337 protein-coding genes, 4 tRNA genes, 3 rRNA genes and 5 pseudogenes (2 of these 349 only partly in view) are annotated in these 461,373 nt (G+C 63.5%); 157 read left to right on the top strand and 192 right to left on the bottom strand.

What is annotated here, in order from left to right; translation table 11 throughout:
- Nucleotides 1-752: the 5' portion of a cytochrome-c oxidase, cbb3-type subunit I gene (gene ccoN, locus KI243_RS09580; RefSeq protein ID WP_103032483.1), read on the bottom strand. 673 nt of this gene lie to the left of the window's left edge; 752 of the gene's 1,425 nt are visible here — the first part of the coding sequence; its start codon is at nucleotides 750-752; the stop codon falls past the left edge of the window.
- A 168-nt stretch (nucleotides 753-920) separates the two neighbouring features.
- The gene (locus KI243_RS09585) at nucleotides 921-7,616 is read right to left on the bottom strand and encodes a hypothetical protein (RefSeq protein ID WP_212810728.1); all 6,696 of its coding nucleotides are present in this window, start codon (nucleotides 7,614-7,616) and stop codon (nucleotides 921-923) included.
- 170 nt (nucleotides 7,617-7,786) lie between these two features.
- Here KI243_RS09585 and KI243_RS09590 point away from each other — a divergent pair, with 170 nt between their 5' ends.
- Nucleotides 7,787-8,467, top strand: a complete 681-nt coding sequence (locus tag KI243_RS09590; RefSeq protein ID WP_017125696.1) for an alpha/beta family hydrolase — start codon at nucleotides 7,787-7,789, stop codon at nucleotides 8,465-8,467.
- Between the two features lie 41 nt (nucleotides 8,468-8,508).
- Here KI243_RS09590 and KI243_RS09595 read toward each other — a convergent pair whose 3' ends face one another.
- The 3 genes from KI243_RS09595 to KI243_RS09605 all read right to left on the bottom strand — a co-directional run bounded on the left by KI243_RS09595 (nucleotide 8,509) and on the right by KI243_RS09605 (nucleotide 13,141).
- Nucleotides 8,509-9,234, bottom strand: a complete 726-nt coding sequence (locus tag KI243_RS09595) for a hypothetical protein (protein ID WP_177119581.1) — start codon at nucleotides 9,232-9,234, stop codon at nucleotides 8,509-8,511.
- Nucleotides 9,235-9,267: 33 nt separating this feature from the next.
- Nucleotides 9,268-10,848 (bottom strand): hypothetical protein, encoded by a 1,581-nt coding sequence (locus KI243_RS09600; RefSeq protein ID WP_017125698.1) that lies wholly within the window; start codon nucleotides 10,846-10,848, stop codon nucleotides 9,268-9,270.
- Between the two features lie 388 nt (nucleotides 10,849-11,236).
- The gene (locus tag KI243_RS09605; protein ID WP_052328568.1) at nucleotides 11,237-13,141 is read right to left on the bottom strand and encodes a hypothetical protein; all 1,905 of its coding nucleotides are present in this window, start codon (nucleotides 13,139-13,141) and stop codon (nucleotides 11,237-11,239) included.
- A 393-nt stretch (nucleotides 13,142-13,534) separates the two neighbouring features.
- Here KI243_RS09605 and KI243_RS09610 point away from each other — a divergent pair, with 393 nt between their 5' ends.
- Nucleotides 13,535-15,739 (top strand): autotransporter outer membrane beta-barrel domain-containing protein, encoded by a 2,205-nt coding sequence (locus KI243_RS09610; protein WP_212810729.1) that lies wholly within the window; start codon nucleotides 13,535-13,537, stop codon nucleotides 15,737-15,739.
- A gap of 76 nt (nucleotides 15,740-15,815) precedes the next feature.
- Here KI243_RS09610 and KI243_RS09615 read toward each other — a convergent pair whose 3' ends face one another.
- The 5 genes from KI243_RS09615 to acnA all read right to left on the bottom strand — a co-directional run bounded on the left by KI243_RS09615 (nucleotide 15,816) and on the right by acnA (nucleotide 28,621).
- Nucleotides 15,816-17,420 (bottom strand): hypothetical protein, encoded by a 1,605-nt coding sequence (locus tag KI243_RS09615; protein ID WP_244861829.1) that lies wholly within the window; start codon nucleotides 17,418-17,420, stop codon nucleotides 15,816-15,818.
- Between the two features lie 592 nt (nucleotides 17,421-18,012).
- Nucleotides 18,013-19,578, bottom strand: a complete 1,566-nt coding sequence (locus KI243_RS09620; RefSeq protein WP_177084966.1) for a PAS domain-containing methyl-accepting chemotaxis protein — start codon at nucleotides 19,576-19,578, stop codon at nucleotides 18,013-18,015.
- A gap of 215 nt (nucleotides 19,579-19,793) precedes the next feature.
- A complete protein-coding gene (locus tag KI243_RS09625) occupies nucleotides 19,794-20,585 on the bottom strand; it encodes a type II CAAX endopeptidase family protein (RefSeq protein WP_212810730.1) in 792 nt (263 codons plus the stop codon).
- 131 nt (nucleotides 20,586-20,716) lie between these two features.
- The gene (locus KI243_RS09630) at nucleotides 20,717-25,633 is read right to left on the bottom strand and encodes a hypothetical protein (protein ID WP_177119585.1); all 4,917 of its coding nucleotides are present in this window, start codon (nucleotides 25,631-25,633) and stop codon (nucleotides 20,717-20,719) included.
- Between the two features lie 246 nt (nucleotides 25,634-25,879).
- Complete coding sequence (acnA, locus tag KI243_RS09635; RefSeq protein WP_017125707.1) at nucleotides 25,880-28,621, bottom strand: aconitate hydratase AcnA; 2,742 nt, start codon at nucleotides 28,619-28,621, stop codon at nucleotides 25,880-25,882.
- A gap of 247 nt (nucleotides 28,622-28,868) precedes the next feature.
- On the opposite strand from acnA, the gene rlmM reads away from it, so the two are divergent.
- On the top strand, nucleotides 28,869-29,936 hold the full coding sequence (gene rlmM, locus KI243_RS09640; protein WP_017125708.1) for a 23S rRNA (cytidine(2498)-2'-O)-methyltransferase RlmM: 1,068 nt from the start codon (nucleotides 28,869-28,871) through the stop codon (nucleotides 29,934-29,936).
- Between the two features lie 26 nt (nucleotides 29,937-29,962).
- Entirely contained in the window at nucleotides 29,963-30,214 is a 252-nt protein-coding gene (gene tusA, locus KI243_RS09645) for a sulfurtransferase TusA (protein WP_017125709.1), read from the top strand.
- A 21-nt stretch (nucleotides 30,215-30,235) separates the two neighbouring features.
- On the opposite strand, the gene KI243_RS09650 is transcribed toward tusA, so the two are convergent.
- The gene (locus KI243_RS09650; protein WP_212810731.1) at nucleotides 30,236-31,639 is read right to left on the bottom strand and encodes an MATE family efflux transporter; all 1,404 of its coding nucleotides are present in this window, start codon (nucleotides 31,637-31,639) and stop codon (nucleotides 30,236-30,238) included.
- Between the two features lie 175 nt (nucleotides 31,640-31,814).
- Here KI243_RS09650 and pdxB point away from each other — a divergent pair, with 175 nt between their 5' ends.
- Entirely contained in the window at nucleotides 31,815-32,957 is a 1,143-nt protein-coding gene (gene pdxB, locus KI243_RS09655) for a 4-phosphoerythronate dehydrogenase PdxB (protein WP_178991107.1), read from the top strand.
- A gap of 58 nt (nucleotides 32,958-33,015) precedes the next feature.
- Here pdxB and KI243_RS09660 read toward each other — a convergent pair whose 3' ends face one another.
- Entirely contained in the window at nucleotides 33,016-33,192 is a 177-nt protein-coding gene (locus KI243_RS09660) for a PA1571 family protein (RefSeq protein ID WP_017125712.1), read from the bottom strand.
- Between the two features lie 277 nt (nucleotides 33,193-33,469).
- Between KI243_RS09660 and KI243_RS09665 the strand changes: the two genes are divergently transcribed.
- Nucleotides 33,470-35,257, top strand: a complete 1,788-nt coding sequence (locus tag KI243_RS09665; RefSeq protein WP_017125713.1) for an ABC transporter transmembrane domain-containing protein — start codon at nucleotides 33,470-33,472, stop codon at nucleotides 35,255-35,257.
- Between the two features lie 53 nt (nucleotides 35,258-35,310).
- Here the strand turns inward: KI243_RS09665 and KI243_RS09670 are convergent, their stop codons facing one another.
- From KI243_RS09670 to KI243_RS09705, 8 genes are all read right to left on the bottom strand, one after another.
- A complete protein-coding gene (locus KI243_RS09670; protein WP_017125714.1) occupies nucleotides 35,311-35,592 on the bottom strand; it encodes a pyrimidine/purine nucleoside phosphorylase in 282 nt (93 codons plus the stop codon).
- Nucleotides 35,593-35,678: 86 nt separating this feature from the next.
- Entirely contained in the window at nucleotides 35,679-36,221 is a 543-nt protein-coding gene (locus tag KI243_RS09675; protein ID WP_042935228.1) for an exonuclease domain-containing protein, read from the bottom strand.
- Between the two features lie 122 nt (nucleotides 36,222-36,343).
- Nucleotides 36,344-38,305: an acetyl/propionyl/methylcrotonyl-CoA carboxylase subunit alpha gene (locus KI243_RS09680; protein ID WP_103032519.1), complete on the bottom strand. Its 1,962-nt coding sequence runs from the start codon at nucleotides 38,303-38,305 to the stop codon at nucleotides 36,344-36,346.
- An 83-nt stretch (nucleotides 38,306-38,388) separates the two neighbouring features.
- The gene (locus KI243_RS09685) at nucleotides 38,389-39,207 is read right to left on the bottom strand and encodes an enoyl-CoA hydratase-related protein (protein WP_017125717.1); all 819 of its coding nucleotides are present in this window, start codon (nucleotides 39,205-39,207) and stop codon (nucleotides 38,389-38,391) included.
- Nucleotides 39,204-40,361, bottom strand: a complete 1,158-nt coding sequence (gene atuD / locus KI243_RS09690) for a citronellyl-CoA dehydrogenase (protein ID WP_017125718.1) — start codon at nucleotides 40,359-40,361, stop codon at nucleotides 39,204-39,206. Before atuD ends, KI243_RS09685 begins: the two co-directional genes overlap by 4 nt.
- Before the next feature lie 136 nt (nucleotides 40,362-40,497).
- On the bottom strand, nucleotides 40,498-42,114 hold the full coding sequence (gene atuC, locus KI243_RS09695; RefSeq protein ID WP_212810732.1) for a geranyl-CoA carboxylase subunit beta: 1,617 nt from the start codon (nucleotides 42,112-42,114) through the stop codon (nucleotides 40,498-40,500).
- 3 nt (nucleotides 42,115-42,117) lie between these two features.
- Nucleotides 42,118-42,987, bottom strand: coding sequence for an SDR family oxidoreductase (locus tag KI243_RS09700; RefSeq protein WP_177084947.1), 870 nt, complete (start codon nucleotides 42,985-42,987; stop codon nucleotides 42,118-42,120).
- 12 nt (nucleotides 42,988-42,999) lie between these two features.
- On the bottom strand, nucleotides 43,000-44,790 hold the full coding sequence (locus KI243_RS09705) for an acyclic terpene utilization AtuA family protein (RefSeq protein ID WP_212810733.1): 1,791 nt from the start codon (nucleotides 44,788-44,790) through the stop codon (nucleotides 43,000-43,002).
- A 175-nt stretch (nucleotides 44,791-44,965) separates the two neighbouring features.
- Between KI243_RS09705 and KI243_RS09710 the strand changes: the two genes are divergently transcribed.
- Together KI243_RS09710 and KI243_RS09715 are read left to right on the top strand one after the other, a co-directional pair.
- Nucleotides 44,966-45,589: a TetR/AcrR family transcriptional regulator gene (locus tag KI243_RS09710; protein WP_017125722.1), complete on the top strand. Its 624-nt coding sequence runs from the start codon at nucleotides 44,966-44,968 to the stop codon at nucleotides 45,587-45,589.
- A 123-nt stretch (nucleotides 45,590-45,712) separates the two neighbouring features.
- Entirely contained in the window at nucleotides 45,713-46,504 is a 792-nt protein-coding gene (locus KI243_RS09715) for a transporter substrate-binding domain-containing protein (RefSeq protein ID WP_177130121.1), read from the top strand.
- A gap of 62 nt (nucleotides 46,505-46,566) precedes the next feature.
- On the opposite strand, the gene KI243_RS09720 is transcribed toward KI243_RS09715, so the two are convergent.
- On the bottom strand, nucleotides 46,567-47,115 hold the full coding sequence (locus KI243_RS09720) for an RNA polymerase factor sigma-70 (RefSeq protein WP_017125724.1): 549 nt from the start codon (nucleotides 47,113-47,115) through the stop codon (nucleotides 46,567-46,569).
- 306 nt (nucleotides 47,116-47,421) lie between these two features.
- Here KI243_RS09720 and KI243_RS09725 point away from each other — a divergent pair, with 306 nt between their 5' ends.
- Both KI243_RS09725 and KI243_RS09730 read left to right on the top strand, forming a co-directional pair.
- On the top strand, nucleotides 47,422-48,180 hold the full coding sequence (locus KI243_RS09725) for an alpha/beta fold hydrolase (protein WP_212810734.1): 759 nt from the start codon (nucleotides 47,422-47,424) through the stop codon (nucleotides 48,178-48,180).
- Nucleotides 48,181-48,254: 74 nt separating this feature from the next.
- Nucleotides 48,255-61,268: a non-ribosomal peptide synthetase gene (locus KI243_RS09730; RefSeq protein ID WP_212810735.1), complete on the top strand. Its 13,014-nt coding sequence runs from the start codon at nucleotides 48,255-48,257 to the stop codon at nucleotides 61,266-61,268.
- 157 nt (nucleotides 61,269-61,425) lie between these two features.
- Here KI243_RS09730 and KI243_RS09735 read toward each other — a convergent pair whose 3' ends face one another.
- The 4 genes from KI243_RS09735 to dsbD form a co-directional block, all read right to left on the bottom strand.
- Nucleotides 61,426-63,534 carry a hypothetical protein gene (locus KI243_RS09735; RefSeq protein ID WP_212810736.1) on the bottom strand — a complete coding sequence of 703 codons (2,109 nt, stop codon included), beginning with the start codon at nucleotides 63,532-63,534 and terminating at the stop codon, nucleotides 61,426-61,428.
- 191 nt (nucleotides 63,535-63,725) lie between these two features.
- Entirely contained in the window at nucleotides 63,726-64,505 is a 780-nt protein-coding gene (gene dsbG, locus KI243_RS09740) for a thiol:disulfide interchange protein DsbG (RefSeq protein WP_017125727.1), read from the bottom strand.
- Nucleotides 64,481-65,350, bottom strand: coding sequence for a TlpA disulfide reductase family protein (locus KI243_RS09745; RefSeq protein ID WP_017125728.1), 870 nt, complete (start codon nucleotides 65,348-65,350; stop codon nucleotides 64,481-64,483). Before KI243_RS09745 ends, dsbG begins: the two co-directional genes overlap by 25 nt.
- Entirely contained in the window at nucleotides 65,351-67,099 is a 1,749-nt protein-coding gene (gene dsbD, locus KI243_RS09750) for a protein-disulfide reductase DsbD (RefSeq protein WP_017125729.1), read from the bottom strand.
- Between the two features lie 226 nt (nucleotides 67,100-67,325).
- Between dsbD and KI243_RS09755 the strand changes: the two genes are divergently transcribed.
- The 4 genes from KI243_RS09755 to KI243_RS09770 all read left to right on the top strand — a co-directional run bounded on the left by KI243_RS09755 (nucleotide 67,326) and on the right by KI243_RS09770 (nucleotide 71,240).
- The gene (locus tag KI243_RS09755; protein ID WP_017125730.1) at nucleotides 67,326-68,000 is read left to right on the top strand and encodes a response regulator; all 675 of its coding nucleotides are present in this window, start codon (nucleotides 67,326-67,328) and stop codon (nucleotides 67,998-68,000) included.
- Nucleotides 68,001-68,002: 2 nt separating this feature from the next.
- Entirely contained in the window at nucleotides 68,003-69,328 is a 1,326-nt protein-coding gene (locus tag KI243_RS09760; RefSeq protein ID WP_177084937.1) for an ATP-binding protein, read from the top strand.
- 190 nt (nucleotides 69,329-69,518) lie between these two features.
- Complete coding sequence (locus KI243_RS09765) at nucleotides 69,519-70,931, top strand: aspartate aminotransferase family protein (RefSeq protein ID WP_177109328.1); 1,413 nt, start codon at nucleotides 69,519-69,521, stop codon at nucleotides 70,929-70,931.
- Between the two features lie 84 nt (nucleotides 70,932-71,015).
- Nucleotides 71,016-71,240, top strand: a complete 225-nt coding sequence (locus KI243_RS09770; protein WP_017125732.1) for an MbtH family protein — start codon at nucleotides 71,016-71,018, stop codon at nucleotides 71,238-71,240.
- A 41-nt stretch (nucleotides 71,241-71,281) separates the two neighbouring features.
- Here the strand turns inward: KI243_RS09770 and KI243_RS09775 are convergent, their stop codons facing one another.
- From KI243_RS09775 to KI243_RS09820, 10 genes are all read right to left on the bottom strand, one after another.
- On the bottom strand, nucleotides 71,282-74,113 hold the full coding sequence (locus KI243_RS09775; protein ID WP_244861830.1) for a membrane-targeted effector domain-containing toxin: 2,832 nt from the start codon (nucleotides 74,111-74,113) through the stop codon (nucleotides 71,282-71,284).
- Nucleotides 74,114-74,131: 18 nt separating this feature from the next.
- A complete protein-coding gene (locus tag KI243_RS09780; protein WP_212810737.1) occupies nucleotides 74,132-77,608 on the bottom strand; it encodes a calcium-binding protein in 3,477 nt (1,158 codons plus the stop codon).
- A 134-nt stretch (nucleotides 77,609-77,742) separates the two neighbouring features.
- The gene (locus tag KI243_RS09785) at nucleotides 77,743-78,687 is read right to left on the bottom strand and encodes a zinc ABC transporter substrate-binding protein (RefSeq protein ID WP_212810738.1); all 945 of its coding nucleotides are present in this window, start codon (nucleotides 78,685-78,687) and stop codon (nucleotides 77,743-77,745) included.
- Complete coding sequence (locus KI243_RS09790; RefSeq protein ID WP_017125736.1) at nucleotides 78,688-79,587, bottom strand: metal ABC transporter permease; 900 nt, start codon at nucleotides 79,585-79,587, stop codon at nucleotides 78,688-78,690.
- A complete protein-coding gene (locus KI243_RS09795) occupies nucleotides 79,584-80,354 on the bottom strand; it encodes a metal ABC transporter ATP-binding protein (RefSeq protein WP_177109352.1) in 771 nt (256 codons plus the stop codon). Before KI243_RS09795 ends, KI243_RS09790 begins: the two co-directional genes overlap by 4 nt.
- Nucleotides 80,351-81,280: a metal ABC transporter substrate-binding protein gene (locus KI243_RS09800; protein ID WP_212810739.1), complete on the bottom strand. Its 930-nt coding sequence runs from the start codon at nucleotides 81,278-81,280 to the stop codon at nucleotides 80,351-80,353. The genes KI243_RS09795 and KI243_RS09800 overlap by 4 nt, the downstream gene beginning before the upstream one ends.
- Nucleotides 81,281-81,315: 35 nt before the next feature.
- Nucleotides 81,316-81,891, bottom strand: coding sequence for a DUF6162 family protein (locus KI243_RS09805; protein ID WP_212810740.1), 576 nt, complete (start codon nucleotides 81,889-81,891; stop codon nucleotides 81,316-81,318).
- Nucleotides 81,888-82,244: a hypothetical protein gene (locus KI243_RS09810; protein WP_177084927.1), complete on the bottom strand. Its 357-nt coding sequence runs from the start codon at nucleotides 82,242-82,244 to the stop codon at nucleotides 81,888-81,890. Before KI243_RS09810 ends, KI243_RS09805 begins: the two co-directional genes overlap by 4 nt.
- Nucleotides 82,241-82,780: a hypothetical protein gene (locus KI243_RS09815; protein WP_017125741.1), complete on the bottom strand. Its 540-nt coding sequence runs from the start codon at nucleotides 82,778-82,780 to the stop codon at nucleotides 82,241-82,243. The genes KI243_RS09810 and KI243_RS09815 overlap by 4 nt, the downstream gene beginning before the upstream one ends.
- Nucleotides 82,777-83,985, bottom strand: coding sequence for a PepSY domain-containing protein (locus KI243_RS09820; protein ID WP_017125742.1), 1,209 nt, complete (start codon nucleotides 83,983-83,985; stop codon nucleotides 82,777-82,779). The genes KI243_RS09815 and KI243_RS09820 overlap by 4 nt, the downstream gene beginning before the upstream one ends.
- 436 nt (nucleotides 83,986-84,421) lie before the next feature.
- On the opposite strand from KI243_RS09820, the gene KI243_RS09825 reads away from it, so the two are divergent.
- The 6 genes from KI243_RS09825 (at nucleotide 84,422) to KI243_RS33065 (ending at nucleotide 121,984) form a co-directional block, all read left to right on the top strand.
- A complete protein-coding gene (locus tag KI243_RS09825) occupies nucleotides 84,422-85,402 on the top strand; it encodes a TauD/TfdA family dioxygenase (RefSeq protein WP_177129747.1) in 981 nt (326 codons plus the stop codon).
- A 79-nt stretch (nucleotides 85,403-85,481) separates the two neighbouring features.
- Nucleotides 85,482-88,985 (top strand): non-ribosomal peptide synthetase, encoded by a 3,504-nt coding sequence (locus KI243_RS09830; protein WP_212810741.1) that lies wholly within the window; start codon nucleotides 85,482-85,484, stop codon nucleotides 88,983-88,985.
- Nucleotides 88,982-96,829, top strand: a complete 7,848-nt coding sequence (locus KI243_RS09835; RefSeq protein WP_212810742.1) for a non-ribosomal peptide synthetase — start codon at nucleotides 88,982-88,984, stop codon at nucleotides 96,827-96,829. The genes KI243_RS09830 and KI243_RS09835 overlap by 4 nt, the downstream gene beginning before the upstream one ends.
- Nucleotides 96,830-96,879: 50 nt before the next feature.
- Entirely contained in the window at nucleotides 96,880-103,458 is a 6,579-nt protein-coding gene (locus KI243_RS09840) for a non-ribosomal peptide synthetase (RefSeq protein WP_244861831.1), read from the top strand.
- 1 nt (nucleotide 103,459) lies between these two features.
- Nucleotides 103,460-111,397, top strand: a complete 7,938-nt coding sequence (locus KI243_RS09845; RefSeq protein ID WP_212810743.1) for a non-ribosomal peptide synthetase — start codon at nucleotides 103,460-103,462, stop codon at nucleotides 111,395-111,397.
- Nucleotides 111,398-111,412: 15 nt separating this feature from the next.
- Nucleotides 111,413-121,984, top strand: a complete 10,572-nt coding sequence (locus KI243_RS33065; protein WP_212810744.1) for a non-ribosomal peptide synthetase — start codon at nucleotides 111,413-111,415, stop codon at nucleotides 121,982-121,984.
- A 162-nt stretch (nucleotides 121,985-122,146) separates the two neighbouring features.
- On the opposite strand, the gene KI243_RS09855 is transcribed toward KI243_RS33065, so the two are convergent.
- The 5 genes from KI243_RS09855 to pvdM form a co-directional block, all read right to left on the bottom strand.
- On the bottom strand, nucleotides 122,147-124,630 hold the full coding sequence (locus KI243_RS09855; protein WP_212810745.1) for a TonB-dependent receptor: 2,484 nt from the start codon (nucleotides 124,628-124,630) through the stop codon (nucleotides 122,147-122,149).
- A 262-nt stretch (nucleotides 124,631-124,892) separates the two neighbouring features.
- Nucleotides 124,893-126,557 (bottom strand): cyclic peptide export ABC transporter, encoded by a 1,665-nt coding sequence (locus KI243_RS09860; protein WP_017125748.1) that lies wholly within the window; start codon nucleotides 126,555-126,557, stop codon nucleotides 124,893-124,895.
- 90 nt (nucleotides 126,558-126,647) lie between these two features.
- Nucleotides 126,648-127,547, bottom strand: a complete 900-nt coding sequence (locus KI243_RS09865) for a formylglycine-generating enzyme family protein (RefSeq protein ID WP_017125749.1) — start codon at nucleotides 127,545-127,547, stop codon at nucleotides 126,648-126,650.
- Nucleotides 127,548-127,602: 55 nt separating this feature from the next.
- Complete coding sequence (locus KI243_RS09870; protein ID WP_017125750.1) at nucleotides 127,603-128,877, bottom strand: aminotransferase class V-fold PLP-dependent enzyme; 1,275 nt, start codon at nucleotides 128,875-128,877, stop codon at nucleotides 127,603-127,605.
- A gap of 80 nt (nucleotides 128,878-128,957) precedes the next feature.
- Entirely contained in the window at nucleotides 128,958-130,289 is a 1,332-nt protein-coding gene (pvdM, locus tag KI243_RS09875; protein ID WP_017125751.1) for a pyoverdine-tailoring dipeptidase-like protein PvdM, read from the bottom strand.
- A 179-nt stretch (nucleotides 130,290-130,468) separates the two neighbouring features.
- On the opposite strand from pvdM, the gene KI243_RS09880 reads away from it, so the two are divergent.
- On the top strand, nucleotides 130,469-132,088 hold the full coding sequence (locus KI243_RS09880; protein WP_212810746.1) for a PvdJ/PvdD/PvdP-like protein: 1,620 nt from the start codon (nucleotides 130,469-130,471) through the stop codon (nucleotides 132,086-132,088).
- An 83-nt stretch (nucleotides 132,089-132,171) separates the two neighbouring features.
- Here the strand turns inward: KI243_RS09880 and KI243_RS09885 are convergent, their stop codons facing one another.
- From KI243_RS09885 to KI243_RS09895, 3 genes are read right to left on the bottom strand one after another with little or no spacing between them, the layout of a single operon-like run.
- Nucleotides 132,172-133,551 carry an efflux transporter outer membrane subunit gene (locus KI243_RS09885; protein WP_212810747.1) on the bottom strand — a complete coding sequence of 460 codons (1,380 nt, stop codon included), beginning with the start codon at nucleotides 133,549-133,551 and terminating at the stop codon, nucleotides 132,172-132,174.
- 7 nt (nucleotides 133,552-133,558) lie between these two features.
- A complete protein-coding gene (locus KI243_RS09890) occupies nucleotides 133,559-135,532 on the bottom strand; it encodes a MacB family efflux pump subunit (RefSeq protein WP_017125754.1) in 1,974 nt (657 codons plus the stop codon).
- Nucleotides 135,533-136,705: an efflux RND transporter periplasmic adaptor subunit gene (locus KI243_RS09895; protein ID WP_177084902.1), complete on the bottom strand. Its 1,173-nt coding sequence runs from the start codon at nucleotides 136,703-136,705 to the stop codon at nucleotides 135,533-135,535.
- A 309-nt stretch (nucleotides 136,706-137,014) separates the two neighbouring features.
- On the opposite strand from KI243_RS09895, the gene KI243_RS09900 reads away from it, so the two are divergent.
- The 4 genes from KI243_RS09900 to KI243_RS09915 all read left to right on the top strand — a co-directional run bounded on the left by KI243_RS09900 (nucleotide 137,015) and on the right by KI243_RS09915 (nucleotide 142,150).
- A complete protein-coding gene (locus KI243_RS09900) occupies nucleotides 137,015-137,497 on the top strand; it encodes a sigma-70 family RNA polymerase sigma factor (RefSeq protein ID WP_017125756.1) in 483 nt (160 codons plus the stop codon).
- Nucleotides 137,498-137,745: 248 nt separating this feature from the next.
- Nucleotides 137,746-140,511, top strand: coding sequence for a magnesium-translocating P-type ATPase (gene mgtA / locus KI243_RS09905; RefSeq protein ID WP_212810748.1), 2,766 nt, complete (start codon nucleotides 137,746-137,748; stop codon nucleotides 140,509-140,511).
- A 27-nt stretch (nucleotides 140,512-140,538) separates the two neighbouring features.
- On the top strand, nucleotides 140,539-141,255 hold the full coding sequence (locus KI243_RS09910; protein WP_017125758.1) for an MgtC/SapB family protein: 717 nt from the start codon (nucleotides 140,539-140,541) through the stop codon (nucleotides 141,253-141,255).
- A 268-nt stretch (nucleotides 141,256-141,523) separates the two neighbouring features.
- A complete protein-coding gene (locus KI243_RS09915; RefSeq protein WP_017125759.1) occupies nucleotides 141,524-142,150 on the top strand; it encodes a response regulator transcription factor in 627 nt (208 codons plus the stop codon).
- A gap of 13 nt (nucleotides 142,151-142,163) precedes the next feature.
- Here KI243_RS09915 and dkgB read toward each other — a convergent pair whose 3' ends face one another.
- From dkgB to KI243_RS09955, 8 genes and pseudogenes are all read right to left on the bottom strand, one after another.
- Nucleotides 142,164-142,967 (bottom strand): 2,5-didehydrogluconate reductase DkgB, encoded by an 804-nt coding sequence (gene dkgB / locus KI243_RS09920; RefSeq protein ID WP_212810749.1) that lies wholly within the window; start codon nucleotides 142,965-142,967, stop codon nucleotides 142,164-142,166.
- A 97-nt stretch (nucleotides 142,968-143,064) separates the two neighbouring features.
- A complete protein-coding gene (locus KI243_RS09925) occupies nucleotides 143,065-143,307 on the bottom strand; it encodes a helix-turn-helix transcriptional regulator (protein ID WP_017125761.1) in 243 nt (80 codons plus the stop codon).
- A gap of 9 nt (nucleotides 143,308-143,316) precedes the next feature.
- Nucleotides 143,317-143,868, bottom strand: coding sequence for a DUF2975 domain-containing protein (locus KI243_RS09930; RefSeq protein WP_212810750.1), 552 nt, complete (start codon nucleotides 143,866-143,868; stop codon nucleotides 143,317-143,319).
- Between the two features lie 170 nt (nucleotides 143,869-144,038).
- A pseudogene (locus KI243_RS09935) lies at nucleotides 144,039-144,140 on the bottom strand (transposase); the annotation flags it as partial.
- Between the two features lie 233 nt (nucleotides 144,141-144,373).
- Nucleotides 144,374-144,907, bottom strand: coding sequence for a transposase (locus tag KI243_RS09940; RefSeq protein WP_212810751.1), 534 nt, complete (start codon nucleotides 144,905-144,907; stop codon nucleotides 144,374-144,376).
- A gap of 236 nt (nucleotides 144,908-145,143) precedes the next feature.
- Nucleotides 145,144-148,218: an efflux RND transporter permease subunit gene (locus KI243_RS09945; protein WP_212810752.1), complete on the bottom strand. Its 3,075-nt coding sequence runs from the start codon at nucleotides 148,216-148,218 to the stop codon at nucleotides 145,144-145,146.
- 1 nt (nucleotide 148,219) lies between these two features.
- Entirely contained in the window at nucleotides 148,220-149,341 is a 1,122-nt protein-coding gene (locus KI243_RS09950; RefSeq protein WP_103032529.1) for an efflux RND transporter periplasmic adaptor subunit, read from the bottom strand.
- Nucleotides 149,342-149,499: 158 nt separating this feature from the next.
- Entirely contained in the window at nucleotides 149,500-150,039 is a 540-nt protein-coding gene (locus tag KI243_RS09955) for a PaaI family thioesterase (RefSeq protein WP_042935192.1), read from the bottom strand.
- 255 nt (nucleotides 150,040-150,294) lie between these two features.
- Between KI243_RS09955 and KI243_RS09960 the strand changes: the two genes are divergently transcribed.
- Nucleotides 150,295-151,161 (top strand): pirin family protein, encoded by an 867-nt coding sequence (locus KI243_RS09960; protein ID WP_212810753.1) that lies wholly within the window; start codon nucleotides 150,295-150,297, stop codon nucleotides 151,159-151,161.
- A gap of 84 nt (nucleotides 151,162-151,245) precedes the next feature.
- Nucleotides 151,246-152,706, top strand: a complete 1,461-nt coding sequence (locus KI243_RS09965) for a mechanosensitive ion channel domain-containing protein (protein WP_212810754.1) — start codon at nucleotides 151,246-151,248, stop codon at nucleotides 152,704-152,706.
- A gap of 96 nt (nucleotides 152,707-152,802) precedes the next feature.
- Here KI243_RS09965 and KI243_RS09970 read toward each other — a convergent pair whose 3' ends face one another.
- From KI243_RS09970 to KI243_RS09985, 4 genes are all read right to left on the bottom strand, one after another.
- On the bottom strand, nucleotides 152,803-155,235 hold the full coding sequence (locus KI243_RS09970; RefSeq protein ID WP_212810755.1) for a TonB-dependent siderophore receptor: 2,433 nt from the start codon (nucleotides 155,233-155,235) through the stop codon (nucleotides 152,803-152,805).
- A 228-nt stretch (nucleotides 155,236-155,463) separates the two neighbouring features.
- Nucleotides 155,464-156,678: an MFS transporter gene (locus tag KI243_RS09975; protein WP_212810756.1), complete on the bottom strand. Its 1,215-nt coding sequence runs from the start codon at nucleotides 156,676-156,678 to the stop codon at nucleotides 155,464-155,466.
- Between the two features lie 519 nt (nucleotides 156,679-157,197).
- Nucleotides 157,198-158,163 (bottom strand): FecR family protein, encoded by a 966-nt coding sequence (locus tag KI243_RS09980; protein WP_212810757.1) that lies wholly within the window; start codon nucleotides 158,161-158,163, stop codon nucleotides 157,198-157,200.
- Nucleotides 158,163-158,660, bottom strand: a complete 498-nt coding sequence (locus KI243_RS09985) for a sigma-70 family RNA polymerase sigma factor (protein WP_177129711.1) — start codon at nucleotides 158,658-158,660, stop codon at nucleotides 158,163-158,165. The genes KI243_RS09980 and KI243_RS09985 overlap by 1 nt, the downstream gene beginning before the upstream one ends.
- Nucleotides 158,661-158,869: 209 nt before the next feature.
- Between KI243_RS09985 and KI243_RS09990 the strand changes: the two genes are divergently transcribed.
- Nucleotides 158,870-160,081 (top strand): ATP-binding protein, encoded by a 1,212-nt coding sequence (locus tag KI243_RS09990; RefSeq protein WP_212810758.1) that lies wholly within the window; start codon nucleotides 158,870-158,872, stop codon nucleotides 160,079-160,081.
- A 5-nt stretch (nucleotides 160,082-160,086) separates the two neighbouring features.
- Nucleotides 160,087-160,833: a hypothetical protein gene (locus KI243_RS09995; protein WP_212810759.1), complete on the top strand. Its 747-nt coding sequence runs from the start codon at nucleotides 160,087-160,089 to the stop codon at nucleotides 160,831-160,833.
- 6 nt (nucleotides 160,834-160,839) lie between these two features.
- Here the strand turns inward: KI243_RS09995 and KI243_RS10000 are convergent, their stop codons facing one another.
- A complete protein-coding gene (locus tag KI243_RS10000) occupies nucleotides 160,840-162,276 on the bottom strand; it encodes a PLP-dependent aminotransferase family protein (RefSeq protein WP_212810760.1) in 1,437 nt (478 codons plus the stop codon).
- A 187-nt stretch (nucleotides 162,277-162,463) separates the two neighbouring features.
- Here KI243_RS10000 and KI243_RS10005 point away from each other — a divergent pair, with 187 nt between their 5' ends.
- A complete protein-coding gene (locus KI243_RS10005) occupies nucleotides 162,464-162,904 on the top strand; it encodes a carboxymuconolactone decarboxylase family protein (protein WP_017125774.1) in 441 nt (146 codons plus the stop codon).
- Nucleotides 162,905-163,018: 114 nt separating this feature from the next.
- A pseudogene (locus tag KI243_RS10010) lies at nucleotides 163,019-163,923 on the top strand (hypothetical protein).
- Here the strand turns inward: KI243_RS10010 and KI243_RS10015 are convergent.
- From KI243_RS10015 to KI243_RS10025, 3 genes are read right to left on the bottom strand one after another with little or no spacing between them, the layout of a single operon-like run.
- The gene (locus KI243_RS10015) at nucleotides 163,918-164,739 is read right to left on the bottom strand and encodes a sulfite exporter TauE/SafE family protein (RefSeq protein ID WP_017125776.1); all 822 of its coding nucleotides are present in this window, start codon (nucleotides 164,737-164,739) and stop codon (nucleotides 163,918-163,920) included. The pseudogene KI243_RS10010 and the gene KI243_RS10015 sit on opposite strands and share 6 nt — an antisense overlap.
- Nucleotides 164,736-166,004 (bottom strand): FAD/NAD(P)-binding oxidoreductase, encoded by a 1,269-nt coding sequence (locus tag KI243_RS10020; RefSeq protein WP_178990049.1) that lies wholly within the window; start codon nucleotides 166,002-166,004, stop codon nucleotides 164,736-164,738. The genes KI243_RS10015 and KI243_RS10020 overlap by 4 nt, the downstream gene beginning before the upstream one ends.
- Before the next feature lie 16 nt (nucleotides 166,005-166,020).
- Nucleotides 166,021-166,905 carry an MBL fold metallo-hydrolase gene (locus KI243_RS10025; protein WP_017125778.1) on the bottom strand — a complete coding sequence of 295 codons (885 nt, stop codon included), beginning with the start codon at nucleotides 166,903-166,905 and terminating at the stop codon, nucleotides 166,021-166,023.
- A 256-nt stretch (nucleotides 166,906-167,161) separates the two neighbouring features.
- Here KI243_RS10025 and KI243_RS10030 point away from each other — a divergent pair, with 256 nt between their 5' ends.
- From KI243_RS10030 to KI243_RS10090, 13 genes are all read left to right on the top strand, one after another.
- Nucleotides 167,162-168,481, top strand: coding sequence for a sigma 54-interacting transcriptional regulator (locus KI243_RS10030; protein WP_212810761.1), 1,320 nt, complete (start codon nucleotides 167,162-167,164; stop codon nucleotides 168,479-168,481).
- Between the two features lie 139 nt (nucleotides 168,482-168,620).
- A complete protein-coding gene (locus KI243_RS10035) occupies nucleotides 168,621-169,661 on the top strand; it encodes a hypothetical protein (protein ID WP_212810762.1) in 1,041 nt (346 codons plus the stop codon).
- 19 nt (nucleotides 169,662-169,680) lie between these two features.
- Complete coding sequence (locus KI243_RS10040; protein WP_212810763.1) at nucleotides 169,681-170,622, top strand: hypothetical protein; 942 nt, start codon at nucleotides 169,681-169,683, stop codon at nucleotides 170,620-170,622.
- Nucleotides 170,619-171,557, top strand: coding sequence for a hypothetical protein (locus KI243_RS10045; RefSeq protein WP_212810764.1), 939 nt, complete (start codon nucleotides 170,619-170,621; stop codon nucleotides 171,555-171,557). Before KI243_RS10040 ends, KI243_RS10045 begins: the two co-directional genes overlap by 4 nt.
- Before the next feature lie 326 nt (nucleotides 171,558-171,883).
- Complete coding sequence (locus KI243_RS10050) at nucleotides 171,884-172,612, top strand: autoinducer binding domain-containing protein (RefSeq protein ID WP_212810765.1); 729 nt, start codon at nucleotides 171,884-171,886, stop codon at nucleotides 172,610-172,612.
- A gap of 313 nt (nucleotides 172,613-172,925) precedes the next feature.
- The gene (locus KI243_RS10055) at nucleotides 172,926-173,540 is read left to right on the top strand and encodes an acyl-homoserine-lactone synthase (RefSeq protein ID WP_212810766.1); all 615 of its coding nucleotides are present in this window, start codon (nucleotides 172,926-172,928) and stop codon (nucleotides 173,538-173,540) included.
- A gap of 64 nt (nucleotides 173,541-173,604) precedes the next feature.
- The gene (locus tag KI243_RS10060) at nucleotides 173,605-175,035 is read left to right on the top strand and encodes an FAD-dependent oxidoreductase (RefSeq protein WP_177129696.1); all 1,431 of its coding nucleotides are present in this window, start codon (nucleotides 173,605-173,607) and stop codon (nucleotides 175,033-175,035) included.
- Nucleotides 175,032-175,880 (top strand): HemK/PrmC family methyltransferase, encoded by an 849-nt coding sequence (locus KI243_RS10065; protein ID WP_212810767.1) that lies wholly within the window; start codon nucleotides 175,032-175,034, stop codon nucleotides 175,878-175,880. The genes KI243_RS10060 and KI243_RS10065 overlap by 4 nt, the downstream gene beginning before the upstream one ends.
- Complete coding sequence (locus tag KI243_RS10070; RefSeq protein WP_244861832.1) at nucleotides 175,877-177,139, top strand: aminotransferase class I/II-fold pyridoxal phosphate-dependent enzyme; 1,263 nt, start codon at nucleotides 175,877-175,879, stop codon at nucleotides 177,137-177,139. The genes KI243_RS10065 and KI243_RS10070 overlap by 4 nt, the downstream gene beginning before the upstream one ends.
- A 27-nt stretch (nucleotides 177,140-177,166) precedes the next feature.
- On the top strand, nucleotides 177,167-177,496 hold the full coding sequence (locus tag KI243_RS10075; protein WP_017125786.1) for a chorismate mutase: 330 nt from the start codon (nucleotides 177,167-177,169) through the stop codon (nucleotides 177,494-177,496).
- A 3-nt stretch (nucleotides 177,497-177,499) separates the two neighbouring features.
- On the top strand, nucleotides 177,500-179,545 hold the full coding sequence (gene pabB, locus KI243_RS10080; RefSeq protein WP_212810768.1) for an aminodeoxychorismate synthase component I: 2,046 nt from the start codon (nucleotides 177,500-177,502) through the stop codon (nucleotides 179,543-179,545).
- Nucleotides 179,538-180,422, top strand: coding sequence for a prephenate dehydrogenase dimerization domain-containing protein (locus KI243_RS10085; RefSeq protein WP_177084862.1), 885 nt, complete (start codon nucleotides 179,538-179,540; stop codon nucleotides 180,420-180,422). Before pabB ends, KI243_RS10085 begins: the two co-directional genes overlap by 8 nt.
- Nucleotides 180,422-181,921: an MFS transporter gene (locus tag KI243_RS10090; protein WP_042935198.1), complete on the top strand. Its 1,500-nt coding sequence runs from the start codon at nucleotides 180,422-180,424 to the stop codon at nucleotides 181,919-181,921. The genes KI243_RS10085 and KI243_RS10090 overlap by 1 nt, the downstream gene beginning before the upstream one ends.
- Nucleotides 181,922-181,981: 60 nt before the next feature.
- On the opposite strand, the gene KI243_RS10095 is transcribed toward KI243_RS10090, so the two are convergent.
- Nucleotides 181,982-183,454, bottom strand: coding sequence for an MFS transporter (locus tag KI243_RS10095; protein WP_017125790.1), 1,473 nt, complete (start codon nucleotides 183,452-183,454; stop codon nucleotides 181,982-181,984).
- 256 nt (nucleotides 183,455-183,710) lie between these two features.
- Between KI243_RS10095 and KI243_RS10100 the strand changes: the two genes are divergently transcribed.
- The 5 genes from KI243_RS10100 to KI243_RS10120 all read left to right on the top strand — a co-directional run bounded on the left by KI243_RS10100 (nucleotide 183,711) and on the right by KI243_RS10120 (nucleotide 190,827).
- Nucleotides 183,711-184,325 (top strand): biliverdin-producing heme oxygenase, encoded by a 615-nt coding sequence (locus KI243_RS10100; RefSeq protein ID WP_103032741.1) that lies wholly within the window; start codon nucleotides 183,711-183,713, stop codon nucleotides 184,323-184,325.
- The gene (locus KI243_RS10105) at nucleotides 184,322-186,568 is read left to right on the top strand and encodes an ATP-binding protein (RefSeq protein ID WP_177084859.1); all 2,247 of its coding nucleotides are present in this window, start codon (nucleotides 184,322-184,324) and stop codon (nucleotides 186,566-186,568) included. Before KI243_RS10100 ends, KI243_RS10105 begins: the two co-directional genes overlap by 4 nt.
- A 186-nt stretch (nucleotides 186,569-186,754) precedes the next feature.
- Entirely contained in the window at nucleotides 186,755-187,255 is a 501-nt protein-coding gene (locus KI243_RS10110; RefSeq protein WP_017125793.1) for a sigma-70 family RNA polymerase sigma factor, read from the top strand.
- A gap of 40 nt (nucleotides 187,256-187,295) precedes the next feature.
- Nucleotides 187,296-188,279, top strand: coding sequence for a FecR family protein (locus KI243_RS10115; RefSeq protein ID WP_177084851.1), 984 nt, complete (start codon nucleotides 187,296-187,298; stop codon nucleotides 188,277-188,279).
- A 133-nt stretch (nucleotides 188,280-188,412) separates the two neighbouring features.
- Nucleotides 188,413-190,827 carry a TonB-dependent receptor gene (locus KI243_RS10120; protein ID WP_042935237.1) on the top strand — a complete coding sequence of 805 codons (2,415 nt, stop codon included), beginning with the start codon at nucleotides 188,413-188,415 and terminating at the stop codon, nucleotides 190,825-190,827.
- A gap of 119 nt (nucleotides 190,828-190,946) precedes the next feature.
- On the opposite strand, the gene KI243_RS10125 is transcribed toward KI243_RS10120, so the two are convergent.
- The gene (locus KI243_RS10125; RefSeq protein WP_212810769.1) at nucleotides 190,947-192,113 is read right to left on the bottom strand and encodes an MFS transporter; all 1,167 of its coding nucleotides are present in this window, start codon (nucleotides 192,111-192,113) and stop codon (nucleotides 190,947-190,949) included.
- Between the two features lie 205 nt (nucleotides 192,114-192,318).
- A complete protein-coding gene (locus KI243_RS10130; RefSeq protein ID WP_177108407.1) occupies nucleotides 192,319-192,774 on the bottom strand; it encodes a DoxX family protein in 456 nt (151 codons plus the stop codon).
- A gap of 158 nt (nucleotides 192,775-192,932) precedes the next feature.
- On the opposite strand from KI243_RS10130, the gene KI243_RS10135 reads away from it, so the two are divergent.
- The gene (locus KI243_RS10135; RefSeq protein WP_177119432.1) at nucleotides 192,933-193,853 is read left to right on the top strand and encodes a LysR family transcriptional regulator; all 921 of its coding nucleotides are present in this window, start codon (nucleotides 192,933-192,935) and stop codon (nucleotides 193,851-193,853) included.
- Between the two features lie 6 nt (nucleotides 193,854-193,859).
- On the opposite strand, the gene KI243_RS10140 is transcribed toward KI243_RS10135, so the two are convergent.
- Both KI243_RS10140 and KI243_RS10145 read right to left on the bottom strand, forming a co-directional pair.
- Nucleotides 193,860-195,011: a M14-type cytosolic carboxypeptidase gene (locus KI243_RS10140; protein ID WP_017125798.1), complete on the bottom strand. Its 1,152-nt coding sequence runs from the start codon at nucleotides 195,009-195,011 to the stop codon at nucleotides 193,860-193,862.
- Between the two features lie 546 nt (nucleotides 195,012-195,557).
- Nucleotides 195,558-195,926, bottom strand: a complete 369-nt coding sequence (locus KI243_RS10145) for a DUF3077 domain-containing protein (protein WP_042935202.1) — start codon at nucleotides 195,924-195,926, stop codon at nucleotides 195,558-195,560.
- Nucleotides 195,927-196,055: 129 nt separating this feature from the next.
- Here KI243_RS10145 and KI243_RS10150 point away from each other — a divergent pair, with 129 nt between their 5' ends.
- Entirely contained in the window at nucleotides 196,056-196,712 is a 657-nt protein-coding gene (locus KI243_RS10150) for a LexA family transcriptional regulator (RefSeq protein ID WP_017125800.1), read from the top strand.
- A gap of 444 nt (nucleotides 196,713-197,156) precedes the next feature.
- Here the strand turns inward: KI243_RS10150 and KI243_RS10155 are convergent, their stop codons facing one another.
- From KI243_RS10155 to KI243_RS10200, 10 genes are all read right to left on the bottom strand, one after another.
- Nucleotides 197,157-199,109 carry an acetyl/propionyl/methylcrotonyl-CoA carboxylase subunit alpha gene (locus KI243_RS10155; protein WP_212810770.1) on the bottom strand — a complete coding sequence of 651 codons (1,953 nt, stop codon included), beginning with the start codon at nucleotides 199,107-199,109 and terminating at the stop codon, nucleotides 197,157-197,159.
- A complete protein-coding gene (locus KI243_RS10160) occupies nucleotides 199,109-199,924 on the bottom strand; it encodes a gamma-carboxygeranoyl-CoA hydratase (RefSeq protein WP_177084847.1) in 816 nt (271 codons plus the stop codon). The genes KI243_RS10155 and KI243_RS10160 overlap by 1 nt, the downstream gene beginning before the upstream one ends.
- Before the next feature lie 127 nt (nucleotides 199,925-200,051).
- Nucleotides 200,052-201,659 carry a carboxyl transferase domain-containing protein gene (locus tag KI243_RS10165; RefSeq protein ID WP_177084845.1) on the bottom strand — a complete coding sequence of 536 codons (1,608 nt, stop codon included), beginning with the start codon at nucleotides 201,657-201,659 and terminating at the stop codon, nucleotides 200,052-200,054.
- Between the two features lie 11 nt (nucleotides 201,660-201,670).
- Complete coding sequence (locus KI243_RS10170) at nucleotides 201,671-202,834, bottom strand: isovaleryl-CoA dehydrogenase (protein ID WP_017125804.1); 1,164 nt, start codon at nucleotides 202,832-202,834, stop codon at nucleotides 201,671-201,673.
- Nucleotides 202,835-203,068: 234 nt separating this feature from the next.
- A complete protein-coding gene (locus tag KI243_RS10175) occupies nucleotides 203,069-208,060 on the bottom strand; it encodes a DUF6543 domain-containing protein (RefSeq protein ID WP_212810771.1) in 4,992 nt (1,663 codons plus the stop codon).
- 200 nt (nucleotides 208,061-208,260) lie between these two features.
- On the bottom strand, nucleotides 208,261-213,354 hold the full coding sequence (locus tag KI243_RS10180; RefSeq protein ID WP_212810772.1) for a DUF6543 domain-containing protein: 5,094 nt from the start codon (nucleotides 213,352-213,354) through the stop codon (nucleotides 208,261-208,263).
- A gap of 91 nt (nucleotides 213,355-213,445) precedes the next feature.
- The gene (locus tag KI243_RS10185) at nucleotides 213,446-215,416 is read right to left on the bottom strand and encodes a hypothetical protein (protein ID WP_177116418.1); all 1,971 of its coding nucleotides are present in this window, start codon (nucleotides 215,414-215,416) and stop codon (nucleotides 213,446-213,448) included.
- 794 nt (nucleotides 215,417-216,210) lie between these two features.
- On the bottom strand, nucleotides 216,211-217,110 hold the full coding sequence (locus KI243_RS10190; RefSeq protein ID WP_017125810.1) for a hydroxymethylglutaryl-CoA lyase: 900 nt from the start codon (nucleotides 217,108-217,110) through the stop codon (nucleotides 216,211-216,213).
- Nucleotides 217,111-217,150: 40 nt separating this feature from the next.
- The gene (locus KI243_RS10195) at nucleotides 217,151-217,555 is read right to left on the bottom strand and encodes a MerR family DNA-binding transcriptional regulator (RefSeq protein WP_017125811.1); all 405 of its coding nucleotides are present in this window, start codon (nucleotides 217,553-217,555) and stop codon (nucleotides 217,151-217,153) included.
- A gap of 91 nt (nucleotides 217,556-217,646) precedes the next feature.
- Nucleotides 217,647-218,576 (bottom strand): LysR family transcriptional regulator, encoded by a 930-nt coding sequence (locus KI243_RS10200; protein ID WP_177061161.1) that lies wholly within the window; start codon nucleotides 218,574-218,576, stop codon nucleotides 217,647-217,649.
- Between the two features lie 151 nt (nucleotides 218,577-218,727).
- Between KI243_RS10200 and KI243_RS10205 the strand changes: the two genes are divergently transcribed.
- Nucleotides 218,728-219,957, top strand: coding sequence for an acyl-CoA dehydrogenase (locus KI243_RS10205; protein ID WP_017125814.1), 1,230 nt, complete (start codon nucleotides 218,728-218,730; stop codon nucleotides 219,955-219,957).
- 226 nt (nucleotides 219,958-220,183) lie between these two features.
- Here KI243_RS10205 and KI243_RS10210 read toward each other — a convergent pair whose 3' ends face one another.
- Nucleotides 220,184-221,518 (bottom strand): substrate-binding domain-containing protein, encoded by a 1,335-nt coding sequence (locus tag KI243_RS10210; RefSeq protein ID WP_178991591.1) that lies wholly within the window; start codon nucleotides 221,516-221,518, stop codon nucleotides 220,184-220,186.
- 223 nt (nucleotides 221,519-221,741) lie between these two features.
- Nucleotides 221,742-222,554, bottom strand: coding sequence for an exodeoxyribonuclease III (gene xthA, locus KI243_RS10215; RefSeq protein WP_177106982.1), 813 nt, complete (start codon nucleotides 222,552-222,554; stop codon nucleotides 221,742-221,744).
- A 192-nt stretch (nucleotides 222,555-222,746) separates the two neighbouring features.
- On the opposite strand from xthA, the gene KI243_RS10220 reads away from it, so the two are divergent.
- The 3 genes from KI243_RS10220 (at nucleotide 222,747) to KI243_RS10230 (ending at nucleotide 228,860) form a co-directional block, all read left to right on the top strand.
- Nucleotides 222,747-223,397, top strand: a complete 651-nt coding sequence (locus KI243_RS10220; protein WP_017125816.1) for a GNAT family N-acetyltransferase — start codon at nucleotides 222,747-222,749, stop codon at nucleotides 223,395-223,397.
- A gap of 64 nt (nucleotides 223,398-223,461) precedes the next feature.
- A complete protein-coding gene (locus tag KI243_RS10225; RefSeq protein WP_177084829.1) occupies nucleotides 223,462-225,189 on the top strand; it encodes an autotransporter assembly complex family protein in 1,728 nt (575 codons plus the stop codon).
- Entirely contained in the window at nucleotides 225,186-228,860 is a 3,675-nt protein-coding gene (locus tag KI243_RS10230; protein WP_212810773.1) for a translocation/assembly module TamB domain-containing protein, read from the top strand. The genes KI243_RS10225 and KI243_RS10230 overlap by 4 nt, the downstream gene beginning before the upstream one ends.
- 152 nt (nucleotides 228,861-229,012) lie before the next feature.
- Here KI243_RS10230 and KI243_RS10235 read toward each other — a convergent pair whose 3' ends face one another.
- Nucleotides 229,013-230,005 carry an aldo/keto reductase gene (locus KI243_RS10235; protein WP_017125819.1) on the bottom strand — a complete coding sequence of 331 codons (993 nt, stop codon included), beginning with the start codon at nucleotides 230,003-230,005 and terminating at the stop codon, nucleotides 229,013-229,015.
- A gap of 108 nt (nucleotides 230,006-230,113) precedes the next feature.
- Between KI243_RS10235 and KI243_RS10240 the strand changes: the two genes are divergently transcribed.
- Nucleotides 230,114-231,025, top strand: a complete 912-nt coding sequence (locus KI243_RS10240) for a LysR family transcriptional regulator (protein WP_017125820.1) — start codon at nucleotides 230,114-230,116, stop codon at nucleotides 231,023-231,025.
- Nucleotides 231,026-231,381: 356 nt separating this feature from the next.
- Nucleotides 231,382-231,570 (top strand): hypothetical protein, encoded by a 189-nt coding sequence (locus KI243_RS10245; RefSeq protein ID WP_017132048.1) that lies wholly within the window; start codon nucleotides 231,382-231,384, stop codon nucleotides 231,568-231,570.
- A gap of 3 nt (nucleotides 231,571-231,573) precedes the next feature.
- Here KI243_RS10245 and KI243_RS10250 read toward each other — a convergent pair whose 3' ends face one another.
- Complete coding sequence (locus KI243_RS10250) at nucleotides 231,574-231,951, bottom strand: fe2+ zn2+ uptake regulation protein (RefSeq protein ID WP_017125822.1); 378 nt, start codon at nucleotides 231,949-231,951, stop codon at nucleotides 231,574-231,576.
- A 299-nt stretch (nucleotides 231,952-232,250) separates the two neighbouring features.
- Between KI243_RS10250 and KI243_RS10255 the strand changes: the two genes are divergently transcribed.
- Nucleotides 232,251-234,599, top strand: a complete 2,349-nt coding sequence (locus KI243_RS10255; RefSeq protein ID WP_212810774.1) for an acylase — start codon at nucleotides 232,251-232,253, stop codon at nucleotides 234,597-234,599.
- 109 nt (nucleotides 234,600-234,708) lie between these two features.
- Here KI243_RS10255 and KI243_RS10260 read toward each other — a convergent pair whose 3' ends face one another.
- Together KI243_RS10260 and KI243_RS10265 are read right to left on the bottom strand one after the other, a co-directional pair.
- On the bottom strand, nucleotides 234,709-235,707 hold the full coding sequence (locus KI243_RS10260) for a FecR family protein (protein ID WP_177129656.1): 999 nt from the start codon (nucleotides 235,705-235,707) through the stop codon (nucleotides 234,709-234,711).
- A gap of 140 nt (nucleotides 235,708-235,847) precedes the next feature.
- Nucleotides 235,848-236,762, bottom strand: coding sequence for a LysR family transcriptional regulator (locus KI243_RS10265; protein ID WP_177084821.1), 915 nt, complete (start codon nucleotides 236,760-236,762; stop codon nucleotides 235,848-235,850).
- Between the two features lie 85 nt (nucleotides 236,763-236,847).
- Between KI243_RS10265 and KI243_RS10270 the strand changes: the two genes are divergently transcribed.
- Nucleotides 236,848-237,774, top strand: coding sequence for a carbon-nitrogen hydrolase family protein (locus tag KI243_RS10270; protein ID WP_017125825.1), 927 nt, complete (start codon nucleotides 236,848-236,850; stop codon nucleotides 237,772-237,774).
- A 13-nt stretch (nucleotides 237,775-237,787) separates the two neighbouring features.
- Here the strand turns inward: KI243_RS10270 and KI243_RS10275 are convergent, their stop codons facing one another.
- The 3 genes from KI243_RS10275 to KI243_RS10285 form a co-directional block, all read right to left on the bottom strand.
- Nucleotides 237,788-238,333, bottom strand: coding sequence for a GNAT family N-acetyltransferase (locus tag KI243_RS10275; protein WP_017125826.1), 546 nt, complete (start codon nucleotides 238,331-238,333; stop codon nucleotides 237,788-237,790).
- Between the two features lie 74 nt (nucleotides 238,334-238,407).
- Nucleotides 238,408-238,875 carry an LEA type 2 family protein gene (locus tag KI243_RS10280; RefSeq protein ID WP_017125827.1) on the bottom strand — a complete coding sequence of 156 codons (468 nt, stop codon included), beginning with the start codon at nucleotides 238,873-238,875 and terminating at the stop codon, nucleotides 238,408-238,410.
- Between the two features lie 193 nt (nucleotides 238,876-239,068).
- Nucleotides 239,069-240,121, bottom strand: coding sequence for an aldo/keto reductase (locus KI243_RS10285; RefSeq protein ID WP_177084817.1), 1,053 nt, complete (start codon nucleotides 240,119-240,121; stop codon nucleotides 239,069-239,071).
- A gap of 163 nt (nucleotides 240,122-240,284) precedes the next feature.
- On the opposite strand from KI243_RS10285, the gene KI243_RS10290 reads away from it, so the two are divergent.
- The 9 genes from KI243_RS10290 to KI243_RS10330 all read left to right on the top strand — a co-directional run bounded on the left by KI243_RS10290 (nucleotide 240,285) and on the right by KI243_RS10330 (nucleotide 256,162).
- Nucleotides 240,285-241,004, top strand: coding sequence for a YafY family protein (locus tag KI243_RS10290; protein ID WP_212810775.1), 720 nt, complete (start codon nucleotides 240,285-240,287; stop codon nucleotides 241,002-241,004).
- Between the two features lie 54 nt (nucleotides 241,005-241,058).
- Nucleotides 241,059-241,406, top strand: a complete 348-nt coding sequence (locus tag KI243_RS10295) for a nuclear transport factor 2 family protein (protein WP_017125829.1) — start codon at nucleotides 241,059-241,061, stop codon at nucleotides 241,404-241,406.
- A 49-nt stretch (nucleotides 241,407-241,455) separates the two neighbouring features.
- Entirely contained in the window at nucleotides 241,456-242,568 is a 1,113-nt protein-coding gene (gene zapE, locus KI243_RS10300; protein WP_212810776.1) for a cell division protein ZapE, read from the top strand.
- 98 nt (nucleotides 242,569-242,666) lie between these two features.
- Nucleotides 242,667-243,158, top strand: a complete 492-nt coding sequence (locus tag KI243_RS10305; protein ID WP_177084813.1) for a GNAT family N-acetyltransferase — start codon at nucleotides 242,667-242,669, stop codon at nucleotides 243,156-243,158.
- A 153-nt stretch (nucleotides 243,159-243,311) separates the two neighbouring features.
- Entirely contained in the window at nucleotides 243,312-248,129 is a 4,818-nt protein-coding gene (locus tag KI243_RS10310; protein ID WP_212810777.1) for a hypothetical protein, read from the top strand.
- Between the two features lie 82 nt (nucleotides 248,130-248,211).
- Nucleotides 248,212-252,726 carry a hypothetical protein gene (locus KI243_RS10315; protein ID WP_212810778.1) on the top strand — a complete coding sequence of 1,505 codons (4,515 nt, stop codon included), beginning with the start codon at nucleotides 248,212-248,214 and terminating at the stop codon, nucleotides 252,724-252,726.
- Between the two features lie 39 nt (nucleotides 252,727-252,765).
- Nucleotides 252,766-253,821 (top strand): phosphogluconate dehydrogenase (NAD(+)-dependent, decarboxylating), encoded by a 1,056-nt coding sequence (gnd, locus tag KI243_RS10320; protein ID WP_146049115.1) that lies wholly within the window; start codon nucleotides 252,766-252,768, stop codon nucleotides 253,819-253,821.
- Nucleotides 253,818-255,341 carry a glucose-6-phosphate dehydrogenase gene (gene zwf / locus KI243_RS10325; RefSeq protein WP_212810779.1) on the top strand — a complete coding sequence of 508 codons (1,524 nt, stop codon included), beginning with the start codon at nucleotides 253,818-253,820 and terminating at the stop codon, nucleotides 255,339-255,341. The genes gnd and zwf overlap by 4 nt, the downstream gene beginning before the upstream one ends.
- Nucleotides 255,338-256,162: an HAD family hydrolase gene (locus KI243_RS10330; RefSeq protein WP_212810780.1), complete on the top strand. Its 825-nt coding sequence runs from the start codon at nucleotides 255,338-255,340 to the stop codon at nucleotides 256,160-256,162. The genes zwf and KI243_RS10330 overlap by 4 nt, the downstream gene beginning before the upstream one ends.
- Nucleotides 256,163-256,356: 194 nt before the next feature.
- Here the strand turns inward: KI243_RS10330 and nhaB are convergent, their stop codons facing one another.
- Entirely contained in the window at nucleotides 256,357-257,856 is a 1,500-nt protein-coding gene (gene nhaB / locus KI243_RS10335; RefSeq protein WP_212810781.1) for a sodium/proton antiporter NhaB, read from the bottom strand.
- A 157-nt stretch (nucleotides 257,857-258,013) separates the two neighbouring features.
- Here nhaB and KI243_RS10340 point away from each other — a divergent pair, with 157 nt between their 5' ends.
- Nucleotides 258,014-258,826, top strand: a complete 813-nt coding sequence (locus KI243_RS10340; protein WP_017124943.1) for a crotonase/enoyl-CoA hydratase family protein — start codon at nucleotides 258,014-258,016, stop codon at nucleotides 258,824-258,826.
- Between the two features lie 30 nt (nucleotides 258,827-258,856).
- Nucleotides 258,857-259,687 carry an NAD(+) diphosphatase gene (gene nudC, locus KI243_RS10345; protein ID WP_017124942.1) on the top strand — a complete coding sequence of 277 codons (831 nt, stop codon included), beginning with the start codon at nucleotides 258,857-258,859 and terminating at the stop codon, nucleotides 259,685-259,687.
- Here the strand turns inward: nudC and KI243_RS10350 are convergent.
- Both KI243_RS10350 and KI243_RS10355 read right to left on the bottom strand, forming a co-directional pair.
- Nucleotides 259,655-260,434 (bottom strand): TSUP family transporter, encoded by a 780-nt coding sequence (locus KI243_RS10350; RefSeq protein WP_017124941.1) that lies wholly within the window; start codon nucleotides 260,432-260,434, stop codon nucleotides 259,655-259,657. The genes nudC and KI243_RS10350 overlap by 33 nt on opposite strands.
- A 107-nt stretch (nucleotides 260,435-260,541) precedes the next feature.
- Entirely contained in the window at nucleotides 260,542-261,783 is a 1,242-nt protein-coding gene (locus tag KI243_RS10355; protein ID WP_017124940.1) for an acyl-CoA dehydrogenase family protein, read from the bottom strand.
- Nucleotides 261,784-262,147: 364 nt separating this feature from the next.
- On the opposite strand from KI243_RS10355, the gene sfnG reads away from it, so the two are divergent.
- From sfnG to KI243_RS10375, 4 genes are all read left to right on the top strand, one after another.
- Entirely contained in the window at nucleotides 262,148-263,248 is a 1,101-nt protein-coding gene (gene sfnG, locus KI243_RS10360; RefSeq protein WP_212810782.1) for a dimethylsulfone monooxygenase SfnG, read from the top strand.
- Between the two features lie 269 nt (nucleotides 263,249-263,517).
- The gene (locus tag KI243_RS10365; RefSeq protein ID WP_103032508.1) at nucleotides 263,518-264,741 is read left to right on the top strand and encodes an SfnB family sulfur acquisition oxidoreductase; all 1,224 of its coding nucleotides are present in this window, start codon (nucleotides 263,518-263,520) and stop codon (nucleotides 264,739-264,741) included.
- Between the two features lie 4 nt (nucleotides 264,742-264,745).
- The gene (locus KI243_RS10370) at nucleotides 264,746-265,411 is read left to right on the top strand and encodes a methionine ABC transporter permease (protein WP_017124937.1); all 666 of its coding nucleotides are present in this window, start codon (nucleotides 264,746-264,748) and stop codon (nucleotides 265,409-265,411) included.
- 77 nt (nucleotides 265,412-265,488) lie between these two features.
- Complete coding sequence (locus tag KI243_RS10375) at nucleotides 265,489-266,259, top strand: MetQ/NlpA family ABC transporter substrate-binding protein (RefSeq protein ID WP_017124936.1); 771 nt, start codon at nucleotides 265,489-265,491, stop codon at nucleotides 266,257-266,259.
- A gap of 40 nt (nucleotides 266,260-266,299) precedes the next feature.
- Here KI243_RS10375 and soxR read toward each other — a convergent pair whose 3' ends face one another.
- Nucleotides 266,300-266,773 carry a redox-sensitive transcriptional activator SoxR gene (gene soxR / locus KI243_RS10380; RefSeq protein ID WP_280529438.1) on the bottom strand — a complete coding sequence of 158 codons (474 nt, stop codon included), beginning with the start codon at nucleotides 266,771-266,773 and terminating at the stop codon, nucleotides 266,300-266,302.
- Between the two features lie 93 nt (nucleotides 266,774-266,866).
- Here soxR and KI243_RS10385 point away from each other — a divergent pair, with 93 nt between their 5' ends.
- Nucleotides 266,867-267,232, top strand: a complete 366-nt coding sequence (locus KI243_RS10385) for an antibiotic biosynthesis monooxygenase (protein WP_042934847.1) — start codon at nucleotides 266,867-266,869, stop codon at nucleotides 267,230-267,232.
- A 6-nt stretch (nucleotides 267,233-267,238) separates the two neighbouring features.
- Here KI243_RS10385 and KI243_RS10390 read toward each other — a convergent pair whose 3' ends face one another.
- From KI243_RS10390 to msuE, 4 genes are all read right to left on the bottom strand, one after another.
- Nucleotides 267,239-268,342, bottom strand: a complete 1,104-nt coding sequence (locus KI243_RS10390; protein ID WP_103032509.1) for a sigma-54 dependent transcriptional regulator — start codon at nucleotides 268,340-268,342, stop codon at nucleotides 267,239-267,241.
- A gap of 8 nt (nucleotides 268,343-268,350) precedes the next feature.
- Complete coding sequence (locus tag KI243_RS10395) at nucleotides 268,351-269,538, bottom strand: acyl-CoA dehydrogenase family protein (RefSeq protein ID WP_017124931.1); 1,188 nt, start codon at nucleotides 269,536-269,538, stop codon at nucleotides 268,351-268,353.
- Nucleotides 269,539-269,660: 122 nt separating this feature from the next.
- A complete protein-coding gene (ssuD, locus tag KI243_RS10400; protein WP_212810783.1) occupies nucleotides 269,661-270,806 on the bottom strand; it encodes an FMNH2-dependent alkanesulfonate monooxygenase in 1,146 nt (381 codons plus the stop codon).
- A gap of 9 nt (nucleotides 270,807-270,815) precedes the next feature.
- Complete coding sequence (msuE, locus tag KI243_RS10405; protein ID WP_017124929.1) at nucleotides 270,816-271,379, bottom strand: FMN reductase; 564 nt, start codon at nucleotides 271,377-271,379, stop codon at nucleotides 270,816-270,818.
- 398 nt (nucleotides 271,380-271,777) lie between these two features.
- Here msuE and KI243_RS10410 point away from each other — a divergent pair, with 398 nt between their 5' ends.
- The 3 genes from KI243_RS10410 to KI243_RS10420 all read left to right on the top strand — a co-directional run bounded on the left by KI243_RS10410 (nucleotide 271,778) and on the right by KI243_RS10420 (nucleotide 275,324).
- Nucleotides 271,778-272,047: a hypothetical protein gene (locus KI243_RS10410; protein WP_103032511.1), complete on the top strand. Its 270-nt coding sequence runs from the start codon at nucleotides 271,778-271,780 to the stop codon at nucleotides 272,045-272,047.
- 240 nt (nucleotides 272,048-272,287) lie between these two features.
- Complete coding sequence (locus KI243_RS10415) at nucleotides 272,288-273,457, top strand: aminotransferase class V-fold PLP-dependent enzyme (protein ID WP_177107771.1); 1,170 nt, start codon at nucleotides 272,288-272,290, stop codon at nucleotides 273,455-273,457.
- A 58-nt stretch (nucleotides 273,458-273,515) separates the two neighbouring features.
- Nucleotides 273,516-275,324 (top strand): aminopeptidase P family protein, encoded by a 1,809-nt coding sequence (locus KI243_RS10420; RefSeq protein ID WP_212810784.1) that lies wholly within the window; start codon nucleotides 273,516-273,518, stop codon nucleotides 275,322-275,324.
- Between the two features lie 115 nt (nucleotides 275,325-275,439).
- On the opposite strand, the gene KI243_RS10425 is transcribed toward KI243_RS10420, so the two are convergent.
- Nucleotides 275,440-276,327 carry a LysR family transcriptional regulator gene (locus KI243_RS10425; protein ID WP_177084789.1) on the bottom strand — a complete coding sequence of 296 codons (888 nt, stop codon included), beginning with the start codon at nucleotides 276,325-276,327 and terminating at the stop codon, nucleotides 275,440-275,442.
- 113 nt (nucleotides 276,328-276,440) lie between these two features.
- On the opposite strand from KI243_RS10425, the gene KI243_RS10430 reads away from it, so the two are divergent.
- A complete protein-coding gene (locus KI243_RS10430) occupies nucleotides 276,441-277,439 on the top strand; it encodes a zinc-dependent alcohol dehydrogenase family protein (protein ID WP_212810785.1) in 999 nt (332 codons plus the stop codon).
- 12 nt (nucleotides 277,440-277,451) lie between these two features.
- Here KI243_RS10430 and KI243_RS10435 read toward each other — a convergent pair whose 3' ends face one another.
- Entirely contained in the window at nucleotides 277,452-278,042 is a 591-nt protein-coding gene (locus tag KI243_RS10435; RefSeq protein ID WP_177129614.1) for a 2-hydroxychromene-2-carboxylate isomerase, read from the bottom strand.
- 37 nt (nucleotides 278,043-278,079) lie between these two features.
- Entirely contained in the window at nucleotides 278,080-278,820 is a 741-nt protein-coding gene (locus tag KI243_RS10440; protein ID WP_017124923.1) for an SDR family oxidoreductase, read from the bottom strand.
- Nucleotides 278,821-278,910: 90 nt separating this feature from the next.
- Between KI243_RS10440 and KI243_RS10445 the strand changes: the two genes are divergently transcribed.
- Nucleotides 278,911-279,480, top strand: a complete 570-nt coding sequence (locus tag KI243_RS10445; RefSeq protein ID WP_017124922.1) for a TetR/AcrR family transcriptional regulator — start codon at nucleotides 278,911-278,913, stop codon at nucleotides 279,478-279,480.
- 10 nt (nucleotides 279,481-279,490) lie between these two features.
- Here KI243_RS10445 and KI243_RS10450 read toward each other — a convergent pair whose 3' ends face one another.
- A complete protein-coding gene (locus KI243_RS10450; protein ID WP_177118500.1) occupies nucleotides 279,491-279,772 on the bottom strand; it encodes a hypothetical protein in 282 nt (93 codons plus the stop codon).
- Nucleotides 279,773-279,943: 171 nt separating this feature from the next.
- A complete protein-coding gene (rhtA, locus tag KI243_RS10455; protein ID WP_177118499.1) occupies nucleotides 279,944-280,831 on the bottom strand; it encodes a threonine/homoserine exporter RhtA in 888 nt (295 codons plus the stop codon).
- A 620-nt stretch (nucleotides 280,832-281,451) separates the two neighbouring features.
- On the opposite strand from rhtA, the gene KI243_RS10460 reads away from it, so the two are divergent.
- The 5 genes from KI243_RS10460 (at nucleotide 281,452) to rrf (ending at nucleotide 286,710) form a co-directional block, all read left to right on the top strand.
- Nucleotides 281,452-282,988, top strand: a 16S ribosomal RNA gene (locus KI243_RS10460).
- A 123-nt stretch (nucleotides 282,989-283,111) separates the two neighbouring features.
- Nucleotides 283,112-283,188 (top strand) — tRNA-Ile (locus tag KI243_RS10465).
- A 28-nt stretch (nucleotides 283,189-283,216) separates the two neighbouring features.
- Nucleotides 283,217-283,292: transfer RNA gene (locus KI243_RS10470), tRNA-Ala, on the top strand.
- Between the two features lie 241 nt (nucleotides 283,293-283,533).
- Nucleotides 283,534-286,425: ribosomal RNA gene (locus KI243_RS10475) — 23S ribosomal RNA — on the top strand.
- A gap of 169 nt (nucleotides 286,426-286,594) precedes the next feature.
- A 5S ribosomal RNA gene (rrf, locus tag KI243_RS10480) occupies nucleotides 286,595-286,710 on the top strand.
- The 16S, 23S and 5S rRNA genes sit together here with 2 tRNA genes alongside, the layout of an rRNA operon.
- Before the next feature lie 120 nt (nucleotides 286,711-286,830).
- Here the strand turns inward: rrf and queD are convergent.
- Together queD and KI243_RS10490 are read right to left on the bottom strand one after the other, a co-directional pair.
- Nucleotides 286,831-287,187 (bottom strand): 6-carboxytetrahydropterin synthase QueD, encoded by a 357-nt coding sequence (queD, locus tag KI243_RS10485; RefSeq protein ID WP_017123816.1) that lies wholly within the window; start codon nucleotides 287,185-287,187, stop codon nucleotides 286,831-286,833.
- 85 nt (nucleotides 287,188-287,272) lie between these two features.
- Nucleotides 287,273-288,352 carry a hypothetical protein gene (locus tag KI243_RS10490; RefSeq protein WP_017123817.1) on the bottom strand — a complete coding sequence of 360 codons (1,080 nt, stop codon included), beginning with the start codon at nucleotides 288,350-288,352 and terminating at the stop codon, nucleotides 287,273-287,275.
- 183 nt (nucleotides 288,353-288,535) lie between these two features.
- Here KI243_RS10490 and KI243_RS10495 point away from each other — a divergent pair, with 183 nt between their 5' ends.
- Genes KI243_RS10495 through KI243_RS10510 form a run of 4 tightly spaced genes read left to right on the top strand, consistent with a single transcriptional unit; the run spans nucleotide 288,536 to nucleotide 291,133 of the window.
- The gene (locus tag KI243_RS10495) at nucleotides 288,536-288,844 is read left to right on the top strand and encodes a PepSY domain-containing protein (RefSeq protein ID WP_212810786.1); all 309 of its coding nucleotides are present in this window, start codon (nucleotides 288,536-288,538) and stop codon (nucleotides 288,842-288,844) included.
- A complete protein-coding gene (locus KI243_RS10500; RefSeq protein ID WP_177088238.1) occupies nucleotides 288,844-289,152 on the top strand; it encodes a PepSY domain-containing protein in 309 nt (102 codons plus the stop codon). The genes KI243_RS10495 and KI243_RS10500 overlap by 1 nt, the downstream gene beginning before the upstream one ends.
- On the top strand, nucleotides 289,152-289,820 hold the full coding sequence (locus KI243_RS10505; RefSeq protein WP_017123820.1) for a response regulator transcription factor: 669 nt from the start codon (nucleotides 289,152-289,154) through the stop codon (nucleotides 289,818-289,820). Before KI243_RS10500 ends, KI243_RS10505 begins: the two co-directional genes overlap by 1 nt.
- Complete coding sequence (locus tag KI243_RS10510; protein WP_017123821.1) at nucleotides 289,817-291,133, top strand: ATP-binding protein; 1,317 nt, start codon at nucleotides 289,817-289,819, stop codon at nucleotides 291,131-291,133. Before KI243_RS10505 ends, KI243_RS10510 begins: the two co-directional genes overlap by 4 nt.
- A 19-nt stretch (nucleotides 291,134-291,152) precedes the next feature.
- On the opposite strand, the gene KI243_RS10515 is transcribed toward KI243_RS10510, so the two are convergent.
- Nucleotides 291,153-293,300 (bottom strand): methyl-accepting chemotaxis protein, encoded by a 2,148-nt coding sequence (locus KI243_RS10515; protein ID WP_103032514.1) that lies wholly within the window; start codon nucleotides 293,298-293,300, stop codon nucleotides 291,153-291,155.
- Nucleotides 293,301-293,594: 294 nt separating this feature from the next.
- Here KI243_RS10515 and KI243_RS10520 point away from each other — a divergent pair, with 294 nt between their 5' ends.
- A complete protein-coding gene (locus tag KI243_RS10520) occupies nucleotides 293,595-295,277 on the top strand; it encodes a methyl-accepting chemotaxis protein (RefSeq protein WP_017123823.1) in 1,683 nt (560 codons plus the stop codon).
- Between the two features lie 82 nt (nucleotides 295,278-295,359).
- On the opposite strand, the gene yegQ is transcribed toward KI243_RS10520, so the two are convergent.
- Nucleotides 295,360-296,697 (bottom strand): tRNA 5-hydroxyuridine modification protein YegQ, encoded by a 1,338-nt coding sequence (yegQ, locus tag KI243_RS10525; RefSeq protein WP_017123824.1) that lies wholly within the window; start codon nucleotides 296,695-296,697, stop codon nucleotides 295,360-295,362.
- Between the two features lie 154 nt (nucleotides 296,698-296,851).
- Between yegQ and KI243_RS10530 the strand changes: the two genes are divergently transcribed.
- A complete protein-coding gene (locus tag KI243_RS10530; protein ID WP_177088244.1) occupies nucleotides 296,852-297,916 on the top strand; it encodes an AI-2E family transporter in 1,065 nt (354 codons plus the stop codon).
- Between the two features lie 5 nt (nucleotides 297,917-297,921).
- Here the strand turns inward: KI243_RS10530 and KI243_RS10535 are convergent, their stop codons facing one another.
- The 23 genes from KI243_RS10535 to KI243_RS10645 all read right to left on the bottom strand — a co-directional run bounded on the left by KI243_RS10535 (nucleotide 297,922) and on the right by KI243_RS10645 (nucleotide 326,161).
- Nucleotides 297,922-300,060: a TonB-dependent receptor gene (locus tag KI243_RS10535; RefSeq protein ID WP_212810787.1), complete on the bottom strand. Its 2,139-nt coding sequence runs from the start codon at nucleotides 300,058-300,060 to the stop codon at nucleotides 297,922-297,924.
- Nucleotides 300,061-300,198: 138 nt separating this feature from the next.
- Nucleotides 300,199-301,662, bottom strand: a complete 1,464-nt coding sequence (gene nuoN, locus KI243_RS10540) for an NADH-quinone oxidoreductase subunit NuoN (RefSeq protein WP_017123827.1) — start codon at nucleotides 301,660-301,662, stop codon at nucleotides 300,199-300,201.
- Nucleotides 301,663-301,669: 7 nt separating this feature from the next.
- Nucleotides 301,670-303,202: an NADH-quinone oxidoreductase subunit M gene (gene nuoM / locus KI243_RS10545; protein ID WP_017123828.1), complete on the bottom strand. Its 1,533-nt coding sequence runs from the start codon at nucleotides 303,200-303,202 to the stop codon at nucleotides 301,670-301,672.
- A 40-nt stretch (nucleotides 303,203-303,242) separates the two neighbouring features.
- A complete protein-coding gene (gene nuoL, locus KI243_RS10550; RefSeq protein WP_017123829.1) occupies nucleotides 303,243-305,096 on the bottom strand; it encodes an NADH-quinone oxidoreductase subunit L in 1,854 nt (617 codons plus the stop codon).
- Nucleotides 305,093-305,401 (bottom strand): NADH-quinone oxidoreductase subunit NuoK, encoded by a 309-nt coding sequence (gene nuoK, locus KI243_RS10555; protein ID WP_010444593.1) that lies wholly within the window; start codon nucleotides 305,399-305,401, stop codon nucleotides 305,093-305,095. The genes nuoL and nuoK overlap by 4 nt, the downstream gene beginning before the upstream one ends.
- 4 nt (nucleotides 305,402-305,405) lie before the next feature.
- Nucleotides 305,406-305,906 (bottom strand): NADH-quinone oxidoreductase subunit J, encoded by a 501-nt coding sequence (gene nuoJ / locus KI243_RS10560; RefSeq protein WP_017123830.1) that lies wholly within the window; start codon nucleotides 305,904-305,906, stop codon nucleotides 305,406-305,408.
- Nucleotides 305,907-305,915: 9 nt separating this feature from the next.
- Nucleotides 305,916-306,464, bottom strand: coding sequence for an NADH-quinone oxidoreductase subunit NuoI (gene nuoI / locus KI243_RS10565; RefSeq protein ID WP_017123831.1), 549 nt, complete (start codon nucleotides 306,462-306,464; stop codon nucleotides 305,916-305,918).
- 11 nt (nucleotides 306,465-306,475) lie between these two features.
- Nucleotides 306,476-307,483 carry an NADH-quinone oxidoreductase subunit NuoH gene (gene nuoH, locus KI243_RS10570; RefSeq protein WP_017123832.1) on the bottom strand — a complete coding sequence of 336 codons (1,008 nt, stop codon included), beginning with the start codon at nucleotides 307,481-307,483 and terminating at the stop codon, nucleotides 306,476-306,478.
- On the bottom strand, nucleotides 307,480-310,194 hold the full coding sequence (nuoG, locus tag KI243_RS10575; RefSeq protein WP_212810788.1) for an NADH-quinone oxidoreductase subunit NuoG: 2,715 nt from the start codon (nucleotides 310,192-310,194) through the stop codon (nucleotides 307,480-307,482). Before nuoG ends, nuoH begins: the two co-directional genes overlap by 4 nt.
- A gap of 129 nt (nucleotides 310,195-310,323) precedes the next feature.
- Nucleotides 310,324-311,679: an NADH-quinone oxidoreductase subunit NuoF gene (gene nuoF, locus KI243_RS10580; protein WP_017123834.1), complete on the bottom strand. Its 1,356-nt coding sequence runs from the start codon at nucleotides 311,677-311,679 to the stop codon at nucleotides 310,324-310,326.
- Nucleotides 311,676-312,173, bottom strand: coding sequence for an NADH-quinone oxidoreductase subunit NuoE (nuoE, locus tag KI243_RS10585; RefSeq protein WP_007970445.1), 498 nt, complete (start codon nucleotides 312,171-312,173; stop codon nucleotides 311,676-311,678). The genes nuoF and nuoE overlap by 4 nt, the downstream gene beginning before the upstream one ends.
- A 2-nt stretch (nucleotides 312,174-312,175) precedes the next feature.
- On the bottom strand, nucleotides 312,176-313,957 hold the full coding sequence (gene nuoC / locus KI243_RS10590; RefSeq protein ID WP_017123835.1) for an NADH-quinone oxidoreductase subunit C/D: 1,782 nt from the start codon (nucleotides 313,955-313,957) through the stop codon (nucleotides 312,176-312,178).
- A 73-nt stretch (nucleotides 313,958-314,030) separates the two neighbouring features.
- Nucleotides 314,031-314,705: an NADH-quinone oxidoreductase subunit B gene (locus KI243_RS10595; protein ID WP_017123836.1), complete on the bottom strand. Its 675-nt coding sequence runs from the start codon at nucleotides 314,703-314,705 to the stop codon at nucleotides 314,031-314,033.
- A gap of 10 nt (nucleotides 314,706-314,715) precedes the next feature.
- Nucleotides 314,716-315,129 (bottom strand): NADH-quinone oxidoreductase subunit A, encoded by a 414-nt coding sequence (locus KI243_RS10600; RefSeq protein WP_010444610.1) that lies wholly within the window; start codon nucleotides 315,127-315,129, stop codon nucleotides 314,716-314,718.
- A 503-nt stretch (nucleotides 315,130-315,632) separates the two neighbouring features.
- Nucleotides 315,633-316,958, bottom strand: coding sequence for an isocitrate lyase (gene aceA / locus KI243_RS10605; RefSeq protein WP_017123838.1), 1,326 nt, complete (start codon nucleotides 316,956-316,958; stop codon nucleotides 315,633-315,635).
- A 508-nt stretch (nucleotides 316,959-317,466) separates the two neighbouring features.
- The gene (locus KI243_RS10610; RefSeq protein ID WP_017123839.1) at nucleotides 317,467-318,228 is read right to left on the bottom strand and encodes a secretin N-terminal domain-containing protein; all 762 of its coding nucleotides are present in this window, start codon (nucleotides 318,226-318,228) and stop codon (nucleotides 317,467-317,469) included.
- Between the two features lie 138 nt (nucleotides 318,229-318,366).
- The gene (locus KI243_RS10615; protein WP_177088252.1) at nucleotides 318,367-318,792 is read right to left on the bottom strand and encodes a GNAT family N-acetyltransferase; all 426 of its coding nucleotides are present in this window, start codon (nucleotides 318,790-318,792) and stop codon (nucleotides 318,367-318,369) included.
- Nucleotides 318,785-319,951: a cupin domain-containing protein gene (locus KI243_RS10620; protein ID WP_212810789.1), complete on the bottom strand. Its 1,167-nt coding sequence runs from the start codon at nucleotides 319,949-319,951 to the stop codon at nucleotides 318,785-318,787. Before KI243_RS10620 ends, KI243_RS10615 begins: the two co-directional genes overlap by 8 nt.
- 84 nt (nucleotides 319,952-320,035) lie before the next feature.
- Nucleotides 320,036-321,406 carry an adenylosuccinate lyase gene (purB, locus tag KI243_RS10625; protein ID WP_017123842.1) on the bottom strand — a complete coding sequence of 457 codons (1,371 nt, stop codon included), beginning with the start codon at nucleotides 321,404-321,406 and terminating at the stop codon, nucleotides 320,036-320,038.
- Between the two features lie 115 nt (nucleotides 321,407-321,521).
- Nucleotides 321,522-322,145 (bottom strand): high frequency lysogenization protein HflD, encoded by a 624-nt coding sequence (hflD, locus tag KI243_RS10630; protein WP_017123843.1) that lies wholly within the window; start codon nucleotides 322,143-322,145, stop codon nucleotides 321,522-321,524.
- Nucleotides 322,142-323,272 (bottom strand): tRNA 2-thiouridine(34) synthase MnmA, encoded by a 1,131-nt coding sequence (gene mnmA, locus KI243_RS10635; RefSeq protein WP_017123844.1) that lies wholly within the window; start codon nucleotides 323,270-323,272, stop codon nucleotides 322,142-322,144. Before mnmA ends, hflD begins: the two co-directional genes overlap by 4 nt.
- A 60-nt stretch (nucleotides 323,273-323,332) precedes the next feature.
- Nucleotides 323,333-323,779 (bottom strand): NUDIX hydrolase, encoded by a 447-nt coding sequence (locus KI243_RS10640; protein ID WP_017123845.1) that lies wholly within the window; start codon nucleotides 323,777-323,779, stop codon nucleotides 323,333-323,335.
- A 156-nt stretch (nucleotides 323,780-323,935) separates the two neighbouring features.
- Nucleotides 323,936-326,161 carry an NADP-dependent isocitrate dehydrogenase gene (locus KI243_RS10645; RefSeq protein ID WP_177106773.1) on the bottom strand — a complete coding sequence of 742 codons (2,226 nt, stop codon included), beginning with the start codon at nucleotides 326,159-326,161 and terminating at the stop codon, nucleotides 323,936-323,938.
- Nucleotides 326,162-326,664: 503 nt separating this feature from the next.
- Between KI243_RS10645 and icd the strand changes: the two genes are divergently transcribed.
- On the top strand, nucleotides 326,665-327,921 hold the full coding sequence (gene icd / locus KI243_RS10650) for an NADP-dependent isocitrate dehydrogenase (protein WP_017123847.1): 1,257 nt from the start codon (nucleotides 326,665-326,667) through the stop codon (nucleotides 327,919-327,921).
- Nucleotides 327,922-327,970: 49 nt separating this feature from the next.
- Here the strand turns inward: icd and cspD are convergent, their stop codons facing one another.
- Nucleotides 327,971-328,270: a cold shock domain-containing protein CspD gene (cspD, locus tag KI243_RS10655; RefSeq protein WP_244861833.1), complete on the bottom strand. Its 300-nt coding sequence runs from the start codon at nucleotides 328,268-328,270 to the stop codon at nucleotides 327,971-327,973.
- Between the two features lie 227 nt (nucleotides 328,271-328,497).
- On the opposite strand from cspD, the gene clpS reads away from it, so the two are divergent.
- Both clpS and clpA read left to right on the top strand, forming a co-directional pair.
- A complete protein-coding gene (gene clpS, locus KI243_RS10660; protein WP_017123849.1) occupies nucleotides 328,498-328,860 on the top strand; it encodes an ATP-dependent Clp protease adapter ClpS in 363 nt (120 codons plus the stop codon).
- 28 nt (nucleotides 328,861-328,888) lie between these two features.
- Nucleotides 328,889-331,159: an ATP-dependent Clp protease ATP-binding subunit ClpA gene (gene clpA, locus KI243_RS10665; protein WP_017123850.1), complete on the top strand. Its 2,271-nt coding sequence runs from the start codon at nucleotides 328,889-328,891 to the stop codon at nucleotides 331,157-331,159.
- 241 nt (nucleotides 331,160-331,400) lie between these two features.
- Here clpA and infA read toward each other — a convergent pair whose 3' ends face one another.
- From infA to trxB, 4 genes are all read right to left on the bottom strand, one after another.
- Nucleotides 331,401-331,619 carry a translation initiation factor IF-1 gene (infA, locus tag KI243_RS10670; protein WP_002553999.1) on the bottom strand — a complete coding sequence of 73 codons (219 nt, stop codon included), beginning with the start codon at nucleotides 331,617-331,619 and terminating at the stop codon, nucleotides 331,401-331,403.
- A 180-nt stretch (nucleotides 331,620-331,799) separates the two neighbouring features.
- Nucleotides 331,800-332,507 (bottom strand): arginyltransferase, encoded by a 708-nt coding sequence (locus KI243_RS10675; protein ID WP_042934459.1) that lies wholly within the window; start codon nucleotides 332,505-332,507, stop codon nucleotides 331,800-331,802.
- A 55-nt stretch (nucleotides 332,508-332,562) separates the two neighbouring features.
- A complete protein-coding gene (gene aat, locus KI243_RS10680; protein WP_177088256.1) occupies nucleotides 332,563-333,243 on the bottom strand; it encodes a leucyl/phenylalanyl-tRNA--protein transferase in 681 nt (226 codons plus the stop codon).
- 9 nt (nucleotides 333,244-333,252) lie between these two features.
- Nucleotides 333,253-334,203: a thioredoxin-disulfide reductase gene (trxB, locus tag KI243_RS10685; protein WP_177088258.1), complete on the bottom strand. Its 951-nt coding sequence runs from the start codon at nucleotides 334,201-334,203 to the stop codon at nucleotides 333,253-333,255.
- 299 nt (nucleotides 334,204-334,502) lie between these two features.
- Between trxB and KI243_RS10690 the strand changes: the two genes are divergently transcribed.
- The 6 genes from KI243_RS10690 to cysG are packed head-to-tail and all read left to right on the top strand — an operon-like array spanning nucleotide 334,503 to nucleotide 342,003.
- Nucleotides 334,503-336,914 carry a DNA translocase FtsK gene (locus KI243_RS10690; RefSeq protein WP_103032515.1) on the top strand — a complete coding sequence of 804 codons (2,412 nt, stop codon included), beginning with the start codon at nucleotides 334,503-334,505 and terminating at the stop codon, nucleotides 336,912-336,914.
- Between the two features lie 58 nt (nucleotides 336,915-336,972).
- Nucleotides 336,973-337,596, top strand: coding sequence for an outer membrane lipoprotein chaperone LolA (lolA, locus tag KI243_RS10695; RefSeq protein WP_017123855.1), 624 nt, complete (start codon nucleotides 336,973-336,975; stop codon nucleotides 337,594-337,596).
- Between the two features lie 19 nt (nucleotides 337,597-337,615).
- Nucleotides 337,616-338,941, top strand: a complete 1,326-nt coding sequence (locus KI243_RS10700; RefSeq protein WP_177118297.1) for a replication-associated recombination protein A — start codon at nucleotides 337,616-337,618, stop codon at nucleotides 338,939-338,941.
- Entirely contained in the window at nucleotides 338,938-339,312 is a 375-nt protein-coding gene (gene crcB / locus KI243_RS10705; protein ID WP_017123857.1) for a fluoride efflux transporter CrcB, read from the top strand. The genes KI243_RS10700 and crcB overlap by 4 nt, the downstream gene beginning before the upstream one ends.
- A 16-nt stretch (nucleotides 339,313-339,328) precedes the next feature.
- A complete protein-coding gene (serS, locus tag KI243_RS10710) occupies nucleotides 339,329-340,609 on the top strand; it encodes a serine--tRNA ligase (protein ID WP_177088264.1) in 1,281 nt (426 codons plus the stop codon).
- The gene (gene cysG / locus KI243_RS10715; RefSeq protein WP_177130281.1) at nucleotides 340,609-342,003 is read left to right on the top strand and encodes a siroheme synthase CysG; all 1,395 of its coding nucleotides are present in this window, start codon (nucleotides 340,609-340,611) and stop codon (nucleotides 342,001-342,003) included. Before serS ends, cysG begins: the two co-directional genes overlap by 1 nt.
- Before the next feature lie 159 nt (nucleotides 342,004-342,162).
- Here cysG and KI243_RS10720 read toward each other — a convergent pair whose 3' ends face one another.
- From KI243_RS10720 to KI243_RS10750, 7 genes and pseudogenes are all read right to left on the bottom strand, one after another.
- The gene (locus tag KI243_RS10720) at nucleotides 342,163-343,161 is read right to left on the bottom strand and encodes a glutathione S-transferase family protein (RefSeq protein WP_017123860.1); all 999 of its coding nucleotides are present in this window, start codon (nucleotides 343,159-343,161) and stop codon (nucleotides 342,163-342,165) included.
- An 88-nt stretch (nucleotides 343,162-343,249) separates the two neighbouring features.
- Nucleotides 343,250-344,251, bottom strand: coding sequence for a glycosyl transferase family protein (locus tag KI243_RS10725; RefSeq protein WP_212810790.1), 1,002 nt, complete (start codon nucleotides 344,249-344,251; stop codon nucleotides 343,250-343,252).
- Nucleotides 344,248-344,583 (bottom strand): TusE/DsrC/DsvC family sulfur relay protein, encoded by a 336-nt coding sequence (locus KI243_RS10730; protein WP_017123862.1) that lies wholly within the window; start codon nucleotides 344,581-344,583, stop codon nucleotides 344,248-344,250. Before KI243_RS10730 ends, KI243_RS10725 begins: the two co-directional genes overlap by 4 nt.
- Nucleotides 344,580-344,879 (bottom strand): sulfurtransferase complex subunit TusB, encoded by a 300-nt coding sequence (gene tusB, locus KI243_RS10735; protein ID WP_017123863.1) that lies wholly within the window; start codon nucleotides 344,877-344,879, stop codon nucleotides 344,580-344,582. Before tusB ends, KI243_RS10730 begins: the two co-directional genes overlap by 4 nt.
- Nucleotides 344,879-345,241, bottom strand: a complete 363-nt coding sequence (gene tusC / locus KI243_RS10740) for a sulfurtransferase complex subunit TusC (RefSeq protein WP_017123864.1) — start codon at nucleotides 345,239-345,241, stop codon at nucleotides 344,879-344,881. Before tusC ends, tusB begins: the two co-directional genes overlap by 1 nt.
- A gap of 1 nt (nucleotide 345,242) precedes the next feature.
- A pseudogene (gene tusD, locus KI243_RS10745) lies at nucleotides 345,243-345,634 on the bottom strand (sulfurtransferase complex subunit TusD).
- Nucleotides 345,635-345,745: 111 nt separating this feature from the next.
- On the bottom strand, nucleotides 345,746-346,417 hold the full coding sequence (locus KI243_RS10750; protein WP_177066249.1) for a Bax inhibitor-1/YccA family protein: 672 nt from the start codon (nucleotides 346,415-346,417) through the stop codon (nucleotides 345,746-345,748).
- 122 nt (nucleotides 346,418-346,539) lie between these two features.
- Between KI243_RS10750 and KI243_RS10755 the strand changes: the two genes are divergently transcribed.
- Nucleotides 346,540-346,627, top strand: a tRNA-Ser gene (locus KI243_RS10755).
- A 107-nt stretch (nucleotides 346,628-346,734) separates the two neighbouring features.
- Here the strand turns inward: KI243_RS10755 and KI243_RS10760 are convergent.
- The 3 genes from KI243_RS10760 to KI243_RS10770 all read right to left on the bottom strand — a co-directional run bounded on the left by KI243_RS10760 (nucleotide 346,735) and on the right by KI243_RS10770 (nucleotide 350,486).
- On the bottom strand, nucleotides 346,735-346,995 hold the full coding sequence (locus KI243_RS10760; protein WP_177088272.1) for a hypothetical protein: 261 nt from the start codon (nucleotides 346,993-346,995) through the stop codon (nucleotides 346,735-346,737).
- A 213-nt stretch (nucleotides 346,996-347,208) separates the two neighbouring features.
- A complete protein-coding gene (locus tag KI243_RS10765) occupies nucleotides 347,209-348,609 on the bottom strand; it encodes a glycerophosphodiester phosphodiesterase family protein (RefSeq protein ID WP_212810791.1) in 1,401 nt (466 codons plus the stop codon).
- Nucleotides 348,610-348,881: 272 nt separating this feature from the next.
- Nucleotides 348,882-350,486 (bottom strand): tyrosinase family protein, encoded by a 1,605-nt coding sequence (locus tag KI243_RS10770; RefSeq protein ID WP_212810792.1) that lies wholly within the window; start codon nucleotides 350,484-350,486, stop codon nucleotides 348,882-348,884.
- A gap of 198 nt (nucleotides 350,487-350,684) precedes the next feature.
- Here KI243_RS10770 and KI243_RS10775 point away from each other — a divergent pair, with 198 nt between their 5' ends.
- The 4 genes from KI243_RS10775 (at nucleotide 350,685) to KI243_RS10790 (ending at nucleotide 354,069) form a co-directional block, all read left to right on the top strand.
- Nucleotides 350,685-351,617, top strand: a complete 933-nt coding sequence (locus KI243_RS10775; RefSeq protein ID WP_177118303.1) for a class I SAM-dependent methyltransferase — start codon at nucleotides 350,685-350,687, stop codon at nucleotides 351,615-351,617.
- 179 nt (nucleotides 351,618-351,796) lie between these two features.
- A complete protein-coding gene (locus tag KI243_RS10780) occupies nucleotides 351,797-352,615 on the top strand; it encodes an alpha/beta hydrolase (protein ID WP_177088280.1) in 819 nt (272 codons plus the stop codon).
- Nucleotides 352,616-352,831: 216 nt separating this feature from the next.
- Nucleotides 352,832-353,629, top strand: coding sequence for a hypothetical protein (locus tag KI243_RS10785; protein WP_212810793.1), 798 nt, complete (start codon nucleotides 352,832-352,834; stop codon nucleotides 353,627-353,629).
- Nucleotides 353,626-354,069: a hypothetical protein gene (locus tag KI243_RS10790; RefSeq protein ID WP_212810794.1), complete on the top strand. Its 444-nt coding sequence runs from the start codon at nucleotides 353,626-353,628 to the stop codon at nucleotides 354,067-354,069. Before KI243_RS10785 ends, KI243_RS10790 begins: the two co-directional genes overlap by 4 nt.
- Before the next feature lie 47 nt (nucleotides 354,070-354,116).
- Here KI243_RS10790 and KI243_RS10795 read toward each other — a convergent pair whose 3' ends face one another.
- Nucleotides 354,117-355,022 (bottom strand): LysR family transcriptional regulator, encoded by a 906-nt coding sequence (locus KI243_RS10795; RefSeq protein ID WP_212810795.1) that lies wholly within the window; start codon nucleotides 355,020-355,022, stop codon nucleotides 354,117-354,119.
- Nucleotides 355,023-355,123: 101 nt separating this feature from the next.
- Between KI243_RS10795 and KI243_RS10800 the strand changes: the two are divergent.
- A pseudogene (locus KI243_RS10800) lies at nucleotides 355,124-356,079 on the top strand (NAD-dependent epimerase/dehydratase family protein).
- Nucleotides 356,080-356,089: 10 nt separating this feature from the next.
- On the opposite strand, the gene KI243_RS10805 reads toward KI243_RS10800, so the two are convergent.
- Nucleotides 356,090-356,299, bottom strand: a complete 210-nt coding sequence (locus KI243_RS10805) for a hypothetical protein (RefSeq protein ID WP_017123882.1) — start codon at nucleotides 356,297-356,299, stop codon at nucleotides 356,090-356,092.
- A complete protein-coding gene (locus KI243_RS10810; RefSeq protein ID WP_244861834.1) occupies nucleotides 356,299-357,606 on the bottom strand; it encodes a glycosyl hydrolase family 8 in 1,308 nt (435 codons plus the stop codon). Before KI243_RS10810 ends, KI243_RS10805 begins: the two co-directional genes overlap by 1 nt.
- A gap of 253 nt (nucleotides 357,607-357,859) precedes the next feature.
- Between KI243_RS10810 and KI243_RS10815 the strand changes: the two genes are divergently transcribed.
- A complete protein-coding gene (locus tag KI243_RS10815) occupies nucleotides 357,860-359,731 on the top strand; it encodes an ATP-binding protein (protein WP_212810796.1) in 1,872 nt (623 codons plus the stop codon).
- Nucleotides 359,732-359,746: 15 nt separating this feature from the next.
- Here KI243_RS10815 and KI243_RS10820 read toward each other — a convergent pair whose 3' ends face one another.
- Together KI243_RS10820 and KI243_RS10825 are read right to left on the bottom strand one after the other, a co-directional pair.
- Entirely contained in the window at nucleotides 359,747-360,451 is a 705-nt protein-coding gene (locus KI243_RS10820) for a cyclase family protein (protein WP_177118305.1), read from the bottom strand.
- Between the two features lie 287 nt (nucleotides 360,452-360,738).
- Nucleotides 360,739-361,641, bottom strand: a pseudogene (locus KI243_RS10825) (AraC family transcriptional regulator); the annotation flags it as partial.
- 104 nt (nucleotides 361,642-361,745) lie between these two features.
- Between KI243_RS10825 and KI243_RS10830 the strand changes: the two are divergent.
- From KI243_RS10830 to KI243_RS10850, 5 genes are read left to right on the top strand one after another with little or no spacing between them, the layout of a single operon-like run.
- Nucleotides 361,746-362,306, top strand: coding sequence for a carboxymuconolactone decarboxylase family protein (locus tag KI243_RS10830; RefSeq protein ID WP_177088293.1), 561 nt, complete (start codon nucleotides 361,746-361,748; stop codon nucleotides 362,304-362,306).
- Between the two features lie 49 nt (nucleotides 362,307-362,355).
- Complete coding sequence (locus tag KI243_RS10835) at nucleotides 362,356-363,426, top strand: acyl-CoA dehydrogenase family protein (RefSeq protein ID WP_177088295.1); 1,071 nt, start codon at nucleotides 362,356-362,358, stop codon at nucleotides 363,424-363,426.
- Nucleotides 363,423-364,265 (top strand): ABC transporter ATP-binding protein, encoded by an 843-nt coding sequence (locus KI243_RS10840; protein ID WP_017123889.1) that lies wholly within the window; start codon nucleotides 363,423-363,425, stop codon nucleotides 364,263-364,265. The genes KI243_RS10835 and KI243_RS10840 overlap by 4 nt, the downstream gene beginning before the upstream one ends.
- Nucleotides 364,231-365,430 carry an ABC transporter substrate-binding protein gene (locus KI243_RS10845; RefSeq protein ID WP_177118307.1) on the top strand — a complete coding sequence of 400 codons (1,200 nt, stop codon included), beginning with the start codon at nucleotides 364,231-364,233 and terminating at the stop codon, nucleotides 365,428-365,430. The genes KI243_RS10840 and KI243_RS10845 overlap by 35 nt, the downstream gene beginning before the upstream one ends.
- Nucleotides 365,430-366,194 (top strand): ABC transporter permease, encoded by a 765-nt coding sequence (locus KI243_RS10850; RefSeq protein WP_177130257.1) that lies wholly within the window; start codon nucleotides 365,430-365,432, stop codon nucleotides 366,192-366,194. Before KI243_RS10845 ends, KI243_RS10850 begins: the two co-directional genes overlap by 1 nt.
- Nucleotides 366,195-366,230: 36 nt before the next feature.
- On the opposite strand, the gene KI243_RS10855 is transcribed toward KI243_RS10850, so the two are convergent.
- The 3 genes from KI243_RS10855 to KI243_RS10865 all read right to left on the bottom strand — a co-directional run bounded on the left by KI243_RS10855 (nucleotide 366,231) and on the right by KI243_RS10865 (nucleotide 368,555).
- On the bottom strand, nucleotides 366,231-366,464 hold the full coding sequence (locus KI243_RS10855; protein ID WP_017123892.1) for a hypothetical protein: 234 nt from the start codon (nucleotides 366,462-366,464) through the stop codon (nucleotides 366,231-366,233).
- A gap of 113 nt (nucleotides 366,465-366,577) precedes the next feature.
- Nucleotides 366,578-367,873 carry an ATP-binding protein gene (locus KI243_RS10860; RefSeq protein ID WP_042934456.1) on the bottom strand — a complete coding sequence of 432 codons (1,296 nt, stop codon included), beginning with the start codon at nucleotides 367,871-367,873 and terminating at the stop codon, nucleotides 366,578-366,580.
- Nucleotides 367,866-368,555, bottom strand: coding sequence for a response regulator (locus KI243_RS10865; protein WP_212810797.1), 690 nt, complete (start codon nucleotides 368,553-368,555; stop codon nucleotides 367,866-367,868). The genes KI243_RS10860 and KI243_RS10865 overlap by 8 nt, the downstream gene beginning before the upstream one ends.
- A 198-nt stretch (nucleotides 368,556-368,753) precedes the next feature.
- On the opposite strand from KI243_RS10865, the gene KI243_RS10870 reads away from it, so the two are divergent.
- Nucleotides 368,754-370,502, top strand: a complete 1,749-nt coding sequence (locus KI243_RS10870; protein ID WP_017123895.1) for an ABC transporter permease subunit — start codon at nucleotides 368,754-368,756, stop codon at nucleotides 370,500-370,502.
- 14 nt (nucleotides 370,503-370,516) lie between these two features.
- Nucleotides 370,517-371,839: a nitrate/sulfonate/bicarbonate ABC transporter ATP-binding protein gene (locus KI243_RS10875; protein WP_212810798.1), complete on the top strand. Its 1,323-nt coding sequence runs from the start codon at nucleotides 370,517-370,519 to the stop codon at nucleotides 371,837-371,839.
- Between the two features lie 143 nt (nucleotides 371,840-371,982).
- Here the strand turns inward: KI243_RS10875 and KI243_RS10880 are convergent, their stop codons facing one another.
- A complete protein-coding gene (locus tag KI243_RS10880; RefSeq protein ID WP_017123897.1) occupies nucleotides 371,983-372,561 on the bottom strand; it encodes a DUF4337 domain-containing protein in 579 nt (192 codons plus the stop codon).
- Between the two features lie 208 nt (nucleotides 372,562-372,769).
- On the opposite strand from KI243_RS10880, the gene KI243_RS10885 reads away from it, so the two are divergent.
- Nucleotides 372,770-373,054, top strand: coding sequence for a hypothetical protein (locus KI243_RS10885; protein ID WP_177088306.1), 285 nt, complete (start codon nucleotides 372,770-372,772; stop codon nucleotides 373,052-373,054).
- A gap of 3 nt (nucleotides 373,055-373,057) precedes the next feature.
- Here the strand turns inward: KI243_RS10885 and KI243_RS10890 are convergent, their stop codons facing one another.
- A complete protein-coding gene (locus tag KI243_RS10890) occupies nucleotides 373,058-373,681 on the bottom strand; it encodes a trimeric intracellular cation channel family protein (protein ID WP_244861835.1) in 624 nt (207 codons plus the stop codon).
- Between the two features lie 129 nt (nucleotides 373,682-373,810).
- On the opposite strand from KI243_RS10890, the gene KI243_RS10895 reads away from it, so the two are divergent.
- Complete coding sequence (locus tag KI243_RS10895) at nucleotides 373,811-374,356, top strand: GNAT family N-acetyltransferase (protein WP_212810799.1); 546 nt, start codon at nucleotides 373,811-373,813, stop codon at nucleotides 374,354-374,356.
- 412 nt (nucleotides 374,357-374,768) lie between these two features.
- Here KI243_RS10895 and KI243_RS10900 read toward each other — a convergent pair whose 3' ends face one another.
- The 3 genes from KI243_RS10900 to KI243_RS10910 are packed head-to-tail and all read right to left on the bottom strand — an operon-like array spanning nucleotide 374,769 to nucleotide 377,905.
- Entirely contained in the window at nucleotides 374,769-375,473 is a 705-nt protein-coding gene (locus KI243_RS10900; RefSeq protein WP_177088424.1) for a YoaK family protein, read from the bottom strand.
- Nucleotides 375,474-375,490: 17 nt separating this feature from the next.
- Nucleotides 375,491-377,332 (bottom strand): DAHL domain-containing protein, encoded by a 1,842-nt coding sequence (locus KI243_RS10905; RefSeq protein ID WP_177130243.1) that lies wholly within the window; start codon nucleotides 377,330-377,332, stop codon nucleotides 375,491-375,493.
- A gap of 30 nt (nucleotides 377,333-377,362) precedes the next feature.
- A complete protein-coding gene (locus KI243_RS10910) occupies nucleotides 377,363-377,905 on the bottom strand; it encodes a DoxX family protein (protein WP_177118311.1) in 543 nt (180 codons plus the stop codon).
- A gap of 233 nt (nucleotides 377,906-378,138) precedes the next feature.
- On the opposite strand from KI243_RS10910, the gene KI243_RS10915 reads away from it, so the two are divergent.
- Nucleotides 378,139-378,327: a DUF2790 domain-containing protein gene (locus KI243_RS10915; protein ID WP_244861836.1), complete on the top strand. Its 189-nt coding sequence runs from the start codon at nucleotides 378,139-378,141 to the stop codon at nucleotides 378,325-378,327.
- Nucleotides 378,328-378,410: 83 nt separating this feature from the next.
- Here the strand turns inward: KI243_RS10915 and KI243_RS10920 are convergent, their stop codons facing one another.
- Nucleotides 378,411-379,439 (bottom strand): NADP-dependent oxidoreductase, encoded by a 1,029-nt coding sequence (locus KI243_RS10920; RefSeq protein WP_212810800.1) that lies wholly within the window; start codon nucleotides 379,437-379,439, stop codon nucleotides 378,411-378,413.
- A gap of 101 nt (nucleotides 379,440-379,540) precedes the next feature.
- Here KI243_RS10920 and KI243_RS10925 point away from each other — a divergent pair, with 101 nt between their 5' ends.
- On the top strand, nucleotides 379,541-380,422 hold the full coding sequence (locus tag KI243_RS10925; protein WP_212810801.1) for a LysR family transcriptional regulator: 882 nt from the start codon (nucleotides 379,541-379,543) through the stop codon (nucleotides 380,420-380,422).
- 49 nt (nucleotides 380,423-380,471) lie between these two features.
- Here KI243_RS10925 and KI243_RS10930 read toward each other — a convergent pair whose 3' ends face one another.
- Nucleotides 380,472-381,824, bottom strand: a complete 1,353-nt coding sequence (locus KI243_RS10930) for an OprD family outer membrane porin (protein WP_017128208.1) — start codon at nucleotides 381,822-381,824, stop codon at nucleotides 380,472-380,474.
- Between the two features lie 276 nt (nucleotides 381,825-382,100).
- Between KI243_RS10930 and KI243_RS10935 the strand changes: the two genes are divergently transcribed.
- Nucleotides 382,101-382,850, top strand: coding sequence for a 3-oxoacyl-ACP reductase family protein (locus KI243_RS10935; RefSeq protein WP_177088441.1), 750 nt, complete (start codon nucleotides 382,101-382,103; stop codon nucleotides 382,848-382,850).
- A gap of 94 nt (nucleotides 382,851-382,944) precedes the next feature.
- Entirely contained in the window at nucleotides 382,945-383,523 is a 579-nt protein-coding gene (locus KI243_RS10940; protein ID WP_212810802.1) for a TetR/AcrR family transcriptional regulator, read from the top strand.
- Nucleotides 383,524-383,552: 29 nt separating this feature from the next.
- On the opposite strand, the gene KI243_RS10945 is transcribed toward KI243_RS10940, so the two are convergent.
- The 4 genes from KI243_RS10945 to KI243_RS10960 form a co-directional block, all read right to left on the bottom strand.
- Nucleotides 383,553-384,932, bottom strand: a complete 1,380-nt coding sequence (locus KI243_RS10945; RefSeq protein WP_017128211.1) for a uracil-xanthine permease family protein — start codon at nucleotides 384,930-384,932, stop codon at nucleotides 383,553-383,555.
- A 427-nt stretch (nucleotides 384,933-385,359) separates the two neighbouring features.
- Nucleotides 385,360-386,457: a DNA alkylation repair protein gene (locus KI243_RS10950; RefSeq protein ID WP_212810803.1), complete on the bottom strand. Its 1,098-nt coding sequence runs from the start codon at nucleotides 386,455-386,457 to the stop codon at nucleotides 385,360-385,362.
- A 16-nt stretch (nucleotides 386,458-386,473) separates the two neighbouring features.
- The gene (locus tag KI243_RS10955; protein ID WP_177088413.1) at nucleotides 386,474-387,070 is read right to left on the bottom strand and encodes a cupin domain-containing protein; all 597 of its coding nucleotides are present in this window, start codon (nucleotides 387,068-387,070) and stop codon (nucleotides 386,474-386,476) included.
- A gap of 170 nt (nucleotides 387,071-387,240) precedes the next feature.
- On the bottom strand, nucleotides 387,241-389,202 hold the full coding sequence (locus KI243_RS10960; protein ID WP_212810804.1) for an FAD-dependent oxidoreductase: 1,962 nt from the start codon (nucleotides 389,200-389,202) through the stop codon (nucleotides 387,241-387,243).
- A gap of 238 nt (nucleotides 389,203-389,440) precedes the next feature.
- Here KI243_RS10960 and KI243_RS10965 point away from each other — a divergent pair, with 238 nt between their 5' ends.
- Nucleotides 389,441-390,226, top strand: a complete 786-nt coding sequence (locus KI243_RS10965; RefSeq protein ID WP_017128215.1) for a class II aldolase/adducin family protein — start codon at nucleotides 389,441-389,443, stop codon at nucleotides 390,224-390,226.
- A gap of 163 nt (nucleotides 390,227-390,389) precedes the next feature.
- On the opposite strand, the gene lpdA is transcribed toward KI243_RS10965, so the two are convergent.
- The 4 genes from lpdA to KI243_RS10985 are packed head-to-tail and all read right to left on the bottom strand — an operon-like array spanning nucleotide 390,390 to nucleotide 395,359.
- A complete protein-coding gene (gene lpdA, locus KI243_RS10970; RefSeq protein ID WP_177088409.1) occupies nucleotides 390,390-391,778 on the bottom strand; it encodes a dihydrolipoyl dehydrogenase in 1,389 nt (462 codons plus the stop codon).
- A gap of 2 nt (nucleotides 391,779-391,780) precedes the next feature.
- Nucleotides 391,781-393,064, bottom strand: a complete 1,284-nt coding sequence (locus tag KI243_RS10975) for a dihydrolipoamide acetyltransferase family protein (protein ID WP_103032927.1) — start codon at nucleotides 393,062-393,064, stop codon at nucleotides 391,781-391,783.
- Nucleotides 393,065-394,120 (bottom strand): alpha-ketoacid dehydrogenase subunit beta, encoded by a 1,056-nt coding sequence (locus KI243_RS10980; RefSeq protein WP_017128217.1) that lies wholly within the window; start codon nucleotides 394,118-394,120, stop codon nucleotides 393,065-393,067.
- 3 nt (nucleotides 394,121-394,123) lie between these two features.
- Complete coding sequence (locus KI243_RS10985) at nucleotides 394,124-395,359, bottom strand: 3-methyl-2-oxobutanoate dehydrogenase (2-methylpropanoyl-transferring) subunit alpha (RefSeq protein ID WP_212810805.1); 1,236 nt, start codon at nucleotides 395,357-395,359, stop codon at nucleotides 394,124-394,126.
- A gap of 195 nt (nucleotides 395,360-395,554) precedes the next feature.
- Between KI243_RS10985 and bkdR the strand changes: the two genes are divergently transcribed.
- On the top strand, nucleotides 395,555-396,043 hold the full coding sequence (bkdR, locus tag KI243_RS10990) for a Bkd operon transcriptional regulator BkdR (protein ID WP_177061814.1): 489 nt from the start codon (nucleotides 395,555-395,557) through the stop codon (nucleotides 396,041-396,043).
- Between the two features lie 90 nt (nucleotides 396,044-396,133).
- Here the strand turns inward: bkdR and csrA are convergent, their stop codons facing one another.
- Nucleotides 396,134-396,328, bottom strand: a complete 195-nt coding sequence (csrA, locus tag KI243_RS10995; protein WP_017128220.1) for a carbon storage regulator CsrA — start codon at nucleotides 396,326-396,328, stop codon at nucleotides 396,134-396,136.
- Between the two features lie 252 nt (nucleotides 396,329-396,580).
- Here csrA and KI243_RS11000 point away from each other — a divergent pair, with 252 nt between their 5' ends.
- Nucleotides 396,581-396,919, top strand: a complete 339-nt coding sequence (locus tag KI243_RS11000) for a hypothetical protein (RefSeq protein ID WP_244861837.1) — start codon at nucleotides 396,581-396,583, stop codon at nucleotides 396,917-396,919.
- Between the two features lie 201 nt (nucleotides 396,920-397,120).
- On the opposite strand, the gene KI243_RS11005 is transcribed toward KI243_RS11000, so the two are convergent.
- Both KI243_RS11005 and KI243_RS11010 read right to left on the bottom strand, forming a co-directional pair.
- On the bottom strand, nucleotides 397,121-397,810 hold the full coding sequence (locus tag KI243_RS11005; protein WP_177088407.1) for an endonuclease I family protein: 690 nt from the start codon (nucleotides 397,808-397,810) through the stop codon (nucleotides 397,121-397,123).
- Nucleotides 397,811-397,814: 4 nt separating this feature from the next.
- Nucleotides 397,815-398,114, bottom strand: a complete 300-nt coding sequence (locus KI243_RS11010; protein WP_212810806.1) for a DUF1654 domain-containing protein — start codon at nucleotides 398,112-398,114, stop codon at nucleotides 397,815-397,817.
- Nucleotides 398,115-398,383: 269 nt separating this feature from the next.
- On the opposite strand from KI243_RS11010, the gene KI243_RS11015 reads away from it, so the two are divergent.
- The 10 genes from KI243_RS11015 (at nucleotide 398,384) to KI243_RS11060 (ending at nucleotide 406,985) form a co-directional block, all read left to right on the top strand.
- On the top strand, nucleotides 398,384-398,842 hold the full coding sequence (locus KI243_RS11015) for a hypothetical protein (RefSeq protein WP_244861838.1): 459 nt from the start codon (nucleotides 398,384-398,386) through the stop codon (nucleotides 398,840-398,842).
- 220 nt (nucleotides 398,843-399,062) lie between these two features.
- On the top strand, nucleotides 399,063-400,019 hold the full coding sequence (locus KI243_RS11020) for a sugar ABC transporter substrate-binding protein (protein ID WP_042936334.1): 957 nt from the start codon (nucleotides 399,063-399,065) through the stop codon (nucleotides 400,017-400,019).
- 64 nt (nucleotides 400,020-400,083) lie between these two features.
- Nucleotides 400,084-401,637 carry a sugar ABC transporter ATP-binding protein gene (locus KI243_RS11025; RefSeq protein WP_177088403.1) on the top strand — a complete coding sequence of 518 codons (1,554 nt, stop codon included), beginning with the start codon at nucleotides 400,084-400,086 and terminating at the stop codon, nucleotides 401,635-401,637.
- Nucleotides 401,634-402,611: an ABC transporter permease gene (locus tag KI243_RS11030; RefSeq protein WP_017128227.1), complete on the top strand. Its 978-nt coding sequence runs from the start codon at nucleotides 401,634-401,636 to the stop codon at nucleotides 402,609-402,611. The genes KI243_RS11025 and KI243_RS11030 overlap by 4 nt, the downstream gene beginning before the upstream one ends.
- Before the next feature lie 3 nt (nucleotides 402,612-402,614).
- Entirely contained in the window at nucleotides 402,615-403,625 is a 1,011-nt protein-coding gene (locus KI243_RS11035) for a LacI family DNA-binding transcriptional regulator (protein WP_017128228.1), read from the top strand.
- 55 nt (nucleotides 403,626-403,680) lie between these two features.
- Complete coding sequence (rbsK, locus tag KI243_RS11040; RefSeq protein ID WP_042936336.1) at nucleotides 403,681-404,601, top strand: ribokinase; 921 nt, start codon at nucleotides 403,681-403,683, stop codon at nucleotides 404,599-404,601.
- Nucleotides 404,598-405,002: a D-ribose pyranase gene (rbsD, locus tag KI243_RS11045; protein WP_177107480.1), complete on the top strand. Its 405-nt coding sequence runs from the start codon at nucleotides 404,598-404,600 to the stop codon at nucleotides 405,000-405,002. The genes rbsK and rbsD overlap by 4 nt, the downstream gene beginning before the upstream one ends.
- A gap of 28 nt (nucleotides 405,003-405,030) precedes the next feature.
- Nucleotides 405,031-406,059, top strand: a complete 1,029-nt coding sequence (locus tag KI243_RS11050; RefSeq protein ID WP_017128231.1) for a nucleoside hydrolase — start codon at nucleotides 405,031-405,033, stop codon at nucleotides 406,057-406,059.
- 127 nt (nucleotides 406,060-406,186) lie between these two features.
- Nucleotides 406,187-406,492 carry a hypothetical protein gene (locus KI243_RS11055; RefSeq protein ID WP_017128232.1) on the top strand — a complete coding sequence of 102 codons (306 nt, stop codon included), beginning with the start codon at nucleotides 406,187-406,189 and terminating at the stop codon, nucleotides 406,490-406,492.
- A gap of 169 nt (nucleotides 406,493-406,661) precedes the next feature.
- On the top strand, nucleotides 406,662-406,985 hold the full coding sequence (locus KI243_RS11060; protein ID WP_042936337.1) for an I78 family peptidase inhibitor: 324 nt from the start codon (nucleotides 406,662-406,664) through the stop codon (nucleotides 406,983-406,985).
- A 71-nt stretch (nucleotides 406,986-407,056) separates the two neighbouring features.
- Here the strand turns inward: KI243_RS11060 and KI243_RS11065 are convergent, their stop codons facing one another.
- Nucleotides 407,057-407,269 carry a cold-shock protein gene (locus KI243_RS11065; RefSeq protein ID WP_003179963.1) on the bottom strand — a complete coding sequence of 71 codons (213 nt, stop codon included), beginning with the start codon at nucleotides 407,267-407,269 and terminating at the stop codon, nucleotides 407,057-407,059.
- Between the two features lie 294 nt (nucleotides 407,270-407,563).
- Entirely contained in the window at nucleotides 407,564-407,863 is a 300-nt protein-coding gene (locus KI243_RS11070; RefSeq protein ID WP_212810807.1) for a hypothetical protein, read from the bottom strand.
- A gap of 388 nt (nucleotides 407,864-408,251) precedes the next feature.
- Between KI243_RS11070 and thrS the strand changes: the two genes are divergently transcribed.
- From thrS to KI243_RS11120, 10 genes are all read left to right on the top strand, one after another.
- Nucleotides 408,252-410,174, top strand: coding sequence for a threonine--tRNA ligase (gene thrS, locus KI243_RS11075; protein WP_177107478.1), 1,923 nt, complete (start codon nucleotides 408,252-408,254; stop codon nucleotides 410,172-410,174).
- The gene (infC, locus tag KI243_RS11080) at nucleotides 410,174-410,725 is read left to right on the top strand and encodes a translation initiation factor IF-3 (RefSeq protein ID WP_177061863.1); all 552 of its coding nucleotides are present in this window, start codon (nucleotides 410,174-410,176) and stop codon (nucleotides 410,723-410,725) included. The genes thrS and infC overlap by 1 nt, the downstream gene beginning before the upstream one ends.
- Nucleotides 410,726-410,785: 60 nt before the next feature.
- Nucleotides 410,786-410,980 (top strand): 50S ribosomal protein L35, encoded by a 195-nt coding sequence (gene rpmI / locus KI243_RS11085; protein WP_002553160.1) that lies wholly within the window; start codon nucleotides 410,786-410,788, stop codon nucleotides 410,978-410,980.
- A gap of 30 nt (nucleotides 410,981-411,010) precedes the next feature.
- The gene (gene rplT, locus KI243_RS11090; protein WP_007905879.1) at nucleotides 411,011-411,367 is read left to right on the top strand and encodes a 50S ribosomal protein L20; all 357 of its coding nucleotides are present in this window, start codon (nucleotides 411,011-411,013) and stop codon (nucleotides 411,365-411,367) included.
- 111 nt (nucleotides 411,368-411,478) lie between these two features.
- Nucleotides 411,479-412,495, top strand: a complete 1,017-nt coding sequence (gene pheS, locus KI243_RS11095) for a phenylalanine--tRNA ligase subunit alpha (RefSeq protein ID WP_017128237.1) — start codon at nucleotides 411,479-411,481, stop codon at nucleotides 412,493-412,495.
- A gap of 27 nt (nucleotides 412,496-412,522) precedes the next feature.
- Nucleotides 412,523-414,904 (top strand): phenylalanine--tRNA ligase subunit beta, encoded by a 2,382-nt coding sequence (gene pheT / locus KI243_RS11100; RefSeq protein WP_017128238.1) that lies wholly within the window; start codon nucleotides 412,523-412,525, stop codon nucleotides 414,902-414,904.
- Nucleotides 414,905-414,907: 3 nt separating this feature from the next.
- Complete coding sequence (gene ihfA, locus KI243_RS11105; RefSeq protein WP_002553164.1) at nucleotides 414,908-415,210, top strand: integration host factor subunit alpha; 303 nt, start codon at nucleotides 414,908-414,910, stop codon at nucleotides 415,208-415,210.
- Complete coding sequence (locus tag KI243_RS11110; protein ID WP_017128239.1) at nucleotides 415,191-415,547, top strand: MerR family transcriptional regulator; 357 nt, start codon at nucleotides 415,191-415,193, stop codon at nucleotides 415,545-415,547. Before ihfA ends, KI243_RS11110 begins: the two co-directional genes overlap by 20 nt.
- Nucleotides 415,548-415,636: 89 nt before the next feature.
- A tRNA-Pro gene (locus KI243_RS11115) sits at nucleotides 415,637-415,713 on the top strand.
- A gap of 234 nt (nucleotides 415,714-415,947) precedes the next feature.
- Nucleotides 415,948-416,592: an amidase gene (locus KI243_RS11120; protein WP_212810808.1), complete on the top strand. Its 645-nt coding sequence runs from the start codon at nucleotides 415,948-415,950 to the stop codon at nucleotides 416,590-416,592.
- A gap of 95 nt (nucleotides 416,593-416,687) precedes the next feature.
- Here KI243_RS11120 and KI243_RS11125 read toward each other — a convergent pair whose 3' ends face one another.
- From KI243_RS11125 to KI243_RS11160, 8 genes are all read right to left on the bottom strand, one after another.
- The gene (locus KI243_RS11125) at nucleotides 416,688-417,695 is read right to left on the bottom strand and encodes an XdhC family protein (RefSeq protein WP_212810809.1); all 1,008 of its coding nucleotides are present in this window, start codon (nucleotides 417,693-417,695) and stop codon (nucleotides 416,688-416,690) included.
- Between the two features lie 11 nt (nucleotides 417,696-417,706).
- Nucleotides 417,707-419,059 (bottom strand): cytochrome c, encoded by a 1,353-nt coding sequence (locus KI243_RS11130; protein WP_212810810.1) that lies wholly within the window; start codon nucleotides 419,057-419,059, stop codon nucleotides 417,707-417,709.
- A 17-nt stretch (nucleotides 419,060-419,076) separates the two neighbouring features.
- The gene (locus KI243_RS11135) at nucleotides 419,077-421,311 is read right to left on the bottom strand and encodes a xanthine dehydrogenase family protein molybdopterin-binding subunit (protein WP_212810811.1); all 2,235 of its coding nucleotides are present in this window, start codon (nucleotides 421,309-421,311) and stop codon (nucleotides 419,077-419,079) included.
- Entirely contained in the window at nucleotides 421,311-421,775 is a 465-nt protein-coding gene (locus KI243_RS11140) for a (2Fe-2S)-binding protein (protein ID WP_177130205.1), read from the bottom strand. The genes KI243_RS11135 and KI243_RS11140 overlap by 1 nt, the downstream gene beginning before the upstream one ends.
- An 81-nt stretch (nucleotides 421,776-421,856) precedes the next feature.
- The gene (locus KI243_RS11145; RefSeq protein ID WP_212810812.1) at nucleotides 421,857-422,807 is read right to left on the bottom strand and encodes an AraC family transcriptional regulator; all 951 of its coding nucleotides are present in this window, start codon (nucleotides 422,805-422,807) and stop codon (nucleotides 421,857-421,859) included.
- Between the two features lie 86 nt (nucleotides 422,808-422,893).
- Nucleotides 422,894-423,574: a phytanoyl-CoA dioxygenase family protein gene (locus KI243_RS11150; RefSeq protein ID WP_212810813.1), complete on the bottom strand. Its 681-nt coding sequence runs from the start codon at nucleotides 423,572-423,574 to the stop codon at nucleotides 422,894-422,896.
- A gap of 147 nt (nucleotides 423,575-423,721) precedes the next feature.
- Nucleotides 423,722-424,975: a Zn-dependent hydrolase gene (locus KI243_RS11155; RefSeq protein WP_212810814.1), complete on the bottom strand. Its 1,254-nt coding sequence runs from the start codon at nucleotides 424,973-424,975 to the stop codon at nucleotides 423,722-423,724.
- Nucleotides 424,972-426,345 (bottom strand): amidohydrolase family protein, encoded by a 1,374-nt coding sequence (locus KI243_RS11160; protein WP_212810815.1) that lies wholly within the window; start codon nucleotides 426,343-426,345, stop codon nucleotides 424,972-424,974. The genes KI243_RS11155 and KI243_RS11160 overlap by 4 nt, the downstream gene beginning before the upstream one ends.
- 179 nt (nucleotides 426,346-426,524) lie before the next feature.
- Here KI243_RS11160 and KI243_RS11165 point away from each other — a divergent pair, with 179 nt between their 5' ends.
- From KI243_RS11165 to KI243_RS11185, 5 genes are all read left to right on the top strand, one after another.
- Nucleotides 426,525-427,409, top strand: a complete 885-nt coding sequence (locus tag KI243_RS11165; RefSeq protein WP_017128249.1) for a LysR family transcriptional regulator — start codon at nucleotides 426,525-426,527, stop codon at nucleotides 427,407-427,409.
- Between the two features lie 183 nt (nucleotides 427,410-427,592).
- Complete coding sequence (locus KI243_RS11170; protein WP_177130197.1) at nucleotides 427,593-428,693, top strand: DUF917 domain-containing protein; 1,101 nt, start codon at nucleotides 427,593-427,595, stop codon at nucleotides 428,691-428,693.
- A complete protein-coding gene (locus KI243_RS11175) occupies nucleotides 428,690-430,339 on the top strand; it encodes a urocanate hydratase (RefSeq protein WP_177130195.1) in 1,650 nt (549 codons plus the stop codon). Before KI243_RS11170 ends, KI243_RS11175 begins: the two co-directional genes overlap by 4 nt.
- Before the next feature lie 122 nt (nucleotides 430,340-430,461).
- Nucleotides 430,462-431,703, top strand: coding sequence for an MFS transporter (locus tag KI243_RS11180; protein WP_280529441.1), 1,242 nt, complete (start codon nucleotides 430,462-430,464; stop codon nucleotides 431,701-431,703).
- 64 nt (nucleotides 431,704-431,767) lie between these two features.
- Nucleotides 431,768-433,414 (top strand): aromatic amino acid ammonia-lyase, encoded by a 1,647-nt coding sequence (locus tag KI243_RS11185; protein WP_212810817.1) that lies wholly within the window; start codon nucleotides 431,768-431,770, stop codon nucleotides 433,412-433,414.
- Nucleotides 433,415-433,478: 64 nt separating this feature from the next.
- On the opposite strand, the gene KI243_RS11190 is transcribed toward KI243_RS11185, so the two are convergent.
- Nucleotides 433,479-434,150: a class I SAM-dependent methyltransferase gene (locus KI243_RS11190; protein WP_212810818.1), complete on the bottom strand. Its 672-nt coding sequence runs from the start codon at nucleotides 434,148-434,150 to the stop codon at nucleotides 433,479-433,481.
- An 83-nt stretch (nucleotides 434,151-434,233) separates the two neighbouring features.
- Complete coding sequence (locus tag KI243_RS11195) at nucleotides 434,234-434,443, bottom strand: hypothetical protein (RefSeq protein ID WP_017128255.1); 210 nt, start codon at nucleotides 434,441-434,443, stop codon at nucleotides 434,234-434,236.
- 476 nt (nucleotides 434,444-434,919) lie between these two features.
- On the opposite strand from KI243_RS11195, the gene KI243_RS11200 reads away from it, so the two are divergent.
- Nucleotides 434,920-436,539, top strand: coding sequence for a methyl-accepting chemotaxis protein (locus KI243_RS11200; RefSeq protein ID WP_103032796.1), 1,620 nt, complete (start codon nucleotides 434,920-434,922; stop codon nucleotides 436,537-436,539).
- 179 nt (nucleotides 436,540-436,718) lie between these two features.
- Nucleotides 436,719-437,903, top strand: a complete 1,185-nt coding sequence (locus KI243_RS11205; protein WP_017128256.1) for a sugar transporter — start codon at nucleotides 436,719-436,721, stop codon at nucleotides 437,901-437,903.
- 52 nt (nucleotides 437,904-437,955) lie between these two features.
- Here the strand turns inward: KI243_RS11205 and KI243_RS11210 are convergent, their stop codons facing one another.
- On the bottom strand, nucleotides 437,956-438,543 hold the full coding sequence (locus KI243_RS11210; RefSeq protein ID WP_017128257.1) for a TetR/AcrR family transcriptional regulator: 588 nt from the start codon (nucleotides 438,541-438,543) through the stop codon (nucleotides 437,956-437,958).
- A gap of 123 nt (nucleotides 438,544-438,666) precedes the next feature.
- On the opposite strand from KI243_RS11210, the gene KI243_RS11215 reads away from it, so the two are divergent.
- A complete protein-coding gene (locus tag KI243_RS11215) occupies nucleotides 438,667-439,929 on the top strand; it encodes an epoxide hydrolase (protein ID WP_212810819.1) in 1,263 nt (420 codons plus the stop codon).
- Between the two features lie 61 nt (nucleotides 439,930-439,990).
- Here KI243_RS11215 and hxsA read toward each other — a convergent pair whose 3' ends face one another.
- From hxsA to KI243_RS11245, 6 genes are all read right to left on the bottom strand, one after another.
- On the bottom strand, nucleotides 439,991-440,611 hold the full coding sequence (gene hxsA / locus KI243_RS11220; RefSeq protein WP_083875437.1) for a His-Xaa-Ser repeat protein HxsA: 621 nt from the start codon (nucleotides 440,609-440,611) through the stop codon (nucleotides 439,991-439,993).
- On the bottom strand, nucleotides 440,598-441,836 hold the full coding sequence (gene hxsC, locus KI243_RS11225) for a His-Xaa-Ser system radical SAM maturase HxsC (protein WP_212810820.1): 1,239 nt from the start codon (nucleotides 441,834-441,836) through the stop codon (nucleotides 440,598-440,600). Before hxsC ends, hxsA begins: the two co-directional genes overlap by 14 nt.
- Nucleotides 441,837-441,838: 2 nt before the next feature.
- Nucleotides 441,839-443,329, bottom strand: coding sequence for a His-Xaa-Ser system radical SAM maturase HxsB (gene hxsB / locus KI243_RS11230; RefSeq protein ID WP_212810821.1), 1,491 nt, complete (start codon nucleotides 443,327-443,329; stop codon nucleotides 441,839-441,841).
- Between the two features lie 2 nt (nucleotides 443,330-443,331).
- Complete coding sequence (locus KI243_RS11235) at nucleotides 443,332-443,649, bottom strand: His-Xaa-Ser system protein HxsD (protein ID WP_244861839.1); 318 nt, start codon at nucleotides 443,647-443,649, stop codon at nucleotides 443,332-443,334.
- A 545-nt stretch (nucleotides 443,650-444,194) separates the two neighbouring features.
- A complete protein-coding gene (locus KI243_RS11240) occupies nucleotides 444,195-444,500 on the bottom strand; it encodes a helix-turn-helix domain-containing protein (protein WP_083875439.1) in 306 nt (101 codons plus the stop codon).
- Complete coding sequence (locus tag KI243_RS11245; RefSeq protein ID WP_083875441.1) at nucleotides 444,481-444,864, bottom strand: type II toxin-antitoxin system RelE/ParE family toxin; 384 nt, start codon at nucleotides 444,862-444,864, stop codon at nucleotides 444,481-444,483. The genes KI243_RS11240 and KI243_RS11245 overlap by 20 nt, the downstream gene beginning before the upstream one ends.
- A 664-nt stretch (nucleotides 444,865-445,528) precedes the next feature.
- On the opposite strand from KI243_RS11245, the gene KI243_RS11250 reads away from it, so the two are divergent.
- Nucleotides 445,529-445,915 (top strand): hypothetical protein, encoded by a 387-nt coding sequence (locus KI243_RS11250; protein WP_017128263.1) that lies wholly within the window; start codon nucleotides 445,529-445,531, stop codon nucleotides 445,913-445,915.
- 72 nt (nucleotides 445,916-445,987) lie between these two features.
- Here KI243_RS11250 and KI243_RS11255 read toward each other — a convergent pair whose 3' ends face one another.
- The 5 genes from KI243_RS11255 to KI243_RS11275 form a co-directional block, all read right to left on the bottom strand.
- Nucleotides 445,988-446,824: an ABC transporter ATP-binding protein gene (locus tag KI243_RS11255; RefSeq protein WP_042936353.1), complete on the bottom strand. Its 837-nt coding sequence runs from the start codon at nucleotides 446,822-446,824 to the stop codon at nucleotides 445,988-445,990.
- A complete protein-coding gene (locus KI243_RS11260; RefSeq protein WP_017128265.1) occupies nucleotides 446,812-447,615 on the bottom strand; it encodes an ABC transporter permease in 804 nt (267 codons plus the stop codon). Before KI243_RS11260 ends, KI243_RS11255 begins: the two co-directional genes overlap by 13 nt.
- 8 nt (nucleotides 447,616-447,623) lie before the next feature.
- Entirely contained in the window at nucleotides 447,624-448,610 is a 987-nt protein-coding gene (locus tag KI243_RS11265) for an ABC transporter substrate-binding protein (RefSeq protein ID WP_017128266.1), read from the bottom strand.
- Between the two features lie 298 nt (nucleotides 448,611-448,908).
- Nucleotides 448,909-450,543: an FAD-dependent oxidoreductase gene (locus tag KI243_RS11270; RefSeq protein WP_212810822.1), complete on the bottom strand. Its 1,635-nt coding sequence runs from the start codon at nucleotides 450,541-450,543 to the stop codon at nucleotides 448,909-448,911.
- 74 nt (nucleotides 450,544-450,617) lie between these two features.
- Nucleotides 450,618-452,108, bottom strand: a complete 1,491-nt coding sequence (locus KI243_RS11275) for an aldehyde dehydrogenase (protein ID WP_212810823.1) — start codon at nucleotides 452,106-452,108, stop codon at nucleotides 450,618-450,620.
- A 388-nt stretch (nucleotides 452,109-452,496) separates the two neighbouring features.
- Between KI243_RS11275 and KI243_RS11280 the strand changes: the two genes are divergently transcribed.
- Nucleotides 452,497-453,411 (top strand): LysR family transcriptional regulator, encoded by a 915-nt coding sequence (locus KI243_RS11280; RefSeq protein ID WP_017128269.1) that lies wholly within the window; start codon nucleotides 452,497-452,499, stop codon nucleotides 453,409-453,411.
- A gap of 6 nt (nucleotides 453,412-453,417) precedes the next feature.
- On the opposite strand, the gene argE is transcribed toward KI243_RS11280, so the two are convergent.
- From argE to KI243_RS11295, 3 genes are all read right to left on the bottom strand, one after another.
- On the bottom strand, nucleotides 453,418-454,569 hold the full coding sequence (gene argE, locus KI243_RS11285) for an acetylornithine deacetylase (protein WP_212810824.1): 1,152 nt from the start codon (nucleotides 454,567-454,569) through the stop codon (nucleotides 453,418-453,420).
- On the bottom strand, nucleotides 454,570-455,244 hold the full coding sequence (locus tag KI243_RS11290; RefSeq protein ID WP_017128271.1) for a DUF1028 domain-containing protein: 675 nt from the start codon (nucleotides 455,242-455,244) through the stop codon (nucleotides 454,570-454,572).
- A 190-nt stretch (nucleotides 455,245-455,434) separates the two neighbouring features.
- The gene (locus KI243_RS11295) at nucleotides 455,435-456,817 is read right to left on the bottom strand and encodes an aspartate aminotransferase family protein (RefSeq protein WP_212810825.1); all 1,383 of its coding nucleotides are present in this window, start codon (nucleotides 456,815-456,817) and stop codon (nucleotides 455,435-455,437) included.
- Between the two features lie 131 nt (nucleotides 456,818-456,948).
- Between KI243_RS11295 and KI243_RS11300 the strand changes: the two genes are divergently transcribed.
- From KI243_RS11300 to KI243_RS11310, 3 genes are all read left to right on the top strand, one after another.
- Nucleotides 456,949-457,572 (top strand): TetR/AcrR family transcriptional regulator, encoded by a 624-nt coding sequence (locus tag KI243_RS11300; protein ID WP_212810826.1) that lies wholly within the window; start codon nucleotides 456,949-456,951, stop codon nucleotides 457,570-457,572.
- Between the two features lie 109 nt (nucleotides 457,573-457,681).
- On the top strand, nucleotides 457,682-459,001 hold the full coding sequence (locus KI243_RS11305; protein WP_177119463.1) for an NAD(P)/FAD-dependent oxidoreductase: 1,320 nt from the start codon (nucleotides 457,682-457,684) through the stop codon (nucleotides 458,999-459,001).
- Between the two features lie 71 nt (nucleotides 459,002-459,072).
- Nucleotides 459,073-459,510 carry a RidA family protein gene (locus KI243_RS11310; RefSeq protein ID WP_017128275.1) on the top strand — a complete coding sequence of 146 codons (438 nt, stop codon included), beginning with the start codon at nucleotides 459,073-459,075 and terminating at the stop codon, nucleotides 459,508-459,510.
- 23 nt (nucleotides 459,511-459,533) lie between these two features.
- Here KI243_RS11310 and KI243_RS11315 read toward each other — a convergent pair whose 3' ends face one another.
- A complete protein-coding gene (locus KI243_RS11315; protein ID WP_042936356.1) occupies nucleotides 459,534-460,007 on the bottom strand; it encodes a MarR family winged helix-turn-helix transcriptional regulator in 474 nt (157 codons plus the stop codon).
- A 55-nt stretch (nucleotides 460,008-460,062) separates the two neighbouring features.
- Here KI243_RS11315 and KI243_RS11320 point away from each other — a divergent pair, with 55 nt between their 5' ends.
- Nucleotides 460,063-461,373, top strand: the 5' portion of a protein-coding gene (locus KI243_RS11320) for an FAD-dependent oxidoreductase (protein ID WP_212810827.1). The gene runs 183 nt beyond the window's last position; only the first 1,311 of its 1,494 coding nucleotides appear in the window; it begins with the start codon at nucleotides 460,063-460,065; its stop codon lies off the right edge, out of view.

Genomic DNA, 461,373 nt, shown 5'->3' on the forward strand with positions numbered 1-461,373 from the left:
TACAGGGTGATCAGCGCCCAGAAGTGGACGATGGACAGGCGATAGGAATACACCGGGCGTTCGGCCTGCTTGGGTACGAAGTAGTACATCATCCCGAGGAAACCGGCGGTCAGGAAGAAGCCCACCGCGTTGTGCCCGTACCACCATTGGACCATGGCGTCGGTGGCCCCGGCGTAGACCGAGTAGGACTTGGTCAGGCTGACCGGGATTTCCAGGTTGTTGACGATATGCAGGATCGCCACGGTGATGATGAACGCCCCGAAGAACCAGTTGCCCACATAGATGTGCTTGGTGGTGCGCTTCATCACGGTGCCGAAGAACACGTAGGCGTAGGCCACCCAGACGATGGTGATCAGGATGTCGATCGGCCATTCCAGCTCGGCGTATTCCTTGGAACTGGTGTAGCCCAGTGGCAGGCTGATGGCCGCGAGCAGGATGACCAGCTGCCAGCCCCAGAAGGTGAACGCGGCCACCTTCGGCGAAAACAGCTGGGTCTGGCAGGTGCGTTGCACCGAGTAGTAGGAACTGGCGAACAGCGCGCAACCGCCGAAGGCGAAGATCACCGCGTTGGTATGCAGCGGGCGCAGACGGCCGAAGCTGGTCCACGGCAGGTTGAAGTTGAGTTCGGGCCAGACCAATTGGGCGGCGAGGAAGACCCCGAGCCCCATCCCGACGATGCCCCACACCACCGTCATAATGGCGAATTGGCGGACCACCCTGTAGTTGTAGGCGGTACTGATTGAAGTGTTCATGGTTCCCCATCCACGGTTCAGACCCGGCCGGCGCTGTTGCATTCGCGGGATCTGGAGTTATAGGCAGACTAAAAGCCAGCCAAGCATGGGCAAATAGCCAGCGGGTGGTATTGACGGGGGTCAATGGGGCGGGAGTTGCCGGTGGCCCCGGGGCCACCGGCGCAGGGGTCAGGCGCGTGGCGTGCAGGCGGCGAGCAGCACGGGGCCGATCCCCAGGCCGTTGGCCTCGTAGATCAGGCTCAGGCCCGGGCTGATCTTGATATAGGGGCGCTCGGGCTCGATGACCTCCAGGGTCATGTCCAGTACCGCATACACCAGCCCCAACGGGGTTTTCGTGGTCGAGGACCAGGTTTTCGGTATCAGCGGCGATTGCAGCGGCCAACGCTTGCCGTAGGCCGAGCGGATGCTGATCAGCTCTTCCAGCGACGGCACGCTCAGCCCTTGTGCCTGGGCCTTGCGCAGGGTGTCGGCGCTGCTGCCCTTGCCGAGGTTGTAGCACTGCACCACGCCGCTGACGGTGACCTCGTAGCTTTTGCGCTGCCCGGCGCTGTCGCTGACACGGATAAAGGTCTTGCCGTTGCCGCGCACGGTGACCCGGCCATTGCTGTCGACCACGGCGATGTTGCGGTTATCGCTGCTGTAGTGATAACCGGGCACGCCACCGCCCGCCGCGCGCTGGAGGGTCGTGCCCGGGCCGAACTCCGGCAGCACCTGCGGATGGCAGGGGATCAGGTAGATTTTCCCGGACAGGTTGACCGGCCGGGTATCGAAGACCAGTTCCGGCACCCGCTTGCGGGCCCTGACCGTCAACGACAGTCGCGGGAACGTCAGGGCGCCGGCTTCATCGCTGCTGCCGTCGAAGGTCACCTTGAAGGTGAAGGTCAGGCCGCTCAGGTCACGCAACTGATCGAGGTGGGTGCGCGAGAGCAGGCCTTCGATGACATCCGAGATCGTGCTGACTTCCTCTCCGTTCCACAGCGCCAGGCTGAACGGCCTGCCGCTGACCAGGGTGCCCTCGATCCTCAGCCAGATCCTCTGGCCGACCTGGATATGCGGCCATTTCCTGACTTCGATATGGGCGTCGCCGGCAAAGGTGTTGAGGTCCAGCAGGAGATTGTCCGGCGCCTCGCGGACGAAGGGCGGATGCAGGTCTTCGTGGGCGATGGGCAGTATGTCCAGCGGCAGGATTTTCGACGGTGCCGCGATCCCACGGCGGGTGACGTTGTAGCCGACTTCCACGCGCTTGCCGATATTGGCGCTGACGGCCCCGGCGGGGACGCTGAAGTCGACGCTGCCGGAACTGCTGCCGGGTTTGGCGTCGATCACCGGTGTGCCGCTGCCGGGCGTGCCGCGCCAGTAGGCCTGGATGCTGTCGCCGGTTTCCATGGCATAAGTGACGCGGATCGTCGCGCCATCCAGCGCCTGCAGCGGGAACAGCACGGTGTCATGGGCTTCCACCACGGCGGGGCGGGGCAGATCCAGCGGCAGGGCGCTGACCGGCAGCAGCAAGGGTTGCGAAACCAGGGGATCGGGGGCTTCGGTCTTGACGTCATAACGCACCACCACCGAGCCGCCGGCCAGCACGCCGACCTTGTCGTCCGGGATGCTGAAGTCGATGTCCCTGCCGGTGTCGACCACCGGCAGGGTCTGTTCATGGCGCACTTCCATGCCGCTGGCGGTCGTGCCGATCCAGACCAGCGTCACGGCCTGGCCCACGGCGATCAGCGAGTAGGGCTCCACCCGCGCGATCACCCCGGTGGCCGCCGGGTCGAGCACATTGCCGTTGGCTTCGGCCACGGGCACCCGTGGCGGCTTGAGTATCAGCGCCTGGCCGATGATCTTCAGCGGCAGGCTCTTGGAGCGGCGCACGGGTTGCTCGGGCGCCTCGACATAATAGTAGAAGCGAGCCTGGCCCTGGATGATCAGCGGGAACTGCTCGTTGGGCACATCAAAGGATACGAAGGGATCGCTGTCATGGCCGGGCAGGGTGGCGGTGTACGCCGGCAGCGATACGCCGAGGGCGGTTTCCCGTTCTACCAGCAGGCGCAGGTTCTGCGCGCTGTTCATCCCATCGTAGCGCAGCACCAGGGTCTGCACGTCGGCGCCATTGAGCAGGTCGAGGTCCAACTGCATGCCCTGGGCCCGTGGCACCACCGGGGCGGGCAGGGATGGATCGCCGATACCGACTTCGACCAGGGCCGGGCGTGACCAGCGCGACCAGTTGTTGACCACATCGCGGATCTCGTAGCGCACGAGGATCGCGTCGGAGTTGCCGGCCTCGCGGATGATCCGCGGATCGATCGGCACCACCACTTCATCGCTCGGCGCGCTCAGCGGCGGGTGTTGCACCAGGCGACCATGCCACGACACCACGATCACATCACCGGCGGCCATGTTCGCATAGCGCTTGATGACCACGCTGACGCCTTCCGGATCCTCGATCACCCCGGGAGGTATCACCACGGGCAGTTCCAGCTTGTCGTTGAGGGTCGGTGTCGCCGACTGGGTGTCGGGGGCGCCGGGCACGTCCAGCTTGACCCGCAGGCTGGTCTCGGCGGTTTCCGGCGCACCGCCGGGGAACGGCGTGAGGACATAGCGCACCGTCACCTCGCCGCTCATGATCCAGCGCGTATCGACCCGCAGGGTGAGGTGAGTGGCGCCGGGTTCGCTATCCTGGGTATGGCTGGCGACGGGGTCGGGATGGCTGCCCCAGTACAGGTCGACGCGGTCCCTGGGCTTCAGGTCCAACGGCGCGATCACCACGGGCAGGGGCCGCAGCGGGTCGATCACGTCGGTGGCACCGACGCCGCCGAGATTGAAACTGTTGATCAGCGGCGGGATCAGCGCCCGCGTGGCCCGTGGGCTGCGCTCGCTGAGCGTCCATGCCGGTGTCCAGGTGGGATCGATCGGGCCCGGGGTGGGCCACAGCTGGCTGGTGTGCAGCACACTCAGCTTGCCGGCGGCGGCGACCGCGTTCACCAGGCGGAACTGTGGCGGGGTGAGGCTGCGGATGCTGTCGGCATCTACCGGTGCGCACAGTTCGCCCTGTGCGTGCGAGGCCCTGGGCTCGTACTTGAACAGGGCGCCGTCCTGGCTGGAATAGTAGATGCCATTGAGAAAGAGGTTGTCGGCCAGCAGGGTCTGGGTGACGAAGCAGATGTCCTCGACGGAGAAGAAGTCGACGTGAGGGCTGTCGCCGGTCTGGTAGCGGGTAGGGGCCAGCGGCTTGGCATAGTGGATGCTGTCGAGCGGTGTCCTGCCCAGGGTCAGTTCCAGGCGTTCCTTCTCCAGCACCTGGGTCTTCAGGTCGGCCAGGGTACGGGTGACCTTGATCGCCTGGCCATCGACGAAAGGTTCCAGGGTGACGTAGCCCTCGGGGGCGGAGGTGCGGTAGATCGCGTCGACCAGCAGCGCGCCGCGGCCACGGCCGAGCTTGTCGTGGGTATGCAGCGCCGCATCGTCCGCATGGGCGAACAGCGGGCTGAGGGCATAGGGCTGCGCGATGGTGGTGGCGATATCGACCGGTTCCCAGGTGGCCGTGACCGGGCCGCCCTGGCGCCACAGCGTGCCGGGCTGCAGGACGCTCAACTTGCCGCTCGCCGCCACGCGGCGGACATAGTCCCGGCCTGTCAGCGAGCCATTCTCCAGCTGGCCCTGGGTATCGATGCCGTCGTTGTGGAAGACGCTGCCGCGGATCACTTCGTCGGCATCCGGAACCAGCGGCACCGTATAGCTCAACAGGGCGCCGTCGGCGGTCGACAGATACAGGCGGGTGGTGGCCTGGTGGCCAGGCACGATGGCGGTTTCCCGAGCGGTCTTGATGGCGTGGGCGAAGTCCCGCGCGGAGATGAAGTGCGGGTAGACCGGGTCCGCCGGCAGCGGCTCCTGATGGCCGGTCGCGACATACAGGCCGTCGATGACATAGCCGGGAATCAGGGCGAGGACGGCGATCTGCGGCGGCAGGACGAGCGCCCTGTCGAAGTTCGCGCTGGTATCGATGATGGCTTCGGTGGCGACATATTCCCTGTCGGTTTTGCGGAAAATGAAACCGAAGCGGCGCCCGCCTCTCTGGCCGATCTGCGCAAGCCCATGGCGCACGGCATCCAGCGGTGTCATGAACACCGGGCTGAACGCGGGCGCGGAGGTGGCGATGGCACCCTGGTCGGTGTCGACCAGCAGTCCGTCGGCGCTGTCGCGCAGGGCCAGGACCTTGCCGGCCGTCGTCCAGACTTCGCGGCCGCTGACCAGCACCCGCAGTTCCCCGGCCTTGACCAGGTCGCGGGCGAAGGCCAGTACCGCTCCCCTGTCCTCGTCCCTGCCACTCTTGAAACGCTGCTCCGTCGGGTTTTCCATCAGGTTCAGCGGGCTTGCCGATGAGGGCGCCAGGGCATTGAACACATCGACTTCATCTGGCGAATGCCTGCTGCTGTAACGGATCAGCGAGCCGTCCTGGCAGGAGAAGTAATGCAACGGGATCGAGCGGTCCTTGATGGCCCGGTAGATGTCCCAGGTCGGGAACAGGTTCAGGTAGAGCCGGGCTTCGCTCTCCGGCAGGGGGAAGTCCAGCGTGCCCAGGCGTGAATTGTAGGTGCCGACAATGGTGTGGCCTTCAAGGGGAAAACCATTGAGGGTCGGGAACACCAGGGTGTGATCGAAGATTTCGGTGGGCGAGACCCGCGGCGTGGAGGCCACGAACTGGCCGTCCGGACGTTTCAGGATCACCCCGCCATAGACCTTGTCGTAGCGGCGGGCGATCTGCCCATGGGCGTGGCGGGCGGCGTCGTCGGCGCTGGCGAAGATCGGCCCCAGCGTTCGTCGCCGTTGCCCTTGATAGGCTCGCCATTCGCCGCTCAGGCGAGCGGGCGGGCCCCACAGTTCGCTGGGGTGCAGCACGCTCAGTTCACCGATCTCGGCCAGCGCATGGATGAAGTCCAGCGGATCGAGAACACCCTGGACCAGCCGTTCACCGTAACTGGCGAGGTTGCTCGAGCCGGCGAGCAGGGCCTTGTCGAAGCTGATATCACGCGAGAGGTATTTCAACTGTGCGCCATCGCGGGTGCTCAGGTACAGCGGGATGTGGGGCGTGGCGGGTGTCGGGCGATAACCTTCGATCAGGCTGAGCGCCGCCAGCAACTCATCGGGCAGGAAGAAGTTCCGGTACATCCAGACGTCCTTGCAGGGCAGGCGCTCCGGATACAGTTCGGCGTTGTAGTAGAGGCCGGCCAGGCGATAACCGGGCAGTGCGGCCAGGGAGCCGTCAGGCCCGGCACGCAGCAACGGGTTGGCGGCGAACAGCGGTTCCGTGGCGCTGGCCGGCTCGCTCGCCACGTAGCGGTCGTGGCTGTCGGTGACGATAAAGCCGATGCGCCGTTCCCGGTACTGGCCGCCGATACGCTGATTGGCATGCAGGGCGGCGGCATCCGCCGTATCGAACACCGGCCCGAAGGCCGGCAGGGTCGGGGCCGATATTTTGGCTGGCGGGTAGGGGACCCAGTCGTCGGGCACCTTGCCCGGCGGGCCCCAGTAGCTATCGCCGCGCACGATATGGAGCCCGCCGGCCTTTGCCAGGGCCTTGATGAAATCGGCCGGTGCCAGCCGATCGAGATCGCCGAGGTCCTTTCCGGGCAGCAGGCGCGGGATCAGGGCATCTTCCTCGGCCGAGCCGCTGGGCATGTACTTGATGATGTTCAAGTCGGTCATCAGCACATAAAACGCTCTTATCCCCTGGCGACGGGGAAGGAGGGTGGCGAGCACTTCCTCGGGGGTGATGCTTTTCAGCCTGAGGCGGCGCTCCTGTTCGGTGCCGGTCGCCCGGTTGTCCACGGCGCCGCTGGTCTGTTCCCGGATGGCCGACAAGCTGATATTGGCGCGATACAGCGCATGCAGCCTGTGCCCTGGCGGGAAGTCGGCGATACCGGTTTCCGTGACCGGATACAGGCTCTCGCTGTCGAACCGGCTGCCACTGCCGCTGGTGGGCAGCGTGGCGACAAAGCTGCCGTCCTCGCGCTGGAAGATCAGCCCGCCGAGTTCCTTGTCGGTGCCGCCCTGGATGATCTGCTGGGCATGGCGGGCGGCGTCGTCCGCGCTGAGGAAGATCGGGCCCAGTTCCGGGAGCACGGTATCGGCGAACGGTGTCCAGGTGATCGGGTTCACCTCGCCAGCAGGGTTCCACAGGCGGCTGGTCTCGATCACCCGCAGTTTTCCGGCGGCGGCGAGGGTCCGCACGAACTGGCTGGGGGGCAGTACGCCGCTCGCCAGTTGTTCCTGATAGTGCCTGGCCCGGGGCGACCAGTCCGCGCCTTCGGGCAGCAGGGTCAACGCCAGGTCGCTATCGTCGGCGTGATAGGCCAGCAGCGCGCCGTCAGGCGTGCCGTAGAACAGTGGCAGCGGTTGCGCTCCTGGTATCGATGGCCGCGAGCGGCGGGCCTGGTGGAGTCCGGCGAACAGGTCGTGGGGGCTGAAGAAGTTTTCGTAGACGCCGCTTTCCCGGGGTGGCAGTTGCTCGTGAGTGGCCTCGGCCTGGCCATACAGGCCGACCAGGACAAAACCTTCGGGCAGTTGCAGTACGCCCCCGGCGTCGTTTCCGAAGACGGCTTGTGGGTCGAGATAGGCCTGCGTGCCGGGCTGTGGTGGTGTCGCCGTGAATTCGTCCTTCTGTGGATGCTTCAGGAGCAGCGACGATTGTCGCTCCGGGCCTTTGAGCGCGGCCTGGGCGTGGGCATGCCGGGCGGCTTCCTCGAGGCTGGCGAAGGCGCGGCCGAGGGGGGGATAGGTGGCTTTCCCGGGCCCGTGAGCGATGGCACGATCGCCTTGCAGGGGGCTGGGGGCGGGTGGTTCGGCGTGGGTAAGGGCGTCTTGGGGCATGGCAATACTCGTCTGGAAATGACCGCGGGAAGCATCCCGTGTCGGCAGCGCCGGCCTTGCAGTGTCTGCGCAGGCAGGTAAGGTGCATTCATTTTCAGGAAAAGCGGCGCAGCGATGCGTTACATATCTAGAGGCCCGCTGTCGGTGCGGGTGGTGAAGTGAGAGGTCTTATGTCGACGCAGCAAGCAACCCGGTCCCAGGCACCCTGGCCGGCCAATCCCGCCTATCTGTACAACGCCGCCGGGGACGAAGGCCCGCGGGCCACGCTGATCCTCGCCCACGGTGCCGGGGCGCCGATGGACAGTGAGTTCATGAACGCCATGGCCGCGCGCCTGGCGGCAGAAGGCATCGACGTGCTGCGTTTCGAGTTTCCCTACATGGCCCAGCGACGCCTGGATGGCGGCAAGCGTCCGCCCAACCCGCAGGCCCGGTTGCTGGAGTGCTGGCGCGAGGTGTACGAGCAGGTCCGGCAGCAGGTCGGCGGGCCGTTGTTCATCGGCGGCAAGTCCATGGGCGGGCGCATGGCCAGCCTGGTGGCCGACGACCTTGGCGCGCAAGGACTGGTGTGCCTGGGCTACCCGTTCTATGCCGCGGGCAAGCCGGAGAAGCCACGGGTGGCGCACCTGGCCGGGCTCGCGACAGCGACGCTGATCGTCCAGGGTGAACGCGACGCCCTGGGCAATCGCCAGGCGGTATCGGACTATGCGCTGTCGGCCCGGATCGAACTGAGCTGGCTGCAAGCTGCCGATCACGATCTCAAGCCATTGAAGGCCAGTGGCTTCAGCCATGCGCAGCACCTGGACACGGCGGCGCGGCAGATCGCTGAATTCATTGGCCGACATGCCGGCTGAAGCGCCGGTTGCCCTGCCTGCGGCAACCGGCGCGGTTGGGCTCAGCGCGAACCGATGCTGACCACGACCTCGGTGGCGGGCGAGCGTTTCGACCAGTTGCCGACCACGTCATGGACCTCGTAGCGCACCGGCAGCTTGCTTGAGTCGCCGACGGCCTCGATGATCTGCGGCGGAATCGGGATAACCACCTCCGTGCCGGCTTCCGCCGCTGTCAGCGGCGGGTGGTCGACCGTCGATTCGGCCCAACTGACCCGGATCCGATCGCCTTCGCTCATCTGCTCGTAGGGCGTGACGATCACCCGCACACCCTGCGGGTCGACGATCACTGCTGGCGGCTGCACCCGGGGCGGGCGCAGGGCTTCGTTCTCGTAGGGCGTGGCCGGATCGATATCGATGCCGCCGGGGGCTTCCAGCTTGACGCGGATGTGGGTGATGTCGGAGTCCTGCGAGGTACTGCCGGGAAACGGGGTGAAGCGATAGCGAACCGGCACCGGATCCCTGGCCGACTCGATGTTTCCGGTATCCACCGCCAGGGTGACGAAGTCATTGATCGGTGGCGCGTCCCTCGGGTGATCGTAGCTGCTGACGGGGTCCGCGATTGCCCCCCAGTACAGGTCGATATGATCCAGGGGCTTGAGGTCCAACGGCCCCACCAGCACGGGCAGGGGTTTTTCCGGGTCGGCTACGTCAATGGCACCGACTCCGGCGGGATTGACGCTGAGGATCACCGGTTGATCCAGGTTTTTTGGGCTGATGTATTCAGACATGATGAAGGCTCCAGAAAGAGAAAAGACAGGTGGTCACTGCCCGCGTGCCTCGGGGCACCTGCCGGACACACGCATATCCACATAGGCGCTGCGCCGCTTTGAACGACCGATGCCGGTGAGGCTTTCCACGCTGAACGTGGCCTCGGCATGGCCATAGCAATTGCTGTCCAGCACCGCGCGCGGCACCTTCAGGTCGTAGCCATCGCGAACCTGTTCCTCGGTCAGTGGAGCGGACGTGTATGGCCACTGGTTTTTCGGATTGCCGCCCACCAGTTGGTCGAAGCCTTCGTAAAGAAAATGGATGACATCGCCTGGCCTGATGTTCAGATACGGGGCGATATGGACCGGTGCGCCGTCCTGGCCGTTGATCGTATTGATCGCACCATGCTCGTTCAGGTCGGTGAAGACCGGGGCTTCCGGTCCGTTCGGACCACCGGGCAGTTCATCCCGGGAGCGGACGATGATGCCTTGTTCCGGCGACCTGGAAGTATTCGGATTGCCGGCCTGGGTGATGGTGTACTGCACGCGTATATCAGTGCCGGTGCCCACCGGGCGGAAACGGTTGTTGGGCACCGCCAGGTTCAGGTCGCGGGCGGCGCTGATATCGCCTGCGGTGATGCGATAGGGCGGTTCGAACATCGCCTGGCCGCCCCAGGTCAACTGGATGAGCTGCCCTTCGACGAACGCGGGGTTCCAGGCGATGATGGCGCTCGCGTCCCGTTCGAAGTCGTTCTCGTCGATCAGGTTGTCCACGGCCTCGGGCGAGGCGCCGCGAATGATCGGTCGCGCCATGTCGCCGGGCACCGGCAGCCTGGCCCTGACGACGATATCCAGCGGCAACGAGTAACCGACGACATGACCGTTGCGGCTGACCTCATAGCCCAGGCGGATGTCACCGTCGCCGGCCTGTTCGATGGTTTCGAAGGCCACGTCGATACGCAGGATGATCGGCTGGCCGATGGTTGCCGGGTCGAAGGGACCCAGAGCCACGCTGCCCCAGTGCAGGAGAATCTGATCGCCGTCTTCCACCAGGTCCGAAGTGGGGATCCAGACTTCGATACCGGCCTGGGCCTGTTCGTGACTGATCGGCTCGACATAGCCATCGATGATTGGCGCGGGCAGGTCGAGCACCGGTTCATTGAGCAGCAGGAGAACGTTTGTGGCGGTCGATTCCTGTGAGCGGTTGCCGGCCCGATCCGTGACGGTGTAGAGCACCGGTCCGTTGAAATCGCCCAGTGACTCGAGAAAGGCGCGGGAAAACTCGATGATCACCTCCCGGGGCTCTATGTCACCCTCTTCGACCCTGCCGCCAGGCCCTTCGGTATCGCCCCAGAAGGTGCGGATCCTGTCACCGATGGCGAAACCGCTATAGCCGTGGACGGTGCCCGGCAGCACATCGCCCAGTTGCGTCAGCTCTTCCGAGGTGAGGCCGTCGTTGACCTGTGGCGGGAAATCGAGAGGGCCGAGGGTTGTGGGATGGCCGGGGGCGGTGGTGTCGATTTCAATCGAGGTAGGAAAAGACGGGGTCGTGCTGTTGTTATCGATATTGCGTACTTGATACCCCAGTTGATACTTGCCTTCTCTCAGTAGTTCGACTGGGATATCGAGTGTCAATAGATCTCCGGGGATGTCGCCCTCGGTAATAGGTTTTGGGCTCCCTACTGGATTGTTGTTCCAGAGTAATTGATAGGTTTCGTTTGTGCCGGGATTGTTCCATACAGGGAAAGTGACGGGAACGGGAGCATTCAGGACGGCAATGGGCAAGAGACCTTCGCCGTCATCAAGGGCCGATTCAACCCTGGGTTTTTCCAGGGCGGGCTCATCAGTGTTCCATTGTCTTTTTTCAAATGAGTTTTCCATGTGATCGCTCTTTAGTGAAGTTTATTGAAGTCGGGTTAATGGCAGGGTCGAAGAACCCTGCCATGTTTTTTTGGGGGTTATCAGTGGGCGTATTTTTTTTGAGCAGGAAGCTAATGGGTTACAGCCATTTGCTGCTCTGGACTTAGGAACAACCGAATCCAGGTCGGCTCATGTCGACCCTGACATGGGCCACACGGGAAGTGGCTGGTTCTTGGTTGTGCTCCGGCTTTGGCTCGACTCGGAAAGTAGCCTCCGCTCGACCCACGCAAAGTTCCCGCAACTTGGCGTCTGGTATCTGGAAGTCATAACCGTTGACGATATCCCACTGGTCTAATTCGCGTTGATCGGTGTGATGGGCCCCCAGAATCGGATTATTGTTTCTGTCGTATCCGTCGAAGGTCATGTAAACAGTATGTCCGATCTTGATATTGTCGTAAGGATCGACCCGTAGCGGTGTACCATCCGGGTTTTCGATAGGCCCCACGACGCCGCCTCCCGGTGTGGTACGGGTGAAGCGTGGTTCCGGCAGGCCGAGTTCGCCACCGGGTTGTTCGTTTCTGGAGCGAACCACGACATTCTGTACGGGGGCAACAGTTGGATTGGGGTTACTGGTACGGGTCACGGTGTAGCCTACCGGGATGGCCGCTCCGGTCCCCTGATTCTTGAGAATCTGGTTGAGGATCGGGAGGGTGAAATCCACTCCGGCATCAAAGTCGGACTGTTTGATTTCATACCACTGCGGTACTTCCTGTTCTCCCCAGGCGAGGTTGATGAAGTCACCGGCGCGCAGACCTGTCACCCAGCGGAAAATGGCGCGGGCATCGAGCTCGTAGTCATCCGGATCGATGACATTATCTTCGAGGTTGGGACTGCCACTGGTGCCCTGGATGGTCAGGGCCCGCAGGTTTTCCTCCGGCACTGGTAAGGTCAGGAACACCTCGACTTCCTTGACCAGGGAAGTCCCCTTCAGTTCGCCTTGGCGACGGACCTCGTATTTGACATTGACCTGACCTTCCGGAGTGAGGTTGATCACATCGAACTGGAGTACGGGCTGCAGAACCGGGTCGTTGTTTTCGTCGCCCGGGCGCAGCTCCAGCTCCGGCAGAGGGTTGTCATCGCCCCAGAAAAGTCTGATCCGATCACCTGGTGCGGCTCCGTCATAGCGGGGAATACCTACGGTAACGCCTGTTTTCGCATCCTGATAATCGATAATGCCGTCATCCGCCTGTTCCACTACGGGAGCCGGCAGGTCGTCCGGGACATCGGCCAGCAGCAGCCTGATGTAGTTAGGGACCGAACGCGGGGAAATATTCAGTGCGCGGTCGGTGATGAGGTAGGTGACTTCGGCTTCGTTACTGCCTATCTGCGTCTCGACCTGCTCCAGGAATGTCCGGCTGAAGGACAGGGTGACTTCTTCGCGTTCCACATCATTGAGGTTGACAGGGACCGATGGACCTTCGATATCTCCCCACCAAGTCTGGATGATGTCGCCATTGGCCATGGTGCTATAGCTGGTGACCAGCACGTCCAGTTTGTCACCCAGAGCGGTCAGTTCGGCAGAGGTCAGGCCACCTTCGACTTCCCGTGGAAAGACCATGGGACCGTGGTTGGGTAGACCGGGTGCGGTCTGGTCGATTTCCAGCAGGTAATCATTGGATGGAGTTTCCTCATTGTTGACCGTGTTGAGGAATTTATATGCCAGCCGGTACTTTTTGTCAGTTGGATTGGAGGGGTCATTTTTTTCCACCAGGTATTCCTGGGGGATTTGCCGGCGCAAGTGCCTTGTTGGATTGTCCAGGTCTTCTTGTGTCACGGATGTCCAGGAATCATCCGGCAGATATTCACCTTCCCAGAGCAGTCGGTAGGAATAGTAAAGTTCGGCATCGTCCGGCAGGGCGAAGGTGACTTCCAATGGTGCGTTCAAAGCGGTGACTGGCAATAGTCCATCGGTAAAGGCCAGAGGCACATCGGGTACCGGATAGTTCGCACGGTCGGTTCGAATATAGCTTTCGCGATTCAAGATAATATGAGTTTTTGAATTGCACACGTTGGATTTCCTTTGTTTAAATATTTTTTGGTGATTTTCGGATGCGAGCGAGTTCGTCTACGTGATCTCGACTTTCAATTAAGCTTCGATCACTTAGTTATGTTGCGCTGGCTTCAGAGATAAAGCGGTATATGGGCTCTATCTGTTTTGGAAGTAATCGGGTTTGGGTTTTTATGTCAATGCTTTTTGAGGAAATATTTTTGTATTTTATATTGTGAATGTTCTGTAGGAAATTGCCTCTGTTGTTTGGAGAGGTTGCTTGGATTTTATTGGGACATGTTTAGTGTGAGTCAAAAGTCATCCCTCGCAGAATGAATCATTCAATAATTCACGCGGGAGAGATGTATGCGGTACCGGGGCCAAAAAAAAGAAGGCTTTATTCGTAAGGCCGGATTGAGCGTCGTGGGTTTGTCCTGTGGCGCTGCATTGAGTTTTCAGGCGCACGCGCAACAGATCGATGGCGGGAGTGGCATCAGCGGAACGGTGACCAACCGGACCGAAACACTGGACGCTTCCAGCCCGGTGGATTCGTGGAGCGTGCTCTATAAGGGAACATTGCAAATATTCGACGGCGCAGTGACCAATCAGGTAATCGTCAGCGAGGGCGGATATGTCTACATCGATAACGGGACGGTAAATGGGGTACTGAGTTTGTCCTACGGTACGGCATCTGTCGTCAGGGGAACGATCAGCAACACCACAGGTCGAGGGCTTCAGGTCGGCACCACCAATACTGCTGACGGGCGTATGAGTTCCACCGCCACCCTGCAAGACAGCAGTGTATTCGGGATGGGAATCGGTGCGATCGTTTCGCCGCTTGGCAACCTGACGCTGAACCATTCCATAGTGACTGCCGCCGCCGATGGCGCGGACGACGGAGAGGCTATTCGTCTTGCCGGCAGCACGTTGCGGATGACCAATGGCAGTGTCGGGCGGGGAGAGTCGGTTGGCCTGAGTATTATCGGTGATACCTCGGGGCCCGGTGTTCCGCCAATCGATATAAGGTCTTCGGTCGTGCTCGATAATTCGACGCTAGAAGGCCTGACGGGCCCCGCCATCCGAGTGGTGACTGGTTCCAAGGCGGATATTTCCATTCAGAACGGCTCCACCTTGCTGGCTGGCGACGGCAATTTGCTGGATGTCACGGGGGCCAGCGAAGTCACTTTCAACGTCGATAACAGCACGCTCACCGGCGATCTGGTCGCCGACGACACCAGCAGCCTGGATGTCACCCTGCAAAACAATGCCCAGCTCACCGGTAACCTGATCAACACCAATAGCGTGGCCATCAACAGTGGAGCGAACTGGACGATGGTCGGCGATGCCGAGGTCAAGTCGTTATCCATGGGCGGCGGCAGTGTGACTCTGGGCTCGGCCGAGCAGTTCTACACCCTGTCCCTGGGCGAGTTGTCCGGGACCGGGATGTTCAATATGCATGTCAACCTGTTGGACAACACGGGCGATCTGCTGGACATCAATGGCGAGGCCCATGGCGACTTCCTGCTGAATATCCAGAACACCGGCCTGGAGCCCAACTCCCCCGAGATCACCCCGCTGCATGTGGTGCATACCGAAGGTGGCAATGCCGTGTTCGACGTAGTCGGCGGCAGTGTCGATATCGGCGTCTATTCCTATCAGCTGGAAAAGCAGGGGGATGACTGGTTTATCGTTGGCGCCGGCAAGACCATCAGCCCCTCGACCCAGGCAGCGCTGGGCCTGTTCAGTGTTGGGCCGACCGTCTGGTATGGCGAACTGGCGACCTTGCGCAATCGGATGGGCGAGATACGTACCAGTGGCGAGGGCGGTGGCTGGATTCGCGGTTATGGCAACCAGTACAACGTCAGCGCGGACGCCGGGTTTGCCTACAAGCAACGCCAGAAAGGCCTGTCGCTCGGGGTCGACCTGCCCGTACCGGTGGGCAATGGGCAACTGTTGGTCGGGGTCATGGCCGGTCATAGCGAGTCCGACCTGAGCCTGAGCCGCGGTACTGCCGGCAAGGTCGACAGCGGCTATGTCGGGGCCTACGGCACCTGGTTGACGGAAGAGGGCTACTACCTGGATGCGGTGGCCAAGCTGAACCGCTTTCGCAACAAGGCGGATGTCCCGATGACCAATGGCGTCAAGGCCAAGGGCAGCTATGACAACTTTGCCTATGGCGGTTCACTGGAGTTCGGCAAGCACATCAGGTTGCAGGACTCGATGTTTGTCGAACCCTACGCCCAGCTGTCCACGGTCAACGTCAAGGGTGACAGCTATACCCTGGACAATGGCCTGCGGGCGAAGAACGACCATACGCTGTCCATGCTCGGCAAGGCGGGCGCGACGCTGGGACGCAACCTGGAACTCAGCGATGGCGGCCTGTTGCAGCCTTATCTGCGCGCGGCGATGGTCCATGAGTTCTCCCGCAGGGGCAATACGGTGAAGGTCAACGATGTGTCCTTTGACAACAACCTGTTCGGGACCCGTGCCGAACTGGGCGTCGGGGTCTCGGCGGCCTTGTCGAAGAACCTGCAACTGCATGCGAACTTCGACTACATGAAGGGCGAGCACATCGAGCAGCCCTGGGGTGTGAATATCGGTATGCGCTACGGTTTCTGATGGCCGGGCAGCACTGCCCCGGCGTTCTGCAGAACCCTCGACGATCCTTCGTCGAGGGTTTTTTTATGGCTGGGGATCAGCGCACCGTCACGGTTGCACGCGATGAGATATAGACGTCGGCCGGCAACGAAGTGATCCGCCCCAGCTCGCTGATGACCTCGTAGCGCGCCCGGCCACGCCCGTGCTCGACGGCCATCAGGCGTGCCAGCGGCACCCGGAAGCGAACGCCGTGGCGGATCTCGTGGTCGGTCACCAGCCGCTCGGCGGTGAACTGCGCTTCAACGATCTCGCTGCCCCCCGTCAGGGCATCGAAGCCGAAGAACTGCAGGACGATGCGGTCGCCGGCCTTCATGTTGCGATACGGCGTCACATGCACCACGGTGCCCTCCGGGTCCCGGCGCGGGTCGACCACGTTGAGCACGTTGGCCCCCCTGAACACCGGTTCCAGCAACCCCGCCGAACCACCCGGCAGTTGCATCTGGAAGATCACGGCCACCGACTGCTTGGGCGAATAGGAGGTGTTCGGGTTGCCCTCGCGGGTCACGGTGTACTGTACGCAGATGTCCACTCCGCAGCCCTGTTCGGTAATCAGGCTGTTCGGGACATTGATGACCAGGTAGCAACCGCTGTCGACATCCTGCTGGGTAATCGGGCGTACCAGCGGCTGCGTCGACTTGCCCCAGAACAGATTGATCCGGTCACCGGCCCGGAAGGCGTCGCGCCAGGCGATGACAGCGTCGGCCGACAGCTGTGCATGGTCCTCGTCGAGGTAGTTGTCCAGCGTCCGGGCGTTGGGGTTCTTGCCCTTGATCACCGGTGCGGCCAGTGCTTCGTTGACCACCGTCTGCGGCGTCGGGTCCTGGGGCCCGGGTAATTGCAAAAAAACCTCGAGTTCCAGGTCCGGGGACGTGAAGACCTCGCCATTGCGGCACACCTGGTAGTGCACCTTGGCCGGACCGTCGCCATGGCGGGAGATGGCCAGGTAGCGCACCATCACGTTCAGCAGCAGGGGTTTTTCCAGCTCATGGGCACTGACGACACGCCGGCCGGAGGCTTGCTCGCCGTTCCAGAACACCCGGATCTCGTCGCCAATGGCGACATGCTCGTAGCGGGGCACGGCGATTTTCACGCCGATGCGGGCGTGTACATCGTGCACCTGGCCGTCCTCGATCTGCAAGGCAACCGGGGCCGGCAGGTTGGCCGGCAGTTGCTGCAACTGCAGCTTGAGGGTGACCGGCTGCGAACGTACCGAGGTATTGCCGGCCCGGTCGCGCACGCTGTAGCTGACGGGGAAGTCGCCGTTGCCCAGTTGTTCGAGGAAGCCGCGCTCGACGGTGATCTGCACTTTGTCGGTCCCGGGTTCATCGGGCTGTACCGTGTACGCGGGGCCGGACTGTTCACCCCAGTAGCTCTGGATGACATCGCCCCATTTCATCTCGAAGTAGCCGGGAACGGTGGCGGTGAGCCGGTTGCCAAGCTCGATCAGCTCGCTGTTGGTCAGGCCGTCCAGGGCCTGCTCCGGGAGGATCGGGGCGGCGAGGAGGGTGCCGCCGGGTGGGGTGCGGTCGATGATAATGGGGGCGGTATCAGAGTCGACGGACTCCTGGCTGATAGTGTCATATGCCTTGTATTGGAGTTTGTTCTCTCCTTCGCCGGATAGCAGCTCCACAGGCAATGACAAGGTCAGCAGATCCCCTGTTTGATAATTCTCCAGAGAGACAGGCGACCCTGCCAGGACCCCGTTCCAAATCAGTTGGCAGGTTTCCGCAGGGTCGACGTTGTCCCACACGGTGACTGTAACAGCCAGGGGCTGGTTCAGATCGGCCACTTGCAACAGCCCATCCTCCGGGGCGGCAACGGCAACAAACGGGGCTTTCAGAAAAGTGGATTGGGTTTGACTCGCTAAATCCTTCATAAGGATATCCCTGTAATCTAATTGAGTGTTGTCAGTCGTTTTCACACTCGGACACGTCGGCGTTTATTGCCGGTGTTGTGTGTCGTCGCGTGCTTATCTGGCAAATAAGGCATTCAAGTCTTGGATGAAAGGTAACTGTCTGTGCGATATAGTGCCAAGAGCTCAACGAATAGTAAGTTCGATGTGTTGTCAAGAGTTTTGCGCAAGTAAGTTTGTTTGTCTGGCTTATGTAAGTTTTGAGTTTATATATATAAGGAAAATTCTTACTTCTTAAAAAGAAAAGTTTCTGATTTCGTCCGCGCAATAAAAAACCCGATGATTATCAGTCATCGGGTTTGTTGGGTTGCCTGTTGCTCTGTCAGCGATTGAAACGCTCCACCAGAGAGTATTGCGTGTTGGCCGTATGGGTCAGCTCCTCACTCAATTGGGCCGAGTTGTGCGCCTGTTCCGAAGTCTGGTCAGCCAGTTGCGCAATAGTGCTGATATTGCGGCTGATCTCTTCGGCCACGGAACTCTGTTCCTCGGTGGCAGCGGCGATCTGGGTGGTCATGTCGGTGATATTGGCCACCGCCTCGCTGATGCCCACCAGCGCGGCATCGGCCTCGAGGACCCGGGCCACACCTTCCTGGGCCTGGCGATGACCGGCGTCCATGGTCTGCACGGCGGTGCCGGCGGTCTGTTGCAGCTTGGCGATCAGGGCATGGATCTGCCCGGTGGACTCGCTGGTGCGCTGCGCCAGCTGGCGTACTTCGTCGGCAACCACCGCGAAGCCACGGCCCATTTCCCCGGCGCGGGCCGCTTCGATGGCGGCGTTCAGGGCCAGCAGGTTGGTCTGGTCGGCGATGCCCTTGATCACATCGACCACGCCACCGATCTCGTCGCTGTCCTTGGCCAGCTGGGTCACGGTACCGCCGGTTTCCCCGACCACCACCGACAGTCGCTCGATGGCTTCGCGGGTTTCCCCGGCGATGTCGCGGCCACGACGGGTCAGGCGATTGGCTTCCTGGGTGGCGTCGGCCGTGCGCTGGACATGGCTGGCGACTTCCTGGGTGGTGGCGGCCATCTGGTTGACGGCGGTGGCCACCTGTTCGGTTTCCTGGCGCTGGCGATCCAGGCCGCTGGAGCTCTTCTGGGCCAGCTCGTCGGACTGCCGGGCCTGGGCATTGAGGTGCTCGGCGGTATCCTGCAGGCGGGTCAGGCAGGTCTTCAGGCGCGCTTCCTGGCTGAGGATGGACATCTCCAGGCGCGCCTGGGCACCACGGCTGTCGGTGTACATCTGGGCGATCAGTGGGTCCGAGGTGGTCTGTTCGGCCAGGCGCAGCAGGCGCTTGAGACCGCGTTGCTGCCAGCTCAGGCCGAGCAGGCCCAGCGGCACCGAGACGGCGGCGGCGAGGGCGAAGCCCCAGTGGGAGTTGAGCCAGACGCCGATCAGGAAGCTCACCTGGCTGACCAGGATGAACGGCAGCCAGTCCTGCATCACCGGCAGCCACTTGTCGCGCTGGGGAATGGCCGACTTGCCCTGGTTGATGCGCTGGTACAGCGCCTCGGCCCGGCGGATCTGCTCGGCGGTGGGCTTGACCCGCACCGATTCGTAGCCAATCACCTGGTTGCCTTCGAAAACAGGCGTCACATAGGCGTTGACCCAGTAATGGTCGCCGCTCTTGCAGCGGTTCTTGACAATGCCCATCCATGGCAGGCCTTGTTTCAGAGTATTCCACATGTGCGCAAACACCGCCGCCGGGACGTCCGGATGCCGCACCAGATTGTGTGGCGCGCGGATCAGTTCTTCGCGGGAGAACCCACTGATTTCGACGAAGGCGTCGTTGCAGTAGGTGATCACGCCTTTGGCGTCGGTAGTGGAAATCAACCGTTGCTGAGCGGGAAAGGTGCGTTCGCGTTGGGTAATGGGTTGGTTGTTACGCATGGTTTTTCAATCCGCAAGGCTTTGACAGGTTTTCGGCAAGGCAGGGGAAATATTGAATATATTTTTCAACTTCCAGCGCCGGTTCACATTTTCGCCCTTGCGCACTCGTACTCGTCCTTGAATACGAGTCGAACACGCGTGAAGTTAACGCGTTGATTTTTCCGTTTGCGATTTGACCGAACGGAAATACCCATCGAGTACTTCCGTTCCACTTATCACGGTTGCAACATCGGATAAGTAAAGAAAACGAAGTGCAGCGTATTAAGCGCGACATGGGTGACGATAGCCGCAGCCAAACCGCCAAAACGGTAGGCCAGACCATAGCCGACGCCGGCCAGTGTCGCCAGTAACACCCATTGCCAGCCGGCACCCAGGTGCGCCAGCCCGAAGATCAGCGCGGCGCCCAGCAGCGCCAGGGTCTCGCCACGGGGCAAGGACTTGAAGCAGCGGCCCAGGCCTCCCTGGATATAGCCGCGAAACAGGATTTCCTCCACCAGGCTCACCAGCAGCAGGTTGTTCAGCAGCCAGAGCCAGCCCTGTTCCGGCCATTTCGGCGCCCAGTCGACGATGCCCAGGGTAACGGCGCCGCCCAGGGCCAGCAGCGATGTCGCGGCCCCGGCTATCGCCGTGGTGGCCAGGACCCGTGCCGGCGGGCGCTGCCGGACCAGCCACGGGCAGACCAGCAGCAACCAGAAGCCGATCAGCGGCTTGTCGAGATTGAGGTACAGGGTGAACGGCACGGCATCCGGGGTGAAGCGCACCGCGCTGATCATCCGGCCATTGCCGAAGCCGGGCAGCCAGTGCAGCGCCAGGCCGACGGCGACCAGCAGGAACAGGCCGTGGCCCAGGTAACGCAGCGGGCGATTGCGTTGCTGGAATGCCGCGGCGCCGGAGGCCAGCAGCAGGGCGAAGGCGATCAGGCTGGGCAGGCCCAGGTGGCCCACGCTCAATGCCAGGGCATAACCAAGGGAAAGCAGGGCCAGGTAAGCCCAGGGCAGAGCAGACATGCAGGGTCCTCGAGTCGTTGAACAGTAAAGCCCGGTCGTCTGGGCGAGGGATTATAACGTCCGGTCCAGAGCGCTTGGCCAATGAAAAACACCGGCATGGCCGGTGTTTTTTCAACCACGCTCGAGGGCGATCACGGCTGTGCCGGAGGCGGGTACTTGCCGTGGCTGGACACGATCTTCAGCGGCTCCTTGAATTTCGAGCCTTTCAAGGGCAGGTCGGGCATGACGCCATTTTGCAGCGGACCCTTGATCAGGAAGATATTGTCGCCCGAGAGCCCTTCGCCGGAAATCTTGTGCAAGGTCCAGCCTTCCGGCAGTTCGGACGTTCTCAATTCGAAGTAATGAGAGACGCGTGCCTTCTGCTGGGTGCGCCCGTGCAGTTTGCCAAAGATATTCTGGGAGAGTTTCTCCGGTGCAAGGCTGCCCGGTGCCAGGTCGGTCACGTAGATGCCATAGTCGGTACGGGTAAAGTCGCCCAACGGACTTTGCCGGGTGACCGGCAGGTGCATGTGCAAGGCCGTACCGTAGCCACTTCCGCGAATGGCGGCGTATTTGTCCCGGCCCATGTACTTGTACATGAACTCGCTCCACTCCGACCTTGGAATCTCCCGGCTTCTCAAGTTCGGACAATGGGGAACACTCTCGAAGTGTCGACTGGTCACCGGCGGCGATTCGGCGCTCTCGGGCGCCGGGCGTTTCTGCCGTGAAAGGATATCCGTGGAAGTTGCAGGTGCAGACGTAGGCGTAGATGTTTTTGCCTCCTGCAATGTTGTCTCATGGAGTTTTTTCCAGGATGTTGATTGAAGGCTGTCTCCCTGCATTTGCACATAGAACTTGTTCCGCAGTGCACGACTGGGAAGGATGCTTTCTATTTTTCCGTGGTATTGAGTGAGTTGCCTGGAACTGAGCGCCGCCCAGGCGTTATCGCCATCACGGACGGCAATGCTCCAGGTCTCGTCCGGACTCTTCACCAGAAACTTCTGCGTGGGCAGCGTGCCCGGCTGATTGTTGGTCTTACTGTAGAAGGCATGTACGTCGACCGAGTTGGCTTCCGGCCGCCGTTTTATCCGGATTACCCGGGTGTCCGCGCCAATGAAGAAGTCGAGCTTGGGAAGGGGCCTGATCGGTAGCGTGTCTTCCAGGGCGGCGCAGCCCAGTGCGGGCGCGGCAAGCATTTTATCGAAGGGCAGCCCGGCCGCGCCCGGGAGCTGGCGAACAGGTCGCGGGCAGCCGTTGTGCTTGCGGAACCTGCCGGTGATGTGGTCGCCTGCCGAGTCAAGCTGCTGTCCGAACGCCTGCCGGGCATCGTTAAGTGCTTGCGTCGCCCGACCCTTGGCATTGCGTATGTTGTGCCAGAGTTTATTGACGGTACGTGCGAGTGTCCGCGGGCTGTACAAGGGAAGGGGCGAGACGGAAAAAAGGCTCTCGCCCACGGCTTGGGTCAGTTGCAGGCCGCTTTTGCGCAGGCCTTGTCGGAATGCCTGATTGGCCAGGCCGGCGCTGACGCCACTGCCCACTTTGTTCAGGGTCTGCCATAAGCCACCGATGGCGGTTCGGCGGACAGTCTCTCCCGCCGCGCTGGTGAACGCGTGCTGTCCGATGGCGAACACCTGGTTTCTCAGCCCCTGGCCCAGGGACGTCTGCAGGCCCGCGCGAACCGCCGTGGCCAATGTCTTGACCGCGGAACCCACGCCTTTGGCACCGGGAAGCGCCGTCAGGGCAATCTCCATGACCAGGCCGAGGTGGTCCTCGTTGCTTCGCTCGGCGGCGGGTTTGGCAAAGTAGTCGTAGAACGGAATCAGCGACAGGAGGCTGAAGCGTTCTCCCCGGTTATGGGGCGGGAGGGTGTTTTGCTCCTTGGAATGACTGACCTCCCAGATCATGGGCGTATCCCATACCGGCGTGACCAGCTTGTCGATGACCTGTCGGGCGGTGCTGGCGGGGTCGCCTGGGCAGAGTCGGCCGGCGTTGAGCCCGGCGTGCCATTCGCCGGCTTCCAATCCGACCCCGGCAGGAATACCGGCTCTTACCAGTCGGCCTCCCACCGACGCCGGCTTGGGCAGCAGCATGGCGGAGCGGCTCCAGATATCAATCCAGCTGGTGCCCAGTCCGTCATCCGCCTTCAGGATATTCAGGAAGTGGCTTTGACTGCCCTCCAGCGGTTCGAACTCGACGACGGCCAATGTTCCGGCCTTGTAGAACAGCGAGTGGCGTGACGAGGGAGCGAGGATGCGCCAGCGCCCGCGGTCAAGGGCATGCAGTTTCTGCAGTGGCAGGCCCTGAAAGATCAGTTCGAGTTGCGACTTGACGATGGGCTGGTACTTCTCTCTGTAGCGGGTCGAATCCTCCGTGAACTTTGTGAGGAGCGCGTTTCTCTGGGCCAGGAAATAGTCGTGTTGCACCATGTTCATGCCGCACAGGAAAGCGTCGAGGGTACTGATGTCCCGATCACCGAAGCGCGCATCGGGATCGGCACCCAGGGCCCAGAGTTGCACGCTCGCCATGGCACGCAGATCCGGCGCCCGCTCATGTTGCACTGACAGCAACTGCGCCTGGTTTCGTTCTTCTGCCTCCCTGGTCAGGTCGAGCCATTCCATGGCGTTGGCATAACCCCAGGCGCGCGCGGTGGCGGCGGTCTGCTCGCCCAGGATGAGGCCGCTCAGCTCGCTGAGTGGATTTTCCGCCGGGGCCCTGGCGGAAGAAAGCCTTTCGGCGTCGCCTGTTTCCTGCGAGTCGATATCGAGATCGTTCTGCCTGGCGATACCCTTGGCCATTGCCACCACCTCGGCGATCGAACAGGCCATCGAGGCACGGGGCGTGATTTCGTTGAGCAGTCGCGCCGCCCAGCGCAGGGTGATCGCGGCAGCATCACTCTGATAATCCAGGGTCAGGTCGTCGCTGTCCCGCAGGAACAGCTCCGGGCGTGCGCGTTGCAGCAGCAGGCCCGCGAGAAAGGTGGCGTGGCCTTTCTGGTCGGTCACTTGCTGGTCCATGAGGCGTGCGTGGATGGGCGTGATCAAGTGTTCCCTGAGATGGCCCCATGTCTGGAATTCGGGGCCCGGCACCGTACCGCCAAGGTCGGGGCCCAGTTGCCACAGGTCCTTCACCGCTGGCCAGGCGATATCCAGCAGCGTTTCCACGAGCAGGCAGGCCTGCTCGCCCGGGGTCAGTGCCGCTGGCGTCGCGGATGCCGGGGCCTGGGTCATTTGCGCGGCCCATTCCGTGAATTTCGGCAAGCCTTGCAGTAGCTGGTAGTGTTCGAACGCGCCCCACGCCGGCAGCGCCTGGATAAAGGGGGCGCTCAAGCCGATCTTGTCGAGCACGCGTGAGGCGAATGCCGGTGCCGACGCGCTTTCCTTGCTGGCGTCCTGTAGCTGTTGTCGGTTGGCGGCGAAAGTGGCGCCCGCGTCCTCCAGCAGGAGCACCGTTTCCGCCACGGGGATTTCAGCCGGTTTTGCCGGTTCGATCCCGGGCCTCCAGGCACTGGCGGGGATGTACTGCCGTGTCAGCAGTGTGCTTCGGAACACCAGTTCCAGCAGATCCATCTGCGGATCGGCGGCCACCCAGGGCGCGATAAATGCTGGTATCGAGGAAAAGCCGTTGTCGGCAATAACCGTCGCGGAGGCTGCAAGGCCGCGCACCAGTCGCCGGAGAATAGCCCAGGCGCCCGCCGCCGATCGGATCTGCATGCCGGTGAAGTCTGACAGGAGGACATGAAGATCCGCCTTGCGACAGAGGTACGAAAGCGCGCGATTGGCCTCATCGAGAGTCGATGCGTGTTTCAGCGCCATCAGCGGTGTCGGCGTCATCCCCGTCATATCCTGGTGCATGGCTACGTAGGGGTAGAAGGCGTAGGGATAGAGAGCTTCGGTAATGCTGCGGGTCTGGCTCCAGCGTTCGCTGGCCCGGCTGCGCAGTTGTTCTTCGCCGAGCACGCTGGCGCAAGGATCCTGGGGAAGGATGGAGAAAACCGCTTCGTCGTCCGGCCCCGCCAATGCCTTCAGGGTGCTCTCGACTTGGCGCAGGCCTCCGGTATGGGTGTCCAGCGCGATACGCTGGAGTCCCAGGGCGAAATGAACAGCCACCGGCTGCGCGTCCGCCGGGATCGGCAAACCCAGTACATCGCCTGAGGGTTTGCGTTCGGCACCCTCGATGTTTTCCGTGGTGGTCGAGCAGAATTCGCTCTTTATATCGAAAGGCGCCAGGGTATCGTCGTATGACCAGCGGGCCATGGCATAGGCAGTCAATCGCAAGTCGCTTCGACTGCCGATCTGGCTCGCGTATTCAGGCAGCATTTCCTTGAGCAGCCTGGCGCAGAACAGTTGCACGTCCGCCCGTTCGAGAAAGTGCAGGCAACGCTGCAACAGGTCTTTTTCGTCCTTGAAAGGACTGTTGTCGATGCTGCCGAGGTTTTCGCGGATCCAGTCATTGAACAGTAAATAGTGTTCCCGGTAATTTCCGTTGGCCGTGGCGGCATCGACCGCATCCATGAACACCTCCGGCGATGAATACAGGAGATGGTTGCACGCGGCACAGTACCAGGGTACTTCGACATTGTTCGCGGTATAGCGGCGTCCATCGGGCAGGGGGCGTGAGTTGTCTTGCTCCGTGCCGTCCAGCAAGGCTCGTGCCTGGCTGGCGACCTTGACCAGGGGTTGGCTGATGTCAGCCCAGTAACTCTTCGGGCCTTCATGGCGATCATCGGACAAGAAATTGTCCGGCAGGTTGTTTTCCGTCCTGAACAAGTCAAAGGCGTAGGTGAGATAACTGTCGGTCTTGTCCAGAATCGTGCGAAGAGTGGTCGAAGGGTGGCGATACTCATCTTTCGCCGTCAGCAGTTTCGAATGGGCGACATCGAATACCGACGCTGAAAGCCCTCCCGTAACTCCGGCCTGGTCGACGACCGCCAGGAAAGAGGCGGCTGCCGCGGCGAGGCAAGTTTCTGCGGTGTATCCGGAGACTGGGGGAACAAGTTGCGGGCGCGAAGTTGCGTGGGATTGAGCGGTTTTCAGAAAAGCCTGTTCAAATTGTATTGAGTTCTTGTTCATGCAAGTTGTCTTTTTGTAGTTGTGGGGCTTGCCTCCAGTTTAGATAGGCTCGAATTTAAATTGAAAGTGCTCGAAAGTTTACTGGCTTACTTGTCGGTGCGGGAGGAAGTTTCAGCGCAATAAGGAAACTATCAGTTTGTCTGTAGGATAATATTCGGCAATAAAAGGCCGGGTCTGCAACCTGCGCCCTGTGGAAAGCGCACCGGCCAGGGCCGGTACGCTTTCACGCGGGATGACAGGAAATACTCAGGAAGCAATCAGTTGCCGCAATACATAGTGCAGGATTCCCCCGGCTTTGAAGTATTCCACTTCATTGAGCGTGTCGATCCGACACAACACGTCGACTTTTTCCTGGCTGCCGTCCTCACGGGTCAGGGTCAGTTGCAGGTTCATCCGCGGTTGCAGTTCGGCGCCGCTCAAGCCGCTGATGCTCAGGGTTTCCTTGCCGGTCAGGCGCAGGCTCTTGCGATTCTGGTCAAGCTTGAATTGCAGCGGCAGCACGCCCATGCCCACCAGGTTGGAGCGGTGGATACGTTCGAAGCTCTCGGCGATCACCGCCTTGACGCCCAGCAGGTTGGTGCCCTTGGCCGCCCAGTCACGGCTGGAGCCGGTGCCGTATTCCTGGCCGGCGATCACCACCAGCGGCGTGCCTTCGGTCTGATAACGCATGGCCGCATCGTAGATCGCCAGCTTTTCGCCCGAAGGCACATGCAGGGTATTGCCGCCTTCTTCGCCGCCGAGCATTTCGTTGCGGATGCGGATATTGGCGAAGGTGCCGCGCATCATCACTTCATGGTTGCCGCGGCGTGAACCGTAGGAGTTGAAGTCCCGTGGTTCCACGCCCTGTTCGCGCAGATAGCGTCCGGCCGGGCTGTCGGCCTTGATATTGCCGGCGGGGGAGATGTGGTCGGTGGTCACCGAATCCCCCAGCAATGCCAGTACCCGGGCGCCCTTGATGTCCTCGACCACCGGCAGGGGCCCGGTGATATCGTCGAAGAACGGCGGGTGCTGGATATAGGTCGAGTCCTTCTGCCAGACATAGGTGGCGGCCTGGGGGACTTCAATCGCCTGCCACTGGGCGTCACCGGCAAACACCTCGGCGTATTCCTTGTGAAACATCGCGGTATTGACCTGGGCCACGGCGTCGGCGATTTCCTTCTGGCTCGGCCAGATATCGCGCAGGTACACCGGTTTGCCATCGCTGCCGGTGCCCAGCGGTTCGCGGCTGATATCGAGGCGCACGCTGCCCGCCAGGGCGTAGGCCACCACCAGCGGCGGCGAGGCCAGCCAGTTGGTCTTGACCAGCGGATGGACGCGGCCTTCGAAGTTGCGGTTGCCGGACAGTACCGAGGCGACGGTCAGGTCCGATTGCTGAATGGCTTTCTCGATCGGTTCCGGCAGCGGTCCGGAGTTGCCGATGCAGGTGGTGCAACCGTAGCCGACCAGGGCAAAACCCAGTTCATCGAGGTAGCGGGTGAGACCGGCGGCCTTGTAGTAGTCGGTGACCACCTTGGAGCCGGGGGCCAGGGAGCTCTTGACCCAGGGCTGGCGCTTCAGGCCTTTCTCCACGGCCTTCTTCGCCAGCAGCCCGGCGGCCATCATCACGCTGGGGTTGGAGGTATTGGTGCAGGAGGTAATGGCGGCAATCACCACCGCGCCATCCTTCAGGCGGTAGGTATGGCCTTCATAGCTGTAGTCGACGCCGCCGACCTGATCCGCATTGCCGACGGCGACACCGCCGCCGCCCTCGCTTTCCAGGCGACCTTCTTCCTTGCTCGCGGGTTTGAGCTGCAAGCCCATGAAGTCACTGAAGGCCTGGGCGACATTCGGCAGCGAGACCCGGTCCTGCGGGCGTTTCGGCCCGGCCAGGCTGGCCTCGACGCTGCCCATGTCGAGGGCCAGGCTGTCGCTGAACAACGGCTCCTGGCCCGGCAGGCGCCAGAGTCCCTGGGTCTTACTGTAGGCCTCCACCAGTTCCACGGTGGCGGCCGGCCGGCCGGACAGGCGCAGATAATCCAGCGTGACCTCGTCCACCGGGAAGAAACCGCAGGTGGCGCCATATTCCGGGGCCATGTTGGCGATGGTCGCGCGGTCCGCCAGGGGCAGTTCGGCCAGGCCGTCGCCGTAGAACTCGACGAATTTGCCGACCACGCCTTTCTTGCGCAGCATCTGCGTCACGGTCAGCACCAGGTCGGTGGCGGTGATGCCTTCCTTGAGCTTGCCGGTGAGCTTGAAGCCGATCACTTCGGGAATCAGCATCGACACCGGCTGGCCGAGCATCGCCGCTTCCGCCTCGATGCCGCCGACGCCCCAGCCGAGCACGCCGAGGCCGTTGATCATGGTGGTGTGGGAGTCGGTGCCGACCAGGGTGTCGGGGAAGGCATAGGTGCGGCCGTCCTCGTCCTTGGTCCAGACCGTGCGCCCCAGGTACTCGAGGTTGACCTGATGGCAGATGCCGGTGCCCGGCGGCACCACGCTGAAGTTGTCGAAGGCGCTCTGGCCCCAGCGCAGGAAGGCATAGCGTTCGCCGTTGCGCTCCATCTCGATATCGACGTTCTGGCCGAACGCCGCCGCTGTGGCGAACTTGTCGACCATCACCGAGTGGTCGATCACCAGGTCGACCGGCGACAGCGGGTTGATCCGCTGCGGATCGCCGCCGGCCCTGGCCACGGCGGCACGCATGGCGGCCAGGTCGACCACCGCCGGCACGCCGGTGAAGTCCTGCATCAGGACCCGGGCCGGGCGGTACTGGATTTCCCGGTCGGAACTGCGTGTCTTGAGCCAGGCGGCGAGTGCCTTGAGGTCGGTGCCGGTGACGGTCTTGCCGTCCTCCCAGCGCAGCAGGTTTTCCAGCAGGACCTTGAGCGACATCGGCAGCTTGTCCAGGTCGCCGAGCGACTGGGCGGCTTGCGGCAGGCTGAAGTAGTGGTAGGTCTTGGTGCCTACATTCAGGGTTTTAAGGGTTTTCAGGCTATCGAGCGATGACATGAAATGACTCCTTGAGGCCCGCACGGCACGGGCCGGGTGGAACGAACAGAGCCTTGAATCTAGCTCCGTTCGGGGGATCTGGCTAATCACTGGACTCTATGGGGCAGTCCAAGGTTCCGAACTCGGCTATCATGCGCAGGTTTAAATGACAGGCTTGGCTTCGATTACAGGAGCCGGCTTGCCGGCGATGAGGTCGCAGAGTCCGTGCAAGCCTCCTCGTCACAGTCGCCCAGCCCAGGAATTTTTTGTGAACACCCTCTTTATGCACTGCCGGCCAGGTTTCGAAGGCGAAGTCTGTTCCGAGATCTCCGAGCACGCCGCGAACCTGAATGTCGCCGGTTACGCCAAGGCCAAGGCCAGCAGCGCCTATGCCGAATTCGTCTGCACCGAGGACGATGGCGCTGCGCGGCTGATGGCCGGCCTGCGCTTTGCCGACCTGATCTTCCCGCGCCAGTGGGCCCGGGGCAGCTTCATCGACCTGCCGGAAACCGACCGCATCAGCGTGATCCTTGCCCAACTGGCGACATTCCCGCTCTGTGGCAGCCTCTGGCTGGAGGTGGTCGATACCAATGACGGCAAGGAACTGTCGAACTTCTGCAAGAAATTCGAAGGACCGTTGCGCAAGGCCCTGACCCAGGCCGGCAAGCTGGTGGAGGATGCCGGCAAGCCACGCTTGCTGCTGACCTTCAAGAGCGGCAGGGAAGTCTTTCTCGGCATGGCCGAGGCGGATAATTCGGCGATGTGGCCGATGGGCATCCCGCGCCTGAAGTTTCCCAAGGACGCGCCGAGCCGCTCCACCCTCAAGCTGGAAGAGGCCTGGCACCACTTCATCCCCCGCGATCAGTGGGAAGAGCGGCTCAATGGCGACATGACCGGCGTCGACCTCGGCGCGGCTCCTGGCGGCTGGACCTGGCAACTGGTCAATCGCGGCATGCTGGTGACCGCCATCGACAACGGCCCGATGGCCGAAAGCCTGATGGACACCGGGCTGGTCCAGCACCTCATGGCCGACGGCTTTACCTTCAAGCCGAAACAGCCGGTGGACTGGATGGTCTGCGACATCGTCGAGAAGCCGGCGCGCAATGCCGCCTTGCTGGAAACCTGGATCGGCGAGGGGCATTGCCGCGAAGCGGTGGTCAACCTCAAGCTGCCGATGAAGCAGCGTTATGCCGAGGTCCGGCGCCTGCTGGAGCGGATCGAGGAAGGCTTCAAGGCCCGCGGCATCCGGGTGGCGATCGGCTGCAAGCAGCTGTATCACGACCGTGAGGAAGTCACCTGCCATCTGCGTCGACTGGATATGAAAAAGCCGCGATAATGCCGAACCGGTTTCAGGAGTTAAGCATGACCCAGCCCCATGACCCCAATGTTGACGGCACCCTCGATGCCACCGGCCTCAACTGCCCCGAGCCGGTGATGATGCTGCACCAGCATATCCGCGACCTGCAGCCCGGCGGCCTGCTCAAGGTGATCGCCACCGACCCGTCGACCCGTCGCGATATCCCCAAGTTCTGTGTGTTCCTCGATCACGAACTGGTGGAGCAACGGGAAGAGTCCGGCACTTACCTGTACTGGATCCGCAAGAAGCTCGGCTAGACGGCCACGACCTGCCGGAGCCTAGCCCCGGCTCATCCGGATCCGCTTGCGCGCACTGCGTGCCAGGCGGATCGACAGCATCACCGCCGCGCACGACAGCCCGACGATCAAGCCCACCCACAGCCCGCTGGGGCCGCTCGGTGCACCGAACCAGTCGGTCAGGCCAAGGGCGTAGCCCACCGGCAGGCCGATTCCCCAATAGGCGAACAAGGTCAGGATCATGGTCACCCGGGTGTCCTGGTAGCCGCGCAACGCCCCGGCTGCGGTGACCTGGATCACATCCGAGATCTGGAACAGCGCCGCATACACGATCAGCATGCTCGCCACCTGGATCACCACCGGATCGCGGGTGTAGACCGTCGCGATAGGCTCGCGAAGCAGCAACATCAGACTGGCGGAAATACAGCCATAGACCAGCGCGGTGGCCACCCCGACCCCGGCGGTGAAGCGTGCTTCCCGTGGTTGCCCGCGGCCCAGGGCCTGGCCGACGCGCACGGTGATGGCCATGCCGAGGGAGTAGGGGACCATGAACACCAGCCCGCTCATGTTCAGGGCGATCTGGTGCCCGGCCACCACATGGGCACCCAGGCTGCCGATCAGCAGGGCGATCACCGCGAAGATGCTCGACTCGGCGAACACCGCGATGCCGATGGGCAGGCCGATGCCCAGCAGACGCTTGATCACCGGCCATTGCGGCCAGTCGAAATGGCTGAACACCTGGCTCGGTCGATAGACCTTGGCCCAGCGCACCCAGCCGGTCATGCCGAACAGCATCACCCACATCACGATCGCCGTGGCCCAGCCGCAACCGGGACCGCCCATGGCCGGTACGCCGAGGTGGCCGTAGATAAAGACGTAGTTCAACGGAATGTTCAGGGCCAGCCCGCACAGGCCCAGGACCATGCTCGGCCGGGTGCGGCCCATGCCGTCGCTGCAGCAGCGCAGCACATGATAGAGCGCCACCGTCGGCAGGCCGGTGCCGATGCCGCGCAGGTAGTCCATGCACGGGCCGATCAGTTGCGGATCGACTTTCATCAGGTGCAGGACCGGCTCGGCGTTGTAGAGGATCACGCCCGCGCCCAGGCCCACCACCAGCGCCAGCCACAGGGCCTGGCGCACCAGCGGGCCGATCTCGGCCGGCGTGCCGGCACCATGGCGCTGGGCGACTTTCGGCGTGGTCGCCAGCAGGATGCCGGTCATCAGCAGGAACACCGGCACCCAGATCGAGTTGCCCAGCGCCACGGCCGCCAGGTCCCGGGGGCCGACGCGCCCGGCCATGACCGCGTCGACAAAACCCATGGCGGTGTGTGCCAGCTGGGCAATGATGATCGGCAGGGCCAGGCCCAGCAGGTTGCGCACTTCCAGGCGCACCCGTGCCGGGCGGCTGAGGGGCTGGGCGTCCAGGGGAGCAGTAACGGTGTTCACCAGTGATGTATCCAAGTGTTGCGAAGAAAACCGGGGATTCTACGCATTGACGCCAAGGTCAGGAAATTTCCTCTTGTAGTGCATTTGTAATGGGCTTTCTGTCTCCGGGGCCAATCGCCGACTGGCCGCGGCTGGCGATCTGCGCCACACTGCGGGTCCGCGAAAGGAGCCTGCCATGCTGATTGTTGCCGACGAGAATATCCCCCTGATCGATGCCTTTTTTGCCGGTTTCGGCGAGATCCGCCGCCTGCCGGGGCGCGCCATCGATCGCGCGGCGGTGGCCGGGGCGGATGTGCTGCTGGTGCGCTCGGTGACTCCGGTCAGCCGCGAGCTGCTCGAAGGCAGCGCGGTGCGGTTTGTCGGCACCTGCACCATCGGTACCGATCACCTGGACCTGGACTACTTCCAGGAAGCCGGCATCCACTGGTCCAGCGCGCCCGGCTGCAACGCCCGCGGCGTGGTCGACTACGTGCTGGGCAGCCTGCTGACCCTGGCCGAGATCGAGGGCGCCGAACTGGCCCGACGCACCTATGGCGTGATCGGGGCCGGCGAAGTCGGCGGGCGCCTGATCAAGGTCCTGTGCGGCCTGGGCTGGAAGGTGCTGGTCTGCGACCCACCGCGCCAGGCGGCCGAAGGCGGCGATTATGTCGACCTGGAGCAGATCATCGAGCAGTGCGACGTGATCAGCCTGCACACGCCCCTGATCCGTTCCGGGGCGCTGTCGACCTGGCATCTGCTGGATCGCCAGCGGCTGGGGCGACTCCGGCCCGGCACCTGGCTGATCAATGCCGCCCGCGGCCCGGTGGTGGATAACGCCGCCCTGCGCGACGTCTTGTTGGAGCGCGAAGACCTGCAGGCCGTGCTCGATGTATGGGAAGCCGAGCCGCAGGTGGATGTCGAGCTGGCGGAACTCTGCGTGATCGGTTCGCCACACATCGGCGGCTACAGCCTCGACGGCAAGCAGCGCGGCACGGCGCAGATCTACCAGGCCTACTGTGCCTTTATCGGCCAGGCGCCGACGGTCAGCCTCGATGACCTGCTGCCCGCGCCGGGGCTGGCGCAAATCACCCTCAATGCCGACTGCGATCCGGCCTGGGCCATGGCGATGATCTGCCGCGCGGTGTACGACCCGCGCCGCGACGACGCGGACTTTCGCCGCAGCCTGACCGGCAATGTGGCCGAACAGCGGGTGGCGTTCGACCTGCTGCGCAAGCACTATCCCGAGCGGCGTGAAATCGAGGGGCTGGCGGTGAAGATCAATGGCGAGTCGGCGGCGTTGCGGCAACTGGTCCTGGCCCTGGGGGCCGTGCCGGTCTGATCGCGGCGGACAGAAAAAACCCGGCAGCAGGGCCGGGTCGATAAAAGAGTTCGGGCTGTCAGTCTTGCTGCGCAGGCTTGACCAATCGCTGTTCCAGTTCGCGGCAGGCGTCCTGGATCATTTCTTCGGTGATCGGAACTTCGCGTCCTGCTGCGTCGATAATCGCGCAGCCCAGGGCTTCTGGCTTGGGATGACGAATCACCGGGATCTGGTTAGTGCTGTGTTGCAAGTCCATGGCCTGTCTCCTCATCAGGTACTTGGCAAGTGTATAACCGCGGCATGACCAGGCTGTGACAACCTTCTACCGCACATCCTTCTGTCGCACGCCTCATGTCGCGTGGCGCCGCATGACCAGTGCAACAGAAATAAAGGCGGGTCGCCAGCCGGGCGTTAGACCGATCTTCTCTAGGCGCTAGCGTTCGCGGTCATAATCAACCTGACTGATTGCGTTTTGCAGAAGTTCCCTCGAACTTCGGTGTAGGCTCTGTGCATCCCATCACGGATCCGCCTTCATGCTTTCAGCTCGTCAACGCCGGGCCATCCGCCTGGCCAGCCGTTTTGTCGCCCCTTATCGCTGGCAGGCCGTCGGTGCCTTGCTGGCGCTGATCGTCACCGCGGGCATCACCTTGTCCATGGGCCAGGGCATTCGCCTGCTGGTGGACAAGGGGTTCATGACCCAGTCGCCGCACCTGCTCAACCAGTCCATCGGCCTGTTCCTGCTATTGGTGCTGGGGCTGGCGGTGGGGACGTTCGCGCGCTTCTACCTGGTGTCGTGGATCGGCGAACGGGTGGTCGCCGACATTCGCCGGCAGGTCTTCAACCACCTGATCTACCTGCATCCGGGGTTCTACGAGAACAACCGCAGCTCGGAAATCCAGTCGCGGCTGACCGCCGACACCACCTTGCTGCAATCGGTGATCGGCTCCTCACTGTCGCTGTTCCTGCGCAACGCGCTGATGGTCATCGGTGGCGTGGTGCTGCTGTTTATCACCAATCCCAAGCTGACCAGCATCGTGGTGGTCGCCTTGCCGCTGGTGCTGGCGCCGATCCTGATTTTCGGGCGACGGGTGCGCAGCCTGTCGCGCCTGAGCCAGGACCGTATCGCCGACGTCGGCAGCTATGTGTCCGAAACCCTCGGCCAGATCAAGACCGTGCAGGCCTATAACCACCAGGTGCAGGACGAAAGGCGTTTTGCGGTGACCGTCGAAGAGGCCTTCCAGACCGCGCGCAAGCGTATTGTCCAGCGGGCCTGGCTGATCACCCTGGTGATCGTGCTGGTACTCGGGGCGGTGGGCGTGATGCTCTGGGTCGGCGGCATGGACGTGATCGCCGGGAAAATCTCCGGCGGCGAACTGGCGGCCTTCGTCTTCTACAGCCTGATCGTCGGCAGTGCCTTCGGCACCCTCAGCGAAGTGATCGGCGAGCTGCAACGGGCGGCGGGAGCGGCGGAGCGTATCGGCGAGCTGCTGCAGTCGAGCAACGATATCACCGCGCCGAGCAGTGGCCTGGTGCGGCTGGCCGAACGGGTCAGTGGCAACCTGGTGCTGGAGAACCTGCGTTTCAGCTACCCGTCGCGACCGGACAGCTACGCCATCGACGGCCTCGACCTGACCGTCAGGGCCGGTGAAACCCTGGCGCTGGTGGGGCCGTCGGGAGCGGGCAAGTCGACCCTGTTCGACCTGCTGCTGCGTTTCTACGATCCGCAACAGGGCCGCCTGCTGCTCGACGGGCAACCCCTGACCCAACTCGACCCGCTCGATCTGCGACGCTGTTTTGCCCTGGTCTCACAAAGTCCGGCGCTGTTTTTCGGCAGCGTCGAGGAGAACATCCGCTACGGCAACCCGACGGCCAGCGACGAGCAGGTGCGCGAGGCGGCGCGGATCGCCCATGCCCATGACTTCATCATGCAGATGCCCGATGGCTACCGGACCCACCTGGGCGATGGCGGTCTCGGCCTGTCCGGCGGCCAGCGCCAGCGCCTGGCGATTGCCCGGGCGTTGCTGGTGGATGCGCCGATCCTGCTGCTCGACGAAGCCACCAGCGCCCTCGATGCACAGAGCGAACACCTGATCCAGCAAGCCCTGCCGAGCCTGATGCAGGGGCGCACCACCCTGGTGATCGCCCACCGCCTGGCCACGGTACAGAACGCCGACCGGATCGCGGTGATGGATCAGGGCAGGCTGGTCGCCATCGGCACTCACGCCCAGTTGATCGCCAGCAACCCGCTGTATGCGCGATTGGCGGCGTTGCAATTCAATGCCCGGAGTGCAGAGTCCGAAGCACCCCTGCCGCACCAGTAGCCCTCATGAAAAACGGCGCCCGCAGGCGCCGTTCTGGTGTTGCTCGCCCGGACTCAGCGGTATTCGCACAGGTAAGCGGTTTCCACGGCGACTTTCAGCTGGAACTTGCTGTTGGCCGGTACGTTGAACTGGCTGCCGCTGGCGAAGGTTTCCCAGTCGCTGCTGTCGGGCAGCTTGACGGTCAGGGCGCCGGACACCACGTGCATGATTTCACGCTGGGCAGTGCCGAACTCGTATTCGCCCGGAGCCATGACGCCGATGGTGGCCGCGCCTTCGGCTTGTGCGAAGGCAATCGACTTGACGGTGCCGTCGAAGTACTCGTTGACTTTAAACATGGGCGATTCCTCGAAATGAGCTGGAAAATTTGGCCGGTCAGTATGCCGAAGCGGTTTTGCCTCGTCACGCGTTGAAGAAACTGTATTCAGCCCGGCAGGATCAGCGGCAGCAACCGTGCGGTGTTGCGCGCATCTTCCAGCGCCCGATGCTGTTGCCCGCTGAACTGCATGCCCGCCAGTTGCAGGGCGCCGTTCAGGCCCAGGGGCTTTTGCAGCTTGCGGGCCTTGGCGAAACGCTGCTTGAGGTTGGCGTGGGGGATCTGGCTCAGCAGGCTGTTCAGTTGCAGGTGCCGCCAATCCTGTTCCAGTTGCCGACGGTCATAGTCGCCCCAGCTGGCCCAGCCCTCCAGGCGGTCCCGGTGTTGGCCGAGCCAGCGCTCGAATCCTTCCCAGACCTCCGCCAGCGGCGCGGCGCCGTCGATATTGGCCTGGGTGATATGCGTCAGTTCACGGCAAAAAGGCGTCAGCAGCGGCCTGCGCAGGGGCCGTACGAAACGCTGGAAGTGGTCCAGCTCGCGGCCCTCGCGGTTGACCAGGGTCGCACCGATTTCGATGATTTCCATCTCCGCCAGCGGCCAGCCCCCGTCATCCGTCGTGGCTTCCAGATCAATCACCAGCCAGTGCGGCATCTCGAGCTCCGAAGACAGCATCCTAGTCGGCTCAGCGTAGCCAAAGCCAACGCATCCGCCTAGGCTCTGCGTGAAAACTGCCTGATCGGCGCCCGGCGAGTTGTCTTACGGAGCCGGGGTGCCTATTCGACCACCAGCAATACCTGCCGGTTTTTCACCTGGTCGCCGCGAGCCGCCTGGACGCGACTGACCACGCCGTCGATAGCGGCCTTCAGCGGATGCTCCATTTTCATCGCTTCGAGCACCATCAACAGCTGGCCTTTGCGGACCTGGCTGCCCTCGCTGACCAGCACCTCGACGATCGCCCCGTCCATGGGCGCCTTCACCGTGCCGGAACTGGCCGTGGTCCGGCCTGCCACCGGCGCCAGGCTCAGGTCGCGCAGATGCAGGCTGCCGGGGCGGGTGAACAGCCACAGTTGATCGGCGTCCAGGCGATAGGCATGCCGACGTCGTACGCCATCGAGTTCAACCGTTACCCAGCGGCTGTTCCGCTCCAGTACGCGCACTTCGATCTCACGGTCGGCGTGGCGGATCTGCAGCGTCGTATCGGGACGGGCCAGCAGGAGCAGGTCAGCCGTGGTCTCGCCCAGGCCCAGGCGATAGTGCCGGGGGATGCCGGGGTTGTTGCGCCAGTTGGCGAGTCGGCCAGCATGCTGCGCCGCCTGCGCGTCATGGAAAAGCGCCGCCGCCAGCGCCAGTTCGGCACTGGACGGCTGATAGGGCTGCAGGCTCGGATCGGCGCTGAAGTGTTCGCCGATAAAGGCGGTGCTGAAATCGCCGGCGACAAACAACGGATGTCCGAGCAGGTTCGCCAGCAGGCGCTGGTTGCTGGCCAGGCCCAGCAGGACGCAGTCCTCGACCGCGCGCAGGAGCTTGCGCCGGGCTTCTTCGCGTGTCGCGCCATGGGCGATCAGCTTGCCCAGCAAGGGATCGTAGAACGGACTGATCACCTGGCCTTCGAGCAGGCCGTGGTCGATCCGCACACCTTGCGCCAAGTCCGGTTCCCAGCCCAGCAACTGCCCGGTTTGCGGGAGGAAGTCGCGGGCCGGATCTTCGGCATACAGGCGCACCTCGATGGCATGTCCCCGGAGGGTGACCTGCTCCTGGCGCAAGGGCAGCGGCAGTCCGGCGGCGACATCGAGCTGCCAGGCCACCAGGTCGAGGCCGGTGATCAGCTCGGTGACCGGGTGCTCGACCTGCAGGCGCGTATTCATTTCCAGGAAGTAGAAGCGGCCGCGGGCGTCCAGCAGGAACTCCACGGTCCCGGCCCCCACGTAGTTCACCGCGCGCCCGGCCTGCAAGGCCGCTTCGCCCATGGCCTGGCGCAGTGCCTCGGTCATCACCGGGCAGGGGGCTTCCTCGATGATTTTCTGGTGACGGCGCTGGATCGAGCAATCGCGCTCGCCGAGGTACAGCAGGTTGCCGTGCTGGTCGCCGAACAGCTGGATTTCCACATGGCGCGGTTCGACCAGCGCCTGTTCGAGGATCAGTTCGTCGTAGCCAAAGGCGTGCAGCGCCTCGGAGCGGGCGGTACGCAATTGCCCGGCCAGTTGCGCGGGCTCGTCGACCCGGCGCATGCCGCGCCCGCCGCCGCCGGCACTGGCCTTGATCATCAATGGATAACCGATCCGCTCGGCTTCGCGGGCGAGGGTCGCGTCGTCCTGCTCGACGCCCTGGTAGCCGGCGATACAGGGCACGCCGGCGGCCAGCATGGCGATTTTCGAGCGGCGCTTGCTGCCCATCAGTTCGATGGCTTCGGGGCTGGGGCCGATAAAGAGCATGCCGGCCTCCTGGCAGGCCCGGGCAAAGGCGGCGTTCTCCGAGAGAAAGCCGTAGCCGGGGTGAATGGCATCGGCACCGCAGCGGCGCGCGGCGTCGAGCAGGGCCGGGATGTTGAGGTAGGATTCGGCCACCTGTGGCGCGCCGATGCACACGGCTTCGTCGGCCAGTTGCACATGGCGGGCAGCCGCGTCGGCCTCGCTGTAGACGGCGACGGTCCGATAGCCTTGTGCCTTGGCCGTGCGAATCACCCGGCAGGCGATCTCGCCGCGGTTGGCGATCAGGATCTTGTTGAAGGCGGGCATCGGCGCGGTCCTTTGGTCTTGTGTGGGTAATGAGGTGTCTGCGTCGGCAAACGCAACCTTTGCAGGAGCCGGCAAGCCGGCTCCTACAGGGGATCGCTGCGCCGAGGTCTTTCAGGCGCCCAGTTCGGTTCGCGCTTGTTCAGGAAGGCCAGGGTCCCCTCGACGCCTTCGGCCCCGGTCACCGCCTCGCCGAAGCGCAGGGCGGCCTGATCGAGCAACGGCCCCAGCGGCTGCTCATCCAGCAGCAGGGCCTTGGTCGCGGCATTCGCTCCCGGTGCACAACGCAGTACCTGGCCGAGCACCTCGCCGAGGCGCTCGGCCAGGCCCTGGCTATCGCGCTCGACAAAATGCACCAGCCCCAGGCGCGCGGCCTCTTCGCCGTCGAAGCGCGCGGCCGTCAGCGCCAGGCGGCGCGCCTGGGTCAGGCCGATGCGGTGGACCACAAAGGGCGCGATCTGCGCCGGCAACAGGCCCAGGCCGGTTTCCGGCAGGCCGAACTGCGCGTCATGCGCGGCCATCGCGATATCGCTGACACAGGCCAGGCCAAAGCCGCCGCCGAGTACCGCGCCTTGCAGCACGGCGATCACCACCTGGGGTTGCTGCTGGGTTTCCTCCAGCAGGGCGCCGAACGTCCGGTTCAGCGCCTGATAGGCCTGGGCACCCTGGGTACGGGCCTGGGCCATGTCGCGGATATCGCCGCCGGCGCAGAAATGCCCGCCGGCACCGCACAGCACCAGGGCCCGCACGGCGCGATCGTCACGCACGGCGGCGAGCACCGCGCGCAACTCGGTGACCATCTGCAGGCTCATGGCATTGCGGCTGTCCGGGCGGTCGAGGGTGATATGCAGCACGCCGTTGTGGACTTCCAGGCGCAGGGTCTGGCAGGCGGGCAGGGCGTTCATCGTTTTTTCCCCGGCAGGATGCCCATCAGCTTGCAGATGATGCCCAGCATGATTTCGTCGGCACCGCCGCCGATCGACACCAGCCGCACATCGCGATAGGCCCGGGCCACCGGGTTGTCCCACATGTAGCCCATGCCGCCCCAGTATTGCAGGCAGCCGTCGGTGACCTCGCGGCCCAGTCGTCCGGCCTTGAGCTTGGCCATGGACGCCAGGCGGGTGACGTCCTGGCCCTTGATGTACTGCTCGGTGGCCTGGTAGACCAGCGCCCGCAGGCATTCGATCTCGGTGGACAGTTCGGCGAGGCGGAAGTGGATCACCTGGTTGTCGAGCAGCGGGCTGCCGAAGGTCTGGCGTTCCTTGCAGTAGGCAATGGTACTGTCGACGCAATACTCCAGGCCCTTGATCATGTTCGCCGCGCCGAACAGCCGTTCCTCCTGGAACTGCAGCATCTGCATCATGAACCCCGCGCCTTCCTGGCCGATGCGGTTGCGCTGCGGCACGCGGACATCGTCGAAGAAAATCTGCGCGGTCTCGGAACTGCGCATGCCCAGCTTGTCCAGGTGCGGGCTGAGCGTGATGCCCGGGCTGTTCATCGGCACCATGATCAGCGACTTGTTGACGTGCGGCTTGTCGTCCGAGGTGTTGGCCAGCAGACAGATAAAGTCGGCGCTCGGCGAGTTGGTGATCCACATCTTGCTGCCATTGATCACATAGTCGTCGCCGTCCTTGCGCGCATGGGTCTTGAGCCCGGCGACATCCGAGCCGGCGCCGACTTCGGAAACCCCGATACAGCCCACCTGCTCGCCGCTGATGGCCGGACGCAGGAACTCCTCGCGCAGGGCATCGGAGCCGAAGCGCGCCAGGGCCGGGGTGCACATGTCGGTCTGCACGCCGATGGACATGGGGATCCCACCGCAGTGGATGCTGCCGAATTCCTCGGCGGCGACGATCGAATAGCTGTAGTCCAGGCCCATGCCACCGAACTGCTCCGGCTTGGAGATGCCCAGCAGGCCCAGTTCGCCGGCCTTGCGGAAGAGCGCATGGATCGGGAAGCGCCCGGCTTTTTCCCATTCCTCGACATGGGGATTGATCTCGTGTTCGACGAACTGGCGAACGGTACGGCGCAGCGCTTCATGTTCCTGGGTAAAGATCATTGTTGTTGTTCTCCTGTGATGTGATCGTTCCCACGCTCTGCGTGGGAATGCAGCCGGTGACGCTCCGCGTCACAGATCAAAGCTTCGCGGGCAAGCCCGCTCCCAGCGAGTCGGAACGATCCCATGGCCTCGACTCTCAGGACCTCGCCACGCCGAAGCTGTTGGCGTGCAGTGGGCGCACCTCGGCCTCGTGGCAGATATCCAGCAGGTAGCCCAGCAGTGTCCGGGTATCCCGTGGGTCGATCAGGCCGTCGTCCCACAGGCTCGCGGTGCCATAGAGCGCGGTGGACTGGCTGTCGAGTTTTTGCGCGGTCACCTGTTCCAGCATGTCGAGCATTTTTTCGTCGACGACCTGGCCATCCTTGACCTGCCGGGCCTCGGTGACAATACGCAGCACCTTGCCGGCCTGGGCGCCACCCATCACCGCGGTGCGGCTGTTGGGCCAGGCGAAGATGAAGCGCGGGTCCAGGCCGCGGCCGCACATGGCGTAGTTGCCGGCGCCGTAGGAGCCACCGACGACCAGGGTCAGTTTAGGCACCCGGGCGTTGGCCACCGCCTGGATCATCTTCGCGCCGTGCTTGATCACCCCCTGTTGCTCGGATTCGGTGCCGACCATGAAACCGGTGGTGTTGTGCAGGAACAACAGCGGCGTGCAGCTCTGGTCGCACAGTTGGATGAATTGCGCGGCCTTGCTCGCGCCCCTGGGCGTGATCGGACCGTTGTTGCCGATCAGCCCGCAGGCGCGCCCCTGGATCTGCAGATGGCCGCAGATTGTCTGCTGGTCGAACTCGCCCTTGAACTCCAGGAAGCTCGAACCATCGGCCAGGCGGGCGATGATTTCCCGCACGTCATAGGGCTTTTTCGGATCGTCGGGAATCAGTCCCAGCAAGTCATCGATGGGGTACAGCGGTTCGGCGAAGTCCGGCGCGGCCGAGAGCGGCAGCCGCGCGTTCCACGGCAGGCTGGCGACGATCTCGCGGGCCAGGCGAATCCCGTCGACGTCGTTTTCCGCCAGGTACTCGGCGGTGCCGGCCACCTGTGCGTGCATCTCGGCGCCACCGAGTTCTTCGTCGGTGGCGACTTCGCCCGTGGCGGCCTTGAGCAGCGGCGGTCCGGCGAGAAACAGCTTGGCCTTGCCGCGCACCACTACCACATAATCCGACAGCCCCGGCTGATAGGCACCGCCGGCGGTCGCCGAACCGTGGACCACGGTGATCTGCGGCAGGCCCATGGCAGACATCCGCGCCTGATTGGCGAAACTGCGCGCGCCCTCGACGAAAATCTCCGCCGCGTAATTCAGGTTGGCGCCGCCGCTTTCCGCCAGGGTGATCACCGGCAGTTTGTTTTCCATGGCGATCTGTTGCAGGCGCAGGGACTTTTTCAAGCCGCTGGGGGAGATGGTCCCGCCCTTGATCGCACTGTTGTTGGCCACCACCAGCAGGCGTACCCCGCAGACGTAGCCGATGCCGGCGATCAGGCCGCCGCCGGCCTGGCTGCCGTCCTTGTCGTCGTGCAACTTGTAGCCGGCCAGGCTGGCCAGTTCGAGAAACGGCGCACCGGGGTCCAGCAGCAGGTTCAGGCGTTCCCGGGGCAGCAACTGGCCGCGCCGGGTGAACTTGTCCCGGGCCTGTTCGGCCTTGTCCAGCAGGTTCTGCTCTAGTTGGCGAAGGTGTTCGAGACTGGCGAGCAGGGCGTCGCGATGGCGGGCGAAATCGGCGGATTGACGGTCGAGCTGGGATTCGATCACCGGCATGGCTTACTCCTTGTCCTTGAGCACGTCCGGCTGGCAGGCCCGGTGGAAACCGTTGTACGACTCGCTGTGCCGCGCCGGTTGCAGCGGCCAGGCCCGGCTGCCGAGGCTGGCGGCGCCGTCGATGCGCAGGGTGCTGCCGCTGACGAAGGCCGCCGCCGGGCTGAGCAGGAAGACAATCGCCGCGCTGACCTCGGACTCGGTGCCGATGCGCTTGAGCGGCACGTGTTCGCGCAAGGTGGGAATGACTTTCCTGAAGGCGCCTTCGTAGGTGTCCATGCCGCTGGAGGCGATCCAGCCCGGCGCCACGGCATTTACCCGGACCCCGGCATGCCCCCACTCGAAGGCGGCGGTCTTGGTGAAGTTGTCCATGCCGGCGCGGGCGGCGCCGGAGTGCCCCATGCCAGGCATGCCGCCCCACATGTCGGCGAGCATATTGACGATGCTCCCGCCGTGCTGGCTCATGGACTGGTTGAAGACTTCCCGGGCCACCAGGAAACCGCCCACCAGATTGGTGCGCAGCACGGTTTCGAAACCTTTCTGGTTGATCGAGGCCAGGGGCGCCGGGTATTGGCCGCCGGCATTGTTGACCAGGCCGTGGATCGGGCCATGCTCGGCCAGCAGTTGGCTCACCAGCTGTTTCACCGCGTCCTCGTCGCGGATATCGCAGGCCTGCCAGGCGGCGCTACCGCCATCGGCATGGATCTCGGCGGCGACCGTTTGCAGCTTCTCGGTCTTGCGCCCCACCAGCAGCACCCGGGCCCCGAGCGCGGCCAGTTCGTGGGCGGTGCAACGGCCGATGCCGCTGCCACCGCCCGTCACCAGGATGGTCTGGCCGTTGAACAGATCGGGTTTGAACACGGAAGCGTAGGCCACGGTGACGGTCCTTCAGGCAAGTTGATCGGCAAGCTGTTGCGGCACGGGAATCTGTATCTCCAGCAGTTGCTGGGCAAAGGCCTTGCCCTGGGGATCGATGCGCAGGCTGGCGACACCGCCGCCGCCCAGGGCGTTTTCCAGGAGGAAGTTGAGGCTGTGGGTGCCCGGCAGGTACCAGCGTTCGACGCGCCCGTGCAGCGGGTCGAGGACATGGCCCATCCAGTCGACGACCACTGCTGCGGTCAGGGCTTCGGCGATCCAGGGCAGGTATTCCGGGCGCCGGGCCATGACCCCGATATTGCTGTGATTGCCCTTGTCGCCGGAGCGTGCCACCGCCAGCTTGATCAACGGCACGCTGGCTTCGGCGCGGCCTTGCGGTCGTGGTGGTGGCAGGTCTTCGGCAACATCGGCCGGATCGAACGAGGCGAGGGCGGGCAGGGCGCAGGGGTGGACTTGCCCGTCGATGTGCACGCCGAGTTCACAGCGCTGTTTGTCGATCAGGAAGGAGAACAGGCGGATCAGCGGGTACACCGTCGGCCTTCCGCCGACAATGCCGGTCAGGCCCGGCGCCATGCCGGTGGCGGCCTGGGCGATTTCCCGGGAGAACAGGAGCAGGGCTTGCTTGTCCGGATGACGCACGGCGAGCTTGATCACCACCTCGCGGCTGTCCTGGCGCAGGCCGTGGGGACCGTAGGTGGCCTCGCTGCCGAGCAGTTCGATATTCACTTCGCTGTAGGGCGCCCAGCCGCGCAGGCGGAACATTTCCCCGGTCTTGTCGATGATCGCCTGGCTGACCCGCCGGGCCTTGTCCACGGCATCGATGCCGGCCATCAGGCAACTGGCGGTGCAGCGGAAACCCTCCGGCCAGGTGGCGCTGACCTTGTATTGCCCGGTGGGCGGCAAGCCCCTGGCGCCGCGCACGCTGACGGCGTTTTCGCCGTGTTGGGCGAGTGTCACCCGGGTGAAGTCGCAGATCACATCCGGCAGGTGATAGGCCCGCGGGTCGCCGATCTCGTAGAGCAACTGCTCGCCCACGCTCAGCGGGCTGACCAGGCCGCCGCTGCCGTCGGGCTTGCTGACGATAAAGTTGCCGTCGGCACTGACTTCGACGATCGGGAAGCCGATATGTTCGTAGTCCGGTACGTCGCGCCAATCGGTGAAGTTGCCACCGGTGCACTGGGCGCCGCACTCGATGATGTGTCCGGCCAGGGCCGCCTGGGCCAGCTTGTCGTAGTCGCTCCAGGACCAGCCGAATTCATGCACCAGGGCGGCGCTGACCACCGCGCTGTCCACCACCCGCCCGGTGATCACGATATCCGCGCCCAGTCGCAGGGCTTCGACGATACCCGGAGCGCCGAGATAGGCGTTGGTGGAGACGCAAAACCCTGGCAATGGCGCGCCGCTGAACATTTCCTGGATGCCGCTGGCGGCCAGTTGCTTGAACTGCGGTTGCAGGTCATCGCCTTGCAGCACGGCGATCTTCAAGGTCACTCCGGCCTTGTCGCAGGCCCGTTGCAGGACGGCGGCGCAGGCCTGCGGATTGACCCCGCCGGCATTGCTGATGACGCGGATGCGTTGCCGGGCGATATCCGCCAGCAGGGGGGCGAGCACTTCGACGAAGTCCGTGGCGTAGCCGGCCCCCGAATCTTTCAGGCGCGCTCCGGCGAGGATCGACAGAGTGATCTCCGCCAGGTAGTCGAACACCAGGTAATCCAGGCGTCCGGCTTCCACCAGCGGTCGGGCGGCGGTAGAGGTATCGCCCCAGAAGGCGCTGGCACAACCGACACGAACCGTCCTGTTCATCCGCACACTCTCCGAAAGGGATGTAATGAGACTACCAAGCAAGCGCTTGGTTTGTAAATCCCGGGGACAAGTTTAGCCCAAGCGCTTGCTTGGGACCGCCCGTAGGCTTAAATTGCGCGCGCAACCTCCCGGTTTCCGGGGGTGCAACGGCACAGCGTAGCCAGAGGAGAATGCCGTGAACGAACAACAAGCCCAGCAGGTGATGCGGGATCTGGTGCAAGAAGGGCAGTTGACCGATCCGGACAGCGCCCGTGGCAAACTGCTGCAGACCGCCGCGCACCTGTTTCGCAACAAGGGCTACGAGCGCACCACCGTGCGTGACCTGGCGAGCGCCATCGGCATCCAGTCGGGAAGCATCTTTCATCACTTCAAGAGCAAGGACGAGATCCTGCGGGCCGTGATGGAGGAAACCATCCGCTACAACACCGCCGTGATGCGCGCCTCGCTGGCCGAGGCCGGCAGCTTGCGCGAGCGGGTGCTGGCGCTGATCCGCTGTGAGCTGCAGTCGATCATGGGCGGCACCGGCGAAGCCATGGCGGTGCTGGTCTATGAGTGGCGTTCGCTGTCGCCGGAAGGGCAGGCCAAGGTCCTGGCGCTGCGCGACGTCTACGAGCAGATCTGGCTGCAGGTGCTGGGCGAAGCTCGTGACGCGGGCTACATCAAGGGCGATGTGTTCATCACCCGGCGCTTTCTGACCGGGGCCTTGTCATGGACCACCACCTGGTTTCGGCCCCAGGGCAGCCTGACGCTGGAGCAACTGGCCGATGAGGCCCTGACGCTGGTTCTCAAAGATCGCTAAGTGCGCGTTGTGCAAGTAATTATTTAATCGGCGCGGCGTTGTCTAAGTGGTCGAAAGCGCCTAGCTTAATGGTATCGATGGTATTTTCTGAGGTGCGTGGCCTTGAACCTTTCGCCAGTACGGATGGCATTCCGAATTCTAGGGTTGGCGCTGGGGGTGCTGGCGGTGCAAACCGTGTCGGCCGCGCAAGAAGTCAAGATTGGTGCCGCGCACTTTCCGCCCTACACCATTCGACCCGAGCAGGGCGCCGATACCGGTGTGCTGCCGCAACTGGCCGAAGCCTTGAACGCCTTGCAGAGCGACTACCGTTTTGTCCTGGTGCCGACCTCGATTCCCCGACGTTTTCGCGATTTCGAAGAAGGTCGCACCGACATGGCGATCTTCGAGAACCCGGAGTGGGGCTGGAAGGAGATTCCCCACGTCAATGTCGACATGGGCCTGGAAGATGCCGAGATCTTTGTTGCCCAGCACAAGCCGGATCGTGGCCAGGCTTATTTTGCCGACCTGAAAGGCAAGCGCCTGGCGCTGTTCAGCGGTTATCACTACGAGTTCGCGCAGTTCAATGCCGACCCCAAGTTTCTCGCCGAGACCTATAACGCCACGCTGACCTATTCCCATGACAGCAACCTGCTGATGGTGCTGCGCGGTCGGGCGGATATCGCCCTGGTCACCCGTTCCTATCTGTTCGACTACCTGGGCCGCAATCCGGGAACCGCCAAGGAGTTGCTGATCTCCGAGCGGATCGATCAGGTCTATCACCACTACGCCCTGCTGAGTCCGAAGGCGCCGATCAGTGGGGAGGTCTTTGCTCGGCTGTTGCAGCGCCTGCGCGACAATGGCGAGTTGCTGAAGATCTTCCAGCCTTATCGGATCACGGTCATGCCCGTGGCCGATGCGACCAGGGCGCCGCTCTGACGCGCCTGCCGGTCATGTCCTGACAATGAGCGGGTGTCCCCGCTCTTTCTGCCTGCCAGCGCTCAGCGCCGGGCGAAGGTGTCGCCGCGGGTCCCCGAGACCTTGCGGCAGTGCACCAGTGCGTCGCGGATCATGAAGTTCACCAGCGTCGGCGATACGCCCAGTTCCTTGGCGATGTCCTTTTGCGGCACGCCGTGCAGGCGATACATCTCGAAGGCATAGCGGGTGCGCTGTGGCAACTCGGTCAGCGCGTCGGCGATATGCTCCAGCGTCGAGAAGTTGATGTGCGAGGTTTCTGGCGAAGCACCGTGGATGACCACATTCAACCCTTCCTCCTCCGGCCCCGAGTACTTCAGTTCCAAGGCCTGCTTGCGATAGTGATCAATCGCCAGGTTACGCACGATCTGGAATAGATAGCTGAGCTGGGCCTTGAACGACGAGGTGATCTGCGGCGCCGATTGCAGCCGGAAAAACGCGTCCTGTACCACGTCCTCGGCCCGCGAGCGGCACCCGGTGATGCGCGCGGCGATCTTGACCAGGATCAGGCGATTGTCGACAAAGGCCTGGAGTAACGGTGAATCACACCTGCTTGTGGATACTTGTTCCGTCATGGAAATCACCTTGTAGCGAATAGGTTGTAGGCCGGGGTCTGTCAGCGACTGGCTACACATCGAGCGACAAATTATGTTGAATGATAATGATTGTCAATTGAGAAGTAGAATTAATGATACCTGCTGATGCATTACCGAGACATGACGCACCGCCCTGGGGCGTTTGTCCGCTGACGCGTGGCGCCGCGCCGGACTAATTATTTGCCAACGTCATCCGTTCTCATGTGGACAGGCCGGGTAAGCGACCCGGTCAAGGATCGATACCCGTGAGGAGGGCGCAATGGTTAATCGCAACGGTGGCTGGGCATGAGCACCTCTTTGAACCTTCGCCTGTTCTGCCTTCCCTATTCCGGCGCCAGCGCCATGGTCTACAGCCGCTGGCGGCGCAAGCTGCCGGAGTGGCTGCAGGTGCGCCCGCTGGAGTTGCCGGGACGCGGCATGCGCATGAACGAGCCGCTGCAGGTGGATATCGCGCGCCTGGCCCGGCAGTTGGCGGATGAAATCGCCGCCGAGCTGGACCGTCCCTATGCCTTGTTCGGCCACAGCCTTGGCGGCTTGCTGGCGTTCGAGCTGGCCCATGTGCTGCGCGCCCGCGGGTTGCCGGCGCCACTGGCGTTGTTTGCTTCTGCCACGGCCGGGCCGGCCAGGCGCGATGTCAGTGAGTACGCCCTGGCGAAAACCGACGAACAACTGCTGGAGCGCCTGCGCGACCTCAAGGGCACCCCGGCGGATGCCCTGGCCAACAGCGACCTGATGCAGATGATGCTGCCCATCCTGCGTGCCGACTTCCTGCTCTGCGGCAGTTTCCAGTACGGCGAGCGCGAATCGTTGTCTGTGCCGATCCACGTGTTTGGCGGCAAGCAGGACAGTGTCCGCGTCGATGAACTGCTCGACTGGCAGGAAGAAACCGCCACCGGCTTTTCCCTGGACATGTTCGAGGGCCATCACTTCTACCTGATCGAGCAGGAAGCCGCGCTGCTGCGCCACCTGCGTCGTTATGCCGACCAGCACCTGGCGCGCTGGCGCAATGACCAGGCCCGTCAGTTGACCCGCGCCGCCAGCTGACACCCGTGTTGCGCCCGCGGGCGCAGCCCTATCCAAGAATTCAATTTGCTAGCCGACTCCAGGCAGGAATCCCCATGATGGACGCGTTCGAACTCCCCAATACCCTGGCCCAGGCCCTTCAACGCCGTGCGCTGCAGACTCCGGATCGAGTGGCGCTGCGTTTTCTCGCCGAAGACAAGGAGCAGGGCGCGGTCCTCAGTTATCGGGATCTGGACCTGCGGGCCCGCACCATCGCCGCGGCCCTGCAGGCCGATGCGCGGCTGGGCGACCGTGCGGTGCTGTTGTTCCCCAGCGGCCCGGACTATGTCGCGGCGTTCTTCGGTTGCCTGTACGCCGGGGTGATCGCGGTGCCGGCCTATCCGCCGGAGTCGACCCGTCGTCATCACCAGGAACGCCTGCTGTCTATCATCGCCGATGCCGAGCCGCGCCTGGTATTGACCAGCGCCGACCTGCGCGAGCCATTGTTGCAGATGGACGAACTGTCGGCCGCCGATGCACCGCAACTGCTCTGTGTCGATACCCTCGACAGCGGGTTGGCCGCTGCCTGGCAGGAACCCGGGGTGCAGCCGGATGACATCGCCTTCCTGCAATACACCTCCGGCTCCACCGCGTTGCCCAAGGGCGTGCAGGTCAGCCACGGCAACCTGGTCGCCAACGAATTGCTGATCCGCCACGGCTTCGGTATCGACCTCAATCCCGACGACGTGATCGTCAGCTGGTTGCCGCTGTACCACGACATGGGCCTGATCGGCGGCCTGCTGCAACCGATCTTCAGTGGCGTGCCTTGTGTGCTGATGTCGCCGGCGTATTTCCTCGGCCGCCCGTTGCGCTGGCTGGAGGCGATCAGCGAGTACGGCGGGACCATCAGCGGCGGGCCGGACTTCGCCTATCGGCTGTGCAGCGAGCGGGTCAGCGAAAGCGCCCTGGCCCGGCTCGACCTGAGCGGCTGGCGCGTGGCCTATTCCGGTTCCGAACCGATCCGCTTCGACACCCTCGAACGTTTCGCCGAGAAGTTCGCGCCGTGCGGTTTCCGCGAGCAGAGCTATTTCGCGTCCTATGGCCTGGCGGAAGCCACCCTGTTCGTTGCCGGTGGCCAGCGTGGCCGGGGAATTGCGGCGTTGCGCCTGGATGAGGCGGCGCTCGCGCAGAACCGCGCGGAGCAGGGCGCGGGCAGTCCGATCATGAGTTGTGGCACCAGCCAGCCCGAGCACGCGGTGCGGGTGGTCGAGCCGAACACCTTGCAGGTACTCGGCGACAACCACGTCGGCGAGGTCTGGGCCGCCGGCCCGAGCATTGCCCAGGGTTACTGGCGCAACCCCGAGGCGTCGGCCAAGACCTTTGTCCGGCATGACGGCCGCACCTGGCTGCGCACCGGCGACCTGGGCTTCCTGCGCGAGGGTGAGCTGTACATCACCGGGCGCCTGAAAGACATGCTGATCGTGCGTGGGCACAACCTCTATCCCCAGGACATCGAGCAAACCGTCGAGCGCGAAGTGGAAGTGGTGCGCAAGGGCCGGGTTGCCGCTTTTGCCGTCACTCGCGACGGCCAGGAAGGCATCGGCATCGCCGCCGAGATCAGCCGCAGCGTGCAGAAGATCCTGCCTGCCGAAGCTCTGATCAAGGCCATCCGCCAGGCCGTGGCCGAGGCCTGCCAGGAAGCGCCCAGCGTGGTGGTGCTGCTCAATCCGGGGGCCTTGCCGAAGACCTCCAGCGGCAAGTTGCAACGTTCCGCCTGTCGCAGCCGGCTGGCCGATGGCAGCCTCGACAGTTATGCGCTGTTCCCCGACCAGGCCACTGCCCAAGGCGAGGTGGCCGCGGCGGTTGCCGATGATCTGCAGGGCCTGATCGGACGAATCTGGTGCGAACAGTTGCAACTGCGGCAGATTGCCGGCGACGACCATTTCTTCCTGCTGGGCGGCAACTCGATCCTGGCGACCCAGGTGGTTGCGCGATTGCGTGAAGAGCTGGGCATCGAATTGAACCTGCGGTTGTTGTTCGAGGCGCCGACCCTGGCCTCGTTCGCCACCCAGGTGGCGCGCCAGCAACAGGACGGCGGGCTGGCCCAGGGCGCTATCGCGCGTTTGTCGCGCCATGAAGATCTGCCGCAGTCCTTGGCCCAGAACCGCTTGTGGTTCCTCTGGCAACTGGATCCCGACAGCAGCGCCTACACGATTCCCGGTGCCTTGCGCCTGCGCGGCGAGCTGGACGAAGCGGCGCTGCGCAGCAGCTTCGAGCAACTGATCGAACGCCACGAATCCCTGCGCACGCGTTTCCACGAGCGCGATGGGCAGGCCCTGCAACGGGTCGAGGCCCATGTCGCGTTCGAACTTCAACTGATCGATCTCGGCGACCTGCCGGCGGAGCAGCGTGAGGCCCGCGCCCGGCAGATCCGCGAGGATGAAGCCCACACCCGGTTCGACCTGGAGAAGGGGCCGCTGCTGTGGGTGACCCTGGTGCGCCTGGACGACCAGGAACACCAGTTGCTGGTGACGATGCACCACATCATTGCCGATGGCTGGTCGCTGAATATCCTTATCGACGAATTCTCCCGGCTGTACGCGGCGGCTGCCCAGGGCCAGGTCGCCGAACTGGCGCCGTTGCCGTTGCAGTACGCCGACTACGGCAGCTGGCAGCGCCAGTGGCTGGCCCAGGGCGAAAGCCAGCGCCAGCTGGCGTACTGGAAAACGCACCTGGGCGCCGAGCAACCGACGCTCGATCTGGCTACCGATCATCCGCGTTCGGCACAGCAACGCCACAGCGCAGCGCGCCTGAACCTGCGCCTGGATGCCCCGCTCAGCCAGGCGGTGCGCGAGGCCGCCCAGGCCTGCGAGGCGACGCCGTTCATGCTGTTGCTGGCGACGTTCCAGAGCCTGCTGCACCGCTACAGCGGCCAGCGCGATATCCGCATCGGCGTACCGAGCGCCAACCGCCCGCGCCTGGAAACCCAGGGGCTGATCGGCTTCTTTATCAATACCCTGGTACTACGTGCCGAGCTGGACCCGCGCCTGCCGTTCGCCGACCTGCTGGCACAAACCCGCCAGGCGACCCTGGAGGCCCAGGCCAACCAGGACCTGCCGTTCGAACAACTGCTCGAAGCCTTCCCCGAGGCTCGCGAGCAGGGCCTGTTCCAGGTCATGTTCAACCACCAGCAGCGCGACCTCGGTGCCTTGCGCCGCCTGCCGGGGCTGCTGGCCGACGAACTGCCCTGGCACAGCCGCGAGGCCAAGTTCGACCTGCAACTGCACAGCGAGGAAGATCGCAATGGCCGCCTGAGTCTGGCTTTCGACTACGCCGACGAATTGTTCGACGAGGCGACCATCGCGCGCCTAGCCGGGCATTTCGTCAGCCTGCTGCAGCAGGTCACGAGCCAGCCGCAACAGGCCATTGGCGACCTGTCGTTGCTGACCGCGGCTGAACAGCAACAGCAACGCCAGTGGAGCGTCGCGCCGTGTGCCGAAGCCCGCCAGTGGCTGCCCGAGCTGTTGAACCGGCAGGCGCTGCTGACCCCGGAACGCATTGCCCTGTTGTGGGAGGGCGGCAGCCTCGACTTTGCCGAGCTGCATGCCCAGGCCAATCGCCTGGCCCACTATCTGCGCGACAAGGGCGTCGGTCCGGATGTGCCGGTGGCGATTGCCGCCGAACGTTCACCACAGTTACTGGTCGGCTTGCTGGCGATCATCAAGGCCGGCGGTGCCTATGTGCCGCTGGATCCGGATTATCCTCGCGAACGCCTGGCCTATATGCTCGCCGACAGCGGTGTCGAATTGCTGCTGACCCAGAGCCATCTGCTCGACGACCTGCCGGTGAGCGCCGGCGTCAGCGCCGTGGCGATGGACCTGCTCAAGCTCGACAACTGGCCGAGCCAGGCCCCGGGCCTGCACCTGCATGGCGACAACCTGGCCTATGTGATCTACACCTCCGGTTCCACCGGCCAGCCCAAGGGCGTCGGCAATACCCACGCGGCCCTGGCCGAGCGGCTGCAATGGATGCAGGCGACTTACGCCCTCGACGCCAGCGACGTGCTGATGCAGAAGGCGCCGATCAGTTTCGACGTTTCGGTGTGGGAGTGTTTCTGGCCGCTGATCACCGGTTGCAAGTTGGTGCTCGCCGGTCCCGGCGAACACCGCGACCCGTATCGCATCGCGCAACTGGTGCAGGCCTTTGGCGTAACCACGCTGCACTTCGTGCCGCCGCTGCTGCAACTGTTTATCGATGAGCCACAGGTGGCGCAGTGTGCCAGTCTGCGACGGCTGTTCTGCGGTGGCGAGGCGTTGCCCGCCGAGCTGCGTAACCGGGTGCTGGAGCAATTGCCGCAGGTGCGGTTGCACAACCGCTACGGCCCGACCGAAACCGCGATCAACGTCACCCACTGGCATTGCCAGTTGGCCGACGGCGAGCGTTCGCCGATCGGCCGGCCCCTGGGCAACGTGCTGTGTCGGGTCCTCGACGCCGACCTGAACCCGCTGCCCAGCGGCGTGCCGGGTGAATTGTGCATCGGTGGCATCGGTCTGGCCCGTGGTTACCTGGGACGTGCCGGGCTGACCGCCGAGCGTTTTGTCGCCGATCCGCTGGGGGCGGCGGGCGAACGCCTGTACCGCACCGGTGACCGTGTTCGCTGGGGTGCCGATGGTGTGCTGGAATACCTCGGTCGCCTGGACCAGCAGGTCAAGCTGCGTGGCTTCCGGGTCGAGCCGGAGGAAATCGAAGCGCGCCTGCTGGCCCTGGACGGTGTCGCCCAGGCGGTGGTGCTGGTGCGCCAGACCGCTGCCGGCGGGCAACTGATAGGCTACTACACCAGTCCCGAGGCGACGCAAACCGATGACGTCCAGGCTGCCCTGCTCAAGGCCGCCCTGGCGGCGCAGTTGCCGGAATACATGGTGCCGGCGCAACTGATGCGCCTGGACGCCATGCCCCTGAGCCCCAGCGGCAAGCTGGACCGCAAGGCCCTGCCCGAGCCGCAGTGGCAGGTGCGCGAGCATATCGAGCCGGGCACGGCGCTGGAGCAGCAGATTGCCGCGATCTGGCGTGAAGTGCTGGGCCAGCCACGCGTCGGCCTGGGCGATGATTTCTTTGCCCTCGGCGGCCATTCGCTGCTGGCGACCCAGATCATTTCCCGCACCCGCCAGGCCTGCGATGTCGAGCTGCCGTTGCGGGTGTTGTTCGAGGCCCCGGAACTGGGCGCGTTCGCCGAGCAGGTCCGCCTGATCCAGCTGTCCGGCCGGCGCAACCCGCAATCGGCGATCGGCACCGTCGACCGCAGCCAGTTGGTGCCGTTGTCCTATTCCCAGCAGCGCATGTGGTTCCTCTGGCAGATGGAGCCGGACAGTCCGGCCTATAACGTCGGCGGCATGGCGCGGTTTACCGGCGTGCTCGATGTGGCCTGTTTCGAGGCCGCATTGCAGGCGTTGATCCTGCGCCATGAAACCCTGCGCACGACCTTCCCGAGCATCGATGGCGTGGCCCACCAGCGGGTGGCCGCCGAGACCGGTATCCGCCTGGCCTGGAAGGATTTCTCGGCCCTTGATCGCGAGGCGCGCGAGCAACGTGTGCAACAACTGGCCGACAGCGAAGCGCACCTGCCGTTCGACCTGGAGAGCGGACCGTTGCTGCGGGCCTGCCTGGTCAAGGCCGGGGAGCAGGAGCATTACTTTGTCCTGACCCTGCACCACATCGTCACCGAAGGCTGGGCGATGGATATCTTCGCCCGCGAACTGAGTGCGCTCTACGAGGCGTTTATCGACGGGCGCGAGTCGCCGCTGCCGCCGTTGCCGGTGCAGTACCTCGACTACAGCGTCTGGCAGCGCCAGTGGCTGGAGTCCGGCGAGCGCCAGCGCCAGCTGGACTACTGGACCGCGCAACTGGGCAACGAACATCCGTTGCTCGAATTGCCGGGCGACCGCCCACGGCCCGCGGTACAGAGTCATCGTGGCGAGTTGTACCGCTTCGACCTCAGCGACGAGCTGGCGGCACGGGTCCGGGCGTTCAACGCGCAACATGGCCTGACCCTGTTCATGACCATGACCGCCGCGTTGTCCGTGCTGCTCTATCGCTACAGCGGCCAGACCGACCTGCGTATCGGCGCGCCGGTGGCCAACCGGATCCGGCCGGAAAGCGAGGGCCTGATCGGCGCCTTCCTCAATACCCAGGTGCTGCGCTGCCAGCTCGACGGGCAGATGTGTGTCGAGGCGTTGTTCGAGCAGGTACGCCACACCGTGATCGAAGGCCAGTCCCATCAGGACCTGCCGTTCGATCATCTGGTGGAAGCCCTGCAACCGCCTCGCAGCGCCGCCTACAACCCGCTGTTCCAAGTGATGTGCAACGTCCAGCGCTGGGAGTTCCAGCAGAGCCGCAGCCTGGGTGGGATGAAAGTCGAATACCTGGTCAACGATGCCCGGGCGACCAAGTTCGACCTCAACCTGGAAGTCACCGACCTCGACCACCGCCTGGGTTGCTGCCTGACCTACAGTACCGACCTGTTCGACGAACCGCGCATCGCGCGCATGGCCGGACACTGGCGCAACCTGCTGGAGGCCCTGATCGGCGATCAGCGGCAGCGCCTGAGCGAGTTGCCGTTGTTGCAGGCCGACGAACAGCAGGCGCTGTTTGCCAGCCTGGGGGCGGAAGACGGCGAACAGCGGCTCGACCAGTGCATCCACCGCCTGTTCAGCCAGCAGGCCGAAGCCCGGCCACAGGCGCCGGCACTGACCTTTGCCGGCCAGACCCTGAGCTATGCCGAACTCGATGCCCGGGCCAATCGCCTGGCCTGGCGCCTGCGCGAGCAGGGCGTGGGCCCGCAGGTGCGGGTCGGTCTGGCACTGGAGCGGTCGCTGGAGATGGTTATCGGCCTGCTGGCGATTCTCAAGGCCGGCGGCGCCTACGTGCCGCTGGACCCGGAATACCCGCTGGATCGCCTCAACTACATGATCGAAGACAGCGGCATCGGCTTGCTCCTGAGCAATGCCGCGTTGCTCGAGGCCCTGGGGCCGTTGCCGGCGGGTGTCGCGCAGTGGTGCCTGGAGCAGGACGGTCCGGCCCTGGCCGGGTACCCGTGCGACGAGCTGCCGTTTATCAGCCTGCCCCAGCACCAGGCGTACCTGATCTACACCTCCGGTTCCACCGGCAAGCCCAAGGGCGTGGTGGTCTCCCACGGTGAGATCGCCATGCATTGCCAGGCGGTGATCCGCCGCTTCGACATGCAGCCCGATGACTGCGAACTGCATTTCTATTCGATCAACTTTGACGCCGCCACCGAGCGTCTGCTGGTGCCGTTGCTGAGCGGCGCCCGGGTGGTGCTGCGGGCCCAGGGGCAGTGGGATGCCGAGGAAATCTGCCAGCTGATCCGTGAGCAGCAGGTCAATATCCTCGGTTTTACCCCGAGCTACGGCAGCCAGTTGGCCCAGTGGCTGGCGACCCAGGCGCAGACCTTGCCGGTACGCATGTGCATCACCGGCGGCGAAGCGCTGACCGGCGAGCACCTGCAACGGATTCGCGCGGCCTTCCAGCCGAGCCTGTTCTTCAACGCCTATGGCCCGACCGAAACCGTGGTCATGCCACTGGCCAGCCTGGCACCCGAACAGCTGGAAGAGGGCGCGGCCAGCGTCCCGATCGGCCGGGTGATCGGTGCCCGTGTGGCCTATATCCTCGATGCCGACCTGGCCTTGGTGCCGCAAGGCGCCACCGGCGAGTTGTATGTCGGCGGCGCCGGCCTGGCCCAGGGTTATCACCAGCGTCCGGGAATCACCGCCGAGCGTTTTGTCGCCGACCCGTTTGCTGGCGATGGCGCCCGCCTGTACCGCACCGGCGACCTGGTCCGCCAGGGCGCCGATGGCCTGGTGGAATACCTCGGGCGCATCGACCATCAGGTGAAAATCCGTGGTTTCCGCATCGAACTGGAGGAAATCGAAACCCGCCTGCTGGACCACCCGGCGATTCGCGAGGCCGTGGTCCTGGCGCTGGATGCCCCCGGGGGCAAGCAACTGGCCGCTTACCTGGTCAGCGATGTGGCGACCTGGGAGGAAGAGCGGCAGGTCGAACTGCGTGAAGCGCTCAAGGCACACCTGAAAAGCCAGTTGCCGGACTACATGGTGCCCACCCACCTGATCCTGCTGGCGAGCATGCCGCTGACCGCCAATGGCAAGCTCGACCGGCGTGCCTTGCCGGCGCCGGACCCGGAGCTCAACCGCCAGCACTATGTGGCGCCGAGCAACGAGCTGGAGCAAAGCCTGGCCGGGATCTGGTGTGAAGTACTGAACGTCGGCCAGGTCGGGCTCAACGATAATTTCTTCGAACTGGGGGGCGACTCGATCCTGTCGATCCAGGTGGTCAGCCGGGCCCGCCAGCTGGGTATTCACTTCAGCCCCCGCGACCTGTTCCAGCACCAGACCGTGCAGAGCCTGGCGGCGGTGGCAACCCGCAGCGAGCGGATCAGCGCCGAGCAAGGCCTGCTCAGCGGTGCCAGCAGCCTGACACCGATCCAGCACTGGTTCCTCGACAGCGAGATTCCCCAGCGCCAGCACTGGAACCAGGCGCTGGTCCTGGCACCGGTGCGGGCCCTCGAGCCCCACGCGCTGGAGCAGGCCCTGGCGGCACTGCTGGTCCATCACGACGCCTTGCGCCTGAGTTTTACCGGCGAAGCGGGCAACTGGCGAGCCGAATACCGGGCGCCGGACGTGACGCCGTTGCTGCAACAGGTGCGCATCGCGGCGATGACGCAGTGCCCGGCCCTGTTCAGCGAGACCCAGCGCAGCCTCGACCTGCAACAGGGGCCGTTGCTCCGGGCCTTGCTGGTGGACGGGCCGCAGGGCGAACAACGCCTGCTGCTGGCGATTCATCACCTGGTGGTGGACGGGGTGTCCTGGCGCATCCTGCTGGACGACCTGCAGACCGCCTACCGTCAACTGCTGGCCGGTCAGGCGCCGCAATTGCCGGCGAAGACCAGTTCCCTGCGTGACTGGGCGGACCGCCTGCAGGCCTATGCCGGCAGCGAGTCGCTGCGCGAAGAGCTGGCGGGCTGGCAGGCGCAACTGGCCGGACCGGACCTCGAACTGCCCTGCGAGCGTCCGCAGGGCGGGCGGCAGAATCGTCATGCCGAGACCCTCAGCGTCCGTCTCGATGCGTCCCGGACCCGTGCCTTGCTGCAACAGGCCCCGAGCGCCTACCGCACCCAGGTCAACGACCTGTTGCTGACCGCCCTGGCGCGGGTGGTCTGCCGCTGGACCGGGCAGCCGTCGGCGCTGGTGCAACTGGAAGGCCACGGCCGGGAAACCCTGTTTGACGAGATCGACCTGACCCGCACCGTCGGCTGGTTCACCAGCGCCTATCCGGTACGCCTGACCCCGCTGAATATCGAGGAAGCCGCGGGGCAGGGCGACTCGATCAAGGCCATCAAGGAGCAACTGCGCGGGGTGCCGCACAAGGGCCTGGGCCATGGCGTGCTGCGCTACCTGGCCGAACCGTCGCTGCGCGCGGCCATGGCGGCCCTGCCGGTGGCGCCGATCACCTTCAACTACCTCGGTCAGTTCGACCAGAGCTTCGGCGATGACGCGCTGTTCCGTCCGCTGGAAGAGTCGGCGGGCGAGGCCCATGCGGCCGAGGCGCCGTTGCCCAACGAGTTGAGCATCGACAGCCAGGTCTATGGCGGTGAGCTGGTATTGCGCTGGACCTTCAGTCGCGAGCGTTTCGACAGCAGCACCGTGGCCGAGCTGGCGGACGCCTACCTGGGCGAACTGAGCAGCCTGGTCGAGCATTGCCTGCGCGACGATGCCGGCGGCCTGACGCCCTCGGACTTCCCGCTGGCGCGCCTGACCCAGGGGCAACTCGATGCGCTGCCGGTGGCTGCCAGCCAGATCGAGGACGTCTATCCGCTGACCCCGATGCAGGAGGGCCTGTTGCTCCATACCCTGCTGGAGCCGGGCACCGGCCTGTACTACATGCAGGACCGCTACCGGATCAACAGCGAGCTCGATCCGCAGCGTTTCGCCCAGGCCTGGCAGGCGGTGATCGCTCGCCATGAAGCCTTGCGTGCGTCGTTCTGCTGGAACGTCGGCGAGGACATGCTGCAAGTTATCCACAAGCCGGGCAGCACGCCGATCGAATACCTGGACTGGAGCGCCGAGCCCGAGGACCAGCAGGAGCCCCGTCTGCAGAGCCTGCTCAAGAGCGAGCGCGAGGCCGGCTTCGATCTGCTGCGCGAGGCGCCCTTCCACCTGCGCCTGATCAAGGTCGGCGCGGCACGCTACTGGTTCATGATGAGCAACCACCACATCCTGATCGATGCCTGGTGCCGTTCGTTGCTGATGAACGATTTCTTCGAGATCTACACCGCCCTCGGCGAAGGGCGTGAAGCGCAACTGGCCGTGCCGCCGCGCTACCGCGACTATATCGGCTGGCTGCAACGGCAGGACCTGGCCGCGGCGAAGCAGTGGTGGAAACACAACCTGCAAGGCTTCGAACGCACCACCCATATCCCCAGCGACCGGCCGTTCCTGCGTGAGCATGCCGGGGAAAGCGGCGGCATGGTGGTGGGCGACCGCTACACCCGTCTCGATCCCCGTGACGGCGCGCGGCTGCGGGAACTGGCGCAGCAGCACCAGTTGACCGTCAACACCTTCGCCCAGGCGGCCTGGGCCCTGGTCCTGCGCCGTTTCAGCGGTGATCGCGATGTGTTGTTCGGGGTCACCGTGGCCGGTCGTCCGGTGGAGATGCCGCAGATGCAGCGTACCGTCGGGCTGTTCATCAACAGCATCGCGCTGCGGGTGAAACTGCCGGAAGACGGCGCCGGCTGCAGCGTGCGCAGTTGGCTCAGCGGCTTGCTCGAACGCAATATGGAGCTGCGCGAGTACGAGTATCTGCCGCTGGTGACGATCCAGGAAAACAGCGAACTGCCCAAGGGCCAGCCGCTGTTCGACAGCCTGTTCGTGTTCGAGAACGCCCCGGTGGAAGTCTCGGTGCTGGACCGGGCGCAGAGCCTCAATGCGACCTCGGATTCGGGCCGCACCCATACCAACTTCCCGCTGACCGCGGTCTGTTATCCGGGCGATGACCTGGGACTGCACCTGTCCTATGACCAGCGTTACTTCGAGGCGAGCAGCGTCGAACGCCTGCTGGGCGAGTTCAAGCGCCTGCTGCTGGCGCTGGTGGAGGGCTTCCATGGCGACATGGATGAGCTGCCGCTGCTCGGCGCCGAAGAGCGCGATTTCCTGCTCGAAGGCTGCAACCAGAGTGCCCGTGACTATCCGCTGGAACAGAGTTACGCGGCATTGTTCGAGGCACGGGTGGCCGCGCATCCGCAACGGATCGTCGCGACCTGCCTGGACCGGCAATACAGCTATGAGCAGTTGAACCAGTGCGGCAACCGCCTGGGCCATGCCCTGGTCGCGGCCGGTGTCGGTTTCGACCAGCCGGTGGCCCTGCTGGCCGAGCGCGGCCTCGACCTGCTGGCGATGATCGTCGGCAGCTTCAAGGCCGGCGCCGGCTACCTGCCGCTGGACCCTGGCTTGCCGGGCCAGCGCCTGGGCCGGATCATCGAGCTGAGCCGCACGCCCGTGCTGGTCTGCACTGCCGCGTGCCGTGCCCAGGCCACGGCGCTGCTTGACGAACTGAGCGGCGCGCGCCCGCAACTGCTGGTGTGGGAAGAGGTCCAGCAGGGTGCCTACCCGCTGTCCAACCCGGGAATCCAGAGTGCGCCGGACAACCTCGCGTACGTGATCTACACCTCCGGTTCCACCGGCCTGCCCAAGGGGGTGATGGTCGAGCAGCGCGGCATGCTCAACAACCAGTTGAGCAAGGTGCCGTACCTGACACTGGACGAAACCGATGTGATTGCCCAGACGGCCTCGCAGAGCTTCGATATTTCGGTCTGGCAGTTCCTCGCCGCACCGTTGTTCGGGGCCCGTGTGGATATCGTGCCGAATGCCATCGCCCATGACCCGCAAGGCTTGCTGGCCCATGTCCGGCAGCAGCGGATCACGGTGCTGGAGAGCGTGCCGTCGCTGATCCAGGGCATGCTGGCCCAGGAACGGGTCAGCCTCGACGGCCTGCGCTGGATGCTGCCGACCGGCGAGGCGATGCCGCCGGAGCTGGCGCACCAGTGGCTGTTGCGTTATCCACAGGTCGGCCTGGTCAACGCCTATGGCCCGGCGGAATGTTCGGACGACGTGGCGTTCTTCCGCGTCGACCTGGCCTCGACCCGCGGCAGCTACCTGCCGATCGGCACGCCGACCGACAACAACCGTCTGTACCTGCTCGCGGGGGCCGATGAACTGGTGCCGCTGGGCGCGGTGGGTGAGTTGTGCGTGGCCGGTACCGGTGTCGGTCGTGGTTATGTCGGCGATCCGCTGCGCACGGCCCAGGTATTCGTGCCCAATCCGTTCGGCGCGGCGGGCGAGCGGCTGTATCGCACCGGCGACCTGGCGCGTCGGCGCAGCGACGGCGTGCTGGAGTACGTCGGCCGGATCGACCATCAGGTGAAGATTCGCGGTTACCGCATCGAACTGGGGGAAATCGAAGCCCGCCTGCACGAGCAGCCGGAAGTCCGCGAGGCGGCGGTCAGCGTCCAGGAAGGCGTCAACGGCAAGCATCTGGTGGGCTATCTGGTGGCGGCCGACGCCGCTTTGAATCCGGGTGAAGGCCTGGATCGGATCAAGCAGCGACTGCGGGCGGCATTGCCGGAGTACATGGTGCCGTTGCACTGGCTGTGGCTGGAGCGCCTGCCGCTCAACGCCAACGGCAAGCTCGACCGCAAGGCGTTGCCGGACCTGGAGATCGGCCAGTTGCACGGCCAGGACTATCTGGCGCCGCGCAACGAGCTGGAACACACCCTTGCCGCGATCTGGGCTGAGGTGCTGAAGGTCGAGCGGGTCGGGGTGCTGGACAACTTCTTCGAACTGGGCGGCCATTCGTTGCTGGCGACGCAGATTGCTTCACGGGTGCAGAAGACCCTGCAACGCAATGTGCCGCTGCGGGCGATGTTCGAATGCAGCACGGTGGAGGAACTGGCTGGCTATATCGACGGGCTGGCGGCCAATGAGATCAACGAGGAGAAAGTCGATCGCCTGAGCGACCTGATGGCGGAGCTGGAAGACTTGTAGAAGGGCCGATGATCGTTCCCACGCTCCGCGTGGGAATGCAGCCCGTGGCGCTCCGCGTCACAGATCCAAAGCGGACGCAGAGCGTCCAGTGAGGCATTCCCACGCAGGAGCGTGGGAACGATCAACGCTGCGCGTGGGAACGATCAAACGCGCCTTGTCACTTCTCCTTGTAGGACCACTTTATGCTGTCGGTGGGGATGCCCAATGCCTTGAGCTTCTCCTCGACCGAGCCCAGGCAGGCGCCGCCATCGGGTTTGTAATGGCCCGAGGCGTCGTTCACCATGGCGATGACATCCACCACACCATCGATATCCGCTCGTCTCTCGACCCTGAATTCGCCCGCGCAGATCACCGGCCTGCCGTTCCCCAACTGGCTGTGGCGGACATAGCCGGCACTGTCGTCGTGGTTCCAGAGCCGGTAGATGATCGACCCCTCCGGGGTGAATACCCAGGTGTAGCTGTTGTTGTCGTCATTGGGCCTGAGGGCTTCGCAGTCGCGGGTTTTCAGGATCTCGCCGATCAGCCGGCCATTGTTCATGCCGATCAATTGCCCGACGCCGTCGATGCTGGATGGATCGTAGTTGCGCCAGGCTTTCAGGTCGCCGATATAGGGCATCAGCGTCACCGGGTAGGTCTGGCCGTTGAAGTCTATGTGCCGGTTGTAGCGGATATCCCGCCAGTTGCACCAGGAAATCGTACTGCCCCAGGAAATATGGGCGGAACGGTAGGGCGGTGAAACCCAGCGATTGATGCTGCGCAGCGAGTCGTTCAGGTAGCGGTCGTTGGCTTTCAGCAGGATCGATTCCAGCTTCCACTGGTCGTTGCCCCCCGATTCGGATCTCGACTCCTGGTAGAACAGGATCGTATGCACATCGCGCATCGGGATCCTGGGCTTGCCGAACATCGCCTGGATATCGATATCGACGGTGACCGAGTCGCCCGCGCAGGGCGCGTCGAACAGGCGCACGGCTTTGTCGAGGGAGGTCAGGGTCATCATGATCTTGTCCGAAGTGCCGCCCCAGAAGACGTTGGCGACAGTGACGGTGACCGACAGCTTGCTGATGTAGCCCAATGGCTTGGGTTGAAAGACCACGTCGGTGGCGCGGCGCTGGCGGATAGGGTGGATCCGCCAGTACAGGCGTTCGGCACGCAGCGTGTCATATTCCACCAGCCCGATCCGCCCGTTTTCGAACTCGAGTACCTTTCCTGACAGGGGCTGGATCAGGTAACCGTCGGTGCTCATGTACCAGTTCTGATGGGCATCCGCCGGATCGGGAGCGGCGAGGTGGATGTTGCCGGCTCTGGCGGTCAGGGCCAGCCCGCTGGCGAGATCGATCAGTTTTTCCTGTTCGTATCGCCAGGCGCCTTCCAGCTCCCGGGGATCCTCCAGCGATACCAGTTGCAGACGCGAGGCGTTGAGTAACAGCCTGGAGCCCTCGTGCTTGTCGCTGCCGAGGTAGAAGGGCTGCTCGGGCAGCAACTGCGCCAGCTGATTGTCGTGGGTGAAAGGCGAAACGATGTAGGGCTTGAAAAACCATTCCTGGCGTTCTGCCGGGGACGCGGAGTACTCGGCCAGTTCCACGGTCCGTTCGCCGGTCTGCGTCCAGGCCAGGTCATTGCTGAAGGAGCGGATGCTGCCCTGGCGGTCGATGTTCCACTGGTCATGGCCCGCTTCGTCGCTTTCCACCAGGCGCAACGACGGAGTCCCGGCAGGGTCCGGCACCGCCGACAGGCGTCGATTGCCCCGGCCGGTAAAGATGGCGCCGATATTGTCGACGACCCAGATCTGCTGGCTGCTGGCGGCGAGGGGTTCCAGGGTCACCGTCGGGCTGGCGTCGTCCCAGGCCAGGGCGGCATCACTGCGGGTATTGATGATCCAGAAGTACTGGTGGGTATCTTCCGCGGTTTCCTGCAGGATGGAGCGGCCCCGGGTGTGGCGGCCGTGTTGTCCATCCAGGAAGACCAGCCACTCGGTATTCTCGATGTGCAGGGAAACCAGCTTCTGGTCGCCCAGTTTCAGCAGCTTCTGGCCCAGCAGTTCGCGCGTCGGACCGTAGGCCAGCAGATGCAGCTCGCCGGGATTCTCGAGATTGTTGAGTGGCCAGTAGTCGATACAGCCCTGGCTGATGACGATGAGGGGACCATTGGACTCCATGCTCGGCACCTGGCCGGCCTCTGCCCAGATGGGTTCCAGGTGATCGGCGAACGACGGGGCGCGGGAGCGTGGGATATGGCGTATCTGCGCCAGGTAAATATTGAGCGACATGGCTCTCCTTGAGCGTTGCGACTGAGTGAAGTCACAGCTTAGGGAGTGCGCCGTTGCCTGTCGTTTGTGCCTTGCCGACAGTCATGGCGGGACAATGGACAGGCAATGCGTGGGAGAGACCGACCGCGAGGCGGCCTGCTGGCGATCGCTCCCACCTGGGCAGGGGAGCGATCGTCCGGCCCGTGGGATGGTTACTTCGGCCCGAGGATCTTCACCAGCTTGTCCGCCGACGGCGCGCCCTGCTGCTGTTGCAGGTCACCGTTGTCGTCGAGGTAGAAGATCGATGGTGTGGCCGCCAGTTCCAGGTCTTCCATCAGCTTCATGTTGGCATCGAGCCTGGCCTGGATCTCTTTCGGAATCGTCGCCAGCGGCTTGAGCGAACTGCCCTTGCCGGCCTTCTCGTGGTCGTGCAGGGCCTGTTGCGGGTCCTTGGCGGTAAACAGGGCGGCGGCCTTGGCCGCGCTGTCTTCGCGGATGATCCCGACCATGATGTGCCGCAGTTGCACCTTGCCGGAATCGACCCAAGGCCGTGCCTGCTCCCAGAACATGTTGCAGTACGGGCAGTTCGGGTCGCTGAACAGATAGACGATGCGCGGTGCATCCTTCTTGCCGTCCTCGATCCAGTTGCTCTGTTCCATCTGTCCCCAGACCTGCTTGGACATCGGCGCATACACCAGTTTCTGCAACGGTGCCTGGCTCAGGTCCTTGCCGTCGGCGTCGTACAGGTTGCCGGCGATCACATGCTTGCCATCGGGGGTCAGGTACAGGGCCATGCCCCGGTTCTGATACTGGGCGGCATAGCCACGCAGGCCACCGGGGGCGTCGAAGCTGCCGACGATCCTGGCGCCCTTGGCCTCGATGCTCTTGATTGGCGCGGGCAATTCCTCGGCCTGGGACACGGGCACCTGCAGCAGCAACGCGCCGAGGGCGGTGCTCAGGCTCAGGTTCAGCAGGCGGCGGTTGAAGGACATAGCGGTTTCCTTGCTGGGGCCGATGAGGCCGTATTGGAGTGGGGTGGGCCGAAGTTTTCCAGGACCCGGGCCAGGCTGGCCTCGGACAGTTCGCCCAGGTGGCTGCCGAGCAGGCGGCCGTCGGCGCTGTACAACAGGGTGGTGGGCAGGGCCATGGAACCGACGGTGCGGGCCAGTTGGCCGCTGCCGTCGAACAGCACGTTGTTGAGGTTCAGGCCCTGGGTCATGAGGAACGTGGTCACGCTCTGCATGCTTTCGGCCTGGTTGACGAACAGGAAGGTCACGTCCTGGCGTTCATGCTGGGCCTTTTGCAGCACCGGCATTTCCCGCCGGCACGGCGGGCACCAGGTAGCCCAGAGGTTGATCACCAGCGGCCCGCCCTGATAGTCGGTCAGGTGCACGGTCTGCCCTTCGGCGTTGACCAGGGTGATGTCCGGCAGGCGCGAGCCCTGCTCGTAGAGGGTGGTCGACAGGGTCGCCAGCAGCCAGAAGGCCAGTCCGCTGCCGAGGCCGAAGCCCAGCGGCTTGCGCAGCGCCGGACGCCGCCAGCACCAGGCCAGGGCGCCGACCAGCAGGGCCAGCAGGCCGGGCCAGAGCAGGAAACCGCCATCGCGGATATCGAGGACCTGCAGCGGATCGTTGCGGAAGTAGCTCCAGTAGGCGATCACGAAACCGCCGCGGGCCGCCAGCATCGCCAGCAGGAACAGGCTGAACAGCACCGACTCCGGGTTATCGCCGCCGCGCCTGGCCACCCGCCAGCCGACCAGCGTCGCCAGGGCGAGGGCCAGCAGCAACAGCAGGTGGTTGATCGAGAGGGCGAAAGTACCTAGGGTCAGGGTAAGCATTTAGCGGGCATCCCGTGTGCTGTTCCAGTTTTGCAGGAATCCGGTGGCATCGACTTCACCGGTGATGCGGCCGGCCCGGTGCTCGACGCCATCGGGGGTTATCCACAGCAGGGTCGGTGGACCGGGCACTTCGAAGCGGCCGAGCAGTTCGCGGCTGGCGGCATTGTCGTCGGTCACGTCCAGGCGCACCAGTCGTACATCGCGCAGGGCGCTCATCACCTCGGCCTTGCCGAACACCGTTTTCTCCATGATCTTGCACGACACGCACCAGTCCGCGTAGTAGTCCACCAGTGTCCACTGGCCCTGGGACCTGGCGCTGTCCAGCTCGCGTTGCAGGGCCGCCGGGTCCTTGACCGTGACGAAGGCTGCATGGCTCGCCGCGTTGCCGGCACCCGCCGCGGAGCCGGTGTACACCTGCAACGGGCGCCACGGATCGCTGCCGCCGCCGGCGGCACCGATCACCAGCAGGCCGCCCCAGAGGCCCAGCAGCAGGCCCAGGCAACTGGCCGGCAGCGCCCAGCGCCCGGGTTCGCGGGACAGCCGCCAGGCACAGCAGGCGACGATCAGGGCCAGGGCGCCCCACAGGCCGAGCCACAGCGACTCGTTGACCACCGGGCGAATCATCAGGATCGCGGTGCCGAGGAACAGGAAGCCGAATATCGCCTTGACCCGGTCCATCCAGGCCCCCGGCTTGGGCAGGAAGCGATTGCCCACGGTCACCAGCAGCAACAGTGGCAGGCCCATGCCGATGCCGAGGCTGAACAGGACCAGCCCGCCGAGCAGGACGTTGCCGCTCTGGGCGATATACAGCAGGGCACCGGCCAGCGGCGCGGTCATGCACGGCCCGACCATCAGCCCGGACAGCGCGCCGATGATCCCGGCACCCACCAGGCTGCCGCCGCGCCGGCCCTGGCCGGCACGTTCCAGGCGGTCGCGCAGGGCGCCGGGCAGTTGCAGTTCGAAGACACCGAACATCGGCAGGGCCAGCACCACGAACAACGCGGCGAAACTGCCCAGCAGCCAGGGCTGTTGCAGGAAGGCCTGCAGGTTGCCGCCCAGCAGGGCCGCGACCACGCCCAGCGCGGCATAGACCAGCGCCATGCTGATCACATAGCTGCCCGCCAGGGCGAAGCCGCGCCGTGGGCTGGCACCGCTGCCGACCACCAGGCCGGCGAGGATCGGCAGCATCGGCAGGGTGCAAGGGGTAAAGGCCAGCAGCAGGCCCAGGCCGAAGAACGCCAGCAGGCTCCAGCCCAGCGCATGCTGGCTCAGGCCGCTGGCCAGGGATTGGTCCTGTGCCAGCCCCTGCGCCTGTCCGGCCGCCACCTGGGTGGTTTTTCCGCCCAGGTCGACCACCATGCTCTGCGGTGGATAACACAGCCCGGCATCTGCGCAGCCTTGCCAGCCAACCGTGACCTGGCCGCTGGCGCCGGCCGGCACCAGCAGTTCGAGTTCGCCACGATAGACCGGCTGCTCGCCGAAGAACTCGTCGCTGTGGGACTGCGCCTCAGGCAGGGCAGGCCGCTGGGCCGGATCGAGGCCGTCGAATTTCAGGCGTTTCTGATACAGGTAATAACCGTCAGCGATCTGCCAGTACAGCCGGGTCTGGCCGGAGTCGAGCTTCTCGGAGCTGAAGATGAAGACCTTGCCGGCAGGGGGGAAATCCGGCTTCTTGACCGCGAACGGGTCATTGCCGGCCTGGGCCAGCCCGGCGAGCAGCAGAAAAACCAGGGTGAATAACCAACGCATGAAAAAACCTTAATGCAGGAACCTGTCAGGCAAGACTGCTGGGCAGCGATTAACCGATCATTAACCCATGCCCCGTCGAGTGCCTGCCTGCTGACGCGCTTCCTGGGCAACGTAGGGGCGCGCCGCTCGCCACTGGACCTGCGGTTACCTATCCTTGTTCCGTTGGCGGCATAATCGCGGCTTAATCCATCTGTGTCCCAATGGACACATTTGCACAGGTATTCCCATGCACGTACTGGTTTGCGAAGACGACGAGTTGATTGCCAGCGGCATCGTTGCCGGCCTGACCGCCCAGGGCATGACCGTGGAGCACGTGGCCACGGCATCCGCCGCGCGGGCCATGCTGCGCGCGGCGGAGTTCGACGTGATGGTCCTCGATCTCGGCCTGCCCGACGAAGACGGCCTGAAACTACTCACCCAGTTGCGCAGCAAGGGCCTGGAACTGCCGGTACTGATCCTTACCGCCCGCGACTCGGTGACCGACCGGGTCGACGGCCTGCAGGCCGGTGCCGACGACTACCTGCTCAAGCCGTTCGACCTGCGCGAACTCTTCGCCCGCCTGCAGACGCTGCTGCGCCGGGTGGCCGGACGCAGTGTCAACCTGATCGAGCACGGCCCGTTGAGCTACGACCCGAGCAGCCGCGTCACCACCCTCAACGGTCAGTCGGTGGACCTCTCGCGGCGCGAGCAGGCGCTGTTGCAGGCCCTGCTGCACAACCGTGGCCGGGTGCTTTCCAGCGAGCAGCTGAAAGACAGCGTCTATGGCTTCAGCGACGAGCTGGAAAGCAACGCCCTGAACGTGCATATCCACCATTTGCGCCGCAAGCTGGGCAACGGCATTGTCGAGACCGTCCGCGGCCTGGGTTACCGCCTGGGCCCGGCGGGTGACGGAGAGCTGTAAGCATGATGAGCCTGCGCCTGCGCCTGAGCCTGACCATCGGCTCGGCCTTCATCCTGATCTGGGCCCTGGCCGCGACCTGGATGCTCAGCGACCTGCGCCATCAGATGATGTTCTCCCTCGACCAGCGCCTGGTGGCGTCGGCGCGCATGGTGGCCGGACTGCTGGAGCAGTTGCCGCCGATGTCGGGCCAGGACGGGAGCACGCATTTCAGCTCCGAACAGTTGAATATCAGCGGCGGCATGGCCTGCCAGGTCAGTTCCCTGCGCGGGGAAGTGCTGGCGCGCAGTCACAACAACCCCGAACAGGACCTGGAAGCGCAGAACGTCGGTTTCCATGACCAGATGATCGACGGCGCGCCCTGGCGCACCTTCACCCTGGTCCGCGGCGATATCCATATCACCACCGCCGACCGCCAGGTCGAGCGCGAGGCCTTGAACCTGTCGGTGCTGCTGGCCGCCTCGGTGCCGGTCGGCGTCGCCTTGCTCGGCTGCCTGTGCCTGCTCTGGCTGGGACTCGGCCAGGGCCTGACGCCGCTCAACCGGATGCGCGACGCGCTGATGCGGCGCAGCCCGGATTCCCTCGAACCCTTGCAGGTGCAGCCGCTGCCCCGCGAGTTGCAGCCGTTGCTCGATACCCAGAACCAGTTGCTCCAGCGCATCGGCAAGACCATCGAGCGCGAGCGGCGGCTGACCGGCGACGCGGCCCACGAGTTGCGCAGCCCGCTGACCGCGATCAAGACCCACCTGCAGGTGGCGCGCATGACCGAAGGCGCCGCCCGCGATCAATCCCTGGCCCATGCCGAGGCCGGCGCCGACCGCCTGCACCGGACCCTGGAGCAGTTGCTGTTGCTGGCGCGGGTCGAAGGCAGCCTGTCGTTCGACGATGGCGTGCAGTGCACTGCCGAACAGGTGGCGCGCCTGGCGATCCAGGATTCGGCCACTGGCGACCGCGGGCGGATCGAGCTGCATCTGCCGGAGCATTGCTCGGCCGCGCCGCTGGAAATGCCCTCGACCCTGTCCATCGCCGCCTTGCGCAACCTGCTGGACAACGCCCTGCGCCATACGCCGGGGGATGCACCGGTGGAGCTGAACGTGGAAACCATCGGCAACCGCGTGCGTTTCCAGGTCCGCGATCATGGTCCGGGGATCGCCGAGGATGATCTGCAGCACCTGACGCAACGCTTCTGGCGCAACGGCAAGAGTACCGGCTGTGGCCTGGGGCTGGCGATTGTCCAGGCGATCGTCCAGCGCTGCGGTTGCGTCCTGCATTTCGACAGCCGGCCGGATGGCCTGCGGGTCGAGCTGACCATGCCCTTGCAGGCGGTGTGACGGGCAACTCCCGAAAAATCCCGCCGGCCGGCCCAGGCTGGTGAACCCGATGGAAAAACTTCTCATCCAACTGCCCGACGGGTCTAAATCCCCGACACGCTGGTGCGTTTCCTGAACACGAAGTCTGCACGCGTGCGCGTGCGGCAACAGGGTTTTGGTCAATATCATCAGAGTATTGAGGGATCGAGAGATGTCAGTCGCTACCAGCCTTATCGAAAAGCCGCCGGTCCGCCCCAGCCAGTCAGCGGTTGAAACGCTCTATGAGTTCGAGGAGTCGCCGCTGCTGGCCCGGCAGAGTCGCCAGGAGTCCAACGCTCGCAGTTACCCCCGGCGTATCCCGCTGGCACTGAAGCGGGCCAAGGGGCTGTATGTCGAAGACGTCGAGGGACGACGCTTCATCGACTGCCTGGCCGGCGCCGGCACCCTGGCGCTGGGGCACAACCACCCGGTGGTGATCGAGGCGATCCAGCAGGTGCTGGCCGACGAACTACCCCTGCACACCCTCGACCTGACCACGCCGGTCAAGGACCAGTTCGTCCAGGACCTGTTCGGCCTGTTGCCCGAGGCCCTGGCCAAGGAAGCGAAGATCCAGTTCTGCGGCCCGACCGGCACCGATGCGGTGGAAGCGGCCCTCAAGCTGGTGCGTACCGCCACCGGCCGCAGCACCGTCCTGTCGTTCCAGGGCGCCTATCACGGCATGAGCCAGGGCGCGTTGAGCCTGATGGGCAGCCTGGGGCCGAAAAAGCCGCTGGGTGCCCTGTTGGGCAATGGCGTGCAGTTCCTGCCTTATCCCTACGATTACCGCTGCCCGTTCGGTCTCGGCGGCGCGCAGGGGGTGAAGGTCAACCTGCACTACCTGGAAAACCTGCTGAACGATCCCGAGGGCGGCGTGCAACTGCCGGCGGCGATCATCGTCGAGGCGGTGCAGGGCGAGGGCGGCATGATCCCGGCGGATCTGGACTGGCTGCGCGGCCTGCGACGGATCACCGAAAAGGCCGGCGTGGCGCTGATCGTCGACGAGATCCAGAGCGGTTTCGGGCGTACCGGCAAGATGTTCGCCTTTGAACACGCCGGCATCATCCCGGACGTGGTGGTGATGTCCAAGGCCATTGGTGGCAGCCTGCCGCTGGCGGTCATGGTCTATCGCGACTGGCTCGACACCTGGGCCCCGGGCGCTCATGCCGGGACCTTCCGTGGCAATCAGATGGCCATGGCGGCCGGTTCCGCGGTGATGCGTTATCTCAAGGAGCACGATCTGCCGGCCCACGCGGCGGCCATGGGCGAGCGCCTCGGCGAGCACCTGCGCCTGTTGCAGCGCGACTTCCCGCAACTGGGGGATATTCGCGGGCGTGGCCTGATGATGGGCGTCGAACTGGTCGACCCGAGCGGCACCCTGGATGCCCAGGGGCATCCGCCGGCCTTTCCACGTCTTGCTCCGCTGATCCAGCGCGAATGCCTCAAGCGCGGGCTGATCCTCGAACTGGGCGGGCGTCACGGCGGCGTGGTGCGGTTCCTGCCGCCGCTGGTGATCACCGCGGCCCAGGTCGACGAAGTGGCGCGGATTTTTGGCAACGCCCTGGCGGCGGCGGTCGCCGCGGTCTAATTTTCCGGCGGCTCCGCACGTTTTCATCTACACGGGGGCTGCGCGATGGGCGCAGCCTCACCCCCACTCTCACGGAGAACAGCAATGACTTCAGTATTTGACCGCGACGACATCCTCTTTCAGGTAGTGGTCAACCACGAGGAGCAATATTCCATCTGGCCGGACTACAAGGCCATCCCCAACGGCTGGCGCACCGTGGGCAAGAGCGGCTTCAAGAAAGAGTGCCTGGAATACATCGAGGAGGTCTGGACCGACATGCGTCCACTGAGCCTGCGCCAGAAGATGGACGCCCAGGCCCTGGCCGGCTGAGCGATGGCCCCCGTTGCAGACGGCTGAACGGGGGCCGGGTCTCAACGATCGGCGGGGGCGATATAGCGCGTCATGCCCTTATCCCGGATCAAATGACGGCCAATTTCGTCCAGGCTGTCAAACAGGTTGGTTTCGTCGTAGCCCCAGCGTGCATGGCTGATGTACAGCTTGCCGGCCGGGTTGCGTCTGACGGGCGTCACGCTCAATGCACGATTCCTTGAGCGATGGACGAGCACGGTGCCGTTCGCGGTTTCGTCGAAGAGAAACATGCCTGGCCGATGGAGCTGCGGATGGGTGTCGAGCCTCGGCACCGCGGGAATGACGCCAGGGATTTCGGCGACCTGGACATAGCCCTCGCTCCTGAGCCCCCAGACCAGATCCGCGAGGCTGTCGTAGGGCAGGCTCTGGAGCCGGATGGCGCCTGGTGGCATCAGGTATTTGCCATCCTTTACTTCGATGACCTTCTCGAAATAGGCATCCCCACCGATCTGATAACTTTTCTGCACCAGGATGAAATTGGCGCCCTGTTTTTCAATCAGGAAGTCTCGTCCACTCCCTTCTCGCCAACCCAGACAACTGCGGGGGGTCTGCACTGCCCGTGCCGGGGGGGCGGCATCACTGGCGAGTTCCAGCACCAGGTCCGAACGCAGGTAGACGTGGCGATCATGCACACTCACTATCTCGCCGTGATCGGCTTTTACCTGCGCGGTGGCCCCTGGTCCCATGGCGACAATCCGCAGGCCCGGTGCGCCTTGCAGTTGCGCCAGGCCCGGTACTCCCCTGACGTTGCTGGCATAGAGATTCAGCACCAGGGCCAGCCATTTGTGATCACCCTGCTGCTGTTGATCGTCGTCGATAATCTTGTGGGCAATGTAGTTGAAGCTGGGCGCGTCGTATGGCGCCAGTCTTTTCCTGTAGCTGGTCGCCGTGTCGAGCGCCTGGACCTTGATACCATGCTCACGGGCACTGATCAGCAGGCGCCGCAGTGTGTAGCCGTTGTCGCCAGGCGCCCAGAGCGGGTCCTCGGACAAAAGGGCATTTTCCAGCTCCCGGGGCAGGGTGCCCGTTGTATGAAAGCTGTCGATAAAAGGCTGATCGAGGTCCGTCAGCAGACTCTGCACGTAGAGTTTTTCCACCTGCAGTGCCGCCAGGGTTTGCATGTTGTCGATCAGGAACTTCCTCGCGGTGGTCGCCCCCCGTTCAGCGCCCAGTACCAGCCCGGTGTTGTTTTCATAGAGCCTTTCCAGGATCCGCGACGACGGGCTGTCAGCCGGTAGCTGGGGAATCTCCGGTCGGCCGCGGCGATTGCCGCTGTACCACTGGAAAAAATCGGCGCTGGCCTCTTCCAGGTGTTGCGCGCGGCGCAGAAAGTCACTGATACCTTCCTCGTTTCCAGCCCGTTCGCCGATCCGGACGTGGGTTCTGCGCACGATTTCTTCCGGATTGCGAATCCGCTCCCGCAGTGCTTTGCGGTAGGCCGGGGGTATTTCAAGCGCCTCTCGCCAGGGCAGTTTCACGGACAGCCTCAGGTCAGGCATGACGAGGCGCATCGGATCGTCCGCCTTGAGCCGCGGAACAGGGACCGCCTCTATCGCGGGGCCTTTCACGGTGTCGTTGACCTCCACTGCCGTCACCCCTTGCAGGCGGGCCAGTCCCGGCGTGCCTTGAGGGGAATAACCCTTGGCGTGATGAATGTCCACCAGGGCCAGCCATTTGCCCTGGCGGCCACCGACCTGATCCGCCTGGATGACCTGGCAGGCATGGTAGTTCAGGGCGGTGGCCCGGTTGAGCATTTCAGGCTCGAGTACACGCAGGGAGTCGCTCGCGGCACAATCCAGTGCCTGGACCCGGATACCGTGGACGCGTGCGGTGCTGATCAGGTTGTGGTAGCTGCAGGTGCCCGAGGGCGCATTGCCGTAGTCGCCATCGAGTGTTCGCAGATGATCGTCCAGGGCATTGCTCAGGGTGCCGGATTTGTGGAAGGTATCCAGGTGCACCTGCTCGACATCGGTTCGCAGGCGTTCCAGGTAGAGCGTACGCACGCCCTGTTCAGCCAACGTCGCCATGTGGGTGACCAGGAACAGCTTGCTGCCCGCATCGGTAAGGTTTTCGCCGAGGACCACCCCTTCGCTGTTTCGGTAGAGTGCCTCGATCAGCGCTCGCGGGCCCGCAGCGGCGCCCGGTGCGGACAACGGCGGGCGCTCGGGCACCGGGTGACTCCTGAAGAAACGTCCGGCATCGGCCAGCAGCAGTGCCCGGCAATGTCGCAGCGCCTGGTCGTTGGCGCCGGCCTCGGGACGTCCGCCCGCGGTAGGGCTTGTGCCGGGCAGCGTCGCTGCCAGGTGCCTCACGGACAACTGATACTGGCGCAACAGGCTGGCCGCGCTGTTTTCCTTCCAGATAGCGCTGCCCTCGACCCGGTACAGGGCCGGGCCCGAGGGCCGGTGTTCTTCCCGGGTCTGGGCGCAGTAGGAGCGGACGTTGTCATCGTAGCGGACCATGACGACCCGGCCATCTTCGAGATTGACGAACTGGCGCTGCTGGACCACGCGAACCCCATCGCTGTCGGGGGGCGGCAGGCCCCTGGGCGTGGGCCTCGAGTAAGCACTCAAGGGGCGCCCCCGCACGGGAAGACTGGCAACGGCAGCGCTGATGCTGCTGATGACCACCGGGGCCGCGCCGGGCAACTGCGCGGCGGCAGTCGCCGCCGGTGTGGCGGCGGGCAACTGGCCGGGGGTACCGGACAGTATCGGGCTGCCGCTGCCGGGGAGGCGCGGGCGTGTCGCGGGACTGATCTCGGGATGCCTGATTGCTGGCGTATCGACCTGGCCGGTAACGGGTACGCCAGGACGAATCGGGGTTTTGGGAGACATGCTGGAATCCTTTCGTGGTCAGCGGGGGGTATGGATAAACAGATCGGCGGGGTCGACGAGGGTCGACTCGTCGTTGTCCGTGCGCCACTGCTGCGTCAGGGTGTCGTAGACCAGCGCACCGAAGGCCGCCTGGAGCCGGGCACTGGAAGCCGACGGGGTGACCACCCTCAGTCCCCTGACCCTGACGCGGTGGCTGGCCAGTTCGTTGTCCGCCTGATGCTGTTCGATGCAGCGCTTGATGGCGTCGATATCGGCATGGGCGCGGGCATCCAGCTCATGCAGCAGGAGCTGATCGAAAATCCGGTCGACCTCATAGCGCTCGCCGGACTTCAGGACGATGTAGATCAGGTCCAGGGGTTGCGTGGGATCGTCGTCGGCTGGCAGCAGCAGACGGATATTGCCGATCCACAGCTGCTGGGGGGCGATCTTGATATCGCCGCGGGTCACGATCTGCGTGCTGGCCCGGGTATGGATGTACCAGGTCGAGGCATTGGCGGTTTTTGCCAGGGCAGCCGGCGTCGACAGGCGGATGGTCGCGGCGGCGCACGGGTAGAGTTCATAGGTTGAGCTCATGCCCTCCAGGTGATAGATCGTCGAGTCGCTGCCGGCCTTGAAGTCGACGCGCTGGGCGTGGTCTTTCAACTGCGCGCTGCGGTTTTCCGGCGAGCGGAACAGGTAGTTGCCGGCACGCCGCTGCAATGACCCGCGTCCATCGAGGGTCCTGAGGCCCGGGTGGCGATAGTCGTCGCTGTAGCTGGCGGTCGGCGCGCCGACCTGGTACGAACTGCCGTCGCGCAGTACCAGGACAATCCCGTGCTGCTGTTCGAACCCCGCGCTGTGCAGGGAGGCGCCGACATCCGTCGGTTTGCCCGTACCCGGGGCCAGCCAGTCCTTGAGCGTCAGTTGCGTCTGGTCATGGAAGCGCAGGATCAGGCGGGCATCGCTGTAGTCCAGGTAGTTGAAGGCGCCGATGCGCCTGGCCGCCACCCGGTAGACCGCGCTGACCTGCTCGATCTCCTCGCTGGCGTAGTCCAGGTACAGCGTGGTGGACGGTCGCGTGGCGTCCGCGCCGACCTGGAAATTGGTGTCGAGCGTCTGCCTGGCGAGGAAGTAGCCGCTCGTCGATGTCCCCGGCAGCGGGTAGTCGCCGCCATTGACGGGCTGGGGCGCCGGCGGCAGTTGGCCGAGGCTCAGTACGGTGATCCGCACATCGTGGTCGGCGGTGCCCGGCAGCGTCGCCGGCAGATCGGGTTTGAGCGTGAAGCCTTCGCGGGTGACAAACAGCAGCAGGTCGTTTTGCAGTTGTCGTTCGTCGTCGTTGCGGTAGACCCCGCTGATCGTCAATTGCTGTTCGGGCGGTTGGCCATTGTCGTCGGGCAACGAAGTGACGACCAGCGCGGTACCAACGATGCGCCAGCTCTGGATCCGCTCCATGGGCCAGTCCAGGACGACGGTGCTGGGCTCACGCCCGTCCTCGTCGAGCGTCACGGTCCGGGTTGTCGCGGCGATCCGGTAGTGGTCGTTGCCGGCGCCTCCGGCGACCCTGCTGGCAGTGCCCTTGAGGGTGAAGCGGTCGTCGCCGTCGCCACCGCTCGCCTGGTCATCCAGGCCCAGCAGGGTAATGTGATTGGCCCGGGCGTTGCCGGTCACGCGACTGCTGCCGCCGGCCAGGGTCTCGACATGTTCGATGGCGGCCAGCGAGGCGTAGGCGAGGGGGGCGGCATCCGTGGAATGGCGCCGCAAACCCAGCTTGCCGCTGTCCAGGTCGACCTCGTGGCCGACGAAGGCGAGGTGATGGCGGGGCGGCACCTGCCCTTGCAGCGACAGCGTATCCTGGCCGTCGCCACCGTGCAGCACACCGAGGGCGGGTACGCTGGCGGAGCCGAGGGTCTCCTGGGCCTGGAACAGGAAGGCGTCATCGTGGTCGCCGCCGGTCAGGGTCTTCTGGCCGGTGGAAAAGGCGAAATAGTTGGGTTGGTCGCGCACACCGGTGACCCGGTCGTTGCCGCCGCCCAACTGCCAGAGCACGGCTTTCTTTTCCCCGGGCGTGCCGCTGAACGCGCCCGGCACCTGCTCCAGGCCCGCGGTGGCATCGATGTTATCGTCGCCCTCGCGGACCACCGGTGTGTTGACGGTGGCATGGGGTTGTTCCTCGCCCTCCCAGCGGTGTACCCAGTGCCTGACGGGTTCCAGCTCGACCTGAAAGCTGCCGTTGACCACCCCCGCGAGGGTTTCCTTCATTTCCACATCGAGCAACGCCCGGGCGCGGGTTTCCAGGGCTTTGCCATGCTCGACCCGGGTGCGCTCGACCAGGTAGCGATCCATCACCGAGCGGTCCAGTTCCTGGCCGGTAAAGGCGAACCAGCCCGAGCGCCAACGCTCTGCGACGGTCAGTTCGATGTAGTCGTCGATATCGTCGACCTGGCGCACGGCGCCATAGATCTTCGCGCCGACGATCAGCACCGCGCAGGCCACCAGGCCGATCGGGCCGGCGGCGCTGAAACCCGCCGCGGCGGCCGCGCCGAGTGCGAGGGACAAGGTGGCGCTGGCAATGCTGAACCCGGCCGTGACGTAATGGTCCATGGCCTCCTTGCCGCTGGTCCGGGCGGCATTCTTGAACGCGGTGACCGCACTGTGGATATCGAACGGCAGGGTCAGCACATTGCCCAGCAGGCCGGCACTGCGGCTGATCATCAGGCCGGCGGAGGTGGCGCGAAAGCCCTGGAAGATCCGGCCGCCCTGGCCGAGCAGGGCCTCACCGGTTTTCCTCAAGCCGCGTTCGAGCAGCACAGAGGTCAATTCGGTGGCAATGCTGCCGCCGTTCACCGCGGCCTCCGTGACGTCGCCGCTTTTCAGCGCTTCGCGGATGCCCACCAGGCCGCTGTAGATCCCGTAGGCCTGCATGCCCGCCCCCGAGGTGAGCATGCTGCGGCTCTTGGCGGCGTCGATCCAGCCCGGCAGGCTGAAGGTGACATATTTGTGCGCGAGGATTTGCATGTTCTGCAGGCGCACCAGCAACTGGTTGAGGTGCTTCATCAGGTTGTCGGCCAGCGGTGGGGTGTTTGTCCCGAGCAGGGGCGGGGCCTGCAACGAGCGTCGCGAGGCGATTTCAAAGAGTACGTCGACCGGGCGCTGGTCGACCGCGTCTCCCGTCTCCAGATGCCGTTGCAATTCGGCCGGTTCGAATTGCACGTCATCGACCAGGGACCGGCCACTGTCCTGGAGTTGCCGGTCGCTGCCGTCGAGGTGGCGCCCGCTCAGTCTGGCGCCCATGTCGTAGAGTTCCACACGACTGATGACGAAGGTATCGAGGGTGATCGGTCCCAGGCGGGCGTCCAGTTCGGCGAGACCGGCCCTTCCTCTGGCGGTCGGCGGCGACAGGGTGCCGGGCTTGGCGGGAATCCCCTGTATGACAGGGTCGGCAAGCCTGTCCGAGATGACAATGCCGTCGATGGGCCCGGCGGCCCATTCATGCCGGCTGCGTGTGTTTGCCATGGATAAGTCCTTTTATCGTGAGCTTTGAATAAACGCACGAAGGAGTATCGCCGGCGGTGTCCTTGTCGATGAGGTACTTGTTTATCGCGGCAGGGGGCGACGCTTGTGTCATCCGGCGGGCGATGCCCGCCCCGTTATGGCGCCAGTGTCGCCAGCACCTGGTTGATCGAGTCCTGCAGCCCGGTCAGCGGGTCGCTGCCCTCGGTATCGAGCACCAGCAGCGTGCTGCCGGCCTGGCTGATTGTCGACTTCACCGCCTCCGGCGGCTGGCGGTGATCCAGTACCACCTTCACCTCGGCGTCCTTGAGGGTTTCACCCAGTTTGGCCAGGGCCTCGGGCGTCCATTGCTCGTCACTGCGGGCATCGACCTCGATCAGGTCCAGGTTGAGCCCGCCCACCAGGTAGTTGAAGCGTTCGGAGAGGCTGACCACACTGAGGTTGTCGGCCTTCGCCAGCCGCGTTTCGCTGTCAGCGCTGAGCTTGAGCAGGCGCTGCTTGAGTGTCGCCAGGTTGCTCTCGATCTTTGGTTTGGCCTCGGGGGCCAGGCGTACCAGGTCGGCGGCGATCACGTCGGCCATGCGTCCCAGGTTGTTGCTCGACAGCCAGGGTTGGCTGTTCAGGCCATCCACGCCCTGGCCCGGCTGCACCGCGATGCCTGGCAGGCTACCGTCCACCGGGCGCGCGGCATCGACTTCGACGATGCGCACATTGCTGCGACGGGCCATGGGGTAGAGCGGGTCGTCGGGCCACAACGAGCGCAGGCCGATCACCGCATCGGCGTTGCTCGCCAGCTTTTGCAGGGCCGCGGCGCCACGCCCGCTGAAGTAGGCGCTCTGGCGGCTTCCCGGCAGATTGGCGTCGGCGGCGCGCTGCAGCACCACGCCAGTGTCCTTGAGCAGGATCTCGCCCAGGCCATGGGTGACCGGCAGGCTGGCGAGGATGCGCACCGGCCGGGCGGAAGTGCCGGCCTGCTGGTCCTGTTGGGAGGCGGCGGGCAGCGGTTCCGGGTTGGCACACAGTGTGCTGCTGAACAGGCCGCTCAGCACGAGGGCGAGTGTCAGGGGGCGTAGATTCGGCATTTATCCAATATTCCCTTTGAGGCTGGGCACGGTGCCACGGGCGATCGCGGCCAGGGCGAAGGCGATACCGGCCACCAGGATGATCGCCGCGCCGGACGGCACGGGCAGGTCGAACAGGATCGGCAGGAGGATGCCGCACAGGGTGCTGACGGTGGCGATCGCCACGGAGATCCAGAAGAACCCCTTGAGCGACTGGCTGAGCAGGCGCGCGGCCGCCGCCGGGATCACCAGCAGGGCGCCCACCAGGATCGCGCCGATGACCTTGACCGCGGCCACGGTGATCAGCGTCACCAGCACCACGAACAGGTAGTCGAGGGTCTTTACCGCGACCCCGCGCACCGCCGCCAGTTGCGGGTTGAAGCTGGCGAGCATGATGCGGTTGTACAGCGGCAGGCTCAGGCCCATCACCAGCGAACCGACGATCAGCAGGACCAGCAGGTCGTTGCCGTTGACCGTCAGTACCGAGCCGAACAGTACGTTTTCGAGGATATGCACGTTGATCTTGCCGGCCAGCACCAGCAACAGGCTGGCGCCGAGGGCCAGGGACACCGAGAGGAACACCCCGATCAGCGTGTCGGGGGCCAGTCCGGTGCGGTTGCGCAGGTAGTTGAGCAGCACGCCGAACAGCAGGCAGTAGCCGAACAGGCTGCCATAGGGGCCGGTGTAGGGTTCGCCGAGCAGGATGCCGATGGCTACGCCGGTCAGGGCCGCGTGGCCCACCGCTTCGGAGAAGAAGGCGAAGCGCTTGACCACCACCAGGGTGCCGAGACCGCCCAGTACCGGGCCGATCAGCAGGCCGGCAATCAGTGCGTTGACCACGAAGCCGTAGGCCAGTGCCGCCGGCAGGAAACCGGACGTGGCCCAGCCCTGGATCATCAGGCGAAAAGCTTCATAGGTCATGGCTGGATGCTCTGCGGGGTAGGTGTGTCGACACTGCGCGGATGGGTGGAGAACAGCGTCAGCAGGCGGTCCGGCGTCAGCGCCTCGGCCGGCGAGGCATCGAACAGCACCCGGCGATTGAGGCCGGTGACGCGATCGGCCAGGCGCTTGACCGCTTCCAGGTCGTGCTCGATCCACAACACGGTGATGCCGGCGCGGCGCCAGTCGCCGAGCAGACGCTCGAAGACCTGGATACCGGCCTCGTCCAGGGCCGACATCGGTTCGTCGAGCACCAGCAACTGTGGCGCCGGGATCAGCCCCTGGGCCAGCAGCACCCGTTGCCGTTCACCGCCGGACAGCGCGCCCATGCGGCGCTTGCGCTTGTCCTGCATGCCGACCCGCTCCAGCGCCGCGCCGATGGCCCCGGCGAAATGCCGCGACAGGCCGAGAAACGCCGGGCGCCGCTGGCACATGGCGGCCATGAAGTCGTCGACGGTCATCGGCAGGCCGCGATCGAACTCCAGGGCCTGCGGGACGTAGCCGATGGTGCCGGGCGTGCCCGGCCATTCCAGGCTCAGGCGGCCCTGATGCGGCATCTGCCCGAGCAGGGTCTTGATCAGCGAACTCTTGCCGCCGCCGTTGGGCCCTACCAGCGCATGCACATGGCCGGGGCGGACCTGGAAGGTGACGTTGTCGAGAATGGTGGTGCGACCCAGGGTCAGGTTGACCGCGCTGAAATCGAGGGTAGGTCCGATGGCCTCGCGGGCGATGCTTTCGGCGGCCGTCATGCACCGGCCTCCTGGATCGCCCGGACCACGGTATCGAGGTTGCTGGTCATTTCCTTCTCGTACTTGTCGGCGGTGTAGTCGCCATAGGAAATATGCGACAGCGGGTAGAGCTTGACCCCGGATTCACGCTGGATGGTCTCGACATAGGTGGACGGGAAATCCAGCTCGGAGAAGATCACCTTCACGTCCAGCTCGCGCAGTTGGTCGATGGTCTTCTTCAGTTGGCTCGGGCTCGGCTCGATGCCATGGGCCGGCTCGACCACGGCGGTGACTTCCAGGCCGAACTCGCGCAGCAGGTAGTCATAGGCGGCATGCACCGTGGCGACCCGCAGGTCGGCGTTGGGGGCCTGGGTCAGCTTGGCCAGGGCGTCGGCGCGCAGTTGCCGCAGGCGCTTGCCGTAGGCCCGCGCGTTGGCGGTGTAGGTCTTGGCGTTGTCCGGGTCGAGCTTGCCCAGCTCCCGGGCGATATTGTTGACCTGGGCGATGGAGGCGCTGATGGAGAGGAAGGTGTGCGGGTTGACCACCTTGCCGGCACCCCGGGCGGCGGTTCCGGTGGCGGCCAGCAGCGGCACGTTTTCATTGGCCTCGATCACCGCGATCCGCGGCTTTTCGCTGGCCTCGATCATGCGGTCGGCGAAGTCATCGTGGCCGATGCCGTTGAGCACGATCACGTCCAGGGTGCCGATGCGCTTGATGTCCTCGGCCCGGGGTTCGTAGGCATGGGGGTTGAAGCCGGCAGGGATCAGCGGCACGACATCGGCCTTGTCGCCGACGATATTGGCGACGTAGCTGTAGTAAGGGTGCAGGGTGATGCCGATGCGCAGGCGCTTGGCCGGACCGGCCTGGACCTGGAAGGTCAGCAACAGGGGCGAAAGCAGCAGCGCCAGGAGCAGGCGACGGCGGCCGAACAGAGCTGAAATGGACATGAGGGGACACGTTTCCCTGGTGTGAGTCGAAAGGTTCAGTGCCGATGCTGGCGGGTTACGCCGGCATCGAATTGCGCGACCACCTGCTGCCAGCCGCCGGCGATCAGGGCGTTGTCGCTCAGGTCGGTCGGGGCCGCCAGGGCGCTGCCGCGATTCAGCCAGATGTCCGGCGCGGCATGGCTGTCGCCGCCGACCCGCATCAGGAACGAACCGGCGGTGGCCGTGGCCCGGCTCAGGCCGAAGTAGGCCTGGCCCAGCAACTGCCAGGCGTGGTCGCCGCGACTGACCGAACTGGCGTCCTGGGCAAAGGGCGCGAAGCCTTCCTCGCCGAGCTGTCCGGGGGAGGGCAGGCCCTGCTGGTCCTGCTGCAGCAGGTGGATTTCATCGAGGGTGACCCGCAGGTCGGCGTAGATCCCCTGTTCGCCGGGACTGAGGTCCCTGCGCGCATCCAGTTGATGGGCAGCGACCTGGCTGGCCTGCGGTTTATCGCCATGCAACGCCACCACGGAACCGGCGACCAGCAGCACGACCAGGCAGAACAGCAGGACATAGAGGGTTTCGTGGCCGGCGCCGGCGGGGCGCACGACATGGGTGGTCGATAAGTTGCTCATGGTGCCTCGATATCCGCTTTGTCGACTTCCACGACGTGACCGGGACCGGCGTCGAACAGGACATAGAAATCGCTGCCCGGTTTCTTGAAGGTGAGCGTCGAGTCCGCCCCCAGCTTGCCGGGCAGCAGGACGGTCTCGTCGTAGCCGATCACGTCCAGGGTCACTCCCGGCGCGCCGCTGCCGTCGGAAAAGCCCCCTTTGCACTGGATCTGCTCGGCGTCGATCTGTTTGCATTCGCACATCGGGTTATGGGCCTGGGCGGTCAGGCTCAGGCCGCTGGCCGCCAGCAGCGCGGCGCCGGCCAGCAGGCGTCGGGTGATTGGCGAAGGGAAGGGACGATGCAATGGGCTCATGGGCGGTTACCTTGTTTTTTCAGCCAGGCGATCGTCAGCGGCGAGGCCTGGATCAGGGGAATGGAGGCCTGGTGCACCGAGCCATCCCAGCCTTCCAGGGTGACCCAGAGCTCGGCATCGTCCCTGGTGTTGTCCGGGATCGGCACCACGGCGCCCATGCGATAGGGCGTGCCGAAGAAGATCACGCCGGCGGCGCGCAGGCTGCGCGGTTTGCCGACGCGCAGGTAAGTGGCCTTGACCTGGTCGATACAGTCGGCGCAGAGACTGGCGTTGAAGCTTTTGAAGTAGCCGGCGGGACCGTCACGACGCGGTGCTTCGTCCCACAGTTCGGCCAGTTGCAGGCTCCAGGGACCGACCTGCAGTTCGTTCACATGCTGGCCCAGGCCGGTGTCGCCACGGAACAGCGCCGCATCGGAAAAATACCGGGGCATGAAGCCCAGCGGGATCAGTACCAGCAGGATGTTCAGGTGAAAGCGCCACTTGTGCCAGAGGCGGCCCAGGGTCGAGGTGGCGGGTGCCACGGCAGTCTTGCTCACGGGTTGACCTCCGAAGTCTCGGCGCCCAGGACGGCGCGGGGCCTGGCAGTACCGGGGCGTTCGGCCTTGGCACTGCGCTTGAGGGCGTTGACCGTGGCCAGGGCGGTGCGCTTGCTCCAGATCAACAGGCCGCTGAGGACCATCATGCTCAGCAGCAGGCCGAAGAAGAACCAGATCAGCTTGATCCACAGGCCACCGAAGTCGCCGGTATGCAGCGGCCGCATCGACTCGGTGACGAACTCCAGACCCGTGCGGTCGGAAAGCAGGCGCGACTGCTCGATCTTGCCGGTGTAGGGGTTGAGCTCCAGGGTCTGGTACATCAACGGGTACCAGCTGCGGCCGCCGACTTCGAACGGGCTGTAGGCGTTGCTCGGCAGGCTGATGAAGCTGGCATCGAGTCCGGGTACCTGTTCCCTGGCAATGCGCAGGGCCTCGTCGGCGGCCAGCATCGGCGCCGGCCGGCCGTCAGGCATCAGCGGCGCACTGTCGTGGGAGATGATGGCCGGGATCGGTCGGGTGGCGATGCTGATCTGGTTGTCGGCGAGGATGGCCTGGATCAGGAACCAGGTGCCGGTGATGGAAATCACCGCGATGAACCAGATCGACCAGATGCCGCTCAAGCGGTGGAAATCGCCCCAGAAGATCCGTGCACCATGGCGAAAACGCAGGGTCGGCTTGAAAAAACCTTTCCAGAAGCGCTTGTACACCACCAGGCCGGTCACCAGCGAGGCGAGCATCGGTATGCCCAGCAGCGACACCAGGTACCAGCCCCAGCTATAGCCGTCGGTGAACGGCACCAGCCACCAGCCGTGCAGGGCGCGGGTGAAGTTCTTGAAGTTGAATTGCGGGCTGATGCCCTGGATGACGCCGGTGTACGGGTTGACGTAGACCGTCACCGAGCGCCCGTCCGGATAGCTGATATCGGCCAGCAGGGCGAAATGGCTTTCGTCCGGGCGCTGGATCAATTGCACGATCAGATCGGGCTCGTTTTTCTTGATGGCCGCCAGCACCTGGTCATAGCTCAGCAGCGGGGCGTCATCCGAAGGCTTGCTGGCGCGGATTTCCGGATTGGCCAGCCAGACGATTTCCTGGCTGACCACCGCCAGCGTGCCGGTGACACAGACGATCAGGACAAAAAACCAGATGGGCAGGGCCAGCCAGCTATGGACCAGGAACCAGAGTTTCGAGCGGGACTTCTTGGACATGGAAAGCGGGTTCTCGATTTCGGGGGACGGAGCGAGGCTTGAGAAAGAGCCTCGTTCCCGGAAAAAGCCGGCCGTGGCTTTTGCCTACGCGGACGACTGCATCTAGATGAGACGAATGAGCAGGGGAAAAACGTATAGGGAAATGAAAGTAAATATTTCTGCGCCCGCAAGTCCCGGTCTTGCTCGGTCCCCGGTAGGAGCCGGCTTGCCGGCGATGAGGCCCTCAAGCCTTGCATAGGCTGATCGGACGCCATCGCCGGCAAGCCGGGCTCCCACAAGGTGTGTGCTGTTTTCGAAATCGTTCGGGCATCCGACCGGCGTTGCCCGCTCTGCCTAATTTCCCCGTCCGGCCATCCGTTAACCGAAGCACAGCCAGGTGCACGGCGCATTCGCGCGCCCAGCCCTTGCGATCCGAGATCAAGGGAGAAGAGTCGTCATGAACAACGCATTGAGTTTGGCTATCCGGCCGCTGCTGACCGGTTCGGGCACCTTGCCCATGCTGATCCAGGCGCCTGAGCCGGGGCTCGACCTGAGGGAGGCGTTCGGCGAATGCAAGCCGCTGATCGACGCGCACCTGTACCGTGCCGGCGGCGTTCTGCTGCGCGGTTTCGACGTGGGTGGCGCCGAAGCCTTCCGTGAGTTCGCGGCGGGCTTCGGCCATCCGTTGCTCAATTACGAGTTCGGCTCGACGCCGCGCAGCAACGTGACCAAGGGGGTATACACCTCGACCGAATACCCGGCGCACCAGAGCATTCCGTTGCACAACGAGCAGGCCTATACCCTCGAATGGCCGATGAAGATCTGGTTCTACAGCATGATCGCGGCACAGACCGGCGGCGAAACGCCGATCTGCGACAGTCGGGAAGTCTATCGCCGGGTGCCGGCATCTATCCGCGAGCGGTTCATCAGCAAGGGCCTGATGTACGTGCGCAACTACGGCAACGGCCTGGACGTGGACTGGAGCCAGGTGTTCAACACCGATGACGAGGCGGTGGTCGAAGCCTACTGCCGGGCCCACGCCATCGAGTGCGAATGGAAGGACGACGGTGAATTGCGCACCCGCCAGCGCTGCCAGACGGTGGCTCGCCACCCGGTGACCCAGGAGATGGTCTGGTTCAACCAGGCGCACCTGTTCCATGTGTCCAACCTGCAGCCGGAAGTGCGCGAGACCCTGCTCGATGTGGTGGATGAGGAAGACCTGCCGCGCAATGTCTACTACGGCGACGGCTCGGCCATCGAGGTCGATCTGCTCGACGAGGTCCGGGGTGTGCTCGATGACTGCACCATCAGCTTTCCCTGGCAGGAAAACGACGTGCTGATGCTCGACAACATGCTGGCGGCCCATTCCCGCTCGCCATTCACCGGCAAGCGCAAGGTCGTGGTGGCGATGGCCGAAGGTTACTCGCTTCCACGCTAAATCCCCAGCCGGGCGGTTCGTTCTTGTTGATACGGCCGGGCCCCCCGGCCGTGCCGCCGATCAGCAAGGACCCTCTCACATGAAGCCCCAAGACGCACAGAAACTCGCCCGTCGTTTCATCGAGCTGCCCCAGGAAAAACGCCGTATCTTCCTGGCAGCCATGGACAGGGAGGGTGTCGACTTCTCGTTGCTGCCCATCGCCTCCTGCGACGGGGTTTCGGAACGTGACGGTCTGTCCTACGCGCAGCAGCGCATGTGGTTTCTCTGGCAGCTCGATCCGCACAGCGCGGCCTACAACCTGCCCATGGCCGTTCGTCTGCAGGGTTCGCTCGACCTGTCGGCGCTGGAGCAGGCCTTCAGCGCCCTGGTGGCCCGTCACGAATGCCTGCGCACCACCTTCGGCCAGGACGGCGAGCGGGCGTTCCAGCGCGTCGCGCAGCCGAGCGCGGTGAATATCGTCGTCAGCGACCTGTCGGGCGTGGCCGAGGACCAGCGTTGGCCCCGAGCGCGCCAGATCATGGCCGCGGAAGCGGCGCAGGCGTTCGACCTGCAGCAGGGACCCTTGCTCAGTATCCGCCTGCTGCGCCTGGCCGAGCATGAGCACGTGTTGCTGCTGACCCTGCACCACATCATTGCCGATGGCTGGTCGATGAACATCCTCATCGACGAATTCACCCGTTGTTACGATGCCTGCGTCGCCCATGCGCCGGTTTCGTTGAGCCCGCTGGCCGTGCACTATCGCGACTATGCGCTGTGGCAGCGCAGCTGGCTCGAGGCGGGTGAGCAGGAACGACAACTGGCCTACTGGCGCGGTCACCTCGGGGAAGAGCACCCGGTGCTCGAACTGCCCACCGACCGTCCCCATCCGGCCCAGGCCAGCCATCGGGGCGCGCGCCTGGAAGTGCTGGTCGATGGCGATCTGCGCCAGGCGCTCAAGGCCCTGGCCCAGCGCCAGGGCGTGTCGCTCTTCGTGGTCCTGCTGGCATCGTTCAAGAGCCTGCTGCACCGCTACAGCGGGCAGACCGATATCCGCGTCGGCGGACTGATCGCCAACCGCACCCGCAGCGAGACCGAGGGCCTGATCGGTTTCTTCGTCAATACCCAGGTGCTGCGCAGCGAAGTGCAGGCCCGGACCCGTTTCACCGATCTGCTGCAGAGCCTGCGCCAGGCTTCCTCGGGAGCACAGGCGCACCAGGAACTGCCGTTCGATGCGCTGATCGAGGCCCTGCAGCCGGCTCGCAGCCAGAGCCACAACCCGTTGTTCCAGGTGATGTTCAACCATCAGCCGCTGGTTACCGACGTGCAGGGCAAGCAGTTGGCGTGCGGGCTGCGGGTGGAGCATCTGAGCGAGGAGCAGGCGGCCGGGGAAGCGCGGCAGCATGCCGCGACCAGCGACCTCATGCTGGAAACCCGCGAGGAGGGCGAGCAGCTGTTCGCGGCCTTCACCTACGCCACCGATATTTTCGATGTCACGACCATTGCGCGCCTGGCTGCACACTGGCGCAACCTGTTGCGCGCGGTCTGTCTTGATCCGCAACAACCGATCGGTCATTTGCCGATGCTCGCGGCGGACGAAACCGCCCGCTTGCTGGACAGCGGCAGTGGCCTGCCGACGCCGGCGGACACGGCATTGCTGATGCCACAGTTGTTCGAGGCCCAGGCCCGACGTACCCCCGAGGCCATCGCCGTGATCCTCGCCGGACCCGACCCCGTGGGAGGCGGCTTGCCGGCGATGGCGTCCGAAGGGGCGATGCAGGATTCAAGGGCCCCTTCGCCGGCAAGCCGGCTCCCACATAATAACCGCCAGAGCCTGAGCTACGCCGAGCTGAACCGTCGTGCCAACCGCCTGGCGCACCTGCTGCGCGGCCGTGGCGTCGGGCCGGAGGTGCTGGTGGGACTGGCGCTCGGCCGCTCCCTGGACATGGCCGTGGCGATTCTCGCGGTGCTCAAGGCCGGCGGTGCCTATGTCCCGCTGGACCCGCAGACCCCGGCCGAACGCCTGGCCCATGTGCTGCAGGACAGTGGCCTGCAGCTGTTGCTGACCCAGGACCGGTGGCTGGAGAGTCTGCCTTCGCTGGAGGGGATCGAAACCCTGTGCCTGGACCGGATCAACGATTCGACCTATTGCGAAAGCGACCCGCAGGCGCAACCGGCGGCGGCCTCGCTGGCCTATGTGATCTATACCTCGGGCTCCACCGGCCGTCCGAAAGGTGTCGCGATCAGCCACCATGCCCTGGCCGAGTTCGTCGCCCGGGCCACGCAGTACAGTGAGCTGGTGGAAACGGACCGGGTCCTGCAGTTCGCCACCAGCAGCTTCGATGGTTTCGTCGAGCAGTTCTTCCCGCCGCTGTGCCTCGGTGCCTGCGTGGTGCTGCGCGACGAGCGGCTGTGGGACAGCGCCACGCTGCACGAGGCGATCCTGCGCCACGGCATTACCCTGGCCGATTTGCCGGCCGCCTACTGGCACTTGCTGGTGCAGGACTGGGCGGCCCGGTCACCGGCCGGCTACGGCGCGCTGCGGCAGATCCATATCGGCGGCGAGGCCATGGCAGTCGACGGCCTGCGCCTGTGGCGGCAGGCGGGGTTGGCGGCGGTACGCCTGATCAACACCTACGGCCCGACGGAAGCGACGGTGGTCTCGACCACCTACGATTGCAGCGAGCTGTTGCCTGAAGCCGTGTCCTGGCGCGGCGTGCCCATCGGTTTCGGCCTGTCGGCCCGGCGCCTGCGGGTGCTCGACGCCGACCTCAACCTGCTGCCCCAGGGGGCCGTGGGTGAGCTGTACATCGGCGGCCCGGGCCTGGCCCGCGGTTATCAGGGACAACCGGCCCTGAGCGCCCTGCGCTTTATCGCCGACCCCTTCAGCCCCGGCGAGCGCCTCTACCGTACCGGTGACCGCGCCCGCCTGCGCGAAGACGGCGCGGTGGAGTACATCGGCCGCGTCGACCACCAGGTCAAGATCCGCGGCTTCCGCCTCGAGCTGGGGGAAGTCGAGGCGCGCCTGCTGCAATGCCCCGGTGTGCGCGAGGCTGCCGTGCTGGCCCTGCCGCTGGCCGGCGGTACGCAACTGGTCGGCTACGTGGTCGCCGAGCAACCTCTGGAGCCGGCGCAGCAGAGTGTCTGGCGCCTGCAGATCAAGGCATTCCTGCAAGGCCGGTTGCCGGACTACATGGTCCCCTCGCACCTGCTGGTGCTGCCGGGCCTGCCCCTGACGCCCAGCGGCAAGCTGGACCGCAAGGCCTTGCCGATTCCCGATCCGAGCCAACTGCAAGCCAGCTACCGCGAACCGCAGACCGATACCGAACGTTGCCTGGCGGGCATCTGGGAAGAGGTCCTGCAGGTGCCGCGGGTCGGCCTCGATGACCATTTCTTCGAGTTGGGCGGGCATTCCTTGCTCGCCGCCCAGGTGATCGCCCGGATCAAGGGGCGCCTGGAAGTCAGCCTGCCGTTGCGCAGCCTGTTTGAAAAGCCCCTGTTGAGCGACCTGGCCGCCGAGCTGGAGACGCTGGTGCGGGGCAGTGGGGATAACGACTGGGCCGATATGGAGCAGTTCATGAGTTCGTTGGAGGAGTTTGGAGCATGAATGCCAATGCCGCGGTACGTATCGCCAGAAGGTTCATCAGCCTGCCCCTGGAGCAGCGCCGGCAGTTCCTGGCGAAGCTGAGCCAGGAAGGCAAGGACTTCAGCCTGCTGCCGATGCCGGTCAGCCGGCATGACGTGACGGCGATCCCGCTGTCCTATGCCCAGCAGCGCCTGCTGTTCCTCTGGCAGCTCGACCCGGCCAGCGCCGCCTACAACATGGCCGCCGGCCTGCGTCTGCAGGGGCACCTCGACGAGCCGGCGCTACTGCGTGCCTTCGAGCATGTCGTCGAGCGCCATGAAGTCCTGCGGACCTTGTTCCAGGTCGACGGCGAGCAGCCGCGGCAGGTGATCCTCGCGACCCAGGCCGTACCGCTGGAGCGCATCGACCTGACCGATTGCGCCGCCGGGCAGTGTGAGGCCGAACTGGCCGCGCGGGTCCGGACCTTCACCGCGCAGCCGTTCGACCTGCTCAAGGGGCCGCTGCTGCGCGCCAGCCTGATCCGCCTCGCCGCGGACGAGTGGGTATTGGTGGTGAGCATGCACCATATCGTCTCCGACGGCTGGTCGATGGACGTGATGGTCAAGGAATTCGTCCAGGCCTATCAGGCCTTCAGCCTGGGGCGCGCACCCGGCTTGCCGGAACTGCCGTTGCAATACGCCGACTATGCGATCTGGCAACGCAGCTGGCTGGAAGCCGGCGAGGGCGAGCGACAACTGGATTACTGGCGCCAGCAACTGGCGGCATCGGGCGAGGCGCAACCCCTGCTGGATATCGCCGCCGACTTTGCCCGTCCGCCGGTGCAGAGCTTCGAAGGCCGGACCCTGCGGTTCGATTTCGGCGCCGAACGTTCCCGGCAACTGCAGGCCTTTGCCCGCAGCCAGGGGGTGAGCCTGTTCATGCTGGTGCTGGGCGGCTATTCGCTGTTTCTCTCGCGTCATGCCGGGCAGCGCGATATCCGCGTCGGCGTGCCGAATGCCAACCGCGGTCGTTCGGAGGTCGAGGGCCTGATCGGGTTTTTCGTCAATACCCAGGTCCTGCGCTGTGAGGTCGACGAACGCCAGAGTTTCCTCGACCTGCTGGGACGCCTGCGCGAAAGCAGTTTTGGCGCCCAGGCCCACCAGGAGTTGCCTTTCGAACAACTGGTGGACGCCCTGGCTCCGGAGCGCAACCTGGATCACAACCCGCTGTTCCAGGCCAAGTTCAACCAGAACGTCGGCATGCAGAAACAGCGTTCGATGCAGTTGCCGGGCCTGAGCGTGGCCGAATACCCGTTGCACAAGGACGGTACTCACTTCGACCTGGCCCTGGATATCACCGATGACGGCACGCTGATCCACGGTGAGATGACCTACGCCAGCGACTTGTATCGGCATTCGACCGTCGAGGGGTTTATCCCGCGGCTGCTCGAGTTGTTCGATGCGGTCCTGCAAGCCCCGCAGGCGCCGTTGTTCAGCCTGCATGGCTGCCCGTCGCCGGCGCTTGCCGAAGTACGCGAACCGGCGCTGCCGGTGCTGCAACAGTGGCAGGCCCAGGTCCGGCGCCAGCCTCGGGCAGTGGCCGCGCGCTGCCTCGAACAGACCCTGAGCTTTATCGAGCTGGACCAGGCCGCCAATCGCCTGGCCCATCATTTGCGTAACGCGGGCGTGGGCCGTGGCGAACCGGTGGCGGTGCTGATGGAGCGCTCGCTGGACTGGTTGACCTGCGTCCTGGGGATTCTCAAGGCCGGCGCGGTGTATATGCCGCTGGATACCAAGGCGCCCGACACCCGCCTGCGGCAACTGCTGGAACGTGCCCGGGCACGGCTGCTGCTGTGTGCCGAAGGCGACCCGCGTGCCGTGAGCCTTGCCGTGCCGGGATGCATCGGCCAGGCGTTTGAGCCTTCGCTGTGGCTCGACCAGCCGGACAGCGCGCCGCTGCTGGCGCTGTCGAGCGAGTCCCCGGCCTATGTGATTCACACCTCCGGCTCCACCGGTCAGCCCAAGGGCGTCCTGGTCAGCCATGGAGCGCTGGCCAGTTATGTCGATGGCCTGTCGAGCCGCCTGGCACTGGCAGCGGATGCCAGCATGGCGCTGGTCTCGACCATTGCCGCCGACCTCGGGCATACCATGCTGTTCGGCGCCCTGTGTTCCGGGCGCACCCTGCATGTGCTGCCCGAGGCCCTCGGGTTCGACCCGGACGGTTTTGCCGACTACATGACCACGCACCGCGTCGGCGTCCTGAAGATCGTCCCCGGGCATCTGTCGGCGCTGTTGCAGGCGGCCCGCCCGGCGGATGTATTGCCTGCCCACGCCTTGATTGTCGGCGGCGAAGCCTGTGCGCCGGCGTTGGTGCGGCAGGTGCGCGAGCTCAAGCCGGGCTGCCGCTTCATCAACCACTATGGTCCCAGCGAAACCACCGTGGGCGTACTGAGCCACGAAGTGCTGGCGGGCGACACGCTGGAGCGAGGGATTGCGGTTGGCCGGCCGTTGCCGGGCGCACGGGCCTATGTGCTGGATGACGTGCTCAATATCGTCGCCGAACAGGTGCCGGGCGAGTTGTACATCGGTGGCGAGAGTGTCGCCCTGGGGTATCTCGGGCAACCGGGGCTGACGGCCGAGCGTTTCCTGCCGGATCCCCATGGTGTGCCGGGCTCCCGCTGCTACCGCAGCGGCGACCGGGTCCGTGGCAACCGCCAGGGACTGCTGGAATTCATCGGGCGCAACGACGACCAGGTGAAAATCCGTGGTTATCGCGTCGAGCCGGCGGAAGTCGCGCGGGTGTTGCAGGGTTTCCAGTCGGTAGCCCAGGCGGCGGTGCTGGCCCTGCCAATGGACGACGATGCCGGTCGGCTGCAACTGGTGGCCTATTGCGTGCCGGTGGTGGGCACGGTGTTGCAGGTCGAGGTGCTGCGTCGACAGTTGCAGGCGTTGCTCAGCGACTACATGGTCCCGGCGCAGATCCTGCTGCTGGAGCAATTGCCGCTGACCACCAACGGCAAGCTCGACAAGCGTGCCCTGCCCAGGCCGGGCGCGGTCAAGCAGCAGTACACCGCGCCGGTGGGCGAGATCGAGGAGAAACTGGCGGCGGTCTGGGCCGATGTGCTCAAGCTGGAGCGGGTTGGCACCACCGACAACTTCTTCGAACTGGGCGGCGACTCGATCCTCAGCCTGCAGATCATCGCCCGGGCCAAGCGCCAGGGGATCAAGCTGAGTCCCAAGCAGTTGTTCGAGAAACAGACCATCGGCCAACTGGCGGCGGTAGCCAGGCTGATCGAGAAAAAAGCGCCGGCCGAAGCGCCGTTGCAGATCAGCGGCGAGCAACCGTTGCTGCCGATCCAGGCGCGATTCTTCGAGAGCGACATTCCCCGGCGGCACCACTGGAACCAGTCGCTGATGCTCAAGCCCCAGGTCCGCCTGGATGCCGTGCACCTGCAGGCGGCATTGGTCAGCCTGCTGGCGCATCACGACGGCCTGCGCCTGCATTTCGCAGAGCATGACGGTCAATGGCGGGCCTCTTACGCAGCGGCCCCGGCGGCCGAGCTGCTGTGGTTGCGCGAACTGGACGACGCCACGCAACTCACCGCCCTGGCCGACGAGGCCCAGCGCAGCCTGGATCTCGAGAAGGGGCCGTTGCTGCGGGCGCTGCTGATCGATCTGCCGGGCGGCGAACAACGCCTGCTGCTGGTGATCCATCACCTGGTGGTGGATGGCGTGTCCTGGCGGGTGCTGCTCGAAGACCTGCAAGTCGCCTATGCGGCCATCGCCGCCGGGAAGCCCCCGGAACTGGCGGCCAAGAGCAGTTCGCTCAAGACCTGGGGCGAACGCCTGCAGACTTATGCACAGGGCGAGGCGCTGGCGGCGGAACAGGATTACTGGCTGGGCAACCTGGCGCAGGATCTCGAGGAACTGCCCCGGGACCGTCTCGACAATGACGCCCATGGCGTCGGTCATGCCACCTCGCGCCTGGACAAGACGCTGACCCGGCAACTATTGAGCGTCGCGCCAGCGGCCTATCGCACCCAGATCAATGACCTGTTGCTCGGCGCCCTGGCCCGGGTGCTGTGTGACTGGAGCCGACAGCCGTCGGCGCTGATCCAGTTGGAGGGTCACGGACGCGAAGACCTGTTCGATGACCTCGACCTGAGCCGTACGGTGGGCTGGTTCAGCAGCCTGTTCCCGGTGCGGCTCACCCCGCAGGCGGACCTGGGGGCCTCCATCCGGGCGATCAAGGAGCAACTGCGGGCGGTGCCGAACAAGGGCGTCGGCTACGGCATCCTGCGTTACCTGGGGGACAGGGATTTCGCCCGGCGCCTGCAGGCCTTGCCCGAGGCCCGCGTGACCTTCAACTACCTGGGCCAGTTCGACGGCAGCTTCGCTCAGGCCGACGGCGCGTTGTTTGTCCCGAGTGGCGACAGCAGCGGTCTCAATCAGCCCGAAGATACGCCGCCGGCCAACTGGCTGAGCCTCAACGGCCAGGTGTTCGACGGTGAACTGGAACTGGACTGGAGCTTCGACCAGGCGCTGTACCTGCCGTCGACCATCGAAACCCTGGCCCGGGCCTACGAGCGGGAACTGACGCGGATCGTCGAGCATTGCAGCCAGGGCGGACAACTGGGCGTGACGCGGTCCGACTTCCCGCTGGTGGCGCTCAAGCCGCAGCAACTGGAACGCCTGTCGGTGCCGATGAGCGACATCGAGGACATCTACCCGCTGTCGCCGATGCAACAGGGCATTCTCTTCCATGCCCTCGACGAGCCGGATGGCGCGGCCTACACCAACCAGCTGCGGGTCGATGTGCGCCAGCTGGACGCCGAGCGTTTCCGCGCCGCCTGGCAACAGAGCCTCGACGCCCACGAAGTGCTGCGTTCGGTGTTTGTCTGGCCCCAGGACCTGGCCGCGCCGTTGCAGATCGTCCTGCGCGGCGTGCGGATGCCGCTGGTGGTGCACGACTGGCGCGAGCGCGGCGACCTTGAGTCGGCACTCGAGACGCTGGCCCGGGAAGACCTGGCGACCGGCTTCGAGCTGGACCGCGCGCCCCTGCTGCGGGTGACCCTGGTCCGCACCTCGGCCAGCGACTATCACCTGATCTACACCAGCCATCACATCCTGATGGACGGCTGGAGTACTTCGCAGTTGTTCGGTGAAGTGCTGCAGCGTTATGCCGGGGCCGATATGGCCCGTGGGGCAGGGCGTTATCGCGACTACATCGAGTGGCTCGGCCAGCGCGATGCGCAGGCCAGCCAGACGTTCTGGACCGAGGCCCTGGCCGGTTTGCAGGAGCCGACGCGCCTGGCGAGTGCGCTGGGCAGCCGGCAGGCCCTGGCAAGCGGTCATGCCGACCATGAGCACGTCTTCGGCGAAGCTCTGACGGCGGATCTGAATCGCTTCGCCCGGGAGCAGAAAGTCACCCTCAACACCCTGTTGCAGGCGGCCTGGCTGGTGCTGTTGCAGCGTTATACCGGGCAGGCCGGCGTCGCCTTCGGCGCCACGGTGGCCGGGCGTCCGATGGAGCTGGCCGGGGTCGAGCAACAGATCGGCCTGTTCATCAACACTTTGCCGGTGGTGGCCGCGCCCGAGGCGCAGATCCCCGTCGCCGCCTGGCTGCAACAGGTGCAGGATCTCAACCTGGCGCTGCGTGAACACGAACACACCCCGCTCTATGACATCCAGCGCTGGGCCGGCCTCGGCGCGGGCGGGCTGTTCGACAGCCTGCTGGTGTTCGAGAACTACCCGATGGCCGAGGCGCTCGGCCAGGCCTCGGGCAGCGGCCTGGAGTTCGCCGCGATCAGCCGCCAGGAACAGACCAACTACCCGCTGACGCTGGTGGCGGTCACCGGTCGTGAACTGACCCTGGGCCTGAGCTATGACCGCGGTTGCTTCGACGCGGCGACCGTGGCGCGCCTGGGGCGCGAACTGGAACGCCTGATGAGCCGCTTCATGGCTGACCCGGAGCAGCCGCTGGGCGCCCTGGAACTGCTCGAAGGCGAGTCGCGCCAGGCCGCGCTGGCGTGGGGCAGGGGCACCGTCAGCGCGCTCGATCCGCGCAATGTCCTCGAGCGCATCGACGCCCAGGTGGCCCGCCAGCCCCATGCGGCGGCGATCCTGTTCGAGGAGCGGCAAGTCGATTACACCAGCCTGGATCGCCGGGCCAACCGCCTGGCCCACAAGCTGCGCGAGCTGGGCGTCGGGCCGGAAGTCCGCGTCGGCGTGTGCCTGCGGCGCACCCCGGACATGATTGTCAGCCTGTTGGCGATCTTCAAGGCCGGTGGCGCCTATGTCCCCCTCGATCCCGAGTACCCGCAGGAACGTCTGCTGCACATGCTCGAGGACAGCCGCTCGGCGGTCCTGCTGAGCGAGTCGCGCCTGCTCGGATTCCTGCCCCGGGAACTGCCGTCGCAGGTGCTGCTGGTGGAGGAACGGGAAGACTGGCTGGCGGACTGTCCGGACAGCGCGCCGTTGTCGCTGATCGACGGGCAGAACCTGGCCTATGTCATCTACACCTCGGGCTCCACCGGCAAGCCCAAGGGCGTGGCGATCACCCATGCCAACCTGGCGGCGCTGATCCAGTGGTCCCTGGGGGTCTATGGCAGCGACCAGTTGCGGGGCGTACTGGCCTCGACCTCGATCTGTTTCGACCTGTCGGTCTGGGAGATCTTCGTGACCCTGGCCGGAGGCGGCTACCTGGTGCTGGCGGACAACGCCTTGGCCCTGGCGGACCTGCCGGCGCGCCATCGGGTCAAACTGATCAACACCGTGCCGTCGGCGATTGCCGCCTTGCAGCGCGCCGGACAGATCCCGCCATCGGTCACCACCATCAACCTGGCCGGTGAACCGCTCAAGCAGGCGCTGGTGGACACGCTCTACGCCAGTACCCCGGTGCAACGGGTCTACGACCTGTACGGACCATCGGAAGACACCACTTATTCGACCTTCACCCTGCGCACGGCGATGGGTTCGGCGAATATCGGCCGACCGCTGGACAATACCGACGCGTACCTGCTCGACGGCCAGTTGCACGTATCCCCCGAAGGCGTCGCCGGCGAGCTGTACCTGGCCGGTGCCGGGGTCTCCCGGGGCTACCTGCTGCGGGCCGGGCTGACCGCCGAGCGCTATGTGCCGAACCCGTTCTGCGACAACGGCGAGCGCCTGTACCGCACCGGCGACCTGGTGCGCCAGGGCGACGCGGGACGCATCGAATACATCGGCCGGGCCGACCATCAGGTGAAGATCCGCGGGTTCCGCATCGAGCTCAGCGAAGTCGAGGCGCGACTGCTGGAGCAACCGGCGGTGCGTGAAGCCGTGGTCCTGGCCCAGGACGGCGCGGCGGGCAAGCACCTGCACGCCTATGTGGTGGCGCAGGCGCTGCCCGGCGATACGCGAGGTTTTGCTGACAGTCTGCGCGCGACACTGGCGAGCCGCTTGCCGGCCCACATGGTGCCGGGTCATGTGCACCTGATCGACGCATTGCCGTTGACCCCCAACGGCAAGCTCGACCGCAAGGCCCTGATCGCCCTGGGCGGCAATCCGCACTCGCAGCACTACGAAGCACCGCGCACGGCATTGCAGCAAGAGGTCGCGAGCCTCTGGCAGGAAGTGCTGGAGGTCGAGCGTGTCGGCCTCAGCGACAACTTCTTCCAGCTCGGCGGCCACTCGCTGCTGGCGACCCTGGTGGTGACCCGGATCGCCGAGCGCCTGGGCGACAAGATCGCCCTCAAGGAGTTGTTCAAGGCCGACACGCTGTTGGCGTTCTGCGAGCGGATCGAGGCCCTGCGCGGTGGTTTGTCACCGGCTCAGGATGAATTGGCTAAATCACTGGAGGCCCTCAAACGTCTATCCCTCGATGATCTGGAAAAACTGGTCTCCTGACCGGTTTCCCGGCTGATTTTTCCGAATGGCTTTTTGAGAGGGTGCAACGCGTGCAGGAGTTAATCGAGTCGGTAGGGCAGCTCTCGGCGATGCAGCGAAAAGGCCTGGCCACTCTGCTCAAGCAGAAGGGCATCAACCTGTTCGAAATCGCGCCGGTGTTCAAGCGCGCGGCGGAAGAACCGCTGCGCCTGTCCTACGCTCAACAACGCCAGTGGTTCCTCTGGCAATGGGCACCGCAAAGCGCGGCCTACAACATCGCCGTGGCGTTGCGCTTGCAGGGCGAGCTCGATGTGACGGCGTTGCAGGGCAGTCTGCAGGCCCTGGTGGCGCGTCACGAGACCCTGCGCACGGTGTTTACCCAGGTGGAGCAGCAGCCCTTGCAGGTGGTGCTGCCCGCCGGGCCGTTCAGCCTGGCGGTCGAGGCGCTGTCGCCGGGGGATCGCGACACGCAGATCCAGGCCTTTGTCCAGAACCACAGCCAGGCCCCCTTCGACCTGCGCAGCGGCCCCCTGATGCGTGCGGCCCTGTTGCAGGTGGCCGCCGAGGAACAGGTGCTGGTGCTGACGCTGCACCATATCGTTGCCGATGGCTGGTCGCTGCAGGTGATGATCGAAGAGCTGATGCAGTTGTACCTTGGCCTCAGCCAGGGGCGCACGGTGGACCTGCCGGCGTTGCCGATCCAGTATGCCGACTATGCGCTGTGGCAGCGCCACTGGATGGAGGCCGGCGAGCAGGAGCGCCAGCTGGCCTACTGGCAACAGCAGCTGGGCGGTGAGCAACCGGTGCTGGAGTTGCCCACGGATCATCCGCGCCCGGTGTCCCGGAGCTTTGCCGGGGCGAGCTGCAACCTGACCCTCGAACGCGACGTGAGCGAAGGGCTCAAGGCCCTGGCCCGCCGCGAAAGCGTCACCTTGTTCGCCCTGCTGCTGGCGTCGTTCCAGGCCTTGCTGCATCGCTACAGCGGCCAGTCCGATATCCGTGTCGGTGTGCCGGTGGCCAACCGCGAGCGCCCCGAAGTCGAACGCCTGATCGGCTTTTTCGTCAACACCCAGGTGCTCAAGGCCGAGGTCGACGGCCAGCAGCGCTTCGTCGATCTGCTGCAACAGGTCTGGCAGACCGCGCAGCAGGCCCAGGCCCACCAGGACCTGCCGTTCGAGCAACTGGTCGAGGCGTTGGAGCCGGGCCGCAACCTGAGCCACAGCCCGCTGTTCCAGGTGATGTTCAACCACCAGGCCGAAAGCCGCCTGAATCTCGCCACGGGGGTGGTCGGCCTGCACCTCGAGCCGCTGCAATGGCAGAGCCAGACCGCCCAGTTCGACCTGGTGCTCAACACCAGCGAACAGGCCCACGGTATCGAAGCCGTGTTGAAGTACGCCACCGACCTGTTCGACGCTGCCACCGTCGAGCGCCTGGCGCAGCACTGGGCGAGCCTGTTGCGGGCGATTGTCCAGGACCCGCGCCAGCGGATCGCCGAGTTGCCGTTGCTGGATGCGACCGAGCAGCAACAGGTCCTCGCCCGGTGGAACCCGGCGCCGCTGGAACACCCGGTCAGCCGCTGCCTGCACCAACTGATCGAGGAACGGGCCGCGCAGCAGCCGGACGCCATCGCCGTGAGCTGTGCCGGCCGGCAGTTGACCTATGGTGAACTCAATGCCCGGGCCAACCAGTGGGCGCACCAGCTGATTGCCCGAGGTGTGGGGGCCGATGTGCTGGTGGGCGTGGCGGCGGAGCGTTCGCTGGAGATGATCGTTGCCCTGGTCGCGGTGCTCAAGGCCGGCGGCGCCTATGTGCCGCTGGATCCCGCCTACCCCGACGAGCGCCTGCGCTACATGATCGGCGACAGCGGCCTGAAGCTGCTGCTGGCCCAGGGGCATCTGCTGGCGCAACTGCCGGTCCCCGCCGGTGTCGAATGCCTGGACCTGAACCGTCCGCCCGAGGACGAGCGGGCGAGCAACCCCGAGTGTGCGGTTGGTGTCGATAACCTGGCCTACGTGATCTACACCTCGGGCTCCACTGGCAACCCCAAGGGCGCGTTGCTGCCCCATCGCAACGTGCTGCGCCTGTTCAGCGCCACCGATCACTGGTTCGACTTCGGCAGCGCCGATACCTGGACGCTGTTCCACTCCTATGCCTTCGATTTTTCCGTCTGGGAAATCTTCGGCGCCTTGCTCCATGGTGGCAGGCTGGTGGTGGTGCCCCACGATGTCAGCCGTTCGCCGCAGGCGTTCCATGCCCTGTTGTGCGATGAGCGGGTGACCGTGCTCAACCAGACACCTTCGGCCTTCAAGTCGCTGATGGCGGTGGCGATCGAGTCGCCGCGCGAGCTGGCCTTGCGTCATGTCGTGTTTGGGGGCGAAGCCCTGGAAGTGCAGGGCCTGCGTCCGTGGTTCGAGCGCTTCGGCGACCGCTCGCCGACCCTGATCAACATGTACGGTATTACCGAGACCACGGTCCACGTGACCTATCGGCCGTTGTCCCTGGCCGACCTGGAGCAGGCGGCGGGCAGTCCCATCGGCGAGCCGATCGTCGATCTGTCCTGGTACCTGCTGGACGATGCCCTGAACCTGACCCCGCCGGGTTGCATCGGCGAACTGTATGTCGCCGGCGCCGGCCTGGCGCGCGGCTACCTGAACCAGCCGGGCCTGACGGCCGGCCGGTTCGTGGCCGATCCCTTCGACCCCGCGGGTGGCCGACGACTCTACCGCACCGGCGATCTGGCGCGGATGCGTGCCGATGGTGTGATCGACTACATCGGGCGGCGCGATCATCAGGTCAAGGTCCGCGGTTTCCGCATCGAACTGGGTGAAATCGAATCCCGCCTGCAAGGCCACGGACAGGTGCGCGAGGCCGCGGTCCTGGCCGTGGACGGGGCGACCGGCACACAGCTGGTGGCCTACCTGGTGCCGGCCCGGGCGACGCTCATGCACGACGCCGGGCAGCAGGCGGCGTTGCGCGCCGAACTGCGGGATTATCTCAAGCTGCACCTGGCCGACTACATGGTGCCGGCGCACCTGATGCTCCTGGAAACCCTGCCCCTGACGGCCAACGGCAAGCTCGACCGCAAGGCCCTGCCGGCTCCCGATACGGCGTTGTTGCAACAAGCCTATGTCGCGCCGCGCAGCCCCCTCGAACAGCAACTGGCGGCCATCTGGGGCGAGGTGCTGAAGGTCGGGCAGGTGGGCTTGAGCGACAACTTTTTCGAACTGGGTGGACACTCGCTGCTGGCGACCCAGGTGATTTCCCGGGCGCGCCAGGTACTGGGTATCGAGCTGACGCTGCGCAGCCTGTTCGAGACCCGCGACCTCGCCGGTTTCGCCGAAAGTGCCGGGCAGGCCGGCGCCGACCGGGCACCGGCTTTCACCGCGGCGGATCGCACCGGGCCGCTGCGCCTGTCCTATGCCCAGCAACGGCAATGGTTCCTCTGGCAACTGGAGCCGGATAACACGGCCTACCACATCCCGGCCGCCCTGAGCCTGAACGGTCGCCTTGACCGGCAGGCGCTGCGGCGCAGCTTCGAAGCGCTGATCGCCCGTCACGAAACCCTGCGCACCACCTTCCGCCAGCAGGACGGCCAGGCTGTGCAGATCGTGCACCCGGCACCGGCTTTCGAGCTGGCGGTCGAGACGCTGGACAGCGCCGAGGCCGACGCGCAGTCGCTCATGGCGCGCATCAGCCGCGAAGTCCTGACGCCGTTCGACCTGCAACAGGGGCCGCTGCTGCGGGCCCGGCTGCTGGTCGTGGGCGAAGAGCGGCATGTGCTGGTGGTGACCTTGCACCATATCGTCTCCGATGGTTGGTCGATGCCGATCATGGTCGACGAACTGATCGAAGGCTATGTCGCCTGCAGCCAGGGCCAGGCATCGCGGCTCAAGGCCCTGCCGTTCCAGTACGTCGACTATGCGCACTGGCAGCGCGACTGGATGGAGGCCGGCGAGCAGGCCAGGCAACTGGCGTACTGGACCGCGCAGTTGGGCAGCGAACAGCCGGTGCTGGAGCTGCCGACCGACCGGCCGCGGCCATCGCTGCAAAGTCATGCCGGGGCGCGGGCGAACATCGAACTGGACAGCGGGCTGGTGCGGCAACTCAAGGGGGTTGCCCGGCAGCAGGGCGTGACCCTGTTCATGCTGTTGCTGGCATCGTTCCAGACCTTGCTGCATCGCCACTCGGGGCAGGGCGACATCCGCGTCGGCGTCCCCGTGGCGAACCGTGGGCGGGTGGAAACCGAAGGGCTGATCGGCTTCTTCGTCAACACCCAGGTGCTCAAGGCCGAGTTCGACCTACGGACCACCTTCGGCCAGTTGTTGCAACAGGTCAGGCAGGCGGTGCTGGGGGCTCAGGCCCATCAGGACCTGCCGTTCGAGCATCTGGTGCAGGCCCTGCAGCCGGAACGCAGCCTGAGCCACAGCCCGCTGTTCCAAGTGATGTACAACCACCAGACCGAACTCAAGGGGGCGGTGCGTCCGTTGCCGGGGTTGCAGGTCGAGGCGATCGATACCGGCAGCCCTACCGCCCAGTTCGACCTGACGCTGGATACCTTCGAGGGTGAGGACGGCCTGCGGGCGGCATTGACCTACGCCACCGCGCTGTTCGAAGCGCGGACCATCGAGCGCCTGGCCGGCCACTGGCGCAACCTGCTGCGGGCGATTGCCAGCCAGGGCGTGGACCAGCCCGTTGCCGACCTGCCGTTGCTGGGCGACGAGGAACAACGACTGATCCTCGGACGCTGGAGTCGTACCGAGGGGGTCTATCCGGGCGAACACTGCGTGCATGTCCTGATCGAGGCCCAGGCACAGCGCACACCGGAGGCCATCGCCCTGGTCTTCGGCGACCAGACGTTGACGTACCGCGAGCTGGATGGCCAGGCCAATCGCCTGGCCCACCAGTTGCGGGCGATGGGTGTCGGTCCGGAAGTGCCGGTGGGCATCGCGGTGGATCGCGGGCTGGAGATGGTGGTCGGGCTGCTGGCGATCCTCAAGGCCGGTGGTGCCTACGTGCCGCTGGACCCGGAGTTCCCCGAAGATCGCCTGGCCTACATGATGCAGGACAGCGGCATCCGCCTGCTGTTGACCCACAGCCGCTTGCTGGCGCACCTGCCGCTGACGGCGGCGCTGCCGGTCCTGTGCCTGGATCGGGCCGGCGCCGAGCTGCAGGCGTTCAGCGAAGCCGCGCTGCCGAACCTCGCGCTACGCGACAACCTGGCCTATGTGATCTACACCTCGGGTTCCACCGGCAAACCCAAGGGCGTGGCTATCGACCATGGGGCCCTGAGTGCCCATTGCCAGGTGGCCATCGAATACTTCCGCCTGGAGCCCCGCGATCGCGTCCTGCTGTTCTCCACCCTGAACTTCGACGGTTTCGTCGAGCAACTGTTCCCGGCGCTGTGCCACGGCGCGGGGGTGGTGATACGGGGCAACGAGGTCTGGGACAGCACCACCTTCCATCGTGAGGTGTTGCGTTCGGGCATCACCGTGGCCGACCTGAGTACCGCCTACTGGTACCTGCTGGTCCAGGATTTCAACCGCCTGGGCATCCGCGACTTCGGTCCGCTGCGCCAGGTCAGCGCCACGGGCGAGGCCATGCCGGCCGAAGGCATCGCGTTCTGGAAACAGGCGGGACTGGAACATATCCGCCTGCTCAATACCTATGGCCCGACCGAAACCACCATCACCGCCAGCTACCTGGAGTGTGCGCCCTATGTGCGCGGCGACCTCGCCAGGCCGGTGCTGATGCCCATCGGCCGACCGCTGGGCGGGCGGCGCATGTACATCCTCGACGGCGCGTTCAATCCGGCGGTCCAGGGCGGCAGTGGCGAGTTGCTGATCGGCGGCGCGCTGCTGGCGCGGGGTTACCACCACCGTCCGGCGCTGACCGCCGAGCGTTTTATCCCCGACCCGTTCGACGAGCAGGGCGGCGGCCGGCTGTACCGCACCGGCGACGTCACCCGCTACCGCGACGAAGGCCTGATCGAGTACGTGGGACGGATCGACCACCAGGTGAAGATCCGTGGTTTCCGTATCGAGCTGGGCGAGATCGAGGCGCGCCTGCAGGAACACAACCAGGTCCGCGAGGCCCTGGTCATCGATATCGACGGCCCGTCGGGCAAGCAACTGGCGGCCTACCTGGTGCCGAACGACCCGGCGCTGGCCGAGGCCGATGCCGCCACCCGACAGCACCTGAGCGGGCAACTGCGCGACTACCTCAGGGCCAGCCTGCCGGACTACATGGTCCCGGCGCATCTGCTGGTCCTGGCGCGGATGCCCATGACCCCCAACGGCAAGCTCGACCGCAAGGCCCTGCCCAAGCCCGACCCGAGCCTCTGGCAGCAGGACTATGTGGCTCCACGCAGCGAGCTGGAACAGCAACTGGCGGCGATCTGGGCCGAGGTGCTGCAGGTCGAGCGGGTCGGCCTGCATGACAACTTCTTCGAGCTGGGCGGCCATTCGTTGCTGGCGGCCCAGGCGATTTCCAGGATTCATTCGGGCCTCGGTATCGACATACCGCTGCGGCTCATTTTCGAGAAACCCCAATTGAACGAATTTTCCCAGGCCTTTGCAGACACCGGCCTGTCCCTGACCGATGACGGGCTGTCCGACATTGAAAGAATGATGAACGAAATGGCGGAGGCTTGAGATGGACAAGACTACAGCACAACGGATTGCCCAGCGCTTCGTCGGCCTGCCGCTGGAACAGCGGCGCCAGATCCTGCAGAAAATGAGCGAGAGCGGGCAGAGCTTCAAGCTGCTGCCGATTGCCGTGACCCGCCACGATGTCGCACGGATCCCGCTGTCCTATGCCCAGCAGCAGATGCTGATCCTCTGGCAACTGGACCCGGACAACAGCGCCTATAACGTGCCGATGGCGGTGCGCCTGTCGGGTGCCCTGGATGAGGCGGCAATGGGCCGCGCCCTCGGCTTGCTGGTCCAGCGCCACGAGGCCTTGCGCACGCGCTTCGTCTCGGTGGAGGGCGAGTTCCATCAGGAGATCCTGCCACGGTCGCCGGTCGTCCTGGAGCGGATCGACGTCGCGGCCCAGCCCGCCGAAAACCTTGAGGCGCGGCTCCAGGCCCTGGTCGGGGCCGAACTGGCGGCACCGTTCGACCTGCTGGAAGGTCCCTTGCTGCGGGTCAGGCTCTGGCGCCTGAGTGAGTCCGAGCACGTCCTGACCCTGTGCATGCACCACAGTGTGTCGGACGGTTGGTCGGGCGAACTGCTGGTCCGGGAGTTCGTCGGGTTCTACCTCGCCGAGGTGGCCGGGACCGGTGCAACCCCGCCGCCCTTGCCGATCCAGTATGCCGACTACGCGATCTGGCAACGTGCCTGGCTGGAAGCCGGGGAGGGCGAGCGGCAGTTGGCCTACTGGAAGCAGCAACTGGGCGAGGAGCAGCCGGTGCTGGAGTTGCCCCTGGACCACGAGCGTCCGGCCACGGCCAGTCATCGCGGTGCCATTGTCCACGCCCATCTGCCCGCGCCGTTGGCGGCGCAGCTCAAGAGCCTGGCCCGGCAGAACGGCCAGACCGTCTTCATGCTGGCCCTGGCGGCCCTGGCCGTGGTGCTGGCGCGCTACAGCGGCCAGGCCGATATCCGTATCGGTGCGCCGAACGCCGGGCGTAACCGCGAAGAGCTGGAGGGGTTGATCGGTTTCTTCATCAACACCCAGGTCCTGCGGATCCAGGTGGACGAGCGCGACAGCCTGGAGCAGTTGCTGGAACAGGTGAAGCAGGTGGTGACTGGCGCGCAATCCCATCAGGAACTGCCCTTCGAGCAACTGGTGGACGCCCTGGCGCCGGAGCGCAACTTGAGCCACAACCCGTTGTTCCAGGTCAAGATCAACCAGAACGTCCTCGCTTCGCGCAGCAACGCCGCGCCGGTGCACACGGCCCTGAGCGTCGAGGCGTTCCCGATCGGCGTGGCCGATGCGCGCTTCGACCTGGCCCTCGACTTCACCGATACGCCGGAGGGAATCGAGGCCGAATTCACCTACGCCACGGACCTGTTCGAGGTCGCGACCATCGAGCGCCTGGCGGCGGCCTGGCATCAGGTACTGGGGTGGATGGCGAGTGGCGCTGCCGGCCGTCTGCTGGAACAGCCGCTACCGGCTGCCGTCGCGCCGCCAGCGGCGGTCGCCGGTTTTGCCCATGCCGATTTCCTTGCACTGTGGGCCCGGGGACTGCAGGCCGGCCGCGGCAAACCGGCGCTGCGCTGCGCTGCACAGCTGATCGACTACGACGAGCTTGAGCACCGTTCCAACCAGCTCGCACGTTATCTGCAGGCCGAGGGCATCGTTGCCGGGGATGTGGTCGCCCTGTGCCAGGAGCGTTCCATCGAGTGGGTGGTGGGGTTGCTCGCCGTGCTCAAGGCTGGGGCGGTGTACCTGCCATTGGACACCCAGCAACCGGCCGAACGCCTGCAGCAATTGTTGAAGGACAGCGGCGCGGCCCTGCTGATCCATGCCCCGGGCGACGCCAAGTGCGCCGGCCTGGGGATCTGCCCGGTGCTGGCCCATGCTCCGGAACAGTGGGCCGATCACGGCGTCGACGCGCTGGCGACCCGGGTCGATTCCGAACAACCGGCCTATATCATCTACACCTCCGGCTCGACCGGGCAACCCAAGGGCGTGCTGATCACTCATCGTGCCCTGGCCAACTATGTACAAGCGGTGTTGCAACGCCTGCAACTGACTCCCGAGGCGAGCATGGCGCTGGTCTCGACCATTGCCGCCGACCTGGGTCACACCCAGCTGTTCGGTGCCCTGGCGAGCGGGCGGTTGCTGCACCTGATGGCCCATGAGCATGCATTCGACCCGGACAGCTTCGCGGGCTACATGGCCGAGCACCGGGTCGATGTGCTGAAAATCGTCCCGAGCCATCTGCAGGGCCTGTTGCAGGCGGCACGCCCGGCAGACGTGCTGCCACGGCAGTTGCTGATTCTCGGTGGCGAGGCCAGCAGTTGGGCGCTGATCGAACAGGTGCGCAAGCTGGCGCCGGACTGCCGGATCATCAACCACTACGGGCCGACGGAAACCACCGTGGGCATCCTCACCCACGAGGTGCAACAGCGCCTGGACGGTTGCCGCACGGTGCCGGTCGGCGAACCCCTGGACAATGACCAGGCGCGGGTGCTGGATGCCTACCTGAACCCGGTGGCCGAACGTGTCAGCGGTGAGTTGTACCTGGGGGGCGCGGGCCTGGCCCAGGGATACCTGGGGCGGGCGGCCATGACCGCCGAGCGCTTTGTCCCGGACCCGGCCGCGGTGCATGGCGAGCGCCTGTATCGGGCCGGCGACCGGGCGCGCTGGGTCGGGGGCCGCCTGGAGTACCTGGGCCGGGCCGACGATCAGGTGAAGATCCGTGGCTATCGGGTCGAACCCGGTGAGGTCGCCCAGTGGTTGCTGGCCCTGGACGGCGTGGCAGAAGCGGTGGTCCTGGCCCTGCCCCTGGAGAGCGATGCGACGCGCCTGCAACTGGTGGCCTACTGTGTGGCGGCGACGGGTGTCGCGTTGCAGGTCGAAGCCCTGCGTCAGCAATTGCAGGTCGGCTTGCCGGAGTACCTGGTGCCGGCGCAGATTCTCTTGCTGGAGCGCCTGCCGCTGACCGCCAACGGCAAACTCGACAAGCGTGCCCTGCCCAGGCCGGGCGCGGTCAAGCAGCAGTACACCGCGCCGGTGGGCGAGATCGAGGAGAAACTGGCAGCGGTCTGGGCCGATGTGCTCAAGCTGGAGCGGGTCGGCACCACCGACAACTTCTTCGAACTGGGCGGCGACTCGATCCTCAGCCTGCAGATCATCGCCCGGGCCAAGCGCCAGGGGATCAAGCTGAGTCCCAAGCAGTTGTTCGAGAAACAGACCATCGGCCAACTGGCGGCGGTGGCCAGGCTGATCGAGAAAAAAGCGCCGGCCGAAGCGCCGTCGCAGATCAGTGGCGAGCAACCGTTGCTGCCGATCCAGGCGCGATTCTTCGAGAGCGATATCCCCCAGCGGCACCACTGGAACCAGTCGGTGATGCTCAAGGCCCGCGATCCGCTGGACGCCGGCGCCGTCGAAGTGGCGTTGTCGGCGCTGGTGGAGCACCACGACGGCCTGCGCCTGAGCTTCGCGCAGCACGACGGTGAGTGGCGAGCGCGCTATTCGACGGCCCGCAGCGCCGAGCTGCTGTGGTTGCGCGAACTGGACGACGCCACGCAACTCACCGCCCTGGCCGACGAGGCCCAGCGCAGCCTGGATCTAGAGAAGGGCCCGTTACTGCGCGCGGTCCTGATCAACCTGGCCGAGGGCGGGCAACGCCTGCTGCTGGTGATCCATCACCTGGTGGTGGACGCCGTGTCCTGGCGGGTACTGCTCGAAGACCTGCAAGGCGCCTACCAGTCCGTCGCCCAGGGCAAGGCCCCGGCACTGGCGGCCAAGAGCACATCGCTCAAGGCCTGGGCCGAACACCTGCATCGTTATGCCGCCAGCCCGGAGCTGGCGCGGGAACTGGGCTACTGGCAGGCGCAGTTGCAGGGTGTCAGTGACACCCTGCCTTGTGATCGTCCTGACGGTGGCCGGCAACAACGTCACGCGGCCTCGGTCCGTACGCACCTGGATGCCGGCCTGACCCGGCGCCTGCTCCAGGAGGCGCCGGCGGCCTACCGGACCCAGATCAACGACCTGCTGCTGACCGCCCTGGCGCGGGTGATCGGCCGCTGGACGCGGCAAGCGGATGTGCTGATCCGCCTCGAAGGCCACGGTCGCGAAGACCTGTTCGACGACCTCGACCTGAGCCGCACCAGCGGCTGGTTCAGCACGCTCTATCCGGTGAAACTCAGCCCCGCGGATTCGCTGGGTGGTTCGATCATGACCATCAAGGAGCAATTGCGCGCGGTGCCGAACAAGGGCATCGGTTATGGCGTCCTGCGTTACCTCGGCTCGCCGGCGGCCCGCCAGGCCTTGCAGGCCCTGGCCGAGGGCAGCATCGTGTTCAACTACCTGGGCCAGGTCGACCAGGGTGTCGAGGCCGCGGACGGCCTGTTCCTCCTGTCCGGGGAGAGCAGCGGCCAGGGCCAGGACGACGAGGCGCCACTGGGCAGCCTGATCAGCATCAACGGGCAGGTCCAGGGCGGTGAACTGCAACTGCACTGGGGCTTCAGCCGCGAGGTGTTCGATACCCCGACCCTGCAGCGACTGGCCGATGACTACCGTCGCGAGCTCGAGGCGCTGATCGCCCATTGCACCGCCGAGGGTGTCGCCGGCGTGACCCCTTCGGACTTCCCGCTGACCCGCCTGACCCAGGAACAACTGGGGCGCCTGCCGGTGGCCGTGCAGGACATCGCCGATATCTATCCGCTGTCGCCGATGCAGGAAGGCTTGCTGTTGCATACCCTGCGCGAGCCGGGCTCGGGTATCTACCTGATGCAGTATTGCTACCTGATCGACCACGCCATCGACCGGGACGCCTTTACCCGCGCCTGGCAGACCGTGGTCGAGCGCCATGAGGTATTGCGCACCTCGTTCTGCTGGGACGTCAGCGATGCCATCGTGCAGATCGTCCATCGCAGTGCGACGCCGGATATCCGTTTCATGGACTGGCAAGGCGTGGATGCCGCCGACTACGAAGCGCGTCTGAGCGCCGAGCTGGGTGCCGAGTTGCAGCAGGGCTTCGACCTGGCCGGCGAAGTGCCGTTCCGCCTGCGCCTGATCCAGCTCGGGCCGCAGCGCTACGGCTTTGTCCTGAGCAATCACCATATCCTGCTCGATGCCTGGTGCCGGATGGGCATCGTCGCGGAATTCTTCGAACTCTACGGCGCCCTGGTCGACGGGCGTATCAGCCAACTGCCGTTGCCGTCGCGTTACCGCGATTTCATTGCCTGGTTGCAGGATCGCGACGAGCAGGCCTCGCGGGCGTTCTGGCAGCGCGAACTGGCCGGCTTCGAACAGCCGACCGCACTGCCGTTCGACCGGGTGATCAGCCGTGATGCCGGGACTTCGTCCACCGGCGACTGCCTGAGCCGCCTGAGCCTGGACGACACGCGCAAGCTTTCCCAGGTCGCCCAGTCCAGCCAGTTGACCCTCAACACCCTGGTGCAGGCGGCCTGGGCGGTGGTCCTGCATCGCTACAGCGGCCAGCGCGACGTGTTGTTCGGCGTCACGGTGGCCGGTCGGCCGGTGGAGTTTCCCGAAATGCAGGCGACGGTGGGGCTGTTCATCAACAGTATTCCACTGCGGGTCCGTATCCCCGGCGCCGAGGGCGCGCAGACGGTCAAGGGCTGGCTGCAAGGGCTGCAGCAACACAACCTGGAGCTGCGCGAACATGAACACCTGCACCTGGTGACCATCCAGGGCAGCAGCGAGGTCGGCAAGGGCCAGGCGCTGTTCGACAGCCTGTTCGTGTTCGAGAACGCGCCGATCGAAGACAGCATCGGCGAACAGGCCGACAGCATGAAGATCGAGTCCGGTTCGTCGCGGACCCATACCAACTACCCGATCACCGTGGTGATCTACCCGGGCGCGAGCCTGGGCCTGCACCTGTCCTACGACGAGCGGGTGTTCGAAGTGGCGACGGTCGAGCAGTTGCTGATGGACCTGCGTGAGGTGCTGTTGACGTTTGCCGCCGGGGTCGAGATGGACTTCCAGCAACTGGCTGCGTTGCCACAGCCGCGGCCGGTCGTGCCGGCGAGTGCCGGGGCGGCGGTCAGCGACGACCTGCACCAGGGCTATGCGCGGTTGTTCCAGCGCACCGCGCAGCGGCTGCCGGAGCAGGTGGCCGCCACCTGCATGGGGCAGAGCTGGCGTTATCGCGAACTGGATGAACACAGCGGGCGCCTGGCGCAATCGCTGCAGGCCGAAGGTGTGCAGGCCGACGACCTGGTAGCGGTCCTCGGCGAACGTGGCTTGCCGTTGCTGGGCATGGTGGTCGCGGCGTTCAAGGCCGGTGCCGGCTACCTGGGTCTGGACCCGGCGCTGCCGGCCCAGCGCCTGGCGGATATCCTCACCCTCAGCGGCAGTGGCGTGCTGGTCTGCACCGCCGCCTGCCAGGCCCTGGCCGCTCAGTTGCTGGAGCGCATCGCAGTCGATGCTCGTCCGCGGCTGCTGGTCTGGGAGCAGGTGCTGGAGCAGGCCCCGTCGCTCACGCCGCTGGCCGCGTTACCCGCGAATGCGGCGCAGCACCTGGCCTATGTGATCTTCACCTCGGGTTCCACCGGCATGCCGAAAGGGGTGATGGTGGAGCAGGCGGGGATGCTCAACAACCAGTTGAGCAAGTTGCCCTACCTGGGCCTGACCGAGGCCGATGTGATCGCCCAGACCGCATCCCAGAGCTTCGATATTTCCGTCTGGCAGTTGCTGACGGCCGGCCTGTGCGGGGCCCGGGTCGAGATCGTCCCGGCGGCCATTGTCCAGGATCCGGCGGCGTTGCTGCGGCATGTGGAAGAGACCGGTATCACCGTGCTCGAAGTGGTGCCAGCGCTGATCCAGGGGTTGCTCGACCGGCCGCCGGCCGGCTTGGCGAGCCTGCGCTACCTGTTGACCACCGGCGAGGCCATGGCCCCGGCCCTGGCCGAGCGCTGGTTGCGCCAGTATCCGCATATCCCGCTGATCAACGCCTACGGTCCGGCCGAGTGTTCGGACGATGTGGCGCTGCACCGGGTGCAGTTGCAGGACCGCGAGCGGGCCTACCTGCCGATCGGCCTGGAGACCGACCACAACCGCCTGAGCGTCCTCAATGACCTGCTCGAACCGATGCCGGAGCGTGCCACCGGCGAGTTGCATATCGCCGGCATGGGCGTCGGTCGTGGTTATCTCGGTGATCCGAAACGCACGGCCCTGAGCTTCGTCCCCAACCCGTTCGGCACGACGCCGGGCGAGCGTCTTTACCGCAGCGGCGACCTGGTGCGGCGCCGGGCCGCCGATGGTGTCCTGGAATACGTCGGCCGTACCGATTACCAGGTGAAGATTCGCGGGTTCCGCATCGAGCTGGGCGAGATCGAAGTCCGCCTGCAACAGCATGAGGCGGTGCGCGAGGCGGTGGTGGTCGATATCGACGGTCCCGGTGGCCGGCAGCTGGCAGCCTACCTGGTGCCCAGGGATGCGGCCTGGCTGGGTGAGGATTCGGGCGTATTGCGCAATGACCTCAAGGATCACCTGCGCGAACACCTGCCGGACTACATGGTACCCGCGCATCTGGTCCTGCTCGAACGGATGCCCCTGACCGCCAACGGCAAGCTGGACCGCAAGGCCCTGCCCAAGCCGGACGCGAGCCTGTTGCAGCACCGCTATGTGGCGCCGCAGACCGAACAGGAGCAGCAACTGGCGGCGATCTGGGCCGATGTGCTGAAAGTCGAACGGGTCGGCCTGGACGACAACTTCTTCGAACTGGGCGGGCATTCCTTGCTGGTGATGCAGGTGATGGTGCGGATCCGTGACCAGTTGCACATCGAGGTATCGCTCAATGAGCTGTTCGAACTGCCGGTCCTGGCTGACTTCAGTCGCGCGGTGCAGCAGAAAAACGGCCAAAGTGACCATGCACAGGACGAACTGGCTAAATCGCTGGCCGCCCTCAAACGTCTTACTGCGGAGGAAATCGATAATTTGATCGCTTAGCGGGAGAACACCAAAGTGCAAGAGCTGCTCGACTCCGTAAAATCTCTGTCCGTCCGGGAGCGCAAGGCACTCTCGGCGTTGCTCAAGCGACAGGGTGTGAACCTGTACGGGGTGACCCCGATTTTCAGGCGGGAGTCCGAGGCGTCGTCGGTGCTGTCCTATGCCCAGCAGCGCCAATGGATTCTCTGGCAATTGGAGCCGGGCAGCGCCGCTTACAACATCCCGACGGCGCTGCGCCTGAAGGGTGGCCTGGATATCGAGGCCTTGCGGCGCAGTTTCGAGACGCTGATCCGGCGTCACGAAACCTTGCGTACCACCTTGCGCCAGGAAGGCGGGCAGGTGGTGCAGGTGGTGCATCCGCCCGAGGTGTTCACGCTGGCGGTGGAGGAGCTGGCGGTCGCGGAGCGTGACGACCCGCAGGAGCAGATCCGGCGTTGCGTGGAGGCGGAAGTACAACGCCCCTTCGACCTGGAGAACGGACCGTTGCTGCGTGTCCGCCTGGTGGCGGTCGGCCGTGACGATCATGTCCTGGTACTGACTCTGCACCACATCGTTTCCGATGGCTGGTCGATGCCGATCATGGTCGACGAGCTGGTCCGCCTGTACGACGGTTATCGCCAGGGCCGCGAGGCAGAACTCGCGGCCTTGCCGATCCAGTATGCCGACTATGCACAGTGGCAGCGCGACTGGATGGAAGCGGGCGAGCAGGAGCGGCAACTGGGCTACTGGAAAAGCCAGCTGGGCGGCGAGCAGCCGGTGCTGGAACTGCCCACCGATCGGCCGCGCCCGAGTCATCAGAGCCTGGCGGGGCAAAGCCTTGCCATCGACCTGGCGCCGGAACTGACCCGCTCCCTGAAGGCCGTTGCCCGGCAGCAGGGCGTGACGCTGTTCATGCTGCTGCTGGCGTCGTTCCAGACGCTGTTGCACCGTTACTCCGGACAGACCGATATTCGCGTCGGGGTGGCCATTGCCAACCGCAGCCGGGTGGAAACCGAAGGCTTGATCGGCTTCTTCGTCAATACCCAGGTACTCAAGGCCGAGATCGACGCGCAAGCGCCCTTTGCCCAATTGCTGCAACAGGTGAAGAAAACCGCGCTGGAGGCCCAGGCCCATCAGGACCTGCCGTTCGAGCAACTGGTCGAGGCCCTGCAGCCGGAGCGCAGCCTGAGCCGCACGCCGCTGTTCCAGGTGATGTACAACCACCAGACCCAGGTCCGCGGTGAAGCCCGCGAGCTGGCCGGGCTGCGGGTCGAGGGGCTGGCCTGGGAGAAACGCACCGCACAGTTCGACCTGACCCTGGACACCTTCGAAAGCGACGATGCCCTGGGGGCCGCGCTGACCTATGCCAGCGACCTGTTCGACCACGCCAGCATCGAGCGTCTGGCCGGGCATTGGCGTTGCCTGCTGCAGGCCATCGGCACGGATGCCGGGCAGAAGATTGCCGCCTTGCCGATGCTGGGCGACACGGAGCACGAGCAGACCCTCAAGGCCTGGAACCCGGCGACGACGAGCTACGCCAGCGACCGCTGCGTGCATGAATTGATCGAGGCGCAGGCGTTGAAAACGCCGGATGCCCTCGCCGTGACCTGTGACGGGCAGAGCCTGAGCTACCGTGAATTGAATGGTCGCGCCAACCAGCTGGCGCACAAGTTGCGCGAGTCGGGGGTGGGGCCGGACGTGCTGGTCGGCCTGGCGGTGGACCGCGGCCTGGAGATGATGGTCGGCCTGCTGGCGATCCTCAAGGCCGGTGGTGCCTATGTCCCGCTGGACCCGGACTATCCCGAGGATCGCCTGGCGTACATGATCGAGGACAGCCGGATCCGCCTGTTGCTGACGCAGACCCGCTTTGTCGGACAGTTGCCGGTGCCGGCCACGGTCAACAGCCTGTGCCTGGACCAGGAGGGCGACTGGCTGGAAGGCTATCCGCAAGAGCAACTGCCGACCCTGGCCGGGCCCGATAACCTGGCCTATGTGATCTACACCTCGGGTTCCACCGGCAAGCCCAAGGGCACGCTGCTGCCGCACCGCAATATCCTGCGGTTGTTCGAGGCCACCGGGGCGCAGTTCGGGTTCGACGCGGGCGATGTCTGGACGATGTTCCACTCCTATGCCTTCGACTTCTCGGTCTGGGAGATCTTCGGTGCGCTGTTGTACGGCGGCCGGCTGGTCATCGTGCCGCGTGAAACCAGCCGTTCGCCGCAGGATTTCTATCCATTGCTGGTCAGCGAAGGGGTCACGGTCCTGAACCAGACGCCTTCCGCCTTCAAGCAACTGATGCGGGTGGCCTGCGAGGCGCCGCCGACACCTGCCCTGGCGCTGCGCTACGTGGTGTTCGGCGGCGAGGCGCTGGATGTCGGCAGCCTGCAACCCTGGTTCGAGCGTTTCGGCGACCGCTCGCCGCAACTGATCAACATGTACGGCATCACCGAAACCACGGTGCATGTCACCTATCGGCCGATCACTCGCGACGACCTGTCGCAGGCTACCGTCAGCCCGATCGGCGAGGTGATCCATGACTTGTCGTGGTATGTCCTGGATGCCGATTTCAATCCCGTGGCCCGGGGCTGCACCGGCGAACTGCATATCGGCCGTGCCGGCCTGGCGCGCGGTTATCACCGGCGTGCGGCGTTGACCGCCGAACGCTTCGTTCCCGATCCGTTCGATAAAGAGGGCGGTGGCCGCCTGTACCGTGCCGGCGACCTGGCCCGCTATCGTGCCGAAGGCGTCATCGAGTACGCCGGGCGGCTCGACCACCAGGTGAAGATTCGCGGTTTCCGCATCGAACTGGGCGAGATCGAAGCGCGGTTGCAAGAGCATGCCGATGTCCGCGAAGTCATTGTCATTGCCATCGACGGGCCGGGAGGCAAGCAACTGGCGGCCTACCTGGTGCCGACCGATCCGGCGCTGGCCGGGGCCGACGGCGACACCCAGGGCCAATGGCGTCGCGAGCTGAAGGCGTACCTCAAGTCCGTGGTTCCGGACTATATGGTTCCGGCGCACCTGATCGTGCTGGCAGGCATGCCGCTGACCGCCAACGGCAAGCTGGACCGCCGGGCGCTGCCGGCACCGGATGTCAGCCAGTTGCAGCAGACCCATGTGGCACCCGGCACCGAGCTGGAGCAGCAACTGGCGGATATCTGGGCCCAGGTGCTGAAAGTCGAACGGGTCGGCCTGAGCGACAACTTCTTCGAACTGGGAGGTCATTCGTTGCTGGCGACCCAGGTGATTTCCCGGGTTCGCCAGACCCTGTCGCTGGACGTGTCGCTGCGTGATCTCTTCGAGTCCCAGGACCTGGCGGCATTCGTGCGCAGTGCGTTGCAGGAGCCGCCGGCCACTGCGGCCACACCGACTTTCGCCCTGGCGGATCGCAGCCAGCCGCTGGCGCTGTCCTATGCCCAGCAACGCCAGTGGATCCTCTGGCAACTGGAGCCGGACAGCGCCGCCTATAACATCCCGGCGGCCCTGCGCCTCAACGGCAGCCTGGACAGCCAAGCGTTGCGGCGCAGCTTCCAGACCCTGATCGCCCGGCACGAAACCCTGCGCACCACCTTCCGCGAGCAGGGCGAGCAGGCCGTGCAAGTCATCCATCCGGCCACGGCATTTGCCTTGGCCGTGGAGCGACTGCCGGATGATCTGGCGAGCGAACGGGAAGTCGCCATCCGTGAGTATGTGGAAGCCGAGGTCGGACGTCCGTTCGACCTGGTCCGCGGCCCGTTGCTGCGGGTCCGGCTGCTGCAACTGGGGGAGACCGAGCACGTGCTGGTGCTGACGCTCCACCATATCGTCGCCGATGGCTGGTCGATGCCGATCATGGTCGATGAACTGGTGCAACTGTACGCCGGCTACAGCCAGGGTCATGAGGTCGACCTGCAAGCCTTGCCGGTGCAGTACGCCGACTATGCCCAGTGGCAGCGCCAGTGGATGGCGGCCGGTGAGCAGGAGCGCCAGCTGGCCTACTGGACCCGGCAACTCGGTGGTGAACAACCGGTGCTGGAGCTGCCCACCGACCGGCCACGCCCGACGATCCAGAGCCATGTCGGCGAGCGCCTGGCCATTGAGTTGGCGCCTTCACTGGCCGATTCGCTCAAGGCCGTCGCGCGCCAGCAGGGCGTGACCCTGTTCGTGTTGCTGCTGGCCTCGTTCCAGACCTTGCTGCACCGTTATTCCGGGCAGGCCGATATCCGCGTCGGCGTACCGATCGCCAACCGCACCCGGGTCGAGACCGAGCGGCTTATAGGTTTCTTCGTCAACACCCAGGTGGTCCGTGCCGGGTTCACGCAGGGCATGACGTTCAGCGAGTTGCTGCAGCAGGCGCGGCAGGCGGCGCTGGAGGCCCAGGCCCATCAGGACCTGCCGTTCGAGCAACTGGTGGAAGCCCTGCAACCGGAGCGCAGCCTGAGCCTCAGCCCGTTGTTCCAGGTGATGTACAACCACCAGAGCGAGGCGCCGGGTGAAGCCCGGCAACTGCCGGGACTGACGGTGGAAGGCTTGTCCTGGGACAGCCATGTAGCCCAGTTCGACCTGACCCTCGATACCCATGAACACGCCGACGGCCTGGGCGCCGCGCTGACCTGGTCGAGCGTGCTGTTCGACGCCTCGACCATCGAGCGCATGGCCGGGCACTGGCGCAACCTGTTGCTGGCCATCGCCGGTGGCGCCCACCAGCGGGTGGCCGAGCTGTCGATGCTCGCCGACGAGGAACGGCAGCGCATCGTGGGCGAGTGGAACCGCAGCGAAGCCTCGTATCCGACGACGCACTGTGTGCACGAACTGATCGCTGCACAGAGCCTGGAGACGCCGCAGGGCGTGGCCCTGCTGTTCGGCGATGGGCAGATGAACTACAAGCAGTTGGATCGCCAGTCCAATCGCCTGGCGCGCAGGCTGCGCGAGCTGGGCGTCGGCCCCGATGTGCTGGTCGGGGTTGCGCTGGAGCGTGGCCCGGACATGGTGGTCGGCCTGCTGGCGATCCTCAAGGCCGGGGGAGCCTATGTGCCGCTGGACCCGGATTTCCCGGCGGACCGCCTGGCCTACATGATGGAAGACAGCGGCCTGGCCCTGCTCTTGACGCACAGCCACCTGGCGCCCGGCCTGGCGATTCCCGAGCAGGTGCGCAGCCTCTGCCTGGACACCTCGGCGGACGAGTTGGCGGGCCTAGGCGATGCGCCGCTGGTCAATCTGGCCCAGCCGCAGAACCTGGCCTATGTGATCTATACCTCCGGTTCCACCGGCAAGCCCAAGGGGGTTGCCGTGTCCCATGGCGCCCTGGTCAATTTCCTCTTCAGCATGGCCGAGCAGCCGGGGATCGAACCGTCGGACCGGGTGCTGGCGCTGACCTCGCTGTCGTTCGATATCGCCGGGCTGGAGCTGTACCTGACGCTGATGCGCGGAGCCGCACTGGTTCTCCTGCGCCAGCAGGAGAACAAGGACCCGCAGGCGTTGCTGGCAGTCATCGAGCAACGGGCGGTCAATGTGATCCAGGCCACGCCGTCGACCTGGCGCATGCTGCTCGACAGCGCGCCGCCACGGGCTTTCGCCGGCTGCAGGATTCTCTGCGGTGGCGAGGCCCTGAGCGCCGAGCTGGCGCAGCGCCTGATCGAGCAGGCCGGGCATGTCTGGAACGTCTATGGTCCGACCGAGACCACCATCTGGTCGGCGCGACACTACCTGACCGCCAGCGACGATATCTGGTTGGGCCGGCCTATCGCCAACACCCGCCTGCATATCCTCAGCGACGATTTCGACGTGCTGCCGCCGGGTGCCCGGGGTGAATTGCTGATTGGCGGGCAGGGCCTGGCCCGTGGTTATCATCAGCGTCCGGGCCTGACGGCCGAGCGCTTCATTCCCGATCCGTTCGACCCGCAAGGCGGCGGTCGGCTGTACCGTACCGGTGACCTGACCCGCTATCGCGCCGAGGGGGTGATCGAGTACGCCGGGCGCCTGGATCACCAGGTGAAGATCCGCGGTTTCCGCATCGAGCTGGGCGAGATCGAGGCACGCCTGCAAGAGCACGGCGGTGTGCGTGAAGCGCTGGTCGTCGATATCGACGGCGCGGCGGGCAAGCAACTGGCCGCGTACCTGGTGGCCGAGGATGCGACGCTGGCCCAGGGGGATGCGGCACGGCAGGAGCAGTTCCGGCGCGAGCTGAAGGACGTCCTGAAAGCCGCTCTGCCGGACTACATGGTGCCGGCTCACCTGGTGCTGCTGGAGCGCCTGCCGCTGACCCCCAACGGCAAGCTCGATCGCAAGGCCCTGCCGGCGCCACAGGCCAGCCTGTCACAAGCGGAGCACGTGGCGCCGCGGACAGTGCTGGAGCAGCAACTGGCGACGATCTGGGCGGATGTACTGAAGGTCGAGCGGGTCGGCCTGGGGGACAATTTCTTCGACCTGGGCGGGCATTCGCTGCTGGCGACCCAGGTGATTTCCCGGATTCGCCAGGGCCTGCAGGTCGAACTGTCCCTGCGCAGCCTGTTCGAGACCGGCAACCTCGCCGAGTTCGCCGAACTGGCGGGGCAGGGCACGGCCAGCCAGGCCCCGGCTTTTGTCCGGGTGAATCGCGACCAGCCGCTGGGGTTGTCCTATGCCCAGCAGCGCCAATGGTTTCTCTGGCAGCTGGAGCCTGAGAGCGCCGCCTACAATATCCCGGCGGCCCTGCGTCTCGACGGTGTCCTGGAAGTCGAGGCCTTGCGTCGCAGCTTCGAGGCCCTGGTCACGCGCCATGAAACCCTGCGCACGACGTTCCACCAGGACGGCGGGCAGGCCCGCCAGATCATCCGGCCGCCGGCGCCTTTCGTGCTCGATGTCGATCAGCCGGACCGGGTGCTCTCGGAGGCGGATATCGCCGCGTATATCGACGAGGAAATCCGCCGGCCGTTCGACCTGGAGCAAGGACCGCTGTTGCGGGTCCGGCTGCTGCGCCTGGCGGCGCAAGCCCATGTGCTGGTGGTGACCCTGCACCATATCGTCGCCGACGGCTGGTCGATGCCGGTCATGGTCGACGAGCTGGTGCAGTTGTATGAAGGCTACAGCCAGGGCCGCGAGGTCGAATTGCCGGCACTGCCGATCCAGTACGCCGACTACGCCGTCTGGCAGCGCCAGTGGATGGCGGCCGGGGAGCAGCGTCGCCAGCTCGATTACTGGCAGGCCCGATTGGGCGGCGAGCAACCGGTGCTGGAGCTGCCCTTCGACCGGCCGCGTCCCACGCACCAGAGTTATGCCGGGGAGCGGCTGGCGGTCGAACTCGATGCCGGGTTGACCCAGGCGCTCAAGGCCACGGCCCGCGAGCAGGGCGTGACCCTGTTCATGTTGCTGCTGGCGTCGTTCCAGACCCTGTTGCAGCGCTATTCCGGGCAAGCCGATATCCGTGTTGGCGTGCCGATCGCCAACCGTGCCCGGGTCGAGACCGAGCGGCTCATAGGTTTCTTCGTCAATACCCAGGTGCTCAAGGCCGATTTTTCGCCCGAGCTGAGCTTCCGTGAATTGCTGCAACAGGTGAAAAAGACCGCCCTGCAGGCCCAGGGGCATCAGGACCTGCCGTTCGAACAGTTGGTGGAAGCCCTGCAACCGGAACGCAGCCTGAGCCACAGCCCGCTGTTCCAGGTGATGTACAACCACCAGACCCAGGTGCGTGGTCCGGGCCGTCAGCTGCCGGGCCTGCAGGTCCAGGGCCTGGCGTCGGACAGCCACACGGCGCAGTTCGACCTGACCCTGGACACCAGCGAGGGCGATGACGGCCTCGGTGCCACGCTGACCTATGCCAGCGCCTTGTTCGAGCGCAGCACTATCGAGCGCATGGCGCGTCACTGGCGCACGTTGCTGGAGGCGATCACGGTCAATGTCGACCGGCGTGTTGCCGACATGCCGTTGCTGGCCGACGCCGAACGGCAGCAGATCGAGCAGGAGTGGAACCGCACCGGCAGCGACGCGCCCGTGCAGCAGTGCATCCACGAACTGATTGCCCGGCAGGCCCGGGCGACGCCCCAGGCGACCGCGCTGCTCTGGGGGGAAACCGAACTGGACTACCGGCAGTTGGACCTGCGCTCCAACCAGCTGGCCCGACGCCTGAGTGAAGAGGGGGTCGGTCCCGATGTCCTGGTGGGGATCGCGGTGGAGCGTGGGCCGGACATGCTGATCGGCCTGCTGGCGATCCTCAAGGCTGGCGGTGCCTATGTGCCGCTGGACCCGGATTTCCCCGAGGATCGCCTGGCCTACATGATGGAGGACAGCGGGCTGGCGCTGCTGCTGACGCAGAGTCAGCTGGTGTCGCGCCTGCCGATTCCGGCGCGGATCCGCAGCCTGTGCCTGGACCTGTCCGCGCAATGGCTGGAGGGGGTCAGCGACGCCCCGCTGGTCAATCTCGCGCAGCCGGAAAACCTGGCGTACGTGATCTACACCTCCGGCTCCACCGGCAAGCCCAAGGGGGTCGCCGTGCGGCATGAAGGCTTGAGCAATTTCCTCTTCAGCATGGCCGTGCAACCCGGTGTCGAGGCTGGCGACCGGGTGCTGGCGCTGACCTCGCTGTCGTTCGATATCGCCGGGCTGGAACTGTACCTGCCATTGATGCGCGGGGCGGCGGTGGTGCTGTTGCACACCGATGAGAACAAGGACCCGCAAGCCCTGTTGGCGGTGATCGAACAACAGGCGGTCAGTGTTATCCAGGCCACGCCGTCGACCTGGCGCATGTTGCTCGACAGTGCGCCGGCGCGAGCGTTTGCCGGACGCAAGGTGCTCTGCGGCGGCGAGGCGTTGAGTGGCGAACTGGCACAGCGCCTGATCGCCCAGGCCGGGCATGTGTGGAACGTCTATGGCCCGACCGAGACCACCATCTGGTCGGCCTGCCATTACCTGACATCCAGCGACGATGTCTGGCTGGGTCGCCCCATCGCCAATACCACGCTGCATATCCTCGGCGAGGATTTCGATACCTTGCCGCTGGGCGCGCGGGGTGAGCTGCTGATCGGGGGCCAGGGCCTGGCCCGTGGTTATCACCAGCGTCCGGCGCTGACCGCCGAACGCTTCGTTCCCGATCCCTTCAGCGAACAGGGCGGGGCACGCCTGTATCGCACCGGCGACCTGACGCGCTATCGCGCCGGGGGCGTGATCGAGTACGTCAGCCGTCTCGACCACCAGGTGAAGATTCGTGGCCTGCGCATCGAACTGGGCGAAATCGAAGCACGCCTGCAAGAACACGCAGCGGTGCGCGCAGCCAGTGTCATCGATATCGAGGGGCCGGCGGGCAAGCAACTGGCGGCCTATGTGGTATTAGCCGAAGCGGGGGCCGGGCTGTCCCAGGACGTCCTGCGCGGCGAACTCAAGATCCACCTGAAGGCCGGGTTGCCTGACTATATGGTGCCGGCGCACCTGGTGGTGCTGGAACGGATGCCGCTGACGCCGAACGGCAAGCTCGACCGCAAGGCGCTGCCGACACCGGTCGCCACGGCTTCCGGGCAAACCCATGTGGCCCCGCGTACCGAGCTGGAACAGCGCCTGGCAGCCATCTGGGCCGAGTTGCTGAAGGTCGAGAGCGTCGGCTTGAACGACAACTTCTTCGAGCTGGGCGGACACTCGCTGCTGGTGATTTCGCTGGTCGGCCGGCTGCGGGAAACCTTCGATGTGACCCTCAAGCTGCATGACTTCCTGTTGATGGAAACCCTGGCCGACCTGGCGGACTTCATGCGCGAAGGCGAGGCGAAAGTGAAGACGCCGGTGATCGCCATGAACGCCTGCCGTACGGAGGCCGCGCCGTTGTTCTGCCTGCCGCCGGGTGGTGGTGGTACTTACTCCTACTACCCGTTGGCGGGGCAACTGAAGGACAGCCGGCGCGTCTATGGCCTGGTCAATAAAAGCTACGTGGTGCCTGGCTGGTTCGATCGCACCTGGGAGGAAATGGTCGCTTACTACGTCCAGCAGATCAGGCATACCCAACCCGAAGGGCCTTACAACCTGCTGGGTTGGTCCCTGGGCGGTGCCCTGGCGCTTGAAGTGGCCCATGTGCTGGAGAGTGCCGGTGAGCGGGTGGACTTCCTCGGCCTGGTGGACACCAGCCTGCCGGCGGCGCTGGAGGTCTTTGCCCCCGAGCAGGAGCCGGTGGCGGATGCCGCGCAGGAGGAACAGAGCCTGTTCGCCAATCTGGTCGGCAGCCTCGTGGCGTTTGTCCCCGGGGTCGAGGAGCAGACCATCGTCGGGCTGATCGAACAGGCCAGGGCGCAGTCGAGCGATGAGCAGGCAATTGCCGACTGGGTCATCGATCAGGTGGCGCTGGCCGGTGGTGTCAGTGCCGAGGGCTTGCGTGAGGTCTACCGCGATATCGCGGTGCAGGACGAAATCGAGACCGGCTACCGCCTGCTGCGCACCAACGCGCTCCTGAGCGAGGCCTTTACGCTCAAGCCGTTGCGGGTCAAGCCGGACTGCTGGTGGGCGGGGGCGAGCAAGACCTCCGGGGAAATCAGCGCGGCGCAGGCGGTGCTGGTGGAGCAGTGCTCAGCCGACGGGCTGGCGGCTTCAACGGTGCTGGAGGAGAACCATGACAGCATCATTCTCTCCCAGGGGTTGTTGACGGCAGTGCTGGAACGCTTGAAAACGCGCAACTGACGGAGGCGGAATGAAAAAAGCCAGGGAGTATTCCCTGGCTTTTTTTTGCGCGGTGTTCAGGGGGGGGGGCGGCAACAGGCATAAAAAAACCAAGGGTCGCCCCTTGGTTGGGTACTGCGTTCAAGCTGTGCGGCGCCCCCGTGGCAGAGGCGCCGCCTTCAGTCAGAAGTCGCCACGCAGGGTGACCATGAAGTTGCGCGGTTCGCCGTAGTAGCTGCCGCGACGCAACTCGCCGGTGGCTTCGTAGTACTTCTTGTCGAAGACGTTCTTCAGGTCGAACGACAGTTTCCAGTGATCGTCCAGCTTGTAGGCCGTGCGGGCATCCCAGATTGCCCGGCCAGGGTTGGGGATGTCCTGATCGTTGAAATGCGATACGTAGCCGCTCTGGGTCGACACACCGCCGCCCACGCTCAGGCGGTTCAGGTCGCCTTGCAGGTTGTACATGGTGGAAACGCGCAGCATGTGCTTCGGAGTTTCCGAGTCGATTGAAGAACCGTCTTCGTTGCGGGTGATGTTGTAGGTGTAGCCGGCACTCATCTGCCAGCCGGTGTCGACTTCGCCGCTGGCTTCGAGTTCTACGCCCTTGCTGATGCTGGGCGGGCCGTTCTTGTAGCAGTTGCCGTCGTTGTTGTACTGAAGGCAATTGGTGGCAGTAGTATCAGTATCTACCTGGAACAGGTCTTTCTGCTTGATGTAGAACACGGCGGCCGACACGTTCAGGCGACCGTCATACAGCGCACCCTTGATGCCGGTTTCATAGTTCGAACCGAGGGTTGGTTTCAGGTTCTTGCCGGTATCGGTCCGGTAGTTGCTTTGTGGGCGGAAGATATCGGCGTAACTGGCATACCACGACCACTGTTCGTTCAGATCGTAGATAAGCCCGGCGAACGGTGTGAATTTCTTGTCTTCGCGGTAGTCGTTGGTAGTGACTTGGGTGGCCGTTACACCGGTGAAGTCGCTGGGATAGTCGTGTCGCGTGGTGTCGTTCTTGTACCAGCTCAGGCGACCGCCGAGTACCAGGCTCAGAGGCTCGGTCAGGCGCAGGCGCAGGGTGCTGTAGAGGCCATACTGGCGCTGGGTGATATCGTCCAGGCTCTGCCAGGCCGGCTGCTGCGGCTTGGGAATAAGGTTGTGATTGGGGTTGAAGACATCGATCGGCAGGCTGATATCAGTCAGCGCCTGTTTGCTCAGGATATGTTGCTGCGACCAGTTGGCGCCCACCATCAACTCATGGGTCAGGCCAAAGGCGTCGAAGTTGCCTGCGATATGGCCGTCGATGCCCTTGCTGGTGACGTATTCCCGGCGGAACTGTGTGTTGGACAGGAAGGTGCCGCTCTGGGTCACAGGGTCCAGGGCGCCCTGGGAGTAGGCCACGCGTTGGTTGAACATACTCTCCGACTGGCTTACCGAGACCTTGCTGGTCCAGTTGTCGTTGAGATGATGTTCCAGGTCGGCGAAGACTTCGTTGACTTCGATCTCGTGGCGGTTCCAGTCCTGGCCCAGCGAGGTGGAGCGCGAGACATCGATCTCGCGGCCATTGCTGTAGCGAGGCAGGCCGAAGATCGTGTAGCCCTGGTAGAGCGTGCGCTGGTGACGCAGGCCGACGGCCAGGGTGGTGGCGTCGTTCAGGTCGGCTTCGACGATCCCGTACAGCAACGGGGTCTGGGAGTTGAGGCCGTCCTGGAAGTAACCGCGATCCTCGTAGGCGACCACGGCGCGACCGCGCAGGGTGCCTTGATCGTTCAGCCGGCCGCTGCCGTCCAGGTCCATGCGGTAGTTGTCCCAGGAACCGGCGCTGGTGCTGATCGAGAAGCGCGGATCGGCGGTAGGGCGCTTGCGCACCAGGTTCACCGCGCCGCCAGGGTTGCCGGCACCGACCAGCAGGCCGGTAGCGCCACGGATGACTTCGACGCGGTCGAACACCGCCATGTCGGGACGCATCCAGCCGGTGAGGTTGTAGGCCAGCCCCGGGACGCCATCGATCAGATAGCTGTCGTCTTCCAGGGTGAAACCCCGGGAGTTGAATACGTTACCGCCGAAGTTGCGGTTGGAGCGGGTGATACCGGTGGTCTGGGCCATCACCTCATCGAGCTTGGTGAGGTTCTTGTCGTCCATCTGCTGGCGGGTGACCACCGTCACCGACTGCGGGATCTCGCGCAGGGTGTGGGGCGTCTTGCCGATGGTCACCGCGCCTGTGGTGTAGGAGCCGGTGCCGTCGGTGCTGGTGCCGAGCATCTGGCCGCCTATGGTCGTGGCCGCCAGGTTCACGCCCGAGCTGGCGCCGGTGGCGGGGGCATTGCTCAGGGTCAGCGTATCGCCCTGCATGCTGTAGTTCACACCGCTGTTCTTCAGCAGCTCACTGGCCGCCTGGCCGGGAGTCAGCTTGCCCTTTACCGCGCCACCTTGCAGTCCCTTGACCCGCTCCGGGTTGTACAGCACCTGGATATTGCCCTGGCGCCCCAGTTCCTGCAGGGCGCTCGCCAGCGACTGCGCCGGAATGTTGAACTCGAACTCCTGGGCCTGGACCTGTGCGGCCATCGGCAGTGCCAGCGCCATCCCCATGGCGCTGAGCGAAACAGGCGAGCAGAAGAGCTGGCGAACCAGCAACGCTTTGCTCAAGGGGGTCAGTCGGTGTGTTTTCGGCATTGTTTCAGCTCTTTTTAAAGTGTCGGAGAAGCGAGTAGGAATTGTTATCACTTGAGAAGAAGACGCACCGGCTCGACAAAATCGGAAAAAAAAGAAGAAAAAATTCGCTGAGGGGGCTTTCTTCCATGGCGCCTGCGCGGTGGACGCAGGGCCGGAGGGGACTGTCGGGTCGTTGGCTATAGGGAAGAACGAAACGGGCGCGGGGAAATTTAGGGCGGGGTCGCTCCCGCGTGGCACGCACGGGAGCGAGGGCACTCGGTGATCAGGCCGGCAGGGCTTGCCGCTCGACGCGCTCGACCTGGATCTGCCCGGCCTGCATCCGCACCAGCTGGTCGGCGACCGAGAAGTAGCGGTCGTCGTGGGAGATCACGATGATGGTCTTGCCCTGCTGTTTGAGCTCCGGCAGCAACTCGGTGTAGAACACCCGGCGGAAGGCCGGATCCTGGTCGGCGGCCCATTCGTCGAACACCAGCACCGGACGCTGGTCCAGCCAGGCGTTGATCAGGGCCAGGCGCTTGCGCTGGCCGGTGGACAGGTCGGTGGTGGTGAAGCTGCCGTCGCGGATGCTGACCTTGTGGGCGATATCCAGGCGTTCCAGGTACTTGATCGATTCCGGCGGCAACGGGTTGCTGCCCTGGGTCACTTCGTCGAACAGGTAGTAGTCGGCGAAGATGGTGGTGAACAGCTGCCGGTAGTCGTCCAGGCCCTCGGCGGTGACTGCCTTGCCGTTGAGGCGGATCTCGCCCTGTTGCGGGGTATACAGGCCCAGCAGCAGCTTGATCAGGGTGGTCTTGCCGCAACCGTTCTCGCCGACGATGAACAGGATTTCGCCTTGCTGGATGGTCAGGCTCACCGGCCCCAGGTGGAAGGCCTGGCTGCCTTCGACCTGCGGGTAGTCATAGCGCAGCTGGTGCAGTTCGATGCTTTGCAGCGGGGCCGGATCGACGGCGCGGTCGCTGACCAGCAGGTGCGGTTCCGGGGAAGAAAAACGCCACGACAGCTCGGCGATACGGCGGAAGGCGATCTCGGCGCGGCTGATGCTTGGCAGGGTGTTGATCAACTGTTCCAGCGGACCCTTCATGTACAGCATGACCAGCACGAAGCCGCCGAGCACGGTCTTGTCGGTGGTGGGCCAGAGCGCCTGGAAGGCGATGGCGATACCGATGACGGCGAAGAACAGCATCGATCCGAAGGTTTCCGCGCTGACGAAGATGTTCGCCGCGCGGATGTTGGCCTTGCAGATGCGTTCGGTGGTGCCGTGAATCTGCTCGTCGAGCATGTGCTGGCGGCGCTTGCGCTGGATCCGCAGTTCCTTGGCCCCGCCGGAAATCGCCTGGTAATGCTTCTGCAGGTCGTCTTCGCCGTCCCGGGCCTTGAGAATGCTGCGCATGCCGAAGCGGTGGGCGAGGAACTGCGCGCCGGTCCCGATGATCACGGTCAGCACGGTCAGCAGCAGGATCTGCCAGGACAGCATCGCCAGGTAGGACAGGCAGCCGATGGTCACGGTGAAGGAAATCACCATCGGCGCCACCGACAGGGCAAAGGAACTGATGGTGCCGACATCATTGAGCAGCACCGGGATCAGCCGGTGGGCGCGGTAGCGCTCCAGTTGCTCGATGGGTGCCACCAGGACCTTGGCGGCCAGTTCGCGGCGCAGCTTGGCGACCACCCGCTGGCCGACATAGTTGGTCAGCAGGTTGGAGACGGTGGAGCAGGCCAGGGTCAGGAGGCACAGCCCGCCGAACAGCAGGGCGGTGTGGGTATCCGGGCCGCCGACCGCGTTCATGGCGCTGTTGATGGTCGCCAGCAGCGCCGTGACACTGAGGCCACTGACAATCCCCAGCGCGGCCGAGAGCGCGACCAGTAGCCAGAAAGGCTTGAGGATCCTCAGGGTTTCCTGGGCGAGGCTTTGTGCTTGGAGGGTCATGGGGTCTACTCGTGATGGTTCGTCGGCGCCGCCGGGTGGGGCGGCGCCTTGATCTCTTAAAGGACGAGAGGGTCTGGCCGTGATTTAGCGTCAGAGCTCGCGGGCAACCCGAAAGCCCAGCCAGTCGCCGCGGGTGATCGCGCTGCGTTCGTTGCGGTTGCCGGAACGGGAAAAGATCGGCGCTTCGGTCCAGTCATTGCCGCGAATCGAACGGCGCTCCTCGCATTCCTGGCTGTCGAGTCGCGGGCTGCCATCGGTCGGGGCACCTTTGTAGGTGTCGACATAGCAGTCGGCGGTCCATTCCCAGACATTGCCGTGGCCGTCGTAGACACCGAAGGCGTTGGGCGGGAAGCTGCCGGCCGGCGAGGTGTAGCTGAAGCCGTCCGCCGGACCGTAGGTGTTGGCGTGCTTGGCGATGCTGTATTCCTTGCCTTCATCGAACGGGAAGGGGAACGGCCCCGTGCTGCCACCGCGCACGGCATATTCGCGCTCGGCTTCGCTGACCAGGTGATAGGCCTTGCCGGTCTTTTTCGAGAGCCACTCGGTGTAGGCCTGGGCTTCGTGGAAATCCATGCACACCGCCGGCTGGCGGTCGCTCATGGGATATCGCGGCTGGCCGGCGAGGCATTCGCGGCCGGGCCGGTCATCGCCGTCGGGCATCTTGTAGCCCGAACTGCGGATGTAGGCGTTCCACTCGCCGCTCAGCACCTGGAAACGGCTGATGGCGAAGGCCTTCTTGAACGTGACTTCGTGCATCGGTCCCTCGTCCGGCTCGCGGCCGAGTTCGTCCTCGGGCGAGCCCATGGTGTAGGTGCCGGCCGGCAGCACGACCATTTCCGGGCAGTCCTTGCAGTCCTTGAACACCTTGCCCGGCAGTGGCGCGGTGGCGGCGAGCGTGACGCCCGGCAGCCAGGCGCCGAGCAGGGTACCGAGGGTCAGGGCGGACCAGAGGCAGGCGCGAGGCCGGACAGTGAGCAGGTTGGATTTCATCGGATTTCTCGCAGGCAAGGAACAGAAGTCTGAAAGTGTCGGGGGTGCGCTGTGCTCATGACTGTTTGCCGAGCAGGGTCATGAAGCGATCAAGCTCGGCTTCGGTATTGAGCAGTCCCGGCGCCGTTCGCACGACCGGCCCGACATCGCGATCCACCGCGTCGACCACCACCTTGTTCTTCATCAGGTAGGCGGCGACCTTGTCGCTGTCCTGGCCCTTGACCCGGAAGAAGCTGAAGCCGGCTGACAGTTCGGGGCTCATGGGTGTCACCAGCTCGATCCGCGAATCGGCTTGCAGGCGCTGCTTGAGGTCGCTGTTGAGGGCATGGATCCGCGCCTGGACATCGGCCTTGCCCAGTTCCATGTGCAAGTCGAAAGCCTTGTCCAGGGCCCAGCGGTGTTCGAAGGCGTGATAGCCGCCGGGGCTCATGGAGGTGGCGAAGTTGGTGTCTTCGGAGAAGGTCGGTTCCAGGGGCGTGACGTCGCGTACTTCTTCCGAGCGGGCGCAGACGATCCCGGTACCGCGCGGGCCGAACATCCACTTGTGGGTGCCGGCGATGAAGAAGTCGCAGTGCATGTCCGGGAAGTCGAGGTTGTCCACGCCAAAGCCATGCACGCCGTCGACCACGTAGAGGATCCTGTCCTTGTCGTCGCGGTTGCGGTTCTGTTCGGCCACCAGCTTGCCGATCTCGCCGATCGGCAGCTTGACGCCGCTGCCCGACTGCACCCAGGTCATGCCCAGGACACGGGTTTGCGGCTTGATCGCGCGGGCGATGTTGCCGAGCACTTCATCGGCCGAGACCTGGTGGGCGTCCTTGAACAGGCTGATCTTGCGCACCTGGGTGCCTTCGCGTTCGGTGCGCAACCGCAGGATGTTGCGGGTCGAGTAGTGCTCGTGCTCGGTGGTGAGGATTTCCTGGTCGGGACGCACATGAATGCCGCCGTAGATCATCGCCAGGCCTTCGGTGGTGCTGCCGGTCAGGGCGATCTGCCCCGGCCTGGCCTTCAGGTAGCGGCCGGCGGCGAGCCGGACCTGGCCTTCGCGCTTCCAGGTTTCCTCCAGGTCCCAGTCCATCGCCAGGCCGGGGTTGCGGTCGAGTGCCGCGCGGTGCAGTTCGATGGCGTCACGCACCGGCTTGGGGTGGGAGGTGACCAGGAAGTTGGAGAAGTGCAGGTAGTCGGGATCCTGGTCGAACAGCAGGCGCAGCTGTGCCCATTTGTCCCGGGGCAGGGGCGGCGTGCTGGCCGCCCGGGCCGTCAGGCTCACACCGAGTGGCAGGCTGGCGGCGAGTACACCGGCCTGTTTGAGAAAGGTTCTGCGGTCAGTCATGGGGGCGTTCACTTGAGCTGTCAGGGTGGTTGGGCGGCGGGTGGGCAAGCCTGCCCGCCACCTTTGCGGCGATCTCGAGATCAGCGTCTGGCGGCCTTTTGCACCTCGTCCCAGACCCGCAGGAAGTTGCCGCCCCAGAGCTTGGCGATATCGGCCTCGGAGTAGCCGCGCTCAAGCAGCTCGGCGGTCACGTTGCGGGCCTCGCTGACATCCTTGAAGCCGTCGATGCCGCCACCGTCGTTGAAGTCGGAGCTGATACCCACGTGGTCGATGCCGATCTTCTTCACGGCGTAGTCGATGGCGTTGCCGAAGTCCTTGAGGTCAGCCTTGGGCTCCTGGTCGAGAATGGCGTAGAGCGCGCTGGCGTACTCGCCGAAGCGTTGCTCGGGCCAGACGGTGATGATCGGATCGCCGGGCATCAGGGCCATGGCCAGGTTGGGCAGTGGCGGCAGGTCGAAGCGCTTGCGCAGGGCATTGAGCTTGTCCTGGGTGGGTTGGCTCAGGGGGCGCAGATAGGCCGGGAAGGCGACGATCTGGACCACGCCGCCGCTGTTCTTGATCAGTTGCATTTCCTTGTCGCTGAGGTTGCGCGGGATATCCACCAGGGCCCGTGGCGCCGAATGCGAGGCGACCATCGGCGTGCGGCTCAACTGGCTGACCTGCTCCAGGCCCCTGGTCGACATCTGCGAGACATCGATGATCACCCCGAGGTCGTTGAGGCGGTGCACGGCCTGCTTGCCGATATCGGACAGGCCGTCGAGGGCGTCGGGGGTATCGTTGAGGAACGGCAGCGGGCGCGAGGAATCGGCCCAGTCGTTATTGCCGACATAACTGAAGCCGAACATGCGCATGCCGCGCGCGGTCCAGGTGTCCAGCAGGTCGAGGTCATGGCCCAGCGGATAGGCATTGAGCATGCTGATGAATATCGCGAACTTGCCTTCGCCGTGCAGGCGCCGCATGTCGTCGGGGGTATAGGCGATCCCTACCTGGTTGGGGAAATCGCGGACCATGCCGGTGATGATCTTGTAGCGCACTTCCTGCTGCTTGCGCGCCTCGTCGACGAAGCCCGCCGTCGGACGGTGTGGCGCATTCGGCCCGTTCCAGATTTCCGGCCAGCCGAACACCGTCAGTGCCGCGCCCGACAGGCGCCCGCGAGCGGCCTTCACCAGGTCGAACTGGCCGGAACCGTCCTTGTCGGCCTCGCGGCCTTCGGTGCCGAAGGTCAGGGGCACGGTGATGTGGCTGTCGAAGGAAATGATCCGGTCCTGGAGTTCGTCCGCCTGTTTCATGACCTTGAGCGAGTAACCCGGATTGGGCCAGTAGTCCCAGGTCAGGTAGGCCGCCGCAGCGGAAATGGCCAGGGCCAGGGGCAGGCCGATATAGAGAGCCTTTTTCGAACGCGGTTTTGTCATTGCCATCTCATTCTGGTTCGCAGGTCGCAGGCAGGCACAAGGGCCTTCGCTATCTGGGAAGAACGAGTGGAGGGGCACGCAATTTAGGCCCCGGGTGGCCTGTCGCGGGCTAAATTTCCCCGCGGGTGCAACGTTCTAGCTTGGATAAAGCCTGCTTCAGGGCTGACACAGGTAGGGCGATGACGATTTCTCGACGAGGGTTCATAGCGGGCCTGGCGCTGACCGGCGCCGCCATCCCCGCGGCTTATTATGCGCACCGTGAACTGATGCGGGAGGATGACCCGATTACCCCGGGCGAGGCCACGGTCGATCTGCCCGACACCGCCGGCCAGCGCCTGGCCAACCAGTTGCGCGGGGTCTGGAACCTGCGTTTCGAGGGGCGCGATGGCGGTCTTGACGGTTTGCCGCTCAAGGGCCTGGAACTGTTTGTCGATATTGCCCCGCGGGGGCGGGGGGTACGCGGTTTCATCGATACCGCCGAGGCCCTGCGCAGTGACGCCGAGCCGCGTTTTCGCCTGCTGGGCGATCTGGCGGTCGCCGACGGAGCCCGCCTGTTCTGGCGTCTGGTCCGTGTCGGGCAGGACATCCCCGAGTACGAGCTCAGCCTGACCCTGGATGAAGTCTGGGCCACTTATGGCAATGCCGGCACCGGCACGCTCAGCGGTCGTATCGATCGTCTCGACCGCCCGCTGGCGTCGCGGCAACTGGATAATCGTCTTGTCGCCAGCAAGCAGGTCTTCCCCGAGGCCCGTGAGCGGATCGCCCTCGGGGCGCCGTTGCTGGCCTCGCTGGTGTCGCCCGAGCACCGCCTGTTTCACCAGCTCTGGCACGCCACCCGGGACAAATGGCACACCTTGTCCGAAGACAAGCGCAACGGCTTGCGCGGGATCGGCTGGCAGCCCGGTCCGCGGGACAAGGAGCGGGATGCCCGGGGGCCACGCAAGGACCGCAACGGTTCGGGCATCGACTTCTTCTTCATGCACCGGCACATGCTGCGGGCGGCGCGCCAGTACCAGGCGCTGCCCTCGTGGACCCGCTTCCCGCAGCCCCAGCCCGAGCTGGAACGCGATCGGGCCGGTTTCGCCCGGTACTTCGACAACCACGACGGCTGGTCGGTACCGCCGACCTGGCTGGCCGAGGATGACGATGACTACAGCAAGTGGGTCGGCGACATCAAGAGTGCCGAGACCTACCACAGCAATTTCCAGGTATGGGAATCGCAGTACGGCGATCCGCGCTACCTGTCGAAGTTGACCCTGGGCCAGTTCGGTTCCGAGCTGGAACTGGGCCTGCATGACTGGTTGCACATGCGCTGGGCGTCCGTGGCCCGTGATCCTTCCAACAGTGCGCCGGTGCCGATGGCACGTGAGTTCATGGACTTTGCCCCGCGCTGGTACGAGCCGGAAAACGACTTTCTCGGCGACCCGTTCTCGTCCCATGTGAACCCGGTGTTCTGGCTGTTCCACGGCTGGATCGATGACCGTATCGAAGACTGGTTTCGGGCCCACGAGCGCTTTCATCCGGGCGAGGTGTCACGCCTGGAGGTCAATGGCGTGCCCTGGTTCGCACCAGGACGCTGGGTCGAGGTGGATGATCCCTGGCTCGGCCCGAGCACCCATGGTTGCAGCACCACGCCGGGCCTGAGTGTCGGCAAGTCGGTGGAGATGGATCCGGAAACCATGAAGCTGGCGCTGCGGATCACCTTTACCGAGGAGAAAAGCGTCGGCGACCTGTTGCGGCGGGTTCCGCGACGTCCCTGGTATGCCCGTCACCTGTCGTTCAAGGACCGCTTGTTCTAAGTCGCGGCGCTGTCGGAACCGGCTTGTCGGGGCAGGCCGGCTCCTCAAAGGCGGGTATTTCAAGCTTGCGGGGGGCTTGCCCGTCAGGGCGCCTGCCAGCCGCCCCCGAGCGCCTTGTACAGCTCGATACTGGCCTGCAGTCGGGACAGGCGCAGCTGTACGTTGAGGTCCTGGGCGGCGTAGAGCGTGCGCTGGGTTTCCAGCACGGTGAGCAGGTCGGCGGCGCCGGCCTGGTAGCGGCTCTGGGAGATCTCGAAGGCCGTCCTGGCCTGCTGCAGTTCCTCATCCTGCCAGCGTCGTTGCTGGTCCAGGCCGCTGATGCTGTTCAGGGCCTTTTCGACATCGGCGAAGCCATTGACGATCGAGCCGCGATAGGTTTCCAGCAATTCCTCCTGGCGGGCCGTGGCCTTGTCTCGTTCGGCCCGCAACCGGCCGTTGTTGAAGATGGGCGCCACCAGGCCGGCGGTCAGGTTGTAGAACGGCGTGCGCAGGGCTTCGGAGGCGATGGTCGATTCCGAGCCCAGGCTGGCCCCCAGGGTCAGTTTCGGCAACATCGCCGCCCGGGCCACGGTGACATCGGCCTGCGCCGCCGCCAGTTGGGCTTCGGCCCTGGCAATGTCGGGACGCCGGCTCAGCAGTTCGCTGGGAACCCCCGAACCGATCACCGGCCAGTTCAGGCTGGAAAAGGCCTGGGTGCCGATCTTCAGGTTCTGCACCGGTTGGCCGAGCAGCGCCGCGAGGGTGATCAGCGACTCCCGGGCCTGTTGCCGGATCAGCGGCAGCTGGCGTTGCTGGGCGGCCACCAGGCTTTTCTGCTGGGCCAGCTCCAGGGCGGTGGTCGAGCCCGAGTCATAGCGGGTCTGGACCAGCCTGAGCACGCTTTGCGCGTTGATCAGGTTCAACTCGGCAATCCGCTCCTGTTCACGGGCGGACAGGGTCCGGGCGTATTGATCGGCGACGCCGCCCAGCAGGGTCAGCTCCACCGTGGCCTGGTCGAATTCACTGGCGCGCAGGCTCTGCAGGGCGCTGTCGCGGGCGGCGGCCAGGCCGCCCCAGAAATCCACTTCGTAGCTGGCGCTGAGACTGGCACCGAAACTCTTGCTGTTGTTGTCACTGTCGGCATTGTCGTTGCCGTGCAGCAGTTTGCTGCGGCTGGCATTGAGGCTCAGCTTGGCTTCCGGCAGCAGGGGCGCGCCGGCGATCACGGCCGAGGCCTGTGCCTGGCGGACCCGGGCCACGGCGGCGGCGACATCGTAGCTGCCGAGGCGGGCTTGCTCGATCAACTGGTCGAGCTCCGGGCTGCCGAATTGCCGCCACCACTGGCGGGTGTCCTGTTGCGTGCTGCGTTGTTGTTCAAACTGCCAGTTGGCCGGCGGCACCAGGCCGCTGTTGGAACCTGGCGGCGCGCCGCTGCAGGCGTTGAGCAGCAGGCAGACCGTGAGCAGGGAGAGTTGCGGCTTCATAGATCGATCATTCACTGGTAAGGGCCGTAACCGGGTCGAGCCGGGCAGCTTTGCGGGCAGGCATGAAGCCGAAGATGACACCGGTAACCAGGGCACAGGCAAAGGCTCCGACCACGGCGGCGAGGGAGAACGCCACCGCGACCTTGCCCAGCAGCAGCACGCCGCCAACCCCCAGGGCCAATACCACGCCCGCGAGGCCGCCGACCACCGAGAGCATCACCGCCTCGGTCAGGAACTGGCGCAGGATGTCCCGCTGGCGGGCTCCGGTGGCCATGCGGATGCCGATTTCCCGGGTACGTTCGCGCACGGTCATGAGCATGATGTTCATCACGCCGATGCCGCCGACCAGCAGGGAAATGGCGGCAATCGAGCCGAGCATCAGTGACAGGGTGTTCTGGGTGCGGGCTTCGGCCTGGATCATCGCGGCGTTGTTGGTCAGGCGAAAATCCCGCCGGCCGTTGTGCATGCGCAGCATCACCTGGTCGATGGCCTGCTCGGCCTCCTTGACGTTGCGTCCGTCGCTGGTGGCGATCGCCACATATTCCGGATTGCGCGTGCCGAACAGGCGTGTGCTGGCGGCGGAGTAGGGAATCGCGACCCGTTCGTCACTGTCGGTCTCGCCGGAGGTGGCGCCTTTTTCCTGGAGCACGCCGATTACCTGGAACGGCACGTTCTCGATGAGGATGTACTGGCCGATGGGATCGGGGATGTCCTTGAACAGCTTTTCGCGAATCTTGTGGCCGATCACCGCCACGGCGGCCCCGGCGCTGGCGTCGGCCTGGGTGAAGTAGCTGCCCTCGACCACCGGCCAGTTGAAGATCGCCGGGAACTGGGTGTCGTTGCCGCCGACATAGGCGGTGTGGTCGAGGCTGCCGAAACGCACCACCGCGTCATTGCCATTGACGGGCATGATCATTTTCACCTGGGGCAGGGCCGACAGCGCGGCCACGTCGTCGAGGGTGATGATGCCCAGGGGCGCGCGCGGGGTGGAGGGCGCGCCGCTGAGGTAGATGATGTTCGAGCCGAAGGCGCCCATCTGGGCGATGACCTGGCGCTTGCTGCCTTCGCCGACCGCCAGCATGACCACCACCGAGGCGACGCCGATGACGATGCCGAGCAGCGTCAGGGCGGTGCGGAAGCGATTGATCCACATCACCCGCCAGGCCGCCTGCACGGCCTCCAGCAACTCGCTCTTCCAGGCGCCGCTGTATTCGCTGCCGTCGCTCAGGCGTTGGCGCAGGTCCACGGCCTGCAGGGCGGAAGGGTTGGCGCTGCGTTGGACTTCGGGGTTGTGCCGCGCGGTGTCGCTGATGATCAGGCCGTCGCGGATCTCGATGATGCGCTTGGCGCGGGCGGCGACTTCCCGGTCGTGGGTGATCAGGATCACCACATGACCCTGGCTCGCCAGTTCGTCGAGCAGCGTCATCACTTCCGCGCCGCTGTGGCTGTCGAGGGCGCCGGTGGGTTCGTCGGCGAGAATGATATGGCCGCCGTTCATCAGGGCCCGGGCGATCGATACCCGCTGTTGCTGGCCGCCGGACAGCTGGTGCGGACGATTGCCGCTGCGGCTCGCCAGGCCCAGCCGGTCGAGCAGGGCGGCGGCCCGGGCATGGCGTTCGGCGGCGGGCGTGCCGGCATAGATCGCCGGCATCTCGACGTTTTCCTGGGCCGAGCCGGAAGGAATCAGGTGATAGCCCTGGAATACGAAGCCGAAGGCTTCACGGCGCAGCCAGGCCAGTTCGTCGCTGTCGAGTTCGGCGACGTTCTCGCCGGCGAAGCGATAGCTGCCGGAGGTCGGGCGGTCGAGGCAGCCGAGGATGTTCATCAACGTCGATTTGCCCGAGCCGGAGGCGCCGACAATGGCGACGAACTCCCCGGCATGGATCGACAGGTCGATGCCTCGCAGCACTTCCACCAGCGGGCTGTCGTCTCCCCCATAGGATTTGCGGATGTCCTGCAGGTCGATCAGTGGCGTTTGCATTCAGCCTCCGCTACCGACAGCCGGACCGATCAGCAGGTGGTCACCTTCGACCAGTCCGTCGAGTATCTGGATGCGCAGGCGGTCGCTGATGCCGGTACGGACTTCGCGGGTCTGGATCTCGCCCTTGGCGTTGACCACGCGTGCGCTCTGTACATGGGGCTGCGCACCGCCCTGCAGGGCGGCGATGGGCGCGGTCAGGACGTTTTGCGCACGGTCGGCGACGAAGAAGACCTGGGTGGTCATCTCGGCCATCAGCGCCTGGTCGGCATTGTCGACATCCAGCAGGACGGTATAGAGCACCACGCGGGCGGCACCGCTTTTACTGCTGCTGTTGGGGCTGCCACCGCTCTGGCTGGTCTGCTCCAGCGGCTTGGGCGGTACCGGCAGAATCTGCCGCACGCTGCTGTTCCAGCGCCGGTTGCCGCCGCTGAGGGTGGTGAAGTAGGCGTTCATGCCTGGCTTGACGTGACCGATATCGGCCTCGGAAACCTCGGCCCAGACCGTCATCGGCGACAGCTTGGCGATGCGCAGGATCAGCGGGGTCTGCTGCTGGGCATTGAGGGTCTGGCCTTCCCGGGCGTCGAGGGCGACCACCGTGCCGGCCATGGGCGCGTAGATACGGGTGTAGCCCAGTTCCGCCTCGTCACTGCGCAGGCTGGCCTGCGCCTGGAGAATCTGCGCCTGGAACATGTCGATGCGGGCCTGGGTGGTGCGCATTTCGGCCTGGGCGCTCTGCACGTCTTCGACCCGGGTCGCGCCGCCGGCATTGAGCTGCTGCTGGCGCTGGTATTTCTGCCGGGCCAGGTCGTGCAGGGCACGTTGTTCCTGGAGCTGGGCCTTGAGGTTCTCGATGGAGTAGCGCCCGGCGTCCAGCTTGGCCTTCTGGGTGGACGGATCGATTTCCACCAGCAACTGACCTTCCTTGACCTGGTCGCCGACTTCAACGTGGATCTTGTGGATCTGCCCGGAGGCCTGGGCGCCGACGTCGACATAGCGGCGCGGTTGCAGAGTGCCGAGGGCGGTCACGCTGCTTTCTATATCGCCGCGGTTCACCGTGACGGTGGCGAACCTGTCCCGCCCTGGCGGCAGGATCTGCCAGGCGGCGAAGGCAACGACAGGGATCAGGCACAGTGAGACAAGCAGCGCGCGTCGGGTGCGTCGGGGACGTTTCATGCAGGGTTCCAGCCGGTGGAAGGTCGGTCCGTTGCCACGCCGGTGGGGCTGTTTCGCCCGGCGGCGCTTGTTGTCGCCGGGCGACAAACACGGAAGCTGTCCAATAGACGAGGGCTCGCCGCGGTAATTTAAGCCTTTGCCCAGGGCTTTTTTTCGAAACATTTCGGGCTTTTGCCCAGGGGTACTTTAAATCTATATGAGAATTACTATAAATTACGACCCCTCAAACTGACATCATCGGGACGTCCTTGCCGCGGACCTTGTCGATGGTTTCAAGGACAGCTCCCGCCGACTGTGCGGACAGGAGTCATGTTGGAAAACTACTACCGCGAACTGGTGTGTTTCCTCAATGCCAAGATGGGCAATCGTCATGGTGTCGAAGACGTGGTGCATGACGCCTATGTGCGGGTCCTGGAGCGTTCCAGCGATACGCCGATCGAACAGCCGCGGGCCTTTCTCTATCGCACGGCATTGAACCTGGTGATCGATGACTATCGGCGCAACGCCGTGCGCCAGAACGAGTCGCTGGAAGTGCTCGACAGCGATGAGCGGTTTTTCAGTCCTTCCCCGCAAACCTCGCTGGACCATGGCTTGCGCCTGGACATGTTGCAGCGGGCCCTGGCGGAGTTGCCGAGCCTGTGCCGCGACAGTTTCCTGTTGCGCAAGCTCGACGGCCTGTCGCATCCGCAGATCGCCGAGCGCCTGGGCATTTCCCGCAGCCTGGTGGAAAAACATATCGTCAATGCCATGAAACACTGTCGCGTGCGCATGCGTCAGTGGGACCGTGAATGACGCGGCCCGCGCCCTCAACCTGAACCCTTCCTGAAGAATCTTTCGGTAGCGCCGTGAAACACGCCGTTACCGTTTACCCGTGCAAATGACGAAGTGTAAGCTTCGCGCGTTTTCATCCCCCGCGGAGGCCCATGTGGGCACTTGTTCGAGTGGCAGTAGGCGGTCGGTCTCCATGACCGGCACAGTCTCGGCAAGATAACGCGCAGCTTCCCTGTCGTTGTCTCGCCCGAAAGCGAGAAGCGATATTCATGAAACTCACCCTGTTGAAAGAATTCTTTGCCGGCTTCCTGCGGACCCGGCATTTCGCCCGGCATTTCCGCCGTCTGGCCCTGTTCGAGAGCATCACCGACGCCAGCGTCAGCCGTGAGGTCCCGCCGACCCTGGCGCAGACCCTGGCGACGGCGGCCAACGACCATCCGCTCGGGCTGATGGAACGCCTCGGTGCCCATGCCGATGGCCTGAGCGAGGCCCAGGCCCAGGCCCTGCGCGAGAAGTTCGGCCTCAACGAGATCGAGCACGAGCAGCCGCTGGCGTGGTGGACCCACCTGTGGCACTGCTACAAGAATCCGTTCAACCTGCTGCTGACCCTGCTGGCGCTGATCTCCTGGCTGACCGACGACCTGAAGGCGGCCACGGTGATTTTCTCCATGGTGGTGCTCTCGACCTTGCTGCGTTTCTGGCAGGAGGCCAAGTCGAACAAGGCCGCCGATGCGCTCAAGGCGATGGTCAGCAACACCGCGACGGTCATGCGCCGCGATTTCGCCGCCGACACCTCGCCGGTGTTCGGCAGGTTCCACGGGGCCGCGGTGCAGATCCAGGGCGCCCAGCGCATCGAGCTGCCGATCAGGCAACTGGTGCCCGGCGACCTGATCGTGCTCTCGGCCGGCGACATGATTCCCGCCGATTGCCGGGTGCTGACGGCCAAGGACCTGTTCGTCAGCCAGGCGGCGATGACCGGCGAATCGATGCCCGTGGAAAAATTCCCGCGGCAGATCGACCCCAGCACCACCAACCCGCTGGACCTCGACAATATCCTGTTCATGGGCACCAACGTGGTCTCGGGCGCGGCCACGGCCGTGATCCTGACCACCGGCAACAACACCTACTTCGGTGCCCTGGCCCAGCGCGTCAGCGCCACCGACCGGGCGCCGACCTCGTTCCAGCACGGGGTCAACAAGGTCAGTTGGCTGCTGATCCGCTTCATGTTCGTGATGGCGCCACTGGTGCTGTTCATCAACGGCTTCACCAAGGGCGACTGGATGGAGGCGCTGCTGTTCGCGTTGTCCATCGCCGTCGGCCTGACCCCGGAAATGCTGCCGATGATCGTCACCTCGACCCTGGCCAAGGGCGCGGTGTTCCTGTCGCGCAAGAAAGTCATCGTCAAGCGCCTGGACGCGATCCAGAACTTCGGCGCCATGGACGTGCTGTGCACCGACAAGACCGGCACCCTGACCCAGGACAAGATCTTCCTGGCCCGGCATGTCGACGTCTGGGGCGAAGAGTCCGAGGACGTGCTGGAAATGGCCTACCTCAACAGCTACTACCAGACCGGCCTGAAAAACCTGCTGGACGTCGCCGTGCTCGAACACGTCGAAGTGCACCGCGAGCTGCAGGTCGGCACCGCGTTCCAGAAGGTCGACGAGATCCCGTTCGACTTCAACCGCCGGCGCATGTCGGTGGTGGTGGTCGAGCAGGACCATCCGCACCTGCTGATCTGCAAGGGCGCGGTCGAGGAAGTGCTGGCGGTGTGCACGCGGGTGCGCCATGGCGATGCCGAGGAGCCGTTGACCGACGCGCTGCTGGCGCGGATCCGTCAGGTCACCGCGGCGCTCAACGAAGAAGGCCTGCGGGTGGTGGCCGTGGCCGCGCGCGCCATGGAGGCCGGTGGCGATATCTACAGCCTGGCGGATGAACAGGACCTGACCCTGATCGGCTACGTGGCCTTTCTCGACCCGCCCAAGGAAAGCACCGCGCCGGCCCTGCGCGCCCTGGCCGAACACGGCGTGGCGGTGAAGGTGCTGACCGGCGACAACGAACGGGTGACGGCGAAGATCTGCCGCGAGGTCGGCCTGGAGCAGCAGGGCCTGCTGATGGGCAACGATATCGAGCGCATGAGCGACAAGCAGTTGGCCAAGGCGATCGAGACCACCAACGTGTTCGCCAGGCTGACCCCGTCCCACAAGGAACGCATCGTCCGCCTGCTCAAGGCCAACGGCCATGTGGTCGGCTTCATGGGCGACGGCATCAACGACGCGCCGGCCCTGCGCACCGCGGATATCGGTATCTCGGTGGACAGCGCGGTGGATATCGCCAAGGAAGCGGCGGATATCATCCTCCTGGAAAAGAGCCTGATGGTGCTGGAGGAGGGCGTGCTGGAGGGCCGCCGGACCTTCGCCAACATGCTCAAGTACATCAAGATGACCGCCAGCTCGAACTTCGGCAATGTGTTCTCGGTGCTGGTGGCCAGTGCCTTCATCCCGTTCCTGCCGATGCTGCCGATGCACCTGCTGGTGCAGAACCTGCTGTATGACATCTCGCAGATCGTCATTCCGTTCGACCATGTCGACCAGGAAATGCTGAGTAAGCCGCAACGCTGGCAGCCGGCGGATGTCGGTCGCTTCATGTTCTTCTTCGGGCCGATCAGTTCGATCTTTGACATCACCACGTTCGCCTTGATGTGGTATGTCTTCGATGCCAATACCCCGGACCACCAGACCCTGTTCCAGTCGGGCTGGTTCGTGGTCGGCCTGCTGACCCAGACGCTGATCGTGCACATGATCCGCACGCCGAAGATTCCATTCCTGCAAAGCCGCGCGGCGCTGCCGCTGATGGCGATGACGGCAATCATCATGGCGGTGGGGATCTTCCTGCCGATGGGCCCGCTGGCGCACTACTTCAAGCTGCAGGCGTTGCCGTCGCTGTACTTCGTGTTCCTGCCGGTGATCCTGCTGGCGTACATGGCGCTGACGCAGGCGGTGAAGGGGTTCTATATCCGCAGGTTCGGCTGGCAATAATCAGGAGCATGATCAAGGAGTGAGTGAATGCAGGCCCTCGACAACATCAACCTCGACTCGCTGGTCGACACCCTGGTCAGCCTCAGCGCCGCGTTTATCCTTGGCGGCCTGATCGGTTTCGAGCGCCAGTACCGCCAGCGCACCGCCGGCTTGCGCACCAATGTGCTGGTGGCGGTGGGCGCGGCGATCTTTGTCGACATGGCCAACCGCCTCGGCGGCGCCGAGGGCGCGGTACGGGTGGTGGCCTACGTGGTCTCCGGCATCGGTTTCCTCGGCGCCGGGGTGATCATGCGCGAAGAGGGCAATGTCCGCGGCCTGAACACCGCGGCGACGCTCTGGGCCTCGGCGGCGGTCGGTGCCTGCGCCGGTGCCGACCTGATCCTCGAGGCGCTCCTGGGGACCCTGTTCGTGCTGGCGGCGAACACCCTGCTGCGGCCGATCGTCAACTACATCAACCGCCAGCCGCTGGATGTGGTGTCGGCGGAGGTCACCTATATCCTCTATCTGATCGCCGGGCGCGACCAGCAGAAGACCGTGATGTCGTTGCTGGAGAAGGAGCTGGAACGCAGCAACTTCCCGGCCAGTGACGTCGAGGTGCGGCCGTTCGGCGACGAGGATGTGGAAATCGAGGCGACCCTGGCGATCACTTCGGTGGACGGCGACGAGCTGGATGCGCTGGTGGCGCGCCTGTCGACATCGAGCCTGGTCCAGCAGGCGTTCTGGAGCCCGAGCACCACCGACTGACCCGCGTGGCCTGCCGGCTTCCTGCCGGGCGGCCGCGATCTTCCGTTCCGGCGGGACAGTCTTGGGATTATTCCTACATATCTTGCCGGGACCGCCCGCTAAAGTGCGTGCCCCATCCGGCCGACGGCTGAGGTATCGAGCCCGTGCGCCAAGGCAAGTTCCAGGAAGTTTCCTACACTCTATGGGGTTGGATTGTCTTCCCTTACTGATCGATGCAAGCACGTTCCCGTCTCAAGCAGTGGCCGGCGTACTTCTCAAGGATTTGCGGATGCGTAACGCACTGATTGTGGATGATCACCCGTTCGTTCGCCTGGCGATCAAGATATTGCTGGAGAAGCTCGGTTTTGAAGTGCTGGCCGAGGCCGATAACGGCGTCGATGCGGTGCAGCGGGCCCGGGAACTCGAACCGCAGTTGATCGTGATGGACCTGAACATTCCCCGGCTCGACGGCCTCGAGGTGATCACCCGGATCACCACGCTGGGGTTGTCGAGCAAGATCGTGGTGTTGACCGAACAATCGCCGGAGTTCTATTCGGAACGCTGCATGCGCGCCGGCGCCCTGGGCTATGTGTCGAAGACCGCCGAGCTCGACGAGCTGCAATTGGCGGTGCGGGCGGTGATGCTCAACAAGAGCTTCTTCCCGCGCCTGGAGGACCGTGGGCGCACGGCCGCCAGCGTCAATGAATCCGAGTCACGGCAGATCGAGAACCTGAGCAACCGGGAACTGAGCATCCTGCGGTATATCGCCCGTGGCATGAAGAACAAGGAGATCAGCGAGTTGATGCTGCTGAGCGACAAGACCGTCAGCACTTACAAGACCCGCCTGATCGACAAGCTGAACCTCAAGTCGGTGGTCGCGCTGGCGGAGTTCGCCAAGCGCAACCACCTGATCTGAGGGGGCGGGGCGATCAGTCCCAGTCTGGCGCGATGCCCTTGGGGCTGGTCAGGCGCTGGCCGCGCTCCAGGCCGGCGATCAAGGTCATCTCGGCGTCGCTCAAGCGCAGTTCGCGGGCCTTGAGGTTGCTGGCGAGGTTATCCCGTCTGGTCGAGGACGGAATCACCGCATAACCCATCTGCATCGCCCAGGCCAGGGTGACCTGGGCCGCAGTGGCCTGGTGTTGCGCGGCGATCTGCTGGATCACCGGGTCCTTCAGTACCTCGCCATAGGCCAGGGTCATGTAGGAGGTGATCTGGATGCCCTGGCTTTGGGCGAACTCCACCACCTTGCGGTTTTGCAGGTAGGGGTGCAGTTCGATCTGGTTGGTGGCGATGTTGTCGGCACCGACGGCGGCGATGGCCTGTTTCATCAGGTCGATGGTGAAGTTGGAAATGCCGATCTGGCGGGTCAGGCCCAGTTGCCTGGCTTCCAGCAGCGCGCCCATGAACTCCTCGACCGGTACCTGGTCCTCGGGCGAGGGCCAGTGGATCAGCGTCAGGTCCAGGTAATTGGTGCCCAGCTTGCGCAGGCTTTCCTTGAGGCTGGGGATCAGCGCGTCCCTGGCGAAATTGGCGACCCAGATCTTGCTGGTGATGAACAGCTCGTCACGGGCCACGCCGCTGGCGGCGATGGCCTGGCCGACTTCGGCTTCGTTCTCGTAGATCTGTGCGGTATCGATGACCCGGTAGCCCAGTTCGAGGCCGGTGCTGACCGAATCGATGACGACCTGGCCCTGCAGGCGGAACGTGCCGAGGCCGAAGGCGGGAACAGACATGGGTGACTCCTGGAATGACAGTGGGAATGACCAGGAGTATCCCCATCGCTATCTTTGAGAAAAATAGGTGATGGGGAAAAGGACTCTTTACCGAAAATCAAGAGTCCCGTGGGACGGCGGCCACGGCTTCTTCCGGGGTGGCCCGATAGGCGAGCAGGTCACCTGGCTGGCAATCGAGGAAGCTGCAGATCGCTTCCAGGGTCGACAGGCGGAAGCCTTTGACCTTGCCCTGCTTCAACAGCGAGAGATTCTGTTCGGTGATGCCGATGGCTGCCGCGAGATCCTTGGACCTGACCTTGCGCTGGGCGAGCATGACATCGAGCTTGATTTCGATCGGCATGGTGCTGTCCTAGACGAACTGCTGGTTTTCACGGGCCAGCGAGCAGGCGTTGTAGAGGATTCTGGCGATCAGCATGATCGAGGCCGCGAGAAACAGGGCCACCACCTGTGCCGAACTGAAGCCGAGGGTCAGCATGCGCTCGCCCTCGGGCAACAGGAAGGTCATCCACACGCTCAGGGCCGGTTCCAGCAGGAACGTGGCGAGTACCCAGAAACCGACACTCCTGCCGATCCTGCCCAGCCGTTCGGCGGAGTCCGGGGAAAAGTAATCGCCCTGGCTATAGGCCTGGAACAGGCTGCGCAAGGCAAACAGCCCGCGGGCCAGGATCAATAGCGGAATGCTCGACAGCAGGATGCAGCCCGCGACCTGCCACCACGGCATGTCATCGACTTTCACGTTGTACTCGGTGGCCATCGAGCCGAGGTTGAAACCCACGCCGTAGTCACTGACCAGGCTGGGATAGAACCAGCAGGCGATATTGACGAGCAGCATGGCAATGATCAGCAGCAAGGTGGCGGAGGCCAGTAGGCGGCTGTGGTGGGCCAGGCGATCGGAGGTCATAACACGTCCTTATTGTCGGGGAGCGATCTGGAGAGCGCCCGAAAGGGTGGGCGTTTAATGACTATATTGCAGTAATTAATTACTGTAAAACGATAATTTTGTGTGTTTGTAACCCTGTGCTTCCCAAGTCTCCCTTTCAGGTCGCGCGAACGCGCGCAGGGTGGCAGAGTGACAAGGGAGGGGCGGGTGAACAGGGGGAGCCATTCCAGCACCGTGCAGGTGAGGAAGTGGGGTTGATCCGGTTCTGTGATCGTGTAGCGGCTTCTGCCCATGGATTCATCCTTGAATCGGTGGTGGCCCGGCGACGCGGAGCGTCGATGGAGGCATTCCCACGCGGAGCGTGGGAACGATCATTGGAGTTTAGGCGCAGCCGCGGAGTGCTCGTACCGCAGAGTGTTAGCAGATCGTGCTGCACAGCTATCGATGCGGCCCCGCACCCCCGATCGTTCCCACGCTCCGCGTGGGAACGCAGCCCGTGACGCTCCGCGTCACAGCACGTCATGACCTAGCACCAACGCTGAATTTCGATCAGCCCCTCCAGCCCTGCATAGTTGCGAGCGCTGGAGTATCGCCAGTGCTCCGCCTGATCGACATAACCACGTTTCACCGGGTTGTGATGGATGTAGTCGAGCTTTTCGCGCATGACCTGTTCGCTGCACACCAGTTCGGCGTGTGAGCCTTCCTGCCAGAACTGATAGACCCGGTCGTGTTTGTGAGCGCGCTTGCTGAAGCGCAGGCGTTGTAGTGCGCGTTCAGCGTTGTTCTCATGAAGGTGATCAATGATCTGACGTGCGGTGAATGACTTGAAGCTGCGCAGGCATGTGTTCAACTCGGGTGCCTGCGCGACGAAATGCAGATGGTTTTCCAGCACAACGTAACCATACAGGCGCAGTCCCTGATTGGCTTGTTGATAACGCCAGCAGTCCAGCAACAGAGTGACGAGGGCGGGTCGTGTGAACAGGGGGAGCCATTCCAGCACCGTGCAGGTGAGGAAGTGGGGTTGATCCGGTTCTGTGATCGTGTAGCGGCTTCTGCCCATGGATTCATCCTTGAATCGGTGGTGGCCCGGCGACGCGGAGCGTCGATGGAGGCATTCCCACGCGGAGCGTGGGAACGATCATTGGAGTTTAGGCGGGGCCGCAGAGCGCTCGTACGGCAGAGTGTTAGCAGATCGTTCTGCACAGCTATCGATGCGGCCCCGCACCCCCGATCGTTCCCACGCTCGGCGTGGGAACGCATCCCGTGACGCTCCGCGTCACAAACCCACGGGGGGCGTCAGGCGTGGACTTGCTGCGTGGCCTTGCGGGCGACGCGGTCCAGTACCAGGCTGCACAACGCCGGCAGGAACAGCAGCGTCAGCAAGGTGCCCACCAGGACGCCGCCGATCAGCACATAGGCCAGCGACGACCAGAACACCGACAGCGTCAGTGGGATAAACGCCAGTGCCGCCGCCAGCGCGGTCAGTACCACCGGTCGCGCTCGACGTACCGTGGCTTCGATGATCGCCTCGCGGATCGCCATGCCGTGTTCCTGGTTCTGGCGGATCTGGTCGGTGAAGATCAGCGTGTTGCGCATCAGGATCCCGCCGATCCCGATCAGCCCGAGGATCGCATTGAAACCGAACGGCTGGTTGAACAGCAGCAGGGTCGGCACCGCGCCGATCAGGCCCAGGGGCGCGGTGGCGAAGACCATGAACATCACGCCGAACGAACGCACCTGGAACATGATCACCAGCAGGGTCAGCAGGATCATGATCGGGAACAGCGCCGCCAGCGCGACGTTGGCCTTGACGCTTTCTTCCACGGGCCCGGCGATCACCACCCGGTAGCCGCCCGGCAGCTTGGCCAGCAGCGGCTGCAGGTCGGCCCAGACCGCCAGCTCGACATCCGGCGGCTGGCTGCCGTCGACAATGTCGGCACGCACTTCAAAGGTAGTGGCACGGTCGCGGCGCTTGAGGATCGGATCCTCCATCACCGGCTGGAAATGCCCGACCTGGGACAGCGGCACCGACTCCCCGGCGTTGTTGGTCAGGGTCATGTTGTCGAGGTTGCCGAGGTCTTCGCGTTGGTCGCCGCGGGAGCGCGCTACCACCGACACCACCCGCGTGCCTTCGCGTACTTCGGTGATCGGGTTGCCGCTGAGCAGGGCATTGAGCTGGGATTTCACCTGGTCCGGAGTGAAGCCCAGCAGACGCAGACGATCCTGATCCAGGACCAGGCGATAGCCGCTGGTGCGCTCGCCCCAGTCGAGGAAGGCGTCGCGGGTCAGCTTGTTGGCCGCGACCACCTGGCGCACCTGCTCGGCCAGTCCACGGAGCACATCGGCATCCGGCCCGGACACCCGGAAGACCACGGGGAAGGGCACCGGCGGACCGAACAGCAACTGCGTGACCCGTACCCGCGCCGAGGGAAATTCGCCGGCGGCGATCCGTTCACGCATTTTCAGTTTCAGCGCATCGCGAGCATGGGCATCGGCTGTCTGCACGATCAGCTTGGCGAAGGCCGGGTCCGGCAGTTCCGGGTTCAGCGACAGGAAGAAGCGTGGCGCACCGCCACCGACATAGCTGTCCACCAGCAGAGTCTGCGGTTCCTCCAGCAAGGCCTTCTCCACCTGGGCGGTTACCGCCTCGGTGCTCTTGAAGGCGCTGCCCGGCGGCATATAGACCTCGAGGATCAGTTCCGAACGGTCGGAGTTGGGGAAGAACTGCTTCTTCACCACGCCCATGCCCAGGCCGCAGAGGACAAAGGCCGCCACCACCAGCCCGGTGACCAGCCAGCGGTTGGCGATGCAGCGTTCCACCAGGGCGCGGAAACGCCGATACCAGCGACCGTCATAGATCGCCTCGTGGCCACCCGGGACCGGTTTGATGTCCGGCAGCAGCTTGACCCCCAGGTACGGGGTGAAGACCACCGCCACCAGCCAGGAGGCGATCAACGCGAAGCCGACGATCCAGAAGATGTTCCCGGCGTATTCCCCGGCACTGGAGCGGGCGAAACCCACCGGCAGGAAACCGATGATGGTCACCAGGGTGCCGGTGAGCATGGGCGCCGCGGTGGAGCTCCAGGCAAAGGTCGCGGCATGGATGCGGTCGAAGCCTTCCTCGAGTTTCACCACCATCATTTCAATGGCGATGATCGCATCGTCCACCAGCAGGCCGAGGGAAATGATCAGCGCGCCGAGGGTGATGCGGTCGAACTCGCGCCCGGTCATCAGCATGATCACGAAGACGATGGACAGGGTCAGCGGCACGGCGGCGGCCACCACCAGGCCGACCCGGAAACCCAGGGCCAGCAGGCTGATCACCATCACCACGGCGAGGGCGACAAAGAACTTCAGCATGAACTCGTTGACCGCCAGGCGGATGTTCTTCGCCTGGTCCGCGACCTTGTCGAAACGCATGCCCAGCGGCAGGTCCGCCTGGATTCGCGCTTCCTCGGCCTGCAGGGCCTTGTCCAGTTCCAGGCCGTTCCAGTGTTTTTCCATGATCACGCCGAGCATCAGCGACGGGTCGCCCTGATGGCGGATACGATAGCCGGGCGGGTCTTCATAGCCACGGGTCACGGTCGCCACATCGGCGATCCGCAGCACCTTGCCATTGGCCACCAGCGGCACGTTTTCGATCAGCGCCAGGCTGTCGAAGGCCCCGTCGACACGGATATAGGCGCGGGCGCCGGCGGTCTCGACAAAACCCGAGGGGGTGACGCTGTTCTGCGCGGCGAGGGCGGCGAAGATCTGCTCCGGCTTGATGCCCAGGGTCGCCAGGCGCTCATAGGAAAACTCGACGAAGATCCGTTGCGCCTGTTCGCCGAGGATGTTGACCTTCTTCACCCCGGGCAGGTTGAGCAGGCCCTGGCGCAGGTCCTCGGCCATCTGCACCTGCTGGCGATGGGGCAGGTCCTGGGCTTCGAGGGCATACAGGGCGAAATAGACATCGGAATACTCGTCGTTGAAGAACGGCCCGATCACCCCCTTGGGCAGTTTCGAGGCTTCGTCGCCGAGTTTCTTGCGGGTCTGGTAGAACAGGTCCTGGATTTCCCCGGGACGGGTGGAGTCGAGGAAGCTGACCTTCATCGACACAAAACCGGGCTGGGCGATGGTCTCGACCCGGTCGTAGGAGTCCAGTTCCTGCAGGCGCTTTTCCAGGCGGTCGGCCACCTGTTCCTGCATTTCCTGGGCCGTGGCGCCGGGCCAGGCGGCGGTCACGGTCATGATCTTGACGGTGAACAGCGGGTCTTCCGAACGCCCCAGCTTGCCGAAGGCGAAGATGCCCGCGGCGAGGATGGCGAGAATCAGGAACAGCGTGACCGCGCGGTGCTTGACCGCCAGTTGGGACAGATTGAGGCCGCGCATATCAACGATCCTGGGCAGGGGTAGGCGTTCGGTTCAAGGCCAGGGCCTGGGCGGCCGGGACCCGTATCGGGTCGCCGGGATGCAACAGGTGCGCGCCGAGGGCGACGATCAGTTGACCGGCGCTGACGCCGCTGTCGAGCAGCGCGTATTCCTGGCCGAGGCTGGCGACCTTGACCGGGGCGAAGCTGACCCGGTTGTCGCTGCCGATCAGCCACACGCCGGTACCGGTGCCGGGATCATGCAGGGCGCCGATGGGCACGCGGGTCTGTTCCTGGCCGGCGGCGGACAGGCGCACGGTGATGGTCGAGCCGATGGCGAAGCGTTCGGCCTGACCGTCGAGCACATAGCGCGCCCGGAAGGTCCGGGTGCTCGGGTCGGCCGCCGCGGACAACTCGCGCAGGCGGGCACCGACGGCCTGGTCCGGAGCGCCGAAGGGGAAGGCCTGGGCCGGATTGCCGGCCAGTGGACGCTGGTTCTCCGGCAGGTTGATCACCGCTTCGCGGGCACCGTCCTGGGCCAGGCGGGCGACGACCTGGCCTTCGGCGACGACCTGGCCGCGATCGACCCGGACTTCGGTGATCACCCCGTCACCATCGGCCTTGAGCACCGAGTAGGTCCGGCGGTTTTCGATCTGCCGGGCGTCGGAGTCGGCCGAGGCCATTTCCGCTTCGGCGACCCGCAGGTTGGTCGCGGCCTGGTCGAAGATCTGCCGGGAGATCGCCCCGGTGGTCGTCAGGCGCTGGTAACGGTTGGCGTCATCACGGCGCTGGCGCAGCTGGGCCTGGGCGGCGACCACACGGTTTTTCGCGGCCTTGAGGGCCAGGTCGAAGTCCTGGATATCCAGCACCAGCAGGGTATCGCCCTTGTGCACGCGCTGGCCGGGATCGACCTTGCGCTCGATCACCTTGCCACCGACGCGGAAACCCAGGTCGCTTTCGGTGCGGGCGGCGACCACCCCGGTATAGGCATTCTGCTGCTGATTGGCCGGTTCCACCCGGACCGCCAGGACGGCCCGGGGCAGGGCGGCGGTGACGCCGGTATCGGCCTGGCTGTTGCAGCCGCCGAGAAGGACCAGCAGGGCCAGCGGGGTCAGGCGTGCCAGGTGGGTGTTGAAGGGCTTCATGGCTTGATTCTCATGTATTCGATTCTGAAAACAACGCTGCTCTGGTAGGAGCCGGCTTGCCGGCGATCCTATCGACGCGGTGTCCTGTCATTCCGCGTCGCCCGGATCGCCGGCAAGCCGGCTCCTGCAGGGAGGCGTGGTGTCGAGTCAGGCGAGGCTCAGCCCCGGGGTTCGAGGATCATGCAGGTGGTCGTGCCCGTCGCATAAAGCCGGCCGTCGACGTCGTAGATGCGACCTTCGGCCAGGGCGGTGGAGCGCCCGAGGTGGACGACCTTGCCTTCGGCGCGGACCGGTCCGCTGCGGTTGGTCAGTGCCCGTACATAACTGATGCGCAGGTCCAGGGTGGTGTAGCCCTGGCCTTTCTGCAGGCGGGTGTGCACCGAGCAACCCATGCACGAGTCCAGCAAGGTCGCGGCGTACCCGCCATGGACGATGCCCAGCGGGTTGTAGTGGCGGTTGTCGGGCGTGCCCTGGAACACGAACAGCCCCTCGGACCACTCGATGGGCACGAAGTCCAGCAGATCACCGATAGGAGGCGCGGGCAGCTCGCCATTGCCGATGCCATCGAAGAACTGCGCCGGCGTCAGTTCGCTGACCTGGGCCATGGTGAGACTGCCGGGGGCTTGCAGGCGACTGCGCATGGCCTGTTCCTGGGCTATCCATTGAGCCAGCGTGGCATCGCGGGTTGGGTTTTGCATGGGGCACCTCGACCGTGGGTGAAAAGCAGCGAGAGAGAAAAATTACGGGTATAATATTTTTCTATATTATGGTCGAAATATAAATTAATCCAGCCCCCCGCACGCCACTCGTGAGCATTAGCCCCAGGGCGGATGCGCCGGATCGGACCCGGAAGCCAGTCGTTCCATGGGTGGAACGATCAGATCGGTTTTTGCCGACTACCGCCAAAAACATAACGAATCTAAGCTGTACTCCATCACCTGATGGAGGCATCCATGAAAAAGATTCTTGGTATCTACAGCAGCCCGCGCGGCCACTGGGTCGGCGATGGATTCCCGGTGCGCACGCTGTTTTCCTACGACAACCTGGGCCGGCAGATCAGCCCGTTCCTGTTGCTGGATCACGCCGGGCCGGCCGAATTCACCCCGACCGACGAGCGCCGCGGGGTCGGCCAGCACCCCCATCGCGGTTTCGAAACCGTGACCATCGTCTATGACGGCGAAGTCGAGCACCGTGATTCCACCGGTGCCGGCGGCGTGATCGGACCGGGCGATGTGCAGTGGATGACCGCGGCGGCGGGGATCATCCATGAGGAATTCCATTCCGAAGCCTTTGCCCGACGTGGCGGCAAGCTGGAAATGGTCCAGCTCTGGGTCAATCTGCCGGCACGCGACAAATCGGCTCCGGCCGGCTACCAGAACATCCTCGACGGCGATATTCCGCGGATCGCCCTCAAGGACGATGCCGGCAGCCTGCGTCTGATTGCCGGTGAGTTCGACGGGCACAAGGGGCCGGCGCGGACCTTCACGCCCATCGATGTCTGGGAGCTGCGTCTGAACGCCGGCAAGGTGTTGAACCTGGACCTGCAGGCCGGCCACAACACGGCGCTGGTGCTCCTGCACGGTACGGTGCAGGTCAATGGCGAGGCCGTCGCGCGTCCGGGGCAACTGGTGCTGTTCGAGCGGGACGGCACGCAGTTGTCCCTGGAGGCCAACGATGACGCGGTATTGCTGTTGCTCAGCGGCGAACCCATCGACGAGCCGATCGTCGGCCATGGTCCGTTCGTGATGAACAGCGAGGCGGAAATCCACCAGGCGTTCACCGACTTCCACAGCGGGCGCTTCGGAACGATGCACAGCTGACGGCGAGCTGTAAGCTGCAAGTGAAAGCGGGCTATTCTTGGCGCTTGAAGCTTGCAGCTGTCCAGCTGCTCCCGGAGTCGTGCGATGCCAGACCTGTTCACTCAACACCCCCTCTTGTCCGAACACCCCCTGTTATGTGCGTTGCTGCTGCTGGTGGTCGACCTGTTGCTCTGGCGCCTGCTCGGCAGCCGCAGCAGCACCTGGAAGCTGGTGGTGCGCCTGTCGGTGTTTACGTTGTACAGCCTGGTGCTGTTCAACGAGGGCATGAACCCCCTGCAGACCGCGCCCTGGCCCGAAGATATACCTCGGCACCTGTCCGCCACCGGCTTGCAGATCGGCTGGTGGCTGTTCGGCGCGCGAACCCTGACGGTGCTGCTCGGTACGGTGATGATGCAGCGGGTCGGGCATGCCGGGCGGCTGTTGCAGGACGTACTGGGGGCGATCATTTTCCTGATCGCGATTGTCGCGGCGGCAGCCTATGTGCTCGACCTGCCGGTCAAGGGCGTGCTGGCGACCTCCGGGGCCCTGGCGATCATTGTCGGCCTGGCATTGCAGAGCACCCTCAGCGACGTGTTCTCCGGCATCGTGCTCAACACCACCAAGCCCTACCAGGTGGACGACTGGATCGCCATCGACGGCATCGAAGGCAAGGTGGTCGATATCGACTGGCGCGCCACGCGCATGCAGACCTCCCAGGGCAGCATGGCGGTGGTGCCCAACTCCCTGGCGGCGAAGGCCAAGATCATCAACTTCAGCCGGCCCCGCGACATGCATGGCGTGGCCATCAGCCTGCAGGTCAGTCCCCACGCCCGGCCGCACGTGGTGATCGAGGCCCTGGAGCGGGCGATGCTCGGGTGTCGGGCGCTGTTGGCGGCGCCCGCGCCGAGCGTGGCGCTGAAAAGCTCCAGTGCGGCGGGCGTGGAATACGAGATCAGCGGTTTCGTGGTGTCGATGGGGCTCAAGCGCGAGGTGCGCAACCAGCTCTATGACCTGGCGTTCCGGCATCTGCAGGCGTCTGGCGTGAGCCTGCTGTCGACGGGGGAGAGCACGTCGCCGTCGACCATTTCCCGTTCGCGGGCCTTGCTGGAAAGCTCGGTGATTTTCTCGACCCTGCGTTCGGAGGAAAAGGACACCTTCAGCCAGAACATGACCCCGCAACTGTTCCGCGCCGGCAGCATGATCCTGCCGCGGGGCGAGGTCAGCGATCATCTGTTCATCATCGAGTCGGGGGTGGTCTCGGTTACCTTGCTGCGCGGCGACAAGCCGATCGAAGCCGGGCGGATGGGACCGGGGGAGGTGATCGGCGAGGCCGGGATCCTCTCCGAAGAAGGCGTGCCGGCGGACTTCACGGCCAAGACCGATTGCATGCTGTACCGCATCGAGAAGGAATACCTCAAGCCCTGCCTGGATGCCCGCCACGACATCAGCGAGGCAATGAAGAGCCTGCTCGATCACCGTCTGCACGCGGCGCAGAACCTGACCCGCGAAGTGCCCAAGGTGGTGCCGAAGAGTGGCTTCATGCAGTGGTTGCGCAGCCGGGTCTGACCTGAGTGATCGACTCGGGTTGGCGTGTCACATTGAGTGTTCCACGCCGCACCCGCAGGAGCCGGGCTTGCCCGCGAAGAACGATAACGCGGGCTATCAGAAGTCCACGGTCGCCGAGACTTTCAGGGTGCGCGGCGTACCCTGGGTCAGGTAGCCGCCGTTGGCCGAGGCCCAGTAGGCGGTATTGGCGACGTTCTCCAGGTTGGCGCGCAAGGTGATTGCCTTTTCATCCAGCTTGAAACGGTAGCGCGAGCCCAGGTCGAAGCGGTTCCAGGTCGGCAGGCTGAGGGTGTTGCCGGCGTTTACATACTGCCCGCCGGTCCGCAGCATCCGGGCGCTCAACACCGCTCCTTCGATCCCCGGTATATCCCAGTCGGCGCCCAGGTTGAGCTGGAAGCTCGGCACCCCGACCGCGCGGTTGCCGTCATTGCTGCCGTTGAGGGTGCCATCCAGCTCGGTCTTCATCACCGTCGCCCCACCCAGCAGGCGCAGGCCATCCAGCGGCTCGCCGTAGAGGTTGAGTTCGACGCCCTTGTTGATCTGCTCGCCATCGACCCGGAACACGTTGTCGGAGCCGGTGTAGCTCGACGGCTGCTCGATCCGGTAGACCCCCAGGCTCGCCCCGTAGGTGTCCATGTCCAGGCGCACCCCGGCCTCGACCTGCTTGCTGCGCACCGGGGCGAAGGTGGCGTCGCGGTTGACCGCCGAGGTCGGCGGCGTCGGGCCCTTGGCCAGGCCTTCGATGCGGTTGGCGTAGAACGTCACATGCTCCCAGGGCTTGATCACCAGCCCGTAGACCGGTGTGGTGACGGACTCTTCGTAACTGGCGTTGCGCGCGCCGGTGACGGTATTCCAGCCATCGACCACGATGGACTGGCGCCGCACGCCGAGGGTCAGCAGCACGCGGTCGTCGAGAAAGCCCAGGGTATCGGCCACCGCCGTACTTTTTATCTGGTTCTTGCCGACGATCCGCGGGTCGTGGATATCGCTGCCGAACGAGGTGGCGACCGGCCGCGGGCGCGGGACCACATCGTAGAGATTGTTGAAGTAGCGCGCGCTGGTGGCGATGGTTTCGTAGGCCGAGCGCTGTTCGCCCCACATGCCGGCCAGTCCGAAGTTCAGTTGATGGCTGACCGGTCCTGTCTGCAGATGGCCGTTGAGCCCGGCCATCAGGCTCTTGTTTTCCTCGTCGTGGGGCGAATAGAGCATGCCGCCGCGACCGTTGCCGGCCAGGTCGGTCAGGGTCAGCGAAGAGTACACGCCGTTTTCCCGGGTGTACTTGGCGCCTCCGGCGACGTAGCCGGTCCAGTTGTCGCTGAAGTCATACTCGGCGCGGGCCATGCCGAAGGTGTCCTCCAGTTGCGAGTAGCTCCAGTCCTGGGCGTAGTTGTCCCTGGCCGAGGGGGCATGGGGCACCTTGCTCAGGCCGGCGCCGAGGTAGACCACCGGCCGGCCCTGGTTGATCACCTGCTTCTGGTAACCGAAGTCCGCCGACAACCGCAGGCGCTCGCCGCGATAATCCAGGCCGAGGGTGGCGAGGGTCGAACGCTGGTCTTCGTCGTCGATACCGGTATCGCCTTCGCGTTGCAGCAGGTTGACCCGTGCGCCGAAGCGATTGTCCTCGCCGAAACGCTGGCCCAGGTCGATATGCCCACCGGTACGGCCGGAGCCGCCGGCATCGAGGGTCACGCTGCGGGTCGGAGTGTCCTCGGCGCGCTTGGGCTGCAGGTTGACGCCGCCGCCGATCCCACTGCCGCTGGGGGTGACGCCGTTGACAAAGGCGTTCGGGCCCTTGAACAGCTCGACCCGCTCCAGGGCCTCGGTGGCGATGATCTGCCGCGGCAGCACGCCATACAAACCGTTATAGGAAATATCGTCGCCGTTCAGCGGCAGACCGCGAATCATGAACACCTGGGAGAAGTTGCCGAACCCTGCGGACTGGCGCACCGAGGCGTCGTTGAGCAGCACATCGCCGACGGTCTGGGCCTGCTGATCGCGGATGGTTTGGGCGGTAAAACTGGTGACGCTGAACGGCACATCCTTGACCGACTGGGTGCCGAGCATACCCAGGCGGGCGCTGCGGGCCACCTGGCCGCCGGCGTAGACCTCGGCATCCTGGGCGGACTGACCGTTGATGTTGGTCGCACCCAGCTCCAGGGCGCCGTTGGCCTCGACGTGGGGCGCGAGGGTGTAGCCGCTGCCGCCGCTGCTGACCAGGTCGAAGCCGCTGCCCTGCAGCAGTTGCTGGAAACCTTGCTGGACGCTGTAGTTGCCGTCGAGACCGGGGCTCTGGCGGTTGCCGAGCAACGCCGGGTCGAAGGACAGGGGCACGCCGGCGGCAACGGCGAACTGCGCCAGCACCTGATGCAGCGGGCCGGCACCGATGGTGTAGCGGTGCGGGGTGTTTTCGGCGGCGACTTCGGCGGCGCTGGCAGGCGGCAGCGTCACGCCGAGGCTCAGGCCGACGGCCAGGGTCAGGGACTTGAGTGGCAGGCGGGGAGTGAGGGGGGAGGAAGGCCTGGAAGTCATCGAACAATCCTGTCGGACGCGTGGAAACGCAAGGGGTTATCCACACACCGGACGAGAGCGGAAAAGGTATCAGCTAATAGCAATTATTTTTTGAGGCCCTCTACCACGATAGTTCCAGCTGTTGCGTTTTCCAGATAGACCGGCAATGCACCAATGCCCCGATGAACACAGACTTGTGATTGTTGCGATCCTTCGTGGCTGAGCTCGTCACCCAAGGTGATTGAGATGCTATGCACGATTCTTATCATCAAGGCTGCCTTTCATATTCCAGCGTAACGGTGCGGCAAACAGCATGAGCGTCATCCAGATGAAAGTAGCCGGCCCCGCCAGCATGTAGACCAGGCTGGCGACCAGCCCCGAAGCGGCATCACCGATAACGGCTGTAAAGTAGTACAGCGAGAAGTTCTTGCCGACTTCATGATCTTTTGACAGACACTGGATATTGGTGACGATGGCAATATCGACAAAGGCGCCAACGAACCCGACAAAGAACAGAATCAGCAGAAATAACCAGCTATTGAATTCGAGCGCCACGGCGGCCGTGGCGAAGAGTGCGCCATACACGACCCAGTAGCGCAGCACCAGGCGTGCGGTGGTGTGTTTGTTGAACCAGGTGTAGAGCACTCCGCCCAGCACCGTGCCCGCGGCCAACAGGGAGAACACATAGCCAACCGCTGCTTCGGAAGCGAAGTGTTCAAGTACCGAGGCTGGAAGAATGAAGCGGATCACCGAAGTCGCGAATAAGGCACAAAGTGTTGTACAGCAGATCACTGCGAACAGTGGCGCGTTATCGATCCTGAGTTTGCCCACGCACCGGGCCGCATCACGTATCAGGATCAGGCCATCAAAAGCGACTTTTGGGCTTCTCTTTCCGGGTTCCAGCAGGGTGATGCTGACGGCGGACAACAAAAGACTGAAGCCGAAGAACAGAAATGTCGTATTACTGGACAGCAGCAGGGCCAGTATCGAGAAAACCAGAGGGCCGAGAATCGAGGAAATATCCTCGATTACTTGCACGCCGCTGTTGACTGAGGAAAGCTGATCCTTCTCGACGATATCAGGAAAGTAGGCACGGAACGTCGGCACATACAAGCAATCTAGCGCGGTCATCAGCATCGCCAATCCGATGACTGCACCTAGTGTCGGGGTGGACAGGGTAAACAAGGCAAAGAAGGCCAGCGCCAGAAGACTTTTCGCCAACTCCACTCTCACCAGAGTGTGCTTTTTCTCGCAGTTATCCGCCAGCCAGCCTCCGATGGGGGAGCATACTACGCTCGGTAAATAGCGGAAGAAATAAACCACACCGATAAACAACAGATCCGCCTCGGCCATCGAGACGACGGCAACAGCGAAGGCCGTCTCGAATGCGAACTCGCCGCACTTGGAGAAAAAATAGCCCACTGAGAGCGTGCGCGTACCTCGATTCAGGCTCAACGCTCGCATGTCGATTGCTCTTTCTTAACTCGCTGCATAGATCAACGCATTACCACCTGCAGACGCCCTTGGTGGTTACGTCAGTGATGTCGGTTTTGAAAAGTTTGATTGCAGATTTCATGAGTTTTCTCTCTTTGTTGTTGTGCGTTGGGTTGTGGCCCTGATCTACTTAGGGTTAGTGAAAGTTAGGTGTGCTTTGTGTATAAAACAAACTGGAGTTTGTAAGTTTGTTTTTCTGTTTTTGTGGGAGAGCTTGGGTGTGGCTGATTTTTTGTGGTTTATGATTTGTTTTTTATGAGGCGGGTGCGCTGTTTGATTAGGGCTTGATCTTAATTTTTTTGTTTTATAAAGGTTAATGTAAGAGTTTTCTTTTGTTGTTGAGTTACATTTCTTTTTGTTTGTGTGATTTTTCTTGGGTTTTTAATAGGCTCTATCTGGAAAAGCTGACTGTGCATTGTCTTTGCCCAGGGGGCAGGTTTTGAAAAAGACATCTTCAAATCAGCGGGGGCCGCAAAGAACTCCTGAAGCTCACACCCGGCTCTCGACCGACACCCAGTACCGGGTCAACCGGCTGACCTTCAGCGGCAACGTGTTCTGCAACAGTTGCAGGCTCGAGTCGGTGTCCTTCAGGGAGAACGCCCCCGACACCCGCATCTCGGCGACATCCGCCTGATAACGCAAAACCCCCGGGCGATAACGCCCCAGTTCATCCAGCACCTGCGCCAGGCGCAGGTTGCGCGCCAGCAACATGCCGCGATCCCAGGTCAGGCTCGTCGTATCGAAGCTCTCCGGCGGCTCGACCCGACTATGGCGCATGCCCGCGCGTTGCCCGACCTGCAGTGTCGAACCCGGTCCGCCAGCCTGGGCCTTGAGTTCCACGGCGCCTTCGAGCACCGCGACTTCGCTGCGATGGCCATCGATCCGCACATTGAAGCGAGTCCCCAAAGCCCGCGCGGTGCCTTGCGGCGTCTCGACGATAAATGGCCGGTAAGCCGGGGCGGGGTCCCTGGCGGTGCTGATCAGGATCTCGCCGGTCAGCAGGATCAGCCGGCGCTCATGGCCGCTGAAGGCGATATCCAGCGAACTGTCGGTGTTGAGCACGACCTGGGTGCCGTCTGTCAGCGTCAGGGTTTTCTGCTCGCCGACGGCGGTGCGCTGGTCGGCGCTCCATTGTTCCCACGAGGCATGCTGCCAGGCCACGCCGATTGGCCCGGCCAGGAGCAACAGGCCAAGACGGGTGAGTGCCTGGCGCCGGCCCAGGCCGTGCTGGCGCTCGGCCTGCTTGAGGGTCTGCAGGGCGATCCCCGCCGGTACGCTGCGGAAGTCGCCGAGGATCGCCTGCGCCCGTTGCCAGGCCTGGGCGTGTTCGGCGCTGCGCTGGCGCCACTGCTCGATGGCCTGGCGATCCGCCGCGGTGGCGGTGCCGGAATGCAATTGCACCAGCCAGTCGGCGGCTTCGCCGAGGATATGCGGGTTGATGGCCTGTGTGGACATCAGGCGGCGCTCAGGCAGGCGATAAACGCCTCGCGCATGTAGCGCTTGACGCTGACCAGCGAGACCCCGAGGCGCTCGGCGATCTGGGCATAGGTCAGTCCCTCGATCTGCGACAGCAGGAACGCCTCGCGGGTCTTGCGCGGCATCTCTCGCAGCAGTGCCTCGATGCGCCACAGGGTTTCAAGGATCAGCAGGCGGGTTTCCGGCGACGGTACTTCCTGCGGCGGCAGATGGGCGATGGTGTCCAGATAGGCCCGCTCGACGTCCTGGCGACGCCAGCGGTCGATCAGCAGGCCCTTGGCGATATGCGTCAGCAGCGCCCGTGGCTCGCTGCCCAGGGACCGCGCGGCGGGGCGGGTCAACAGACGCAGGAAAGTATCGTGGGCCAGGTCCGCGGCATCGAAGGAGTTGCCCAGCTTGCGGTTGAGCCAGCCCTGCAACCAGCCATGATGCTCGCTGTAGAGCGTATGAATATAGGGGTGATGGGCTGACGACATGGGACCGACTGCTCGCTACGCGGCATCCTGCCTGAATGTAATTAAGAATTGATCGCATTCTAGCGGTGCGCATCGCGAGCTGGCAATTGTCCCGTGGTACCGGTGATCGGGGGGAAAGGTTTCTCGAGGAGGGACTCGTGCCTTGAGTGGTGAGCGGGGCTACCCTATATTGATCGCCTTTGGCCGCGATTTCAGCTCAAGGAATAGTCATGACGGGTAAGCGCGATATCGATAGTGAACGATTCGGAAATAAACAACCGAATGCAGAAGGTATACGCCTTTACGAGTTCAAGATCGATAATTTCAAGTCGTTGGTAGGATTTGAAATGCAGCTAGCGAATTTTACTTGTTTGATCGGTCTGAACGGCGCCGGAAAATCAACTATCTTGCAGGCGTTGGATTTTCTATCCCAACAAATCAAAGGTGATTTTTCAGGGTGGTTGAAGAAGCGTGAATGGAAACCGATCGATCTTAAGTCGAAGCTAAGCAAGAACAGTAATATAAAGTTTGAAGCTGTTTTCGAAATAGACGGGCAGCGAGCGTTATGGACAGGAAGTTTTAATCGGACCTTTTTGCGCTGCACCGAAGAATGTTGGACAGTCGGTGATACTGTTATTCTGGTCGATGATGGTCGCTTGAGCTCTCATGAGAAAAGGGACGGAATATCGAATGGTATTAGCGCCACGATAAATTTCGAATATCAGGGTTCGGTGCTTTCGGCCTTGAAAGAGTCTAGCTTGCCAGCGGTGATTCTGAAACTGAAGAAGTTCGTTTCAAGCATTACCTCTCTGGATGCTCTGTCTCCCCAATATTTGCGAAAACAAGCACGCGGTAGTGATGGTGATCTGGGTTTTGCCGGCGAGAAACTTTCCGCCTTTGTGCATCAGTTGACGGCGAGCCAATTGGATAGCTTGTTTTTTATGTTGAAGAAAAACTATCCGGCACTTCAGTCTATCGAACTAAAATCTCTAAATTCTGGTTGGAAATCATTGGGTATACAGGAGTCGTATAGTACGGGGGCATTCAGTACTCAAGCGAGGCATATGAATGACGGTATGCTCCGGCTGATGGCAATCCTGGCGGAAACCTTGTCCAGTCACGGGTTCATGCTTTTTGATGAAGTGGAAAACGGTATCAATCCGGAGCTGATCGAGTTTTTGTTGGACTATTTGGTCAGTATTGATCGCCAGATCATGGTCACGACCCACAGTCCGATGATTCTCAACTACCTGGAAGATGCTGTCGCGCGCGAGGGGGTTCAACTTATCTACAAGACCAATGATGGAAAAACACGAACGATTCCGTTCTTTTCCATTCCCTCCATTGCGGAAAAACTTACCGTCATGGGGCCGGGAGAGGTATTTGTCGACACAGACCTTGTACGCCTTCCTCAGGAAATCGGCCGCTTGAGCGCGAGGTGACATGGATGTTGCTTCTGGTTAGCGGAGAGGGGCCATCCGATATCGGTCATCTATCCTATGGTGAGGAAGGGGTTGAGTTTTCCCCCGGCCCAATATGCTGGATTCTGGATTTGCTGATAGAGAGTCTGATCAACTATTCATTGATCGACTACCAGTTTGTGCAATTCGTTCATAAGACCAAACTATTGACGGTGGAACCGAAGCACCATGGACGTCAGTTCTGTGCACCTGGAAAGCGTAAACCCAGGGAGACGGGCTATTACTATGAAAACGCCCGGCGCCTTGCACTCATGGCAATGACAGTGGCCCGAGAGACGAACGATGTGGTGGTGCCTGTATTGTTTCGAGATGCTGACGGCACACAGTCTTCTGGTCGTGGGGAGTGGATGGCCAAGTGGCAATCCATGATCGCCGGTTTTGAAGCAGGTGGTTCCTTGCAGGGGGTTCCCATGCTGCCAAAGCCCAAGTCCGAGGCATGGTTGCTTTGCGCGTTTCGGGAGCCGATCTATCAACATTGCGCAGCGCTTGAGCAGGCATCGGGTAATGATGATTCGCCAGATTCGCTCAAGGGGCAGCTTGAGCGCGTGCGTAACGGCTTGTCGACCGCGACTGACATCAGCGATGCGATACGTGCTGGAGAAGTGGATCCCCATCGTATCGATATGCATAGCTTCAATGCATTCAAGGCACGTCTGATCGAGGTCATGCAGCAGATCATGGCACCTGATCTCGTCGAGCCAGCGCGCGTCTAGCTGTTTTCAGCCCTCAGGATGCAGTTGGCGAAGCACCTCGCGCACCCGGTCCAGCGACGGCTGGATATCCAGGGTTTCGATGGAGCCGTAGCCCATCAGCAGGCCCGTGCGTGGGGTGGCGGTGTGGTAGAAGGGCGCCAGCGGGTACAGGCCGACCTCGACCTTTTTCGCCAGGTCGATCAGCAGCGGGATATTCAGTTCGCCCTTGTCGAGGATCGCCAGGTGGAAGCCGGCGGTGGAATGGATGCGCTGGAACCAGGGCGACAGGTCGCCGTCCAACCGTTCGATGAGATGTTCGCGGCGGCTGGCGTAGGCCTGGTGGCAGCGGCGGATATGCTTGAGCAGGTAGCCGTCGACCATGAACTTGGCCAGGGCCCACTGGGTCAGGGTCGCGGTGTGCCAGTCGGTCAACTGCTTGGCCGAGATCAGCGCCTTGAGCAGGCCGGGCGGGGCCACCAGGTAGCCCAGGCGCAGCTCCGGCAGCAGGGTCTTGGAGAAGGTCCCGACATAGGCCACCAGGCCATGCTGGTCGAGGCTCTGCAGGCAGTCGGTGGGCCGTCCTTCGTAGCGGAATTCGCAGTCGTAGTCGTCCTCGATGATGATCGCTCCCAGCTCCCGTGCGCGCTCCAGCAAGGCCAGGCGGCGTTCCAGGCTCATGGGCATGCCGAGGGGGAACTGGTGCGCCGGGGTCACGTAGATCAGCCGCGTGCCCTCGGGAATCAGCTCGACCCGGATGCCCTGGTCATCCACCGGGATGCCGACCACCCTGGCGCCCTGGGCGGCGAACAGCAGCCGCGCCGGCGGATAGCCGGGGTCCTCGACGGCGACGGTGCAGCCGGGCTCGACCAGCACCCGGGCCACCAGGTCGAGGGCCTGCTGGGCGCCGTTGGTCACCAGCAGGTCATCGCTGTTGCAGCGCACGCCACGGGAAAACCCGATATGCCGGGCAATCGCCTCGCGCAGCATCGGGATGCCTTCCGGCTGGCTGTACAGGCCGCGCACCTGGGCGGTCTGGCGCAGGGCGAACAGCACGCTGCGGCGCCATTCGTCATGGGGAAACTGGTTCTTGCTGGTGGCCCCGCCGAGGTAGTCGTAGCGTAGGGTACCGATGGGGTGATGCATCGGCATCGACGCCTCGCGCCATTGCTGGATCACCGCCGCGCCGGCCAGTTCCTCGCCCTGGGCCTTGGCGCGGGCCTGGGGGATATGCGAGTTGACGAATGTCCCGGCACCGACCCGGCCGACCAGCAGGTTGTCATAGGTCAACTGGGCATAGGCATCGGCCACGGTCTTGCGCGAAACCCCCAGTTGTTCGGCGAGCAGGCGGGTGGGTGGCAACTGCGTGCCGGCGACCAACTGGCCCTGGGTGATGGCCGTGCGCAGTTGTTCGGTGATCTGCCTGGCCAGGTCGCGACGACCCTCGAGGTTGATATGCAATTCCATGGGAAGGCTCGTTGAGAGGAGAAAAGCCGTGCGCGGTGGGGCGCAGTTTAGCCTGCCGTGGCCGGGCTGGCATCCGCTGTCCGGGCCCGGACGATTGGCTTCCCGATCTTTGCCGGAATTGGCTATTTGGCCTGGCGTCCGGTGGGCTTAACGTAGCGTCATCCCCAACGTTATCAGGAGCGACACCATGCAACCTCGTATCGATTTCTACACCGCTTCCCCGGATGCCATGAAAGCCATGCTGGCCCTGGAAAACGCGGTCAACAAGCTGCCGCTGGAAAAGTCCCTGCTGGAACTGGTGAAGATGCGCACCTCGCAGATCAACGGCTGTGCCTTCTGTCTCGACATGCACAGCGCCGACGCCCGCAAGGCCGGGGAAACCGAACGGCGCCTGTACACGCTCTCGGCCTGGCGCGAAACGCCGTTCTTCAGCGCTCGCGAACGCGCGGCGATGGCCTGGACCGAAGCCCTGACCCGGATCTCCGAGACTCACGCTTCGGACGAAGACTATGCGCTGCTCAGTGCCGAGTTCAGCCCGACGGAAATGGTCGACCTGACCCTGGCCATCAACACCATCAACAGCTGGAATCGCCTGGCCATCGGTTTCCGCAAGATGCCGGTGGAGTGATCGCGGTCACGTCTGGCTGAGCGCCTGTTTTTCCGCGCCACTGAGGCTGTTCCCGGCGGACGCGGGCTTTTACAGTGTGGAACTGTGAGCCAGCATCCTGGGGAGCGAGAGCGGATGTACAGCCTGTTGCAGCCACCGGCGTTGCCGGAAGCCTTTCACACGCGGATCTACGCCGGGGAGATCTTTGCCCTGGCGTTGCCGGCCATGCAGGAACTGGTCGACGTAGCCCGCGGGTTGCTGGAAGAAACCCTGTATCCCCATGACCCGACGCTTGTTCACCGGCATCTGGACCATGCACGGCAGGCGGAATGTTTTACTCGCCTGCAGGCGCAGTTCCATCAGCATGATGGCGTACGGCGCTGCTGGCGGCAGGTGCTCGACAGTCTCGGGCTGGCGGCTTCCGGGATTACCTGTGACCGCCTGCACCTGCGCTTCCAGCCACCGTCCGAGCCCGGTCGAACGGCCCCCGGGACCGCGCGACGGCGACCATTGCCTTTCACCGCGATACCTGGGGCTCGAACCTCTACGCCCAGACCAACTGGTGGGCCCCGATCTATCCCATCAGCGCCGGGCGTACCTTCGCGATCTATCCGCAGCTCTGGCAGCGGACGCTGGCCAACAGCAGCGCCGACTTCGATCTGCAGCAGGTTCTCCAACGCTCACACCGTGACGGGCGCAATACGGTGGATGCCGATCAGGCCATCGCGCACCTGCTGGAGTCCATCGAAGGCGAAATTGCCATACCGGTGGTGATCGACCCCGGCACACTGCTGGCATTCTCCGGGGCTCATGCCCATGCCGGAGTGCCCAACCACACGGGGTTGACGCGGATCTCCTTCGAAACCCGCACGCTGTGGATCGACGATGTCCTCGCCGGTCGCGGTGCGCCGAATGTCGATGGTCGGGCACCCTGGCAGTCGCCGGGTTTTTTCCGCCGACTCAGCGACGGCCGGCGCCTGCATGAACTGCTCGGCTGCGCCTATCTGGAGCCCTATCGAGCCGCTGCTCCGGGCTTATGACAGGCCAATGGCACCGGCGGCGAGCATCAGGGCCGCGAGTACCCCGACCAGCGCAAACAGCTGCTGCAGCCTCGGGCCGGCGAGTCGTCCGGCGACCTGGCGACCGAGCACCAGCCCCAGTACCGCACCGGCGGCGAACGGCGCACCGATCGACCAGTGCATCACTCCGGACAGCGTCGCCGTGACCACGCTGCCGACGGACACCAGGGCAATCACCGCCAGGGACGTGGCGACGATGCTTTTGCTGTCCAGGTTGGTATAGCGGGTCAGGGCGGGGATGATCACGAAGCCGCCGCCGACCCCGAGCAGTCCCGACAACAACCCCGACAGCATGCCGGTCACGGTCAGCGCCCGGGCACAGGGCAGGGTCCAGCGCAGCCGACCCTGCAACGGGTTGAGCACACAGGGCAGGAAATCGGCCCGTGGCGCCGGCTGGCCATGCAGCAACTCGTGGCGGGCCTTGTTGAAGATCCGTGCGCAGGCATAGACCATCACCACGGCAAAGCCCAGTGCCAGCGGTTCGTTGGGCAGCCGGTGGGCCAGCCACAAACCCAGCGGCGTGAGCAGGATGCCGATCCCGGCGATAAAACCGGCGGCCCGGTAGCGGACGATGCCCTGGCGCAGGCCGAGCAGGGCGCCGACCGCGGCCGCCAGGCCCACCGCCAGCAGGCCGATCGGTGCCGCCTGGACCATCGACAGGCCGAGACCGAACACCAGCAGCGGCACCGCCAGGATGCCGCCACCGGCTCCGGTCAGGGCGAGGATCGCGCCGATCAGCGTGCCGAGTCCGGCGCCCAGCAGCATATGTTCATTCATACCGGCTGCTTGTCCGCTTTCAGCGTCGGTCGGGCCAGCCATTCGTGGCCCTTGAGCATGCCGCGCCAGTACAGCGGCGGCAGCAGGCGTTCCTTCAGCCACCAGGCCAGGCGGGTCGGTTTGCGTCCGTCGAGCAGCCATGGGGCGAACGTCGGCGCCAGCTTGCCGCCGTAGGTGAATTCGGCCAGGACGATTTTCCCGCGCTCCACCGTCAACGGGCAGGAACCATAGCCGTCGTAGACCGCCTGGCGCGGCAGGCGTCCGAGGGCCACCAGCACATTGTTGGCCACCACCGGCGCCTGCTTGCGCGCGGCGGCGGCGGTCTTGGCGTTGCTGGTGTTGGTTACGTCGCCGAGGCCGTGGATATTGGCGAACTGGCGATGCTGCAAGGTGCCGGGATCGACATCGACCCAGCCGGCGGCATCGGCCAGCGGGCTGGCGCGAATGAAGTCCGGGGCGACCTGTGGCGGCACCACGTGCAGCATGTCGAAAGGCCGGACCAGGGTTTCGCGGCTGCCGTCGGCCAGGGTGCGGGCGAAGGTCGCCTGTTTCGCCGGACCGTCGACCGCTACGAGGCTATGGCCGAACTGCAGGTCCACCGCGTACTTGTTGATGTACTCCATCAGCGCCGGGACGTAGTCGGCGACACCGAACAGGACGGCGCCTGCGTTGAAGAAACGGGCCTGGATCTGCCCCAGGCGTCCGTTGCGCAGCCAGTGGTCGCAGGACAGGTACAGGGCTTTTTGCGGGGCACCGGCGCACTTGATCGGCATCGGCGGCTGACTGAACAGCGCCTGGCCGTGTTGCAGCTCCTGCACCAGTTTCCAGGTGTAGGGCGCCAGGTCGTAGCGGTAGTTGGAGGTCACGCCGTTGCGGCCCAGGGTCGCTTCCAGGCCGTCGATGGCGGCCCAGTCAAGTTTCAGGCCGGGGCAGACAATCAACTGCTGATAGCCGATGCGGCGCCGGTCGGCCAGCACCAGCGTATCGGACTGCGGTTCGAAGGTGCTGACCGCGGCCTTGATCCAGTGCACGCCCCTGGGGATCAGCGAGGCCAGCGGCCGGGCGGTGGATTCGGGGCTGAACACCCCGGCGCCGACCAGGGTCCAGCCGGGCTGGTAGTAATGGCTGTCGGCCGGGTCGATGATCGCGATATCCAGGCCGGGCGCGCGGGCCAGCAGGCTGGATGCGGCAGCGATGCCGGCGGCGCCGGCACCGACGATCACGACCTGGTGCCGGATCGGGGCTTGTTCGGGTGTCGAATTCATGGAGGCGGGTCCTGGTTCAGAGGGCATTGAGCGGGATCTTCAGGTAGCGCATGCCGTTTTCTTCCGGCTCGGGCAGGTGGCCGCTGCGCATGTTGACCTGCACCGAGGGCAGCATCAGCACCGGCATCTCGAGGGTGGCGTCACGGGCTTCGCGCATGCTGACGAAGGTGTCTTCATCGATGCCTTCGTGCACATGGATATTGCGTGCACGCTGTTCGGCGACGGTGGTCATGTACTGCAACTCGCGACCGCCCGGCAGGTAGTCGTGACACATGAACAGCCGGGTCTGCGGCGGCAACGCCAGCAGGCTGCGGATCGAGCGGTACAGGGTGCGCGCATCGGCGCCGGGGAAGTCGCAGCGGGCGGTGCCGTAGTCGGGCATGAACAGGGTGTCGCCGACAAAGGCCACGGTTTCGTCCTTGTCGCGGATCAGGTAGCTCATGCACGCCGGGGTATGACCCGGGGTGTGCAGGGCCAGGGCCTTGAGGTTGCCGATGGTGAATTCGCTGCTGTCGCCCAGCAGGACGTCGAACTGGCTGCCGTCGCGCTTGAAGTCAGTGCCTTCGTTGAACAGTTCGCCAAACACCTGCTGGACCAGGGTGATGCGGCTGCCGATCGCCACCTTGGCGCCCAGCTGTTCCTTGAGGTAGGCGGCTGCCGACAAGTGATCGGCATGTACATGGGTTTCCAGGATCCATTCGACCCGGGCATCCAGTTCGCGAATCCGCGCGATCATCCGGTCCGCCGACTCCGTGCGGGTGCGCCCGGACTTGGGGTCGTAGTCGAGCACGCTGTCGATCAGCGCGCAGTGGCGGGTCTCGCGGTCCATCACCAGGTAACTGATGGTCCAGGTATTGGGATCGAAAAAGGCTTCTACGGTGAGCTTGTCGCCGATGATCATTGCGTACTCCAGGCAAAGAGGGGGCCCACCTGTCCAGCCGGGTGCCTTCCCTTGTCTGTCAGTGAGTTCAATAAGCATGCCAAGCACGGGTTGCGATTTTTTTACCTGTTCATTGACTTTTGTCAGCGCAATTGCCGAAGTTATCTGGGTGAGATAAATAATTGGCAGAAAATGGCAGTCATTGTGGCAGTCAATGGCAGAGGATGGCAGAAGCGCTCCGGCTGTATTAAGCTCCGGCCTTCGCCCGGGAGTCGCCATGAACATCCTTGCCACCGATCTTTCCCACCCGGACATGCAGGCACTGGTGTCCTACCTCGAACACGATGTGCAGCCGACCATCGTCCTCGACACCGAGTACAACATTGTCGCGGCCAACACCGCCTACCAGCGCCAGTTCGGCGTGCAGGGGCGGCCTCATGTCGGCGCCAAGTGTTATCGGGTGTCCCATCAGTTCGCGGTGCCCTGTGACCAGGCCGGCGAACACTGCCCGATGCGTAAGGCCTTTGATACGCGCCTGCCGGAACGGGTGCTGCATATCCATCACACGCCACGCGGGCCGGAGCATGTCGATGTGGAGTTGCGCCCGCTGCTGGACCGCCAGGGCGAGGTGGTCGGTTATGTCGAGCGCCTGAACAGTGTCGCGGTGGCCTCGGCGCAGCCCCAGCACCAGGGGCTGGTGGGGCGTTCGGTGGCGTTCAAGGAAGCCTTGACCGCACTGCAGCGGGCCGCGCCGTCGCCGATCCCGGTATTGCTCCAGGGCGAATCGGGCACCGGCAAGGAGCTTTTCGCCAGGGCCCTGCATGAAGGCAGCCCGCGGGCCGGCGGGCCATTGGTGGTGGTCGACTGCACCGGGCTGACCGAGACGCTGTTGGAGAGCGAACTGTTCGGCTACGAGAAGGGCGCCTTTACCGGTGCCTTGCAGCGCAAGATCGGCCTTGCCGAGGCGGCCCATGGCGGCACGCTGTTCCTCGACGAGATCGGCGAAGTGCCGCTGGCGATGCAGGTCAAGCTGCTGCGCCTGATCGAGTCCGGCAGCTTCCGTCCGGTGGGCAGCCTGCGCACCGTGCATTCGGACTTCCGCCTGGTCTGCGCGACCCACAAGCCGCTCAAGGACATGGTCGCGGCGGGCAGTTTCCGCCAGGACCTCTTCTACCGCATCAGCGCCTTCCCGATCCGCCTGCCGGCATTGCGCGAGCGTGGCGACGACCTGCCGCTGCTGATCGACAGCCTGTTGCAGCGCCTGGCACCGGGCGCCGTGCCACGCGTTGATTCGCAGGCGCTGCGGGCGCTGACGTTATACGCCTGGCCGGGCAATATCCGTGAGCTGCGCAATGTGCTGGAGCGGGCGCGGCTGTTTACCGACGATGGGGTGATTCGCGTGCAGGACCTGCCGGCGGAATTGCGTGGCGATATTCCTGCCGCCGCACCTTTGCGTCGTCGAGGGCGTCATGATCTGGAGCAGTTGGCCCATGCGCTGGCGGTGTTCGAGGGGTCGCGCAGTGAGCTGGCCAAGGAGCTGGGGATGAGCGAGCGGACCTTGTATCGGCGCTTGCGGGGATTGGGAGTGGCGCCCTGACGTTGCTGTTCTGAGCACCGACCATTGTCTCGGTGGTCGGGCAAGAATGTTGGACACAGAGTGTTTCGGCTTTTTTCCGCAATGGTAGTATCTGTCGGGTTTTCCTCATCAGGGGAGGTTAATTTTTTGTGGGGCGTTGATGGATATTCAGAAGTTGCACAAGGATGTTCGCACTCATCGGAGTTTGTTTGTTCGTGTTCCGCTGGGGCGGATGTTGAAGGTCCGGCAGTATCTTGTAACTCTCATCTATCTTTTTGCCATCTTGGCCGCAATGTTGTACATGGTATTTTCAGGGCGAGTGATGGAGTTTTCCGCGTTCTCTTGGCCAATGCTTTACTGCGTTATTGTTTTGCTGATTGCCATGATGCAGTGTGTCGATGTTATGACTCAGGTTCGCGCAGACGAGATTGAGCGAAGAACAGGCATTCAATTGCCACAAAACTGCTCGGTCGCTATTGGCATACAGCTTCAGGAACAGGCCTGGTTTTGCCAGCTCTATGGTGGTCCCAACCAGGACTTATCGAGAAAGGCACTTGAGCTGGAAACGCAGTGGCGTAATTGGCAGCGCATCGACTCGAAAGCCGCGCCCGATCAGATGCGTGACTTCAAGGCATTCTACTGGGACTTTCCCGAGCCTGGACGCTTCATGACGCTGCTGGTGGGCTTTTTCGCAATCGTCGCGACACTGGTCATTACGTTGGGTGCCAGTCAGGATGCCTATTTCGAACTGTGGAATTCATGGCAAGGCTATCTGAAGCTCTGGGGGACCCTGGCTATCGTAATAGCCTATTCCGCCGTTCCACTGCTGGCAGTAAAAATGATGTTCAAGGAAATGCTGCTTGCCTTGCTTGATTTCTTTGGTTCGCCAGGGACTACGGAGCGGATGTTCTACCGGTACATTCGCCAAATGCTCTGGGGTGCAGGTGTAGTTCCCGGTTATCCGGAAAAAGATAAAAATTTCCTGGGCTGGATTGATAAGGCTCTGGCTTTCTTTTCTCTGCCGCTGCTCGAAATACTCAAGGTGGTTGGTTTTTGCATTTGTGGGTGTGCTTTCTTCACGGCTGTAGTTCTCTGGTGGGTGTGTGTGTCCATGGCCGGAATCGTCAGGTGGTGTGTTTGGGAACTCCCATTCTTCGTTAATTTTATCTGGGGTTTCCTTGTGCTATGGGCAACGACTTAAGGGAAGGAGTCTCCGGTCAGTGAACGGACTCGTTGTCATCACCACCTATTTCAACCCCTGCGGCTATAGCAGCCGCCGGCACAACTACGACCTGTTTATCGCCGGCATGCGCCGGGCCGGGGTGACCTGCATCACCGTCGAATGCGCGTTCGGCGAGGAACCCTTCGAGTTGCCCGCGAGCCTGGACGTGATCCAGGTCCGCGCGCGCACGCTGCTCTGGCAGAAGGAGCGCCTGCTCAACCTGGCCGCCTCCTGGCTGCCGGGAAATTGTCGTTATGTCGCCTGGCTCGACTGCGACATCCTCTTCGACAACCGTTCCTGGGTCGGCGACCTGGTCCGTGTGCTGCGTGAGTACCCGGTGGCGCAGGTCTTCGAAAGCTGCCTGCGCCTGGAACACGGCAACGTCGGGGGGGCCGTGGCCGACGTCGCGCATTCCTTTGCCGCGGTGATGCGGCGCCAGCCCGACAGCCTCGATGCCGGCCGCTACGACCTGCATGGCCACACCGGCTACGGCTGGGCGATGCGCCGCGAGATCTTCGACGAAGTGGGGCTCTACGAGTGCGCCGTCTCCGGCAGCGCCGACCACTTCATGGCCCATGCGATCTTCGGCGACTACAACTTCTGCATTCGCAATGCCCTCAAGCACGACCCCCGGCAGATCGACCACCTCAAGGCCTGGGGTCGGCGCTTCCACCAACGGGTGCAGGGTCGCCTCGGCGTAGTGCCGGGACGCATTCGCCACCTGTGGCATGGCGACGCCGTGAACCGCCGCTACTTCCTGCGCATGCACGACATCACCGACCTTGGCTTCGACCCCTGGACCGACCTGCAGATCGTCCCCGGCGCGCCGCTGGAGTGGGCCGCAGGGATGGATAAGCCGGGACTGCGCCAGTACTTCGCCAATTACTTTGCCAGCCGCCAAGAAGACGGCCTCCAGGCGATCGAGGAGAATCCTGCATGAACGATTTGCGCGACCCGGACCTGGACGACGCCATCGCCGAGCTGGGCAATGTGCTCGAAACCCTTGAACAGCGCGCCGAGGCCAGCGAACGCGCCCTTGGCAAACTGGCGCGCCAGCGCAAGGCCTACCTGAGCCAGGTGACCTACGACCTGCTGCCCAAGCTGTCTTCGGTGGTCCTGGCCAGGCTGCGCGAGCAGGTGCCGGGCTTCGTCACGCTACAGGTGCAGGAAAGCTTCGACACCCAACGCAAATTTCTCGGCCTGTTTGCCAGCAAGGACTACGCCCATACCCTGGCGTTATTGCAGACCCGGTTGGCCAGCCATCTCGATCAACTCCAGCCTGCCGGCCTGCGCGAGCGTAATGACGAGATCGCCCAGGTGTCGGCGCAGCGCGAAGGGCTGCAGTTCCAGCGCCAGGCGACCGGCGAACTGCTGGCATTGCTGCAACAGGCGCGACAGCAGGGCACGCCGTTGCCGCCGCAGGTGCAGGAACAGGTCCGGCACCTGGCGACCCTGGCCCGGGCGGCGCGCAGGAACGATGACCGGACGGATTTCATGGATCGGGATTATCGTGATTACAGCTCCCGCCACGCCAACGACCCGAGTCGTACGACGGTGGACGAGCGGGGGCCGGAGCAGCGCGATAATCCGCTGGACCTGCTGATCTACTGGGCAACGGATATGTCCACGAGCTTGCGCACGCTGGTGATCGATACGGTCGAAGAGGCAAGGCGGGAGGTTGATGAGGTGCGGCGGGAGTTCAGTAGCGAACCGAACGAATCGAGAGCGGCAACGGAATCAGGGGCTGCTGGCTCGTCGCAGTCGTCTTCGGCGGCGGATTCGTTGGTGCCCGCCGCTGTGGCGGTGGGAGTGACGGCTGCGGCGGTGACGGGGGCGGTGATTGCGACGGATGATAGTTTGGGGTTGTTTTCGTGAGAGGTGTAGTGGTCAGAAACCAGACCCTCACACCGTACTGAATCATTTCCGCGTCGAGTCCCTGGCGAATCTGGCGGGCGACCGTGACTTCTTCTCGAGTGGGGTGGTGTCGGGTCGATCCGCGTCCACGGGGCTCGCCGGCCAGGGTGAGTCCCTCCAGTGGATTTATTCGTTCTCTTGTCCCTGATGTACGACCGGAACACTACGTGGATAACTGGGCTTCCCGGTAGCAGGTGGTTGTTTTCAAATATTGCAACACTTATTCCGGGGCGAGTTGTTGTTTCAAGATTTAACTCTGGAGTAGATTGAATTTCTAAAGGAATAGTATGGTGATGCCAATGAGGCAAAATGCTGATTTCATGACGTGGTGGTTCGACGTCAATTCGCGCTTCGCCAATTGTAGTCGGCCGGAGGAGTTGTTTCGCCAGATTGAACATGAAGTTCATCTCATGGGTTTTGATTGTTTTGCCTATGGTTATCGTCGCCCGGTGCCCTTCAACCAGGCCGAAACGCTTATCGTGGGCACCTATCCCGGGGAATGGCTCGAGCGCTACAACGATAAGGGCTACGGGGCCATTGACCTCTCGGTAATCAAGGCGCGTAGTCAGGGGCTTGTGATCTGGGAAGAGCATAGCGAATTGCTGGGCTCTGAACTGTTCCGTGAGGCGCGCGAGTGGAATCTGAACATTGGCGCCACCTTTGTGGCCCGGGGGAGGGACCAGACGCTGCACATGCTGGGGATCTCCAGGGCTGAAGACTCTGTTGGCGCTGATGAAGCCCTGCTGCTCAAGCTCAAGTTGAGGTGCATCACGGAGCTGCTTGAGGACAATCTGTCCTGTCCTGACAATCTTGTTCAGGCAGAGGTGTTATTGAGCGGGCGCGAGGTCGAAATCCTGCGTTGGATTGCCGATGGCAAATGCTCCAGGAGTATTTCTGAAATATTGAGTCTTTCAGAACATACCATAAATTATCATGTAAAGAGCATTCAGCGAAAGTTTGGCTCCAGTAACAGGGTGTTGACGGCGACATATGCGGCGGCGCTTGGTGTTATTTGATCTTGCGGATTTCGTATTTTTCTTCTACCTGGATTTCCGTTCTCCGAGTTGTCGGCATGACTGATGGCGGTGTGCCGCTTTTTTTGGGTCGCCTGACCTGAACGACTCTTCGTTCATGTGTGGCGGACTCACCCAATGCTTTTCCTTCTGACTAGTACGTCTTCTCCTGCTTTTTGCACAGGACAAAAGTGTTTCATATTTTTTCGTGATATGTCTGACTACTAATTTTGGTAGTTGCGGTCTTCAGGCTTTATCCATAGTGTTTAAATAATTACAGGAAGTTCTGCCTGATCTGCAAAGGAGGTGCTGTCCGATGTACAGGTTTGTGTGCAGGCGTTTTGCCGATATGGATAAGGATGCACTTGAAAAGTTGGGCCGATTTCGTCATGAGGTGTTCATCGGAAAATTGCGCTGGGACGTTGTTAGCTTGCATCCGAGGCCAGGCATAGAAATTGATCAGTTTGATACGGATGGAACAATTTTCATCACTGCCCTGGATAATAAAGGGCAAGTGGTTGGTTGTACTCGCCTGTTGCCGACAACTCAGCCTTATCTGCTTGGCGAGGTTTTTCCCCGACTCTGTGACAAGCCCGTTCCCCGTGATGCGAAAATCTGGGAATTGTCGCGCTATGCAGCTATTCCCGAGGTCTCGGGGACGCTCGGCATCAGCCTGTTCAAGGTCTCCATGCAGTTCGCCCACATGCAGGGCGTTCGTGACGTGGTGGCTGTGACCACGCAATCGCTGGAGCGTTACTTTCTGCGTCATGGTGTAGAGCTACGCAGACTGGGTGGATCCTTGAGCAGGGGCAAGGACAAGCTGGTTGCATTGTGTTTTCCCACTCATCAGTTCTTGAACTTCATTCACAGGGTGAACCTGGATGAAGCATTGCAAGAGCATATCGATAACAAGTCGATTGTTGCTCTCTAGATTTTTTCAGGCCTGAAGTTCGGGTTTCGGTTTAAGTTTGAAGTGTTTTTCTGCGGAGATAAAGATGATCTACGATGTTGTTGTGGTCGGTAGCGGTGCTATTGGTGGCTCCATTGCATTCGAACTCGCAAGTCGCGGACTCAAAGTCTGCCGGGTGGGGGAAATAAACAGGATCAATGCGGCATCCAGAGCGGCAGGCGCGATGAATGGCTGTTTTGGCGAGATCACCAACGGTCTGTTGGCCAGCGAACATGGTCGCCTGAAACTGGCGATGGATATCCAGGCCAAGGGCGTGTGGGGGCAATGGGCCGAGCGTCTTGCCCAGGCCTCCGGCAATCGCGAGGAGTTGCTGACGGCCCGTGGTACCCACGTCATCCTGAACTCTGCCGGCATGGCGGAAATCGACAGCGTCAACTATGCCGCTATCGAGAAATCCCTGGTTGATCACAAGGTCCCCTACCGCGAGGTCGCTCCTGAGCGGCTGGATTGGATCAAGGCCAACGACCTGGTCCGGCCGATGCAGGCACTGCTGATCCCCGATGAAAACGCGCTCGATTCGCACCTGCTCCTTGAAAAACTGGATGCCGCCCTGTTGGGATGCGGCGGCGAACTTGTCACGAGCAATGCCCGCAGCCTGATAACCGAAGGTCGGGTTGCCACGGGAGTGGTGCTGGAGAATGGCCAGCAAATTGCCGGCAAGCATGTCGTCGTGGCGGCCGGTGTCCAATCGTTGGAGCTGTTCGACGCCCTGGACGATATAAAAACGCGGATTCCCCCGCTGTTCGCCGGTTACGGCGTGTCCATCCTGGCCAGGCTCAAGCCGGGGCAGACTACCCCCTCGACCGTTATCCGAACGCCCAACAGAGCCTTCGCCTGTGGCTTGCACTGTGTGCCGCGCTCGGCGGACCTGCTGTATATCGGCGCAACCAACATCCTGGCTGAAGAACCTCGTTCCCATGCGTTGATTTCCGATGTGCAGTTCCTGCTCGACTGTGCGGTTGACCAGCTCAACCTGGATTTGCATGATGCCGAGGTCGTCAATATCCAGGTGGGGAACCGGCCTATTCCAGCCGATGGTTTTCCGCTGATCGGCCAATGCGAGTACGAGGGCCTCTGGCTGGCCACCGGCACCTACCGGGATGGCCTGCATCAATCGCCGCTGCTGGCGTCCTGGATGGCGGACCAGATACAGGGCGTGCCCAACGGTCTCGACCTGTCTTCCTTCGCTCCGGTGCGCAAGCCGCTTCAGGGCCTCGCACGCAGCAGTACGGTCGCCGAGACGGTGAAACAGATGTTCGCCACGGGCTATGAGTACCGCTGGGACATCAAGCCTTACTGGACGCCACTGCTCGACAAGGGCATGACCGACAACTACACGAGATTGATCGAGTCGTTGCACCCGCATTTCACTCCGCCGCCCGAACTGGTTGCCTTTTCCTATCTGTACCGTTCGATGTACGAGCGTCTGGCGCGCTACTACGAGGCCTGGTCATGATCCATTCACAGCTTGAGCATGAGCACGTCACGGCATTGGAGAACCTGACGAAAGCGGGTGTATGGGACCCCCTGGGTGATCTGCGGGCCATTGCGGGCAAGCACTTTTCCTCTGGGTTCGAGCCCGATGGCCACAGGTTGTCGGCGTTTCAGCTGGATGTGGCTGAGCGCTGTGCCCGGACGCCCCTGGGGCACATCCTGGGATACACCGATTTTGCCGATCTGCGCTTCGTCGTGGGCAGTGGCGCATTCATCCCGCGCTTGCAGAGCATGGCGATGGTGCGGTGGATCGAGGAGAACCTGCCACTCGATAGCCATTCGATGGTGTATGACCTGTGCTCGGGAGTAGGTGCAATCGGCCTGTCGATATGGTCCAGATCCGGGGCAAGGGTGGTCTGTGTCGAAAACGATCCGATCGCCCAGGCCTACCTCGGGCGCAACATCCATCGGCTCTGCCAGGGGCGTCCGGACGTGACGTTGTGCGAGGGGGATATCAGCAGGCTCGACAAGTTCGAACAGGCGCGTGGCAGCGTCGACGTAGTCGTGTCCAACCCTCCGTATGTCTCGGCGGGGACCGAGCTTCTGCCCGAGTGGGGCATTCATCATCCTTCCGGCGCCATTTACGCGGGTGACCAGGGCGGCGAGTTGATCGAGGCGTCGGCGCGACTGGCCGACCTCATCCTCAAGCCGAAGGGGGCGCTGCTGATCGAGCATGGCGAAGCGCAGGGGCATCGGGTCAGGTCGCTGCTCGAACAGTATGGTTTTGACTCGGTTCGTACTTGTGTCGATGGACGTTTTGGCGATTCGACGGGACCTGCCGTCGTGACTGTAGGGAGAAAGGCATGAACAACATGGACTCACGCCTGGCGGCAGCCACCCATGACAACTGGATGACGATTCGCCAGCAGCGCACCAGTGGGGCGCTCGGTAGCGCGTCGGATGATGGCCTGACCGGTTTCGAGGTGGTTTCACGCAAAGGCAAGGAAGTGGAGTTGGCCGATGGCTCGACCTGCACGGAGTTTATTTCATGCTCCTATCTGGGACTTGAAAGCCATCCCAAGCTGATCATGGCGGCGCAGTCGGCCCTCGAGCGAATCGGCATCCACCTGTCGGCCAGTCGCAGCGCCATGAGCCCGGTCTATCTGCGGCAGCTCGAACAGTTGCTGGGCGAGATCTATCTTGGAGCCAGCGTGACGGTATTCACCTCCACCAGCAATGCCCACCTCGGTGTATTGCCGTTGCTGGGCAGTGGCACAATGGAAGGCTATCCGATCAGGCGCTCGGTCATGTGGCTGATCGATCGAACCGCCCACGCCTCGATGCAGGTTCTGCGAGGGGTCATGTCGCAGTTCGGCGCGGTCAAGCGAGTCGACACCCAGGACATCGATGCGCTCAGGCAGGCACTGGTGCAATGTGACAGGGAGCAGATTACCCCCGTCCTGCTGATTGACGGGGTCGGCTCGATGTCGGATCTGCTCCCGGTGGGTGAGCTGAGCGAGTTGCTGCAGGCCCATGGCGGCTACCTCTATATCGACGACGCCCATGGCATTTCGATTACCGGCAGGCATGGTGCCGGTTATGCCTTCGAGAATCTGAGCTACCGGTTGCCGGCCAATACCCTCATCGCGGGCTCGTTGAGCAAGGCATTTGGCGGTGCGGGCGGTTTCATCGTGCTCAAGCCCGGCTACAACGCGGCGCAGCTACGGGCGTTGGCCAATCCGCTGGTGTTCGGTCACACCATTTCCGTGCCACTGCAGGCGGCAAACGTCGCAGCTGCGCAGATTCACCTGTCCTCCGAGATATCGTCCCTGCAGGACGCGTTGTGGGCGAACGTGCGGAGTCTCGATGCTCAGGTCTCGCAGCGCATGATGAATGCCTCCTTGCGTGCTCCCATCCGTGGAGCCCTGTTCGAGTCGGAACGGCAGGGGGTCATGGCGGCCAGTGCCCTGCGGGCCTCGGGGCTGATCGTGTTTCCAGTGTTCTATCCGATCGTGGAGACCGGCAAGGCCATGCTGCGTTGCGCCGTCTCGGCAGTTCATACACCGGGACAGATCAACGCGCTGGCCTGTCAGCTCAATCAGCAACTGGGCCGGGCATCGGCCTGACGACGATAAACAGCAAGGACCATGTCAATGAATGCAGAAAGGAATGCTGCGTCGGCGGAGCGGGATCTTCAGCCGTGTCGTCAGCAGTTGGACCGGATCAACCAGTCGCTTGTGGACCTGTTGGCCCAGCGCATGGACGTATGCCGGACGATCGCCGGGATCAAGCACGTGAGCGGAATCCCGATGATGCAACCGCACCGGATCACCTCGACGCTGGACCAGGTGATTGCGTTATCGCGATCTCGTCAGTTGCGTCCGGAATACCTGGAGCGGGTGTTCGAGTTGATCATCAAGGAAACCTGCGATGAGGAACTGCGCATCATGGATGCTCTCGATCAGTCACGTGTGGAGGAATGAGGCATGCGTACACTGATTGTCGATAACTTCGACTCCTTTACCAACAATATTGCCCAGTACATCTACGAGGCTTGCGGCGAACAGCCTGAGATCGTGCCCAATTCCACCGCTTTCGAGGAACTCGACCTGGAGGGTTACGATGCCGTCATCCTCTCCCCGGGCCCCGGACATCCTGCCCGCAGCGCCGACTTTGGCGTGTGCCGGGAGGTGCTGGCACGTGCCCGGATCCCGGTGCTCGGGGTTTGCCTGGGGCACCAGGGGATCAACTGCTTCTTCGGTGGTGCGGTCGAGCACGCACCGGAACCCGTACATGGCTACCGTACCCGCATCATTCATTCGGGCAGCGGCCTGTTTGCCGGAATTCCACAGGCATTCGAGGTGGTCCGCTATCACTCGCTGGTGTGCACGCAGGTTCCATCCTGCCTGGAAGTGACCGCACGCTCCGACTGTGGCCTGATCATGGGGCTCGCTCATCGTGAGCGGGCAATCTGGGGCGTGCAGTTCCACCCGGAGTCCATCGACTCGGAATATGGCTTGCAGGTTATCCGCAATTTCGTGCGTCTTGTCGCTGATGCGCGAGGTCGCCAGAATTGCGAACAGGAGATCGATCCTGTGCGACGGGCATTGCAAGTTGCGGGTGGTTCGATGGAGCTGTCGTTTGACTTCCAACTCATTGAGCAAGCTCCAGGGCCATCGCAGATGTTCAAGGCCCATTTCGCAGAACGGCCGGCGGCCTTCTGGCTCGACAGCGAATTGTCGGATCGGCCGCAAGCCAGGTACTCGGTGATGGGCGCCTGTGATCGCGACTCGGCGCTGGTATTCAGGTATGACGTCAATCGTCGGCGCCTGTCGATCGAGGGGCCCACGGGGCAGGCGAGTCTCGAGGGGGATTTCTTCGAGTTGATGGCCGGCATCGTCGAGCACCTCGGGGCGGCCCGCCAGTCCGAGGCGCCGTTTCCCTTCAGTGCCGGCCTGATCGGCTACCTGGGGTACGAACTCAAGGCCCTGACCGCTACCGGCGTGTGCAACACGCATGTGTCCGAATTGCCCGATGCGCTGTTCTACCTACCGCAGAACATGCTGGTCTTCGATCACCGGAATGAACTCACCTATCTCTGTCACCTGTGGGGTGAGCGTCTTGTGCTAAGACCCACCGGCGATGCCGAGCAACCGCGCTACCAACCCTTCGTTCCCGGGCCGGTGGCCGAGTCGGCGCTGCAACTGGCCGACTGCTCGAAGGCCTACATCGAAAAGGTCAATCTGTGCCTGCAGCAGATCGTCGATGGCGAGTCATATGAAATCTGCCTGACCAACCGTGCGAGCCTGGAGTGTACGGATGATCCGCTAAACGGCTATCTGCGCATGCGCAGCATCAGTCCCGTGCCCTATGGTGCCTATATCGACACCGGGGAGTTCTCCATCCTCAGCGCGTCCCCCGAGACGTTCCTGTCAATCGATGGCTGCGGCCGCATTGCCTCCCGCCCCATCAAGGGCACACGTCCGCGGGGACTTGACCTGGAGCAGGATGATCAGCTCAAGCGCGAGCTGGCGAGTTCGGCCAAGGACCGTGCAGAAAACCTGATGATTGTCGATCTGGTGCGTCACGACCTGAACAGTATCTGTGTGCCGGGCTCGGTGAAAGTGCCGAAAGCGTTCGATATCGAAAGCTATTCATCGGTACATCAATTGGTCTCGACCGTCGAAGGACAGTTGCGTGCGGGGGTCGATTCGTTCGCGGCGATCAAGGCCTGTTTCCCTGGCGGCTCGATGACCGGTGCGCCGAAAGTACGCACCATGGAAATCATCGACAAGCTGGAGTCCTCCGCACGTGGCATCTATTCCGGGGCCCTGGGCTGGATCGGCCTGGATGGTTACATCGACCTCAGCATTGTCATCAGGACGACGGTGATCAAGGACGGCATGGCCCGTTTCGGCATTGGTGGGGCAATCGTGGCCGCCTCCGATCCGGCAGAGGAGATGCATGAGACGCTGGTCAAGGCCAGTGTGCCATTCCATAGCATCAGCGCGAGGGAGATAGCCGTTGAATAATTTTCTGATCCTGGGTGGGGCCGGCATCGTAGGCAGCTTTGTTGCGAGGATGTTGCAGGAGCGCGGATACGAACCGACGATCGTGGACCTTGTACCCTCGACCCTTGCAGTCGATCACCGGGTAATGGACGCGCTGGGTTTGCCCGAGCAGGCACCGGGGTTGCTCGAGTCCACCGACGCTATCGTCCTCGCCTTGCCCGAAGACGTCGCGATACAGGTGCTTGAGCGTTATGCGGGAGCCTTGGCCTCGATCCAGGTCATCATCAATACCTGTTCGGTGCAGGGACCTTTCCAGCGCAGGGCCGAGTCGTTGTTTCCCGACGTGCCTTGCGTTGGCATCAATCCCATGTTTTCCCCGACGCTCGACTGTCGCGGGCGTCCGGTGGTGGTGTGTGAGCGTACGGCCAGCAAGGCGGGAGACTGGTTCGAGACACTGTTGCACGAACAGGACATGCAGGTGAGGCGCCTGTCGCCGGATGAGCATGACCAGGCGATGGCTGTATGCCAGGCATTGCCCCATGCCGCCATCCTTGCGTTTACTTTTGCATTGTCGAGGAGCCAGTGCGACCTGGAAACGATACAGGCGCTGGCACCGCCGCCAATGAGGACTCTGCTGAGCCTGTCGGCGCGGATCCTGCTCAATGCGCCTGTCACTTACTGGGATATCCAGAAACATAACAGTGCAGGTCAGTTGCAGCGTGATCGACTGTCGGACAGCCTGGCTATGCTGGACCAGCTGTGCGGGCTCGATACTCCGGAGCGCTTCGCCGAGGAAATTGTCGCGGTGCGCCGGCAACTGGGCGGCTACGTGGATGAATACGGAAAAACCTGTGAAACACTATTCAATGTTCTAAGTCCTTCGGGGAGAAATGACTGATGCAGGGAGCAGCAAGTCCACTGGTTTCAATCCTCAAGGATCGCTCAAAGGGCGCGGCGTTACTCGTCATCATGCTACCGGTACTGCTGGTGACCATCGATAACACCATTCTCAGCTTCGCCCTACCACGTATCGTGACGGCGTTGGCGCCCTCGGCCGCCGAACAGTTGTGGATGATCGACGCTTATTCCCTGGTGCTGGCCGGCTTGCTGGTCACCATGGGCAGTACCGGCGATCGTGTCGGGCATCGCCGGATGCTGTGCCTGGGCTGCAGCGGCTTCGCCGTCATTTCGGTCCTGGTAGTCTTTTCCCAGCAAGCCTGGCACTTGATCGCCGGCCGGGTGTTGCTGGGCTGCTTTGGGGCCATGATCCTGCCGGCAACCCTGGCCCTGATTCGCACGGCTTTCGAGGACCGCGAAGAGCGTCGCCTGGCGGTGGCGGTCTGGGCAACCTGCCTGACCATCGGTTCGGCATTGGGGCCGCTGCTGGGAGGCTTGTTGTTGCAGTATTTCGACTGGCAAGCGGTATTTCTGGTGGCTTTGCCTTTCCTGTTGCCGGTGCTGTTGCTGGCTTCGTCGATCACCGAATCGTCAAGGCAGCAAGGGGCGCCGACCGATTACCTGAGCATTCTGCTGAGCCTGGGGGCCATGACCGGTACCATGCTGGCTCTCAAGCATCTGGCGACGGTCGGAGCCGATACCCAGGCGCTGCTCTGGGCGTTGGCCGGTGTGCTGATGGGTGTGCTCTTCGTCCGTCGCCAACTGCTGCTGGAGCAACCCCTTCTGGACCTCAGGCTGTTCGCCTGGCCAGTATTCAGCGTATCGATCACGGTCAACCTGGTGAGCCTGGGAATGCTGATCGGTTTCATTTTCTTCGCCACCCAGTTGCTGCAACTGGTGTTCGGGATGTCGCCGCTGATGGCCAGCCTGATTCTCGTACCCGGCCAGGCGCTGGCAATTGTCGCCGGCATGGCCATTGTGCCGGTTGCGCAACGGGTCGCGCCGAACCGGGTCATCAGCGGCTGCCTGCTGGTTGCGGCAGCGGCCTTTACGGTGATGGCTCTGTTCCCGGCGACGATGCTGACGGTGTGCGTAGCGTTCATATTGTTGAATGTCAGCGTGGCAGCCATCACCAGCGTATCCAACGATCTGGTGCTGTGCTCGGTGCCCGCCGAGAGCGCGGGCAGCGCTTCGTCAGTCAGCGAGACGGCCTATGAGGTTGGCGTGGTGCTGGGGACCACCTTGATCGGAGGGGCAGTGGCGGCCCTCTATCGTTTGTCGCTGGCCTTGCCGGAGGGGGTGTCCGAAGAGGTTGTGAAAGCAGCGCAAACGCTGGGCGGCGCGCATGCCATCAGCCAAACCCGGTCCGACGCTGCGACCGTGGGGTTGTTGGAGGCTGTCAATGCGGCATTTCGAGAGAGCGTTGCTATTTCCAGTGGCATGGTGGCGGGGGCAACCGTGCTGTTTGCACTGCTGACCTACCGCTACCTGCGCAGATAGAAACCGCCAGCAATGTCTCAAGACGGGGTATTGCCGCTTCTGCGGGAATACCCCGTCAGCTCAATCACTCACCTGCGACAACGGCCTGGCCACATGCTCCAGCGAGCGCCGTTCCGCCGCCACACCCCAGATCGCCTGGATCACCGCCGCGGCAATCATCAGTGCTGCGCCGATCAGGTAGCCGTAGAGCACATTGGTGCGCTCGCCGGTTTCGATCAGGGCACCGAACAGGGTCGGGCCGATCAGGCCGCCCAGGCCGGTGCCGAAGGCGTAGAACACGGCGATGGCCAGGGCGCGGATCTCCAGCGGGAAGGTTTCGGCCACGGTGAGGTAGGCCGAGCTGGCCGCCGCGGAGGCGAAGAAGAAAATCACCACCCAGGCGATGGTTTGCTGGGTGGCGTCGATCATCTGCTGCTGGAACAGATAGCCGCTGAAACAGAGCAGCACGCCGGAAATCAGGTAGGTGCTGCTGATCATGATGCGCCGGCCAATCACGTCGAACAGGCGGCCCAGCAGCAGCGGCCCGCAGAAGTTGCCGAGGGCGAAGGGCAGCAGGTACCAGCCGATATGCGCGGAAGGCACGTCATAGAAATTGGTCAGCACCAGCGCATAGGTGAAGAAGATGGCGTTGTAGAAAAATGCCTGGGCGGTGAGCAGGGTCAGCCCGACCATCGCTCGACGGCGGTGATCGACGAACAGGCTGTGGAACACCTCCCGCAGTGGCGTATGGTCGCGGGCCCGCAAACGTAGGGGCGGCTCCTGCATCGCAGGTATCTCGATGCCGCGTTCGTGGTAATGGCGTTCGATCTCGGCGACGATGCGTTCCGCTTCTTCCGGGTGGTTGTGGATCATCAGCCAGCGCGGGCTCTCCGGGACCCACAGGCGCAGCAGCATGATGATCAGCCCGAGCACCGCGCCAATGCCGAAGCACAGCCGCCAGCCCAGTTCGCCGCCGGCCACGTCCGGGTCGAGCAGGATCACCGAGCCCACCGCGCCCAGGGCGGCGCCGATCCAGAAGGTGCCATTGATGGTCAGGTCGACCCAACCGCGATAGCGGGCCGGGGTGAACTCCTGGATGGTGGAGTTGATGGCTGTGTATTCGCCGCCGATACCCGCGCCAGTGAGGAAGCGGAACAACAGGAAGCTCCACAGGCTCCAGGAAAAGGCCGTGGCCGCCGTGGCGCCGATGTACAGGAACAGGGTGATGAAAAACAGCTTGCGCCGGCCCAGGCGATCGGTCAGCCAGCCGAAGAACAACGCGCCCAGCACCGCGCCGGCAATATAGGTGGCGCCGGCCAGCCCGATCTCGGTGTTGCTCATGGCCAGGACCGGGCTGTCCTTGAGCGCTCCGGATACGGCGCCTGCGAGTGTCACTTCGAGGCCGTCGAGCAACCAGGTGATGCCCAGCGCCAGCACCAGCAGGGTGTGAAAACGGGTCCACGGCAGGCGGTCGAGGCGAGCGGGAATGTCCGTGCTGTAGCAGCGCTCGTCCGCTGGGGCGTCGGCGGCATGTTGCAGGGCCTGGGTCGTCATGGTCACTCCTGTTCGCTGACGGCGTCTCTTAGCGATGGAGCTGTACGTAGGTAAAGGAGTTCAAAAATCTCGCTTTTGCCTGACATGTCAGTTCAGGTTTTCTTGCCTGCGAGCGTCACTCATCCCATGAGGTTGGAACATTTCGCCGAAAGGGAAAACTAACCATCAAGTCAGTATCGATATTCATCGTGATAGATTGATCCTATTCGTCGTCACATCCGAATGGCTGTGGCCAACCCCACCAAGAGCGATATACATGCAAGCAGCGGCCCGTGAAGTTGATGTACCCCCGGTTCTGCGAGACCTGCGATCCGGCACGGCTGAGCGGCACGTCGCACTGGAAAAACGTCTTCCCTTTTTCTCCGATACCCTCGACTCGAAAGCCTTTCAACGGCTGATGCAGGCTTACTACGGCTTCTACCTGCCGCTGGAGCAGGCCTTGCTCGACTGTCGTCTGCTTCCCGCCGATTTTGATCTGGCGCCGCGCCTCAAGGCGGCAACCCTGCGCACGGACCTGCATACCCTGGGGCTGCCGCTCGAAGCCATCGACCGCTTGCCGACCTGTGCGTCATTGCCGGCCATCGACTCCGGCGCCGCATGCCTGGGCGTGTTGTATGTGCTGGAGGGGGCGACGCTCGGCGGGCAGATCCTGCGCCGCGAGGTCTCCAGGCGCCTGGGCCTTGATGCCGACACGGGCGCGGCGTTTCTGCAGGTTTACGGCTCCGCCACCGGACGGCGCTGGCTCGATTTCATTGAATACCTGGGCAGCCGCCCGATGGAGGCGGGCGAGCGCGAGGCTGTCGTCACGGCGGCACAATCGACATTCGGCTGTTTCGAAAATTGGCTCGAAAGCCGGGAGGTACTGGCATGACCCCTCAGGACAAGGAAGCGTTTGAAGAGTTGCTGGCCAACTGTGCCGACGAACCGATCCGTTTTCCCGGCGCCATCCAGCCCCACGGCCTGTTGTTGACCCTGAGCGAGCCGGCGCTGGAAATCGTGCAGATCAGCGCCAACGTTGAAACCCTGCTCGCTCGTGCGCCGCAGACGTTGATTGGCCAGCCATTGCAAAGCCTGATCGGCGCCGCGTATACCGAGGCCGTGCGCGAGGCGTTACGGCAACCGGCGTTTTTCGATGCGCCACCATTGCATTTCCACCTCAACGACACCGCGTTCGAAGGCTTGCTGCATCGGCACGCAGGCGTGCTGATTCTGGAGCTGGAGATCCACGTCGAGCACTTCCAGCCGCTGAACGTGGCCGGCCACCAGACCCATCTGGGGCGCCTGCTGCAGCGTCTGCAAGCGGCCACGTCGTTGCAGGCGCTGTACGACATCAGTGTCAGGGAACTGCAGGCCATGACCGGTTACGACCGGGTGTTGATCTATCGTTTCGAGGAGGAGGGGCACGGCCAGGTCATCGCCGAGGCGTCCGCGCCATCGATGGAGCTGTTCAACGGGTTGTTCTTCCCGGCCTCGGACATTCCCGAGCAGGCCCGCGAGCTGTATCGCACCAATTGGCTGCGGATCATTCCCAATGCCGATTACCAGCCAGTGCCTTTGGTGCCGAAACTGCGCCCCGACACGCAAACGCCATTGGACTTGAGCTTCGCGACCCTGCGCAGCGTTTCGCCGATCCACTGCCAGTACATGAAGAACATGGGCGTGCTGTCATCGATGAGCATTTCCCTGCTCAAGGGCGACAAGCTGTGGGGCCTGATCAGTTGCGGCAACCGTCAACCGCTGCACGTGCCACATGAGCTGCGCATCGCCTGCCAGACCATAGGCCAGGTGCTTTCACTGCAGATCAGTGCGATGGAGGCGCTGGAGGTCAGTCGCCAGCGCGAGGAAAAGGTCGAAGCCCTGGCCGTGCTCAACCAGGCGATGATCGATTCGCCGCAAAATGTCTTCGACGGTTTGGCCCATCAGCCAGAGGTACTGATGGCGCTGGTCAATGCCGGTGGCATCGCGATCATTGAAGACCAGCAGTTGCACCGACACGGCAACTGCCCGGAGCCTGAAGAGATCCGCGCGTTGCACAAATGGTTGCAGGCGTCGGGGGAACCGGTGTTCGCCAGTCATCATCTGGCCAGCGTTTACCCGCCGGCCGCGCATTATCAGCAGGTGGCCAGCGGCGTGCTCGCCATGAGTCTGCCCAAGCCGGTGGAGAACGGCGTGCTGTGGTTCCGGCCGGAGGTCAAGGAGAGCATCAACTGGAGCGGTGATCCGCGCAAACCGCTGGATCTGGAAAACTCTGACGCCGGCCTGCACCTGCGCCCGCGCACCTCATTCGAGATCTGGAAAGTCGAGATGGCCGGGATTTCCATCAAGTGGAGCCATGGCGACCTGTTCGCGGCGAACGACCTGCGCCGCTCGGCGCTGGAAAACGACCTGGCCCGCCAGGTGCGCCGGGAGCAGGAAGCGGTGCGCGCCCGCGATGACCTGGTGGCCGTGGTCTCGCACGACCTGCGTAATCCCATGACCGTGATCTCCATGCTCTGCGGCATGATGCAGAAGACGTTCAGCTCGGACGGCCCGCACACCTCGCGGCGCATCACCACGGCCATCGACACCATGCAACAGGCGGCCGCGCGTATGAACACGCTGCTGGAAGACTTGCTCGATACCTCGAAAATCGACGCCGGACGCTACATCATCAAGCCACAGCAACTCGATGTCGGACAGATGTTCCAGGAAGCGCAATCGCTGCTGGCACCGTTGGCGCTGGACAAGGACATCAGCATTTCCTTCGAGGCCGACCCCGACCTGCGCATCCACGCCGATCCCGAGCGGCTGTTCCAGGTGTTGTCGAACCTGGTCGGCAATGCCATCAAGTTCACCCCGCGCATGGGGTCGGTCGGGGTGCGGGCGCAGTCGTCCGGTGGTGAAATCGTCTTCACCGTGCGCGATAGCGGCGAAGGCATTCCCCAGGAGCACCTGCCGCATGTGTTCAGCCGCTACTGGACGTTGAAAGAGGGCAATCCGACCGGTACCGGCCTTGGCCTGTACATCACCCAGGGGATCGTCAACGCCCATGGCGGACAGATCGTGGCCAACAGCGAGCCTGGAAAAGGCGCTGAATTCCGCTTCACCCTGCCGGTGTTCGAGGCGTGTGCCTGATCGTGGAGTAGCTATCGATGTCCTTCATCATGGCACCGGCCCATCCGGTTGAAGCGGTTGTCATCAGGCGCTCTCATGAGCGTGCCGATAATCGGGCGGCGACCCGCCATCGGGGTTTCGCGGAATGAATTGCGGCTATTAATAGGAAGCATTACTATTAACATCCCGCCTTCATAGCCCGTCGCCATGAATCTCCAGCCACCCCGCAGACCCGGTTTTTTCGAGCATTACGAAGAGTTGATCGGCACCTGGACCCGCCGCCTGAGAAACCGTCAGCAAGCCGAGGACCTAGCCCACGATACCTTTGTGCGGGTGCTGGAAAGCCGTGCCGGCAGCGTCGAGCAGCCGCGGGCCTATCTGCACCAGACCGCGCGCAATATCGCGGTGGATGCCTATCGTCGCGAAGACCGGCGCGGTGCCCTGGAACTGGAAGCGATTCATCACAGCGCGCCGCCCACCGGCGACCCGGAGCATTTCATGCACGCCATCCAGCTTGCCGACTCCATCGAGCGGGCCCTGGGCGAGTTGCCCGTCAACTGTCGCAAGGCTTTTGTCTGGCAGAAGATCGAGGGTTTGACCCAGGCGGAGATCGCCGAACGCCTCGGGTTGTCCAAGAACATGGTGGAGAAGTATATGATCCGCACCCTGCGGCATCTGCGCGATCGCCTGGATGGACCGGATCAATGAAGGACAAGGCGATGCACATTCCACCCGGACAGGACTTTCCATGATGGATACCCGCGATTGCACACGCGATCCAGCCACGGTTCGCGATGAGGCCGCCACCTGGTTCGTGCGGGTGCGGGAGGCGCCGTTGAGCGCTGCGCAACAGGCCGAGTTCGACGCCTGGCGCCAGGAGCATCCGCTGCACCAGGACGAGTTCGACGTGCTCCAGGGGCTCTGGAGCGCCACCGACCTGGTGCCCCAGGCGCGTCTGCAGGCGCTCTGCGAGGTGCCGCCGGCGCGGGTCGGACGCCGGCCGTTGCTGCGCTATGCGATCGCGGCCGGGGTGATCGCGGTTGCCCTGGGACTGGGTCTGTTCAGCGGCCTGAACCATCCCGCGCCCTACAGCGCGACATTCGCCACGGTGCTCGGTGAGCGTCGCCATGTGGCCTTGCCCGATGGTTCGGTCATCGACCTCAACAGCCGCAGCCGGGTGCGCGTGAGTTACCAGCAGGACCGGCGCAATGTCGAACTGGAGGAGGGCGAGGCGATGTTCAGCGTCGAGCACGACACCAGCCGGCCGTTCGTGGTGCAGGCCGGGGTCGGCAAGGTGACGGTCACCGGGACACGCTTCGACGTGCGCCGCGATCCGACGCAAACCCGCGTGGTAGTGGAAGCGGGAACGGTCAAGGTCCAGGGCCGCGATGCCCGCGACGATGAGTTCGTCGCCCTGACGGCCGGCCTCGGTACGCGGGTCGATGCCCAGGGCCGGGTCGCGGCGGCGCAGGCGGTCAACCCCGAGGAGCTGACGGCCTGGCGCAGCGGCAAGCTGATCTTCAACAACGCCCGCCTCGCCGATGTGGTGGCGGAAGTCTCGCGCTACCGGGACAAGCCGTTGAGCGTCGCCACCCCGGCCGTCGGCAACCTGCGCCTGACCAGCGTGTTCAAGGTCAACGATACCGACGCCCTGCTCAAGGCCCTGCCGAGCATCCTGCCGGTCGCGGTCAGGAGCCGCGCCGACGGTGCCCAGGAAATAATTGCAAAATAGATTCAGGTTTTTTTCGAGTTCTTCGTCTTCTTGTCCAACTGCAACTGGTTTGCATTAACAGCCGCATACATTTGCGAACAACAGGACAAGGTCAGACGTGAACAACAACAAACCCAACGCGCTTTACCAGGCGATCCGCAACGCGCTGCCCAGCTCCCAGGCCTTTGCCCTGGCGCTGGCGGTCAGTGCCGTTGTCCCCCTGAGCCAGGCGGCCCAGGCCGATTCGGCCATTCATATCCAGGCCCAGCCCCTGGCATCGGCCTTGAGCCAGTTGGGTCAGCAGACCTCCCTGCAAGTGTTCTTCAGCCCGCAACTGGTGGCCGGCAAGCAGGCCCCCGCGGTGGATGGCAACCTGTCGCCGGAAGAAGCCCTGAACGTGCTGTTGCGTGGCAGCGGCCTGGACTATGACCTCCAGGACGGCTCGGTGACCCTGCGCGAAGCCGCCCCGGCCGCCGCCGGTTCGCTGGAACTGGCACCGCTGGACGTCAAGGTGGTGGGCGACTGGCTCGGCGACGCCGACCAGGCGATCGTGCAGAACCACCCGGGCGCGCGGACCGTGGTTCGTCGAGAAGCCATGGTCGAGCAGGGCGCGATGAACGTGAAAGACGCGCTGCGTACCGTTCCCGGCGTGCAGGTGCAGGAAAACAACGGCACCGGCGGCAGCGATATTTCCCTCAACGTCGGTGTGCGCGGCCTGACGTCCCGTCTGTCGCCACGCTCCACCGTGCTGATCGACGGCGTGCCGGCGGCATTCGCCCCTTACGGCCAGCCACAGTTGTCGATGGCCCCGGTTTCGGTGGGTAACCTGGACAGCATCGACGTGGTACGCGGTGCCGGTTCGGTACGTTATGGACCACAGAACGTCGGTGGCGTGATCAACTTCGTGACCCGGGCGATCCCGCAGAAGTTTTCCGGTGAGATCGGCAGCACCGTGGAAACCTCGCGTTATGGCGGGGTGAAGCATCTCGATACGGCGTTCCTCGGCGGCACCGCCGACAACGGTTTCGGCGCTGCGCTGCTGTACTCCGGCGTCAAGGGCGAGGGCTACCGCAAAAGCAACAACGACAACGACATCAACGATGTCCTGCTCAAGACCCACTGGGCGCCGACCGACCAGGACGACTTCTCCCTCAACCTGCATTACTACGATGCCAATGCGGACATGCCGGGCGGCCTGACCCAGCAGCAGTACAAGGACAACCCGTATCAGTCGGTGCGCGACTACGACAACTTCACCGGTCGCCGCAAGGACATTTCCTTCAAGTACAAGCGGCAGGTGGATGACCAGACCCAGGTCGAAGTGCTGACCTACTACACCGACAGCTTCCGTGGCAGCAACATCGCCGCCCGCGACCAGAAGACCCTCAGCTCCTTCCCGCGCAGCTACTACACCCTGGGTGTCGAGCCGCGTGCATCGCGGGTATTCGAACTGGGCGACACCAGCCAGGAAGTCAGCGTCGGTTATCGCTACCTGCGTGAGGCGATGCACGAGTCGTCCAGCCGGGTGGCCCTGGTCAACAATATCCCGACCATTACCCCGACTTCCGACGGCCATATCTTCCAGGACCGTACCGGTGGCACCGAGGCCAACGCCTTCTACATCGACGACAAGATCGATGTGGGCAAGTGGACGATCACCCCGGGCATCCGCTTCGAGCGCATCAACACCGACTGGCATGAGCGGCCGGTGCTGGGCACCAATGGCGTGCCGGTCCAGGAGAAGAACCGCAGCGTCAACAGCAACGAGCCGTTGCCGGCCCTGAGTGTGATGTACCACATCTCCGATGCCTGGAAACTGTTCGCCAACTACGAGACCTCCTTCGGCAGCCTGCAGTACTTCCAGGTGGCGCAAGGCGGCAACGGCAACAGCACCGCCAACGGCCTGCAACCGGAAAAGGCCAAGACCTACGAACTGGGTACGCGGTATGACAACGGCACCTGGGGCGGCGAGATGACCCTGTTCTACATCGACTTCGCCGACGAGTTGCAATACGTCAGCAACGATGTGGGCTGGACCAACCTCGGCGCGACCAAGCACCAGGGGATCGAGACGTCCGTGCACTATGACCTGTCGGCGCTGAACCCGGTGCTCGACGGCCTGAGCGCGAGCGCCGGCTACACCTACACCAAGGCGACTTCCCAGGGCGATATCCCGGGCTTCAAGGACCGCGACCTGCCGCTGTATTCCCGTCAGGTGCTGAATGTCGGCCTGCGTTACGCGGTCAACCGCTGGACCTACAACCTCGACGGTTTCGCCCAGTCCGCCCAACGTGCGCCGGGTACCGGAACCAACGCTGATGGCAGTTTCAACGGTAACTACATCACCGAGCCGACCGCCGATGGCCAGTACGGCAACATTCCCGGCTACATGACCTGGGATGCGCGCGGTGCCTATGACTTCGGTGCGCAGCTGTCGAACCTGAAGCTGGGCGCCGGGGTGCGCAACATGTTCGACCAGCGCTACTTCACGCGGTCGAGCGATAACAACTCGGGGATCTACGTGGGTGAACCACGGACCTTCTTCGTGCAGGCCAGTGTCGGGTTCTGATCGACCCTTCCTGACCTCTGTGGGAGCCGGCTTGCCGGCGATCGCATCGACGCGCTGTCCTGTCACTGCGCGTTGCCTGGATCGCCAGCAAGCCGGCCCCTGCAAAAGCGTGTGTCGACTCAGACCCGCAGGATCTTTCCGCCGATCGCCACGCCCACCAGCATCAGCGCGATCAGCAGGAACGCCAGGCTCAAGCTGCTGGCATGGGCGATAAAGCCGATCGCCGCCGGCCCCGCCAGAATCCCCGCATAACCCAGGGTGGTAATCGCCGGTATGGCGATGCTTTCCGGCATGACCTTCTGTTTCCCCACGGCGGTGTACAGCACCGGCACGATATTCGAACAGCCCGCGCCCACCAGGGCATAGCCGAGCAACGCCGCTTCCCAGGCCGGTGCCAGGGTGGACAGCGCCAGTCCGGCCGCGGCAGTGATACCGCCGATCACGATCACCCGTTTCGCCCCCAGGCGCCGGACGATGGCATCGCCGGTCAGGCGGCCGAGGGTCATGGTCAGGGCAAAGGCGGCGTAGCCGAGACCGGCATAGGCATCCGGCACCTGGCGTTCGGCATTGAGGAATACCGCGCTCCAGTCGAGCATCGCGCCTTCGGCGAGAAACACCACGAAGCACAGCAGGCCGATAAACAGCACCACGCCGTGAGGCACGGCAAAGGCCGGGCCGGAACTTTCGCTGCCATAGGGCAGCAGGTGCGGCGCGGCCTTGAGCAGGGCCAGGATCAGCAGCACGATCACCACGCCGATCGCCGCCAGTGGCGACAGCCCCAGGCCGAGCAGGGCGCTGACCCCGGCCGCGCCGGCAATCCCGCCAAGGCTGAACAAACCGTGGAAACCCGACATCATGGTCTTGCCGCTGGCCCGCTCGACGATCACCGCCTGCAGATTGACCGTGGAGTCCACCGAACCGAGCCCGGCGCCGAACAGGAACAGGCCGAGGATCAGCAGGGGCAGGGAACTGACGGTGGCCAGGAGGGGCAAGGCGAGGCAGATCAGCAGGGTGCCGACGGTCAGCACCCGTCGGCAGCCGAAACGCGAGGCCAGGGCACCGGCCACGGGCATGGCGATGATCGAGCCGACGCCCAGGCATAACAGCAGCAGACCGAGGGTGCCTTCATCGAGTCCGGCGCGGGCCTTGGCGTAGGGCACCAGCGGTGCCCAGGCGGCGACACCGAAACCGGCGATAAAGAAGGCGATACGGGTCGACATCTGTTCCAGGCGGCCCGGTTTGGTCGGGGCCTGTTTGGGCGGGGCGTGGGAGGTAAGGGCAGTCATGAAGCATCCTTGGCAATCCGGCAGACAACGCTGTGCAGCGCACTATCCTTGCACATCATGTCTGGCACGGCGAGGCCAAGGTCTGTCAGGCGCCGACAAGCGGGCGATGAGGCCAGCGGGCCTTGCATCGCCTGACCGGCCGCTATCGCCGGCAAGCCGGCGCCTGCAGGTGTGGTTCCCGCTCAACCGGGCGGGGAGTCCGACCTCAACCGCGGCGGCGGGCGTCCAGGCTGAAACGCCCGGCACCGAAGGCCACCACCTGCAACAGGCCACCGGTCATCGCGATGTTCTTGAAGAAATGGATGAACTGATTCTGGTCGGCCAGGTGATTGTGGAAGGCCAGGGCGGTGGCGAGGGTGAAGACGGCCATCACCAGCGCGACCAGGCGGGTCCGGTAGCCGAGGATCAGCAGCAGGCTGCCGCCGATTTCGACGGCGATCGCCACGATCAGCGCCAGTTGCGGGAACGGCAGGCCGGCCGAACCGATGTAGCCGAGCATGGCACTGGGATCGGCGACTTTCGAGAAACCGGAGAGCAGGAAGATCACGCTGAGCAGGATCCGCCCGGCCAGGGCGACACCGGCGGATGCGGAGGTATTGTCGGACAGCGAGCCGAGGGCAGAATGAGCTGTGGTGTTTTGAGACAGGGTGCCTTGAGACATGAGAAGTACCTGATAAAAAGCGGCGCGACCCCTATGGCGCGTCGGACTGGTGAGCAGTCTGCCATTGGCGTAACGTACGCAATAGTCGAATAATTTCGAGTATCAGATTCGATTTTATCGAACGTTGCTCTCGTCCTTCCGCCCACCGAGACCTTGTCATGAGCACCAATCCCGGAACCCCCACCCTCGACCAGCTACGGGTGCTGCTGACGGTCGTCGAAACCGGCAGCTTCGCCGGTGCCGCGCGCAAGCTCAGTCGCGCCACGTCGGTGATCAGCTACACCATCGCCAACCTGGAGCTGCAACTGGGGGTGCAACTGTTCGATCGCACCACCACCCGCAAGCCGCAACTGACCGACGCCGGCCGTACGGTGCTGGCCGAAGCCCGGACCATCTACAACGGCATCGATGGCCTGCGGGCCAAGGTCAAGGGCTTGTTGCAGGGATTGGAGGGCGAAATCCATCTGGTGGTCGATGTGATGTTGCCGGCGGCGCGCCTGGTGGATGTGCTCAAGGGTTTTCGCGCGGAGTTTCCCACGGTACTCCTGCATCTGCATGTGGAAGCCCTGGGCGCGGTGGCGCAACTGGTGCTGGAGGGGCGGGCGAGTGTCGGTGTCAGTGGTTTTTTCAGTCGTGGCATGGCCGGGCTGGAACGGGTCGGGGTGGGTAGCGTCGAGCTGATTTCAGTGGCGTCCCCCGATCACCCGCTGGCCCAGGGCCTGAACCTGCCCGGCGCCGGGCGCGAGCACGTGCAACTGGTACTGTCGGACCGCTCGACGTTGACCCGCAACCAGGAGTTCGGCGTGCTCGGCACCCGCACCTGGCGTCTGGCGGACCTGGGGTCGAAGCTGATGCTGCTGCGCGAGGGCGTGGGCTGGGGCAACATGCCCGCGCCGATGGTCGCCGAGGATCTGGCCAGCGGGCGTCTGGTGCGCCTGGACCTGCCGGATATGCGCGGTGGGCCCTACGGCCTCGATGCGATCTACCGCACCGATACGCCACCGGGGCCGGCGGCGTCCTGGTTGATCGCGCGACTGGTGGCGCAGGTCGAGACGCCGCCCATCTGTACGGCCCGCTAGACGCGGTCAGCGCAGACGGCCGACGATATCGGCAATGCTGCTCAGCACGTCCTTGCCCAGTTGCGCGGAGCGTTTGCCGGACCAGCCGGTGCGCGCATCCGGTGCGTCATCGTTGTCCTTGAACGGCATTTCCAGGGTCAGCGACAGGCAGTCGTACTGCTGGCCGACGCTGTTGCAGGCCAGGGTCATATTGGCTGCGCCGGGCAGGTCGCGGGTGTAGCCGTGGGTGGTCTGGAAGTCCCGGGTCAGCGCACTGAGGTGGCTGCGGAAATGGTGTTCGAGGTCGGCGATACGCGGGGTGTAGCCCGGGTTGCCTTCGCCGCCGGCGGTGAACACATAGGGGATTTCCTCATCGCCATGGATATCGAGGAACAGGTCGACGCCGTACTGGGCCATCTGTTGCTGGACAAAGAACACTTCCGGACTGATCTCCGCACTGGCGCTCTGCCAGGCACGGTTGAGGTCCTGGCCCATGGCGTTGGTGCGCAGGTGTCCATGGAACGCCCCGTCGGGGTTCATGTTGGGCACCAGGTACAGGTCGGCAGCGGCCAGCAGGGCTTGCAGTTGCGGATCGTGCTGTTCCTGTAGGCGCTCGATCACCCCCTCCATGAACCACTCGGCCATATGTTCGCCCGGATGCTGCTGGGCGATGATCCAGACCTTGCGTTTACCCGGCGCGCCGTCGCCCTTGCGCAGCAGCGGGATATCCCGGCCCTCGGCGCTTTTGCCGGTGGCCAGCAGTTCGGTACCGGCATGGCTCAGGGCCTGTTCGATCAGCCAGTCGTGCCGTTCGCGGCTGTAGGGTTCGAAATAGGCGAACCAGGCCTGGGGCTGTTCGGCCTGGAACTGGATATGCAAGCTTTCACCGTCGAAGCGCGTGTCGGTGCGGAACCAGTCGTGGTGATCGTGGGACGCGGCGGCGCGATAGCCGGTCCAGGCCTTGTTGTACGAGGACTGGCTGGCATTGCTCAGTTCGAAGGTATAGGTCTGTCCCGGTTGCAGGCCTTCGACCTTGAAATGGAACCACTGGAAATGGTGGCTGCGGGTGTCTGGCTCGATGGCCAGCAGCAGGTGCTGCGGGTTGCTGGCATCCAGTACCTGGATATTGCCGCTGTCGAAGTCGCTGCTGATTTTGAGTGAGGGCAGAACCACGGTCATAGTCTGTGTACCTGAATATGATGTCTTGTGGTTGCTACTGTACACGGCGGGCGGTCGTTGGCCGAGCCGCAGAAAGCCTGGAGCGGGGAAGGGGGCGTCGTCCATGACGCCGCGCCAGCTTAGTGTTTGTGATATTGATTCTCAAGTACTTCCATGGTTTTTCCGTTCTCCTACCCGGGATGACGGACTTTCGCTCGTCGATGTTCCTTTGCTATCATCCGCGCCATCGCGACTGCCCCATCGAGATGGCAGCGCCAAAGTCTTCATTAGCCTGAAGCAAAGCCCGTAAAACGGGTGCAAAAAAAAGACCCGGCAAAAAGCCGGGTCAAAAACCGTGATTAGCCTGATGAGGAGATAATCCAGAGTCCGACCTAAGGTCTCCGGGTTATCGACTGATCTCGCGACCAGCTGCTTGCAATAATAATCATTATCATTTGCAAGTCAAATGTTTTCCTGTCTCTCCTGGAAATTATTTTTCCACTCCTCTCTCCAGACTCCACTCTGTTTCGCTGGCTGCCCTGCACCGGCGGTGCGTTCGCGCGCCCTTCACATTCCCGGGCATTCCGCGCTCAGGGCCCGGTCGACCATGGCCTTGGCCATGTCGACCATGTACACCACGGAAAAGGCCAGGTCGCGGGATGAGCCCTGCAGGGCATCGGCGGCCTCATAGGCCGTGGCGGCCGCGCAACGCAGCAGGTCCGAGGCATGGACCATGGCCTCCTCGACGCTGAGGTTCTCGCGCACGGCGAACAGCTTGTCTTCGTCAGGTCGGCAGGCACCCTCGTCGGAGAGGGGGCCGGAAACGCTTGGTTTCAAATAATAGTCGAGCGCGCGTTGGGCCGCGTGCCTCCCCTTGAGCGAATTACAGGGGGACATGGTGTGGAAATCGGTCATGTGCTTGGGTGTGGAAGTCATGGAAAACCTGCCTTTGAGGAAGAAGTCGCATCAGCGTTACAAGCCTAGTACTAACCGTATTTTTATGTTTGTCACATATAATACAGTTTGTGTATTGAACGGCGGAATACAGCCCGTATTGTTCCGCCCATGGATAAATGGATTGCCTTGGTGAGAGCCAAGCTGCGCGAGCTAGACCTCACGCAAGAGAAACTCGGAGAACGCGTTGGGGTATCCCAGGGCGGTGTCGGTCATTGGCTGAACAAACGGCGCCAGCCGGATCTCGAAAGCATGAACAAGGTGCTCCAGGCCCTGGGACTCGGGCATCTGGAGGTCGTGCTGGTGATCCGTGACCGTTCGGTGGCGGCGCAGGACCCGTCGGAGCGGGACGGGCAGGCCTATGACATCACCTCGGCGTTCCGCTACCCGGTCAGCGACTGGCATTCAGTGGTGCCGGCGCGGGAGACGGATGTGGGGGATTACCGCAAGACGCACTATGAGGTGACCGATCATTACGCCTCGGGAGCGGCGTTCTGGCTGAAGGTGGCGGGGGATGCGATGACCGCGCCGGTGGGCACCAGCGTCCCCGAGGGCATGCTGATCCTGGTGGACCCCGACCTCGACGCCGAACCCGGCAAGCTGGTGATTGCCCGCCTGCGGGACAGTGAGGAGGCGTTTTTCCGGCAGTGGGTGGAAGAGGGCGGCCAGCGCTACCTGAAACCGCTGAACCCGACTTATCCGAAGATTTTGTTTACCGAGGACTACAGCATTATCGGTGTGGTCGTACAGGCCACCACCAAGTTCTAAAGGTGACCGATTGGAGCTGGCTTGCCAGCGATGACGATGCCAGCCGCGCCGCCGCTTTCGCGGGCAAGCCCGCTCCCACAGGATGGGGGCTCGCCACGGATTGTCGTTCAGCCTGGAACCCTGTAGGAGCTGGCTTGCCAGCGATGACGATACCAGCCGCTGCACCGCTTTCGCGGGCAAGCCCGCTCCCACAGGATGGGGGCTCACCACGGACCGTCGTCCAGCCTGGAACCTTGTAGGAGCTGGCTTGCCAGCGATGACGATGCCAGCCGCGCCACTGCTTTCGCGGGCAAGCCCGCTCCCACAGGATGGCGGTTCGCCACGGATTGTCGTCCAACCTGGAACCTTGTAGGAGCTGGCTTGCCAGCGATGGGGCCAGCAAGCCTTGCAGCGCCGATAAGGACGCCATCGCCGGCAAGCCGGCTCCTGCAGCCGCGGTGCCGGTTACTCCTGCAGTTCCACCAACGCACTGCCCTCGCTGACCATCTCGCCTTCCTGGCAATACAACGCCTTGACCACGCCGGCCTGGGGCGCGCGAATGCTGTGCTCCATCTTCATGGCTTCGAGCACCACCAGTTGGGTCCCGGCCTCGACGCTCTGGCCGACCTGCACCAGTACCCGGACGATATTGCCGTTCATCGGTGCCGTCAGGCCCCCCTGATGGCCGTGGCTGGCCTCGACCGCGGCAATCGGGTCGAAGGCGCTGATCGCCAGCAGCTCGCCTTGCCATTGCAGATAGAGGTTATCGCCCTGGCGGATGGCCCGATAGCGGCGGCGAATACCCTGGCGTTCAATGGACAGGGATTCGCCGTGCCACTCGACTCCCACACCCTGGTCCGGAACCAGGGTCAGGGCGCGGTCTTCGCCCCTGCAACTCAGGTGCAGGGTGGTTTCGGCCGGTAGCCCGCCGCGAAAGCCGTTGCCGCTGACCCAGGGCGAGCCGGGATCATCGGCGCGTGGCGTCGCCGCCAGGCCGCAGGACCAGGCCCGGGCCGCCACCTGCCAGAACTCGTCGCAGAGTTCGCCGGCAGCCGGCAGCAGTTGTTCCTGATAACGCGGGATAAAGCCGGTATCCAGTTCAGCCGCGGCAAAGGCCGGGTGGCCGATGATCCGCCGGAGGAAACCAAGGTTGGTCTTCGGCCCGCCAACGGCGAATTCGTCGAGCATCGCCAGCAGGCGCAAGCGCGCCTGTTCACGGGTTTCGCCCCAGGCGATCAGCTTGCCGAGCATCGGGTCGTAGAAGGGCGACACGCTGTCGCCTTCGGCCACGCCGCTGTCGACCCGGCGTCCCGGTCCGGCGGCCGATTCACGGTAGACCTCGAGACGCCCGGTGGCGGGGAGGAAGTCGTTGCCCGGATCCTCGGCGTACAGGCGCACTTCGATGGCGTGGCCCAGCAGCGGCACCTGCTCCTGGCTGATCGGCAGGGCTTCGCCGCAGGCGACGCGAATCTGCCAGGCCACCAGGTCGAGGCCGGTGATGGCTTCCGTGACCGGATGCTCGACCTGCAGGCGCGTGTTCATCTCCATGAAGAAAAAATCGCCGCGCGAATCCAGCAGGAACTCGACGGTGCCAGCACCGACATAACCGATGGCCTGGGCCGCGCGTACCGCCGCCTCGCCCATGGCCTGGCGCAACTCCGGGCTCAGGCCGGGTGCCGGCGCTTCCTCGACGACTTTCTGGTGGCGGCGCTGGATCGAACAGTCGCGTTCGTTGAGGTACAGACAGTGGCCGTGCTGGTCGGCGAACACCTGGATTTCCACATGACGGGGCTTGAGCAGGTACTTTTCCACCAGCATCCGCGAATCGCCGAACGACGACTGGGCTTCGCGCTGCGCCGAGGCCAGGGCTTCGGCCAGTTGGCTGACGTCCTCGACCACCTTCATGCCCTTGCCGCCACCGCCGGCGGTGGCCTTGAGCAGCACCGGGTAGCCGATCAGTTCGGCGGCGCTGCGGAAGGTGTCCAGGTCCTGGGCCTCGCCGTGATAACCGGGCACCAGCGGCACGCCGGCGGTGGTCATCAGCGCCTTGGCCGCGGACTTGCTGCCCATGGCGTCGATGGCGGCGGCGGGCGGGCCGAGGAAGACCAGTCCGGCGGCCTCGATGGCCCGGGCAAACGCGGCGTTTTCCGAGAGGAAACCGTAACCGGGGTGAATGGCCTGGGCACCGCTGGCCTGGGCGGCGGCGATCAGTTTGTCGATCTGCAGATAGCTGTCGGCGGCCTTGCTGCCGCCCAGGTCGACGCGGATGTCGGCTTCACGGCTGTGGCGGGCATCCCGGTCGATGGCACTGTGCACGGCGACGGTGGTCAGGCCCATGGCCTTGGCGGTGCGCATCACCCGGCAGGCGATTTCGCCACGGTTGGCGACCAGGATGGAAGTGATCACGGGGGCGCTCATCAACGGGGCTCCTTGGCAGTCGGTTCGGCTTGCCAGCCCGGCGGGCGTTTTTGCAGGAAGGCGCGCAGGCCCTCCTGGCCTTCGGGGCTGACCCGGATACGGGCAATGGCGTTTTCGCAGTAACGCCGCAGGGAGGGGGTGAGGACACCGCTGCCGACTTCGCGCAGCAGCTCCTTGCTCACCCGCATCGCCTGGGGACTGTTGAGCAGCAGGTTGTCGATCCAGGCCTCGACCTGGCGATCCAGCTCGGTCGCCGGGTAGCTTTCGGCCAGCAGCCCCAGCTCACGGGCGCGCACGCCGCTGAAACGCTCGGCGGTCAGGGCGTAGCGGCGGGCGGCGCGTTCGCCGATGGCCTGGACCACGAACGGGCTGATCACCGCCGGGGCCAGGCCGATGCGTACTTCCGAAAGGCAGAACTGCGCATCGTCGGCACCGATGGCCATGTCGCAACAGCCGATCAGGCCAAGGGCTCCGCCATAGGCCGCGCCCTGCACCACGGCCAGGGTCGGGACCTTCAGGCGGGCCAGGTTGTACATCAGTTCGGCCAGTTCGCGGGCGTCGTCGAGGTTGGTGTGGTAGTCCAGTTCGGCCGACTGCTGCATCCAGGCCAGGTCGGCGCCGGCGCTGAAGTGCCGGCCGCGGGCCCGCAGCACGAGGAAGCGCAGGGCCGGGTTGGCCTGGACCTTGTCCAGCGCGAGGATCAGCTCGCGGATCATCTCGGCGTTGAAGGCGTTGTTCTTGTCCTCGCGACTGAGCCACAGGGTGGCGAAGCCACGTGGGTCGGTCTGCAGTTCCAGGGTGTTGAAATCGGTCATGGTGTCGGGTCCTGTGCAGCGGTGTCTGTTGCCTTGTCGACCGGAGTCAGACCGGCGGGAGATTCCATGTGTGCAGGCGATGCCAACCCTGTGGGAGCGGGCAAGCCCGCTCCCACAGTCAGGGGGATCACATCCGGAACACGCCGAAGCGGCTCGGTTCGATCGGTGCGTTGAGCGAGGCCGAGAGCGCCAGACCGAGGATCTCGCGGGTCTGCGCCGGATCGATCACGCCGTCGTCCCACAGTCGTGCGCTGGAGTAGTACGGATGACCCTGGTGCTCGTACTGGTCGAGGATCGGTTGCTTGATCTCGGCCTCCTGTTCGGCCGAAAAGCCCTGGCCGGTGCGCTCGCTCTGTTCGCGCTTGACCTGCACCAGCACGCCCGCCGCCTGCTCGGCACCCATCACGCCGATCCGCGCGTTGGGCCACATCCACAGGAAGCGCGGGTCGTAGGCCCGGCCGCACATGCCATAGTTGCCGGCACCGAAGCTGCCGCCGATGATCACGGTGAACTTCGGCACCCGCGCACAGGCCACGGCGGTGACCAGCTTGGCGCCATGCTTGGCGATACCGCCGGCCTCGTATTTCTGGCCGACCATGAAACCGGTGATGTTCTGCAGGAACAGCAGCGGGATACCGCGCTGGCAGGCCAGTTCGATGAAGTGCGCGCCTTTCTGCGCGGCCTCGGCGAAGAGGATGCCGTTGTTCGCCAGGATCGCCACGGGATAACCGTGCAGGTGGGCGAAACCGCAGACCAGGGTGGTGCCGAACAGCGCCTTGAATTCATCGAACAGCGAGCCGTCCACCAGCCGGGCGATCACTTCACGCACGTCGAAGGGTTGCTTGGCATCGGCCGGGATCACGCCGTACAGCTCGTCGGCGCCATGCAGCGGGGCAATCGGCGCGCGTTGCCGCAACTCGCCGAGCTTGCGCCAGTTGAGGTTGGCGACACTGCGCCGGGCCAGGGCCAGGGCGTGTTCGTCGCTGTCGGCATAGTGGTCGGCCACGCCGGAGATCCTGCAGTGCACATCGGCACCGCCCAGGTCCTCGGCGCTCACCACTTCACCGGTGGCGGCCTTCACCAGCGGCGGCCCGGCGAGGAAGATGGTCGCCTGCTGGCGGACCATGATCGCTTCGTCGGCCATGGCCGGTACATAGGCGCCGCCGGCGGTGCAGGAGCCCATGACCACGGCGATCTGCGGGATGCCCATGGCGCTCATGTTGGCCTGGTTGAAGAAGATCCGCCCGAAGTGCTCGCGGTCCGGGAACACTTCATCCTGGCGCGGCAGGTTGGCGCCGCCGGAGTCCACCAGGTAGATGCACGGCAGGCGGTTCTGCTGGGCGATGGTCTGTGCCCGCAGGTGTTTTTTCACGGTCAGCGGGTAATAGGAGCCGCCTTTGACCGTCGCATCGTTGGCGACGATCATGCATTCGACACCTTCGACGCGACCGATCCCGGCGATCACCCCGGCCGCCGGCACCTCTTCGCCATACACCTCATACGCCGCCAGTTGGCTGATTTCCAGGAACGGCGAACCGGGATCGAGCAGGCGGTTGATGCGTTCGCGTGGCAGTAGCTTGCCCCGCGAGGTGTGCCGTTCCTGGGCCTTCGGTCCGCCGCCCTGTTGCACCTGGGCCAGCAGCGAGCGCAGGGCCACCACCTGTTCGAGCATCGCCGCGCGGTTGTCGGCGAACTCCGCCGAGCGCGGGTTGAGTTGCGTGTGCAGGATTGCCATGTGCGCGCCCCTCAGCGGGTTTCGTTGAACAGTTCGCGGCCGATCAGCATGCGACGGATCTCGCTGGTGCCGGCACCGATTTCATACAGCTTGGCGTCGCGCAGCAGGCGTCCAGCGGGGAATTCGTTGATATAGCCGTTGCCGCCGAGGATCTGGATCGCTTCCAGGGCCATCTGGGTCGCGCGCTCGGCGCTGTAGAGAATCACCCCGGCGGCGTCCTTGCGCGTGGTCTCGCCGCGTTCGCAGGCGCGGGCCACGGCGTACAGGTAGGCGCGGCTGGCGTTGAGCTGGGTGTACATGTCGGCGATCTTGCCCTGGATCAGCTGGAACTCGCCGATGCTCTGGCCGAACTGCTTGCGGTCGTGGATATAGGGCACCACCAGGTCCAGGCAGGCCTGCATGATCCCGGTCGGGCCACCGGAGAGCACCACGCGCTCGTAGTCGAGGCCGCTCATCAGTACTTTCACGCCGCCGTTGAGGGTGCCGAGGATATTTTCTTCGGGCACTTCGACGTCATCGAAGAACAGCTCGCAGGTGTTGGAACCGCGCATGCCGAGCTTGTCGAACTTGTTGCCGCGGCTGAAGCCTTTCCAGTCGCGCTCGACGATAAACGCGGTGATGCCGTGGGCGCCCTTTTCCAGGTCGGTCTTGGCGTAGATCACGTAGGTGTTGGCGTCGGGGCCGTTGGTGATCCAGGTCTTGCTGCCGTTGAGCACGTAGTGGTCGCCGCGACGGTCGGCGCGCAGCTTCATCGAGACCACGTCGGAGCCGGCGTTGGGTTCGCTCATGGCCAGGGCGCCGATGTGTTCGCCGCTGATCAGTTTCGGCAGGTAGCGGGTTTTCTGCGCATGGTTGCCGTTACGGTTGATCTGGTTGACGCAGAGGTTGGAGTGCGCGCCGTAGGAGAGGGCCACCGAGGCCGAACCGCGACTGATTTCTTCCATCGCCACGACATGGGCCAGGTAGCCGAGGCCGGCACCGCCGTATTCTTCCGGCACAGTGATGCCCAGCAGGCCCATGTCGCCGAACTTGCGCCACATGTCGGCGGGGAACAGGTTGTCCACGTCGATTTGCGCCGCCCGTGGCGCCAGCTCCCGGGCGACGAAGCCCTGCACCTGGTCGCGGAGCATGTCGAGGGTTTCGCCGAGGTCGAAGTTCAGGGTCGGATAGCTCATGAGGCACCTTTTGTTATGGAATGAGCAAGGCAGGAGTGTCAGTGGTTGTTGACCTTTACGTTAACGTAAATCCGATGGCGTCGGCTGTCAATTGGACATTTCCACGGCGCTGTTTTTCCACGGGCGGGGCTTTCTGCGGGGGATCGCTTCAGGGAGTGCTCCGGGGCGAGCGGGGTGGCCCGCTCGCCCTCCATCAGGGTTCGGCTCGGGGTTGGCGGCGCAGCCCCGGCGGGGTCAGCGCGCCATGCCGTGCTCCTTCAGCGCCTCCGCGGTCAGGCGCTCCATCTCGTCGCTGTGCTCACGGGCGATAGCTTGGTAGAGATTCTGGTATTCGGCATCGGTCATGACGCGGGCGAACACTTCCGTCTCGGGCTTGCCCAGGGTGGCGGCCGAGGCTTTCATGACAGCCTGCAGACGGGTCTTTTCCTCCTCGGGCAGAGCGTCATCGCCGAACCAGCGCTCCTGTGCCGATTGCAGGTCCAGCAGGGCGTCGCTCTTGGCCTCGCGCAGCGCTTCCTTCACGCTGAGCTCCTGCAGGTACTGGACCTCCAGGTAGTCCCTCCAGAACTCCTGCGCGATGATCTGCCGGACCCCGTCCATGGGCTGCCGTTCCTGTTCGAGGATAGCCTGGTAGACGGCCTCGATCTGGTCCGGGGTGACCCCGGTAATCCTGCCGAAAAGCATCTTCGAGGCCTGCCAGGGCAGTTCCAGGCGTTGCGCCAGACCGATGCGAAAGGCCAGGTAGACTTCCGCATCATCGGGATGCCAACCCGCGTCCCGGCGTTCCTGGATCAGGGCCCGGGCCTGGGCGTTGGTACGATCCAGGCGTGACTTGGCCCTGGCCAGTTGCAGCAGTTTCGCCTCGATCTTCTGGGCATCCGGCTCGGCGTAGGCTTCATGGAGCAGCACGTCGAGACCCATGTCGCTGAACGCCACGGCGATGCCGTCGGCACAGGCGTGTGACTGCGGCGCGGTGGCCCTGAGAAACAGCTTCTCGCGCAGTTCGGTGCTCTCGGCGGCGCCACGGACCATGCGCCGGACCTTGTCCAGGAGCCCCGGGCGAGCGTCTGCCTCTTTATAATCGGCCGATAGTGCCAGGTCGCCGATCACCCGGAAAAACGCTTCGGACTGCTCCACCGGCTCCTCGCTGGCCAGGCTCATCCAGGTGGCGCGAAAGGCCTGCTGCTCCTGGCTGTCGAGTCCTTGCAACCAGGGACTTTCGTCGCGTGAGGCGGGGGGGCGCGAGCCCTGCGGACTGTGCACCGGCGAATCGTCGCTGCTCAGGTTGCCATCCGAATCCGAGTCGGCCGGTATGTCCAGCCCCAGGTCGATCCCGGTTTCCGTGTGATAGTCCAGGGCATCGTTCACGTAAAAGGGTTCAAGGGAATTGCCGTAGAGATTGAGGGTGCGGGCGATCCGTTGACCGGCTTCGCTGGTATCCAGGACCGATTGCGGGATCATGGTCAGTTCGTTCTCGCTCAGGTCCAGGTGGGTCAGGGCCGGCAGGTCCGTGAAACCGGTCGGCCATTGGGTGAGCCCGGTGTTGCGCAGGCCGATCCGGGTCAGTTCGCGCATCGCGCTGAAATCCGGCGAACGGCCCAGGGTCGGATTATTGCTCAGGTTGAATTCCCGCAGGTGGGTGAGTCCGCCGAGCAGGGTGGCGCTTTCCTCGGTCAGAACGATCTGGTTGCCGCCCAGGTTGAGGTGGGTGAGTTCGGACATCGAGCCCAGCGCCGCGGGAATCTCGGTCAGCCCACCGCCGCTGATATACAGGCGCTTCAGTTGCGGGAATCCCTCGAGGAACGCGTTCAGTCCCTGGGTGATGTCCGCATGGCCCAGGGTCAGGAGCACTTCGCTGACATGGCTGAAGTTGGCCGACAGCGCCGGCAGCCGGGCGGTCGGTTCGTGGAGGACGAAGCTGAGCCGGTAGGCTTGTCCATAGGGGGTCTGGGTGAACTCCCGGCGCCAGCATTGCTTGACCGACTGGGCCATGAACTCTCTGACCATCCTTTGCACGTTGGACGGTGGCGTCAGACCGACCCAGGCATCGAGTTCCGCGCACAAGGTGTTGTATTCGATCTCCAGTTCTTCCAGGCGGTGCACCGCCGCGACGTCGTTCAGGCCGCGCATGCCGAGAAAGGCCTCGACATCTCGCCAGGGATGTTCGGGGTAAAGGCGTCGCGCCAGCTCGGTAAAGGCCAGGGAGCGAGTGCCGGGAATTCGCTGCGTCGCCTCGGTTTCGGCGGCGGCAACGCTGGCGCGGCGGCCGGCCAGGCGCATGGGCGGCGTGGGGTTGGGCTTGGTGGGCGGTGCGCCGAGGAGTTTCTCCATCTCCTTGCGTGGTGGCAATGGCTGGTCGAGCACGGCCTGCTTGAGGTTGGCCGCTTCATGGGGGCTGGGAAAACCCAGGGCCTTGCGCTCGGTGTCGGGCAGGGCGTGCAGGACGCTGCTGTAGAGATTGTCCGGACCGTGCAGTTCCTGGCCCAGGGCGTCATAGGCTTCGTACTGGCCGTCCGTCTTGACCAGGACCTTGCGGATCGGCGCCTGCTCCTGGCCGAGGCTGTCGAGCAAGGATCCGCCGAAGTGCGGCTCGCGGATTTCCAGGCGGACCTGGTCCGACCAGCCCGGCAACTTGCCGATCTGGCTGAGGATCAGCCTGTCGGTATCGGGGTTGTTCGTGGCGTCCAGATACAGCCCTTCCTGGGTTCGCGCCAGGCGCAGGTTGCGCCTGTAGTAGCGGGCTTCTTCGGCCAGTCGCAACGGTACGCGGCGGGACTTGAGCAGCAGCCGTTGCTCGGCCGGACTGGCGTTTCTGGACAGTTCCTCGGCGATCGGTGTCGACAGTTCGGGAAATGCCTGGCGGATCACGGCGACGGCGGTGTCGTTGCTCTGGGTGCGATAGCGATAGTGTGAATCGAACAGCGCTGCCCGGCGGCGGGTGGCCTGGGTCGCGAGCTTGCGCCGCAGCGCCACGGTACGCGCCTCCAGGCTGATGGGGCCGGTACCGAAGTCTTCGCCCAGCAAGCTGCGGATCTCGCTCTCGTCGAGGTTGACCAGGACCTTTTGCAGCAACTGGTTGGCGTTGAGTCCGGGCCATTGCAGGTCGATGCGCTGCAGCGATTGCAACTGGCCGCCGGGGTATTCCTTCAGCGGGGCGCCGTGACGGTCCAGCAGGCGCAGCACTTTCGAGGGCGGCCAGACCGGTTCGCTGGTGAGCAATTGCAGTTCCATGTGCAGCTCATCCAGTGAACTGTTGGCCGCGCCACCGCTTTGCAGGCGTTGCACCAGGGCCTTGAGGTCCTGGTCGAGCTTGAAGCGGGTCACGCTGTCTTCGAGCAGGGCCGGAGGCGGTGCCTGGTCCAGGTGCAGCCTGCGCAGGATGCCGTCGTCGACTTCGCTCAGTCGCATGATTCGTTGCGCCGCCGCCGGGTCCAGGCTGGCCGCGTCCGGCCCCAGCCGGGAAAACAGCTGCGGCTGTTGCCACTGCAAGGGGTTCTCGAACTGATGGAGCCAGGCGCCCTTGCCGTTGTGATAGACCAGCGGCGCGTAGGCATCGGGGTTGCTCGGGTGCTGCAAGTGGAAGCGGTTGGCGCTGGCGCCGGGGCGGATCCGGTAGTGGCGACCGTCGAGCCCCAGGTAGGTCTTGTCCTGATGGTGATAGAGCCCGCTGGCATCGACTTTCAGTTCCGACTTGTCGGGCAGGGGATGTTCATAAGGGGCCAGGTCGGGTTTCCACAGCGCCGGCTTGCCTTGTGGCGACTGGATCGGCTTGAGCCCTTCGACAAACGATGCCCCTTCGACCTCGCGGGTCAGCGCGGTTCCCGCCCCCAGCAGCTCGACATTCAGCAGCACGCCGATAAAACCGAGTACCGCCTGCATTTTTTCGTCATGGCGCCATTCCTCGATGCCGTTGTAGAGCTGCACGAGCAGTTGCGCGCCGGCGACCGCGAGCATCGCCTCGCCGAGGCCGGGTACCAGGAACAACAGGTTGATGCCCCAGTTCAGCAACGACTGCAGGCGCGCGGTGCGGGTCTTCTTGTCCTCGTCGTCCGTGGGCACCGCGCTGACACGAGCGTCGTCGAGCTTCTTGACCGTTTGCAGGACGCAGAACTCGCTGAAAGGGTGTTCGCCCAGCGAGTCTTTTTTCAACCGCAGGCTGGCTTGCCCGGCTGGCTTGCGCTGCCCGCTGATGGGATCGAGCGGGTTCAGGCAGTCGTCGAGGGCGCGAAAGAAGGCCGGTTGCGTGCGCAGGTGCACGTAACGCTGGAAGAACGCCTGATAGGTTTTATCCCGCAGGCGTTCCCTGAGTTCGTCATGGAATGCACTGACGGACTGATAGCACTTGAAGGCCTGTTGCGGATCGCCCGACAGGTAGGCGACGCAGGGCCGGTCACCGTTGCTGGCGGGGATGCCGTGCTCGATCAGCAGCACACCCTTGAGCAACGCGCCCCAGTCGCCGCTGTCGTTGAGAAAGTCCAGCAGGCTGAGGGAGTGGCAGTGCACCGGATGATTGTCCCAGCGGGTGGGCCGCGCCGGGTCGAGCAGGCTTTGCAGCATCTGGTAGGCCGATTGATCCAGATGGCCCTGGATCAGGGCGATTTCCGCCTGTACCGCCAGTTCGTCGCGCTGTTGTTGCTCGAAGAGGATATTGAACAGAGGCAGTGGGCGGCCGTGCTGGGTGGGCAGGAAAAAATGCTCGACATGCTGCTTGTACTGGCCGCCGAGGTCGAGCTGGCGGCAGACGGCGGCGAAGTTCGCCGGTGTGATGGGTTTCTTCAGCACCGCGGTGCTTTTGCGCAGGATGGCCGAGCCCCTGTCGAAGCCGAACGGGCCGGTTTCGCTGCTTTCGAAATTCTGCAGGGCGGCTTGCAACAGGCTCTGCGTGAGCGTGCTTTCCTGACGGGGTGTGCCGAGGGTGGCGGCGGCCAGGATATGCACATGGCGGAGCTGGTCGTGGTGGATGTCCAGGCCCGGGCCGTAGTGCTCGTCCAGGGCCTTGGACAGCAGCGGGGCGGCAAAGTCCTCGACGCTTTTGAAACCTTGAAGATAACGCGCCAGCAGGGCCTTGGAGCCTTGGCTCTGCTTGAGGCGCGTGGCGAAGGCCCGCCGTCGTTCGAGCGAGGCCTGGCTCAGCCAGGCCGGCAACTGCTTGAGGAGCAGGCGATGGTTGCGGGTCGATCGAACCGTTGCGGTCGGCGCGGCAGGTGTGGATTGCGGGTTGCTCATGTAGGTCGACTTCTTCCGTGAACGAGGCTTCAGCTTATGCTGAATGTCGGTCTGTAAGCGTTGAAAAATTTGAGCTTTATCAGTGGGTTATGATCGATAGTTTGTACCGTTGAAATAGCCGGTTAGGGTTTTTTGCCCCGCCTTTTGTGTTAAACGGCCCTGACCGCTCCCACGCTGGAGCGTGGGAGCGAGCGGGAGGCCTACAGGCCGTATTGTCGCAGCAACTGTTCGGTCAATTGCTTCAAGGTGTCGTTGTAGGGTCTGGCGATATCGTCGGACAGTCTCAGGTAGGCGCTGTCCGTCAGGGCCGCGGCGAAGGCGGCATCGGGGGTCAGCCCCAGCGCCAGCGCCGATTGCCTGATGGTGTTGGCCAGGTCGGCGTTCTGCCGCTCGTCCGGGGGGAGGCCGTCAAACCACTCGCGTTGCGCGGACAGCAGATCGTCGAGTGCGCCGATCAGATGGTCGCGCTGTTCCCGTGGCGCCTGGAGTGGCCCGTCATGAAAGCGCTCTTCCAGATAGTCCTTCCAGAACGGCTGGTCGAGCAGGCCCCTGGATGTTTCGCCGGGCAGGCGCTTCTGGGCCAGGATGAGCTGGTAGGTCTCGTCGAGTTTGCGACTGCTGACGCCGGCGATCCGGTCGTAATTCATTTTCCTGGCTTGCCAGGGCAAGTCGAGCCGTTGCGCCAGGCCGATGCGAAAGGCCAGGTAGATCTCCGCCTCATCGGGGTTCACGCCGATGGCCTTGCGCGCGTCGATCAGGCGGCGGGCATGGCGATTGACCCACTCCAGGTGCAATTTGCCCAGGGCCAGGCGCAGCAGCTCGCCTTCGCGCTGTTCGAGGGGCAGGGCCTTGGCCTCGTGCAACAGCACATCGAAGCCCATGTCGCTGAACACCACGGTGATCCCGTCTTCACAGCTGTCCGGATCCGGCGCGCTGGCGCGTCTGAACAACTGCTCGCGCAACTCGCTGTTTTCCGTGGCCGCCCTGACCATGTGCCAGACCCGGCTGGACAGTTCGGGGCGATGTTTGGCATCGAGATAGTCGGCGCAGAGCCTGAGGTCTTCCAGCACCCGGAAAAAGGCTTCGGAAGCTTCGATGTCGTCGCTCGCCAGGCGCAGCCACAGGTCGCGTCGGGCATGGCGTTCCACCCGGCTCAGCCCTTCGAGCCAGGGTGTGCTGTCACGCGGTACGGGCGAGGGTGTGCCCCAGCGGCTGTGGCGGGAGCTGACCCTTGATTGCGGGCGCGAGTCGCTGCTCCATTCCGACTGATCGTCGCTTTCGAGCAGTACATCGAGTCCCAGGTCGAGATCGGTTTCCTGCCGGTAGAGGTCGACACGCCGGCGCAGTGCAATGGGGATCGGGTTGCCTTCCAGGTTGATCGCGCGGTTGAGGCGCTGGCGTTGCGGGTCGCTGGCGAAGACTTCGTCGGGAATGTCGCTGATCTGGTTGTCGCTCAGGTCCAGGCGGCGCAGGGCGGGAAGCTGGTCATAACCGGGCGGCCACTGGCGCAGCCCGGTATTGCGCAGGTGCAGGTAGGCGAGGCGGGTCAGGGGGCTGAGGTCGGGCAGCATCGACAGGGTGCTGTTGTTTTCCAGGATCAGCACTTCCAGCCGGGTCAGGTGGGTCAGCGGCACGCCGGTGGCGGGTGTGATGACGATCTGGTTGGCCTTGAGGTCCAGGTGCCGGAGTTCGCTCAGTCGTTCCAGGGCCGACGGCAATCGGGTCAGGGCGTTGCGGCTCAGGTCCAGGCGTTGTGCGCGGCGGAAAGTGCCCAGGAAGCCGTCCAGTTCCGGCGAGACCATCAGTGCCAGCCCGCGCAGGTGCAGGTCGGTGACATGGTCGAAGTTCGCCGACAGCGTCGGCAGGCGATCCACGGCATAGCCGGCCAGGCTGAGCTGGCGGCCACCGATGGGCAGGCCGCTGGCGTCGGTGGCCAGGTCCGTCTCGTGGCGCCAGCAGCGTTTGATCTGGATGGCGATCCGGTACTTGCCGTTGGCTTCGGCGCTGGCCTGGGGCTCGCCGATCCAGGCGTCGAGTTCGTCTTCCAGGGTGGCGTACTCGAGTTCCAGGGCCCGCAGTCGCTCGATGCCCGCACCCAGGCTCAGATCGCGCAGGCCGTGCAGGGTTTCCACCTCGGAGAGGCGCAGGGTCGGGTACAGCTCCTGGGCGAGGCGGTTGAACTGGAACGAGCGCAGCGCCCGTCCCGTGCCGCGCCCGCTCAGTGGATAGCCGAGGCGTCCGTCGGCCAGGCGCATCGGTGCGACGAAGCCCGGCTTGAGCGGTGGCAGGCCGAGGCTGTGGTGCAGCATGGCGCGCGGTGGCAGTGGCAGGTCGAGCAGTGCCTGGCGCAGTTGCGCGCCCTGGCCGACATGGGGGAAGCCCAGGGCGGCCCGCTCGGTATCCGGCAGGGCATGCAGTACCGCCGCATAGAGGTCGTCCGGGCCATGCAGTTCCTGCTCCCGGGCGTCGCGGGCCTCATAGCGGTTGCCCTGGCGGATCAGCACCTTGCGTGCCGCGACCCGTTCGGGGCCGAGGCTGCCCAGCAGCGGGCCGCTGAAGGCGCCATCGCGGATTTCCAGGCGAACGCTGTTCGACCAGCCCGGCAGTTTCTCCAGCATGGGCAGGATGATCCGGTAGGCTTCGGCCTGGTTCACCGAGTCGAGATAGAGCTGTTCACAGAGCCGGGCGACACGGATATTGCGCAGGTAGTAGCGGGCTTCCTCGGCCAGGCGCAGTGGCACCGATCCGGCGGCGAGTCGTTGCAATTCGACGCCGTTGGCCTGGCTGATCAGTTCCCGGGCGACCAGGCTCGGCAGCGTGGGGAAGTCCCGCTGGATCACCGTCACCGGCGCCGAGGGATTGGCCGAGCGGCTGCGAAACTCGTAGTGGGAGGCGAACAGGCTGTGTCGTCGCTGCACCGCCTCCCTGGCCAGCATCCGCCGCAGCCTGTGGGTGCGCACCGTCAGGCTCAGGGGGCCTTGGCCGAATTCTTCGTCGAGCAGGCTGGCGATCTCGCGCTCGCCCAGCCGGGTGAGCACCAGCTCGAGCAGATCGTTGGCGTGCAGGCTGTCCCAGGTGGCGTCCAGGCGTGTCACCCGGCTGTCGATACCGGGCGGGTATTCGGTCAGCGTGACGTTCTGCTCGTCCAGCAGGCGCAGTACTTTCGAGGCCGGCCACACGGGCCGGTTGGTCAGCAGTTGCAGGGTCATGTGCAATTCATCCCGGGAATAGCCCAACGCATCGCCGTGTTGCAGACGGGCGATCAGCTTGCCGAGGTCATGGTCGAGCTTGAAGCGGATCAGCGTATCGCGCAGCAGCGCCGGGGGCGGCAGGTTGTCCAGGTGCACGCTGCGCAGCACATCGCCGCCGACGCCGCTGGTGCCCATGACACGGCGCGCGGTGGTTTCGTCCAGGGCCGCGGCGTCGGGACCGAGGCGAGCAAACGCACGCAGGTCATCCCAGGCCTGTGGTTGCTCGAATTCGTGGACCCAGGCACCGCTGCCGTTGTGCCTGAAGGCCGGTGCATAGCCGTCGGTTTTGCGTGGATGAAGGGCCTGGTAGCGAGGCGAGGATGGCTGCGGCTTGAGCTCGTAGAATTTGCCGTCCAGCGGCAGGTAGGTGCGCCCCTGGTGGTGGTAGAGGCCGGCGGCATCGGGTTCCAGGGTTGCGGGCAGCACCGGTTTGTGGGCAAAGGGGGTCAGGTCGGGATTGAACAGGCGTATATCGCCACTGGGCAATTTCACCGGGCGCAGTCCGTCGACAAATCCGGCACTGCCGATCGCCGCGTTTTCGGCGGCGGCCGCCGACGCTCCGGCGGCCCCGAGCGCGGCGATCAACGCGACGTTCTGCAGCACGCCGGTCAGGTAGGCCCAGGCCTGCTTTTTTTCGCCCAGGGCAAAGCTGTCGATGCCGTGGAAAATATGGCTGCCCAACTGTACCGCGACCACACCGAGCATGACTTCGCCGAGTCCGGGAACGATAAACGCCGCGACATTGAGCACATCGAGGGCAATCGTGAGGTAATGCTCCAGGCGGGCGCTGAGACTTTGCCGGTCCTTTTGCGCGGTGGGCACGGCGATGAACAGGGCATCCTCGAAGAAGGTCTCGACCTTCAACTGGTAGCGCTGGCGAAACACATGGCTGTCGATCAGGTCGCCGGCGACATCGAGCCTGGCCTGCGGGTCGGGGGTCGGCTGATAGAAATAGCCGTTCCACTGGCGTGGCGAGAGGCGTTCATGCAGCTTGTCGAAAAAAAGCGCTCGCGAGCGCTGGGGAATGAAACGGATAAAGAACTTCAGGTACTCGAAGTCCCGCAGCTGCTCTCGCAGGTGGTCTTCGAAGGCCGCGCGGGAGGGATACTGCCGGACCGGATGGAAGGGGTCGTCCGGTAGGTAGACCACCCAACTGCGGGCATGGTCGTCGGTGCGCACCACGAGAATGCCGTTGAGGGCGATCCGCAGCAGGCTCAGGGTGAAGCAGCGCTGTGGATGTCCGGCCGGCACGGGGACCTGCTTGCCCCTGGCCACTTCCAGCATCAGCCGATAGGCCGTGTCGTCCAGGTGACTTTTCAGGAAGGCGATATGCACCTGCGTCTCGAGGGCATAGGCGTCATAGACGGTGAAATGGCCGCGCACGGCGTGTTGCGCTTGCAGCGTCGCTTCGCTGGCGCTGGCGGTCGGGAAGAACACCTCGTCGAGATGTTTCTGGTATTGCCGGCCCAGGTCCAGCTTGCGGCACAGGGCGGCGAAACCGGCTGGCGACAGGGCTAGGCGCCGCGCGTCCGGATCAAGGGGCGGCTTGTCGTAGATCGCCGCGGGATCGCCGGGCGCGTCCAGCTTGCCGTCCCTGGTTTCCCAGGCCTCGTAGTTGTGCAGCGCGGCGTGCAGCAGGGTGGCGATGGATGAGCGCAGGTCCCCCGGGCTGCCTTTGGTGGGCTGGAGGATAAAGGTCTTGCCGACGTCCAGCGTCAGTCCGAATTCGTCCTTGAGCGCCTGCTCCAGCAGCGGTTTGGCAAAGGCCTCAACCGTGCTCACGTTGCGCAGTATGTCCTCGACCTTGCGCTGGAAATAGCGGCAGGCGGTATAGCTCTGGTGCAGGTGGGTGAAGACCTGCGCTGCGTCTTTCAACCGAGGCAGCTTGCCCAGCGCCAGGTGGGTCCGGGTGTCGGCCCGGACCAGCCATTCGGGGAATTGGCCCTTGATGAAATCATAGTGAACCCCCCGGTGCCCGCGGAGCGCGGGGGGACGGTTGGGGACAGTGGCGGAACCGGCGTCCGCCGACGTGGTGGTGGTCATGGTGTGAAGCCCGATTCGTGGTTCGAAGGGGCAGGGTATTCGGCGTGCCGGCCGGGGCTGCGGTAGGTATTCACCCGGCCGGGAGGTGACGTCAGTTTTTCGGGACCGGCCAGATCACGTCATCGGCGAAGATTTTCCCGTCGGCCGGCCAGTTCAGTACCGTGCCGCCGGATTCGGCCACCTGGTCGATCAACTGGTCGTAGACCGCGCTGTTATCGGTGCCGCTCCAGGTCGCACTTTCGATGTCGGCGGCGCTTTGTCCCGCCGCCGCATGGATCGCACGGACACTGGCGGCACGGGTCAGGCTGGAGTTGACCAGCCAGATCCGCCCGGCGGCGATGCCCCTAGGGGAAACGGAAATATGCCCTTCGATATCGTCGTAGGGAAAGAAGTGGCGGTCGCGGGAGTCGCGGTTGAACAGGCGATTTTCCTGACCCGGCACGACTTCGATCTCACGTGTATCGATCATATAGGTGAAGCTGGTGGTCTGCCGGTGCCGGTAGGTGGTGTAGCCGCGTTCGCTGTCGAGTGAGAGCGCGGCGCCCGAACCGCTGGATGCCGTTCCAGCGGACTGGCCGGTGCTGCCGGAGGCTGCCGATGAGGTATCCGACGAACGCCCCTGGCTGCTCGCTTCGCTGTCGGAGTCGCTCTCCGATTCCGGGCGCTTGCCGGGGTATTTATTGGTTTGCGTGTTGTAGCGCAACTGGCCGGCGCCCGGCCCGCCACCGACACTGTAGTTTCTGGCGTCGCTCAGGCTGAAGGTGGCACTCAGGGCTTTTTTCGTGGTCGAGCCGGTTGCATGGTGCTCGCGGGCGAGCATGCAGCCATCCCGGGCCAGCTCGAACGGCGTGCGGTCTTCGCTCCTGAACATCGCGGGAATGTCCGTCCGGTACAGGCAGCCATGGATGTTTTTGCGGTAGCCGAGCCGGAGCAGGAAGGCTTCCAGGAATGGCCCGGTGTAGTAGGCGTCGAAATCCGCTTCGAGGGTGTGCGGCTCGAAGTTGCGCACCTTGCGGATCTGCGGCATCACCTCCTGTTCCAGCAGGTCAAAGCGCCGTGGATGGGTTTCGGCCATCGACTGGCGTTTGTGCGACTCGGCCCATTCCGGGATCGCGCCGTTTTCCTGGAGCGCCTGTTGCAGGCGCGGCAGCATGCTGGGCAGCAGGTTGTAGCGTCGCAGTAGCTCCCCGCGTTCTTCCGCGGTCTGGTCCGGATGGGCCCATTTCAGTGCCCGTATCAGTTGCTGGCGAGTACTACCTTCCTGGCTGGGGCGGGCCCATTGCGGTGGTGTGCCGAGCGCTGCGGCATCGGCCCGGAAACGGTCGATGGCGTTGCCGTGCAATCCGTAGTGCTCCCAGATATCGCGGTCGGTCCAGGCTGGCAGCTTGTCGGGGGCAAGGGACTGGCCGCTGGCGTCCATGCGACCTGTCGGCGGATCGACCAGTGCCCAATGGTCGTCGTCCTTGCTGAAGGCGAACACACGCTCCGCGGCGCCAGGGTGCCTGGCGGCATCATTATCTCGCAAGCGGTAATAGCCTTGCCCATCGGGGCCCGCCAGCAGCGTATAGCGGCTGCGGAGGGTGTAGTTGAACTTGGCGACGACCACGGCGGGTGCCGGCTCCTCGGCCGGGCGCGGTCGTTTGGGCGGTGGCGGGCTGATGGCGGGTTGGGCGGGGGACGCTGGCACGGGGTGCGTTCCCCAGGTGCCGCCGTGGCCTGTCCGGTACAACGGCGGGCCGGAGGGCAGCAACTCATCGACACGCCTGGCCCGGTAGGTTTCGAGTTGCGCGTCATACGCGACCATCACCGTGCCGCCTTCGTCGAGATCGACATAGTGCCGTTTCCTGGCGATCCGCAGGCCCTGGGGGTCGGGTGGCGGCAATGCCGCGGTCGCGGCGACCCGGTAGTTGTCCAGCGAACGGGAGGTTCCGGCCACGGGTTGAGCTGGCAAGGACGTCAGTTGTATGTCCGCAGCCGCCGGCGTGCCGGCCGGTGCCCGGGGCGGCTGGCTGTGGGCCTGGCCGACGGCAAGCGCCGGGTGGTCCGGCCGGTTTACGCGCAAGCCGCTGATAGTTGGCTCACGGTGGGGTAGCGAGGATTCGGGGAGGCTCGGCGTCTTTGATCCGGGCACGCGAAGGGTGGGCGTTTCTGGCTTGAGCGGGATTCTTGGAGACACTGTGATATCTGCCGATTTTCCTGACGGTTGAATGGACGGCGCCACGTGTTGTACCTGGGGGCAGGTAGACGCTGGCGCAGGCGGATTCAGTATCCGGTCGGTGGATCCGCGGATGCGTTACATAGATATGGACGGGGAGGGGGTCAGCAAATGGCAGGAACACGAAGGGGAGCCGAAGCTCCCCTTGAATGCGTTGTTGTATGCTCTTTTTTTATTATTGAGGGGCGGTCTGTTGTTGTTTTTGTCAACCGTGGCCCTTTACCGCTGTTTTGGCTGACCCCCATCCGGGGTCAAAGAGCAAACGTATTTTTTTGAGCGCTGATCTGCTTTATCAGGTGATCCAACCAGTTCGGGAGCTACCTTGAGGTAGTTTTATTTTTCTCTGCCCGGTTGCGGGTGACGGTCAAGTCCCCTGAAAGCACACCTTCTCCAAAAAAATCTGTTAGCTGCGTCTCTGCCGTGTTGTTTTTGTTATGTCAGAGTCGGTACGTCTTGTTTTTATTGGTTTGCTGCTTTTTATTCTTGTTATGCAGGAGATATAGCAGGTGGCGTGCCAACTTTTGCAAATCCTTTAAAATCAATGGGTTAAAAATTTTGTCCGACAATCGTTGCAGGAAAAATCGCTGAACCTGTTTCCGTGTTACTCGTTTGTGTTTCCAGACGGTAACACCCGGACACATTCAACCGGCCTGGCGTGCCTTGGCGACCCGCGACCCCGTAACACGTCCCAGCACCCCGCAGATTTCCTGGCCGGCCAGGAGCAGGCGATCCAGGTCGACACCGGTGTCGATGCCCAGGCCGTTGAGCATGTAGAGCACATCTTCGGTGGCGACATTGCCGCTGGCGCCCTTGGCATAGGGGCAACCGCCCAGGCCGGCGATGGAGCTGTCGAAGACCTGGATGCCTTCGAGCAGGCTGGCGTAGAGGTTGGCCATGGCCTGGCCGTAGGTGTCGTGGAAGTGCCCGGCGAGTTTGTCCCGTGGCACCTGGGCCGAGACCACCTCGAACATCCGGCGGGTGGCTCCCGGCGTGCCGGTGCCGATGGTGTCGCCGAGGGACACTTCGTAGCAGCCCATGGCATACAGCTCGCGGGCCACCACGGCGACCTGCTCGGCGGCGACCGGGCCCTCGTAGGGACAGCCGAGGACGCAGGACACATAGCCGCGCACGGTCACGCCGTGCTGGCGGGCGGCATCCATGATCGGCACGAAACGTTCGAGGCTTTCGCTGATGGAACAATTGATATTGCGTTGGGAAAAGGCCTCGGAAGCGGCGGCGAACACCGCCACCTCCCTGACCCCGGCGGCCATGGCGTCTTCGAAGCCGCGCAGGTTGGGCGCCAGGGCGCCGTAGGTGACCCCGGCCTTGCGCTGGATGCGCGCGAAGACTTCGGCGGAGCCGGCCATCTGCGGGACCCATTTGGGTGACACGAAGCTGCCGACCTCGATATAGCCCAGGCCGGCATCGGTCAGGCGGTCCACCAGGCGGACCTTGTCGTCGACGCTGATGGGCTGTGCCTCGTTCTGCAGGCCATCGCGGGGGCCGACTTCGATCAGGCGTACGTGGGTAGGTAGGGACATGGGGATACCTTGCGCAATGGGGTTGTTGTCGATGGAGCGCCTAGAGGATCTGGCTGGCCTGGGTTTCCAGGGTCTGCGCCAGGGCCTGATGGCAGCGTTCCTCGGCCGTATCGAGTTCGAGCTGCATCTGCTCGATATCCAGCAGTTGCTGTTCGAGTTGCGCACGGCGCTCGGTGATTTTCGCCAGCATGCTGTTGAGCTGTTTCTGGTTGCCGCTGGTGGGGTCGTAGAGTTCGATCAGCTCGCGGCATTCGGCGAGGGAAAAACCGATGCGCTTGCCCCGCAGGATCAGTTTCAGGGTCACCTTGTCGCGGGCCGAATAGATGCGTTCCAGGCCGCGACGCTCGGGGCAGAGCAGGCCTTGCTCTTCATAGAAGCGAATGGCCCGGGTGGTGATGTCGAGCTCGCGGGCGAGGTCGGAGATGCTGTAGGTCTGGCTGCTCATGAAAGCGCTCGGCAAAGGTCTTGGCGCTAAGCTAAGGGCTGCTTGACGTATACGTCAAGCATGTCGGCATCCGCGCGGGCCTTGTGCGGGGTCAGGCCTTGTCGAGCTTCTTCTCGTGGGCCGTGACCTGCTGGCACAACTCGATCATCTGTTCGCGCATCCAGCGGTTGGCCGGGTCCTGGTCGGTGCTTTCGTGCCAGTAGAGGTGGGTTTCCACCGGCGGCACGTCGTTGACCGGCAACTGGAAGTAATGCAGGTCGTGCCGGCGGGCGAAGCGCTCCGGCACGGTCATGACCATATCGGTCTGCTGCAATACCTGCGAGGCCATGAGGTAATGCTGGGAACGCAGGGCGATCTTGCGCTGGATGCCCATCTTGCCCAGGGCCAGGTCCACGTAGCCGAGGCCGTTGCGGCGGCTGGAAATATGGATGTGGGTCAGCCCCAGGTAATCGTCCAGGGTCAGCTTGTCCTTGCCCGCCAGCGGATGCCCCTTGCGCATGGCACAGACATAGCGGTCTTCCATCAGCTTGACATGGCGCACCTGCGGGTCGGTGTTGAGCGGTGCATCGACGGCGAAGTCGATCCGCCCGGCGGCCAGTTCCTTGGTGGTTTCGCGGCGCTTGGAGAGAAAGCTCTCGATCGCCACGGTCGGCGCCAGGCGGCGCAGGCGCTGGAACAGCGGCGGCAGGATCACCGCTTCGGTGAGGTCGGTCATGCTGATGCGGTAGGTCTTGTTCGCCTGCAACGGGTTGAAGATGCGGCTTTCCTGGACCGAGATTCGCAGCAGCGACAGGGCGTTGCGCACCGGACCGATGATGTTCTGGGCCATCGGGGTGGGCACCATGCCCTGGGCGGTGCGCACGAACAGCGGGTCGTTGAAGGTTTCGCGCAGGCGTGCCAGGGCGTTGGAAACCGCCGGCTGGGTGATACCGACGATCTGCCCGGCACGGGTCAGGTTGGCTTCGGTGTAGATGGCGTCGAAGACGATGAAAAGATTGAGGTCGACCTTGCTCAGATTCATTTCGCGGCGCTCTTATTATGGGGTTTCGATCAGCCGATCATATATCGGTGATGAATGTTAATACACGCCGAGAATAGCTTTGGTAAATTTTCGTAGCTGATCTAGCATCGATTCCATGACCCCGACCACCTGCTCAAGAAGGTAGCTGCCCATGGATTTCGCCTATTCGCCCAAGGTTCAGGAATTGCGTGAACGTGTGACCGCGTTCATGGACGCTTATGTGTATCCGGCCGAACCGGTGTTCGAACGCCAGGTCGCCGAAGGCGATCGCTGGCAGCCCACCGCGATCATGGAAGAGCTCAAGGCACGGGCCAAGGCCGAGGGCCTGTGGAACCTGTTCCTGCCGGAGTCCGAACTGGGCGCCGGCCTGACCAACCTGGAATATGCGCCCCTGGCGGAAATCATGGGCCGTTCCTTGCTGGGCCCGGAGCCGTTCAACTGCTCGGCGCCGGATACCGGCAACATGGAAGTGCTGGTGCGCTATGCCAATGAAGAACAGAAACAGCGCTGGCTCGAACCGCTGCTGCGCGGCGAGATCCGCTCGGCGTTCGCCATGACCGAGCCCGATGTCGCCTCGTCGGATGCTACCAACATGGCCGCCCGGGCCGTGCGCGATGGCGACGAGTGGGTGATCAACGGCAAGAAATGGTGGACCTCCGGCGCCTGCGATCCGCGCTGCAAGATCCTGATCTTCATGGGCCTGAGCAACCCGGACGCGCCGCGTCACCAGCAGCACTCGATGATCCTGGTGCCGGTGGATGCACCGGGTGTGAAGATCCTCCGTCCGCTGCCGGTGTTCGGTTACGACGATGCCCCCCACGGCCATGCCGAAGTGTTGTTCGAGAACGTGCGGGTGCCCTACGAGAACGTGCTGCTGGGCGAGGGGCGGGGCTTCGAGATTGCCCAGGGGCGCCTTGGCCCGGGCCGGATCCACCACTGCATGCGTTCCATCGGCATGGCCGAGCGGGCGCTGGAGCTGATGTGCAGGCGCTCGGTCAACCGTACCGCGTTCGGCAAGCCGCTGGCGCGCCTGGGCGGCAATATCGACAAGATCGCCGACTCGCGGATGGAGATCGACATGGCCCGCCTGCTGACCCTGAAGGCGGCGTACATGATGGACACCGTCGGCAACAAGGTGGCGAAAAGCGAAATCGCCCAGATCAAGGTGGTGGCGCCGAACGTGGCCCTGAAGGTGATCGACCGCGCGATCCAGATCCACGGCGGGGCCGGGGTCTCGAATGACTTCCCGCTGGCCTACATGTATGCGATGCAGCGCACCCTGCGCCTGGCCGACGGTCCGGACGAAGTGCACCGCGCGGCGATCGGCAAGTTCGAGATCGGCAAGTACGTGCCGCGGGAGATGATGCGTTCGGAACGCTGAATCCCACACCGCTGCCGGGGTGAGCCCGGTCCCCTGCAGGAGCTGGCTTGCCAGCGATGAGGTCCGTGAGGGCAAGGCTTGTCTTGAGGGCCTCATCGCCGGCAAGCCGGCTCCCACAAGGTCGGCTTCTCTCAAGTTCAGTCTCCTGTAAGGTCGGCTTCCCACAAGGTCGGCTGCCCATGAGGTCAGTCTCCAGCAAGGTCGGCCTCCCGCAAGGGCCTATCCCTCAGTACACCCACACCTCGACCCGGCGGTTCTTGATCCGTCCTTCGTCGGCGGTATTCGCCGCCACCGGCATCTGTGCGCCGAAGCCCTGGATGTCGCGAAACACCACGCCGCCCTTGAGCAGTTCCCGGCGTACCGCCATCGCTCGCAGCCTGGACAGCAACGCCGCCCGTTGCGGATCGTTCTTGGCATCGCCAAAGCCCACCAGTGTCACCCGCTTGTGCAGCTTGTTCTGGCCGCGCAGGTAATCGAGCACCCGCAGCACGTCCTGGCGGGCCTTGTTGTCCAGGCTGGCACTGCCTTCTTCGAAGCGGAAATTCACCGACAGGCGCTGCGCCCGTTTCGCCAGTTGCTGGTAGCCGGGCGGCATCTGCGCACTGGCCTGTACCGGTATCGCCTGGACGGTCTGGGCGATAAAGCCGCTGCGGGCGACAATCGCCTGTCCGGCCTTGCTCTGGGCAAAGCGCACCAGCGACTGGGCCCAGGGATTGGGCAGGTCGGGCGGCAAGTAGAAGAACAGCCGGCGTGACAGCGGATAGTCCTCGGTGGCGATCAGGCTGTTGAGCGGCAGCATCGGTTGCGAATCGCCGTCGACAATGGCCACGGCCTTGGCCCGGCGCACATAGGGCAGGCCGATGAAACCGATGCCGGCCGGATCCTGGCTCACCGCGTCCGACAGCTGTTCGCTGGACTCGAAGCGCCGGGCCCCGGCGGCCAGGGACTTGCCGCGCCGGGCGAGGACCAGGTCCTTGAACGTGTCCCAGGTCCCGGACTGGTCATCGCGGGCATACAGGTGGATCGCTCCGCCGATACCGCCCAGTTCTTCCCAGGTTTTCACCTCACCGGCGAAGATCTTCGCCAGTTGCCCGGTATCGAGCTGGTTCAGCGGGTTCTGCGGATGCAGGATGATCGCCACGCCGTCGATGGCGATCACTTGCTCGGCCTCGGGGCTTTTCAGGTCACCGAGGTGTTCCAGGGCCTGGCGTTCGGATTCCTTGATCGGTCGGGAAGCGGCGGCGAGGTCGGCGGTGCCGGCCTTGAGGGCGGCGAAGCCGGTGCTGGAGCCATGGGCGGCGACTTCCACGCTGACCCGCCGACCCTGCTCGGTGGTGGCGAGCAGCCGTTGCTCGTTGTCCTTGCCGGTGGCCGCGTCATGCACCCCGCGCAGGCCCTGTTCTTCGAGCCAGCCCTTGACCAGCGCCGGGCCGAGGCTGGCACCGATGGTGTTGGAACCCTGGATACGCAGCACCGGGCCGTCATCGGGCGGCGGCGGCAGGGCGGCCGACGCCAGGGGCGTCAGACCGCAAAATATCAGCAGGGAGAGCGCGCGCAGCATGAGGGCGGCACCTTTTATCAACAAAAGTGCTGCGAGAATGAGTCAGTCAGGTTTCAGTTAAATGACATGGGACGGGGCCGGGGCCCCTTCTTGAAAACTCCGTAGCCCCTGTAGGCGCTGGCTTGCCGGCGATGAGGCCCGTCAGAATTGCATCATCAATTCGGCCGCCATCGCTGGCAAGCCAGACTCCTACAGGGTTTTGTACTGCCTGGGAGAACGGGGATCAGCCCAGTTCCAGCCAGATCGGCGCGTGATCCGACGGTTTCTCCATGGCGCGCAGTTCGTAGTCGACACCCCCGGCCTTGACCCGCGACAGCAGGCCGTTGGAGGCCATGATCACGTCGATGCGCAGGCCGCGCTTGGGCTCGTCCTCGAAGCCGCGGCTGCGGTAGTCGAACCAGCTGAAGCGATCGTTCACCTCGGGGTGCAGGTGCCGGAAGCTGTCCACCAGGCCCCAGTTCTTCAGGCGCGCCAGCCATTCGCGTTCTTCCGGGAGGAAGCTGCACTTGCCGGTTTTCAGCCAGCGCCTGGCGTTCTCGGCACCGATGCCGATATCGTTGTCTTCCGGGGAGATATTGATGTCGCCCATCACCACCAGCGGCGTGTCATTGCTGAAACGGCTCTCCAGCAACTGTTGCAGATCCTCGTAGAAGCGCGCCTTGGCCGGGAACTTGGTCGGATGGTCGCGGCTTTCGCCCTGGGGGAAATAGCCGTTCATGATGGTCACCGGGGTGCCGTTTTCATCGGCGAAGGTGCCCCAGATAAAGCGCTTCTGCGATTCTTCGTCGTCGCTCTCGAAGCCCTTGTGCAGGCTCAATGGCGCCTGGCGCGAGAGCAGGGCGACGCCGTAATGGCCTTTCTGGCCGTGGAAGTGCACGTGGTAGCCCAGGGCTTCGACTTCGGCCTGGGGGAACTGGTCGTCGGAAACCTTGGTTTCCTGCAGGCCGATCACGTCCGGCTGGTGTTTTTCGATCAGCGCCGCCAACTGATGGGGACGGGCGCGCAGGCCGTTGATGTTGAACGAGACGATCTTCATGGGCGGCAGTCCTGGCAAAACAGCGATGCTAGCCGACAAGTCGGATCCCGGCCAGCATGGCGGTAGGACAAATGCGCTGCTAACGTCTTTTATCGAGAGGTTGTAGGCAGTCGCTTTGAACTGTCGCGCCCATCCAGCGCTCGTACATAACAACAAGCTGCGTCCACGCAGCGTTCAGGGAGATCGACCGTCATGCCCGACACTTCAGAAACCATCGCCCAGGTTCACCTGCTGGACGGTGGTTATTCACGCGAAGCCCGTTCCTTGCTGTACCAGGCCTACCGCCACGAGCCGACCTTCGGCTACCTGTTCGAGTCCGAGCGCGCGGGTTATGAACAGCGGGTCCGCGCCACGGTACGGGAACTGGTCAAGCAGCACTTTCTCCAGGAACTGCCGGCCATCGGCCTGCTGGTCAACGACCGTCTGATCGGTATTGCCCTGATCGCGCCGCCGCAACGCCGGCTGGGGATCACCGAGAGCTGGGCCTGGCGCATGCGCATGCTGCTCAGCACCGGTTTCAAATGCACCCGGCGTTACCTGGATTATCACCAGGCGGTGCTGGCCTGCGTGCCTTCCACTTCGGTGCACGTGTTGCCGCTGCTGGGGATCCATCCGCAGTTCCAGGGCCAGCACTACGGCGAGCAGCTGCTGACGGCGGTGCATAACTGGTGTGCCGAGGACGAACACTCCGAAGGCGTCATCCTCGATACCGGCAATCCGCGCTACCTGGAGTTCTACAAGCGCCAGGGCTATGAGGAGATCGGCGAAGTGGCGGTAGGGCCGATCCTGGAACATGTGTTCTATCACGCCAACCCGCAGGTGTTACAAACAGCAATGGCTTGAGTGCGAACTTTAACCCCGGACGGGGTTCTATGACGGTCCCCAGCCCGTGGTAGCATCCGCGCTTATGACGTTTTCAGGAAGATTCACCAGCGGCTTGCTCCTGCTTTTGTGCAGCATGACGGCGCTGGCACAAAGTGAACTCGATGTTCGGGTCAAACCGGCCAACGATGAGTTGAAGTCCAATGTGGAAGGTTACATCGGTAGCCTCGGCAATCGTGGCGAGCGTGGGCTCGAGCGTTTCAGCCGGGGGGCCGAGGAGCAGGCGCGAAAAGCCGCCCAGGCCCTGGGCTACTACCAGCCGCGGATAGAAACCGAGGTCGAGGGCGGCAAGACGCCGCGCCTGATCCTCACCATCGACCCCGGCGAACCGGTGCGCCTGCGCAATGTGACCGTGCGCATCGAGGGGCCGGCCACCAGCCTGAAGGCATTCCGCGTGCCGCGCAGCGATACGCTCAAGCCCGGCGCCGTGCTCAATCATGGTCATTACGAAGACGCCAAGCGACTGATCCAGAACCAGGCCTCGCGCTACGGTTTCTTCAGCGGACGCTTTACCGCGCAGAAACTCCTGGTCGACCCGCAGGCCGGTGTCGCCGATATCGAACTGGTCTACGACAGCGGCCCGCGTTATGCCCTGGGCCATGTGCATTTCGCCGGTGACACGCCGTTCGACGATGACCTGTTGCAACGCATGGTGCCATTCAAGCCCGATACCCCGTACGACTCCGAGCTGATCGCCGAACTCAACCAGGCCCTGCAATCGAGTGGTTACTTCGAGGGTGTGCGGGTGGACGCCGCACCGACCGCCGCCACGGCCCGGGTGATTCCGGTGGAGGTCCAGTTGCAGACCCGCAAGCCGCGCACCATGGGCCTGGGCCTTGGCTATTCGACCGACGTCGGCCCGCGGGGCAAGGCCAACTGGACCCGCCACTGGGTCAATGGCGAGGGTGACAGCTACGGTATCGAAAGCGAAATCTCCGCGCCGCGGCAGAACGTCGGCATCTGGTACGACCATCCGCTGGATCCGCCACTGACCGACAAGCTGCGCTGGGCGGCCGGCTATCAATATGAAGAACTGGCCAACACCGACAGCCTGAGCAAGCTGCTCACCGTCGGCCCGGAATGGCACAGCAAGCTGCCCAGCGGCTGGCAGCGGGTGATCTCGTTGAAATGGCAGCGCGAAGAGTATCGCCTGGGCGATGACTCCGGCCTGAGTACCTTGCTGATGCCGGGTGTCAGCTACTCGTACCTGCGTAGCGACAACCGCATCGACCCGCATGACGGCTATCGCCTGCAGTTCGATGCCAAGGTCGCCAAGGAGGGCCTGGGCTCGGACAACAACCTGTTGTACGGCACCGCCATGCTCAAGGGGCTGACCACGGTCCTGGACAAGCACCGTTTCCTCGGTCGGGTGCAATTCGGCGGCAGCGCCACCAACGGCTACAAGTCGGTGCCACCGTCCTTGCGTTTCTTTGCCGGTGGCGACCAGAGCGTGCGCGGCTACGAATACCAGAGCCTGTCCCCGGAAAACGACCAGGGCGATCGGATCGGTGGCCGCTACATGGTGGCCGGCAGTCTCGAGTACCAGTATTCCGTGGCTGACAAGTGGCGCATCGCGACCTTTGTCGACCAGGGCAATTCGTTCAATACCCTGGACTTTCCCAGCCTCAAGACCGGCGTCGGCATCGGCGTGCGCTGGGTTTCGCCGGTCGGTCCGATCCGTCTCGACCTGGCCCATGCGCTGGATGATCCCGGCGGTATCCGTTTGCACTTTTCAATGGGGCCTGAGCTGTGAAGCGTGGTTTGAAAATCGCCGGCCTGGTGTTCCTCGCCGGCCTGCTGCTCGTGGCGACGCTGCTGGGGCTGGTGCTGGGGACCCAGTCTGGCAGCCGCTGGGCGCTGGCCCAGGTGCCGGGCTTGAGCGTGGAGAATTTCCAGGGGCGTCTCGGCGGGCAATGGAGTGCCGATCACCTGCTCTGGCAGCAGGACGGCAGCAAGGTCGAGCTGCTGCAGCCGCGCTTCGACTGGTCGCTGCCGTGCCTGGCGCGGTTGAACCTGTGTATCGATCAACTGGATGTCGAGCGGGTCGAGCTGCACTTCGCGCCGGGCGAGCAAACCAGCAGCGGGCCGCTGACCTTGCCCGAGCTGAAATTGCCCGTGGCGATTCGCCTGGGGCAGGTGCGGATCGGCAGTCTCCTGCTGGATGGCAGCGAGCAGTTCAAGGCGTTGCAACTGGCGGCGCGCTGGGCGGACAACGGTCTGCAGATCGACACCCTGCACCTGCAACGCGATGACCTGAACTTGGAACTGTACGGGCAATTGCAGCCGACCGGTAACTGGCCACTGGCGCTGCGGGGCAAGTTGCTGCTGCCGGCACCCGGCGCCACGCCGTGGTCGCTGGCCCTGGATATCCAGGGCGACCTGCTCAAGACCTTGCGACTCAAGGCCGACAGCAGCGGTTACCTGCAAGGGCAACTGACGGGGGAGTTGCAGGCCCTGGCGGAAAACCTGCCGGCGCGGGTGAAGATCACCGCCGACGGCTTCAAGGCCAGCGCCGACCTGCCGGATACCCTGCAACTCAATCAGCTGGAACTGACCGGCAACGGCGACCTGAAGAACGGCTACCAGTTGCAGGGACAGGCGACCCTGCCGGCCGAGCAGGGGCCGATCGGCCTGGCGCTGCAAGGCCGGGTCGATGCCAACGGCGCGCAGATCGCCGCGCTGGACCTGACGGCCAGTGCCGACCAGCGCCTCAAGGTCAGCGGGCAACTGGACTGGCACCAGGGCTTCAGTGCCGACGCCAATGTCGACTGGCTGGATTTCCCCTGGCATCGGCTGTATCCGCTGATCGATGAACCGGCGGTCAAGGCGCGGACCTTTATCGGCGAAGTGCATTACACCGACGGCAACTACCTGGGCAATTTCAAGGCTGACCTCGACGGGCCAGCGGGCCGCTTCAACCTGCTCAGCCCGTTCAGCGGCGACCTGCAGCAGATCGCCCTGCCGCAATTCGAACTGACGGCGGGGCAGGGCAAGGCCAGCGGTTACCTGAAGTTGCAGTTTGCCGACGGCGTGGCCTGGGATACCGCGCTGGACCTCAGTGCGCTCAACCCGGCTTACTGGCTGGCGGAACTGCCCGGCACCCTGGCCGGGCCGTTGCGCAGCAAGGGGCAGTTCAAGAACGGGCAACTCGACCTCGCGGCCGATCTCGATCTCAAGGGCCGGCTGCGCGGGCAACCGGCGGTGCTCCAGGCCAAGGCGGCCGGGACCGGCGAGCAGTGGAATCTCGGCGCCCTGGATATTCGCCTGGGGGACAACCGCATCACCGGCAACGGCAGCCTGCAACAGCGCCTGGCCGGCCAGCTCGACCTCGATATGCCGCGTCTCGGCCAGCTCTGGCCGCAGTTGCGCGGACAGTTCAAGGGGCGGGTCGATCTCGCCGGCAGCCTCAGGGCGCCCCAGGGCAAGGTCAGCCTGCAAGGGCAGCAACTGGTGTTCGCCGACAACCGCCTGCAGAGCCTCAGCCTCGAAGCCAACCTCGACGACGCCCAGCGCGCCCGTCTCGAACTCAAAGGTAACGCGATCAAGCTCGGGGAAACCGACCTGGGCAACCTGCTGGTCAATGGTCAGGGCGATCTCAAGCGCCAGCAACTGCAACTGGATCTGCAGGGGCCCCTGCTGAAACTGGCCCTGGGCCTGGACGGTACGCTGGACCAGGGCAACTGGCGCGGCCGCCTGGCCTCGGGCGACGTGCAGACCGGCGGCCAGGACTGGAAACTGCAGAACCCGGCGAAACTGGAGCGGCTGGCCGATGGTCGGTTGACCTTTGGTGCCCATTGCTGGATGTCCGGCGACGCCAGCCTGTGCGGCGAGGACCAGCGCCTGATGCCAGAGCCCAAATTGCGTTATCACCTCAAGCAATTCCCCCTGGAAAGCCTGGCGCAGTGGATGCCCCGGGATTTCGCCTGGCAGGGCCGGCTCAACGCCGACCTGCAACTGGACCTGCCGGCGGGCGGGCCGAAAGGCCAGATCGTGGTCGACGCCAGTGGCGGCACCTTGCGCATCCGCGAGAAGCGCCGCAAGTGGCTGGACTTCCCCTATGAAACCCTCCGCCTGACCAGCAACCTGACGCCTCGGCGGGTCGATACCCATCTGGATTTTCGCGGCGGCAAGCTGGGCGAACTGACCCTCCAGGCGCAGATCAATCCGCTGGCGAAGAACAAACCCCTGAGTGGCGATTTTCGTCTCGGCGGGCTTGATCTCACCGTGATCCGGCCTTTCGTGCCGATGGTCGAGAAACTGGCCGGGCGCCTGGACGGCAGCGGACGTTTGTCCGGTGGCCTGCTGGCGCCGCAGGTCAACGGCAACCTGAGCCTCAGTGGTGGGGAAATCTCGGGGCCGGAACTGCCGACCACGATCAGCGACCTGCAGATCCAGGCGCAGATCGCCGGCGAGAACGTGCAGCTCAATGGCACCTGGAAGGGTGGCGAGTCGGGGCAGGGCAGCCTGGGCGGGCATGTCGGCTGGGCTGACGCGCTGCTGGTGGATATCGCGGTCAAGGGCGCGCAATTGCCAGTGACCGTCGAACCCTACGCGACTCTGGAAGTCGCCCCGGACCTGAAGATTTCCATGCGCGGCGACAAGCTGGCGATCGTGGGCAAGGTCCTGGTGCCCAAGGGCGAAATCACCGTGCGCGAGTTACCGCCGTCGACCGTCAAGGTGTCGGACGACACGGTGATCGTCGGGCACCAGACCGAAGAGGGCAAGACCCCGCTGGCCATCGCCATGGACATCGATGTCGTGGTCGGCCAGGACAAGCTGAGCTTCAGCGGCTTCGGCCTCACTGCGAACCTGGCGGGGCAGGTGCATATCGGTGACAACCTCGATACCCGTGGCGAGTTGCGGCTCAATGACGGACGTTACCGGGCCTACGGCCAGCGCCTGACCATCCGCCGCGCGCGCCTGCTGTTTGCCGGCCCGGTCGACCAGCCGTACCTGGATATCGAGGCGATCCGCCAGACCGACGATGTGATCGCCGGGATCCGCCTGAGCGGCAGCGCCGAGCAACCGACCACGCAGATCTTCTCGGAACCGGCCATGAGCCAGGAACAGGCCTTGTCCTACCTGGTGCTGGGGCGTCCGTTGAGCACCACCGGGGAAGACAACAACATGCTCGCCCAGGCCGCCCTGGGGTTGGGCCTGATGGGCAGTTCGTCGGTGACCTCGGACCTGGCGAAGAACCTCGGCATCCAGGATTTCGAGCTGGATACCCAGGGCAGTGGCAACAACACGGCGGTGGTGGCCAGCGGCAAGATCACCGAAAAGCTCAGCCTGCGTTACGGCGTGGGCGTGTTCGAACCCGCCAATACCATTGCCTTGCGCTACCTGCTGAGCAAGCGCGTGTACCTGGAGGCGGCGAGTGGCGTGGCGAGTTCGCTGGATATCTTCTACAAGCGGGATTTCTGAGGGGAGGAGCCGGCAGGCGCAGGAGCGCCGGGCCAGCTCCCACAAGGGCTATGGCGCGCCACCGATTGAATCTGTGGGAGTCGGCTTACCGACGAAGGCGCCCTGACAGACACCGCAAGGCCCAGGGGCCTCTTCGCTGGCAAGCCGTTTGCTCAGCGGTTGAGGCTGCTCATCGCCGCCTCGGGGTAACGGGTGCCCGCCGCCGCATTTGCCGGGAAAACCGCCTCCAGCGCCTGCAGTTCAGCCGTGCTCAACTGCACGTCCAGTGCGCCGACATTCTCTTCCAGGTACTTGCGCTGCTTGGTCCCGGGAATCGGAATCAGGTAGTCGCCCTGGGCCAATACCCAGGCCAGCGCCAGTTGCCCGGCGCTGACCCCTTTCTGCGCGGCCAGTGCCTGCACCTGCGCAACCAGTTGCAGGTTCTTCGCGAAATTCTCGCCCTGGAAGCGCGGGCTGGTGCGACGGAAGTCGTCGGCGGCAAAGTCGTCCGGGGTTTTCAGCGCTCCGGTGAGGAAGCCCCGGCCCAGCGGGCTGTAGGGTACGAACGCAATGCCCAGTCGTTGGCAGGCCTGCAGGCAACCGTTGTCCTCCTGGTCGCGGCTCCACAGCGAGTATTCGCTTTGCAGCGCGCTGATCGGATGGACCTTGTGCGCGCGTTCCAGGGTCGCCGCCGAGGCTTCGCTCAGGCCCAGATAACGTACCTTGCCGGCCTTGACCAGTTCGGCCATGGCACCGACGGTTTCCTCGATGGCCACGTGCGGATCGATACGGTGCTGGTAGTACAGGTCCAGGGTTTCGATGCCCAGGCGCTTGAGGGTACCGTCGATGGAGCTGCGGACATACTCCGGCCGGCCGTTGACCCCGCGCAGGGAGGGATTGGCCGGGTCGCGCAGGATGCCGAACTTGCTCGCCAGGAATACCTGGTCGCGCTTGCCGGCGATCGCCTTGCCGATCAGTTCTTCGTTGCTGTAGGGACCATAGATATCGGCGGTATCCAGCAGGGTCACGCCCAGCTCCAGGGCGCGGTGCAGGGTGGCGACGGCTTCGCCGGTGCCGCCGGTGGTATAGAAATCGCTCATGCCCATGCAGCCCAGGCCGATGGCGGAAACCTGCGGGCCGTTCCTGCCCAGTTGACGAGTGTGCATCGTTGGCGCTCCTGTACGAAAGATTGCCCATTGTGGTCCTCGACAAAAGCGCGATAAACCCGTTAAAAGTGCTATCACTGTTCGTATTTTCTAAATAATGGATCGCTGATGGACCGTTTCAACGCCATGCGCGTATTTACCCGGATCGTCGAGCTGGGCGGTTTCGCCAAGGCTGCGGACAGCCTGCAACTGCCCCGTGCCTCGGTGACGATCCTGGTCAAGCAGTTGGAGGCGCACCTGGGTGTGCAGTTGCTGCGCCGTACCACCCGCCAGGTCAGCACCACCCTCGACGGCGCGGCCTATTACCAGCGCTGCGTGCGCCTGCTGGCGGACCTGGAAGAAACCGAGGCGGTGTTTCGCGCCACGCGCCTGAATCCGCGCGGCACCTTGCGGGTCGACATGCCGGCGGCCATCGGGCGGCTGATCGTGATCCCGGTGCTGCCGGAGTTCACCGAGCGTTATCCGCTGATCGAGCTGGAGATCGGTCTCAACGACCGCCCCGTGGACCTGATTCGCGAAGGCATCGATTGCGTGTTGCGCGGTGGCGGGGTGCTGGACGACTCGCTGGTGGCAAGGCCGCTGGTGACGGTCGAACAGGTGATCTGCGCCAGCCCGGCCTATCTGCACAAGCACGGCGTGCCCGACTCGCTGGAGGCGCTCTCGGCCCATCGGATGGTCGAGTACTTTTCCAGCGCCAGCGGCAAGCGCTATGGCCTGGATTTTCTCCACGACGGTCAGTTGCAGGCCCTGCACCTGGCCAGGCAGGTCGCGGTCAGCAGCGCCGATGGCTACCTGGCCGCCTGCGAAGCCGGATTCGGCCTGGCACAGATTCCGTACTACCACGTGGTCGAGCAATTGCGCGATGGTCGACTGTGCGAGGTGCTGCCGGGGATAGCGCAGCCGGGCTTGCCGCTGTCCGCCCTCTACCCGCCGCATCGCCAGTTGTCCCAGCGGGTGCGGGTGTTCGTCGATTGGCTGGTGGAGGTGTGTGCCCGGCCGGGCATCGGTTTCCAGCGTTGAGGGGCGGGGGCCTGAAACGAAACGGGTGAGCCGCAGGGCTCACCCGTGGATGTCAGCGATGGTAGTAACCGGGACCGCCTCCGTAATAACGGTGGTCATGCCAGCCACCACCGCCGTGGGGAAATATGATGCAACCGCTCATGGACAACATGAGCAACACAGGAATCAGCAGTGTGATTCGACGAAACATGGACACATCCTCATGGTTGAAGCCGGGAAGCGAAAACTCTTGCCCGGCTGTATCATGAGACTGCGTTTGGCCCGGCTTATTCGGCGAGCGCTGTAGGCGCTTGGCATGAATGCCGATACAAACCCGATACAATTTTCCGTTTCAGGCTTTTTTCAGGACGCACGCAATGACCCAGGCACAACGTTTGAAATACTCGATTCTGATCGTCCTGGTGGTGCTGGGGATCATGTTCGGCCTCACCTACCTGCAGAACACCGGTGTGATCAGCGAGAAGCTGTTCCAGTACATCGCCATCGGCGTGGCGGTGGTCGTGGTGATCATCAACGGCGTGATGCGTCGCAAGGTCAAGCCCTGACCCTCAATCCTGCTGTTCCAGCGCCGCCAGGGCGTCCGGATGCAGGCTGTAGCTCTTGTCCGTGTTGAGCACCACGACACCTTCGCTGCACAAGCGCTTGAGCACTTCGCGCACGCTGAGGAAGGACAACGGAATGTCCAGCTCCAGCAGATGACTGTGGACGCCGCGCACGCCCAGGCGGCGCTGGCCGTTGCCGGCGTCGAGCAGGGCATCGATCACCTTCAGCCGGATCAGGCTGGTGCGCAAGCCGAAGTGCTTGAGCAGTTGGCGAATACGCTCGTTGCCATTGCGCTCGGCGGGTTTGGCAAACATGGCGCCCGAGCTGTAGGTAGGATCGCGTTGCAAGGAAATACCGTCCGTTGGCCTGTGCTGGTCGTACATGCAAAAACTCCTTTTCAGAGCCTGATCAGGAAAGTGATGTCTGCTCTCGCTTGTTAAGACGAACGAGACGGATAAATCATGAAGCCCCGAATGTAGAAAATTTGTCGCTATCAGGTCGCAGGCATGTCGAGGCGCTGAACCGCAGCTGTCCGATCGACTAAATTCCGCGTGCGGCATTCGTCTTTATGGGCAGGCATCGGCTGCCCGTTGCTTTTCCCCGTGGGCGCCGGTTTTTCCAGGCGCCCGTTCGTGTCATGTCTCGCGCTGCCTGGTACTCGATTGTTCTATCAGGAGTCTGCGTGATCACTTCCCGGCCATTTTCCAGGTGCTGCCTTGCAACGTTGCTGATCGGCCTGAGCCTGGGCGCCCATGCCCGTTCCGCACACAGCGAATTGAGCGCCGATATCCGTCGCACCACCTTCGGTGTCCCGCACATCCTGGCGAGCGATGAACGAGGCCTGGGCTATGGCATCGGTTACGCCTATGCCCAGGACAACCTGTGCCTGCTGGCCAACGAGATCGTCACGGTCAACGGCGAGCGCTCGAAGTATTTCGGCCCCGAGGCGCTGACCGTCGAACAACGGGAAAACCTCACCAGCGACCTGTTCTTCAACTGGCTCAACACGCCGGCGGCGGTTTCGGCGTTCTGGCAGGCGCAGAGCCCGGAGATCAGGCAGCGGGTCGAGGGGTATGTCGCCGGCTACAACCGGCAGTTGCGCGAGCGCCAGGCCCAGGGCCTGCCGGCGCAGTGCCAGGGTGACTGGGTGCGACCGATCACCGTGCTGGACCAGGTCAAGCTGACCCGGCGCCTGCTGGTCGAAGGTGGTGTCGGTCAGTTCGCCGAAGCGCTGGTGGCGGCAACGCCGCCCGAACAGACCGCGCAGGTACCATCGATGGCCTTCGAACTGGCTGCTGAACGCATGCAACGGTTCGCCCTGGATCGCGGCAGCAACGGCGTGGCGGTCGGACGCGAGCGCTCGTTCAACGGTCGTGGCCTGCTGCTCGGCAACCCGCATTTTCCGTGGGTCGGCGGCATGCGTTTCTATCAGATGCACCTGACCATTCCCGGTCAGCTCGATGTGATGGGCGCCGCGCTGCCCGGCCTGCCGCTGATCAATATCGGCTTCAGCCAGCACCTGGCCTGGACCCACACGGTCGACACGTCCAAGCATTTCACCCTCTATCGACTGCAACTCGACCCCAAGGACCCGACCCGTTATCTGCTCGATGGAAAATCCACGGCCATGGACAAGCGCCAGGTGACTGTCCAGGTTCGCCAGCCGGATGGCAGCCACAAGGCGGTCTCGCGGGTGGTCTACAGCTCGGTGTTCGGACCGGTGGTGCAATGGCCCGGCAAGCTCGACTGGAACCGCGAGGTCGCCTTCAGCCTGCGTGATGCCAACCAGGACAACGACCGCGTGCTGCAGCAGTGGTACGCGATGAACCGGGCCGGCAGCCTCAAGGCCTTGCAGGCGGCGGTGCACAAGATCCAGGGGATTCCCTGGGTCAACACCCTGGCGGTGGATGACCAGGGCCGGGCGCTGTACATGAACCTGTCGGTCGTGCCTTATGTGGACGCCGCCAAGCTGGGCGAATGCAGTGACCCGCGGGCCGGCACCGAGCTGATCGTGCTCGATGGATCGCGCCGCGGCTGTGCCTGGAGCGTGGCGGCGAACGCTGCGCAGAAGGGGATCTTCCCGGCGGACCGGCTGCCGCAACTGGAGCGCGGCGATTATGTGCAGAACTCCAATGACTCGGCCTGGATGGTCAATCCGGCGGCGCCGCTCAAGGGTTTTTCGCCGGTGATCAGCCGTGACGGCCAGCCCCTTGGCCAGCGTGCACGCTTTGCCCTCGATCAACTGGCGCGCCTGAACCAGGCCGGGCCGGTCAAGGTCGAGGATCTGCAGCGGATGGTGATGGACGACCAGGTCTACCTCGCCGGCCAGGTGCTACCGGACCTGCTGCAGTTCTGTGCCGCCGACCTGGGCGCGGACGCCACGGCCCTGATACCGCTGTGCGACAGCCTGAAGAGCTGGGACCAGCACGCCAACCTGCAGAGTGGCCTGGGTTTTGTGCATTTCCAGAATGTCATGGGGCAGTTGTTCGAGAGTGGCGATATCTGGCGGGTCAAGTTCGATCCGGCCGATCCGCAGCACACCCCGCGCGGACTGGACATCGAGCAGGCCGACGTGGCCAGGGCCGTGCGCGAAGCGATGCTGGCGTCGGTCGAGAGCGTGAACAAGGCGGGGCTGAAGTCCGATACGCGGTGGGGCGATGTGCAGCAGGTCAGCCAGGGCGGGCAACCGGTACCGGTGCATGGCGGGCCGGCCACGCTGGGGGTGTACAACGCGATCCAGAGTGTTCCCGGCGAGGACGGCAAGCGCGAGGTGGTCAGCGGCACCAGCTACCTGCAGGTGGTCAGCTTCGACGACAACGGTCCGCAGGCCCAGGGCCTGCTGGCGTTCTCACTGTCCAGCGACCCGGCTTCGGCGCATTTCCGCGACCAGACCGAAGCGTTCTCGAAGAAGACCTGGAGCGTGCTGCCGTTTACCGAGCAGCAGATCAAGGCCGACAAGCAGTATCGCTTGCAGGTGATCAGCGAGAAGCAGGAAGCAGCGCCTGTGGGCGGGAAGCTGGCGCGGGAGTAACAGAGTCTGTGGGAGCGGGCTTGCCCGCGAAGAGGCCAGTGAGAACGCCAAAAGCTTCGCGGGCAAGCCCGCTCCCACAGGTTAAAGGTTGCACAGGTCGAAGGCTGTGTCAGGTCCGCGGCTTGTCCCGGGGAATCGAATTGAGCACCGGATTGCCGTCTTTGTTCTGGGTCAGGTAGACCGGCAGTACCTTGGGCAGCGATGTGACCAGCTTTTTCACCTCCCCGGTGCTGTAGATTCCACCGATGCGGATCGCCCCGGTAGCCGGGTCCGCCAGCAATACCGGGCTGCTCAGGTAGCGGTTGATCAGCGGCAGGGCGTCGCTCAGGCTCAGGTTGTCGAGGATCAGCTTACCGTTGCGCCAGGCCAGGGAGGCGTCGTTGGCGTAGGTCTGGCTGATCTGCGGCTCGTAGTCGCCGGCCTTGTAGCGCGCCTGCATGCCCGGATCGAGGCGATAGCCGCCAGGTTGGCTGGTGTCGCTGCTGACCAGGACCGAGCCCTGGAGCAGGGTCACGCGGACCTGGTCTTCGTACATCCAGACATTGAAGCGGGTCCCGGTGACCCGGATCTGGCCCTTGGCGGCCTTCACCACGAAGGGGTGTTCGGTGTCATGGCTGACGTCGAAAAAGGCCTCGCCCTTTTTCAGCGTGACCCGTCGTTGATTCTTGTAGTTGCTGTAGGTCAGCTGGGTGCCGAGGTTCAATTCCACCTGGCTGCCGTCGGCGAGGGTGACGCGCTCGACCTGGCCCCTGGCCTCGAAGCTCTGGTAGGAGCTGGGCACCCAGCCAAGGTTCCAGCCGATATAGCCGGCCAGCGGAATCGCCAGCAGGCTGACGGCGGCAGCGACCCCATAACGTGGCCAACGGCGGTGCCTGACCGGCAACGGGATCACCTCGGCTTCGACCGGGCGGGGCAGGTGATCGGCGACTTCCCAGATCTCCAGCATCGCCTCGTATTCGAAGGCATGCAGCGGGTCAGCCTTGAGCCAGGCGTCGAACTGCGCGCGCTCGGCCGCCGTGCAATCCTGCTCATGCAGCCGCATGCACCAATGCGCGGCGGCATCAGTGATCGCATCGTACTCGGCTTCGGAGAGGATCGGCTCTGTCATTGACTCTTCCCTATTTCCTACATTCTAACCTTCCCTGGCACTTGCCGAGAACAGTAGATGGCAAATGCATATCAGTTCGGCTCGAGTTTTTCACCAAACGGCCCGGTAAAACAGCCCCCCTCGCGGATTTTCATGATGGTTCATGTGATGTGAAAACATTGCAAAATCGCTGCTTGCACCTGGGTCACGGCCGGATCGAGCGACGCACTGGTACGCCAGCCCAGTTCGATCGGGTAGTGCGGCAGCGCCATGGGGCAGGGCAGCAGGCTCAGTCCGCTCAGTTCGGCGATGGCCCGTGCCGCGTGGCCGGGAATGGTCGCCACTGCCTGGCTGCCCCGGAGCAGATGGGGCAATGCGGCGAAATGGCTGGTCGAGGCGCTGACATGACGGCTCAGGCCGAGTCCGGCCAGCGCTTCGTCGGTGATGCCGATAAAACCGCCGGATGACACCAGGATGTGGTCGCGGGCCACGAACTGCTCAAGACTCAGGCGGGTCTGCCCGGCTGCCAGGCTTTGCGGGTCGACCAGGCAGCCATAATCGCCTTCCCCCAGCACTCGCCGGCTGAGCAGGCGTTCGGCGAAACCGCCGGCGGTGATGGCCAGGTCGAAATGGCGTTGCATCAGCCCTTCGCCGACGATCTGGCTGTGGGTCTGGCGAAAGATCAGGCGCAGGCGCGGTGCCTGCACGGCGATCAGTTCCATCAGACGTCGGCCGTAGGCGATTTCGAAGTCGTCCGACAGCCCGATGATCACCGAGCGACCCTCGTAGTGCTGGGCATGCGGATCCACCAGGGCCAGGCTTTGCCGGCATTTGTTCAGGGCTTCGCTGATCACCGGCTTGAGCTGGTTGGCGCACAGGGTCGGGGCCAGTCCGCGCCCGGTACGAACGAACAGCGGATCGCCGTAGACCTCGCGCAAGCGCCGCAGGGCGGCACTGATGGCCGATTGCGTGACACCCAGGCGCACGGCGGCGCGGCTGGCGCTGGATTCGTCGTGCAGGGCCTCGAAGACCTTGAGCAGGTTGAGGTCGAGGGTCTTGATATTCGTCTTGTTCATATCATTCAGTGATGAAGTGGGCTTTATTCATGATCCGGTTCGCCACGACAATCTGCAACACGCATTCATTCCCGGAGAACAGCCCATGTCCAAGTCCATCGTCGCCGCGTTGCAAATCGGTTCCCTGCCGGGAGGCAAGGGCGAAACCCTGGAGCAGATCCTGGGCTATGAAGCCGCGATCACTGCCGCCGGTGCCAGCCTGGTGGTGATGCCGGAAGCCCTGCTCGGTGGCTACCCGAAAGGCGAGACTTTCGGCACCCAGCTCGGTTATCGCCTGCCGGAAGGACGCGAGGCGTTCGCCCGTTATCACGCCAATGCGATCGATGTGCCGGGACCGGAAACCGAGGCCTTGTGCGGCTTGTCGGCGCGCACCGGGGCCAACCTGGTCCTCGGGGTGATCGAGCGCAGCGGCCATACCCTGTATTGCACCGTGCTGTTTTTCGATCCGCAGCAGGGCCTGGCAGCCAGGCACCGCAAGCTCATGCCCACCGGCACCGAGCGGCTGATCTGGGGCAAGGGCGACGGTTCGACCCTGCCGGTGCTGGAGGGCAAGGCCGGGCGTATCGGCTCGGCGGTCTGCTGGGAAAACTACATGCCGCTGCTGCGCACCGCGATGTATGCCAAGGGCGTGGATATCTGGTGCGCACCCACGGTGGACGAGCGGGAGATGTGGCAGGTATCCATGCGGCATATCGCCTGCGAGGGGCGCTGTTTCGTGGTCAGTGCCTGCCAGGTCCAGCCGTCACCCGCCGACCTGGGCCGCGACATCGCCAACTGGCCCGCCGAGCGTCCGTTGATCAACGGTGGCAGCCTGATCGTCGGTCCCATGGGCGATGTCCTGGCCGGGCCGCTGGTCGGTGAAGCCGGCCTGCTCGTGGCCGAGATCGATACCGCACAGTTGGTCCGCGCCCGTTATGATTTCGACGTCACCGGCCACTATGCCCGTCCGGACGTGTTCGAATTGCAGGTGGACGAGCGGGCCAGGCCGGGCGTGCGTTTTCTCCAGGATTGAGCGACTGGAGCGTTCAGCGGCCGCGCCGCCATTCTTCGCGGGTGATTTCCCAGATATCGCAGGGCAGTCGCCCGCTGACGAATGAGCGTTCCTCGCTGCGGACCAGGCGCATGCCCTGGCGTTCGGAGAGCCGTCGCGAGGCCTGGTTGAGCGCGGCCTTGGGCACGCGCAACACGCTCTGCCCGAGGGTTTCGAACCAGTAGTCGGTGACGGCGACGCTGGCTTCGGCCATCAGTCCCCGGCCTTGCCATTGTGGCGCCAGCCAGAACCCACGGTTGTTGTCGATTTCGGTCATCAGGCTGATGGAGCCGATCAACTGTTCGGGCGCCGACTGCAAACGGATCGACCAGTGCCATTCCTCGCCGCGCTCGATGGCGGGCAGGGCATTGTCGCGCAGATAACTCAAGGCGCCGTCGGCCGGGTAGGGCCAGGGCACCAGGGCATTGAGATAACGCACCACTTCCCAGTGCGCGAAGAGTTGCTGGATAGCCGCTGCGTCGGTCAGTGACAGGGGCTGCAGGACCAGGCGTTCGGTCCGTAGCGTGGGGTATCTTTCCATGGGGCGTGCCGTCCTGGACGCGATGACAAGACGGCTTTATAGCAGGGGTTGCCGGCCGTTGGACAGGGGATTGCTCACCAGGTGCCGGCGTTGGGGCCCGACAGGTTCAACTGGCCCCGCTCGACGAAACGCATCGTGCCGAACAGCCCGCCGGCCAGCTTGCCACGCAGGACGTAGGGCAGGTTGTCGAGCCTCTGCGCCTGGCTCAGGCCGAGGGTCTGGCGCAGCACGGAAAATGCCGAGACGCTGATCGGCACCGTCAGGGTCGCTTCGGAGAAACGCTGGATCGAGCCCTGCTGGTTGCTCACGCCGGAGGCCAGCGGGCGGCCGTTGACCTCCAGGTCGAGGGCCACGCCGTTGTAGTCGATGGCGTTTTCATTGGGGTTCTGCAGGCGCAGGGTCACGGCGAAACGCACCTCCATGTCCTGGCTGGGCAGCGGTTCGATGCCGACCACATTGATATTCAGTGGATCGCGATCCGGGAACAGGGCGCAGGCACCGAGGGTCAGGAACAGCAGGCCGAGGCCCAGGAGTTTGCGCATGGCGGAGGTCTCTCGAAAGTCAGGCACTACGGTCAAGCATAGACGCCGGGGACTTGCGAGAGTTCGTCCCGCGCCGATCGTACCCACGCTCTGCGTGGGTACGCAGCCCGTGACGCTCCGCGTCACAAGAGCGGACGCAGAGCGTCCAGGGAGACATTCCCACGCTGGAACGTGGGAACGATCATCAGGAGCCTCAGATCACCGGAACCACCGGCAGGTCGAACGGTTCGCTGCCACGATAGCGGCCCACCGCTTCGGCAATGATTGCATGGGGCACGCCCAGCGCCACGCTGCTGACTTCATCCAGCCGTGCCAGGTGCTCGGGGCTGAGGCGTACCTGCAAGGCGCCGAGAGTGCCGTCGAGCTGTTCCCGTGTGCGTGGCCCGAGGATCGGGATCAGGCTGGTGGTCGAGCGTTTCGCCTGTTCGCGCAACCAGGCAATGGCGACGTGGGTGGCGGTTGCGCCCGACTCGCTGGCGACCGCCAGCAAGGTGTCGATCAGGGCGCTGTCACGGGCGGTCTTTTCCACATGGATCAAGCGTCCGAGCTTGCTCGCCCGGGTGTTTTCGCTGCTTTCCCGGTATTTGCCGGTCAGCAGGCCGCCACCCAGCGGCGACCACAAGGTTGCGCCCAGGCCCAGGGCTTCGGCCATCGGCAGCAAGTCACGCTCGGCACTGCGTTCGGCCAGGCTGTACTCGGCCTGGATCGCGACAATCGGCGCATAGCCACGGACTTCGGCCAGCAGGTCGGCACGGGCGATGCGCCAGGCTGGGAAGTTGGACAGGCCGGCGTAGAGGATCTTGCCCGAACGCACCAGGTCGTCGAAGCCACGGAGGATTTCTTCCATGGGGGTCAGGCCGTCGCTGATATGTGCCCAGAACAGGTCGATCTGTTCGGTGTTCAGGCGCTTCAGGCTTTCCTCGACCGCGCGGACCATGTTCTTGCGGTTGTTGCCGGTATGGGAAATCCCCGCGTTCGGGGTGGTGCCCATGGTGTATTTGGTCGCCACCACCAGGCGATCGCGTTCGGCGGCGATGAACTCGCCGACCATCACCTCGGATTGTCCGGCCTGATAGCCGTTGGCGGTGTCGATGAAGTTGCCGCCGGCCTCCAGGTAACCGTCGAAGATCCGCTTCGCCTCGTCGCGCTCGGCGCCATGACCCCAGCCGGTACCGAAGTTGCCGGCGCCCAGCGCCAGTTCCGAAACACGCAGGCCGCTACGGCGGCCAAGGACTTTGTAGTGCATGGGGTGACTCCTGGCGGTAGATTAGATTTCGGACGACATTTATTTAATATTATACGTGTAATCTATTTGGTCAAGCGGATGTTCCGGGTTTGCCGCCTCCTGACAATTCCTGACAGGACTCTCTGCTAGGCTGCGCGGATCCGTGTCTTTCAGGTTGAACACCGTGTCCCGTACTTCCCGTCTGTTGACCCTGCTCCAGGTGCTGCGGGCCAAGAGCCGCCCGGCCACCGCCGCGGTCCTGGCCCGCGAGCTGGAGATTTCCGAGCGTACGGTCTACCGCGATATTGCCGAGCTCACCGCCCTCGGTGCGCCGATCCAGGGCGAGGCGGGGATCGGCTATGTGTTGCGTAGCGGGCTGTTCCTGCCGCCGCTGATGCTCAATGCCGACGAAACCGAAGCCATCGTGCTCGGTTTGCAGTACGTCGATCAGCGGGGTGACGAAGTCTTGAGCAAGGCGGCGTCCGATGCGCTGGCCAAGATTGCCGCGGTGCTGGCGCCGGCGGCCCAGGAAGCCCTGCGCAATCCGACGGTGCTGGCGGGGCCGGCGTGTGTCGGGTTTCCGGAAAACATCGTGCCGCTGAGCGTCCTGCGCCAGGCCATCGGCCAGCAGTTGAAGCTGCACATCGACTACGCCGATGTGAACAAGATCGCCAGCCAGCGCCTGATCTGGCCCCTGGCCCTGGGGTTCATGAACGAGGCGCGGGTGATTGTCGCCTGGTGCGAACTGCGCAACGACTACCGGACCTTTCGCACCGACCGCATCGCGGCGGCGCGCGAGCAGGGCGAACGTTATCCGGGACGCCGCAGCGATCTGTTGCGGGCCTGGCTGAAAACCCATGAACCGGCCGACAAGAGCGGGCGTTTCACTCCTGACAGGAACTGACGCGGGGCTGTCTTAGGATGGTTCCACTCCAACCAGCAAGGAGCTGTCAGCAGCATGAACACCTTATCCGCAACGACCACCCTGGCCCCGGCCATCGAAGCCTACATCGCCGCCGCCAATGCCCGTGACACCTCGGCGGTGGAGAGTTTCTTCGCCGCGGACGCGAATGTCTTCGATGAGGGCCAGCATCGCGTCGGCACCCTCGCCATCGCCCAGTGGATGGATGAGACCGCGCGCAAATATCAGCCCCGGGTCGAGGTCCTCGATGTCGCCCAACGCACCGGCAAGGTGCTGGTCAAGCAGTTGGTTTCCGGCAGCTTTCCCGGCAGTCCGGTGGAGTTGCGCTACGTGTTCCGACTCAACGAGCAGGGCAAGATTGCCCGGCTGGATATTTCCCTCTAGGACAAGCTGGCATACTCCACGGCTCCCGCCAGCGAGCCTGCACGACGCCATGACTGCCGATTCCCCCCTGACTGCCTACCGCGCTGCCGTCGAGCAGCGCGGTTTTGTCCATGACCAGGCGCAATGGCAGGCGGTGCAGGCCTTGCAGCGCTGCCATGTGGCGCTGCATGCGGGCCAGGTGCCCCGGGGTGTCTATCTCTGGGGCCCGGTCGGGCGCGGCAAGACCTGGCTGATGGATCAGTTCCACCAGACCTTGCGGGTGCCGTCGCGGCGCCAGCACTTCCACCACTTCATGGGCTGGGTCCATCAGCGCTCGTTCCAGCTCAGTGGTATCGCCGACCCGCTGCGGACCCTCGCCCGTGAGCTGGCCGGGGAAGTCCGGGTGCTGTGTTTCGATGAGCTGTTCGTCAACGATATCGGCGATGCGATCATCCTCGGGCGGCTGTTCCAGGTGATGTTCGACGAAGGCGTGGTGATCGTCGCCACCTCCAACCAGCCCCCGGACCAACTGTATGCCGACGGCTTCAACCGCGATCGGTTTATCCCGGCCATTGCCGCGATCAGGCAGCATATGGAGGTGGTGGATGTCGATGGCGACGAAGATCATCGCCTGCATCCGGGCACCGTGCTGCAGCGTTACTGGGTCGAGCCCACGGGACAGTCGGCCGCACTGCTCGAAGCCTTCCAGGGCCTGACGGTCGGGCAGCCGCTCTCCGACGCGGCGGTCGCCATGGGCCATCGAACCCTGGCGGTGGTGCAGGCTTCGCCCAGCGTGCTCTGCTGCCGTTATGCCGAACTGTGCGAGCAGCCCCTGGCGGCCATGGATTTCATGGCGCTGTGTGATCGCTACACGGCGATTTTCCTGATCGAGGTGCCCGGCCTCAGTGCCCGCCAGCGCCCCGGACGCATCGCCCGGGGCACCGAGGACGGGGCGCAGCGCGTCGTTGCCGGGGATCGCGAACTGCCGCCACTGTCGATGCACGACGATAGCGTACGGCGCTTCATCGCCCTGGTGGACGAGTGTTACGACCGCAAGGTGCCGCTCTATATCTGCGCCCGGGTGGCACTGGATGAGCTGTACACCGAAGGCTATCTGGCCTTCCCGTTTCGCCGTACGCTCAGTCGTCTGCACGAGATGCAGTTGCAGCGCTTCGGCCGGTGAAACGTTTATTTTTCTTCCGTCACCCGCCACGGGCAAGGTTACAATCGGCTTCCCGACCCACAGAGAGTTGCCCTTAAATGGTTTCGCCGAGGACTGACATGGACGTTGCCGACATACTGGTATTGCAAGCGAGCTACACCAACCCGGTGCATGCCGAAGCCATTGGACTGGTACTCAATCACTACGCCGAAGACCCGATGGGTGGGGGCGAGACCCTGGCGCCGGACGTGCTGCTGCAACTGCCCGGCGAACTGGCCAAACGGCCTCACGCCTTCAGCGTGCTGGCGTTTGTCGGCGGTGAGCCGGCGGGGCTGGTGAACTGCTTCGAGGGGTTCTCCACCTTTGCCTGCCGCCCGCTGGTGAACGTCCATGACGTCTCGGTGGTGAGCAAGTTTCGCGGCCTGGGGCTGAGCCAGAAGATGCTGCAGAAGGTCGAGGATATCGCCCGCCAGCGCGGTTGCTGCAAGATCACCCTGGAAGTGCTCGAAGGCAATGCGGTGGCCCAGGGTTCCTACCGCAAGTTCGGTTTCAGTGGCGCGCAACTCGATCCGCAGCACGGCCAGATGCTGTTCTGGAACAAGTACCTCTAGTTCCCCCCGTATAGTGCCCTCTGCCGCGAGAGGGCCTATCCCGCTACCGCACACGACGCCTGTCGCAAGGATTGAATCCTTCGGGAGTCGTGGCCGGCGAACCGATGCGCCCGGTAACGACTCGTTCCCATCATTCGAACGAGGACGTCAACCATGTCAACGCAGTCGCCGGTTGCGGAGAGTCAATCAACGGACCCGGTTTCGGTCGCCAAGGCACTTTTCGCCGATCCTCCCACCTTGCTTGCGGTCGCCACCCCGCTGGTCCAGGAGGTGTTGGACGGGCACTATGGCGAATTCGACCTGTCGGCCGAGCGGGTCCGCCTCGCGGTGCCCTATTGGGTCCTGGCCGAGGGCATCGATGGCGCCCCGGCCGGGCATCGCCACTACAGCCTCGCCGAGGTCATGCTCGAACGTTTCGCCCTGCGTGCTCCGGTCTGGGGTGCTTCCCGGAGTCTGCGCTGGGAGACTCACAACCTGCTCTGGCGCGACCCGTCGACGACGGCGGGAAAACCCCTGGCGATCGATCTCGACGGTCTGCTCAAGCGCCTGGACCAGGCGGCTGCGCGGTCACTGCTGGAGAACCTCAGGCAGCAACTGATCGCGCGTTGGAACCAATCGCCAGAAGGGCACGGACCGAGCCGGTGGGCGCGGCTCGCGACCGCGATCGGGCGCCAACTGGTGATCGGGCCGACACCTGGCCGGCCTGGGCTTCCCGACCTGAGTCGCCTGCCGTTCTACATGGGCTGCTCGCTTGACGATGCCGGCGGCGCGAGCCCGGCCCCGGATATCCGGGCCTTCGAGACCCGGGTCTTCAGCGTGGATACCCAGGGGCGTCGCTACCCCGAGTTGTTCCCGGTGATCGACTTCCGGCGCTATGACGAGCAACTGCAGCCATTGCCCTATCCGCTGTATTTTCATCCGGCTGAAGGCGGCCTGCGTGTCGGCAAGCCGGACAGCGCCGAGCTGGTGGCGATGCTGATCGGCAGCCGGACGGCCGGGCGTAACCTGGCAATCAGGGAATCGCTGGTCTGGCGCTGGGATGAACCCGCCGCAGTGATCGGCGACAGCGTGGCCAAGGGCTTGCTGGAATATCAACTGCAGGCGCTGAGCGCATTGCCGTCGGGCGACCTGCATGGCAGGGCCCATCTCCAGCGTTGGGTGGACGACATCACCGATCCGGCCCGGTGGTTCGCCGTGCCCGCGAGGAGCCAGGATACCGGGCGTTTCCAGGTGCTCATGCAGGAGCGCTGCGGTCCGGCGGCCCTCGGCGTGACCAGCGCATCGCTGCCGGACTGGCTGCTGGCTGCCTCCATGGCCGATCGCGCCAGCTACAGCCAATTGCTCGCCGACCTGGCGCGCGAGCAATGCCTGTCCGCCGGCCGGCATTTCCTCGAGGATATCGGCACCCTCAACGAGTTTGCCGCACGGCGCTTGCAGGCGCTGATGCACGAGGATCATCCCGATGCGGCCGCCATCGACCCGAATGCGCTCAAGCTGACTATCGACAAGCTCGACTACGGCGCCACCCAGACCCTCGATCCGCAACAGGCGCAGGTCACGGTAGCGGTCGACATGACGCTGGTGGAACTGGCGTTGGCCAACCTGGGCGGCATGCGTCATACCGGCATGCGCATCCGCCTCGAAGCGCGCGGCCTGGCCCAGCCCGTACCGGACTGGATAACCCCGGATTATCTGCGCGGCCTGGTGACCCGTGCCGATATCGGCCAGGCCTATCCGGACCTGCTCAAGGCCCGGCTGATCAGCGATGCCGACGAGGCGCGGCGGCGCGAGGCATTGTTCGTCGCGCAGTGGCGGGTGCGCCTGCCACTCCAGGCCCTGGAACTGAAAATCAGGGAGGAGGCGGGGTTCAGTGACGAGGGCTTTCGCCAGATGCGGGCGATGGTCCTGCCGGCGGGTTCCGGTCGGCGGGTCGATGGCGTGGACATCGTCCTGCGGCCCCTGGCGTTCAAGGCCAGGGCCGACTGGCAGGCTGATGAGGTGCAGGCGATGTTTGTCATCGGTCCACGGGATATCCACCGTGGTCCGGTGATCCTGTATCGCCCGTTGTTCCTGCAACAACCGCTGCGCCAGTTCGACACCGGCCAGGCGTTGTTCGCGGCGATCCGCCAGCCCGGTGATCTGCAACGCAGTGTCCTGACCTGGATGAGCGAAACGGCGCGTCGGCGTTATGACCATGGCGGCTTCGACGCACCGCATATCCAGCAGTTCCTGGGCGGTGACGAGTTCGCGCCGGCACCGCAAAAGCCGCTCCCCGCGACGCTGGCCGAGGGTGTTGTCGAGGCCGACTACCTGCCGGCGATCTTCGCCGCCATGGTCAGGGCCCAGGTCGAACAGGCCGACCGGCAGTCGGTGTCGAATGCCGAACAGCGCTGGGCGGACTGGAAGGAGGGCGCCTGGCGGGTACTGCTGAGCATCACCCAACTGCCGTTTGCCGGGCTCCTGCCCTATGTCGGACGCCTGGTGGAAGTGCTCGGCTGGCTGGTGACGCTGGAGATCGGTCATGACGACCTGCGGGCGCTGGACAGCGACAATCAGCTGGAACAGTCGGCGGGGGCGGCGGACCTGTTGTTCAATCTCGCGGCCCTGCTGTTGCACTATCGCGCCGCTTCCGGCGCAGGCGACACCCTGCCGCCGCGGTTGCCGTCGCTGGAGCCGTCGCCGCCCGTGGCGGTGGTGCCCGCGCCGACCATCGCCCGCGTGGCCGACCTGCCCCGTGTCCAGCTGAGTGCGTGGTCCAGGTCCGGCTGGCCTGTCCCGGAGGCGCTGATGAAGCGGGTCCGCCCCTATCGCCTGCGCCCGTTCGACCAGCCGGCATCGGCCCTGGCCGGACTGGGGCGCGTGGCAACCTCGGGGCCGGCCCGGGGCCTGGTCCATATCGAGAAGGCCGGCAAGGGCAAATGGTGTGCATTGATCCAGGACGATCTCTACGAGGTGGCCTGGGAAGCCGATGATGAGGGCGTGCGCATCGTCGACGAACACGGCAATGCCGGGCCCTGGGTGCGCAATGACGGGCAGGGGCGCTGGACCCTGGATATGCGTCTGCGCGGTGGCAGCCCGCCCAGGCGGGTGCCGGCCGGTGGTTCGCAAACCGTCATCGAGGAGCGTGCGGAGCTGGTGGCCCTCAACCAGCAGATCAAGGACGGCGAACCGCAAGTCAGCAACAGCGCCAAGCGCTGGAAGCTGGCGACTGAAGGCGAGACGGCCCGGCGCGTGACCTTCGAGCGCCGTACCGAACTGCTTGGCGAATTGACCCGCCTGCTGGAAGACAATGTGCGCAAGTACCGCCGACAGCTGGAGTTGAGCAGGCGGCTGATGATCGATCCCAGGTTGACCAAGGTGGTGCGGCCCTTTCTGATCAATGCCCTGGAAAATGGCGTGTCTGAACTGCAGACCTTGCTCCACTCCCACCAGACCTGGTTGCTGGAAAGAGTCGAGCAACCCCATTCGAATATTTCCTGGCGGCTTGAAGAGCAGATGGACACGGATCAGGTGCGGGTCGAGTGGGAGCGTGATGCCGCGGCCACGGACAAAACGGTGGAGTGGGCCGTGCAGCAGCAGGACTGGCTCGATCAACTGAGGCAGATACGTGACGGCCGGGAAAATTATCAGAAGGTGATCGCCAACATCGGCTGGGGCTCCATTGAAGTCGAAGTGCGAGCCTGCAAGATCGCCCAGTTGAAGAACCGTTTTGTCCTGGGCGAGATAACCCCCGAGTATCTTGGCGAGGAGATGTTCGCGGCGATCTGGGACCAGTTCCAACGCTTGTACGTGTCCTATTACTCTTCGCTCGATGCCCTGGTGGACGGCAAGCTGGCAGTCGGCGAACGCATCGAGCTACTGGAGTCGGTTGTCGAGCAATCCGGTGAATTTCAGCAAAGGCTCGAATTCCATCTGGCGGCACTGGTCGAGCGTCGCCTGCCCACGGAAAAACCGGAGCGGGTGCTGGCATCGCTCAAGGGCATTGCGCAGGACACCGAGGAAGATCTGCGCCGCTTGCTGGGCCGTGATGACTGGGAGCTGCCGCCCGTCGCCGTTGTGGGACCTTCGACGGAAAAGGTCCGCAGAAAGGTCATCCGCACGCGTCACCGGCAACTGTTGTCCGGCGAGGTGCGGGCGCCGGCCTCGGCGGGTGGCGAGGAGACCGTGCAGGTCAGCACTGGCTTTGGACAGACGATCGAGACCTACCGGCAAAACACCACCGATGGCCTGTGGGAGGCGGTGGTCACCCCGCAGGTGCCGGGTCAGCCCGAAGTGATCAGACCCCAGGTCGGCCTGGAAAAACGCGTGTCCGATGCCCGTCGGCTGCTCAACGACGAAGCCTCGGCGACCGAGCGGGTGATGAAGCAGGCCGCGCGTTCCAACGCGCCCAGGGCGCAGGAAGATATCCTGCGCCTGCAAGCCGGGGCGATGGAGCAACTGGCCACGGAGATCGACAAGCTCCTGGAGGTGCAACAGACGCCGCCGCGCAATCCGGATCGGGTCAGGAATGCCCAGGCAGTGGCACGCCAGTTGCGCGAGGCGGCACCGCGACTGCTGGCCGCCGGGCAGCGGGCACGGGTCGCCGCGATCAAGGCCAACCCGCCGGAGATGCCGCGTATCGATTACCTCCTGACGCTGGGGGAGGTGAGCATTCGCAAGGAAGGCGAGCGCATCAGGCTCGGCAAGGATGACTTGCTGCAGGAATATGCACTGCTCGACACGGATAGCAAGCCGTTGTGGTATGCGCACTTTCACTACGCGAGCGTGAAGGCGCCGGACGCGGCCTTCGAGGCCGCCCACCTGAAAACCGCCGGGCAGCGCAAACTCGGCGGCAAGTACCAGTCGCTGGAGCAGGAGAAGGCCTTCAAGAAGATCCAGACGGGGCAGGGTGGCAACGCCAGCCTGGCGTTGCAGATCCATCGCAGCCGGATCGACCTGGCGGCGGCGCAACGGCATTTCTTCCCCGGCTGATCGAAGCGGTATCCGGCTACCGCCCGGGGACGGCCAGGGGCTGGTCCACTGGCCGCTTTCCCTTTTCAAGGATTGCGGCCTCATGACCTCCCTGCCGATCTCCCCGTCGACTTCGCTGCAGACGTCCCTGCAGCATTACCGCAGCACTGCCCGCGCGCTGTTCGCCGGGCGACCGATGGGGACGACGCTCGACAGTGACGATGCCGCCCGGCGCGAAATGTTCAAGGTACGACTGGTCGAGTTCTGGAATGAGCCGGTGCCCGACTGGGCAGGCAAGGTCCCGGGATCGGACGCCTGGGTGCCGGGTTGGGACCGGCACTCGCCGCAGGTCCCCAGCCGTTGCGCGGCCCTGTCGAACCTGCTGTTCGTGTCGATGTACGGTGCCGGGAACCAACCCAGCAGCCTCGCGTTGCAGGCCAGCCAGATGCTGCCCAAGGCGCTGGTCAGCGAAGACCAGCCAACCCGTGACAGCCTGCTGGGCAAGAATGCCCTGGTCGCCTACCTGCTGTATGCCAGGGGCCGGCGCGAACGACTCGGTACTACTCCGGTCGCGGTGGTCTTCGCCCGCCAGTTGCCGGCGCAGGCCTTTGCCTATTTCCTGCTCCGGCCAGGCCACGACGTGCAGCGCTTGCAGCACATCGATGAACTCTGGACGCTGTTGCGCGGGCAACTGCCGGATCCCGGCAGGCTCGAACTGATCCCCTCGCAATTGAATGTCTTCGACAACCTGGCCGGGGCCTTGCTGGAAAACCAGTTGCAGGCCCTGGAGCGTCTGCCGCGAAATGTCGGTGACGGCGCGGGCGAGTCCTGGCCGGAGCGGGTCGCACGCGTCACCGATCCGGGAGACTGGTTCGCCATGCCCGCGCCCGCGCCGCTCACGCCGTTGCAACGGCGGGTGCGCGAGGTGGCGCCGCTGTGGTTGCTGGAGGCCACGGCCGCGGACCGCCGCGAGTATGCCGGACATTTATCGACGCTGGTCACGGCACTGGGCCAGTCATCGTCCCACGGTCTTTTCGACGATGTCGCGTCGTTGTCGGCCTTCAGCGGCCAGGCACTGAGGGCGGCGATGGTGCGCCGCCACTCACGGATGCCGGACATCCGGATGCAGGATATCCGGCTCAGGCTTGAGAAGTACCGACGCAAGCCGCTGTCGCCGGACGTGCTGGGAGAGTTCGAGGAAGTCCAGTTGAGCCTGCCCGAACTGGCGCTGGCCAACCTCGACGACTTTCGTTTCGGCGCAACCAGGATGCATATCCACCTCGCTGACCAGAGCCCGCCACCGGACTGGATGACGGCCGACTATCTGGTGGAACTGGTCACCGCCGTGGATATCGGTGCCGGCTACCCGGCCTACCTGCGTCAGCGACTGTTGGGCGACAGCCGTTATGCGGTGATCCGCCAGCAGCGCTTTTCCCGCCAGGTCCAGGCCCAGTTGCCCCTGGCGGCCCTGGAGCTCAAGCTGCGCGGCGAACAGGGGATCACCGGGCAGGGCTGTCGCTGGGTCACGGCGATGCTGGCGCTCGACGCCCACGAGCGGCAGGTCGACGGTGTGCCGATCGTGCTCCGGCCCCTGGCCTTGCGGGCCAGCGCCGAAGCGAACCCGGACACGGTGGCGGCCATGTTTCTGATCGAACCCCGGGACACCCACCGCGGACCGCATGTGCTTTACCGACCGCTGTTCGACCCGCCCCTGAGTGAATATGCCAGCCGCCAGGCGTTGCTGGCGGCCATCGGGCAAGCCGGTGCCTTGCAGGACAGTGTGCTGGCCTGGCTCCCCGCCAACAGGACCGCGGTGTATGCCCATGGCGGTTTCCAGCAGCCCCATCTGGTTTCGCTATTGCCGGGGGATGACAGCGCACCGCTGCCGACCCCTCCGGCACCGGCCACCCTGGGCAGCGAGGAAGTCACCGAGGACTATGTCCAGCATCTGTTCCATGCCTGCGTCAACGCGGTTATCCACCAGGCCGACAGGCAAGTGTTGTCGAATGCGGAAAAGCGCTGGGAGCGGTTGAAGGACAGCGGCTGGCAGTTGTTCAGTGCCTGGCTGATGTTTGCCAGCGGCCCGTTGACCCAGGCCGGCTGGCTGGTCCTTCTCTATCGCGGGGTCCGTCAGGATCTGCCGGGGTTGCAGGGCGACGACGAGGAAGCCCGGGCCCAGGCCTGGGCCGATATGCTGAGCAACCTGGCGGCGGTGCTGTTGCATGAGGTGATAGCGGACGAGCGCGAAGCCTTGCCGGAGTCGCTGGCTCAGCGCGAGCCGCGGGCGATCGACGGCGAGGTGGCGCTGGAGCGGATCACGCCACTGCTGGCCGGCGATGACTCGCCCCAACTGCCTTTCGATCGCTCCTGGTCGAATCCCCGTGGCGCCCTGTCGGCGGCGGCGCGCCAGGTGCTGGAGACGTTCAGCGTCAAGGTGTTCGATACGCCACCGCGACTCGATGGTCTCGGTACGGTCTCTGCAAGCGGCCCGAACCAGGGCCTGGTGCATCTCGACGGTGCCCGGGACAAGGGCTGGCATGTCCTGATCGGCAATGCCCTGTATCGGGTCGCCTGGAGCGATGACGGTCCCCGTGTGGTTGATGGCGTGGGCGCGCCGGGGCCGTTTCTGCGGCGTGACGGGCAAGGTCGCTGGGGCCTCGATCTGCGCTTGCGCCTGCGCGGGGGCAGCGGCCGTGACACCGTGCAGGCACGTCTGCAGCGCAAGCTGCGCGACCGCGCCACCGCGCTGCAGGGGCAAGTGACCCAGGCGTCGGCGCGTATCGGCGTCCTGTTCGGCGAGGCTGAAACGCTACGCAAGCGTCTGGCCACCCTGAGCGAAGGCAAGGCCGCGAAGAACTTCAGCGACCGCCAACGTCGCGACAAGCGCCGCGAATACCTGGGCAAGCTGGAGGACTTGCAGGCTGCCCTCGAAGACAAGATCGGCCTGGTCAAGACACTCAATGACAACCGCCAGGTGGTGCCCCAGACGTCGGTGCTGGTGGCGACCCTGGCCGACAGCGTGCGCAATTGCCGGGCCTTGTTGGACCTGTCGCTGACGGTGGGGCGCGAAGGCAGCCTGAGTGCCGGGGAGATTGGCGAGATGATCGCCGGCAACGCCGCTACCCGTTATGCCCAGGTCGTCGCCAACCTGAAGCACAATGTCGAGATCACCGACAAGCAGATCCTCTGGAGCATCAGGGAATACGCCGCGCTCGACGAGTTGCGGGCGCTGCCCGAACCGGGGCCGGCGCAAGCCGCCGCCCTGGCGCAGGCGGTGGCGCAGCCGTTCACCCCACTGGATTGGCAGGCGGTGCAGTTGCCGATCCTGCTGGCCTTGACCCTGGACGAACTGCCGTTGCAGATCACCCTGCAAATGGACGAGCAGATATTCGCGGCGATCAAGCACAGTGCCGAACAGACCCGATACGTGACCAACACCATCAATCGCCTGAGTGCCGAAGATCCGCGCCAGGACCGGATCGACGCCTTGCTGACGGCAATCGCTCGCTACGACGAGACCCGCGACCTGCTCGACTACCTGAAGACCCTGATGCCGGGCCAGCGCCTGCTCGAATATGCCGGCCGCCTGTCAGGATTGCTGGCCCGGTTGCGCGAGGGGGCGTTGAACAGCCTCGCCGGCCTGTGGGACGACACCGCGCCGGCCGAACCCGAGCCTGCGCCCAGGCCCGGCCCATCGGCGGGCAGTCCGCGCAAGAAGTTCATCCGCACCCGCAACCGCGAGGTGTTCGTCGGCCGGGTCCGCGAGCGCACCTCCGGGCAGGCGGACGAAATCGTCGAGATCACCGATCCTAATGGCGCGCTGGTGTCGGCCTTCAAGGAGAACAAGGCGGATGCCGGCAATACTTTCTGGGAGGAGTTCAAGGCCGAACCGGCGCCAGTCCCGCCGGCCCAGCGCAAGGTCGGGCTGGCCCGGCTGGTGACCCAGGGGCAGGCCGAGCGCGCTGGCGTCGAGGCCCTGATACGCCAGGTGATGGCGCTGACCGGCACGTCCAAGGACCCCCGCGACCTGCAAGGTATCCTGGAACTGAAAGGGCAGAAGCTCAATGCCTTGGCGGACGATATCCAGCAGGCCCTCGATGAGGGTAGCGGGACGTCGGCATCGGTGAAGACCGCCCAGGCGCTCAAGGACGCCCTGCGCCACGACGCCACCCGCCTGGCTGCCGAAGGACGCCAGGCGCGGATCGCCGCGATCAAGCGCAACGCGCCACAGTTGGCGCGTCTGCAATACCTGAAGGAGCAGGACCAGGTGGAGATTCATCGCGCCGGTGGGCGCCAGGCGCAGGAGCAGGGCGGCTTCCTGCAGGAGTATGTGATCAGCGACAAGGATGGCCGCCCGCTGTGGTACGCGCATTTCCATTACCCGACGGCCACGACGGCGGATACGGACTTTGCCAGCGCACATCTGAAGACCCTGGCGCAACGGCGCCTGGGCAGCAGGGCCCAGGCCACGGCCCGGCAGCGCGCCGCCGCCAGGATACAGGCCGGACAGGGCGGTCGGGCGCAGTTGACGCTGGATATCCACCGCGGCCGGATTCTCGACAAGGGCGTGGCCCAGGCGCTGTTTTTCAATACTGGCGAAGTGGATACAAGTGGCTGAAAACGCGCCGGCAGGTCTCTGCGTCCATCGTCCCGAGCGATATCGAGACAGACATCCGCGTGTCGCTGGGCTAAGGTGTGTCAGAGTTTTTCATCGATATCGGGAGTACGCTGCATGCAACTGGGAATCATCGGACTGGGCCGCATGGGCGGCAATATCGCGCGGCGCCTGATGCTTGATGGCCATCAGACAGTGGTGTATGACCGCAATACCGACTTCGTCAGCGGCCTGGCGAAAGAGGGTGCCCGTGGTGTCGCCGACCTGGCTGCGCTGGTCGCCGGCCTGGACCAGCCCCGGGCGGTCTGGGTGATGTTGCCGGCCGGTGCGCCGACCGAGGACACCATTGCCGAGCTGAGCAAACTGCTGGATGCCGGCGATGTGATCATCGACGGCGGCAACACCTTCTACAAGGACGATATCCGTCGCGGCCAGGAGCTGGCGCAAAAGGGTATCGACTATATCGACGTCGGTACTTCCGGCGGCGTCTGGGGCCTGGAGCGCGGCTACTGCATGATGATCGGCGGTGATGCCAAGGTGGTCGAGCGCCTCGATCCGCTGTTCGCCACCCTGGCGCCCGGGATCGGCACCATTCCCCGTACCCGCGACCGGGTCAGCGCCGACGACCGTGCCGAGCGCGGCTATATCCATGCCGGCCCGCCGGGTTCCGGGCACTTCGTCAAGATGATCCACAACGGCATCGAGTACGGCATGATGCAGGCCTTCGCCGAAGGCTTCGATATCCTCAAGACCAAGAATTCGCCGAGCCTGCCCGAAGACCAGCGTTTCGACCTGAACCTGGCGGATATCGCCGAGGTCTGGCGGCGCGGCAGCGTGGTCTCCTCGTGGTTGCTGGACCTGACCGCCGATGCCCTGGCCAGCGATCCGAAACTCGACGGCTACAGCGGCGCGGTGGCCGACAGCGGCGAAGGGCGCTGGACCATCGAGGCGGCCATGGAACAGGCGGTGCCGGTGCCGGTATTGTCCAACTCGCTGTTTGCTCGTTTCCGCTCCCGCCAGCAAAGCACCTACGGTGACAAGCTGCTGTCGGCGATGCGCTTCGGCTTTGGCGGTCATGTGGAGACACCGAAAAAATGAATGCCACCCGCAGCAAGCGCAAGGCCGAGCCGGCTCCGGCAACCACGTTGTTCCTGTTCGGCGCCCATGGCGACCTGGTCAAGCGCCTGCTGATGCCGGCGCTGTACAACCTGACCCGCGATGGCCTGGTGGGCGAGGGCCTGCATATCGTCGGCGTCGATCACAACGCCATCAGCGATGCCGATTTCGCCAGCAAGCTGGAAGACTTCAGCCGTGCCGAAATAGCGGCCAAGACCGGCGAGGGTGCGCAGAAGGCACTGGACACCGCGCTCTGGAGCAAGCTGGCGAAGAACATCAGCTACGTCCAGGGCGACTTTCTCGACGATTCGACCTACACCGCGCTGGCCGACAAGATTGCCGCCAGCGGCACCGGCAATGCGGTGTTCTACCTCGCCACCGCACCGCGCTTCTTCAGTGAAGTGGCGCGGCGCCTGGGCGCGGCCGGTCTGCTCGAGGAAACCGACGAGGCGTTTCGCCGGGTGGTGATCGAGAAACCCTTCGGTTCCGACCTGGCCACCGCCGAGGCCCTCAACGCCTGCCTGCTCAAGGTGATGAGCGAGAAACAGATCTATCGCATCGACCATTACCTGGGCAAGGAAACCGTCCAGAACATCCTGGTCAGCCGTTTCTCCAACGTGCTGTTCGAAGCGTTCTGGAACAACCACTACATCGACCACGTGCAGATCACCGCCGCCGAAACCGTCGGCGTGGAAACCCGTGGCAGTTTCTACGAACACACCGGTGCGCTGCGGGACATGGTGCCCAATCACCTGTTCCAGTTGCTGGCGATGGTCGCGATGGAGCCGCCGGCGGCGTTCGGCGCCGATGCGGTGCGCGGTGAAAAGGCCAAGGTGGTCGGCGCGATCCGACCCTGGAGCGTCGAGGAGGCACGGGCCAACTCGGTGCGCGGCCAGTACCAGGCGGGCGAGCTGGGCGGTAAACCCTTGCCCGGCTACCGTGAAGAAAACAATGTGGCGCCGGACAGCAACACCGAGACCTATGTCGCCCTCAAGGTGATGATCGACAACTGGCGCTGGGTCGGCGTGCCGTTCTACCTGCGCACCGGCAAGCGCATGAGCGTGCGCGACACGGAAATCGCCATCTGCTTCAAGCCGGCGCCGTATGCGCAGTTCCGCGACACCGAGGTCGAGCGCCTGCAGCCGACCTACCTGAAGATCCAGATCCAGCCCAACGAAGGCATGTGGTTCGACCTGCTGGCCAAGCGTCCGGGACCGGCGCTGGCGATGGCCAATGTCGAGCTGGGCTTCGCCTACAAGGATTTCTTCGAGGTGCAGCCGTCCACCGGCTACGAGACGCTGATCTACGATTGCCTGACCGGCGACCAGACGCTGTTCCAGCGTGCCGACAATATCGAGAACGGCTGGCGGGCCGTGCAACCGTTCCTCGATGCCTGGCGCGAAGACAACCGGGTGCAGGGCTACAAGGCCGGCGAGAACGGTCCGCCAGCCGCCGACGAGTTGCTGGCCCGCGACGGCCGTGTCTGGCACAGCATCGGATGAGCGGCACGGCGCGGTATCCGATCCGGCTGGTGCTCAGCGATATGGACGGGACCTTGCTGCGTCCCGATCACAGCCTCAGCCCGCGCACCGTCGAGGCGGTCCGGGCGTTGCGGACGGCGGGGGTGTTTTTCAGCCTTGCCACCGGGCGTCCGCCACGGGCGATGCGCGAACAGATCGACGCCCTCGGTGTCGATCTGCCGGTGGCGGCCTTCAATGGCGGTACGCTGATGCATCCCGATGGCAGCTATCTGGTGGCCCACCATGTGCCACGGGCCGCGGCGATCTGCACGCTGGAACTGCTGTCGCGGCATGAAGAGGTCGAGGTCTGGGTGTTTGCCGACAACCACTGGCTGCTGCGCAATCCCCACGGCACCATGGTGCCCCGGGAGCAGCACGCGTTGGGTTATCCACCGACAGTGGTGGAAGACTTCGGCCCTTACCTGGACCGTATCGACAAGATCGTCGGTGCCAGCGCCAATGCGCAGTTGCTGATCGACCTGGAGGCGGTGTTGCAACCGCTGGTGGCCGACCAGGCGCTGGCCAGCCGTTCGCAGCGGGCCTATCTGGATATCACCGCGATGCAGGCGAACAAGGGCGAGGCGTTGATGACGCTGGCGAAGTTCCTCGGCGTGCCCCTGGAGCAGACGGCGGCCATCGGTGATGGTGGCAACGATCCGGCGATGTTTCATCGCGCCGGGCTGGCGATTGCCATGGGCCAGGCTGAGGAAGTGATCAAGCGCCAGGCGGATGTGGTGACCGGCAGCAATACCGAGGATGGCGCGGCGCGGGCGATTGAAGAGTTGATCCTGGCCCGGCGATAGGCGTCTTGTGAATGGCCGCCTTGCGGCGGTTCGCGGGCAAGCCCGCTCCCACAGTTACGGAGTCGTGCAGGCGTCCCGGGTCCGACTCGAAACCGTGGCAGCAGGCCTGCCACTCCCACAGGTATGGGGTTGTCCATGCGCGATAAACTGTGGGAGCGGGCTTGCCCGCGAACCGCCAGAGGCGGCCATTCACCTCACAGCCAGTGACTCACCGCGTACCAGCCCAATACCCCCATCACCACCGTATACGGCAAGGCCATCCATACCATCCGCCCGTACGACAGGCGAATCAGCGGTGCAATCGCCGACGTCAGCAGGAACAGGAACGCCGCCTGGCCGTTCGGTGTCGCCACGCTCGGCAGGTTGGTGCCGGTGTTGATCGCGATGGCCAGGGTCTCGAAGTGCTCGCGGCTCATCTGGCCGCTGGCGAAAGCCTGTTTCACTTCGGTGATGTAGATCGTCGCGACGAACACGTTGTCGCTGATGGCCGACAACAGGCCGTTGGCGATGAACAGCATGCCCGGCTGCTGGTCGGCGGGCAGGCTCAGCACCCAGTGGATCAGCGGCGCGAACAGTTGTTGATCGTGGATCACCGCCACCACCGCGAAAAACACCACCAGCAAGGCGGTGAACGGCATGGCGTCCTTGAACGCACTGCCCAGCCGGTGTTCGTCGGTGATCCCGGTAAAGGCGGTGATCAGCACGATCACCAGCAGGCCGATCAGGCCCACTTCGGCCACATGCAGGGCCAGTCCGGCGATCAGGATCAGTGCCGCCAGCCCCTGCACGATCAGGGCGGCGCGCTGGCGCGGGGTGCGCTCGGCATCGTCTTCTCGGGCATAGGCGGCCAGGACGGCACGGACATTGTCCGGCAGCAGGGTGCCGTAGCCGAACCAGCGCAGTTTCTCCAGCAGCACGCAGGTCACCAGGCCCGCCGCCAGGACCGGCAGCGAAACCGGCGCGACTTTCAGGAAGAACTCGCTGAAATGCCAACCCATTTCATGGCCGATCAGCAGGTTCTGCGGCTCGCCCACCAGGGTGCAGACACCGCCCAGGGCGGTGCCCACCGCGCCATGCATCAGCAGGCTGCGCAGGAACGCGCGGAACTGTTCGAGGTCGGCGTGGTGCAGGCTCGGCAACCGATGGTCGCTGCTGAAGTCGCTGTCCTGGCGCGGGTCATTGCCCGAGGCCACGCGGTGGTAGACCGAATAGAAACCGACGGCGGCGCTGATGATCACCGCGGTGACGGTCAGGGCATCGAGAAAGGCCGAGAGGAACGCCGAGAGAAAGCAGAACAGCAGCCCCAGCAGCGCCTTGGAATGCACGCGCAGCAACAGGCGGGAAAACAGGAACAACAGCAGGTCCTTCATGAAGTAGATGCCGGCCACCATGAACATCAGCAGCAGGATCACCGGGAAGTTGTGCAGCAGTTCGTCGTACACCGCTTCGGGACTGGTCATGCGCAACAGCAGGGCTTCGACCAGCAGCAGGCCGCCGGGCATCAGCGGGTAGCACTTGAGGGCCATGGCCAGGGTGAAGATGAATTCCAGCACCAGCAGCCAACCGGCGGCGACCGGGCCGACGCTCCACAACACCAGGGCATTGAGGATCAGGAAGGCAAGGATGCTGGTCTTGTACCAGCGAGGGGAGTGCCCGAGAAAGTTGTGGGCGAAAGCTGAAGTCAGCGATGACATCGGCGGGTCCTTGTTTGTAAGAGTGCGCGCAAGGTGACGTAAGAATTCATGAAGATCAAGGCGCGGGTCCGGCTTTTGGCATATCCGCTTCCTACAGCCTTGTGCGACCCCTTGCTATAGTTCCAGCCTTCTCATTGCCCTGCCAAGGATGCCCGTCATGTCCGAATACCAAGCCTTTCGTGTCGACCTGGCCGACAATATCGCCCACGTGCAGATCAACCGCCCGGAAAAGATCAATGCCATGAACGCGGCGTTCTGGAGCGAAATCGTCGAGATCTTCCAGTGGATCGATGACACCGATGCCGTGCGGGTGGTGGTCCTGAGCGGCGCGGGCAAGCACTTTTCCTCGGGTATCGACCTGATGCTGCTGGCCGCGGTCGGCAACGAACTGGGCAAGGATGTCGGCCGCAACGCCCGCCTGCTGCGACGCAAGATCCTGCAGATGCAGGCGTCCTTCAATGCCGTCGACAACTGCCGCAAGCCGGTGCTGGCGGCGATCCAGGGGTATTGCCTGGGCGGTGCCATCGACCTGATCGCCGCCTGCGACATGCGTTACTGCGCCGAGGACGTGCAGTTCTCGATCAAGGAAGTGGATATCGGCATGGCCGCCGATGTCGGCACTTTGCAACGTTTGCCGCGTATCATCGGCGATGGCATGTTGCGTGAGCTGGCCTATACCGGTCGTCAGTTCGGGGCCGACGAAGCGCAGCGCATCGGCCTGGTCAATCGTGTCTACCCCGATCATGGCGCCTTGTTCGACGGTGTGATGGGGATTGCGCGGGAGATTGCCGGCAAATCGCCGATTGCCGTGAGCGGCACCAAGGAAATGCTCGGCTACATGCGTGATCACCGGATCGACGACGGTCTGGAATACGTTGCCACCTGGAACGCCGCCATGTTGCAATCGACGGACCTGCGTGTGGCCATCGCGGCCCACATGAGCAAGCAGAAACCCGAATTTCAGGACTGAGGGCCGTTTCCCAGTCCCTAAGGAACCGCAATGACTCAAGGCTGGACAACCGCAGTACTGGATATCGAACAACCCGGTGGCTGGGCCGTGGCCCGAGGTCCCGAGGGTTTCCTGCTGGATGACAACGGCGTGCTGTTTCCCCGCGAATGGCTCAAGCGCCAGGACCTGCCGGTGCTTTGCGAGCATGGCATCGGTCATCGCGACGGCGAGCCGGTGTACCTGCTGGAACTCAAGTCTACCGCCGAGGTGCCGGGCTGCCGCTGGCAGGGCCTGCGCCGGTTCATGCTCGAAGGTGATTTCACCACGTACCGCATGCTCGGTTATGCGGCGCAGATCGGCACCTGGGCCCGCGAGCACCGCTTCTGCGGCAGTTGCGGCCAGCCGGCGCGGCAGGTGCCGGGGGAACGGGCGATGTACTGCCAGCCCTGCGACCTGCGGGCCTATCCGCGGATCTCGCCGAGCATGATTGTGCTGGTCACCCGCGGCGATGAAGTGCTGCTGGCCCGTTCGCCGCGTTTCGTCCCCGGGGTCTACAGCACCCTGGCCGGTTTCGCCGAGCCTGGCGAGTCGGCGGAAGAGTGCCTGGTCCGTGAAGTGCGCGAGGAAGTGCAGGTCGAGGTCAGCAATATCCAGTATGTCGGCAGCCAGTGCTGGCCCTTCCCGCATTCGATGATGCTGGGTTTCCATGCCGAATACGCCGGAGGCGATATCGTGCCCCAGGCCGACGAGATCGAGGATGCCCAGTGGTTCAACGTGCACAACCTGCCGCCGTTGCCGGCGTCGCGTTCGATCGCCCGCTACCTGATCGACCTGTATGTGGCGCGCCGTCTAGGCCACGCTGAACCAGTGCTGCCAGGCTAGGCGCACGGTCAGTCCGAGGACCACGGTGATGAACACCGGGCGGATGAACTTCGCCCCGCCGCTGATGGCGGTGCGGGCGCCGAAGAAGGCGCCGGCCATCACCGACAGGCCCATGCTCAGGCCGATGATCCAGTCCACCTGGCCGGAAAAGACGAACACCGACAGCGCCGCGATATTGCTGACGAAGTTCATGCTGCGGGCCACGCCGCTGGCCTTCACCAGGTCGATGGGGTAGAGCAGCATGCTGCTGACGGTCCAGAAGGCGCCGGTGCCGGGCCCGGCCACGCCGTCGTAGAAGCCCAGGCTGAAGCCCTGGGGCAATTGCCACTTCTTTTTGATCGGCGCGTCGCTGTCCAGCGGCGCCTTGGGCGTGCCGCCGAACAGCAGGTACAGGCCGCAGCCGAAGACAATCACCGGGAGCATCTTGTTCAGCCATTCGGCCGGGAGGAAATGCGCGGTCACCGCGCCGATCAGCGCTCCGGCGAGGGTGCCGAAGATCGCCAGCTTCCACTGGCGCGGATGGAACAGCTTGCGCCGGTAGAAGGTGAAGCTGGCGGTGGCCGAGCCGAAGGTCGAACTGAGTTTGTTGGTGCCCAGCACCAGGTGCGGTGGCAGGCCGGCGGTGAGCAGTGCCGGGGTGGTCAACAGGCCGCCACCGCCGGCGATGGCGTCGATGAATCCGGCGATAAAGGCAACGACGGCAAGAATGGCGAGGGTGGTCAGGTCTACGCTGAGATCGAAAGGCATGGGTTCGGCTTAGGTCGGCAGGCGGCGCGGCAAGGTGGCGCGCAAAGGCGCCATCTTACCCATTCGCGAATGTCGCCGCGACCTTATCCAGGGACTCGCGTCATTGCCTATGACTTGGGCTGTGGTCCATTGCCGATCTGCCAGACGAACGGCGGCTCGGTGCCGTTGATCGCCCAGTCGCCGATGATGCGCGCCTTGTAGATCACCGGATTGTGCGACGACACCGTCCGCGCGTTGCGCCAATGACGGTCCAGCGCCTTGCCCTGGCGCACATCGGAAGCACCAAGGGCGTTGAACAGTTCACTGGTGGCCCGCTGGATCAGTTCGGACACCACCACCTGCGCCGTGGCGGACTCGATTTCCGCGTCCACGTTGGCCTGCCGTTCGACTTCGGCATCGCCGCCAAACCGGGCGAGATAGGCCCGCTGGGCCGGATGCGCGGCGCGTACCGCGCTGGCTTCGGCGGCATAGACCAGGGCGGCGACCTCGCCGACCACCTGTTGCACCTGGGCGTCCGCGCTGGCCCGCTGGGCATTGCCATGGCTGTAGATGCGCTGGCGTTCGCGGACCTGCCGCGCGACATCCTCGAGGGCCGACCGGCCGATGCCCGCGAGGGTCGCCAGCAGCACCAGTTGGTAGAACGCCGTCTGGTACTTGAAGCGGTCGGCGAAGTCGATCACATGCCCGGCTTCCACCCGGGCATCGACAAACCGTGAAGTGCCGCTGCCGGTGGTGCGCTGGCCGAAACCGTCCCAGTCATCGCTGTGCTCGATTCCCGGCTGGCGGGCGCGCACGGCGGCAATCACATCGCCGCCGGTATCGCTGCGGCGGGCATAGACATCGATCCAGTCGGAGAAGATGCTCCCCGTGCTGTAGAACTTCTCGCCATTGAGGCGCCACTGTTCGCCGTCCGGGGTGACCTGGGTGACGACATCTCCGATGGTCACATTGCCGATTTCGGTCCAGGCGCAGCCGACGATATCGCCGTCGACGAAGCGCTTGAACCACTGGTCGCGCGCGGGGCCGGGGGCGGCGTTCAGGCGGTCCTCGGCAAAGGCGAAGTGACCGCGCAGGGCCTGGGGCACATTGGAATCGGCCTCGGCCAGTTCGATCAGCAACTGGAACAATTGCGGCAGAGATGCACCGCCACCGCCATATTCCAGCGGTACCCGCACGGCACCGAAGCCGGCCTGCTTGAGCCACTGGATCGGCTCGTGGGGCAGGCTGCGCGACAGTTCCCGCTCCACCGCGCCGGCGGCGATGCGGGCAAAGACCGGCCGAAAACGTTCGGCGAGGGTTTCGTAGTCGACGCCAAGGGACAGCGGGTTGATCACCTGGTGTTCGGTCATGGGACAGCTCCTTGAGGGCAGGCGGCGGAAACCGCGATGGCCAGGGCTGTTGCAGGGTCCATGCCGGGGCCGCGGAACCCGCTGGCGCGGGCGATTTGCGTGATCGGGCGATGGACAACTGTTGGCCGGCGAACAGTGCTTCAGCAAATCGTCCTGCCTGGCCACAGATTGTCCGACTGGCGCCGTCCCCTGGCTGGCGATGGCGACCGCGCGGGCGATGCCGATCTCACCGGCCTCATCGCTGGCAAGCCGGCTCTCACGGGGATTGCGGCGAGGCTGCGATCAGCGTGGGCAAGGGCGCCTCGGGCGCTGGCACGCTTGCTGCTCCATCCCCTGGACATTCCCTGGTCCGAGGTGCAACACCATGAGTCAGCAAGCCGTGAAATTCGCCTACTGGGTGCCCAATGTCAGTGGCGGGCTGGTGGTCAGCAAGATCGAACAGCGCACCAGCTGGGACATCGACTACAACCGCAAGCTGGCGCAACTGGCGGAAGAGGCCGGTTTCGAGTACGGCCTGACGCAGATCCGCTTCACCGCCGGCTACGGCGCCGAATACCAGCATGAGTCGGTTGCCTTCAGCCACGCCCTGCTGGCGGCCACCACCCGGCTGAAAGTGATTGCCGCGATCCTGCCCGGTCCCTGGCAACCGGCGCTGGCGGCCAAGCAACTGGCGACCATCGACCAGCTCACGGGCGGGCGCATCGCGGTGAATATCGTCAGCGGCTGGTTCCGCGGCGAGTTCCACGCCATTGGCGAGCACTGGCTGGAGCACGACGAGCGTTATCGCCGCTCCGAGGAGTTCATTCGCGCGCTGAAGGGAATCTGGACCGAGGACGCGTTCACCTTCAAGGGCGACTTCTACCGGTTCAACGACTACAGCCTCAAGCCCAAGCCCCTGAGCCAGCCGCATCCGGAGATCTTCCAGGGTGGCAGTTCCCGCGCGGCGCGGGATATGGCGGCGCGGGTCTCGGACTGGTATTTCACCAACGGCAACAGCCCCGAGGGGATCAAGGCCCAGGTCGACGACATCCGCGCCAAGGCAGCCGCCAACGGCCATTCGGTGAAGGTCGGGGTCAATGCCTTTGTCATCGCCCGCGACACCGAGGAAGAGGCCCGGGCGGTGCTGGCGCAAATCATCGACAAGGCCGACCCCGAGGCCGTCGCTGCCTTCGGCGATGCGGCGAAACAGGCGGGCAGGTCGTCACCGGAGGGCGAGGGCAACTGGGCCAGGTCGAGCTTCGAGGACCTGGTGCAATACAACGACGGCTTCAAGACCAACCTGATCGGTACGCCACGGCAGATCGCCGAGCGCATCGTGGCCCTCAAGGCCGTCGGTGTGGACCTGGTACTGGCCGGCTTCCTGCATTTCCAGGAAGAGGTGGAGTACTTCGGCAAGCGGGTGCTGCCGCTGGTGCGCGAGTTGGAAGCGAAAAAGGCCGGGCGATCGGAGGAGGTGCTGGCCTGATTGCAATACCTTCCGTAGGAGCCGGCTTGCCGGCGATGAGGCCCGTGAGTCCTGCGTTGAATTCAAGGGCGCCATCGCCGGCAAGCTGCCACGAGGGAAGTGTACGGATATTCAAGTGTTTCCCCAGCAACAGCGAAGCTGCAATCTGCTGGTGAAAGAACGCCGGCAATAGCCGGATAGTCGGTATAACACTATGAAAATAAACAAATAATAATTCAGGCACAGAAGCTGCAATGGCTCAGCCAACATCATTCGCCCGAGAGCGTTCCATGTCGTCCCTGCCTGAATCTGCCGTTTACCCGATCCATTCCCCCAACGCCCACCTGATCCGCGACGAGGCTGAAGCGCTGGCGGTCGCGCACCGTGTCGCCGCCCATCTGCTGGAACAGGATGCGGAGCGTGATCGCACCCGCCAGGTGCCTGCCGAAGTGGTCGACCTGTATTCCAACAGTGGCCTGTGGGGCATCAGCGTGCCTCGCGAGTTCGGCGGTGCGCAGGTGTCCTATGCGGTGCTGGCCGAAGTGATCGCGATCATTTCGGCGGCCGATCCGTCCCTCGGCCAGATCCCGCAGAATCATTACTGCCTGCTGGAAGACATCCGCCTGCAGGGCACGCCCGAACAGCAGGCGCACTTCTTTGCCCTGGCGCTGCAAGGTCATCGTTTCGCCAATGCGCTGTCGGAGACCGGTGGCAAGAATGTCCAGGACATCCAGGCGACGATTCGCCGGCAGGGCGACGGCTACGTGATCAACGGTCGCAAAGGCTACTGCACCGGTTCCCTGTACGCCCACTGGCTGGCGGTGCTGGCCCTGGATGAAGAGCAGAAGGGCCAGTTGGCCTTTGTCGAGCGGGGTACGCCGGGACTGGTGATTGTCGATGACTGGGACAGCATCGGCCAGCGCACCACGTCCAGCGGCACGGTGCTGGCCCAGGACCTGAAGGTGCCGGCGTTCAACCTGTTTCCCACCTATCGCTCCTACGAAAGCCCGACCCTGGCCGGACCTTTCGCCCAGTTGACCACCGCCGCCATCGATGCCGGTATCGCCCGCGCGGCTCTGCGCGACACGGTTGCGTTTGTCCGCGAGCAGGCGCGTCCGTGGATCGATGCCGGCGTGGAGAAGGCCAGCGAAGATCCGCTGACCATCATCCAGGTCGGTGGCCTGGAGATCCGTCTCGAAGCCGCCGAGGCGTTGCTCGAACGGGCCGGCAAGGCGCTGGATGCCGCGCGTCCGGCGCCCGACGAAGACAACGTGGCGCGGGCCTCGCTGGCGGTCGCCAAGGCCAAGGTGCTGACCACCGAGATCGCCATCGAGGCGAGCAACAAGCTGTTCGAGCTGGGGGGCACGCGTTCGACCCTGAAGAAGCACAATTTCGACCGTCACTGGCGCAATGCCCGGGTGCATACCTTGCACGACCCGGTGCGCTGGAAGTACCACGTGGTCGGCAACTGGCTGCTCAACGGGATCAAGCCGCCACGTCACGACTGGTCCTGAGTCCATGGGCGACCTGCTGAAAAACATCTACTGGGGCGATATCGCCCAGGCCTGCCTCGACACCCTGAGCATGCTCGCGGCGGCCCTGGGCTTCACGGTCCTGCTGGGGTTGCCGCTGGGCGTGCTGCTGTTTCTCACCGGCAAGCGCCAGTTGCATGAAACCCCGTTGGTGTACCGCTCATTGTCGGTGCTGGTGAATATCCTGCGCTCGCTGCCTTTCATCATTCTGCTGATCGTGCTGATTCCCCTGACCACTTTGCTGGTGGGCACCTCCCTCGGCGTACCGGGGACCATCCCGCCACTGGTGGTGGGTTGCACGCCGTTTTTCGCCCGGCTGGTGGAAACCGCCTTGCGCGAAGTCGACCGCGGCGTGGTGGAGGCGACCCAGGCCATGGGGGCCAGCACCTGGCAGGTGATCCGCCACACCCTGTTGCCGGAGGCCCGTGGCGGCTTGCTGGCAGCGGTGACGGTGACCGCCATCGTGCTGGTGGACTACACCGCCATGGCCGGGGTGATTGGCGGTGGCGGACTGGGTGACCTGGCGATCCGCTACGGCTACCAGCGCTTCCAGACCGATGTGATGGTGGTCACGGTGATCCTGCTGCTGGTGCTGGTGCAGGGCCTGCAAATGACCGGTGACCGCCTGGTGGCCCGCTACAGCCGACGTTGACCCACTGATTTCGACACACAACAACCTGGCCCAACGTCCACCACACGCCGGCCCTTTCTGCCTCTCTGGAGCCTTGCATGAAAAAGACCCTGGCCGTACTGGCCGCCCTGATGTCCCTGGCGGTTCACGCCAATGAAAAACTGATTGTCGGTGCCACCCCGGTGCCCCACGCGGAGATCCTCGAGTTCGTCAAACCGGAGTTGGCCAAGGAAGGCGTCGACCTGGAGATCAAGGTGTTCAACGACTTCATCCAGCCCAACCAGCAACTGGCCCTGAAGAACCTCGACGCCAACTATTACCAGTACCGACCGTTCCTCGATGATTACAACAAGACCCGCCACACCAACCTGGTGCCGGTGGTCGGCGTGCATATCGAGCCGTTCGGCGCCTACTCGACCAAGATCAAGAGCCTGTCCGAACTGAAGGACGGTGCCTCGGTGTCGATTCCCAACGACCCGGTGAACACCGGGCGGGCCCTGGTGTTGCTGCACGAAGCGGGCTTGATCAAGCTCAAGGACCCGAGCAATACCCAGGCCACCCCGCACGATATCGTCGAGAATCCCAAGCACCTGAAGATCCGTGAACTGGAAGGGGCGATGCTGGCGCGCTCGGTGAGCCAGGTGGACCTGGCGTTCGTGTTTGCCAACTACGCGCTGGAGGCCGGGATCGACACCAATAGCGCGCTGATCGTCGAGAAAGGCAAGGACCTGTACGTCGAGTTCCTGGTGGCGCGGCCGGACAATATCAATGACCCGGGCATCCAGAAACTGGCCAAGGCGCTGAACTCCGACGCCGTGCGCCAGTTTATCCTGACCCGCTACAAGGGGCAGATCGCACCGGGTTTCTGAGTCTCGACAATGACCGTTCCCACGTGGAGCTTGGGAACGGTCAGATGCGCGGTGAGTCCGGCTCCAGCAACTGCGGCCCCGCGCCCTGTTCTCCCAGCACATCGCCCTGGTTGCGCAACGGGCAGCTTTCCATGGACAGGCAACCACAGCCGATGCAGCCGTTGAGCTTGTCCCGCAGCCGGGTCAACCGGGCGATCCGTTCGTCCAGCTCGTCCTTCCATTGCTCCGACAGGTTCTTCCAGTCCGCCGCGGTCGGTGCCCGGCCTTCGGGCAGCGCCTGCAGGGCCAGGTGAATCTCCGCCAGGGGAATGCCCAGGCGCTGGGCGACCTTGATCAGTGACACCCGGCGCAATACCTCGCGCGGATAACGGCGCTGGTTGCCGGCATTGCGATTGCTCTTGATCAGGCCCCTGGATTCATAGAAGTGCAGGGCGCTCACCGACACGCCGCTGCGCGCCGCCAGTTGGCCGACCGTGAGCGCCTTGTCGGTGGGCAGGGGTTTTTGCAGTGCCATGGGAGAAAACTCTTGACCTTGACTTAACTTGAGGTTTTACCCTGCATGACCTCGGATCACAAGATCCCGCATGACTTCCCGGGGAGATTCTTCATGGCGTCGACAGAGAAAAACCGCAGCTTCACCCAACTGATCCAGTTCGAGATCGAGCCTCATCAGCAGGAGGCCCTGGTCAGCGCCCTGGCCCGGCAGACCGAGCGCCTCGCCCAGGACTTCAGTGGCTTCATCAGTGGCAATGTGCAGGCCAGCGACGATGGCCGGCGCGTGCTGAATGTCCTGCAATGGCAATCGCAACAGGCCGGCGAGGCGGCGTTCGCCCGTTTTGAAAGCGGCGAAGAGGATTTCTGGGCGCTGCTTCGCTCCCACCAGGCCAAGGCGGTGAGCTTCGGCTCGTTCCAGATGCTGCGCAGCATCGAGCGCAGCCATGACAATGCCCTGCAGTGCGCCCTGGTGCTCTGATGCCCGCTAGATCGACAGTTGCAGCATCCGGTCACCCTGGACGTTTTCGCCGGGGCGGCGCTTGTTTACCGCCAACTCGCCGATCTTGATCAGGCGGGTACGGGTCACGTTGCGGCTCAGGCCCAGCAGGTTGGCGGTGTGCACCTGGTTGTAGTGACTGAACCGGTAGGCGGCGCGCAGCAGGGCATCCTCGACCTTTTCGTGGAGGGCCCCGGCCTGTTCCTCGAAGAGTTTCTGGAATGCGCGGTTGAGCAGGGCCTCGGCGGAATCGTCGGATGCCGTGCCATTGTCGTCCTGGCGTTCTATGCGCATGTTCGACAGGCGCAGGTCGTCGCGTTCGATCACGCCGTTGTGGCAGATCAGCAGGGTGTGGTGGATGACGTTTTCCAGTTCGCGGATATTGCCCGGCCAACTGTAACTCTTGAGTTTCTGCTCGGCCGCCGGACTGATGCGGACATCGCCGTAGCCCAGGCGCTGGCAATAGGCATCGATAAAGTGCCGGGTCAGCGGCAGGATATCGCCGGGTCGTTCGCGCAACGGGCTCAGCTCGAGGTTGACCACGTCGAGGCGGTAGTACAGATCCTCACGGAAGTGCCCGGCGTTGATCGCCTTTTCCAGCTGGACATTGGTCGCCGCCAGGACCCGCACATTGATCGGAATGCTTTTGCGCGAGCCCAGGCGCACCACTTCACGCTCCTGCAGGACCCGCAGCAGCTTGACCTGGATCGGCATCGGCAGGTCGCCGATCTCGTCGAGGAACAGCGTGCCGCCATCGGCTTCCTCGAACCAGCCGGCCTTGGCGCTGAGGGCTCCGGTAAACGCGCCTTTCTCATGGCCGAACAGTTCGGCTTCCACCAGGGATTCGGAGAAGGCCCCGCAGTTGACCGCGACAAACGGTCGGTTGCGCCGCGCGCTGAGGTTGTGGATATGCCGGGCCACCAGTTCCTTGCCGGTGCCGGTTTCGCCGATGATCAGCACGCTGGCTTCGCTGGGCGCGACTTGTTGCAGGTGGGCGAGCAGGGCCTGGGACTTGGGGTCCTCGAAGACCTGGGCGGTGGCGCGGATCGAGGTTGCCAGGGCCGGCGAGGGCGGTAACGTTAGCAGCTGCATAGGCTTCTCTAGGAATAGAAGGTGGGAATCGGCAGCGTCTGGTTCAGGGCCCAGTCGCCTAGTTCTTGGAGCTTGTAGTCCAGCGGGTCATGCAGGGTCTGGGTGCGCAGGTTGCGCCAGTGGCGGTCCAGGCGCAGCGACGCATGGGTCGAGCGCGCGCCGGTGACTTCGAACAGCTTGCTGCACAGTTCCAGGCCGTTGCGGCTGGCGGCGACCTTGGCGGTGGCGATGGCGGTTGCCAGGTGTCCGCGTTCCTCGGCGCTGAGGTTCTGGCCCTTGGCCCAGGCCCGGTCAAGTCCTTCGGCGGCGCGCTCGACCAGCAGGCGCACGCCTTCCAGGGCGACCCAGAAGTCCCCGTAGTGACTGAGGATGTACGGGTCCCGTCGGATGTCGTCGGTGCCGGACTTGAACCACGGGCGGGTCTCGGCAAGGGTGTATTGCCGGGCTTCCTCGAAGGCGCCTTCGGCGATGCCGAGGAACATGTGGGTGAAGGTCAGTTGCGCGATCAGCGGGCGCAGGCAGGCGAAGGGCGTGCTCAGTGGACCGGGATCGAGCAGCAGTTCCGACTCTTCGACCCGCACCCGTTCGAAGCTGGCGCTGCCGCTGTCGGTCTGGCGCTGGCCCATGTTGTGCCAGTCATTGTGCAGAGTGATGCCGGAGCGGCCGCTGGGAATCGCGGCGATCAGCAACTTGCCGCCGGCACTTTCATCGACCGCCGAGGCGATCAGCATCTCCGAGTCGCTGGCGCCGGAGCAGAAGCTTTTCTTGCCGGAAAATTCGCGCCAGCCGCCGAGCTTGCGCACCACGGTACGGGTGTCCAGCGGATTGAGGGCGTTGCCCCAGAACCAGTTCTTGCGTGCGGTCTGTTCGAACCACGGTTGCCATTGTTCCGGGCGCGAGAACAGGCGCACGGTGGCGAGCATCAGGTGATGAAAGCCGAAGACATGGGCGATGGAACTGTCGACCTTGGCGAATTCGCGGACCACGTTCAGGGTCTCGCTCCAGCTGGCGCCGAGGCCACCGTACTGGGTGGGAATACTCAGGGCCAGCAGGCCGCTGTGGCGCAGGGCGTCACGCTGGGCTTTCGGCGTGCCGCCACGCTCGTCGCGCTCGACGGCGGTTTCGGCAAACTCGGCGGCCAGCAGGCGGGCGGTTTGCAAGGGGTTGAGCAGGGCGTTATGGGGTTGGGCCGTCACGCGGTGTCCCTCGAATAGATGACGTTGATCGTTCCCACGCTCCGCGTGGGAATGCATCCCATGACGCTCCGCGTCACCGCCAGAGCGGACGCGGAGCGTGGGAGCGATCGGCTGTGTGTTTCTCAGGCCCCGGTCTTGGCCGGCAGCACGTCGTTGGCGATCATTTCGCCGAACGGCCCGGTCAGGTTGGTGATGCCGCGACCGGCCAGGCTGGCGTAAGGCTCGGGCAACAGCGGGAAGACCAGTTCGGCGAAGCGATAGGCTTCCTCCAGGTGCGGGTAGCCGGAGAAGATGAAGCTTTCGATCCCCAGGTCCGCGTATTCCTTGATGCGCTCGGCCACCTGCTGCGGATTGCCGACCAGTGCCGTACCGGCGCCGCCGCGGACCAGGCCGACACCGGCCCAGAGGTTCGGCGCGATTTCCAGGTTGTCGCGGCGTCCGTCATGCAGGGCGGCCATGCGCCGCTGTCCTTCGGAGTCGAAGCGCGAGAAGGATTTCTGCGCGGCGGAAATGGTCTCGTCGCTGATGTGTTCGATCAGTTTGTCGGCGGCTTTCCAGGCGTCTTCCGCGGTTTCCCGGACGATCACGTGCAGGCGGATGCCGAAACGCACGGTGCGGCCCTTGCGCGCGGCGCGCTCACGCACATCCGCCAGTTTCGCGGCCACGGCGGCCGGTGGTTCGCCCCAGGTCAGGTAGACGTCGACCTGGTCGGCGGCGAGGTCATGGGCGGCATCCGACGAACCACCGAAATACAGCGGCGGATAAGGCTTCTGCACCGGTGGATAGAGGGCCTTGGCGTTCTGCACGCGCAGGTGCTTGCCTTCGAAGTCGACGGCTTCGCCCTGCAACACCCGGCGCCAGATCCTGAGGAATTCGTCGGTGACTTCGTAGCGTTCGCTGTGGTCGAGGAAACTGCCGTCGCCACGGTTTTCGTCGGGGTCGCCGCCGGTCACCACGTTGATCAGCAGGCGCCCGTTGGACAGCCGGTCGAGGGTGGCGGCCATGCGTGCCGAGACGGTCGGCGAGATGATCCCGGGACGGATCGCCACCAGGTAGCGCAGGCGCTCGGTCAGGGGGACCAGGGCCGAGGCGATGACCCACGAGTCTTCGCAGGAGCGGCCGGTGGGAATCAGCACACCGTGGTAGCCGAGGCTGTCGGCGGCCTGGGCCACCTGTTTCAGATAGTTGAGCGTGACCGGGCGGGCACCCTGGGTGGTGCCCAGGTAGTGACCGTCACCGTGGGTCGGGAGAAACCAGAAGACATCCATGACAAGTCCTTAGGCGATTTTCAGCAGATGCTTGGGATGAACGCCGAACAAGGGCGCGGCGCGTTCTGCGGCAAGGCGGATGCGGGCCTTCAGGGGCTCGCTGGTTATTTGATAATTGGTGAAATCGGTTTCGCTGGCGTAGACGCCGATGGGCAGGGTCAGCGCCTGGAAGAAGCTGAACAGCGGACGCAACTGGTGGTCGAGGATCAGCGCGTGACGCTCGCTGCCACCGGTGGCGGCCAGCAGGACCGGGGTGTCGATCAGGGCATTGAGGTCCACCAGGTCGAACAGATGCTTGAGCAGGCCCGGGTAGGAGCCGCGATACACCGGCGAGCCGACGATCAGCAGGTCGGCGTTCTCGATGGCCTGCAGCTCGGCCTCGACCTCGGCGCTCAATTCGGCCCGGGACAGCGCGGCGCCCAGGGGGCGGGCGATATCGCCCAGTTCGATCACCCGGCTTTCGATGGGCAACTGCTGCGCCAGTTCGGCCAGCAGTGCCTGGGTCAGTACCAGGGTGCGAGAGGGGCGGTAGGTTCCGCCGGAAAGGGCAACGACTTTCAGTGCACGAGACATGATCAGTTCCTTTTCAAACAGTTGCTCAGCGAGCAGGGTCGGTGACAGGGCTTGAGCAAGAGCTGTACCAATCGTCCGGGCCCCGTATCTGCGGGCCCGCGGCATGCTGGACAAGGGGCCGTGTGCTGGCTGACGAGCTGTTTTGTTGATCGACTGTTGGCTGGCGAACAGTTGCCTGGGCAACAGCGGACAAGGTGTGCAGGCAGTTGTAAGGGTTTTCTGATATTCCGTAAATGAACGTATTTCCATATTTATAGTTCTTTAAGGAATATGAGGCGTCGATGCCGGGTACGGTAGAAGCAATCGATAGCGACTATCGAGAAGGGTGATTTCTGCTCCGCAGGAGCGGCGGGTAGCCTGTATCCATTGCCTCGCACCAGGTTTCCGGGAGTCTCGCCATGAAACATTCACCTGCGGTTCTACTGCTTCTGCTGCTTTCGGTCCTGGCCGGTTGTGCCAGCCATCCCTCTCCCGAGCTGCGTCCCTACAGCGCTGAAGAGAGCAAGGAACTGGCACTGGAGGCGCTGAATCGCCGCGGCTTGTCCTTCGATGAGTACCAGCAGAAGAAAGCCGAATTGCTCGGGCAGCCGCGCAAGGTCTACGGCTTCGATGACCAGGGTGAAATCAGCGCCGACCGTGGCAGTAACAGACGTAGCCATCAGAGCTGAAAGCCCCGGCACATCATGTTCCCCCTCCCGCCGCTGGAGCAGGTCGTCTGTTCCGGCACGATTGACGCTCGCAACACCCTCCCGGGGCCTGTAAGCTGGATTTCAGGAGCGTTCCTACGCACTTTTACTGAAAGCCATCTTTCTTTAATTCTCTCCCATCGGGTATAGCTGTCCGTTCAGCCCTCGGTTGGCTACCCGCGAGAGTTCGTTCCGCGGGACACGCTTTATGAGTCTTTTGCCATGAATCAACTTCCTTTGTATTTCGACTATGCCGCCACCACGCCGGTAGATGAGCGGGTCATTCAGGTGATGGTCGAGTGTCTGGGATTTTCCGGCAACTTCGGCAATCCCGCGTCCAGCTCCCATGCCTTCGGCCAGCGGGCCCGGCAGACGGTCGAGCAGGCCCGGCAGCAAGTGGCGACCCTGGTGGGCGCGAGCCCCGGGCAGATCGTCTGGACTTCCGGTGCCACCGAATCGAACAACCTGGCCCTCAAGGGCGTGGCCCAGGCCCGTGGTGTCAGCGGCGGCCATGTGATCACCAGCCAGATCGAACACAAGGCGGTCCTCGACACGGCCCGGCAACTTCAGGAAGCCGGGGTCGCGGTCACCTACCTGGTACCGGATGCCGACGGCCTGATCACCGCGCAGCGGGTCAGCGAGGCCCTGCGCGAGGACACCTTCCTGGTGTCGTTGATGCTGGTGAACAACGAGCTGGGTACGCTCAACGATATCCAGGCCATCGGCCAGCGTGTTCGCGAACACGGTGCGCTGTTCCATGTGGACGCCGCCCAGGGAGCCGGCAAGGTCGCCATCGACCTGGCGCAATTGCCGGTGGACCTGATGTCGTTCTCGGCCCACAAGTTGTACGGGCCCAAGGGCATCGGTGCCCTGTATGTCGGACCCCGTGCCCGGGAACACCTGCACGCGCAGATCCACGGCGGCGGTCATGAAGGCGGCCTGCGCTCCGGGACCCTGGCGACTCATCAGATTGCCGGCATGGGCAGTGCCTTTGCCCTGGCGACCGAATCCTTCGACGAAGAGGCGACGGTGATCCGAGCCCTGCGTCAGCGTCTGCTGGAACAACTGGCGGATATCCCGGGGCTGCGCCTGAACGGCAGTCCGAGCGAACGCATCCCGCACACCTTGAGCCTGACTTTCGCCGAGGGCGAGTTCAATGGTGCGCTGCTCAGCCAGTCGCTGGCCTATTCGGCGACCTCGGCGTGCAATTCGGCGAGCAATGCGCCGTCCCATGTGCTGCTGGCGCTGGGACATGACGGCCGTTCCGCCGGTCGTACCATTCGCCTGAGCCTGGGCCGCTTCACCCGCGAGCAGGATATCGACCGCGCTGCGGCGGCGATCAAGGCCAGTGTCAGTGCGCCGGCCCCATTCTGGGCGGTTGCCCCGTCGTGATGGCTGATCCATCATCGGCACCGCAAAACAATTAAATACGTGATTAGCAGGAGACATGATGAGCACGCAGACCTTGAGTCAGGGAACCGTACCCCAGCGCCTGGCGCGTACCCGCGAGCTGATGAGCCGCGAGGGCGTCCACGCCTTGCTGGTGCCGTCAGCCGACCCGCACCTGTCGGAATACCTGCCCGCCTACTGGCAGGGTCGGCAGTGGCTGTCGGGGTTCCAGGGTTCGGTCGGCACCCTGATCGTCACGGCGGAGTTTGCCGGCGTCTGGGCTGACAGCCGCTATTGGGAGCAGGCGACCAAGGAACTGAGCGGCAGCGGCATCGAACTGGTCAAGCTGCAACCGGGACAACCCGGGCCGCTGGACTGGCTGGCCGAGCAAACCCCGGAAGGCGGTGTGGTGGCGGTCGATGGCGCGGTGATGGCGCTGGCCTCGGCGCGCACCCTGGGGGACAAGCTGCAAGCCCGTGGCGCACGCCTGCGTACCAATATCGATCTGTTGCAGCAGGTCTGGGAAGACCGTCCGGTATTGCCGAACCAGCCGATCTACCAGCACCTGCCGCCCCAGGCGACCGTCAGTCGTGGCGAGAAGCTGGTCCAGTTGCGCGAAGAATTGAAGAGTCGCGGCGCCGACTGGCATTTCATCGCGACCCTGGACGATATCGCCTGGCTGTTCAACCTGCGTGGCGCCGATGTGTCGTTCAACCCGGTGTTCGTTTCCTTTGCCCTGGTCAGCCAGGACCAGGCCACCCTGTTTGTCGCCCTCGACAAGGTCAGCGCCGAGCTGGTGCAGATCCTCAGGCAGGATGGCGTGACCCTGCGTGACTACAGCGAGATCGCCGCGGCCCTGGCCAGCGTGCCGGCCGGTTCGAGCCTGCTGGTGGATCCCGCCCGTGTCACCCGCGGCCTGCTGGATAACCTGGGGGCCGACGTCAAGCTGGTGGAAGGCCTCAATCCGACCACCCTGGCCAAGTCGCGCAAGAGCCTGGACGATGCGGCACATATCCGCCAGGCCATGGAGCAGGACGGCGCAGCCCTCTGCGAGTTCTTCGCCTGGCTGGAAACGGCGCTGGGACGCGAGCGGGTCACCGAGCTGACCATCGACGAGAAACTCACGGCTGCCCGGGCCCGGCGTCCTGGCTACGTGTCCCTGAGCTTCAACACCATTGCCGCGTTCAATGCCAATGGCGCCATGCCGCATTACCACGCCACTGAAGAAGAGCACGCGGTGATCGAAGGCGACGGCCTGTTGTTGATCGACTCTGGCGGCCAGTACCTGGGTGGCACCACCGATATTACGCGGATGGTTCCGGTGGGCACGCCGACCGCCGAGCAGAAACGTGACTGCACGCGGGTGCTCAAGGGCGTGATTGCCCTGTCCCGGGCGCAATTCCCCCGCGGTATCCTGTCGCCGCTGCTCGACGCCATCGCCCGTGCGCCGATCTGGGCGGAAAGCGTGGACTACGGCCATGGCACCGGTCACGGCGTGGGTTACTTCCTCAATGTCCACGAAGGTCCGCAAGTGATCGCCTACCAGGCGGTCGCGGCTCCGCAGACGGCGATGCAGCCAGGCATGATCACCTCGATCGAGCCGGGCACCTACCGTCCGGGCCGTTGGGGCGTGCGGATCGAGAACCTGGCGATGAACCGCGAAGCCGGCAAGAGCGAGTTCGGCGAATTCCTGCGCTTCGAAACCCTGACCCTGTGCCCCATCGACACACGCTGCCTGGAGCCGTCGTTGCTGACCGGGGAAGAGCGCGAGTGGTTCAACGGTTACCATGCCGAGGTGCGTGAGCGCTTGAGCCCGCTGTTGAGCGGGGCTGCGCTGGACTGGCTGAACACCCGTACCGCCGCGATCTGACTGCCAGCGCGATCTTGTAGGCGCTGGCTTGCCAGCGATGGCGGTCGTACAGTCGATGCATGACTGGTTGGCCTCATCGCCGGCAAGCCGGCTCCCACAAGGGAGTGCGGTGTTTTCAGGTTTTCCCCAGGACCTCGCTCATATAGTCGACAAACGCCTTCACCCTGGCGGATTGCCGGCGATTGGCCGGAAACACCGCATGGATCGGTAGCGATTGCGCCTGGTAGTCGCGCAGGATCGTCGTGACCCGCCCGGCTTTCAGGTCTTCGGCAAACAGCCACACCGGCGACAGCGCAATGCCGAGCCCGCCCAGGACCATTTCCCGAATCGCTTCCGAGTTGTTGCTCTGGGCATTGCCCTTGATGCGCACGCTGTGGCGCTGCCCGTCTTTTTCGTAGTGCCAGAGGTTCTGGCTGTTCAGCAGGTTGAACAGCAGGCAGTTGTGCCCGGTGAGGTCTTGCGGCGTGTGCGGTTCGCCCCGGCGTGCCAGGTATCCGGCGCTGGCGACGGTTATCCGCCGGGTATCGCCGAGGCGGCGGGCGATGAGGCCGCTGTCGTTCAGTTCGCCGATGCGCAGGCTGACATCCAGGCCCTCGTTGACCAGGTCCTGGTTCTGGTCGCTGAGCTGTAGATCGATTTCCAGCTGCGGATAGCGCGCCAGGAAATCGGGCAGCCGGCTGGCGATCTGCAAACGGCCGAAACTCACCGAGGAACCGATGCGCAGGTTGCCCGCCACCTGTTCCCGGCCTGACTGGAAGCTGTGTTCGGCGCTGTCCACCGCCGCGAGGATCTGCCGGCACTGCGTGTAGTAGCGCTGACCTTCGTCGGTCAGCGACAACTGGCGGGTGCTGCGGGCGATCAGCTTGCCACCCAGTTCGGCCTCCAGGGCCTTGAGGATCTTGCTGATGGTCGGCTGGCTGGTTTGCAGTTCCCGGGCGACGGCGGAAAAGCTGCCGCGCTCGACCACCCGGACAAAGATGGCCATGGCATTGAGTTTATCCATGATGGCTTCCAATTCATGCCAAATGGGCATGGTCACTATAACAATACTGCGTCTTATCGGCATGAGTGAGGTGGCGCAAGATCGACTCACTTTCACTGATCGGGGTTGCCGACATGTCTCTCTCGCTTGAAATGAATGCCTTGCTGGTCGATGCCGCCCATGCCCCGCTGCGTCTGGTTGCCCTCGACCGTCCCGTACCGGGAGCGGGTCAGGTACTGGTACGTATCAAGGCCGCGGGGATCAATCCGCTGGACGCGAAGATCCGTGCCGGGCAGGCCGGCCATGCCCGTCAGCCGCTGCCTGCGGTGCTGGGCATGGATCTGGCCGGGGTTATCGAAGCGTTGGGTGAGGGTGTCAGCGGCTGGTCGGTGGGTGACGAAGTCTATGGGCTGGCGACCGGCATCGGCGGGACCCAGGGTTCGCTGGCCGAGTTCGCGGCGGTCGATGCCCGCCTGCTGGCCCGCAAGCCGGGCAACTTGAGCATGCGCGAGGCGGCGGCGTTGCCGCTGGTGCTGATCACCGCCTGGGAAGGTCTGGTCGATCGGGCCAGGGTGGACGCCGGTCACGCGGTATTGATCCATGGCGGGGCGGGTGGTGTCGGACATGTCGCGGTGCAGATCGCCAAGGCGTTTGGCGCCCGGGTCTTCGCCACCGGCTCGGCCAGGCATCAGGCGGTGATCGAGGGATTTGGCGCGACCTTTATCGATTACCGGCACCATGCCGTGGAGGACTATGTGCAGCAGCACACTGCTGGCGAGGGGTTCGATATCGTCTATGACACGGTCGGTGGCGAAACCCTGGACGAGTCGTTCAAGGCGGCGCGGACCTATCACGGACATGTCCTGAGTTGCCTGGGTTGGGGGCAACACAGCCTGGCGCCGTTGTCGTTCCGGGGTGCCACCTACTCCGGGGTATTTACCCTGCTGCCGTTGCTGACCGGCCACGGGCGCGGTCATCACGGGCATATCCTGGCCGAGGCTGCGCGGCTGATCGAGGCCGGTCAACTGAAGCCCCTGCTCGATCCCCGGCGGTTCACCCTGCAAACCGCCGAGGAGGCCTATACCGTGCTGGGCAATGGCACGGCACAAGGTCGCCTGGTGGTCGAGATCTAGGCGGTGCGGATTTCAGAGCAATGCTTCGCGCACGAAGTCGAGGCGGTCCTGGCCGAAGAACAGCCGGTCGCCGACGAACAGGCTAGGGGCGCCGAAGACACCGCGTCGCAGGGCTTCTTCGGTCTTGGTCTTGAGGGCGGCCTTGACCTCCTCGTCGGCGCTCAGGGCGAGTATCCGCTGTGGGTCGAACGCGTTCTCCACCAGTAGCTGGGCGACGATGGCCGGATCGTTGAGGTTGCGTCCCTCGACCCAGAGGGCGCGATAGAGGATGTCGACGAAATCGACGAAACGTTCCGGCTGGCGCAGTTGCACACCTGTGGTCGCGCGCATCAGCAGCAGGGTGTTGATCGGAAAGTGCGGGTTGAAGCGAAAGGGCACGTCATAGCGACGGGCGTAACGGGTCAGGTCCTCGATCATGTAGCGTCCCTTGGCCGGTATTTCGGCGGGGGATGCGTTGCCCGTGGCCTTGAACACGCCACCCAGCAGCATCGGCTGGTAGATCAGTTCGGCGCCGGCCTGTTCACACAGGTGCGGCAACTGGGTATAGGCCAGGTAAGAGGCCGGGCTGCCCAGGTCGAAATAGAACTCGACGGTTTTTTTCATGGATGAAGCATCCTTGTTGTTGTCGTGTGGCTCGAGCTTACCAGCGTTCATTCCAGGGGCGCAGGTCGAGTTCGAAGGTCCAGGCGTCGCGGGGCTGGCTGTGCAGGTACCAGTAGTTCTCGGCGATATGGGCCGGATCGAGGATGCCGTCCTGATCCTTGAGGGCATATTTCTCCGGGAAGCTGGTGCGGATAAAGTCGGTGTCGATGGCACCATCGACCACCACATGGGCGACATGGATATTCAGCGGTCCCAGTTCGCGGGCCATGCTTTGGGCCAGGGCCCGGATGCCGTGCTTGGCGCCGGCAAACGCGGCGAACCCGGCGGCGCCCCGCAGGCCGGCGGTGGCCCCGGTGAACAGGATGGTGCCGCGTTGCCGGGTGACCATGCGCTTGGCGACTTCCCGGGCATTGAGGAACCCGGAGAAGCAGGCCATCTCCCAGATCTTGAAGTACTTGCGGGCGGTCTCTTCCAGGATGCTGCAGGGCACGTTGGCGCCGATATTGAAAACGAAGGCTTCGATCGGGCCGATCTGGCTTTCGATCTGCTCGATCAGCGCAATCACATCGTCTTCCTTGCGCGCATCGCAGGCAAAGCCATGGGCCTCACCACCAGACTGCTGGATGGCATCGACCAGTGGTTGCAGCTTGTCGGCACTACGCCGGGTGACGCAGGCAATAAAACCTTGCGCGGCGAAACGTTTGGCGATGGCACCGCCAGTGGCATCGCCGGCACCGACGACCAATACGACTTTCTTGTTGTTGAGAAGGGTAGTCATGAGGGATCGCTCTTTGGTAAACGGTCGTTAACTAAACGAACGTTATGCTACGATCCGAAAGGCGTCAAGGCACTGAACAGGAACAGCACCATGCGTTATTCGCTCGACCACAAGCAGCAAACCCGCGAGCGTCTGCTCGACAGCAGCGCGTCGTCCGCCAAGAAGTCGGGATTTGCAACCATCGGGGTGGACGCTCTGATGAAAGCCATCGGCCTCAGTGGCGGGGCGTTCTATGGCCATTTCTCGTCCAAGGACGAACTGTTCAGTTCAATTGTCGAGCGCGAACTGAGCCTGAGCCTGGCCCGACTGGGAGGGGAGGGAGAGCCTGATCCGGCACGCCTCAAGCGTTGCCTGAAGCTCTATCTGAGCATGGCCCATGTCGAGCAGGCGGAAACCGGTTGTGCCTTGCCGGCGCTGGGGGCGGAAATAGCGCGGGGGGATCTGGCGGTGCGTCAGCAGGCCGAGGACTGGATGTGTCGGCTGCAGCAGCGTTGGGCACAGGTGCTGGGCAGTGAAAGCCAGGCCTGGTCGATCCTGTCCCAGTGTGTGGGGGCGTTGGTGGTGGCGCGGATGCTGCTGACGCCGGATATTCAGCGCCAGGTGTTGAAGTCCAGTCATGACGAAATCAGTCGTCAGATCGCAGGGCCGTTCGGGGAGTGACCGGCGGCGCCTAGCGCTTGCACATGATGATCATGCTGCGACTGGTGTAGCCCGCGGGGTTCAGGCCGAAAGGGTAGTCGCCGGGGTCTTCGACGGCATCACCGGACTTGGCGATGATCTTGTAGCCGTTGTCGCCACAGGATTCGGCGGCCTTGGTGTAGCACTTTTCCCAGGAAGACGTCAGTCCCGAGCAGTTGATGTGTACGCCTCGCTTGCCATATTTTATTGGCTTGGAAGTGGCGCTGCAGCCAGCGACGGCGAGTACTGCCAAGACGATCAAAAAGCGCTTCATTCCTGTCCTTAATCTCCAGCCCCCCGGATCAACTCGTCCGGGTTTGGCTTTTTTCGTGCCCGCTTGCGTCTTCCATGAGTGCCCCGTCCAAAATTATCAAGGCTGGCATTGAGTTAGCTGTAAACATGTCTTATTTGCCGGAGAAATACCAGAGCAACGTCACAGGTTGTATCAATCAGCTGCCATGGCGGGCTTGGGTTCGCTGCGCATGGTCAGGGTGGCACCGACGGAAGCGCAGATAATGCAGGCGATCGCCAGCCATTGCGCCAGGGACAGGTATTCGCTGAGGAACACCAGTCCCGAGAGGGCGCCGAAGGCCGGCTCGATGCTCATCAGGGTGCCGAAGGTGCGTGCGGGGATCCGCGTCATTGCGACCATCTCGAGGCTGTAGGGCAGGGCGGTGGAGAGGACGGCGACGCCGAGGGCGACCGGGATCAGCGCCGGTGTCAGCAATGCCGCACCGGCGTGGGCGATACCGAACGGGGCAACGAAGAGGGCGGCGATCATCACGCCCAGGGCTGCGGTCTGGATGCCGTTGTCCGCACCGGCCTTCTGGCCGAACAGGATGTACAGCGCCCAGCAGACACCCGCGCCCAGCGCATAGAGTGTGCCCACCAGGTCAATGCTGGCGCTGGTGCTTCCCGTGGGAATCAATAGCAGCAGGCCGCCGATCGCCAGACCGATCCATAGATAGTCGATGGCCCGGCGCGAGGCGAGGATCGCGACGGCCAGTGGCCCGGTGAACTCCAGGGCGACCGCGATGCCCAGGGGGACGCTGCGCAGGGACATATAGAAGAGCAGGTTCATGCCGCCCAGGGCGATGCCATAGATGATGACGGTGCGCAGGGATCTGGCGGTGAACGTCGCCCGCCATGGGCGCAGTATCAGCAGCATGATGATGCCGGCGAAGATCAGGCGCAGGGTGGTAGTGCCCTGGGCGCCGACAACGGGGAACATGCTCTTGGCCAGGGAGGCTCCGGACTGAATGGAAGCCATTGCGATAAGCAGCAGGCCGACGGGAAAGAGTGTCGTGGCCAGGCTGCGGGACTGCTGGGTCATGGGGTGGTGTCATCCGGAGCGGGTAATAGAAGTGGGATAGCCGGTCTATGATGCTTAACAATGGTCAATTGAGCAATATATTGCTCAAGCTCGGTGGTTTCCCTTCTATTGAGGGTCTTTCGATAGAAAGCTTGAATCAATGCTTGACGGCAGATTTCATGGGCCTATAATTCGCCCCACTTCCGGCGCAGTCGAAACGTAAAACTCCTTGAGATTCAACGAGTTAAGTAAGTTTCGACAGGTGCTGGCTTCAGTTCGTCGAAGCCCGGAAGCGCTGTAAAAGAGGTGTTGACAGCAGCGTGTAACGCTGTAGAATTCGCCTCCCGCTAACGAGAGATCGGAAGCGCAAGTGGTTGAAGTTGAACGGGAAATCGTGAAAACTTCTGAAAATAATCACTTGACAGCAAATGAGGCTGCTGTAGAATGCGCGCCTCGGTTCAGCGAACAGCTCAACCAACCGCTCTTTAACAACTGAATCAAGCAATTCGTGTGGGTGCTTGTGGAGTCAGACTGAATAGTCAACAGATTATCAGCATCACAAGTTACTCCGCGAGAAATCAAAGATGTAACCAACGATTGCTGAGCCAAGTTTAGGGTTTTCTCAAAACCCAAAGATGTTTGAACTGAAGAGTTTGATCATGGCTCAGATTGAACGCTGGCGGCAGGCCTAACACATGCAAGTCGAGCGGATGACGGGAGCTTGCTCTCTGATTCAGCGGCGGACGGGTGAGTAATGCCTAGGAATCTGCCTGGTAGTGGGGGACAACGTTTCGAAAGGAACGCTAATACCGCATACGTCCTACGGGAGAAAGCAGGGGACCTTCGGGCCTTGCGCTATCAGATGAGCCTAGGTCGGATTAGCTAGTTGGTGAGGTAATGGCTCACCAAGGCGACGATCCGTAACTGGTCTGAGAGGATGATCAGTCACACTGGAACTGAGACACGGTCCAGACTCCTACGGGAGGCAGCAGTGGGGAATATTGGACAATGGGCGAAAGCCTGATCCAGCCATGCCGCGTGTGTGAAGAAGGTCTTCGGATTGTAAAGCACTTTAAGTTGGGAGGAAGGGCATTAACCTAATACGTTAGTGTTTTGACGTTACCGACAGAATAAGCACCGGCTAACTCTGTGCCAGCAGCCGCGGTAATACAGAGGGTGCAAGCGTTAATCGGAATTACTGGGCGTAAAGCGCGCGTAGGTGGTTTGTTAAGTTGGATGTGAAATCCCCGGGCTCAACCTGGGAACTGCATCCAAAACTGGCAAGCTAGAGTAGGGTAGAGGGTGGTGGAATTTCCTGTGTAGCGGTGAAATGCGTAGATATAGGAAGGAACACCAGTGGCGAAGGCGACCACCTGGACTCATACTGACACTGAGGTGCGAAAGCGTGGGGAGCAAACAGGATTAGATACCCTGGTAGTCCACGCCGTAAACGATGTCAACTAGCCGTTGGGAACCTTGAGTTCTTAGTGGCGCAGCTAACGCATTAAGTTGACCGCCTGGGGAGTACGGCCGCAAGGTTAAAACTCAAATGAATTGACGGGGGCCCGCACAAGCGGTGGAGCATGTGGTTTAATTCGAAGCAACGCGAAGAACCTTACCAGGCCTTGACATCCAATGAACTTTCCAGAGATGGATTGGTGCCTTCGGGAACATTGAGACAGGTGCTGCATGGCTGTCGTCAGCTCGTGTCGTGAGATGTTGGGTTAAGTCCCGTAACGAGCGCAACCCTTGTCCTTAGTTACCAGCACATCATGGTGGGCACTCTAAGGAGACTGCCGGTGACAAACCGGAGGAAGGTGGGGATGACGTCAAGTCATCATGGCCCTTACGGCCTGGGCTACACACGTGCTACAATGGTCGGTACAAAGGGTTGCCAAGCCGCGAGGTGGAGCTAATCCCATAAAACCGATCGTAGTCCGGATCGCAGTCTGCAACTCGACTGCGTGAAGTCGGAATCGCTAGTAATCGCGAATCAGAATGTCGCGGTGAATACGTTCCCGGGCCTTGTACACACCGCCCGTCACACCATGGGAGTGGGTTGCACCAGAAGTAGCTAGTCTAACCTTCGGGAGGACGGTTACCACGGTGTGATTCATGACTGGGGTGAAGTCGTAACAAGGTAGCCGTAGGGGAACCTGCGGCTGGATCACCTCCTTAATCGACGACATCAGCTGCTCCATAAGTTCCCACACGAATTGCTTGATTCATTGAAGAAGACGATAGAAGCAGCTTTAAGCTCCAAGCTGATAGCTTATAGCTAACAGTTACAAGCTCGAAATTGGGTCTGTAGCTCAGTTGGTTAGAGCGCACCCCTGATAAGGGTGAGGTCGGCAGTTCGAATCTGCCCAGACCCACCAATTTTGTGGGAAAAGCCTGTAGAAATACGGGGCCATAGCTCAGCTGGGAGAGCGCCTGCCTTGCACGCAGGAGGTCAACGGTTCGATCCCGTTTGGCTCCACCATTACGCTGCTTCTGTAAAGCTTAGAAATGAGCATTCCATCAAGACGATGATGAATGTTGATTTCTAGTCTTTGACTAGATCGTTCTTTAAAAATTTGGGTATGTGATAGAAAGATAGGCTGAACGTTACTTTCACTGGTAACGGATCAGGCTAAGGTAAAATTTGTGAGTACTCTTAAGAGTTTTGCGAATTTTCGGCGAATGTCGTCTTCATAGTATAACCAGATTGCTTGGGGTTATATGGTCAAGTGAAGAAGCGCATACGGTGGATGCCTTGGCAGTCAGAGGCGATGAAAGACGTGGTAGCCTGCGAAAAGCTTCGGGGAGTCGGCAAACAGACTTTGATCCGGAGATGTCTGAATGGGGGAACCCAGCCATCATAAGATGGTTATCTTGTACTGAATACATAGGTGCAAGAGGCGAACCAGGGGAACTGAAACATCTAAGTACCCTGAGGAAAAGAAATCAACCGAGATTCCCTTAGTAGTGGCGAGCGAACGGGGACTAGCCCTTAAGTGGCTTTGAGATTAGCGGAACGCTCTGGAAAGTGCGGCCATAGTGGGTGATAGCCCTGTACGCGAAAATCTCTTGGTCATGAAATCGAGTAGGACGGGGCACGAGAAACCTTGTCTGAATATGGGGGGACCATCCTCCAAGGCTAAATACTACTGACTGACCGATAGTGAACTAGTACCGTGAGGGAAAGGCGAAAAGAACCCCGGAGAGGGGAGTGAAATAGATCCTGAAACCGTATGCGTACAAGCAGTGGGAGCCCACTTTGTTGGGTGACTGCGTACCTTTTGTATAATGGGTCAGCGACTTATTTTCAGTGGCGAGCTTAACCGAATAGGGGAGGCGTAGCGAAAGCGAGTCTTAATAGGGCGTCTAGTCGCTGGGAATAGACCCGAAACCGGGCGATCTATCCATGGGCAGGTTGAAGGTTAGGTAACACTGACTGGAGGACCGAACCGACTACCGTTGAAAAGTTAGCGGATGACCTGTGGATCGGAGTGAAAGGCTAATCAAGCTCGGAGATAGCTGGTTCTCCTCGAAAGCTATTTAGGTAGCGCCTCATGTATCACTGTAGGGGGTAGAGCACTGTTTCGGCTAGGGGGTCATCCCGACTTACCAAACCGATGCAAACTCCGAATACCTACAAGTGCCGAGCATGGGAGACACACGGCGGGTGCTAACGTCCGTCGTGAAAAGGGAAACAACCCAGACCGTCAGCTAAGGTCCCAAAGTCATGGTTAAGTGGGAAACGATGTGGGAAGGCTTAGACAGCTAGGAGGTTGGCTTAGAAGCAGCCACCCTTTAAAGAAAGCGTAATAGCTCACTAGTCGAGTCGGCCTGCGCGGAAGATGTAACGGGGCTCAAACCATGCACCGAAGCTACGGGTATCACTTAGGTGATGCGGTAGAGGAGCGTTCTGTAAGCCTGTGAAGGTGAGTTGAGAAGCTTGCTGGAGGTATCAGAAGTGCGAATGCTGACATGAGTAACGACAATGGGTGTGAAAAACACCCACGCCGAAAGACCAAGGTTTCCTGCGCAACGTTAATCGACGCAGGGTTAGTCGGTCCCTAAGGCGAGGCTGAAAAGCGTAGTCGATGGAAAACAGGTTAATATTCCTGTACTTCTGGTTATTGCGATGGAGGGACGGAGAAGGCTAGGCCAGCTTGGCGTTGGTTGTCCAAGTTTAAGGTGGTAGGCTGAGATCTTAGGTAAATCCGGGATCTTAAGGCCGAGAGCTGATGACGAGTGTTCTTTTAGAACACGAAGTGGTTGATGCCATGCTTCCAAGAAAAGCTTCTAAGCTTCAGGTAACCAGGAACCGTACCCCAAACCGACACAGGTGGTTGGGTAGAGAATACCAAGGCGCTTGAGAGAACTCGGGTGAAGGAACTAGGCAAAATGGCACCGTAACTTCGGGAGAAGGTGCGCCGGTGAGGGTGAAGGACTTGCTCCGTAAGCTCATGCCGGTCGAAGATACCAGGCCGCTGCGACTGTTTATTAAAAACACAGCACTCTGCAAACACGAAAGTGGACGTATAGGGTGTGACGCCTGCCCGGTGCCGGAAGGTTAATTGATGGGGTTAGCTAACGCGAAGCTCTTGATCGAAGCCCCGGTAAACGGCGGCCGTAACTATAACGGTCCTAAGGTAGCGAAATTCCTTGTCGGGTAAGTTCCGACCTGCACGAATGGCGTAACGATGGCGGCGCTGTCTCCACCCGAGACTCAGTGAAATTGAAATCGCTGTGAAGATGCAGTGTATCCGCGGCTAGACGGAAAGACCCCGTGAACCTTTACTATAGCTTTGCACTGGACTTTGAATTTGCTTGTGTAGGATAGGTGGGAGGCTTTGAAGCGTGGACGCCAGTTCGCGTGGAGCCATCCTTGAAATACCACCCTGGCAACTTTGAGGTTCTAACTCAGGTCCGTTATCCGGATCGAGGACAGTGTATGGTGGGTAGTTTGACTGGGGCGGTCTCCTCCTAAAGAGTAACGGAGGAGTACGAAGGTGCGCTCAGACCGGTCGGAAATCGGTCGTAGAGTATAAAGGCAAAAGCGCGCTTGACTGCGAGACAGACACGTCGAGCAGGTACGAAAGTAGGTCTTAGTGATCCGGTGGTTCTGTATGGAAGGGCCATCGCTCAACGGATAAAAGGTACTCCGGGGATAACAGGCTGATACCGCCCAAGAGTTCATATCGACGGCGGTGTTTGGCACCTCGATGTCGGCTCATCACATCCTGGGGCTGAAGCCGGTCCCAAGGGTATGGCTGTTCGCCATTTAAAGTGGTACGCGAGCTGGGTTTAGAACGTCGTGAGACAGTTCGGTCCCTATCTGCCGTGGACGTTTGAGATTTGAGAGGGGCTGCTCCTAGTACGAGAGGACCGGAGTGGACGAACCTCTGGTGTTCCGGTTGTCACGCCAGTGGCATTGCCGGGTAGCTATGTTCGGAAAAGATAACCGCTGAAAGCATCTAAGCGGGAAACTTGCCTCAAGATGAGATCTCACTGGAACCTTGAGTTCCCTGAAGGGCCGTCGAAGACTACGACGTTGATAGGCAGGGTGTGTAAGCGCTGTGAGGCGTTGAGCTAACCTGTACTAATTGCCCGTGAGGCTTGACCATATAACACCCAAGCAATCTGCTGCTTTGAGCTGAAAGGCGAAAGAGACCAGATTGCGGTGTATGAAGACGAAACGAACCGAAAGTTTGCGGCTCACAAAACACCGAATATCGATCACATACCCGATTTGCTGAAGCGCGGCCTCAAGGCCACGACTCGGTACCCGAATTTCTTGACGACCATAGAGCATTGGAACCACCTGATCCCATCCCGAACTCAGCAGTGAAACGATGCATCGCCGATGGTAGTGTGGGGTTTCCCCATGTGAGAGTAGGTCATCGTCAAGATTAAATTCCGAAACCCCAATTGCGAAAGCAGTTGGGGTTTTGTTTTTGCGCCGCGGAAAACTCGCAGTGATCGGGCATAAAAAAACCACCTGCCTGAGGTGGTTTTTTTATGCCCGGGACTCACTCCCCGCGATAGATGCATCCGCTGGTGCAGGTCTCATGGATGCGGATCGCCGACAGTTCTGGCAGCAGTGGCTTCAGTTCCTGCCAGATCCACTTCGCCAGGTTTTCGCTGGTCGGGTTTTCCAGGCCGGGGATGTCGTTCAGGTAGTTGTGGTCCAGGCGCTCATACAACGGCTTGAAGATCGCCTTGATCTCGGAGAAGTCGCGAATCCAGCCGGTATGCTGATCGATTTCACCGCTCAGATGGATCGCCACCTTGAAGGAGTGACCATGCAGGCGGCCACACTTGTGTCCGTCCGGCACGTGAGGCAGGCGGTGGGCGGATTCGAACGTAAACTCTTTGAAGATTTCCACAGTATTGTCAGCTCTGAAGGGTGGCTATCGCGTGAGCGATAAGTGCAGCTCGGCAGTTTAACAGCTCCGGTGCGCGATGACCGACTCAAAGCGCCAGCAGGCGCTCTCCCAGCCTGCCGTGATCGGCCAGCTCGAGGAATTCGTCACCCAGGCGCCGGCTCTGCGCCATTGCCTCGCGCCAGTAGGCCTGGCGGCCCTTGTCATCGCCCATGTAGCGCTTGAAATCATTGCGGTCCGGCAGCTTGCCGTGGGGCAGCCGGGCCAGGTATTCGCGCGAAGGGGCCAGCAGCAGGACATCCTGTAGCCGGTCCGGGTTGCCGCGTCGCCACGGCAGGGTCTTGTCAAACCAGCCGGGAATGACCTTGTCCGTGAAGTGCGGGTAGAGCACCACGTCCTCGCCGCTGTAGGGCAGGTCAAGGTGATAGTCGAGCAGGCCGCCATCGCGATAGGTGCCCTGGCCGACGCCGACGATGTCCCGTACACCTTCCATCACCATCGGGATCGAGCCGGAGGCCAGCAGCCCCTGGCGCAGGTTCTCCGAGGCCAGTGGCAGCAGGCGTGACGGAAAGTCCTTCAGGGGCAGCAGGGGAGGGGACAGGCGTGGGTCATGCAGGATCACCCGCTCGAAGTGACGAGCCAGGCGCCCACGTCCGACCAGGTTGTCGGCGATGACCGAGGACAATCCGAGGCCGAGGCGGCCCCGATGATCGTCCGCCAGCAGGCCATGGCTCTTCACGATCACCACGTTCAAGCGATAGTGCTCGTTCGTCAGGATCGAGGCGTCCCGGCCATCGAGCAGGTCGTGCAGCATGCGCTGGCAGCTCTGGCTGACCTCGGCCATGGTCACGCCCTTGGCGAAGCTCTGTTCGTTGTACAACTGCCCCAGGCGCTCGATGCCTTGCGCGGCATTCGGCAGGCAGGCGCTGGCAAACCGCCAGGCACCGATCGAGGCGCCGATCAATGAGCGCTCCCGTGGGCTCGCCGGCAGCCATTCACCGAACAGCGCCAGGTCCAGGCCCTGGATGCCCAGGGCTTTCGGTCCGCCTGCCGCGCCCGGCAGCGTGCCGACGTCGGCGGCCTTCAGGCCGCCTTCACGGATGCGTTGGAATGCACGCTTGCCGGCCTTGAGGGTCAGCGCGGGGAATTTGATGTGAATCGCAGTCATACAGCCCTCGTTCTCTGGGTCGGCGAATTATAGGGAAGGTTGCCGCGAATGGCTGTCGGCGTCGGGAAAAGAGCGGGCTTGTGAATAGGGATGGATAGATGACCGCCGGGGAAATTCAGCTTCGCTTAAGTTGGGACGGTTACCGTGACGGGCATAACTGGCCATTTGCCATGGAGACCTATGATGAAAGCCCTGGGCGCTGCCTTGGCCTTTTTTGCTGTGGCAGTCACCACCTGTAATGTATCGGGTCGTGATATTGCCAGTGACGAAGCGGTGAAACTGCAAGCGGCAGGTACAATCCAGCCTCTTGATCGACTGACGGCCGTTGCCTTGGCCCGGCACCCCGGCGCTGTGCTGGGCGATACCGAACTGGACGAGAAATACGGTCACTACATTTATCAGGTAGAACTGCGCGATGCTCAGGGAATTGAGTGGGAGATTGAATTGGACGCCATCAGCGGTCAGGTTCTCAAGGACCATCAGGACAGGTAATGATTTTCAATTTGCGCGCCTGCGCTCTGCTGGCGCTGGCCACCTTCTGCTCCCTGGCATCGGCCAGGGATCTGGACCAGGACGAAGCCCTGCATCTGCGTCAGCAGGGGGTGATCCTGCCGCTCGAGCGCCTGCTGCAACAGGCCATGGGGCATTACCCCGGGGCGAAGCTGCTGGAGGCTGAACTGGAGAGCAAGCATGGCCTCTATGTCTACGAGGTCGAATTGCTGACCCAGGCCGGTGTGGTCCGGGAACTCAAGCTGGACGCCAGCAATGGTGACTTATTGAAAGACGAGGAGGACAACTGATGCGGCTGCTGCTGGTGGAAGATAACGTGCCCCTGGCCGATGAGCTGCTGGCCGGCCTTGCACGCCAGGGCTACGCCGTCGATTGGCTGGCCGATGGGCGTGATGCGGCGTATCAGGGGGCGACCGAACCCTATGACCTGGTCATCCTCGATCTCGGGCTGCCGGGCTTGCCGGGCCTGGAGGTCTTGCGGCAATGGCGGACCGGCGGCCTGACGGTGCCGGTGCTGATCCTGACCGCACGGGACTCCTGGGCCGAACGCATCGAGGGACTCAAGGCCGGGGCCGACGACTACCTGACCAAGCCTTTCCATCCGGAAGAACTGCAACTGCGGGTGCAATCATTGCTGCGTCGTGCCCACGGCCAACCCAACCAGCCGACCCTGAAGGCCGCGGGGCTGCATCTGGACGAAGGCCGCCAGTGCGTCAGCCGCGATGGTGCGGAGATCCAGCTGACCGCGGCCGAGTTCCGCCTGTTGCGTTATTTCATGCTGCACCCGGAGCAGATTCTTTCCAAGGGACATCTGGCCGAACATCTCTACAACGGTGAAACCGAGCGTGATTCGAATGTGCTGGAGGTGCATGTCAATCACCTGCGCCGCAAGCTCGGCCGCGCGGTGATCGAGACCCGCCGCGGCCAGGGTTACCGATTCGGCGGAACCGCCGGGTGAGGTCGATCCAGCGGCGTCTGAGCCTGGGCCTGGTCAGCGTACTGCTGGTGGTCGGCCTGATCGTTGCGCAAACCAGCCTGTGGTTGTTCGAACTGGGCCTGCAGCGCTATCTGGAGGATGGCCTGCACGCCGACAGCGAGAACCTGCTGGTCGCCCTGGTACGTGGCCCCCAGGGGCTGCAACTGGATGAGCGGCGGTTGTCCCCGGCCTATCAGCGACCGTTCTCCGGGCATTACTTCCGGATCGACTTCGCCGACCATCACTGGCGTTCCCGCTCGCTCTGGGACCAGGACCTGCCGGTCCCGGCGCAACCGGGCCTGCATGCCAACCTGCAACTGGGACCCGAGGGGCAGATGCTGCTGGTACTGCGTTCGGATTACCGGCGCCTGGGGCAGTCGATCAGTATCAGCGTGGCCCAGGACTACACACCGGTGCGGGAAAGCTTCCAGCTGATGCAGCGCATCGGCCTGGGGATCGGACTCGCGGCGCTGATCGTGATCCTGTTGCTGCAACGGGTTACCGTTCGCCGGGCCTTGCGCCCCCTGGAAAATGCCCGGGAACAGATCGCGCAATTGCAGCAGGGACAGCGCTCGCAACTGGAAACCCGGGTGCCGCTGGAGCTTGAACCCCTGGTGGCACAGATCAACCATCTGTTGGCCCATACCGAGGACAGCCTCAAGCGTTCACGCAATGCCCTGGGCAACCTCGGCCATGCCCTGAAAACCCCGCTGGCGGTGCTGCTCAGCCTGGCGTCGAGCGCCCAGCTGGAGGGCCAGCCGGCCTTGCGCAAGGTGTTGCGCGAACAGCTGGAGCAGATCGAACAGCGCCTGAGCCGCGAATTGAACCGTGCCCGTCTCGCCGGCGAGGCGCTGCCGGGCGTGCCCTTCGATTGCGATGCGGAACTGCCCGGGTTGCTCTCGACCCTGAGGATGATCCATGGCGAGCACCTGCTGTTGAGCCACAGCTCACCCCCAGGCCTGCAACTGCCCTGGGATCGGGAAGACCTGCTCGAACTGCTGGGCAACCTGCTGGACAACGCCTGCAAGTGGGCCGATGCCGAGGTACGCCTGGGTATCGTCGAGACGGCGGGAGGCTATCGCCTGAGTGTCGAGGATGACGGTCCGGGGATTCCCGAGCAGAGCCGGGACGAGGTGTTCAGCCGGGGGGCGCGGCTGGATGAACAGACCATCGGGCATGGGCTGGGATTGGGCATCGTGCGCGATATCGTCGACGCCTGGGGGGCGCAGATGGCCTTGTCGGGCAGCCCGCTGGGCGGGCTGCTGGTGACGATTGAGCTGCCGCGCAGAAGCTGAAGCCCCTGCGCGCGAAACCTTACACCCGGAACTGATCCATCAGTCCCTGTTGCTGGTTGGCCAACTGGTTCAGCGACTGACTGACCCGTGCCGATTCATTGGCCTGGCCGGACAGCGATTCGGTGACATCGCGGATGGTCGCCACGTTGTTGTTGATCTCCTCGGCCACCGCGCTCTGTTCTTCCGCCGCACTGGCAATCTGCAGGTTCATGTCGGTGATCACCGTCACCGCGTCGCCGATCTGCCGCAACGCCGTCACGGCCTGGCTGACCTGCTCTACACTGCCCTGGGCCTGGCGGTGACTGTTACCCATGGAAGTCACCACTTCGCGGGTACCGGTCTGCAACTCTTCGATGACCTGGCGGGTTTCCTCCACCGACTCCTGGGTGCGCCGCGCGAGGTTGCGCACTTCATCGGCGACCACGGCAAAACCGCGCCCGGCCTCACCGGCGCGGGCGGCTTCGATGGCGGCGTTGAGTGCCAGCAGATTGGTCTGCTCGGCAATCGCCCGAATGACCTCCAGTACGGAGCCGATCTTCTCGCTGTTGGCCGCCAGCCCTTCGACCTGGCCCATGGCGTCGCTCATGTCGGCGGCCAGGTGACCGATGCTCGCGGTGGTGCGATCGATCACGGTCAGCCCCTGGCGGGTCGCCTGGTCGGCATCGCGCGCGGCCTGGGCGGCCTGGGCCGCGCTACGGGCGACATCCTGGGCGGTGGCGCTCATTTCGTGGGAGGCGGTGGCGACCTGGTCGACCTGGCGGTACTGCTGTTCCATGCCGGCGCTGGTTTCGGTCGCGATGGACGCCGACTGGTCGGCAGTACCGCGGGCGTCCTGGACCGACCGCTTGACGTCGGCAATCACTGGCTGCAGTTTGTCGAGGAAACGGTTGAACCAGCCAGCCAGTTGGCCCAGTTCGTCCTTCTTGTCGTAATGCAGGCGGCGGGTCAGGTCGCCTTCGCCGCTGGCGATGTCTTCGAGCATGCGCGCCACGCCGAGAATCGGTCGGGTCACGCTGCGGGCCATCAGCCAGACCAGCAACAGTCCGATCACGGCACCGAGCAGGCCCAGGCCCAGCTCGATCAGGGTGCCGGCGGCGTTGCGCGCATCGAGCTGGCTCTTCAGGGTTTCGGCCGGCCCGACCAGGACCTTTTCCGGCACATCGAGCAACACGCCCCACGGCTTGCCGCCGGGAATCGGCTGGAACGGCGCGAGAATCTTCAACTGCGCGTCATTGCGCAGCACCTGCGTCTCGGTGCTGCTGGCCAGTTGGCGGATCAGCGCGGCACCGTTGTGGCTGTCGACCTGGTCGAGGCGCTGGCTGAGTTTGCTGGCATCCGGGCTGTAGCCGGCCAGCAGGCCCACCGGGCTGAGGATACTGACGCTGGTCTGGCCGTCGTAGAGCTTCTTGCTCGCCTGCTGGCTGACCGCTTGCAGGCTGTTGAGGTTGATATCCACGGACAGCGAGGCGATGACCTTGCCCTCGACGATCAGCGGGAACACGATGCTGGTCATCAGCACATTGTGGCCATCGATCTCGTAGAAGTAGGGCTCGATCACGCAGGGCTTGAGGGTGCTGCGCGGGCAGGTGAACCAGGCGTTGTTCGGCTCGCCGCTGGGGCCGGTGCTGGTGTCGCTCATATCGCTTTCCGGCAGCGACATGGAGGTCAACTGGCCCGGGGTCGGTTGCGACCAGTAGAGGGCAAAGCGGCCCTTGTCGTTGCTGCCCAGTTCCTTCTGGCCGGCGAACAGCTCGTCCTTGCTGTCCAGTGCGTTGGCTTCGAAGACCAGGGACAGGCCGAGCAGGTCCGGGTTGGCCTGGAGCGCGGCCTTGACCTGGCGGGTCAGGTCTTCGCGCAGATCGAAGGCATCGAGAAAGCGCTTCTGTGCCTGCTCGCGCAGGAACAGCACCTGGCGGGCAAAGCCGTTGCCGTACTGGTAGGCGTCCATGAACTGCCGACGAATGATCAGCGCCTGGACTTCACCCTGGGCCTCGATGCGCGCCTGGGCAGCCTCGTTGAGCATTTCCATGCTCGATGCCTTGACCAGCTCCGAGCTGTGCTCCATGCGATAGAGCGAAAGGCCGACCAACAGGGTGACGATCCCCAGCAGGCTGAGTCCGGCGAGCAGGGTGATTTTCCATTGGATGGAAAGTTGTCTGAGCGACATGAAAGACGTCCTTAATCTTGAACTGCAGAGGTTTGGAAGTTTAACGGCATGATCGGTTTTTTCTTTATTTGAACGAACAAATAAAAAACAATGACCTGTGTCAGGAAAAGGCGGGTTTTATCCCATCGAACGATTGTCGATTGAAATCGACAATACGTCGTTGACGGTCGATTTCATGCCGGCCGCAGCCATCGCCCCCACGGTTTGTGCGGTTTCCACGGGCGTCGATGGTCCTCAACTTTCCGCCGGCGGGGCCGTTAACCCCTTACCTGCCGACAATAAGAGAACACCACCATGCGCCTGAGCCTGAAGGCCAAAGTCCTGTCCCTCGCGGTATTGCCGGTCCTGCTGTTCGCGGTCGTGATCAGCCTGACCACGGTGCTGATCCTGCGGAACCAGGCCCGCAACGAAGTCGAGGAAACCCGCGAGCGACTGATCTCCGAGGCCAAGGCCACCTTGCAGAGCTACGTGGCGGTGGCCATGACGGCGATCAAGCCGCTCTACGATGCCGCCGCGCCGGGGGACCAGGCGTCCCGTGACCAGGTGATCAAACTGTTGTCGAGCATCAAGTACGGCAAGGACGGTTACTTCTTCGGCTACGATTCGCAGATCGTCCGGCTGTTCAAGAGCAACAGTCCGGAAGGCCTTGGCAAGAGCTTCAAGGATGCCCGCGACCCCAACGGCGTCTATGTGAATCGTGACCTGGTGCAGGTCGCCAAGGACGGAACCCACTACCTGCAATACAGCTCGCCGCTGCCGGGCAACGAAACGGTGCTGGTGCCCAAGCTCGGATACACCGAATACCTGGCCAAGTGGGACATGGCCATCGGCTCCTCGGTCAACCTCGATGGCATCGAAGCCCAGGTCGCGGTGGTCCAGGGCAAGGTCAACGAGCGCATGGAAGGCGTGGTGCTGAGCATTGTCGGGATTGCCGTGCTGGTACTGCTGGTGATTGCCGTGGTCGGGATGATCGTCGCCAATACCATTCTGCGGCCGCTGATCCTGATGAAAGCCAACCTCGACGATATCGCCGCCGGCGAGGGTGACCTCACGCACCGCCTGGCGATCACCAGCCAGGACGAACTGGGGCAACTGGCCGGCTCGTTCAACCGCTTTGTCGACAAGATCCACAGCCTGGTCCGGCAGATCACCGAGATGACCGGCCAGTTGACCGGACTGGTCGGCCAGGTCTCCGAGCAGGCCAACCGCTCGGAACAGGCGATGGAGCGCCAGCGCCACGAAACCGATCAGGTCGCCACGGCGATCAACCAGATGTCGTCAGCCGCCCAGGAAGTCGCGCGCAGTGCCCAGGGCGCGGCGGTCGCGGCCCAGCAGACCGATGCCGAAGGCCAGACCGCCAAGCGCGTGGTGGATGGCAGCATCCAGCAGATCCACGCGCTGGTGAATGATATCCGTAGCAGTGGTACGTCCCTGGACAGCCTGCAGCAGGACGTGACGTCGATTGTCAGCGTGCTGGGGGTGATCCGTTCGATTGCCGAGCAGACCAACCTGCTGGCGCTCAACGCGGCCATCGAGGCGGCCCGGGCCGGTGAAGCCGGGCGTGGTTTCGCGGTGGTCGCCGACGAGGTCCGCGCGCTCGCCAGCCGGACCCAGCAGAGCACCCAGGAAATCCAGGGGATGATCGATCGCCTGCAGTCGGGCACGCAGTTGGCGGTCGAGGCCATGCGTCGTTCCAGCGAGGCCGGCGACGGCACCTCGGTACGGGCCAACGAAGCGGGGGCTTCGCTGGATACCATGGCGCAGTTGATCGGCACCATCAATGCGATGAACGCGCAGATCGCCAGCGCCGCCGAGGAACAGACGGCGGTGGCCGAGGAGATCAACCGCAGCGTGCACCAGATCGCCACGGCGGTGGACAGCGTGGCCGATGAAACCCAGCGGGGGGCCCAGACCTCCCGCAGCCTGGCCGAGCTGGGGCAGCGGTTGGGCAAGCTGGTGGGGCAGTTCCGGATCTGAAGGCATCGTCGGCCAGCCGGCTCCCCCCATCCCCTGTGGGAGCTGGCAGGCCGGCGAAGAGGCCGGCCCGGGCAGCACAACCCTACGAGCTGACCTGAATATCGCGCATCAACAAGCCGAAGCGCAGATCGACCTGATCCGGAATCGGCAGGTACACCGTATGCCCATCTCCCGGCGCCACTGCAATCGCGCCGCCGCTGCCATTGCGCAGTTCATGCAGATCGAAATGAAAGTTGCCCCTGGGGGTCATCAATTCCAGGTGGTCGCCCAGCCCGAAGCGGTTCTTCACCTTGACCTCGGCCAGCCGGTCACGGCGTACCCCCGTCAATTCGCCGACAAACTGCTGGCGCTCGGAGACCGAACTGCCGTTCTGGTAGTTCTGGTATTCGTCATGCACATGCCGGCGCAGGAAGCCCTCGGTATAGCCGCGTTGGGCCAGTGACTCGAGGTTGTGCATCAGGCTGCGGTCGAACTCGCGCCCGGCCGCCGCATCGTCGATGGCCTGGCGATAGACCTGGGTGGTCCGTGCGCAGTAGAAGTGCGATTTGGTCCGGCCTTCGATCTTCAGCGAGTGCACGCCCATGCGCGCCAGGCGCTCGACATGCTGCACCGCGCGCAGGTCCTTGGCATTCATGATGTAGGTGCCGTGTTCGTCTTCGAAGGCGGGCATCGACTCCTCGGGACGATTGGCTTCCTGCAGCAGGAACACCTGGTCGGTGGGTGCGCCCGCGCCCAGGGTCGGCTCGACCGGTTCGGGAGTGAAGGCCCTGACGATCTCGCCCGTGACGTTTTCCCCGGCCGGTTGTGCCGTGTACTTCCAGCGGCAGGCGTTGGTGCAACTGCCCTGGTTGGCGTCACGCCGGTTCAGGTAGCCGGACAACAGGCAGCGCCCCGAATAGGCCATGCACAAGGCGCCATGGACGAAGACTTCCAGCTCCATGTCCGGCACCTGCTCACGGATCTCGGCGATCTCTTCCAGGGACAGCTCCCGCGACAGGATGATCCGCGTCAACCCCAGTTGCTGCCAGAACCGCACGCTGGCCCAGTTCACTGTATTGGCCTGCACCGACAGGTGAATCGGCATCTGCGGGAAATGCTCGCGCACCAGCATGATCAGGCCCGGATCGGACATGATCAGTGCGTCCGGCGCCATCGCGACCACCGGTGCCAGATCCTTGAGGAAGGTCTTGAGCTTGGCGTTGTGCGGGGCGATGTTCACCACCACGTAGAAGCGCTTGCCCTGGGCCTGGGCTTCGCGGATGCCGAGGGCCAGGTTGGCATGGTCGAATTCGTTGTTGCGCACCCGCAGGCTGTAGCGCGGCTGGCCGGCGTACACCGCGTCGGCGCCGTAGGCAAAGGCATAGCGCATGTTCTTGAGGGTGCCGGCGGGGGCCAGCAGTTCAGGGGCGGAAAGGGACATGGTCGGATCGTTCGCAAAAAAGTCGCGAGGTTAAACCGCCCGGGCCCGGCGTTTATTGATCTGGGTCCAGACTGGGTGAACGAATGATCGTCGCCCGCGGACTAATGTGCGAGGGCCTGAGTGTCCCCGGCGTTTTTTTCCAGGTGGACCGGCCATGAGCGAAACTTTCCTGCACAACAAATCCCTGCTGATCCTGCTGGCGTTGGTGACGATCGCCTTCCTGTGGATCCTCCAGCCGTTCTATGGCGCGGTGTTCTGGGCGGTCATTCTTGGCATCATCTTCGCCCCCTTGCAGCGCCGCCTGCTGCTGCGCCTGAATGCCCGGCGCAACCTGGCGGCGCTGTGCACCCTGGGGATCTGCCTGGTGATCGCGGTGCTGCCGGTGATCGTCATCTCTGCCTTGCTGGTGCAGGAAGGCACGACGCTGTACCGGAGTATCGAAAGCGGCCAGCTGGATATCGCCGGTCATGTCGCGCAGTTCAAGCATCTGCTACCGGGGGCGATCCAGCGCGGGCTCGATCGGTTCGGGCTGGGTGACCTCAACGGGCTCCAGGCCAAGGTGGTCCAGGGGATGACGCAAGGCAGCCAGTTGCTTGCCAGCCAGGCCGTCAGCGTCGGGCAGGGCACCTTCGAGTTCGTGGTGAGCTTTTTCATCATGCTCTACCTACTGTTTTTCTTCCTGCGCGACGGTCCGGAGCTGGTGCGCCGGATCCGCGCGGCCGTGCCCCTGGCCGAGCAGCAGAAGCGCCGCCTGCAACTGAAGTTCAACCGCGTGGTGCGGGCCACGGTGAAGGGCAACCTGCTGGTGGCGGTGACCCAGGGTGCCCTGGGCGGCGTGATCTTCTGGCTGCTGGATATCCCCAGCGCCTTGCTCTGGGCGGTGACCATGGCCTTTCTGTCGCTGTTGCCGGCGGTGGGCGCGGGGATCGTCTGGGCACCGGTGGCGGTGTATTTCCTGATGACCGGGGCCATCTGGCAAGGCGTGGTGCTGGCGCTGTTCGGGGTGCTGGTGATCGGTCTGGTGGACAATGTCCTGCGTCCGATCCTGGTGGGCAAGGACACGCGCATGCCCGACTACCTGATCCTGATCAGTACCCTGGGCGGGTTGTCGGTATTCGGCCTGAACGGCTTTGTCATCGGCCCGCTGATCGCGGCCTTGTTCCTGTCCAGCTGGGGCATCTTCACCGAGAGCAAGAGACGGGTGAAGCTGCCCGCCTGAGCCCTTCACCTGAAACTGTAGGAAACCCCGGCGTACACCCCCATGCCCTCGCCAGGCACCGAACGGGCCGCATCGGCGCCCTTGTCGTCGTAACCCGGCACCACCACGGCGGCATAGCGCTCGTTGCCCAGGTTGCGCAAGTCCAGCCAGGTCTGCCAGTCCTGCCTGGGCGAGGCATAACCCAGGGTTGCACCGAGCAGGGCGTAGGACGAGGCGTAGCGTGAATTGGCGTAGTCCACGGCGATCCGCGAGGCCATCTGCGTGTTCAGGCCGACGTAGACACCGCTCGGATGGGCGTAGCGGATTTGTGCCTGGTAGTAATGCTGCGGGATGCCCGGCAGGCGATTGTCGCCGAACGCCGCGTCGTCGCGATAATGGAAGTTGCTGAGGGTGTAGGCCTGGCGCAAGGATACCTGGCCCAGGTCCGGACGTTCCCACAACAGGCTTTCCAGCCCGGCCTCGATACCCTGGTGCACGGTGGGACTGGCATTCACCTCGCCGGTGATCTGCGCCTGGGTCTGCGTGGCGGCCTGCATCTCCACCGTCAGCAGTTCATGACGGACTGCCGAGTAGTACCAGGCCAGATCCCATTTACCGAGCCAGGCTTCGCCGCGGCTACCCAGTTCGAGGGTGGTCGCGGTCTGGTTCTTCAGTTCCACCGGCGTGCTTTGCAGGCCGGTGGCCGCACCATTGCCCGCGCCGAAGCGGGTCCCCGAACTCCAGATCAGCGCCCATGGATGCGGTGGCTCGACCGAGCGGCCGAGATTGCCATAGACCTGCAAGCGCGGGCTGAACTCGTAGCGCAGGCCTACCCGTGGCGCGTAGTCCCAGTCGTGCTGGCTGACCTTGCCGCCGCTGGCCGGGTAACTCACATCGCTTTCGCGGCGGGTATAGATCATCGCCAGGCCGGTGGTCAGCCAGAGATCGGGCAGCAGTTCCAGGTCATTGCCGGCGTGCAGCACATTGTCCGAGCCCTGGTAACTGAAATCGCGGGTCCTGGTGCCGACCGGGTAGAGCGGGTTGGTCTGGACCCGGACAAATTCCGAGGCGCCGCTATTGGGCAGGTGCCTGGTGCTGCGCCAGCCCAGGGTGCTTTTGCTTTCCAGGCCGAACAGCGTGTCGCGGCGGGTGTAGTTCAAGGTGCCACTGACATCGGTGTAGGCCACCTTCAGGCGGTTGGGACCTTCGCGCAGGTCCATCGGGTAGTCGTGGTAGACCAGTCCGATCTCGAGCTGCGAATCATCGTCCAGATACATCGTGGTCTTGCTGCCCAGCCAGGTACTGCCCGGCTGCGGGCGACTGGCGTCACGACTGACATAGAGCGGGTTGGCGGCGCGCGGGTGATGCTTGATCTGGTCCTGGGTCACACGTCCGGCCAGCTCGTTGTCGGTTTCGCGATAACGCAGGTACAGGCGGGTCTCCAGTTCCGGGCTGAAGCGATAGCCGACATTGGCCGCGAGGCCTTTGCTGCTGCCCCGGGTATGGTCCTGATAGCCATCATCGTCCGAGTCGGTCAGGGCGAGGTAATAATCCAGGTCGCCGAGGACCTGGCCGGAACTGACCTGGCGCTTGCGATAACCATGGCTGCCGGTTTCATAACGCACCTGCAGCGGCGCGGCATCCCGTCCGGTGTGGGTCACATAGTCGATGGCTCCGCCGAGGGCCAGGGAGCCCCGGTCGAAGCCGTTGGCACCACGCAGCACTTCGGCACGGCTGAGCCACAGCGGTTCGAACAGTTCATAGGGCGTGCCACCGGGACCGGTCAGCGGCAGGCCGTCGAACAGTGTGTAGATCCCTGAGCCGTGGGCACCGGGTGCGCGGTTGATGCCCGAGCCGCGAATCGACACCTTGGTACCGTCATTGCCGGCCGACTGGGCATAGACCCCGGGCTGGTAGGCCAGCACGTCTTGGTTGCTGGCGGTGCGGCCGTTTTCGACGCGTTCGAGATCGATCAGGTTGCTGGCACCGGGAATCTCGTGCAGTCGCGCACGGGCATTGTCGAGCTCGCTGACCTCTTCGCTGCGTACGTCCACCTCGCCGAGTTCCAGTGGGGCGGGCGCGGCTTGCAACGGTGCGGCGCAGAACAGCGCCGCCAGCGGCAACAGGGAAGAGGGCAGCAGGGAGGAGGGCAGGGCGATGCGCATCAATCGGGGCTCGGCGGAACAGGGCGCGCCAGCCTATAGAAGTCGAGAATCGTTCGCAATGAATTGACGGTGCGCTGAAAACAAAACACCCCGCCGGAGTTGCCTCGGGCGGGGTGTCGGGTCCGTCTGGCTGCTTGCTTAGCTGGCCAGTACCGCGTGTTGCACCAGCTCCAGCAATGGCTGCGGGTACAGGCCGAGGAAGAAGGCCAGGACCGCGATTGCCAGCAGCATCACGCCGCCCGCGCGTTGTTCCCAATGCAACTGGGCATCGTGGCGACGCAGGTTCGGCTCGATCAGGTACAGGGTGACCATCACGCGCAGGTAGTAGAAGACGCCGATGGCGCTACCGATCACCAGGGAACCGATCAACCACCAGTGCTGGGATTCGACACCGGTCGCGATGATGTAGAACTTGCCGATGAAGCCGGCGGTCAGCGGGATACCGGCCAGGGACAGCATCATCACGGTCAGCACGGCGGTCAGGTACGGACGGCGCCAGAACAGGCCGCGGTATTCGTACAGGGCATCCATGTCACGGCCGTTGTACGGCGAGGACATCAGGGTGATCACGCCGAAGGCGCCGAGGCTGGTGATCACGTAGGTGACCAGGTACACGCCCATGGCTTCCAGCGCCAGGCCCTTGCTCGCCACCAGGGCGATCAGCAGGTAGCCGAAGTGGGCGATGGACGAGTAACCGAGTAGACGCTTGAGGTTGCTCTGGGTCAGCGCCAGCAGGTTGCCGACCAGGATCGACGCGACGGCAATCACCGCCAGCACATTGCTCAGGACGCCACTGCTGGCGACCGGCGAGATCTGGAACAGGCGGATCATCACGGCGAACACGGCCACCTTGCTGGCGGTGGCCAGGAAGGCCGCCACCGGTGCCGGGGCGCCTTCGTAGACGTCCGGGGTCCAGAGGTGGAACGGCACCAGCGACAGCTTGAACGCCAGGCCGACCAGCATCATGCCCAGGCCCAGCTGGGCAATCGGGCTTGGCAGGCCGGTGGCGGCCAGGGCGTGGCCGATACCGGTGAAGCTCAGGGTGCCGGCTTCGGCGTAGAGCAGCGCCATGCCGAACAGCAGGAACGCGGAACCGGCAGCCGACAGCACCATGTACTTGATACCGGCTTCCAGCGAGCGCTTGTTGAAGAAGGCATAGGCCACCAGGCCGTAGACCGGTACCGAGAGCAGTTCGAGGCCGATGAACAGGCTGGCCAGGTGCTGCGCGCTGACCAGGACCAGACCGCCGGCGGCGGCCATCAGGATCAGCAGGTACAGTTCTTCGCGGTTGCCCGGGTAACCCGATCCGCCATCACCCAGGTAGGCGTGGGCGAGGGTGACGCAGGCCAGCGTCGCCACCAGGATCAACGCCATGTACAGGCAGGCGAAATCGTCGATCTGGATCAGCGGTGTCACCACCAGGGGGGCGACTTTCAGCGCCGGCAGAATCGACAGCAGTGCCAGGTTGAGACCGGCCACCGAGAGCAGGAAGGTCTGTGAGTGGTTGCGGCGCCAGGCGATTGCCAGCATCACCACGATAATGGTGAGGCTGGTGATCAGCAGCGGCGCCAGCGCGATAAAGTGTTGGATCGTGAATTCCATAGCGCTCTTACCGGGCCGAAGCGAGTTGAGTGAAGGCGGTGCCGAGCCACTGCTGCACGCCATGCATGGTGGCGGCAGAGGTGTCGAGGAACGGTTGCGGGTACACGCCGATGTAGATCAGCAGTGCCGCAAGACCGAGCACCATGGCCAGTTCGCGACCGTCCATGCCGTGCAGCACTTCGTCCGACTTGGCCGGACCGAAGTAGGCGCGGTGGATCATGATCAGCGAGTAGACCGAACCGAAGACCAGGCCGGAAGTCGCAATCGCGGTGATCCATGGCGCACTGACGAAGGTGCCGATGAGGATCAGGAACTCGCCGACGAAGTTGCCGGTTCCCGGCAGCCCCAGCGAGGCGGCGGCGAAGAACAGGCTGATGGCCGGCAGGTAGGCGATCTTCGACCACAGGCCACCCATTTCACGCATGTCGCGGGTGTGGGTGCGCTCGTAGAGCTGGCCGCTGAGGATAAACAGTGCCGCCGCCGACAGGCCGTGGGCGAGCATCTGGATCACCGCGCCTTGCAGGGCCTGCTGGCTGCCGGAGTAGATCCCGATCAGCACGAAGCCCATGTGCGAGACGCTGGAGAAGGCGATCAGGCGCTTGATGTCGGTTTGGGCGAAGGCCAGGAAGGCACCGTAGAAGATCCCGATCAGACCCAGGGTCATGGCGATCGGCGCGAACTCGGCCGAGGCATTCGGGAACAGCGGCAGGGCGAAACGCAGCAGACCATAGGCAGCGGTCTTCAACAGGATACCGGCCAGGTCGACGGAACCGGCGGTCGGCGCCTGGGCGTGGGCGTCCGGCAGCCAGGAGTGGAACGGTACCACCGGCAGCTTGACCGCGAAGGCGATGAAGAAACCGAGCATCAGAATGTACTCGGTGGTCAGCGACATCTTGGTCTTCAACAGGTCGGCGTAGTTGAAAGTGATCACGCCGGTGTTGTTGAAGTTGACCAGTACCAGGCCGAGGATCGCCACCAGCATGATCAGGCCGGAAGCCTGGGTGAAGATGAAGAACTTGGTCGCCGCGTAGATCCGGGTCTTCTTGCCGTCCGAAGAACTGTGACCCCAGAGCGCGATGAGGAAGTACATCGGCACCAGCATCATTTCCCAGAAGAAGAAGAACATGAACAGGTCGAGGGCCAGGAACACGCCGACGACACCGCCCAGGATCCACATCAGGTTCAGGTGGAAGAAGCCCACGTGACGCTGGATCTCTTTCCACGAGCAGAGTACCGAGAGGATACCCAGCAGGCCGGTCAGCAGGATCATCAACAGCGACAGGCCATCGAGGGCCAGGTGCACGTTGATGCCGAAGCGCTGGATCCAGACGTGCTTGAACTCAATCGCCCAGGTGGGATCGGCGCCGGGTGCCGGCGCGAACGAGTAATCCCCGTGGGCCCACAGCCAGAGGCCGAGGGCGAGTTCGAGGGACATGGTCAGCAGCGCAATCCAGCGGGGGAGGGTAGAGCCGAAACGCTCACCCAGCCAGCACAGCAGGCCACCGATAAAGGGGATCAGGATTAGCCAAGGCAGAATCATGACGGGCTCAATTCCTTTCGCAATGTCGCAAGGTTCATAGTCAGACCGCTACCAGTACGATGGCGCCAAGCACCAGCACGGCACCAGCGGCGATCGACGCGGCATACCAACGCAGCTGACCGGTCTCGGTGCGGCTCAGGGCGGTGTGACCGCCTTTGGCCATACGCGGGATCAGGCCGATGGTCTGGTCGAGCGGGTCTTTGCGCAGCACATGACTGATCGCCAGGTACGGCTTGACGAACAGCTTGTCGTAGATCCAGTCGAAGCCCCAGGCAGCGAACCACCAGGCCGACAGGAAGCGCCCGATACCGCTGTTGGCGACGGCGGTGACGAAGCGACGCTTGCCGAGGAACAGCACGGCCGCCAGCAGGATACCGGCCAGGGCTATGGCACCCGAGGCGATTTCCAGGCTGTGCTTGGCTTCGCCGCCGGCATGACCGGCACTTTCCGGCAGGACACCGGCCAGTGGCGGATGAATCCAGGCGCCGATGAAGGTCGACAGCACGATCAGCACGCCCAGCGGCAGCCAGTGGGAAATCCCGTGGCCGGCGTGGGCTTCGGTCTTGGCTTCACCGTGGAAGGTGATGAAGATCAGGCGGAAGGTGTACAGCGAGGTCATGAACGCACCGACCAGGCCGGCGTACAGCAGGCCGTGGTTGCCGCTGGCGAAGGCTTCCCAGAGGATTTCGTCCTTCGAGTAGAAACCGGCGGTAACGATCGGCAGGGCGGCCAGGGCGGCACCACCGACGATGAAGCTGGCGTAGGCCAACGGCAGTTTCTTCCACAGGCCACCCATCTTGAAGATGTTCTGCTCGTGGTGGCAGGCAACGATCACCGCACCGGAGGCAAGGAACAGCAGGGCCTTGAAGAAGGCGTGGGTCATCAGGTGGAAGATCGCGCCTTCCCAGGCACCGACGCCCAGGGCCAGGAACATGTAGCCGATCTGGCTCATGGTCGAGTAGGCGAGGATACGCTTGATGTCGGTCTGGACCAGGGCGGCGAAACCGGCCAGGACCAGGGTCACGCCACCGACGATGCCGACCAGGTGCAGGATATCCGGCGCCAGGGCGAACAGGCCGTGGGTACGGGCGATCAGGTAGACACCGGCGGTCACCATGGTCGCGGCGTGGATCAGTGCCGAAACCGGGGTAGGACCGGCCATCGCATCCGCCAGCCAGGTCTGCAGTGGCAGCTGGGCCGACTTGCCGACCGCACCGCCCAGCAGCATCAGGGTCGCCAGGACGATCCAGAAGTCGCCGACCTTGAAATGCTCGGGCGCCTTGACCAGCAGTTCCTGGATATTCAGCGTACCCAGTTGCTGGAACAGGATGAACAGGCCGATGGCCATGAACACGTCGCCGATGCGGGTGACGATAAAGGCCTTCAGTGCCGCGTTACCGTTGTTGCGGTTGCTGTAGTAGAAACCGATCAACAGGTAGGAGCACAGGCCCACGCCTTCCCAGCCGAAGTACAGGAACAACAGGTTATCGCCCAGGACCAGGAACAGCATGCTGGCGATAAACAGGTTGGTGTAGGCGAAGAAACGCGAGTAGCCGTCTTCACCGCGCATGTACCAGGACGCGAACAGGTGGATCAGGAAACCCACGCCGACCACGACGCCGAGCATGGTGATCGACAGGCCGTCGATGTACAGGGCGAAGTTCGGGGCGAAACCGTCCACCGACATCCACTGCCACAGCACCAGGGTGTAGTGACCACCCTCGGGCGGTGCGACATTGAATTGCCAGATCACGTAGGCGGCGACAATCGCCGACAGGCCGATGGAACCGACACCGATCAGCGCCGAGAGGTTTTCCGAGAGGCGTCCCCGGGAGAACGACAGCAGCAGGAAACCGATCAGGGGGAATACGAAAGTCAGAAAGATCATGTTCATCCGCGCATCTCACTGGCAGCGTCGATATCGAGCGTGTGGAAGCGGCGATACAGTTGCAGCAGGATCGCCAGGCCGATACTGGCCTCGGCGGCTGCCAGGCTGATCACCAGGATGAACATGATCTGTCCATCCGGCTGCGCCCAGCGTGCGCCCGCGACGACGAAGGCCAGGGCGGCGGCGTTCATCATCACCTCCAGGCTCATCAGCACGAAGAGGATGTTGCGGCGGACCATCAGGCCGACCAGACCGAGGCAGAACAGGATGCCGGCGACGGCCAGTCCATGCTCAAGAGGGATAGCAGGCATGGTATTACTCCTTCGCCTCGTTGCGGCCCAAGTGGAATGCCGTGATGGCTGCGGCGAGCAGCAGCATCGAGGCAAGTTCGACCACCAGCAGGTACGGACCGAACAGGCTGATGCCCACGGCCTTGGCGCCCACGGTGGTTTGACCGATCGCGGCACCGCTGCTGTGGCTGAACAGTACGTACAGCAGTTCGATCAGCAGCAGCAACGACAGTACGGCCGGCCCACCCCAGATACCGGGCTTGAGCCAGACGCGCTCCTGCTGGACCGCGGCAGGGCCGAGGTTGAGCATCATCACCACGAACACGAACAGCACCATGATGGCGCCGGCGTAGGCGATCACTTCCAGGGCACCGGCGAACGGTGCGCCGAGGCTGAAGAAGGTCATGGCCACGGCGATCAGCGAAATGATCAGGTAGAGCAGGGCGTGCACGGGGTTGGTGTTGGTGACCACGCGAAGCGTGGACACAACCGCGATACCCGATGCGAAATAGAAAGCGAATTCCATCGTTCTTCCTTAAGGCAGCAAGCTCTTCACGTTGATCGGCTCGGCTTCGTTCTGGGCGGAGCCTTTCGGCTTCCCGGCAACAGCCATACCTGCAACACGATAGAAGTTGTAATCAGGGTTCTTGCCGGGGCCGGAGATCAGCAGATCTTCTTTCTCGTAGACCAGGTCCTGACGTTTGAACTCGGCCATCTCGAAATCCGGTGTCAGCTGGATCGCGGTGGTCGGGCAGGCTTCCTCGCAGAGGCCGCAGAAAATGCAGCGCGAGAAGTTGATGCGGAAGAACTCCGGATACCAACGACCGTCGTCGGTTTCGGCTTTCTGCAGCGAGATGCAGCCCACCGGGCACGCCACGGCGCACAGGTTGCAGGCTACACAGCGCTCTTCGCCATCGGGGTCGCGGGTCAGGACGATGCGACCGCGATAGCGCGGCGGCAGGTACACCGCTTCCTCGGGATATTGCAGGGTGTCGCGTTTGCGGAAGCCATGGCCGAAAACCATCACCAGGCTTCGCAACTGGGTACCGGTACCCTTAACGATGTCGCCAATATATTTGAACATGGGTCAAATCCTCACTGAACCGCGCCCGCAGGCGTGTTCAACAACACAAGCGCAGCGGTCACCAGCAAATTGATCAGGGTCAGCGGCAGGCAGAATTTCCAGCTGAAGTCCATCACCTGGTCATACCGTGGGCGCGGGATCGAAGCGCGCAGCAGGATGAACAGCATGATGAAGAACGCGGTCTTCAGGGCGAACCAGATGAATGGAATCTGCGGCAGGATGCCGAACGGACCGTGCCAGCCACCGAAGAACAGGGTGACCAGCAGCGCCGAGATCAGGATGATGCCGATGTACTCGCCAACGAAGAACATGCCCCATTTCATGCCGGCATATTCAATGTGGTAACCGTCGGCCAGTTCCTGTTCCGCTTCCGGCTGGTCGAAGGGGTGACGGTGAGTCACGGCCACGCCGGCGATGAAGAAGGTCAGGAAACCGAAGATCTGCGGGATGATGAACCACAGGTGCTGGGCCTGGTAGTCGACGATGTCGCGCATGTTGAACGAGCCGACCTGGACCACGATGCCCATCAGCGACAGGCCCATGAACACTTCGTACGACACGGTCTGGGCCGAGGCCCGCAGGCTGCCCAGCAGGGCGAACTTGTTGTTGCTCGACCAACCGGCGAACAGCACCGCGTAGACCGACAGGCCGGCCATGGCGAAGAAGAACAGCAGGCCGATGTTCAGGTCCGCGACACCCCAGGTCGGGGTGATCGGGATGACCGCGAAGGCGATCAGCAAGGCACTCATGGCGACAACCGGCGCCAGGGTGAAGATCACCTTGTCGGCGAACGGTGGCGTCCAGTCTTCCTTGAAGAACATCTTCAGCATGTCCGCGGCGATCTGGAACATGCCGAACGGGCCGACACGGTTCGGACCGTAGCGGTCCTGCCACCAGCCCAGCAGGCGACGTTCGACGAAGCTCAGCAGGGCGCCGCAGACCACCACGGCCAGCAGGATGACAATGGCCTTGATGACCGTGAGGATCACGTCAATCACTTCAGGTGTGAACCAGGTCATTGAGCTGCCTCCTGCAGACCGTCGACGGATTTGCCGAAAATCGCTGGTGGAATCCCGGCCAGACCGGCCGGCAGGGCCACCAGGCCGGCGCCCAGTTGTTCATTGATGCGCAGCGGCAGGCGCAGCTGGGTGCCGGCCACGTTGAGGCTGAGCAGCGCGCCGTCGTTGACGCCCAGGCGGTCCGCTTCGGACTTGGCCAGCGCGACGTAGGCCGCGGGGATGCGCTCTTGAACCGGAGCGGCCTTGGAAGAGTTCTCTTCACTGCCGAACAGGTGGAAGAACGGCACCACTTGCCAGGTGCCCTGTGCCGGGTTGAAGGCGCGTGGAACACTGGCGAACCAGTTCAGCGAGTCGCCACGGGTTTCGATCAGGCGGGTGCCCGGGTCGCCGGCGCGGATATGCCCGCCGACTTCGTCCTGGAACTTGTTCCAGGCCTGCGGCGAGTTCCAGCCCGGCGACCAGGCGAACGGCACCTGTTGACGCGGTTCGACGGAGCCCGAGTAACCTTCCATGGAGAAGGCGAACGCGGTGTCGACGTCCTGGGAGGTACGCGGTTCGTGCACGCTGATATTGGCGCGCATGGCGGTACGACCGGAGTAGCGCAGCGGTTCGCGGGCCAGCTTCATGCCCTTGATGCGGAACGCGGCGGACGGTGCGGCATCGACGATACCGGCCAGTTGTGGAGTGCTCGCGGCGCAGGCGGCGGTGACATGGTCCAGCTGGGTCCAGTCGATCGGTTGGTTCAGCAGGGTAGCGCGCAGGGCATGCAGCCAGCGCCAGCCTTCGTGGACCAGGATGCTCGCGTCGAGGTACTTCGGATCGAAGACCTGGAAGAAGCGCTGGGCGCGACCTTCCTGGCTGACCAGGGTGCCGTCGCCTTCGGCGAAGCTCGCCGCCGGCAGCACCAGGTGGGCGCGGTCGGTGGTGGCGGTCTTCTGGTGGTCGGCGACGATCAGCACCTTGGCGGCGTTCAGCGCGGCGTCGACCTTGGCGGCATCGGTGCGGGTGAACAGATCGTTTTCCAGCACGACGATGGCGTCGGCCTTGCCATCGATGACCGCCTGCAGCGCAGCGTCCAGCGACTCACCACCGAGCATGGCCAGGCCGAGGCTGTTGGCTTCCGGCACGATCAGGCTGATGGAGCCGGCTTTTTCGCGCAGCTTCAGGGCCTTGGCAATGTTCGCGGCGGCTTCGATCAGCGCCTTGGAACCCAGGGAGGTGCCGGCAATGATCAGTGGTCGCTTGGCGGCGAGCAGGGCGTCGGCGATTCGCTTGGCCAGTTCCACGGCGTCGGCGTCCAGGCCTTCGACAGCCGGTGCGCTGGCGTCGAGGGCGTGGGCTACGGCGAAACCGAGGCGGGCCAGGTCGTCAGGCGCGGCGTGCACGCACTCTTCGGCAATGTCGTCGAGCTTGGTTTCGGCAAGGCTGGCGATGAACAGCGGGTTCAGCGCGTGCTGACCGATGTTCTTCACCGCGGCATCGAGCCAGGGCTGGACACGCATGGCGTCGGCCATGGCTTCGGCCTTGCCCTTGACCGACTGGCGCAGGGCCAGGGCCATGCGGGCGGCGGTCTGGGTCAGGTCTTCGCCGAGGACGAACACGGCGTCGTGGTCCTCGATGTCGCGCATGTTCGGTACGGGCAGCGGGCTGTCCTTGAGTACCTGCAGGACCAGGCGGATACGCTCCAGCTCGGACGCCTCGATACCCGAGTAGAAGTGCTCGGCACCGACCAGCTCGCGCAGGGCGTAGTTGCTTTCCAGGCTGGCACGGGGCGAACCGATACCGACGATATTGCGACCACGCAGCAGCTCGGCCGCTTTATCCAGGGCTTCGTCCAGGCTCAGCTTGGCGCCGTTGGCCAGCAGCGGCTGGCGTGGACGGTCGGTGCGGTTGACGTAGCCATAGCCGAAACGGCCACGGTCGCACAGGAAGTACTGGTTCACCGAACCGTTGAAGCGGTTCTCGATACGACGCAGTTCGCCGTAGCGTTCACCCGGGCTGATGTTGCAACCGCTGGAGCAGCCATGGCAGATGCTTGGCGAGAACTGCATGTCCCACTTTCGGTTGTAGCGCTCGGAGTGGGTCTTGTCGGTGAACACACCGGTCGGGCAGACCTCGGTGAGGTTGCCGGAGAACTCGCTTTCCAGGGTGCCGTCTTCGACGCGACCGAAGTACACGTTGTCGTGGGCACCGAACACACCGAGGTCGGTGCCGCCGGCGTAGTCCTTGTAGAAGCGTACGCAGCGGTAGCAGGCGATGCAGCGGTTCATTTCGTGGGAAATGAACGGGCCCAGTTCCTGGTTCTGGTGGGTACGCTTGGTGAAGCGATAACGGCGCTCGTTGTGGCCGGTCATCACGGTCATGTCCTGCAGGTGGCAGTGACCGCCTTCCTCGCAGACCGGGCAGTCGTGCGGGTGGTTGGTCATCAGCCATTCCACGACACTGGCGCGGAACGCCTTGGACTCTTCATCGTCGATGGAGATCCAGGTGTTGTCGGTGGCCGGGGTCATGCAGGACATGACGATACGACCACGGGTGTCGTTCTCGTCGTTGTACTGCTTGACCGCGCACTGGCGACAGGCACCGACGCTACCGAGCGCGGGGTGCCAGCAGAAATAAGGAATGTCGAGGCCTAGCGACAGACATGCCTGTAACAGGTTGTCTGCCCCATCGACTTCGAGCGCTTTGCCGTCTACGTGGATAGTGGCCATGGTTCAAAGTTCTTCGTTGGCCCGCGTCTGCGGGCGTGGCTAATGGAATCCTGGTGCTCGCCTGGCGCATCGGGTGCGTCTTCAGACGAGGAAGAGGGCGGCACGGACCGCCCCCCCTTCGATACGTTCTTATGCGCCGACTACGATCGGCCGCGCCAGAGGCGGGATGGCCGCACTGGTAGGTGCGATGCCAGCCTCGAACTCCGGACGGAAATACTTGATTGCGCTGCCCAATGGCTCCACGGCGCCCGGTGCGTGAGCACAGAAGGTCTTGCCTGGGCCGAGGAAGCCGACCAGACCCAGCAGGGTCTCGATATCGCCGGCCTGGCCTTCGCCTTTCTCGATGGCGCGCAGGAGCTTGACGCTCCATGGCAGGCCGTCGCGGCAAGGGGTGCAGAAACCGCACGACTCACGGGCGAAGAACTCTTCCATGTTGCGCAGCAGCGAAACCATGTTGACGCTGTCGTCCACCGCCATGGCCAGGCCCGTCCCCATCCGGGTGCCGACCTTGGCGATGCCGCCGGCATACATCTGGGCGTCCAGGTGCTCCGGCAGCAGGAAGCCGGTACCGGCGCCACCAGGCTGCCAGCACTTGAGCTTGAAGCCGTCGCGCATGCCACCGGCGTAGTCTTCGAACAGCTCGCGGGCGGTCACGCCGAATGGCAGTTCCCACAGGCCCGGGTTCTTCACCTTGCCGGAGAAACCCATCAGCTTGGTGCCGTGGTCTTCGCTGCCTTCGCGGGCGAGGGACTTGTACCAGTCGGTGCCGTTGCCGATGATCGCCGGTACGTTGCACAGGGTCTCGACGTTGTTCACGCAGGTCGGCTTGCCCCAGACGCCGACGGCGGCGGGGAAGGGCGGCTTGGAGCGCGGGTTGGCACGACGGCCTTCGAGGGAGTTGATCAGTGCGGTTTCTTCACCGCAGATGTAGCGCCCGGCACCGGTGTGGACGAACAGCTCGAAGTCGAAGCCGCTGCCGAGGATGTTCTTGCCCAGGAGGCCGGCGGCCTTGGCTTCTTCCACGGCACGGTTGAGGTGCCTGGCGGCGGTGGTGTATTCGCCACGCAGGAAGATGTAGCCGCGGTAGGTCTTCAGTGCACGGGCACTGATCAGCATGCCTTCGATCAGCAGATGGGGCAGTTGCTCCATCAGCATGCGGTCTTTCCAGGTGTTGGGCTCCATCTCATCCGCGTTGCACAGCAGGTAGCGGATGTTCATGGATTCGTCTTTGGGCATCAGGCCCCATTTCACGCCGGTGGGGAAGCCCGCACCGCCGCGACCCTTGAGGCCGGCGTCCTTGACCGTCTGGACGATATCGTCCTGGGACAAGTCGGCGAAGGCCTTGCGCGCGGCGGCATAGCCGTCCTTCGCCTGGTATTCGTCGAGCCACACCGGCTCGGCGTCGTCGCGCAGGCGCCAGGTCAGCGGATGGGTTTCTGCCGAGCGCGCAATGCGGTTGGCAGGGCCGAAGGAAGTCAGGGTCATACGTAGCCCTCCAGCAGTTTGGCAACGCCGGCTGGCTGGACGTCGCCGAAAGTGTCGTCGTCGATCATCAGTGCCGGGGCCTTGTCGCAGTTGCCGAGGCAGCAGACGGGCAGCAGGGTGAAGCGGCCGTCGGCGGTGGTCTGACCCAGGCCGATGCCGAGCTTGCTCTGGATCTCGCTGACCACCGACTCGTGGCCGCCGATGTAGCAGACCATGCTGTCGCAGACGCGAATGATGTGACGACCTACCGGCTGGCGGAAGATCTGGCTGTAGAAGGTTGCTACGCCCTCTACGTCGCTGGCCGGGATGCCGAGGATCTCGCCGATGGCGTAGAGCGCGCCGTCAGGCACCCAGCCACGTTCCTTCTGGACGATCTTCAGGGCTTCGATGGACGCCGCGCGCGGGTCTTCGTAGTGATGCAGCTCGTGCTCGATGGCCGAGCGCTCGGTTTCGCTGAGGGCGAAACGGTCTGTCTGGATAAGCGTGCTGTTCATGCTTAGCGGTCCACGTCGGCCATAACGAAGTCGATACTACCCAGGTACGCGATCAAGTCCGCGACCATGCTGCCGCGGATCACCGAAGGGATCTGCTGCAGGTGCGGGAAGCTTGGGGTGCGAATCCGGGTGCGGTAGCTCATGGTGCCGCCATCGCTCGTCAGGTAATAACTGTTGATGCCCTTGGTCGCTTCGATCATCTGGAAGGATTCGTTGGCCGGCATGACCGGGCCCCACGAAACTTGCAGGAAGTGCGTGATCAGGGTCTCGATGTGCTGCAGCGTGCGCTCTTTCGGCGGCGGCGTGGTCAGCGGGTGATCCGCCTTGTACGGGCCTTCCGGCATGTTGCGCATGCACTGGTCGATGATCTTGATGCTCTGGCGCATCTCTTCGACGCGAACCATGCAGCGATCGTAGGCATCACCGTTGGCCGCCAGCGGTACTTCGAACTCGAAGTTCTCGTAGCCGGAGTACGGACGCGCCTTGCGCAGGTCGAAATCGCAACCGGTGGAACGCAGGCCGGCACCGGTGACGCCCCACTCCAGGGCTTCCTTGGTGTTGTAGGCGGCGACACCGATGGTCCGGCCCTTGAGGATACTATTCTGCAGGGCGGCCTTGGTGTACTCGTCGAGGCGTTTTGGCAGCCAGTCGACGAACTCCTTGACCAGCTTGTCCCAGCCGCGCGGCAAGTCGTGGGCGACACCGCCGATGCGGTACCAGGCCGGGTGCAGGCGGAAACCGGTGATGGCTTCGATCACCTTGTAGGCGCGCTGGCGGTCGGTGAAGGTGAAGAACACCGGGGTCATGGCGCCGACGTCCTGGATATAGGTACCCAGGAACAGCAGGTGGCTGGTGATCCGGAAGAACTCGGCCATCATGATGCGGATGGTGTCGACGCGGTCCGGCACCTTGATCCCGGCCAGTTTCTCGACCGAGAGCACGTACGGCAGGTTGTTCATCACCCCGCCGAGGTAGTCGATACGGTCGGTGTAGGGGATGAAGCTGTGCCAGGACTGGCGCTCGGCCATCTTCTCGGCGCCACGGTGGTGGTAACCGATGTCCGGCACGCAGTCGACGATCTCTTCACCGTCCAACTGCAGGATGATACGGAAGGCACCGTGGGCCGAAGGGTGGTTCGGGCCGAGGTTGAGGAACATGTAGTCCTCGTTGGCGCCAGACCGCTTCATGCCCCAGTCTTCCGGACGGAAGCGCGCGGCTTCTTCTTCAAGCTGCTGCTTGGCCAGGGTCAGGCTGTACGGATCGAATTCGGTCGCGCGGGCAGGGAAGTCCTTGCGCAGCGGGTGACCTTCCCAGGTCGGCGGCATCATGATGCGCGACAGGTGCGGGTGACCTTTGAAGTCGATGCCGAACATGTCCCAGACTTCACGTTCGTTCCAGTTGGCATTCGGCCAGATGCTGGTGACGCTCGGCAGGCTGAGGTCGCTTTCGGACAAGGCGACCTTGATCATCACGTCACTATTACGCTCGATCGAGAGCAGGTGATAGAAGACGCTGAAATCGGCGGCCGGCAGGCCCTGACGCTTGGTGCGCAGACGCTCGTCCACGCCGTGCAGGTCATAGAGCATGACGTACGGCTTGGGCAGGTTGCGCAGGAAGGTCAGGACTTCGACGAGTTTGGCACGGCTTACCCACAGTACCGGCATGCCGGTGCGGGTGGCCTGGGCGGTGAACGCCTCGGGGCCAAAACGGTTGTTCAGTTCGACGACCACATCCTGGTCGTCTGCCTTGTAAGGCGGGATGTACAGAGCACTGCCTGTAGTCATGGTTTTTTATCGCTTTCGGTCAACGTAAAGAATGAAGCCAGGTACTCGTTTCTTTATAAGAAGCAGGACTGGATCAGACTTCGTCGGGGCTGCGCAGGTTGGTTACCTGAATACGCTGTTCGCGGCGCTGTTCCTTTTGCGACGGCATCTCGGCGCGATACACGCCTTGGTCACCGACGACCCAGGAAAGTGGGCGACGCTCCTGGCCAATCGACTCTTGCAAGAGCATCAAGCCTTGCAGGAAAGCCTCGGGGCGGGGCGGGCAGCCAGGCACGTAGACGTCCACGGGCAGGAACTTGTCCACCCCCTGAACGACGGAGTAGATGTCGTACATGCCACCGGAGTTGGCACACGAACCCATGGAAATCACCCACTTCGGTTCGAGCATCTGCTCGTACAGGCGCTGGATGATCGGGGCCATCTTCACGAAGCAGGTCCCGGCAATAACCATGAAGTCGGCCTGGCGTGGTGATGCCCGGATAACTTCGGCGCCGAAGCGTGCGATATCGTGGGGTGCCGTGAAGGCAGTGGTCATTTCCACGTAGCAGCAGGACAGGCCGAAGTTGTACGGCCACAGGGAGTTCTTGCGCCCCCAGTTGACCGCGCCGCTCAGCACGTCTTCCAGCTTGCCCATGAAAATGTTCTTGTGGACTTGATCTTCTAACGGATCGGAAACGGTTTCCCGTTCGCCGATCGGATACTGCTCGTTAGGAGCGTCCGGGTCGATTCTGGTGAGATTGTATTGCATTGCCAAAGCCTCATTGTTTCAGCTTCGCCTGCCGCTTCTGACGAGCTTGCGGAGCCCAATCAAGCGCCCCCACTCGGTAAAGGTAGACAAGACCTGCCAACAGAATTGCTATGAAAACGAGAGCTTCGACGAATCCGGTCCAGCCGCTTTCGCGGACGGACACAGACCATGCAAAGAGAAAGAGGGCTTCGATATCGAAGATCACGAACAGCATCGCGACCAGATAGAATTTGGCTGAGAGCCGCAAGCGGGCGCTACCGGTAGGCAGCATGCCGGACTCGAACGGTTCGTTTTTGCTGCGTCCCCAGGCTTTTGACCCGAGAAGGCTGGAAAGACCGAGCATGAAGGCACAGAGGCCGACGACGCCGAGCAGGAAAATGGCAAAGCCCCAGTTGTGGGCCATGAGTCCGGTCGCTTCGGTCATGCGGGTAATCCTTAACAGAGAGCAAGGGTCTCTGAGCTTGAAAAAGAAACAAAGCAGTGACGATATGTCGCAGCGCGATCAATCCCGGTGATTTTATGGCTAAACACCCGGCAAGTAAAATTCCTATAGCGAAATTATTTAATGGAATAAGGACATAACGACCTCTGGAGGGCCCGCAGGCCATACGCTGCGGGCATTAGGTGGCTTTTGGTTAATTATGTTTTATCCGGGCTGTAATGAACAAAGCGTTTGTTAAATGATAATTAATATCGTTTAGGGCGGTCTTGATAACAGTCACCGGCGGCCCTGATGTTTCCAGTTGCCTTATATAGTAGACCGATGAAAGTTGCGGGGAGGGCTGTTTTAGCGAGTTCTGTCGGTGTACGGGCTGCCCTGGATCAATACCTTGCGCAAAAAAAATGCCCCGAACCAGTCGGGGCATCAGTTTTTCAGGCATTCCAGTTAGGTTTTACAAGGCCTGGAATGGCCGCTTGCTCGGTCACTCAGTGGAACTGCTCTTCTTCGGTCGAGCCGGTCAGCGCGGTCACCGAGGACGATCCGCCCTGGATCACGGTGGTCATGTCGTCGAAGTAGCCGGTGCCCACTTCCTGCTGGTGCGCCACGAAGGTGTAGCCCTTGGCGGCGTCGGCGAATTCCTGCTCCTGCAGCTTGACGTAGGCGGTCATGTCGTTGCGGGCGTAGTCGTGCGCCAGGTTGAACATGCTGTGCCACATGTTGTGGATACCCGCCAGGGTGATGAACTGGTGCTTGTAGCCCATGGCCGACAGTTCGCGCTGGAACTTGGCGATGGTCGCGTCGTCCAGGTTCTTCTTCCAGTTGAAGGAAGGCGAGCAGTTGTAGGACAGGATCTGGTCCGGGTATTCCTTCTTGATCGCTTCGGCGAAGCGACGGGCCTCGTCCAGGTCCGGCTTGGCGGTTTCGCACCAGATCAGGTCGGCGTACGGCGCGTAGGCCAGGCCGCGAGCGATGGCCTGGTCGAGGCCGGCACGGACCTTGTAGAAGCCTTCCTGGGTGCGGGTACCGGTCACGAACGGCTGATCGTACGGGTCGCAGTCGGAGGTCAGCAGGTCGGCTGCGTTGGCGTCGGTACGGGCCAGGATGATGGTCGGTACGCCGGCGACGTCAGCGGCCAGGCGGGCAGCAGTCAGCTTCTGCACGGCTTCCTGGGTCGGTACCAGGACCTTGCCGCCCATGTGGCCGCATTTCTTCACGGAGGCCAGCTGGTCTTCGAAGTGTACGCCGGCGGCGCCCGCCTCGATCATGCTCTTCATCAGCTCGTAGGCGTTCAGGACACCGCCGAAACCGGCCTCGGCGTCGGCCACGATCGGTGCGAAGTAGTCGATGTAGCCATCGTCGCCCGGGTTCTTGCCGGCTTTCCACTGGATCTGGTCGGCGCGACGGAACGAGTTGTTGATGCGCTTGACCACGGTCGGTACGGAGTCCACCGGGTACAGCGACTGGTCAGGGTACATCGACTCGGCGGAGTTGTTGTCCGCGGCCACTTGCCAGCCCGACAGGTAGATCGCCTGGATACCGGCCTTGACTTGTTGCACGGCCTGGCCGCCGGTCAGGGCGCCCATGCAGTTGACGAAGTCCTTGTCCGGACGGAAGGACGGCTTGGCGCCCTGGGTGACCAGGTTCCACAGCTTCTCGGCGCCCATGCGGGCCAGGGTGTGCTCGGGTTGAACCGAACCACGCAGGCGGACCACGTCAGCGGCGGAGTAAGTGCGTGTCACGCCTTTCCAGCGCGGGTTTTCAGCCCAGTCTTTTTCAAGGGCTGCAATTTGCTGTTCGCGTGTCAGTGCCATGGAGATAAACCTCGTCGCGTCTTTTGTAAAAAGTCGTTCTTGGGTGGGAAATTCATGCTCCGCCGCAGGCACGACATGTGCAGACGGCTGCTCGCTGACCAGAAGCTTAGGCGCTCAGGTGCGGTCTGGCGGGGAAGGCGACGATTGAACGATGGGCTCAAGGGGGAAAGTGAGCGAGGCGAGGGCGATCCTTCGGGCGCATTGGGGCGTCGTGGGCCTTCGTGCGGACTTCGGAGTTCTTGCCGTTCTACCTATTACGCTTCCGTCCCTCGGGACAACTTCGTTCCAGTCGCAACCTCGTCAAACACGCCTTGTGGGCGGTACAGACACGAATCGGCTCAGGTGGGTAGGTTAGAGCGGCGATCCGAAGGCCCTTGCCAGGGCCCCTGATTAGCGGGAGCGAGGCCATCATGCCTTCGGTTTTTTGGCTCGTCAAACGTTTTGTAGTGCTTTTTTCAAAGCACTACATCTTTGGTCTAATACGACTCGTCGGTCAGTTTTCGGGGCTTCAGTCCAGGGTGTCGACTTTCACCCGCAAAGTCATGTCGTTACGGCTGGAGGTAGAGTAGCTGCGGGTTAGCGCCTGGCGGTCGGCCTGGCTCTGGCCGTTGACGCCCGCCAGGGTGATCCACTGGCCGAGCGGTCCGCTGACGGTTGTGTCGGTGCTTTGCACGTTCACTACATCCTGACGCTCCTGGCTCATCCGGTCACGATTGGTACTGATGGCCAGGTGCACGACGTTTCCGGTGACGCTGGCGGTGACGTAGAACCCCTGGGTGACGTTGCGATACTGGGTCTGGGTCTGTGGCCGGCCATAGGCGTCGAGCTGTCCGGTACTGCTGGTCAGCGGCACGCTCTGGCCCACCTGGATCAGGGCCGGGGTGCCTTCGCTGGCCTGAACCTGCTGGATGCCGCCGTCGCGGCTGTCGGTGCTGCGGCTGATGATGCGGGTCTGGCCCTGGCCGTTGATCGAGTAGCCCTGGGCGCCCTGGTCGTTGTTCTCGCTGGTATCGACGCTGATCAGCAGGCGTTTGGCGGGCTTGTCCAGTTGGCCGAGGAAATCACGCAGTTCGTTGATCTTGCCCGGCTCGGCGTTGACGATCAGCTGGTTCTGATAGGCGCTGACCTTGCCGTCCTGGCCGAGGAAATTCTGGGCGACAGGCAGCAGGTCGCTGCTGGTGCGGTAGTTCAGGGGGATGATTTCAGTGGCTGCCTGGGCGCTGAAGGCACAGGCCAGCAGCAGGCCGCTGAAGAGGGTGCGTAGGGACATGTCCGTTATCTCCGCGTTGGACTGGGCAATGCATTGAGTTTGACAGTTTCTCGGCTGTTGGTGGGTCAAGTTGAATCGCCCACGGCAAAACGCCCCGGAGACGGGGCGTTTTTGGGGAGAGTGTTATCGGTGGGAGTCTCAGGCGGAACCGCGCACCATGTCGACGTGGGGAATCCCGGCTTCGAGAAACTCCTCGCTGACGATGCTGAAGCCATGCCGTTCATAGAACGCCGTGGCCTGCACCTGGGCGCTGAGCATCTGTTGCTTGAGGCCGCGTTTCTCGGCTTCGCCGATCGTCGCCTGCAGCAGTGCGTCACCGACCTTCAACCCGCGCCAGTCGCGCAGGACCGAGACGCGCCCGATGTGCCCGTCGGGCAGCAGGCGCGCGGTACCGATCGGGAAGTCGCCCTCGAACGCCAGGAAATGCACGGCGCTGGCGTCTTCGGCGTCCCACTCGAGTTCCGGCGGCACGGCTTGTTCGGCAATGAAGACCGATTCACGAATGCGCCGAATCTCGGCGTTATCCTTTTGCCAGTCCGCGACACGTACGTGAATTCTATTCATCGGCAAATCCCAGGCTTCCTTGTTTGACCAGCTCGCAGAGCAGGCCGCGTCCATCTTCATCGTCCAGCCAGTGGCCGAGGTTGTCGACATGCAGGGCATCCGCCGCGCAGATCATTTTCAGCAGCTCGCGCAGCTTGCCCGGCAGGTAGCGGCTCTGGCCGCTGGCGAACAGCAGCAGGTCGTCATCGACTTCCGACCAGGCCAGGCGCGCGCTCGGGTTGCGGATCAGCACCGCGCCATCCTGCAGGCCGGCGAGCAGGTCTTCTTCTTCGAGTTCAGGGCCCACCACCAGTTCCGGATAACGCGGCTCGGTCATGAACTGGCCGAACCAGGTCAGCAGCAGGCGCTCGTCGCTCATGTGTTCGGCCAGCAGGCTTTTCAGGCGGTCGAGGGCGTCGTGCTGGATCTGGTGCGGGTCGGCGGCCGGCTTTGCGTCGGCGTCGGTGTAGCGATCTTCGTCCGGCAGGAACTGACTGAGGAAGTCGGTGAAGTGGGTCAGCACTTCAGCGGCGCTCGGGGCGCGGAAGCCTACCGAGTAGGTCAGGCAGTCATCCACGGCGACGCCGCAGTGGGCCAGGCGCGGCGGCAGGTAGAGCATGTCGCCCGGCTCCAGGGTCCACTCGGCGGTTTCCTGGAAGTCGGCGAGGATGCGCAGGTCGGCGTGTTCCAGCAGGGCGCTGTCGGAATCGCACATCTGGCCGATCTTCCAGTGGCGCTTGCCGTGGCCCTGGAGCAGGAATACGTCGTAGTTGTCGAAGTGCGGACCGACGCTGCCACCCGGGGCGGCAAAGCTGATCATCACATCGTCGATGCGCCAGCTCGGCAGGAAGCGGAAGTTTTCCAGCAGCTCGGCGACTTCCGGTACGAACTGGTCGACCGCCTGCACCAGCAGGGTCCACTCACGCTCCGGCAACTGGCTGAAGGCGTCTTCGGCGAACGGGCCGCGGCGCAGTTCCCAGGGGCGTTCGCCGTGTTCGATGATCAGGCGCGATTCGACTTCTTCTTCCAGGGCCAGGCCGGCCAGTTCGTCGGCGTCGATCGGGCTTTCGAAGTCAGGAATGGCCTGGCGGATCAGCAGCGGTTTCTTCTGCCAGTAGTCGCGCAGGAATTCGCGTGCAGTGATGCCGCCCAGGAGTTGAAGAGGAGTATCAGGATTCATGTGTAACCTATTGAAAAAAAGCGTTTTCCATACGGGAATAAAAACGCCCGGCTCGGCCGGGCGTTCAGAGCGGGTGCCGTACGATCAGATGCGCTGGGCTTGGGCCACGGCGTTGCCGATGTAGTTGGCCGGGGTCAGCTGTTTCAGCTCGGCCTTGGCGTCGGCAGGCATGTCGAGCCCGTCGATGAAAGTCTGCAGCGCTTCAGGGCTGATGCCCTTGCCGCGAGTCAACTCTTTCAGTTTTTCGTACGGGTTTTCGATGTTGTAGCGGCGCATCACGGTCTGGATCGGCTCGGCCAGGACTTCCCAGCAGGCGTCCAGGTCGGCGGCGATCTTCTGCTCGTTCAGCTCCAGCTTGCCGATGCCCTTGAGGCTGGCTTCGTAGGCGATGACGCTGTGGGCGAAGCCGACGCCGAGGTTGCGCAGCACGGTGGAGTCGGTCAGGTCGCGCTGCCAGCGGGAGATCGGCAGCTTGCTGGCCAGGTGCTGGAACAGCGCGTTGGCGATACCGAGGTTGCCTTCGGAGTTTTCGAAGTCGATCGGGTTGACCTTGTGCGGCATGGTCGAGGAACCGATTTCGCCGGCGATGGTGCGCTGCTTGAAGTAGCCCAGGGAGATGTAGCCCCAGATATCGCGGTCGAAGTCGATCAGGATGGTGTTGAAGCGCGCGATCGCATCGAACAGCTCGGCGATGTAGTCGTGCGGTTCGATCTGTGTGGTGTAGGGGTTGAAGCCCAGGCCCAGTTCGTCTTCGATGAAGGCGCGGGCGTTGGCTTCCCAGTCGACCTGCGGGTAGGCCGACAGGTGGGCGTTGTAGTTGCCCACGGCACCGTTGATCTTGCCCAGCAGCGGCACGGCGGCAACCTGGGCGATCTGGCGCTCCAGGCGGTAGACGACGTTCGCCAGTTCCTTGCCCAGGGTGGTCGGCGAAGCCGGCTGGCCGTGGGTGCGCGACAGCATCGGCACGGCGGCGAAGCGCTGGGCCAGTTCGCGGATGGCCTCGGCGATCTGGCGCATCAGCGGCAGCAGCACGTCGTCACGGCCTTCGCGCAGCATCAGGGCGTGGGACAGGTTGTTGATGTCCTCGCTGGTGCAGGCGAAGTGGATGAATTCACTGACGGCGGCCAGTTCAGGCAGCTTGGCGGCCTGTTCCTTGAGCAGGTACTCGATCGCCTTGACGTCGTGGTTGGTGGTGCGCTCGATTTCTTTGACGCGCTCGGCGTGCTCCAGGGAGAAGTTCTCGGCCAGGGTATTCAATACCGCGTTGGCTTCGGCGGAAAACGCCGGGACTTCAGAGATCGCAGGGTGGGCGGCCAGGCGCTGGAGCCAGCGCACTTCCACCAGGACGCGAGCACGGATCAGGCCGTATTCGCTGAAAATAGGGCGCAGGGCCTGGGTTTTGCCGGCGTAGCGGCCGTCAACAGGGGAAACCGCAGTGAGCGAAGAAAGCTGCATGGGGTGTTCTCGGACAGTCGGGCAACGAAATGGGGCGCGTATCATACATGAAAAAATCCGCCGGTCCGTTGCCAACTGACCGGCGTATCGCGCTTTTACAGCTCCGTCGATGGCCTCAGGCGCTACGCATCAACGGATAGAGTTCCTTGAGCAGCTTGCGCCGGCTGATCACCAGCTGCCAGCGATGGCCACCCAACTGGCGCCACAGGCGGGCCGAGCGGATACCGGCCAGCAGCAGGGCGCGGATCTTCGAGGCGTTGCTCGGCTGTTGCAGGTTGCGCATGTCGCCGTGTACCTGGATCCGCTGGCGCAGGGTGCTCAGGGTGTCCTGGTACAGCGCGCCACAGGCGGCCACCACGTTTTCATGGGCCGGGCCGAAGTGTTCGACCTGGGACTGGATCTGCGGCAGGCGCTTGCCGATGATTTCCAGCATGTCGTCGCGCTTGGCCAGCTGGCGCTCCAGGCCGAGCATCGACAGGGCGTAGCGCAGCGGTTCGCGCTGCAGGGCGCTCGGGTCGCGTTCGAGGGCGCCGATCAGCGCGCGGTAACCGTCGCGCAGGTTGATGTCGTCGCCACCGTAGACTTCCAGGGTGTCCTTGGGGTCGCGGATCAGCAGGCTGCCGAGCATGCAGCTCAGGCCGGCCTCGCTGGATTGGCCGGTCTTGGCAATCTTGTCTACCAGAACCGCCGCGAGAAACACACCGCCCAGTGCTGTCAGTTGCTCCTGGGTCGGGCTCATGGGCGCGCTCCGCTGGTCCAGGGCTCGGCGACTTCGATCACGCCGCCGCCCAGGCAGATTTCCCCGTCGTAGAACACCACGGACTGGCCCGGCGTCACGGCACGCTGGGGCTCCTCGAACACCGCGCGATAGCCGCCGGCGGTTTTTTCCAGGGTGCAGTGCTGGTCGCCCTGGCGGTAACGGACCTTGGCGGTCAGCTTGCGCGGGCTGCTCAGGTCGACCGGGTTGACCCAGAAGATCTCGGAGGCGAGCAGGGCGCGGGAGAACAGCAGCGGGTGCTCGTTACCCTGGCCGACGATCAGCTCGTTGTGTTCCAGGTCCTTGACCAGCACATACCACGGCTCGTCGCCGGCGTCCTTGAGGCCGCCGATGCCCAGGCCCTGGCGTTGGCCGATGGTGTGGTACATCAGGCCATGGTGACGGCCGATGACTTCACCATCGGTGGTCTTGATCTCGCCGGGCTGGGCCGGCAGGTACTGCTTGAGGAAGTCGCTGAAGCGCCGCTCGCCGATAAAGCAGATCCCGGTGGAATCCTTTTTCTTGGCGGTCGCCAGGCCATGTTTCTCGGCAATCGCGCGCACGGCGGGCTTTTCCAGTTCGCCGACCGGGAACAGCGTCTTGGCGATCTGTTCGCCGCCGACGGCGTGCAGGAAGTAGCTCTGGTCCTTGTTCGGGTCCAGGCCCTTGAGCAGTTCGGTGCGCCCGTCGATATCGCGGCGGCGCACGTAGTGGCCGGTGGCGATCAGGTCGGCGCCGAGCATCAGGGCGTAGTCGAGGAACGCCTTGAACTTGATTTCGCGGTTGCAGAGGATGTCCGGGTTCGGCGTGCGGCCGGCCTTGTATTCGGCCAGGAAGTGCTCGAACACGTTGTCCCAGTACTCGGCGGCGAAGTTGGCGGTGTGCAGCTTGATGCCGATCTTGTCGCATACGGCCTGGGCGTCCGCCAGGTCGTCCATGGCGGTGCAGTACTCCGTTCCGTCGTCTTCCTCCCAGTTCTTCATGAACAGGCCTTCCACCTGGTAACCCTGCTCCATCAGCAGGACGGCGGAAACGGAAGAGTCCACGCCGCCGGACATGCCGACAATGACGCGCAGGTTTTCTGGGGCGAGGGAAGCTGGATCACGCATAGGGATTCAATGAGTGTCTTCGAAAAAGGACGCGATTCTAACAGGCCCGCGCCCGCAAGGCTAAAGAGAAGGGCGGATCAGTTCGAGACTGTGCAGCGGGCCTGCCCGATAATCGTCGATACAGCGGATGATCAGCTCGCTGCGCCACTGCGGGCGCAGGGCCAGCAATTCGTCGCGGGTCAGCCAGCGCGGGCCGATGATACCGTCGTCCAGTTGGTAATCGGGGCGGTGCCGCAGTGGCTTGGCGGCAAAGCACACGCGCTGGTAGGTCACGCCGTTGCTGGGAGCGGTGTACAGGTAGATGCCGATGACGCCGGTCAGCTCGACATCCCAACCGGTTTCTTCCAGGGTTTCGCGGATAGCCGCCTCGTTCAGGCTCTCGTCGGGATCGAGGTGACCGGCCGGCTGGTTGAAGACCGCCCGTCCGTTTTGCAGTTCTTCGACGAGCAGGAAGCGCCCGTTGTCTTCGACAACGGTGGCGACGGTGATATGGGGTTGCCATTCCATAGGGAGTGCTCCGTTGGGTGGGAGGCCATCATAAGGCGAGCGCGGTCCCGTGCAGGAGCCGGCTTCCACAGGATTTGTATTCGCGGATCGATGAATGCTCGGGCCGCAAACACAAACCCCGGCACCAGGCCGGGGTTTGTGATGTTTCCTGAACGCTTACACCAGCGCGGCGATTGCCGCGTTGAGGGTGGCGCTCGGACGCATGGCCTTGCTGATCAGCTCGGCGCTGGCGTGGTAGTAGCCGCCGATGTCGACTGGCTTGCCCTGCACGGCGTTGAGTTCGGCAACGATGGTCGCCTCGTTCTCGGTCAGGGTCTTGGCCAGCTGGGTGAACTGGCCTTGCAGCGCGGTGTCTTCGCTCTGGGCGGCCAGGGCCTGGGCCCAGTACAGCGCCAGGTAGAAGTGGCTGCCGCGGTTGTCGATGTTGCCGACTTTGCGCGATGGCGACTTGTTGTTGTCGAGGAACAGGCCGGTGGCCTGGTCCAGGGTCTTCGACAGCACCAGGGCTTTCGGGTTGTTGTAGGTCACGCCCAGGTGTTCCAGGGAAGCGGCCAGGGCCAGGAATTCACCCAGGGAGTCCCAGCGCAGGAAGTTCTCTTCCACCAGTTGCTGAACGTGCTTGGGGGCCGAACCGCCGGCGCCGGTTTCGAACAGGCCGCCGCCATTCATCAGCGGAACGATCGACAGCATCTTCGCGCTGGTGCCCAGTTCCATGATCGGGAACAGGTCGGTCAGGTAGTCGCGCAGGACGTTACCGGTCACCGAGATGGTGTCCTTGCCTTCGCGGGTGCGGGCCAGGGTGAACTTCATCGCGTCGACCGGCGACATGATCTGGATGTCCAGGCCGCTGGTGTCGTGATCCTTCAGGTAGGTCTGGACCTTCTCGATCACCACGCCGTCGTGGGCGCGCATCGGGTCGAGCCAGAAGATCGCCGGGGTGCTGCTTGCGCGGGCGCGGTTGACGGCCAGCTTGACCCAGTCCTGGATCGGCGCGTCCTTGGTCTGGCACATGCGGAAGATGTCGCCAGCTTCCACGGCCTGTTCCAGCAGGGTGCGACCGGTGTTGTCGGAAACCCGGACCACGCCGTCGGCCTTGATCTGGAAGGTCTTGTCGTGGGAGCCGTACTCTTCGGCTTTCTTCGCCATCAGGCCAACGTTCGGCACGCTGCCCATGGTGGTCGGATCGAAGGCGCCGTGCTGCTTGCAGTCTTCGATCACCGCCTGGTAGATGGTGGCGTAGCAACGATCCGGGATCACGGCCTTGGTGTCGTGCAGTTGGCCGTCGGTGCCCCACATCTTGCCGGAGTCACGGATCATGGCTGGCATCGAGGCGTCGACGATGACGTCGCTCGGCACGTGCAGGTTGGTGATGCCCTTGTCGGAGTTGACCATGGCCAGCGCCGGACGAACGGCGTAGACCGCCTGGATGTCCGCTTCGATCTGTGCCTGCTGCTCGGCCGGCAGGGCCTTGATGCGGGCGTACAGGTCGCCGATACCGTTGTTCAGGTTGAAGCCGATCTGGGCCAGGACGTCGGCGTGCTTGGCCAGGGCGTCCTTGTAGAACTCGGCAACGATCTGGCCGAACATGATCGGGTCGGAGACCTTCATCATGGTGGCTTTCAGGTGAACCGACAGCAGGACGCCTTGTTGCTTGGCGTCTTCGATTTCGGCGGCGATGAAGCTGCGCAGGGCGTTCTTGCTCAGCACGGCGCAGTCGAGGATCTCACCGGCTTGTACGCTGGTCTTCTCTTTCAGGACGCTGGAGGTGCCGTCCTGGGCGATCAGTTCGATCTTGACGCTGCCGGCGGCATCGATCAGGGCGGCTTTTTCGCTGCCGTAGAAGTCGCCGTTGCTCATGTGCGCGACGTGGGACTTGGAGTCCGCGGCCCAGGCGCCCATCTTGTGCGGGTGCTTGCGGGCGTAGTTCTTGACCGACAGTGGCGCGCGACGGTCGGAGTTGCCTTCGCGCAGGACCGGGTTCACGGCGCTGCCCTTGACCTTGTCGTAGCGGGCGCGAGCGTCTTTCTCGGCGTCGGTGCTCACGGTTTCCGGGTAGTCGGGGATGTTGAAGCCCTGGGCTTGCAGTTCCTTGATCGCAGCCTGCAGTTGTGGAACCGAGGCGCTGATGTTCGGCAGCTTGATGATGTTGGCTTCTGGCGTGATGGCCAGCTCGCCCAGCTCGGCGAGGTGATCCGGCACGGCCTTGGCGCCCAGTTGTTCAGGGAAGCTCGAAAGAATACGTCCGGCCAGCGAGATATCGCGGGTTTCCACGGCGATATCAGCCGAAGCGGTAAAGGCCTCTACGATAGGCAACAGTGAATAGGTGGCGAGGGCGGGAGCTTCGTCGGTGAAGGTGTAGATGATCTTCGAGCGGGTGGGCATATTCGGATTAACTCTCTTCTTTGCTAAAGCATGCGCAGAAACTCGAGATGCGCCGGATAAGCGCGTTCGTTCAAAGTCGTCCATGAGCCGAATATCGAGGTTTCTTCGCGGTGATGTTGGGTTGCATCAGTCGAGCGTCAAGCGGTCGGACTGCGGTAACAGCCCGGCTTCTGGGCGGAAAGTCTCGGCTACATTTCGGTAGCTGGGAGAGGTCGGCCGTCGTGACCCTACGGTCAGCGGCGCGATTATACATAGGTTGCTGGCAAAGCGCCGAGGGTTCATAAACAACTCTTTTCGTCCATTGGTCTAAAGGTCGCACGGGCAAAAGCGGCGGATGCGGCTGGCAAATGCTGGAGATTGGCGCTTTTCCCTTTGATTTCAGGCTTGTACGCCGCGAACTGACGGCGTTTCAGCGCAAATGGGGGTGGTCGAGGTTTCCGTCTACATTTAACTGGGGTAGGCTCGAACACAGCCAGATGTTCAATCCATAGATGGAGTACAACATGGGATACAAGAAGATTCAGGTTCCGGCCGTCGGTGACAAAATCACCGTCAATGCAGACCACTCTCTCAATGTTCCTGATCACCCGATCATCCCCTTCATCGAAGGTGACGGTATTGGCGTCGATATCAGCCCGGTGATGATCAAGGTCGTCGACGCGGCTGTCGAAAAGGCCTACGGCGGCAAGCGCAAGATCTCCTGGATGGAAGTCTATGCCGGTGAAAAGGCCACCCAGGTCTATGACCAGGACACCTGGCTGCCCCAGGAAACCCTCGATGCGGTCAAGGACTACGTGGTCTCCATCAAGGGGCCCCTGACCACTCCGGTGGGTGGTGGTATCCGCTCCCTCAACGTGGCTCTGCGCCAGCAACTCGACCTGTATGTCTGCCTGCGTCCGGTGCGCTGGTTCGAAGGCGTACCGAGCCCGGTGAAAAAGCCCGGCGATGTCGACATGACGATCTTTCGCGAAAACTCCGAAGACATCTATGCCGGGATCGAGTGGAAGGCCGGTTCTGCGGAAGCGAACAAGGTCATCAAGTTCCTCAAGGAAGAAATGGGCGTCACCAAGATCCGTTTCGACCAGGATTGCGGTATCGGCGTCAAGCCGGTATCGAAAGAGGGCACCAAGCGCCTGGCGCGCAAGGCCCTGCAATATGTTGTCGACAATGATCGCAAGTCGCTGACCATCGTCCACAAGGGCAATATCATGAAGTTCACCGAAGGAGCCTTCAAGGAGTGGGCCTACGAAGTGGCGGCCGAGGAGTTCGGCGCGACGCTGCTCGACGGCGGTCCGTGGATGCAGTTCAAGAATCCGAAGACCGGCCGCAATGTCGTGGTCAAGGACGCCATCGCCGACGCCATGCTCCAGCAGATCCTGCTGCGCCCGGCCGAGTACGACGTGATCGCCACCCTCAACCTGAACGGTGACTACCTGTCCGACGCCCTGGCGGCCGAGGTGGGAGGTATCGGTATCGCGCCAGGGGCCAACCTGTCCGATACCGTCGCCATGTTCGAGGCGACCCATGGTACCGCGCCCAAGTACGCTGGCAAGGATCAGGTAAACCCTGGTTCGCTGATCCTTTCCGCGGAAATGATGCTGCGTCACATGGGCTGGACCGAGGCGGCCGACCTGATCATCAAGGGGACCAACGGCGCGATCGGCGCGAAAACTGTAACCTATGATTTCGAGCGACTGATGGAGGGGGCGACGCTGGTGTCTTCTTCCGGCTTTGGTGATGCGCTGATCAGGCACATGTAGATCGAGCGGTGAAAAAATACCCGGTTCAAGTGATTGAACCGGGTATTTTTTATGCCTTGGCTTTTATCGGTTTGGACTGGACGTTGTTGTCTTCATGGTGGTGATCATGGTCATGATGATGTGCGTGGGGCGACACGGTGGGTGCGACTACTGCCGTGATATCGACCGCATGCAGTCCCTTGGGGCCCTGGATGATCTTAAAGCTCACTGCCTGGCCAGCCTTAAGGGTTTTGTAGCCATCCATCTTGATGGCTGAGTAATGGGCAAACAAGTCTTCATCCTTGCCTTCTTCCAGGACGAAACCATAGCCCTTGGCGTTGTTGAACCACTTGACCTTACCGCTCGGCATGCTCATATCCCTCTGCAAACGACCCCATCACTGGAGTATCATCCAGTTCATCCTTCACTACGTGAACCAGAAAAATGGTTGACGATATGGACCTTTATTACCCAATGTGGGCTCTATTGGTTGTAACACCGATTTGCCGATAGTCAAGGTGGCCTTTCGGTCGGTATTGAAACTGTCCGAAACGTCCCCATTACTGCAACAGCTCAACTGACAGAACCTTTCTTTCCATGCATGCAATCAGCCAGATTCGACTAACATTCAATCAGGATCGCCCGGATTTCCACGACGACGATTCCGCGGGCATTGCCATACAGGAAGCAAAGCCTGCATTGCAGGCGCCGCCGATGTACAAGGTGGTTTTGTTCAACGATGACTACACGCCGATGGATTTCGTCGTCGAAGTGCTCGAGGTGTTTTTTAACCTGAATCGCGAGCTGGCTACCAAGGTCATGCTGGCAGTTCATACAGAAGGACGGGCAGTATGTGGAGTGTTTACCCGCGACATCGCCGAGACCAAGGCCATGCAGGTCAACCAGTACGCCAGGGAAAGCCAGCATCCGCTACTCTGTGAAATCGAGAAGGACGGTTAACGCCGACCACTTGGGTATGAGGTGAACTATGTTAAACCGCGAGCTCGAAGTCACCCTCAATCTAGCCTTCAAGGAGGCCCGTTCGAAGCGTCATGAATTCATGACGGTCGAGCATCTCCTGCTGGCCCTTTTGGATAATGAGGCCGCCGCAACCGTTCTACGGGCCTGTGGTGCGAACCTCGACAAACTCAAGCACGACCTGCAGGAGTTCATCGACTCCACCACGCCGTTGATCCCCGTTCATGACGAAGATCGCGAAACCCAGCCGACCCTGGGCTTCCAGCGTGTCCTGCAACGTGCCGTATTCCATGTGCAGAGCTCCGGTAAGCGCGAAGTGACGGGCGCCAACGTGCTTGTCGCAATCTTCAGCGAACAGGAAAGCCAAGCGGTGTTCCTGCTCAAGCAGCAAAGCGTTGCGCGTATCGATGTCGTCAACTACATCGCCCATGGCATCTCCAAGGTGCCCGGGCACGGCGATCACTCCGAAGGCGAGCAGGATATGCAGGACGAAGAGGGCGGTGAGTCTTCATCTTCAGGCAATCCCCTGGATGCGTATGCCAGCAACCTCAACGAGCTGGCACGCCAGGGGCGTATCGATCCACTGGTCGGCCGCGAGATGGAAGTCGAGCGCGTGGCGCAGATCCTTGCGCGCCGGCGCAAGAACAACCCGTTGCTGGTGGGTGAGGCGGGCGTGGGCAAGACCGCGATCGCCGAAGGCCTCGCCAAGCGCATCGTCGACAACCAGGTGCCGGACCTGCTGGCCAACAGCGTCGTCTATTCCCTCGACCTGGGGGCCCTGCTGGCCGGTACCAAATATCGCGGCGACTTCGAGAAGCGCTTCAAGGCGTTGCTCGGCGAGCTGAAAAAACGTCCGCAGGCGATCCTGTTCATCGACGAGATCCACACCATCATCGGTGCGGGTGCCGCGTCCGGTGGCGTCATGGATGCCTCGAACCTGCTCAAGCCACTGCTGTCCTCGGGTGATATCCGTTGCATCGGCTCGACCACCTTCCAGGAATTCCGCGGCATCTTCGAGAAGGACCGTGCCCTGGCCCGGCGCTTCCAGAAGGTCGACGTGTCCGAGCCTTCGGTCGAAGACACCATCGGTATCCTGCGTGGCCTGAAAGGTCGTTTCGAGCAGCACCACAACATCGAATACAGCGACGAGGCGTTGCGTGCGGCGGCCGAGCTGGCTTCGCGCTACATCAATGATCGGCATATGCCGGACAAGGCCATCGACGTGATAGACGAGGCGGGGGCCTACCAGCGCCTGCAGCCGGTCGAGAAGCGGGTGAAGCGCATCGAAGTGCCCCAGGTCGAGGATATCGTCGCGAAAATCGCGCGGATTCCGCCGAAACATGTCACCAGCTCCGACAAGGAACTGCTGCGTAACCTCGAGCGCGACCTGAAGCTCACCGTATTCGGCCAGGATGCGGCCATCGACTCGCTGTCGACAGCCATCAAGCTGTCCCGTGCCGGGCTGAAATCGCCGGACAAGCCGGTCGGTTCGTTCCTGTTCGCCGGTCCTACCGGTGTCGGCAAGACCGAAGCGGCACGGCAGCTGGCCAAGGCGATGGGTATCGAGCTGGTGCGTTTCGACATGTCCGAGTACATGGAGCGTCACACCGTATCGCGTCTGATCGGTGCGCCTCCGGGCTATGTCGGTTTCGACCAGGGCGGCCTGCTGACCGAAGCGATTACCAAGCAACCGCATTGCGTGCTGCTGCTCGATGAAATCGAGAAGGCCCACCCGGAAGTCTTCAACCTGCTGCTGCAGGTCATGGACCACGGGACCCTGACCGACAACAACGGGCGCAAGGCCGACTTCCGCAACGTGATCGTGATCATGACCACCAACGCCGGTGCTGAAACCGCGGCCCGGGCGTCGATCGGCTTCACTCATCAGGACCACTCGTCCGATGCCATGGAAGTGATCAAGAAGAGCTTCACGCCGGAGTTCCGCAACCGCCTGGACACCATTATCCAGTTTGGCCGCCTCAGCCATGAGGTGATCAAGAGCGTGGTGGACAAGTTCCTTACCGAGCTTCAGGCGCAATTGGAAGACAAGCGCGTACAGCTGGAAGTGACCGACGCGGCTCGCAGCTGGCTGGCCGAAGGTGGCTACGATGCGGCGATGGGTGCACGCCCGATGGCACGCCTGATCCAGGACAAGATCAAGCGTCCACTGGCCGAGGAGATCCTGTTTGGCGAGTTGTCCGACCATGGCGGTGTGGTACACATCGACATCAAGGATGGCGAGCTGACCTTCGACTTCGAAACCACGGCTGAAATGGCCTGATCCGGGCCGATGCAGTACCAGACAAAGGCGCCTTCGGGCGCCTTTGTCGTCTTCGCGACCCTGAAAATGCCATGGATCCTGTAGGAGCCGGCTTGCTGGCGATGTTGGCCGATCAAGCGCTGCAAGGCTCACGGGCCTCATCGCCGGCAAGCCGGCTCCCACAGAAGAAAGGTTTCAGGGGGGGGCAAAAAATGCGCAAACAAAAACGCCCGGCGGTGCCGGGCGTCTTGTATTGACCTGATTAGCGGGCGCGGTAGGTGATGCGCCCTTTGCTCAAGTCATAGGGCGTCAGCTCGACGCGCACTTTGTCACCGGTAAGAATACGGATGTAGTTCTTGCGCATCTTGCCGGAGATATGCGCGGTTACGACGTGCCCATTTTCCAACTCCACGCGAAACATGGTGTTGGGCAGGGTGTCGACGACAGTGCCTTCCATTTCGAAGCTGTCTTCTTTCGACATGCAGTAAAGCCCTCGGTGTCCAGTGAATGGCCCGGTGCAACTGCGCCAGGCAAAAGCGGCGTGCATTGTGCCCGAAAAACCACCTTCACGCCAAGTGGTTAGTGGTGCCGGCGAAAATAACCAGGCGTTTCCGGCGACGTCTGTCGCCGGAATGCGGGTGTTTTTGCGAGGGGAGGGGGGTTAACTGAGGGTCACCCAACGCTGGTTGATCAGCAGTTCGATCGGGCGATACTGGGTCTTGTAGTTCATTTTCTTGCAGTTCTTGATCCAGTACCCGAGATAGACTGCGTCGAGGCCCATCCGATGGGCTTCGCCGATCTGCCAGAGAATCGCGTAGCGACCGAGGCTGCGGCGTTCTTCGTTCGGTTCGTAGAAGGTGTAGACCGCCGAGAGGCCGTTGGGCAGCAGGTCGGTCACCGCCACGGCGACCAGCCGGCCTTCCAGGCGAAACTCGTAGAACCGTGAAAAGGGCAGGTCACGCACCAGGAAAGTCGAGAACTGGTCCCGACTGGGCGGGAACATGTCGCCATCGGCGTGGCGTTGCTCGATATAGCGCTGGTACAGGTCGAAGTACTCTTCGCTGAACCCGGGCTTGGCGGCCCGCACCTGGAGATCCATGTTGCGCTTGAGGATGCGTTTCTGCTGGCGGTTGGGCAGGAACTGCGCCACGGGGATGCGCGCCGGCACGCAGGCGTTGCAATTCTGGCAATGGGGCCGGTAGAGGTGATCGCCGCTGCGACGAAATCCCATCTCCGACAGGTCTGCGTAGACATGCACGTCCATGGGCTGGCTAGGGTCGAGGAACAGCGTGGTGGCCTGCTCTTCGGGCAGATAGCTGCAAGAGTGGGGTTGAGTGGCATAAAACTTCAAACGCGCCAGCTCGGTCATGATCAACCCTCGGAATAAGCTTTGAATTAAGTGTAAGCCAGCCTGTGGAACTCGCCTAGGAAACCCACAGGGCCGTGTTGGGCTGGTCGAGATGGTGGCGCAGGTAGTCGGCAAAAGTGCTGCGGGGAATCGCCCGGGCGCCGAGACTGTGCAGGTGGTCGGTGGGCATCTGGCAGTCGATCAGGACAAAGCCCGCGGCCTTCAGGTGGTTGACCAGGGTCGCGAAGCCGACTTTCGAGGCGTTGTCGGCGCGGCTGAACATGGATTCGCCGAAAAACAGCTGGCCCATCGCCAGGCCGTACAGGCCGCCGACCAGTTGGTCCTGGTCCCAGACCTCGACCGAATGGGCGAAACCGCGCTCATGCAGTTGCAGGTAGGCATTCTGCATCGCCCCGGTGATCCAGGTACCGTCGGCGTAGGCGCGTGGCGCCGCACAGGCCTGGATGACGGCGGCGAAGTCGCGATCGAAGGTAACCTGGTAGCGCTGCTGGCGCAGCAGCTTGCCCAGGCTGCGCGAGACATGCAGTTCGTCGGGAAACAGCACGGTCCGCGGGTCCGGTGACCACCAGAGAATCGGCTGGCCCTCGGAAAACCACGGAAAACAGCCGTGGCGATAGGCCTGGATCAGCCGATCGGCGGATAGGTCGCCGCCAGCGGCCAGCAGCCCGTTGGGTTCGCGCATGGCCTTGGCCAGCGGGGGGAATGTCAGGGAGTCGCGTTGTAACCAGGTCAGCATGGCATTCAATCAGTTATCGTCCAGGTACTTCTCGGCATCCAGCGCCGCCATGCAGCCGGCACCCGCCGACGTGATGGCCTGGCGATAGACATGGTCGGCGACATCGCCGGCGGCGAACACCCCGGGGATTTCCGTCGCCGTGGCATTGCCTTCGCTGCCACCCCGCACCTGCAGATAGCCGTCACGCATGGCCAGCTGGCCCTGGAACAGATCGGTATTGGGCTTGTGGCCGATGGCGATGAACACGCCGGCCAGCGACAACTCGCTGGTTTCGCCGCTCAGGCTGTCGCGCAGGCGGGCACCGGTCACGCCGCTCGCGTCGCCGAGCACCTCGTCCAGGTTCTGGTTCCAGTGCAGGCGGATATTGCCGTTGGCGGCCTTTTCAAAGAGCTTGTCCTGGAGGATCTTCTCCGAACGCAATTTGTCACGCCGGTGCACCAGGTGCACTTCCTTGGCGATATTGGCCAGGTAAAGCGCTTCCTCGACGGCGGTATTGCCGCCGCCGACGACGGCGACCACCTGATTGCGATAGAAAAAACCGTCGCAGGTGGCGCAGGCCGAAACGCCCTTGCCGGCAAAGGCCTCCTCGGAGGGCAGGCCCAGGTACTGCGCGGAGGCACCGGTGGCGATGATCAGGGCGTCGCAGCTGTAGATACCGTTGTCACCCTTGAGGATAAACGGCCGCTGCTGCAACTCCGCGGTGTGAATGTGGTCGTAGACGATCTCGGTATCGAAACGCTCGGCGTGTTTCTGCATGCGCTCCATCAGGACCGGACCGGTCAGGCCCTCGACATCGCCTGGCCAGTTGTCGACTTCGGTGGTGGTGGTCAGTTGACCGCCGGCTTGCAGGCCGGTAATGACGACAGGCTTGAGGTTGGCACGGGCGGCATAAACGGCAGCGCTGTAACCGGCGGGGCCGGAGCCCAGGATGATCAGGCGTGAATGCTTGGCTTCGCTCATAAAAACACCTCATAAGCCTTTGTCACAAAAGAGAATGCATGCTCAAATTGAAGAGCATGAAAAGCGCCGTTGGCTATGCTACACCCAAGCGGCAACGGCGTGGCATCGGGCGTGTAAACCCGTACAATGTCCATCATGTAACGATGATAGTTTCTGAAGTGGCAAGTGCCGATCATACAAAGGACTGATATTGAAAATAGTCCAGGTAGAGCCAGAGAACTGTTCACCTGCCCCGAATGGGCAGTATTTTGTCGTCAATCAACAGCTGGGCGCGCCTTGGGCGCAGGAAAAGACGCGTTTTGAAGAAATCCACCGCTACACCCCCTAAAGCAGTCGTGCCGCTCTGGCGTCAGCAACTGCACTATCGTCTCAAGGAAGGCGCGCTGATTGCCATCGGTGCCTTGTGCCTGTTCCTGATGATGGCCTTGCTTACCTATGGCAAGGACGATCCGGGTTGGAGTCACAACAGCAAGATCGACGATGTGCAGAACTTCGGCGGGCCTGCCGGTTCCTACAGCGCCGATATCCTGTTCATGGTGTTGGGTTACTTCGCCTACGTGTTCCCGCTGTTGCTGGCGATCAAGACCTGGCAGATCTTCCGTCAGCGCCATGAGCCCTGGCAGTGGAGCGGCTGGCTGTTTTCCTGGCGGTTGATCGGCCTGGTATTCCTGGTCCTGTCCGGCGCCGCGCTGGCGCACATCCATTTCCATTCACCGACCGGCCTGCCGGCCGGTGCTGGCGGCGCGCTGGGCGAAAGCCTGGGCGACCTGGCCCGCAATGCCCTGAACATCCAGGGCAGCACGCTGCTGTTCATTGCCCTGTTCCTTTTCGGCCTGACGGTGTTTACCGACCTGTCTTGGTTCAAGGTCATGGACGTTACCGGCAAGATCACCCTGGACCTCTTCGAACTGTTCCAGGGCGCGCTGAATCGCTGGTGGGCAGCGCGTACCGAGCGCAAGCAATTGGTGGCGCAACTGCGGGAAGTCGATACCCGGGTCGAGGAAGTGGTGGCCCCGAGCATCGCCGACAAGCGCGAGCAGGCCAAGGCCAAGGAGCGCCTGATCGAGCGTGAGCAGGCCCTGAGCAAACACATGTCCGAGCGGGAGAAACACGTTCCGCCGGTGATCGCCCCGGCACCGGTCAAGCCGCCGCAGCCGAGCAAGCGCGTGGAGAAAGAGAAACAGGCGCCGCTGTTCATCGACAGCGCGGTCGAAGGCACCTTGCCGCCGATCTCGATTCTCGACCCGGCCGAGAAGAAACAGCTCAATTACTCCCCGGAATCCCTGGCGGCCGTCGGCCACCTGCTGGAAATCAAGCTCAAGGAATTCGGGGTCGAAGTGTCGGTGGATTCGATCCACCCCGGCCCGGTGATCACCCGTTACGAAATCCAGCCGGCCGCTGGCGTCAAGGTCAGCCGTATCGCCAACCTGGCCAAGGACCTGGCGCGTTCGCTGGCGGTGACCAGCGTGCGGGTGGTGGAAGTGATTCCCGGCAAGACCACCGTCGGTATCGAGATTCCCAACGAGGACCGGCAGATCGTGCGCTTCTCCGAGGTGTTGTCGACCCCCGAGTACGACAACTTCAAGTCGCCGGTCACCCTGGCCCTGGGCCACGATATCGGCGGCCGGCCGGTGATCACCGACCTGGCGAAGATGCCGCACCTGCTGGTGGCCGGTACCACCGGTTCCGGTAAGTCGGTGGGTGTGAACGCGATGATCCTGTCGATCCTGTTCAAGTCCGGCCCGGAAGACGCCAAGCTGATCATGATCGACCCGAAGATGCTCGAACTGTCGATCTACGAAGGCATTCCGCACCTGCTGTGCCCGGTGGTCACCGACATGAAGGACGCCGCCAACGCCCTGCGCTGGAGCGTCGCCGAGATGGAGCGGCGCTACAAGCTGATGGCGAAGATGGGCGTGCGCAACCTGTCGGGCTTCAATGCCAAGATCAAGGAAGCCCAGGAGCGCGGCGAGCCGATTGCCGACCCGCTGTACAACCGCGAAAGCATCCACGACGAAGCACCGTTGCTGACCAAGCTGCCGACCATCGTCGTGGTGGTCGACGAATTCGCCGACATGATGATGATCGTCGGCAAGAAGGTCGAGGAACTGATCGCCCGTATCGCGCAGAAGGCGCGGGCGGCTGGTATCCACCTGATCCTCGCGACCCAGCGGCCCTCGGTGGACGTGATCACCGGTCTGATCAAGGCCAACATCCCGACCCGCATGGCCTTCCAGGTGTCGAGCAAGATCGACTCCCGGACCATTATCGACCAGGGCGGCGCCGAGCAGTTGCTGGGGCATGGTGACATGCTCTACATGCCGCCGGGCACCAGCCTGCCGATCCGGGTCCACGGCGCGTTCGTGTCCGACGACGAGGTACACCGGGTGGTCGAAGCCTGGAAGCTGCGCGGTGCGCCGGAGTACAACGACGATATCCTCAACGGCGTCGAAGAAGCCGGCAGCGGCTTTGAAAATGGCGGCGGTGGCGGCGGTGACGACGATGCCGAGACCGATGCGCTGTACGACGAAGCCGTGCAGTTCGTCCTGGAAAGCCGCCGGGCCTCGATTTCCGCGGTCCAGCGCAAGCTGAAGATCGGCTACAACCGGGCTGCCCGCATGATCGAGGCCATGGAAATGGCCGGGGTGGTGACAGCCATGAACACCAACGGCTCGCGCGAAGTGCTTGCGCCAGGGCCGATGCGCGACTGATCCTGTGCCGCGTGAGGTCACGCGGCATGCCTTTCAAACGAATTCCATGAGGACTCCCATGCGTCTTATCCGCATGCTGTTGTTGCCGGTTCTGGCGTTGACCACCTTGTCGGCCCATGCCGACCAGAAGGATGTGGCGCGCCTGACACAGTTGCTCGAAAAGTCTCAGACCCTGACGGCGCGGTTCTCCCAGCTGACCCTGGATGGCAGCGGCACCCAGTTGCAGGAAACCGCCGGTGAGATGTCCCTGCAGCGCCCGGGCCTGTTCTACTGGCACACCGATGCGCCCCAGGAACAGACCATGATCTCCGATGGCCAGAAGGTCACCCTGTGGGACCCGGACCTGGAACAGGTGACCATCAAGAAGCTTGACCTGCGCCTGACCCAGACCCCGGCCCTGCTGTTGTCCGGTGATGTGTCGAAGATCAGCGAAAGCTTCGATATCAGCGCCAAGGAAGCTGGCGGCGTGATCGACTTCATTCTCAAGCCGAAAACCAAGGACACTCTGTTCGACAGCCTGCGCCTGTCGTTCCGCAACGGCCTGGTCAATGACATGCAACTGATCGACAGCGTCGGCCAGCGTACCAACCTGCTGTTCACCGGGGTCAAGGCCAACGAGCCGATTGCGGCTTCCAAGTTCAAGTTCGACATCCCCAAGGGCGCTGACGTCATCCAGGAATAAGAGGTTTCAAACGCAGCCCATGGACCTGTTTAGCCGTGCCCCGATCGCTCAGCCCCTGGCCGCCCGTCTGCGGGCGACCAACCTGGATGAGTACGTCGGCCAGGAACACCTGCTGGCCCGGGGCAAGCCGTTGCGCGAAGCCCTGGAGCAGGGCGCGCTGCATTCGATGATCTTCTGGGGCCCGCCAGGGGTGGGCAAGACCACCCTGGCGCGGTTGCTGGCGGAAGTCTCGGATGCACACTTCGAAACCGTGTCGGCGGTGTTGGCCGGGGTCAAGGAGATCCGTCAGGCGGTGGAAGTCGCCAAGCAGCAGGCCGGGCAGTACGGCAAGCGCACCATCCTGTTTGTCGACGAAGTCCATCGGTTCAACAAATCCCAGCAGGATGCCTTCCTGCCTTATGTCGAGGACGGCACGCTGATCTTTATCGGCGCCACCACCGAAAACCCGTCGTTCGAACTCAACAACGCGCTGTTGTCCCGGGCCCGTGTCTATGTGCTCAAGAGCCTCGACGAAGCCGCCCTGAACAAGCTGGTGCAGCGGGCGCTGACGGAAGAACGTGGCTTGGGCAAGCGTCAGCTGAGCCTGGGCGACGAAGGCTTCAAGATGCTGTTGTCGGCGGCGGACGGCGATGGCCGGCGCCTGCTCAACCTGCTGGAAAACGCCTCCGACCTGGCCGAGGACGGCAGCGAGATCGGCGTCGAACTGCTGCAAAGCCTGCTGGGCGATACCCGGCGGCGTTTCGACAAGGGGGGCGAGGCCTTCTACGACCAGATTTCCGCCTTGCACAAATCGGTACGCGGCTCCAACCCGGACGGCGCGCTCTACTGGTTCGCGCGGATGCTCGACGGCGGTTGCGATCCGCTGTACCTGGCGCGGCGCGTGGTGCGCATGGCCAGCGAGGATATCGGCAATGCCGACCCGCGGGCGTTGAGCCTGTGCCTGGCGGCCTGGGATGTGCAGGAACGGCTTGGCAGCCCCGAAGGCGAGCTGGCGGTGGCCCAGGCCATTACCTACCTGGCCTGCGCGCCGAAAAGCAACGCGGTGTACATGGGCTTCAAGGCCGCCATGCGTAGCGCCGCCGAGCACGGTTCGCTGGAAGTGCCGCTGCACTTGCGCAATGCCCCGACCAAGCTGATGAAACAGCTGGGTTATGGCGACGAGTACCGTTATGCCCATGACGAGCCCGACGCCTATGCGGCCGGCGAAGACTACTTTCCCGAAGAACTCGAACCGCAACCCTTCTACCAGCCGGTCCCGCGTGGCCTGGAACTGAAGATCGGCGAAAAGCTCAACCATCTTGCCGCGCTCGATCGCAAAAGCCCGAAACAACGGAGAAAGACTTGATTCGTACCGTACTTGCCGTGTCCGTCGCCGGTATCGTCGGCACCCTGGTGCGCTTTGCCACGGGCAATCTGATCAACGCCAATTGGCCGAAGCACTTCTATACCGCGACGTTGGCCGTTAATATCGTGGGCTGCCTGGTGATTGGCGTGCTCTACGGCCTGTTTTTGCTGCGCCCCGAGGTCCCGGTTGAAATCCGCGCCGGCCTGATCGTGGGGTTTGTCGGCGGCCTGACCACATTTTCATCCTTTTCACTGGATACGGTGCGCCTGCTGGAAAGCGGGCAGGGCCTCCTGGCCATGGGCTATGTGGCCCTCAGCGTATTCGGCGGGCTGCTCGCGACCTGGGCCGGCCTGTCCTTGACCAAACTCTGAATAACGAGAAACCGACATGCTCGATTCCAAACTGTTACGTAGCAACCTCCAGGACGTAGCGGATCGTCTGGCCTCCCGTGGCTTCAGCCTCGATGTTGCCCGCATCGAAGAGCTGGAAAGCCAGCGCAAGGTGGTGCAGACCCGCACCGAACAATTGCAGGCTGAGCGCAATGCGGTTTCCAAAAGTATCGGCCAGGCCAAGCAGCGCGGCGAAGACATCGCGCCGTTGATGGCCAGTGTCGAAACCATGGGTTCCGAGTTGAGCGAAGGCAAGGTGGCGCTGGATGCCATCCAGTCCGAGCTGGACCAGATCCTGCTGGGTATCCCGAACCTGCCCCACGAGTCCGTGCCGGTCGGCGCCGATGAGGACGGCAACGTCGAAGTGCGCCGCTGGGGCACGCCGACCGCCTTCGATTTCCCGATCCAGGACCACGTCGCCCTGGGCGAGAAGTTCGGCTGGCTGGATTTCGAAACCGCCGCCAAGCTGTCCGGTGCGCGTTTCGCCCTGCTGCGTGGGCCGATTGCCCGGCTGCACCGCGCACTCGCGCAGTTCATGATCAACCTGCACACCAGCGAACACGGCTACGAAGAGGCCTACACGCCTTATCTGGTCCAGGCACCTGCGTTGCAGGGCACCGGCCAGTTGCCGAAGTTCGAGGAAGACCTGTTCAAGATCTCCCGCGAAGGCGAGGCCGATCTGTACCTGATCCCGACCGCCGAAGTGTCGCTGACCAATATCGTCTCCGGCGAGATCATCGATGCCAAACAACTGCCGTTGAAGTTCGTGGCGCACACGCCATGCTTCCGCAGCGAGGCCGGTGCTTCTGGCCGTGACACCCGCGGGATGATCCGCCAGCACCAGTTCGACAAGGTCGAGATGGTCCAGATCGTCGAGCCGTCGACCTCCATGCAAGCCCTGGAAAGCCTGACCGCCAACGCCGAGAAGGTCCTGCAACTGCTGGAACTGCCTTACCGCGTCCTGGCCCTGTGCACCGGCGACATGGGCTTCAGTGCCGTGAAGACCTATGACCTGGAAGTGTGGGTGCCGAGCCAGGACAAATACCGCGAGATCTCGTCGTGCTCCAACTGCGGCGACTTCCAGGCCCGGCGCATGCAGGCGCGTTTCCGTAACCCGGAAACCGGCAAGCCCGAGCTGCTCCACACCCTGAACGGTTCCGGCCTGGCCGTGGGTCGCACACTGGTGGCCGTGCTGGAAAACTACCAGCAGGCTGACGGTTCGATCCGTGTGCCTGAAGTGCTCAAGCCCTACATGGGCGGCCTCGAGGTCATCGGCTGATGGAGTTCCTGCCGCTGTTTCACAACCTGCGCGGCAGCCGTGTGCTGGTCGTCGGCGGCGGGGAGATTGCCTTGCGCAAGTCCCGCCTGCTGGCCGATGCCGGCGCGGTGCTGCGGGTGGTCGCTCCCGAGATCGAGAGCCAGTTGAGTGAGTTGATCAGTGGCAGTGGCGGCGAAATGCTGCTGCGCGGTTATGGCGAATCCGACCTGGACGGTTGTGTGCTTATCATTGCCGCCACCGACGACGAGTCGCTCAATGCCCAGGTCTCCGCCGACGCTCATCGGCGTTGCGTGCCGGTCAATGTGGTGGATGCGCCGGCCTTGTGCAGCGTGATCTTCCCGGCCATTGTCGACCGTTCGCCACTGGTGATCGCGGTTTCCAGCGGCGGCGATGCGCCGGTGCTGGCGCGGTTGATCCGGGCCAAGATGGAAACCTGGATTCCTTCGACCTATGGCCAGCTGGCCGGGTTGGCGGCGCGTTTCCGGACCCAGGTGAAAACCCTGTTTCCCGGCGTGCAGCAACGCCGCGCATTCTGGGAAGACGTGTTCCAGGGGCCGATTGCCGACCGGCAGTTGGCCGGGCAGGGTGCCGAGGCCGAGCGCCTGTTGCTGGAGAAGATCAATGGCGCGGCCCCCAATGCGTCAGGCGAAGTGTATCTGGTGGGCGCGGGGCCGGGTGATCCCGACCTGTTGACCTTCCGCGCGCTGCGCCTGATGCAGCAGGCCGACGTGGTGCTCTACGACCGCCTGGTCGCCCCGGCGATTCTCGAGCTGTGCCGGCGTGATGCCGACCGTATCTATGTCGGCAAGCGTCGCGCCGATCATGCCGTGCCCCAGGACCAGATCAACCAGCAACTGGTGGATCTGGCGAAGCAGGGCAAGCGGGTGCTGCGTCTGAAGGGCGGTGATCCGTTCATCTTCGGGCGCGGCGGCGAAGAGATCGAGGAACTGGCGGCTCACGGCATTCCTTTCCAGGTGGTGCCAGGGATCACGGCGGCCAGCGGTTGCTCGGCCTATGCCGGGATTCCGCTGACGCACCGCGACTATGCGCAGTCCGTGCGCTTTGTCACCGGTCACCTGAAGGATGGCAGCACCGACCTGCCGTGGGTCGACCTGGTGGCACCGGCACAGACCCTGGTGTTCTACATGGGCCTGGTGGGGTTGCCGATCATCTGCGAACAGCTGATCAAGCATGGTCGTTCGGCGGACACGCCGGCGGCCCTGATCCAGCAGGGCACCACGTCGAATCAGCGGGTATTCACCGGCACGCTGGCCAATCTGCCGCAACTGGTGGCGGAGCATGAAGTCCATGCCCCGACGCTGGTGATTGTCGGCGAAGTGGTTCAGTTGCGCGAGAAGCTGGCCTGGTTCGAAGGTGCGCAATCGCAGGTGTGACACCGATTTGCGATTGATGCCAATCCCAACTGTGGGAGTCAGGCTCGACGACATCTGCGGTGAACACCGCACCAATGTGGGAGCTGGCTTGCCGGCGATGGGCCCTCGAGGACGCCATCGCCGGCAAGCCAGCTCCCACAGGTTTTCGCGTTGCGTCCGTCAGCCTTTCCAGACGCCACGTCCTGCCAACCGCTCACGATCATGTTCTGCCATGAAATCCTGCGCCGGTCCCTTGGGCACGATCCCCGTGGGATTGATGGTGCGATGACTGGCGTAGTAGTGCCCCTTGATATGGGCAAATTCCACCGTCCCGGCCACCCCCGGCCACTGATACAGCTCGCGCAGCCAGTTCGACAGGTTCGGATAGTCGGCAATGCGCCGCAGATTGCATTTGAAGTGTCCGTGGTAGACCGCATCGAAACGAATCAGCGTGGTGAACAGGCGCACATCGGCCTCGGTCAGGTACTCGCCCGCCAGGTAACGGTTTTCCGCCAGATGTCGTTCCAGATGGTCGAGCTCGGCAAACACATCGTCGAACGCGGTTTCGTAGGCCTCCTGTGAAGTCGCGAAGCCGGCCCGGTAGACGCCATTGTTCACCGCCGGGTAGATCCGTTCGTTCCAGCTGTCGATCAACCCGCGCAAGGTTTCGGGGTAGAAGTCCAGCCGGTTGCCGGTCAGCCCGTCGAACGCGCTGTTGAACATGCGGATGATCTCCGCCGACTCGTTGCTGACGATGCGCTGCAGCTTTTTGTCCCATAGCACCGGCACGGTCACGCGTCCGGTGTAGTCGGCGGTGTCAGCGGTATAACGCTGGTGCATGAAGGCAAGGTTATCGAGTTGATCGCCGCTGGAGCCATGCTCCCGGTCGAAGGTCCAACCGTTTTCCAGCATCAGCCAACTGACCACCGAGACGCCGACCAGCGCTTCCAGGCCCTTGAGCTTGCGCAGGATCAGGGTGCGATGGGCCCAGGGGCAGGCCAGGGAGACATACAGGTGATAGCGCCCGGCCTCGGCGGCAAAACCGCCTTCGCCACTGGGGCCCGGTTTGCCGTCGGCGGTGACCCAGTGACGGCGTTGCGCCTGCTCGCGCTGGAAGGCGCCGTCCTTGCTGCTTTCATACCACTGGTCATGCCAGCGGCCTTCGATCAAGAGACCCATCGGAAACTCCTCGGCAGATGTGCGTTGGAGTCCAGTCTAAAGTGATTCGTTCGAAGAAATAGCGCAAATCCCCGGGGTGAATGATCGACTAAATCGATCTATCGCGGGCATCCCAGTACCGTCGCGCCTGTTCGAAGGCTTGTTCGCGAGGCAGGCCAAGACCGCGCAGGGCCAGGGCCATGGTCGACAGCAGGGCCAGTTGCGGATAGCTGTCTTCGACGTCGCCGCGCCATAGCGCCTTGAGGTGCTCGGGTTCCAGCGTCGCCGGTTTGACATGGCGCTGCTCGGACAGGGCGGGCCATTCTTCATCCCAGCTTTCGCCGTTGGCCGTCCCGTAGAGATGGCTGGGGCTGTCGGGATTGACCTCGATCTCACCACCGTCGCCCTTGATCACAATGGCCGTATCGCCCAACAGGCCACTGGCATCGCGATGCACGGCCTGGTAGCCGGGATGGAAAATGCTTTGCAGGCCGCAGCGGGCGCCCAGCGGATTGAGAATACGCGCCAGGGAGTGGATCGGCGAGCGCAGGCCCAGGGTATTGCGCAGGTCGATCATCCGCTGCAATTGCGGCGCCCAGTCACCCAGGGGAAAAAAGGCGATATTGCCGCTGGCCAGGGCCTGTTCGACGGCCTGCCAGTCGCGGCACAACGGAATCTGCAGGGTGTCCAGCAAGTGCTCGGTGTACAGCCGGCCCGCGGTATGGGCGCCACCGCCGTGCATGAGGATCTTCACGCCGTTCTGGGCCAGGCACTTGGCGGCCAGCAGGTACCAGGGCAGGTGGCGCTTCTTGCCGGCGTAGGTCGGCCAGTCCAAGTCGATCGGCAGGGTCGGCGCATTGAGTCGCTCGCGCAGGGCCTCGGTGAAACCGGCCAGTTCCTCCGGGCTTTCTTCCTTGTGGCGCAGCAGCATCAGGAAGGCGCCGAGCTGGGTGTCCTCGACCTTCTCGTCGAGCAGCATGCCCATGGCTTCGCGGGCTTCCTCGCGGGTCAGGTTGCGGGCGCCGCGCTTGCCCTTGCCGAGAATTCGCACGAAGGGCGCAAACGGGTGTTCGGCGGGCGTTTCGGTGATCAGGGGGGCAGGGTTGGTCATAGACAATTCGTCGGCTTGGGCAGGCCCGCCAGCTTGGCGGCGAGTTTGGCGGGAGTGCCGTTGAACAGGCGGTTGAGGTGCAGGCTGTTGCCTTTTTCGGCACCCAGTTTCAAGGCGGTGTACTTGATCAGCGGGCGCGTGGCCGGCGACAGGTCGAACTCCTGGTAGAAACCGCGCAGCAACTCGAGAATCTCCCAGTGCTCGGCGCTCAGCTCGATGGTTTCCCGGGCGGCGAGGGCGCTGGCGACCTCGGGCGACCAATCGCTCAGCTCCACCAGGTAGCCGTCCTTGTCCAGCGCGATGTCCTGGCCGTTCACAGTCAGGGTGTTCATAGCCAGGTATTGACCTTGTCGTAGCGGACCGACAGCTCGACGAATCCCGGATAGTCCACGCGCGTGGCCCAGTCCGGGCATTCCAGGCCGCGGGCCAGCAGGTCTTCGTCGAGCGCGAACAGGCGCAGCTCGGCGGCACGTTCTTCCAGGGCTTCGAGTGGCAGGCTGCGCGGTTGCAAGGCGTAGACCGCGTCACCGGTGAGCAACAGCGCATCTTCGCTACCCAGCAGGCGCAGGCAACTGCCCAGGCGGCTGTCGGTAAACGGGGAGTGAGACAACACATGCAAGGTCGACATCAGAGCGTGATCACCTGGTCATAACGATTAACGAGGGCGACGATTTCTTCGGCCGTGAGCAGGCTCAGGTCCTCGCCGGCGACCTGGCTGGCAAAGAGCCCCCGGTCGGCCAGGCTGTCGCGACAGGCGTACAGGTCTTCGACGCCGAACAGTGACAGCGCCTGGAGGTTGGCGGTCAGGTCTTTCTGCTGCAGGGCCTTGGCGTTCTGCCCGGACGTCAGCTGGAACACCCCGTCATCCATGAACAGCAGGCCGATGGGCAGGTCGAAGGCGCCACCGGCCAGCACGATATCCAGCGCTTCGCGGGCGCCCGGCCCGGACCACGGTGCCTGACGGCTGATAATCAACAGGGACTTGGGCATTTCAAGGCCCTCCGAAACAGATCAGTCGGTCGGCGGCCTGCACGGCATCGTGCAATTGCCCCAGCCCGGAGAGTTCCCAGGGGCCGCCCAGGTTCACCGCCGCGCGTTGGTAGCGCTGGGCTTCTTCACTGTTGAGTACGCCACGTCGCAGCGCCGCGGCGATGCAGACCACGCCGTCGAGCTGGTGCTCACTGACGAAGGCGGCCCAGTCTTGCGGCAGGTCCTGTTCGTCCTGGGGGTGACCACATTGCTCGACGCGCTGTGCACGCCATCCTGGTAAAAGAACAGCCGCACAATCTCATGTCCACCGGCGAGCACTGCCTGGGCGAACAGCAGGGCGCGGCGGGAAGAGGGCGCGTGGGGCGCGGAAAACAGCGCAATGGCAAACTTCATGGGGGACTCTGTCAGCAAATCTGCCGTCATGATAAGGCCAGAAACGCCAGGAAGCTAAATCGCCGACAACAAAAAGCCCGCCGAAGCGGGCTTTTTGCCTGAGCGGTGCGATCAGTCGTCGCGACCCATGATGCCGAAGATCTGCAACAGGCTGATAAACAGGTTGTAGATCGATACATACAGGCTGATGGTCGCCATGATGTAGTTGCGCTCGCCGCCATGGATGATGGCGCTGGTCTGGAACAGGATGCAGACCGAGGAGAACAGCACGAAACCGGCGCTGATCGCCAGCTGCAAGCCGCTGATGTTGAAGAAGATGCTGGCCAGCATTGCGCCCAGCAGGACGAAGAAGCCGGCGGTGATGAAGCCGCTGAGGAAGCTCATGTCCTTGCGGGTGATCAGCACATAGGCCGACAGGCCGCCGAAGACCAGGGCGGTCATGGCGAATGCCGAGCTGACCACTTCAGCGCCGCCCTGCATGCCCAGGTAGCGGTTGAGGATAGGGCCGAGCAGGAAGCCCATGAAACCGGTCAGGGCGAAGGCGGACACCAGGCCCCAGGCCGAGTCGCGCAGCTTGTTGGTGAGGAAGAACAGCCCGTAGAAGCCGATCAGCACGACGAAGATGTTCGGGTAGCCGACACGCATCTGCTGGGCGACGAAAGCCATCACGCCACTGAAGGCCAGGGTGAGGGCCAGAAGGCTGTAAGTGTTGCGCAGGACGCGGCTAACCTCTAGCTGCTCAGCCTGCACGCTGTTGTTAACGGCGTAATCCTGTTCGCGCATGGCGAAACTCCTTCGGGTTTGAAATGTTCAGTCGCAAAGATCATAACAGAGGCTCTGTAACAAGCTATCACGAGAGTTTGACAGTGTGTTTCATTACGGTATTATGGCGCCCGCAATGCATAGGAGGTGTGGCCGAGTGGTTTAAGGCAGCAGTCTTGAAAACTGCCGACTGTAACAGGTCCCAGAGTTCGAATCTCTGCGCCTCCGCCATACTACACACCACAAAGCCCCGATAATTCGGGGCTTTGTCGTTTCTGGGGCGGGCATTGTCCAATCAGCAGGTAACGCCCGCGTTCGGCAGCCGGGGTACGGCCTCGTCATTCAGTCCGGACCCGTTCCTGCTTCTTCCTGGCAGCCGCCTCCGCGGCAAGGCACTCCAGTGCAAACTGCTCGGTGTAGGTCATCTGAATGGGGGTGGTTTCGCCCTTGACGGTTCTTTCGCCATCAAGGATGTATCGGATGCGCTTGTCGGTCACTCCGATGCGTTTGGCAATCCAGGATGGTGTTTGTCCGATACGCGAAATCAACTTGTCGGCATATTCGGTGGAAGGGTTGTAGCGCTCTGCGTTGGGTGTCATGTGACGTCCGGGTAAAAGTGGGGCCGCGATGCCTGGGTAGATGCGACACGGTGCACCAATTATCCGATGGTGTCGCGACCTTGATGAAGCACCACATTCCTTGTGTCTGCGCACCATGGGCAGCCCGCACGGAAAAACCTGCCTTTCTCCGAACGTCCCCCATGAAGGCGGGACGGGAATGAGCACCCATCAGCAGGGGCGGAGTCGCGTCGTTTAACGCGCGACCTCCTTGAGATAGAGCTTGCGGGCAGCGAATGCGGTCGGCGTGAAGTCTGTAAATACGCCATCGACACCGGCTCGGAAAAAGGCCAGGTATTCCGCCGTTGGGTCGCCCTTGTAGGCACCTGCCAGGTATTTCGCTTCGTTGCGGAAGGTGAATATATGGACGAACAGATTGGCCTTGTGAGCATCGCTGATCAGGTTGGTCGGCTTGAGGGTGTCGGCCTTGTCCAGGCCGGCGTCGGACGATGCCCCCCCGGCGACGGTGAGGGCCATTGCCTGTGGCTTCCACGGACCGATACCGTCGGCGTAGGTCCTGACCTCGGCCAAGCCTGCCGGCGTCAGCATCGCCCCGAAGGAGCGTGGGTCGCCTGCTACGGTCCAGCTGTAGGGGCGGCCGCTGACGAACGTGTTGGGTTTGTCCGTGATGAAAATGGTTTCGCCCGTCTTGAAGTTGACGCCGTTTCCATCGACCAGTTGAACTGCCCTGGATTTCAGGCCGATGGAGCGCAGGTATTTCAGGCTGGCCGGGTCAAAGCTTTGCACAAAGACCGGGGCTTCCTTGCGATTGAGATCGTTGTCGTCGAGGGCTTTGAGGATCGCCTTCTCGAACGGACGGCTGCCCGGTGCGCCGCAACCATTGGCAATGGCCTGGGCGTTGTTCCAGATCGGGTTTTTACTTTCCGGATAGACCGTAATGACACGACCCGTCGCTGCGCTTTCAGCCTTTGCAATATCGATCACGTCCTGAAAACTCAAGATCGGCAACTTGCCGTTCAATTCGCTTGGGCGCTGGTCGCGGGCATCGTACGTGGTGCCGCCGATCCACTGCCGCAGTTCGGCCATGGTGAAATCGCTGATTGACCAGTCGTTGGTATGGTCTTCGCCATCAACGACCAAGGATTTCAGGACTGATTTCGGATCCTTGGGATCGGTCAGGTCACTCAGGTAGCGGGATGGGCCATTTTCTGCCGTGGCAGGGTAGCTGACGTTGACCAGCACACCTGGAACCGTGCGCTTGCGGCGGGCAACTTCGGCGTTCGTCCTGGCGACTTCGCTGATGTTGGTGTTGTCGCTCAACCACGGATTGTGTCGAGCCACCAGGACGCAGTCCCGGGTCATGTGCAGGTCCAGTTCGAGCGAATCTGCGCCCGCCTCGGCGGCCTTCTCGTAGGAGGCTCGCGTTTCTTCCGGATACAGGCCTGGCAGGCCACGATGCCCGATGATCAGCGGTGCTGCACCGTCAAGGGTCTTGAACGAAGCCGCGGCGGTGGATCCGGTGCCGGGCGAGTGCTCGTTCGTACTGTTACAGGCACTCATCAACAGGCCGCATCCAACAACGATAAAGCGGGCAAGACACTTTGTGGCAAGGGGCAGGCCTGGGTGAGTATGCATGTGCAGTCCTTCAAGAGGGCAAGAGCGGTGATCTCCAACGGTACTGCAGGCGCGTGACGAAATCATGGCGGGACCGGTACGACCGGTGAGGTCTTTGTTACCTGGGATTCATCGGGGGAGGCGTCGTGGGCCTGGATAAAGTACGTCGCAGTTGCCGAGCGTTACCCACTGGAAAAAACGACACCAACCGCGTCGGAGTAGGGCCGGTCAGGCGCAGCGACCGAAGATTGCCTTCGGCCGTCGCGCCAGGGGTGGGCAGGGCCCGCCCTGGATCAGTAGGTTTCCAGCTGGAACGGCGTGTCCGCGACGGCGTTGCCGGTGCTCAGCAGGTCCGCGGTCTTCGGCCGTTTCAGGACCTTGTCGCGTGTCTGCACTTGCACCTCGATGCTGCTGTCTTCAATGGCCGAGTTGTCGGCGTTGAGGGGCAGCTTGAAGGTGGCCGTGGCTTCCAGGTGCGTCTGGCAGTTCATGCACCCTTCGACGTGCCAGCGACTGAGCACCGGTTGGGTCCCCAGGTACTCGCGCTTGCCATCGACTTCGGCGTAGGCCGAGATCAGGAACGAACCACGGATTTTCGCCCGGTTGATACGGCTGACCCGCAGCGTCTTGCCGGCGGGTTGCACGGCCTCGGCCTTGAACAGCAACTGCTTGGCGGGCTGGGCGTAGGCATCCAGGGAACCCTTGCCATAGACGTAGCCCAGTTGCTTCTCGATATTGATGCAGTCACGGGTGGTGAAGGCTTTGCCGTCAGCCTTGACGAAGGGATCCAGGGAGGTGTCCAGGCCCAATATGGCGTCTGGATCCCGGCCCGCGTCGCCCGCCGGAGGTTGCGCGTCTTTGTAGCCGGCTCCGGGGTCCGTGGGGTCGATGCTGAACTCATCGGTGGCCCCTTGCCGACGCTGCCAGGTCCAGAACACGTAGTCGATAAAACAGTGGTGGAAGAAGAACACCGGGTCCAGGCCGGCGGTTTCGTTCTCGCCCATATCGCCGTTGGCTCCCGGAATCGCCGAGCTGTCGCCCGCGCCCGGATAGTCGAAACCGCCGACCGCCAGGTGCATGAAGTTGTGTGGCTCCTCCAGTGACACATGGTGGGGCCCCGTCGGGTCTGCCTTGTTCTTCGCGCCTGCCGAAGTCGTGTTGGAGAACAGGGTGTAGTCAGGGGCATCGAGGCAGCTTTCGAAGCGACTGAACACCTCGCCGCGCCACTTGCCTCCGATCTTGATCTTGCCACTCAGCCAGGTGCTGACGTTTTCATTGAGGTAGGTGGTGTTTTTCTTCGGGTCCTTGAACTGGGCGTTGTGCAATGCGGTGGCCGCGCGGTCCGCGTCGGTGCCTACCAGCCCGGACAGCGGATAGCGCACGGTCTCGTAGCCTTCGGGCTTGCTGTAGATGATGGGGTTGTCCTTTGTCACCGGGAGCTCATCGGTGATGGCCTGCGGAAACACGAAGGAGCGCAGCGGGTTGTCGATCTTCTGCCCGTTGATCACGAAGGATTCCTGGGTCAGGGCCGAAGGAAGACCGTTTTCCCGCGAATGCTCGCTGCATTCATCCCAGAACGGCAGGGTGACGTTGCTACATCCGGGAATACTGCGCAATGCCTCTTCCAGGCGCCAGAGATAGGCGCGGTGCCAACTCGGGAAGAGCACCGTGCCGTGCTGGCAGTAGCCGCCCCACCATTTGGCGTCGGTCTTGCCTTTACCACGGAACGGCTCGCCATGCAGGCCGCCGATGGAGAAGAAGGAGTTGGGGTGGCTGGCGGGAAGATCCTTGATGCCTTTCCAGGCGAGGATCAGGGCTTCAAGTTCATCTTTCTTGCCGTGGTCATAGTCGTACTGGATATCACTGAGAGAACGGCGTACACGCGGGGTGGATGACATGGTGACCTCCTTGTTGCCGGGTATCCCGAAAAACTTCGGGGGACTACTGCCTGATGCAGCATATCCGGGATCTGGCAACGTGCCAGTATGGGCGCCAAACGGTCATGGATAGGTTAGATTGACGGGTCCAAGGCACGCGGATTTCCCGCATGCACGGTCAGTGTGTGCTGATAATCAACGTGGGCAGGAGTTGCGCCAGTGGTCAATGTGACGGATAAGGAGTTCAACGCAGCGTTGCCGGTCATGCAAAAGCTGCTATGGGCCGATCAGAAAGACAGGGAGCGGTTGCAGGGGCATGCGCTCAACATCATTCCCGCCAATTTCTACTCCAACACGCCTTCGATTTCCGAGACGCTGGGTTCCTACGAATACAGTGAGCCGGATCCTCCGTATCTGGCCTGTGGGATATTCGATCAGCAGAAGCTGCGCATGGAGCTCGCCGAGCTGGTTCCCTATGCGGCCGATTTTTCCCCTGTGGAAGCCGGGAACGAGGAGACGTGCACCGCGTACTTCTGGAAAAACAGCCAGTTTTCCTACAGTGATGCCATGTCCTATTACGCTTACGTCAGGCGTATCCGGCCCCGGCGCATCGTGGAAATCGGCAGCGGGTTTTCATCATTGATTGCCCTTGAGGCGCTGCGGAAAAATGGCGCGGGCACGCTGAGTTGCATCGAGCCCTTTCCGAGGTCTTTCATCGCCTCGCTTGGCCGTGAAGGGGCACTCGACTTGCAGGTGCAACGTGCCCAGGACATCACCATAGAGGCATTGAACGCCACTCTGGAAGATGGCGATATCCTGTTTATCGACTCCACGCATACGGTAAAGACCGGCAGTGATTGCCTGCACATCTACCTTCGGTTGCTGCCCCGAATCACCCGGAAAATATTCGTGCATGTTCACGATGTCTTTCTTCCATTCGGCCTGCCGCAGCGCTGGCTGATCGATCACCAGATCTATTGGACGGAGCAATATCTTCTCCTGGCGCTGTTGATTGATAACCCGCGGGCCAGGTTGTTGTTTGGCAGTGCCTACCACAAGCATTTCAATGCCGATCTGTTGGACAGCCTCATGCACGGTCGCTATGAAAGTGGCGGTGGCAGTTTCTGGTTCGAATACGATGGGCGCAAATAGGATCATCAAACGCTCTGCCCGCAAGCCACCGGAGACTTGAATACGTCCGGCGGCAACAGACAGCACATATCTGCAATTCCTGTCGTCCAGCGACGGGGATAGTGACGCAGGTCCCCGGCATTCCCGCCAGCGGCCCGCTACTTCCCTTCCTGCGACTGCAAGCACAACAGGAGTTGTTCATGAGCACGTTCGTGACACGCGATGGCACCGAGATCTATTACAAGGACTGGGGCTCCGGCAAACCGGTAGTGTTCAGTCACGGCTGGCCGCTGGATGCCGACATGTGGGAATACCAGATGGAGTACCTGAGCAGCCGCGGTTATCGCACCATTGCCTTCGACCGGCGCGGTTTCGGTCGCTCCAGCCAGCCCTGGGACGGCTATGACTACGACACCTTTGCCGATGACCTGGCCGGGCTGATCGAGCACCTCGATCTTGAAGCGGTCACGCTGGTGGGGTTCTCCATGGGCGGCGGCGATGTCAGTCGCTACATCGCCCGCCACGGCAGCCGCCGGGTTGCCGGCCTGGTATTGCTGGGGGCGGTGACCCCGTTGTTCATCCAGACCGACGACCATCCGCAGGGCGTGCCGAAAGCCGTGTTCGATGGCATCAGGGCCGGCCTGCTCAAGGATCGTGCGCAGTTCATCGCCGATTTCGCCAGCCCGTTCTATGGCACCAACCACGGCCAGGTGGTTTCCCAGGGTGTGCTGACCCAGACCCTGAATATCGCCCTGATGGCTTCGCTCAAGGGCACCGTGGATTGCGTGACCGCGTTCTCGGAAACCGACTTTCGCGCGGACATGGCCAGGATCGATGTGCCGACCCTGGTGATCCATGGCGACGATGACCAGATCGTGCCATTCGAGGCCACCGGCAAGCTGGCCGCCGCGATGATTCCAGGCGCGCGGCTCAAGGTCTACGCCGGCGCGCCCCACGGTTTCGCCGCGACCCATGGGCAGGCGCTGAACGAGGACCTGCTGGCCTTCCTCGCGGGCTGATCCACCGCGACACGGCAGGTGACTATCGTCAACCTGGCCAGGGCCGCGACTGATGCCCGGGGGCCATCGGTGGTCCCCGGGCGTCGACGGCCAGAACGGAGCGAAGATCCGCCGGTGTGTGTGGTAGTGGGGTGGCCCCTCGCGGTTGCCGGTTTGCTCCATCGTTCTGCAAGGCCGCCAAGTGCGGTGGTCAGCAAACGCGGAGAACACACCTACATGCCTACATCCACTGACAGCGAAGTTTCCCTTGAACCTCCCGAGGAGACGGGGGCGTACTTCGAATGGTTGATCGACACGCTGCTCATTGAGTTTGATGACGCCGACATCGAGCCGATTTGCGTGGCCAGCGGTATCGACGAACCTGTGCTGCACCAGGTCTATCCCCAGGCACGGCAGCCCCCGGCATTTTTGCTCGATACCGTGGAGCGCTTCCGGCTGGACCGGGAGATCAGGCGCTTCATCGAGCATCCCGAAGACGAGACACCGGCAAAAGATGCCGACGTACAACGCTATCTGCAACAAGTGGGGCTGCAACTGATCTGGCCCACGTCACGGGTCTTGCAGCTGTTCGAAGCAGGAACCGCCAACCGGGTCGAGTACCCGCGGGACAGCGCCGAGAACTTGCCGCGAATCTCGGTCAGCGAGGCTCAATTGATGGCCGGCGACCTGTGGATCAGCGTGCTGAATCATCTGGATGACGAGCAGATCAGGGAGTGGCTGGGGGCCGACTACGCCTCGGCCGCAGACCGCCTGTTGGCGTTGAGGCGCAAAGCCGGCGAAGCCCTTGCCCGGCACCGGCACGAAGTGTTCGACATCTGTTATCAGTTCCGGCAGCAGTCGGGCGATTCCCAGGTGGGGCAGGTCAGAAGATTCTTTGCCGATCTGCCGACCTCCATGGTACGGGAACTGATCGCCCGGGCTGACGAGGACGAGCTTGGTCAGTTATCCACGGCACAGGTGGCCCCCCGCGGATGCTCCGGGATGCGCAGTGGTATCGCCAGCAGTTGCGCTTGAACCGCGCGTACGAGGGGCTCTACCTGGCCTCGGCGGCTGGAGAGGACAGCGATGTGCTGGTGCTGCACACCCTGGAAACCTTGCCTTGCTGGCCCGGCTGCATGCGGATCGAGGTGCGCCAGGATAGCCCCGCGGGGACCTTGCTGGACAGCATCGGTCTTGAGCAGGCCGAGTTGCAGCGGGTGCTGGTACGGGCGGATGGGCGCTATCGGGTCTACAACGGCCGGGGCCAGACACTGGGTGAGGCGGTGGATATGGTCACGGCCTTGCGGGCGGCCCTGCCCAGGTCGGTGCGCAGGACGCTGGACATGCCGCTTGAAGCCGATGCCAGCGCATTGAGGACCCTGCTTGTCGACCACACGCCGTTGCCCCGCGTGCAATTGCTCGCGGCGTTGGGAATGACTGCCGTATCGCCGCCGGTGGCGGTCATGCGCCGCTAGCGGTCCCGGGCTTTTGCCGGTTCGCCCGGCTGCTGCCCGGCGAGTCGTCAATGTCCGCCGGGCGTCATCCTGGTGTGGGCCTGCAGGCACTGCACCAGGGCATCGAACACCGCCTTGCAGCTCGCGCTGGCCCGTAGGTCCTCATGCATGGTCACCCAGGTTTCCAGCTGGAAGGTGAAATGCTCGCCGAGGACCCGCACCAGGTTCGGATCGCGCTGGGCCAGGGCGCTCTGGCAGATGCCGATGCCACAACCGGCGCGGATCATTGCCAGTTGCGCCAGGTTGTTGTCGGTGCGCAGGGTGAAGGTTTTTCGCTGCCAGCTGGGGAGCCGCTTGCTCGCGGAACGCACGAAGGGTGTTTCACTGTCGAAGCCGATCAGCGCGTGTCGGGCGAGATCCGCCGGGAGGTGGGGTGTGCCTTGCCGTTGCAGATACTCGCGATGGGCATGGAACCCGAGTTCCACCTCACCGACCCGGCGGGCAATCAGGGCGTCCTGGCGCGGCGTGGTCATGCGCACGGCAATGTCGGCTTCCCGCTGGAGGAGGTCGAGGACCCGGTCCGTAGCCAGCAGTTCGATCCTCAGTTGCGGATGAGCCTGCCGCAGGCGGGCGAGCATCGCCGGTAGCACCTCCACCGCGATCACTTCGCTGGCCGAGATCCGCACTGTGCCGTTGACCTGCCCACCCTGGGCCGTGGCCGCGCGCTCCAGGGCGGCGGCGGTATCGCGCATCGACTCGGCGTAGCCACGCAGACCCAGGGCGGTCTCGGTCGGCAGCAAGCCGGTTTGCGAGCGGATGAACAGCGGCTGCCTGAACGAGGCCTCAAGCGCGGCGATATGCCTGCCGGCGGTGGGTTGGGTAATGCCCAGCGCCCGCGCCGCGCCCGAGAGCGAGCCCTCTGTCAGCACGGCCAGAAAAGTACGGTAGAGCTCCCAACCTATCGATTTGTCCATGCATAAATGTATGGCTGATCGCTTCTCTTGTGCAATTTATTTGATGAAGGATCGGGCCCAGACTTTGCTCACCACGACTTTTCCGGAGAGCGGACATGGCAATGAACAACAAGGTACTGGTCCTCGGGGCCAGCGGCGGTATCGGCGGCGAAGTGGCACGGCAGCTGCGCGACGGCGGTTGGCAGGTGGTGGCATTGCAGCGTGGGCTGGCCCTCGAGTGCGAGCAGCGCGATGGCATGACCTGGCTACGTGGCGATGCGATGAACCGCAGGGATGTCCTGCGCGCTGCCCAGGGCTGCAGTGTGATCGTCCATGGCGTCAACCCGCCGGGCTATCGCAACTGGGCGACGCTGGTGCTACCGATGATCGACAACAGCATCGCCGCGGCACGGGCCGAAGGCGCTACCGTGGTGTTGCCCGGCACGGTCTACAACTATGGTCCGGATGCCTTTCCCGTCCTGGATGAGGAGTCCCCCAGCGGCCATTGACCCGCAAGGGCCTGATCCGTGTCGAACTCGAGGCGCGGCTGCGGGCCGCCACCGACGACGGCGTACGGGTGATCGTGGTGCGGGCGGGCGACTTCTTCGGACCCCGGGCCGGCAACACCTGGTTTTCCCAGGGCCTGATCAAGCCGGGAAGGGCGGTCAGGGTCGTTCATCTGCCGGGGGCGACGGGTGTTGGTCATCAATGGGCCTACCTGCCGGATGTGGCCCGGACCATGGTCGAGTTGCTGGCCCGGCGGGAGCGGCTGGCCCCCTTCGCGACCTTTCAGTTCGCCGGCCATTGGGATGCCGATGGCACCCAGATGGCCGAGGCGATCCGGCGGGTGGTCGAGCGCACGGGTGGGGCGGTGAAGCGACGGGCATTTCCCTGGTGGCTGGTGCGCCTGGCCGCGCCCGTGGTACCGACCTTCCGCGAGCTGCTGGAAATGCGCTACCTGTGGCAGCAACCGGTGCGCATGGACAACGCCAGGCTGCTGGCGGTGCTGGGCAAGGAGCCGCACACGCCGCTGGACCAGGCGGTGGTCGCGACACTGGTGGGCCAGGGTTGTCTCTAGCCCGCGGGGCTCAACGCTTGTGGATCTTGATGTCATGCACGCCCAGTGCCCGGGCGACCTCCTCCAACCGGGTGTCGTCGGTAAAGAGCGCACCGTGATGGGCGCAGATCAGGATCAGCGCATGCTTGCCGGACAGCTTGTGCACGCAGGCTTTCAACTGGGCGGACAGGCGCTGCCGATGCAGCCGGTAGCTGACATTGAAGGTGTTCACCGGCTTCATCACGGGCTGTCGAACCACACGGGAGTCAGGGGCTTCTGCCAGTGTCCGGACATGACCAGCATGCCCAGCAGCTTCAAGGTATTGGCGTAGTAGTCATTGCTCGACAGCGACTGTTGCTGGAGTTCATCCCATATACCGTTCAACCAGGCCTGGTTGTCGCCACTGATCATCGCGCTGACGCCCAGTGCGGCGATGAAGGCAGGGCTGTCGCTGCCTTCGTCGGCCAGGGGCTTGCCGTCGAGCAGGTAGCCGTCGTGAAAGGCCTTCGGGCGGTTGGCGGTGCTGTTCCGGGCCCAGCGGTTGAACGGTACGAGTGCGCGGAAGGCCCGTTGATCGCCGTACAGCAGGTAGTCCAGGCCGACCCGCCAGGGATAACGGGCCGCGTTCCAGGAATAGTCACCGTCGTGCGCGTCCTCGAGCAGTTCGCTGCGGGCGGGAGACGGCGACTGGTTGAGGCGGCTGATAAAGTCCGGCATCAGGCCGGTCTCCTTCGCATGATTGCGCAGGATGCTCTTGATAATGAAGTAGGTTCTGTCGCGCACGCTCAGCCAGCGGCGGTCCTGGGTCGCGAGAAAAAAGGCATACAGATGCGAGGTCATGAAATCGGAGGAACGGGTGCTGAACTCGATCTCCGGATTGTCGTCGGCGTTGACCCAGTCGCCGAGCAGCAGGTGGCTGGCATTGGGATGCACCTCGTGTTCGAGAACGGCCTTCATCACCGTTTTCGCTTCACCCAGGTAGTCGATCTGGCCCTTGCTGCCCCAGGTCTTGTCGGCCAGCAACAGGGCATAGGCGATATCCATATCACCGTCGGTGGCACTGTTTTCCCCGCCGAACGGAGCGCCGGCATTGCCGCAGTCATGGATCTGGTTCCAGGCCATCATGCCGCGATCCGATCTGGCCGGATGATCCTGGAAGTAGCGGAACATGCCGTCGAAAACGGTTTTCGCCTGGGGATCGGCAGCGGCCATCATCACGCTGAGCAGCATTGCGTAGCCATGGGCTTCGGAGACCGTCAGGGTCCCCGGCGCGGTACCGCCACCCACGGATTTGCCGTCGGCGTCGACCTTGACCAGGTAACGCCCGGTTCCGCAGGCCTGGGTCAGGTAGGTGGTTTTCCAGTCGTTGTAGAAGGCGATCAGTTGCCGGTCCAGCTCGGCTCTGGGCAGATGGTCGGGCTGGATCGTGCCCGGAAAGTAGCTCGCGGCGGCAAAGGCGGGCCGCGCCGGGGTATCGGCGCCCAGGGCGGCGGCAGTCAGGCAGGCAGCCATCAACAGGACGAACAGTTGCAGGGTAAGGCGATGCACGAAATGACTCTCCAGCCTGATCCGGTGCGGATGACATCCGCTGGCGCTATTGCAGATGGGCGGCAGCGTAATGTTCGGCTCGCCAGGCTGCTGTAACGGGCTGTAACCGGTGCTTTCGCCACGAAAACAGGGTGCGGGAATCCCTCAGGGCCGGCGAATTGTGTTCCTGGGGTGCATGACTTATCCTCGGCGGCGATGGATGCCCGGCGCGGTCTGGACGCTCGGGAACTGACGGCAATGGAGGCCGTAACGCATGTTCAAGGTCAGGCGAAAAATTGGCGTTCTGCTGCTGGTCTATATCGTTGGGGTCAGTGGCTACATCTACTATCTGCACGCCCAGGCCCAGCGGATCCTGACCGACAGCATCAACAACAAGTTGTTGCATGCGGCCCTGGGCGGTGCCGCCATCCTCGGCGACCAGTACCACAACGGGCTGGTCGACAAGCATTCAAAGTCCGAAGCCGAAGACCTCGATGCCATCCGCAAGCTTTCGCGCTTCAACGAGTCCATGGGCACGGCTTTTGTCTATACCGTGATCAAGCGGGGAGGAGAGGCCATCCTCGTCAGTTCCAGCGCCTCGGCCAAGGAAGTCCGGGAAAACAACTTCGTCCGCTTCTTCGATCCCTATCCCGATGCGAGCCAGACGCTGCTCGACAGCTTCGACCTGACCACTCCGAGCTGGATCGACTACACCGACCACTGGGGCGATTTCCGCGCGGTCTTTGTTCCCATGAAGTCCCAGGACGGCACGCCTTATGTCGCCGGGGCGGAAATTACCCTGGCCGAGTACTACCACGAACTCAACCAGGACTCCCTGCACCATATCGTGCTGGCGATCCTGGTCTTTCTGTCTTTCAGTCTCCTGTTCGTCATCGACTCGGTGCGCATGCGCGCCCATCTTCGCCAGATGCAGGTCAATGAGCAGGTATTGAAACAGGCCAAGATTGCCGCTGAAGAAGCCGATCGCATGAAAAGCCAGTTCCTGGCGACCATGAGCCATGAAATCCGCACGCCCATGTATGGCGTCATCGGGGCCACCGACCTGCTGTCCGCCACGGCGCTGAGCCCGGCACAAAAAGACCTGCTGACCACTATCCATACCAGCGGCAAGACGTTGCTGGCGCTGATCGACGACATTCTCGACCTGGCCAAGATCGAGTCGGGAAAACTGGACCTGCGACCCCGTGTGTTCGAACTGCGACCCCTGATCACCTCCAGTGTCGAAGTGGTCCGGCAGAATATCCAGGACAAGCCGATCACCCTTGAGGTCACCGTCTTCCCGGATGTTCCTTCGTTGGTCAAGACCGATGCCGACCGTCTTCGCCAGATCCTGATCAACCTGCTGGGCAATGCGATCAAGTTCACTGAAACGGGAGAGGTTTCACTGACCGTCTCGCTCGGTGACGGCGCTCCGGCCCGGCTCAATTTTTCCATCCGCGATACCGGTGTCGGCATTCCCACGGAACGGCAGGGCAGCCTGTTCAAGCCTTTTACCCAGTTCGAGGGGGCGAACAACCAGCGCTTCACCGGCAGCGGGCTCGGCCTGTCGATCTGCAAGAACCTGATTGAGGCCCAGGGGGGCATCCTGTCCTTCAGCAGCCTGTTTGGTATCGGTTCGACCTTCACCTTCTCGCTGCCGATCGAGCCTTTTTCAGACATGGAAATCCCCATTGCCGCCGAGCACCCGGCAGTGGGTTTCGACGCATCGTTCGCCGGGCATTACCCGTTGGATATCCTGCTGGTGGAGAACCACGAACTGAACCAGAAGGTTGCGATGGCGATGTTGCAGACCCTGGGCTATACGCCCGATCTGGCCTCTGACGGTCTCGAGGCGCTTGAGCGGTGCCTGCGTTCGACCCCGGATGTCATCCTGATGGATATCAACATGCCGGGCATGGATGGCCTGGAGGCCATCCGCCGGATCAGGGAACTGCCGCTGGGTGACCAGTGCTATATCGTTGCCTTTACCGCCAGCGCGTTCTCCAACGAGATCGAGCGTTTCCGGGTGGCCGGCGCCAACGATATCCTGACCAAGCCGGCCAGCTTCCAGGGCTTTGCCGAGGTGTTGCGACGTTCGACGGACTACCGGAAACAGTTCCAGACCAGCGCTCCGGCAGTCGAGTGATTTCGAACCCGGGGGTCAGGGGGCGAATGCCATGACCGAGGCGGGGGAACCGGAGCCGTCCTGAAGTCGCAGGATACCGATGACCAGCGTGGTGCCCTTGGCCGGCAGCTGGTCGAGGTTGGTCAGGCACTCCAGGATGATGCCGTTTTTCGCCAGGACCTGGCTGTTGGTGGCATACACCGTGTCCTGGCCCGGATCGGCGCCATGGGTGTCGGTGCCGACGCCCGCGATATGGCGTTCGTTGACCAGGAAGGTGGCGGTATCGGTGCCGAGCCCTGGGAAGTGCAGGCCACCCTTGTCATCGGCGTTGAAAAAGCGCTTGGGATCGTTCCAGAAGTCCTGCCACCCGGTGTAGAGCAGCACCACGGAGTCCCGGGCGATAGGCCCATGGGCGTGTTCCCAGTTCTTGATGTCCTGGATGCTGATCACATAGTCGGGATTGGCCTTGGCCTGGGCCCGTACATCGATCACCACCGCCGGGCGCACCAGCGACTGCGGTTTGTAGGCATCGATCCCGACGCCATCGGCGTGAAAGCTGTTGGGGGCATTCATGTGGGTGGCGCTGTGTTCGCCCATGCTGAAGCTGCGCAGGTAGTAGCCGTCCTTTTCCTGGGTGGCCACGACATTGAAGTTGACGGGAGGGTCGTGCGGCCAAAGCGGTATGGAGGGGGAGATGACGTGACTGAGGTCGACGATCTTTCGAAACTGGATACTCTGCATTCCCTTTGCTTCCTTTTCCCCTGCGAAACCCTGAGTGATGCCGGTTGCCAGCCATACGGCCAGCAGCCCGGCAGACAAGCGCCTGAGCCGTGCCTTGTGTTGTATTGAAAATTCCATGATATATCTGCTCCTTCGGACATCAAGGGGCCCCTGCCCTTGATTCCAGTGGAGTCTATCCATTCTTGGTACAGGGATGGTAAGGAGATTCAGGCTGTTTGCCAGGAATTGTCTGTAGGTTTATTCCTTGATGCCGGCGTTTTTTCATTGGTCTGATGGCTTGCCGTCTGTTCGTGCTGTCTGCGATAAGCCCCCGGTTGCACCCCGACCGCCTTGGTAAAGGCCCGGGTAAATGCCGCGATCGACTGATAGCCCACCGCCGCGCAGACCTGTTCCACGGTGTTGTTGGCCTTGAGCAACTGGCAGGCATGGCGGATGCGCAAGGCCAGCAGCACCTGGCCCGGCGACTGTCGGGCCAGTTCGTTGAAGCGCTTGAAAAACGCCGAGCGCGACATCCCGGTACAGGCCGCCATGCTTTCCAGCGACCAGCTTTCGCCGGGGCGCTCGATCAACTGTTCCAGCAGCGGCGCGAATCCCGGGTGCCGGGCCAGCGCCACCAGTCCGCCGAGGTCCTGGTTGCCCGCCACCTGCTGGCGCAGGACATACAGGAACAGCAGGTGACTCAAGCGCTCAAGCAATGCCGGGGAGGGCGCCGGTTGCCGCTGGCACTCGTCCAGGATCAGTTCGAACAGGGCCCGGGCCGCCGTCGATGACGGATCGCCGGCGCGCAGGACGATCCAGTCCGGCAACCCGTCGATGATCAGCGACGACAGCCCCGAGCGGAAATGGAAGAAGCCGCAGACCAGGCCCACGCCATCCTGGGCCTCGCCGTCCAGCGCGGTCATCGCCATGCGTGGCAGGTCCCTGGCCCGGGTGCTGTCCTCGGCGCTCGAGAGCCGATAGTCCAGGTCGTGCAGCAGAAACACCGCGTCCCCGGCATGCAAACGCACGCCGGCTTGCGCTCCATCAATATGCAGCCAGCAATGTCCCTGCACGATCAGGTGGAAGCTGGCCCGTGCCAGGCCATGGGTGCTGGCGTGCCAGCCACCGCAGTAGCGCCCGACATGAAACAGGCTGGTGTCGAGCTCGAGGCTCTCTAATAACCAATCAACCAGTGGGCTGGACGAAATCATCTAATGGAAACACTCAGGAGCAAGTAAACGCTACTTTAGAATATGGATCGGAATTCTTATAACCAACAGACTTGCCGGACATCTCATCAACTGGAGTCCACGCCATGTCGCGCGTCACTTTACACACTCTGCAAAGCGCCCCTGAAGCGGCCAGGCCTTTTCTGGAGAACGCTCAGAAGAACTCCGGGTTTATCCCGAACCTGCTCGGCGTGCTCGCCAACGCACCGGCGGCCCTGGAAACCTACGTTACGGTATCGGGGCTCAATGGCAAAGCCGAGCTGAGCCTGGCCGAGCGCGAAGTGGTGCAGTTGATTGCCGCCACCACCCACGGTTGCGATTTCTGTGTCGCCGGGCATACCGCGGTGGCGGTGAACAAGGCCAGGCTGCCGGACGAGGTGGTCAGTGCCTTGCGCGGGCAAAGCGAACTGCCCGAGGAAAAACTCGAAGTACTGGCTAGCTTTACCCGGGAAGTCATCGCCACCCGCGGCAATGTCAGCGACGAGACCTTCAGCGCCTTCACGGCGGCCGGCTACACCGAGGGCAATGCCCTGGAAGTGATTCTCGGCGTCAGTCTGGCGACCCTGTGCAACTTCGCCAATGTCTTCGCCCGCACGCCGCTCAATCCCGAGCTGGCCAAGTACCGCTGGCAAGCGGCGGGTCAATGATTCAACGGCGCCGGCAATGGCCGGGCGCCGCGTTCGAGGAGAGAACCACATGCTTGATCCGGCATTGAGCCAATGGCTGGACGAACACGCCCAGGCCCTGGACCTGGGGCAATGCGACCCGCAGTCGGTGCTGTCGCGGCTGGCCGCCGCGCGGGTGCTGCGCGTCGGTGTCGAAGAAGCCCAGGGTGGCAGCGGTGGCGATATCGCCGATGCCGTGGAAACGCTCGCCGGCGTTGCCAGTCATTCCCTGGCGGCGGCCTTTGTCTTCTGGGGCCAGCGGGCCTTTATCGAATACCTGCTGCAGAGCCCGAATCGTGGCCTGCGTGAACGCCTGCTGCCATCGTTGCTCAGTGGCGAACTGGCCGGGGCGACCGGGCTGTCGAACGCGATGAAGTTCCTTTCGGGCATCGAGTCGCTGCAGGTGCGTGCGCGCTCCCAGGCCGATGGCTGGCAACTCGACGGTCGCCTGCATTGGGTGACCAACCTGCGCAAGAGCGGGTTTGTCGTGGCCGCGGCGATCGAGCGCGAGGAGGGTGGGGTGCCCTTTGTACTGGCGATTCCAGATGGACTGGAGGGCGTCAGGCGCTCTGCCGACCTGCAACTGATGGGCCTGCAATCGAGCAATACCGCGGCCATCGACCTGCAACAGGTCAGCGTGAGCAGCGACTGGTTGCTGCACGAAGATGCCAAGCGTTTTCTGCCGGCGGTACGCCCGGCGTTTCTCGGCCTGCAATGCGGCATGGCGATCGGCCTGAGCCGGCGCGCCCTGAGTGAGGTCGCCGGCCATCTGCAGGACGGCCGCTCGATTCTGCGCGAGCCCCTGCTGGAGCAACGCCATGTGCTGGAGCAGGCCGTGGAAGCCCTGAAGAACGGTTTGCTCGATGGCCGTTTCCTCACCCGTCCCGCCGATCTGTTCCAGATCCGCATCACCCTCGCCGAGTCCGCCGCCCAGGCGGTGCAACTGGAATTGCAGGCCAGCGGCGGCAAGGCCTACCTGAGCGAGCACGGCAGCGGTTTTGCCCGGCGCTGGCGCGAGTCGGCGTTCGTGCCGATCGTCACCCCGAGCCTGGTGCAACTGCGCGCCGAACTGCAACGTCAGGCGCGGGAAGCGGCGGCATGAGCACCTCCTTGCTGCAAGCCCGGCAGATCAGCCTCGGTTACCCCCGTGAGCAGGGTTGGCACACCGTGCTGGAGGGTTTCGATCTCGACCTGAAACCGGGGGAAGTGGTATCGATCCTCGGTCCGAGCGGGGTCGGCAAGTCGAGCCTGTTGCGGGTCCTGGCGGGCTTGCAGGCGCCCCATGGCGGCCAGGTGAGCCTGCTCGGGGAATCCCTGAACGGCCCGCACCCGCGGGTGGCGGTGGCCTTCCAGGACCCGAGCCTGCTGCCCTGGCTGAGTCTGGAAAAGAACGTTGCCTTCGGCCTGGACTTTGCCCGGCAGCCGTCGTTGAGCCAGGAACAGCGCCAGGCGCGGATCAGTCATGCGATTGCCTCGGTCGGCCTGTTGCACGCCCGCGACCAGTACCCGGCGCAGCTTTCCGGCGGCATGGCCCAGCGCACGGCGCTGGCCCGCTGCCTGGCGCGCCACCCGCAGGTGCTGCTGCTGGACGAACCGTTCGGCGCGCTGGACGAAGTCACCCGCGCCGACATGCAGCAACTGTTGCTGCGGGTGATTGCCGAACACCGCACTGCGGCGGTGCTGATCACCCATGACATTGATGAAGCCCTGCTGCTCTCCGAGCGCATCCTGCTACTGGGTAACAGCCCGGCGCGGACGCTCGGCGAATGGCGCATCGACCTGCCGCAGCCACGTGCCGAACTGGTGGATGAACTGGGTGCCCTGCGTATCGATATTCTCAAAACCCTTCGGCGGGCGAGCCGCAATCCCCTCAACTCAACGCAGCCCGAACCGTCGGAGATGGATCATGTGCCTGGACGACTTCACCCACACACGTCGTGACTTCCTCAAACTCAGCGCCTTGCTGACCGCTGGCGGTGCCTTGCCGCTGCTCAACAGTCTGCAGGCCCGCGCGGCCTCGGAGCCTGACGCACCGGTACGCATCGGCTACCTGCCGATCACCGATGCCACGCCCTTGCTGGTGGCCCATAACAATGGCCTGTTCGAAGCCGAAGGGATCAAGGCCGAGCGCCCGGTCCTGCTGCGCAGCTGGGCCCAGGTGATCGAGGCGTTCATTTCCGGGCAGGTCAATGTGATCCACCTGCTGTCGCCGATGACGGTCTGGGCCCGCTACGGCAGCAAGGTTCCGGCCAAGGTGGTGGCCTGGAACCATGTCGGCGGCTCGGGCCTGACCGTGGCTCCGGGGATCACCGAGGTCAAGCAACTGGGCGGACAATCGGTGGCGATTCCGTTCTGGTATTCGATCCACAACGTGGTGGTGCAGCAGTTGTTCCGCGATCATGGCCTGCAACCGGTGAGCAAGCCCGCCAACGGCGTGCTGGCGGCCAACGAGGTCAATCTGGTGGTGTTGCCGCCCTCGGACATGCCGCCGGCCCTGGCCAGCAAGCGGATCGCCGGCTATATCGTCGCCGAGCCGTTCAATGCCCTGGCCGAGGAACTCAAGGTCGGCCGGGTCCAGCGCTTCACCGGCGATATCTGGCGCAACCATGCCTGCTGCGTGGTGTTCATGCACGAGCAGGACCTCAACAACCGTCCCGAGTGGTCGCAGAAGGTGGTCAACGCCATCGTCAAGGCGCAGCTCTGGACCCGCGACAACCGCGCCGAGGCCGCCAGGCTGCTGTCCAAGGACGGCACCAACCGCTACACCCCGCACACGCCGCAAGTGCTCGGCCGGGTGCTGGTGCCCAACGCCGTCGAGCGTGATGCCTACCTCGCCAGCGGGGCGATCCAGCATGGCAACTGGGATGAGCAACGCATCGACTTCCAGCCTTATCCGTTTCCCAGCTACACCGAGGAACTGGTGCGGCGCCTGAAGGACACGCTGATCGAGGGCGACAAGGGCTTCCTTGCCAACCTCGATCCGCAGCAGACCGCCCGCGACCTGGTGGACGACCGCTTCGTGCGCAACAGCATCGCCGCCGTGGGTGGGCTCAAGGCGTTCGGTCTGCCCGACAGCTTCGAGCGCAGCGAGGAGTTCAGTCTCTGATGGGCAAGGCGTCTTCACCGTTGTGGAACTGGGTACTGGGTATCGCCGGGTTGTTGAGCCTGCTGCTGGCCTGGTGGCTCGGCGTGCACCTGTTCGGCAGCGCGGATGGGCTGGCGGCGCGTTTCTCGCCCGAGGCGACCCTGACCAGCCTGGTCGAACTGCTCGGTCGGGCCGAGCTGTACGAGCATGTGCTGGTCAGCCTCAAGCGCATCCTTATCGGTCTGTTGCTGGCGTTGCTGATCGGCGTGCCCCTGGGCCTGCTGATCGGCAGCTATCGTCACCTGGAGGCCGCGACCACTCCGGCGTTCCAGTTCCTGCGGATGATTTCCCCGCTGTCGTGGATGCCGGTGGTGGTGATGCTGATGGGCGTGGGCGACCAGCCGATCTACTTCCTGCTGGCGTTCGCGGCGGTCTGGCCGATCCTGCTCAACACCGTGGCCGGGGTGCGTCAGCTCGACCCACGCTGGTTGCAGTTGAGCCGCAGCCTCAGCGCCACCCGTTGGGAAACCCTGCGCAAGGTGATCCTGCCGGGTGTCCTGGGCCATGTGCTGACCGGCGTGCGCCTGTCCATCGGCATTCTCTGGATCGTGCTGGTGCCGTGCGAAATGCTTGGCGTCAGTGCGGGGCTGGGCTACTTCATCCTCGACACCCGCGACCGGCTGGCCTATTCGGAACTGATGGCAATGGTGCTGCTGATCGGCGTGCTGGGCTTTGCCCTCGATGCCCTGGCGCGTGGCCTGCATCGGCGCTGGGCGCATGCCTGAGCGTTCCCGCCTGCCAGCGCCCAGGCGCTCCTGCGATCAGATAACCCTGCCCGGGGCGCGCCGGCCGAAGGTTCTCTTGAACGAGAGCGCGATCAGCGTGCCGTTTTTTCCCGGCAGCAGCAGGTCGGGAGTCGGGGACCGGGCGTCGTGTCGTGCCGGCCCGGGCCGGTCGACTTCGGTGCCCACGGGCTGGCCCTTGGCACTCAGCGCCACGGTGCCGAGTCCGGCAATGATCAAGGGAAGCAACAGTCGCTGTCTGAAGGAAGCCATGGCGCACACTCCTGCCTGGGTTGAGGGAGAGCATCCGTGCCCTGTCGATAGCGGCAGGGTAGCGATGGCCGGCAAGCGCTGCTGTAACGGGCTGTAACGCGGCGGTTGTGGTCTCAGTCGGGCCGCAGTGGCAGGACCAGGCTGAAGCGGGCACCGCCCAGCGGGCCACGGGACACCGACAGCTCGCCGCGATGCCAGTGTGCCGCCCGTTGCGCCAGCGCCAGGCCCAGGCCGAACCCGCCCGGCTGTTCGGGACCGCTGGACAGTCGCACGAAGGGCTCGAAAATCTTCTCCCGGTCTTCGGCGAGGATGCCCGGACCATCGTCGTCGACGTGCAGGACCAAGTGATTTTCACCCTGGCGCAGGGCGCTGATCCGCACATGGGAGCGGGCATAGGCCACGGCATTGCCCAGCAGGTTGCGCACGATCAGGTGCAGCAGGGCGCTGTCGCCAATCAGCTCGAGTCCCGGCGGATCGGTTTCCAGTTCCAGGCGATGCCGGTTGCCGTCGAGCAGGGCGAATTCGTTTTGCAGCCAGCTCTGGATCAGGATCGGCTCATTGTTCAGGTTGGCCGGTGCGCCGGCCAGCTTGGCGAAGGTCAGGCTGGCGCGGACCAGCGATTCCAGTTCCTCGATGTCGACCTGCAAGCGTTCCTGCAGGCGCTTGCGGGTGGCTTCGTCTTCGCTGCGGGTCAACAGCACCAGGGCGAAGCGCAGCCGTGCCAGCGGCGTGCGCAATTCGTGGGACACCGCCTGGGACACTTCCTTGTGCCGCTCGCTCATGGCGGCGATGTCCTGGGCATGCTGCTGCAGGGTCAGCAGCAACGGTCGCCACTCCTTGCCCACGGGGGGCAGGGTGACGGTGGGCGTGCGGACCATGCCGCCCAGGCAGGCGGCGAGGGCGGTCATGTCGCGCTGGTGCTGGCGTCGGCGTCTCCAACCCAGGCCCAGGAACACCAGGACCGGTGCCCCGGCGGCGAAGGCGGTAAACCAGTAGATCGGCGTGACGAAAAAGTCATCGAGCGAAGCGCTGACCCACATGGGACCGAACTGGATCAGCGTCTCGTCGTCCAGCGGGTAATAGGCGATCTCTTCATCGACATCCTGCACCGCCTCGTGGTGTTCGAGCATGGTGTCCGCCTCCGGCGGCACGTCGATGCTGTCGCGCTCGACCAGGTTCACCGGGTACTGGAAGTGCTGGCGCAGCACATCGAGCCTGACCTCGCGCTGCTTGGCGGACAGTGGCTTGAGTTGCTGCGCGATCAGGTAGCCGGGGCCGGTCATCAGGCGCCGGAAGCTGGCCTCGCTGACGGCCACCGAGGCACCGGCCGACAGCCACAGCAGGTACAGGGTCAGCGCGGTCCAGAGCAGGCCGGCGACAATGGCCATCCAGCGCCTGGGTTCAAACATGGCTCGGCCCGATTTCGACGAACAGATAGCCCTGGGCCGGAACGGTCTGGATGGTCACCGGGCATTCCAGGCCGACCAGCTTCTTGCGCAGCCGTGACACACGCATGTCGATCGAACGGTTCAGTCCGTCGTACTCGAGGCCTCGCAGTTGCTGCAGCAGCTTTTCCCGGGTCAGCGGCACGCCCGGCTGGCGCGAGAAGATATCCAGCAGTTCGTACTCGCTGGCGGAGAACGCCAAGGCGGTGTCGTTGAGCCACGCCCGGCGGTTTTTTGCATCCAGCTTGAACGCACCGAACTCATAGCCTTGCGGTGGCGCCTGGCGATGGCGTCGCAGCAGGGCACGAATACGGGCCAGCAGCAACAGCGGGTCGATCGGCTTGACCACATAGTCGTCGGCCCCGACATCGAAGCCGACCAGTTGCTCGGTGTTCTCATCCAGGGCGGTCATCATCAGGATCAGCCCCGGATACCCGGCGCGGATTTCCCGACACAGGCTGAAGCCGTCCAGGCCGGGCAGCATGACGTCGAGGATCAGCAGCGCCGGTTGCTCTTCGCGGATGCGCCGGACGGCCCGGTCGCCGCGGTGCTCGATGGACACGTCAAAGCCCTCGGAGCGCAGGAACTCCGCCGTGAGCTGGGCCAGGGGGCGATCGTCTTCGATCAGCAGCAGGGTGTCTGACATCGTCGGCAAGGTCGTCGGGTTTTTGAAAGCAGGCACGGCTCGAAGGGGTGAGCACGGTGGGAAATGTAACACAGTGATGACAACGTCATATCGTTCAGCCGCGGTTGGGGTGGGCTGTGCAATTCTCCCCCCGAAAATGACATGAATTTCATGTGGCTGGTCTAGTCTCCCTTCGGAACATTGCTGGAATCGCTGACTATGAACAAGGTATTTCGTCACTACATTCCAGCCAGCACCCGGCGCCTGCTGCCCAATCGCTGGGACCTGATGGCCATGCCGCTGGTGGTCGGTTTCCTGCTGTTCCTGTCGATCGGCGCGCGGGAAACCTGGGCGCCGATTTCCACCTTGCAGAGCCAGGTGATCTCCCTGGATCCGGCCAACCTGCCGGAATACGCGATCCGCACCACCCTGCGCATGCTCGCGGCCATGGTCGCGGCGCTGGTCTTCACCTTTATCTACGGCACCCTGGCTGCCAAGAGCCGGCGTGCGGAAAAGCTCCTGGTGCCGGTGCTCGACATCCTGCAATCGGTGCCGGTGCTGGGCTACATCTCCTTTACGGTGACCTTTTTCCTCCTGTTGTTCCCCGGGCGGGTGCTGGGGGCGGAGTGCGCGGCGATCTTCGCGATCTTCACCAGCCAGGCCTGGAACATGACGTTCAGCTTCTACCAGTCGCTGCGCATGTTGCCCCGCGACCTGGAAGAAGTATCCAGCAGCCTGCAACTGTCCGGCTGGCAGAAGTTCTGGAAGCTCGACGTGCCGTTCGCCATCCCCGGATTGGTATGGAACATGATGATGAGCATGTCCGGCGGCTGGTTCTTCGTGGTGGCCTCGGAAGCCATCACCGTCGGCGACAAGACCATCACGCTGCCGGGGATCGGGTCGTACCTGGCGCTGGCCATCGACCAGCGCGACCTCTCGGCGGTGGGCTACGTGATCCTGGCGATGATCGTGGTGATCCTGATCTACGACCAGTTCCTGTTCCGACCCCTGGTGGCCTGGGCGGACAAGTTCCGCATGGAGGACACCTCGTCCCAGGGCGGTGCCCCGGAGTCCTGGGTGCTGCGGCTGATCCAGCGGACCCGGGTGATCCAGCGCCTGATTCGTCCGGTGGTGCGTGCCGTCACCCGGCTCGGGCATCTGCGCCTGAGCCTGAACCGGCCCCGCCGCCATGCCGGGGGCGCCGCCGCCAACCCGACCGCCTCGCGGGTGGTCGACTGGGTCTGGGGCGCCTGTATCGGCGCGCTGACGCTCTATGCGCTGTACCACATCGTGCTGTATGTCAGCAGCGAAGTGACCCTCGGCGACGTCGGCCATGTACTCGGCCTGGGCTTGATCACGCTGCTGCGGGTGGTGGTGTTGATCGGTGTCGCGTCGCTGATCTGGGTGCCGCTGGGGGTGATGATCGGCCTGCGTCCGCACCTGGCGGAAAAGATCCAGCCGCTGGCGCAGTTTCTCGCCGCGTTTCCGGCGAACCTGCTGTTTCCGGTGTTCGTCATCGTGATCCTGCACTTCCAGTTGAACCCGGATATCTGGCTCAGTCCGCTGATCGTGCTCGGCACCCAGTGGTACATCCTGTTCAACGTGATCGCCGGGGCCAGCGCCTTCCCCAATGACTTTCGCGAAGCCGCGGCGAACTTCCATATCCGTGGCTGGCAGTGGTGGCGCAAGGTCATGCTGCCGGGCATTTTTCCCTACTACGTGACCGGTGCGATCACCGCCTCCGGTGGTGCCTGGAACGCCAGCATCGTCTCCGAGTTCGTCTCCTGGGGCCAGGACAAGGTGGTCGCCCACGGCCTGGGCGCCTATATCGCCCAGACCACCGCCGCCGGCGACTTCCCGAAAATCACCCTCGGGGTGGTGGTCATGTCGTTGTTCGTCGTGCTGTTCAATCGTCTGGTCTGGCGGCCGATGTACGCCATTGCCGAAAACAAACTCCGTATGAATTAACCCGAGTCGGTCTCATGAATAGTCATACCGAATACACCAGCGCTGCCCGTGAAATCTACTCGCTGACCAACGTGAGCAAGGGCTTTGGCAAGGGCAAGGATGAACGGCAGGTGCTCAGCGAGGTGGACCTGAGCCTGCACGAAGGCGAGATCGTCGGCCTGCTGGGACGCTCCGGTTCGGGCAAGTCGACGCTGCTGCGAATCATCGCCGGGCTGATCCAGCCGACCTCCGGTGACGTGCTCTACAACGGCACGCCCCTGGCCGGACCGGCGAAGGGCGTGGCCATGGTGTTCCAGACCTTTGCCCTGTTCCCCTGGCTGACGGTGCTGGAAAACGTCGAGGCGGGTCTGCAGGCGCTGCAGGTCGAGCCCAGGGAAGCGCGCAAACGGGCCCTGGCCGCCATCGACCTGATCGGTCTCGACGGTTTCGAAAACGCCTACCCGCGCGAGCTGTCCGGCGGCATGCGCCAGCGCGTGGGGTTCGCCCGTGGGCTGGTGGTCAACCCGACCCTGTTGCTGATGGACGAGCCGTTTTCCGCCCTCGACGTGCTGACCGCGGAAAACCTGCGGACCGACCTGCTGGAACTGTGGAGTGGCGGACAACTGCCGATCAAGTCGATCCTGATCGTCACCCACAACATCGAGGAAGCGGTGCTGATGTGCGACCGCATCATGGTGCTGTCCTCGAACCCCGGGCGGGTGGTGGCGCAGATCAAGGTGCCCTTTGCCCATCCGCGCAACCGCCTAGACCCGATCTTTCGCAAGATGGTCGACGATATCTACGCGCTGATGACCGACCGGCGCAGTGCCGATGCCCGTACCGGCAAGGCCGAACTGCAACTGGGCAGCCGTCTGCAGGAAGTGCCGACCAACCTGATGGCCGGCCTGATCGAGGCGCTGGCGGCCGAGCCCTACCACGGTCGGGCAGGCTTGCCGAACGTGGCGGAGCGGTTGTTGCTGGAGGTCGACGACCTGTTCCCGGTGGCCGAGATGTTGGAGCACCTGGGCTTTGCCGAACTGCGCGGCGCCGATATCTCCCTGACCGAGGCGGGCAAGCTGTTTGCCGAGTACGGCACCCAGGAGCGCAAGGTCATGTTCGCCGACCATCTGCTGCGCCAGGTGCCGTTGGCGGCGCGTATCCGCCAGGTCCTGCAGGAGCGGCGCGGCCACTGGGCGCCGCGGGTGCGCTTCGAACAGGAACTGGAGGACTCCCTCAGCGAAGACTTCGTCGAGCAGACCCTGGAAAGCGTGATCAGTTGGGGCCGCTACGCCGAAATCTTCTCCTACAACGACAGCACCGAGACCTTCAGCCTGGACGACGTGGAGGGCGAGAGCTGATACCTGTACGCCGCGAAACCTCTAGGAGCTGGCTTGCCGGCGATAGCGTCCGCAAGGGCGATGCAAGGCTCAATGCCCTCATCGCCAGCAAGCCGGCTCCTGCAGATCGGTGTTCCGGCACAACCTACCGTCGTACTCGGGACTCAGATATGCAGCCAGGCCAGCGAGCCGAGTACCACGCTCGCTGCCGCTGCGGTGTAGGACAGGCGCTTGAGCCATTCGCGGCGGGTCAGCAAGGTAATGGCCGCCATCGAAATGGCGATCTGGATGGCCGTCATTGCCTGGGCCCAGCGATGATGCTGATGCAGGGCTTCCTCCGACCTGGCATCCCATTCACGGCTCTGGGTTTCCAGCCCCTCGGCTTTCTGCCGCACCGCTTCCTTTTCCTTCTTGTAGCGTTCGGCTTCGGCGTTGTAGTGCGCGGCATCCAGTCCCGGGATATGGCTGGCCATTTCCGAGAGGTTCTGGCGGCTGGACTTGGCCTGGTAGTAGTTCCACTGGTTGGCGGCTTCGGTCTTGATGATCGCGGCGTTGTTCTTGTCCATCGCCGCTTCGCTTTCCGTGGAGCCCGCCTGGTAGCTGAGCATGGCGCCGATGGTCGCCATGATGGCGGTCATCACCGCGATCCGACTGGCAAAACCGTCGCCGCGGGCATGGGCGTGCTCGGTGGTGTGTTCAACGTGTTTTTCGTGAGGGCTGGGGACTTCGAAGGCTTCGCTCATAAACGCTGGTCTTTGGGTGGAAAGTGCGGGGAGCGCAGTGTAAGGCCAGTGCTGGCAGAAGGCTCTAGTTCAAAGATGAAGATTCAAATACACGGTTATCCGGCAACGATGCGCAGTGACGATGAACATGCGTTCGACAGTCCTGAAGTGCTACATTGGCCGCCGCGCAAGCAGTGCCTGTTGCGCTTGACCTCGGCAGGAAGCTGGAATGCCCCACACGTCTGACCATAACGCTCCCGAACCTGAACAGGGCCGGAACTGGTTTGCCTTCCTGGTCACGTTCATCGTGTGCACGGCGGTATTTCTGGGGGTGTATTTCGTCCGTCTCAACCTGGAAGTGGATCGCGAGCGCGAAGCCCTGGCCGAACGGTTGGTGCGCTGCCGCGAACAGCGCCTGAACACCCTTTCCAGCCCGCAGTTCCGGGCGACACTGCAGGAAAACTGCAGCAGCATCGAGGCCGAATTCCTCACCCGCTTCGGCTATGCGCGGTGATGTTCAGCCGATGACTTTCGGCAACTGCCAGCCGCCGCTGAGCGACAGCAGGCGCAGGGCCACGCAGGCAGCGCCAGCCAGCCGGGCGGCGGCCACCGGTGGCGCCCCCAGGCGCCGGGCGATGATCAGCACGGCGGCGCCGGTAAAGGCCGAAGTCGCGTATAGATCAGCCTGCAGCACCAGCGGAATCCGTGCCAGGACGATATCGCGCACGACCCCACCGCCGACCCCGGTAATGGTGCCCATCAGCATCGCCACAAAGGGCGAAATACCGAAGTTCAAGGCTTTCTGTGCACCGGCCACGGCGAACAGCGCCAGGCCGGCGGTGTCCAGCAGGATGAGCAGCGATGTCGACAGGTTGAACACCTGCGCATGGAAGACGAACGCCAACAGGCCCATGGCAAAGGCCAGCGCCGGGTAGCGCCAGTCGCGTACCGCATTGGGGGGAGTGGCGCCGATCAGCAGGTCGCGGGTGACTCCACCGCCGAGGGCGACGATAAAGGCGATCACCATTACCCCGAGCAGGTCCAGGCCACTACGCATGGCGCTGACCGCGCCTTCGATGGCGAACACGGCGGTACCGACCAGGTCCGCGACCAACACCACATGCTCGACTCGGGTTTTCATGAAGGCGGGGCTCCCGTCAGGGACCGTGCTGGACGATACGACAACAGTAGACCCTGCGAGCCGTGTTGCCGATGAAACCCAGCGTGATTTTGCTATCGTTGGCCCTTTGTTGCCGAACCCGAGAGTCCGATGCCTGCCGTCCGCCCCGCACGTCCCGATGATATTCCCGCCCTGGCAGCGGTCGAGCGTTCCGCTGCGTCGATCTTCCGCGAGATCGGACTGGCCTGGGTCGCCGAGGGCGAGCCGTTGCCGGGTGATTATCTGGAGCAGCTATGCCGGCATCACACCCTGTGGGTCGCGGTGGATGGGGCCGACCAGCCGGTGGGCTTCCTGGCGGCGGAGACGATGGACCGATCGTTCTTTATCGTCGAACTGTCCGTCCATGCCGCGCACCAGAAACGCGGCCTCGGCGCGCAACTGATGGCGGCGGCAATTGCTTGTGCGAAGGCCGAGCAGTTCGCGACCGTCAGCCTGACGACCTATCGGCACCTGCGCTGGAACGCGCCGTTCTATGCCCGGCTGGGGTTTGTCGAGGTCGAGGCGGGCAGTCTTGGAGAAGAGCATGTCGCGCAGTTGCAGCATGAGGTTGCGGTGGGGCATGAGGCGGCGTTGCGGTGTGTGATGGTCAAGTATTTGAAGAGAGGCGGGACGCTGGGCAAGGTGGGGGATTCTTAACGTCAGCAGCCTGAGAATCGTGATGGACAGATCATCGTTTCTGATTTCGCAGACTTTTGCAGTTGATACACGTACAGCCTGCCTCATCGTGAGATCTCGATTCGATTGAATTCAACATCAGCAGTGCGAAGGTCGAGATAAGAATCGCAGCCAACGACAAGAGTCCGGTGGCGCTGTTGAGAAAATCCCACATCCGTTCGGTTCCTTCCCTGGAAGTATCTGAATGACCTCTTCGGTAAAGGCTGCCCAAAAAAACTGCGGCTGCCTACTGTCAGAAATGACAGGTCGGATGACCGTTCGTCTGGAATATCCTCGGTTCCCGCGACTATCAAGACGGCACCAGTGGCTCGGGTGTTGGGTGACCCTTTGGATATCGCCCAATTGGCGATACTGGCTGACGGCTGACCCCGCCTCACCGAGGCATAAAATCCTTCTGCCAGCGATGGGGGATTTTCAGCGCCAGCAGCCCCAGCACCGTGGCGATTGCTGCACTCACCACCAAGGCCTGGACACCCAGCTGGCGTTCCAGCACGGCGCCGCATACCGCGCCCAGCAGCATGCCGCTCCACGGCACCAACTGCACCCGCCAGCCATCGCGCTTTTCGCCCAGCAGTCGCCGCCCCAGGCCGCGGCCGAAGCGTGACAGCGCGCCGGTGACGTAGGTCAGGCCGATGGGCAGGCCGTTGACCTGTTCCACCGCGGCATTGAGCATGCCCATGGCGATGATCGCGGTCAGCAGCGCCGGTACCCGGGTCTGGAAGGGCAGCGCCGCGGCCACGCACAGCAAGGTGGCGATGCATAGCAGCAAAGGCAGGGAGCGTCGACCGCCGGCGCGCCCGGCCACCACCCCCAGCGCATTGCCAGCGATAAAGGCGGCCACCGCCGCGAACAGGCGCAGCACCATGGACAGGTCGCCCTCGCTGATCGCCACCGCCAGGCGCGTGGTGTTGCCGCTCATGAAGGACACGAAGTCACCGGTGGCCATGAAGCCGATGGCGTCGGTCATGCCCGCGAGGAAGGACAGGCTGGCCACCAGGGCCAGGCCGACCCGGCCACGCAGGCGGCGCAGGTGCAGGCGATTGCCGGAAAGGGTCGGTGATGAGGGCAGCATCCGCATGACTCCTGGCGGGTGGTTCAGGCGTTGGATGAAGAGGTTGCATCCACGGCGGGATGTTCCTCCTTGCGGTACAGGGTGAGGGGAATCTCCAGGGTGAACAAGGCCCCTTTTCCCGGTCCGTCGCTATGGGCGTACAGGCGACCGTTCATCTCGACCGCCGCCAGGGCGCAGCTGTGCAGGCCGAAGCCGTGGCCGTCCTTGCGCGTGGTGAAGCCGTGATTGAAGATCCGCGAGATGTTTTCCGGCGCAATCCCCTCGCCATCGTCCTTCACGCTGATGCGCAGGGTCGTGCCGTCGACCACCCTGACGCCGAGGGTGATGTCGCGTTCACGGTTCGACAGGTCGGACACCGCATACTTGGCGTTGCTGATCAGGTTGATCAGGACCAGCAGCAGACGGTGCTTGTCGCCCAGCAGGGTGGGCACGTCCTGGTAATCCTTGAGCACCGTGACCTGGTGCCGGGTCAGGGCGCCCGAGTTCATGCGCAGGGCATCTTCGAGCAGGTCGGTGATGTTCAGCGGTTCCAGCAGCCTGGCCGCCCCGGCATAGGACTGCTGGGTGGCGACGATTTCCTTGATGTGGTCGACGCTTTTGCTCAGTTGTGCCAGTTCCTGGACGATCTCCGCCTGCTCGGTGCCGATGGCCGTGACCAGCTGGCCGAGATAGGCGGGCAGCAGCTTGCCTTTTTCATCCTGACTGACGAAGTGCCCCAGGTCGTCGGCATGCTCGTTCATCAGTTGCACGGCCTTGCCCAGTCCCTGCGCTTTGCTCGCGCGGACCTTGCGGCTGACCAGGTCGGCGGAGATGTTCACGCTGTTGAGCACGTTGCCGACGTTGTGCAGGACGTTGGTGGCAATCTCCGCCATGCCGGCCATGCGCGCGGTGTCGAGCAACTCGCTCTGGGCCTCCCTGAGTTCGCGGGTGCGTTCTTCCACCCGTTGTTCGAGGCGCTCGTTGGCGGCCTGCAGGGCGCTGTTCATCTGGTTGATCAGGGCATGGCTGCGCAGTTGGCGAATGATCAGGTAGAACACCAGCAACGCCATGCAGGCAGCGCACAGGGTCAGGTAGAGATGGTCCTGGTGGCTCTGCAGGTCGGCGCGCCGCTGGCTTTCATTGAGGTATTCATTGATGGCGTCGAGGCTGGAGGCAACCGGGATGAAGCCGATGCGGTCAAGCAGGTCGTTGGCCAGGGGCTGTTCGCGCACGATCAGGTTGACCTGCTCGACCAGCTTGTCTAGCGAGGGGGTCAAGGTCGTCGCCAGGGCGCTCCTCTGGGTGGTCAGGTTGTCGATCTGGCCCTGAATCCGCTCGGCTTTTTCATTCGAGGCGTGTTGGGCGTACTCCAGGGTGCCCAAGGTCAGTTTCGAGGCGCTGTAGAGCACGCTCAGCGTGGCTACCGGGTGTTCGACGCTGGACGGTTCCAGCTCTTTCTGAATGGTTTCTTCTATGGACGACAGGGTTTCCAGGTCATCGCGCAGGGTGATGTTCTGCAACTGGAACTGCTCGATCAGCTTGTTCTTTTCCGCCGTGGCGTCGAGGTAGGCTTTTTTCCGGGCCTGCCAGATGGGGGAATCGTCCAGTGTCGCGTTCAGCGTCACCAACTGCTCCCAGCGGCGGCTCGACTCCGTGGTCGAACCGGTGAGCAGGTTGTAATTGTACTCGGCGCTGATCCGCGCCTTGAGCACCTTCGCATCGAGCTTGCCGTCCAGTTGCTTGAGCTGGCGGAGCAGGTCGCGTGATTCGAAGTAGGTGGAGGTGTCCCGTGAGTAGACCTTGACCAGCAGGAACGCCAGGAGGCTGACGAGGATGATGAACAGCGCCACCAGGGCACTGCTGCGGTACCTGTTCCATCGCGTCATGGTCTACATCCTTGCAGGAGTTGACGGCAATTATCGCAGGTCCTCGGCAGTTCTGCCGGAGCCTTTTGCCCAGCGCCTGACAAGATGGTCAATGGCGAAGGGACCCGGTCCGCCGATGACCAGTGTGATCAGTGCGGCCAGGTAGAGCAGATCGGTTTCATAGCCCGGCTGGCCGAAGAGTGCGCCGTTCGGGCCGATGGATAACAACTTTATGGAACTGAAGCCATATGGCAAGTGCACCGTGAAAGTAGCCACTAATAACGTGATGATCATCGGGATACTTGCCAGGGTGACAAAGGCCCCCAGTAATATCGCCAGTCCGCCGAATATTTCAATCGCCACGGTCAGCCATGAAAAAACAGCGGCGGCGGGAAAGTGCATGGCCTGAAGAATAACGGTGAATGCTTCCGGCCCCCTGAACAGTTTCGCCAGGCCGTGGGCCATGAAGCCGTAGCCGACGATCAGGCGCAGGGTCAGCGGTGCCCAGTGGCCAAGCCTGCGTGGGTTGGGGAGGCAGGTGGCAAGGCGGACAAGGTGCCTGATCGTATTCTTTGTGGGTGGGGTGGTTTTCATGAATATTTCGTCATCTTCCAGTTGGAATAAGTGGCGAAATTTGGCGTGTGGATAATTAACAAATCGTTAAGTCATTTATAACGATTTGTTTAAGTTTTTTCATGGTTCTCTTAATTTGCGGATAATGCGCGATGGCGACTCTTCACTCAGAAACTTTTGCCCGATAGTTCATGTCGGCGAGTATTTTTCCTCTTGAGTGAGTTGCGATGAAGATCTATGCGAAGTGTTTGACCGTGGCGGTTTTTCTTTTCAGTGCCCAGGCCTTTGCCCTGGACAAGAAGGATGTGGCCGAAGTGATCCGGGTGGATTCCGATCCCTATGCCTGTGGCATCGTCGACGCCAAGATGACCTACAAGACCCCGAGTGGCGAGATCAAGGAGTACAACTACAAGACCTGGGGCAGTGGTTGTTCCGGGGATTGAGGGGGGCCAAGAGCAGGCATGAGCACACGCGCCGGCTCATTGGATGAGACCAGCGCGTGCGGGTTCGCCGCTGTCGGGCGGGTTCAGAGATCCGCCAGGCGTACGATCAGTTTGCCGAAGTTCTTGCCCTGCAATAGCCCGATAAAGGCCTGCGGTGCCTGGGCCAGGCCATCGACGATATCCTCGCGCCATTTCAGCTTGCCCTGGGCAATCCACTGCGCGGCCTCGTTCAGGAAATCAGCCTGCTGCCGATCGACAAATTCGTGCTGGATAAAACCGCGTACGGTGAGGCTCTTGGTGAGGATGTCACGCATCGTCGCGGGGAGGCGATCAATGCTGGCACTCGGCGACGCATCGTTGTAGTGAGCGATCACCCCGCAGACCGGAATGCGCGCAAAGTCATTGAGCAGCGGCCTGACCGCATCCCAGATGGCTCCCGATACATTCTCGAAGTACACGTCGATGCCGTTCGGACAGGCTTCGGCCAGCTTCTCGGCGAAGTCCGGCGCCTGGTGGTCGACGACGGCATCGAAGCCCAGTTCATTTTTCACGAATGCACATTTTTGCGCTCCACCGGCGATACCCACGGCGCGTGCGCCCTGGATACGGGCGAGTTGGCCGACCACGGAGCCTACTGCGCCGCTGGCCGCCGCGACCACCAGTGTTTCCCCGGGCTTTGGCTGACCGATATTGCGCAAGCCGGCATAGGCGGTGAAGCCAGGCATGCCGAGCACGCCGAGCGCCGTGGTGGGAGGAGCAATGGCCGGGTCCAGAAGTCGCAGCTCCTGCCCATTCGACAGGGCGAAATGCTGCCAACCCGCATCGGCCAATACGATGTCGCCTTCGCGCCATTGCGGATGACGCGACTGCTTTATCCGGGCGATCGTGGCCCCCACTATCACCTCACCGATGCCTATCGGCTGGGCATAGGACTTGGCTGCACTCATACGTCCGCGCATGTACGGGTCAAGAGACAGGTACAGATTTTCGAGCAGCACCTGGCCCTCGCCCGGGGCAGGGATATCGGCGTACTCCAGGCGGAAATCGGCCGGTTTTGGAAGCCCCTCGGGACGTGTGGCCAGCACGATGCGCGGGTTTTGGTTATTGCTCATGGATGCGCTCCTGATGAATGAAAACCTTTCGAGGGGTGATGGTAGTCATTGGCAGGGTATTCAAATAGGCTTATATCGAATCAATCAGAGTTAATCGAAACATGATATCCGACGCCTTCGACCCCTATCTGTTGCGTACCTTCGTCTCGGTTTGCCAGCATCGCAGCCTCAGTGGCGCCGCCAATCAGGCGGGCAGGGCGCAATCGGCGTTGAGCGCGCAGATCCGCAGGCTCGAGGAACTGCTGGGGCAGCGGCTGCTGCACAGGACGGGGCGTGGCGTGGTGCCGACGACCGAGGGCGAACTGCTGCTCAGTTACGCGACCCGCATCCTCGCGCTGGGAGACACCGTGGCCGCACGGCTGAAAGAGCGGACCTTGATGGGCAATGTCCGTATCGGCCTTTCGGAGAATATCGCGATATCGACTTTGCCGGCTGCCCTGGGGCGGTTGCGTCGAGCCTGTCCCCACATGCACCTGGAAATCAGCGTGGAACACGGCGATGCGCTTGCCGAGCGTTGGCATGAAGGGGTGCTTGATGTGGCTATCGGGGTCAGTTCGGCGTTCGCGGCTGATCCGCTGCGCTCATGGAATGTTGACCTGTACTGGGTCTGTGCGATCGACGAGGAGATCGATCCGGCGCAACTACTCGATGTTATCGTCTATGCCGAGCCTTGCTCGTGGCGACGCTTGATGTTCGATGCCCTGCTACAGGCGGGACGCGATTTTCGCGTGGCGGTGACGAGTCCCAATATTGGTGTGATCACGGCGGCCGTGGAAAACGGGCTGGGGGTGGCTCTGCTACCGGCTGAAAGTATCCGGCCCGAGACCATGCGGGTGGTTTCATTGGCGGCGGCGAACGGTGGGCCGGGATTGAGCGTCAACTATGGCCTGTTTGCGGTTCACCGACAGAGCGAAAGTATCCGTGCCGCAGTCGCGTTGCTCAGTGAAAGCCTGCATTCGATGACGCGGCCGATATTCTGTTGAACGCCCGGTAAAGCAGGCAGAAGCGCCATGGGCGCCCCTGCCTGGTTTCTTACCAGAGGGGAATCACGTAGCTGACGTAGAAGCGGTTTTCGTCCTGAATCGTCTGGCCGGTGATTTCCGGCGCCGCGTGGGCGTTCTGCCATTTCACGCCCAGGCCTTTCAACTGGCCGGTCGGTACTTCGTACGCCAGGGAGATGTCACGTTCCCATTCGCTGGCATCGCGGTTGGCCGGGGTACGCACCTGGTCGCCATGGGCGTAGGTCGCGGCGAACTTCAGGCCGTCGACACCCAGTTGGGCGAAGTCGTATTTGTACTGCGCCAGCCAGGTGCGTTCACCCGCGTGCTGGAACTTGTTCAATTGCAGGTTGGTCAGCGCCGGGGTATCCGCGCCCGAGCCAGGGCCCTGGCGGTTGTCGCCGCTGTTCAGGCCCGAATCCAGGTACGGGAAGTCGCTGTTGCCACTGTTCTTCTGCGCGCCCAGGCCAATGGTGTGACCGGCCAGGGTGTAGCTTTCCAGCAAGCTGATGGTCGACTGGTTGATGCGGCCCTTGGTCGAACCGTCGCCATAGAAACCGGACGCGGCGAACTGGCTGTCACCATCGCTGTTGCCGCCGGTGCCGATGCTGCGATAGGCACGGAAGTCGCTGTCGATGGCACCGACCGGCAAGGCGTCATGGCGCTTGGCGCCGAGGAAGGCCTGCTGGTAGTAGTCCTCGAGGTTCGAGTACCAGGCGCTCAGGGTGGTACCCGCAAGGCCGGTGTAGTCGGCGCCACCGTAGAGAAAGCGATCGCTCTTCTTGGTGCCGCCGGCGGTGATCATGCCGGTGTCGCCGGTTTCGTTACGAATCTTGGTCTGGGTGATATCACCGACGGTAAAGGTGAAGTTATCCAGGTCCTTGGACACCAGTTGCGCGCCGGTGTTGGTCTGGCGGTACAGGCGGCCGTCGGTGTTGGCCAGCATCGGGTTGTTCTGGTACAGGGTGCCGATGCGCAGTTCGTCTTTCAGGAAGCGCGCCTTGAAGGTCGGGCTGAGCACGCCGAACTGGTCGGCGGACTTGCCGTCATCCAGGGGGAACATGCTGCCGGGGTAGCGGCCCTGGTGATCCTTGTCGTTCAGGTCGCCACCCGAGTCGAGCTTGAGGCCGTAGAACGCCTGCAAGTCCAGGCCCAGGCCGATGGTGCCTTCGGTGTAGCCGGACTTGAAGTCGAACTGGAAGCCCTGACCCCAGTCACGAATGCTATGTGCCTTGGCACTGCTGCCGCTGATGTCACGCCCCTCCTGGTTGAGGTAGCGGTTGAGCAGGGTCACGTCGGCGTGACTGTCATCGATGAAATCCGCGTGGGCAGACATCATGACGCTCGCCAGAGCGGCGCCCATCATAGGACTAAACAGCTTGTTCATTGGTTCGGATCCTGGTCACAGAATTGAAATAAGAGCAGCAAACTCTTGAAACAATTAAGGGGTGGCGATGTGACAGTTCTGAGTCAAAGCGGGGCTGGAACGGATGAAATTAAATTTAAGAACTGAACTTTTTCGGGGCGTTTTTCGTCCGGGTGGGCAGTTTTTCATGATGTTATTTTGGATTATTTAATCAATTATTTTTCAGTTTGGTATTCTCCTGGTAGTGGTTAAGCTGATATTTTGGATTTATTAATCCAAAATAGGTGATGCGTCATGATGTCCGAATTCCAGTCCCTGAAAAATAAAGTCGCCCTGGTGACAGGCGGTTCCCGTGGTATCGGCGCGGCGGTGGTGAAGCGCCTCGCGCGCGAGGGCGCGCAGGTCGCGTTCACCTATTCGGCGTCCGCGCAAAAGGCCCGGGAAGTGGTGGCGGCGGTCGAGGCGGAGGGCGGCAAGGCATTGGCGATCCACGCCGACAGTGCCGATGCGCAAGCCATCGAACAGGCTGTGAGCCAGACCGTGGAGACCCTGGGTGGCCTGAATATCCTGGTCAATAACGCCGGGATTCTGCTGCTCGGAGGGATCGGCGAGTTCAAGCTGGAGGACTTCGACCGGACGTTCGCCATCAATGTCCGCGCGGCTTTTGTCGCCGCCCAGTGCGCCGCGCGGCACATGGCCGAGGGCGACCGGATCATCCTGATGGGCAGCGTGGTGGCCGAGCGTTCGGGGTTTCCCGGTTCCAGCGTGTATTCGATGAGCAAGTCGGCGCTGGTCGGGCTGACCCGGGGCATTGCCCTGGACCTGGCGCCGCGGGGCATCACGGTCAATCTGGTCCAGCCCGGTCCCACGGCCACCGACATGAACCCGGCCGATGGCCCCCACCACGAGGCGGTACGCAACCTGGTGCCGCTCAAGCGCATGGGCAGCGGCGAGGAGATCGCCGACATGGTGGCCTATCTGGCCAGTCCGGGGGCGTCGTTTGTCACCGGCACGAGCCTGAGCGTCGATGGCGGCTACCTGGCCTGAGGCGAGACGCCGTGCCGAAGGCGCCGTATCATGCACGGTTTATGGCAGCCGGCGGCGCAACCGTCGGAGCCTGCCTTGAACGACGAGAACGAGCATGGCCAGAACCCGAGCATTCAACCGCGAACAGGCGCTGCAACAGGCGATCCGGGTCTTTTGCGACAAGGGTTTCAGCGCGGCGTCCACCGACGAGTTGATGCAGGCCATGCAGCTTGGCCGGCAGAGCATGTACAACACCTTTGGCGACAAGCGTGCGTTGTACATGCACGCCATGCGGCAGTACATCGCCGACAGCGTCAGTGACCTGATCCTCAAGCTGGGCAAGGGGGCTTCGCCCCTGGCCGGCCTGGAGTCGGCCCTGCTGGCGTTTGTCTCACGGGTACAGTCGGAGGGGACCGCCGGTTGCATGGGGGTCAACGCGGTCTGTGAGTTCGGCGTCGAGGATGCCGAGATCAACCAGCTGCGCGAGAGCGCGGCGCAGACCTTGATGGCGGCGTTCGAACGGGCGTTGCACGAAGCTCGGGAAGCGGGGGAGATCGACCGCGAGATCGATATCCCCGCCGCGGCCCGCTACCTGATGAGCAGCCTGAGCGGTCTGAAGATCAGTGCCAAGGCCGGGGCACCGGTTCAGGTCCTGCAGGAGACTGCGAGGTTTGCCCTGCGCAGTCTCAGATAGGTGGCTGAAGGCTGTAGGCGGCTGAAGGTTCAGGCGCCGGCCTTGGTTTCCGGCAGGAACCAGTTCAGCACCAGGGCGCAGATGCCGCCGGTGGCAACACCCGACTCCAGCACATTGCGCAGCGCCGCCGGCATATGGGCGAGGAACTCCGGCACCTGGGAAACGCCAAGCCCCAGTGCCAGGGACACGGCGATGATCAGCAGGGCACGACGGTCGAGGGTGATGCTCGCCAGGATGTTGATGCCCGAGGCCGCGACGGCGCCGAACATGACCATGGCCGCTCCCCCCAGTACCGGCTCCGGCACGGCCTGGATCGCCCCGGCGACCGAAGGGAACAGGCCCAGCAGTACCAGCATCAGGGCGATCCACTTGCCGATATGCCGGCTGGCAATCCCGGTCAGCTGAATCACGCCGTTGTTCTGGGCGAAGATCGAGCTGGGAAAGGTGTTGAAGACACCGGCCAGCAGCGAGTTGGCGCCGTTGACCAGTACGCCGCCCTTGATCCGCTGCATCCACAGCGGACCTTCCACCGGCTGGCGCGACACCTTGCTGGTGGCGGTGACGTCGCCGATGGCTTCCAGGGAGGTGACCAGGTAGATCACCAGCATCGGAATGAACAGCGCCCAGGAAAAGCCCAGTCCGAAGTGCAGCGGTGTAGGCACCTGGAACAGCGGTGCTTCGTGCATGCCGGTGAAGTCCAGGCGTCCCAGGTAACCGGCCAGGGCATAGCCGGCGGCCAGGGCGATGACGATCGCGCAGCTGCGCATCCACACCAGCGGGATGCGGTTGAGCACGACGATGATCGCCAGCACCACGCCGGACAGCAGCAGGTTCTCGCCGTTGGCGAAGGTGCCGTTGCCCATGGCGCTGAAGCCGCCGCCCATGCTGATCAGGCCGACCTTGATCAGGGTCAGGCCGATCATCAGGACGACGATGCCGGTCACCAGCGGGGTGATCATGCGCTTGACGAAAGGCAGGATGCGCGAGATGCCCATCTCGACGAACGAACCGGCGATGACCACGCCGAAGATCGCCGCCATCACCGCTTCCACCGGCGTGCCTTGCTTGACCATCAGGGCGCCGCCGGCAATCAGCGGGCCGACGAAGTTGAAGCTGGTGCCCTGGACGATCAGCAAGCCGGCGCCGAAGGGGCCGAAGCGCCGGCACTGGACGAAGGTGGCGATCCCGGAGATCACCAGCGACATCGAGACGATCAGGTTGGTGTCCCGCGCCGAGACGCCCAGGGCCTGGCAGATCAGCAGGCCGGGGGTGACGATCGGCACGATGATCGCCAGCAGGTGCTGCAGCGCGGCCAGCAGGCCGATCAGCAGCCGGGGCCGGTCTTCCAGGCCGAGGATCAGTTCGTTGGCCTGGGGCGCGGCGGTGGGCGGAGTCTGGTGAGAGGTCATGGCGGGGCCCTGAAAAAATTAGGCGGCGATTCTACTGCAACACCCTTCAGTTGCGTGAAGCACAATCGGTAGGCGCGACCTTGAGATCGCCATCGCCAGCAAGCCGGCTCCCCCGGGTCGGTGCCTCTCCGCCAAATAGCGTCGTGCCTGAAACCTTGTGGGAGCTGGCTTGCCGGCGATGAACGATAACGCGGTGTGCCTGCAAGCCGACTCCCACGGGTCGGTGTCTCACCGCAAAATAGCGTCGTGCCTGAAACCTTGTGGGAGCTGGCTTGCCGGCGATGAACGATAACGCGGTGTGCCAGCAAGCCGGCTCCCACGGGTCGGTGTCTCGCCGCCAAATAGCGTCGTGCCTGAAACCTTGTGGGAGCTGGCTTGCCAGCGATGAACGATAACGCGGTGTGCCTGCAAGTTGGCTCCAGGGAGTTTATTCGAGAATATCGAAGCCGCTGCTGCCCAGGCGCTCGCCATTGATCAGCAGGTGCACCGCGTGATGGCCGCTGTAGTGCTTGCGGGTGGTCAGTTCACGAATGTGCTGGCGCCGACTCAGGGTTTCGCTCGCGCCCGCCGCCAGGTGCAGGGTCTTGAGCTTGAAGACCTTGGTCGAGGTGCCGCCGTTGGCCTTCACGTAGTCGATGCCGTAGTCGATCACCAGTTTCTGGCTGGTCGGCGCCGTGGAGGCCAGGGTGAAGGAGAGGGTGACGCTGTCGCCAAGGCGGATCACTGCCGGCTCGACCTTCAGCTCCAGCACCTCGACCTGGGCCTTGGCGCCTGCGCCCATCAGCGCCAGGGCCCGTGGATTGCCCTGCTTGATCAGGCTGCGCAGGGCATGGCGGGCGATCCAGGCGGTACGCGGGTCTTCCAGCGACCAGCCTTCGATCAGGTCCAGCACCCAGTCGGGATGTTCCTTGGTGATATCGTTGAGGTGATTGGCCACCGACTTGCGCACGTACAGGCTGTCATCGCTCTTGAGTCGCTCGAGTATGCCGGCGGCCAGGCTCGGGTCGGCCTGGATCCGTGCCAGTCGGAACGACCACGGCAGGCGCGGTCGCGAACCTTCGCTGGCGAGGCGCCGGACATGTTCGTTGGTGTCCGAGGCCCAGCTTTCCATCACCGCCAGGGTGCGTTCGAAATCGTTGAGCAGGAAGTGGCGGATGGCGAATTCGGCGGAGCCGAAGGTGGTGAAGTACTTCAGGGCCTCCATCGACAGATCGAAATCCTTCGCCCCGTAGCTGGCGACATAATGCGGCAGGCACAGGGTGACAAAGCTGCTGTTGAGGCGCGGGGCGAGCTGGCGCAACACCTTGAGCGATTGCTTGTAGGTCAGTGGCAGCACGGCGTGCAGGCTCTCGCTGACCCGGGCCAGGCGCTGCATGATCGACAGTTCGTCCAGGCCCTGGTGGGTCAGGCCGAGAAAGCCGGCACTGTCGAAATCGGGATACACCGCGCGCATTTCGCTGGCGATATGCTGCAGGCGTTCGCTGTTGAAGATCTCCTTCAGCGCCGGGGCTTGTTCCGTGCTCATGGCGATACCTTTTCCGTTAGAACGTTGGCGGGGTGATGACCCAGATGACCACGGCCTCGACATCGCCGGGGTTGCCGTAGCGGTGCGGTTCCTGGCTGGAGAAGCTGAAACTGTCGCCTTCGGCCAGCAGGAAATGCCGCTCGCCGACCCACAGTTCGAAGACGCCGGACAACAGGTAGCCGGCTTCCTCGCCTTCATGGCTGTAGCTTTGCTGGCTGTAGGTGCCCGGCGGGAAGCGCGAGTGGAGGATTTCCAGCTGGCGGTTGGGTTGCGGGGTCAGCAACTGGTCGACGATACCGTCCTCGTAGTGCACGCTCAGGCGGCTGTTCTTGCGCACTACATAGCCGTTGTCTTCGGGAGCGGTGGTGGCTTCGCTGGCGAAGAACCACTGGATGGTCACGCCCAGGCTGCGGGCGATATTGAACAGGGCCGGGATCGACGGGTAGGCGAGATTGCGTTCCAGTTGGCTGATGTAGCCGGCGGTGAGCTCGGCCTGGGTCGCCAGTTCGGTCAGGGTCATGCCGCGCCGTTTGCGCAGGCCGCGAATACGCGTGCCGAGAAACTGCGGGCCCGCTGCGGTGCTGTCGCCGGCGGGCGTTGGGGCGTTGCTCATGACCAGCTCCGATCCTTGAAAGGGCCGCAGTATAAGGCACTTGGCGCTTATTGAGGTGCAACGAAACCTTGGAGGAGCCGGCTTGCCGGCGATGGCGTCCCGAGGGGCGGTGCAAGGTTCGGGGGCCTCATCGCCGGCAAGCCGGCTCCTACAGGGGATGGTGTGGGGTATCAGATCTCCCAGGCCACCTTCAGTCCCTCGTAGATCGCTTCTTCCACCGTGCGCGGCGCCAGGCAGTCGCCGATCCGACGAAACTCCACCAGCCTCTGCAACTGGTCGCCGAGGGTGTCGACCGGTTGATGGCCCTGGCACAGCACCAGGGTATCGACGTCCTCGAACAGCATCGGCTCGCCGCTGGCGGTGTGTTGCAGGTACACGGTGCTGTCGTCGCAACCATAGAGCCGGGCATAGGGGGTGATGGCAATGCCCAGGCGGTGCAGTTCGCCCGCCAGTTGATCGCGCACGTAGAACGGCAGGTTCTCGCCACAATGGGTGCCGTTGACCGCCAGCCGTACCTGATGCCCGGCGCGCACCAGTCGCTCGGCAATCCCCGGGCCGATCCAGTCGCAACGCCAGTCGACCACCACCACCGAACGACCGATCGGCACCTCGTCACGCAGCACCTGCCAGGCATCCACCACCTGCAGTTCGCCGCCGCGCTCGAACGGCGGCCAGTAGGGTTCGGCTCCCGTGGCGACGATCACCTGGTCCGGCCGCTCGCGCTCCACCAGCGCCCGGTCGACCCGGGTATTGCGCAGTACCCGCACGCCTGCCAGCTCCATCTCCCGTTGCAGGTTGGTGCTGGCGCCGCCGAACTCGCTGCGTCGTGGCAGCAACTGCGCCAGCAGGACCTGGCCGCCCAGTTGCGACCCGGCTTCGTACAGCGTCACCTCATGGCCGCGTTGAGCCGCGACGGCCGCGGCCTTCATCCCCGCGGGGCCGCCGCCGACCACCATCACCCGCTGGCGTCTGGCCGTGGCGATCAACTGTCCGTACTGCAACTCGCGACCGGTTTCCGGATGCTGGATGCAACTGATCGGCAGGCCCTTGTGGAAGTGGCCGATGCAGGCCTGGTTGCAGGCAATACAGGCGCGGACGTCTTCGCTGTGGCCGCTGTCGGTCTTGTTCGGCATCTGCGGATCACAGATCAGTGCGCGGGTCATGCCGCACACGTCCGCCTGGCCGCGGGCAATGATCAGCTCGGCTTCCTGGGGTTGGTTGATCCGCCCCGTCACGAACAGCGGAATCGACAGACTGGCCTTGAAGGTCCCGGCTTCCTTCGCCAGGTACGCCGCCTCGATGGCCATCGGCGGCACGATATGTATCGCACCGCCAAGGGAGGCCGAGGTGCCGGCGACGATGTGCACGTAGTCCAGTTCACCTTGCAGTCGCACCACGGCGGCCAGGGATTCGTCTTCGGTCAGGCCTTCGGGATCGCGCTCGTCGGCGCAGATCCGCAGGCCGATGATGAACTGCGGGTCGCTGGCCGCCCGTATTGCCGCAATCACTTCCCGCAGGAAACGCAGGCGCTGGTCGAGGTCGCCGTTGTAGCCGTCGGTACGCCGGTTGACCCGTGGGTTGAGAAATTGCGCCGGCAGGTAGCCGTGGCTGGCGACCACCTCCACGCCGTCGATGCCGGCCCGGTGCAGGCGCCGGGCGGCGGCGGCATAACCGCTGACGATCTCGTCGATCATCGTCTGGTCCAGCGCCCGGGGCATGACCCGGAAGCGCTCGTTGGGCACGCTGGACGCCGAGTAGGCGACGGCCAGCAAGCCGTCGCTGGACTCCATGATCTCCCGGCCGGGATGAAACACCTGGGACAGCACGACCGTGCCCTGTGCATGACAGACTTCGGCCAGCCGCCGGTAGCCGTCGATGCAGGCATCGTCGGTGGCCATCAGCACATGGGAGGTGTAGCGCGCACTGTCGTGAACCCCGGCCACCTGCAGCACGATCAGGCCGACGCCGCCCTCGGCGCGAGCCCGGTGATAGGCGATCAACTGTTCGTTGACCAGGTTGTCGGTCGGCATGGAGGTGTCGTGCCCGCTGGACATGATGCGGTTCTTCAGGCGCTTGCCGCGCAGTTGCAACGGTTCGAACAGGTGGGCGAAGGCGTGCGGGGACGACGGCATGGCGACACTCCGGGCGGCCCGGAATCGAGGCCGGGCAGTTGTTATTGTTCTTGTATGAAAATTTACCTGTAGTAAAAAATCAACTTATATTTTTACTATGAAAGATATCGGATGCTCACAAATCAGAACACCAAGGGCCTTTCAATGTGTGGGCAAGCCAGTAAAGTAGCCAGGGTCGGGCGCTGCCGTGGCGCACCGTCGGCCTGAGCCGATCCACCTGCCTGAGGGAGTCCTCCGCTTGAACGACCTTCTGCATACCGCTGCCGCGCCGGCAGCCATCGAGCGCCAATTGCGCGAGCAACTGGCGGCCTGTTATCGCCTGGTTGCGCACTTTCGCATGACCGACCTGATCTTCACCCATATCTCCCTGCGCCTGCCCGGGCCGGATCACCATTTCCTGATCAACCCCTACGGACTGATGTTCGAGGAGATCACCGCGTCGAGCCTGGTGAAGATCGATCTGGACGGCCGGGCGGTGGAGGATTCGCCGTACCCGGTGAATCCGGCCGGCTTCGTGATCCACAGTGCGATCCATGGCGCGCGCAAGGATGCCCACTGTGTGCTGCACACCCATACTAGGGCCGGTTGCGCGGTGGCGGCCCTCAAGTGCGGGCTGCTGCCGGTGAACCAGATCTCCATGGAGTTCTACGGACGCACGGCTTACCACGACTATGAAGGCGTAGCGCTGGACATGGATGAGCAGGCACGGCTGGTGCACGACCTGGGGGACAAGTCGGTGATGGTGCTGCGCAATCACGGTTTGTTGAGCGTGGGCGAGACGGTGGGCCAGGCGTTCCTGCGCATGTACTACCTGGAAAAGGCTTGCCAGATCCAGGTCACCGCCCAGGCCTGTGGCGAGCTGGTGTTGCCGTCCCATGAAGTCTGTGCGCATACCGAGCGCCAGTTCAACGATCCGGGGCGGCCGGTGGAGGAGGGGCAACTGACCGACCCGGACGCCATGGAGCTGGCATGGTCGGCGATGCTGCGCCTGCTGGATCGGGTGGCGCCGGATTATCGGGATTGATGCTTTTCGAATGAGCGCCGGGAGTTGTGTATACGACACTCCACTGTAGGAGCGGGCTTGCCCGCGAAGTCGTCAGTCCTGACGATGCAAGGCTTGAGGGCCTCTTCGCTGGCAAGCCAGCTCCCACATGGGGTGGTGTCAGTCGGTTGAAACGGGTACGCCATCAGACATGCAACGCATGCCCCAGCGCCCGCAGGGCCGCCTCCTGCACCGCTTCACCCAGGGTCGGATGGGCATGGATGGTCCCGGCGATATCTTCCAGGCGCGCGCCCATTTCCAGCGACTGGCCAAAGGCGGCCGCCAGTTCCGAGACCCCGGCACCCACCGCTTGCCAGCCGACAATCAGGTGATTGTCACGCCGCGCCACCACCCGCACAAAACCGCTTTTCGCTTCCAGGGTCATGGCGCGGCCATTGGCGGCGAACGGGAAGTTCGACACCAGGCAGTCCAGTCCGGCAGCCTTGGCTTCGTCCGGCGTCTTGCCAACCACCACCAGTTCCGGGTCGGTAAAGCACACGGCGGCAATGGCCGTGGGGTTGAACTCGCGGTGCTTGCCGGCAATCAGTTCGGCAACCATTTCGCCTTGCGCCATGGCGCGGTGGGCCAGCATCGGCTCGCCGGTCAGGTCGCCGATGGCCCAGACATTGCGCATGCTGGTCTGGCAACGGTTGTCGATGCGGATCGCCGCGCCGTTCATTTCCAGGGCCAGCGCCTCGAGGTTCCAGCCCTGGGTACGCGGCTTGCGGCCGACGGCCACCAGCACCTGGTCGGTCGCCAGCTTCAGGGTTTCACCCTGGGGATCGCGTACCTCAAGGGTGGTTGTCGCGGCATCGAAGCCTTCGACACTGTGGCCCAGGAGCACGCTGATGCCCAGGGCCTTGATCGACTCGGCCACCGGCTGGGTCAGTTCGCGGTCGTAAGTCGGCAGGATCCGCTCGCGGGCCTCGACCACCGTCACTTCTGCGCCGAGCTTGCGGTAGGCAATGCCCAGCTCCAGGCCGATGTAGCCGGCGCCGACCACGATCAGGCGCTTGGGAATCGAGGTCGGGGCCAGGGCTTCGGTGGAGGAAATCACCGCGCCGCCCACCGGCAGCATCGGCAGGTTGACCGTCTGCGAACCGCTGGCCAGCAGCAGGTGTTCACACTGGATGCGCAGGCCGTCGACTTCGACGTGCTTGCCGTCGATCACCTTGGCCCAGCCATGAATGACCTTGACCCCGTTCTTCTTCAGCAGCGCCGCGACGCCACTGGTCAGGCGGTCGACGATGCCGTCCTTCCACTCGACGCTCTTGCCGATATCCAGGGTCGGTGCCGACACCTTGATCCCCAGTGGCGAGGTATCGCCGCTGTAGCTTTGCGTGGCGTGGAACTGTTCGGCGACATGGATCAGCGCCTTGGACGGGATGCAGCCGACATTCAGGCAGGTGCCGCCCAGTGCCTGGCCTTCCACCAGCACGGTGGGAATGCCCAGTTGCCCGGCACGGATGGCCGCGACGTAACCGCCGGGGCCGCCACCGATGATCAGCAGGGTGGTGTTTTGAGTCTGTTGCATGGTCACTCCACAAACAGGCAGGCGGGTTGTTCGAGCAGGCCGCGAATGGCCTGGATGAATTGCGCCGCGTCCATGCCGTCGACCACGCGGTGATCGAAGGAACTGGAAAGGTTCATCATCTTGCGAATGACGATCTGGCCCTTGATCACCACGGGCCGCTCGACAATGCGGTTGACGCCGACGATGGCGACTTCCGGCAGGTTCAGCACCGGCGTGCTGACGATGCCGCCGAGGGCACCGAGGCTGGTCAGGGTGATGGTCGAGCCGGACATTTCCTCGCGCGTGGCCTTGCCCGTGCGGGCGGCCTTGGCCAGGCGGTTGATCTCGTCCGCGGTGCCCCACAGGTTGAGGCTTTCGGCATGCCGTACCACCGGCACCATGAGGCCGCCGTCGGTCTGCGCGGCGACGCCGACATGCACCGCGCCGTGGCGGGTGATGACCTGGGCTTCATCGTCGTAGCGCACGTTGATCTGCGGGAAGTCGCGCAGGGCCACGACCAGCGCCCGCACGAGGAACGGCAGCAGGGTCAGCTTGCCGCGGCTGTCGCCGTGCTTGTGGTTCAGGTGCACGCGCAGTTCTTCGAGGGCCGTGACATCGACTTCCTCGACATAGCTGAAGTGCGCGGCACGGCGCTTGGCGTCCTGCATGCGCTGGGCGATCTTGCGGCGCAGGCCGATCACCGGGATCTGCTCTTCGTCGGTGCGTCGGGCATAGCCGCTGCCGCTGCTCTGCACGGGTTGCCCGGCCTGGGCCAGGTAGGCGTCCAGGTCGTCGTGGAGGATTCGTCCCGCCGGGCCGCTACCCTGGACGAAACGCAATTCGATCCCGGCATCCCAGGCGCGCTTGCGCACGGCCGGGGAGGCCAGCGGACGTTCATCGGCCTGGCGTGCCACCGGCGCCGGGCGTGCCGCTGCCGGGGTGGCCGCGGGCTTGGCGGCCGGGCTTTCGACTTTCGGTTCGGCAACCGCTGCCTGCGCTACCGGAGCGGGAGCCGGAGCCGTCTTGGTCGCCGGGGCTTCGCTGCCCTCACGGAGGTTGCCGGCGCCTTCCACTTCAATGCTGATCAGGATGCTGCCGACCGCCATGACTTCACCCGGCTGGCCGCCGAGGGAAATCACCTTGCCGTGGACCGGCGAGGGAATATCGACCATGGCCTTGTCGGTCATGACGTCCGCCAGGACCTGGTCCTCGACCACCAGGTCGCCGACCTGGACATGCCACTGGGACAGTTCTACTTCTGCGATGCCTTCGCCAATGTCAGGCATCTTGATGACGTGGGTACCCATTCAGACCTCCATGACCCGTTTCAAAGCCGCCCCGACACGCACCGGACCCGGGAAATACGCCCACTCCTGTGCATGGGGGTAGGGCGTGTCCCAGCCGGTGACGCGCTCGATCGGCGCTTCCAGGTAGTGGAAGCAGTGCTCCTGGATCAGCGAGATCAGCTCGGCACCGAAGCCGCAAGTCCGCGTGGCTTCGTGGACGACGACACAGCGACGGGTTTTCTTCACGGAATTGACGATGGTTTCCAGGTCCAGCGGCCACAGGCTGCGCAGGTCGATGACTTCGGCATCGACACCGGTTTCCTCGGCGGCGGCCTGAGCCACATAGACGGTGGTGCCATAGGTGAGGATGGTCACCTCACTGCCCGGGCGGACAATCGCGGCGCTGTCCAGGGGCACGGTGTAGTAGCCGTCGGGCACGGCACTGGCCGGGTGTTTCGACCACGGTGTTACCGGGCGGTCGTGATGGCCGTCGAACGGGCCGTTATACAGGCGCTTGGGTTCGAGGAAGATCACCGGATCATCGTTTTCGATGGCGGCGATCAACAGGCCCTTGGCGTCATAGGGGTTGGACGGCATGACGGTACGCAGGCCGCAGACCTGGGTGAACATGGCTTCCGGGCTCTGGCTGTGGGTCTGGCCGCCGTAGATGCCGCCACCGCAGGGCATGCGCAGGGTCATCGGCGCGACGAACTCGCCGGCCGAGCGATAGCGCAGGCGCGCCGCTTCCGAGACGATCTGGTCGGAGGCCGGGTAGAAGTAGTCGGCGAACTGGATTTCCGCCACCGGCCGCAGGCCGTAGGCGCCCATGCCGACCGCGACGCCGACGATCCCGCTTTCCGAGATCGGCGCATCGAATACCCGCGAGGTGCCGTACTTGCCCTGCAGGCCTTCGGTGCAGCGGAACACGCCGCCGAAGTAGCCCACGTCCTGGCCGAACACCACCACGTTGTCGTCGCGCTCGAGCATCACATCCATGGCCGAGCGCAGGGCCTGGATCATGGTCATGGTGCTGGTCGCCACGGCGTTCTCCGTTTGCAGTTTGCTGTGATCGTTCATGACTTATAACCCCAATTCCTGGCGCTGCCGACGCAAGTGGTCGGGCATTTCCTTGTAGACGTCCTCGAAGATGGTCGCGGCGCTGGGCATCTGCCCGCCGGCCAGGGTGCCGAAGCGCTCGGCTTCTTTCTGGGCGGCGATGACCTCGGCCTCCCGTTCGGCGCTGACGCTGGCGTGTTCTTCTTCGGACCATTGGCCGATGGCGATCAGGTGCTGCTTGAGGCGCGTGATCGGGTCACCGAGAGGGAAGTGGCTCCAGTCGTCGGCGGGGCGGTACTTGGACGGATCGTCGGAGGTGGAGTGCGGCCCTGCGCGGTAGGTCACCCACTCGATCAGGGTCGGGCCGAGGTTGCGCCGGGCGCGTTCGGCGGCCCAGGCGGAGGCGGCATAGACTGCGATGAAATCGTTGCCGTCGACCCGCAGCGAGGCGATACCGCAGCCCACGCCACGTCCGGCGAAGGTGGTGGCCTCACCGCCGGCGATGGCCTGGAAGGTGGAGATCGCCCACTGGTTGTTGACCACATTGAGGATCACCGGGGCGCGGTAGACGTGGGCGAAGGTCAGGGCGGTGTGGAAGTCCGATTCGGCGGTGGCGCCGTCGCCGATCCAGGCCGAGGCGATCTTGGTATCGCCCTTGATCGCCGAGGCCATGCCCCAGCCGACGGCCTGGACGAACTGGGTGGCGAGGTTGCCGGAAATGGTGAAGAAGCCATGTTCGCGGACCGAATACATGATCGGCAGTTGCCGGCCCTTGAGCGGATCGCGCTCGTTGGACAGCAGTTGGCAGATCAGGTCCACCAGCGGCACTTCGCGGGCCATCAGGATGCTTTGCTGGCGATAGGTCGGAAAGCACATGTCGGTGACGTTCAGGGCCAGGGCCTGGGCGCTGCCGATGGCTTCCTCGCCGAGGCTCTGCATGTAGAACGACATTTTCTTCTGGCGCTGGGCGACCACCATGCGGGTGTCGAAGATCCGCGTCTTGAGCATGGCACGCATGCCCTTGCGCAGAATCTCCACCGGCACGTCCTCGGCCCAGGGGCCGAGGGCCTGGCCCTGGTCGTCGAGCACGCGGATCAGGCCTCTGGCCAGGTCGGCGGTGTCGGCGGGTTCGACGTCGATGGGCGGTTTGCGGACCTGGCCGGCATCGGTCAGGCGCAGGTAACTGAAGTCGGTCTTGCAACCGGGACGGCCTGAGGGTTCAGGAACGTGCAGGCGCAGCGGTTCGTACGCTGAGGTCATGGCTTTCTACGCTCTATCTTGTGAATTTCTTGTAGTGGGCGCGCTAGCTGGCAATCATTCCCTGGGTAAGGGAAATCTTGTCCTACAACAATCATAGGCCGGTCGTAGGAGAATATTTCTCTCTGTTTGGTTGCGCTTGAAGGTATTTGCAGATAAAAAATCTTCATAACCATAAAAAACAGGTGTTTTTATCTCATGCGCAAACTGGATCGTACTGACATCGGGATTCTCAACAGCCTTCAGGAGAATGCCCGCATCACCAACGCCGACCTGGCCCGCTCGGTCAACCTGTCGCCGACGCCGTGCTTCAACCGGGTCAAGGCGATGGAGGAACTGGGGTTGATCCGCGAGCAGGTGACCTTGCTCGATCCGGAACTGTTGGGGTTGCACGTCAACGTGTTTATCCACGTCAGCCTGGAAAAGCAGGTGGAAGAGGCGCTGCAGCATTTCGAGGCGGCGATCGCCGATCGGCCGGAGGTGATGGAGTGCTACCTGATGGCGGGGGACCCGGATTACCTGATTCGCGTTCTGGTGCCGACGATCCAGGCGCTGGAGCGCTTCATGATGGACTTCCTGACCAAGGTGCCGGGCGTGGCGAACATCCGCTCCAGTTTCGCGCTCAAGCAGGTGCGCTACAAGACGGCGCTGCCGTTGCCGGCGGGCGGCCTGAACCTGGCCCTGTGACAGGGCGATGCATGGGCAAAGGCAAGGAGGAGGCGAGGGGAACTTTCGTCAGCCGCGACCGTGGGCGGCAGGGCTGACGAGTGTGAAGTCCTACAGAGGGTCTTTCTTTTCTCCGGCAGACAGGCCGGCCTGGATACGCTGGTAAATCTCTTCACGATGCACGGCGACGTCCTTGGGGGCGTTGATGCCAACCCGGACTTGCTGGCCGCTAACGCCCAGAATCGTGATCGTGATGTCGTCACCGATGTTGATGCTTTCACCGACTTTGCGGGTGAGTATCAGCATGTCTTTCTCCTTGATTGTTACTAAGGTGCCTTTCGCAGGCATTCCTGGCTTAGGTCTTACACACAGAATACCGCCAAGTTCATTCGAGCGGGTGGTTCATTACAGACGTCATTTCATTCTATTTAATTCCCCGAAGCCGGAAAATCGTCGGTAATTCAGCCTGATAAGACAGGAGCAGCCCAGTTCAACTAAGGTTGAGACAAGCCGTAAGGTGATAAAATCACATTAACTGATCATTACGGGAGACGCTTTGTGCGCAGAATAGCAGTGATGGTGGCATTCGTGGTGCTGGCCGGTTGTGGCGATGGTTCGGGAAACAAGGTCGAGCCGGTCAAGGCGGCCGTTGCGCCGGTGCCCGCGGCTGCGGCAACCACGGGATGGGACCTGCTGATCAAGGATGACAAGTCCAAGGCGCTGACCGACTGGACCGCCTGGCTGATCGAGCACGGCTTCCCGTTCAAGATCCTCGACGACGGTCGGGTGATTGCCGGGCCGTTCGCGAGCAAGGAAATTGCCGAGCAGAAAAAGGCGCAACTGGCCGACAAGCAGAACATGGATTCCGAGGTCGTGGAGCACAAGGCGCAGCCTTGATAACGTAAGAGAGCCGGCTTGCCGGCGATGGCGGTTGATCGTTCCCACGCTCCGCGTGGAATGCCGCCCAGGACGCTTTGCGTCCGCTCTGTCGGTGACGCGGCGCGTCACCCGATGCGTTCCCACGCAGAGCGTGGGAACGATCATCACTTCTGTAGGCGCCGGCACGTCGGATCCTACAGAAGGGTGTGTAGGGTAAGGTCAGCCGCAGGCCTTCATGTCTACCGCGCCGACGAACTCGTTGCCACGGCCCATCACACAGGCCACGCTCTGGTTGCGCTGGCGTTCCCAGACCTGCACCGGGTAGGTCTTGTCCCACGCCTCATACAGCTGGCGATCCTGTTTCGACAGGCGCAGGCCGTACTGCTTGCTCATGTAGAAATAGGTGCGGGCGATCATCCCGCGAATAGAGGGCCGCGGCATGACCTTCTTCGCCTTGAAGTCGACTTGGGTCAGGCACGAACCGTATTGGCCTTTCTGCTCCGGCAGCCAGCCGAAGCTGAAGTTGCTGCGGTCGCCGTTCACTTCGCCGATGCTCGGCACCAGGTTGTGCAGATCGGCTTCGGCGCGCTTGTAGACCGGGTCGTGCTGGCTGCATTGCTTGCGCCCGCCCTGTTGCCAGCACTGGCGCTGGTGGCCGATCTGCCAGGCGGGGACGATATGTTCCCACTCGATGCGCGCGGCGCGGTTGGCGTTCTTGCGCGGGACATAACCGCAGGCCTCGAGATTGACCCGGTTGCCGTTGTACTTGCAGCCGCAATAGAACTCCGTGGACTGCCGTTCATAGAGTTTCCAGGCGACTTTCTTGGCTTCGGCGAAGGTGCGTGGGGCCTCTGCCTGGGCCGGCAGCAGCCAGCCCAGGCAGAGCAAAGCGATAACGCGCACAAGCATTGTTTCAGTCTTCCTTCGGCACGACCCAGAAAATCTGCACGCCACCGTCATCGCGGTAGGCGAGGGTGACGTTGTCGTTCTCGGCGATTTCCTCGAGCAGTTGTTCCCACTCGTCGACGGACTCGTCCAGCAGGCGGAAGATCAGCGCGGCCCTGGCTTTCTGGGCGGTGGGCGAGTTGATGATTTTCTGTACCCGCAGGCCCATGCGTTCGTAGGAGCTGGGGGCGGCGGAAGCTGAGGTTGGGTTTGCCACGGAACAATCCTTAATAAGCTGTACGTGCATACAGTATTTAACTGTAAGCAATTTCGCAACTCCCAGCGAGAGCTGGTGCGGTTTCTGACAACAGCTTTTGCGATTTGATGTCGGTCGTAGGAAAAATTATAAGAATTTATAGTGGGATAGATGTCGGTCGGTGATTCTTGAGCGGTAGGGCTTTTCAGCTTTTGCGGGGGGAGGCGGGGGTGACTGTAGGGGAAGGATGTATCGGTGGGGGATACAAGGTCGTACAGGATGGCTAAAGATCAGGCGATTGCCGCCGATACACCGGTACAGAAAATTTTCCTGAGGTTCTTATGTCCATGTCAGTCGGTTTTCCTTCTCCTGGCGGTTTGCTGATCAACGGCAAGCTGCCTGGTTCGACGGAGTCCAAGACCATCGCCATGACGGACGAGATCGACAAGGCGGTGAAAGACACCAGCGAGGCCGACGCGAAGGACGGCAAAGTGAAGACCGGCGGGGCCGCTGCCGATGCGCCGGATGCCGACAGCGGCGCAAGCTCGCAGAACATCACGATCAAGATGCTGCAAAAGCGCATGAAGGAATTGCAGGAACTCTTGCGTCAGCAGGAGCAGCAACTGGCCGCGGCGGAAAAGGCGTCCTACCCATCGGATGATGTGCGCACCACCACGCTGATGGGGATCCAGGGCCAGATTTCCCAGACCAACGGCAGCCTGATGGAAGTGGCCAATGCCTTGGTCAAGGCGCTGACCGATCAGGCGGGCAAGGGCTCTGCGATCAACACCACTGCCTGATCGTCCCTTCGCGTCGACGCTTTGTCGATGACGCTTTTTTCATGAAATTCTCTGGTTGAAACCCCTGCAACCCCGTTGACAAAAGTCAGCGGGGTTCTCATAGTTTGTCTCACGCAAACGTTTGCGCGGACTGTTTCAGGGGCTTTCTCCAAAAGTCGCATCCGAAGTCCTGTCGCGCTCCTGGCGTTGCTCACAATAATCATAAGATCGGAGTGAACCCATGAAGTTGCCATTCGCTGGACGTCTTCTCGCTGTCGCTGTGCTGGCTGCCGCCTCTGCCGCTCTGCCACTTTCTTCGGCCTTCGCCGCAGAAACCGCCAAGCCGAAAGTCGGCCTGGTCATGAAATCCCTCGCCAATGAATTCTTCGTCACCATGCAGGATGGCGCCAAGGATTACCAGAAAGCCCACGCCGCCGATTTCGACATGATCACCAACGGTATCAAGAACGAAACCGATACCGCCGCGCAGATCGATATCGTCAACCAGATGATCCTCTCCAAGGTCGATGCCCTGGTGATTGCCCCCGCCGACTCCAAGGCCCTGGTGACCGTGCTGAAAAAAGCCAGCGACGCCGGGATCAAGGTCGTCAACATCGACAACCGCCTGGACCCGGACGTACTGAAAAGCAAGAATCTCGATATCCCTTTCGTAGGGCCGGATAACCGCAAGGGTGCCCGCCTGGTGGGTGACTACCTGGCCAAGACCCTGGCGGCCGGTGACAAGGTCGGCATCATCGAAGGCGTACCGACCACCACCAACGCCCAGCAGCGTACCGCCGGGTTCAAGGACGCGATGGACGCGGCCGGCATGAAGATCGTTTCCACCCAGTCCGGTAACTGGGAAATCGACCAGGGCAACAAGGTTGCCTCCGCCATGCTGAGCGAGTACCCGGACCTCAAGGCCTTGCTGGCCGGTAACGACAACATGGCCCTGGGCGCCGTTTCCGCGGTACGTGCCGCGGGCAAGGCTGGCAAGGTGCAAGTGGTCGGCTACGACAACATCGAGGCCATCAAGCCGATGCTCCAGGATGGCCGTGTCCTGGCCACCGCCGACCAGGCCGCTGCCCAGCAAGCCGTCTTCGGTATCCAGAACGCGCTCAAGCTGGTCAAGGGCGAGAAGGTCGACAGCGTCAACGGCGTGATCGAAACCCCGGTCGAACTGGTCCTCAAGAAGTAATCCCTGCACTTGGCTGCACCCAACAGCGCCCGCTCGTCCTGAGCGGGCGCCTGGAGACTTTCCTATGTCATCTTCCGCACCGAACGCTGTCCTGTCGGTCAGCGGTATCGGCAAGACCTACGCGCAACCTGTCCTGAGCAACATCGACCTGACGCTGATGCGTGGGGAAGTGTTGGCGCTGACCGGTGAAAACGGCGCGGGGAAAAGCACGCTGTCGAAGATCATCGGCGGGCTGGTCACACCGACCACCGGCCAGATGCAGTTCAATGGCCGGGCCTATACCCCCGGCAGTCGGACCCAGGCTGAAGAGCAGGGGATCCGCATGGTCATGCAGGAGCTCAATCTGTTGCCGACGCTGTCGGTGGCGGAGAACCTGTTTCTCGACAACCTGCCCAGCCATGGCGGCTGGATCAGTCGCAAGCAACTGCGCAAGGCCGCCATCGAGGCGATGGCCCAGGTCGGCCTGGACGCGATCGATCCGGATACCCTGGTCGGCGAGCTGGGCATCGGCCACCAGCAGATGGTGGAAATTGCCCGCAACCTGATCGGCGATTGCCATGTACTGATTCTCGACGAGCCGACCGCGATGCTCACCGCCCGCGAAGTCGAAATGCTCTTCGAGCAGATCACCCGCCTGCAGGCCCGTGGCGTGTCGATCATCTATATCTCCCACCGGCTCGAAGAACTGGCCCGGGTCGCCCAGCGCATCGCGGTACTGCGCGACGGCAATCTGGTCTGCGTCGAACCGATGGCCAATTACAACAGCGAGCAACTGGTCAACCTGATGGTGGGCCGCGAACTCGGCGAACACATGGATATGGGCGTGCGCAAGATTGGCGCGCCGGCCCTGACGGTCAAGGGCCTGAGCCGTGCGGACAAGGTGCTCGATGTTTCCTTCGAGGTACGTGCCGGAGAGATCTATGGCATCTCCGGCCTGATCGGCGCGGGCCGCACGGAGCTGTTGCGCCTGATCTACGGTGCGGATATCGCCGACAGCGGCACGGTGTCCCTCGGTTCGCCGGCGCAGATCGTGGACATCCGCTCCCCGGTGGATGCGGTACGCCATGGCATTGCGCTGATCACCGAGGATCGCAAGGGCGAGGGGCTGCTGCTGACGCAATCGATCAGCGCCAATATCGCCCTGGGCAACATGCCGGCGATTTCCAGCGGCGGCGTGGTCAACGGTCGTGACGAAACCGCCCTGGCGCGGCGGCAGATCGAGGCCATGCGCATTCGCAGTTCGAGCCCGGACCAACTGGTGTCCGAGCTGTCCGGCGGCAACCAGCAGAAGGTGGTGATCGGCCGCTGGCTGGAGCGCGACTGTTCGGTATTGCTGTTCGATGAGCCGACGCGCGGGATCGACGTCGGTGCCAAGTTCGATATCTATGCCTTGCTCGGCGAACTGACCCGCCAGGGCAAGGCGCTGGTGGTGGTGTCCAGCGACCTGCGCGAACTGATGCTGATCTGCGACCGGATCGGCGTGCTGTCGGCCGGGCGCCTGATCGAAACCTTCGAGCGCGACACCTGGACCCAGGACGATTTGCTTGCTGCCGCCTTTGCCGGCTACCAAAAACGTGACGCGCTGCTCAACGATGCGGCGCCTAGGGATACCCTATGAAAACTGCACCCTCGGCCGGTAAAGCCAGTCGCAACTTCTATGGCCTCGGCACCTACCTGGGGCTGGCCGGCGCGCTGTTGGCGATGATCATCCTGTTCTCCAGCCTGAGCAGTCATTTCCTGTCCTATGACACCTTCAGCACCCTGGCCAACCAGATTCCCGATCTGATGGTGCTGGCGGTGGGCATGACCTTCGTACTGATCATCGGCGGCATCGACCTGTCGGTGGGCTCGGTACTGGCGCTGGCGGCGTCCGCGGTCAGCGTGGCGATTCTCGGCTGGGGCTGGGGCGTGTTGCCGGCGGCGGTGCTGGGCATGGGTTGTGCGGCCCTGGCCGGGACCATCACCGGTTCGATCACCGTGGCCTGGCGGATTCCGTCGTTTATCGTGTCCCTCGGCGTGCTGGAAATGGCCCGTGGTGTCGCCTACCAGATGACCGGCTCGCGCACCGCCTATATCGGCGACTCGTTCGCCTGGCTGTCGAACCCGATCGCCTTCGGTATCTCGCCGTCGTTCATCATCGCCCTGGCGATCATCATCGCGGCGCAGTTGGTATTGACCAGGACAGTGTTCGGTCGCTACCTGATCGGTATCGGCACCAACGAGGAAGCGGTACGGCTGGCGGGGATCAATCCCAAGCCCTACAAGATCCTGGTGTTCAGCCTGATGGGGTTGCTGGCCGGGGTCGCGGCCCTGTTCCAGATCTCGCGCCTGGAAGCGGCTGACCCGAACGCCGGTTCCGGCCTGGAGCTGCAAGTGATCGCCGCCGTGGTGATCGGTGGCACCAGCCTGATGGGCGGACGCGGCTCGGTGATCAGCACCTTCTTCGGTGTCCTGATCATCTCGGTGCTGGCGGCCGGCCTGGCGCAGATCGGCGCGACCGAACCGACCAAGCGGATCATCACCGGTGCCGTGATCGTCATCGCGGTGGTGCTCGATACCTACCGCAGCCAACGCGCCCGTCGGCGGGCTTGAGCCATGGCGACCATCAAGGACGTTGCTGCGCTGGCCGGGATCTCCTACACCACGGTGTCCCATGTGCTGAACAAGACCCGGCCGGTCAGCGAGGAAGTGCGACTCAAGGTCGAGGCGGCGATTGCCACCCTCGACTATGTGCCCAGTGCCGTGGCGCGCTCGCTCAAGGCCAAGACCACCGCGACCATCGGCCTGCTGGTGCCCAACAGCCTGAACCCGTACTTCGCCGAACTGGCACGGGGCATCGAGGATTACTGCGAGCGCAACAATTACTGCGTGATCCTCTGCAACTCCGACGATGACCCGGACAAACAGCGCAGCTACCTGCGGGTGCTGCTGGAGAAACGCGTCGACGGCCTGATCGTGGCGTCCACTGGCGGCGACGAAAGTTTCGCGGCCGGCCTGTCGGCGGTGCGTACGCCGATGGTGATCGTCGACCGGGGTGTCGTCGGCCTGGAAACCGACATGGTGCGGATCGACCACGAGGAGGGCGCGTACCTCGCGACCCGGCACCTGCTGGAACTGGGGCACCGGGCGATCGCGTTCATCGGCGGGCCGGACAATACCAGCGTGGCGCAACTGCGCCTGGCCGGTTATCGCCGGGCGTTGCAGCGGGCGAAGGTCAAGGTGCCCGCCCAGTGGGTGGTGGCCAGCGACTTCACCAGCACTGGCGGTTATCAGGCGGCGGCGCTGTTGCTGGACGGTGACCGGCCCAGCGCGATTTTTGCCGGTAACGACTTGCTCGGCATCGGTGTGCTGCGGGCGGCGGCGGAACGTAATATCCGCGTGCCCGGCGAGCTGTCGGTCATCGGCTTCGACGATATCCAGATGAGTCGCTATGTCTACCCGGCGCTGACCACGGTTGGCCAGTCGATCCTGCAACTGGGGGAGACGGCGGCCGAACTGCTGCTGCGACGTATTGCAACGCCGCAGGTGCCGATCGATCAGCGGATCGTGATCCCGAGTATCGTCCTGCGCGAGTCGACAGCGCCGGTCTCGACCGGGTTCGCCTGAGCCCTTGGGGCCGCAGCGCTGAATCTGACCGAATTGAATTCAAGAGTAATGATGCATGCAAGCAAAAGTAGTGGTCATAGGCAGTCTCAACATGGACCTGGTTACCCGGGCCGAGCGGTTGCCGCGCGCGGGTGAGACCCTGATCGGCCAGTCCTTCGCCACGGTTCCCGGCGGCAAGGGCGCCAACCAGGCGGTAGCGGCGGCGCGACTGGGGGCCCAGGTGTCGATGGTCGGCTGCGTCGGCGATGACGCCTACGGCCGGCAACTGCGCGATGCCTTGCTGGTCGAGGGCATCGATTGCCGGGCGGTCACCGCGGTGGACGGCGTGTCCAGCGGGGTCGCGCTGATCGTGGTCGATGCCAGCAGCCAGAACGCGATTGTCATTGTCGCCGGCGGCAACGGCTGTCTGACGACCGATGTGCTCAAGGGGTTCGATGCAGTACTGCAGGCAGCGGACGTGATCATCTGTCAGCTCGAAGTGCCGATGGAAACCGTCGGTTATGCGCTCAAGCGCGGTCGTGAACTGGGCAAGACGGTGATCCTCAATCCGGCGCCGGCCAGCGCGCCGTTGCCGGCCGACTGGTATGCGGCCATCGACTACCTGATTCCCAATGAAAGCGAGGCCTCGGCCCTGAGCGGCTTGCCGGTGGATTCGCTGGCGACTGCCGAGGCTGCCGCGACGCGCCTGATGGCGGCCGGGGCAGGGAAGGTGATCGTCACCCTGGGGGCCCAGGGTTCGTTGTTTGCCGATGGCCAGGCCTTTGCGCATTTCCCGGCGCCCAAGGTCAAGGCACTCGACACCACGGCTGCCGGCGACACCTTTGTCGGCGGTTTTGCCGCCGCGCTGGCCTCCGGCAAGAGCGAAGCCGAGGCCATTCGTTTTGGCCAGGTCGCGGCGGCGCTGTCGGTCACCCGCGCCGGCGCGCAGCCGTCCATTCCCCATTTGTCCGACGTACAGGGTTTCAAACAGCCATGAAAAAAGCACCGCTGCTCAATATCGCGCTGTCACGCCTGATCGCCTCCCTGGGTCACGGCGACATGCTGGTGATCGGCGATGCCGGTCTGCCGGTGCCACCGGGTGTCGAGTTGATCGACCTGGCCCTGACCCAGGGCATTCCGGATTTCGTCAGTACCCTGCGCACCGTGCTCAGCGAGATGCAGGTGGAAAGCCATGTGCTGGCCGAAGAGGTCCTGCTCAAGCGCCCGCCGGCCCTGGAGCACCTGGAGGCCTTGAATGCCCAGGGCGATCTCGGACAGCGCCGTTTGCTCAGTCACGAAGAGCTCAAGGCGCTCAGCCGCCAGGCGAAGGCGGTGGTGCGCACCGGCGAATGCCAGCCGTACTGCAACATCGTCCTGGTTGCCGGCGTCACGTTTTAAATCCCAACCCATGCACAAGGAGTGCACCATGCACCGCTATGCTCAGATCTTGCAACGCTGGTTCCGGAGTCTGCTGATTTTGTCCTTGCTCACTGCTACAGGCGCCCAGGCGGCGGAAAAAATCGACCTGATCATCGACACTGACCCGGGGGCCGACGATGTGGTCGCGCTGCTGTTCGCCCTGGCTTCTCCGGAGGAGCTGCATATCCGTGCCCTGACCACCGTGGCCGGCAATGTGCGCCTGGACAAGACCTCGCGCAACGCGCGCCTGGCCCGTGAGTGGGCAGGGCGCGAGGAGGTGCCGGTGTATGCCGGTGCGCCCAGGCCGCTGCTGCGCACGCCGATCTATGCCGAGAACATCCACGGCAAGGAAGGCATTTCCGGCGTCACCGTGCACGAACCCAAGGCACCCCTGGCCAAGGGTAACGCGGTCAACTACCTGATCGAGACCCTGCGCGCGGCCAAGCCCCACAGCATCACCATTGCCATGCTCGGGCCACAGACCAACCTGGCGCTGGCGTTGATCCAGGATCCGGAGATCACCCAGGGCATCAAGGAAGTGGTGGTCATGGGCGGTGCGCACTTCAACGGCGGCAATATCACGCCGGTGGCCGAGTTCAACCTGTTCGCCGACCCGCAGGCCGCCGAGGTGGTGCTCAAGAGCGGGGTCAAGCTGACCTACCTGCCGCTGGACGTGACCCACAAGATCCTCACCAGCGACGAGCGCCTGAAGAAGATCGCGGCGTTGAACAACAACGCCAGCAAGGTGGTCGGCGATATTCTCAACGAGTACGTCAAGGGTGACATGGAGCACTACGGCATTCCCGGTGGCCCGGTGCACGACGCCACGGTGATCGCCTACCTGCTCAAGCCCGGGCTGTTCAGCGGGCGCCAGGTCAACATGGTGGTCGACAGCCGTGAAGGCCCGACCTTCGGCCAGACCATCGTCGACTGGTACGACGGCCTGAAGCAGAACAAGAACGTGTTCTGGGTCGAGAACGGCGACGCCCAGGGCTTCTTCGACCTGCTGACGGCGCGCCTGGCCCGCCTGAAGTAACACCCGGCACCGATTGTTCCCAGGCGCGGCAACCCGTAGCCCGGGAGCGATCAAACCGCTCGCGGCGACTGGGCACAAGGGCCGGTCGCATGCCAAACTCGGGTTTTGTTTTTTCTGGAACCCATCCGTGCAGATCGACCTGAACAACCCCGCCAACCTGACCCTCGACGCTGTGCGCCAACTGCTCGCCTCGGCCAGCGATGACGTGCACACCCAGTTGCGCGTGACCCGTTCCGGCATCGCCTATCTGTCCTCCGGCGTGGTCGGCGGGCAGGATATCGACGGCCTGCTGTTCCGGCTGGAAACCTGGGCGGCCGGCTCGGGTTATGTCGGCAACGTCGCGGCCAGTGACGAGGTCTGGGTCATGCAGATCTTCAATGCGTTGAAGGAGAACTGGCCCAACCCGCCGTTCGACTACATCGACATCTACTGACTCAACAATTCGTTCATATTCAGTCACGATTCATTGTGCAGGTGAGTCGGTGGCTCAGGCAGACTTGTTTTGCATTGCCGTAGGAATCAGGCCAACGATCATTCGGCATGCAACCAATGGCGTAAACGGCGGTCGCACGCACTCTACTTATTTTCTGAAAGGAGGCTTCATGCCTTGGAAGCTTGCATCTTTGGGGGCGTTGTTCGCCATGTCGGTCCTGGCGGGTTGCGCGAACAGTGGTTCCGCGCCGGCAGCCAGTGCGCCTGCCGGCGAGAGCGGCAATGGCAGCGGCCGTTGTGAAGCCAAAGGCGCCGAGTTCACGATCGGCAAGCAGGTCTCTGCCGAACTGCTGGAGCAGGCGCGCAGCCGCAGTGGCGCACAAAGCGCCCGCATCCTCGGGCCGGATGACATGGTCACGCTGGAGTACCGTTCCGACCGCCTGAACCTCAATGTCGACAGCACCGGCAAGGTCGAGCGGGTCAACTGTGGCTGATCGGCCGACGGTTTTGTAGCGCCCATAAAAAACCCCGCCACATGGACGGGGTTTTTTCAGTTCGCGGAAACTTACTCCGGACGAACTTGTGCAGCTTGCATACCCTTTTGGCCTTTCTCAGCCACGAAGGAAACGGTCTGGCCTTCTTTCAGGCTTTTGAAACCGTCGCTTTCGATAGCTTTGAAGTGTACGAACAGGTCGTCACCGCCACCTTGAGGAGTGATGAAGCCGAAGCCTTTTTCATCGTTGAACCATTTTACGGTGCCGGTTTGGCGATTAGACATGGTGTATCTCCAAGAAACATATATTTTCAGTAGTACTGTGCTGCTCAGGCCAACTGGGCACACTGGCCTATCATAGTCGAAATGTTCGACTTGGGAGCCCCCCGCAGCGGCGGATTGCCAATCAGTCGCGCTTTCTTTACCGCTGTGTTTGTCTGAGAGGCCCGGTTTAAAAGGCCTGCAGGTAAAAATGGCGGTGATAAAAAAAGCCGTAAAAGCTGCATAAAATGTGTGAAAAAGCTGTTTTTCAGGCTGTTTTCAGCCCTGAAGGCCTCACAAACGTCCCTGTTTCAGGGGCTATTTGACGACGCGGCAGGCGGCAATGGCGTTCAGGGCATCGGTCTTGAGCTCTTTACTCGGTTCTTTTTTCGTGTTCATCAGTTGGCTGATCTGCTCGGTGGTGAACTTCTCCTTGAGCCTGTCGGCACCACAGGCGCAATGTTGCTGCGCGACATTGACCGGGACGCTCTTGCTGGCGGCGTCGGTACAGTCTTTCATGTAGGCCTCGCGCTGGCCGGCGGGCCAATCCGCGTGGGCGCTCAACGGCAGCAGCAGGAGGGCGGGGGCGGCAAAGGCAAAAAGATGAGTCAGGCGCATGTTCGAATACTCCTCTGGATAAAAAACGACGGGCTGGGTAGCGCTTGCCCTGTATTTGAGGGCGAGAGTGCAATTCAAGTTCACCCGGGCTGCAAAACCTGCGGACTTTAGCAGTTTGTGCGTCAGGCGAGGCGATGACCGTTCATCTGTGCTAGCATCCCCGACCTGGCTATTTCCGGCGTCGGTGCGGGTTGCACCCGACTGATGCCCCGCCATCAACCCTTTTTCTTGAACTCCAGTCACGGTGGTTCGTTTTCCGGTTGGCCTTGCGGCTCCTGCCACTGTGCGGCAGGCGTTCTTCACTGAACGGCTGGACGGATCATGTACTGGCTGCTCATCCCAACCCACGTGACCTTTGGTAGGGGTCACCACTAGGAGAGGAGGCGCCATGCCCACTATTACTCTTCCCGACGGCAGTCAACGTTCGTTCGATCATCCGGTTTCCGTCGCCGACGTCGCCGCATCCATCGGTGCCGGCCTGGCCAAGGCCACCGTGGCCGGCAAGGTCAACGGCAAGCTGGTCGATGCCTGTGACCTGATCGACGCCGACGCCACGCTGCAGATCATCACGCCCAAGGATGAAGAGGGGCTGGAGATCATTCGCCACTCTTGCGCCCACCTGGTCGGTCATGCGGTCAAGCAGCTGTATCCGACGGCCAAGATGGTGATCGGTCCGGTCATCGACGAAGGTTTCTACTACGACATCGCCTATGAGCGTCCTTTCACCCCGGACGACCTGGCCGCGATCGAGCAGCGCATGCAGCTGCTGATCGAAAAAGACTACGACGTGATCAAGAAGGTCACGCCGCGCGCCGAAGTGATCGACGTGTTCACCCGGCGTGGCGAGGACTACAAGCTGCGCCTGGTCGAAGACATGCCGAATGAGCAAGCCATGGGCCTGTACTATCACGAAGAATACGTCGACATGTGCCGTGGCCCGCACGTGCCGAACACGCGCTTCCTGAAGTCGTTCAAGCTGACCAAGCTGTCCGGTGCCTACTGGCGCGGCGACGCCAAGAACGAGCAACTGCAGCGCGTCTACGGCACCGCCTGGGCGGACAAGAAGCAGCTGGCTGCCTACATCCAGCGCATCGAGGAAGCGGAAAAGCGCGACCACCGCAAGATCGGCAAGCGCCTGGGCCTGTTCCATACCCAGGAAGAAGCGCCGGGCATGGTGTTCTGGCACCCGAACGGCTGGACCCTGTACCAGGTGCTCGAGCAGTACATGCGCAAGGTGCAGCGTGACAACGGCTACCTGGAGATCAAGACCCCGCAAGTGGTCGATCGCTCCCTTTGGGAGAAGTCCGGGCACTGGGCCAACTACGCCGAGAACATGTTCACCACCGAGTCGGAAAGCCGCGACTACGCCATCAAGCCGATGAACTGCCCATGCCACGTGCAGGTGTTCAACCAGGGCCTGAAGAGCTACCGCGAGCTGCCGATGCGCCTGGCCGAGTTCGGTGCCTGCCACCGCAACGAGCCGTCGGGTGCGCTGCACGGCATCATGCGCGTGCGCGCCTTCACCCAGGACGATGCCCATATCTTCTGCACCGAAGAGCAGATGCAGGCCGAATCCGCCGCGTTCATCAAGCTGACCATGGATGTCTATGCCGACTTCGGCTTCAAGGACATCGAGATGAAGCTGTCCACCCGTCCGGAAAAGCGCGTGGGTTCCGACGAGTTGTGGGATCGGGCTGAAAATGCCCTGGCCGCGGCACTCGACAGCGCGGGCCTGCCGTATGACCTGCAGCCGGGCGAGGGCGCCTTCTACGGTCCGAAGATCGAGTTTTCCCTGAAGGACTGTCTCGGTCGCGTCTGGCAGTGTGGTACCCTGCAGCTCGATTTCAACCTGCCTATCCGTCTCGGCGCCGAATACGTGTCCGAAGACAACAGCCGCAAGCACCCGGTGATGTTGCACCGGGCGATCCTCGGTTCGTTCGAGCGTTTCGTCGGAATTCTGATCGAGCACTACGAGGGCGCGTTCCCCGCGTGGCTGGCGCCAACCCAGGCCGTGATCATGAATATCACGGACAAGCAGGCTGATTTCGCCCTCGAAGTGGAAAAAACTCTGGCCGAAAGCGGATTTCGTGCCAAGTCCGACTTGAGAAATGAAAAGATCGGCTTTAAAATCCGCGAGCATACTTTGCTCAAGGTTCCCTATCTTTTGGTTATCGGAGATCGGGAAGTCGAGATGCAGACTGTCGCTGTGCGTACTCGTGAAGGTGCTGACCTGGGCTCGATGCCCGTCGCCCAGTTCGCCGAGTTCCTCGCGCAAGCGGTTTCCCGGCGTGGTCGCCCAGATTCGGAGTAATTATTATTAAGCGTGAAATGAGACAAGATAAACGAGCTGCACCGAAGGCCCCGATCAACGAGAATATCTCGGCACGCGAGGTTCGGTTAATTGGCGCTGATGGCGAGCAGATTGGCATCGTCTCGATTGATGAAGCGCTTCGGATTGCTGAAGAAGCCAAGCTGGATCTGGTGGAGATTTCCGCCGATGCAGTGCCACCCGTCTGCCGGGTGATGGACTACGGCAAGTCGATTTTCGAAAAGAAAAAGCAAATTGCTGCTGCGAAGAAAAACCAGAAGCAAGTGCAGGTTAAAGAAATCAAGTTTCGTCCAGGGACGGAGGAAGGGGATTACCAGGTAAAACTGCGCAACCTGGTACGTTTCCTGAGTGATGGGGACAGGGCCAAGGTTTCCTTGAGATTCCGCGGTCGTGAGATGGCCCACCAGGAGCTGGGGATGGAACTCCTCAAGCGGGTTGAAGGTGACCTGCTCGAGTACGGTTCGGTCGAACAGCATCCTAAGATGGAAGGACGCCAGCTTATTATGGTCATCGCCCCGAAAAAGAAGAAGTAACCACCAGGGCACGGCAGGCCTTGCGGTTATGTTTATCAACTGAATGCGGAGTATCCGAACATGCCAAAGATGAAAACTAAAAGTGGTGCTGCTAAGCGGTTTCTGAAAACTGCTAACGGTATCAAGCACAAGCACGCTTTCAAGAGCCACATCCTGACCAAAATGTCGACCAAGCGTAAGCGTCAACTGCGCGGTAGCAGCTTGCTGCATCCGTCTGACGTGGCAAAAGTCGAGCGCATGCTGCGCCTTCGTTAATTTTTGGATCAAGAATAGAGGAAGTAACTCATGGCTCGTGTAAAGCGTGGCGTCATTGCCCGTAAACGTCACAAAAAAATTCTGAAACTTGCTAAAGGCTACTACGGCGCTCGCTCGCGCGTATTCCGTGTTGCCAAGCAAGCGGTAATCAAGGCAGGCCAATACGCCTACCGTGACCGTCGTCAGAAAAAACGTCAGTTCCGCGCTCTGTGGATCGCTCGTATCAACGCTGGTGCTCGTATCAACGGTCTGTCCTACAGCCGTTTCATCGCTGGCCTGAAAAAAGCGTCCATCGAGATCGACCGTAAGGTTCTGGCTGATCTGGCAGTGAACGAAAAAGCGGCGTTTGCTGCGATTGTCGAGAAAGCTAAAGCCACCTTGGCTTAAGTACCCCCCGACAATCACCCGGGTTCGCCTTTGTGGGTTCGGGTGTTAAACGTCAGTAAATAGGGGAAGAGCCTTAAAGCTCTTCCCCTATTTCGTATCTGGAGTCTGTACATGGAAAACCTGGACGCACTGGTCTCTCAAGCACTTGAGGCTGTGCAAAGCGCTGAAGACATCAATGCCCTGGAGCAAATCCGGGTTCACTACCTTGGCAAGAAGGGCGAGCTGACTCAGGTGATGAAGACCCTGGGGAGCCTGCCGGCAGAAGAGCGTCCGCAAGTCGGCGCCCTGATCAACGTTGCCAAGGAACGTGTCACAGAGGTTCTCAATGCGCGCAAGGCGTCGTTCGAGGAGGCGGATCTGGCTGCCAGACTCGCCGCCGAGTCCATTGACGTGACCCTGCCTGGCCGCGGCCAGACCTCGGGCGGTCTGCATCCGGTTACCCGGACTCTGGAACGCGTCGAACAATTCTTCACCCGCATCGGCTACGGCATCGCCGAAGGTCCCGAGGTGGAAGACGATTACCACAACTTCGAAGCGCTCAACATCCCAGGCCATCACCCGGCCCGGTCGATGCATGACACCTTCTATTTCAACGCGAACATGCTGTTGCGCACCCACACCTCGCCGGTACAGGTCCGCACCATGGAATCGCAGAAGCCGCCGATCCGCATCGTCTGCCCAGGCCGTGTGTATCGTAGCGACTCCGATATCACCCACTCGCCGATGTTCCACCAGGTCGAAGGCCTGCTGGTCGATCGCGACATCAATTTCGCCGATCTCAAAGGCACCATCGAAGAGTTCCTGCGGGTGTTCTTCGAGAAAGAGCTGGCGGTGCGTTTCCGTCCTTCGTACTTCCCATTCACCGAGCCGTCCGCTGAAGTCGACATGGAATGCGTGATGTGCAGCGGCAAAGGCTGCCGCGTCTGCAAGCAGACCGGCTGGCTGGAAGTCATGGGCTGCGGCATGGTGCACCCGAACGTGCTGCGCATGTCCGGCATCGATCCGGAAGAGTTCCAGGGCTTTGCCTTCGGCATGGGCGTCGAGCGTCTGGCCATGCTGCGTTACGGCGTGAACGACTTGCGTCTGTTCTTCGACAACGACTTGCGGTTCCTCGCGCAATTTCGCTAGTCGTAACGAATCTATTAGGAGAACAGGATGAAATTCAGTGAACAATGGCTGCGCGGCTGGGTAAGCCCGCAGGTGAGCCGCGACGAGCTGGTTGCTCGTCTGTCGATGGCCGGCCTCGAGGTCGATAGCGTGACCCCGGCCGCCGGTGCCTTCAGCGGCGTGATCGTCGGCGAGGTGCTCAGCACCGAACAGCACCCGGATGCCGACAAGCTGCGCGTCTGCCAGGTCAGCAACGGTTCGGAGACCTTCCAGGTCGTCTGTGGCGCGCCCAATGTGCGCCCGGGCTTGAAGATCCCGTTCGCGATGATCGGTGCCGAACTGCCCGGCGACTTCAAGATCAAGAAAGCCAAGCTGCGCGGCGTCGAGTCCAACGGCATGCTGTGCTCGCAAGCCGAACTGCAGATCGGCGAAGGCAATGACGGCCTGATGGAACTGGCGGCCGATGCGCCGGTGGGCGAAGACATTCGTGTCTACCTGAACCTGGACGACGCGAGCATCGAGGTCGACCTGACCCCGAACCGTGGCGACTGCCTGTCCCTGGCCGGTCTGGCCCGTGAAGTCGGCGCGCTGTATGCCGCTCCGGTCACTCGTCCAGTCGTGGCGGCGGTGCCCGCCGTGCATGACGAAGTGCGTTCGATCGAAGTCCTGGCGCCGGCAGCGTGCCCGCGTTACCTGGGCCGCGTGATCCGCAATGTCGACCTGTCGAAGCCGACCCCGCTGTGGATGGTCGAGCGTCTGCGTCGTTCCGACGTGCGCAGCATCGATGCCGCCGTCGACATCACCAACTACGTGATGATCGAACTGGGCCAGCCGCTGCACGCGTTCGACCTCGCCGAAATCAACGGCGGTATCCGCGTGCGGATGGCGGAAGAGGGCGAGAAGCTGGTACTGCTCGACGGTCAGGAAGTCAGCCTGCGTAGCGATACCCTGGTGATTGCCGACCACACCCGCGCCCTGGCGATTGCCGGCGTGATGGGCGGTGAGCACAGCGGCGTCAACACCGCGACCACCCGTGACATCTTCCTCGAAAGCGCTTTCTTCGACCAGATCGCCGTCGCTGGCAAGGCCCGTTCCTACGGCCTGCACACCGATGCCTCGCATCGCTACGAGCGTGGCGTGGATTGGCAACTGGCCCGTGAAGCCATGGAGCGCGCCACCGGCCTGCTGCTGGAAATCACCGGTGGCGAAGCCGGTCCGATCATCGAAACCGTCAGTGAAGCGCATCTGCCGGCCATTGCCCCGGTGACCCTGCGTGCCGAGCGCATCACCCAGATGCTGGGCATGGAAATGGATGCTCCTCAGGTTGAGCGTCTGCTGTCCGGCCTGGGCCTGGGCATTGTTGCCAGCGGCGCGGGGCAGTGGCAGGTCGAAGTACCTAGTCATCGCTTCGATATCAGCCTGGAAGTCGACCTGATCGAAGAGCTGGCGCGGCTGTACGGCTACAACCGCCTGCCGGTTCGTTACCCGCAGGCCCGTCTGGCCCCGAAAGCCAAGGCAGAAGCCCGTAGCGACCTGCCTGAGCTGCGTCGTCTGCTGGTGGCTCGTGGTTACCAGGAAGCGATCACCTACAGCTTCATCGATCCGAAGCAGTTCGAACTGTTCAACCCCGGCGTCGAGCCGCTGTTGCTGGCCAACCCGATCTCCAACGACATGGCGGCCATGCGTTCGTCCTTGTGGCCGGGTCTGGTCAAGGCGCTGCAGCACAACCTGAACCGCCAGCAGGATCGCGTCCGTCTGTTCGAAAGCGGCCTGCGTTTCGTCGGTCAGCTGGAAGGCCTGAAGCAAGAGCCGATGCTCGCCGGTGTGGTCTGCGGCAGCCGTCTGCCGGAAGGCTGGGCACAGGGGCGCGACACCGTCGACTTCTTCGACGTCAAGGCTGACGTGGAAGCGTTGCTGGGCTTTGCCGGTGCCCTGGACTCGTTCACCTTCGTGCCGGGCAAACACCCCGCGCTGCATCCGGGTCAGACCGCGCGCATCGAGCGGGAAGGGCGCCTGGTCGGTTTCATCGGCGCAATCCACCCCGAATTGTCGAAAACCCTCGGTCTCGACCGTCCGGTCTTCGTGTTCGAGCTGGTTCTGGCTGAAGTGGCTCTGGGCAAAATGCCGAAATTCAGCGAGTTGTCGCGTTTCCCTGAAGTGCGTCGTGACCTTGCGCTGCTGGCAGACAAGGGCGTGGCGGCCAGTGCCGTACTGGACGTAATTCGAGAAAATGCAGGCGAATGGCTCACAGAGCTCAGGCTCTTTGACGTCTATGAGGGTAAAGGCATTGATCCGCATAGAAAAAGCCTTGCAGTTGGCTTGACCTGGCAGCATCCATCGCGCACTCTTAATGACGATGAGGTGAATTCCACGACGCAAAATATCCTCACCTCGCTTGAAACCAGGTTGAACGCCACGTTAAGGAAGTGACGTATGGGGGCTCTGACGAAAGCTGAAATGGCGGAACGTCTCTACGAAGAGCTGGGTCTGAATAAACGTGAGGCCAAGGAATTGGTCGAACTGTTTTTTGAAGAAATCAGACACGCTCTCGAAGACAACGAGCAGGTCAAACTGTCGGGATTCGGCAATTTTGATCTGCGGGACAAACGCCAGCGGCCTGGCCGCAATCCAAAAACGGGAGAAGAAATCCCGATCACGGCTCGCCGTGTGGTCACCTTTCGTCCAGGGCAGAAGTTGAAAGCCCGAGTTGAGGCCTATGCTGGAACCAAGTCATAACGACGAGCTCCCGCCGATCCCAGGCAAACGCTACTTCACCATTGGTGAAGTCAGCGAGCTGTGTGCGGTAAAACCGCACGTGCTGCGTTACTGGGAACAAGAGTTTCCTCAACTCAACCCCGCCAAGCGTGGTGGTAATCGTCGGTATTATCAGCGCCATGACGTGCTGATGATCCGTCAGATCCGCGCCTTGCTGTACGACCAGGGATTCACCATCGGCGGGGCGCGTCTGCGTCTCTCCGGTGACGAGGCCAAGGACGACAGCACCCAGTACAAACAGCTGATCCGCCAGATGATTTCCGAGCTGGAGGATGTGCTGGTGGTACTGAAGAAGTAAATTTTTTGGAAATAATACTTCCAAAATTCAAAAGGTTAGGTTAGATTCCTAATCGCTTTCAGAGGTTTGAAAGCACAGCTACTCAGTGTCGGGGCGTAGCGCAGCCCGGTAGCGCACTTGCATGGGGTGCAAGGGGTCGAGTGTTCGAATCACTCCGTCCCGACCAATAATTTAGTAGACGGCTCAAGCACTTACGGTGATTGAGCCGTTTTCTTTTGCGGCATCACAATCAAAACAGAATCAAAATAAAATCAAAACATCAGCCCGAAGAAAGGTTGGGCTTTTTCATGTGCGTCACTTTTGAAGCCCGCCCACCTGAAACACCTGTAGAGGGATCTATGCACATTACCCGTCTGGCGCATCTCCATACCGCCTCTGTCGTTTGCGAGGGGCTGGTCTCATGTTCCTGAAGCATATTCCTCTGTATGCCGGCCTGATCCTGCTCACTGCCTGTGGCATGCGGCCGTGGGTCCCCTATGTCGAGCCGGCTCCAGGTACCGACACCGCTCAGCTTCGCGTTATCACCAATGGCGAGGTACGGGGTGGCGTGTACGACGGCTGTGTGGGGAATGAGCAGGGCCTGGCCAGGGCAGGGCGCTTCTATGGCGATCACCTGCCATCAATCAACTACCCGCAGTCACCCGTGGTACCGCCGCGGCTGGATATGCCCGCCCGTTTTGCGCCGAAACTGAGTGACTATCTGGGCGCGATAAGAATGGCTGAAGGCAACTATTCGGAAATCGTGGCCGAATACCGGGTGCCGGCGGGCAAGCCATTTGTGCTGGCGCTGCAGACGCTGCAGGCGGGCACCTATGGCAGTAGCTATATGCAATGTTCGGAGCAGGCCGCTGTTTTTACCTTTGAAAAGGGCAAGAACTATGAGGTGTTCATGGGCATCAATAGCATTACCGCCAAAGACGGCACGACTCAGGTGAAATGCCCTTTTGCGGCGTATGAGCTGGTGAGTCTGGGCACGCGGGGGTTGGTGCTTCCGAGCATGCTCAAGCCCACGGCCCCGTCGGGGCAGAAGTGTCCGGCTCGATGAGTGGGCGGGGCTTTTTTGAGCAAACAACCCCGCCGGTTTGCTGGCGGGGTATCACTGCTCTGGCCCATGGTGTGACAAGGGCGCTGCGTTCTGGCTCACGCTTCATGCACACGTTTGCCCACGTCGATCGTGACCTCGCTCGACAACGCGATACCGTTCTTGGCCGCCAGTATTTCGGCCATGACGCTCACCGCGATCTCGGACGGGGTCTTGCTGCCGATGTAGATGCCGATCGGCCCCCGCAGGCGCTTGAGCGAGGCTTCGGTCTGGGCGAAGTGCTCGATCAGCCGCTCGCGGCGCAACTGGCTGTTGCGACGCGAGCCGATGGCGCCGATGTAGAAGGCGGGGCCCTGCAAGGCTTCCAGCAGCGCCAGGTCGTCGAGCTTGGGGTCATGGCTGAGCGCGACGATGCAGGTCCGCAGGTCGACGGAAAAGGCGCGGACGACATCGTCCGGCATGCCGACGATGCACTTCACGTCACCGACCGCCCAGGACTCCATGTACTCGGGGCGAGGGTCGCAGACCGCCACCTTGAAGCCGTTGAACAGCGCCATGGTCGCCAGGTATTCGGCCAGCGCGCCGGCGCCGATCAGTAGCATGCGATAGCCGGGGCCCAGGGTGTTGGTCATGTACTGCCCATCGAAGCTGAACTGCTCAGGGATCGCGGTCGGTTCCAGGACCACTTCGTTGGTGTCTACCGCCAGCCGGCGACGAATGAGACTGCCGGCATCGAGCCGGTTCAGGACTTCATCGAGCTGCTGTCGCGACGGGCTGAACTCGAGGACCAGTTCCAGGGTGCCGCCGCAGGGCAGGCCAAAGCGATGGGCCTCGTCCGCGCTGATACCGTAACGCACGACTTCGGGCAGCCCGTCTGTCAGGCCCGTGCCGCCATGGGCGGTGGTGTATCGGTGGATCAGGTCATCCTCGATACAGCCACCGGAGACGCTGCCCACCACACGACCATCGTTACGCAAGGCCATCATCGAGCCGACGGGACGCGGCGACGAGCCCCAGGTGCGCGCCACGGTTGCCAGCAGCACGCGTTCCCCGGCACCGAGCCAGTCCCGGGCGGTGCGCAAGACCAGCAGATCGATACTCTCCATGATGTCCAGGCTCAACGCATCTGCAGGATGATGGGGCTGCTGCTGGCGGGACCGGTATGCCCGCGCAACGTGCCGACCGCTTGGGCATCAACGGCGCCCCCCTGATTGCCCCAGGTGCTGCGCACGAACGTCAGCACCTCGGCGATTTCCTGGTCCGACAGTTGCTCGCGGAATGCCGGCATCCGGTAGGCATCCGGCACGCCAGCCGCCACCACGCGCTGCGAGCCGTTGAGGGTGATATTGATCGCCGACTCGGCATGCGCGGCCAGTGCCGAGGTGGCTCCGGCCAGCGGTGGCATCCATTCGGGCTGACCCTCGCCCGCCAGGCCATGACAGGCAGCGCAACGGGTCACATAGGTGTGGGCGCCGGGAGTGTCCTGGCGCGTCGCGGCGGATACCGCCTGGTATTGCCAGGCAGGCCCGTCACGCCCGGGGTCGCCGGGAAGTGATTTGAGATAGCGGGCGATTGCCCGCAAGTCATCGTCGCTCATGAACTGGGTGGAGTTGTTGAACGCCTCGGTCATCGAGCCATAGACCACCGCGTGCTGGTTACGCCCGGTCTTGAGAAACTGGACGATCTGCGGCTCGCTCCAGCGCCCCAGGCCCGTGTTGTGATCGTCGCGCAGGCTCGGCGCGTACCAGCCGTCGAGCAGGGCGCCGGCCAGGAACGGTGTGCCGGAGTCGTCCAGTGCCTTCTCGTTGAAGGCCAGGCCTCGCGGCGTATGGCAACTGCCGCAATGACCGGGTCCCTGGACGAGGTAGGCGCCACGGTTCCACAGCGCATCGTTTGCCGGCTTGGCCGCGTAGGGCGTCGTATCGGCAAAGACGCCATTCCACAGGGCGATAGGCCAGCGCATGTTCAGCGGCCAGGGGATCTGGCTGGGGATATTGGCCTGTTTGACCGGGGCTACACCCTGCATGAAAAACGCGTACAGCGCACGCACGTCGTCGTCGCTGAGTTTGCCGTAGGACGGGTAGGGCATGGCCGGGTACAGGCGCCGTCCACCCGGAGCGACGCCGCTGCGCACGGCACGGTCGAAGTCCGCCAGGCTATAGTGGCCGATACCGGTATCGCGGTCCGGAGTGACGTTGGTGGTGTGAATCGCGCCCAGCGGCGTGGCCATCTCCAGGCCACCGGCGAAGGGCGCACCGCCCGGCACACTGTGGCAGGCCACGCAGTCGCTGAGGCGGGCGACGTACTCGCCACGAGCGACCAGGGCCGGGTCGAAGCGGGCCTCGGCGGCCTGATCGCTTGCCAGGGGCGAGGTCGGCTCGCGGGTGACGTACCAGGCCAGCAGGCCTGCCGCGACCAGGCACGGCACGGCCAGCCAGCCAGCGGTTCTTGCGAATCGGCTGTTCTTCATAAAGGCTCCGGCGCCGTTCAGGCGAAGGTGTATCGGCTCAGGGGCATGCTGCGGATGCGCTGGCCGGTCAGCCGCGCCACCGCGTTGGCCACGGCGGGCGCCACTGCCGGCAGCGGCGGCTCGCCGACGCCGCCCATCTTTTCCCCGCTCTCGACGATACGCACGTGCACCCGCGCCATGCGTGACGGTGGCAGGATCGGGTACAGGTCGTAATTGCGCGCGCGGGGCTTGCCGTCGACATACACCGCTTCTTCCACCAGCACCTGGGACAGGCCCAGGGCCACGGCACCGTTGACCTGGGCTTCGACGATGGCGGGGTTGACGATGCTGCCAGGGTCGATGGCTTGCCAGATGTCGTGCACCTTGACCTGGCCCTTGTCGATCGACACCTCGGCGATCACCGCGGTCTGGGTGCCGAACGGCGACGCCATGGCCACGCCCCGGGCGCGCCGGGTGCCGTCTTCGGCGGTGAACGGGCCGCGTTTCCAGCCTCCCGACAGCTCGCCGACGGTTTGCAGCAAGTGAGTCAGGCGCGGGTTGCCGCGCAGCAGGTGCAGGCGCAATTCGAACGGGTCCTTGCCGCCTTTGTCGGCCAGTTCATCGAGGAAGGCCTCGTAGAAAAAGTCGTTGAGCGAATTGCCCACCGAGCGCCAGTAGCCGAGCATGACCGGCCCCTTGACGTAGACCTGGGCGATGCGTTTGTTGGCGATGGCGTAGGACTTGCCCGCCAACCCTTCGAGGGCGGTGGGGTCGAGCTTTTCGCCCTGTTTGCCCGCCAGGGCTTCGCTGGGACCTTCGGTGGCGCTGATCGCCTCGATGGCGACGGGCAGGCCGTCATTGTCCAGTGCCGCGCGGAACCTGACCGCGGCGATGGGGCGCAGCGCATCGCGCAGGAACTCTTCTTCGCGGCTCCAGATAAGCTTGACCGGGCGCCCCACGGCCTTGGCCAAGGCAATGGCCTGCGGGTAGGGGTTGGCCGAGTCGTAGAGGAAATGGCGCCCGAAAAAGCCACCCAGCAGGGGCGAGTGCAAGGTGATCCGGGACGGATCAAGGCCGGTACGTTTCGCGATGTCGTTGCGGAACATGTCGGGCGCCTGGTTGGGCAGCCAGACCTCCAGCGAACCGTCGGCATTGAAGCGCGCCAGGGCGGAGGGCGGCTCCAGCTGGCCGTGATTGAGGTACTGGTTGTGGTACGTCGCCTCGACACGGGTTTTCGCGTTGGCCAGGGTGGCGGCGACATCGCCTTCATTTTCCGCGTCGCGGCCCGGCCCCTGCTCGGCGGCAAGGCGCTGTACAAAGGCATCGCTGGAAAAGTCCGCGGGCATTGGCCGTACCTGGGTGTCGGCCGCAGGCTCCTGCCAATCGACCTGGATCGCTTCCACCGCGCGCTTGGCGTGCCACCAGCGTTCGGCCACCACGGCCACCGCGCCGGGCAACTGATGCACCGAGTGCACGCCCTTCATGGCCTTGACCTGTTCTTCGTTGCGCAGGCCACCGACCGTCATGCCCAGGCGTGGGGCGTGCTGGACGGCGGCGTGGAGCATGCCGTCGACCTTCAAGTCGATGCTGTACAGGGCCTTGCCGGTGGACTTGTCGTAGGCGTCGACACGTTTGACCGGCTTGCCGATCCAGCGGAACTGGCTCGGGTCGCGCAGTTTTACACTGGCGGGATCCGGTACCGGCAGGTCCATGGCGTGCTCGGCCAGCTCGCCATAGGCGACCGAACGCCCGGACGCGGCATGGATCACCTTGCCCGGCTCGGTGGATAGCTCGCCCACCGGCACCCCGAGTTTCTGCGCGCCGGCCTGCAGCAACATGGCCCGGGCCAGAGCCCCGAGGCGACGCATGGTCGGGTAGCTGGTGCGCACCGACATGCTGCCGCCAGTGATGCGCATGCCGTTGTCCATCACCACGTAGACGTCGCCGGGAGGCGCGCTGTCGACCACAAAGGTGGCGGGGTCTGCGTCCAGTTCTTCGCCGACGATCTGCGCCATGGCGGTGTAGGTGCCTTGTCCGCCTTCCATGAACGAGCAGAGCAGACGCACGGTGTTGTCCGGGCGGATCTCCAGGAATGCCGGCACCTGTGTCCCGCGCTCGGCGGCCGCAACGGCCGCCTGCACCCTGGCCGAACCCAGCGGCAGGCCGAAGCCGAGCACCAGGGCGCCTACGGCGGTACCTGCCAGGAAACGCCGGCGCGAGAGGTTGATCGGCTCGCCCAGGGCGTTTTCAAGGGGATCGATGTGCGCGCTCATCATGCGTCTCCTTTCGCGGGTTGTGCCGCGAGGTCGTGCACGGCGGCATGAATGGCGTTATAGGTGCCGCAGCGGCACAGGTTGACCATCGCCGCGGTGATCTGCTCGTCGTTGGGACGTGGGGTGTGCTTGAGCAGCGCCGTGGCTGCCATGACCTGGCCGGACTGGCAGTAACCGCACTGGGCAACTTGATGCTCGACCCAGGCCGCGACCACGCGCTTGCCCACCTCATCGGCCTCGATGGCTTCGATCGTGGTGACCTCGCGGCCGACCACGCCGGCTACCGGCGTGACGCAGGCGCGCACCACGTTGCCGTCCACCAGCACCGAACAGGCCCCGCACTGCGCCAGTCCGCAGCCGTACTTGGTGCCGGTCAGGCCCAGATCATCGCGGATCACCCACAGCAGGGGCGTATCGGCGTCGGCGTCGACCTGATAACTCTTCTGGTTGATTCGTAGTTCCATGGCTAACCCGCTGATCATCGGTTGATGTGTCGTTGTTATAAGGGGCGATGGGCAGCGAAGCGCATCGCCATTGCACAAGCGTCATGCCGTGCTCGATGTCGTCGTATCCGTCTCGAACACCTGACCGCGCAGCAGGGCGATATCGCGCCTGGGCGTATCGCCGAACAGCCGCGCGTATTCACGGCTGAACTGCGACGGGCTCTCGTAGCCCACGGCAAACGCGGCTCGCGATACATCCAGGCGCTCACTGAGCATCAGCCGCCGTGCTTCGGTCAGGCGTAGCCATTTCTGGTACTGCAGCGGGCTCATGGCGGTGAGCTGGCGAAAGTGGTGATGAAAAGTCTGCGGGCTCATCTGTACCCGAGCGGCCAATTCTTCGATGCGCAGAGCTTCGGTGTAGTTCCGCTTGAGCCAATCGATGGCCTTGGCGATGCGATAGCCCTGGCCATCCACGGCGGTCATGCGTCGAAGCCGCGGCCCCTGGTTGCTGTTCAGCAGGCGATAGTGGATCTCGCGCAGGATCAGCGGGCCCAGCACCGGAATCGTCTCGGGTTCATCCAGCAACCCCAGCAGGCGCCCGATCGCTTCCTCCAGCGCAGCGGTCATAGTGCCGATCCCCACGCCTTTGCCCTGGGCACGGTCGCGTGTCGACGGCAGGCCGCCCTTGGCGATCAGCTCGGCGAGCATGGCGACGTCCAGCTTCATCACCAGTCCGACGCAGGGTTGCTGGGCACTGGCGACGAGCACCTGAGAGTTGGCGGGGAGATCCAGCGAGTTGATCAGAAACCGCGAGGGGTCATACACGTAGCCCTCGCCACCGACCCAGAGTTGTTTTGCACCTCGGGCGACCAGGACCAGGCTGGGCTCGACCATGCACACCGCGGGTGGTGCCGGATGGTCGCGGCGAAAGACGGACACGCCGGCAATGGCCGTCGGGAAATCCCCCGGCTCATGGGTGTGCGGGTCGATGCTCGATGCCAGGTGCCATGCCTGGCGCGAGCTTGAATGGGGCGTGTCGGCTAAATCCTTCATGTCTTGACTCTAGCTCGCGTGCACAGGGTTTCCCAACCATAGGTCGGCATGCTCGGAGGATCAGGCAAGTATTCAAGAGGATTACGCTAGAGTGGCGGGGCAACGGACGGCGGCGGGTCGAACCGATCGTGCGTGTCCATGCGAATGTTTCGCAGGCTCGCCGTTTCCAGGTGCGACGCATACAGCGATTCCGCGTAATAGCTGATCAGCAGGGAGCGACGATGGGCGCCGCTGGCGTTCAGGCTGCCCGCGTGCACGAGGTCGGCATCAAACACCAGGATATCGCCCGCGCAACCTGCAAGCTGCACGGAGCCGCACTCGTCATTGAAATCCAGTGGCGATTCTCCCGGCCCGGGACGATGACTGCCGGGGACGATACGGGTCGCGCCGTTTTCGGGGCCATAATCGTCGAAGTAGGCCAGGGCGATGACGATGTCGCCTGGTCGTTGCGCCGACAAATCGCGGTGCAACTGCTGATGACCGCCACCGGCCAGGGGCTCGCGGCCTTCCACCTGGGAGAGAAAGAAGCGCTCGGCGATCAACTCGCCCACCACCGCGAGCACCTGCGGCAGGCGACACACCGCCTGAACCTTCGAGTCAATGTCCAGCAGCGAATGGCGCCAGTCCATGCCACGTGGCACCGGCCATTGGTCCGGTGGTTTCACGCCCGCCTCGAACACGTCACGCAGGTCGGCCAGCCACTCGGCCGGGATGGCCCGACGAAGTAATGCATAGCCGTCTCGATGGAGTTGTTCGCGGTCAGTCATTGCGTCGTCAATTCCCTTGTCAGCAACGTGTTTTGCCGTGCGGCCTGCGGCCAGGCAAAAGCATCGGCCAATGTTGCGCAGAATGCCAATACGGTATCTGAAAAAAAAACGGCACCGTGGGTGCCGTTTTTGTGGAGGTGTTCCGCCTTACCCCAGGCGCTTGTCCAGATTGATCAGGCTCTGAGCCAATACCGCCGCGCCGCGGGCCAGTTGCTCTTCGGTGATCGACTCTTCCGGGCAATGGCTGCGGCCATTCAGGCACGGAATAAACACCATGCCGACGGGGCCGATCGGCGCCACATAGACCGCGTCATGCCCGGCGCCGCTGGGCAGGCGACGGTTGGGCAGGTCCAGGCCATCGGCGGCTTCGGTGATGGCCTGCATCACCATTTCCGAACACTGGGTGGGGCGGGCGCGGCTGACATGTTCCATCTTGGCCTCCAGTAGCAACGCCTCAAGGCGTGTCTCGCTCTCGGCCATGATGGCTTCCGGAAAGGTATCCAGCACCTGCTGGCTGTCGCTGCGCACTTCCAGCATGAGCTCGACCCAGCCCGGCACGGCGTTGGGCACATTCGGCGTCATGGCGATGCGGCCAACGGTGGCGACCACGTAATGCGGGTTGCCACTTTGTGTCGCCGCCATGCGCTGCACCTGGTCAATAACATGGGCCGCGCCCACCAGGGCATCGCGACGGATATCCATCGGCGTGGTGCCGGCGTGGTCGGGCTGGCCGATCACGGTGATCAACGCACGACGAATGCCGACGATATGGGTCACGACACCAATCGGCAGACCGGCCCGTTCCAGCACCGGTCCTTGTTCAATGTGCAACTCGACAAACGCGGCGGTTTCTCCCGGCTGGCGCAGGGGGCGAGCGAGGGCCTCCGGTCGCGCGCCGATACGGCGCATGCCTTCGGCGAGGGTTTCGCCCGCCTGGTTTCTGGCCGCCAGTTGGCCGGCGTCCAGCTCTCCGGAAAAGGCGCGGCTGCCCACGCAGGAGATGCCATAGTCGCTGGGTTCTTCGGAAAGGAAGTCGATCACCTCCAGGGGATGATCCAGCTCGATACCCTGTTCCTGGAAACGCTGGGCGATTTCGATACCGGCCAGCACGCCGATAATGCCGTCATATCGCCCGCCGCTGACCACGGTGTCGCAATGGGAACCGGTGACCAGCGCGGGCAGGTTTTTCCGGCCTTCGCGGCGGCCGATCAGGTTGCCGCCGGCGTCAAGATGCACGCTGAGACCGGCTTCTTCCATCTGCGCGGTCAGCCACTCGCGCGCTTGCATGAACAACGGGCTGAAGGCCCGGCGGGTCCAGGGCATGTCGTCGCGGGTGAATTCGGACAGACGCACAGTGCGTGCCCACAGGCGTTCGGAGTTGATCAGGTCAGTGACGTTCATTGGTTGGCTTCCACGGTGTTGGCGCGGGGGCGCAGGAAGCGTCCATAGCCGGCCTGGTTGATGATCGTGTGGTTTTTGAACACGGCCTGGCCCCGGCAATAGGTGGCCTCGACGCGCACGCTGAACTCCATGCCTTCGAAGGCGCTCCAGGTCACGGCGGACAGGCTGGTGCTCGGGTCGAAGCGGTATTTTTGCGGGTTGAGAATCACGAAGTCGGCATCCTTGCCCTCCTCGAACGAACCCTTGCGGTCATCCAGCAGAAAGTGCCGGGCGGGATTGCGGCACAGCAGTTGGGCGACGGTGGTGGGCGGCAGACCATGCTGCTCGCAACCGGTCCACAAGGCAGGCAGCAGGGTTTCCAGGCCCGGGCCACCGGAGGCGTTCTTGAACACATCCGGATTGCCCTTGCGCTCCAGGCCCCAGCTCACGTGGTCGGACGAGACGAAGGTGCAACGTCCTTCGGCGATATGCCCCCAGAGTTTTTCCGACTCGGCCCTGGGACGAATCGGCGGGTAGTGCTTGGTCCTGGCGCCGAAGCGGCGGGTGTGTTCCTCGTGGTTGAGCATCAGGTACTGCACACAGCTCTCGATGCTGACGTCGTGCCCGGCGTTCCTGTACATCTGGTACAGCTCGAAGCCTCGGGAGGTGGAGACATGCACCGCATGGGCGCGGGCGCCGGTCTGGGCGCCGATTTCATAGATCTGCACCGTGGCCAGGTCTTCGATCAGCGGCGTATGGGCGCGAAGGAACGCGTCCCAGCCGGTGTCGTTGGCCGCCTGCAAGGCCTGGATGTTCTTGCGGGTCAGTTCCTGCATCTGGTTGTGCACGGCGCAGGCCAGGCCGCTGGGGGCGATCAGTTCGAAGGCGGTCTGCAGATCGTCTTCTTCCACGCGCGGGAAACGGCCGGGGCTGGCCTCGAAGGTGGAGAACTTGAAGGCACACACACCAGCCTCGATCAGCCCGGCCGCGGCGGCGAACCCATGGGTCTTGTTCAGGGTGCCGAACAGCGCCACGTCCACATGGCAATCGCGCTCCACCTCGGCGATCTTGCCTTCCAGCAACTCGCGGCAGGCCATGGGCTCCGGGTCGTCGTAGGGCATGTCCACCATCACGGTGATCCCGCCGGCGGCGGCCGCCCGCGAGGCCCAGCCCAGGCCTTCCTGGTTGGCCTGGCTGCCGGAATGAACCTGGCCGTCGATCACCCCGGGCAACACCCATTTGCCCCGTGCATCCAGCACCTCCCGCGCCTGTGGCGGCTGGCCGTTGCCGCTGGCGGCGATCTTGCCGTCGCGCACCGCCAACCAACCGTTTTCGGTTACCCGGTCTGCATCGACCAGGTTGCCCAACACCAGTAAATCGTACTCGCCCATGTGCTTGGAACCCTCGTTCAGTTGCCTGTTTGCGTCTGGAAAAGCCAGAAGCGACAGGCCTTTCTTGTCGTCTTGTACCGATGAGGGGGCCAGTGTAAGTTGCGCGTTTTCATCATGTCTTATGCTTGTTTATTGCTCATGCATAACACGTTGTTATGCCTTTTGCGGGAGCGACCGAAGTGAACCTGAAGCAGATCGAAGTGTTTCGCGCCATCATGCTGACCGGCTCCATCAGCGGCGCCACCAAACTGCTGCACGTGTCACAGCCGGCGGTGTCACGGTTGTTGTCCTACACCGAACAGCGCCTGGGCCTGGTGCTGTTCGAGCGCATCAAGGGACGGCTGTACCCCACGCCCGAGGCGCGCATTCTGTTTGCCGAGGTCAACTCGGTGTACCAGGGGGTGCAGCGGGTCAATGAGGTGGCCGAAGACCTGATCCAGAATCGCATGGGCCACCTGCGCATCGCCTGCAGCCCCAGCCTGGGGCTGAGCCTGATTCCGGCGGCCATCGCCCGCTTTCACCGTGAATTGCCCGAGGCACGGGTGATCCTGCACACGATGATCCCCGATGTGCTGCTGCAGGCGGTGATCACCCAGCAGGTGGAGCTGGGCATCGCCTTCCTGCACGAAGGCCATCCCAATGTCGAATCCCGCGAGCTGTACGAAAACCGCCTGGTGGCTGCGCTACCGGTGGATCACCCGCTGACGGCCAAATCGGTGATTCAACTGGAGGACCTGGTGGATCAGCCGTTCATTGGCTACGGCACCGACATTCCCGTCGGCCGCCTGGTGAGGAAGCTGCTGGCCGAGCGCAATATCGTCCTGCGTTCGGCGGTGGAGGTGCAGCAGATTCACGTGGCCTGTGCACTGGTACAGGCCGGGGCGGGCATCGCCCTGCTCGATGAAATCACCGCCCTGGGGCCGGTGTGGACCAACGTGGTGTTCCGTCCGGTGGAGCCCACGGCGAACACGCCGATCAGCATCGTCCACGGCATGTACGAACCGTTGTCGCGCCTGGCCCAGCGCTTTATCGAGACCCTGGAAGCGGTAAAGGTTCAGGGTTGATCGGCCTACGAGTGCGTCAGAAAAATCCTTAACATTCTGTTATGCGTAAGCAATAAAAAGTAATACGACAACACGATTGAACGCCCCCTAGTATCGGCTCCATGCAGCGCAACCACCCATTGGCCAAGGCTTTTGGAGCCGGTGCGCGACGAATAATCAGACAGGCCGAAAGAGGAAATAGACATGGGGCGCGTGTTGACGCTGAAGGATGTGGACGCCGCGGTGAAGGGCGGTTCCGTCTTCGCTTGTGGGGGCGGTGGCTGGGTCGAGCATGGCCTGGAACTGGGTCGTCTGGCCGTGACCATCGGCCGGCCGGAACTGGTCAGCCTGGATGAAGTGGCGGATGACGCCTGGATCGCCACGGCCGCCGCCATCGGTGCGCCCGGTGGCCTCACCGACTGGCAGATGCTCGGCGTCGATTACGTCAAGGCCGTGCAGTTGGTACAGCAGGAGCTGGGCGCGCCGATCCATGGCCTGATCGTCGGCCAGAACGGCATGTCCAGCACCCTCAACGGCTGGTTGCCGTCGGCGATTCTCGGCACCAAGGTCATCGATGCCGTCGGCGATCTGCGGGCGCACCCCACCGGCGACATGGGCTCCCTGGGGCTGGCGTCCAGCACGGAACCGATGATCCAGGCCGCCGTGGGCGGCAACCGCAAGAACAACGCCTACATCGAACTGGTGGTCAAGGGCGCCACCGCCAAAGTCTCACCGATCCTGCGCAAGGCGTCCGACATGTCGGGTGGCTTTATCGCCAGTTGCCGCAACCCGATTCCCGCTTCCTATGTTCGCCAGCACGCCGCGCTCGGCGGTATCAGCCAGGCCCTCGGCCTGGGCGAGGCGATCATCGCCGCCGGCGGCAAGGGCGGCAGCGCGGTGATCGACGCGATCTGCAGCTACACCGGCGGGCACATTCTCGGCAGTGGCAAGGTCACGGCCAACACCTTGCGCTACACCGACGAAGCGTTCGATGTGGGGGTGGTGGATATCGGCCAGGGCAGCGGGATGTGCCGGGTGCATGTGATGAATGAACACATGGCGGTGGACGATGCCCAGGGCCAGCGACTGGCGACCTACCCGGACGTGATCACCACCCTGGATATGCAGGGCAACCCCATCAGCGCCGGTCAGCTCAAGCCGGGCATGGAAGTGGTGATTTTCCATATTCACCATCGGCAGATTCCACTGTCTTCGTCGGTGATTGACCCGGCGGTGTACCCCTCGGTGGAGAAGACCCTGGGGATTGAATTGTTCAGCTACCTGGATCAGGGAGCGCGGTCATGAGCAAGTCTTTCACCGTGACCGGCGGTAACCAACTGCGGTGCCGCGGCTGGCGCCAGGAAGCCCTGTTGCGCCTGCTGGAAAACGTTTTGGCGGTGGGCGAAAACCCTGAGGAACTGGTGGTCTATGCCGCCCTGGGCCGTGCGGCGCGGGACTGGCCGTCCCACGATGCCATCGTCCACGCGCTGAAAACCATGCGTGAAGACCAGACGCTGATGATCCAGTCCGGCAAGCCCATCGGCTTGTTGCAGACCCACGCGAATGCGCCGCTGGTGATCATGGCCAACTGCAATATGGTCGGTCAGTGGGCCAAGGCGGAAAATTTCTACCAGTGGGAAAAAGACAACCTGATCTGCTGGGGAGGGCTGACGGCCGGCGCCTGGCAGTACATTGGCTCACAAGGAGTGATCCAGGGCACCTACGAGATTTTCTCGCGTATCGCTGAAAAGCACTTCAACGGTGACCTGACCGGGCGCTTCATTCTCACCGCCGGCCTCGGCGGCATGGGCGGCGCGCAACCCCTGGCCGGCACCATGTGCAACGCGACGATCCTCACCGTCGAGGTCAACCAGAAGAGCCTCGACAAGCGCATGAAGATCGGCTTCCTGCAACACCAGGCGCCGGACCTCGACAGCGCCCTGGCGATGATCGCCGACGCCCGGGCGAAACGCGTGCCGATCTCCGTCGGCCTGCTGGGCAACGCTGCCGAGATCTATCCGCAGATCCTCGCGCGGGGCATCGTCCCCGATATCGTCACCGACCAGACCGCCGCCCACGACCTGGTCTATGGCTACGTGCCGGCCGGCTACAGCCTGGAGCAGGTCAGGCAGCAGCGTGAAAGCGATATCAATGGCCTGATGGACGCCAGCCGCCGTTCCATCGTCGCCCATGTGGAAGCCATGCTCGGCTTCAAGGACCGTGGCGCGGTGGTGTTCGACAACGGCAACCTGATCCGTACCCACGCCCATCAGGGCGGCGTGTCCCGGGCCTTCGAGATTCCGATCTTTACCGAGGCCTATCTGCGGCCGCTGTTCTGCCGGGCCATCGGGCCGTTTCGCTGGATGGCGCTGTCCAACGACAGTGACGATATCCGCGTGATCGACGACTACCTGCTGCAGCGATTCGCCGATAACCGGATCGTCAGCAACTGGATTCATCTGGCGCGCCAGTACGTGCCATTTGAAGGCTTGCCGGCGCGGATCGCCTGGCTGGGCCACGGTGAGCGCACCGAGTTGGCGCTGGAGGTCAACCGCATGGTCGCCGACGGTCGGCTCAAGGGCCCGATCGCCTTCAGCCGCGATCACCTGGATGCCGGCGCCATGGCCCATCCGAACATCATGACCGAGAACATGCGCGACGGTTCCGACGCCATCGCCGACTGGCCGTTGCTCAACGCGCTGATGAACTGCTGCTCGATGGCCGACCTGGTGGTGATCCACTCCGGTGGCGGCGGCTACAGCGGCTATATGACCAGCTCCGGCGTGACCACCGTGGCCGATGGCAGCGAGGCCGCGGCACAGCGCTTGCAGCTGGTGATGACCAATGACACCAGCGTCGGGGTGATGCGTTATGCCGATGCGGGTTACCCGGAGTCGCTCGACGAAATTTCCCGCAAGGCCTTGCCCTATATCCCGTTGGCAGCCCACTGACCCCAGGCGATGAGCATGAATAATAAAAACACGATTGCGCCCGTGATGATTCACTCCGTCCCCCCGGGACGGCGGTCCCGGCCGGGCACCACAGCGGGCGCAAGGCGATTGCCGCCGCGTCCATCGGCAATGCCCTGGAGTGGTATGACTTTTCGGTGTACGCGTTTTTTGCGGTGTACATCGCGCAGAACTTCTTTGCGCAGCAGGACGCGGGAGCGCAGTTGTTCGAGGCGTTCCTGGCGTTCGGCATCGGCTTTGTGATCCGCCCCCTCGGGGCACTGGTGATCGGCGCGTACGGCGATCGGGTAGGGCGCAAGGCCGCCCTGATGTTGACCATTCTGACCATGGCGGCGGGCACGGCGATCATCGCGTTCGCGCCGCCCTACAGCGCCATCGGTATCGGTGCGCCGCTGTTGATCCTGTGTGGACGGGTGCTGCAGGGCTTTTCCGCCGGAGGTGAAGTGGGCGGGGCGGCGGCGTTCCTGATCGAGCATGCGCCGGCCGATAAAAAAGGCCAGTACGCGTCCTGGTTGCAGGCGAGCATGGGCATTTCCAACGTGCTGGGCGCACTGGTGGCCACGGCGGTCACCCTGACCCTGACCCATGAGCAGGTCGGCGACTGGGGCTGGCGTATTCCCTTCATCCTGGGGTTATCCATCGCGCCGATTGGCCTGTGGATGCGTCGTACCCTGCATGAAACCCCGGTGTTCAAGGCTGAGCAGGCGCGTCGCGAGCATCAGCCCGAGGCGGCCCCGCTGGCACCCCTGATGCACCTGTTCAAAAGCCAGCAACGCGCACTGCTCCAGGGCACCGGGTTGTCGGTGTTGTGGGCCATCAGCGTGTATTCGCTGGTGATCTACATGCCGATCTATATGCAGCGGGTGCTGCATTTTGAAAGTCACCAGGCGTTTCTCGCCGCGCTGATCGGCAACTGCGCGATGGTCGTGGCCTGTGTGATGGCCGGCACCTGGTCCGATCGGGTGGGCACCTACCGCATTCTCGCCACGGGGGCGGGGTTGTTGCTGGTCGCGCCGTATCCGTTGCTGGTGCTGCTCGATCAGGTTCACACCACCGGCATGTTGATCCTGGTGCAAACGCTGTTCTGCGCGCTGATCTCGCTGTTTGTCGGCGTGGCGCCCAAGGCCCTGGCCGACCTGTTTCCCACCGAGGTGCGGGCCAGTGGCATGTCCGTTTCCTACAACCTGGCGGTCACGGTGTTTGGCGGCTTTGCTCCGGCGATCCTGACATGGCTGGCGGACAACACCGCCACGCGTTTTGCCCCGGCCTGGTACGTGATGATCGCCAGTGTCATCGCGCTGCTGACCTTGTGTTCCATCGCCCGTAACACCTCATCCACCCAATGATCCGTGCAAGGGCCGGTCAACCGGTCCCTGCCACTCCCCACTTGCATAACCTCGAAGGTTCATCATGCTAAACAGGCTCGCTTTGCTGTTGGTTTCCACGGTGTGCGCAGGATTCAGCCCGTTCATTTTCGCGGTGCAACTCGATGGTCGATCCATCACGCCGGCGATCATCGCCCAGGTGGCGGATGGCGAACCGGTCACGGTGGCGGCGTCGGCCACCCAGCGCGTCGCGCAAGGTCATCAGGTGCTGCTCGAAGCGGCTCGCCATGGTCAGAAAATCTACGGCCTGACCGTCGGCGTGGGGCTTAACAAAGACCGGAAAATGGTCGACATCCATGGTCAATTGAGCCAGGAAGTGATTGAGGCCTCGCGCCAATTCAATATCGGCCTGTTGCACGCACATTCCGGCGGTGCGGGCGCCCCGGCCACGGTACGCGCCGTACGGGCGGCCATGGTGGTGCGCCTGAATACCCTGCTCACCGGCAGCGGCGGGGTGGCGCCAGAGATCGTTGGTGCCTATGTGGCTTTCCTGAACAAGGGCATCACGCCGTATGTGCCGGTTCACGGCTCGGTGGGCGAGGGTGATATCACCGTGCTGAGCCATGTCGGCCTGGCGATGCTGGGGGAAGGCGAGGTGTTCTACCAGGGGGCCAGGGTCCCGGCGAAGCAGGCGCTGCAAAGCACGGGCACCAAGGCCATCGTGCCGTATGCCAAGGATGCCCTGTCGATCCTCAGCTCCAATGCCTGGTCTGCCGCCAATGCCGCCCTGGCGTTGAATGACCTGGCCCATCTGCTGCCGCTCAATACGCTGACCTTCACCCTGAGCTTGCAAGGCCTGAACGGCAACGTCTCGCCGTTCCTGGAAAACACCCTGGCCCTGCGACCATACCCCGAAGTGCGGGCCATGGGCGCGCAGCTGCGGGATTTGCTGCAAGGCGCCAGCCTGTGGCGGCACGACGACCAGCGACCGTTGCAGGATCCGCTGAGCTTCCGTTCCGGCGTGTACCTGCTCGCCGAACTGCAGCGCAGCTACGGCCTGGCCAACGAGCAATTGACCATCCAGCTCAACCACTCCGACGATAACCCGGGCATCGCCCTGGATGTCAGCGCGCCGTCTGACCGCGACCAGGACGCTTTCGGCTATGTCGACAGCAATGGCGTGAAAGGCGCGGTGCTGCCCAGCGCCAATTTCGAGCCGCTGCCCTGGGTGCTGGCGTTCGAGCAACTGAGCCTGGCCCTGGCCCACAACTCCCTGGCCAACGTGCAGCAGATCATCAAGCTCAACAACCCGGGCATCACCGGCCTTACGCGTTTCCTCGGTACCGACAAGACGGTCCACGCATTCGGCGCCATGGAGAAACCGGCGGCGATGCTGGCGATGCAGAACAAGAATCTGGCGATGCCGGTGTCCCTGGACTACTTTCCGGTGGCCGGCGACATCGAGGACATCGCCACCAACGCGCCGATGGTGGTCGAGCGCCTGCAACAGCAGATCGACAATAGCTACCAGTTGCTGGGCATCGTGTTGGTGCATGACGCCCAGGCGATCGACCTGCGCAAGCAGGGCGGCAAGGGCTTTGTGCTGGCGCCGAAGACCGCGGGCCTGTATGACGCGCTGCGCAGGAAGGTCACCTTCATGGCCACCGACCGGGCCATGACCCCGGATTTTGCGGCGGCTGAAGCGGTGGCGCGGGCTTACAGGCCAGAGTGAGCGATTGCGCGATAGCCATGTGGCGCGCCCTGGGGGTGTTGTGTTTGAGCCCCTGGTTGAGCGCTCACTCCCGTTGCTCGGCGACTAACAGCAACGACTGCGGCACGGGACTTTGCGGGTGCTGTGGCTCCTGCAGGGTGGCCAGTCGCAAACCCGCCATATCCAGTGCGTTGAGCCAGCTGGACAGGGTACGGAAATACCAGGGCATGGGCTGCCACTGTCCCTTGAATCCATCGAAGGTCTCGGTTCGCCAGCCATCCTGGTAATCGCCCGCCGCCGCGGTCCACGGATGCAGCGTCTGGATCACCAGCGCTCCGCCGGGGGCGAGCAGGGCACTCATGGCGGCGAGTAACGGGATGATGTCCTGGTGCAGCAGGGCGAAGTTGGCGCAGATCAGCTCGTAATCGCGGCCGATGTCGACTGTTGCCGCCACCAACTCTTCATAACTCGCCAAATGCACCTGCGCGGAACCCGCCGCCCGCGCCGCTTCGACCAGGGTTACATCGCCGTCCACCCCGACCGCGTTGATGGCCCGTTGCGCCAGCGCCCGCAACAGCCAGCCTTCGCCGCAGCCCAGGTCGAGCACGCGTTCGGGCTGACGGCCTAGCACTGCGGGCAGGATGGCCTGGTCGGTGACCTGGCGGCGGCTTTCGATGGCGCCGCTGCGCACGGCATCGATCCAGGCGTGGGCGTTGTGGTGCCAGCTTTGCAGGAGCGGGGATTCGGAGGCAGGCATTTCAATGTCCTGAACGGAGAGTCAGATGCACAAGCATAGGACAGGCGCATGTGCATCCCGTTGCGCCTGAGCCCCCAAGTCACTCAATGAAGCGTCACCGCCCGGCGACTCTCGCCGATCCGGATCCTGTCCAGCGCCCGGTTCAACGCATCCAGGGCATCGAGAAGGGCTTTGGCCTCGGTCTCGCGACCATCCCCCCACAGCCGTTCGGCCATTTTGTTCAAGGCCTGGATGGATTTTTCGATGTCTGCCGCGGTGGCGGTCGAGGTGCCTGATGGCTGTGTCTTTGGCATTTGCGGACCTTCGACGATTAAGGGCAGATTGATTCATGGCAGGCCAACAGTCAGCTGCCGCCGAGCATTATAGCGACAGAACCTCGCGCCAAGTTTTCCGTTCGACTGCCGACTCTCTTTTCTCGTCAATGGACTGCTTGCTCAGTACCTGGACTCACCATGCCGGTGCACCCGATCCATTCTTGCGCCCATTTGAAGCGGCTGCTGATGACCTGGAGTTGCGCGTTTCGGGGTATCAGGGACTGCCAGCAGTACTGGCCGCACTGATGGCACAAACGCTGCAAGCCATTGCCTGACGCTTGCCGGTCTCCAGCACCAGGCAGGCACGCCGCATCGGTCAACGAGGATCGATGCCGATTGGGCGGTATCCGCCTGGCCACTTTGCACCATGAATTCGAACAGGCAACGACGCCTGGAGCCGAAAGGCTTCAGGCGTTTTTTTGTTCGGGCAACCATCGATCGGGAATGCAGTTGATATGTCCAGACTCAGTACGGCCAAACGTATTGTCATAGGGTTTGCCGTGGCGCCGTTGGCGCTGATCGCCATGGGGTTGTATGCCTCGCATGACATGGAGATCCTCAAGGAGCAGGCGGTGGTGATCGTCAAGCAGGACTGGCCGAAGATCGATCCGATCATGGTGATCGCCACCGGCGTGCGCGACAACGGCCGCAATACCCGTGACTTGCTGATCAACAAGGACAACCAGCAGGTGCAGCAGTCCATCGACGCGACCCGGCAGGCGATCAGCCAGGCGTTCACGGTTCTGGAACCGTTGTTGCCAACCGCTGAAGGCAAGGCTGCTTTCGCCGCGCTGAAAAGTCGTCGCGAGGCGTATGTCGCCGCCTTTGTGAAGGTCCAGGCGCTGATTCGTGGCGGCAAGATCGACGAGGCCACGGCGCAGCTCAATGAGCAGGTGATCCCCGCCGAGCGCGAGGTGTACAAGAGCCTGGATGCGCTGATGGCTTTCCAGGGCCGGCTGTTCGCCGAGCGCCAGGTCGCCGCGCAAACCCTTTATGACGATGCCCGCCTGAATATGCTGGGGCTGTTTGTGCTGTGTCTGGTCACGGTTGGTGTGGCGGCGATTATCGTCACTCGCAGTGTCACCCGTCCCCTGGGGGGCGAACCGGCCGATGCCGCGCGAGTGCTGAGCCTGATCGCCGAGGGCGACCTGACCATCGAGGTGCCGGCGCGCCCGGGCAACGGGGTCAGTGTGATGACTCATATGCAGGCGATGCAGCAGAACCTGCACACCCTGGTCACGCAGATCGCCGCCTCGGTGGATCGCGTGGCCAGTTCCTCGCAGGCCTTGAGCCGGGTCAGCGGCCAGACCAGCACCAGCCTCAAGGCCCAGGGACTGGAGATCGAACAGGCGGCCACGGCGGTCAACCAGATGATGGCGGCCGTGGAGGAGGTGGCGCGCAATGCGATCAGCACCAGCGAAGCGTCGCGGGTGTCGGAGCAGACGGCGCAGCGCGGGCGTGAACAGGTGCAGGAAACCGTGACTTCCATCGGTGCCCTGGCAAACGGTGTGACCGACACTTCCGGGCGCATCCAGCAACTGGCCGACCGCGTGCAGGGTATCAGCGCCGTGCTGGACGTGATCCGCAGCATTGCCGAGCAGACCAACCTGCTGGCCCTCAATGCGGCCATTGAGGCGGCACGGGCGGGAGACGCCGGACGTGGCTTCGCGGTAGTGGCCGATGAAGTGCGGGCGCTGGCCCATCGCACCCAGGTGTCGACCCAGGAGATCGAGCAGATGATCGGCAATATCCGCCAGGACACCGGGCAGGCGGTCACGGCCATGCAGAACAGCCGTGACCTGGTCGGTGCCACGCTGGCCATCGCGCAACGCTCGGGCGAGGCGCTGGATGAGATCACCGGCTCGATCTCGCAGATCAACGAGCGTAATCAGTTGATCGCCGCCGCCACCGAACAGCAGGCGCAGGTGGCGCGGGAGGTGGATCGTAACCTGGTGGGCATTCGCACGCTGTCGGAGCAGGTCATGCTGGGGGCGCAGCAGACCGACAGGTCGGGGCAGGAACTGGCGCAGATGGCCGGCGATCTGCATGCCACGGTCGGGCGCTTCAAGGTCTGAGGGGCGGCGGGGCCGGGATTTCACGAAGCCGATCGCAACTTTCCCGCAACGAATCCTCTCCAAGGAGCGATACTTGCACTCCATGAGTCAGGCATTTCACCTCGACCTGCTTTTCTTTCAAGCGCCCGGCGAATAACCTCCCGGCCGCTTGAGCCTTGATAGCGTATGACGGATTTCCAATGAACACCCCTGCACCTGAACACACCGGCAACTGGCACCAGGTCATTGCCCTGGCCTTGGCCGCCTTTGTCTTCAACACCACCGAGTTCGTGCCGGTCGGCCTGTTGAGCGCCATCGGCGACAGCTTCGACATGTCGACCGCCCAGGTCGGGCTGATGCTCACCATCTACGCCTGGGTCGTGTCGCTGACCTCGCTGCCGATCATGCTGCTCACCCGCAACGTCGAGCGGCGCAAATTGTTGATGGTGTTGTTCGGGCTGTTTATTGTCAGCCATGTGCTGTCCAGCCTGGCCACCGGCTTTGGCGTCCTGATGGTGAGCCGTATCGGCATCGCCTTGTCCCATGCATTGTTCTGGTCCATCACCGCCTCCCTGGCGGTGCGGGTGGCGCCACCGGGCAAGCAGGTCCAGGCGCTGGGGTTGCTGGCGACCGGTACGTCCATGGCGATGGTGCTGGGTATTCCCCTGGGCCGATTGCTCGGCGAAGCCATGGGCTGGCGCACCACCTTCCTGGTGATCGCCTTGATGGCCGGCGCACTGGTACTGTGGCTGGCCAGGACCTTGCCGCTGTTGCCAAGCCAGAACTCGGGTTCCCTGAGAAGCCTGCCGGTGCTGTTCAAGCGTCCTGCCCTGGTGGCGGTCTACATCCTCACGGCAACGGTAATCACCGCGCAGTTCACGGCCTACAGCTACATCGAACCCTTCATCAAGACGGTGGCGGGCATGAGTGGCGAGGTGGTGACCCTGATCCTGCTGTTGTTCGGGGGCGCGGGGATTTTCGGGTCGCTGCTGTTCAGTCGCTTCAACCGCCAGCACCCGCAAAGCTTTCTGATCGCGGCCACCTCGTTACTGGTGGTGTGCCTGGCCTTGCTGCTGCCGTTGAGCGGGGACGTTTCGACCCTGGGCGTGCTCAGCGTGTTCTGGGGCATGGCGATCATGGGCTTCGGCCTGTCGCTGCAGCGCAAGGTACTGGTGCTGGCACCGGACGCTACCGATGTGGCGATGGCACTGTTCTCGGGGATCTACAACATCGGCATCGGTGGCGGAGCACTGGTGGGCAGTTGGGTCGGCCGACAGCTCGGATTCGCCTATATCGGTGTGGTGGGCGGCGTGCTGGCGGGCGTGGCCCTGGCGTTTTATGGCTGGTCGGTTTATCGCGCGAATCGGGCAGCAGCGGGGGCCTGAGCTCCACTATCGATGGGCTGGGATGAGCTCAAGTCCCGTTTGCCGCCAGAGGTTACAACCCCAACCCGATGAGAAACGCATCGATCTGCCGTTCGAAGGCGGGTCGGTCATAGTTGACCAGCGCCATGCGCCAGAGGCCTTGCAGGTAGGTGGTGATGACCAGGGCGATGGTCTGCGGGTCCTGCACCGATGCCAGCAAACCGTTCTCGCGATCCGCGCTCAGACGTTCACGCACCAGTACCTGCACCGCCTCCATGCCAGCTTCGGCCCGCTTGCGCAGGTCCTCTTCCAGCAATACGCCTTCGTCAGCCATGGCGGCGACCATGCACAGGCGCGACGGGGTCCGCGGGTTGTCCAGGCAATCGAGCACGTCACTGAAGAACGCACGAATACCCTCGGCCGCAGTGGGGGCCGACTGCAATTCCAGCAGGCGGGTGTGGACCACCGTGTCTTCATAACGCTGAACACACGACAGGTAGAGCTGCTTCTTGCTCTTCAGGGTGTTGTAGAACGAGCCCTCGCCAATCTCCATGACCTTCAGCAGGTCACGCAAACCGGTTCCGGCGTAGCCGTTCTTCCAGAAGAGCGCAGTCGCCTTGTCCAGCGCCTGCTCGTAGTCAAATGCAATTTTTCGGGCCATGACGGCACTATACGCTAACTGTAACAGTCGTTACAACTTTCTTGACAGGTCGTCAGTGCGCGCTCTAAATTTGTAGCGAGTGCTACATACTGTTTGTTTTTCGCCATTCTCCTGGAGTCCGTCATGTCCATTTCTACCCCTTCACCCGCCACCCGATCACCCGTTGACGGCAATGTCGATGGTCGTGGGGCACTGATACTGCCGCCCGCGACAGACAGTGTTGTGCCGTTCAGGGTCACGGTCCCCCAGGCCGCCCTCGACGATCTGCGCCTGCGGCTGAACCTGATCCGCTGGCCCGACCGCGAGACCGTCGATGACTGGTCCCAGGGCGTTCCGCTGGTCGCGGCGCAATCGCTGGTGGACTACTGGCTGCATGAGTACGACTGGCGCCGATTCGAGTCGTGCCTCAACAGCTACCCGCAGTTCCGCACCCGGATCGATGGTGTCGGCATCTACTTTATCCATGCCCGTTCGCCGCACCCGCGGGCCATGCCGATCCTGCTCACCCATGGCTGGCCCGGTTCGGTCATCGAGTTCCTCAACGTCATAGACCGACTGACGGATCCGACAAAGTTCGGCGGCAAGGCCGAGGATGCCTTTCACGTGGTGATCCCGGCGATTCCGGGTTATGGCTTCTCCGACAAGCCTGTGGAACAAGGCTGGAACCCGGCGCGCATTGCCCGTGCCTGGGCCGTGCTCATGACCGAGCGCCTCGGTTACGAACGTTGGGTAGCCCAGGGCGGCGACTGGGGCTCGGCCATCACCACCGCGTTGGCCAGCCAGAAGCCGCAAGGCCTGCTGGCGGCACACGTCAACCTGCCCATGGTGGTTCCGGCGGTTCTTCCGGAGTGCCCGACCGAGGAAGAGCGTCAGGCCTTGGAGGACATCGAGTTGTTCGTCTCCAAGGGCACCGGCTACGCCGACCAGATGAACACCCGGCCGCAAACGATCGGCTATGCCCTGAACGACTCACCGCTGGCACTGGCGGCATGGATGTACGAGAAGTTCTGGAACTGGACCGACAACAACGGCCACCCCGAAGACGCGCTGACTCGCGACCAGATGCTCGACGATATCTCGCTGTACTGGTTCACCGGCACGGGCACTTCCAGTGCGCGCCTGTATTGGGAGGGTGTCGGCAGCACGATCCGCGGCGCCGACTTTTTCTCGGACGCACGCTCCGGAGGTGGAAGGATCGAAGTGCCGATGGGCGCCAGCCTCTTCCCCGCGGAAACCTACCGCCCACCCCGCGCGTGGGCAGAGGCTGCCTGGGCAAACCTGTTCTACTGGAACGAGGTGGAGAAGGGCGGACACTTCGCGGCGTTCGAACAGCCGGATATCTTCGCTCGGGAAATGTGGCGGGCGTTCAGGGCTTTTCGGGGGTAGTCACGTTTAATGGGGGCGGGGGCACCGGTCGGTGCCTCCCGTATCATGAGCTTTGAACCTGTTATGGAATTGCAATCCCCAACGCATTCAAGGTTGGTGTATCCATTCTTCCATGGATCCCGAGGCCTGCATCCATCTGAAAGGCCATCAGTGCTCCTCGAGTACCTTTACCCATGACTCCATCAATAGCGCCCGAATAATACTTTTTCACCAGCAGAGCTAACTGGACACGCCTTACCAATGCCGACAGGTCTTCGGCTGCGGGACGCGCGCCATAAGCACTCGATTGAGGAACTGAAGTTGAAGGCACCGCCGACGACACTCTTGGCGTACTCACTCCTGACCCATAGCTATTCCCGTAAACAGTCGGCGGAGGTGTATAAACTGGAGTGGTTGGTGGTGAATAGGATCTCGGCGCGGAGTAACCACCTGAACCGCTGTAATGCGAACTGTGGGAGCTATGAGATCTGTGTGAGCTATGCGATCTATGTGCTGCGTAGATGTTCACGGCATCTTTGGCATTGAGCGTGTTGTTGAACACAGGAGGTGTGCTGCCGGAAGGAGGACGCCAATCGTTCGACGCGAGTTGAGTCTGACTGGCATCTACGATCGGGCTGCCGATCATGGGAACCAGGGCAATGGATTGGCCTATCAGCATCTTCCAGCGATCAAGCAATTTCATATGTCGCTCCTTGCGTATGTATCAACTCATCCCGGGAGAGCGGGCGGATATTCCGGCTCTGCCAGCGTTCAGAATGCGATTTGAAGAAACCCGCGCAGGACTTGGTCGCCGCGCAGCCTTGGCATGCATCGATAAACAGGTTTTTCCAATCTGAAATACTTTGTCGGTAAAAACTTCGTAACCCTGGGTCCAGCACGCACAGAGGTAGGTTGTAGATGGAAACCGCAAGGCCGCGAATATCCAGAAACCAAGCTGCCAGCTTCAACTGCTCCTGGTAGTCGGCAGGATCAATCCAGAGTGTCTCGTAGTTTTTCTTCGCCAGACCCGTGTTTTCAATCCCCATCAGCGCCACATGATTGACGAAGGGAAGATTGCGAAAGAGAAAGTGCGCCAACTCTGGAAGTCGTGTTGCCGTAAGTTTGCTGAGCACCACACGGATCTCGATCTGCTGTCCTGCACGCTGAAGGTTGTACAGGCCGGCCATCGTTTCGGAAAACGCGCCGGGTGCCTGGACGATATGGTCGTGTTCCGCTGCATTGTCGGCATACAGGGGAACACCCCAGGTGAGTTGGTTATGCCCGACTTGCTTGAGGTCCTCAATCCAGGAGGGATCGCGCAATAGTCGCCCATTGCTGAGAATATGAAGCGATTTTTCCGGCAGCACCGCTTTCGCGTGAGCGATGATGGCGAGCAGTCCATCCCTGTAGAGCGTCGGCTCTCCGCCGCTGATGCCTAGTTGCTCAACGCCGGGGTCTATCAGGTCGATCAGCTTGAGGTTTTCGTCGATGTGCCAGCGGTCGTCGATGTCCTTGGGGGGTTGAGAACACATCAGGCACAAGCTGTTACAGCGATCTGTCATGAACAACAGGTTGCTGTTGGAGTCTCGTCGATACAGCACGCGTACCATGCTCGACTCGGGACCGACAGAAATCACGTCACCGGGTTGCACGACCTGCATGTCCCTCGGATGGGAGAGTAGCGTGGCGTTTGTATGCTGGTCATCGAGCGAATGGTCCGCCAGAAGAAAACCGCCAACGGGGAGTGTCATCAATGAGGACTGGTCGGATGTGTGCTTATGGTCCAGCCAAAGCATCAGGTCTTCGAAGACCGCATCACCGGCACAGGCGCCCACACCTTTTTCAATCAACTCCTGAACGGTGATGATCTTGAACAGCCTGCGACGGGTCAGGTTACGGATGGTGAACTGCGTATCCAGACGTAGCATGCTCAGTTCCTGTACCCGGCAAAAGGCAGATCGTCCAGTGAGCGGCGTGACAGCCAGCTCAACAGCACTCTCTGAGTCTTTTCATCACCATCGCGCAGCAAGGTGAACAGATGCGTCAACAACCCCATATTTTTTTCACAGAAACTGCTGAAGGAACGGTGCCCTACCGGGTCACCCTGACGAGCGAAGTGTTCGATTGGGTCAGCTCCGCAGTAATGAACCAAGGCGCAATCCGAGCAACCCGGAAGGGCCTCGGCGACACCTGACGCCAGCAGTAACTCGATCACTGGAGATTTGAGCAATTCAGTCAGCGGCTGCCTGACGCTGCCCAGCTTGAGGCCGTTTTCTCCCATTTCAAGCAACATGCGTGACTCATCGGAGGGATACACGTCGCCATCGTAGTTGTAGACCAGCGTACCCAGGCCTGCACCGAGGGGCGAGCGCAAGTCTACGTAGCCTGATGAGAACGGCGTCAGGATATTGGTGAGCAGTAGCGAGGCATAACCTTCTGAGAGAAACGTTCCCTGAGCATTCAGCGAGATCAGGTAGGCCAATGCCTCCTTGTAGAAGTCGATGAACTCGCTCATCGAATAGTCGAGGCGGCGTGCAGATGTCTTGGCAAAACCATAGGGGCTGAGCGGGCGCAGGGAGATGCTGTTGAAACCCAGGGCGACATACTCGTCGATGATTGCCCGGGGATGCTCAAGGCTCCTTGACGTCAGTGTGGTCAGTGCCGATACCGCGTCATGTCCGAGTCGGGCCCTTACTCGATGAATGCCGTCGACCGTGTGCTCGTAGGCATCTTTGCTTGGGGTGGGACGGTTGGCATTGTGCAGAAAAGCCGGGCCGTCGAGAGACGTCGAAAACTGGATACGGTGTCTTTCGGCAAAGTCCAGGATCGTGTCGGTCAAGTGGTGCAATGTAGTGGTAATCACGTACTGGATGCTGCGTTGTTCCAGCGCATTCCTGGCTTCGATGGCTTCGACGACCTGTTGGATGCGCTCAAAGGCAAGCAGGGGTTCGCCGCCTTGGAATTCAATGGTCAGAACCTGGGATGGTGATTCGAATACACGCTCAACTGCATGGCGGGCGTCCTCTGCCGACATGTCGTGTCCTGCATCGCCCTGCGGTGCCCTTGAAACCTGGCAATACTGACAGGTGTGGTTGCAGCGCAAAGTCACGACGAAAATATGCAGCGCCGGGCCGTCGAGCAGAAAACTCTTGCGGCTACGATACTGCGCTGCCATTTCTAGAGTCGGGTTGTGTCCACCAGGTTCGTAGATGAAATGACGGGCCAGCAGATCCTTGTAAACCGGGGACTCGACTTCCAGTTCCTTGTGTACGAGTCTGTTCAAAAGTGTTTCTGGAGCAAACAGATACTCGCCGGTTTCCGCCGTGAGCAATATATTCTGGCTGCTGGCGTCATCCAGGCGCAGGAATCTGAATGGAAGCAAACGATAGCCTGCCTCCTTGGCGATCAGCACCGAACTCATGATCAGACTCCGGCGCCTCGCAATGCGGCGGATGCCAGCAGCTCGCGCAGCCCCGATGTTTCGCGTTGAATCTGCTCGCGCAAGGCAAAGTCGTTGAGATTTCTCAAGACCAGTTCACGGGCATCAGAGAAGGAGGGAAACGAATCGCTGCCACCTGCAATCAGTGCCGGTGTGATCTCCAGAGCGAGAGTTCCGCCGTCCTGGCTGATCAGAATCGACAGCCTATGGGCCAAGGCATAGGCCGTCCGTTGAGCCACATGCAAGGGGTACGCTGTGCTATCAACAGTTATTGTCTGCTGCCAACCCATCACCGAATCCATTCGTTATCGTTCAGGTTGTGAATGATGGAATAATGAGCGGCAAATTGCCACTATTTATGACAAAAAGTCATGCTCTATGACCGGCGGAATTGCGCGTGCCTTTGGTGTTACTTGTTGATTTGGGCCGTCGTCCTTGGTCTAGAGAGCCTGGTCAGGTCGCGTTAGATGGTGATATCTATTGGTAGATCTGGGGGGCATTCGTCAACCTGTAATGCCGTGGCCGAATAGCGCAGACACTGTTGTCCGTGGTAACACAGTAGGAGGCGAATGAGTAGAACAGCGTCCAGCTGATGCTCTGCGTGAATGCGGCAAACATGGCGACCAAGAGCCTTGTGGCGCAAGGTTTTAAGACGTTTTGTCCTGCACCTCGCACGATGCCGGTTGACGGTCGTTTTTATGACGAAGAACACATGTGTATACAACTGCGCTGGGCGGGCGCCGATTATGCAGGGCTTATGCTGCCCCTGAGATAGAGGGCGTCTGACCCTCCATTGCCTCCGTCGGAGACGTCGATTTTGCCAATAAATCATTTTTAGAAACGTAGATTAGAGGATGGCCTGTAACCCTTTGTCTGCAATGACGTTCAGTAGCTTAAGAGCTGGTCCGGCAGGACGAGTATCGCCTTGTTCCCATTTACGTATGGTTGATGCCGTGGTGTGCAGGTGAAGCGCGAAAACGGGTTGGCTGAACTTTAGTTCTTCGCGCAGATGTTTGATATCGACAGCACTGAACTCCCGTACTGGTGAAGGACAGATGACGTCGAATTCACGCATTGTCACTTTGCTGACTACACCCGCGTCATGCAATGCGCAGAGGTCGCCGCGCAGGGACTCAATGATTTTGCTTCTCACAACACACCTCCAGTAATACACCTGTCTGCAATGCTTTCATAAGGCCTTCGGGAGACAGTTCCAGAAACACCTTGCCAATATATTGCAGCGCCTTTCTTTCAGCCTGAGTGATATTCGCTGCATCGCTTTTCGGAAACCCATGCAGGAATACATACCTATTGTCGATCCTGGCCGACAAGAGCGTGCGGTAGCCGCCGCTTTTACCGTGACCTGGGCGAGCTACCCGTTTCTTGTAAAGGAGCCCACCCAGATCTGCATCAATCAGGCCGCCTTCCATTTCCCTGACGGCCTTGCACAAGACGGCGTCGGGAAGTTTTTCGCCTGCTTGCCAACGCGAAAAGTCTTTGCGCTTGAGAACATTCATATCGGATCGACCTATAAACTATACCCGTAACGGGTACTATTTGCCAACCTGGCTCCATTGACCGAAGGGCGACGTTCAGAAAAAGAAATAGGTCTTCTAAACGGTGTGGCCGATCCAAATGTTTAGGGAAGGCTTCAAAATGAGGAGGGGGTAAACAGATTGGATAGGCTATTGAGGATTGAGAGGCGATTAAACAGTGTGCTTTCCCTTTTACTTCTGGCTCTTTCCGGATTTGGATGTGATCCGTGCTTCTCTAGCGCTGTAGGAAAAACTCCTTCCTGAATGCTGGTGTCGAATGGATATCTTTTTGTCCCTCTGGCGACAGCTCAACAGTCCTCAATAGCTGACCGAAACGGACCGCTAAGAAATCTGATATTTCCCACGCGTTTCAAGCGTGGGAGAATATTGCGTGCGCCAAATGCGAGGGTTACTGTTCGACTGTCGCTGCAAATTCAGCGATACGGGTTTTGCAGCTCGGGTTCGAAGAAGGCGCACAAAACCGCGCAAGCGGTATTTTTGTGCTCGCGTTATGGCGAGCTGTGCGCAGGAGGCTTCGGCCTGCCGGTTCCTTCTTCCCGGTCTGCAAACCTGTGTACGGCTCGCCACCTTTCGTTTTGCAGCGTGGGAGGACGAGCTTCTTTCGTAAGTAAGAAGGAGCGTCACCATGGCCAAGAAAATTACACCCGATCCACCGTCAGTTCATCACGCTTTCAGGGCCGCCGACAAAGGCACGTACCTGCGCCACGTCTCTGCAAACGATCCTGAGCCGTCCCTTCGTTTACTCGATACCCTCTCAGTCACCCACTCCACACCCATCACTCCCCAAGACCCGAAAAGGCCCGTGCTGCTTGCCATCCAACCAGGCATCAACGCCCAGGACGCCCTGACCTACGTTTCCCGTCTGCTCGAAACGGCGGAGCTCAACGGTGACGAAATCAGCCTGCACACTAATCCTGTCGAACGGGCTTTGTTCTGGAGCATGCTGCATTCAGTAGAGGTGGCGCGTGCCGTGGTAGAAGCTTTGTTGGATGGTGGGAGGCCCTCCGACTGACCACCCCCCCAAGAAGAAACCTGGCCCAATCCTCACCGATTGGGCCTTCCAGTCCCCGAAGATAAGCCCGGCCTAGTGCTGTTCCTCCGGTCCATCATGGAGCAGGTGAAAGATCTCCCGCTTCATCCGGATAAACGAAGGTTCCATGACCATGTCCAGGTTTCTCGGGCGACCTATGGGTACATCCAGTACTTCCTTGATCCGCCCGGGCCGGGCACCCATGACGAAGATACGGTCCCCCAGCAGGATGGCTTCGTCGATGTCATGGGTTACGAACAACACGGTTTTCTTGGTGTTTTCCCAGACCTTCAGCAGCAGTTGCTGCATCTGCAGTCGCGTCTGGCTGTCCAGCGCGCCGAAAGGTTCGTCCATCAGCAGGATCTGCGGGTCGTTGGCCAGGGCGCGGGCAATCGCCACCCGTTGCATCATCCCGCCCGACAGTTGCTTGGAGTAGTTGTCGGCAAAGCGCAGCAGGCCGACTTCGTTCAGGTAGTAGTCGACCGTCTCGCGGCGCTCGGCGGCGGGGATGCCACGGCGCTTGAGGCCGAACTCGATGTTCTTGCGTACCGTCAGCCAGGGAAACAGGGTGTAGCTCTGGAACACCATGCCGCGGTCGGCGCCGGGGCCGTCGACCTGCTGGCCGCCGACGTAGATTTCGCCCGAGGTGGGCTCGGCCAGCCCCGCCGTCAGGTAGAGCAGGCTCGATTTGCCGCAGCCCGAAGGGCCGACCAGGACCGCGAACTGCTGGTCGGGGACTTCGAACGAAACATTTTCCAACGCGGTGAAGGTGTCGCCCGAGGGCGTCTTGTATTGCAGGCTGACATTGTCGACCCGCAGCCGCGCAGCGGCCTCGGGGGCGATGTTCGTCGGCGTGACGAGCCTTGGCATTGTCGCGGTTACTGAGCCCATGCGGCCACCTTCAAGCGAAGAAGTCTGAACAGTTGATCGGTGACCAGGCCCAGCAGGCCGATGACAGCGATCGCCAGGAAAATCACGTCGACCTGAAAGCCTCGCATGGCCTTGAGACTGAGGTAGCCCAGGCCGCTGGAAGCCGCCACCAGTTCGGCCACCACCAGGTAGGTCCAGGCCCAGCCCATGGTGACGCGCAAGGTGTCCAGCACACCCGGCAACGAGGCCGGGGCGATGACGTGCAATACCGCATCCCTGCGGGTGGAGCCCAGGGTGTAGGAGGCGTTGATCAGGTCCTTGGAAATGCCCTTGGACACGTCGGCGATCATCACCAGTTGCTGGAAGAACACCCCGAAGATGATCACCGAGACCCGCTGTTCCAGGCCGATGCCGATCCACAGGATGAACAGCGGCACGAACGAGGTCACCGGCAGGTAGCGGATGAAGTTGACCAGCGGTTCCAGGAACGCCTGCACCACCCGGAAACTGCCCATCAGCAAGCCGATGGGCACCGCCACCACCGAAGAGATCACGAAACCGACCATGACCACTTCCACGCTGGCCCAGACATGCGGCCCCAGGGTGCCGTCATGGGCCAGGCGCAGGGCCGCATCCATGACCGCGCCCGGGGTGGGCAGGAACATCGCCGGCACCACGCCGCCGTAGGACAGCACGGCCCAGAGGCCGATCAGCAGCGCCCAGGCCAGTGCGCTGGCGCTCCAGATCACCTGGATCGGCAAGCCGGTCTTGGGCGTCAGGCAACGGTTGAACCACGAATTACGCTTGGACATGCCGCCTCCTATTTCGGGGTGATGAAACGGTTGTCGATCAGATCGCTGTAGCTGACGTTGTAAGGCTTGCCCTGCAACTCGCTGGCGGTCTCGTTGGCCAGCTTGATGACGTTTTCAGCCGTGCCCTTGCTGCCGTTGCTGCCCAGCAGGGCTTCGCTCATGGCCTGGTCATAGAAACGCACGCCCTTGGCCGCCGAGGCCAGTTCCTTCGGATCCGCCAGGTAGCCGCCCACGCCCTTGGCCATGATCGCGTAGGCTTCCTGCGGGTGCTCCTGGGTGTACTGCACCGCCTTGTACAGGCCGGCGACCAGGGCCTTGATATCGTCCGGCTGCTTGTCGACCACATCGCAGCTCAGGGCCACCACGTCGACGATCACCCCTGGCGTGCTGCTGCTGTCCACGAGTACCTTGCCGGTCTGCTTGGCGCGCACGGTGGACAGGTGGGGTTCCCAGGTCACGGCGGCGGGGACGCGGCCGGCGATAAAGGCGGTCGCCGCGTCGTCGGCGGTCATGTTCTGGATGGTCAGGTCGCTCATCTTCATGCCGGCGTTCTTCAGCAGGTAGTTGAGCCAGAACTGCGAGACGGAACCTTCGTTGACCGCCACGGCCTTGCCCTTGAGGTCTTGCAGGCTGTTGACGTCCTTGCCCACCAGCACACCATCGCCACCATGGCTCTCGTCCAGGGCGGCCACGGCCTTGAAGCAGAACTGCGGGCGGTACTTGAGGATCTCGTCCAGGGTCGAGGCCGAGCCGGACAATTTGCCCGAGGCCTGGGCGGCCATGTACATGGAGGCTTCTTCGATGGTCGGCAACTCCACGGTCAGGCCCTTTTCCTTGAAGTAGCCAAGGTCCTTGGCCAGGTAGAGGGTGCCGTAGCCGACCCAGGTGGTATGACCGATCGACAGGGTACCGGCCTGGGCACCGCTGGCAACGCCGGCGGCGATAGCGGTCAGGGCCAGCGGACGGATGCAGCGCGAGACGAAAGACTTGATCATTGTGCACTCCCGGAATGATGGTTTTTTAGTTCGTATATTTCGGGGCAGTGGGGCTAGACGCCAAAAACTGAGCAGACCTGGCGGTCTCTGACGGACCTTGTGCCTCTTTGGGGCGAGGTTGATGTTGGCTGATGTCGCGAGCCAGGAAAATTAGTAAATATGTCGTCGCTAATGAGGAAAAAGCTGTCTTGGCCTTGAGGCGGCGAAATCCTCCGGGACGGCCGTTCCAGGCCGGCGAACCCGCAGCACAACGCCGCCACCCGGTGCGGGGTGGCGGCGTTTTTCACAGCAGTAGCAATCAGCTTGCCAGAAGGTCGCTGCTGCGCGCGTCGGCGGCGCCCAGGGGCGCTTGTCGCAGGATCAGGTCCGCGGCTTTCTCGCCGATCATGATGCACGGCGCGTTGGTGTTGCCGCTGACCAGGGTCGGCATGATCGAGGCGTCGACCACCCGCAGCCCCTTGAGGCCATGGACCTTGAGATCGGGGCCGACCACGCTCATGGGATCGACGCCCATCTTGCAGGTGCCCACCGGGTGGAACACTGTCGAGGCATGGTTGCGTACGTAGTCCATCAGTTGTTCATCGGTTTGCACGGTCTTGCCGGGCAGCATTTCCTCACCCCGAATCCCGTCGAACTGCGGCGCGGCGAGAATACGCCGGGCCAGCTTCAGGCCTTCGACCAGCACCCTGGCATCGGTCGGATCGGCGAGGAAGTTGAAATCGATGACCAGCCTGCCGTCACGGTCCAGGTGCAGCGAGCCGATGCTTTTCGGGCGCAGCACGCAGGTATGCAGGGCGTAGCCATGGCCCCATTCGAACAATCGCCCGCGATGGCTGCGATAACCCGGCACAAAGTGGAATTGCACGTCCGGCAGGGCATCGGCCAGGGGCGTACGGGCAAAGCCTCCGGCCTCGACGTAGTTGGTGGTCAACCAGCCTTTCTTTTCCAGCAGATAGCGCAGCGGTGCGGCGAGCACGCTCGGCAGGGACCTCAGGGAGAATCCCAGGGTCAAGGGGCTCCTGGAGCGGATCGTGACCAGGCCGTCGAGGTGGTCCTGCAGGTTCTTGCCGACGCCGGGCAGGTCGTGGGCCACCGCAATACCGGCTGCCTGCAGTTCCTGCGCCGGACCGATACCGGACGCCAGCAGCAGTTGCGGGCTGCCCAGGGCGCCGGCGCAGAGAATGACCTCGCGGTAGGCGTGCAGGGTGTGCCGGTTGCCGTCCACCTCGACCCTGACGCCCTTGGCGGTGCGCAGTTCGACGATCAGCGACTGTACGGTGCAGTCGGTCAGCACGGTGAGATTGGGGCGGTCGATCACTGGCGCGACAAAGGCCCGGTAGCTGGACAGCCGGCGGGCATTCTTCTGGGTCAGGTTGTAGATCCCGCAGCCTTCGAGCCGTTCGCCGTTGAAGTCGTCGTTGCGGCGCAGGCCCAGGCGCTCGGCGGCCTGCACGAACAGCGTCGACACCGGGTTGGGATCACGGGCGGCCTCGACATTCAGCTCGCCGGCGCTGCCATGCAGGCGCGGGTCCTGGCCGAGCCGGTTGTTCTCGGATTTCTTGAAGTAGGGCAGCACCCCGGCCCAGTCCCAACCCGGGCAACCGGCTTGCGCCCAGCGGTCGTAGTCGCTGGCATGACCGCGAATATAGATCATGCTGTTCATCGAACTGGAACCGCCGAGGGCCTTGCCCCGCGGTGTGTGCAGGCTACGGCCGCCCAGGTGGCGCTGCGGCGCGGAAAAGAAGTTCCAGCTGTACTTCCTGCTCTTGTACAGGGTGATGGTACCGGCCGGTGTCTGGATGCGTGGGCTGTTGTCGTGGCCGCCGGCCTCGATCAGGCAGACGCTGATGGCCGGGTCGGCGCTCAGCCGGTTCGCCAGTACGCAGCCCGATGAGCCGGCGCCGACGATGACATAGTCGAAGTGCGTCTTCATGCGCGTGTCCCCGCTAAGGTAATGGATGGAGGCGGGCCGTGATGCCGGCCCGCGAGGTCATGGGCAGTCCAGGGTCAGCGCAGTTGAAACCAGGTGGTCTTCAGCTGGGTGTACTTGTCGAACGAATGCAGCGACAGGTCGCGGCCAAAACCCGATTGCTTGCCGCCGCCAAAGGGCACGCAGACATCCAGCGCATCCACGGTATTGACCGACACGGTGCCGGCATTGAGGCGCGAGGCGACGCGATGGGCGCGGTTGAGGTCGTCGCTCCACACCGACGCGGCCAGGCCATAGACATGGTCGTTGGCCATTCGTACCGCGTGGTCTTCATCGTCGAAGGCGCTGATCGCCAGCACCGGGCCGAACACTTCCTCGCGGGACAGGCGCATCTCGGGGCTGACCTGGGTGAACAGCGTCGGCTGGATGAAATTGTCCGAGCCGTTGATCGTCACCCGTTCGCCACCGGCCACCCGGCGGGCACCGTCGGCGCTGGCCTGGTCGATATGGGCCATCACCCGCGCGGCTTGCCGGGCATCCACCAGGGCGCCCATGCGGCTGGCCGGGTCGAGGGGATCGCCCGGTTGCCAGTGCCGGGCCTTGTCCTGCAGGCGCTCGACGAACTCATCGTGAATGGAGCGCTCCACCAGCAGGCGCGAGTTGGCCGAACAGACTTCGCCCTGGTTGAAGAAGATCCCGAAGGCGGCCTTTTCCGCCGCCAGGTCGAGGTCCTGGCAATCGGCGAAGACCAGGTTCGGGCTTTTGCCGCCGCATTCCAGCCAGACCTGCTTGAGGTTCGATTGCGCGGCGTATTGCATGAAGTATTTGCCGACCTCGGTCGAACCGGTGAAGGCCAGCGCATCGATATCCGGGTGCAGGCCCAGGGCGCGGCCGGCCTGTTCGCCAAGGCCGGTGACCACGTTCAGCACGCCCGGCGGCACACCGGCCTCAAGGGCCAGTTCGGCCAGGCGCAGGGCGGAGAAGGGCGACTGCTCAGCGGGCTTGAGGATCACGCTGTTGCCCGCGGCGAGGGCCGGGGCGAGTTTCCAGGCGGCCATGTCCAGCGGGAAATTCCAGGGCACCACGGCGGCGATCACGCCCAGGGGCACGCGGGTGATGGTCGCCAGGGTGCCCGGTCCGGTGGGCGCGACCTGGTCATACAGCTTGTCGAGGCTTTCGGCATACCAGGCAAACACCTGCGCCGCGCCGGGGACGTCAATGGCGTAGGCATCCATCACCGGCTTGCCCATGCTCAACGAATCCAGCAAGGCCAGTTCCTCGCGATGGGCCAGGATCAGTTCGCTCAGGCGCAGCAGGATCGCCTTGCGCTCCCGCGGTTGCATGCGGGCCCAGGGGCCGTTTGCGAAGCTGTTGCGCGCCACGCTCACGGCCAGATCGATATCGGCCTCGGAGCAGGCGGCGACATGGGCCAGCAGGGCATTGGTGGCGGGGTTGATAACGGCGAAGGTACGGCCGTTCCGGGCGGCGTGGGCGCGCCCGTCGATGCAGGCGAGATCGATCAGGCGTTGTTGTCCGGCCAGGCGCTGCCAGGTGTTCAAGTCAGTCACTGCATTCTCCCTGATAGCCCGCGACGAGCTATGTTCACGATCGGTGGCCTCGATAGTGGGGTAAGCACGCGACTCGGGAAATTAGTAAAAATGTCTTCGCTATCGATAAAAAAACTCACCAGCCCTGCACCGTGATGGCGCACGCCTGGACAGGTTTTTTAAGGTCAGGCCCGAGGAAATTACTGGTTTATCGCGCGCCGCGAACACCGCAAAATCCAGGAAAACGGGAGATGGAAAACATCACCTAACCTTGTGGGAGCGAGGCTTGCCCGCGAAGGGGCCCTTGAGCCCTGCGAAAGCTGCGCGGGCAAGCACCGCTCCTGCGGGACCCGGCCCGATTCTTGATGGGTGCTGTCGATGCATTCGCTTTGCCACTTCCGAGGTAGCCATGGCCGCTTACAACTTGCGACAACTCAAATATTTCGTGACCACCGTCGAGTGCGGCAGCGTCGCCGAAGCCTCGCGCAAGCTCTATATCGCCCAGCCCTCGGTCTCGACCGCGATCAAGCACCTGGAAGAAAGCTTTGCCGTGCAGTTGTTCATTCGTCATCACGCCCAGGGGGTGTCGTTGACTCCCAGCGGGGCGCGTTTCTACCGCAAGGCCCAGGAACTGCTGCGGGTGGCCCACGAGTTCGAGCAGAACGCCTTGGCGGACAACGATGTAGTTGCCGGGCAGATCGATATCGGTTGCTTCGAAACCGTCGCGCCACTCTATCTGCCGCGCCTGATCGCCGGCTTTCGCGACCGCTGGCCGGGGGTGGAAATCCGTATCCGCGATGGCGAGCAGCAGGAACTGGTGCAGGCGCTGACCTCCGGCAGTATCGACCTGGCGATTCTTTACGAGCACGACCTGGACAGCACCATCGACACCGTGCCACTGATGGCGCCGCAGCAACCTTATGCGCTGTTGCCGGAAGGTCATCGCTTCGCCAACCAGGCCAAGGTCTCGTTGAACGACCTGGTACTGGAGCCGATGGTGTTGCTGGATGTGCAGCCCAGCCGCACCTACTTCGTGAGCATCTTCGAGGAGCGGGGCCTGACCCCGAACATCCTGTTCAGCTCGCCCTCCATCGAGATGGTCCGGGGCATGGTCGGGCGCGGGTTCGGATTTTCCATCCTGGTGACCCGGCCGCATTCGGACTACACCTACGACGGGCAGAAAGTGGTGCGCGTGCCGCTGGCTGAAACAGTCACCGGCTCGGGGTTGTCCGCCGCGTGGCTGCGCCGCTCGCAGTTGACCAAGCCGGCGCAGCTGTTTGTCGATCACTGTCGCGAAGTGCTGGCGCCCAAGCCGGGCGCCTGAGCCGGGTCAGGTTCGCAGCGCCTGGGTCAGGCGCGCGAGCATGGCATCGCACGCCTGGAGTTGCTCGACACTGACGAACTCATCGGGCTTGTGGCCCTGGTCCATGCTGCCAGGGCCACAGACCACGGTGGGGATGCCGATGGCGTCGAACAGGCCGCCTTCGGTGCCAAAAGCGACGGTGCTGAAGTCGCTCGATCCACAGAACTGCGCAATCAACTGCGCCGCCTGGCTCTGCGGGTCGGTCGCCAGTCCGGGGTAGGCCGACAACTGGGAAAAGCGGATGCTGCTGCCGGCGTCCACCGCCTGCATTTTCGGCAGCACCTGTTGCTCGGCGTACTGCGCCAGCTGTTGGGCGACGTCACGGGGATCCTGGCTGGGCAGGGCGCGCACCTCGAAGTCGAAACGGCAGTCGGCGGGGACGATATTGAGCGCCTTGCCGCCGCTGATCACGCCGGTCTGCACGGTGCTGAAGGGCGGGTCGAAGCGCGGGTCATGCAGATGGGCCGCGCGCAGGCGCGAGCCGATGCGGCCCAGTTCGCCGATCAGTTCGGCGGCGTATTCGATGGCATTCACGCCCTGCGGTGCATAGGCCGAGTGACAGGCCGCGCCATGGACATCGCAACGCATCGCCAGCTTGCCCTTGTGGCCCAGCACCGGCTTGAGTTCGGTGGGCTCGCCGATGATGCACAGCAGCGGCTTATGTGGTCGCTGTGCCAGCTCGGCGAGCAGCGAGCGCACGCCCAGGCAGCCGACTTCCTCGTCATAGGACAGGGCAATGTGTACCGGCATGCGCAACGGCGCCGCCAGCAACTGCGGCACGGCCGCCAGCACGCAGGCGATATAGCCTTTCATGTCGGCGGTGCCACGGCCATACAGGCGGCCGTCCCGCTCGGTGAGTTCGAATGGCGCCACCGTCCAGGGCTGGCCATCCACCGGCACCACATCGGTGTGGCCGGACAGCACGATACCCGGGCGATCAACCGGGCCCAGGGTGGCGAACAGATTGGCCTTGCTGCGCTCTTCATTGAAGATCAACTCGCAAGGCACGCCGAGGCGCGCCAGGTAGTCGCGGACAAATTCGATCAGTTGCAGGTTGGACTCGCGGCTGGTGGTGTCGAAGGCGATCAGCGCGGCCAGTACCTCACGGCTGCTGCTCATTCATTCGTCCCCGGGCACGCCGTAACTCGGCGCCTTGGTCGGATCGAGGGCACGGACGAGATAGTCCTGCATCTGCGGGCGGTAATCGGTCCACAGTTGTGCGAGTTTGCCGACCGGGTCTTCGTCGGCCCAGTCGACCCGCAGGTCGATGATCGGCCAGATCAGTTCGCCGACCACCACCATCGCCGCCGAATGCACCGGGCCGGCTTCGCCCCCGGCGGCCACCGCGGCCTGCATCGCTGCGATCAGGCGATCGGCGAGCTGACCGCCACTGGTCTCGAAGGTGCGCACCATGGCCTCGATCACCGCGGTGTTCGCCAGCAGGTTGCCGGCGGCCACGCACTGTTCGCCGGACAGCGCGTTGTGACAGCCCAGGGTTTCGCTGCCGCTGAAGTGCGCGGTATTGCCCAGGTGGTCTATCGCGGTCAGTTGGCGGAACTGGCTGTAGCCGTTGCTGGTCAGCGCCTTGTCCAGCGCCTGGGTCGGCGACAGCCCTTGCTCCAGCTGGTCGAGGACGTGCGGGCCCAAGGCGGGGAGGGTGATGTTCTGGGTGGCGACCGCGCCCACGCTGGGACGCAGCCAGGGGCAGCGGGCGCCCACGGCAATACTGGAAGAACTGATGGCTATGCCCAGCTGGCCGGTTTCGGCACAACGGGCGACGATGGAAAACGTCATGGTGGGGTATCCTGTTTCCGGCCAGACTCGCCATCCGCGTCCCGGGCAACCTGTTCAAGGCCGCCCGGGCGCGGGGTGGGTATGACGGCATTCTGTCCATGAGTGGCCGCGGGCGAAACGAGGTTTTTTATGGTGCTGGCTTAGGCAAAAGCTGGGCTAGGGTAAAAGCTTGCCACTCGCCCTGCGTAGCCTACAGGCGCCCATACTCGCGCGCGGTGCGGTCGACGACGATGCGGGTCTTGTCCACCAGTTCGTCCAGCTCGGCCCGCGTGGCGATCAGTGCTGGCGCCATGATCATGCGGCCCAGGGTCGAGCGGATGATCAGGCCTTCCTCGAAGCCGAGGGTGCGGCAGCGCCAGGCCATATCGTTCTCGTTGGCAAAGCGCTTGCGGGTGGCCTTGTCCTCGGCGAACTGCAGCGCGGCGACCAGTCCGACGCCCTGCACTTCACCCACCAGCGGATGCTGGCCGAACACTTCCCGCAGGCAACGCTGCAGGTACGGCCCGGTGTCGGTTTTCACCTGCTGCACCACCCCTTCGTCGCGCAACGCCTTGAGGTTGGCGATCGCCACGGCCGCCGCTACCGGATGGCCGGAATAGGTCAGCCCGTGGGCGAACACTCCGCCTTTTTCCACCAGCGCCTCGGCCATGCGTCGTGACAGGATCAGGCCGCCCATGGGGATGTAGCCCGAGGTCAGGCCCTTGGCGATGGACAGCGTGTCGGGCTCGAAGCCGAAGGTCTGGTGGGCGAACCATTCGCCGGTGCGACCGAAGCCGCCGATGACTTCGTCGGCACACAGCAGCACGTCGTACTGGCGACAGATGCGCTGGATTTCCGGCCAGTAGGTAGCGGGTGGAATGATCATCCCGCCAGCGCCCTGGAACGGCTCGGCGACAAAGGCGGCGATCTTGTCGGCGCCCAGTTCGAGGATTTTCTCTTCCAGTTGGCGGGCCGCGCGCAGGCCGAACGCCTCTGGTGTCAGGTCGCCTTCGTGGGCGAACCAGTACGGCTCGTCGATGTGCGCCACATCAGGAATGGTGCCGCCCATTTCGTGCATGAACTTCATGCCGCCCAGGGCCGTGGCCGCCAGGGTCGAGCCGTGGTAGCCGTTCCAGCGGCCGATCATGATTTTCTTCTCGGGCTTGCCCATCACCTGCCAGAACTTGCGCACCGTGCGGATCAGCACCTCGTTGGCCTCGGAGCCGGAGTTGGTATAGATCGCGTGGCTGTAGTGCGCCGGCAACAGGCTGAACAGCAGCTCCGACAGCTCGATCACCGCCGGGTGGGTGGTGTGGAAGAACATATTGTAATAGGGCAGCTGTTGCAGTTGCGCGTGGGCGGCGGCGGCGAGGTCCTTGCGGCCGTAGCCGAGGTTGGTGCACCACAGGCCCGACATGCCGTCCAGGTAGCGCTTGCCATCGTTGTCCCAGAGCGTCAGGCGGTCGCCGCCGACCATCACCCGCGGGCCTTCCGCGTTGAGCGCCTTCTGGTCGACGAACGCATGGATGTGGTGGGCGGCATCGGCGGCCTGGTAGTCACGGGTCGGGCGGTTGGCGTCGAGTTCGGCGGTCATGGCGGGTCTCCAGGGTGGGGTGTTCCGAATAATATTTGTCATCATAAAATATTTTTGTAAAGAAAATATTTGTTGGCGAAAAGAGATTTCCGTAGGCTGGGAGCTATCGCCCAACCCCATCAGGACACCCCATGACCGGACTCAGGGAGCGGCAAAAGGAGCAGCGTCGGCAGGTGATCGCCGATGCCGCGCTGGCGCTGTTCAAGACCCACGGTTTCGTCGCCACCACCCTGGAGCAGATCGCCAACCGGGCCGGTGTCTCGGCGCCGACGGTGGTGAATTATTTCGGTGGCAAGCAGGAAATCCTGGTGGCCTTGCTCAAGGCCCCCGACGAACTGGCGATACGCGAGGCTCGGGCCCATCTCGACGAGCGCAGCGATCCGCTGGAAGCCCTGTGCGAGCTGGAAGGGCTGATGACCGAATACCAGTTGCGGGCCATGCCGGCGTCGCTGTGGCGCGAACTGGCACCGTCGCTGTTCACCGGGGAACTGTCCCAGGCCCTGCAGCCGTGGAACGACGCGGTGATCGAAGAAACCCAGGCGTTGCTCCGGCACTTCCAGCGCCTGGGCAAGGTACGCCAGGACGTGGACATCGAAGTGGCCGCGACCCTGTTCAACCAGTATGCCAACGTCGCCTTTATCCGCCTGGCCACCGAGCCGAGTCCCGACCGCGCCGCCCATGCCCGGCACATGCGCAGTGTCCTGGCGCTGATGTGCCATGGCATGCTGGCCGACCAGGACGCAGGCGAGTCCTAGTTTTCAAGCCCTAGCTTTTTCCTGTCTTGCGACGACAAAAAACATAATTTCGCTATTCCCGGTATCTGCACAGAATGCCTGCACACCCGTCTTCGAGAAGGACACAGGCATGACAGCTGGAATGATTGAAATCGATACCCTGGTGGTGGGCGCCGGCCAGGCCGGTGTGGCCATGAGCGAGCACCTGAGCAGGCTGGGCGTGCCGCACCTGGTGCTCGAGCGCAGTCGCATCGCCGAGGCCTGGCGCACCGGTCGCTGGGATTCGCTGGTGGCCAACGGGCCGGCCTGGCACGATCGTTTTCCCGGCCTGGCGTTCGATGATCTCAGCCCCGATGACTTTGCGCCGAAGGAGCGGGTAGCGGCGTACTTCGAGGCCTATGCGAAGAAATTCAACGCGCCGATCCGCACTGGCGTAGAGGTGCGCAAGGTCGAGCGCAACCACGGCCGCCCCGGCTTTACCGTGGAAACCTCCGACGGCGTGATCCAGGCCAACCGCGTGGTGGTCGCCACCGGGCCGTTCCAGCGTCCGGTGATTCCGGCCATCGCCCCGCAGATTCCAGGGCTCAACCAGATTCACTCCGCGCATTACCGCAATCCCCAGCAACTGCCCGCCGGTGCCGTGCTGGTGGTGGGGGCCGGTTCCTCGGGCACGCAGATCGCCGACGAACTGCAGCGAAACGGCAGGACCGTGTACCTCTCGGTCGGCCAGCACGACCGGCCGCCGCGTGCCTATCGCAACCGGGATTTCTGCTGGTGGCTGGGGGTGCTCGGTGAATGGGATGCCGCGGCCATGAAGCCGGGCCGCGAACACGTGACCATCGCTGTCAGTGGCGCGGAAGGCGGACGCACGGTGGACTTCCGTGAGCTGGCCCAGCGCGGTCTGAACCTGGTGGGCCTGACCCGCGCGTTCGACAACGGCGTGGTCAGCTTCCAGGCGGACCTGGCCGACAACCTCAACCGCGGTGATGAAAACTACCTGGCGCTGCTCGATGCCGCCGATGCCTATATCGAGCGCAACGGCCTCGACCTGCCACTGGACCCCGAGGCCCGCCGGACCTTTCCGGATCCCGAGTGCGTGACCCGGCCGATTCTCCAGCTCGACCTGGCCGCGGCGGGCATCACCACGATCATCTGGGCCACCGGCTTTGCCACCGACTACAGCTGGCTGAAGGTCGATGCCTTCGAGGCCAACGGCAAGCCGCGTCACCAGCGGGGGATTTCCACCGAGTCGGGTATCTACTTCCTGGGCCTGCCGTGGCAGTCACGCCGGGGGTCCTCGTTTATCTGGGGCGTCTGGCACGATGCCAAGTACATAGCCGACCAGATTGCCATCCAGCGCCAGTACCTGACCTACCGCGATGCCGCGCAGCGCGAAGCGGACGCGGCCGACTCCGATCCGATCGCCAGCCGATCCGCCGTCAGTGCCTGACCTTCGGCTGCCGCACCGTCCCGTCGCCGTAGCGCCGTGCGCGGCGCAGTCTTTTTCTTGAGGAGTCGCAGATGTCCAAGCCAACCCATACCCGCATCCGCATGTTCAACACCAAGGATACCTACCCGAACCAGGCGCTGGACAATGACCTGTGCCAGGCCGTGCGAGCCGGCAACACGGTTTATGTCCGTGGTCAGATCGGTACTGATTTCGACGGCAACCTGGTGGGCCTGGGCGACCCCGCGGCGCAGGCCGAGCAGGCGATGAAAAACGTCAGGCAGTTGCTGGAGGAGGCCGGCTCGGACCTGTCCCATATCGTCAAGACCACCACCTACATCATCGACCCGCGCTATCGCGAGCCGGTGTACCAGGTGGTCGGCAAGTGGCTCAAGGGCGTGTTCCCGATTTCCACCGGGCTGGTGATCTCGGGCCTGGGCCAGCCGCAGTGGCTGATGGAGATCGATGTGATCGCGGTGATTCCCGACGACTGGCCCGCCAGCCGGGCTTGAGGTGAGCGGGGCGGTGGGCCCGCCTAGTCATCCCCTTTGAGATCGTCGGCAAAGCGACGGATGAGACGCACCAGGTCAGCCACATCCTGGTGCTCCCATTTCGCGAAAATACCCTGTCCCATCCTTTCCCGGGCGGCGTCGATCCGATCGGTCATCGCCTTGCCTTTCGCCGTGATGACGGCTTCCCGCACACGCCGGTCGTTGGCGTTCTCCTGGCGCCCGACCAGGCCGAGACTGTCCAGCTTCGCCACCTGGCGGCTGACCGTGGTGTAGTCGCGTCCCACCCGATCCGCCAGCTCGACCACGCCGATCGGGCCCAGCCGCTCGACCAGCACCAACAGTGGGAACAGCGCGCGGTCCAGGGAAATGCCGGCCTCGCGAACCATTGCCTCGTCGCGCTGAGGACGGTTCATGACCCCGACAATCTCGACCAATGCCCCATGCAATTCACGGATCTGCGCATTGATATGTGTATTTTGCACATTTTTTGTTGACACGGTTTCTGCTCCGGCTTGACACTTATATGTGCAAATTACACATATCGAGGTCGAGATGAAAGAACAAGGTGAAGTTGACGTACTGATTTGCGGTGCGGGAGCAGCCGGTCTGACGCTGGCCATCGACCTGGCACGCCGGGGCATTTCCTTGCGCCTGATCGAGAAGCGGGACGGCCCGTTCGGCGGCTCGCGCGGCAAGGGTATCCAGCCCCGGACCCAGGAAATCTTCGAGGACCTCGGCGTTCTCGATCGCATGGTCGCGGCGGGGGGGCAATACCCCCTCCAGCGCCAGTACCGCGACGATGGCGGTTACATCGACGCGGATGTCATGGAGCGCAACCCGCCGACGCCGGGCGAGCCTTATCAGCAGCCGCTGATGCTGCCGCAGTTCCTCACCGAGGGCATCCTGCGTGAACGCCTGCTCGAACTGGGCCAGCGGCCGCAATTCGGCTGCGAACTGGTGGGGTTCGAGCAGGATGCCGATGGCGTCACGGCACGGCTGGTCGGCGAGGGTGGTGAAGAAACCCTTCGCGCGCGCTGGCTGGTAGGTGCCGATGGCGGTCGCAGCTTCGTGCGCACGGCGCTGGGTATCGGCTTTGCGGGCAAGACCCTCGGTGTACGTGCCGTGGTCGCCGATGTGCGGCTGACCGGCCTGGGGCGCGATGCCTGGCACTGCTTCAACGAAGGCGACAGGCTGCGCCAGATCGCCCTTTGCCCGCTCGCCGGCACCGAGATGTTCCAGATACAGGGACCGATTGCCCTGGACATCGACGTCGACCTTGGCGCCGAAGGCCTGGCCGCCCTGGTGGCGCAGCGCACGGGGCGCGACGATATCGCCATCCAGTCCGTCTCCTGGGCCTCGGCCTACACCATGAATGCCCGGCTGGCCGACAGCTACCGCAGCGCTCGGGTGTTTCTGGTCGGGGATGCCGCGCACACCCATCCACCGACCGGTGGCCAGGGGCTCAACACCAGCGTGCAGGATGCCTACAACCTCGGCTGGAAACTGGCGGCGGTCGCCCGGGGCGCGGCCGATGCGTTGCTCGATACCTATGAAGAAGAACGCCGGCCGGTCGCCGCGGCCATGCTCGGCCTGTCGACCCGGCTGCTCGATGCCCAGGTGCGAGGCAACATGCGCCGCGGACGCGAAGTGCATCAGCTCGATATCGGTTATCCCGACGCTTCCCTTGCCCTGCGCAATACCGCGCGCGTCAGCGGCGTGGTGGCGGGCGACCGGGCCCCGGACGCTCCGGTGCGGGGCGCGGCCGGCCAATCGACCCGGCTGTTCGAGCTGTTCCGGGGCGGTCACTGGACGTTGCTGGGTTACCAGGTCGAGCGTGGTTCGGTGCCGCCACGCCCGGGCCTG

The sequence above is a fragment of the Pseudomonas sp. Ost2 genome (genome assembly GCF_018326065.1).
Lineage (GTDB): Bacteria > Pseudomonadota > Gammaproteobacteria > Pseudomonadales > Pseudomonadaceae > Aquipseudomonas > Aquipseudomonas gingeri.

Bases quoted from the DNA above. Each gene is read 5' to 3' on its own strand.
- KI243_RS09585 (WP_212810728.1), bottom strand. From the start codon at position 7,616: ATGCCCCAAGACGCCCTTACCCACGCCGAACCACCCGCCCCCAGCCCC.
- KI243_RS09590 (WP_017125696.1), top strand. From the start codon at position 7,787: ATGTCGACGCAGCAAGCAACCCGGTCCCAGGCACCCTGGCCGGCCAAT.
- KI243_RS09595 (WP_177119581.1), bottom strand. From the start codon at position 9,234: ATGTCTGAATACATCAGCCCAAAAAACCTGGATCAACCGGTGATCCTC.
- KI243_RS09620 (WP_177084966.1), bottom strand. From the start codon at position 19,578: ATGCGTAACAACCAACCCATTACCCAACGCGAACGCACCTTTCCCGCT.
- KI243_RS09625 (WP_212810730.1), bottom strand. From the start codon at position 20,585: ATGTCTGCTCTGCCCTGGGCTTACCTGGCCCTGCTTTCCCTTGGTTAT.
- KI243_RS09630 (WP_177119585.1), bottom strand. From the start codon at position 25,633: ATGAACAAGAACTCAATACAATTTGAACAGGCTTTTCTGAAAACCGCT.
- acnA (WP_017125707.1), bottom strand. From the start codon at position 28,621: ATGTCATCGCTCGATAGCCTGAAAACCCTTAAAACCCTGAATGTAGGC.
- tusA (WP_017125709.1), top strand. From the start codon at position 29,963: ATGACCCAGCCCCATGACCCCAATGTTGACGGCACCCTCGATGCCACC.
- pdxB (WP_178991107.1), top strand. From the start codon at position 31,815: ATGCTGATTGTTGCCGACGAGAATATCCCCCTGATCGATGCCTTTTTT.
- KI243_RS09660 (WP_017125712.1), bottom strand. From the start codon at position 33,192: ATGGACTTGCAACACAGCACTAACCAGATCCCGGTGATTCGTCATCCC.
- KI243_RS09665 (WP_017125713.1), top strand. From the start codon at position 33,470: ATGCTTTCAGCTCGTCAACGCCGGGCCATCCGCCTGGCCAGCCGTTTT.
- KI243_RS09670 (WP_017125714.1), bottom strand. From the start codon at position 35,592: ATGTTTAAAGTCAACGAGTACTTCGACGGCACCGTCAAGTCGATTGCC.
- KI243_RS09675 (WP_042935228.1), bottom strand. From the start codon at position 36,221: ATGCCGCACTGGCTGGTGATTGATCTGGAAGCCACGACGGATGACGGG.
- KI243_RS09680 (WP_103032519.1), bottom strand. From the start codon at position 38,305: ATGCCCGCCTTCAACAAGATCCTGATCGCCAACCGCGGCGAGATCGCC.
- KI243_RS09685 (WP_017125717.1), bottom strand. From the start codon at position 39,207: ATGAACGCCCTGCCCGCCTGCCAGACCCTGCGCCTGGAAGTCCACAAC.
- atuD (WP_017125718.1), bottom strand. From the start codon at position 40,361: ATGATCTTTACCCAGGAACATGAAGCGCTGCGCCGTACCGTTCGCCAG.
- atuC (WP_212810732.1), bottom strand. From the start codon at position 42,114: ATGCCGGTGATCGAATCCCAGCTCGACCGTCAATCCGCCGATTTCGCC.
- KI243_RS09705 (WP_212810733.1), bottom strand. From the start codon at position 44,790: ATGAACAGGACGGTTCGTGTCGGTTGTGCCAGCGCCTTCTGGGGCGAT.
- KI243_RS09715 (WP_177130121.1), top strand. From the start codon at position 45,713: ATGGCATTCCGAATTCTAGGGTTGGCGCTGGGGGTGCTGGCGGTGCAA.
- KI243_RS09720 (WP_017125724.1), bottom strand. From the start codon at position 47,115: ATGACGGAACAAGTATCCACAAGCAGGTGTGATTCACCGTTACTCCAG.
- KI243_RS09725 (WP_212810734.1), top strand. From the start codon at position 47,422: ATGAGCACCTCTTTGAACCTTCGCCTGTTCTGCCTTCCCTATTCCGGC.
- KI243_RS09730 (WP_212810735.1), top strand. From the start codon at position 48,255: ATGATGGACGCGTTCGAACTCCCCAATACCCTGGCCCAGGCCCTTCAA.
- KI243_RS09735 (WP_212810736.1), bottom strand. From the start codon at position 63,534: ATGTCGCTCAATATTTACCTGGCGCAGATACGCCATATCCCACGCTCC.
- dsbG (WP_017125727.1), bottom strand. From the start codon at position 64,505: ATGTCCTTCAACCGCCGCCTGCTGAACCTGAGCCTGAGCACCGCCCTC.
- KI243_RS09745 (WP_017125728.1), bottom strand. From the start codon at position 65,350: ATGCTTACCCTGACCCTAGGTACTTTCGCCCTCTCGATCAACCACCTG.
- dsbD (WP_017125729.1), bottom strand. From the start codon at position 67,099: ATGCGTTGGTTATTCACCCTGGTTTTTCTGCTGCTCGCCGGGCTGGCC.
- KI243_RS09755 (WP_017125730.1), top strand. From the start codon at position 67,326: ATGCACGTACTGGTTTGCGAAGACGACGAGTTGATTGCCAGCGGCATC.
- KI243_RS09760 (WP_177084937.1), top strand. From the start codon at position 68,003: ATGATGAGCCTGCGCCTGCGCCTGAGCCTGACCATCGGCTCGGCCTTC.
- KI243_RS09765 (WP_177109328.1), top strand. From the start codon at position 69,519: ATGTCAGTCGCTACCAGCCTTATCGAAAAGCCGCCGGTCCGCCCCAGC.
- KI243_RS09770 (WP_017125732.1), top strand. From the start codon at position 71,016: ATGACTTCAGTATTTGACCGCGACGACATCCTCTTTCAGGTAGTGGTC.
- KI243_RS09775 (WP_244861830.1), bottom strand. From the start codon at position 74,113: ATGTCTCCCAAAACCCCGATTCGTCCTGGCGTACCCGTTACCGGCCAG.
- KI243_RS09780 (WP_212810737.1), bottom strand. From the start codon at position 77,608: ATGGCAAACACACGCAGCCGGCATGAATGGGCCGCCGGGCCCATCGAC.
- KI243_RS09785 (WP_212810738.1), bottom strand. From the start codon at position 78,687: ATGCCGAATCTACGCCCCCTGACACTCGCCCTCGTGCTGAGCGGCCTG.
- KI243_RS09790 (WP_017125736.1), bottom strand. From the start codon at position 79,587: ATGACCTATGAAGCTTTTCGCCTGATGATCCAGGGCTGGGCCACGTCC.
- KI243_RS09795 (WP_177109352.1), bottom strand. From the start codon at position 80,354: ATGACGGCCGCCGAAAGCATCGCCCGCGAGGCCATCGGACCTACCCTC.
- KI243_RS09800 (WP_212810739.1), bottom strand. From the start codon at position 81,280: ATGTCCATTTCAGCTCTGTTCGGCCGCCGTCGCCTGCTCCTGGCGCTG.
- KI243_RS09805 (WP_212810740.1), bottom strand. From the start codon at position 81,891: ATGAGCAACTTATCGACCACCCATGTCGTGCGCCCCGCCGGCGCCGGC.
- KI243_RS09810 (WP_177084927.1), bottom strand. From the start codon at position 82,244: ATGAGCCCATTGCATCGTCCCTTCCCTTCGCCAATCACCCGACGCCTG.
- KI243_RS09820 (WP_017125742.1), bottom strand. From the start codon at position 83,985: ATGTCCAAGAAGTCCCGCTCGAAACTCTGGTTCCTGGTCCATAGCTGG.
- KI243_RS09825 (WP_177129747.1), top strand. From the start codon at position 84,422: ATGAACAACGCATTGAGTTTGGCTATCCGGCCGCTGCTGACCGGTTCG.
- KI243_RS09830 (WP_212810741.1), top strand. From the start codon at position 85,482: ATGAAGCCCCAAGACGCACAGAAACTCGCCCGTCGTTTCATCGAGCTG.
- KI243_RS09835 (WP_212810742.1), top strand. From the start codon at position 88,982: ATGAATGCCAATGCCGCGGTACGTATCGCCAGAAGGTTCATCAGCCTG.
- KI243_RS09845 (WP_212810743.1), top strand. From the start codon at position 103,460: ATGGACAAGACTACAGCACAACGGATTGCCCAGCGCTTCGTCGGCCTG.
- KI243_RS09855 (WP_212810745.1), bottom strand. From the start codon at position 124,630: ATGCCGAAAACACACCGACTGACCCCCTTGAGCAAAGCGTTGCTGGTT.
- KI243_RS09860 (WP_017125748.1), bottom strand. From the start codon at position 126,557: ATGACCCTCCAAGCACAAAGCCTCGCCCAGGAAACCCTGAGGATCCTC.
- KI243_RS09865 (WP_017125749.1), bottom strand. From the start codon at position 127,547: ATGAAATCCAACCTGCTCACTGTCCGGCCTCGCGCCTGCCTCTGGTCC.
- KI243_RS09870 (WP_017125750.1), bottom strand. From the start codon at position 128,877: ATGACTGACCGCAGAACCTTTCTCAAACAGGCCGGTGTACTCGCCGCC.
- pvdM (WP_017125751.1), bottom strand. From the start codon at position 130,289: ATGACAAAACCGCGTTCGAAAAAGGCTCTCTATATCGGCCTGCCCCTG.
- KI243_RS09880 (WP_212810746.1), top strand. From the start codon at position 130,469: ATGACGATTTCTCGACGAGGGTTCATAGCGGGCCTGGCGCTGACCGGC.
- KI243_RS09885 (WP_212810747.1), bottom strand. From the start codon at position 133,551: ATGAAGCCGCAACTCTCCCTGCTCACGGTCTGCCTGCTGCTCAACGCC.
- KI243_RS09890 (WP_017125754.1), bottom strand. From the start codon at position 135,532: ATGCAAACGCCACTGATCGACCTGCAGGACATCCGCAAATCCTATGGG.
- KI243_RS09895 (WP_177084902.1), bottom strand. From the start codon at position 136,705: ATGAAACGTCCCCGACGCACCCGACGCGCGCTGCTTGTCTCACTGTGC.
- KI243_RS09900 (WP_017125756.1), top strand. From the start codon at position 137,015: ATGTTGGAAAACTACTACCGCGAACTGGTGTGTTTCCTCAATGCCAAG.
- mgtA (WP_212810748.1), top strand. From the start codon at position 137,746: ATGAAACTCACCCTGTTGAAAGAATTCTTTGCCGGCTTCCTGCGGACC.
- KI243_RS09910 (WP_017125758.1), top strand. From the start codon at position 140,539: ATGCAGGCCCTCGACAACATCAACCTCGACTCGCTGGTCGACACCCTG.
- KI243_RS09915 (WP_017125759.1), top strand. From the start codon at position 141,524: ATGCGTAACGCACTGATTGTGGATGATCACCCGTTCGTTCGCCTGGCG.
- dkgB (WP_212810749.1), bottom strand. From the start codon at position 142,967: ATGTCTGTTCCCGCCTTCGGCCTCGGCACGTTCCGCCTGCAGGGCCAG.
- KI243_RS09925 (WP_017125761.1), bottom strand. From the start codon at position 143,307: ATGCCGATCGAAATCAAGCTCGATGTCATGCTCGCCCAGCGCAAGGTC.
- KI243_RS09930 (WP_212810750.1), bottom strand. From the start codon at position 143,868: ATGACCTCCGATCGCCTGGCCCACCACAGCCGCCTACTGGCCTCCGCC.
- KI243_RS09940 (WP_212810751.1), bottom strand. From the start codon at position 144,907: ATGGGCAGAAGCCGCTACACGATCACAGAACCGGATCAACCCCACTTC.
- KI243_RS09945 (WP_212810752.1), bottom strand. From the start codon at position 148,218: ATGCGCGGCCTCAATCTGTCCCAACTGGCGGTCAAGCACCGCGCGGTC.
- KI243_RS09950 (WP_103032529.1), bottom strand. From the start codon at position 149,341: ATGAAGCCCTTCAACACCCACCTGGCACGCCTGACCCCGCTGGCCCTG.
- KI243_RS09955 (WP_042935192.1), bottom strand. From the start codon at position 150,039: ATGCAAAACCCAACCCGCGATGCCACGCTGGCTCAATGGATAGCCCAG.
- KI243_RS09960 (WP_212810753.1), top strand. From the start codon at position 150,295: ATGAAAAAGATTCTTGGTATCTACAGCAGCCCGCGCGGCCACTGGGTC.
- KI243_RS09965 (WP_212810754.1), top strand. From the start codon at position 151,246: ATGCCAGACCTGTTCACTCAACACCCCCTCTTGTCCGAACACCCCCTG.
- KI243_RS09970 (WP_212810755.1), bottom strand. From the start codon at position 155,235: ATGACTTCCAGGCCTTCCTCCCCCCTCACTCCCCGCCTGCCACTCAAG.
- KI243_RS09975 (WP_212810756.1), bottom strand. From the start codon at position 156,678: ATGCGAGCGTTGAGCCTGAATCGAGGTACGCGCACGCTCTCAGTGGGC.
- KI243_RS09980 (WP_212810757.1), bottom strand. From the start codon at position 158,163: ATGTCCACACAGGCCATCAACCCGCATATCCTCGGCGAAGCCGCCGAC.
- KI243_RS09985 (WP_177129711.1), bottom strand. From the start codon at position 158,660: ATGTCGTCAGCCCATCACCCCTATATTCATACGCTCTACAGCGAGCAT.
- KI243_RS09990 (WP_212810758.1), top strand. From the start codon at position 158,870: ATGACGGGTAAGCGCGATATCGATAGTGAACGATTCGGAAATAAACAA.
- KI243_RS09995 (WP_212810759.1), top strand. From the start codon at position 160,087: ATGTTGCTTCTGGTTAGCGGAGAGGGGCCATCCGATATCGGTCATCTA.
- KI243_RS10000 (WP_212810760.1), bottom strand. From the start codon at position 162,276: ATGGAATTGCATATCAACCTCGAGGGTCGTCGCGACCTGGCCAGGCAG.
- KI243_RS10005 (WP_017125774.1), top strand. From the start codon at position 162,464: ATGCAACCTCGTATCGATTTCTACACCGCTTCCCCGGATGCCATGAAA.
- KI243_RS10015 (WP_017125776.1), bottom strand. From the start codon at position 164,739: ATGAATGAACATATGCTGCTGGGCGCCGGACTCGGCACGCTGATCGGC.
- KI243_RS10020 (WP_178990049.1), bottom strand. From the start codon at position 166,004: ATGAATTCGACACCCGAACAAGCCCCGATCCGGCACCAGGTCGTGATC.
- KI243_RS10025 (WP_017125778.1), bottom strand. From the start codon at position 166,905: ATGATCATCGGCGACAAGCTCACCGTAGAAGCCTTTTTCGATCCCAAT.
- KI243_RS10030 (WP_212810761.1), top strand. From the start codon at position 167,162: ATGAACATCCTTGCCACCGATCTTTCCCACCCGGACATGCAGGCACTG.
- KI243_RS10035 (WP_212810762.1), top strand. From the start codon at position 168,621: ATGGATATTCAGAAGTTGCACAAGGATGTTCGCACTCATCGGAGTTTG.
- KI243_RS10045 (WP_212810764.1), top strand. From the start codon at position 170,619: ATGAACGATTTGCGCGACCCGGACCTGGACGACGCCATCGCCGAGCTG.
- KI243_RS10050 (WP_212810765.1), top strand. From the start codon at position 171,884: ATGGTGATGCCAATGAGGCAAAATGCTGATTTCATGACGTGGTGGTTC.
- KI243_RS10055 (WP_212810766.1), top strand. From the start codon at position 172,926: ATGTACAGGTTTGTGTGCAGGCGTTTTGCCGATATGGATAAGGATGCA.
- KI243_RS10060 (WP_177129696.1), top strand. From the start codon at position 173,605: ATGATCTACGATGTTGTTGTGGTCGGTAGCGGTGCTATTGGTGGCTCC.
- KI243_RS10065 (WP_212810767.1), top strand. From the start codon at position 175,032: ATGATCCATTCACAGCTTGAGCATGAGCACGTCACGGCATTGGAGAAC.
- KI243_RS10070 (WP_244861832.1), top strand. From the start codon at position 175,877: ATGAACAACATGGACTCACGCCTGGCGGCAGCCACCCATGACAACTGG.
- KI243_RS10075 (WP_017125786.1), top strand. From the start codon at position 177,167: ATGAATGCAGAAAGGAATGCTGCGTCGGCGGAGCGGGATCTTCAGCCG.
- pabB (WP_212810768.1), top strand. From the start codon at position 177,500: ATGCGTACACTGATTGTCGATAACTTCGACTCCTTTACCAACAATATT.
- KI243_RS10090 (WP_042935198.1), top strand. From the start codon at position 180,422: ATGCAGGGAGCAGCAAGTCCACTGGTTTCAATCCTCAAGGATCGCTCA.
- KI243_RS10095 (WP_017125790.1), bottom strand. From the start codon at position 183,454: ATGACGACCCAGGCCCTGCAACATGCCGCCGACGCCCCAGCGGACGAG.
- KI243_RS10100 (WP_103032741.1), top strand. From the start codon at position 183,711: ATGCAAGCAGCGGCCCGTGAAGTTGATGTACCCCCGGTTCTGCGAGAC.
- KI243_RS10105 (WP_177084859.1), top strand. From the start codon at position 184,322: ATGACCCCTCAGGACAAGGAAGCGTTTGAAGAGTTGCTGGCCAACTGT.
- KI243_RS10110 (WP_017125793.1), top strand. From the start codon at position 186,755: ATGAATCTCCAGCCACCCCGCAGACCCGGTTTTTTCGAGCATTACGAA.
- KI243_RS10115 (WP_177084851.1), top strand. From the start codon at position 187,296: ATGATGGATACCCGCGATTGCACACGCGATCCAGCCACGGTTCGCGAT.
- KI243_RS10125 (WP_212810769.1), bottom strand. From the start codon at position 192,113: ATGACTGCCCTTACCTCCCACGCCCCGCCCAAACAGGCCCCGACCAAA.
- KI243_RS10130 (WP_177108407.1), bottom strand. From the start codon at position 192,774: ATGTCTCAAGGCACCCTGTCTCAAAACACCACAGCTCATTCTGCCCTC.
- KI243_RS10135 (WP_177119432.1), top strand. From the start codon at position 192,933: ATGAGCACCAATCCCGGAACCCCCACCCTCGACCAGCTACGGGTGCTG.
- KI243_RS10140 (WP_017125798.1), bottom strand. From the start codon at position 195,011: ATGACCGTGGTTCTGCCCTCACTCAAAATCAGCAGCGACTTCGACAGC.
- KI243_RS10145 (WP_042935202.1), bottom strand. From the start codon at position 195,926: ATGACTTCCACACCCAAGCACATGACCGATTTCCACACCATGTCCCCC.
- KI243_RS10150 (WP_017125800.1), top strand. From the start codon at position 196,056: ATGGATAAATGGATTGCCTTGGTGAGAGCCAAGCTGCGCGAGCTAGAC.
- KI243_RS10155 (WP_212810770.1), bottom strand. From the start codon at position 199,109: ATGAGCGCCCCCGTGATCACTTCCATCCTGGTCGCCAACCGTGGCGAA.
- KI243_RS10160 (WP_177084847.1), bottom strand. From the start codon at position 199,924: ATGACCGATTTCAACACCCTGGAACTGCAGACCGACCCACGTGGCTTC.
- KI243_RS10165 (WP_177084845.1), bottom strand. From the start codon at position 201,659: ATGGCAATCCTGCACACGCAACTCAACCCGCGCTCGGCGGAGTTCGCC.
- KI243_RS10170 (WP_017125804.1), bottom strand. From the start codon at position 202,834: ATGAGCTATCCGACCCTGAACTTCGACCTCGGCGAAACCCTCGACATG.
- KI243_RS10175 (WP_212810771.1), bottom strand. From the start codon at position 208,060: ATGAGCAACCCGCAATCCACACCTGCCGCGCCGACCGCAACGGTTCGA.
- KI243_RS10180 (WP_212810772.1), bottom strand. From the start codon at position 213,354: ATGACCACCACCACGTCGGCGGACGCCGGTTCCGCCACTGTCCCCAAC.
- KI243_RS10190 (WP_017125810.1), bottom strand. From the start codon at position 217,110: ATGTCCCTACCTACCCACGTACGCCTGATCGAAGTCGGCCCCCGCGAT.
- KI243_RS10195 (WP_017125811.1), bottom strand. From the start codon at position 217,555: ATGAGCAGCCAGACCTACAGCATCTCCGACCTCGCCCGCGAGCTCGAC.
- KI243_RS10200 (WP_177061161.1), bottom strand. From the start codon at position 218,576: ATGAATCTGAGCAAGGTCGACCTCAATCTTTTCATCGTCTTCGACGCC.
- KI243_RS10205 (WP_017125814.1), top strand. From the start codon at position 218,728: ATGGATTTCGCCTATTCGCCCAAGGTTCAGGAATTGCGTGAACGTGTG.
- KI243_RS10210 (WP_178991591.1), bottom strand. From the start codon at position 221,518: ATGCTGCGCGCGCTCTCCCTGCTGATATTTTGCGGTCTGACGCCCCTG.
- xthA (WP_177106982.1), bottom strand. From the start codon at position 222,554: ATGAAGATCGTCTCGTTCAACATCAACGGCCTGCGCGCCCGTCCCCAT.
- KI243_RS10220 (WP_017125816.1), top strand. From the start codon at position 222,747: ATGCCCGACACTTCAGAAACCATCGCCCAGGTTCACCTGCTGGACGGT.
- KI243_RS10225 (WP_177084829.1), top strand. From the start codon at position 223,462: ATGACGTTTTCAGGAAGATTCACCAGCGGCTTGCTCCTGCTTTTGTGC.
- KI243_RS10235 (WP_017125819.1), bottom strand. From the start codon at position 230,005: ATGCACACTCGTCAACTGGGCAGGAACGGCCCGCAGGTTTCCGCCATC.
- KI243_RS10240 (WP_017125820.1), top strand. From the start codon at position 230,114: ATGGACCGTTTCAACGCCATGCGCGTATTTACCCGGATCGTCGAGCTG.
- KI243_RS10245 (WP_017132048.1), top strand. From the start codon at position 231,382: ATGACCCAGGCACAACGTTTGAAATACTCGATTCTGATCGTCCTGGTG.
- KI243_RS10250 (WP_017125822.1), bottom strand. From the start codon at position 231,951: ATGTACGACCAGCACAGGCCAACGGACGGTATTTCCTTGCAACGCGAT.
- KI243_RS10260 (WP_177129656.1), bottom strand. From the start codon at position 235,707: ATGACAGAGCCGATCCTCTCCGAAGCCGAGTACGATGCGATCACTGAT.
- KI243_RS10265 (WP_177084821.1), bottom strand. From the start codon at position 236,762: ATGAACAAGACGAATATCAAGACCCTCGACCTCAACCTGCTCAAGGTC.
- KI243_RS10270 (WP_017125825.1), top strand. From the start codon at position 236,848: ATGTCCAAGTCCATCGTCGCCGCGTTGCAAATCGGTTCCCTGCCGGGA.
- KI243_RS10275 (WP_017125826.1), bottom strand. From the start codon at position 238,333: ATGGAAAGATACCCCACGCTACGGACCGAACGCCTGGTCCTGCAGCCC.
- KI243_RS10280 (WP_017125827.1), bottom strand. From the start codon at position 238,875: ATGCGCAAACTCCTGGGCCTCGGCCTGCTGTTCCTGACCCTCGGTGCC.
- KI243_RS10285 (WP_177084817.1), bottom strand. From the start codon at position 240,121: ATGCACTACAAAGTCCTTGGCCGCCGTAGCGGCCTGCGTGTTTCGGAA.
- KI243_RS10295 (WP_017125829.1), top strand. From the start codon at position 241,059: ATGAACACCTTATCCGCAACGACCACCCTGGCCCCGGCCATCGAAGCC.
- zapE (WP_212810776.1), top strand. From the start codon at position 241,456: ATGACTGCCGATTCCCCCCTGACTGCCTACCGCGCTGCCGTCGAGCAG.
- KI243_RS10305 (WP_177084813.1), top strand. From the start codon at position 242,667: ATGGACGTTGCCGACATACTGGTATTGCAAGCGAGCTACACCAACCCG.
- KI243_RS10310 (WP_212810777.1), top strand. From the start codon at position 243,312: ATGTCAACGCAGTCGCCGGTTGCGGAGAGTCAATCAACGGACCCGGTT.
- KI243_RS10315 (WP_212810778.1), top strand. From the start codon at position 248,212: ATGACCTCCCTGCCGATCTCCCCGTCGACTTCGCTGCAGACGTCCCTG.
- zwf (WP_212810779.1), top strand. From the start codon at position 253,818: ATGAATGCCACCCGCAGCAAGCGCAAGGCCGAGCCGGCTCCGGCAACC.
- KI243_RS10330 (WP_212810780.1), top strand. From the start codon at position 255,338: ATGAGCGGCACGGCGCGGTATCCGATCCGGCTGGTGCTCAGCGATATG.
- nhaB (WP_212810781.1), bottom strand. From the start codon at position 257,856: ATGTCATCGCTGACTTCAGCTTTCGCCCACAACTTTCTCGGGCACTCC.
- KI243_RS10340 (WP_017124943.1), top strand. From the start codon at position 258,014: ATGTCCGAATACCAAGCCTTTCGTGTCGACCTGGCCGACAATATCGCC.
- nudC (WP_017124942.1), top strand. From the start codon at position 258,857: ATGACTCAAGGCTGGACAACCGCAGTACTGGATATCGAACAACCCGGT.
- KI243_RS10350 (WP_017124941.1), bottom strand. From the start codon at position 260,434: ATGCCTTTCGATCTCAGCGTAGACCTGACCACCCTCGCCATTCTTGCC.
- KI243_RS10355 (WP_017124940.1), bottom strand. From the start codon at position 261,783: ATGACCGAACACCAGGTGATCAACCCGCTGTCCCTTGGCGTCGACTAC.
- sfnG (WP_212810782.1), top strand. From the start codon at position 262,148: ATGAGTCAGCAAGCCGTGAAATTCGCCTACTGGGTGCCCAATGTCAGT.
- KI243_RS10365 (WP_103032508.1), top strand. From the start codon at position 263,518: ATGTCGTCCCTGCCTGAATCTGCCGTTTACCCGATCCATTCCCCCAAC.
- KI243_RS10370 (WP_017124937.1), top strand. From the start codon at position 264,746: ATGGGCGACCTGCTGAAAAACATCTACTGGGGCGATATCGCCCAGGCC.
- KI243_RS10375 (WP_017124936.1), top strand. From the start codon at position 265,489: ATGAAAAAGACCCTGGCCGTACTGGCCGCCCTGATGTCCCTGGCGGTT.
- soxR (WP_280529438.1), bottom strand. From the start codon at position 266,773: ATGGCACTGCAAAAACCCCTGCCCACCGACAAGGCGCTCACGGTCGGC.
- KI243_RS10385 (WP_042934847.1), top strand. From the start codon at position 266,867: ATGGCGTCGACAGAGAAAAACCGCAGCTTCACCCAACTGATCCAGTTC.
- KI243_RS10390 (WP_103032509.1), bottom strand. From the start codon at position 268,342: ATGCAGCTGCTAACGTTACCGCCCTCGCCGGCCCTGGCAACCTCGATC.
- ssuD (WP_212810783.1), bottom strand. From the start codon at position 270,806: ATGGATGTCTTCTGGTTTCTCCCGACCCACGGTGACGGTCACTACCTG.
- msuE (WP_017124929.1), bottom strand. From the start codon at position 271,379: ATGTCTCGTGCACTGAAAGTCGTTGCCCTTTCCGGCGGAACCTACCGC.
- KI243_RS10410 (WP_103032511.1), top strand. From the start codon at position 271,778: ATGAAACATTCACCTGCGGTTCTACTGCTTCTGCTGCTTTCGGTCCTG.
- KI243_RS10415 (WP_177107771.1), top strand. From the start codon at position 272,288: ATGAATCAACTTCCTTTGTATTTCGACTATGCCGCCACCACGCCGGTA.
- KI243_RS10420 (WP_212810784.1), top strand. From the start codon at position 273,516: ATGAGCACGCAGACCTTGAGTCAGGGAACCGTACCCCAGCGCCTGGCG.
- KI243_RS10425 (WP_177084789.1), bottom strand. From the start codon at position 276,327: ATGGATAAACTCAATGCCATGGCCATCTTTGTCCGGGTGGTCGAGCGC.
- KI243_RS10430 (WP_212810785.1), top strand. From the start codon at position 276,441: ATGTCTCTCTCGCTTGAAATGAATGCCTTGCTGGTCGATGCCGCCCAT.
- KI243_RS10435 (WP_177129614.1), bottom strand. From the start codon at position 278,042: ATGAAAAAAACCGTCGAGTTCTATTTCGACCTGGGCAGCCCGGCCTCT.
- KI243_RS10440 (WP_017124923.1), bottom strand. From the start codon at position 278,820: ATGACTACCCTTCTCAACAACAAGAAAGTCGTATTGGTCGTCGGTGCC.
- KI243_RS10445 (WP_017124922.1), top strand. From the start codon at position 278,911: ATGCGTTATTCGCTCGACCACAAGCAGCAAACCCGCGAGCGTCTGCTC.
- KI243_RS10450 (WP_177118500.1), bottom strand. From the start codon at position 279,772: ATGAAGCGCTTTTTGATCGTCTTGGCAGTACTCGCCGTCGCTGGCTGC.
- rhtA (WP_177118499.1), bottom strand. From the start codon at position 280,831: ATGACCCAGCAGTCCCGCAGCCTGGCCACGACACTCTTTCCCGTCGGC.
- KI243_RS10490 (WP_017123817.1), bottom strand. From the start codon at position 288,352: ATGACTGCGATTCACATCAAATTCCCCGCGCTGACCCTCAAGGCCGGC.
- KI243_RS10495 (WP_212810786.1), top strand. From the start codon at position 288,536: ATGAAAGCCCTGGGCGCTGCCTTGGCCTTTTTTGCTGTGGCAGTCACC.
- KI243_RS10500 (WP_177088238.1), top strand. From the start codon at position 288,844: ATGATTTTCAATTTGCGCGCCTGCGCTCTGCTGGCGCTGGCCACCTTC.
- KI243_RS10505 (WP_017123820.1), top strand. From the start codon at position 289,152: ATGCGGCTGCTGCTGGTGGAAGATAACGTGCCCCTGGCCGATGAGCTG.
- KI243_RS10515 (WP_103032514.1), bottom strand. From the start codon at position 293,300: ATGTCGCTCAGACAACTTTCCATCCAATGGAAAATCACCCTGCTCGCC.
- KI243_RS10520 (WP_017123823.1), top strand. From the start codon at position 293,595: ATGCGCCTGAGCCTGAAGGCCAAAGTCCTGTCCCTCGCGGTATTGCCG.
- yegQ (WP_017123824.1), bottom strand. From the start codon at position 296,697: ATGTCCCTTTCCGCCCCTGAACTGCTGGCCCCCGCCGGCACCCTCAAG.
- KI243_RS10530 (WP_177088244.1), top strand. From the start codon at position 296,852: ATGAGCGAAACTTTCCTGCACAACAAATCCCTGCTGATCCTGCTGGCG.
- KI243_RS10535 (WP_212810787.1), bottom strand. From the start codon at position 300,060: ATGCGCATCGCCCTGCCCTCCTCCCTGCTGCCCTCTTCCCTGTTGCCG.
- nuoN (WP_017123827.1), bottom strand. From the start codon at position 301,662: ATGGAATTCACGATCCAACACTTTATCGCGCTGGCGCCGCTGCTGATC.
- nuoM (WP_017123828.1), bottom strand. From the start codon at position 303,202: ATGATTCTGCCTTGGCTAATCCTGATCCCCTTTATCGGTGGCCTGCTG.
- nuoL (WP_017123829.1), bottom strand. From the start codon at position 305,096: ATGAACATGATCTTTCTGACTTTCGTATTCCCCCTGATCGGTTTCCTG.
- nuoK (WP_010444593.1), bottom strand. From the start codon at position 305,401: ATGCCTGCTATCCCTCTTGAGCATGGACTGGCCGTCGCCGGCATCCTG.
- nuoJ (WP_017123830.1), bottom strand. From the start codon at position 305,906: ATGGAATTCGCTTTCTATTTCGCATCGGGTATCGCGGTTGTGTCCACG.
- nuoI (WP_017123831.1), bottom strand. From the start codon at position 306,464: ATGTTCAAATATATTGGCGACATCGTTAAGGGTACCGGTACCCAGTTG.
- nuoH (WP_017123832.1), bottom strand. From the start codon at position 307,483: ATGACCTGGTTCACACCTGAAGTGATTGACGTGATCCTCACGGTCATC.
- nuoG (WP_212810788.1), bottom strand. From the start codon at position 310,194: ATGGCCACTATCCACGTAGACGGCAAAGCGCTCGAAGTCGATGGGGCA.
- nuoF (WP_017123834.1), bottom strand. From the start codon at position 311,679: ATGACCCTGACTTCCTTCGGCCCTGCCAACCGCATTGCGCGCTCGGCA.
- nuoE (WP_007970445.1), bottom strand. From the start codon at position 312,173: ATGAACAGCACGCTTATCCAGACAGACCGTTTCGCCCTCAGCGAAACC.
- nuoC (WP_017123835.1), bottom strand. From the start codon at position 313,957: ATGACTACAGGCAGTGCTCTGTACATCCCGCCTTACAAGGCAGACGAC.
- KI243_RS10595 (WP_017123836.1), bottom strand. From the start codon at position 314,705: ATGCAATACAATCTCACCAGAATCGACCCGGACGCTCCTAACGAGCAG.
- KI243_RS10600 (WP_010444610.1), bottom strand. From the start codon at position 315,129: ATGACCGAAGCGACCGGACTCATGGCCCACAACTGGGGCTTTGCCATT.
- aceA (WP_017123838.1), bottom strand. From the start codon at position 316,958: ATGGCACTGACACGCGAACAGCAAATTGCAGCCCTTGAAAAAGACTGG.
- KI243_RS10610 (WP_017123839.1), bottom strand. From the start codon at position 318,228: ATGTCCCTACGCACCCTCTTCAGCGGCCTGCTGCTGGCCTGTGCCTTC.
- KI243_RS10615 (WP_177088252.1), bottom strand. From the start codon at position 318,792: ATGAATAGAATTCACGTACGTGTCGCGGACTGGCAAAAGGATAACGCC.
- KI243_RS10620 (WP_212810789.1), bottom strand. From the start codon at position 319,951: ATGAATCCTGATACTCCTCTTCAACTCCTGGGCGGCATCACTGCACGC.
- purB (WP_017123842.1), bottom strand. From the start codon at position 321,406: ATGCAGCTTTCTTCGCTCACTGCGGTTTCCCCTGTTGACGGCCGCTAC.
- hflD (WP_017123843.1), bottom strand. From the start codon at position 322,145: ATGAGCCCGACCCAGGAGCAACTGACAGCACTGGGCGGTGTGTTTCTC.
- mnmA (WP_017123844.1), bottom strand. From the start codon at position 323,272: ATGCGTGATCCAGCTTCCCTCGCCCCAGAAAACCTGCGCGTCATTGTC.
- KI243_RS10640 (WP_017123845.1), bottom strand. From the start codon at position 323,779: ATGGAATGGCAACCCCATATCACCGTCGCCACCGTTGTCGAAGACAAC.
- KI243_RS10645 (WP_177106773.1), bottom strand. From the start codon at position 326,161: ATGCCCACCCGCTCGAAGATCATCTACACCTTCACCGACGAAGCTCCC.
- icd (WP_017123847.1), top strand. From the start codon at position 326,665: ATGGGATACAAGAAGATTCAGGTTCCGGCCGTCGGTGACAAAATCACC.
- cspD (WP_244861833.1), bottom strand. From the start codon at position 328,270: ATGCCGAGCGGTAAGGTCAAGTGGTTCAACAACGCCAAGGGCTATGGT.
- clpS (WP_017123849.1), top strand. From the start codon at position 328,498: ATGCATGCAATCAGCCAGATTCGACTAACATTCAATCAGGATCGCCCG.
- clpA (WP_017123850.1), top strand. From the start codon at position 328,889: ATGTTAAACCGCGAGCTCGAAGTCACCCTCAATCTAGCCTTCAAGGAG.
- infA (WP_002553999.1), bottom strand. From the start codon at position 331,619: ATGTCGAAAGAAGACAGCTTCGAAATGGAAGGCACTGTCGTCGACACC.
- KI243_RS10675 (WP_042934459.1), bottom strand. From the start codon at position 332,507: ATGACCGAGCTGGCGCGTTTGAAGTTTTATGCCACTCAACCCCACTCT.
- aat (WP_177088256.1), bottom strand. From the start codon at position 333,243: ATGCTGACCTGGTTACAACGCGACTCCCTGACATTCCCCCCGCTGGCC.
- trxB (WP_177088258.1), bottom strand. From the start codon at position 334,203: ATGAGCGAAGCCAAGCATTCACGCCTGATCATCCTGGGCTCCGGCCCC.
- lolA (WP_017123855.1), top strand. From the start codon at position 336,973: ATGCGTCTTATCCGCATGCTGTTGTTGCCGGTTCTGGCGTTGACCACC.
- KI243_RS10700 (WP_177118297.1), top strand. From the start codon at position 337,616: ATGGACCTGTTTAGCCGTGCCCCGATCGCTCAGCCCCTGGCCGCCCGT.
- serS (WP_177088264.1), top strand. From the start codon at position 339,329: ATGCTCGATTCCAAACTGTTACGTAGCAACCTCCAGGACGTAGCGGAT.
- cysG (WP_177130281.1), top strand. From the start codon at position 340,609: ATGGAGTTCCTGCCGCTGTTTCACAACCTGCGCGGCAGCCGTGTGCTG.
- KI243_RS10720 (WP_017123860.1), bottom strand. From the start codon at position 343,161: ATGGGTCTCTTGATCGAAGGCCGCTGGCATGACCAGTGGTATGAAAGC.
- KI243_RS10725 (WP_212810790.1), bottom strand. From the start codon at position 344,251: ATGACCAACCCTGCCCCCCTGATCACCGAAACGCCCGCCGAACACCCG.
- KI243_RS10730 (WP_017123862.1), bottom strand. From the start codon at position 344,583: ATGAACACCCTGACTGTGAACGGCCAGGACATCGCGCTGGACAAGGAC.
- tusB (WP_017123863.1), bottom strand. From the start codon at position 344,879: ATGTCGACCTTGCATGTGTTGTCTCACTCCCCGTTTACCGACAGCCGC.
- tusC (WP_017123864.1), bottom strand. From the start codon at position 345,241: ATGCCCAAGTCCCTGTTGATTATCAGCCGTCAGGCACCGTGGTCCGGG.
- KI243_RS10750 (WP_177066249.1), bottom strand. From the start codon at position 346,417: ATGCGCGAACAGGATTACGCCGTTAACAACAGCGTGCAGGCTGAGCAG.
- KI243_RS10760 (WP_177088272.1), bottom strand. From the start codon at position 346,995: ATGACACCCAACGCAGAGCGCTACAACCCTTCCACCGAATATGCCGAC.
- KI243_RS10765 (WP_212810791.1), bottom strand. From the start codon at position 348,609: ATGCATACTCACCCAGGCCTGCCCCTTGCCACAAAGTGTCTTGCCCGC.
- KI243_RS10770 (WP_212810792.1), bottom strand. From the start codon at position 350,486: ATGTCATCCACCCCGCGTGTACGCCGTTCTCTCAGTGATATCCAGTAC.
- KI243_RS10780 (WP_177088280.1), top strand. From the start codon at position 351,797: ATGAGCACGTTCGTGACACGCGATGGCACCGAGATCTATTACAAGGAC.
- KI243_RS10785 (WP_212810793.1), top strand. From the start codon at position 352,832: ATGCCTACATCCACTGACAGCGAAGTTTCCCTTGAACCTCCCGAGGAG.
- KI243_RS10795 (WP_212810795.1), bottom strand. From the start codon at position 355,022: ATGGACAAATCGATAGGTTGGGAGCTCTACCGTACTTTTCTGGCCGTG.
- KI243_RS10805 (WP_017123882.1), bottom strand. From the start codon at position 356,299: ATGAAGCCGGTGAACACCTTCAATGTCAGCTACCGGCTGCATCGGCAG.
- KI243_RS10815 (WP_212810796.1), top strand. From the start codon at position 357,860: ATGTTCAAGGTCAGGCGAAAAATTGGCGTTCTGCTGCTGGTCTATATC.
- KI243_RS10820 (WP_177118305.1), bottom strand. From the start codon at position 360,451: ATGCAGAGTATCCAGTTTCGAAAGATCGTCGACCTCAGTCACGTCATC.
- KI243_RS10830 (WP_177088293.1), top strand. From the start codon at position 361,746: ATGTCGCGCGTCACTTTACACACTCTGCAAAGCGCCCCTGAAGCGGCC.
- KI243_RS10835 (WP_177088295.1), top strand. From the start codon at position 362,356: ATGCTTGATCCGGCATTGAGCCAATGGCTGGACGAACACGCCCAGGCC.
- KI243_RS10840 (WP_017123889.1), top strand. From the start codon at position 363,423: ATGAGCACCTCCTTGCTGCAAGCCCGGCAGATCAGCCTCGGTTACCCC.
- KI243_RS10845 (WP_177118307.1), top strand. From the start codon at position 364,231: ATGTGCCTGGACGACTTCACCCACACACGTCGTGACTTCCTCAAACTC.
- KI243_RS10850 (WP_177130257.1), top strand. From the start codon at position 365,430: ATGGGCAAGGCGTCTTCACCGTTGTGGAACTGGGTACTGGGTATCGCC.
- KI243_RS10855 (WP_017123892.1), bottom strand. From the start codon at position 366,464: ATGGCTTCCTTCAGACAGCGACTGTTGCTTCCCTTGATCATTGCCGGA.
- KI243_RS10860 (WP_042934456.1), bottom strand. From the start codon at position 367,873: ATGTTTGAACCCAGGCGCTGGATGGCCATTGTCGCCGGCCTGCTCTGG.
- KI243_RS10865 (WP_212810797.1), bottom strand. From the start codon at position 368,555: ATGTCAGACACCCTGCTGCTGATCGAAGACGATCGCCCCCTGGCCCAG.
- KI243_RS10870 (WP_017123895.1), top strand. From the start codon at position 368,754: ATGAACAAGGTATTTCGTCACTACATTCCAGCCAGCACCCGGCGCCTG.
- KI243_RS10875 (WP_212810798.1), top strand. From the start codon at position 370,517: ATGAATAGTCATACCGAATACACCAGCGCTGCCCGTGAAATCTACTCG.
- KI243_RS10880 (WP_017123897.1), bottom strand. From the start codon at position 372,561: ATGAGCGAAGCCTTCGAAGTCCCCAGCCCTCACGAAAAACACGTTGAA.
- KI243_RS10885 (WP_177088306.1), top strand. From the start codon at position 372,770: ATGCCCCACACGTCTGACCATAACGCTCCCGAACCTGAACAGGGCCGG.
- KI243_RS10890 (WP_244861835.1), bottom strand. From the start codon at position 373,681: ATGAAAACCCGAGTCGAGCATGTGGTGTTGGTCGCGGACCTGGTCGGT.
- KI243_RS10895 (WP_212810799.1), top strand. From the start codon at position 373,811: ATGCCTGCCGTCCGCCCCGCACGTCCCGATGATATTCCCGCCCTGGCA.
- KI243_RS10900 (WP_177088424.1), bottom strand. From the start codon at position 375,473: ATGCGGATGCTGCCCTCATCACCGACCCTTTCCGGCAATCGCCTGCAC.
- KI243_RS10905 (WP_177130243.1), bottom strand. From the start codon at position 377,332: ATGACGCGATGGAACAGGTACCGCAGCAGTGCCCTGGTGGCGCTGTTC.
- KI243_RS10910 (WP_177118311.1), bottom strand. From the start codon at position 377,905: ATGAAAACCACCCCACCCACAAAGAATACGATCAGGCACCTTGTCCGC.
- KI243_RS10920 (WP_212810800.1), bottom strand. From the start codon at position 379,439: ATGAGCAATAACCAAAACCCGCGCATCGTGCTGGCCACACGTCCCGAG.
- KI243_RS10925 (WP_212810801.1), top strand. From the start codon at position 379,541: ATGATATCCGACGCCTTCGACCCCTATCTGTTGCGTACCTTCGTCTCG.
- KI243_RS10930 (WP_017128208.1), bottom strand. From the start codon at position 381,824: ATGAACAAGCTGTTTAGTCCTATGATGGGCGCCGCTCTGGCGAGCGTC.
- KI243_RS10935 (WP_177088441.1), top strand. From the start codon at position 382,101: ATGTCCGAATTCCAGTCCCTGAAAAATAAAGTCGCCCTGGTGACAGGC.
- KI243_RS10940 (WP_212810802.1), top strand. From the start codon at position 382,945: ATGGCCAGAACCCGAGCATTCAACCGCGAACAGGCGCTGCAACAGGCG.
- KI243_RS10945 (WP_017128211.1), bottom strand. From the start codon at position 384,932: ATGACCTCTCACCAGACTCCGCCCACCGCCGCGCCCCAGGCCAACGAA.
- KI243_RS10950 (WP_212810803.1), bottom strand. From the start codon at position 386,457: ATGAGCACGGAACAAGCCCCGGCGCTGAAGGAGATCTTCAACAGCGAA.
- KI243_RS10955 (WP_177088413.1), bottom strand. From the start codon at position 387,070: ATGAGCAACGCCCCAACGCCCGCCGGCGACAGCACCGCAGCGGGCCCG.
- KI243_RS10960 (WP_212810804.1), bottom strand. From the start codon at position 389,202: ATGCCGTCGTCCCCGCACGCCTTCGCCCACCTGTTCGAACCGTTGCAA.
- lpdA (WP_177088409.1), bottom strand. From the start codon at position 391,778: ATGCAACAGACTCAAAACACCACCCTGCTGATCATCGGTGGCGGCCCC.
- KI243_RS10975 (WP_103032927.1), bottom strand. From the start codon at position 393,064: ATGGGTACCCACGTCATCAAGATGCCTGACATTGGCGAAGGCATCGCA.
- KI243_RS10980 (WP_017128217.1), bottom strand. From the start codon at position 394,120: ATGAACGATCACAGCAAACTGCAAACGGAGAACGCCGTGGCGACCAGC.
- KI243_RS10985 (WP_212810805.1), bottom strand. From the start codon at position 395,359: ATGACCTCAGCGTACGAACCGCTGCGCCTGCACGTTCCTGAACCCTCA.
- bkdR (WP_177061814.1), top strand. From the start codon at position 395,555: ATGCGCAAACTGGATCGTACTGACATCGGGATTCTCAACAGCCTTCAG.
- csrA (WP_017128220.1), bottom strand. From the start codon at position 396,328: ATGCTGATACTCACCCGCAAAGTCGGTGAAAGCATCAACATCGGTGAC.
- KI243_RS11005 (WP_177088407.1), bottom strand. From the start codon at position 397,810: ATGCTTGTGCGCGTTATCGCTTTGCTCTGCCTGGGCTGGCTGCTGCCG.
- KI243_RS11015 (WP_244861838.1), top strand. From the start codon at position 398,384: ATGTCCATGTCAGTCGGTTTTCCTTCTCCTGGCGGTTTGCTGATCAAC.
- KI243_RS11020 (WP_042936334.1), top strand. From the start codon at position 399,063: ATGAAGTTGCCATTCGCTGGACGTCTTCTCGCTGTCGCTGTGCTGGCT.
- KI243_RS11025 (WP_177088403.1), top strand. From the start codon at position 400,084: ATGTCATCTTCCGCACCGAACGCTGTCCTGTCGGTCAGCGGTATCGGC.
- KI243_RS11030 (WP_017128227.1), top strand. From the start codon at position 401,634: ATGAAAACTGCACCCTCGGCCGGTAAAGCCAGTCGCAACTTCTATGGC.
- KI243_RS11035 (WP_017128228.1), top strand. From the start codon at position 402,615: ATGGCGACCATCAAGGACGTTGCTGCGCTGGCCGGGATCTCCTACACC.
- rbsK (WP_042936336.1), top strand. From the start codon at position 403,681: ATGCAAGCAAAAGTAGTGGTCATAGGCAGTCTCAACATGGACCTGGTT.
- rbsD (WP_177107480.1), top strand. From the start codon at position 404,598: ATGAAAAAAGCACCGCTGCTCAATATCGCGCTGTCACGCCTGATCGCC.
- KI243_RS11050 (WP_017128231.1), top strand. From the start codon at position 405,031: ATGCACCGCTATGCTCAGATCTTGCAACGCTGGTTCCGGAGTCTGCTG.
- KI243_RS11060 (WP_042936337.1), top strand. From the start codon at position 406,662: ATGCCTTGGAAGCTTGCATCTTTGGGGGCGTTGTTCGCCATGTCGGTC.
- KI243_RS11065 (WP_003179963.1), bottom strand. From the start codon at position 407,269: ATGTCTAATCGCCAAACCGGCACCGTAAAATGGTTCAACGATGAAAAA.
- KI243_RS11070 (WP_212810807.1), bottom strand. From the start codon at position 407,863: ATGCGCCTGACTCATCTTTTTGCCTTTGCCGCCCCCGCCCTCCTGCTG.
- thrS (WP_177107478.1), top strand. From the start codon at position 408,252: ATGCCCACTATTACTCTTCCCGACGGCAGTCAACGTTCGTTCGATCAT.
- rpmI (WP_002553160.1), top strand. From the start codon at position 410,786: ATGCCAAAGATGAAAACTAAAAGTGGTGCTGCTAAGCGGTTTCTGAAA.
- rplT (WP_007905879.1), top strand. From the start codon at position 411,011: ATGGCTCGTGTAAAGCGTGGCGTCATTGCCCGTAAACGTCACAAAAAA.
- pheS (WP_017128237.1), top strand. From the start codon at position 411,479: ATGGAAAACCTGGACGCACTGGTCTCTCAAGCACTTGAGGCTGTGCAA.
- pheT (WP_017128238.1), top strand. From the start codon at position 412,523: ATGAAATTCAGTGAACAATGGCTGCGCGGCTGGGTAAGCCCGCAGGTG.
- ihfA (WP_002553164.1), top strand. From the start codon at position 414,908: ATGGGGGCTCTGACGAAAGCTGAAATGGCGGAACGTCTCTACGAAGAG.
- KI243_RS11110 (WP_017128239.1), top strand. From the start codon at position 415,191: ATGCTGGAACCAAGTCATAACGACGAGCTCCCGCCGATCCCAGGCAAA.
- KI243_RS11120 (WP_212810808.1), top strand. From the start codon at position 415,948: ATGTTCCTGAAGCATATTCCTCTGTATGCCGGCCTGATCCTGCTCACT.
- KI243_RS11125 (WP_212810809.1), bottom strand. From the start codon at position 417,695: ATGGAGAGTATCGATCTGCTGGTCTTGCGCACCGCCCGGGACTGGCTC.
- KI243_RS11130 (WP_212810810.1), bottom strand. From the start codon at position 419,059: ATGAAGAACAGCCGATTCGCAAGAACCGCTGGCTGGCTGGCCGTGCCG.
- KI243_RS11135 (WP_212810811.1), bottom strand. From the start codon at position 421,311: ATGAGCGCGCACATCGATCCCCTTGAAAACGCCCTGGGCGAGCCGATC.
- KI243_RS11140 (WP_177130205.1), bottom strand. From the start codon at position 421,775: ATGGAACTACGAATCAACCAGAAGAGTTATCAGGTCGACGCCGACGCC.
- KI243_RS11145 (WP_212810812.1), bottom strand. From the start codon at position 422,807: ATGAAGGATTTAGCCGACACGCCCCATTCAAGCTCGCGCCAGGCATGG.
- KI243_RS11150 (WP_212810813.1), bottom strand. From the start codon at position 423,574: ATGACTGACCGCGAACAACTCCATCGAGACGGCTATGCATTACTTCGT.
- KI243_RS11155 (WP_212810814.1), bottom strand. From the start codon at position 424,975: ATGAACGTCACTGACCTGATCAACTCCGAACGCCTGTGGGCACGCACT.
- KI243_RS11160 (WP_212810815.1), bottom strand. From the start codon at position 426,345: ATGGGCGAGTACGATTTACTGGTGTTGGGCAACCTGGTCGATGCAGAC.
- KI243_RS11170 (WP_177130197.1), top strand. From the start codon at position 427,593: ATGGGGCGCGTGTTGACGCTGAAGGATGTGGACGCCGCGGTGAAGGGC.
- KI243_RS11175 (WP_177130195.1), top strand. From the start codon at position 428,690: ATGAGCAAGTCTTTCACCGTGACCGGCGGTAACCAACTGCGGTGCCGC.
- KI243_RS11185 (WP_212810817.1), top strand. From the start codon at position 431,768: ATGCTAAACAGGCTCGCTTTGCTGTTGGTTTCCACGGTGTGCGCAGGA.
- KI243_RS11190 (WP_212810818.1), bottom strand. From the start codon at position 434,150: ATGCCTGCCTCCGAATCCCCGCTCCTGCAAAGCTGGCACCACAACGCC.
- KI243_RS11195 (WP_017128255.1), bottom strand. From the start codon at position 434,443: ATGCCAAAGACACAGCCATCAGGCACCTCGACCGCCACCGCGGCAGAC.
- KI243_RS11200 (WP_103032796.1), top strand. From the start codon at position 434,920: ATGTCCAGACTCAGTACGGCCAAACGTATTGTCATAGGGTTTGCCGTG.
- KI243_RS11205 (WP_017128256.1), top strand. From the start codon at position 436,719: ATGAACACCCCTGCACCTGAACACACCGGCAACTGGCACCAGGTCATT.
- KI243_RS11210 (WP_017128257.1), bottom strand. From the start codon at position 438,543: ATGGCCCGAAAAATTGCATTTGACTACGAGCAGGCGCTGGACAAGGCG.
- KI243_RS11215 (WP_212810819.1), top strand. From the start codon at position 438,667: ATGTCCATTTCTACCCCTTCACCCGCCACCCGATCACCCGTTGACGGC.
- hxsA (WP_083875437.1), bottom strand. From the start codon at position 440,611: ATGAAATTGCTTGATCGCTGGAAGATGCTGATAGGCCAATCCATTGCC.
- hxsC (WP_212810820.1), bottom strand. From the start codon at position 441,836: ATGCTACGTCTGGATACGCAGTTCACCATCCGTAACCTGACCCGTCGC.
- hxsB (WP_212810821.1), bottom strand. From the start codon at position 443,329: ATGAGTTCGGTGCTGATCGCCAAGGAGGCAGGCTATCGTTTGCTTCCA.
- KI243_RS11235 (WP_244861839.1), bottom strand. From the start codon at position 443,649: ATGGATTCGGTGATGGGTTGGCAGCAGACAATAACTGTTGATAGCACA.
- KI243_RS11245 (WP_083875441.1), bottom strand. From the start codon at position 444,864: ATGAATGTTCTCAAGCGCAAAGACTTTTCGCGTTGGCAAGCAGGCGAA.
- KI243_RS11250 (WP_017128263.1), top strand. From the start codon at position 445,529: ATGGCCAAGAAAATTACACCCGATCCACCGTCAGTTCATCACGCTTTC.
- KI243_RS11255 (WP_042936353.1), bottom strand. From the start codon at position 446,824: ATGGGCTCAGTAACCGCGACAATGCCAAGGCTCGTCACGCCGACGAAC.
- KI243_RS11260 (WP_017128265.1), bottom strand. From the start codon at position 447,615: ATGTCCAAGCGTAATTCGTGGTTCAACCGTTGCCTGACGCCCAAGACC.
- KI243_RS11265 (WP_017128266.1), bottom strand. From the start codon at position 448,610: ATGATCAAGTCTTTCGTCTCGCGCTGCATCCGTCCGCTGGCCCTGACC.
- KI243_RS11270 (WP_212810822.1), bottom strand. From the start codon at position 450,543: ATGAAGACGCACTTCGACTATGTCATCGTCGGCGCCGGCTCATCGGGC.
- KI243_RS11280 (WP_017128269.1), top strand. From the start codon at position 452,497: ATGGCCGCTTACAACTTGCGACAACTCAAATATTTCGTGACCACCGTC.
- argE (WP_212810824.1), bottom strand. From the start codon at position 454,569: ATGAGCAGCAGCCGTGAGGTACTGGCCGCGCTGATCGCCTTCGACACC.
- KI243_RS11290 (WP_017128271.1), bottom strand. From the start codon at position 455,244: ATGACGTTTTCCATCGTCGCCCGTTGTGCCGAAACCGGCCAGCTGGGC.
- KI243_RS11295 (WP_212810825.1), bottom strand. From the start codon at position 456,817: ATGACCGCCGAACTCGACGCCAACCGCCCGACCCGTGACTACCAGGCC.
- KI243_RS11300 (WP_212810826.1), top strand. From the start codon at position 456,949: ATGACCGGACTCAGGGAGCGGCAAAAGGAGCAGCGTCGGCAGGTGATC.
- KI243_RS11305 (WP_177119463.1), top strand. From the start codon at position 457,682: ATGACAGCTGGAATGATTGAAATCGATACCCTGGTGGTGGGCGCCGGC.
- KI243_RS11310 (WP_017128275.1), top strand. From the start codon at position 459,073: ATGTCCAAGCCAACCCATACCCGCATCCGCATGTTCAACACCAAGGAT.